Genomic DNA, 461,373 nt, shown 5'->3' on the forward strand with positions numbered 1-461,373 from the left:
GTTGTCCAAAAGATTGGCCATCATCTCTTCAATCATGACAGGATCGCAAACAACTGACCTTGATATTCCATCGACTTCAAAGCCGACTGAGATGTCGTTGAGGAGCTGGACCTCTGCAAAGGCGCGAACTTTGGCCGAAACGAGAGCAACGAGATCAGTCTCTTCGAATAGTGCCCGCAGACTTCGCCCGCGCACGCGTTCGAGGGAAAGCAACTGATTGGTGAGCCGGCCGGTCGCGCGGGCGGATTGCGCTATGGATGCGACACGCTGCCGAAGGGTGTTCTCGTCAGGGGAGGACACGGCCGCCTCCGCCTGCGTAACGATCGAGGCGATCGGGTTGCGGAGCTGATGCGCGGCATCGGAGATGAATGCCGAACGGATCTCGAACGCCTTCGACAGACGTTCGAACAAGGAATTGGTCGTCTGGACGAGCGGACGCAGCTCCACCGGGATCCATCGGCGGATTGGCCTGAGATCATCGGGGGTTCTGAGGCTGATCGCATTTTGGAGGTCGAGCAGAGGCTTCAGCCCGAGCTTGATCCCGAACCAGAGGATCACGGCGGCCGACAAGATGATGGTCGCCAACAGCGCTATGCTCTGAAACAGAAGATCACGGCTCAAGGCGGCGCGTTGAGATACAGTCTGCCAGACCTCGACGGTCATCCACCCCTGTAATCTCGGCTGGTTGAGGAATTCCCGCAAAACGACGGATCGAACCTCTTGCCCGAGATATGTGCTGTCAAAGAAAAACGGCTTGCCGCTCTGTATGTCAGAAGCATCCGGCACGTCCGGCGGATCGGAATAGCCAGTCACGAGGCCACCACCCGGCCCCGTGATCCGATAGTAAACCGGATCGCCCAAAGCGGTGGTCAATTCTTCCAGAAGCTGTTCGGTGAGAATGTCACCCTCGGAGATCGCGACATCGCGCGAGATCGTCAAGGCGACGGCCAGAAGCGTGTTGTCGTAAAGCGTTTGGGAGAGCCGTTCGGCCTCTTCGAAGCGCGCATAGGAAGCGATGCCCGCGATGACGATCAGAGGCAGAATGAGAAGCAGGAACAGTCTGGAGCGAAGCGAAAGGCGCCTCATGCCGGCCCTGCATTCAGCATGTAACCGAGGCCGCGCGCCGTCTTGATTTCCACTTGCGTCCCATCGAGTTTCCGTCGAAGCCTCGAGACCAGGAGCTCGATCGCGTTGGCTTCCACTTCAGCTCCCGCGCCATAGAGCGACGAGAAAATCCTCTCTCGATCCATAAGCTTGCCCTTGTGGTCAAGCAGCAGTTCGAAAAGTGCGAGTTCGCGCCGGGGCAGATCGATCCTTTTGTCCTTGTGCATGATGACGCGCTGTTGACGATCGTAGACGAGGTCGCCGATCAGTTCCTGTTCCGGCATAAGCTGCGGCCTTCGACGCGTGAGTGCCCTCAGGCGCGCCATCAATTCGGCCATCTCGAACGGCTTCACAAGATAATCATCCGCACCGGCATCGAGGCCAACGACGCGATCGGACGTCTTGCCCATGGCGGTGAGCATCAGAACCGGCGTGGTGTCACCACGGCTGCGCATCCGTTTGGTGACTTCGATCCCCGTCATACCAGGAAGATTGATGTCGATGATAGCGACATCGGCAGTCTCAGTTCGCAGGAAATTGTCTGCGGCCAGCCCATCATCAAGGTGATCCACCCCATGACCTTGATCCCGCAAGGCGTCCTCGATGCCTTTTGCCAGGCTCCTGTTGTCCTCGACCAGAATGATCCGCACCGCAGTAGAATTCCTTTACGGACAGCTTATCGACAGCAAAACTCACTATGAGAGCTAGAAGCAGATTTGGCGAGGAGAAATCAAGTCTGTGCAAGCTTTGAGGAAACCGGCAGATCGGATTGCCGGATTGGGAGGATAACACCATGCTAAACAACACTTTGCGCCGCCGAACGACGTTTGGTCTGATGGCAGGACTTCTGGCCGCCTGTCTCACGGGACCTGCTGCTGCGGAGGTCAATTTCGCAGGCAAGACGATCGAGTTCATCATTCCATTCTCGGCAGGCGGCGGATCCGACACCTGGGGCCGCTTCAATGCGCAACTGCTCGGCAAATACCTGCCTGGCAACCCAGTTGTGGTGGTCGTCAATGAGCCGGGTGGCGGTTCGACCAAGGGAAGCAACCTTTTTGCCGCTCGCGCAAAGCCCGATGGCGAAATGATCCTGGGAACATCGGCCTCGACCCAGTTTCCCTATCTGCTCGGGGATCCGCGCGTCCGATACGATTACAAGGACTGGAAGATCGCGATGGCAGGCCCGACAGGCGGGGTGGTCTACACCACGCCGACACTCGGCCCGAAAAGCGTCGACGACATTGCCATGCTCAAGGGCAAGGATCTCGTCTATGCAAGCCAAGGCGCAACCTCGCTCGATCTGGTTCCGCTTTTGGGCTTCAAGGCGATGGATCTGAACGTGCAACACGTCTTCGGGTTCAAGGGTCGCGGCGATGGCCGCCTCTCTTTCGAGCGTGGAGAAGTCAACATCGATTTCCAGACATCTTCTGCCTACATCAAGAATGTTCAGCCTTTGGTTGAGGCCGGGCAGGCAGTTCCTCTCTTCAGCCTCGGCGTTCTCGATGAAGCCGGCAATGTCGTGCGGGATCCGACGTTCCCCGACCTGCCGACCTATCCGGAAGCCTATGAAAAGCTGACCGGCCAGAAGCCCAGCGGCCCGGCTTACGATGCCTACATGGCCTTCTATGTCGCCGGTTTCCCGGCGCAGAAGATGGTGTTCCTGCCAAAGGACACGCCCGATGACATCATTGCCGCCTACCAGAAGGCCTTCGAAGACATGAAGGCGGACCCTGCCTACAAGGAAAGTGCCGACGCCGTTCTCGGCACTTATGAACAGGTCACAGGTAACCTTGCTCAGGCCCTCTTCGAGAAGGCGACCGCTCTGTCGCCGGAGCTGCGCAAGCAGGTCGCGACCATGCTTGCCGATGACTACGGCGTAAAGCTCGGTCAGGAATGACCACGACCCGGCGGGTTTTCTAGCAAAACCCGCCACCCCCTTCCCCATCACAAGTCTTTTTAATGCCGCCTTTCAGGTGGCAAACGCGGAGCCACGGCCGTGATCGATACCCTATTCACTGCGCTCGTCGAATTGCTGAGTTTTCAGCACCTTGCTTACATGTTCCTGGGCATATTCGTCGGCCTCATCATTGGCGTGCTTCCGGCACTGGGTGGCATCGCGGGCCTGTCACTTCTGATCCCTTTCATCTACGGCATGGATCAGGTTTCAGCACTCGCAATGCTTATCGGCCTCGTCGCGATCATGCCGACTGGAGACACGTTTTCGTCCATCCTGTTGGGCATCCCCGGCGGCTCATCCAGCCAGGCGACGGTGCTTGACGGCTTTCCGCTCGCGAAGAAGGGAGAGGCTGCCAGAGCCCTCTCGGCAGCCTTCTTCTCATCAATGTTCGGCGGCGTGTTCGGCGCGGTCATCTTGACAGGTTTTGTCTTTGTTGCCCGCCCGGTCATTCTTGCGTTCGGCTCGGCCGAACTCTTCATGCTGGCGGTTCTCGGACTGTCGATGGTCGCAGTGCTCTCCGGCCGCAGTCTCGTCAAGGGCTTAGCATCCTGCACGCTCGGACTGGTCATCGGCACCATAGGTGCTGCTCCGGCAACCGGCGAATTCCGTCTCGTCTTCGACGTAACCTATCTTTACGACGGGCTCCCCCTGGTCGTGGTCGGGATGGGCATTTTTGCCATTCCTGAGATCATCGACTTGATGCGCGCCAATTCGGCCATTGCCGGCAATATGCCGCTCGGCAAGGGATGGACGCAAGGCATCCGCGACTGGGCGGCAAACTGGTTTCTGTCGCTGCGTTGTGCTGCGGTCGGCTGCATCGTCGGCGTCATTCCCGGCCTTGGCGGCTCCGTCGTCGATTGGATCGCATACGGCCACGCCGTGCAGACGACGAAAGACACTTCCAACTTCGGCAAGGGCGACATCCGCGGCGTGATTGCACCCGAAAGCGCAAACAACGCAATGACCGGCGGAGCCATGCTGCCGACCGTCCTGTTCGGCATTCCCGGGTCCGGGGCAATGGCCGTTTTCCTCGGCTGCATGGTGCTGATCGGCATCGAGCCCGGGCCATCCATGGTCACCACCGATCTCCATCTGACCTATACGATGATCTGGTCGCTAGCGCTCGCCAACATCATCGGTGCCGGAGCCTGCGTTATGCTGGCTAAACCGATCGCCGGCCTCACCAAGGTGCCCTTCCAGTACATGGCCCCGTTCATGATGGTCATGATCAGCTTTGCGGCGTTCCAGTCCACCCGGTCGGTACAGGATCTCGTGGCCCTGCTCGCATTGGGCGTCGCCGGCGTCCTGATGAAGCGCTTCGGCTGGTCGCGTCCCGCACTCCTGATCGGCTTCGTTCTCGCACCGCAGGCCGAAACCTTCTTCTACCAGACCCTGCAGTTCAACGGCTGGTCGTTCCTGGCGCGGCCGGGTGTGATCATCATCGGTATTCTCACGCTTGCATCCATCTACTTCGGGCTTCGCAATCGCGTGGACGAGCATGGTGAGATCATCGACCCGTCAGAGACTGTTGCGGACGTACCGCAGTTTCGCGCCCATCTTCCGCAGATTGCCTTTGCCGTGTTGATCCTCGGCGTCATGGGCATGGCGATGACGGACTCCCTGCAACGAGACTTCCTCGGCCAGGTGTTCCCGCTTTCCGTCTCCATCATCGGCCTGCTGATGCTTGGAATACTGATCTGGCAGCTCGCGTTTGGCGAGACCGGGCACCACTCGCATTTCGACGCCGAACTCACAGGCGACCATGGCAGCAGGATTGCTGTGCATGGGGTGTGGGCCGGCTTGGCCTGGATCGCGACACTCGTCGGCCTGGTGGCGCTGGTGGGCTTCGTTCTCGGCGTCGTGATCTTCTTCCTTGCCTTCATGCGGATGCGGGTCGGCGCGACATGCGTCAGGAGCCTGCACCTGACGGCCTGGGCCGTGGGTGGCTGCATTCTCGCTGCCTGGGCGCTTTCTCTCAACTTCCCCAGCGGTGTGCTCCAGGGCTTCGCAGACCTCCCCTGGCCGCTCCGGTGACGCCACCGCCAGCCGGCTCGGGCACGCCCGAGCCGGCCTGTCTTTCCAGATTTTCATTCTATCGTTGGAGACCAGCATGGCGCAGACGGCCATTCCCTTCCTCTTCATGCGTGGCGGCACGTCGCGCGGTCCCTATTTTCGCCGTGAAGATTTGCCGAGCAACCTCAAGGACCTTGAGCAGGTCCTTGTGGCGGCGCTGGGCTCAGGCCACCCGCTCAACATCGACGGCATCGGAGGCGGCACGGCCGTAACGACCAAGGTGGCCATGCTTTCACGCTCGGAAGAACCGGGTTGTGATGTGGACTATTTCTTCGCTCAGGTTAGCGTCGCCGACAGGAAGGTCGACTTCAAGCCGACTTGTGGGAACATCCTTTCTGGCGTCGGGCCGGCGGCCGTAGAGCTCGGCATCGTCACGGCAGCGGCCGATGTGACGCGCGTGCGTATCCATTCGGTCAATACCGGCGCAAAGGTGGAAGCTGTCGTGCAGACCCCGGGCGGCACCGTGTCTTACGAGGGGGATGCCGCCATTGATGGTGTGCCCGGAACAGCCGCTCCGATCTATCTCAACTTCATGGACGTGGTCGGGTCATCGACAGGCGCCTTGCTGCCGACAGGCAATCTGGTCGACGAGATCGACGGAATAACCGTGACCTGCATGGACGTCGCCATGCCCATTGTCATCGCGCGCGCTGATGCCTTCGGACTTTCAGGCTACGAGACGGTGGAAGAGTTGGATGCAAATCGCGCATTCTATGAGCGGATGCAGCCGATCCGCCGCGAGGCGGGGCTGCGGATGGGCATGGGTGACGTCTCAGGCTCCGTCGTTCCGAAGTTCGCGTTGCTATCGCCCCCGCGAGACGGCGGAACGATTACCGCGCGTTACTTCATGCCCCTCAACTGCCATCCAACCATGGCGGTCACGGGCGCGCAGTGCCTCGCGTCCTGCGTTCTCACACCCGGCACAGTGGCCAAAGGACTTGCCACACTTCCTGACGGCATTCCTGCTCTGGTAAAAATTGAACATCCGAGCGGCGCCATCGACGTGACGGTCGACTACGAGGACAGTTCAGAAGGCTTCGTTCTGAAGTCCGCAGGCCTACTGAGAACGGCAAGATTGCTGGCAAGGGGAGAGGTGCTCGTCCCCATATGAGTTTTTCTGCAAAACGAGCTCTCGTGCCTGAGTACTGGCATCGTCGTAACGGGCTGTCGTTGGTACAGGTCCTGGCTCCCTATAAGTGCTGCGGATATTAGAGGAACCAAATCTGCAAAAGCAAAATCAAGGCACACTGCATTCTTGCGAGCCCTACTCGGTAAGCGGAAACTATTGCCGCTCTCCCGCCATGTTGACGTCAGCCCAAAGCCAGGGCACAAAGATGGCATCCACGGTCGCTCGCGGCAGAAAAGCATAGGGAATCAAGGGCTTTTTTTGCTAAGCCTTTGAAATCATGTGAGCATCCATGTTCTCCAGGCAGGCCATTTATGTCGGTCTTCCGCTGAAAATCAGCGACTATTTCTCACAGAAAAAAGTGACGCCTTCTCAACAACTTGAGCAATCGTGGCTGCTGTTGTTGAGGCCATCCGTCGTGCTTAGACAGGTTTCCTAAATTTAGCTGGGGACCGCCTAACTCGGCTGCGCCCGTGAGAAATGAAGGCCTTTTTCGACCTTCGACTCAACGGGAGACAGCAGACGTAGTTGTCTGACCAACCCCAGCTATTTGCAGCCATAACGAAAGCAGATGACTGGATCAGCTTTTTTCATATGCCCCTGACGCCTTGAAACATTGACAGTTTCGTTTTCATGGCCTCAACTCACATTGTCAGACATCTTACATATATGGGAACAGCGTCTGTCCGTTTACAGGAGGAATGTCATGAAGAAGTTCATCACGGGCTTGGCCCTCGGGGCCGCCGCTCTCGCGATGGCGACCGCAGCACATGCGGGCGCAACGCTTGACCGCGTCATGGAAAAGAAGGCGATGGTCGTCGCGACCAACAGTGGCTGGCCACCGCAGAGCTATCTCGACGACAGCAACGAGATGGTGGGATTCGATATCGACGTGTCGAAGGAGATTGCCAAGCGCCTCGGTGTCGAGGTCAGCTTCGAAACGCCGGACTGGGCGACTTTGACCGGCGGCCGCTGGCAGGGGCGCTATGATCTCGGCGTGGGCTCCGTGACCCCAACGAAAGCGCGCGCGCAGGTCATCGACTTTGTCGGCATCTACTATTTCAGCCCTTACGTCTACGTCCTGCACAAAGACAGCACCGCCCAGTCGGTCGAGGATCTAAAGGGCAAGATCATTGGCGTCGAGACCGCCACGACGTCCGAAGACTTCATCAATCGCAGGCTCGAAATCGACGCCCCAGGCCTGCCCCCGGTCGAATACAAGCTCGAGCCCGGCGAGGTGCGCACGTTTGCCGATTCCATGCTGCCGTTTGACGATTTGCGCCTCGGTCCCGGCGTTCGGCTCGACGCCGTGATCGCTCCCGAGCAGACCGCGCTCAATGCCATCAAAAACGGTTATCCGCTGCGCATCCTGGAGGGTGACTACGCCTTCCGCGAGCCTCTCGTCGTCATCGCCGAGAAGGTCGATCCGGAATGGACCGCAAAGGTTGGCGGCATCATCGAGGAGATGAAGAAAGACGGCACTTTGTCCTCGCTCACCACCAAGTGGTACGGCAAGGATTATAGCGCCAACTGACCCGACGGGCATGGAGAGGCAACTCTCCATGCCCCAACCCTCCCGGTGCCCCATGAACTATCCCGACACCTATTATTCCCGCACGCTCACCGAGCGAAAGGAGCGTCCAGCGCTCTCAGGCAGCGTCGATTGCGATACGGTCGTGATTGGCGGCGGTCTTGCCGGTCTCACCACTGCCCTTCAACTGGCACGCGCTGGACAGAAGGTCGTCGTGCTGGAGGCGAAGTCCGTCGGCTTCGGCGCATCCGGTCGCAATGGCGGCTTCGTCAGTGCTGGTTACGCGACAGGTGTCGAGCAGATTGCACGGATGAGCAGCGCCGAGACCGCACGCCAGCTCTATCTGATGTCGATCGAAGGCGTCGACTTTGTCCGAGACACCATTGCGCGGCTTGGCATCTCAGGCGCAGATCCAGTGGACGGCGTGACCAGCGTCATGCGCTACGACGATGGAGCCGGCATGCGAAGCCATGCCAGCGAGGTCCGCCGGATGTACGGCCAACAGCTTGAATATCTCGATATGGTGAGGGTTCGTCAGAACCTCAAGTCGGCTCGCTACTTCCATGGCCTGCGCGACCGCAAGGCGTTTCACATCCATCCGCTGAACTACCTGCGTGGCATTACAGACGAAATCGAACGCCTCGGTGGCGTGATTTGTGAGAATTCACCCGCAGTCTCCACCGATCTTGCCCCTTACCGAAAACAGGTGCGGACCAGCAACGGGGCCGTTATTGCGCGAACCGTGGTTTTTGCCACCGGTGGATATACCGGTCGCCTGAACCCGCGCCTCAAGCGCGCCATGCTGCCGATCGCCACTTACGTCATGGTCAGCGAGGAGGCACCGCAACTCATTGCCTCAGCGATCACGACACGTGACGGCATTGGCGACAACCGCCGGGCCGGTGACTATTACCGCCTGGTCGACGGCGGCAGACGCCTTCTCTGGGGCGGTCGCATCACGACGCGCTCGGCCTCCACCGCCGGCCTCGTCCAGGAGCTCCGCCGGGAGATGACCAATACCTATCCGCAATTACGTGACCTGAAGACGGAACTCGCCTGGTCCGGTCTGATGGCCTATGCGCGCCACCTGATGCCACAGATCGGCGAGATGCAGCCAGGCGTATGGCATTGCACGGCCTTTGGCGGTCACGGTCTCAACACAACGGCAATCGGCGGCAAGGTGGTGGCAGAAGCAATCCTCGGCCAAAGCAATCGGCACCATCTGTTCACGCCTTTCGGACTGGACTGGGCTGGCGGCGTGGCTGGGCTCGCCGTCGCACAACTCACCTACTGGAAGCTCCAGGCGCAGGATTGGTGGCGCGAACGAGCGGCCTGAAAGGACTTAGTGTAATGATCGGTCGTCTCATCCTCGCGCATCCCGAAGCATCACGACGGATCGGTGGCGCGCTGCTCCTGACACTGGTGGCAGTAGCGCTCTACAGCCTGGGCATCAGTTCCGCCTGGATCGGCAAGCTTGTTCCTGCTTCAGAGGGCTTTCTTGCCGACAACCCGTCTACCGGAAGAGTGCTCTCTGCGGCGGTGGTCGCCATTGTCATCGCCATCAACTGGAAGCTTCTTCACCTTTTGAAGAGGAATTACCAGATCATTGCGGTCTGGCTGGAGCTGTTTGCCCTATTGATGGTCTTCTTCCATTCCTTCGACCTGTCGTTTGCCTTCATCGCCAAGAAGATCGGCTTCCTGATTACGCAGGGCGTGACCACGACGCTCTTTATATCGGCGATCTCGATTGTCATCGCGACTGCAATCGCACTTGCCGGCGCCATCGCAAAGCTTTCGCGCAACGGCGTGATCTATGGCCTGGCGACCTTCTACACATCGCTCTTCCGCGGCCTGCCCCTGCTCATGCAGATCTACATTATCTACCTGGGCCTGCCTCAGGTGGGTTACGTCATCGGCGCCATCCCCGCCGGGATCCTTGCGCTGTCTCTCTGCTATGGCGCCTATATGACGGAGATCTTCCGAGCCGGCATCGAGAGCATCTCCCGGGGTCAGTCGGAGGGCGCCACCGCACTGGGTCTATCGCCGAGCCAGACCATGGGTCTCGTCATCCTGCCCCAGGCCATGCGCGTCATCATTCCACCGACCGGTAACCAGTTCATTGCCATGCTGAAGGACTCATCCCTCGTGTCGGTCGTTGGCGTCTGGGAAATCATGTATCTCGCACGGACCCAGGGTCAGACGGAGTTCCGTCACATCGAGATGCTCATCACCGCCTCGATGATCTATTGGATCCTGTCTATTGGCCTTGAATTCCTGCAATCGCGGATCGAGGAACGCTTCGGGCGGTTCAATGTCCGTTGACGACAGAGTGAGCTGCGCCGCTACCTCGGATACGAACAGGAGGCGGGGCGTTCTTCTGACCCTGGCGGCGTTCGCCGTCTTCTCCGGTACGGATGCGCTCGTGAAGTTGAGCGCCCAGAGCCTGCCCGCCCCGCAGGTTACGCTCCTGGTCACTGTTGCCGCATTCGTCTCGCTCGGTGGCCATGCCGTCGTCACCGGCCGCGTCCGCAGGCTCCTCCCGCGGCAACCGGGCGTGGCTTTCCTGCGCGCAAGTCTGCTCGCCGGTGACACGCTGCTGATACACTATGCCTTCGCCCTCCTGCCCTTGTCGGAAGCCTATCTCATCGCCTTCCTGACGCCGATCCTGGTTGCGGTGATGTCCTGGTTCCTCCTGAGGGAGCGTGTATCCCTCAGCGGATGGGCCAGCGTTGTTCTTGGCTTTGCAGGGGTGGCAACCGCCCTCCAACCCGGCGCGTCTTCCCTCAACTTTGGCCATCTGGCCGCCCTCGCCTCGGCAGTCCTGTTTGCGCTTTCGCTCATCCTTCTACGAAAGACGAAGGTCGAGGAGAATGACGAGGCACTACTCTCGTCGCTGTTCATCGCTTTGATGCCACTCGCGCTGGGCGCCTTATTGCTGCATGGCGGCCTATCCCCGTAAAACCGTTGACGGGCGCGTTCATGGCAGCCAGCGGCATATTGCTGCTCGCTGGCCACGGCCTGCTGATCCGCGCCTTCCGGATTGCGGAGGCCTCGGTCGTCGCCCCGTTCCAGTACAGCCAGATCATCTGGGGCTGCCTCTACGGCGCCCTTCTGTTTTCTGCCCCTATCGAAATTCACACCCTGGCCGGAGCCGTCCTCATCATCGTCTCCGGCTGGCTTGTTCTCAAATGAAGCCGAGGGAGACATCCATGAAACAACAGGCAGAGCCGTCCACCGAAATTAGTCTTAAGGGCGTGCACAAATGGTACGGCAGCTTTCACGCACTCGACGACATCAACCTCGACTTCACCAGCGGGGAGCGCGTCGTCATCTGCGGCCCCTCGGGCTCGGGGAAGTCGACCCTGATCCGCTGCGTCAACCGGCTGGAAGCGCATCAGGAAGGCCGTATTCTGGTCGGCGGAATCGAGCTCGACGGGGATGAGAAAAAGGCCGATCTCGTGCGCCGCGACGTCGGGATGGTGTTCCAGCAATTCAACCTCTTTCCCCATCTGACCATTCTTGAGAACTGCATTCTCGCACCGGTTTGGGTGAAGAAGATGCCGAAGAGCGAGGCCCGCCAGATCGCGATGCATTACCTTGAGCGTGTGCGGATCCCCGAGCAGGCCGACAAATATCCCGGCCAGTTGTCGGGCGGCCAGCAGCAGCGTGTCGCAATCGCTCGTGCGCTCTGCATGAACCCGCGCGTCATGCTGTTCGACGAGCCGACTTCCGCTCTCGATCCCGAAATGGTGAAGGAAGTTCTCGACACGATGGTGGCGCTTGCGAGCGAAGGCATGACCATGGTCTGCGTGACCCATGAAATGGGTTTTGCCCGCGAGGTCGCGGATCGGGTGATCTTCATGGACAAAGGGTTGATTGTCGAAGAGGCACCGCCGGCTGATTTCTTTGAGAGGCCGCAGACGGAGCGCGCCGGCCTGTTTCTCAGCCAGTTGCTGCACTGAGCAGCAAGCGGTCTTTCACTTCCTCACGAGGCTGAAGGTGAAATGGCTGCCTCTATGGTAGTCCAATGCATAATTCACCGGCTTGCCCGCGGCATCGAAGCAGGTTTCCGCGATCAGCAGAGCCGGGCCGAAATCGCGCAGATCGTGGCGCTCGATAACGTCGTCGGGCAGCATGATGGACGAGACCGTAGCGGCAGACATGCGCGGCCGATGACGGTACTGCTCGAGGAGGTTCAGCAATGAACCGCTCCAGTCTATGTCGTAGAGCTTGGTCGGTATGATGGCGCGCGGCACGTAATCGATACAGTAGAGGATCGGCTGCTCGTCATGCAGTCGCAGTCGCTCGATGCGAATCACCCGAGCCTTGGCCTGAAGGCAAAGCTTCTCCGATACGGTCGGCGGCGGGTCCTCCTCGCTGATCGACAGCACCTTGTTGACAGGTTTGTACCCGTAGTGCCGCGTCATGTCGGTGACGCTTTCGAAGACGGTAATCGGTCTGTCCACCTGCACGGCTGACATTGCCGAGATGAACCGCCCCCGGCCATGCTCTACATAGATGATATCATCCTGCTCCAGCAGCTTGAGCGCTTCACGCAAAGCTGGACGAGAAATGTGGAAGCGCTTGGTCAACTGTGCTTCTGTCGGAAGCTTGTCGCCGGGCTTCAGCCCTTCGGCGCGAATGAGTTCCGCAACCCGGTCCCGGAGCTGGATCGCCAGGGTTCTGGAATCACGGATCGGTTCGTCCACGGTAACCTCGCTCTTTGCCTTCCATCGTTCTTGTCTGACAAAGATTGGAAGGTCAAGCGGCTGCCGATACCGTGACAAAGGCCACCACAGAGGAAAAATGTGCCAGATCCGCTCCGCTGCCCGTCTTGACGACAAATGGCAAAGATGTCAGTTGTCTTACAACATTTCAGTCTGCCAGACATTAAGGCCGTCCATCTACTGGAGAACGAACTATGCTCAATTTCGACGAACAACGTTTCCTCAAGATCCAAGGAGGCGCCTTGGCGCTGCGCGATGCTCTCGACCGCGCGATCGCGGACTGCCTCAGCGCCGGCGCTGAAAACATTCATTTCCTTGGCACGGGTGGTGCGGCCATTCTGATGCAGCCGGCAGCTCAGCTCCTGCAGCGCCGCTCGCGCTTCCCCGCCTTCATCGACATGCCGGCCGAACTGATCCTCACCGGATCTGCCAACCTGACGGCCAAGTCGATCGTGGTCATGCCGTCTCTTTCGGGGACCACAAAGGAAAGCGTCGCACTGCTTACCCGGATGAAGGAGATCGGCGCCACAGTGATTACGCTGGTCGGCCATGCCGACACGCCGCTCGGAAAAGGCGGCGATCATGTCTTCGTGAACTTTGCCGAAGACGACACGTCCTGCGAATCCTTCTACCTGCAATCCTTGTTTATCGCTCTTTCAATCATGCGTCACCGCAAGGAGATCTCCAACTATGCCGAGATCGCAGCCGAGCTCGAGCGGCTCCCAGCCCTGCTCCTCGACGTGAAGCGCGCCTATGAGCCGAAAGCGGAGGAATTTGCGAGCAAGCTGGCCGCAGCGGATTATCATATCATCACCGGCGCCGGGAACGTCTGGCCGCAAGCCTTCTATTATGGGATGTGCATTCTGGAGGAGATGCAGTGGATCCGCACCCGCCCGGTTCATGCCTCCGATTTCTTCCACGGCACCCTGGAACTGATTGACAAGGATGTCAGTCTCATCCTGTTTAAGGGCGAAGACGCGTTGCGCCCGCTTGCAGAACGCGTGGAGAATTTCGCTCCTGCCTATACCGACAAAATGACGGTTCTGGACACGGCGGAATTCGATCTTCCAGGGATGTCACCGGAAGTTCGTGCGCTGATCTCGCCGATCCTGCTCGCCACAGTCCTTGAACGGATCAGTGCGCACCTTGAGGTGATGCGAAATCATCCGCTGACAACGCGCCGCTACTACAAACGCGTCGCCTACTGATACGGTTGTTGACGATTCTGAGGTCGCGCGCTTGAGCTGCACGGCCCCGACAGAAGGTTGCGAGGGGGGATGACCATGCTCAGGTTTGCCACAGTCGGCGATAATTGCATTGATCAGTTCCGCCCTTCCGGCATGTCGCTGATCGGCGGCAATGCCGTGAATGTCGCCGTTCAGCTTGCGCTTCTCGGTCACGAATCCCATTATTTTGGCGCAGTCGGGGACGACGCCGATGGTCATCGAACGATCGGGGAGTTGGCCGCCCATGGCGTGAAGGTGGAACACATACAGCTCAAGTCCGGCCACACGGCCTTCACCTTGATTGACATCCTCCCCTCAGGCGAGCGGGTTTTTGCCCACGAGGACTTCGGCGTCTGCGCCGGATACAGGCCGACGCCGGTGGACGTGGAGACGCTCAAGCAAATGAACCACGTCCATATCGGCTGGATGGATGACGGGGGAGCCTTGCGCGATGAACTATGCAGCGCAGGCGTGAGTGTATCACAGGACATTTCAGTCAATAGCGACGTTCAGAACCTCGGCGTTTACGGACTGGCGATCGCATTTGGCTCGGTGGGGGAGGACGATTGGGCGGCCGACGCGATGATGCACCGGCTGATCTTCGAGGGCGCCCGACTGGCCGTTGTTACGCGCGGTGCAAAAGGAGCGTCCGTGAGCGATGGCAAGCGATCGGTCACGCAAGGCATCGAGCCGATCGAGGTGATCGATACGACAGGTGCCGGCGACAGCTTCATTGCAGGTTTCCTTTCGGCCAACCTCTCGGGTCGTGACTGGGAGACCTGCCTGGAGAGTGGTCGGAGGTTGGCCGGAAGGACCTGTGGGCATGTCGGCGGCTTTCCTCAGGCTTAGTAGGGGATCGCAATCATGACCGGCACCCAGCGCGGCGCGTACCCGGAAATGATTTCCGGGGTAGCCAGAAAGGGTCGACCAGCCTCCATCGGCAAAATCAATGGTGTTTTAAAGCGTAGCCGGACCCGCGCATAGTAGGCGATGGCCAGCCATCAAGCGGCGAACCTTCACATAACTCAGAGATTGCTCATGTGAAGATGCAATGGGCCATCGTAGCACGACGGGTTCGCGGCAGGCACCGGACGGCCGTCCAGACACTGGGCACCACTTCCCGGGAAATGAAGGTTCTGCCGCCAGCTTCACGAACCAAGCAACATCAGGCTACGGACCGCTCCGTAAACCCCCTATTCCTCGACAAACATGTTCACAGGGGTTTCGCGTCGACGCTGCCTAACGTGCCATCCAGCCTCCATCCACCGTTAGAACGGTACCGTGCACGTAATCCGATGAACTCGATGCAAGAAAAACGGCTGGACCAGCCATATCTCTGGCCTCTCCCCATCTGCCGGCGGGGACGCGCGCAAGAATTGAAGCTGCGCGTTCGGGATCGTTGCGAAGGGCCTCGGTATTGTCGGTGGCTATGTAACCCGGAGCGATCGCGTTGACGTTGATGCCCTTTGCTGCCCACTCATTGGCAAGGGCTTTCGCGAGCTGGCCGACACCGCCCTTGCTGGCCGCATAGCCGGGAACGTTGATACCTCCCTGGAACGTCAGGAGAGACGCCGTGAAGATGATCTTGCCCTTGCGTCCCGTCGCGATCATCTGCTTGCCAATGGCTTGTGTCAGAAAGAATTGAGCCGAGAGGTTGGTTTCCAGAACCTCATCCCAGTACTCCGCTGGATGTTCAGCAGCCGGCGCTCTTTTGATGGTGCCGGCATTGTTGACCAGAATGTCGACGGGAACATCGGACAGTCGCTTTCCCAGGTCCAAGACACTACCACGATCCGAGAAATCGCAAGCAATCCCGGTAAACCGGCGGCCGCAGGCTCGTATGGCGTCCCCGGTTTCCGCACCATCCTCGGGCATGCTCAGGGAGACGCCGATGATGTCGGCGCCAGCTTCTGCAAAGGCCATGGCGATCGCCGCGCCGATACCGCGTCGAGCGCCTGTGACGACGGCGATTTTACCTGTAAGATCGAAGAGACCCATCACACCGTGCCCTCCTGGCAGTTCAGCAGCGTCTTCATCGACGTGCCATTCGCCTCGAACGATTCGAATGCTGTCTGAATTTCGCTTAAGGGCCGGCGCTCGGTGATAACGCGACCGATCTCCGAACCATACCGGACAAGCAGATCGATGGCAGCCTCGTAGTCCTGCGGCTCATAAACCCGCGCGCCGAGCATCTCGATCTCGCGCCAGAAGAAGCGGAAGAGATCGATGACCGGTTTCTTGGCGTGGATGGCGACCATGACCACCCGCCCGCGTGTCGACACAGCCTCTGTCATCAGATCCACTCCCGCCTGGACACCTGAGACTTCGAAGACGACGTCAGCACCCTTCCCGCTTGTGGCCACCATGACCTCGCGCGCCACGTCGGTTCTGGACGCATCGAACGCGCCGATGCCGAAAGAGGCGGCAAGCGTCAGGCGAGAGAGGTTGATCTCCGACAGCAGCACCCGCGCGCCGCGTTTGGCTGCCGCAATAGCAATCAGCATGCCGATTGGGCCACCACCTATGACCAGAACCGTTTCGCCTGGAGCAAGCCGCGCCCGTTCGATGTCATGACATGCCACCGCCAGCGGCTCCACAAGGGCTGCCAGATCAAGCGGCATCTCGTCCGGAAGCCTGTGAACGGCATAAGCCGGCACGCTCCAGTATCGCTGCATGGCGCCGTCGGTATCGAGCCCGAGGAATTTCAGGTTGTGGCAGATATGGCTATGACCGGCATCGCAGGCAGGGCAGTGACCGCAGGGTTTCAATGGGCGGACGACCACCTTGTCGCCGATGGCAAGACCCGAGACACCTGCCCCAAGGGCCGCAACGGTGCCAGACATTTCGTGGCCTATGATACGGTTTGAACCGACGCGCTGATCCATGGCGCCGTGAAAGACATGCAGATCGGTTCCGCAGATGCCGCACCAGGCAACTTCGATCTGCACCTCATCGGCGGCAGGCGGCAGAACAGGTGCATCCCGCAGTTCGAAGCGGTGGTCGCCTTTGTAATAGGCGGCGATATTCGGCATGATGAACTCCTCAGAAGATTGCATGGGGGGCCAATCGGGCCCAGTCGAATTCCACCCCGGTGCCGGGTACATCCGGCGCCACGGCCCTAGAATGTTCGAGATCGAGCGGTCTCAGGGTGTAGCGGTCGATGGGGAAGCTGTGCACTTCGATCCAGCCGGCATTTGTCTGGCCTGCAACGAGGCTGACATGCAGCTCCTGCATGCCATGACTGCAGACGGGAATGTCATGCGCTGCGCAGCGCCCAGCCACCGCAAGCCAACCGGTAATCCCGCCGCAGTTGGAGGCATCGGGCTGCAGATAGGACAGCCTGGATTGCGCCAGTGCGAACTCGAATTCATAGATGGTATGGAGATTTTCTCCCATCGCGAGCGCCATCCCGGTCTCATCTACGATGCGGGCATAGCCTGCATAGTCGTCGGGGATGATCGGCTCCTCGAACCAGAGAAGGTCCAGCGGCTGGAAAGCGCGTGCGGCCTCGATCGCCTGGGGAACATCGAGCGCATAGTTTGCGTCGACCATAAATTTGCGGTTCGGCCCCAGCAGGTCACGCACGGCCTCCGCACGGGTCACATCCTCGCGAAGGCTCGGCCGCCCGACCTTGATCTTGACCGCTTCGTAGCCTTCGGCGAGGTAGCCGCTGACATCCTCCAGCAGTCTTTCCAGCGAAAAGTTCAGGTCGATCCCACCCCTATAGGCACTGGCCGTTCTGCCGGCTCCGCCCGCCATCCGCCAGAGCGGCAGGTCTTGCATCCGACCTCTCAGGTCCCAGAGCGCGATATCGACCGCCGAGATCGCGAATGAGGCGATCCCGCCACGGGCGACGTAATGCACGGCCCACTGCATGGCCTCATAGATGTCTTCAACCGGGGTCGCATCGCGGCCAAGGAGCAATGGACGCAGATCATGGTTGATCATCGCGGCAATCGCCCTGCCGCCGAAGCCGCCCGTATACGTATAGCCGGTACCGACCATGCCGTCGGCCTGGACGATTGTTACAGTGACCAGTTCAAAATGGGTGTGGTCGCCATGTTTGGCATCGGAAAGGACTTCATCCAAGGGCACACGGAAGAGCCGTGCCTGCAGGTCAACGATACAGGAGCCGATCATCACGATATTCCTTTCAGGACAGCTTCACGCGTTGCTGGAGGCGCGCCTGGAGAATGACGACGCCGAGAAGGAAGGCGCCGCGGATGATCGATTGCCAGTAGGCGGAGAGCGATATCCAGCCGAGGCCGTTTTCGAAGTTCAGGATGTTGAAGACCATGCCAAGCAGCAGAGCGCCTGCGAGCGTTGCTCCGACAGAGCCGGAGCCGCCGGTGAGCAGTGTGCCACCCACAACGACGGCTGCAATGGCAAACAGCTCCCAGCCCACGCCCTCGGTCGGCTGCCCAGCACCGAACTGGGACGCGAGAACGACACCTGCGAGACCGGCAAGCGCACCCGAGGCTGCATAGACGAGCGCCAGGTTACGCTCCACCTTCAGGCCCATCATGCGTGCGGTCTGCTCACCGTCACCCAGCGCGAGGATATGCCTGCCGACCGGACGCTTTTCGAGGACCAGCCAGCCAACCAGGTAGGCCAAGCCCGCAATCCATGCGGCGATCGGGAAGCCTAGAAAGTCGTCCTGACCGATGGCTGTAAAGCCTGTTTCATAAGAGACGGAGACGGACTGGTTGCCTGCCAGCAGAAGGCCGGTTCCCGAGGCGGCCAGCATTGTCGCCAGCGTGGCAATGAAAGGCTGTATCCGCATCCTGCTTACCAGGAAGCCGTTCAGCAGCCCGACAGCAAGACCGGCAAGCACGCCGCCGCCGAGACCGGCAGCCCAGTGGTGCCCGGAGAGCAACGCTGCAACAACACTTGCCATGGCGGCCGTTGCGCCGACCGACAGATCAATGCCGCCCGTGATGATCACGAATGTCATCCCGAGCGCAATCAAGGCGAACATGGAATTGTATCTGAGGAAGCTGAGTATGTTGAACGAGGACAAAAAATTGTCATAGCGCAGGCCGCCGAATATGATCAGGGCGACGAGAGCGAGGATCACACCGATGCGGGCAAGTTCAGCGGGAGATCCAAAGGTGAAGGCATGCATGAGCCTATTCATTTCCGATCCTCAACTCTTGTCTGCACGTTGCTGAATGTAGACGGCGAACACGATGAGACCCGCCTTGACGATCAGGGCGGCTGCGTCCGGAACGCCATTGGCGAGAAGCGTGTAGCGGACAAGCTGGATGACGAAGGCGCCAAGCAATGTGCCAATGACATTGGCGCGCCCACCGGCCAGCAGCGTCCCGCCCACCGCGACCGCCGCAATGGCGTCCAGCTCCATGCCGAGACCAACGAGATTTGCATCACTTGCCGAGTTGCGGGCGATCACCACCAGCCCGGCAAGGCCGGCCAGCGCTCCGCTGATCATGTAGACACACAACTTGACCCGTCGCACCGGCAGCCCGGCGAGACGTGCTGCCCGCTCGTTGCCGCCGACTGCAATGATCTGCCGTCCGATCACCGTGTAGCGGGTTACCACCCAGGCGATCACGACGATGACCATCATCAAGATCACCTGTGTAGGTATGCCTGCGACCCTGCCCATGGCGATGAACTGGAAGCTTTCATTCCGGAACACCTGGAGGTTGCCGTTTGTCATCACCTGCGCAATGCCGCGCCCGGCGATAAAGAGCACGAGCGTGGCGATGATGGGCTGAATGCCGTATCGGATGATCAGCATGCCATTGAAGAGCCCCAGCGCCGCCGCAACAGCAACAGGCAGCAGGATCGCGAGCGCGACTGCGATTGGCATCGTCGCTTCTGACCACGCGGGATGCATGAAGATCATCGGCGCAATGGCGCCGGAGATCGCCATCAATGACCCGACCGAGAGGTCGATCCCGCCGGTCGCGATGACAAGCGTCATTCCGATGGCCACGATGACGATCGTCGCGACCTGGGTCAGGTTGACGGTCAGCGTCTGCAACGAGAGGAAGTTGGGTGTGATGGCGATGTTGAGTGCGACAAGTGCCAGGAACGCGACCAGTGTTCCATAACGGCTCGCGTAGAGAAGGAAGTCTCTACGGACCCGAGGGACCTCTGCCGTCGATGAGGAAATTTGCGGATTGGTCATATCAGTTCCCCTGATGGGCCATGGCAGAGATCAGGGCCGGTTCACTCAGCTCGCCGCGAGGAAGAACCGCGACGGAACGGCCATCACTGAGGACGCTGACACTGTCAGAACAGGCCAGGAGTTCTTCCAGTTCGGAGGAAATCATCAGCACGCTGAGACCCTCATCAGCGAGGTTGCGCAAAAGCTTCAGGATTTCCGACTTGGCGCCGATATCGATCCCGCGTGTCGGCTCATCGATGACCAAAACGCGTGGATCGGTAGCGAGCCAACGGGCCAGAAGCACCTTCTGCTGGTTACCGCCAGACAGTTCCTTGATCGGTTGGTCCGCAGAGGAGCACTTGATCGACAGTGCTTTGATGAAGCGGAGCGCAATCTCGTCCTGCCTGCGTCGGTCAACGATCCCCGCACGCTTCAGTTTCGGAAGCAGAGCAAGCGTCATGTTTTCCCGCACGGACATATCGGGAATGATCCCGTCAATCTTTCGGTCCTCGGATACAAAACCGATCCCATCCGCGATCGCATCCGATGGCTCCCGGTAGTGCCTGTCGCGCCCATCGAGTGTAAGCGCGCCTTTCTGAAGTTTGTCCGCCCCAAAAATCAGTCGCGCCGTTTCGCTGCGCCCTGAACCGAGAAGTCCTGCAAGGCCGGTGATCTCGCCTTCACGCAATTTGAGGTCGACGTTGACGACGCGCGTGCCGGCGGAAGCACCTTGGAGCTCCAGCCGCACCGGCCTCGAGACCTTGTCCTTTTCCGGCGCCACGAGCGCTAGCGCATCCAGCTCCTTGCCAAGCATGTGCCGGACAAGTTCGATTTTTGGGAAGTCGGCCATTGCACCGCGGGCCACCAGTCGGCCATCCCGCATGATCGCGACGCTGTCGCAGACAGCGTAGAGTTCATCCAGCCTGTGTCCAACGAAGATGATAGATACACCACGCTGCTTAAGGGTGCGGATCGTCCTGAACAGGATATCAACCTCGCGCTCGTCTAGGGAGGAGGTGGGCTCATCCATGATGACGAGCCGGGCGTCCTGAAGAACCGCACGCGCAATCGCCACCATCTGGCGGGTCGCGGCGTCGAACTGTCCGACCGGGCGGTCGACATCGATCGATAGCTCGAAACTCTCAAGGATCTTCTCCGCCCCCCGGCGCATCGCGCGGCTGTCGAGCAGGCCGAAGCGCCGGAGCTCGCGGGACAGATAGATGTTTTCCGCGACAGAGCGCTGTGGCGCCAGATTGATCTCCTGATAGATGGTCGCGATGCCCGCAGCTTCGGCATCGGCCGGCATCGGGAAGTCAGCTTCCTCGCCGGAAAACTGGATGGATCCGGTATCTCTGCGATAGACACCGGTCAGGATTTTGATCAGCGTCGATTTCCCAGCGCCGTTCTGACCGACAAGCGCCATGACTTCACCTGGATCGATGGCGAGGGAGACTGCGTCCAGAGCCTTCAGCCCGGCAAAGCTCTTTGTTATGGAGTCCATGACAAGCAGGGGCACGGGATCACGTCCTTCCAATGAGATCTCGGACGACGGCGGGGCAGAAGCGCCCGCCGCCGCGCCTAATCAGATCAGTATGCGTTCGCCAATTCGGCGGCAGCGTTGCTGGCATCGTAGAACTTGTCTTCGTTGACCAGGATCGGGGCGATCGTCTCGCCATTCGCATAGCGCATCATGGTCTCGAAGGCCTTGGGTCCGAAGCGCGGATTGCATTCGACCACGGCCGCGATCTTTCCATCAACCACCGCCTGAACGGCTTCCTTGCCACCATCGATCGAGAGGATGAGAATATCCTTGCCGGGCACCTTGCCAGCCGCTTCCACCGCCGAGATAGCACCAATCGCCATTTCGTCGTTATGGGCATAGATAACGTTTGCGTCGGGATGCGCCTGCAGCAGTGCTTCAGCCACCTGGCGGCCCTTGTCGCGCGCGAAGTCACCGGACTGGGATGCCACGATCTCGAAACCACCCGCAGCCTGGATCGCCTCATCAAAACCCTTTTTGCGATCGTTTGCGGGGGACGAGCCGGTTGTTCCCTCGAGCTGGATGATCTTGGTCTTGCCATCCGCGTTCTTGATCAACCACTCGGCCATCCGCCGTCCCTCCTCGACGAAGTCGGAGCCGATGAAGGTCAGATAGTCTTCGCCGGCCTTGGCGAGCGACGGATCCACGCTTCGGTCAAGCAGGATGACCGGAATGCCTGCCTTCTTGGCGGCCATGACTGCGGGGATGAGCGGCTTTTCCTCACGTGGAGCGAGGAAAATCAGGTCGACGCCTTGGGCGATCATCGAGTTGACGTCGGAAACCTGTTTGGCAGCAGAGCCTGCTGCATCCGTGTAGACAAGCTGATGCCCAAGCTTTTCCGCTTCGGCCTTCATGCTGTTGGTCTGAGCAATGCGCCAAGGATTATTGCTTTCGGTCTGGGCGAAACCAACCTTGTAGGTTTCCTTCTTCTCCAGCTTCGGCAGTTCCTGAGCGTTCAGCCCGAAACCCGTCATCGCGGTAACGGCAGCCAGCACCGTTGTCGTCAGAAATACCCGTCTATACATGTCATCCTCCTCTTATAGCGCTCGCACCATGCAAGCGCCTTTCCTCCGAAACTTCAGGACCAATTCACATACATGGTCTTCTTGCGCAGATAGCCGTCGAAGCCGTGCTTGCCGTCTTCGCCGCCGATCCCTGAAAGCCCCCAGCCGCTGTGGAAGCCCTGGACGAGCTCTCCGTTCGTCCGATTGAAGTAGATCTCACCGAATTTGAGCTCATTGGTCAGCCGCATCAGACGACGCAGATCCTTGGTGTAGACAAAGGCGGAGAGACCGAAGTCGGTGTCATTGGCGTTTGCCAGTGCCTGCTCAAAGTCGTCAACGACCATGGCAACCGCCACGGGGCCGAAGATTTCCTCCCGCATCGCTGGGTTGCCATTGGACGCGGTCAGAAGAACCGTCGGCGCCATGAAATGACCCGACTTTAGCGGCCCGTCGGTGATCGCTCCTCCACGCAGAAGGACTTCGGCCCCTTCCCCGACACTGCGAGTGATGATTTCCTCGACCTTGGACACTTCGCCGGCGCTGATCTTCGGGCCCAGATCCGGATCCTCGAGCGGCGGCGCGATCGTCAACGCCTTCACTCGGGCCACGAACTTCTCAAGGAACTCCTCGGAGATGGATCTGTGCAGATACATGCGTTCGTTGCAGGTGCAGATCTGCCCGCAATTCGTGAATCGCGCCGTGACCGCACTCTCGACAGCCGCGTCAATGTCAGCGTCTTCCATGACAATGAACGGCGCCTTGCCACCCAGTTCAAGGCGCACGACCTTGATATCATCGGCACCGGCCCGATAGATCTCCCGCCCTGCCCGGGTCGATCCGGTCATCGTCACCATGTCCGAAAGCTCGACAAGCCGGCTGCCGGCGACGCGCCCGTCGCCGGTCACGACATTGATCACGCCAGCGGGAAAGCCGACCTTTTCGGCAAGCGCGGCAATAAAGAGCCCCGATAGCGGCGTGAACTCGTGAGATTTGAGGATGAAGGTGTTCCCCGCCACGAGCGCCGGGCCCAGCTTGCGGGCAGCAAGCGCCGCCGGATAGTTCCAGGCGGTAATCCCTGTCACGACCCCATGCGGGACGCGGCGAACCCAGACTTCCTCGTTGCGCGCATCGGAAGGCACGATCTCTCCTTCGATGCGGCGCGCCTGTTCGGAGGCATAGCGGAGAAATGTGGCCGTCGCACCGACTTCTCCGCGTGCCTGCCCGATCGGTTTGCCCTGCTCCATCGTGATCAGTTGGGCGAGCAACTCCGCATGGTCGATCACCTGGTCCGCAAGCAGCGCCACCAGCCGTCCGCGCTCTATGGGAGCGAGAGCTGCCCAACGAGGCTGGGCCAGACGCGCAACGGCAACAGCCTCCTCGGCCTCCGCCGCCGATGCCATGGGCGTAAAGGCGATCTCGGATCCGTCCGCCGGATTCTCGACCGTCTGCTGGCTACCTGCCGATCCTGACACCCACCGCCCACCGACAAACATCTTTGTTTGGACCGCCGAACCGCCGTGGGCCAGCTCGGCCAATTCAATCAACATATCGCATCTCTTTGGTACGACGAAAACTAGGGTGATTAAGGCTTAATGCGCCACTTTCGTCAAGTCAGCCGTCGTAGAAATATTTTTAGTCATACCAAACTTGGGGATCTTGCGCCGTAGATCGCTCCAAACTACAAAAGGCTATGACCATAATTGAAGATGACTTGAGCCCACACAGCGACAAGCGAGCCGCATCGAACGTCATCCGTTCCCTGGAGCGCCAGATCGTTTCCGGCGAGCTTGCTGACGGCGCCCACCTGCCGTCGGAGCGCGAGTTGATGGAGATCTACGGCGTGAGCCGCACCGTCGTTCGGGAGGCTGTGACGACACTGGCAAGCCGCGGCCTGCTGGAGGCGAGGCCGCGCTATCGCCCGATTGCGAGGCGTCCGGGCTACGACACCGCGCTCAAGGCCGTCGAAGGTGCGATCGGTCATCTGCTGACGGAACCGGACGGGATCAAGAACCTCTTCAACTCCCGCATCTTCCTGGAGATGTCGCTGGTGCGGCATGCGGCTCTGCACGCAAAGCGCGCTGACATCGAGTCGCTGAAGCAAGCGCTGGATGCCAATGAGGCGGCGATCGGCCAGTCAGAACGCTTCTACGCAACAGATGTCGCGTTTCATGGGGCTCTGTTTCAGATCCCGAGAAACCCGGTGTTTCCGGTGATGCATATGGCCTATGTCGCCTGGCTTTCGCCCCACTGGCGCAAGATGCCAAGCATGCCGGAACGCAACGAAACGAATTTCCTGCGGCATCTCGAGATTTTCACGGCGATCCAGAACCGCGATCCGGAGGCGGCCGAAGAGGCCATGCAGGCGCATCTCGTCTCAGCCTGGGAATTTGTCCGCGGGACGTTTCGCTGAACACTCATCCAACTGGAGCATGATCTGGTGACCAAAACCTATGACAACATCGTCGTTGGAGGCGGAGCTGCAGGCTGTGTCGCCGCGGCTCGTCTCGTTGCAGCCGGTCGCCGCGTGCTGCTCCTCGAAGGTGGCTATTCTAACAGACATCCCCTCCTCGACATGCCGCCCGGCATATTCAAGATGATCAATGGCAGTCGCTACATGCACTACCACACGACCGATCCCCAACCGCATCTCGATGGCCGTGCGCATGACATCCCCCAAGGCAACGTCTTAGGGGGCGGCAGTTCCGTCAATGCTCAGGTCTATATTCGCGGCAGACCCTCGGACTACGAGGCGTGGAACGATGTCTTGCGCGGCAACAATGACGGTGCCGACTGGAGCTGGAACGCGGTACTCCCTCATTTCAGGGGCATGGAAGACAACAACCGCCTGCTAAACGAACGTCACGGCACCGGTGGTGCACTCAAGGTTTCGGATCCTGGTCATATCGACCAAATGTCGAGATGGTTCGTCCAGGCGGTGCAGAGTCTCGGGGAGCCATTCAACCCCGACTTCAATGGCACCTCCCAGCGGGGTGTCGGCTTCTACCAGTTCATGAACCGCGCCGGGAAGAGATCGAGTTCGGCCTATGCCTTCATCGAGCCCTTGCTCAATGATCCGAAGCTGGACCTGAAACTGCAGGCACGGGTCGACAAAATCATCATCGAAAACGGCCGTGCGAAGGGTGTCCAATACCAAGACAAGACTGGAACCATATCCGTGGCGCTGGCGGACGATGCTGTCGTTATGAGTGCAGGCGCCCTGATCACGCCGAAGCTCCTGATGCTGTCAGGAATTGGCCCGGCGGACGAACTGAAAGCACATTCGATCGGCGTGGCGCTAGACCTGCCGGGAGTTGGCGAAAACCTCGTTGACCACCCCGAAGTACCCATGATCTCGACCGCTAACGGCAAGTATGGCTATCATCGCCAGGGCGATGGATGGCGCATGATCCGCAACGGTTTGCAGTTCAAGCTCTTTGGCTCAGGCCCAATCACTTCGGCCGGGGTCGAGGCGGGCGCTTTCGTCAACCCGGGCAACCCGGATGGCGACCCCACGATCCAGGCCTTCTGCGTTCCCATTGTCTACCTGGACCGCGATACGCGAAGCCTCGTCGACGACACCTATGGACTGACGATTACGACGGTGGTGGTCAAACCGAAGTCCAGGGGACACGTCCGCCTGCGGTCGGCGTCACCGTCTGACAAGCCGCGCGTTTCACCCAACCTGCTGAAGGATCCGGCGGACATGCGCGAAATGATTGCAGGACAGCGGTTCTTCCTTCGGGCCTTAGAGGCCACGCCGCTTAAAGAGCGGATCAGCAAAGTAGCCGTCCCCTCGCCGACCGATCTATCGGACGCTGCGCTAGAATTGCACTGCAAGCGCTTCGTCAAGACCAACTATCATCCCGCGGGAACCTGCAAGATGGGTGCCGATGGCGACCCTATGGCAGTGCTGGATTCGCGAATGCGCGTCAGGGGGATCGACGGCTTGCGGGTGTGCGACATGTCCGCCGTGCCAGACATCAACGCTGGGAACACGGCAGCTCCGGCAATGATGCTGGGCGACCGATGCGCGTCATTCATACTCGGTGGCAATTGACCTGGCTTTTATGAGCGGCATCTTTTTCATTGTTTTGGGATGAGGCCTCAAGGGGCAGGTGAAGCGCGAAGCCACAATAGCTGCTTTAAGCGCGATCGAGCACCGCGTTTATTGCCGATATGAAGGCGCAAAGGTGCCATGGGTAAAAGCTCGCGTTACCTCCGGCTTGATGTTTCCGAGCGGAAATAATTGCGCTTTCCCGCCATATTGACGTGGGCCAAAGCCAGGGCGCACAAAGATGGCATCCACGGTCGCTCGCGACGGAAAAAAACATATGGAAATCAAAGGCATTATTTCTACGCCATTGAAATCATGTGAGAATCCAGCCCCTCCGATCAACCTGCCTGTCTTCATATTTTTCAAGGGCTTAGCCGACCGGTCCCGGAACAGTTCTCCGTATCACTTTTCCGGAGCATGCCGACCCCTTGTCGGCGGACAGTGAGCGCCCGACATCGACAGATTGTTTGAACTTGCCGTTCTCGTCGCGGCCAATGTAGCGTTTGTCGGTTCGGGTATCGATAAGCTCACGTTTCGACATCAGCGAGATCGCGGCGGACCGGTGGGGCGCTCGCCTGGCGTTTCGTTGCCCGCAACGAGAAAACGGAAAAATCGCTGCGTTCGCCATCTCGGTCATGTCCGTTTGACACGCCGCGACCTCGACACTGAAACCATAGGACCGTAGGAATGTTCCTGGATTCGGAAGGATACCGACCAGCGTTCACCCTGACAGCCCTGGCGGCAAATATTTCGTGGCCAAAGGTCGGCTCTGGCGAAATAGCAACCCGCAGCTTCCCGATGATGACCGGGAGCCTCTGGTCGGTGAACTGATGACCGCACGGTGAGCGGTGCGAGATGCAAAAGAGATGCTCGACGAGATGGCACGACCGCCACAGCGTGTTCACAAGCCGAAGGTCGAGCTTGGAGGACGTGGACCGGCCTGTTGTACCGGCGGCGAACCAGATCAGACCCAAAAGCTTGTCAAGAAATCGACCTACGCCAATTGTACTTGGAGGCGATGTAAGTGGACCAAGAAGCACCTTGATGTTGGCTCTGACAGCAGGGTCGGCCCATGCGTCTCTTATGTGTCGTCTCGAGCTTTCAGGGCGTCGGAAAGCTTGGTCTTCCGGGGATCCTGGAGATTTTCGCCCACCGCGTCGCGATCGATGTCCGGGTTATCCTTCGCCGGCAGGTATCCTGACGGCCGGTTTTCCTGGGAGCCTTCCCAGCGAGGGGACTGATCCGTTGTACCAGGCTTACCGTCTTCTGGCGCATTCTTGCCCATTTTACTGCTCCTTAAGATTAAGTGATGTCCCCCATTAACTTTGCTCGCCCAGAACCGTTCCCACGGTGGGCTGCCTCGCACATTCGCTCGCGTTTCACGAGTTCCATTCGCTTCAGGCGTGCTTTGCGGCGAGCTCGCCATGCGCGAATTGCCGTCCATTCATGGGACAGTCGATCAAGGGGGCCGATCCCTCGTTCTCACCCAAGGAAGCACACATGAGCCAGTCTAAAACAGTGACAGGTCCAGAGCTGCGGAACACCGACACCAGCGGGCGGCTGTGTCGTATGTCCACCTTCGGAGCACGAACTATTGGAAAGAAACAATTTCAGATCAACACTATCCGTGCCGCCCTACCCCAGTGATCGCCAGCGTCCACCCAGGAAAACCACGTTGATGGATCCGCTTCCGGACCATGGCGATTGAACCTATCAAGGGGGCGCTCGCCTGCAGAATAAGGTGGCACTGATTATCGGTGCGGATTCTGGCATCGGAAAAGCGATCACCACTGCCGTGCCGCGTCGGCGAATAATGCCCAACTCTCAATTCGTACACTGGGCCTGAGCCGAAGCTGCCCTTCGCAGCAGGCATAGAAACCACTGCGGATCGGCGTCTGTTTTTGGAGTTCCGGGAATAGGCCTTCTATGGCGACAATGAAGGTCCATAACGGAAATCATTTCCGCAAGGGGTCCAGAGACCGTTCGCTTCTGTTGTGAGAACCACTGAAGGGGACCATGAAGACGCAATCCCCCCTTTCGTCGGGAACATTGCTCTGATCTTCCAGTTTGGTGATGATAGGCCTCGAGGCTAGGTCTCCCCATCTTCCAAGTCCAGCCAGGCGATTGGCAGCTCTTTGTCAGATTGAGAAGGGGTCAGGCAAATTCGTAGCCGTCCCTGAATCAAACGAGGCTCTTATGGCTTCTTCGTCAATCGTTGCGATCGGCGCATCTGCGGGTGGCGTGGTAGCCTTGCGTTCACTCGTTGCCGGGCTTCCAGCCACATTTCCCGCGCCTATTCTGATTGTATTGCACATTGGTGCACATCGGAGCGAGCTCCCTTCCATCTTGTCGGGTGCGGGTCCCATACCCGCCAAACATGCACGAGACGGTGACGCGATACAGGCAGGACAGATTTACGTAGCCCCACCTGATCGGCACATGATCGTCGTCGACAAGGTTATCCGCCTGTCCCGAGGGCCAAAAGAAAACTGCGCACGGCCGGCCGTGGATCCGCTGTTTCGGAGCGTCTCTGAGAACTATGGTAAAGACGCGATCGGGGTCGTGCTTTCAGGGAACCTGAACGATGGGACGGTTGGCCTGCTTGATATTAAACGAGCGGGAGGCATCGCAATTGCTCAAGCCGCTTATGACGCGGCGTACCCAGACATGCCAACGAGCGCGGCCTCATATGTGAAACTGGACTATTGCCTTCCGCTAGCAGATTTGCCGAATTTACTCACATCGCTAGTTCAGGAGAACCACAAAAAGGAGGCTGCGTTGACCAAACGTCTTCCCCCATCGCCCCCGGATACCGTCGATAGCGGTGTATTCGAGCGTCCCGTAACTGTGACATGTCCCGATTGCGGCGGCGCACTACAAAGATATGAGCACGGATCGATCGTCAAGTTCGGCTGCCATACAGGCCATACCTACACCGCTGAAGTGATGGCATCAGCCCAGTTTGACGAAATGGAGAAAGTCATGCGCGCCGCGATCAGATTCTTGAACGAGCGCGCTGAATTTTGCCTGCAAATGGCAGAGTGTTCTCTTCCAGCGAAGAGCGACCTTGCGGCCGAATGGCACCAGGCGAGCAAACAGGCGCTGGATCGCGCGTATAAGCTGCGTGATCTTGTGGAACAGGACTGGCTCACCCCTGAAACGGCAGCTATCGCCATAGGCGTCCAGACAAGCAAAACATTGGCTAATTGAGCTTTATTTGAATCTTATAATATTTGTTCGACTGCAAGGCGCAGATCGGAAGCCTGATAAGGCTTGCTAAGCACTGGATGGCGGCAATACTCCTCGAGGATGCCTTCTTTTCCGTAGCCAGTCGCAAATGTAAACGGTATCTCCCGGGCGATGAGAATGTCGGCGACAGGAAAAGACTGACTGCCGGCAATGTTCACGTCCAGTATAGCAAAGTCCAAGGCTGCGTGTCGCGCGAAGTCCAGCGCCTCCAAGATTCGCGCTGTGGGTCCAACCACCTCGTGCCCCATTTCGAGAATAACGTCTTCTATTTGCATCGCGAGCAGAACCTCATCCTCGACAACGAGAATTCGCAATACTCTCGTATCGACTTTCGGCGGTTGCTCAACGGTCATTACTGTTCTCATCGCATGGGAGCATCGATGGTGCACACGACACCGGAGTGCTCGTACTCAACGACCACTGTGCCGCCAAGTTCCATAGCCAATGCGCGTTCAATCAATCTCGAGCCAAATCCTTTGCGCGTGGGCGCATTGACCGGCGCCCCCCCCGTTTCAGACCAGCGCAGGATGAAACGACGATCGTTGCCCTCCCCTTTCAACTCCCACACAATGTCCACGTGACCTGCGTCGGTGGACAACGCCCCGTATTTGGCTGCGTTCGTGCACAGCTCATGAATTGCCATGGATACCGCCAGAGAAGCACTGGGCTCCAACCTGACGTGTTCGCCTTCGATCCGAAAGCGATCTCCTCCTGCATGCGGCTGAACCGTGTCGGTGATGATGTTTACGAGGTCCGCTCCATCCCAGTTTTCCCGGGTCAGGAAATCATGAGCCTGTGCAAGGTTTAGGAGGCGCGCGCCAAACGCGCCGCGTGCTTCTGCAACAGTGGAAGCGTGGCTGAGGGTTTGGGTTGCGATCGATTGGACAACCGCCAGTGTGTTCTTAACCCGGTGATTGAGCTCCCCGACCAGGACCTCCCGGTGTTGCTCAGCGCGTCGGCGATCTGTGATGTCCTCAATTGCAACGAGGATCAGTTCCTCTCGACCCCCTTCTTGTGGTAATCGCGATGCAGTCAGCAACATGGTTCGCAGGCCGGTCAGTCGAAACTCTTGCTGGACCTCGAAGTTGTGTATTTCATCTCCCTGAGTAAGGACTTTTTCCAGAAGCTCTCGGAGAGGGGGGTTATTCCATTCACCTGTTCCCAGCGCAAAGATCAGGCGTCCCTTGGGCTCTTCGTCAAAGACAGCAAACAGCTCGCGAAATGCGGTGTTGGCGGTCTGGACCTGCAGATCTCGGTTCAGAACAAGCAGGGGATGTTGGACAGTTCGTACGATGGTTTCCGCATACACACGCGCGTCGTTGACCGCGTCCGCGTCACGCTTTCGTTCAGTGATGTTGTGGAAGGTTATAACCACCCCTGCGATCCGATCATCCTGCGTTCGGTAGGGGAGCATCCGGCGCGAATACCACCGCCCCGAATGGCTTCGGATTTCAGCCTCGATTGTTGATAGTTTTTTCAGAACCGCTTCAGCATCTCGCAGTAAATGTTCGTCGGAGAATTTCTGCGCGAACGTTGCGATGGGGCGACCGATGTCTGAAGGGCTCAGATCGAACAGGTCCTTGCTGGCAGGCGCAAACCATCTGACGCAAAAATTCTCGTCGAGAAAGACGGTTGCGGTCTCGGAACCCGCCAAGAGATTGTTGAGATCGTTCGTGGTGTTTTGAAGTTCGCTGATTTTGTAGTGCAACTGGCTGTTGACGGTGTTCAACTCTTCATTGAAGGACTGCAGCTCCTCTTTTGACGTCTCAAGCTCCTCGTTGTTCGACTGCAGTTCCTCATTCATCGAGATGGCTTCTTCGCTGGAAGCCTTCAGTTCTTCATTTGTGGCTTCCTGATGTTCAATCGTCGCTTGCAGCTCGGCCCGGACTGCCCGCAGCTCTTCCAACAGGACCTGTTCGCGATCAGAAGCAACCTCACCGCTTGGATTGTTCGGCGGCGGCGGCAGATTCGGGCGTGGTACAGCGCGTGTGAAGCTGATCAATATGAAATTGGCGCCTTGTGGCGGCCCTGGCACGGCTACCGCTGTAATGGTGATTGGCATACCGGGACTGCCGTCTCGAAGGACCGCGTCGACCGAAGCGGACGTCGTCGCTTTGTTAGCCTCTCTGATGGCCGCGCGGAGGGCTGGGGCCAGCCCGTCGCGGGCCATCATGAACAGATCCCGTGTCGGTTCGCCGGCCGGCTGTTCGAGATAATCCCTTGTCGTTCCGTGAAAATATAGGACACGCGCTTTTTCATCGATCAGAACCGAGGCGGGAGCATACCTGTCGAGAAGCGCACGGCGAGCGAGCTCTCCTGCCGGAAGCTGCGTCTCGTGCGGTGAGATGAGCTGCTTGTCGATCATCTGCGTCCCTCTTGCCTTTTGCGGCGCCGGATACCCGACAGACGTGGGCCGTGCCGCACCCCGCTTGCGATAGATTCGCCACTTCTTCGAGCTGGTATCGAATAACTCTTCCTGCCGACCGATCGTTTCCGCATTGCCGAGAAAAAGATGTCCCCCCGGCCGTAAGCCGAAATGACACAGAGAGATGATCCGCTGCTGGGCATCTGGATTTAGATAGATGAGGACATTCCTGCAGGTGATGAGGTCAAGCCGAGAGAAAGGGGGGTCGCGAAGCAGATTATGTGACGCGAACACGACCATATCGCGCAGTTCTTTGGTGACTTGGAATGTGCTGTCCTGTTTCTCGAAGAACCGATTTATCCGCTTTGCTGGAAAAGCAGCCAGTGCAGCCGATGGATAAACGCCCTCGCGCGCTATTCGCAGATTTTCGTCCTGCGCGTCTGTCGCGAATACTTTCAGCTCAAAGTGCTTCCCGCACGCTTCAGCCAGCTCCGTCACAAGCATGGCGACCGAATACGCTTCCTCGCCAGTGGCGCATGCAGCCGTCCATATCCGTATGGAGCTACCCACTTCCCGTTCGGCAATGATTGGTCCGATGACAGATTCGCCCAGAACCCTCCATGCATCCGGATCACGAAAAAACCCTGTAACGCTAATCATCAAGTCTCCAGCGAGCGTAGAGACCTCTTTTGGGTTCGCTTTCAGTTCCTCCAGATATTGATCCAGCGTATCGATATTTCGCAGGCCGAGACGCCGATGAATGCGTCGGCCGAGCGTCGAGTGCTTATAGCCGCGGAAGTCGTAGCCGCCTCGGGCGCGCAAGACATCCAGGATCGTGGTCACCGTCGCCTGGCTTGCCGCTGAGACAGTGTCAATTTTTCCTGCATGTGAGGTGTATCCGTGGCGCAAATAGGCAATTATCGCATCCGGCATGGCCTCAGGGGCGAGAATGTGATCTGCCATTCCGGCTAAAATCGCGCTTGTCGGCATACCGTCAAATTGCGCCGACTCCGGCATCTGTACCAGGCTCATGCCACCTTCGGCCCGGACCGCACGCAGTCCCTCCGTTCCATTGCTACCGGTTCCAGACAAGACGACTGCAATCGCCTTCTCACCTTGGTCGCGCGCCAGAGATGTGAAGAGCACATCGATCGGATGACCATGTTTTGCCGAGGGTTCCGTGATGTGCAGCATGCCATTGCACACAATTAAATCGGTAGCTGGAGCGATGACGTAGATGTGGTCCGGAGCGAGAACCGTACCGTTTGTCACCTGCGTCACAGGCATAGCCGTATGGGCGCTCAAAACCTGCGCAAGCTGACTTTCCAGCTCTGGATCGAGATGTAACACGACGACGAAAGAGCATCCGTTGTCGACAGGCATCGCATCAAAAAACCGACCCAGCGCCTCGATGCCACCCGCAGATGCACCGATCCCTACCACAGGCAGATTCAGTTCTTGTGAAAGTGAACGGTCTTCAACAACGCCAATTGCGCCAGGTCTGGCACCGCCGGACCTGTGGACGTGGCCAGGCACTTGGCTGCCACTCGGATCCATTTTAGTCATAATTGCCAATCCGCCGGTCAAACCGGGCGGGCCACTGTCCGCATGTCACAGGATAAGACTGGACTAAGGCCTAAATTACACTCGCACACCAGACCCAACGCCGCAAATCATTCCTGTAATCCAATACAGCCGGCAAATGCGTCAGATGCCCCCGGATAAGCATCGCCTTGAAATATCTTCTGCTCGTCAAAACCGACTCCCCAGCTCCCAACCGATCAGCCAGCAGCGCCGTCTGAGAATGTTCAAAGGAGTGGGTGCTGAGTTTTACCGTTTTTAACTATTGAGAAGTCGCTGGTTAAGCGGCGCCAGTCATTGCTCTTGCACGGTCTGCAATTAGGCGATGATCATGCTTCATCCAATCCCCCGTCCTTTGACATATCCGATCGGCCCGGATGAGGCGGAACGGTGTGCTGCCCTACATGAACTGGGCATCCTCGACACTACGCCAGACAAGAATTTCGACGCCGCCGTCCGCCTCGCCTGTTCTTCGTTCGACGTTCCGGTTGCTCTCGTTGCGATGCTCGACGAACAGCGTGAATGGTTCAAGGCCGCGACGGGGTGGGATGCAAAAGAAGCGCCGCGCGAATTGGCGTTCTGCAACTACACGATCCTTCAGGATGACGTTTTCGTTGTCGAGGACGCCGAACTCGACGCACGATTTTCGGGGAATCCCCTGGTGAAGGGGGAGCCTGGCGTCAGGTTCTATGCCGGCGTGCCGGTCGGATTGAGCGACGAGCATCACCTCGGCACGCTCTGTATCGTCGACACCAAGCCGCGAACGTTGAGTCTTGAAGACGCTGAACTCCTGCGGACGCTCGGGCAGATCGTCTCCAATCTCCTGCGCCAATTTCATCAATCCCAGATCGAGAGCAAGCTCCGCGATCAACTCGATGCCGAGCGTGCAGCAAACACGCAGAGAGAGCTTCAGCTTCGCGACAAGCAACATCTTCTCGAATACGCATCCGAACTCGCCGCGCTGGGTTCATGGGAATACAATCACAACACGGGAAAGATTGTCTGGGGGGCCGAAACGCGCCACATCCTGGGGCTGAAACCTATGGAAAATGTCACTCTCGAAGCTGTGCGAGGCCTCTTCACAGGCGAAGACGAACTGAGATGGCAGCGCGAGTTCGCCAGGTTTGCAGCGTCCGCCACCTCCCTGCTTTTCGAAGGTCAGATCCACACTCCGGATGGCATGGAAAAGTGGATCCGGGTGCTCGGCAAAACCGAAAGCACTGGAGGAAGGATCGCGAAGTTCGGTTTGTTGCAAGACATCACCAAGGAACGGGAAACCCGCAAGCGACTCAACGATATGGCGGCGCGTGACAGCCTGACAGGGCTTTCCAATCGCTTCAGCCTCCTCCAACAACTGCGCAAGCTGCAGGGCGATGAAACGCCATTTTCATTCGTCATGCTCGATCTCGATGGCTTCAAGTCAATCAACGATACCTTCGGGCATGCGGCGGGCGACAAGTGCCTCAAACGCATCGCGCGCAAACTACGGATCCTGGAGGCGCATGGTGCCTTTGTCGCACGTATCGCCGGCGACGAATTTGCAATTATTCTCCAGATCCCCGGTGACCGCCGCGGGCTCGAGAGACGCATCGGCAAAATTGTTACGGCACTTGCATTTCCCATGCGCTTTCAGGAACAGACAGCCAATCTGACCGTCTCTATGGGCGTGGCGATACGAAGCCACGGCGCGCACTTCGATCCAGAAGCGTTGATCGCAGAAGCCGACATGGCGCTGTATGAGGCCAAGATCCAAGGTCGTAATCGATATTCATTCTTTCGTTCAGAAATGAGATACCTGGCGGAGAAGAAGGCAAAGACGATCGTTGGCATTCGCAAGGCTCTAAGGAACGGCGAGCTAGAACTGTTCTATCAGGCGAAACTGCTGCTCCGCGACAATAGCCCTGCTGGACACGAAGCTCTGCTCCGCTGGCGACGCAAAGACGGCGGCGTGGAAACCCCCGAAGCGTTTCGAGGGGCGTTGGATGATCCGCTACTCTCTGGAGAGATCACGACGTTTGTCGTGAGATCGGCCCTCGATCAGGCGCGCGAATGGATCGACAGGGGTGACGCAAATGTGTCGATCTCAATCAACATCGGCCCCCACCAATTTCGCGACAGCAACTTTCCGACCTTCTTGCTTGCAGAGATCAGGCGGCGGCACCTTCCTGCGTCCGCCATCGAGATAGAAGTAACGGAAGATGTTTTCCTGGGGCGCGATACCGGCGAGGTTCTCCAGACCTGTCGAACCTTCACAGAATCCGGGCTGAGGATTTCTTTCGACGACTTCGGGACAGGTTTTGCGTCCCTGACGCACTTGTTGGATTTCCCGGTCAGCGCCATCAAGATCGATCGGTCGTTCGTCAGTCGGCTGGAAACTGAGGAGCGTGCCGCAGGCTTTCTGAAAGCAGTGTGCGACCTGGCGCATTCGCTGGCTATCGAAGTCGTCGCAGAGGGAATCGAAACCATCGAACAATGCGAGCTACTTAAGTCAATCGGCTGCGATTACGGACAAGGCTACCTGTTTCATCGCCCCAGCCCGGCGAGAGAAATCTTCCCAAAATCGTAATCAGGAAACCGCAGTATGCAGTATATATACGACCCCATCAGTAAATCTGTCACTATTACGTCAGATGATGATGCCGTTATTCTAACAGGTCCTTTCAAAAATAAACGAGCAGCACTCCACGCTGCGAAAAAATACAACAACAAAACCACCGATAAATCTACTGATATCGATGGAAATTCAAAGTAATTTACTCGCAGTGAGAGATACATGCTATTGCTGTGCAAGTGCCCCTGGTACCAAGAGGTGGCAGCGCCGACCAGTTCACTCAGTCAGTTGCAATTTGGCTTCCAGCGATGAAGGGAGAAAATCGTGGGAGCGTGAAATGTTGAAGATACTTCTGGTCGAGGATGACCTTCTGGTGGCAAAGGCGATCAAACGTGACTGGCCCATCCCCTCAGACCGGATCGACGTGATACAGACATATGCAAAATGCGCCCGCCTCGTCGCAAGTGAGCAGGTCGATGAATACGACGTTCTGATCCTGGATATGAATCTTCCAGACGGGAACGCGCTGCAGATCCTGCGCGAGTTGCGTTTTCGATCCCAGTTACCGGCCATCGTCATTTCAGGCGGCGGAAGTCCGGAAGTGCGGGCCAACACCCTGGACCTCGGCGCAGATGACTACGTGATGAAACCTTTCTCGATTCGCGAGCTACAGGCGCGCGTTTCCCGCGCAGTCCATCGTCTGCGGGGGCATGAGACCGTGGACAGAGTTTTCACCTTCAGGAACTTTCATTATTCGCCGGCAACGAAGGTGTTGCAGTCGCCGGACCGCGAATTTGTTCTGACCGACATGGAGTCACGCCTGCTGTTTCAACTGATGAATACGGCTGGGAAGGTCTGCAGCCGGCAGCACCTCTCGGAAGCGGTGTGTTTTCGTCCCTTTCGCAGTGATGACAAGACTATCGACATTTACATCGCACGCTTGAGGGCGATCTTCTCGAACTTCCTCGATGAGGATGTGATCGAAACGGTCCGGGGCGTGGGCTATCGATTTCTGCTCAAGCCCGACCGGAACGACATGTAACGTCGAAGCACTAGCCTAACGCCTTTTTTATAGCCCTGAGCAGTTCGTCGCGTGAAAAGGGTTTGGTCAGGGAGACGTCAGCGCGCACCGATGCTGCCGTCCATCTAGGATCCGCAGCAAAGCCCGACATGACGATGACAGGTATTCGGGGGATCGCCTGAAGGCAGGCGGATGCGACCTCAATCCCTGTCTCGGCGCCTGGCATTGCCAGATCCGTCAAGACGAGCTTCGGCCTCATCTTCAGCAGCTCTATCGCTTCAGCACCCGTACCCGCCTCGGCATGAGTCACATCCAGTCTTGTGAGTAAGCGCGTAACTTGACGACGAATGAGGGGGTCGTCGTCAACGACCAATACATCAAATCCATAGGCGATATCACCGGTGGCTCTGGTGACGCCAGAACGAGCGGCTTGCTTGGCACTTCGCACCCTCTGGGGAAGGAACAGCCTGGCAAGGGTACCCCCACCGGGCGCCGATTGCAGCATGATGTCGCCACCGGATTGCCGTGCGAACCCCTGCACCATGGAGAGGCCCAGGCCGGAGCCTCCCTGACCAGCCTTTGTCGTGAAGAACGGATCGAAGATCCGTGGCAAATTCTTCGAGCTGATGCCCACACCGGTGTCGCGTACACTTATAGAGACATATTTTCCGGGCATTAGCGCAAGGTTGGCAAGCGTCTCGGCATCCTGCTCAACACGTGTCGTGACCACGACGCGACCTCTCCCCTCCATGGCATCACTGGCGTTCTTGATCAAGTTCACCAGAGCTGAGGTCAATTGCGCAAGATCGACGTCGGCAGTCAGGCTTCGGCGACTGTAGTCATAATGGATCTGGACATCCTTCCCGACAACCGTCTGAGCCAAGCGCCCGATCTGCCGAATGGCGGCATTGACGTCGACGGACATAGGCTCCAGGTTTTGTCGGCGCGCATAGGCCAAGAGTTGAGATGTGAGGTTAGCCGCACGGCTGGATGCCGTCAGAATGTCGCTGACAACTTCCTTTTGATCGAGATCGGCGATGCAAGCCTCAAGATGTTCGGCAGCGCTTACGATGACGGTTAGGAGATTGTTGAAATCGTGCGCGATACCGCCGGTCATCTGCGCAATGCTTTCGAGGCGCGAACGCTCGGCGCGCTCCCGCTCTACGTTTAACTCCTGCGTCCAGTCCCGGAGTATGGACATCGACCGGCGCTGTCCCGACCGGAGACCCGAGAGAATGGAGGTGATCTCCAGAGTGACGGGACGTCCGGATTTGTGGCGGAAAACGAGCTCGCCTTTAAAGACCTTTTGCTGCGCCCGCTCGCTTATGGCGGACATGACCCTTTCGTCATCGGCGAAAAAGCAATCGTCTCGCCGCATGCCGATCATCTCTTCGGCTTCATAGCCGAGCATGGCACAGGCCGCCTTGTTGACACCAATGATGGTCTCGGTTCCTTTTCCGTGCATGTCCGGTGACGAAAAAACGACACCATCGAGGGTATTTTCAAACAAGAAGCGATAGACGAGATCGCTCTGCGCAAGCTCGTCTTTTATGTTACCCAAAGTGATCAGATGTTCGGTCGCCACCCGAAGACGCTTGTCGAGCTTGAAAAGGAGATCGGTCAGACTTTCTTGCGTCACGAGCGCGGATGGCCGCAGCACAAGCGTCTTTCGGCTGTGACCATCAATCGACGTGAAGGTGACATAGCCTAGAAAGTCCGCGTGTTCGGAACCTGCTGACGTCTCTTCCAACGTGACGACGCCGAAGGCTGGACGTTCCGGCACAGCGGTAATCGCCGACAGAATTCTGTCCTCGCAGCCGCCTTCGCATCGGAGCGACCATTCCACCGGGTGACCCTCGGTGTTTTCCTTGAAGACCAGTGCGGATTTCGCATCCAGTACGTTGTCTTCGACCGTCTCCTTCAACTTTGTGCTGATCGGATGGGGGTCTTCAGGCGCTGCCTCGATGATTAAGGTGGTGAGCGGTCGCCGGCGCATATCGATCGCCTCTTGTGTCGTCTCGACGGCAACAGACATGACACCCTCGACACTGCCGTCGGCTGCAAAGATCGGACTGTAGCAAAAGGTGAAATAGCACTCTTCCACGCTCTGTGATTTTTGCAGTGGCAAGAGATGATCTCGAAACAGATGGGGTTGTTTCTCGGCCTTGACGCGATCGAGTGCTGGCTTCAAAAACTCCCAGATTTCGGGCCAGCTCTCAACGGCCTTGGCCCCGAACGCCCCCGGATGCTTGTCGCCGTAAATCCGGTTGTAGCCATCGTTGTAGATTTGGACGAGATCATCTCCCCAGGCAAGCCAGATCGGGAACAGAGATCCCAAGGCTGTCTGGACAACCGCCCTTCGCTCTGCGGGCCAGTCTTCAATAGCGCCAAGTTCAGTCTGCGACCAATCGAACTCGGCGAGCAATCGAACATTTTCCATCAGGAGCCTCAGCGGTTTTAGCGAACCCCACCCTCAGAGACGCAAATATCGAGGTCTTCAAGACGGTTTTTCATCAACTTGTATTTTACCGTTTTTAACAATCCCGCCACCTTTTATTTCCGGCTCCGGTCCAGCATCAGGCACCATAATGTGTCGGATATTGAAGATGAACAAACATTACTTGTCGAAAGTCACAAACGATCATGATCGGCGGGCGAGCCAAAGATACCGGTGCAAGGCCGTGATCCGCCTTCTTTACAAGCACTCCGCAAGACGACCGATCGCATCCTGTCGCGCTGTCATGGTAGATGTATCTCAGGCGGGTGCGTTGCTGGCGACCACGTTGAGCGATGTGCCGGACAGCTTCTACATTGTCATCGGAAACTTCGAGTATTCGATTGGCTGCGTGGTTGTGCGCAAAGATGGAGGCAAGATGGCCGTCGAATTCATCAAGGAGCAACCCCGGAGGCTCATCGAAGCTTTTGCGATGTTGTCGTTCCCCATGGCGCCACTCTTCAGCATGAGCGATTTGTTGAAGAACCGCATGACGCAAGCTGCGCCTTAAAGCACCGGGGTATCTGCCGGACTGGTGCACCCCATCGCTCCTGCCCATACCATCCCTTCGTCGCCCTGATAATCAGGAAGAAGCAACATATCGTCTATCGCCTGAGCGTCAGCTTTTTGAGATTGGGGATAGAGGTGAGCAACGACCGAAATGAAGGCTTCTCTGCTGCTTGAGTGTGTCAGCCTCACCTCTGACTTGGCGCTGCCGAGCGGAAATAATTGCCGCCCTCGCTCCATGTTGAAGTCGGCCCAAAGCCAGGGCACAAAGATGGCATCCACGATCGCTCGCGGCAGGAAAACATAGGAAAATCAAAGGTGACTTTTCTAAGCCTTTGAAATCATAAGAGAATCCAGGCCCTCCAGACAGGCCATTTTAGGTCGGTTTTGCGCGTGAATCTGGCGGCTGTTTCTCACAGATAAAAGCGACGTCTTCTCAAGAATTTGAAGAATTCTGAGGGCCGTTCATCAGGCCATCCTTCGTGCTTAAACGGGTCTCGCGAAAATGGCTGGGGACCTGGTTTAGGGCTTCATTCTGAGAGTTCACTCTTCTTGGCGGAGGGATGCCCTCATTTCAAACCGGCAATGTCGACATCTGATGCCTGATCTTTAGGTCTCCTTGGCGAGCGGGGCGAACGAAGCCAGTCAAGGTGCAATGGAGACCCGTCGCGATCCCAAGGCGAGCGCTCAAGTTGAAACAGTATCTTTAAGCATCCGGAGCTGGCGAACCTCTATCGGTGTTGCCAAAAGCCGATCGACTTGAGAGAGAAAAGGCGTGAGATACGGCACGGCCATATGCTCCAAGAGGGCTTCTGGGCAGGTCCAGTTTTCGTAGAACACGAAAACGCAGGGATCATTCAGGTCGGCATACAGGTCGTAATTGATGCAGCCAGGCTCAGCGCGGGTCGGTGGGATCTGAGCGACGAGCAAGGAAGCCAGTTCGTCCCTAAATTCGGGACGAGCTGTGATGGTGGCAACAACCGTCAGCGTCATGATGCCATCCTCTTCTGGCTGAGCGCGACGGCAAGGATGATGATGCCACCGCGAGCGATCAGTTGCTGGCTGAACTCGAGACCCATCAGGATGAGCCCGTTGTTGATGAGGCCGATCATCAGGGCGCCGACAATGGTGCCGATGACGGTTCCCCTGCCGCCGAAGAGGCTCGTGCCGCCGAGCACCGCCGCGGCGATGACCGAGAGTTCGTCGCCCTCGCCGAGCTGGAAGCGGCCGGATTGAAGGCGCCCCGCATAGAGCATCCCGGCGAGCGCTGCCGCGAGCGAAGAGATGACCAGCACCTTGAACTTGATCGCCTTGGTGTCGATTCCGGAATAGCGTGCCGCCGTCTCGCCGCCGCCGGTCGCGAGCACCCGCCGACCGAAGCCCGAGCGACGCAACACGATATGGCCGATGCCGCCGAAGACTGCCATCCAGAGCATAAGCACCGGCACCGGCCCGAGATTGCCGCCGCCGAAGAGCCAGGAATAGCCGGGCGACAGGATCGGCACCGCGGCTGTCGCCGATATCCACATGGCGACGCCCTTGGCTATGCCCATCATGGCGAGCGTGGTGAGGAAGGACGGAATACCGATGCGGGTGGTGAGCCAGCCGTTGAACATGCCGACGGCGAGCCCCGTGGCGATACCGGCGCCAACGCCGACGATCGGCCCGCCTGCGGCGATGCCCATCGCGACTGTGACCGTCGCAAGCCCTGCGACCGCGCCGACCGAAAGATCGATCTCGCCCGCCGAGAGCACGAAGGTCATGGCGATCGCCATGACGGCGATCATCGCCGTCTGCCGGACGATGTTGAGCAGGTTGTTGGGATTGAGGAACCCCTTGTCTGCCAAGGTCACCGCGAAGACCAGGAAAATGACGACGAAGCCGATATAGATGATGTTCTGGCGCCAGTTGGCGAAGAAGGCGTTAGCCATGGGAAACCTCCTGAACCGCAAGGGCCTTTTGGATTTCGATCTGGAGCCGCTGCTCTGCGGCCTGGAGACGGTGGGCAAGGTCATCGGCGGGCACGGACGGATCTTCCAGCGCCTCGCGCGGCAGATCCTGGTGCACGCGCCCGTCAGCCATGACGAGAATGCGATCGCAGGCCGTCAGCAGTTCGGACAGCTCGGACGAGATCATGATGATGCCTCTGCCGGCGGCTGCGAGTTCCCGCACCAGGCGAATGATTTCGGACTTGGAACCGATATCGATGCCCGCGGTCGGTTCGTCGAGGATGAGGATGTCGGGGTTGGTGGCGAGCCACTTGCCGATGACGACCTTCTGCTGGTTGCCGCCCGAAAGCGTCGAGACCGCATGGTCACGGCTCGCCGTCTTTACGCGCAGGCGCTCGATTTGTGCGTCCGTCAGGTCGTTCGCCGCCTTGGTATCGACGAGGCCACCCTTGGATAGCCTGTCGATGACGGCAAGGATCATGTTGGAGGCGACCGAATGGTCGGGGATGATGCCCTGCGTGGCGCGCGCTTCCGGCACCAGCGCGACACCAGCGGCAATCGCATCGCCCGGCTTGCGGATCGTGACGGCGCGGCCCTGGATCCGGATTTCGCCCTTGGCTACCGGATCGATGCCGGCCATGACCCGCGCCAGCGACGAACGGCCAGAGCCGAGCAGGCCCGCGAGCCCCAACACTTCGCCGCGATGCAGCGTCAGGGAGACGTTCTCCGGCTTGTGGCGGCCACTGACATTGTCAAGTTCCAGCAGCACGTCACCTTTCACGGCCACGCCGCGCTCGACGTCCGACAGCCCTTTCGAGCGCCGGCCGACGATGTGCTCGATCATCGTGTCGATCGGCAACTCACTGAGCGGTGCGGTGATGACATGCCGTCCGTCGCGCAGGATCGTCGCGCGGTCAGCAATGCGGGCGATCTCATCCATGCGGTGGCTGACATAGATGATGGCCACGCCCTTTGCTTTCAGCTTGCGCAGGAAGACGAAGAGGCGCTCGACATCGGAAACGGCGAGCGCCGTCGACGGTTCGTCCAACACCAGCACGGTCGCATCCTGCGATATGGCCTTGGCGATCTCCGTCAGTTGCTTCTGGCCAGCACCGAGATCGCCGACCAGAGCCTTCGGATCGACAAAGACGTCGAGCATTGCGAAAATCTCCGCCGCACGCTTCTCCGCCTCATGGTCGTCGATGAGCCCCGAGCCGGCGCGATATTCCCGCGTCAGGAAGATGTTCTGCGCCACCGTCAGCGTCGGGACGAGGCTCATTTCCCGGTAGTTCATGGCGATGCCGGCAGCCCGGGATGCCTCTGGTGAATGGGTGGACAGGGGCATACCACCGACCTCGATGGCGCCCTTGTCCGGCCGGTGAACACCGTTCAGCACCTTGAGGATCGTCGACTTGCCCGCGCCGTTGCCGCCCAGCAGCGCATGGACCTCGCCGGGCATGACCTCGAAGGACACGTCGTCCAGCGCACGCACGCCGCCGAAGGTCTTGGATATGCCGGTCATGCGGACCGCAGCGGCGCTCGCACTCATCCCACCTTCTCCCACAGCCCGGTCTCACCGGAGCGGATGAGGGCGTCGGCGACGAGTTCCGTCAGCAAGCCGTCCTCGAAGTTCGGGCTCGGCTGCCGGTTCTTCGCGATGGCCGAGAAGAAATCATAGCATTCGACGATCTTCGTTTCAGAATAGCCGATGCCGAGGCCGGGGATTGGCCAGAGGCCGTTGCCATAGGGATGGGCCGGGCCGGTATAGACGGTTCGGAAACCGCGGGCATCTGCCGGGTCGTCAGCGAACATTACCTGAAGCTCGTCGCGGCGCTCGTAGTTGAAGTGGATCGAGCCCTTGGTGCCGTGGATTTCCAGCGTGATGAAGTTGTTGCGGCCATAAGCGTTGCGGGTCGCTTCCAGGCTGCCGATCGCGCCGCCTTCGAATTTCAGCATCGACACGACTTCGTCGTCGACATCCACCTCGCCGCGTTCGGCATCCGCGGCTTTCTCCGCTGCGCCGAGCTTGTCGACACCGCCCTGCTGCAGCGGTCGCGTCTTGTTGTAGGTCGTCGTGATCGCGTTGACCTCTGCGATCGGGCCGACGAGATAATGGGCGAGATCGACGACATGGGTGGCGATGTCGCCGACCGTGCCGGAGCCGGCAATCTTCTTCTGGAAGCGCCAGGAGAGAGGCGAATCCGGGTCGGCCGACCAGTCCTGCAGATAGGTGCCGCGGAAATTCAGGATCCGGCCGATGCGGCCCTCGTCGATGTACTTCTTCGCGAGCGCAACGGCCGGTGTGCGGCGATAATTGAAGGCCACCATGTGAATGACGCCGGCGGCTTTCACCGCTTCATGCATCGCCCTCGCCTCTTCGACGGTGCGGGCGAGCGGCTTTTCGCAGATGATGTGCTTGCCGGCCTTGGCGGCCGCAATGGCGATCTCGGCATGCACGTTGTTCGGCGTGCAGATATCGACGACGTCGATATCCGGCCGGTGAACGACAGCGCGCCAGTCCGACGACGCTTCCTCGAAACCGTAGCGCTCGCGCGCTTCCTCGGCCATGCCGTCGGTCACATCAACGACGACCTTGCGGTGGGGAATGGCCGGTGCGGGCCAGAAGAACATTGGCATGGAGGCATAGGCCATGGCATGCGCCTTGCCCATGAAGCCGCCACCGATCATGGCGACGTTCATCACTTTGGTCATCGGTTTTCTCCTGAAAATGCTCGCCCCTTGGGCGCCAAGTTCGATTACCGGCAAAGGCCGGATCGTGTCGGATACGGGGCGCGAGAGGCGCCCCGTATCCCGCGGATCACTGGCCGAGGCTCGTCTTGATGTTGTCGGTCGCCTCGGTGGAATAGACCGCCTTCCAGCCGTCGAGCAGTGTGTCGCGCGTCACCGGAAGGGCTGGCAGTGCGACAAAGGCCGGCGCTTCCTTGCCGAGCAGCGCATAGCCGGCAAGCTTGGCTTCGACGACACCGGCATCATAAGGCCGCTGCGCGCCGAGCCCCTTGACGAAGCCGCCCTGGGCCATCGAGATCGCCACGTTTTCCCCGAGGTCGATCGTGGTGATGACAAGATCGTCGCGACCCGCGACACGCGCCGCCGAAATCACGCCTTCGGCCGGCACGTCCCAGACCGCCCAGATGCCCTTGATGGTCGGATTGGAGGTGAGGATGGCAGACGCTGCCTTTTCCGCATCGCCCGAGAAATCAGGTCCGCCGATGCCCTGCTCGGCCACGATCTTGATATTGGGATAGTCGGAGGCGATGGTCGCCTTGAATGCATCGTAACGCTGCTTGGTGACGAAGAAATCGGCGGCATGGAACACGAGCCCGATATCGCCCTCCCCGTTCAGCGCCTTGGCCATCAGGTGCGCAGAGGCCACGCCATTTCCATAGTTGTCGGCAGATACGACCGACACATAGTCCTTGCCGGCTTCAAAGCCTGTCGGCACATTGTCCATGAAGACGAGTTTGGTGCCAGCCTCTGCGGCTGCCTTGTAGGCCGCAGCCGTCGCTGTCGGATCCGTCGGGATCGAAACGATGATATCAGGCTTCTGCGCCATGATGGTCTCAAGGTCGGATACCTGTTTTTCCGGCTTGAAGCCGGCATCGGTCACCGCAAGCACCTTGATGCCCATCGCGGCGAATTGGGTCTGAAGGCCGTTGATCTGGGCGCGGGACCAGTCGTTGCCGCCATAGTGCATGACGATCGCGGCCGTCGCATTCATGGCCTTGATCTTCGCCAGTTCTTCATCGGTCAGCGTAACGTCGGCAGCCGGCGAGGGATCCTCGCCCCCCGGCCCCTTGGACAGGACCGTCTGCTGGAGCGCGGCCAGGGCGCTGTCAGGATCGGCGAAGGCCGGCGCTGAATAGGTACAGGCAAGCGCCAACACGGCGGCAGTGCCCAACAGGGTTCTTCTCTTCATCATCACTTTCTCCTCCCGAAAGTGGGGCATGCGCCCCGGTCGCGGCCGTCAGGCCGATTTGAGATAGGTCATGCTCGCCTTCGCACCTTCGAGTGGGTCAGACCACGAATCGAGCTCCGTGCAGACCCAGCCATCGAAGCCAACCTCCCGAAGGGCCGCGATGATGTCGTCCGTCGGCACGTCGCCGCGATCGATCGGTGTGAAGGCGAAGGGCTCCTTCTGGAAACCCTTGAGATGGACATAGGAGATACGTGCCGCATGCTCGCGGACGAGTGCGGCGGGATCCCCTCCGGCAGCGGCGAGATGGGCCGTGTCCGGGCAGAAATGAATGCCGGTAAGCGCAAAGATCTTGCGCACCTCGGCCGGTCCCTCGACGATGGTCGATAGATGCGGGTGGTAATGGGCGGTAAGACCGCGCGCCTCGGCGATTTCCTTCACGCGGTCGAGCGCGGCTGCAAGCTTGTGATAGTCGGCCTCGCGGATGCCATCGAAGCGCTTGGCGCCACCACCGACGACGAGATGCGGGGCGCCGAGCTCGGCGGCGCGATCCGCCGCGCGGGTCACCCGGGCCAGTTCCTCCGGCAGAATGTCGTCGAAGATGAAGTTGCCGCCGGCATAGGTCGCCACGAGCGTCAGCCCGTTGTCGCCGAGCAGGGCCCGCACGTCGTCCACGCCGAAATCGAGAAGGTTGCCATCGAAGAGCTCGACGCCCTCATAACCCACCGACGCGATGTCCGCGAAGGCCCGGCGCATGTCGCCAAAGGTGCGGTAGGCGAGATTGGTGATTGACGTGACGCCGACCGCATCTCCGCCAAGGCTGCCCCAGCAGTTCGCATGATAGGCGAGCTTGAAGTTCGACATCGGCGCCTCCTCCCAGTGACCGTGTTGATGTGCGAGCCGTCTTACGTCCATAAAAAGTGCATGTCAATTATTTAACTGCACAACTGAGCATACTTTTGCTGATTTAATACAAAAGATCGATGTTGCCAGTCGGAAGCCTCCGCCTTAAGAAGGATGGAGAGGGCGAATCCGCCGGAAGGAAGAAGGCATGGCGACGACGGCAACCGCGGCAAATGACGCCGCCACCCGCCGCAAAGGTCGGCCGCGCGTCACCGAGACCGCGGCGCCGAGCCTTGTCGACATTCTCAATCTGGTGCGGACAGAACAGGCCACCACACGCCAGGAAATCGAGCGGCAGAGTGAACTCGGCCGCGCGGTCGTCGCAGACCGCTTGGGTACGCTCGGCGAACTCGGTCTGGTCGACGAAAGCGAACTTGCGACCGCATCCGGTGGGCGCGCGCCGCGCCTTGTGCGTTTTGCCGCAGATCGTGGCCGGATCCTCGTTGCCACGCTCGACCAAACCGCGCTCGGCGTCGGGATTGCCGATCTCGGCGGCTCCCTGCTCATGGAGCATCACGAGGCGACCGAACTCAGCCAACCGGTGTCGGCCCTCGCCGATCGTCTGGACACGCTTTTTCGCTGGATCCTCGAACGGCATTCGGACATCCAGCTCTACGGCATCTCCATTTCCGTTCCAGGTGCCGTCTCCGACGGCGCCGAGACGCTATTCCAACGCGCCACGCCTAGCGTTCTGCCCGGCTGGGAGAGTTTCCCGCTTGTCGAAACACTCGTTGGGGCCTTCGATGCACCCGTGTGGCTCCGCTCCAGCGTCGAGACCATGACAATGGGCGAACTGCATGCCGGAGCCGGGCGTAATCAGCGCACCATGATGTTCATCAAGGTCGGCAAACGCATCGGGGCCGGGCTGGCAAGCGACGGAATTCTCTTTCGTGGCGCACAGGGCGCCGTTGGCCTCATCGGTTCTGTTCCGGTCACCGTTGGCGACAGGACGGGCACGCTGGAGGCGATGGCGGGGGCGGACCACATTGCCCAGGATGGCAGGCTTGCAGCAGAAAACGGCACCAGCCCGATACTTGCCGAGCTCGTTCGACGCGGCGCCGACATCACGGCGCTGGAAGTCGCCCAGGCCGCCCAGATGGGCGATGCCGCCGCCATCGATATCCTGGCGCAAAGTGGCCGGTTGATCGGCCAGGTGGTCGCGACGCTCGCCAACATGTTGAACCCCGCGCTCATCGTGTTGTCCGGTTCGATCGCGCAGACCAATGACATTCTTCTCGCCTCCGCGCGGGAGGCCATCTACGGTGCTTGCCACCCCCTCGTCAGCCGCGACATGCAGATCATCCGCTCCCAGATGGGCAGCTCTTCAGGTCTTGTCGGGGCCGCAATCGTTGCGTCCGAGGGGCTGTTCGCACCACCGATGCTGAAAGACTGGATCATGGCCGGGCACCCTCAGGCGCACCCGCTTTTCCAGGAGATGAAAAAGGAAATTGCCCGGCGAAAGGTCATGAAGGGGGATATGGTCCGGCCGCCGGACGTATGAGGAGGATTTAATGACGATTGCGGGTCTCGGCCCTCATGGGGAGCGGGCATCGGCGCCCGAGCGGGTTTTGCTGCTGCCGGAGGACATGGAGCGGGCGCGGGCCAATGGTTTGCGGGTCGCCGTCGTTTTGCATACGCTCGAAAGTGACTGGGCCAAACAGCAGCTTTCCGGCATCATCGGCATGCTCGGCAATTGCGGGGTCGCGGTCATTGACGTGATCGACTGTGCCTTCACGCCGGAGATCCAGATCGAGGCGCTCGAGCGGCTGATCGAGGAAGCACCGGATGCCATCATATCCCTACCCGTTGCCAATTCGAAAGTGGCGACGGCGCATGCGCGCGTGTCTGCGGCCGGCATAAAGCTCATCCTGCTCGACAACGCACCGACCGGACTTCTTCCGGGAAAGGACTACATCTCCCTCGTCTCGGCAGACAATTTCGGCCTCGGCAAGATCGCGGCTGAAGGCTTGTCGCCGCATCTGCCTGATGGCGCGGAGGTCGGCGTGCTCGGCTACGACGCCGATTTCTTCGCGACCAACGAGCGGGAAATCGCCTTCGTCAAATGGATGCAGATCCACCGTCCGGACGTTACGCTGCGAGTCCAGCGGTTTCCGGCCCTGTCGGCAGTTGCCGCAACCACGCGCGCTCTTGCCGAAGCCCATCCGGATCTGGCCGGCCTCTTTGTCGTCTGGGATACGCCGGCAATGATGGCCGCCGGCGTTCTCAAAACGCTGGGGCGCAAGATTCCGATGACGACCGTGGATCTCGGCCATGCGGCGGCGATCGGGCTTGCTGCCAGCGATCCCCTTGTCGCGATTGCCGCCCAGCAGCCGTTCCGTCAGGGTGAGAGTGCAGCCTCCATTACTGTTACCGCGCTTCTCGGCAGGCCGGCCCCCGACTGGGTCGCGCTTCCCGGCCTTGCGGTCACCGCAAGCAATGTGGTGGAGTGCTTCCAGTCCGTGTGGCGGGCGCCGGCACCCCAAGAAGTTCTCCGAAGGCTCAGGCTCGTCGGCCTGAAGGCTTCCGATCAACACCCGTCTTGAGCGGGAAAGCTCTTTCGAACTTGTAGTTTCTGCGGAACAACCCAATATTTAAGCAATGTCGAATGCTTTACGCATCGCACGTGGTCGCTTCGGGAGAGTGGCGCTGCTGGATATGGATCGACCCCTGGTGCGGCACGCGCATCCGCATTGCCATGTGCTGTTGAAGGTCGAGGGTGCAGACACGCAGTTTTCAGTGCGCGACCGCCTCGTGCCTCTCACGGACGAAAGCGCCGTTCTCATCAATGCCTGGGAGCCGCATGCCTATGCGCATGACCAGGCGCGGCCGAAGACGGTGATCCTGGCGCTCTACATCGAGCCGCAATGGCTCGGCCATTTCCGGCCGAATTGGGCGGCAAGCCACGCCCCCGACTTCTTCGCCTCGAATGTCGGCTCGATCACCCCCGACATCCGTTCGCGCACACGCACGCTTGCGGAGGCCATGGTGAAGGAGCCGAACAGCGCCGAAGTGCATGAGGTGCTTCTCGGTGAACTGATGGTCGCCGTCATCGAACGCTTCGCCGACTGGCGGGCCGTGCCCAATTCGATCCGCGATCTCGCATCACGCCCGCTGCTCGACTTTCGTATCCGCAAGGCCGTCGAGCGTATGAAGGCGGCGCCTGGCGAGATCGCCGATCTCGATCTTCTCGCGACCGATATCGGCCTGTCGCGGGCACATTTCTTCCGGCTGTTCGAGACCTCGATGGGTGTGACGCCGCGGGTCTTTCTCAATGTGCAGCGCCTGGAACGGGCGGTGTCGGCCGTTGCCGATGGAACGGAGAGCTTCGCGGCGATCGGCGACCAGCTCGGCTTTTCCGTACCGGCTCATTTCTCCCGCTTCTTCCACGATCATGCCGGCTCCTCGCCGAGCATCTTCCGCACCGTCAGCCGGCTCTCGGCTGACGATTTTGAGACTCCTCGGTAAGGTCTGATACGCGGCGGTATCGCCCGATTGCGTGCCCTCCTTCACCTTTCTCCCACGGCACCCCGAGACCAACGGGTGCGGGAGGAGCACATGAAGAGTTTGGAGACGGCGGGCGGCCTGATCGGCCGGACCGTGGAACGTGTCGAGGATGCCGGACTTCTGACCGGCCGCGGCCGCTACATCGACGACCTGCCCGTCCGGCGCGACACCGCCCATCTGGCGATCCTGCGCTCGCCGCATGGCCATGCCCAAATCCGTGCGATCAATACGTCTGCTGCCAGTGCCCTGCCCGGCGTCTCCGCCGTGCTGACCGGGGACGACGTTGCGCGGCTCACCCGCAGCATGACCGTGGGAGTCAAGGCGAATGTCGAATGCTGGCCGATCGCCCGGGACCGGGTACGCTATGTCGGTGAACCCGTGGCCCTCGTCGTTGCCGAGAACCGCTATGTTGCAGAGGATGCGCTCGATCTGATCGAGGTCGAGTACGAGACCCTGGTCGCCATTGTCGATCCCGAGAGGGCACTCGCAACAGACGCGCCGGTCTTGCATCCCTCGCTCGGCACCAACCTCATCAACGAGCGCAGCTTTCGCTACGGGGACCCCGAAGCAGCGCTTGCGACTGCCGACCACCGCATTTCCATCCGTATCGCTTATCCCCGCAACTCCTGCACGCCGATCGAGACCTACGGTGTCATCGCTGAATACGATCCCGGTGAGGACGCCTATGACGTCACGGCGAATTTTCAGGGACCGTTCTCGATCCATGCTGTGATTTCCCGCGCGCTGAACGTACCCGGCAACCGCATGCGGCTGCGCACGCCGCCCGATTCCGGCGGCTCCTTCGGCATCAAGCAGGGCGTCTTTCCCTATGTGATCCTCGCCGCCGTCGCCGCCCGCGTTGCAGGACGGCCGGTGAAATGGATCGAGGACCGGCTCGAACACCTGACGGCCTCCGTTTCGGCGACCAACCGTGTCACGACGCTCGAGGCGGCCGTTGCCGCCGACGGCCGCATCACAGCACTCTGCTGGGATCAACTGGAAGATTGCGGCGCGCATCTCCGCGCACCGGAGCCGGCGACCCTCTACCGCATGCATGGCAACATGACCGGAGCCTATGCGATCGAAAACGTCGCCATCCGCAACCGCGTCGTGCTCACCAACAAGACGCCGACCGGGCTCAACCGCGGCTTCGGCGGACCGCAGGTCTATTTCGCGCTCGAACGGCTCGTCCACAAGATCGCCGACGAACTTGGCCTCGACAGGCTTCAAGTCATCCGCCGCAACCTCGTGCCGGCCGACGCCTTTCCCTATCGCACAGCGACTGGCGGGCTTTTGGATTCGGGCGACTATCAAACCGCAATCGACCGCGCCTGTGCCGAAGGCGGCCTGGAGGCTCTGAGGCTGCGAAGGGATCAAGCGCGTGCCGAAGGGCGCCTCTACGGCATCGGCTATGCGACGGTTGTCGAGCCGAGCGTCTCCAACATGGGGTATATCACGACGGTGCTCACGCCGGAGGAAAGAGCGAAGGCGGGTCCGAAGAACGGCGCCCAGTCCGTTGCAACAGTGGCCATCGACCCACTCGGCTCCGTCACTGTCAAGGTCGCGTCAGTACCGCAGGGCCAGGGCCATCGCACCGTTCTGGCGCAGGTCGTCGCCGAGCGGCTCGGCCTTCCCCTGGAGGCCGTGCGCGTCAACACCGAACTCGACACGGCGCGCGACGCCTGGTCGATTGCCTCGGGCAATTATGCAAGCCGGTTTGCCGCTGCCGTCGCCGGCGCCGCAGCCCTTGCTGCCGACCGTATCAGGGACCGTCTTGCAGCGATCGCTGCTAGCCAACTCAATGTCAAGGCGGATCGCATCGACTTCAAAGCCGGAAAGCTTTTCGATCGCGCCAATCCTGACAATGCCATCTCCTTCGGGCGTGTGGCGGCTGCAAGCCACTGGGCACCCGGCACCCTGCCTGATGGAACCGGCCAGACGATCCGCGAGACAGTTTTCTGGACGCCGGAGCAACTCGAGGCGCCGACAGCAGCGGACGGCATCAACTCGTCGCTTTGCCATGGCTTCATCTTCGACATATGCGGCGTGGAGATCGACCGGGCGACCGGCCAGGTCCGCATCGACCGCTACGTGACGATGCACGACTGCGGCCGCATCCTGCATCCCGGCATGGTCGACGGCCAGGTCCGCGGCGGCTTCGCCCAGGCTATAGGCGCCGCACTCTACGAGGAATATGCCTATGGCGGCGATGGCAGCTTCTTGACCGGAACGCTCGCCGACTACCTCATCCCGACCGTAATGGAGACGCCGGAGCCGCTGATCCTCCATCACGAGACGCCATCGCCCTTCACGCCGCTTGGCGCAAAGGGCGTCGGCGAGGGCAATTGCATGTCGACGCCGGTCTGCATCGCCAATGCCGTCGCCGATGCGCTCGGGGTCGAGGACATCCGGCTGCCGCTGTCGCCAAGCCGAGTCAGCGAATGGCTCTATGGCGAGGAGCGCCCGCCGTCGAGACCTCAGGATTCGACCCCCGTCGCCACCGGCGCCTCCGGAGAACGTTTGCTGACGGGCTCGGGCTCGGCCGACGTCGTCGCCACGCGTGAGTCCGTCTGGACGATGCTGCTCGACCCGAACACGCTAAAGGCCATCATTCCAGGCGCACATGAGGTCCGAAAGGTCTCCGACACGCATTTTCGCGCCGAGGTCACGCTCGGGATCGGTCCGGTCAAGGGCCGATACCGCGCCGACATCCGCCTCTCCGACATGGTGGCACCTGAAGCGGTCACGCTGTCCGGCGGCACAGAGGGCGCACTCGGTTCCGGTCGCGGCACGGGCCGTGTCACGCTGACGGAAACGGCGAACGGCACCCGCATCGACTATCGATATGAGGCCGCGATCGGCGGCAAGGTCGCCTCTGTTGGTGGCCGACTTCTTGACGGCGCGGCGCGCGTGGTGATCGGACAGTTCTTCCAGGCGCTCGCCCGTCATGCCGGCGGCGGAGGGCCTCCCAGCGCCGCCGCCGGCTTCACTCAACGGCTTTTGAGCCTTTTCAGGAGGCGCAGATGAAGCCTGCATCCTTCGATTTCCTCTGCCCGGACACGCTAGAGGAAGCGCTTTCCGCACTCGCCGAGGGCGGCGGTGAGGCTCGCGTCATCGCCGGTGGGCAATCCCTGGTGCCGATGCTCAACATGCGGCTCGCCCGTCCAGGCCTGCTGGTCGACATCATGCGGCTCGAGGCATTGCGCCGGATCGAAACGTCTGGCGACGAGATCACCGTCGGCGCCGGTGTGCGGCAGGCGGAACTGGAAGCCTGGGCATATCTTTCGCGCGACCTGCCACTTCTGGCCGCCGCCTTCCCCTGGCTCGGCCATGTGCAGACCCGGGCACGCGGTACGGTCTGCGGCTCTGTCGCCCATGCCGACCCGAGCGCCGAACTGCCGCTGTCCCTGGTGACGCTTGGCGGTGCCGTAAGCCTGCGCAGCCGCAAGCAGAAGCGCAAGGTCAAGGCGGACGACTTCTTCATCGGCATGATGGCGACCGAGCTAACCGAGGGCGAGATGATTGAAGCCGTGCATTTCCCCAAAGCCCGGCCCGGCAGCGGTTATGCCTTCCGCGAGATTGGCCGGCGACATGGCGATTTCGCCATCGTCGCCTGCGCTGCCGTCGCCGACGACAAGGGATTGCGGCTCGGCATTGCAGGGGTCGATGACCGGCCGCGCGTCTTCGCGCTGCCTGCGCTCGACAACGACCAGTTCGACGATGCCCTCAACGATATCGCCTGGTCGCTGAATGCCCGCGACGACATTCACGCCAGCGCCCGCTACCGGCGCGAACTGGTCCGCAATCTCGGTCGCGAGACCCTGAAGGAGGCAAGCCGATGCCGCGCATGAACGCTGCCCAGAGGCATGTGGTCGATTTCACGCTGAACGGCCAGAAGGTCCGTGCAGAGGCCGAAAACCGCATGCTGCTCTCGGACCTGCTGCGCCACGAAGTCGGGCTGACCGGCACCCATGTCGGCTGCGAGCACGGAGTCTGCGGCGCCTGCACCGTGCAGATCGACGGAAAGCCGGCACGCGCGTGCCTGACGCTTGCCCAGCAGGTGCGCGGCAGCGATGTGCGGACCGTGGAAGCGCTAGCCCCCGGTCCGGCCGAGCTTTCCCCGCTTCAGGCGGCCTTTCGCCGCCATCACGGCCTGCAATGCGGCTTCTGTACGCCTGGCATCCTGATGTCGCTCGACGCGCTCTTGCGCGAGCAGCCGGACGCCGGCCGGGAAGAGATACGCGAACACCTCTCCGGCCATCTCTGCCGGTGCACGGGCTACGCGACCATCGTCGAGGCGGCGCTCGCCGCCGCGGAGGAACAACGGAAGGAGGAGACACCCAATGCTTGATCTAGGAACGAGCTTCCTCGCGAGCGTGGAGCGCGACCCGGACGCGCTCGCAATCGTCGACGGGGAGATGCGACTGAGCTATCGCCAATGGTACGACAAGATTTCGGCGCTTGCCGCGGCCCTTCGCGAGACCGGCCTGAGGCGCGGAGATCATGTGCTGACTGCCATGCAGAACCGTTGGGAGAACGCGTCGCTGCACTGGGCCTGCCAGTTTCTCGGCCTGGTCGTCACACCGCTCAACTGGCGGGCGAAGGCCGATGAGATCGATTTCGGCATCGAGGATGCCGACGCGAAGGCCGTGTACTACGAGGCATCGACGGAAGAGGCCGTGCGCCTGTCGCGGCTCGCGCAGGACTTGCCGCAATTCTCGGCCGAGGCGCTTGCCGATATCATGAAAGGCAAGGCACCCGATGTGGTGCCTGTCGCCGACGCTGCCGACTGGTCGCTGATGCTCTACACGTCAGGCACGACCTCGAAGCCGAAGGGCGTGCCGCGGCGTCACCGCGCCGAACGCGCCGGCGCCGTCGCCCATGTGGCGCAGAACCTCTACCGGCATGGCGAGCGCACGCTCGGTGTCATGCCGCTCTACCACACGATGGGCGTGCGCTCCCTGATCGCATCCTCGCTGATCGGCGGTACCTTCGTCTGCCTGCCGCGCTTCGACGTGGCGAAGGCGCTCGACCTGATCGAAGAGGAGAAGATCACCAATCTGTACCTCGTGCCGACGCTGTACCACGACCTCGTGCATCACGAGGCATTCTCGCCCGAACGCGTCGCCTCCGTCACCAAGCTCGGCTATGCCGGCGCCTCGATGACGGACGGATTGTTGAAGCGGCTGGACCAGACCTTCCGGCCGGAGCTCTTCGTCAACCATTATGGCTCGTCGGAAATCTACACCTTCACGATCGAGCAGACGGCGACCGCGAAACCGGGTTCCGCCGGCCGCGCCGGCATCAACCAGACGATCCGCGTCGTGAAGCTTGGCAGTCGCAATCCCGACGAACGGGCGGCCGTCGGCGAAGAAGGCGAGATTATCGCGCTGATGAAAAGCGACGAGGCCTTCGAGGGCTACTGGAAGCGGCCCGATGCGGACGCCAAGGCACTTCACGGCGGCTGGTACTTCACCGGCGACACCGGTTTCGTCGACCAGGACGGTGATTTCTTCGTCACCGGCCGGGCCGACGACATGATCATCACCGGCGGTGAGAACGTATCGCCGGTCGAGGTCGAAAGCTGCCTGTCGCTGCATGAGGGCGTCGCCGAAGTCGCCGTCGTCGGCCTGCCCGACGAGCGCTGGGGCAAGATCGTCGTCGCCTTCGTCAAGCGGCGGGGGGATGTCACGGCCGAGGATCTCGACCGCCATTGCCGCGATTCCGGTCTCGCCAATTTCCGCCGCCCACGCCGCATCGTCTTCGTTGAAGCGATCCCGAAATCCCCCGTCGGCAAGCTGCTGCGCCGCCTTCTGGTGGCCGGCGAATACACCGCGGAACGCATTCCCGAACACCAGTGAGCGGCCAGAACGCCACAAGACCCATGAAAGGACATACCATGCCCGAACACGTCACATTCCAGGACCCGCGCCTCCCCGAACTCGATGGCTTCACCGTCACGATCGACACGGAACGCCAGCGCGCCGACATCACGCTCGACCGTCCGCCCTACAATATCGTCTCCATGCTGGCACGCGACCAGTTGCGCCTGGTCTTCGAGGCCCTCGACGAGGACGATCGCGTGCGCATCATCGTTGTTGCCGGCAAGGGGGAGCACTTCTCGTCGGGCGGCAACATCAAGGGCTTCCTCGAGGCGAGCCCGGAACATGTCTCGCACCTCGCCTGGAACATCGCGGCACCCGCCCGCTGCTCCAAGCCGGTCATCGCTGCCAATCGCGGCTTCTGCTTCGGCGTCGGCTTCGAACTGTCGCTCGCCTGCGACTTCCGCATCGCGACGGAAACCACCCGCTACGCACTGCCCGAGCAGAAGCTCGGCCAGATCCCGGGCTCCGGCGGCTCGGCCCGCCTCCAGAAGATGGTCGGCGTCACCCGCACCAAGAACATCGTGATGCGCTCGAAGCGGGTGACCGGCCAGGAAGCCTATGACTGGGGCATCGCCTCGGAGATCGTTGCGGATGCCGATCTGGAAAAGGCCGTCGATGCGCTGGTCGAGGAACTGATCGGCTTCTCGCCGCTGGCCCAGCGCACGGCGAAGAAGCTCCTGAACGATACCGACGACGCCCCGCTTTCAACGGCCATCGAGCTCGAGGGCCATTGCTACAGCCGGCTTCGCACATCCGAGGATTTCCGCGAAGGCGTGCTCGCCTTCCACGAAAAGCGCGCACCGGCCTTCGTCGGACGCTGAACCACAGGCCGGGCAGGAACCCGGCTTCATTTTCCAAGAGGAGGGAGCGGCCTCGTATCCGCTTCGGGAGGAACCAACATGGAAACAATAGACCAGACCACACAGGAAAGACGCTTTTTCGAAAGGGGGCCCGGCATCGCGTCGGGTCTCCGAGACCTGCCGAAACATCTCGGCATAAAGACCATGAGCGCCGGACTCGTCGCCGCCATCTTCGGCTGCTCTGGACCCGCCTTGATCGTCATCGGCGCAGCCGAGGCGGGCCAGTTGACCAACGGGCAAACCGTTGCCTGGCTCTTTGCGATCTATGTGCTCGGCGGCTTTATCAGCACGCTGCTCGCGCTCCATTACAAGCAACCGATCAACGGCGCCTATTCGATCCCCGGGGCTGCCCTCGTCGCCGGCTCGCTTGCGACTATTCCGTTCAATGAAGCGGTCGGCGCCTTCATCCTGGCGGGGCTGCTGGTTCTGCTGCTTGGCGTCACCGGGCTGATCGGGAAGGTCATGCGCTGGCTGCCGATGCCGATCGTCATGGCGATGATCGCCGGTGCGCTAATCCGTTTTGCAATTGGAACGGTCACGGCACTCGGCACGTCACCGGTGATTGCAGGCGCAGCGATCCTCGCCTTCTTCGCGTCGATGCGACTGACCAAAGCCATCCCGCCGGTGCTGGCCGCCCTCGTCGCCGGCCTGATCGCGGCCATTGCGACCGGTGCGGTCGGGGGCGGAGCCGCCAACATCGCCTTTGCGGCACCGGAATTCACGATGCCGGTATTCACCATTGATGCCTTCTTCGCGATCGCCATCCCACTCGCCCTTCTGGTGATTGGTGCCGAGAACGCGCAGGCCACCGGTGTCTTGATGGCCGAAGGCTACAAGCCGCCGGTCAACGCGATGACGATTATTTCCGGCATCGGCGGTGTCGCAGCCGGCTTCCTCGGTGGCCACAATGCCAATATCGCAGGTCCGATGACGGCGATATGCTCGTCAGAACAGGCCGGCGAAAGCAAGGACGGGCGCTATGCCGCCACGGTCGTCAACGGCCTTCTCTTCGCGGCTTTCGGCCTACTCGCCGGCGCTGCCGTTCCGATCGTGCTCAGCCTGCCGTCCGCTCTCATCGGCACGGTCGCAGGTCTCGCCATGATCAGCGTGCTCCTGTCGGCCTTCCAGAACGCTTTCGGCAAGTCGCTCGGCAATCAAACCGGCGCCTTCGTCGCCCTTGCCGTCGCCATGTCGAACGTCTCGCTCCTCGGCATCAGCGCACCCTTCTGGGCTCTGGTCGCCGGCGTGATCGTCTCTGCGCTTGTCGAGGCCGGAAGCTTCGGGAAGAAACAGGCCGCGTAAGCGCGGGGTTTCTGTTACCGATGTAGGGTCTAAGTCGCTCCCGTTTGCGGATCTATATGGCCGGAATGGGGGCGTCAGTTGTCGCAGCCTTTAAGCTAGCGCACTTGAAATCTGAGGTCGAGGAGCGGAAATAATTGCCGCTCTCCCGCCATGTTGACGTCGGCCCAAAGCCAGGGCACAAAGATGGCATCCACGGTCGCTCGCGACAGAAAAACATAGGGAAATCAAAGTCAATTTTGTTAAGCCTTTGAAATCATGTGAGAATCCAGGATCCCCAGCCAATTCTTCTAAAAAGCCCTGATTTCCACGTTTTTCCGTCGTGCCCCATAAGCTTGGGCAACTATGGACCACCTATTCATGCCGAACCGTCGTGTTCATCGAAGGCTTGGAAACTTGGCTGGGGACCCTCGTGATCAGTGAATCATATGAGACCCGACCACATCGCCTGCGAATGTGTGTCAGATCACGAATGCCGGTATCCAGGAGATTTTCGTGAAGCTGGAGAGTTGCGGTCAGCAGCGGTTTAGCCCCGTTGGGGGGCACGTGCATTTTTGATTTCACGACACGTTCCGTGCTCCTCACTAGCCTCGCTTCTCGATGTTTGGCCGGACCGTAACTGATGTCGGTTCCTGCTGTTGCTGCGTGAAGAGAGACCAGGCGGAGATGAAAAGAGCAGCGATTAGGGGGCCGATGACGAAGCCACTGAGGCCGAAAAGCGAAATTCCGCCGACGGTCGAAATGAGCACGACATAGTCCGGCAGTCGGGTGCCCTGCCCGACCAGCGGAGGACGGAGGAGATTGTCGATCAGCCCGATCACAAAAGCTCCGATCACCACCATCAGGATGCCCTTGATCCACGCGCCGATGAGGAAGAGCCAAATCGCCGCCGGCACCCAGACAATCGCGGCACCGATGGCCGGCAGCATGGACAGGAAAGTCATGACGACGCCCCAGAGCAATGCGGCCTCGATGCCCAAAGCCCAGAAGCTCAAGCCGCCGATCAGACCCTGTGTGATCGCGATGATCACATTGCCCCGAACCGTGGCGCGGACGACGGCTGCGAACTTGTCGACGAACTGGCGCGTATAATCGTCACTGAGCGGAATGGAGTGACGCAAGGTCCTCCCCAATGACGCGCCGTCGCGGAACAGGAAGAACAGCAGGTAGAGCATCAGTCCCAGGCTGATGAAAAATTGGAGTGTGTTCTGTCCGAAGCTCAACACTCCGCCGGCAATCGACTGGCCTGCCTCCATGAAGCCGGAGGAGAGCTTCGTCCACACTTCGGCAAAGCCCTCGAGCTTGAGTGAAGTCAGCCAGTTGTCGAGGAATGCCGGCAGGATGGACTGAAGACGCAGGAGATGGGCGTTCAGGTCGATCTCGTTGCTGCTGATGCGCTGGTAGAGGCTGGTGCCTTCCTGGATGAGCGAGGCCAGAATGCCGAGCGCGGGCAGGATGACGAGGCAGACGCAGAGAAGCAAGGTCAGCAGTGCCGCGATCGTGGAACGGCCACCCACCATTCGTTCGAGCCGTCTGTGAACGGGAAAGAACAGGATTGCCAGGATCACGGCCCAGAGGACTGCAGTGTAATAGGGAATGAGCAGCCACACGAAGGCAATCGTCACGATGACCAGGAGCACGTAAAAACTGGCTCTTTGGATGGACATTCTAGCGTGTTCTTTCTGTTGCGGCTCGGGAACGCGAGGCGGCAATCTTTAAGGTCAGCGGTCGTCGGAACGTACTGCACGGCTGCGGTCAGCCGATTGTTTCACTTTATCCGCCAGCGCCGAAAGGTCCATTCCTGGCCATCTCCGGATACTGCACGGTTTGCTGCTCGTCAGTGTCGACGGAGACCGACGGCACCGCAAGCCGAACGCCAGCGCCACCTGCGCCGCTCGTGGCACGCTCGTCAATAAAGAGAATGCCTGCATCTTCCAGCGCTGTCTTGACTGCTGCAAGTTCATGTTCGTGTTCAAGGATGTCGCCTGCGCTCGCTTCGAGCGCCTGCATGACCGCAATGGACAGGTGCGCACGATCAGCGACGTCCTCTTGCGTCAGACCAAGCATTGCCCGTGCCGCTGTGATTTGTCGTCCGTCCATCAAAGACTGCTCCTCCAGATTGATCGGGGTAAAGGCGGGAACCGGCGGACGAGGTGACCGGGAGACGAAAAGGCCGCCGCTGCCATCAGATTTTGATGACCGACTGCAAGGACACCACAGCCACAAGATCACCGCCGGCAGACATGACCTCAAGCTGGCGACCATCTATGGTCGCGTCGCCGATGACAGCCTCTACAACCATTTCCTTCGCGGCGGATATGGCCCCGCATCGCGCGGCAGCGTCATCCGGAAACTCGACACCTTCGATATCCAGCTCCAGTTCTGTACGCTCGCGAATGTGAAAGAAATATCTTTTCATTCTCTTCAACGGCATTCCCTTTGGAAGGTTCCAGCCTCGTCGCCGGGCGGATTGATGCGCGCCTCTTACGAAGGCTGGGCGATGCCGTCTGCGCACCGAGGTCATGACCAGTTCCACCGGCAAAAAAGGCGCGCTCGGGCGCTGCAAGCGGTGGCGCCGTCTATCATACGGGCGCCTGATGGCTTGTATGCACCCAGCCCCTGACATACACGACGCATGTCTGGGGCGGACCGAAAGAAACGTGCGATGAATGGCAAAAGTCGGCTGTCGACCGACAGACCCTTCAATCCAGAAAAGGCTCGGACTACTTCGTCGTGTCGGGTTGATAGGATCTTCGGCATGCCCTATCCTTCTGCTAATACAAAGGAAATTAGGGGCTGGCTCAAGTGTGAGCCGCACCTCAGGTGCCGGGACAATTGATGGAGCGTTACGCACCGGGCAAGGCCCAGAAGTTCGTCGTCATGGCGATCGTGGCGGCGTGGGTGGGCTTTATCGCCCTGGCGTCCTCCTGGGCATTTCAGTCCTATCATGCGACAGTCAAGGCAGCAGAGGACCGCGTCGCGACCTCCAGCCTTGTCGTCGCAACCCACGCGAAATGGATCTATGAATTCGGGGGGCAAGCCACACGGCGGCTTGCCGATCTCGTCGAATCTGGTCGGGCCCCGGTGCAGGTGAATACGGTACAGGACATCAACGGCGCCCTGGAGGGACTACCGGGAACCGTCAAGGCCTATGTGGTCGCCGCTGATGGAAAGACCCTGTACTCGACGGACCCGGATTTGAAGCCGATAGACATCCGGGATCGGGAATACTTCAAAGAGCTCGCAGCCGGCCGTCAGGACTACGTATCGTCACTTCTGATCAGTCGGCTCGGTGGCGAGCAGATCTTCGTATTCAGCCGCAGGTTCGAACAAGACGGGGCCTTTGCAGGCGTGGTCACGGTCTCACTCTCTACGGATCTGATGCAGCCGATCTGGGAGGCGGTGAATCTGGGGGGTAACTTCGCCGTCAGCTTTATTCGAGAGGACGGGCAACTGGTCGCCCGCTACCCCAAGCCGGAAGCCGGTCTCGATATGAGCAGCTATGTGCTCTTCACGGACTATCTAAAGCGCCAATCGAACGGTACCTACATTGCCGATGCATCACCTCTCGATGGTGTGCAACGGATCGTCGGGTACCGGAAAGTGGAAGGCACTCCCTTCGTTGCAGTCGCTGCAGCGGATCTCGGCGTACTCATGCGGCCCTTCTGGCACAACATCGAAGTCTTGTCCGTGGTCACCGCCCTCGCCTGCCTCGGCTCGCTCGGGGCAGCCTTTCGGATCAGGAGTCTTCTCCGCATCCAGGATGACCAGGCCGCCGCGCTCCAAACCGCGCTGGACAAGAACGAGCTTCTCCTGCGGGAGATCCATCATCGGGTGAAGAACAACCTTCAGTCCGTCATGTCGCTGATCCGCGTCCATCTGAAGCCGGGAGAACAATCGCAGGCCTTGAGCGACCGCATCAAGGCGATGGTCGCCGTGCACGAACTGATCTACCAGCACGACGCTTTCGAAGCCCTTGATGCGGCGCAGCTGGTCCGCCGGGTCACGGAGAACGTGATCGGCGCCTATGGCAGCGGGGTCGCCGTCGACTTTGACCTCGCTCCCCTCTACGTCTCCAATGACCGAGCGACTGCACTGGCCCTGCTCGTCAACGAGGTCGTCAGCAACAGTCTCAAATACGCGTTCGAGGGCCAGGACAGCGGCAGGATCCAGGTCCGTCTTCACACGGAAGAGACGGGCGACATGTCACTGCTCGAAGTATCGGACGACGGGATCGGTTTCGACACGGCAATCGCCGTCAAGGGCACCGGCACCAAGCTCATGGAAGGCTCCATCAGGCAACTTGACGGCAGCTACACGCTGGATGGCAGCGATGGCACCCATTTTTCCGCGCGACTGAAGCTGATTTAGCCATCGTCGGCAAAGCTGATAGTCGAGCGGAGATAGCTGACGGCATCAACCGCGACGCAGGTCGATACGGCTGGTGACGATCGACTGGCCCGTCTTGGGATCCGTATCGACCGTTGTCAGACGCATTCCGGAATCGCCAACCTTCTCGATCGTCATCTGTGCACGACGGTCGCCATTGACCTCTTTCGCCCAGGTTATGCCGAGATTGATCTTGTCTCCGGCGCGCTGTCCGCCCAGTCCGGCAGTTCCGGTGCCAGCACCGACGTAAGAGCCGGCATATCGCGTTCCACTGGCCTTGAGATCGGCGCTGATGGCGCGCGAGAATATCGCAAGGCTCGTACATTTTCCGTCAAGCGAGAGCGATTGGGGTGTCGTGGCCGACGTGAAGCTGCACGTCACGTTTAACGGTGCGGAATTGGCCCGCACCTTGACTGTGCCCTTGCCGTTCCAACTCCCGGCGATGGACTTCAGAAAGACGGGGTCGTCGGCATGGGCGATGCTTCCCGAGGCGGAGACAATCGCCGTCGCGGCGATCATGGACCAGGCAAAAAATCTTATCATGGACTTGTCCTTCATTCGCGGACTACCGGCACTCTGGCAGCGGCAGATTTCGCAGGAGGTTATGATGGGCAACATTTGGGGAGCCAGGAAGTTCCGGAAATCCGGGAAATAATGATCTTCGGCATGAGCCTGGCAGCAGTGGTCACTGCTCCTGCAAAGCGGGCATCTTCATCCAACCTCGGCAGCAAAGCCCTACATCCGTGATGACTTCACTTCATCAGCCCTGCGGCCCGCAATGCGTCCTCGATGACCTGCTGAATCCCCTGAGGCATCTGTGGTTGACCAGGCTGCGACCTAGCGCCTGGCGCATCCGACGCTTCGGTTTTTTCTCTCCGCTCGAAGGACGGGGTCAGCCCCCAGGCGCGCGCAATGTGCACGGTGGAGGATATACCGACATCGAGCATGTGAGCGGCAGGTCGACCGTATCCGGACGCCGCATCGACGGGCGTTCCATGACCCATTCCAACAATCCGGTAATGCTCGATAGCATCGCGGCCGGATGCGTCTTTCCAGATTTCCAGCCTATGACCATCTACGTCCCGAGCGTGGTTCGACCCGGCCTCAGCGCCGTGAACACCGCGCCACTGATCGATGATGGCCAGGGCATTTGCTTCTGCGACAGTGTTGTCCTTGGTTCCGTGCCAGACGGAGACGGTCGGCCACGGCCCTTCGTGTCGCGAAGCGTTCCGAAGTCCGGCATCGAGCGTGGTTGAGGATGGAATCCCGTGCCCGCGCATGCGGTCGAATGCTTCCGGCACCGTGGAGGCAACGCCGAAGGGAAGGCCAGCGATGATCGCACCACCGGTAAAGACTTCGGGATAGGAGGCGAGAAGCGAATTGGCCATGGCGCCACCTGCCGAAAGGCCGGTGACGAACACACGCCGCGGATCCACGCCGTGAACCTCGATCATGCTTGCCACCATCTCGCGGATCGACAAGACCTCGCCCTTGTCGCGGGTGACGTCATCGCTCTGGAACCAGTTGAAACAGAGATTGGCATTGTTCTGGCGGGACTGTTCCGGAAAGAGGACCGCAAAACCATAGTCCTCGGCAAGCCTGGACCAGCCGGAGCCATGATCATAGGCGGCCGCCGTCTGTGTGCAGCCATGCAGGACGACCACAAGAGCGGGCGGGGAAGCTGGACTGTCCGGGCACTGATACCAGCCGGTGAGCTGGCCAGGGTTTCGCGAAGGGTCGGCCAGTCTGGTCAGCTTGTTCGGCTGGCCTGTGGCGTCTGCCGTCTGCGCGCGGGCGCGAGCGAGCCGCTCGATCGTATCGGAAATGCTTCGCATGGGTGACTTTCTGTGGTTCCGGAAAGCCAACCGACATCCCTGTTGATAAATGATATTCAACGACGAAGTCGAGGACCGGCGTGAGCCGATCCTCGATTGCTATAAGTTAGAGGGTGCGAACCCGATACCGATCACGCTCCTGCTCGATCTCGGCTGGGCCATAGGGATCAGCGGAATGATCGAACTTCGTCCAACCCTGCTCCGAATAGGCCTGGCGGCGCGCCATCGGATCGACGCGATTGGACCGCTTGAGGATCGCTTCTGCCTCGGCTTCCATCCCGTCATCCACGCGAGCTGTGACAAGCGTGCCGCCACGGCGCACACCTTCCGCGTAGACATGAGCTTCATCTTCGGAGACACCTGAATCGGTCAGGGCACCGATCAGGCCACCAGCCGCACCACCGGCAACGGCGCCTGCAATGGCGCCCGCCGCAGTGGCGGCAAGCCAACCGGCGGCGACGACCGGGCCGACCCCGGGAATGGCCATGATGCCGAGGCCTGTCAGAAGACCGCCGGCGCCACCGACCACAGCGCCGATACCGGCACCGGTGCCAGCACCTTCTGCGGCGCCATTGTCGTTGTCCTCATGCCTGTGAGCGTTGTCGACATTGTTGGAAACAATGCTGATATCGTCGGACGGGATGCCACGGGCTTCGAGCGCGCTGACAGCCGCGGTTGCATGACCATAGGTGTCAAAGAGTCCAGTAACGGTTTTCATGGGAAATGACCTTTCTCTGCAGTTTCGCAGAATTATTTCGAGACGACGTTGCCCTGGTAATCCATGGCCACTGGCATGGACTTGCCGTCCTTCATTGCAGTGGCTTGCCAGACGCCCTGGTCGTCGAGCTTGAGGTCGGCAACGCCGGTGTAGCCGGCCTCTTCAATGCGCTGCTGTGCCTGTTCTTCGGTAAAGGAATTCGCGCCCTCCACAGGGGCTGCAGCATTCGGCGTATCCGGTGTCGCTACGGCAGGCGTGTCGCCATCCGTGGCCGGAACCGTCGTGGTCTGGGCATAGGCAGACACTGCCGTGGCGCATACGAGCGCCGCCGCGAAAATCATCTTTTTCATGGGTTTTCCTCTTTGCAGACCTGGTTGCTAGGTCTCGGAGCAAGAACACGAGCGCGTGATTAAAGTTCCGCACTTTGCCTGTCTTTCGTTATAATCGATAACTTCATCTCTTCGCACTCCAAAGCGCGTCGGGGAAATGTGCCGCGAAGGGAACAGACTGGTCACGGGCGGGCTTTTAGCTGTAAGGTCATCCACGGATTGTGGATTGATTAGCTGCGCCGTTGAGCGGGAGAGCTTCTTTTGAACAACAACAGTCCGATTCATACTGACTGGGATGCACGCGCGCTCCGCAGTGCCATCGATTCTGCCGGGGTCGCTCTCTGGACGTGGATTGTTGAAAACGACGATTTCGTCATGGATGCCAGAGGCTTCGAGCTCTGGGACCTTCCCCCGGAAACCGGGCTCACATTCGAACACCTGTCCGCCCAGGTACATCCTGCCGACCGGGACCGCGTCAGGGCGGCCTTTGTCGCCACACGTGTCGTCGAAGGTCAGTTCGAAATCGACTTCAGAATATTGACGAGCGCATCGGACGTGCGCTGGATTTCTGCGCGCGGCCTGGGGGGTAACGGCGACGCCGCCGCCCGGAAGATGACGGGCATCTTTCTCGATGTCACGGGGCGCAAGCAAGCGGAGGAGGGTCACGAGCTGCTTGCCGGCGAAATGAGCCACCGGGTGAAGAACCTTCTCGCTCTGGCGTCTGGCCTGACGACGATCACGTCGCGGACGACCGAGACGAAAGAGGAGATGGCGAAGCAATTGACCCAGAGGCTGACGGCGCTGGGGCGGGCCCATGATCTGGTCAGACCCCTCCCCAATGGCCAGGGAAGTGCCGCTCTGCTCGGCGATCTGTTTTCGGTGCTTTTGGCGCCGTATGACGACCTGAGCGCCTTTGCAGGTCGTATTCGTGTTGCCGTTCCTCGTATGGGGATCGGAGAGAAGGCGGCCACGAGCCTTGCCCTCGTGATCCACGAGCTGGCGACCAATTCGCTGAAATACGGTGCGTTATCGGCCGAGCAAGGCTTGCTCGATATCTCCGGCTCAACCGTCGAGGAGGATGTGGAGATCCTATGGAGCGAGCAAGGCTGCGCGGATGTCCCGAAAAATTTACCTGAGGGATATGGCAGCAAGCTGCTCCAACGAACCGTGGGTGGTCATCTCGGTGGGTCAATCGTATACGATTGGACCGCAGGAGGGGTCGTGGTGACCTTGAGAATGCGGGTGAGTGATCTGGCACACTAGCTGTCCCCACGGCACCCCTGCAGATCAGGCGGATATCTGGTGGATGAACTGGACCGATCTTCGGGCAAGGTAACGGGACTGCGTCCTCTCAATCTAAGGCTGCACTCTGATCGCCCCGAGCAAATCGTACAGGGTTGGCTCTCTCCAAACCATTCCGTTTTTGGCTTGATAATTGGCAAGATACCAGACAATTCAGGCTGTCTGAGCCAAGTTTCGGATAAATGATGCAAGGCTCCGGCACAACGTGTGGTACAGTGACGATGTTAAAATTGACCTGATCGGTCTTTTTTTTGACGCTCCTGCCGAGTCATGACTTGCGCCGTGAGTCTCCGGCCCTTGAGGGCCTTACAATGTCACAGATACCGAAAGTGCATTTCGAAGCTGCCAGCACGCTGGCCGTGGTGATCTCTTCCAACGAACCGCTACTGTTTCTGTCTGCTGATCTCAGGATCATCGCAGCGAGCGCATCCTTCTGCCGGGCATTCGAGATTGCCCCGGCCTCCGTCGCCGGCAAGCGCCTCGGCGAACTCGGGCACGGGGAATGGGCCATGCCCAGGCTCGAGTCCCTGTTGACCGCGACCGTCAACGGCAGTGCGAGCATCGATGCCTATGAGATCGACCTGAAGCGGCCGGACCTGAAAACGCGACAGTTGATCATCAATGCACGCAAGCTCGACGACGGTGACCTCGAGCATATTCGCCTGCTCGTCGCCATCACCGACGTGACCGACATGCGCGCAGAGGCTCGTCTGAAAGACGACCTGGTTCGCGACAAGGCCATCCTTCTGCAGGAAGTCCAGCACCGGGTCGCCAACAGCCTGCAAATCATCGCCAGCGTGTTGATGCAGAGTGCGCGCCGTGTTCAGTCGGAGGAAGTCCGCGGGCATCTCCATGACGCACGTCAACGCATCATGTCGATTGCAGCCCTGCAACGTCAGCTTTCCACGTCCGCCGGTGGGAACGTCGAGCTGCGTGCCTATTTCACCCAACTTTGCCAAAGCCTCGGCGCTTCGATGATCGCGGACCCCGAAAGACTGTCGATCCAGGTGAAGGTCGATGATAGCTCCGTCCTGGCGGATGTTTCCATCAGCCTGGGTCTCATCGTCACCGAACTCGTGATCAATGCCCTCAAGCATGCCTTTACCGACGACAGGAACGGAACGATCGAGATCGACTATCGATCCTCCGGCAAAGACTGGACGTTGTCCATTTCAGACAATGGAATTGGAATGCCTGTGGGGAACGATACGCCCAAGGCGGGTTTAGGGACCGGTATCGTGGAAGCGCTCGTCAAGAACCTCGAAGGCGAGATTGAGTTGAGCGACGCTGATCCAGGTACGGTGGTTACAATCCGCCATAACGAAGCGTCCAGCCTGCGGACCGGGTTCTCGCCGGCGGCTTAGGGATCAAATCGGTCCCTGAAGCGCCAAGGGCTGCACTACTGCAGCCATTCTCATACAGCGAGTGAACAATGAAGAACGGCAAAGCGGTCGTCCTTATCGTGGAAGACAGTCCGCTCATACGAATGAGCGCAGTCGATCTCGTCCTGTCTGCGGGTAATGAAGCGCTGGAAGCTGGCGATGCCGACGAGGCGATCCGTATCCTCGAAACGCGGGATGACATTGACCTCGTGTTTACCGATGTGCAGATGCCGGGAACGATGGACGGTATCAAGCTGTCCCATTACATTCGTGATCGGTGGCCACCCGTGAAGCTGATCGTCGCCTCCGGTGCTGCCATAGTCGAAGAAAGCATGTTACCTGTCGGAAGCCGCTTCTTCTCCAAACCCTACGACGACCTCACCATCACCGAAGCAATGGCGCGCCTGCTTGCGAGCGACGCCCCGAAGGCTCGCTCGCTCTGAAGCAGAGACGATGGCTGGCCCCCATCAACTGGGGGCCGAACCGGTTACTCCGGTACGGAAGCCTTGCCCAGCTTCACGGACGGCTCCCTCCCCCAGACCCGCAGCTTCCCAAGGGACGTCACGAACACGTCCAGACCCTCCTCACCCGGCAATTCGATCACGCCTTCATCGAGCGCCTCTGAAATTCCGGCCTTTTTGAGAAGTGGCATGGCCGACTTGTCGTAGCCAATAAACTTGCAGTGCTGGAAGGCGTCGGCGACGAAGTCCCTTGCGGTCGCTTCCTTGACGAGGTCATCCATCGCCTCTGCCGATGTCAGCAGCGCGACGGCATCGAATAGGACCGATGGCCCGCCGTCGATCATATGGTGGACCTCGATCCAGGACCCATCCGACGCCTTGACGCCGCCGACCTTCGGCGCAATCAGCTCGAAGACGGCTTTTTCCTTGGTGATCGCCGTGGTCAGACCTTTGAGCAGCTTCGCATCAACGCCATCGGTAATCAGAATGCCGAGCTTGCGGCCCTCGAAGCGTCTCGGGCCGCGTTCCACGATGCTGAGAGATGGCGCCGGCTCCAGATCCTGGCGCGTCGGCATCGCGGCATCTGCCGGTTTCGGCATCGACTTAAACCCGAGCTTCTGGGCCACGGTATTGGCCAGTGTCTCATCGATGTTGAGAAGATGGGAGACCATGCGCTCACGGATCACGGCGGTTTCCACCTTGCTCAGTTCGAAGGTCAGAGCCGCTGCGATGTGGCGCTGCTCCGGGGGCGTCTGACTGATATAGAACTGCCGCGCCTGGCTGTAGTGGTCGGCAAAGCTTTCGGGGCGCAGACGTGCCTTGGTCCCCTGCTCTTCCGCCGGGAAATGGCGATAACCGCGCGTCGGCGATTCCCTCGGCCCTTCGCCAAAGGAGTTGGGCTGGTAATTCGCCCGGCCAACCGGATTGCGCATCGCCATGTGACCATCCTGCTGGAAGGTCGCAAAGGGACATTTGGGCGCATTGATTGGCAGATGGGTGAAGTTCGGCCCGCCGAGCCGCTTCAGCTGTGTGTCGAGATAGGAGAAATTGCGTCCCTGCAGCAACGGATCATTGCTGAAATCGATGCCCGGCGGCACGTTCTGCGTCATGAAGGCAACCTGCTCGGTCTCCGCAAAGAAGTTGTCGGGCATGCGGTCGAGCACCAGCCTGCCGATGGCGACAGGCGGAAGGATCTCCTCGGGAATGATCTTCGTCGGATCGAGCACGTCGAAGTCGAAGCTGTCTGCAAATTCCTGATCGAACAGCTGAACCTGCAATTCCCATTCCGGGAAATTGCCGGACTGGATGGATTGCCAGAGATCGCGACGATGGAAATCCGGATCGGCGCCGTTGATCTTGACCGCCTCGTTCCAGGCCACCGACTGCAAACCCAGCTTCGGCTTCCAGTGGAACTTGACGAAGGTGGATTCGTCCTTGGCGTTGACGAAGCGGAAGGTGTGAACGCCAAAACCTTCCATGAAGCGGAAGGAGCGCGGGATCGTGCGGTCCGACATGATCCACATGACCATGTTCATGCTTTCTGGCGTCAGGCTGATGAAATCCCAGAAGGTGTCATGGGCGGTCTGTGCCTGCGGGAAGGCCCGGTCCGGTTCCTGCTTGGCGGCATGGATCAGATCCGGGAACTTGATGGCATCCTGGATGAAGAAAACCGGGATGTTGTTGCCGACGAGATCCCAATTGCCCTCCTGGGTATAGAGCTTGACCGCAAAGCCGCGGACATCGCGCGCAAGGTCGGCGGACCCCTTGTTACCGGCCACCGTCGAGAATCGGACGAAGGCTTCGGTCTTTTCTCCCGGACGCTGGAAGAGATCGGCCTTGGTATAGGCGGCGAGGGATTCATAGGTTTCGAAATAGCCGTGCGCGCCGTAGCCGCGGGCATGGACCACCCGCTCGGGGATGCGTTCGTGGTCGAAGTGGAAAATCTTCTCGCGGAAATGGAAGTCATCCATGACCAAAGGACCACGTGGCCCAACGCGCAGAGAATTCTGGTCGTCGGAGACTGGGCCGCCCTGGGCTGTCGTCAGCATAGGCGCGTCGCCCTCGGCGATCTGATGCAGCTCGCCCCCTTCGCCGCGCTGCATCGTTTGGTCGTGGATCTTGGCAGTCGCAGTTTTGGACCCAACGGACCCACGGGTTGATGTCTTGGCCATGGAGAACTCCTGGAGCACGTGCTCTGATGGTGGTGAGATAAGCTGCTTGAAAAGCAAAAGACCGCCTCAAGGGGCGGTCTCGCAGAGATCGGAGCCGGCTTAGCTGGCCTTCTTCATGCTCTTGGCGTTTGCCGAAGCCTCGCCGAGAGCCGTCAGCTTCTGGTCAGTGGCAATCTCTTCCTGAAGATTGGCATCCAGCAACGGGATCGCTTCTTTCAGGCCGAGCTGCTTGGCCCAAGACTTGAGCGTGCCGTAACGGGCGATTTCATAATGCTCGACGGCCTGTGCCGAGGAAATCAGACCTGCATCAAGGGCAGCTGTGCCCTTGTAGTCTTCCATGATCTCTTCGCCCTCGGCGAGGATGCCCTGGATGGCTTCGCAGGTCTTGCCGCGAGCCGGCTTGCCGAGCAATTCGAAAATCTGCTCCAGACGCTCGATCTGGCCTTGCGTTTCCTCGCGGTGCTGCAGGAAGCCAGCCTTGCCCTCTTCCGACTGCGCGGCGCGCGCCATCTTCGGGAGGGCCTTCAGGATCTGCTTTTCGGCAAAGTAGATGTCCTTGAGCGTATCAAGGAAAAGGTCAGACAAAGTCTTTTCGGTGGGCATTGGGGGATCCATTCAAATTTTGTGAAGTTTCAGGTGCCCAACCTTGCAATGCCCCAATGGTTCCCGCGGTACGCCAGCCGGGGAATGTTCCTGTCGCCGGCGCCGACGCAACGGCAGAACTTCGCTGAGATCAGCGCACCGATGCGTGAAATCCGAAGCCTCGCATGGATATGGCATTCAGGGCTGCATGCAGGTCTTTCGCGCCCATACGACAAAGCCCGGCACAGTGGCCGGGCTTCTTCTATGTATCGCTTTGCCGATGCGGTCTTCTTAGTGGTGGTGCTCAGGCATGTCCTTGAGCTGATCCTTGGTCCAAGTTGTGACGGCATGAACCTCGCCATCTTCGTCACGCATGAATTCAAGATCCGTCAGCGGCACAGCTACGGGCTTCGCTCCGATGCCAAGGAAACCACCCACGTCGATGATCGCCTGGCTGCCGGCACCCGCGCCGTGGACATGATCCACTTTGCCGACTTTGTGGTCGTCGGCGCCGTAGACGGTCGCCCCCTCCAAGACCGCTGGGGTGAGCTCGGTCGCGGCGAGACGGGCATGATTGCTATGGTCCATGATTTCCTCCTGTGGTGTTGAATAGAGGAAACCCTTGCGATGCGGATCTGTTCCCCAATCGTAGCGAACTGCGATCACCGGTACTTTTGACCATACCCGTCGCTACGCCGGTGGCGTGGATGAATGCGGCACCATGTTGCCCGATCAGGAACAATCCAGCCTCGAAACCATTGGCGAATGGATGGAACCTTCCGAGGTTGCGTTCCTTAAGCTCTCCTTCGACCCTGGAAAACCCATGACCCTGCTTGTCATCTACGTTGCAATTGCGATCTCTATCTCGTTTGTATGCTCGATCCTCGAAGCGGTATTGTTGAGCATTACGCCGAGCTATACCGCCACGCTCGAAGCGACACAGCCGGAGACTGCCCGCAAGGTGAAGATGCTCAAGGACGATGTCGATCGCCCCTTGGCAGCCATCCTCAGCCTGAATACCGTTGCCCACACTGCGGGTGCGGCCGGAGCGGGTGCCCAGGCAGCCCATGTCTTCGGAGATGCTGCAATCGCGGTTTTCTCGGCCGTGCTGACACTGCTGATCCTGGTGCTTTCGGAGATCATCCCAAAGACGCTGGGTGCGATGTACTGGAGAGCATTCACGCCGCTGGCCGCGCGTGTCCTGCCGCCGATGATCTGGTCCATGTGGCCATTGGTGAAGATGTCGCAGCTCATCACCCGTCTGCTGTCGCGCGGCAGGCCGCAGCCGCCCGTCAGCCGCGACGAGATTGCGGCAATGGCCGACATCGGCCATCGCGAAGGTGTCATCGACAAGGGGGATTCCAAGGTCTTCCGCAACCTTCTGAAATTTGATCGACTGACCGTCGCTGACATCATGACCCCGCGCACTGTCGTTTATGCGCTCGAACAGAAGTCGACGATCGATGCGGTGATAGCGCGCAAGGCCGACCTGAAGTTCTCTCGCATCCCGGTCTTCGACGGTTCGATCGATCAGGTCGTCGGCTTCGTGCTCAAGACAGACATTCTCTACGAAGCCGTGGATGGGAAGGGCGGCACGCGTCTGCAGGAGATGAAGCGCGATCTCGAGGCAGTCACAGAGGCGATGCCACTGGAGGAGCTTTTCGATTTTCTCATCCACAAGGATCGGCATGTCGCTCTGGTTGTTGATGAGTTCGGAGGAACTGCAGGGATCGTGACCCTGGAAGATCTCATCGAAACGCTGATCGGCGAAGAGATCGTGGATGAATTCGACAGCATACCGGATCTTCAAGCCCATGCTCGCCAACAGTGGAGCGACCGTAACGTCAAGAGTTAGCGCGCCACGCAGAGCGGGATACCAGCCACGATCTCCTGCTTAACTTGCGGGACCGACCATGAACGATTTCAGCCGACAGAACTGATTCCATTCCGACAAGAGCGTTTTAGATCACCGCAAAGACCCCGGGCGCCAATTGCCTCCCGTCAAGCTCGCATAGAACTTTTTGGGGCTCTCGGGGTCCAGAAGGTCGTTTTCTGCCAACATCTCCTCGAAGGCGCCGACCTCGCCAGGCACGTAAGGCCGCAGCGTCTTTCCCGGCCCAACCAGGCGATCGATGGCTTTTACGAACGATCCTTTCGCCAAAGCGACGGCGTCGCGGATCGCATGCGGCTCAGTCGCAAGATGCTCGGCCAAAAGCTCCGTCCGGATCGTCTCGATTACCGATGCGGTTGCGCCTGCCCTATCGTCAGAGGGGGCCTCGATGGCAATATCACATTCGGAATCAAATCCCATCGAGCGGTTGTTGAAGTTGGAGGACCCGACGCGCAGCAGCCGATCGTCGATAATCGTGATCTTCGCATGCACGTAGATCCGGCTTCCCTGTTCGGTGACCGGCGTGAAGATGCGAAACCTGTCGTGGCGGTCTGCCGCGCCTACGAGTTGGAGCAGACGTGCTCGCGCCGTATCCATGGTTTTGGATTCCAGATATCCATCTGCGGATTCGGGGTTGATCACAATGATCTCGGGACCACCCGGCTCCCGCAGGCGGGCTGCCATGGCCTCGGCAATCCGGCGGGATGCGAAATACTGGCTCTCGCAATAGATGATGTCTTTCGCGCCGGCGATCGCGTCGAGATAGAGCGTCTCGATTTCCCGGACCTCGGACTGATCTCGATAGGCGGGGAGCGTGCGCGCGATTGCAACCTCGACATCGCTGAGCAACACCTGGACTGCCTCCGGCCAAAGAGGATCGCTGCGGGTCGGTTCTGCGAGTTTCTCGTCAGTGGCCGCGAACCATCGCTCACGGGCGACATCACCCAGCAGCTTTGCAACAGGTCCGCTCAGAACCGATGTCGCGTCGTGCCATGGCCCGTGCGGCTTGCCATTCGGCATTTTGCGACGCGCATCGTCGTCCAAATGCCAGCGCGTGTCCCAGCGCTCGGTGGTTATGTCGATCCCGCCGCAGAAGGCCAGCACGTCGTCGACGACCACGATCTTCTGGTGATGGGCGGAGGCAGGCGGATGCGCGCCATCCAGTTTGAAGTGGATGTTGGAAGAGGACATGAGGTTGAGGAGGCGGAAGGGCATGGTTCCCCGTCCCAGGGATGTGAACAAGCCCAGATCCCATTTGAGGATATGGACCTGCAGATCGGGACGGGTCTTGCCGATCCACTTTAGAAACCGTCCCAGCTTGTTCGGCCCCTCGAGACTGGCACCCTCCGGCTCGAACTCGATCCGGGTGTCGAAATCCCAGCCGATCAGGTACACCACGTGCCGGGCTTCGAGGATCGCTTGCTTGACGGCAATGAAATAATCTTCGGCGTCAAAGATCACACCGAAGCGGTCCGCGCGCGCCTTCTTCCAACAGTTTCGACCTGGTTGCAGGATGTTCGGTGTCATGCTTCGCTCATTCCGTCCTTGACGAAAGAAGAGGCGCGATCACCTCTTCTTTGACTGTGTAGTTCTGGGAACGATACCATTACGGTGCCAGATAGATCGTCACTCGCTTTTCGGAACTCAGGCCACTCTCTCCGTCAGCAAGCTCCGCTGCGATGACGTCTCTGGCGGCAACGCCCTCGCTTCGCATGGCCGTGTAGAACAAGGCGCTGCTCTCGATCGCGGCCTGCAAACGCGAGACGTCGTTCTCCCGCTTCGCGAGCTCCGGTGCCACCATGTCCATGCTGTCCTGCTTCAGCGCAACGAAGTGGAATCGATTGGCGCCAAAGACCATTTTGACTTCCTCGGCCGTTTCTCTCGCCCGCTTGACTGCACGCAGCGCCCTCTCGGCGATACGCTTGTTGTCCGTTTCCCTGACATCGATTTCGTATCCGAAGAGTTCGGCAGGGTCGTACCCTGGATACGGGGAGGATTGCCCCAGAGCCTGAGGTGCCGTAGTCGTGCTGGCGAGCATGGTCAGCACCGCGATGATCCGTTTGGGTGTCATATGTCGCTCCTTCCGTTTCACATCATCATTCATCTTTATGCCCTTGCGCCGGGTGCGATGAGCCATCGCGCCAAGACAACGCGGTTTTCCATTCGTCGAGATGGGCAGGCGCAACGCGCCAGAGATCGGGCTCTGGAAGAGGAAGGCCCATGTCTTCCATGGTGGAGGCAATGTGCCGGCGAACATCAGATGTGGTTTGCTTGTAATCGGACCGGAGTGAATCCGTCCAGAAACCGATGTTCATGGTGATGGCATCGGCTGCCAATTCATCGATCCGAACCGTCACCGGGCGGTCGTCAAGCACACCCTGAACCGAAGCGACAGATCCGCGCAAACGCTCGACCAAAGCGTCCAGATCAGTGCTATAGCCGACCTGAAGCAGGACATTGCCACGACGGATCGGATCTGCGGTGTTGTTGACAATACGCGAAGTGAAGACTTCGGCATTCGGCACCAGTGCCACGCGGCCGTCATAGGTGCGGATCTGCGTTGCACGCAGTTCGATCCGTTCGACCGAACCCTCCGTCGGTCCGACAACAATCTGATCCCCGATTTCGAACGGCCGAAGCGCCAGGATCAATAGACCACTGACAAAATTCGACAGGATGTCCTTGAGTGCGAAACCGAGCACGAGACCGGTCAGGCCGAGTCCCGTCACCAGCGCGCCCGGACTGAACCCCAACGCATCGGCGGCAATGAGCACTCCCAGCAGAATGAGCGAATAATACGACAGTTGCCGGATCAGGTTCTCGAGTGTTTTGTCGGCGATCCGGCGCTTGAAGAAAACGACGAGTACGCGATTTACCCCGGAAGCGACCAGCAAGGTGGCGCCCATCACCAGCGCAGCGGCCAGCAATCGCGGAACGACGCTGATCACCGAACTCCAGGCCCGGGAAAGAACGGTTTGTAGGGCTGCCATGGTGTCAGCGAAGAACCCGCCGCCGAAACCCTCACGGCGATCGACAGCATCTCGAAGGCCCGTTTCGATCGCAGTTGCCCAGCGGCCTGCCAGGGTATCGATGTCGGTAAGGCTGTCTTCTGCATCGATCGGCGAGACGGTCGTGATCCGAACACCCGCTACCACGACGATACGCTCATCTCCCGAAGCTTCGACGGCAGCCTTCGGGACAGTTTCGAGCGCTCTGACCAAGACGCGAAGCCGCTGTTCCACCCGTCGAGCCCGTTCTTCAGCGCGAAGGGAATCGCTTGAGCTGACTGAGAATAGAGCGCGGCCGTCCAGCCTTACGGTGTCCGCATCCTCCTGCGCCGCGGCCCGATTTGCCAGAACCAAGAGGAGCCCGAGGAACATCGTGGCCACCAGCAGGCTGAACCGCCTGCCAGCGCCGGCAGTCTCAGGCATCAGAAGATCAGCATCAGGAGAAGAACCACCACGGCCAAACCGATGAGAAAGATGACACCGATGGTGCCGCCGAGAAACTTGAGCATGACTATTCTCCTTTGCCAAATTGAACTGGGGAAGCGGCGAGCCTTTTGAACTTCGCGTCCCATCGAGGGAACAGGTTCGGGGGACACATAGTTCCCTCCAGACGGAGACGCGGCTGGACAAACTTCAAGGAAATGCGCGCCCCGAAATCAAACAGGTCCGCCACGATGCGCGAGATCCCCGACCGTAGGCGCGCCGAACGCTTTGCCGCGACGATGGTGCCAGTCGCCATCCTTGGCACTGTCGCGATCGTGACTTTGGCCAGCTTCGCGGGTGGGACCATCGCGCTGGATGAGAAACGGAGACAGGATGACAGAGCAGACAGCCGGGCAGAAGAGCAGCGGCTCGACAATGACTAGCTGGGGACGTCGCCCGATTTCGGTAACACTGGTCTTCGCAAGCCTTCTTATTCTTCTCTTGCTTCTACCGCACACGGTTCTGATGATTTTTGGGGGCCTGCTGCTCGCTATCCTCCTTCGCTCATGTGGTGTCGCAGTCGGCAGGTTGCTTTCTATCGGCCCGGGCTGGGGCGTTGCAGTCTGTCTCGTCAGCGGCGTGTTATTGTTGTCTGCGGGAGGTGCCGCAATCGCGCCTGCCATCTCCGAACAGGTGGATGAGCTTTGGCGACAGGTTCCAGAAACTCTGGACAGCCTCAAGTCATCAGTCGAGGAATATGCCTGGGGCCGCGAAGCCTTGGAGCGGGCCAGCGAGGTCGAGGTCTTTTCATCGGCCTCCGGTGGAACCGCAACCCGCGCCGTCTCATCCATCTTTGGCTATGCCGGCAGCTCTGTCCTGCTGGTGTTCATCGCGCTTTACGGAGCCTTCGATCCGCATACCTACAAGCGAGGTTTTCTGAAGCTTTTCGCTCCCTCCGCTCGACCGAGGGCCGAAAGCGTTCTGTCGAATTCGGTTCAAACGCTGCAGAGCTGGCTGTCTGCGCAATTGATCTCGATGACGGTCGTCGGAGTGCTGACAGGTCTCGGATTATGGTTCATCGGGATACCACTCGCCCTCGTTCTCGGGTTGATAGCGGGGCTGCTCGCTTTCATACCGAACCTCGGGCCAGTTCTGGCAGCAACACCCGGTCTTCTGCTCGCCGTGCCTGACGGAATGAACACGGTCCTCATGGTCCTCGGGGTCTATCTGGTGGTTCAGACGCTAGAGAGCTACATCATCACGCCGCTGGTCCAGAAGGAGAAGGTCTCGCTTCCCCCTCTCCTCGTGATCTGTTCACAGCTCGCCTTTGGATCACTCTTCGGCATCGTGGGCCTCGCGCTCGCAACGCCCCTGACGGCACTTGGTATGCAATTGGTCAACGATCTCTACATCGATGACTATCTAGAGCGCGAGCATGACACGGAAGAGCGCGCAGCCCCCATCCCAGTCACCGACCGATAGGTGCCACCTGATTATCCGCGGCAACGTTCCTGCTATTCTTTCGTAGCCACTTGATCAGACCGCGGCGCCACGAACGCCGGAGGGCCTGGGGCAGCCTCAACGCCTAGAGACAACGGCTGACAGCGCCATTAAGCATGGATAAAAATGCTCCAATGCGGAACCACAATCCAGCTCCAAATACCCAGCCGACTGTACCAATGGGGAAGCTTCAAGGGAAAGGCAGCGCCTCCGCCTCGCTTGCTGCCCGAACCTTATCGCGCCCCGCTGCTTTCGCTGCATAAAGGGCCTCGTCGCACTTGCGGAGCAGGTGCTGAGGATCGCTCATGTTTTGGGCCAGTGTGCCTATACCGATAGAAACAGTTACGCGGCCTTTCGGACTAGAGAGGTGCGGAATATCGAGCATGCGCACACCTGCGGCCAATCGGCCCGCGATAGCGTGTGCTTCTTCTTCGGATGATCGCGGGAGAATAACGGCGAATTCCTCTCCCCCATATCGCGCAACGAGATCCAGTTCGGTACGACATGCCTGCTGAAGGACCCTTGCCACCTCTCGAAGAACCTCATCACCGGCGGGGTGGCCGTACGTGTCGTTGTAGGCTTTGAAGTGATCAACATCGATCATCAGAAGAGACAATTCGCTCGACGCCTTACGACAGCTTTGGAAGATCTCCACCAATTGTTTGTCAAATATCCGCCGATTGGCGAGATCAGTTAATCCGTCTTTGCTGGCAAAGCGTTCAAGCTGCGTGACAGCCGCCTTCTTCTCACTGATGTCCGAGTACAGTGTGACCCAACCCCCATCACCGAGCACCCGTGTGGTCTTTGAGACGGACCGCCCATCATTCAGCACCAGCTCAGAAGCTGCTGCCGACTGACTGCGCTCCACCTCATCGTCAACCCATGACAGCGGGGAGACATCGGGCGGAATCCTTATCTGGCCACGCAAAACGCCTGCCGTCAGCAATTCCGCCAGCGTACGCCCCCGACACGTCTCGTTATCTACATACGGAAAAAACTCCAAATACCGCGAGTTCCACATCACCAGCCGGCACTCGCGGTCAAACATTGCGAGCCCATCAGCCATCTCAGCCATCGCGGTCTCCAACAGAACCTGTGCAGAAAGCAGTTCTGCCTGGATCAATTTTTGAGAGGTCACATCCGATGTATGACTGACTATGCCTCTAAGGTTTCCAGCTTCATCAAAATAGGGTGCCTTGATCGTGCTGAGCCAGACGGTTTGCCCGTGTCGGTCGAACTGCTGTTCGAGTACGACTGGATTGCGCCTTTCAATGAATGCCTGCTCCTGCCGCCAGAGTTCGGCGGCTTCCTCTGGTTTGTAGTAATCGAAATCCGACTTGCCCACCATGTCGGCCGAGTCTGCCGCTCCCATCAATCTTGCGGTAGCTTCATTTGCGATCAGGAAGCGGCCTTCCAGGTCCTTGACACTGAGAGCGTCCGGAAGTGCACTCACAATTTGTCGGTGAAGAGCGTTGAGCTTGGCGTTTTCACGTCGCAAGCTATCGATGCGAACAAAGAAACCTGAGATCAATGTTGCCAAGAAGTTTAGAAACAGAAGCACGTAATGCGCGTTTTCCTGGCTGATTTGTAGCCGGATGCTTGGCGGTATCAAGAACAACACTAGGAACGCAATGCCAGCACTCAGTGCACTGAACACCACAACGTCAGGCGTCCGATTGAATCCGCGCTTTACGAACAGATAGCCAATTGTTGCCACGGCGAACGCCAACCATATCCCGACCAGGCCAAGCGCCGCGCCAGCCCCACCCAGCCAGATACGGGAGGCAGACGCGATACCGGCAGCCACCGCCGCCCCAATTGGTCCGGAGATAAGGCCCACGACAGCGATAGGAACGATGCGCAGATCGAAGCGAAAACCGTCGATCAACTCACCAGGCATGTGCATCAACAAGGCAGCCGTTGCGCCAAAGAGGATGCCACTGGCAAGTTTACGCGCAACAGTCAGGTCACCCTGAACCCGATCCCGTATGAGAGAACAGAGCGTGAGCGTGAGGCTGATCACGCCCAACTGCGCCAGAAACGTGATCAACAGGTGAGAGAACTGCATGGAGCTTTGCCCTGTCACGCAGCGTTTCTGGCCCGACCGATTACCTCTCCACCTTTAACAGATCCTGCCTCACGCTCGGTTTGATTTCCGTCCCGAACCTTTGATCGCCGGTTCAGCACAAAGCTGTTTACTAATCCCGACAAATGCGTGGACGCCGAAGACAGCGTGTGACTGAGAGCAGTTGTCTCTTCGACCATCGCAGCGTTTTGTTGCGTCATCTGGTCTAGCTCATTCACGGCGATGCTGATCTGCTTCAACCCTGAAGACTGTTCAACCGCAGCCGTCGAGATCGCATCGATGTTCCGGTCGATCGAAGAGACAAAGCTATCGATGCGGGCAAGGGCGTGACCGGTTTCGTCGACAAGCTTGACGCCAACCGTCACCTGCTGACCGGAATTCGACACGAGCGATTTGATCTCTTTGGCAGCGACCGCGGAGCGTTGCGCAAGCTCACGGACTTCCTGAGCAACGACGGCAAACCCCTTGCCCGCATCCCCTGCCCTTGCAGCCTCAACTCCGGCATTGAGAGCCAGCAAATTTGTCTGGAATGCAATCTCGTCGATCACTCCAATGATTTGCCCGATCTCCGTTGCGGATTGCGCAATGTTCTTCATCGCCTCAATCGCATTCTGAACGACCCGGCCTGAGTCTTCGGTGCAGAGCTTTGCATCGGCGACCAGCTTGCGCGTCTCAGTACTACGCTCCGAGGATTGAGCGACCGTAACGGCAACCTGTTCAAGAGCTGCAGATGTTTCTTCCAGAGAAGCTGCCTGCTGCTCCGTGCGCTTGGCAAGGTTGTCAGACGCTGAGCGCATCTCCAGCCCGTTCTCGTGGATGGCTTGCGTCGTTTCGAGAACCTGCACGAGTGTGACCTGGAAGGCATCGAGCGCATTGTTGAAATCGTGCCGAAGCGGCTCGAAGTCCGACATGAACGGGTCATCGATCGTGAAGCGAATGTTGCATTGCGCGAGCCGGGCAAGGCCCGCCCCGAGCGTCTCGACCACATTCGAGAGCGCCTCGGCCTGCTCGGCCATATCGGCCGCGCGGCGTTGCTGTTCATCGGCGGCTGTCGCTCGCATTTCTTCCGACTCCAGGCGCATGCGTTTGCGCTCAAGAGCGGCCTGGCGGAATACTTCGACGGAATGTGCGATCTCACCGATCTCGTCACTTCTGCCGGCGAACGGCACTTCCTTCGTCAGGTCTCCACCCGCCAAATGCGCCATGTAACCCGAGATTGCCTTCAACGGATTGATGGCACGCCGGCGGAAATACCAGATCCCGGCGATGAACAAGAACACGGAGAACCCACTGCCTACAATCGCAAGGCGCTCGAGCGATGCCGACTGGACGGCGGCCGCGTTCTCTTCTGCGACCAAGTGTGCGTTGGCCATCTGGACGAGTTCCCGAACCGCTGCGTCATGCGCCCAGAACTTTTCTCCCAGCTCCTTGATGGCACTTTGAATGCCTTCAGCGTCCCCGGAGCCGACTGCGGCTTGGAAACGCTCCTGATAAGCCTGCCAAAACACGTCACCCCGGACCAGGACATCCTCCGCCAGCTTTCTCTTCAGACCGTCGGGCAGGTCGGACGCCTGCCAATAGGCGCGTCGCGTTTTGTAATCGGATGCCAGTGCATCGATCTTCGCCGCAGACTGTACCGCCTTTGTAGGATCGAGCGCTGCTTCACTCGCCAGCATGTATGCCTCAACCAGATACAGCGGCGGAGGCAGAATATCTGCAACCAGGTCCTTTCCATCGATGATCCCGTTATAAATCGGTCCCTTTACCTTCAACTGAGCAAGGGTGTGACTTTGCAGGCCGATGGAAGTGACAAGACCGACGACGACGACGACGGCAAAACTGAGAAGCAGGCGTGCGATGGTGATTTTCGACATAAAGATCCCCTGAGGCGCCGAACGAGATTGGGGATCATTAGAATCAGAATTCTCTAAATTCTCGTTAGCTTAAAAACTGACAAACGCCAAGATTGACTGCGGCTTTCGTCGCATACAGTGAAGGCTAATCTCACCACTTCCAGATAGGCGGGAGACCTAGCGGCCAGCCTCGAGCGAACGACACTACGGCCCTGTCCGCTTACGCCCGTCGCGATTGCGCCGCCAGGCCCAGAATCCGAAATTCGCGGGCAGGCCGGAAGAGCTATGGTCAGCTAGGACACCGTGATCAGTTCCGGTATTCTCGTTAAGAAGGAGCGAACCTCGGCAAGGCGATAGAAACGGCGCGCCGTTTCCTCGGCATCGCGACCTGTGGGGCGACGCCCATCCTCTGATAGGTTGGGCAGAAAGCTCTTGCCCTCAAAGGTTAGGACCTTGCCCTGATCCGTGACGATACCCGATCGTTCAATTTCCTGAGACGCAGTCGTCGCGACCTTTACTTTCCTGTCTTCAACGAGGCTTACTAGTCTCCTGGGTGTCCGGCCAGCGCATACGGAGCGGAGTACAGATGAGCTTCACATTCTTCGTTGCAGCAGTCGGCTTTGGCCTGCGCATTCATGCGGACGGACTGTTTCTCGATCAGCTTCGCAATGGAGATCCCGAAGCCCTTCGTCTTCTCGTCGAACGCCATCATGCGGCCCTTGTCGGTCTGGCGCAGACCATTGTGAAGAATCGGGCAACGGCCGAAGACGTTGCACAGGAAACCTGGCTTTCGGTCATTGCCAACATTTCCCGGTTCGAAGGCAAGGCAGCACTGTCGACCTGGATCATCGCGATTTTGTTCAACAAGGCCAAAACCTACGCCAAGCGCGAAGGACGTTACGCACCGCTCGCCGAGGAAAACGACCAGGGCGACGAGAACGATCACGTATCTGCATCGAAGTTCGATGCTACAGGCCACTGGATCGATGCACCGCGCTCATTCGACGGCCTGAACCCGGAGCGGATTTTTGCCGGGCGACAGTTGTGGAACCATGTTCGCGAGATGATCGATCGACTTCCGCCCGCGCAGAAAGCGGTTCTCATCATGCGGGATGTCGAAGGTCAGGACGCCGCGAAAACCTGCGAGCTACTCGACCTCAGCCCGGAGAACCAGCGCGTCATGCTGCACCGCGCCCGGACCCGTATCCGCAACGAGATCGAGGCACTGCTTCTCGGAAAGAATGCAGAACATCACGCAAGCGTGAGAGGAATGCTGTAACGTTCCCGGTCAAGCCAAGTCTTACGGGCAGAACCCGACCGGGTTTAGACCAAGAGGCGAACGGCATTGCTAAGTTGCAGAGAAATTCCAGAGATTGCCAGCGACTATATAAATCGCGAGGGTTCCACGCGGACCCGGATGATGATGTCTCTTCATCTGGCGCAATGTAGAAACTGCAGAAGCTATGTTGGCGGGCTGAAGATCACAAGGAACCTGATCTCCGAGAGTGTTCGGGGACCCGTACCCGATGAACTCCTGCAAACGCTTGGTCTCAAAAATCCGGATCGTGATGGTTCTTTCAAGGAGCCGAACGAATGAGACTAGATGCCTATAATTTTTCGACGAGCACGGTGAGCTCCGAAGCTGAAACGGCTTTCGAGGCGGCGGTTCATGGCCTCGCCGCCCATAGCCCAAACACGGGGGTCGCACTCCAGTCGACCCTGTCGGCAGATCCCGACCACGTCGCCGCGCTGGCGCTCAAGGGTTTTGCGAACCTCATTCTCGCGCGGTCTGAGCTGGCAGCACCGGCAGCGGAAGCACTTGCTTCAGCGCGAAAGGCCATGGCCTATCGCGACGGTGGAACCCGGGATGAACAGGTGATGGTGCATGCGCTGGCGGCCGCCGTGGACGGCTCGTTTGCAACGGCTGCCCAGCGACTGGACGAAGGCTTTGCCGAAAGGCCCGCGACCTTCCTCCCCTTCAAGATATCGCACGCCCTGCGCTTCATGCTGGGCGATGCAAGCGGAATGTTGTCGGCGAGCAACCGGGTGATGGAAGTCTGGAGCGAAGACCTGCCGGCTGCTGGCTTCCTGCTCGGCTGTCATGCGTTCGCGCTGGAGGAGCATGGCTTCTATGAGGCCGCCGAAACGGCCGGGCAGCGCGCCGTTCGACTGCAGCCGGATGACGCCTGGGGTCTGCATGCCGTGTCGCATGTGCACGAGATGCGGGGCGACACCGCGGCGGGCATAAGCTGGCTCGAAGAGGGCCGCAGTTCCTGGTCACGCTGCAACAACTTTGCCTTCCACATGGCCTGGCACCTGGCGCTCCTGCATCTGGAACGCGGCGACCACGAACAGGTGCTGAAGATCTATGACGAAGAAGTGCGCCCGCAACAGACTGACGACTTCCGTGACGTCGCGAATGCGGTCTCACTTCTATGGCGGCTCAATCAGACCCGTGTGGACGTAGGAGCCCGATGGGCCGACCTGGCGGAGATCGCGCTGAAGCGGCGTCACGATACGACACTGGTGTTTGCCTCGCTGCATACACTGGCCGCTCTGGCCGCCCTTGGCGAATACACCGGCGTGCGCGACATCATCAGCGGGCTGGAGCGCAAGGCTGCCGGCCACGGCGATCAGGCCCAGGTTGCCGCCCAGGTCGGATTGCCTCTTGCACGCATCATCGCCGGAATGAGCACGGCGGCTGATCGCCAGATGCTGGATCAGCTCGTTGTCGACATGCCGATGATCGGTGGCAGCAATGCGCAGCGTGATTTTTTCCTCCTCGCAGTGGCCAAGGCTGCGGGCACGAATGGTGACAGCGCGGGGTTCTCTCGAATACGCGCCGTGCGCGGCCGGTTGCGTGCCGAAGATCGGCTGCTCGGCTCGATCGAAATGCACAGGGCACTCTAGTCCTACAAATCTGCACCCTATCGACGTTCACAAGGGGGAACGACCATGACCATGATCGAGACACAGAATTCGCCCATCCTTCCTCGGCTCTCGGGGAGACTGCTGACCACCATCGTCATCGCTGGACTGGCAGCAGACATTACCTGGGAATTCTGGGCACGAGGGATCACACCATTCCTCGTCGGCGGCCCGCTCGAACCGGCCGGACTCGTCCAGAGCGTGTTCGGTTTTCAGAACCTGTTCCTGGCTGAAGTGATCCACGCCATCGTCGGGATCATCTTTTACCCGATCGGCTATCTGTTCATCGCGCGGCCGCTGCAGCGGATGATTTTCCCTCGACTGCCCCTGTTCCTGACCGGGCTCGGTTTCGGGGTCGGCCTGTGGATCTTCGCGCTCTACGTGATGGCCCACCTGATCGCCGGCTTCCCACCTTTCCTTGGCTTCATTCCTTTGACCTGGGCATCCCTTGCCGGCCATCTGCTGTTCGGGCTTGTTGTCGCCTATGTGGTCTGGTTTCGCGAGCGTTCATCCGCGTGAAGCCTCTCCGACATGAAGCAGGACGTTCCGCACACCACTCAAATGGCGTGTGGAACTTCGCCTCAGAAACCGAGGTCCTTGAGAGCGGCGTCCAGATGCTCAGGGCTGACCTGATGGCCGCCGTCATGAATACACAGCGCGACTTCACCGCGATTGCAGTCGGGCGTGACCTCGCAGGGAATGCCGCCGATGACTTTCTGGACGGTCGTATCAGGCTTGCAGCTCTTCTGCTGGCGGATGATGGCAATACTCTTGAATGTATCCCCCTGATGGAAGTCCGATCCGATGGCGCGGCCGCTCAGGGGGAAAGTCTTGTCGGCAGAGCCGTGAATCTGCACCACCGGCGGCATGTCCGAGACACAATTCTTCGGCTCCGGCAGCGGATTCCAGAAGACACCGGAGAAGGTCACCGCGCCCGCGGTGCGTTTTCCCTGCTGGCAAAGCGTGTACCAGGCCATCGACGCGCCTTGGGAGAAACCGCCAACAAGCGTGTTTTTCGCGTTGAAACCGAAACGCGTCACGAGGTCATCAAGCACGTGACCGACGAAGCGTTTCTCGTCGCGGTATCGTCCAGGCGCGTTGGGGTGCGACCAGGTTCCGTTGAGGCCATCGACGGCTGCAAAAGCGAGCCCGTGCGCATGCGCGACCTCGACGAGCGCCCGATGCTTCATCTGCAATTCGGCCGAACTCTTGGATCCATGAAAGAACACCAGCACGCCTTTGGGCGTGCCGGACACGGGCATTTCGATCCGGTAGGAGCCGTCTTCGACGACGCAAGGGACGCTCGCGCCGCAGTCATCGGCATGAGCCGCGGAAGGTGCCAGAAGAGCAGCCGCGAAGAGCAGAACCTTACGAAATGTCACCGTGTCGCCTCCTGCCCCAGACCTTCATTTCCACGTACAGTCTTTGATGAGGTGCGGCAATTTGCCGGTACTTCACGATATTGAGAGAGGCTTTTGCCCAATGCCAGATGTCATCCAGGAAACACCAGCACGGGTTGTCGAAGCGGTTGCCGCCACACTGCATGCCTACGGCGTTCGCCACGCCTTCGGCATGCCGGGTGGCGAGGTCGTGACCTTGATCGACGGGCTGGAGAAGGCCGGCATCGCCTTTCACCTGGCTCGCCATGAGACGGCTGCCGCCTCCATAGCGGCGGGCGCCAGCATCACCACCGGGACACCCGGCTTGCTCGTCACCACTGTCGGACCAGGCCTCGCCAACGCGGTGAACGGCATTGCGGATGCCGCCCAGGAGCATGTGCCGCTCGTCGTCATCTCAGGCATCGTCGATCGTGCAACAAGGGCGCGCTACACCCATCAGGTCATCGACCACGCACAGCTTTTGCGGCCTCTGGTCAAGGCGAGCTTTGAAATTGAGCCAGAGAGCGCCGGGCCGACCGTTGCCCGCGCGCTCGCTCTTGCCCTTACGGAGCCGATGGGACCGGTACATCTCGATCTCTCTCCCGCCGTCGCGGCGATGACCGATCCCAGTCCGAGGGTGCTCGGCCCGCCCACCATCCTTGCGCCTGCCGTCGGAGCCGCAGACCCGGCGGTTCAGACCCTGGCGCGGCATCTGTCAAAGGCCGAACGTCCCTTGATCCTTGCCGGCTTCGAGGCCGCGAGGGCGGATGCCGGGCCTCACATTCTGCGTCTGGCCGAAGCGATCGGCGCTCCCGTGTTGACGACGTACAAGGGCAAGGGACTGATCCCGGAGACCCATCCGCTCTCTCTTGGCGGTGCAGGCCTGTCACCGCTGGCCGATGCCATCATGCTCGGCCTGATGCGCCGCTCCGATCTGATCCTGATGATCGGCTATGACCCGATCGAGATGCGCCTCGGTTGGCTGGATCCCGTGATGGATCCCGAAAGGATCGTGGAAATTACCGCTGCGGCGCCCGATCACGCCATGCATCATGCCGCCACCCGGCTCGTCGCCAATACGGCTGCGGCAACAGCTGCCCTGGCGGCTGCCGTTGAGCCCAAAAAATCCTGGCCAGATGGCGAGCACACCAGCGCCCGGCAAGAGGTGGCGGAGATTTTTGCAACCCGCTCGGACTGGGGTCCCCATGTCATTATCGACCTGCTCAACGAGGCCGCCGGCCCGGACGGCCTTGTGACTGTCGACAGCGGCGCGCACCGGATCCTGCTGTCGCAGAAATGGATTGCGGCGCGGCCGCTGTCCCTCCTGCAGTCCGCGGGCTTCTGCACCATGGCGGCGGCGCTGCCTCTGGCGATCGGCGCGAAGGTCGCCGATCCCACACGCCGCGTCTTTGCCGTGATGGGTGATGGCGGGCTGGAGATGGGGATCGGCGAACTCGCCACGCTGCGTGATCTCGGCCATCCCGTCACCGTGGTCGTCTTCCAGGACCGGAGCCTCGCGCTCATCGCATTGAAGCAGGCCTCAGCCGGCCTGGCGACGGCCGGTGTCGCGCTCGGCGAAACCGACTTTGCCACCATTGCAACCGGATTTGGTGGCCATGGCGTTCGCGTCGAAACAGCCGACGATCTCCGTCGCGAGCTTGCGGCCGCCGAAGGCCGGGCAATATTTACTCTCATCTCATGCAGTTTTGATGCCGATGCTTACAAAAACGCTTTCTGAACCTGCCGCCACGCCGGACCTGCAGCAGCGCGTCAAGCGTCCGCGCGACCCGCGGCTCGACGTGTTTCGTGGCATCGGGATGCTGATCATCCTCCTCGCGCATGTGCCGAACGACCATTGGGCGCTCTGGATCCCGGCGCGCTTTGGGTTTTCGGACGCCACCGAGATGTTCGTCTTCCTGTCAGGCATGGCATCGGCGATTGCCTTTGGTCGCCTGTTTGACCGGGAGGGGGTCGTCATGCTCTCGGCGCGGGTCGTCCAGCGCATCTGGCAGATCTACTGGTCGCACATCTGCGTTTTCATCATCATTGCAACGCTGATGGCGGTTGCCGGCAACAAGCCTGATGGAACCTCCTATATCCAGAGCCTCAATCTCGTCCGGCTGTTTACCGAGCCCGCCCCGCTTCTCGTCGGGCTGATGACCCTCACCTATGTGCCGAACTATTTCGACATCCTGCCAATGTACATGGTGATCCTGGCTCTCATGCCGTTCATGCTGCTGGCCGAGCGGTTGAACCGGTATCTGCCGATCCTGCTGATGACCGTCCTCTGGCTATCCGCCCAGTTTTCCCTGGTGCATTTTCCAGCCGAGCCATGGTCTGACCGCTCATGGTTCTTCGATCCCTTCGGCTGGCAGTTCCTCTTTTTCCTGGGCTTCTTCCTGATGCGCGGCACGATAGCATCGCCGCCCGACAATCGTTGGGTGATGGGGCTGGCGATCGCGATTGTCGTCGCAACCGTTCCTTTCGCCTGGTACATGGTCCTCGACGCATCCCCCTTCTTCCGGGATGCCGCTCAGTCCATCCGGCCTTTGACCAACAAGACCACATTCGGCCTGTTGCGGCTCATCCACTTCGTGGCACTCGCCTATATCGCCTTCCATGCCGTCGGCGTTGGAGGACAACGCTTGATCCATCCGCGCATCTATCCCGCCACACGTGTGTTGATGAAGGTCGGGCAGCAGTCCCTCGCCGTCTTCACTACGGGCATGGTCGTCGCGCAGATCATCGGCATCTGGCTCGATCATGTCGGGCGCACGCCCTTCTGGACGGCGCTTGCCAATCTCACTGGCTTTGCTGTCCTCATCGCCACCGCCTATCTGGTCGCCTGGTTCAAGGCCGCCCCCTGGAAGGCATGAGACGACATGACATTCGAACAGAGTGAAGCAATGACCCAGGACGAAAGGCAGATGACACCCGGCAGCCTGGAGGGATTGCGCATCCTGGACCTGTCACGGATTCTGGCCGGCCCGACGGCAACCCAGCTGATGGCCGATCTTGGCGCAGAGGTGATCAAGGTGGAAAAGCCCGAGAGCGGCGATGATACGCGCAGCTGGGGGCCTCCGTTTATGCCGGATGCCGATGGCAATGACAGCGATCTGAGTGCCTATTTTCTCTGCGCGAACCGGAACAAGAAATCCATCGCCATCGATATCGCGAGCGAGGATGGCGTCGCCTTGCTGCGTCGTCTCGTGGCCATTTCAGACGTCGTGGTCGAAAACTACAAACCCGGCGATCTCGCCCGCCGCGGGATCGGCTATGAGGACATCAGACGCATTAAGCCGGATATCATCTGGTGCTCGATATCAGGTTTTGGCCAGACGGGTCCCTATTCCGACCGCACTGGCTATGATTTCCTGATCCAGGCCATGGGCGGGATCATGAGCATCACCGGGGAACCGGAGGCAGCCGGCGGAAAGCCGGTCAAGGTGGGCGTCGGGATCGCGGATGTCATGTGCGGCATGTATGCGACGGTCGGCATCCTCGCCGCCCTTCGGCATCGGGATCGTACCGGCGAGGGTCAACACATCGACCTCTCCCTCTATGACAGCCAGGTTGCCTGGCTCATCAATGCCGCCACCAATCATCTGGTTTCAGGCCGGGTGCCCAAGCCGCTCGGCAATGCACATCCCAATATCGCCCCTTACCAGACCTTTGCGGCATCCGACGAATATCTGGCCGTTGCAGTGGGCAATGACCAGCAATTCGCACGCTTTGCCGAGGCGATTGGCGTTGCAGAACTCGCAATGGACGACCGGTTCCGGAGAAACAGGGACAGGCTTGCCAATCTTGAAGACCTGCAGGCCCTGATCCAGGCGGAAATCGCCAAGGACACCGCTCTTTCCTGGGAGAAGCGTCTGCTCGCCGCCGGTGTGCCGGCGGGCCGCGTCGCCACGATCGATACCGTGTTGGCCGATCCCCATACGCTGGCACGCGGCATGGTGGTCGAAATGCCAGGCGATGAGACAGATGGGCCGGTTCGCTTGCTCGGAAATCCGCTCAAGATGTCCGTGACGCCGGTTCAGTATCGCAGCCGCCCGCCGCATCTCGACGCAGACCGCGCGGCGGTCCTCAGGCTTCTGGAACCGGGCATGGATTAAGGCGGGGCGCGGCCTGCCTCAGCGTCTGGTCCACAAGCTTGCGATCCTCTCGGCCAGTGTCAGAACACCGAAAGCGGCGACGACATAGGCCACCAAAGTGAGATCCTGGAAGATGGTGCCGCGCAGGAACTTCGGGCCTGAGGACCACAGGACCGCAAGAGACCAGACGAGGCCCGCGACAAAGACCAGCCCTGAGAGATGGCGCAGGCGTGAAGGGCGGGCGTCCTCGCTCATGAGCCCATCCCAGGTTTGGCCGGCGTATCGACCTTGAAGATCAGCAGATCGTCGCGTTGCTCGACCTCGCCCTCAAGCTCGATCAGCACGGCCGTCTGATCCAGCAGTTCGCGCGGCAAGGGGCCTCCGTCCGTCCCTGCCATCAGCAGGAAATTTTGGCCTTCGACCGGCGACGTCGTTACGAAAACGGGCGGCACACCGCCGGTGATGCAGAGATTGGCGCAGGCCTTGTGCGAAAGCCCGGTTCCCGGCCGCATGGCGCCAGCGTAGCATTTGCCATCGCAGATTTCGCCCGTAAGTCGCCAGCGACCGAGAGACACCGGGGCTTGGGGCTGACTGACGCCCGCCGGCGGTTCTGTGCCCATCAGACCGGGCCTGCCGCCCACTAGCAGCATGTCCAGCGCACCACGCTTGACGAAGATGCCCGATACCGCCGCCCATTGTCCGTTCAGGGGATCAGCTTGGTTTGCGACACCTGCCTTCCCCTGCCCCGACAGCATGATGGCGCGTGGGCCTCGGCCATCCTGTGCGGGCACGCGCAGGATCGGATAGGGCAGCGTTTCCAGGACACCGGCCAGCTGCCCGCCCCGCAATTCGTCGACATAACCACCGGAGCCGGGGTTCTGCGTGGAGAGCGAAAAGGCCAGTGACGCCGAGACAAAGCCCAGGAATAGGAACACGCCGAAGAGGATCGCACATTGCGCGATCACCGGCGGGACCTTCTTCGCATAGCCGATGAAAAAACCAGGATCTGGCGGTTGCGGCATCATGGCGAAGTCCTTGTCGTCGGCGTTGACGGATGGGAGGCGGACAGAGCCTCGGCGATCGTGACAGGCTCGATCCTTGTTCCGAGCGGCACGGCGACAGGATCGACCAGGACACGTGATCCGGAGACTTTCACGCGATATTTGCGCACTCGTTCCTTGAAGGGCGGCGGGGCGCATCCGTCCTCCAGGCGATACTGGTAGCCATGCCAGGGACAGGTCGCAAACCCCAGGACGACCTTCCCCTCCCCGATCGGCCCATTCTGGTGCGAACACAGATTGGAAAGCGCCGATAAACGGTTCTTGAAGCGGAACACGGCAACCCGCTCCCCTTGTGGCAGCACGCCGACGATGGCCCGTCCTTCCTGAATGGCGTCGAGAGCGCCGACATCCACCCAGCCCGTTTCCGCCTCGATCCGAGACGCTGCGTCGTCGATTGCCTTTTCCCGACGTCCGGCCAGCAGATGGAGGATCGACAGAGCGGCAAGGCTTGCCGTCAAGGACAAGGCCGTCACCGGGTTCGTTCCATCAATCGCCGCACCCAGACCGACATGCAGCACGACGGCGGCATAGGCCGCATAGATGCTCATATGCATGGCCTTCCAGACCGGAGGCGACAGGAAGGACAGCCAGAAATCGTGGCTGGTTGCCGCCAGCACGATCAGGATCACGAGCGCGAAGATGCCGAACAATTCGAACGGAAAACCGGCAATGCTGCCGAAGCTGGTATTGCTGGTGAAAAGCGCGGTGAGCTTCGGTGTCGCGCTGAAGGCAAAATACCAGTCCAGGACGAACATCGCATGGGTAAACGCGACCGCTGCGGTGATGACACCGAAATGCCGTCGATTGTAGAGCAAGGGCAGAAAACGCGGATCGAGCCTGGCGAGCGGACCGATGGCCAGTACGACGGTCAGCAACAGGAACGCCAGAGAGCCAAAGGCGCGCATCCGCAGGATGGGTGTATCCACCGCGCGCACGGACGGCGACAGAAGCGGTGCGAGCTTGAGATAAAGGAGGATGTAGGCAACCACTCCGCACAGGAGAACTGCGTCATAGATGAGCTTGTTGCGGTTCCAGCCGACGGGTTTGTAGGCGGTGCTCATGGCTGCTCCTGCCGGTCGGCGGGCTCGAGCCTTATGGCGGGTGCATCACTCGAAAGCTTCGGTTTCGACACGAAGGCAATCGCCAGGCTGAGAGGCAGGGCGACCGCGAGAAAAGTCCATATCCACGCATGAGCCTTCCTGTGCGCGCGTTGCATGGATCACTCTCCTCTCTTGCGTGCGAGAACCGCCCATCGCCACGCCACCAGGGGCCACAGGAGGATGATGCCGGGTATCAGCAGCGGGCGAAACGCGTAGGCGCCGACGGCGGCATGATCGATCCGGTCGATGCCAAAGGCCAGAAAGGCGACAGCCACGATGAGCCCCGGTGTGGCCCAGAGAAGAAGGACGGCGCGAACAGGGTCGGCGAAAATATCCATACCTTCGACCTCACTCCAATCCTGTCGCGGGAATGGCGGCACCGGTCACGACGGCGGCCTCGGGTGAGATGAGGAAGGCGATCAGCCGTGCGATGGAATCGGGCAAGACCCAGTCGGGCACCTTTGCATCCGGCATGGCGGCGCGATTTTGTGGCGTATCGATCGTGCCGGGCAAGATGCAGTTGGCCGTGATGCGATTGCCGCGATGTTCGAGCGCAATGCTCTCCGTCAGCCTGAGCACCGCAGCCTTTGATGCCGCATAGGCAGCCTGATTGGCGCCCGCCTTCAATCCCGGAGCCGCGGCGATATGCACGATGCGACCATAGCGGGCAGCCTGCATGACGGGGAGCACAGCGATGCTGGTGACGAGAGCAACCCGAGCGTTCAGGTTCATCATAAGATCCCACTGGCCAAGGGTGTCACCGTCGACCGGCCCGGTCGCGAAACCTCCGACCGTATTGACGAGGCCGTCGATGCCGCCGAAAGAATCGACGGCCGCCTCTGCCATGGCCTGCGCGACTGCCGGATCACTGAGGTCGGCGCCCGCAAATGTCAGAACCTTCGCCTCTGACGGCAGCGATTGGACCAAGGCAGCCAATGCATCGGTCGTTCGATCCACGCAAACAAGGTTTACGCCCTCACCGGCAAGTCTTGTCGTTATTGCGCGACCCAGATTTCCCGCGGCACCGGTCACAATCACGCATGTGGGTTTTCGCACGACCTGAACTCCCTAAAGAATGGCAAATAGACCCACGATGGTCGCGGCGGTCCTGTCTGCCCGTTAGACGCACTTCGCCTGAGGGCGTTACAGGCGAGCAAGGCAGAAATTTTGTATTCCCCATGGAGCGCGCCTCGCGCGTCGGCGGGTGGGCTTTCTGCTCGCCGAAACAGCCGGATTTTGGCATTGGGGTCGACCAATGATGGAGCGCGATGCAGTACTGAGGAGCGACGTGAACCCACCGCCGCGGTGATGTCCGCTTCCAAACAGACATAGTGAGAGTCGCAACGTCCGAAATGGCGACCCAAAGCTGCCACGCAAAACGCTCGCCTCACCTCCAGCCTGATTGTCGCAAGCGGAAATTATTACCGCTCTACCGCCTTGTTGACGTCAGCCCATAGCCACGGCACAAAGACGGGATCCACGGACGCCCGCGGCGGAAAAATACAGGGAAATCAAAGGTTTTCAATCCTTTGAAATCATGCTGGAATTCTGGAACTGACTGGTCTGACATCCTCGACCTGATCTCCGACGGCCGTCCATAGGTGATACAGGGAACTAGCCGGGATCGTGCTGCCCATTGGCGCGCCGTTCAGGTCCAGACGGTCGTGCCAGCAGCCATGTGGCACGCGTGTCATGTAGGCAGCAAGGATTGCAGAGGCCACGTCGTCCGCGTCTGTGCAATTTCCCCGAATGCCAAGTCGCTCATGGAGCGCCATGAAGGCCTTGAGCATCTCCACCTGCGGCCACAGCCGCCGTGACGGGCTGATCGCCTTGCTTGCCGATACGGTATCGACCAGGAAAAGCGAGCCCTGCATGCGCCCGACCGCCAGCGCGGTTGAAAACAGGTCCAGGCATATTTTGGTGTTGTCGCTGTGAGCGAGACGATCGTGTCGCGTTGTCAACCAGACCCACTCGCACATGTGGCCTGGCTCCAGCCGATCGGATCCGTATCGGTCGTCAAGCTCCCATTGGGGGCCGAAAAATTCGTGAAGCGGCCCATTCGGTCCGACGAAAAAATGCGACCGCAAGAGTGCGAAGGCCTTGTGTTCCGATCTTGCATACCCGGAGGTCCGGTTGTTCTCGCACAAGGCCAGTGTGGCTTCGAGGTAATGCATGTGTGGGTTCTGGCGGCGAGGCAGGGTGCCGTCGCTGTCTTCGGCCCAGCCGCCAAAGGGGTCTATCAAGGTCCTGTCGATCGCCAGGATCGTCTGGTCGATCTGGTGTCTGTAGACATCCTTGCCGGTCGCCGTCAGCAGCCAGGAGAGAGCGAGCAGCACGCAGGCGTTGTCGTAGAGATCGCGAACCGGATCGGTGATGAGCTCGGTATGGCGGTTGAAGCTTCTCGCATAGCCGCCGCGCTTCCCGCTGACCCAGGCGACGCGGTGCAGGTTGGCGAAGGCCCGTTCTGCCATGGCGAGCGAAGCGGAGGGGGCGACGCCGAGATGGGCAGCATGGGCGTGAACATAGATCTGGCGGGCCACGGTTCGTGTCCGCACCTCACCTGCCTTCTGGGGCGATCCATCCAGCTCCAGGTATTCGACGAATTGGCCGCAGGGCTCGTCGAAGCCGGATTTGCTCCAGGTGGGCAGAATTTCCTCGAGGAAGACGCGTTTCAGTTGCTGGACGCTCATGACCGATCGCCTGGTGGTACGGGCCACCCACCCTCCGCTTTCACAAGGCTGCCCCGATGGGATGCATCGTTTCGAGAAGCCTGCTGATCTTGATCGTGGTGAAGTTCGAATAGGTATCCGAGACGGCATATGGCAGCGCGATCAGATCGCCATGCCGCATGGCGCCGCAGGAATAGACGACGTTCGGGACATAGCCCTCGCGCTCCGTCGGTTCGGGCTGCAGCAGGGGTTCGACCGTTCTCGACAGGATGATGCTCGGGTCGTGCTTGTCGAGCAGCGTCACCCCAATCGCATAGCGCCGCATCGGGCCCACGCCATGGGTGAACAGCAGCCATCCCTCGTCGATTTCAACAGGGGAGCCGCAATTACCAATCTGGACGAACTGCCAGGCGAATTCCGGCTTCATCAGGAGACGCCCTTCATCCCATTGATGCAGGTCATCGGAATAGAGCAGAAAGAGGTTCTCGCTGTCCTGCCGGGCGATCATCGCATAGCGGCCATCGATGCGACGGGGAAAGAGCGCCATGCCCTTGTTGCGGGCGGCGGGTCCCCGCAGCGGCGTCAGGGTGAAGTTCAGGAAGTCCGTCGTCTCCAGAAGCTCCGAGCGGATGGACGAGCCGCTATAGGCGGTATAGGTGGCGAAGTAGATCGTCTTGCCGTCGTCGTCGAAGGCGACGAAACGGGCATCTTCGATGCCGTTCGATTGCGCCTCGGTCACTGGAAAGATGACCCGCTCGCTGAGATCGCTTTCGTCCTTGAAGCTGATGCCGATGCAGCCGGCGGGCGCCAGTCCGTCACTTGCATGGATTTCCGGCAGACCTGCCAGTTGCGTCGGCGCATCAATGGTGACGTCCCCCTCCGCGTCGATCACGCCGGAGCGGAAAGTGAGCGAGGAGATGTGCCCCTCACCCACGGCCCTCAGACTGATGATCAGCCGACGGCTCCCATCAGCAACGCCGGACTGATCCGGATGCGGCACGATGCTCGGATTGAACAGAGCGGCGGACTCGAACGAATATTCGTTCATGAAATAGGCGCCGACCAACTGTCTTTGCTGCTGACTGAAGCGCTGGTGGTGCTGAAAAGCATCCTCCATCGCGTCCGCCCGCAGTTCGAACTGGCGCAGCAGGTTGCGGTGCCTGCCATCGAAATTGGCGAGGATGTCACGCAATTGATTGGCCGTGGCTGTCGGGTCCAGGGACAAGACGCGATCGACGATTTCATTCGCCCGCGACTTGTCACGTGGATTGAGATGTCGAGGTTCAGTCGACGGCTTGAAAGGTCGCACGATGACGCGCGTCGGATCGGGCCTCAGATAGAGGGCTTGCCGATTGAATAGGTTGGATTGGGGCAAAGTTGATCTTTCGAAGTTTTTACTGTGGGAGGGACCGCTCATGACAATTGCCTGGCGCTGACCCTTGGAAGTATGGGGCGCAGCATCTGGTTGACGCGACCGAGTTCCACGCAGGAGATCAGATAGCAGAGCACGGATTCGGCACCCCGGTTCTCGTTGGGGCGATCCACATGCAGGCCGTCGCGGCAACTGCCCGTCTCCGTGTCGACGAGGGAGACGCCGTGATCATTGCTGCCCGTGAACCAGTCGAAGGCCCTGTGCGCGGCTTCGATCCAGCTCCTGTCCGAGGTCGCCTCGTAAGCCGCAAGACAGGCGGCCACGGTTGCCGTCGCCTCGACCGGCTGTTGGTCGAAGAGCCTGGGCGGTTGACCGATCTCGAAGAAGCCATCGGTTCCGATAGCGCGGAAATTGCCCTTCTCCCCTGTCTGCTGGGTCATCAGCCATTCCAGCGTTGCAACGCCAGTCTCGACGAAGGCCGGCACCTTGGTCGCGATGCCGGTCATGATCAACGCCTGGCTCAGTCGGGCATTTTCATAGGATAGTCCCTCCTCGAACCAGCGGCGCCCGCTCTTCGACACACGACGGTCCAGGTCCATGAGACTGTCGGCATGACGAAGGCGCAGCATGCGCGCTTGGGCGTCTTGAGGATTGGCTTTGCAGTAATCGTTGAGGCCGAGAAGCGTGAAAGCCCAGGCGCGCGGGGAACGAAAGTCGAGCGTGACAGACATCGCCTGGGCAAAGAGGGCACTCGCCCATCGGCGGCGTGGTGCATCGGTGTCGGACAGGGCGCAGGCACCGAGCGCCCAGAGGGTTCGCCCATGGCTGTCTTCGGAGCCCTTGTCTTCGAGCCAACGGCGATCGTAGCTCATGAAGTTTCGGAACCGGCCTGTATCCGGGTTCCAGGCGTGTTCGACGAAGGCCGCGAAGGAAGCTGTCATCCTGTCCGCTATGCCCGTCTCGCCGACGGCCGACAGGAGCGAGGACAGAAGGAGGGCTCGCGCGTTGTCATCGACGCAATAGCCATGTGACCTATCTGGCACGGAGAACACCGCATGCTGGATGATGCCCGTATCGTCGCACATCGTGTGCAGATGGCCGAGCTTCAAAGCTGTCTGCTGCGGCGGGCGCTTGATCCGCAAGGAGATGAGGTCGCTGACGAGCTTGGGCCGATAGGCAGTGCGCGCCTTCGCCATGCTGTCGAGATAGAGCGAGGCGACATGCGACCAGATCATTGAGCGGCCGGCCTCGTAGGCCCTCTTGCGCATGGCCATCCTGGCGTCGTCATCACCGAGCAAGGTAGCGATCGCCGTGGCCGTCGCCGGTGCATCCCCAAAAGGAACCAACACGCCGCGGTCGTCGCCCAAGAGATCGCAGGCGTGCCAATAAGGTGTCGAAACCACCGCGCTGCCCATTCCAAAACTGTAGGAGAGCGTTCCCGAGGTCATCTGCGCTTCATCGAGATAGGGCGTCACATAGACGTCGCACATGGCAATGAAGTCGAGAAGCGTCGGCAGATCGACGAAGTCATTGAGAAACTGCACCGCATGATCGACGCCCAGCCGCTCGGTGCGCTGGCGCAGGCTGTCGCGATAAGCCTCGCCCTGCTGGCGCAGAAGCGTCGGATGCGTCGCGCCGAGGACGATGTAGAGCGCCTCGGGGCTCTGCTTCAGGATCGACGGCATGGCGTCGATGACCACCTCGATGCCCTTGTTTGGAGAGAGAAGGCCAAAGGTCAATATGACCGGGCGTCCTGCATAACCGCGCTCGACCTTGGCCAGGTCCGGATCGTGAAAGGGGCGGTCGGGTATGCCATGGGCGATGACGTCGATCTTCTGGGAGGCAACACCATAGATTTCCGTCAGAAGCGTGCGCCCCTTCTCGGCCATCACGACGACACGGCTGGACTGGGCCGCGACCTTCTGCAACACGCGATGTTGAGACGGTGTCGGTTCGGCGAGGATGGTGTGGCAGGTGGTGACGAGCGGAATGCGCAGGTTTTCCAGAAGCATGAGGATGTGTTCGCCGTCAGGACCGCCGAAGATGCCGAATTCGTGCTGCAGCGAAACCACATCGAACCGGCCTTCATTCAGAACCCGCGCGGCCGTCACATAGTCTTCGACTTCCTCCTCACGGATCTCGAAGATCACGTCGTCAGGATAGGCGTAACTCTGCCTGGCATCCGTCACGGCGACGATGCTCGTCTGGACGGGCTCGACTGCCTCGACCAGCGCCTGGGAGAGATCGCCGGTAAAGGTCGCTATGCCGCATTGGCGGGGAAGAGAATTACCAATGAAGGCGATACGTGTCGGTCTGCTCATCTGCGTTCCCTCCAGAACATGGTGGCGAGGTCTCGCCAAAAAAGCCAGGGACGCACAGCGCGGCCGCATGGTGGATTCACGCGCATCGGCATCGGGATCACGCGGATCCGATAGCCTCCAGGTCCCGCTCCAGGGCGACGCGCCCCTGCTGAAGTTCGGCATTCCAGAGCCGATACTGCGGGCTGTTCTGATAGGCCGGCATGGGTGCCTCGATCGTGTAGGTGACGGCAGCAGCCGGCGACAGACCCTTCGTGGTCACGAGGCGGACCATCTGGCCTATGGTAAAACGGTGAGAAGGCATGGGTTTCTCCAATCATCAGTGCGTTGTGTTCAGGCTTTTCTGGCCGGACAGGCCTCTGTCCATGTCCAGAGCGGCATCCAGGTCCGACGGATCTATATGGACAAGGCTCTTCTTCTTGCCGGCGATGACTTCGATCATTGTTGCCACGCGCCGATAGGCGAGCCAGGAAATTCCAGTGATCTGTTCCTCGTCGTCCTGCACCTGGTAGTCGCCGGGTGGATGGACACCCTCCAGACCTGTCAGGGTGAAGGGCGCATCGAAATGCACGGTTCTCGTCTTCGTTCGCGTAAACATGTGAGACTCCTTTGCGGGGGACCGGTGTCACTTGGTGGCGGTGTAGAGATCAGATCGAGATGCGACCTCAGTGTTGATCAGGCCTGCTTCGGCGGAACAGCGGGCCGCGCTGTGAAAGGATGGATACTGCAATCCGGCCGCTTCCCAGCCCCTGTCCTGATCTCGAAAACGTTCGGTCGGCATGTCGCCGAAGCGATCCGTTTCTTGCGAATGTCGGCCAGTACGATCACTTTGTCCGAAGGCTCCATCAGATGCCTCGCCTCTCGGGCGTAACGGGCTGATCGCCAACCGACGGACTTCCGCCCTCGCCTTCCCAGCGCAACAGAGCCGCAGCGTGACTGAAAACAACAATCTCCCAGACGGCTGCCTGCATATCGCTCATGACCATTCCCTTGCGTAAGCGTTCGATGACGACGACCTCTCTTGCATAGTCGCGATCCGACCGGGCCCGGAGATCCGCGCTCGCGTAGTTTGAACGATAAAGCAGCGCACGCAGCAGCTCTTGGTCAGCCAACTTTCGCTGACTTTCTGGCGGATTTTTCGTCAGCATGGTGGGAGGCCAAATGTCTGCCCGAGGCGGTCGTCATGGACGATCACTGCAGTGGATTGCTCACGATCGATCATGACGTATCCCTCTTCCGAGTTCGCCAAGCGCTGTGATTGGTGTCGTCAGGCCGCCGACTGGAGGGACGACCCGAATGCACTGAGATCGAGTTCGATCGTATGTCGTCGCCGAGACTGATAGGCTTGCCTCGCTGTCGTCAGAATGCGGTCCCGCAGGCGATCGAATGCCAGGAGATAGTCGCGTTCCTTCCGGCGGCTGGTCGACCCCTCACGGTCAAAGAGTGCGACAGGCAATAGAAACAGAACCTGGTTCAGGCCATCATGCCCGATGAAACGAATGAGACCGCGGGTCTCGTCATAGGCACGGGTCGGATTGGGGAAGGAAAGGGTCACAGGCTCGTGACCTGACTGCTGCTCTTCAGCCGCGCGATGACGGCCTTGTCTGCCCAGAGGTTCACCGCGGGAACCAAATCTCCGGATCTGCGGACGCCCTTCTGGTAAAGGATCATCGCATGGCGCGCCGCGCCGCGGTCCAACTCGCAGAGTGGTTCTTCGTAGCGAAACCCGGCATGCCGGAGCGCGTTTCGGATGATGCTGATATCGAAGCTGCCGATAGGCTGATGAAGGTCGGAAGACATGATGTCCTCCTTTATTGGGGCCAGGGTGAGTGCCGCCCAGAAAGTGGCAGTGCCCGTTCAATGGCTGCCACTTCCATGAATATGGGCCTGCTTATCAGAACTTGCAAGAGCCCTGGAAAAACATCCATAGGGCGTGATTGGACTAACTGGGATCGCCGCGGGCACGCGCGGTTCGTGCGCGAACTCGAAGCCGGCACAGATAGCTGCAGGCTTGGGCTTGCTTTGACAGACCTGGAGACCCTCGGCTTGACGGTGAGCATCACCACCCGCGGTGCGTCCTCATGAGCCGCGTGTTGGACGTCATCCAAAGAGCGAAAAGCAGACGAGCTCAGGCAGGACGAGGACGGCTTGCTGACCTTCACCTGTTACGGCGATCACCTCGCCAGTGTTCCGGTCGCATTGTCAGTCACCCCGCTGGTGATGATAGGACCTTTCATTCAATCGCCTCTCTCGCTCCTTCTCCAGCCTCCTGCCTCTTGAAGACGCTAGACGTCGTCTGGCCTCAGCGCGCGGCATAGCCTTGAGCTACTCATCCAGAGTTCCCTGCTCTGCGACGAAGCCCACCTTGAGAGAAGGCGGACAGCAGCCGCGTTCCGTCTTCACCCACCGCGTGGCGGCTCTATCAGAATGGCGCGGAAGTCGTTCACGTTGGTGAGCGTAGGGCCGGTCACAACTTGGGCATCGAGTGCCTCGAAAAAGGAATGAGCATCGTTTCGCTCGAGCGCGAGCTGTGGATCGACTTTGCATTCGGCCGCGGTCTTCAGGGTGTCTGGTCCAATGACGGCACCGGCCACTTCGGCGGCGCCATCCACGCCGTCCGTATCACAGGCCAAAGCGTGAATGCCTTCCGCACAGTCAAGTGCTATGGCCAGGGACAGGCAGAATTCGGCATTGGGGCCGCCGATACCATCACCACGGCGGGTCACCGTCAGTTCACCGCCGGAAAGAAGGAGGATCTGCGGATCTCCTGGTTTCATGCCTGCCTGGAGAGCGAGGGCCTCCTTCGCCTGGGCCTCGGCGACCACGCGCGCCTCCCCTTCGAGAGCGTCTCCAAGGAGGCGCACCTCGCAACCGGCTTGCACGGCCAGTGCGGCTGCCGCCTCCAACGATTGCCGTGGCGCTGCATAAATAACGTTGCTTACACCGGCAAGGCGTGGATCGCCGGGCTGCACGACACCGGAGCCATGTGACAGAGCCTTGCGGACAGAGGCAGGCACCTCGACGTTCCACCGATCAATCACGGCAAGCGCATCGTCCGGCGTCGAGGGATCACCGACGGTCGGACCAGAGCCGATGAAGGCCGGATCATCTCCCGGCACGTCCGAAATGATCAACGCCAAGAGATCCGCCGGCCAGGCTGCGGCTGCCAATTGGCCGCCCTTGACCCGGCTCAGGTGCTTGCGCACCGTGTTCATCCGGTCGATTGGCGCGCCGGAGGCCAACAGCGCCTGGTTGACCGCCTGCTTCTCGGCCAAGGAGACACCCGCCACGGGCTGCACCAACAGTGCCGAGGCACCGCCGGAGATCAGTGCGAGCACGAAATCGCCCTCACCGGCGCCTTCGACAAGAGAGAGCATGCGGGCCGTCGCCTCAAGGCCGGCCTGGTCCGGCACCGGATGGGCTGCCTCGACGATCTCGATCCCATGGCAAGGCCGGGCATAGCCGTAGCGCGTGATGACGAGGCCTTCGCAGGGACCCCAGACCGCCTCGACCGCTTCGGCCATGCGCGCGCTCGCCTTGCCCGCGCCGACGACGATGACACGTCCCTTCGGCTTTTCCGGCAAGAATTCCCTGAGCGAGCGCATGGGGTCTGCGACTTCGACGGCCCGATCGAACAGGTGTCGAAGAAAGAGGTCCGGCCGATCGATCATGGAACGTCCCTCACGCCGCTGGTGTCGCGAATGACGAGCTCCACCGCCGTCAGGGTTTCCGGCTCGGGGCGCTTTCCCTCTTCCAACCAGGCCAAGATCGTGGTGGCGATGCTGCGACCGAATTCCGCGATCCCGCAATGGACAGTGGATAGAGCTGGAAACACTTGGCTGCATTCCTCGATGTCGTCGAAGCCGACCATACGGAAATCCAGCCCGACATTCCGCTTGAGCTTGGCAAAACCTGAAAGCATGCCGAGTGCTACGAGGTCGTTGAAGCAGATCGCGGCATCGATATCGGGATGCGTCCGCGTCAGTTCCTCGGCTGCCTCGCGGCCGAAGGAGCGGCTCGCCCTGCCCGAGAGGACGAACGGCTCCATGCCGGCTTCTGCCAGGGCCTCGAAGTAGCCCGTCATGCGCTCGCGCGTGACGGCGCGGTCTGCGAGACCACCAACAAAGGCGATGCGGCGCGGTGAGAAGGAGAGAAGATGGCGCGCGGCGAGAAGGCTGCCGAGGCGATAGTCGGGGGCGGCGAAGGGGAATTGCGAGACCCGCGGATCGACCTTGCGCAGCACCTGCATGGTGGGGATCCCGCCACGTGCGATGGCATCGAACGTGCCGCCTTCATCGCCGTAGGAGGGAGACAGGACCAACGCGGAGACGCCATGCTCGATCATCGCGCTGACGACCTGGGCCTGGACGCCCGGATCCTCGTCTGTATTCGCGACAACCGTGGCATAGCCGCGCCGGGACAGGGCCATCTGAAGCGAGGTGGCAAATTCGGTGAAGAACGGGTTTCGAAGATCGTTGATGACAAGGCCGATCAGGCCGACATTCGAGGATCTGAGGTTGGCGGCCGCCCGATTGTAGACATAGCCGACCTTGTCCATGGCCTCGCGCACCAGAAGGCGCGTCTCCTCCTTGACCAGGGGACTGTTCTGCAAGACGAGGCTGACCGTGGACTTCGAAATCCCGGCCACGCGTGCCACGTCGATGATGGTCGGCCGTCGCTCCATACCTGTCAGTCTATCCCGTTCAGCTCAGCCAAGACCCGCATCCTTCTCACGGCAAGCTCCGGATCGGCAAGCAGATTTGCCTGATCGGCCAGTCGGAAGACCTCCGCATAGTGGACGATGTCGCGGCTCGACTGAAAGCCTGCCGGCATGATGAAGTGACGCTGGTGGCCATTCAACCAAGCGAGGAAGGCAATGCCGGCCTTGTAGAAGCGGGTTGGCGCGCGGAAGATTTCCCGGCTGAGCGGCACGGTCGGAGCGAGCAGACGGTGGTAGGTTGCGAGGTCACCGGCAGCCAAGGCATCGAGTGCCTGCGACGCTGCCGGGGCGATGGCGGCGAAGATGCCGAGAAGCGCATGGGAATACTGCTTGCCATCGCCGGCAATCAGGTCGGCATAGTTGAAGTCGTCTCCCGTGTAGAGACGCACACCCTCCGGCAGACGAGCACGAAATGCCTCTTCATGCGCCTGGTCGAGCAGCGAGATCTTGATGCCGTCGACCTTGCCGGGGTTCTCGCCGATCAGGCCGAGGACAAAGTCGCTGGCTTCGGCGACGTTCTCGCTGCCCCAATAACCCTTCAGTGCCGGATCGAACATGTCGCCCAGCCAGTGCAGGATGACAGGCTCGCGCGCGCCGTCAATCAACCGACGATAGACGGATCGGTAGACGTCATAGCCGGCGCCCATTGCGGGAAAGGCGCGCGAGGCCATCAGGATCAGTTGCCCGCCGGCGGCCTCGATGGCTTCGACCTGCATCTGATAGGCCGCTGTGATCTTGTCGGCGGTGGTGAGGTCGGCAAGGGCCACATGGTCGGTACCGGCCCCGCAGGCGACGCGCGGCTTCATCGGATGGGCCTTAGCCGCCGCCATCGTGCGCTGGATGAGTTCGAGTGCCGTCGGCCAGTCGACGCCCATGCCACGCTGGGCCGTGTCCATGGCTTCGGCGAGACCGAGTCCCTGATCCCAGAGCGAGGTCCGGAAGGCGAGCGTGCCATCCCAGTCGACGGCGGGTCGCGTGTCCCAGGGATTTCGTTCGCGCAACGGGTCCGAGACGACATGGGCGGCGGCAAAGGCGGTGCGGGTCAGCGGGCGGGTGGGTGCGCGCGGTGTGAGCGGCGTTCCGGTGAGGCGATAGTCCTCGATGCGGCCATCGGCGGTGGGCAAGGCAATCATGTTGGAGATCCCTGAGTTTGAACGGGCAGGTCGAAGACGAGGATGCCGTCGAGTCCGCCCTCGGCATGCGCAACCAGACGCGCGCCGAAGCGCTTGTGATCCGGATGGAGCTGATAGGCTTCGAGCGCGGCCCAGTCGGCGAAATCGGCGACGAAGCCGTGCAGATAGCCGCGCTCGATGCGCTCCGGGCTTTCGCTGCGGCCCGAGGTGATCGATAGCAAACCCGGCACCTTGCCTTCGATCTGATGCAGTTCGGCAAAGAGGTCGCCGATAACGGCGGGCAAAACCGTCGGCTGGAAACGAACGAGCACGATGTGGCGGATCATGACGCTACTCCGTGATCGGCCTTGATCATGTCGGCTGCCTTTTCGGCGATCATGATGGTCGGCGCGTTGGTGTTGGACGAGACCACGGTCGGCATGATCGAGGCGTCGATAATGCGCAGACCTTCTATGCCGTTGAAGCGCAGTCGCGGATCAACGACGGCCTCGGGATCCGAGCCCATGCGGCAGGTGCCAGCGGGATGGTGATCGGTCTTCGAATGGCGGCAGGCATAGTTGAAATAGTCCTGCTCTCTCTGGACCTCCGGGCCCGGCAGACGCTCGGCTTGGACATAGGGCTTCAAGGCGTCCTGGCGCATAATGTCTCTCGCCATCTTCAGGCCACGGATCGACATCTCGCGGTCGTGCGGATCGGCCCAGTAGTTGGGGTCGATCAGGGGAGCTGCGAGCGGGTCAGCCGAGCCAAGCCGGACGGTGCCTCTTGAGCGCGGCCTGAGATAGGCGGAGTTCAACGTGACGCCGCCATTCGCCATGGCGGCCACGCCGGCCTCGATACCGGAGCCGAGGCCGAGATGGAACTGGATATCCGGCGACCGGGCTTCCGGATCGGCATACCAGAAGCCTCCGGTCTCAAACAGGCTGGAGGCAACCGGGCCGGTCTTGGTCAGCAGGTATTGCAGGCCGGCCAGCACAGAGAGATGGGGCTTGGCATAGCGGTCATAGGTATGCGGCCCCGTGCATTCGGCGATGACGAAGAGATCGAGATGGTCCTGCAGATTGGAGCCGACGCCAGGCTGGTCCAGGACGACGGGCAGGCCGACAGAGGCCAGATGATCGGCAGGCCCGATGCCCGAGAGCATCAGGAGGCGCGGGCTTCCGATCGCCCCGGAGGACAGGAGTACCTCCCGCTCCGCCCGGACCACGCCTTCGCCCGCGAGTTCGACGCCGACCGCGCGTCCATTTTCGACCACCAGCTTCAGCACCTGCGCATCGGTGCGAACAGTGAGGTTTGGGCGTTTGCGGGCGGGATTGAGATAAGCGATCGAGGCCGAGGAGCGGCGGACATTGCGCTGGGTCAGCTGATAGTACCCGACGCCGTCCTGCTTCTCGCCCGTCATGTCACCGTTGAAGGGGATGCCGAGTTCGCCTGCGGCCTTGAAATAGGCTTCGCAGATCGGTAGCGGCGCCGAAGGTTTGCTCACCCCGAGCGGACCGCCTTTGCCATGATAGCGGTCGTCGAAGCTGTCATTGTCTTCGGCCTTGCGGAAGTAAGGCAGCACATCCTCGTAGGACCAGCCTTCGCAACCCATCTGGCGCCAGTCGTCATAGTCGAGCGCATTGCCGCGCGTGTAGATCTGCGCATTGATGCTGGACCCACCGCCGATGACCTTCGCCTGGGTGTAGCGGATCACCATGTTGTTCATGTGCCGCTGCGGCACGGTGCTCCATCCCCAGCTGCCGATGCCCTTGGTCATCTTCGCAAATCCCGCCGGCAGATGGTAGAAGGGATGCCAATCGCGGCCACCGGCTTCCAGCAGAAGCACATTGAATTCGGGATTTTCCGACAGGCGCGCCGCGAGCACCGAGCCCGCCGAACCGCCGCCGACTATGATGAAATCGAAACCTTGCCGCATTCTATTCTCCTAGAGCCGAGCCAGCGAAAGCCCGCCGTCGACCGGGATCACCGCACCATTGGCGAACGCAAAACGCCCTTCCGCAAGCGGCACGACCACGCTGCCGATATCGGCCGGCTGGCCCCAGCGCTGGGCCGGAACGAGGCCGCCCTCGATCCGCGCCGTGTATTTGTCCTTCACGCCAGCCGTCATCTCGGTCTCGATGATGCCGGGCCTCAGTTCGAATACGCCAATGCCGTGTGGCGCAAGCCGAAGGGTAAAGAGCTCCGCCATCATGCCGGCACCCGCCTTTGAGATGCAGTATTCCGCCCGCTCGATCGAGGCCATGCTGGCGCTGACTGAGGTCACGAAGACGATCGAACGATAGGTGTCTGACGGGGTTGCCAGCATGCGCCGCGCAACCTCCTGCGCGAGGAAGAAGGCGCCGCGCAGATTGACGCCGAGCACGAAGTCGAAGCTGTCGGGTGTCAGCGAAAGCATGTCGCCGCGCACCTTGGCCGGCACGCCGGCATTGGACACGAAGGTGGTGACAGAGCCTAACTGTGCCTCGACCCGATCGAGGGCCACCGCAACATTGTCGATATCCTCAAGATCATGGCGGACATAGACGGCGGCCTCCCCCAGTTCCTTCAACGCCGAGACCACCTGAGGCGTGTCCTCGTCGGACCGGGACGCCAGCGCGACCTTGTAACCGGCGCTCACGAGCTCGCGGGCGATGCCGAGTCCGATGCCCTGCTGGCCTCCGGTGATGAGTGCGACCTTGCTCACTGGGTGAACTCCGTTTCGATGATGTGTTTGCCCGACCTCAGCGCCAGTGCGGCGATGGTGAGTGCTGGATTGACGGCCGCCGAAGTCGGCAGGATCGACGCGTCGACAATGAAGAGATTGCGATGATCGTGGCTGCGGCCGAAGCTGTCGACAACGCTCGTCATCGGGTCCGCCCCCATCCGGGCCGTGCCGCACTGATGCGAAGGCGTGCGGCGATCAAAGGCGCGCGACAGGACGACCGGGTAACCGGCTTTGCGAAGAAGGCGCTTGAGCTTATCGACGAGGGCGAGGTGCGCCTCCCAGTTCGACCGCTTCCAGTCGAGAACGATCCGGCCGTTCCTCACCTGCACGCGGCTTTCGGGATTGGGCAGATCCTCGGACATAGCATAGAGATCTATCGAACGATCCGCGATCCAATTGGCGAGCGGGCGTGGCAGCGGCGAACTTGCGGCGAGGATCGGGCCAGTGATCTTGCCGAGCAGCTGGATATTGCCGAGCGGTTCGCCCTTCGGTCCGCCCGTCAGGTAGAAGTCATTGACCAGCAAGGTCTTCTGATAGACCGACGGATTGCGCCTGAACGGGTGGAGCGCCAGCACCGCCGAGCAATTGTGGTTCATGAAGTTGCGGCCGACCTGATCGGAGCGGTTCGCCAGCCCCTGCGGATGGTGCTCGTCGGCCGATGAAAGCAAGATGGCGGCACTCCTGACGGCACCGGCTGACAGAACCACGAGCGGTGCGCTCAGCACCTGTTTCTCGCCTTGGTTCAACACTTCTACACCGGTGATCTTACCGCCCTCGCCCGCCAGCAGGCGCGTGACTTCACACCCCGGTGCAAGCGTGACGTTGGGATGGCGAAGCGCTTGGGCGAGGCTCACCGTCTCCGCATCCTTCTTGCCGCCGCAGGTGTCGGGAAAAGCGTCCCAGGTCGTGCGTCCATGGGCAAGCCATGTGTCGACATCGACACCAAGCGGCAGGGAGGCCGGGTGGAGCCCAACGGATTTCAGGCGGCGGCGAAGATCGGCGATGGCAGACTCGTCAGGGACGGGCGCGTGGTCGTAGCGTCCGGAATGCGGCGGTTCGGTCGGGTCTTCGCCCAGCGTTCCCCGGACCTCGAACAGGTGTTCTGCCTGCTGATACCAAGGTTCCAGGCTGTCGTACGCCATCGGCCAGCCCGGCGTCGTTCCGCCCATATGGCGCAGCGGCGAGAAGTCCTCGCGGCGATAGCGGAGCAGCACTGCGCCGTAGAATTTGGAATTGCCGCCGACATTGTAGTAGTTGCCGGGGTTGAAGAGCTGCCCGTCGCCGTCCAGCCATTCCTCCTTCGGTCGGAAATGCGCCTTGCCGAAAATGGCTTCCGCGTCCCGGTCCGCCGGGGACGGCTGCAGCCTTTCGCCCTTCTCGATGATCAGGATGCGTCTGCCCGTCGGGGCGAGTTGCGCGGCAAGCGTCGCGCCCCCCATGCCCGAACCGATTATGATGACGTCCGCGTCGCTCATGGCCGGATGCGCTCTTCCGTCTTGGGATCGAAGGCCACGGCCTTTTCCATGTTGACCGCGAATTCGAAGTCATCGCCGCCTTTGATGTCGACATCGGCCCTCATGCGCGCGATCACGTCCTTGCCGCCGAGGCCCATCGTGACGAAGGTGTCGGAGCCTGCAGGTTCTGTCACGACGACACGGTTCTTCAGGCTGACGATGTTCTGCGACTTGCGGTCGGCCCCCTCAGGATCGGTGATCGCCTCGGGCCGGATGCCGAGAAGAATTTCGCGACCGTCCCAGGCGGCGAGACCCGGCTGGCTGAAGGCAAGCAGGCTCTTCGAACCATCCCCCAGCCCGACCTCGGCATGCGGTAAGCCATTGGTCACGACAACGCGCGCCGGTACGACGTTCATCGCGGGACTTCCCATGAAGGTGGCGACAAAGACATTGGCCGGGGTGTCGTAGATCTCCTTCGGTGTCCCGAGCTGCTGGATGTAGCCCTTGTTCATGACCGCGATCCGGGTCGAGAGCGTCATCGCCTCGATCTGGTCGTGGGTGACATAGACGATCGTGCGCTTGAGCTTGGCATGCAGCTTCTTGATCTCGGTGCGCATGTCGACGCGGAGCTTGGCGTCGAGGTTCGACAGCGGCTCGTCGAAGAGGAAGACATCGGGATCACGCACCAGCGCACGGCCCATGGCGACACGCTGGCGCTGGCCGCCGGACAGTTGGCCCGGCTTGCGGCCCGTCAAGTGATCGATCTGCAGCAGCTTGGCGACGTCGAGCAATGCCTTGTCGCGCTCGGGTTTCGGCACGCCATGCATTTCGAGGCCGAAGGTGATGTTCTGGCCGACGGTCATGTTCGGATAGAGCGCATAGGACTGGAAGACCATCGCGATGTTGCGCTTCGAGGGGTGGACGCCATTGATGACGCGGTCCTTGATCGCGATCTCGCCCGAGGAGATGCCCTCCAGGCCCGCGATCATGCCGAGCAGGGTCGACTTGCCGCAGCCGGACGGGCCGACGAGCACGAGGAATTCCCCCTCCTCCACCGAGATGTCCACGCGATGCAGGACTTCGAGCTGTCCGTAAGACTTGGTGACGTTCCGGATGTCGAGAAAGCCCATGATCTTATCCTTTGACTGAACCGGCCATCAGTCCGCGCACGAAATAGCGCCCGGCGACGACGTAAACGAGAAGGGTGGGAAGGGCGGCGATGATCGCGCCCGCGAAATGGACGTTGTATTCCTTCACGCCCGTGGAGGACTGAACGAGGTTGTTCAGCGCCGCCGTCATCGGCTGGCTGGTGCCGCCGAAGGACACGCCGAACAAGAAGTCGTTCCAGATATTGGTAAACTGCCAGATGACAGAAACGACTGTGATCGGGCCCGAGACCGGCAGCAGGATGCGCCAGAAGATGCGGAAGAAGCCGGCGCCGTCGATCTGTGCTGCCTTGACCAGTTCGGTCGGGAAGGTCGCGTAGTAGTTCCGGTAGTAGAGCGTGGTGAACCCGATACCGTAGACCACATGCACCAGGACGAGCCCCGGAACGGAACCTGCGAGCCCGAGCTTGCCGAGCACCAGCGCCATCGGGATCAGCACGATCTGGAACGGGATGAAGCAGGAAAACAGCATCAGCCCGAAGATGATGGTATCGCCGCGGAAGCGCCATTTGGTAAGCACATAGCCATTGAGGGCGCCGAGAATCGTCGAGATAGCGACGGCCGGCACGACCATCAGGATTGAGTTGAGGAAATACGGCTTCAGGCCGGTTGGCGATACGCCGATCTGGGCGGTCGACCAGGCAGACCGCCAAGCATCCAGCGTCCAGGTCTGCGGCAGTGCCATCATGTTGCCGCCGGTGATCTCCGGCAGCGGCTTCAGCGAGTTGATGCCCATCACATAGAGTGGCAGCAGGTAGAAGAGCGCGAAGATGAGAAGCACCAAATAGATGAAGGTGCGGGTGACGCGACCGGTCCTGACGGCGGTGTCCTGGCTGACGGCAGACATCAGTTCTTCTCCTTCAGTTCGGCATAGAGATAGGGAACCATGATGGCTGCGATGGTCATCAACATGATCACGGCGGAGGCAGAGCCGACGCCCATCTGGTTGCGGGTGAAGGTGTAGGAATACATGAAGGTCGCCGGCATCTCGGTCGCGCGCCCTGGGCCACCACCGGTCAGCGCGATGACGAGGTCATAGGACTTGATCGCCAGGTGGCTGAGGATAACGAAGGCCGAGAGGAAAGCCGGGCGCAGCATCGGAATGACGATCCGCCGGTAGAGCTGGAAGCTCGAGGCACCGTCGATCTGTGCGGCCTTCAGGATCTCGTTGTCGATGCCGCGCAAGCCCGCCAGGAACATGGCCATGACGAAACCACTGGTCTGCCAAACCGCCGCGATGACGATGGTGTAGATCGCCATGTCGTTGTCCTTGATCCAGGTGAAGGAGAAGCTCTCCCAGCCCCAGAGCCGCATGATCCGCTCCAGCCCTATGCCGGGATCGAGGAACCACTTCCAGGCCGTGCCGGTGACGATGAAGGACAATGCCATCGGGTAGAGATAGATAGGGCGCAGAAGCCCCTCGCCCCGGATCTTCTGGTCGAGGAAGATCGCCAGCATCAGGCCGAGTGCCGTGCAGATGACGATGTAGAGGCTTGCGAAGATGGCGATGTTGCTGATCGCGATATGCCAGTTTTCCTGGGCCCAGAGCCGGCTGTAGTTGGTGAAGCCGACGAAGGTGTAGAGGGGCAGCATCTTCGAGCCGGTGAAGGACAGGAAGATCGTGAACAGGATGAACCCGTAGACGAACAACAGAATGACGGCGAAGGACGGTGCGAGAACTATCTTCGGCAGCCAGTCCTGGACACGCGTGCGCAAGTCAGCCCGGGTCGAGCTTGTCATGAGGGGTCTCCCTGTACGGAATGGATAGACCGACGCCGCCTCTCACCTTGCAGACGGCGTCGGAAGGATCGCGAGCGACGAGGAGCGTCGCCCGCGACGGGAGGTTACTTTGCCGCGGCGACCGCTTCAGCGAGAGACTTGGCAGCTTCGGCGCCGTCCTTGAAGCCGCCGTTGAAAGCCTTTGTGACAACGTCATAGACGGCATTCTTCACGGCAGCCGGAGCAGCATGGCCGTGCGCCATGGAGCCGAAGAGCGAACCTGCTGAGCTTGCCTCGGCGAGATCCTTCATGCCCTTCTTGCCGCAATCGTCGAAATCGGTGTCCGGCACGTCGGTGCGGGCCGGGACGGATCCCTTGACGACGTTGAAGGCCGACTGGAACTTCGGGCTTTCGATGGCAGAGGCCATGGCCATCTGGGCCTTGACGTTGTCATCGCCCGAGACGTTGAACATCGCGAACTGGTCGGAGTTGAACGTCACCGAGCCCTGTGTCCCCGGGAAGCGGATGCAGACGAAGTCTTCGCCTGGTTTCTGGCCGGCCTTCAGGAATTCACCCTTGGCCCAGTCACCCATCATCTGCATGCCGGCCTTGCCTTCGATGACCATCGCCGAGGCGAGGTTCCAGTCGCGACCGGAGAAGTTATCGTCGGCATAGCTGCGCAGCTTGATCAGGCGGTCGAATGCATCGGCCATGTCGGGACCACTGAGCGTGGCTTCGTCGAGATCGATGAAGGCCTTCTTGTAGAAGTCGTTGCCCTTGGACAGAACGACGCCGTCGAAAACGGTGGCGTCCTGCCACGGCTGCCCACCATGGGCGAGCGGGGTGATGCCGTTCGCCTTCATCGTGTCGAGCATGGCGACGAGTTCGTCCCAGCTCTCGGGCGCCTTGCCGCCGGCTGCATCCAGCGCTGCCTTGTTGATCCAGACCCAGTTTGTGGAGTGGACGTTGACGGGCGCTGCGATCCAGCGGCCGTCATATTTCGAGAATTTCTGCAGCGCTTCCGGCACGACCTTGTCCCAGCCTTCGGCAGCGGCGACTTCGTCGAGATTGCCGAGCGCACCCTGCTCTGCCCAGTCGAGAATGTCGAAGCCGAGCATCTGAACGGCCGTCGGGGAATCGCCTGCCGTAACGCGGGCACGGAGCGCGGTCATGGCGGCTTCACCGCCACCACCGGCGACCGGCATGTCGACCCAGCCGATACCCTTGGTGTTCAGATCCTCCTTCAGAACATTCAGGGCTGCAGCCTCACCACCCGAGGTCCACCAATGGAGCACCTCGACGTCGGTGGCGTGAGAAAGGCCGGCGGTTCCCGCCAGCATGGTACCGGTAATCAGCATTGTCTTGAAAAGGCTACGCATGTTTTCCTCCTGTTTGATGCGTTGCTTTCATCGTTCCGGAAGTCAGTCGCGCACCCAGTTCGGCCTTGTCTGGCCGATGCGCATCACGACGGATTTGATCTCCAGGAATTCGTCGAGGCCGTAGCGGCCATTCTCGCGGCCCTGCCCGCTCTGTTTGAAGCCGCCGAAAGCGACCTCGGGGAAGCCGTCCATCCAGGTGTTGGTCCAGACGGTGCCGGCTTCCACGCGGCGTGCGAAGGCAAGGCAGGTATGGACATTCTCGCTCCAGACGCCGGCGGACAGGCCGTAGGACGCGTCGTTGACGAGAGACACCGCCTCATACAGCGTCTTGAAGGTCAGGACGGCGAGCACCGGGCCGAAGACCTCCTCGCGGGCGATCGGCATGTCAGACGTGACGTTGGTCACCACGGTCGGCGCGAAAAAGTCCCCAGGCAGTCCTGGGTGACGCACGGCCTCACCACCGAGCGCGAGCCGGGCGCCTGCGGCCACCGCATCACGCACATAGGCTGCGATCTTTTCCTGGTGGGCATGCGAGATGATTGCGCCGACCTGCGTGTCCGGATTGAGCGGATCACCGAAGGCGACTTTGCGGGAGAGCGCCACGACCTTTTCGACCAAAGCTTCCGCGATCTCTTCGTGCACGATGATGCGGCTGCCGGAATTGCAGCATTCGCCGGCGTTGAAATAGACGCCGAAGGTGACGGCATCGGCAGCGGCATCGAGGTCGGCATCCGGGAAGACGACCTGCGGGTTCTTGCCACCCAGTTCGAGTGCGACCTTCTTCAGTGTCTTCGAGGCGACCGCACTGATCGCCTTGCCGACCGCGGTCGAGCCGGTGAAGCTCACCATGTCGACATGAGGATGTTCTGCCATCAGCGCGCCGACCGGTTGGCCGAAACCAAGGACGATGTTGACGACGCCTGCCGGTAACCCGGCCTCGACGAGAAGTTCACCCAACATCACCGTGGTCGATGGCGTCATTTCTGACGGCTTGATCACGCAGGTGCAGCCGGCCGCGAGCGCAAATGGAAGCTTCTGGCTGAGGATCCAAAATGGGAAGTTCCACGGCGTGATGATCGAGACGACGCCGATCGGCTCTTTCAGCACAACGGCCAGCATATCCTCACCGAGCGAATTGTGGCTGTCGCCGTGCAGGGTGCGGGCAAGGGCTGCCGCATAACGCCAGAGGTCGGCGGCACCGGAGACTTCACCGCGGGCCTGGGAGATCGGCTTGCCGCTTTCGAGCGTTTCGAGGAGCGCCATGCGCTCGACATTGGCCTCGATCAGATCGGCGACTTTCAGGAGAAACGTCGAGCGCTCCTTGCCGGTTGCTCGGCTCCACTTGCCATCATTGAAGGCCCGTCTTGCCGCCGCAATGGCGGCTTCGGTCTCCGCCGCGCCACCCCTTCCAGAGCGACTGACGAGAACGCCATGCGAGGGCGAAATCCTGTCGAAAGTCGCGCCGTCGGCGCTACCCTGCCAGATCCCGTCGATCAGGTGGCGGCCTTCGAAGGGCGCCTTTGGCAGCGGATACGAGACGGCTGATGTCATGGTCATATCGTTCATGTCATTCTCCCGAGAATGCGGGTTTGCGTTTCGCCCTGAAGGCGGCGACACCTTCGTCGCGATCGGCACTCGCTGAAATTGCGGCACTGCCGAGCGCCTCGATCATGGCGTCGCGATCTTCTCCCCGGCCCGCATGGATCATGAACTTGGCCACTTCGACTGCACGCGGTGACAAGCCAAGAACCGACTGGGCCATGCTTCGAGCTGTCTCGACCGGGTCGGCCGAAACCTCGACCGCGAAGCCGAAGGCATGGGCGCGCTCGGCGGAGATGCGGCGTCCGAAGAGGGCCATTTCTTTCAGGACCGGTTCCGGCAGCAATCGCGCCAGACGTTGTGTGCCCGACCAGCCCGGTACGATGCCGACATGGGCTTCCGGAAGCGCGAGCGTGGCCGATGGTGCCATGACCCTGACATCGCAGGCGGCGGCGAGTTCGAGGCCACCGCCAAAAGCGTGACCTGACACGGCGGCGATGACCGGTTTCGACAGTCGCGAAAGACGATCGAAGATGCGATGCCCATCGCGGACCCAGTGGCGGGCAAATTCCGCGGGTGTCAGGTCGCCCCAGGCGTTGATGTCGGCCCCGGCGCAGAAGGCGCGTTCGCCTTCTGCCGTGACGATGACGCAGCGAACGTCCTGCATGCGCTCCAGCCGGTCGAGATGGCCGGACAACTGCTCCAGCATTTCGACAGTGAAAGCGTTGAGCTTGGTCGGATTGTCCAGCCGTATCTCGGCGATCCCTTCAGCGATCTTGAGGTGAACGGCGCTCATGGTGTCCAGCCCATCGGTTCTGTCGACAGGAGCGATGTCGATATGACGCTTGCGTGCGGCGCTATCTTCACCCGGCCCTGCGAGGCAGCGACGATGTCCCGTTCGGGCTCGATGCCCGGCATGATTTCTGTGGCTACGAGCCCGCCCTCCGTCAGGCGCATCACGCAGCGCTCGGTGACGTAAAGCACGTCCTGCCCCTGTTCGCGGGCTCTGCGGCCGGAGAAGGTGACGTGCTCGACCTTGTCGACCATCTTCGTGAACTTGCCGGGATTGCGGACATGGATCCCGTCATCTGTCAGTTCAACAGTGGCACCGGCTTCAAACCAGCCTGAGAAGACGATCTTCCTGGCATGCGCAGTGATATCGACAAAGCCACCACAGCCGGCCGTCAGATAAGGTTTTTTGCCGAGCTTCGAGACGTTGACATTGCCTTCCACGTCCACCTCCAAAAAGGAGAGGAAGGAAACGTCGAAGCCGCCGCCCTGGAAGTAGATGAACTGCTGCGGCGACGGCACGTAACCATCCGCGTTCGAGGCACAACCGAAGGCGAAATCGGTGAGCGGCATGCCACCGACGGCACCCTGCTCGATTGCCCAGGTCACAGCCTCGGGATGCCCTTCCTCGAGCAGGATACGCGGCACCTGCGCGCTGATGCCGAAACCGAGATTGGCGGTCATGCCCGCTTTGAGCTCGAGCGCAGCACGGCGGGCGATCACCTTCTCGACGCCGTGGTCGGCGAGCTTGAAACTGGACCAAGGCCGCATGATCTGCCCTGAGATCGCCGGGTCGTAGGGTGTCTCGCAGGTCTGTTTCTGCTCGGGATCAAGGACGACGAGATCGACGAGATGGCCAGGTACGCGCACGTCATGCGGACGGAGACTGCCGGTCGCCGTCATGCGGCTCACCTGGGCGATGACAATACCGCCATTGTTGCGCGTCGCGATCGCCTGCTCCAGGCCGCCGAGATAGGCGCCCTCGTGCTCATAGGTGAGATTGCCGCGCTCGTCGGCGGTTGTCGCCCGCAAGATGCAGACGTCCGGATAGATATTGGGAAAGTGCAGCCAGGTTTCACCGGCGAATTCGACACGGCTGACGATGGGGTGAACCGAAGCGCTCTCATTCATGGCGCAGCCCTCGCGGATCGGATCGACGAAGGTGTCGAGACCAATGCGGGTCAGCACTCCTGGACGCCGTGCCGCCGCTTCGCGGTGCATATCGAACATGATGCCGGAGGGGACGTTATAGGCCTCGACCCTGTTTTCAACGACCATTTTCCAGATCTCGGGCATCGGCAGGCTCGAGGGACCCGACGGATAGGAGCCGGCAAGCACTCGGCTGATGAGGCCATCTTTCGCGATGTGGTCGATGCCCTTCACGCCATACATATCGCCGGCAGCGATCGGATGCAGCATTGTGAGATTGCGCGGATGGCCCTCGATATCGAAGCGTTGGCCGAGTGCCGAAAGGACAAAATCCGGGCAACCGAGCGCCGACGACGAGGACACCGTGACGACCGCGCTGTCGGGAATGCGTGCGACGGCTTCAGCAGGAGCGACGAGCTTGCTCAACGGACATCTCCGTATTTGACGTCGATCCGGACGCCGCGCACAGCGGCTTCACGAACGGCAAGAGCAACCGCGAGAGACTTGACCCCATCGAGCCCGGTCGCTGCCGGCTCGCCTTCGCCGGCCACGGCGGCATGGAAGCGCCGAATGCTTTCCCCGTAAAGATCATGCTGGTCGAAGCCGATCACCTCGCGACCCGACGACGTCACCAGCTCGATAGAGCCGATCGGGTTCTGCGTCATGACATCCCGGGCGAAGATCGACCCTTCGGTGCCATGCACCTCCAGACCCGAGCCGGCGAAGGGATGCGTGAAGCTTTCATGGCTCATCACCATGGCACCTGAGGGCATGGTCCAGACGGACATTGCCGAGTCCTCGACGCCCTCGCCCAGGCCGGAACTTGTCATCTGGGCCACGACCGAGATCGGATCCTCACCGAGCAGGAAGCGGGCGACATCGGCATCGTGAACGGTGATGTCCGGGATGACACCACCACCAGCATCCGGGGAATTGATCCGCCACCCCTGAAGATGCGGCGGCAGGAAGACGGCGTGATGTAAACGCAGGGACAGCACGCGACCGATGCGGCCTGAAGCAATAAGTCCGCGGACGGCACGATGACTTCCGGAGCAACGCAGGTGGTGATTTGTAGCAAAGACGAGCCCGGCTTCCCGAGCTGCACGCACCATGGCACTGGCATCATCCAGCGTGAGCGCCAGAGGCTTCTCGCAGAGAACATGCTTTCCAGCCTTCACGGCGGCCAGGGCCTGCTGCAGATGCTTTTCGTTGGTCGTCGAGATGTAGACCGCGTCGATGTGGAGGTCTGAGAGAAGCTCTTTCAGATCGTTTCCAGATCGCGGGATGCGGTGCTCATCGGCGAAGGCCCGGGCGCGCTCAGCCGATGCGCTCAACACATGCGAAATCTCACCATGCTGGGCGCGGATGGCTCCAACCATGTATTGACGAGCAATTGTGCTGGCTCCGATCAGGGCCCACCGCATTCGCACTTCCTCCCACAATCATCATCTTTTGGATCGTTCCAATATTTATGGAAGGATCCAATTATTCTGTCAACTGGTTTTGTCAGTTCGGGCTTGTGAGCTGCGTTTCGCGTGGAAATGCGCCTGTCGATGACGCTTCGGAGCGGCATAGACGAGGCGTAACCTGGCCAAGCGGAGCGCGCGTTCGGATCGGGCCGCCGAAGTGGCGGCGCACTCTACGGTCGGGATTGATCATCCGCTGACCATAAGTCGCAAGCCCCAACGCTGCTCAGAAATGGACTTTCGCAGAAGGGAGCCAGCCACTCGGCCCTGCACTTCGCGTCACTTCGAATTGGACACCTGAAGCAGCCTCTCGCTGCAAAGTTTCACTCGTGCTCAGCCATACGATAGCCCACTCCCGGCTCCGTGCGCACGATCCGAGGCTGAGTCGGGTCGCGTTCGATCTTCTGGCGCAGTTGACCGATAAAGACGCGGAGATAATGCAAGTCGTCCCCGTGTGCGGGGCCCCAGACGGATGTCAGAAGCGTGCGGTGTGTCACCACCCGCCCGACATGGCGAGACAGAAGTAGCAGAAGATCGTATTCCTTGGGCGTCAGATGAACGATCTCTCCGTCTCGCGACACCAGCCGCCTGATGGGATCGATGGTCAAGCCGTCGATCTCCATGACGGTCGGGATAGCATCACGCCGCCCGCGATGGCGCAGCGCGGTTCGGATGCGGGCTGTGAGTTCGCCGATACCGAAGGGTTTTTCGACATAGTCGTCTGCTCCAAGATCCAGCGCCGCAATCTTCTCGCTTTCGCGGTCGCGGGCCGAGAGAATGACGATCGGGACATCCGACCAGCCCCGGAGACTGGCGATGACCTCCTTGCCGTCCATATCGGGAAGGCCGAGATCGAGGATGACGAGATCGGGCGCCTGGGTGGCCACGGCCTTGAGTGCTTCGGCTCCCGTTGCCGCTTCAACGACCTCATAGCCAGCAGCGGTCAGCGAAGGTTTCAGGAAACGCTGGATCTGCGGCTCGTCATCCACCACCAGGATGCGGGACTGGTTCATCGGACATCGCCCCTTGCTTCGTCGCTTCCAGGGAACCGCATGACGATGCGCGTGCCCCGCTTCTTCAGTGCCGGGCTCTCCGCATGGATCCTGCCGCCCATGGCCTCGACGAAGCCGCGGGCGATGGAAAGCCCGAGCCCCGTCCCCGGAGAACGCCCATCAGGCTTTCCCCTGCGATAGAATTTTTCGAAGATCCGGTCCAGATCCTCAGTCGGAATGCCCTTGCCGTGATCGGTGACCGAGATCAGCACGTCCTTGCCGTCACGACGGGCATAGACGTTGATCGGCTCATCGCCACCATACTTCACCGCATTGTCCAGAAGGTTGAACAGCACCTGGCCGATCAGCACGCTGTCGCCACGAATGAGCGGCAGGTCAGCGGCAATTCCGGTTTCCACGATCCGTCCCGGCGCATATTTACGGGTGCGCTCGACGGCGGACTGTACGACGTCGGCGACATCCACCCAGTCCTGTTTGGGTTTAAGCGTGCCGGCCTCAATGCGGGTCATGTCGAGCAGATTGGCGACGAAGCGGCTCATGCGGCCGCTCTCCTCCTCGATCGACTGCAGCAGGTCATCGCGGTTCTCAGGCGTCATGCGTTCGCCGAGCTGACGCAAGCCGGTGACAGCACCGGTGATCGTTGCCAGCGGGGTTCGCAGGTCATGGGAGATGGAGGAGAGCAGCGCTTCCCGATACCGTTCGCCCTCCAGCCTCGCTGCCTGCTCGACGGTCTCGTCGGCGAGGCGTGCCCGATCGAGCGCGATCGCTGTCTGGTCGAGGATGGCGGTCAGCGCGCGTTCGGCGTTGAGGTCGAGCCGGTCACCCGTGTGCTCGATGCCGCAGACACCGACAATGCCATGGGGACCAAGCAACGGGCGGAATTCGAAGCGGCTGTTCGGCAGCGTGCCCGTGCCATGGCCAGCGGGCTCGCGCTTGTCATGCGACCAACGGGCGGCTGTCATGTCGGTGACGTCGAGCTCTGCATCCGGTGGCCAGGCGGCGGCCACACCGAGATCTCCCTTGCGTGGGACAAGCAGCACGACCTTTCGCTTGAGGCTCGCCTGCAGTTGTGAAACGGCGAGCCAGATCGCATCCTCGCCCTTGGCCGTGCTCGCGAGCTTGCGGGAAAAATCATAAAGTGATTGCAGCGCCGTCGCGCGGACCCGAGCCACCTCCGCTTGCTCTCGGATGCGCGAAGCGAGACCGCCTGCGATGATTGCCACGGCCAGAAAGACGAAAAGCGCGAAGACTTCGTGCGGGGCAGCAATCGTGAAGGTGTGGCGCGGGTCGATGAAGAAGAAATTGTACGCGAGCGCCGACAGGATTGCTGCCAGGAATGCCGCCGCATAGCCGCCGATGACTGAGGCTCCTAGAACGGCGAGCAGAAAGAGCAGCGATATGTTCGGCAGCTCGACGAAAAGATCGATCCCTTTTCCCAAGGCCGTAGTCAATGCGACGAAACCGAGAGCCCACATGGCCGAATGTCTGAGCGCAGTGGCTTTGGGCAGGTTCAGGGACGGGCGCGCGCGTTCGGCGATCGTTCCATCGGGCGTCACGATGTAAACGCCCAGACCGGATGCTTTGCCAGCCAGGGCATCCGGCAGCGAGCGGGTGACGAGTTTCTGCCACCGGCTGCGCTTGCGCGTGCCGATGACGATCTGCGTCGCATGCTCGCGACGTGCGAACTTCAGAATTTCCTCGACGAAATCATTGCCGATGATGCGACGGGTTTCGGCCCCGAGCTGTTCGGCCAGCCGGAAGAGCGTCTCGATCCGTTGCAGTCGTTCCGGCGTCTCGACCTCCCGGTCCGCCCGCTCGATCGAGACAACCAGCCAGGGTGCGTTGAGCCCCGAAGCGAGCCGGCTCGCCACGCGCACGACCTTCTCCGACAGGGGATCGGAGCCGACGCAGACGATGAGGCGCTCGCCAGTGGCCCAGGGACCGTCGATGGCGTTCTGTTTCAGGTAGTCGACCATCTGGTCGTCGACGCGGTCCGCAGTGCGGCGCAGCGCCAGTTCACGCAGTGCCGTCAGATTACCGAGACGGAAGAAGCGGTCGACCGCACGGTTGGCGCTTTCGGGCAGATAAACCTTGCCATCCTTCAGCCGCTCGATGAGTTCGGAGGGGGCGAGGTCGACCAGCAGCACCTCATCGGCGCGTTTGAGCACCACATCGGGCACGCGCTCGCGCACGGTCACACCGGTGATCTGCGCGACAAGGTCCGCCAGGCTTTCGAGGTGCTGTATGTTGAGCGCCGTCCAGACATCGATGCCGGCTGATATCAGCTCCTCGATATCCTGATGGCGCTTCGGATGACGGCTGTCTTCGGGATTGGAATGGGCGAGTTCGTCGACAATGACGATGCGCGGGCGGCGCTCGAGTGCTGCATCGAGGTCGAACTCTTCGAGCATGCGACCGCGATGGGCGACCCTCCGCCGTGGCAGCACCTCGAGGCCATCCAACAACCCTGCCGTCTCGCTGCGGCCATGGGTCTCGACCAACCCGACGACCAGATCCACGCCGTCCGCCTTCAGGCGTTTGGCCCGAGATAGCATCGCATAGGTCTTGCCGACGCCGGGAGCAGCGCCCAGAAAAACGGTCAGCTTGCCCCGGCGGTCCTTATCCGCCAGGGCAAGCAGGGCATCGGGATCGGGACGTCGGTCGTCCCTGCGGTCGTCATCCGCCATCTAGGTCTCACAGATTACAGGGCATCGAGTGCCAGGTTGAGCTCTAGCACATTGACCCTTGCTTGACCGATAACGCCGAAGGTCGGAATTTCGGTCTGCCGCGCGACGAGCGAGGCGATGGCAGATGGATCCAGCCCCCTCGCCTGCGCAACGCGCGCCACCTGAGCCTCCGCGAAGGCCGGCGAGACATGTGGGTCGAGGCCCGAGCCGGAGGTGGTTACTGCATCAGCCGGGACAGGCAGCGCGATGCCGGTTGCGGTCAACCGGGCGACATCGGCGGTGACACGATCCTTCAGCTTGACCGAGGTCGTGCCGAGATTCGAGCCCGAGGAGGCCGCCGCATTGTAGGGGTCCGGACCCGTCGCGGAGGGGCGCGGCCAGAAGTAGCGGTCGGAGGTGAAGGTCTGACCGATCAGGGCAGAGCCTACGACTGCTCCATCCCGTTCGATGAGGCTGCCATTGGCCTCGGTGGGCATGACCGCCTGGGCGATACCGCTGATCGTCAGCGGATAGGCGAGACCGGTGAGTGCGGTCATGGCGACAACGAGGGTGAGTGCGGGTCTGATATGGTTGAGCATGATTACACCAGATGAAGAGCGCTGACGGCAAGGTCGATGACCTTGATGCCGGCGAAGGGAAGGATCAAACCGCCGAGACCGTAGACCAAGAGGTTGCGGCGAAGCAGCGCTGCAGCACCCGACGGACGGTAAGCCACGCCTTTCAGAGCCAACGGGATCAGCGCCACGATGATCAGCGCGTTGAAGATGACGGCCGACAGGATGGCCGACTGCGGTGACGTCAGCCCCATGATGTTGAGGGCTCCGAGGGCCGGATAGGTGGCGACGAACAGCGCCGGGATGATGGCGAAGTATTTGGCCACGTCATTGGCGATCGAAAACGTCGTCAGCGAGCCACGCGTCATCAGCAACTGCTTGCCGATCTCGACGATCTCGATGAGCTTGGTCGGGCTGGAATCGAGGTCCACCATGTTGGCGGCCTCACGGGCGGCCTGGGTGCCGGTCTGCATGGCGACACCCACATCCGCCTGGGCGAGCGCCGGGGCATCGTTGGTGCCGTCGCCGCACATGGCGATCAGGCGGCCACCCTGCTGCTCGCGGCGGATATAGGCGAGCTTGTCTTCCGGCGTTGCCTGAGCGAGGAAATCATCGACGCCGGCTTCCGAGGCGATGGCGGCTGCGGTGACAGGATTATCGCCGGTGACCATAACAGTGCGGATGCCAATGGCGCGCAGCGCCGCAAAGCGCTCCTTGATGCCGGGTTTCACCACGTCCTTGAGGTGGATGACGCCGAGCAGGCGGTCGCCATCGGCTACGCCGAGCGGCGTACCTCCAGTGCGGGCAACCTGATCGACGGCCCGGCGGAATTCGGCCGGCGCATCCTGTTCTGTGAGACCGGCGAATTTGAGCACGGCGTCAACCGCACCCTTACGCAGGCGGCGCGGACCGATATCGACGCCCGAGAGGCGCGTTTCGGCGGTGAAGCCGATGACGGCATCGAACTCGGCCTTCGGCATGGGCACGCCGAACTCGCCGGTCGCCAGCGCCACGACCGAGCGGCCTTCGGGCGTTTCATCAGACAGCGAGGCGATGAGAGCAGCTTCCGCGAGTTCCGTCGGCGTGACGCCAGGGGCGGCGAGAAAGTCGCTGGCCATGCGGTTGCCGAAGGTGATGGTACCCGTCTTGTCGAGCAGCAGGGTGTCGACGTCGCCGGCTGCCTCGACGGCGCGGCCGGAGGTGGCGATCACGTTGAAGCGGACCAGGCGATCCATGCCGGCGATGCCGATGGCCGAGAGAAGGCCGCCAATCGTCGTCGGGATCAGTGTCACCAGCAGGGCTGCCAGCACCGTGACCGAAAGCACCGTGCCGGAATAGCCGGCAAGGCCCCAGATTGCGACGCAGACGAAAAGGAAGATCAGCGTCAGGCCCGAAAGCAGGATCGACAGGGCGATCTCGTTCGGCGTTTTCTGACGCTTGGCGCCTTCGATCAGCGCGATCATGCGATCGACGAAGGAGGAGCCGGGCTGGACGGTGATCTTGATCTTGATCTCGTCTGACAAAACCTGCGTGCCGCCCGTGACCGCCGAACGATCACCACCGGATTCGCGGATGACGGGTGCGGATTCGCCGGTGATGGCGCTTTCGTTGACCGAGGCGACACCCTCGATCACTTCGCCATCGCCGGGGATCAGTTCACCGGCTGCGACCAGCACGATATCGCCCACCTTGAGGCCGGAGGCCGGGATGGTTTCGGTCTTGCCATTGGCTCCAAGCCTACGGGCGACAAGCTCGGACTTGGTCTTCTTCAGGCTGTCGGCCTGGGCGCGGCCTCTACCTTCTGCGACGGCTTCGGCGAAGGTGGCAAAGAGCACGGTGAACCAGAGCCAAGCGGCAATCTGGCCGGAGAAGCCGGCCTCGCCTGGATTTTGGGCGAGGTCGCGGATGAAGAGGATGGTCACGACGACTGCGACGATTTCGGTCACGAAGATGACCGGGTTGCGCAGGAGCTTGCGCGGATCGAGCTTGACGAACGCGTCGCGGATCGCCGGAAGCAAGATCGTCGGATCGAGAAGACTGGGTGCCTTATTGTCCTTGGACATGGGTGTTCCTTCAGAAGGTCTGGCCAGCGAGCATGGCGAAATGTTCGACGATAGGGCCGAGCACCAGTGCGGGCAGGAATTGCAGGCCGCCGAGAATGAGGATGATGCCGATCAAGAGGCCGACAAAGAGCGGACCGTCGGTCGGGAAGGTGCCGGCGGAGGCAGATGACTTCACCTTGGCGGCGAGCGATCCGGCGATTGCCATGACCGGCACGACATAAGCGAAGCGGCCGAGCAGCATCGCGATCCCGAGCGTGGTGTTGTACCAGGGCGTGTTGCCTGACAGACCGCCGAAAGCCGAACCGTTGTTGCCGGCTGCCGACGTATAGGCATAGAGGATTTCCGACAGGCCGTGCGGGCCTGATGTCCCGACGCTTGCCACCGCAAATGGCAGCATGGCAGAGACGGAAGTGAAGCCGAGAATGACCAGCGGCAGGATCAGCACGGCCAGCATCGCAAACTTCATCTCGCGGCCCTCGATCTTCTTGCCGAGGAATTCCGGCGTGCGCCCGACCATCAGGCCGGCGACGAAGACGGACAGGATTGCGAAGACCAGCATGCCGTAAAGACCGGAGCCGACACCACCGGGCAACACTTCGCCGAGCTGGATCAGGAACATCGGCACCAGGCCGCCGAGCCCCGTGAACGATCCATGCATGCCATTGACGCCGCCATCCGAAAGGCCCGTCGTGACTGCCGCATAGAGTGCGGTCATGGCCTGGCCGAAGCGGACTTCCTTGCCTTCCATGTTGCCGAGTGCTGGATCGACGCCGATTGCCGTCAGGATGGTATTGCCCTGGGCCTCGGCCCAGTAGGTGACGGCGACGCCGGAGATGAGCAGGAACGCCATGGCCGATATCAGCGCCCAGCCCTGCCTGCGGTTTCCGACCATCTGGCCGAAGGTGTAGACGAGCGACGCCGAGATCGACAGCATGGCGAAGATGTTGAGATAGTTCGACCAGGCTGTCGGGTTCTCGAAGGGGTGAGCAGCATTGACGTTGAAGAAGCCGCCACCATTGGTGCCCAGCTGCTTGATCGCTTCCTGCGAGGCGACGGGGCCAAGCGAGATCACCTGATTGGCACCTTCCAGCGTCGTGGCTGTGACGGAGCCGGCGAGCGTCTGCGGCAGGCCCATGGCAACGAAAGCGAGTGCGACGACGATGGCGAGCGGCAGCAGGACGTAGAGCGTGGCCCTTGTCATATCGACCCAGAAATTACCGAGCGTTGCGACCTTTGAGCGGGCAAGCGCGCGGGTGATGGCCACCGCAAGCGCCATGCCGGTCGCGGCCGATAGGAAGTTCTGCACGGTGAGGCCAGCCATCTGGGAGAAGTGGCTCATCGTCGTCTCGCCCCCGTAGTTCTGCCAGTTGGTGTTGGTGACGAAGGAGACAGCCGTGTTGAAGGCGAGATCCGAGGGCAGACCGGCAAAGCCTTGAGGGTTCAGCGGCAGATATGCCTGTAGCCGCAGCATCGCATAGAGCGCAAGAAACCCGGCGAGCGAGAAGGTCAGCATGGCGAGCGTATAGCCGAGCCAGCTCTGTTCCTTCTCGGGGTTGATGCCGCTCACCTTGTAGAGGTCACGCTCCACACGGCCGAGCACGGGCGAGAGAAATGTCCGCTCGCCGGAAAACACCCGCGCCATGTAAAGGCCGAGGGGTTTGATGACGAGGAGGACGGCGACGATGAGAAGGCTGATCTGCAGCCATCCGACTGTTGTCATGGGTCTGCTCCCGATCAGAAACGCTCGGGACGCAGCAGCGTCACGACAAGATAGATGCCAAGGGCGATGGCGACGATGAGGCCGAAGAGAGGTTCAAGCATCTGCGTGCCCCTCACAAACGGTCGAGCGCGCGAGCGTAAAGAGCGAGCACGAGAAGCGTGCCCGCGCCCAGCGCGATGAAGATCAAGTCGGACATGTCCGTTTCTCCTGTTGATACCGACACAGGATTAAGGGCGCTTCGGGTCAGGCTTCGATTGGGAAGAGGTGTGGGGGGCATAAAGAAAAGATAAGGAGGTGCCCGCGCGGTCCGTTATCGTCCCATGGCAGTGGCGGCCAGAACGCTGAGCACCGAGCGGTGTATTTGTGCCTCTCAGCGAGATGGCTCGCTTGTCGGGGCGAGGTTATCCCCCGGGAATGACCGGAATGAAAACGCAATGCTATCGCGCGTGACCCGTGAAGAGTTTTGGGCGCCGGTAGGCGTACAAATGTCCCTGAGCAAGGTGAATGTCCCTGCAGGCGAGACGCTCATCGCGAAACGGCAATAACCACCTTCCCCTTGGCGCGTCCGGTTTCGACATAGGCCAAGGCATCTGGCGCCTGTGCAAACGGAAACACCTTGTCGACGACCGGACGGATAAGGCCAGCATCGATCAGCTTGGCGATTTCCGCCAATTGCTGTCCTTCTGCGCGCATGAAGAGGAAGGAGTAGTCCACACCTCGGCTCTTCGCCTTCTTCAGAATGCCCCGGCTCAGCATCCGCATCACAAAGCGCAGGAAAAGGTTCAGTCGTAGGGACTTGGCGAAGGGGACGTCCGGCGGACCGGAGATCGAGATGAGCTTTCCGCCGGGTCTCAGCACGTTCACCGACTTTTCCAGCGTCTTGGCATCCTGGCTGTTCAGCACCAGGTCGTAGCCTGACAGGAGCTGTTCGAAGTCCTCAGTCCTGTAGTCGATCACCACATCGGCGCCGAGGCTTTTGACCAGTTCGGCATTCGCCGCACTGGTGGTGGTCGCAACCGTTGCACCGAGATGTTTGGCAAGCTGGATGGCGAAGGTGCCGACACCGCCGGAACCGGCCTGGATGAACACCTTCTGGCCGGGCTTGACCTTGCCCACTTCGACCAGCGCCTGCCAGACAGTCAGGCCGACCAGCGGGATCGAGGCGGCTTGCTCCATGGTGAGGCTTTTCGGCTTCAGCGCGAGGTCTGCGGCATCGACCGCAATCATTTCTGCGAAGGTTCCGACCCGATGATCGCGCGGGCGGGCGAACACCTCGTCGCCTGCCTTGAACTGCCTGACATTGGTGCCGACGCGGAGGACCGTTCCGGCCAGATCGTGACCGAGAGCAAAGGGCGGGCGATAGGGCAGGAACAGCTTGAATTCGCCGTCACGGACCTTGGAATCGAGAAGGTTGATCGCGGTGGCCTCGATGCGGACCAGCACGTCATTGGCGCCGATCTCAGGATCCGGCATGTCGGCGAGACGCAGCGGGCCTTGTCTCTTGTATTTGTCGACGACGAAGGCTTTCACGGGCTTTCTCCAGTGTGAAACGATTGTCAGTTCAGGCAGCCAGGAAAGCGAGCGCTTTCGGGAATGCCATCGCAATCTCAGGCGATGTTGAACTGCTTACGCAGGATGCGATCGAACAGAGCACGGGGGAGGAAACGCCGGGCAAACGCGGTCTGTCGAGCAGCCTTGCCTGAGGGGTAGCGCAGCAGTGGTTTCTGGGCCTGGGCTGCAGCCAGGATAGTCGCCGCGACATCATCCGCCGTGTCGCCGGCCGCCATGGCCGCGTCGAACGCGGCCTGGTAGCGGGCGAATGTCTGGCTATAGGCCGCAACGGGGCGATCACCCTGTGGTGAGTTGGCCTCGATGGAGGTCTTCGTCGCCCATGGTTCGATCACAGCGACCCGGATGCCGAACGGCCGGACTTCGTGATCCAGGGATTCCGAATAGCCTTCGATCGCATGTTTGCTCGCCGAGTAATGGGCGCCAAAGGGACCAGGAATGAGCCCCATGACCGATCCGATATTCAGGATCCGCCCATCTCGCTGTTGACGCATGATCGGAAGAATTTCGTTCGTCACCCGCACGACGCCCAGAAAGTTGGTGTCGAACAGCGCTCTGACCTGCTCGATCGAGCTTTCCTCTGCTGCCCCCGATACGGCGTATCCGGCATTGTTGACCAGCAGGTCAATGCGGCCGAGTTCTGCGTGGGCGAGTGCTACGGCGGCGGCGACGGAAGCGTCCGAGGTGACGTCACAGGCGATCATCCGGATGCCATCACGGATTTCGCAGGATGCCACCTTGCGGCTGGTGCCGATCACTCGGTAACCCGCCCGGTTGAGCGCCAATGCAGCCGCCTTGCCGATACCGCTCGAGGCGCCGGTCACGAATGCAGTCTTCTGTCCTTTGGATGATGAGGTTGCCATGGGTTTGCTCTCGATCTGACGCGCGACGTTGGGCCGTGCAACCTTGGGAATTGTCGGGGGTGACGATGGTCGGCGAAAGGGCCACGTGGTCGTCACAGACTGAGCTTGTTCACTGGATATTGCTCAGGCAGGCGTGCGATAGCGTTCGGCGGGGAGTGCGTTGACGAGATTGCCGAGCATGGCTTTGCGTGCGCCATCGAGGGCATCCCATTGGCCGGCATCGTGCAGCGGCGGTATGGTCACCGGTTCGCGGCGGTCGAAGCCGACGAGGGCGGCATCCACCAGATCGCCGACTTCCATGACATTGCTCATGGCATTCACGTCGGCGCCGACATGATCCCAGATCTCGGTCCGGGTGGTAGCGGGAAGCACGGCCTGGATATAGACGCCCTTGGGCCCGAGTTCCTGGGCCAGTCCCTGCGACAGGAAGAGCACGAAAGCCTTCGTCGCACCGTAAACCGTCATGCCGAACTCTGGCGCCAGACCAACCACCGAGCCGATATTGACGATCGCGCCCTCGCCAGCCACGGCCAGACGCGGAGCAATGGCGCTGGAAAGCCGGACGAGCGCAGTCGCGTTGAGTGCAATGAGCCTTGTCATGTCATCGGCGTTTTGGCCGACGAAGCTTCCGCCGATCGCCATTCCGGCATTGTTGACGAGAATGCCGATGCGCGCATCTTCCCGCAGTCTGGTCTCGACCTTGGCGAGATCCGCCGCCTGGGTGAGATCGGCCGGGAGGATCTCGATCGTCACGCCGGTTTCCTGGCGCAGACGGCTCGCAAGCGTCTCCATACGCACCACGTCTCGTGCAACCAGGACGAGGTCATGTCCACGGCGCGCAAAGCGTTCGGCATAGGTTGCGCCAATGCCTGTCGAGGCACCGGTGATCAGAACTGCAGGAATTTGAACCATTGGATTGCTCTTTTCTGTGACTGACGCTATATTCATGATCATCATCATGATTGCATTTAAATATGATGGCCATCATGTAAATGTCAACGGGCGTTGCGGAGAAATCTGAAAATGAAGGTCAGCCGAGAACAGATGGCGGAGAACCGTCGGCGGATCCTGGATGTCGCCAGCCGGTTGTTTAAGGACAAGGGGTTCGATGCAGTGAGCGTCGCGGAGGTCATGAAGGCAGCCGGCATGACCCATGGCGGCTTCTATGGACATTTCAGTTCAAAGGACGACTTGGTGGCTCAGACGCTGGCGCATGCGCTTTCGGCAGACAGCGTCGGAGACGGCGCGTTCAGCGATTTCGTAGCGTCGTACCTGGCGCCTCGTCATCGGGACAACCCCGGCAATGGATGCCCGACGGCGGGCCTTGCAGCAGCCATTCGTCACCAGACGCCCGCCGCAAAAGCCGCCATGAGCGAAGGACTGCGCGCGCAGATCGCGCGTATCGAACAGGCGCTTCCGGAGCAGGGCGCAGCCGACAAGCGCCGTGCAGCGATCGGAAGCTGGGCCGCCATGGTCGGCGCCATCATCCTCGCCAGGGCAGTCGATGATCCTGAATTGTCCGAAGAGATTCTCGAGCATACGCGCGCATGGATCGAGACCCGCGTCGGATAGATCTCTGGGGGCGCAGAGGCCGAGTGGTGAAGGAGCCCAATGGCTGAAACGAGGGCGCGAAACTGGCATGCGCGACCCTCGGGGCTGCTGCGCAGTCCACCCGATATCTCCGCTGCCGGCTGCAACGTAAAACTCTGGCGTCCAAATCGCGAAAAATTGGCCACGAATTGGAACCGAATGGCTGAAGAGGCGTTACTTGGGGTCGAAATAGGGGCATTTGGGGACATAGCGTGAATCTGGCATCACCGAATCTGCATCAGGACATCTTTATCGGTGACAGCGAGATGGCGCAGATGATGCGCCAACATGATTGGACGCAGACGACGCTCGGACCTCCCGAACAATGGCCTGAAGCGCTGAAGGTCGCGATCCGCCTGCTGTTGACCTCCAAATTCGAGATGTGGCTCGGCTGGGGTCCGGACATCGCATTCTTCTACAACGATGCCTATCGGCCGACTTTGGGCAACAAGCATCCCCATGCACTCGCAGTACCCACACATATTCTCTGGGCGGAAATTTGGGATGACATCAAGGACCGCCTCGCAACGGTCTACGGGACCGGCCACGCGACATGGGACCGGGCATTGCTTCTGCTGCTGGAGCGAGGAGGATATCCCGAGGAAACATACCATACCTTCTCCTACAGCCCGCTGATCGGAGACACGGGCAATGTCGAAGGCGTGTTCTGCGCCGTGACCGAAGAGACCGAACGGGTCATCAGTGAGCGCCGCATGGGCACGATGCGCATGCTTGCTTCGGGACTGGCAGCCGCGGACACGCGGCGCGGAGTACTCGATGCATCGCACCACGCCCTGGGAGAAAATCTGCACGATCTGCCATTCAGTTCGCTCTACCTGTTCGACGACGAAGGCAATGCGAAGCGGCAATGGGTCTGCGGCACCGCGGACGGTCAAGCGTTGCTGCCATCGGTTATTGTACCGAACCACAGCGTCTGGAACCTGGAGCGCGCCTGGAGCCTGCAGACAATGGAACTCGTCGACCTGTCCGGCATGCAGGATGTGCCACGCGGGGCATGGCAGAATGCGCCTGTTCAGGCGGCTGTCGTTCCCCTGACGGGGCAAGGCGGCGGGAGGGCAACCGGGGTCCTGATCAGCGGTCTCAACCCTCATCGGGCTGTGAGTGACGAGTATCTCGACTTCCTCAAGCTGATTGCCGGCCAGATCACATCTCGTCTCGCCAGTGCCGAAGCTTTCGACACCGAGCGGCAGCGAGCCGCAGCGCTCGCCGAGGCCGCCGAACTGCGGGACCAGGCTGCCGCCGCTTTGGAGCAGATCAACCGCCAGCTCTCTTCCGAGGTTGAACTTCGCACGGCCGAGCGCGACCGCATGCGGGCCCTGTTCCAGCAGGCGCCAAGCTTTATGTGCATCCTGAGTGGGCCCGACCATGTATTCGAACTGGTCAACGATGCCTATCTCCAGCTTGTCGGAAAGCGGGAGCTGGTGGGAATGACCGTCAGAAAGGCGCTACCAGAGGTCGAGGGCCAGGGATTCTTCGAGTTGCTGGATAGCGTGTTCCAGTCTGGAAAGCCCTATATCGGACGGAACCTGAAGGTGGACCTTCAGCGAGAAGGCGCCAGCAAGCCCGATGAGCGGTTCATCAATCTCATCTATCAACCGATCTTCGATCAGGCGAACCAAGTCACAGGCATCTTCGTCGATGGTTTCGACGTCACCCATCAGCGGCGCGCGGAAGAGCAACTCCACAGCCTCAATCATACGCTCGAGCAAAGGGTGGAGCAGCGCACCAATGAGCTGAGGACTGCCCTCCTCGAGCTGGAACGAGAGACTGTCGAGCGCGAGAGCGCTCAGCTGGCCTTGAGACAGGCGCAGAAAATGGAAGCGCTTGGCAATCTGACGGGCGGCGTCGCGCACGACTTCAACAATCTTCTTCAGGTCGTGAGCGGCAACCTGCAACTGCTTTCCAAGGATGTCGAAGGAAACGAACGCGCCGAACAACGTCTGCAGAACGCGCTGTCCGGGGTCACACGCGGCGCGAAACTCGCTTCGCAGCTGCTCGCATTCGGGAGGCGGCAGCCACTCGAGCCCAAAGTCGTCAATGTTCGCAGGCTCATTCAGAATATGGATGACATGCTCCGTCGCGCACTCGGCGAGGAAGTCGAGTTGGAATCCGTTGTATCCGGAGGATTGTGGAACACCCTTATAGATCCCAGTCAGCTCGAAAACGCCATACTCAACCTGGCGATCAATGCGCGCGATGCAATGGATGGCCGAGGGCGGCTGACGATCGAAGCGTCTAACTCGGTGCTCGATGACAACTATGCCCGGATGCACGAAGACGTCCGGCCCGGCCAATATGTCATGGTTGCGGTCACCGACACCGGATCGGGGATCCCTGCCGATATCATCGAGCATGTGCTCGAGCCGTTTTTCACCACGAAAACGGATGGAAAAGGCAGCGGCCTCGGGCTCTCAATGGTTTACGGCTTCCTGAAACAGTCCGGTGGCCATCTCAAGATCTACAGCGAGCCTGGGCATGGCACGACGATGAGACTTTACATGCCGCGCACGATGCAGGCCGAGGACAGCCTGTCGGACCTCAGTTCCCATCCGGTTAAGGGCGGCAGTGAGACGGTCCTGGTCGTCGAAGACGATGATGGTGTTCGTGATACCTCGGTCGCACTGCTGGCAGATCTGGGATACCGCGTGCTGAAGGCACAGGATGCGCAATCCGCCTTCGCGATCGTCAACAGCGGAGTGCAGGTCGATCTCCTCTTCACCGACGTCGTAATGCCAGGCCCGATGCGCAGCACGGAACTCGCCAGGAAAGCCAAGGCGCTCTTCCCACACATGGCCATACTCTTCACGTCGGGATACACCGAAAACTCGATCGTACACGGTGGGAAACTGGACGCTGGTGTCGAGCTTTTGTCGAAGCCCTATACGCGTGAAGCGCTGGCGCGCAAAGTCCGACATGTGCTCGGCAATGCGCAACAGCATCGCATTGCGGTGGAGCGCTTGGAGCGCCACGAGCAGGTCCAAACCAACACCCCAGCCGCACCATCACCCGAGCAGGCCAGCACACACAGTGGGACGACGCGCATACTTGTCGTGGAAGACGAGCCCCTCATTCTGATGTCGAACGTCGACATGGTGGAGGAGCTCGGCCATGAGGTCGAAGAAGCAAAGTCTGCCGAAGAAGCGCTGAAGATCATGGATGAAAGACACATCGACATCCTGTTGACCGATGTGGGCCTTCCCGGATTGACCGGCATGGATTTGGCCCGGATCGTTCGGGAGCGTTGGCCGGCCGTAAGAATCATATTCGCCAGCGGCGACAATGCGGCCAAGTCCACGTCAGGCATCGAGGACGCCTTGCAGCTCTCGAAGCCCTTCTCCCTGGAGGCGCTCAGAACCGTCCTGGTGGAGGCGAAGGGAACGAGCTGAGGCGTTTTTGCACCGCTGCCATTCGCAACGTACCGACAGGATGTGCGGCGAGGGTCCGCCTCGCCGGCTGATGACATCCGTCGATCCGAGGCAAAAGCTCAGCTCAGATACGGATCCTCTCCGCCCTCACCCCGCACGCCTTAGTGGCTTCGGGGACACCATAAGGTACTGTCTGCGTTCTCGTTGCATGGACCCCAAATGGCTTCATGCAGCCACTCGAATGGCATAAGCGCGGTCATGCATGTCCGGATCGGACCCCGTCCAGTTCCGCAGGCACCACTGAGAAGCTGACGTTCGGAATTCCGAATTCCGAAACGCTGCCATTCGGAAATGCGAACACACGGCACGAATGCCGGCGTAAGTAGCCTTGATTCCAAAGCATTTTCAGACTGGCACGCCTCTTGCTGTCCAATGAAGGACAACAAGAGGAAGTCATACCGTGAACTTTGAGTGGAGCATATTAATCGCATTGGCCGGGGCCGCGATCGCCAAACCGGCCTCGTCTTTGCTCGGGCGCTATACCGGCTGGGTGATGTGTCTCATCCCGCTGTTCATCTTCGCGTCTTTCCTGATGCAGCTCGGACCTGTGGCAGAGGGGGAGCTTCTGATCGCCCAGCTTGCCTGGGTGCCCTCGCTCGGCGTCGAGCTCTCATTCCGCCTGGACGGTTTCTCGCTGCTGTTTGCGCTGCTGATCAGCGGCATCGGCACCCTGGTCGTGATCTACGCCGGCGCTTACTTCGCCGAAAAGCCGAGCACCGAGATCGGTCGCTTCCTCAGTCTCATCATGCTGTTCATGACCGCGATGCTGGGGACCGTGCTGTCGGATAACCTCATCGTCATGTTTGTCTTCTGGGAGCTGACGAGCCTCGCCTCATTCCTCCTGATCGGCTTCGACGGACACAAGGAAGCGGCGCGCAAATCGGCTCTGCAGTCTCTCATCGTCACTGGCGGTGGCGGGTTGGCGCTGTTTGCCGGCATTCTCCTCATTGGCATGACGCTCGGCACCTTCTCCTTCACGGACGTGCTTGCTCGGTCGAATGAACTTGTCGCAAGCCCTTGGGCAGGCGCGATCGCGGTACTGATCATGATCGGCGCCTTTACCAAGAGCGCACAGTTCCCGTTCCACTTCTGGCTTCCCAATGCCATGGCCGCTCCGACCCCCGCCTCGGCCTACCTGCATTCGGCGACCATGGTGAAGCTCGGCGTCTTCCTGTTGGCGCGCTTCGACGGCGTGTTTGTCGGCATGCCGGCCTTCGGACACACGCTGGTGGTCGTCGGGTCTCTGACCATGATCATAGCGGCATTGCAGGCGCTGCGCGCCGAAGGCTTCAAGGCCGTACTCGCCCAGTCCACCGTCGCCTCGCTCGGCATTCTGGTCATGCTGATCGGCCTGACCGGTGAAGTCGCAGCTGTCGCCACGGTCGGCTTTATCCTGACCCATGCTCTCTACAAGGCGGCGCTGTTCTTCTGCGCCGGCACGGCCATCCATGCGACCGGCGAAGCCCGGCTGCACAAGCTGACAGGCCTGGCCCGCTTTCTGCCGGTCACGGCCGTCGCCGCAGTTCTTGCCAGCCTTTCGATGGCCGGCCTGCCCCCCTTCGTCGGCTTCATCTCGAAGGAGTATCTGTTTGAGGCGCAGCTTGCCAACGACTGGAATGTCCTGCCCATCGCCGCTGCCGTTCTCGTCAATGCCGTCATGGTGGGCGTGGCGGGCGTCGTGTCCATTCGCCCGTTCTACTTCAAGTCCAAGACCGTGCGCGAGATCCACCATGGCGAGACGCCCGGCCTTCTGGCAGGACCGCTGCTTCTGGCAGCCGGCGGCATCTTGATCGGCCTGGTGCCCGCGCCGGCCGGACAATGGCTCATCGGCCCTGCAGCCTCTGCCCTTCTCGGGCAACCGGTCGATGTGTCCTTCCAGCTCTGGCACGGCCTGACACCGATGCTGGTCCTGTCGATCCTCGTTGTCTCCATCGGCGCCGTGATCGTCGTCCAGTGGACCCGTATCCACACTGCGCTTCGCCGCCACGACAAGCTGTATGCCTTCCTCGGCGACCGCTTCTACCACAAGGGACTGAACGGCATTCTGGCGACGGCACGCCTGTCGACACAGGTGCTGCAGAATGGCGATCAGCATCGCTACACCGCACTCGTCGTACTGACGGTCACAATCGGCCTGGCAATTGCCTTCCTGGCTGCACCCTCGGCCGACTTCCTCGCCTCCGAGGGCAGCATCCGCATCTCGGTCGCGCTCGTCCTGCTGCTGACGGTCGTCGGCGCCGTGGCGACGATCATCGTCCGCTCGCTCATCGCAGGCCTCGTCTCCGTCGGCATCGTCGGCTTCGGCTCCGCCGTGATCTTCATGTTGAACGGCGCTCCGGACCTCGCGCTGACGCAGATGGCTGTCGAAACGCTGATCGTGATCCTGATGACGGCCGTGCTCCTCAAACTGCCGTCCCGACGTCGGCACTCGCGCACGATCTCAGAGCGCCGGCGCGACGGCCTGATCGCCGCAGGCTTTGCCGTGATGATGTTCATCGCGCTGGCCTCCATCGGCGTAACACCGATCGACCTGCGCCTTTCCGACTACTTCGGTGAGACGAGCTACCTCGAAGCCTACGGCCGCAACGTCGTCAACGTCATCCTCGTCGATTACCGCGCGATCGATACGCTCGGCGAGATCGTCGTCGTCGCACTCGCCACCATCGCTGCCTGGGGGTTGCTGCGCGGCTCCCTGAAACCAGCCCGAAACAAGGAGTGACCGGTCATGTCCGTCATTTTCTCCACCATGTCCCGCCTCTTCTTCGTGCTCATGCTCGCGGCCGCTGTCTACATGCTGTTTCGCGGACATAACGAGCCTGGCGGAGGCTTTATCGGCGGCCTGTTCGCGGCCCTCGCTTTTGCGCTGATCGCCCTGTCCGACAGTGTCGCCAAAGCCCGCAAGGTGCTGATCGTCCATCCGGTCGTGCTGATCGGCGCGGGGCTCGTGCTCGCCTTCGTCAGCGGCCTGCCCGGCCTCATGTCGGATGGATCGTTCCTGACCCATTGGTGGCTCGAGCTCGACTCCACCCATCTCGGCACCGCAACCGCATTCGATATCGGCGTCTTCATGGTCGTGATCGGCGGCGTTCTCTCCCTGGTTTTCCGTTTTTATGAAGGAGTGGAAGAGTGAGCCTGATCTACGCTTTTGTCATCGCCGCGCAGATGGGAGCCGGCATCTACCTCCTCCTGTCCCGCCACATGATGCGCATCCTGTTCGGGGTCGTCCTCCTATCGACAGCCGCCAACCTGCTGATCTTCGTTGCAGGCGGACTGCAGTTTGCAGCACCGCCGGTCATCCAGCAGGGCTCGCAGACCCTGGCTGAAGGATCGGCCAACCCGCTCCCCCAGGCGCTCATTCTGACGGCCATAGTCATTGGGTTCGCGCTTGTATCATTTGCGGCCGCCCTCGTGCTCAAGGCTTACTACACACTCGGATCGGTCTTCACCGATGAGCATAAAGACGCCGAAGCGCTCGGCTCGCCCTTTGAAAAGGAGGCCATCCGCAATGGCTGACACGCTTCTCCTATGGCCCGTCGTGCTGCCGCTGCTTGGTGCGGCGCTGGCCGCTGCGTTTCAATCGCGGCCCGAGGTGCAGCGCGTCGTCGCGCTTGCCGTCATGATCTTGACGCTCGGCGCCTCGCTCCTCCTCGCCCAAGCGGTGATGGCGGGAGGTATCCTGACCAAGGCCTTCGGCAGTTGGATGCCACCCTTCGGCGTCGTTTTCGTTGCCGACCGCTTCAGCGTCGCGATGGTGGTGATCTCGAGCCTGCTGGCGCTGTGCGCGCTGATCTTTTCCATGGCCGATCTTCGCCAACGCCAGGTCCGGGCGGGCTTCTACCCGCTGTTCCTGGGATTGATGATCGGGGTCAACGGTGCATTTTTGACCGGCGACATCTTCAACCTCTATGTCTGGTTTGAAGTGATGCTGATCGCAACCCTCGGCCTGATCACGCTGGACCGCACCCGCGCCCAGATCGACGGCGCGATCAAGTATGCAGTCCTCAATCTCTTTTCGACCATTCTTTTCCTGATGGCGATCGGGCTGCTCTACGGTGCAACCGGAACGCTGAACATGGCAGATCTGGCCATGGTCCTTCCGCAGACGGAATCGTCGGCAGCGCTAACCCTGTCGGCGATGATGTTCCTGCTCGCCTTCGGCATCAAGGCCGGCTTCTTCCCGATGTTCTTCTGGCTGCCGGCCTCCTACCACACGGCATCCATCATCGTATCCGCCGTCTTCGCAGGTCTCCTGACGAAGGTCGGGGTTTATGCCCTCTTTCGCGTCTTCACCCTCCTATTCGAGGTGGATAACGGGACGCTGAAGCCCCTGATCGGAGTGTTTGCCGCGGGCACCATGCTGTTCGGCGTTTTCGGGGCGGCAGTTCAGTGGGACGTGCGCCGCATCCTGTCCTTCCACATCATCAGCCAGATCGGCTACATCATGCTGGGCCTCGCCATCGCTACGCCACTCGCCATGGCAGGCGCGGTCTTCTACATCATCCACCACATCGTGGTGAAGGCGAACCTGTTCTTCATCGCAGGCGCCATCCACCGGGCGACAGGCTCCTTCGACCTTCGCAAGTCCGGCGGATTGATGAAGTCCTCACCGATGCTGGCGGTTCTTTTTGCCATCCCCGCTTTGTCTCTGGCCGGCATCCCGCCGCTCTCCGGCTTCTGGGCCAAGCTGATGGTGGTCGACGCTTCTTTCCAGGGAGACGCAGCCTGGCTTGCCGGTATCGCGCTCTTTGTCAGCCTCCTCACCATCTTCTCGATGAGCAAGATCTGGATCGAGGCCTTCTGGAAGGAGCCTGTTCGCAAAACCCGAGTACGCCCGGTACCCGCTGCGATGATCGCTCCGATCGCGGTGCTCGGGGCCATCACACTCGCCATCGGTTTCCATCCAGAACCCCTCGTCGTGTTCTCCAACCTTGCCGCCGACAGCATAGGCAACAAAACCGAGCTTATCGGAGCCATTTTCGACCAAAACCCGACAGCAGGAGTGACACCATGACCATCGTCAAGCGTATCGGCATGTCCATGACCCTGGGAGTGGTTTTCATCGGCGAACTCGTGCGTTCGTCCGTTGCAGTTGCCCGTCAGGTCCTCGGCGACAGCTCGCAGCTCGAGCCCGCGATTATTGCCGTCCCACTGGATTTGCGCAGCAGAGCCGGGGTTACGGCGCTTGCAAACTGCGTGAGCCTGACGCCGGGGACGACCTCGCTGCATGTCAGCGAGGATCTGGCCACCCTCTATGTTCACGTTCTGGATGCGCCGCAGCCCGAGGCGGTGGTGGAAAGCATCAAAACGACTTTCGAGACACGTTTAAAGGAGATTGAAGGATGATTGCGCTTCTGGATGGGATCCTATCGACGTTTGCCGCCGTCATGATCATGATCCTGATGATACCGCTTCTTCTTGCCGCCGTTCGAATGGCGACAGGTCCCGGCTATGCCGATCGCTTCATCGCGCTCGACATGCTGACCGGCATTGCCGTCGCGATTGCCGCGTTGACGATGATCGTCACCGGCCGCCGCGAATTCCTCGACGTCGCCTTCGGGATCGCCTTGATCGGGTTCCTCGCGACATGCTCGCTTTCCGCGCTCCTCGAGAAGAAAAAGGAGGATCTGTGATGCTCGCGATCCTGTCCATCCTGTTCAAGCTTTCCGGCGTGGCGTTTCTCTGCATAGCAGCTCTTGGCGTCATCAAGCTTCCGGATCCGTTTCAGCGCATGCATGCGGCCACGAAAGCCGGCACGCTTGGTGCCGGCCTGGTCATCATCGGCAGCGTGATTGCCCATGGCGCACTCGATGCGACGTTGATGGGCATGATGACTGTCATCTTTCTGCTGTTGACGGTGCCTGTCGCGGGCCATCTCCTGGGTCGCGCTGCCTATGTTTCGGGTGCGCGGCTGACACTCACCGGCGACGACGCCCTTGCTGGTGTGTTGACCCGGGCCGACAAATCGCTCGACAAGCGCAGCGGCTGGGTTTCTCTGGCTCCGAAAGAGCAGGCAGACACCGCTCGCGACACATCTGACCGGCAGCCGCCGACGCTCCGGAAAAGGCTGAAGCAACAAAACGAACTGCCCATGCTTCCAGCGATCGAAGCTGTTCGGTTCGCAGTCATTGGGGGAGAAGTCGTTCACGTCGCGGAACGGGCTTGCACTATTGCCCAGAGGACTGGAGCGAGCCTCTCTGCATATACCATCATCGACACGCATGCGATCCATGCTGCAGCCGACCAAGCCGGACTCCGGCGGCTGATCCGAGAGCGCGCAAGCGACGCCATCAGCGACCTCAAATCCGTTACGTCTCAAGCGGATGCTGCTTCGACCCTGCACTACGATGAAGGCGATCCCGAACACATCCTCCGCTGCGAGACGGAGCCAGGCCGAACACTTCTCGTTCTGCCGTCCCATGGATGGTTCCATCACCAGGTTGAGGCCCGGTTGGAACGCACCACCTGGGAGCCGGACGGCCTGTTGCGTTTGCCAGGCTGCCATCGAGGTCCGGTCCTTTTCGTAGCCGACAAGCCATTGCCCGACACCGCCCGTACGGTAGTGGTGCGCGATTGCGGCGAAGATCACCTGGCAGCCCTCGTCGAATGGGCACTGTTGAACAAGCTTTGGAACGCAACACAGCTCCTACATGTCGCGGACAAAGAGCTCAAGGAAAGCCGATTGGCTGAGGTCGCGGACCGTTTCGGTTGCAGCTACACTCGACATCCCGCACCGGACAGCGGATGCACCATACCATCCGGCATCGACGGTCTCCGGGCTGTCGTGCTCGGCCGCACGCCACGGCCTCTGCGAACGCGATGGTACGGCAGTTCCTGGCTCAACCGTATCGCACCCGACATGGCGGGTGACGTCCTGATCATGGAACGATGAACGGCTCGGCTGCGATAAAATACTGGCAGGCCGTGTTACAGTTGGTCTAATCAATCTGCATGTCCTCACTTTCGCGCCCGAAACTGCCTCTCTCCGTTGCACTGCCTTTGTTCGTGGCCGTCGCGATGTTCCTGGTGGCAGTCGGCACGACACAAATCGGCGTCATGGCTCTGCGGTCGAGCAACGAGACGGGCCTGCGCGATCAGGCGCTGGTTTTCCTCGATGCCGTCGCTGGCAACATTGCCGCAGAGGTCAATGGGGATGATTCACGCCAATCGGTGCGCGAGACCTTGGCGGCTTCGCTGGAGTTTCGCACCGCTCTTCTCGAAGAGAGCATCGCGGTACGCTGGACCGACCAGTCCGGCGGTTCCATCACGGTCGCGCTGGCCGAGACCGATGGCGATCTGTTGGACACCGCCTTGACCGAGGCGCAAGCAATCAGTCCCGACGATGTCAGTGCCCGATTGGTTCCCGAACGATCGATCCTGCTGGTTGCACGCAGCTATGAGATGGACGAGGGGCGCCTTTATCTGGCCGCGACATTCGATACACAGCCGCTCGAAGATGCGGCTGATGCCGCGTCCCATGCCGCCTTGGGAATAGACATCCTGGTGGCCATCGTCGCCGCAGCTGCTGCATATGGCGTGACGCGACGTTCGCTCAAACCGCTCGATCGCTTCATCGATCGGCTGGCCGACCCGACGGGTTCCCCTACGAACGGGGCGGATTGGCGACGCGGCGACGAATTACGCCAGCTGGAAGCGGCCCTCGCCATGCGAGAACAATCGGAAGCGCAACGGGTCCTGATCCTCGAACAGATGGCACAGCAAGAGCGTGACGGCCTTCTGGCGCGCATGGCAGCCAGCATCGCGCATGAGGTGCGCAATCCGCTTGCCGGTCTGAAAAACGGCATATCTACGCTCAAGCATTTCGGCGACCGCGAAGATGTGCGAGCGGAAACGCTCAAATTCCTGGAAAACGGGCTCGACAGCATCGGCCGCGTGGTGGACGTCACCCTGTCAACCTATCGCCGAAGGTCCGGGTCCAAAACGATCACGGCGCAGGATATTCGAGATCTCGAGCTTCTGATCGCTCCGGAAGCAAGCCGTGCCGGCGTCGCGCTCGACTGGAAACTCGATGAGCCGGCGCAGTTCAGGGTTGATGTCGATGCCCTGCGACAAATCCTGATCAACCTGATGCTCAATGCCGTGCGCGCTTCACCGCAAGGTGCAACCGTCACCGTCTCGCTCCTCCTCAAGGATGCACAGACGGTCGTCCTGAGCGTCACGGACGAGGGACCGGGAATGCCGCCCGAAATCGTCGCCGCCATGATTTCGGGACGTGTCAATGACCTACCTGTAGAGCGCAGCATCGGGATCTGGGTCGTAGCCTCCCTGGTGGAGCGCATTGGAGCCGATTTGTCGATCCGAAGCGAAGGCACGGGAACAACTGTCCAACTGACCCTCGTGACGGCACAGCAGAGGCAAACGGAGGCATGAAGCCATGACTGCAGGTCGTATACTGGTCGTCGAGGACGACGCAACGCTCGGCATGTCGCTGCAACAGAGACTTGTGCTGGAGGGGTTCGCTGTCAGATGGGCTCGGTCGGCGTCAGAGGCCCATGCAGCGCTGAAAGACGCAGCACCCGATATCATCCTCTCCGATATCCGCCTTCCGGATGGCGACGGCGAAACCATCATGCGCCAGCACTTCGCCCGCTTTGGCCTGGTCCCCGTCATCTTCATGACGGCCTATGGAGACATTGATCAGGCCGTTCGACTGGTGCGTGACGGCGCGGTGGATTACGTCAGCAAGCCCTTCGATCTCGATGGGCTCGTCGAGACCTTGCATGGCATCAGCCGCCGCAAAAGCAGCGGATCGGAGATTGGGACTGCATTTTCCGGCAGCAGCGCCATGCGCAAGATCGGCGCGACATTGCTGCGCGCGGCGGAAATCGACTTGCCGGTCCTTCTCCTCGGCGAGACGGGAACAGGAAAAGAGGTCGCGGCACGCTATGTCCATGAGGCCGGCTCGCGCAGAAACCTGCCGTTCGTGCCGGTGAACTGTGGCGCCTTGCCGGCAGATCTGGCGGACTCGCTCCTTTTCGGACATGAGCGGGGTTCCTTCACCGGCGCCTCAGGCCTGCATCGAGGCTTCTTCGAGGAGGCTGAAGGGGGCACGCTGTTTCTGGACGAGATCGGTGATCTGTCACCAATCCTCCAAGTGAAGTTGCTCCGCGTTCTCGAAACGCGGGAGTTTCGCCGGTTGGGCGGAAGCGAGACGCGCAGCTTTGGAGCACGGATCGTCTGCGCCACCAACAAGGATCTGAAGGCCATGGTGACCGACGGCCTGTTCCGAGAGGATCTCTGGTTTCGCATCAATGTCATTGCCTGCAAGCTTCCCCCGCTCCGAGACAGAGGGGAAGAGTTGGCGTCCCTGCTCGATGACATCGCGTCCGCCGCCGCAGCACGGCTGGGATATAGCGGGGTCATCGTCGACGAGACGGCCTATGACGCTGCCAAGCGGCATAGCTGGCCCGGAAACATCCGGGAACTGATCAACCGGGTCGACCGCGCCATCGCGATGGGTGACGGCCGTGCTCTGCCTGAGGCGGCGCTCTTTCCCGAGGGGCCGGTCCAGACGGATACCGGCATTGATGGCTCGCTGGACGTGAATGCCACGCTGTCGGAGGTCCGCGATGCCGCCGAACGTGCCCATATCAAAGCCGCTTTGGCGCGCGCCGACGGCTCACCAAAGGACGCCGCCGAAAGTCTGGGCGTCTCGCGCACGACACTGTGGGAAAAAATGCGGCGACTGAACATCGGACCCAACAACAGCTAGGGCCTTGGACTTCAACCTTTGCCGTCCTGCACCGGGATGATCTGCACGCTGCCGTGGCGGACTGCCCTCTCGGCCGTGATGTGGTCGGCGAAATGCTGCACGTCGTTCATGGATCCTTTGAGGATGCCGACTTCCAGACAGTTCTCGGCGTCGAGATGCACATGGAGGCTGGCGATCGTCAGGTCATGGTGGTGATGGAAGGTGTTCGTCAGCCGCCTCGCCAGGTCCCGGGCGGCATGGTCGTAGACGTAGCTCAGGACGCCGATGCAAGGCTCGTCGCCCTTGGAATTCCGGGTTGCTTCCTTCAGGCCGGTGCGCACCAGATCACGGATCGCCTCCGATCGGTTCTGATCCCCGCGGGCCGCAATCAGCACATCGAGTTCCTGCATCAGGTCGTCGTCGAGGGTGATCGTCACACGTTGCATCTTGAACTCCATTCGTATGATGTTCTGATATAGACATCATACCTTCTCAGGATTATGGTCCCCGGCGTTTCGAGAGTGCGATGAGCACACTCGGATTGGATATAGGGGAAGTTTCGTGAGCATGGCAATTCATCGGATCACCGTTTCGGCCTTGCTCGCCACCGCGTTCCTGTCCGGCACTGCCCTCGCCGCTCCAAAGTCGCAACTGGTGCTGGCGATCGGTGGTGAACCGGAGGGTGGCTATGACCCGCTGACGGGATGGGGGCGGTATGGTCATCCTCTCTTCCAGTCGACGCTTCTCGCGCGCGATGCCGAGCTGAAGACCAAGCCGGACCTCGCGACGGAGTGGACACTCTCCGATGATCGGCTGACATGGACGATCAAGCTCCGGCCGGACACGCAGTTTTCCGATGGATCGCCGCTTACGGCAGAGGACGTCGCCTTTACCTTCAACGAGGCTGCCAAGATCGGCAGTGCCATCGACCTGACGGCGCTGGAAGCAGCCCGCGTGATCGACGACCAGACCCTGGAGATCAAACTCAACAAGCCCTGGATCACCTTTACCGAGAACTTCTATGCACTCGGCATCGTGCCCTCGGACAGCTATGGCGAAGGCTATGCGCGCAATCCTGTCGGATCGGGCCCTTACAAGTTCGTCTCATGGACAGAAGGCCAGCAGCTGATCGTCGAGAAAAACCCGAACTATTACGGCGAGACCGGTCCGTTCGAGCGGATCACCTTCCTCTTCACCTCGGAAGACACGAGCCTGGCGGCCGCGCAGGCCGGACAGGTGGACATGGTCTCCGTGCCGGCGACTGCTGCCGATGCGGCGCCACAGGGCTTCAAGCAGGTTGTTGCCCAGTCCGTCGATAACAGAGGCATCGTTTTCCCCATGGCGAGGGACGAAGGCCAGGTTGTCGGCGAAGGCACGAAGGTTGGCAACAATGTCACTGCCGACCCTGCCATCCGACGTGCCGTCAATCTCGGGATCGATCGAAATCAGTTGATCGAGGTGGCCTTGCTGGGCCATGGAAGTCCCGCCGCAGGGCCGGCCGATGGTCTGCCCTGGTCCAATCCGGACGCCGCCCTCGCCTTCGATCCGGAGCAGGCCAAGTCCGTACTGGACGAAGCGGGGTGGGTCGTGGGCAGTGATGGTATTCGTGTCAAAGATGGCCTGCGGGCAGCCTTCCCCGTCAATTACCCGGCCTCCGACTCGACGCGCCGGGCCTTGGCCGAAACCGTCTCGGCACAGGTAAAGGCGCTCGGCATCGAAGCGACGGCGACCGGCAAGAGCTGGGACGAGATCGGCCGCATCATGCATTCCGAGCCGGTGCTGTTCGGCTGGGGCAGCCATTCGCCGCTCGAGGTCTACAATCTCTACCAGTCGAGCCTCAGTGGCGTGGAGTTCTACAATGCAGGCTTCTACTCCAACCCTGTCGTCGACCAGCATCTCTCTGCGGCGCAGAGTGCAGAAAGCCTCGAGGCGTCCTTTCCCGACTGGCGACAAGCCGAGTGGGACGGGACGACAGGCTTCGGCGCCAAGGGCGATGCCGCATGGGCCTGGCTCGTCAATTTGGACCACGTCTATTACGTCAACGAATGCCTCGAGATCGGCACGCCCCAGATCGAGCCGCATGGCCATGGATGGCCGATCACCGCGATGATGCAGAACTGGAAATGGACGTGTGAGTAAGACGGGACAATTCGGCTGGTTCGGGTTGATCGCGGCAAAGGCGATCCGCCTCGTGCTTGTGCTCTTGACGGTCGCCATCGCTGCTTTCGCGCTGGCGAAGCATTCCCCTGTCGATCCGATCAATGCCTATCTCGGGGCCGACATCGCGCGTGTCGGGCCTGAGCAACGGGCGCTGATTGCCGAGAAATGGGGCCTCGACCAGCCGGCAATTACACAGTTCTGGCGCTGGGCGGAGAACCTCGCTCGAGGTGACCTCGGTTATTCCATGACCTATAACGCGCCGGTCGCCGATGTCCTTTTCACGCGCTTCCAGGCCTCTCTTCCCCTGATGGGGCTGGCCTGGCTTCTCTCGGGTGTGCTCGGCTTCGCTCTCGGGGTGTTTGCCGGTGCCTTTGCCGGCTCCTGGGCGGACAGGATCATCCGCGTCTACTCCTATGTGCTCGCCTCGACGCCGACCTTCTGGCTGGCCATCATGCTTCTGGTCGTCTTCGCCGTCGGGCTCAACTGGGCGCCGATCTGCTGCGCCACGCCGATCGGCGTGGTGCCTGAAGACGTGACGGTTCTCGACCGCATTCGACACCTCGCTCTGCCGCTGGTCGCGCTGACCGTACTCGGTGTCGCCCAGATCGCCTTGCATACGCGTGCCAAGATGGTCGAGATCATGCAGTCGGACTATGCGCTCTATGCCAAAGCGCAAGGCGCGTCCCGCATGGACATCGCCTTGCGTCATGGCGCGCGCAATGCCGCTCTTCCGGCAGTCACGGTTCTCTTTGCCTCGCTCGGAGAGCTTTTCGGCGGCTCGGTTCTCGCCGAGCAGGTCTTCGCCTATCCGGGCCTTGGCAAGGCGACCGTCGAGGCCGGGATCCGCGGTGATGTGCCCTTATTGCTCGCCATCACGCTGGCGCTGACCTTTGTCGTCTTCCTCGGCAATTCGATCGCCGATCTGCTTTACCGGATCGTCGATCCCCGCATGTCGCGCGGAGCAAAGCCGGCATGAGTGCAATTGTCGATCTTCCGCCCTCGTCCCCCGAGCGCGCACGTGATGGAAACAGGATGAGAACCCTGTTACTGTCTTTCGTCGCAGCGCTGGCCCTGATCGCCGTATTGGTCTCGACCCATCTTTACGGGCGCTACGGCATCGACGCCGATTTCTCCACCCGCCTGCTTGGTCCATCCTGGAGCCATCTCGCAGGCACCGACCAGCTCGGGCGGGACATGTTTGCCCGTACGCTGCATGGACTGGCGCTGAGCTTCTGGGTGGGGCTGATCGCGGCCTCCCTTTCGGTCGTGATCGCCATGCTGCTGGCACTTGTCGCCACCACAGGCGGACGCCTTGCCGACGAAGCCGTGTCTTTCCTCATCGACGCCGCCATGGGCCTTCCGCATTTCGTGCTGCTGATCCTGATTTCCTTCAGCCTCGGGGGTGGCACCACGGCCGTGATCATTGCGGTGGGCGTTACCCATTGGCCAAGGCTCACCCGCATCCTGAGGGCCGAACTCCTGCAACTGCGTCATGCCGAGTTCGTCCGGGCGTCGAGGCACTTCCGCAAATCCTGGTTCTACATCGGCCGGCATCATTTCCTGCCCCATCTGGTGCCGCAGCTCTTGGTCGGTCTGATCCTGCTGTTCCCGCATGCGATCCTGCATGAGGCGGGCCTCACCTTCATCGGCTTCGGACTCGAGCCATCGAAACCCGCGATCGGCGTGCTGCTGTCGGATTCCATGCGTTATCTCACGGCCGGCAAATGGTGGCTTGGAATGTTTCCGGGGCTGGCACTGCTGATGGTCGTGCTCTGCTTCGACGCGATCGGCAACGAGCTGAGGCTGCTGACCGATCCAAGGCAGGAGCAGACGTGATGCTCGATGTCGAAAACCTCTCCATTTCCTTCCTGCGTTATGACGGGTTGGTTCATCGTCGCGAGGTGCAGGCACTCGCAGGCATAGACCTCTCGGTCGCCCGCGGCGAGGTCATGGCACTGGTCGGAGCTTCAGGCGCAGGCAAGAGCCTGCTTGCCCATGCCCTCTTCGGCATCCTGCCTGTCAATGCGGTGGTGCGCGGGAGCATGCGACTGGACGGCACAGCGTTGGATGACGCGCATTGTGGAAGCGTCAATGGCCGACGAATGGCTCTCGTTCCCCAGTCGCTCAGCCATCTCGATCCGCTCGCTCGCTGCGGGCGCCAGTTGCAGTGGGCGGCAAAGCGCGGTGGCATACCCCGAACCAAGGAACGACTCGCTGAAGCTCTTGATAGCTTCGGCCTCGGCCCCGAGGTGTTGACGCTCTATCCGCATCAGGTCTCGGGCGGCATGGCACGCCGCCTCATGTTGGCTATGGCTACGATCGCCAATCCTGACCTTATCGTGGCAGATGAGCCGACGAGCGGATTGGATCCCGATGCTGCAGGCGGCGTGCTCGGCCATCTTCGCCGCCTCGTCGATGCCGGAAAGGCCGTTCTCCTTATCACCCATGACCTCGTGAGCGCGGTATCCCACTCCGACCGGGTCGCCATTCTGGAGAATGGGCGGATGGTGAGCATCGAACCGGCCGACGCATTTTCCGGTGACGGCGCGAAACTGACTGACCCTTATGCAAGGGCGCTATGGCTTGCCATGCCCGGAAACCGGTTCACGGTCACACCGGATGGTCGCGGAGACATCGAATGCTCGAGCTGACAGGGGTCGACTTCGGCTTTGCCAAAGGCAATCTCCTCTTCCAGGGCGTATCTCTGACAATAAGGGAGGGCGAGATTGTCGGCCTCTCAGGCAAATCGGGCACGGGCAAATCGACGCTCGGCCGGATCGCCGCCGGTCATCTGAACCCGGTCGCGGGGCAGGTCCTGCTGGATGGCAAAGCGCTTACACCGGGATACGGCGCCGTCCAGTATGTCCACCAATCCTCCATTTTTGCCGTGAACCCACGATGGCGCCTGGGCCAGATCATCTCGGAAGCCTGGCAGCCTGACGATGTGACACTCGACGCGATCGGTGTGTCGCGAACCTGGTTCGATCGCTACCCGCATGAGATATCCGGCGGAGAGTTGCAGAGGGTCGTGCTTGCCAGGGCGCTCAGTCCCCAGACGCGCTTTCTGGTCGCCGACGAATTGTCCGCCATGCTTGACCCGATCACCCAGGTCGAGATCTGGTCCTTTTTGATGAAGCGTCGTAGGCTGGGTCTCGGCATCCTCGCCATCAGCCATGATGCAGCTCTGCTGAAGCGCGTGACTTCGCGCCAGATCGAATTGTCGATGCGACGGGTACAAGCGGTGGATGGCTGAGCGCCGTGCCGCTCAAATTTGGTCGGTCAGATGCACCTGGTAATGCGCGACCCCGCCTATCAACATGATCAGGCCGATCAGCGCGATCAGATAGGCTGACACATAGGGGGCGTAACCTAGGAACCGATCGAATAAGCGGGTCCGACTGGTGATCGCACTCAGGCCCAGCGCGGCGACCGTGCCGAAGGTCATCAGTACGATGGCGAGACCTAACGAAAAAGCGCTGACGAGCACGATGCCGAGCGACGTCTTGCCGAGATGCAGGCAGAGAAGAAAGACCGTGATCGCCGCAGGACACGGGACAAGCCCACCGGAAAGACCGAACAAGACAGTCTGCCAGGTCGAGGCCGGCCCCATCTTCAAGCGCCGTTCCAGATCGCGGGCATGCGCCCGGGCATGTGCATCACCTGCGGGATGCACATGATGGGCATGGTGGTGGTCCGCCTCGGGGTGGTGATGATGATGGTGGCCACCATGGTCATGATGATGATCGTGATCATGCGCGTGGTCATGGTGTCGATGAGCGTGGTCAGGAGCGACGTGCTCCCCGACAGTCTTGCCGCGTGTATCTGATCGCCGGGCCTGCCAGAACATCCAGAGGGCCAGAAACAGAACGAGGATCCCTGAGCCCATCATGAAGAATGGCTCGAGCTGATCACCGATCAGTTCATTCCCGTAGGTCAAGGCGAGAAAAGCCAGAAGCCACACGATGAGGGAATGCGAAATGGCAGCGGAGAGGCCGAGCAGCAGAGCCTGGCCCACGGTCCCTCGCGTCGCGATGATATAGGCCGCAATCATGGTCTTCGAATGCCCCGGCTCAAAACCGTGCAAGCCGCCGAGGAGAAGCGCCATGAAGAACAGGGCCAACGGATTGGCCGCACCCGAAGCGATCGCGTCAGATAAGTTCATGGATTGCTCCCTGCGCCTCAGTTTGGGCCGCAGCCACGGTCCGTTCCCGTGACTGAGCATGATTGGCAGCTGGTGCCAATACCCTTGTGGTGGAAATCAGGCGGCACAATCGAGCCGGCGATATCCTTGCCAATCAAGTACGCAGAACCATTGCCCCCCTCTCATAAATCACAGTCCTCGTCCTCGGTCGCCACCGCCTTGCCGATGAAATAGGAAGAACCGGAGCCAGAGAAAAAGGTCGTGGTTCTCATCGGCATTGGGCGAAAGCGCCGAGAGGGGCGGCTATGATGAGCTTGTACCGAACTCGTTGGGAATTACCGAACTCCCCTTGCTCAAAACTCGGCCGAGGCGCCGAGCCAGAGAGTTCTGCCGATCACCCAGGGCTGCCCGTCCTCGGCTGTTGCATTGCCCAACTCGTTGAACAGGTTGACCACCTTAAAGTTCAGGGTCAGCCCATGTTCGTCGATGGAGGCGACCTTGTAGGAACCCGCAAGATCGACGGTCAGCACTGCGTCGAAGGCCTTGTCCTCCCATATATCATGCTGGATGCCGTCGATATCCTCGTTGTCACCTGAGTCAGCCACGCCCTCATAGGCGAAGTTGTAGTTGGCGGAGAGACCGAGCGCCAGGCGTTCGTCGAAGAAGCTGCCGGTGAGACTGACCTGCGCGCGCAGGGGAATATCCATGTTACCGGTGACGGCGTTGAACCCGGCCTTGGTGTAGGACGCCCCCTTGTACGAGATCCGGTTCTCCAGATCATCCTCGTCCACGAAATAGCTGTTGGCTGAGACATTGCGGTCCGCCCATGTGATTGAGGCAGACAGGAGGGAACTCTCTGCCGGGTTCCAGGTGGCCGTTGGCAACTCCTTGGCATATTCCGCTGTAAAGGAATCATACGAGCCTTTGGCACCGTTCGTCAGAACATAAGACGAGCTTGTGGGTGTTGCGGAGGCATATTGGTCGCGCGAGCTACGATGCATGTAGCGCAGGCGCCAGTCGCCTTCGGTCAGCGGATCGACAAAGTCGATCCCAACAGTGAACTCGTCCGTGTAGGGGGTCTTCAGATCTGAAGCATCAAAGGAATAATAGGCCTGGGCGGTAGAGCTCGTAAAATCGCCGACGACATTCCCGCTTGGTGCCCTGGTATAGGTGATAAAGCGTGGCTGTTGGTCGCGGATCGCATAGGCAAGGTTCGCGGCGTCGTAGTACCGGTTGTAGCCTCCGGAAATGCTGAAATCTTCGATCGGCGTCACGGTCGCGACAAGTCGTGGCGCGATGTTGAGGTTGCCCTGATAATCGTCATAGTCGAAGCGGATGCCAGGGCGGATATTCAGCCCGTCGAAGGTCTGGTCGAGTTCCAGATAGCTGTTGGCCTGCATAATCTGAGCCTTGATGTCGAAGGCTTTATAGACCGATTTCGTGTATGCGAACTGCTCGGCATAGCACTCTTCCGTCGTATTGCAGGTAAATGTCGATATGCCCGCGTTCCAGAGCGTAGTGTAGAACGCAGCAGGTCGATAGGTGTAGTTTACATAATCGGCAGCCCGCCAACGACGCGCCTGCGTATAGCCGAGCTCGTAGCCGGCACGGAACGTGCCATTCCAGACTTCGCCTGCCAGATCCTGGGACCAGGTATAGCGCTCCTGCCCCTGACCACGTTCGCGCCCCATGCCCCCCTCGCGGCAATCAGTGCTGGTCGTTGATGTCTCATCAATCCGGCACCAGTCCAGCATGCTGGTCTCAAATACGCGCACACCGGAGCGAAAATAGGTCGATTTCCAGTTGCGGACGATGTCGTCGCCGCCAAGATTGAGCGCATCGGATTTCGATGCAGTAACCTTGCTGGTGAGCGTGACATTGGAGAGCGGAATGCCCCCGAGCGAGAAGTCCTCGAACTCATAAGTGTTTTCCAGCTTCCCCGCATAAGTCTGGGTCGCTGTGTCGATCTCGAGAGACCGGTAATTGTTCGACTCGAAATCCTGATAGTAGTCAGTGTGGATGCCTTCCAGTTTGAACAGGCCGAAATCCGTCTCTGCATTGGCCTGCAGCCGATAGAACTCGTTCTTGGATTCTGACTCCACCAGCTCGTCGCCGTAAATGTAGTTCTTCGCCTTGTTGGTCCAGGCATCCGTCACGCTGTACTGGCCAATGACAGCAATATTGTCCGTGATCGGGCCGGTAACGGAGAAGGCCTTCTTCTTCTTGTAGAATTCCGGCTCTTTCACCTCATTCGGATTCAGACCATCCTCAGTCGCGAGGTTGTATTGAACGAGAGAGTCGCTTTCGTATTCTACTGACGCAGTTGCCCTCAACCTGTCGGTTGCCGGCTCCATCAGCTTGTATTCAACGACGCCCCCCTGGAAGGAGCCGTACCGGGCCGACGCATTGCTGTCGATGACCGTTGCGGACTCGACAAAATCTGTCGGGACAAACACCGTCTGCGAGTGCAGGCCATAGATGCGATCGGCATTGTAGGCGGCATCGTCGTCGGAAAGCTCTCCGCGGTTGCCTGTGTTATAAGGCTCCTCCGTCCCCGTCACCGTATTGATGCCGATGCCGTTCAGGATGAAGTTGTTTTCATAGGTCCGCCCGCCTGAAATCGAGACTTCCTGCGGGCGCGTGTTGAGGATCGCCTGCCCCTCGACGCCTGCCTCGTCGTTGGTGTCGTCCTGGTATTGCACATTCGGCAGGCCGCGCAGGAAGCTGTTGGCATCCGCGCTGCTGGTGCGGATGCCGACCTGAGTGGAATCGAGCACTGTCGTTCCCGTATCCGCAGCGCTTTCAGTCCCCAGCTTCACCCCGGCGGCTGACGAGGAAACGGTGATTTCCTCAAGCACGGTCGTGCCTGCCGCCGCCGCGTCGTCGATCGTGCCGGCCGCGACGAGCGAAGTCGTGCGCGCACCGGTGACGCGGATTTCGATGCCGGATCCGGCGAGCAAAGCACGCAAGGCCGAGAGAGGATCGGTTTCGCCGGCAACCGTGCCGGATGTGCGGCCCGAGACGAGGGCTGCGGCATAGCCGACCTGCCAGCCCGTCTGCCGGGTAAAGGCCCGGAGCGCTGCATCGAGCGGCTGGGCGGCGATCGAGATCGCCCGTGGGCCGTTTGCTGCGGAGCCCGCCGCAAGATCCTGCGCTCGAAGCGGAGGCAAACCGGCCGAAGCCGACACCAGCGCCGTAGATACCATGAATAGGGCAAGCCTGCGCTTGCCGGTCGAAACTCTACGCTCTGCCATTTCATCCCCGGGCCAGAAGCCCTCGTCACCCTGTTGCCACCCCACCGCCGCACCTCATGCGCAGCGGTTCTGAAAGGGATGACGTGCGAGCCCAGGCGGTCTCACAAAAAAACTTGAGCGATTAGTGAATGAATAAAATCCCGCCCGGCAGGCGCTCGATTGTCGCCCCCGCTGCGGTCACCACGCTGTCGATCGCGGCTCCCGCCTCGGCGATACGAAAACTGCCGCTGACTGGCGTATCGAGCACGGTGCCCGGTAGCGTCACGATGCTGATATCCACATGACGGCCGATCTCGTCCAGCGCCGTGCGCAGCGGGACGGCCGAAAGCTCGATCCAGCCGTCGCGCCAGGCAAGCCGGTGCTGGGCCGTGCCATCGGGCAGAAGCGCAATGGCAGTGCTGCTGATGGCGGCTGTCTGTCCCGGCGTCAGTGCTACCGGTTCGCTGGCCGTGCCGTCGGGGACCAGCATCACGCGGCCGCTATCGAGATGCACGAGGTCTTCGCCTTCGCCGCGTGCGACATTGAACGCGGTTCCCGTCACCCGCACGGTTCCGAAGCCGCCGGTCACAGTGAAGGGCCGGGTCACATCATGCACAACGTCGAAATAGGCCTCGCCATCGAGAAGCCGCACGGCACGGCGACCGTTCTCGAAATCCAGCATCACCGCTGTCTGGCTGTTCATCTGCATGCGCGATCCGTCCGGCAGGTCGATCGTGGTGATTTCGCCGGCATCGGTGCGGTGGTCGGCCTGAAGCCGGAGCAGCCAGTCGCTGCCGAGCAGCGGCACAATGACAGCTGCGGCGATCGACGCGGCAAGCGCGAGAGGGGCTGCACGGCGCAGCATCGAAGCCGAGGCGACCGGTGAACGCACCGTCCCCGGCCGTGTCCGCGCACTCGCCGCCTGGGCTGTCGCGACGGTCAGGGCGGGACAGTCGTAGAGCGCGCGGACCCGCGCCAGTGCCGCGCCTCGGTCCGCGCCTTCGGCCAGCCAGGCATCGAGCGCCGCCCGTTCGGCCTCTCCGGCCTCTAACCTCAGCACCCATTCCAGCGCCTGATCGGTCACGGGATCGGGATGTCGGAAGTCTGTGGTTTTTTCGTCAATCACTGAAGGCATGACGGTCTTCCGTTGAATTGGTGCTTGATAAAAAGTGACGTTTCAAAGCGGTCCTCCTCCCAAAAAATGTAGTCTTGGCCCTCAAAGCGGGTCATCGATCCATCCTCTCGCGGATCTCGAGCAGAACGGCCATGGCCATCTTCATGTCGTTGAACACCGTATTGGGCGAGACCCCGAGCCGTTTCGCGATCTCCGGATAGGCAAGGCCCTCCAGCCGGTTGAGGCACCAGGCCGAGCGTGCCCGGGGCGGCAGGGTGAGCAGTGCCCGATTGAAGGCCTGAACCATGTCCCGCTGGATGGCCTGGTCTTCGATGCTCGGTTGCGGATCGGCGACCACGGCGTCTGCAGCGTCGAAATCCCGCTCTTCGTGCAGCGAGCGTACCTTGCGGCGGCGCAGGTGATCGAGCGCCAGATTGCGTGCCGTCTGCCAGAGAAATCCCTCGACATTGCCGGGTGTGCCCTGCTCGAGCGCCCTCCGCGCCCTGAGATAAGCGTCATGCGTCAGCTCTTCCGCCTCGGATGCGTCGCGCACGATGCGCAGGATCGCCCGGTAGAGCGATGGCCGCATGCCAAGAAACGCCTCGTCGAGCCGCTGCGTGTCGCCTGTCATCGCGGTATCCGGGCTCCGGCCGCGCGAGGCGCCCGCCGCCGCAGAGGGCGCGAAGACGAGGCGAGCGGAAAGATCGGCAAGCCGTTCATTCGACCTCGCGTTCGGGACCGGTCATCGCGCCACGTGGCAGCTTGGTCAGGACCGCGATGTTGTCGGTCCGGAAAATATGCCGTGCATGGGCTTCGAGGCGTGGAGCAGTCACCTTGTCGCCCAGCTCCTGCATGCGCTTCAAGTAGCCAGCATCGCCATATCGGCGATGACTGAGCGCCAGCCGGCGCAGCCAGGTGTTGGGATCGGTCAGGCGGCTTCCTTCGGCAAATGCGATGTCGGCACGGATCTTGTCGACATCCGCCTGCCGGGCGATCTCCGGCATGCCATCGAGAACAGCAAGGGCTGCCTGCGTCAATTCCTGCGTCCGATCTGGCGCGCAATAGAAGGCGAGCGTGCCGAGCACGCGATCCTGATCGGGCTCGACTTCCAGCTCGAATTCCAGGCTGTAGATGCCGCCGAGCCTGTTCCGCAATTCCTTCTTGAGGCTCTGCTGCGCCATGGGTGTGAGCGTCGAAATGAGGAAACTCGCCTCCGGCGTCCAGTCGAGACCGGCATAAAAGGAAATCTCGACCCGCGCGCGGTCATCGGAAAACACTTCGACGTCAGCCACATGTCGCCCGGAACGCTGCAACGCGATGTCCCGTTGCACTGAAGCCTTGCGCGGGATGGCGCCGATTACAGAGGCGAAGGTGTCGCGGATCTCGCTGCCCGGTTTCGGCCCAACGGCATACCAGGTCGCAGGCTGCTCGAAATGGGCGCGCGCGATCCCGGTCATCGCCTCCGGCGTCAGCTGCACCAGCGCCTGCATGTCGTCGGCGGCGCCCGACGTTCCGTAGAGCAGCTCGGCCCGCCGCGCAGCCGCATGATCCGGCGCGGCGCCGTTGATCTGATCTCCCAGCGCCTCGACCGCCTCGGCGCGCACGGCACCGAAGGCACTGGTCGCGGCATAGATTTGAAGCAGGGCCGGAAGCTTGTCCGGCATGGCGGCGATGCCGGCGTCCAGATGCCCCTCCTTGAGCGCGATACTCCAATGCTGCGTCTGGTTCTCGGCCCATAGATCGAATTCGGCCTGGGTCCAGAAGGCAAAGCCGCTCTGGGTGAAGAGCTGCACTGCGGCTTGCGAGGCGGAACTGCCGAAATTCCGGTTGAGGTAGCCGGGTTGCGACTGGCCCGAAAGGTAGACTTTTCCGTCCGGCGTCTCGCGCACCAGCCAGACCACCGTGTCGCCGTTCGACAGCTGCCACTCGATCACCTCGGGGTCAGAAGCCACGCTTTCGCCGACCATGCGGCCCGATCGGTCGACATGGCGATCGGCGGGCCAGACTGGAGCCACCGCTTCGACCACAGGCTCGGCCGGAAGCGGTTCTCGCGGTGGAAGCTCCGCCATGGCTGCCCAGCGCGCGCGCTCTGCTTCGACCGAAGCCGCGCTCGGAAGCGTCACCTCGACGCCACCCGGCGCCTGGTAGAACAGCACCCGATCCTCGGCGGAGAGCATCTCCCGCAGACGCGCGTTGAGCCCTTCGAAAGTGATGCGATCGAGGAGGTCAGCCGTGCGCGCCGTGCGGACTGCCGGATCGTCGACGACGGAACCGGTGAGCACCGCCGAGGCGATGCGGTCCTCCCATTCGGCATAGGTTCGGTTCTCGGCCGCCTCCCGATTGCTTCGATTGATCGCACGCGCCCGTTTCATAAGCTCTTCGAACCCGTTGCGCGAGAGACCGTCGCGATTCAGGCGCTCGACGGTCTCAACGAGCGCAGAGGTCGCAGCCGCATGTTTGTCGGTGCGGGCGTTGAAGGCGAGGATCAGCCGTCGCTCGGTCGTTTCCTGCGCCGCAAAGCCGAGGCTTTCCGTGACGTCGGCATGATGCGCCCCTTCCGCCTGCACCGCGTCGCGGATCAGCCGCGTGAGGAAATATTGCTGCAGATAGGCCATCTGGCCCTCACCCGTCAGGCGGTCCGGCATTGGCAGACGCAAGGCATAGGTCACCTGCGAGCTCGATCCCTCGTTGTCCTGAACCAGCGCAACGTTCAGCCCCTGTTTCAGGGGCAGGATGCGATAGTCGCGCTCGGGAGCGGCGAGTGCCGGGGCGGCGCCGAAGACACTCTCCAGCGCCTGCCGGGCAGCTCCGTGGTCGAAGCGGCCGGAGACGATCAGCGTCATGTTCGAGGCCCGGTAAAAACTCTGGTAGAAGCTGCGGATCTCCGCGATCGAGGTTCGCGATATGCCGGCATGGGTGCCAATGGTCGGCCGATCGACATAGCGCGAGCCCGAGCGCAGGGCAGCTTTCTTCAGCCGGCTGACCCGGTCGGCGACGCTGACGGTCTGGCGCAGTTCTTCGAGGATGACGAAGCGTTCCTTCTCCCAGTCCTCGGCCTCGAGCGCCGGCTTCAGCACGAGATCGGCCATGAACTGCAGCGAACCCGCCAGGTCGAGTGCGTCGTCGGGGCGCGTGCGCAGCATGAACTGCGTTTCCGCCTCCCGCGTCACCGCGTTGATTTGCACGCCGGTGCGCCAGCCGAGCGCCTCGATCTCCTCATGCATGGAGCGGCCACGCACCACATTCGTCTGGAACACCATGTGTTCGAGGATATGGGCGATCCCGCTCGGCACCGGTTCATCCACCGATCCGGCATGCACGATGAGGCGGATGTTGAACGGATCGGTATCCTTGCCGCTGTCATGCAGGAAGTAGCGCAGGCCATTGTCGAGCTGGCCGGTGGCTATGCGCGGGTCCCAGCCCGGTTCAGTCGCTGCCGATGGCGAGACAAGGCAGAGCAGTGTGAGGATGGCAGCGAGGCATAGGCGCATGGGGATTTCCGTGTGTCGGGCCCACCATTGTCGAACTCGAAGTGGCGGACAAAAGATGAGCGCCACTATCAACTATTCCGCCATACCACAAGTGGCTGCTTCGTCCAGACCGGGAACCGCAGGTGCTGGCCGGGTCATTCTCCCGACGTCGTTCCAAGCGAGCAAACCCTGAACTTTGTGCGCCAAGCCTGCCCTATCGGGCAATCGCCAAGGGTCTGCCAGTCGGCTCATGCGTCATGACATCCATCGGCAGGCCGTAGACGCGCTGCAGTGCTTCCGGCGTCATGATCGTCTCCGGTGCTCCCTGCAAGATCAATCGGCCGGAATGGAGAGCCATGATGGTGTCGCAGAAGCGCGATGCCATGTTGACGTCGTGCAGCACGATGACGATGCCGAGACCTTTCTCGTGCGACAATTTCCGGACCAGGGAAAGCACCTCGATCTGATGCGCAATGTCGAGCGCCGAGATCGGCTCGTCGAGCAGCAGGCACTGCGTGTCCTGCGCCACCAGCATGGCGAGCCAGGCGCGCTGCCTTTCGCCGCCCGAAAGGGTGTCGACGAGGCGGTCGGCAAGCGGACCAACGCCCGTCAACTCGATTGCTTCCTCGGTCTTTCTCCTGTCCACCTCGCCGAAACGACCCAGCGCGCCATGCCAGGGATAACGCCCCAGGGAGACGAGTTCCAGAACCGTCATGCCGGCTGCCGATGGAAGGTGCTGCGCCAGATAGGCCAATTTGCGCGCCAGGGCCCGGTCGCCCCATGCATCCAGACGCTGGCCGTCCAGTGTGATGCTGCCGCTGGTCGGGTCATGCTGTCGTGCCAGCAGTTTCAACAGCGTCGACTTGCCAGAACCGTTGTGGCCGATCAGCCCGAGAACCCGACCATCCATCGGTATCTCCAGCGTGAGCGGCGGCAGTATCGGCCGATCGTCCACACTGAAGGTGACGTCACGAAGAGCAAATGTCGATCTCTGTCTGTTCAAGATTTGGTCCTCATTTTTCTCTCTGGGCAGAGACTGCCGCAATCTTCGACACCCGGAACACGATCACGGAGACAACAGACTTTCCGACGCCGAGTGCGTATCCCGTCTTCCTCGACGTAGCGGATGGAATCGGTCATCGGGGCCGGCAGCGCAATCGGTGTCTCTCCACCCGGAAACTGTCGGATGATCCATTCCAGATAGTGGGCTGCATTGCCCCAAAGGACTTTTCGAGACAGGCCACTCCAGTCTGAGAGGATGGCGACACATGGTGCCAGATGTGTTGAAACGAGCAAGGACGCGGCCGTGTCCTTGCCATCAGAGGCGAATGAACAGGGGACACGCAAGGCGACCGGTTCGCCGCCGTCATCCAGGACCACCGCCGTACTTTCGATGGCGGCATCCAGCGCTCTTCCGCCGAGCATCGCCAATGCCATGATGGGGATGATGACGGTCGCCAGATATTTCTGTGACCACATGGAAACCAGATACCGATCCGGCTCGACCTCGAAGCGCCGTGCGTAGCGTTGCAGCAGAGGTGAAAGCGCATCACCTCTCAGCAATTGCGTTGATGGCACGACCAATCGCCGCTCCGTCCCAAAGGACAGTCTGGCCCGGATCGGTGCCAACGGGCCGTTCAATCCTGACAGCAGATCCTGCGGGACACGCGCCTCCCTCATGGCTGTCTCCGGTAAAGAAGCCAGAGGAAATACGGGCCGCCGACCAGGGCTGCGAGAACGCCCGCGGGTATCTCGTAGGGGAAGTGAACACTGCGCCCGAGCCAATCCGCCGCCGCCATCAGCGTCGCGCCGATCGCTGCGGCACAAAACGCTCGGATCATCGGTCTGGGCGGGGTTGTCATCGCCGCAATATGGGGAGCGATCAACCCGACGAAACTCAAGGGCCCGACGATCAAGGTCGCGGTCGCTGTCAGGATCGCGGCCATCGACATCAGAACGGTGCGGGAACGGCGGGGGGCAAGCCCCAGTTCGCGCGCAGCCTGATCCCCGAGAGGCAGGATTTGCAGCCAGCGCGCAAAGAGCGGAAGAATGGCGAGAGACAGAAGCAGCACAACCATTGCCGCAATCGCGGTTATGGCCGTGGCACGGTAGGTCGGCCCCATGGACCAGGCGAGCACGTAGACCGCACGCGGGTCTCCGCTCGCCAGCACAAGCGAGATGAGCGTGGCGGCGAAGGTGCCAATGGCAGCGCCCGCCAAAAGGACCGGTCCGGGCGCATGGGCTGATTTGCGGGTGATGGCCATCATCACCAGAAACGTCGCGAGCGCGCCGCCTATTCCACCCAGCAACATGACCAACGGGGAGAAGGTGCCCGCCAGCAGAAGGGTCGCGACAATGCCGAGGGCTGCTCCAGAGCTGACGCCGAGCCCTTCCGGGCTCGCCAGGGGATTGCCGGTGACGGCCTGCATGATCGCGCCGGCCAGTGCCAGCATGGCGCCCGCGCAGATCGCCGCAAGCACCCTCGGCCATCGCCCCGAAAACATCTCGCCCAACGGCAGGCTATCGATGAAAAGCTGCTCGGTCAGAGAGAACACGGCAATTGCGAGAAGCAGGACGATCGCAATGACCAGGGCGAAATGTGGCGCGTCGCTGCGACGTGATGGCGATGGTCGGGCCTCGGATGGAAGCGCATTTGCTCGCATGTTCTTCAGGAGAACAAGCAACATGAACGCGCCGAAGAATGCGGTCGCCGTTCCCGTCGGCACCTCGGCGATGTAACGCGACATCACCATGACCGATCCGTCGGCCAGAAGCAGCAGTGCAGCCCCCAGAAGGGGAGACCAGAAAAGCCGCGCGGCAAAGGTTCGCGCACCGGCAAGTCTGGCAAGATGAGGGGCGGCGAGGCCGACAAAGGCGATTACGCCTACCCGTGCCACGACGAAGGCTGCGAGGATGGAAGCGAGCGCCAGGGCAACAAGTCTCAGTGTGCGGACTGGTACACCGAGACTGCGCCCGCTTGCATCGTCGAGACCGGCTATCGCCAGTGGGCGAACCAGAAGAACGAGCAGCGGCACGCAGACAGCGAGACGCAAGCCGAGCGCCGTGGCATTCGAAAAATCATTCTGAACGAGCGAGCCGCTTGCCCAGATGAAGACCGAGCGAAGATATTCGTGATTGAAGAGCGCGAGGACCACCGAAGCGGTTCCTGCAAAGAAGCTGACGATCATGCCGGCAAGCAGCATGGTGACGGGCGAAAATCCGCGCCCCGATGCCAGCAGAAGGACCAGTGCCAGCGCGGTGAGCGCACCTGCGATCGCCGACAGTTCGCGAGACCATGCCGTCAATGCGGGTGACGCGAGCGTGGCCAGCATGATGGCTAGTTGAGCGCCGGAGAGGAGCCCGAGCGTGCTCGGTTCGGCAAGCTGGTTCTTCAAGATTTGCTGAAAGACCACTCCGGATAGCGACAGGGCCGCCCCGGCGAGCAGCGCCACGAAGAAACGTGGCAGAAGCGCGTAATGCAGATAGGTTTCGCCGAAGGTGCCCATATCCGGATGAAGGATGGCCGCCATGATCCGCGACAGCGGAACATGCGCGCTGTAGCCGATCGCGGTCAGCAAGAGCGCAGGGAAGAGCAGCAGCAGGAGGAGAGTGACGAGACGGTACTTCATGCCGATTGCAGCGCCTTTCCGAGGATCGTCGCAAATCGCAAGGCCGACGGCATAGCCCCGAAGACCCAGGTCGGCTCTATGGTCACGACCCGGTTTTCCCGCACGGCGGGAATAGCCTTCCACAAGTCGCTGCCGAGCAGCGTTTCAGGTGGACCGGGCTCAATGATCACCAGTCTGGCATCAGGATTTCTGGCGATCGCATCCAGTCCCGATGTCGAAAAACCCCAATGGTTGCCGGCTTCCGTCCAGGCACTGGCAAGGCCGAGCCGGTCAAGCACGTCCTGAAACAGACTGCCGGGGCCGTATATGTCGAGCAGACGGTCGTCGGCGAATTTGACGATCAGCAATGGTCGGCCATCATAGGACCGTAGGCTGTCGCGGATTTCCGCAAGGCCTCTGTCGAAAGCAGCAGTGAACGCGTCGGCCTGCGGCTCCCGCGCCAATCGTTCGGCGATGGTTCGAAGACCGGCTTCGGCGAGCTTTAGGGGGCGCCGCTCCGGTGTAAAGAGCGGCAAGGCCAGGGTCGGCGCGATCGGATCCAGGGACGATGCCGCCGCACCATAGCCCGCCTGGGTGAGAATGAGTTCCGGTCGCAGCGACTTCAGCAGTTCCATGTTCGGCCAGGACCGCAATCCGAGATCGATCACGCCGTCCGGCAGCCTGGGCGAGACAACCCTTTCCCGGTAGAGGCTGGCTTCGGTGACCGCATAAGGTTCGATATCGAGAGCCAGAAGGGTTTCAGCCCAGGCCCAGTCGAGCACGGCGATGCGGCGGCCGAATGCCTCGGCTCGCGAGCGTCGCGGCATCGTCATAAACGCCACGATCGCGGCGGAAAAACTCCGCCGCGACAATGCATGTTTCGCAAGATAGTTCACGGGAACGGTCACCAGCTGTACTTCAGCGTCCCATAGACCGTGCGCCCTTCGCCCCAGTAGCAACCGGTGGCGCCGATGCATGTGGATACATATTTCTTGTCGAAGAGGTTGCTCACATTGAGCGAAGCCTTGAGACCTTCGAGCTTGGGATCGGCCTTGCCGAAATCGTAGCGGAGGGCCGCGTCGAAGAGCGTGTATCCGGGCACGTCAAAGGCATTGGCATTGTCACCAAATGTCTGCCCGACATAACGTGCGCCGCCGCCGAAGCTCAGGCCGCCCCAGGCGCCATCGGACTGGACGCTGTAATCCAGCCAAAGGGCCGCCTGATGCTCGGGCACGAAAGCGAGGCGATTGCCTTCAGTACTGACGCCATTGGCATTCTTGTTGTCGCGGGTGATCTCGCTGTCGGTATAGGCATAGGAAGCGATGACCGAAAACGCGTCGTTGATTTCCGCCTTGCCTTCGAGTTCGAGACCGCGCATGCGGACCTCGCCGGTCTGTACGCGTTTGCTCGTATCAAGGGGGTCAGGCGCCAACACGTTTTGCTGGGTCAAGTCGTAAGCAGACAATGAGATGAAGCTGTTCATGCCTGCCGGCTGATATCTCACGCCGACTTCAAACTGCTCCCCGGTCGTCGGATCGAAAGGTAAGCCTGCTCTATCGGTACCGCTCGCCGGATTGAACGAGGTCGAATAGCTCGCATAGGGCGAAAAGCCGCTGTCGAAGTTGTAGACAAGCCCAGTCCGCCAGGTGAACTTTCCGTCGGTCTGATCGACCCTGGTAGCCTTACCGCTTTGACGATCAAGCGTTTCCGTGTCGGCCCAGTCGTATCTGCCGCCGAGCGAAAAGACGGCATTGCCCCACTCGATCTGATCCTGCGCATAGAGGCCCGCCTGCGAGCGATCCTGATCGATCCGGAGGTTTGTCCCGGGTCGCGTGATTGTGGTCGCACCATAAACTGGGTCGTAGACGTTCAACGGGGTCCAGATTGGAGACGTTGTCGATTCTTCGAAGCGGCTGTTCTCGAAGGAGTAGTCCAGCCCGAAGATCGCCGTATGGGATACGTCACCAGTCGAGAAACGGGCGATCGCCTGATTGTCGACCGTGAACAGACGCGAGCTCTCCGGGAAGGCCCAGGCATAGCGAAGCTGCGCGGAGGGGTCGCATGCGGCCAGGCAGAATGCCTGGACGCGCTGCGTATCCGTATCGACATAGCCGTAACGCAGGTTCTGCTTGAAGGTCCAAGTGTCGTTGAATTCGTGACTGAATTCGTATCCGATGAAGGCCTGCTCGTTCTTGAACCGATCGTAACCCGGCTCTCCGAGGAAAGCATTTCGCGGCAGTTCGGCATAGCCATCCGTATAGAGCGTGCCATTCGCCGTCAGAGCCGGTGCGCCACCGCCGCCGGGGGAATCGATGTTCTGGTACTCGCCGAGCAGGGTGAGAGAGGTTCCTTCATCGGGTTTGAAGGTGAAGGACGGCGCAATGTAACCCTTCCGTTCTTCGACATAGTCGTATTGCGTATCGCTCAAGCGACCGACACCAACAAGCCGATAGAGGAACGCACCGTCTTCATCGAGTTTGCCACCGACGTCGAAAGCGGCCTGGAAGCGGTCATGGCTGCCGTATTGGAGTTCGACTTCCCGGATTTCCTCATCCTGCGGGCGCTTGCTGACCATGTTCAGCATGCCACCGGGCAGGCCCTGCCCATAGAGAACGGAAGCGGGGCCTTTCAGGACCTCGGCGCGCTCCAGGCCGTAAGGCTCGATCTTCGGCTGGGAATATCCTCGTGCGCCGAATGGAAGGCGCAGTCCATCCCGGTAGCGGCCCGGCATGAAGCCGCGAACGGTCAGCCAGTCATGTCGCACATCTGTATCCGAATACTGGGCCACGACACCGGGCGTGTAGCGCAAGACCTGCGTCACGGTGGCGGCACCCTGCGCTTCCATCTGGTCTCGGGTCACCACATTGACGGCCTGCGGTGTGTTCTTCAGCGGCGTGCCGGTCTTTGTGCCCGTCGCGCTTTGCGTGGCCACGATGCCGTCGACCGGTCCCCAGGCATTTTCGCCCTGGACCTCGATCGTGTTCAGCTGCGTTGAGCCGTCACTCGCAAGATTGCCGGCGGCGGCTGTTGGTGCCGAGATCGCGACCGTGGTTGCGTTCGGGAAGGAATAGGTGAGCCCGGATCCGGCAAGGATTTCTGCGAGCGCCTGTTCGCGGGTCGCGGAGCCAGAAAATCCCGGAGATGTTTTGCCTGTGGCAGCCGATGAGAGGTAGGTGACCTGCAAGCCTGCCTGCCGCCCGAAAGCCGTCAGGGCGCGGTGCAGAGGGCCCGCCGGCACCGAAAATGACGATTGCGCGCTGCTCTGGGCGACCGCCTGATCAACTGTGGTCGCCAGACCTGCGCCGATTGCTGTCGACACCAGAAGCGCCGTGACCAGCGCCCTGCCCGCGCCTCTGAAAACTGTTCTACGAATCCCGTGCCCCATTGGCCTTACACCTCTCCAACTCTGCAACTCACGTGCAGGGACAGGGCATGCCTGAGCATCATCCGATTTCTGTCCCTGAGACTGTTACAGTCGAGCCGGAAAAATATTCACTTTTTTCTCATGTTTTTTTTCTGAGGCATTCAAAGGGGCGAAATCACCGTGACGAACGACGTCACCCGGCGAATGCGAGCGCCCGCCGGATGGACCACCGCCTCGAGCGTGCGAAGCGGATTGGTGAGGTCGAAAATGCCGCTGACGCGTTGATGGCCGACAGATGGGTCGGCAATGACGATGCGTCCGGGAAGCCAACGGCCGATCCGTGCAACGAGCGCTTCCACCGTCTCTTCTTCCGCGATGAGCAGATTGTCGCGCCATGCCGCGATCTGACCGCTATCCCGCTGACCGCGATCAACCCGGCCAGAGGCGGTATCGATGGTGACCCATTGCCCCTCGCCGAGATTAACGTCGGCTTGTAGCGGCGAATTCTGGGCCTGCACGTCCACGAGGCCATGATCGACGGCAACCGTCACGATACCGGCGTCGTTCGAAACATCGAAGGCGGTACCGAGAGCCGTCGCACGCAAGTCTGCGCAGACGACCGAGAAAGGACGATCCGTCGCCTTCGCCACTTCGAAAAAACACATGCCGGCCAGAAGTTCGACCTCCCGTCGATCGTTCTGGAAACTCAAGGCAATGGCGCTTTCGGGGCCGAGCGTGGCAATGCTGCCATCGGGCAGATTGATCCAGCGGATCTCTCCCTTGTCGGTCATGTGGTCCGCACGGGCTTCCATCAGCATGCCGGGACCGAAGGAATAGGCGACCGAACCTAGCCCCAGCACGGTGAGCCCGCCGACGAGGAAGTTTCGACGATTGAGACCCAGACTTTCTCCTCGCTCAATGCGACGTCTTTCATCCAGGATCTTGCCGGAGGCGCCATGCACCCTCGATACACGCGACCACACGTCCTCATGCTGCTGGCTGCGGGCGCGCCATGCACGGATCAAGTCTTCGGAAACGGGATTGTCCGGATCGTTTTGACGCCGGATGACCAGATCAATCGCTTCATCCAGCAATCGCCCCTGATCGGGTGTCGTCTCGTTCATCTGCTCTCTTCCGGAGGGTGTGGCTGTCTCAACCGCCTCTGATACTCAATACAATCGAGCGACGCGAATTTTCGCCTTTGGGTGCAAGAATTCAGAAGGCGTCGACGCGACCCACCAGATGACGGTAGGCGTCACGGATCAGCGACCAGGCCCGGGTCGTCGATATCCCAAGCTCCTCCGCGACCTCGGCGATCGTCCTCTCGCCGAGACGATGCATCTCAAACGCATGGCGCGTCCTTTCCGGCAACTCCGAAAGAGCTTGATGCGTCTGTGCCAGGCACTGTCGAGAGTAGACGATCCGTTCCGGCGAAGGTGCCGGATCGGCAATATTGATGGCCTCTTCGTCATCGAGAGGCACCGTCTGGATCAACGCCTCACGTCGCTTGTGGTTGATCCCGAGATTCCGGGCGGCCCGATAGAGATAGGCCTTCGGATTGTGGTTCTCCGCCGCCTGCCCGGGTGGCGTCGCGATCACACGCAGAAAAGCATCCTGCGTCAGGTCTGCCGCGGCTTCCGCGTTTATACCGCTGCGCTGTAGCGACCTCGCCATTCCCGGGGCGTGGCGCCGAAACAAATTCTGGATGTCCCAACTCAATTGCTGCCTGCCTTTCGCAATGACGCATGTCGACAGTGTCGGGAAATGTCATGACCCCATTTGCGAAGCAGGATGGAATGCTTGTCCCGGCTCAGTCGCGTCTGGCTCGGAAGTGATGCGGACGAATGGCGCACGGCGACGAACTCTCTGCGGTGAAGGCCGCGAAGCTAAACTTGCAATTCACACTCATATTAATCTTTGCCGCGTCGTGTGCGCAAGTCGAAAGGGGAAGGAAAATGGTGGCGCACCGACCTCGATGGGCCCGGACCGGCTGGGCCCCGGCCCACGCGTCAAACCGTTACCCGCCCCCAAACCTCGAAATCACTACCGACGGAACCACTCTGGTGGCGTCGACAGATGCCGATTGATGCTTCGCGGCTAGGAGACCTGTTCGGGCGGATGATCGTCGTTGGGGACTGTCGGGTCCCCCTCGGTCCTGTCTCGGTGAAGGGCAGCACGAGCGAGCAGAATGAGCGTCACCGGCGTGGTCAGCGTCACGAAGATCCCGATCAGGATCTCGTGCAGCACGGCCCTCGATCCGACAATCGAAAAATAGAGGATCGACGCCAGCATGATGGCGCCCACGCCCCAGCTCGTCCCGAGCGTCGGTGCATGAATGCGGTCGTAGAAGCTCGGCAGGCGCAGGAAACCGACAGCGCCGAGCAGGGTCAGTCCGGAGCCGAGGAGCAACAGAGCGGAGACAATCAGGACGACCCAGAGTGGAAGATCGGCGACAGGCGTAATCATTCGATCACCTCCCCGCGCATCAGGAACTTGGCCAGCGCAACGGTCGCCACGAAGCCGAGGAGGCCGATGACCAGAGCCGCCTCGAAATAGACCGTGCGCCCGCTACCGATTCCGAAGGTGACCAGGAGTAGCATCGCGGTCACATAGGCGGCATCGAGTGCCACGATACGGTCCTGGGCGCGCGGACCGATGAAGATGCGAATGGCGATCAGGATCATCGCCAGAGCCAGTAGGACCTTTGCGACAGAAACGGCGGTGAAGAGAATGATGACACTCATTCGATGATCTCCAGCAACAGGCGTTCGTAGCGATGCTTGATGTTTCGGACCCATTGCTCCTCGTCGATCAGGTCGAGAACATGGATCAGTACTGTCTTTCTACGGCCATCATAGGCGAGCCATGCCGAACCCGGTGTGCTGGTCAATATCACCGCCATGATGGCAAGCGCGGTGGGATGTGCGATCTCGAGCGGAACGGTGATGAAGCCGGAGGTATGTTTCTGCCGCTTGCCGCGGATGATCAGCAGGGCGACTGCGATGTTGGAGCGGATGATGTCGGCGAAGACGAGCCAGAAGAGCTTGGGCAGGAGATACCACTTCTTCATCCTGGGCTTGTCGGGCCGGAGCGAGGCCATGGCCCAGCCGCCGAAGATCGCCACGACGGAACCGAGTATCAGATGGCCGAGCGTGAACGCGTTGAGCAGCAGCCACATGACGAGCAGGGAGAGGCTGAGGAGCGGATGGGGGATCATGGCGTACCTCCGCCCTGATCCGTGCCCGGTTGGATCGGATCATCGACCACGGTGGCATCGCGCACCGCGTCGACATAGAGCGCCGGGTTGGCCAGCGTCCGGATCGTGGTGTCCATGTAGGTCATTGCCGGCCCGGCCTGGATTGTCAGGACGAGCGTCAGTGTAAGCAGTATCATGACGGGCACGAGTTCCACGACGAGAACCCTCGGGACCGCGCCCTCGATCGATCCCCAGAAGGTGCGAATGCCGGCACGGGTCATGGAAATCAGAGCTGCGAGACCTGACAGGATCACCAGCACGATCAAGGCCCAGACCGCCAAGTCGGGCGTGGTGCCGATCGAGCCCGTGCCCATCATGGCAGACAGCATGGCAAACTTGGCGATGAAGCCGGACAGGGGCGGCAGGCCGGCGAGCAGGATGCCGCAGGCGGCAAAGCAGATGCCGAGGATCGCCATGGTTCCCGGCATGGTCGTGCCGTCGCCATCGTCGAGATCCGCTTCCTCGCCGTCCCCATAGGCTTCCATCGTCACCGCCAGAACGTTCGCGCCTGCGTCCTGGCCGCGTTCGACCAGTTCGATCAGCATGAAGAACGCGCTGATCGTCAAAGTGGAACTGACAAGATAAAGCAGGGCTCCCGACGAGACGACGCCGTCGTTGATGCCGAGCACCATGAGAAGCGTGCCGGATGATACGAGAACCGAATAACCAGCGAGCCGTCCGAGCGCCTGAGATGCTAGGACGCCGATGGTGCCAAAGATCAGCGTCGCCATGCCGCCGATCAGCAAGACTTCCGCGCCGAAGCCGGCCGAGGGGCCATCGCCAAAGAGCAGCATGGTCAGGCGCAGGATGATATAGATGCCGACCTTGCTGAGGATCGCGAACATGCCGGCGACCGGCGCGGATGCGGCGCTATAGGCCGTCGGCAGCCAGAAGCAGAGCGGCCACATGCCGACCTTGATGAGGAAGGCCACACCCAGGACGGCAGCCCCCGCTTCCATCAGGATCAGCCGGTCCGGCTCCATGTCCGGCATGCGCAAGGCGAGATCCGCCATGTTCAGCGTGCCCGCCGTCCCGTAGACGAGGCTCACCCCGATCAGGAAGAAGAGGGCGGCGACGAGATTGACTGCGATGTAGTGCAGTCCCGCCTTCACCCGGAGCGTGCCCGTTCCGTGCAGCAGCAATCCATAGGAGGCCGCGAGCATGACTTCAAAGAAGACGAAGAGGTTGAAAAGGTCGCCGGTCAGGAGCGCGCCACTGACGCCGGCCAGCAGAAGCTGGGACAGGCTGTGGAAATGGGCCCCCACCGCATGCCATTTCGCCAGGGAGAAGGTCAGCGCCGCGAGGCCCAGAATGGCCGTCAGCAAAAGCATCATGGCCGACAGGCCGTCAATGACCAGGACCACGCCGAAGGGGGCTGACCAATTGCCGAGCAGGTAGACATTGTCGAACGAGTTCGGTCCGCTTTCGATCAGGAAGAGGACGATGGCATTGGCCAGGAGCAGAACGACCGAGCCGAGACTGACCAGTGCCTTCGTCGTCCTGTTGCGCTCGTCGATGAACAGCAGCAGCGCCGCTGTCATCATCGGCAGCAGGATCGGCGTGACAATGAGATGATGGCTCCAGCTGATCACGGCTGCTCGTTCCTCCCGTCGACATGGTCATTGCCGGTGAGGCCGCGGGCGGCGAGCAGCACGACGAGAAAGAGGGCGGTGGTAGCAAAGCCGATGACGATGGCCGTCAGGACGAGCGCCTGGGGGACTGGGTCGCTGAGCGTCGTGGAGACCACGCCATCCTCCAGGATCGGCGGCATGTTGCTCTTCACGCCGCCCACGCCGAAGATGAACAGATTGACGGCATAGGACAGGAGCGACAGCCCGATGATGACCTGATAGGTGCGCGGCCGCAGGATGAGCCAGACACCGCATGTGGTCATCAAACCGATGGCGAGGGACAGGATGATTTCCATCAGCGCTTCTCCCCCTTCGCTTCCAGTGCCTTCAGTCTGTTGATGCGGATCGACTGGTGCGCGAGCGCGACCAGGATCAGCACGGTCGAGCCGACGACCAGCGCGAACACGCCAAGATCGAAGAGCAGCGCGGAGGCTGCCGGCACCTTGCCGATGAGTGGAATTTCCATGTAGCGGAAATGCGAAGTCAGGAAAGGATAGCCCAGAACCCAGGAACCTATGCCGGTTACCGCTGCGGCCAGAATACCGGCCCCCATCCAGCGAAGCGGCAGGATGCGGAGGCGATCTTCCGCCCAGCGCGTTCCGCCAGCGAGATATTGCAGCAGGAAGGCGATCGACATGGTGAGACCGGCGGAGAAACCGCCGCCGGGCATGTCGTGCCCGCGGAAGAACAGATAGACGGCAAAGGTGATGATGACGGGGAAAAGCCACTGCATCAGCACCGAGGGTACGAGCAGATAGTCGCGCATCATGTCACCGGGCGAACGTTCCGGCTGGTCCGCGTCGAAGCGGTTCTGGGTCAGCTGCTGCTCGGGCAATTCCATGCTGTCATCGGCCGGCCGGAAACGGCGCAGAAGGCCATAGACCGTAAGACCCACGATACCGAGCACCGCGATTTCGCCGAAGGTGTCGAAGGCGCGGAAGTCGACAAGGATCACGTTCACAACGTTGCGTCCGCCGCCTTCCGTATAGGCGTTCTGCAGGAAGTAGGAGGCGATGGCGTCGGGCACGGGCATGGTCATGACCGTGAAGGCGACGACCGACATGCCGACGCCGCAGGCAATGGCGAGCGCCAGATCGCGGAAGCGGCGGAAGCGGCTCTGCAGCGTCATCGCCTCGACGCGATCTGGACTACGCTTCGGCAGCCAGCGCAGGCCGAGCAGGATGAGGACCGTCGTCACGATCTCGACGAGCAGCTGGGTGATGGCGAGATCGGGGGCGGACAGCCAGACGAAGGTCAGGCAGACGATGAGCCCTACCCCGCCCAGCATGATGAGTGCCGCCAGGCGATGATATTTGGCGGAGACGGCCGCCCCGATGGCGAGCGCCATGCCGACCAGCCAGAGAAGACCAAATGCCGGGTCGATCGTCGAGAACACGATAGGCCTGCGCTCGAAGCCGGAGAGATAGAGCGGTAGACTTGCCGCGACGAAGCCCGTCAGGACGATCCATCGGAGCTGAGGCTGGAGATGGCGGGTGCCAAGCTTGCCTTCCGCCAGGCGCGCCCAGCGCCAGGAGACGGTGACCAGAACGCGCTCGAACAGGCGCTGGCCGCGCAGCCGGCGCAGATAGGGTGGCCCGTCTTCGCTGCGGGAGAGATAACCCCTCATCGCGACATAGAGCAGGATCCCGCCGACCAGGGCGATCAGGCTCATCAGGAGCGGCAGGTTGACGCCGTGCCAGACGCTGAGACTGTATTCAGGTGTGCGATCCCCGAGAACGCTTTCGACCGCCGTTTGCAGGAAGGGCCCGATGGAGATCGCGGGCACGATACCGACGACGAGGCAGACGACCACGAGGATCTCGATGGGCACACGCATCCAGCGCGGAGGCTCATGCGGGGTTTCCTTGGGCAGGCCGACCGGCGGCGGGCCGAAAAAGACCGTGTGGATGAAGCGCAGCGAATAGACCACGCTGAAGATGCCGGCGAGCGTCGCCACATAGGGCAGGATCACATCCAGCCAGGAATCCGCATGGGTTTCGACGGCTTCGGCGAAGAACATCTCCTTCGACAGGAAGCCATTGAGCAGCGGCACGCCGGCCATGGCGGCACTCGCGACCATGGCGAGCGTGGCGGTTGCCGGCAGGAAGCGATAGAGGCCGCTCAGCCGCTGCATGTCGCGCGTGCCGGTCTCGTGATCGATGATCCCGGCCGCCATGAAGAGCGAGGCCTTGAACGTTGCGTGGTTGAGCATGTGGAAGATCGCAGCCACGGTCGACAGCGGGCTGCCGAGGCTCAGAAGCGTCGTGATCAGGCCGAGATGGCTGATGGTCGAATAGGCAAGCAGCCCTTTCAGGTCCCGCTGGAACATCGCCAGGAAAGCGCCCAGCAGGAGGGTCGAGACCCCTGCGAGACCGACCAGGATGAACCACTCATAGGTGCCTGACAGGACCGGCCAGAAGCGCACCAAAAGAAAGACACCGGCCTTCACCATGGTGGCGGAATGCAGGAAGGCCGAGACCGGCGTGGGTGCCGCCATCGCATTGGGCAGCCAGAAGTGGAAAGGAAACTGGGCGCTCTTCGTCAGCGCACCGAGCAGGATGAAGATCAGCGTCGGCAGGTAAAGCGGATGTTCGCGCACGAGCTGGCCGGAGGCGAGGATCTTGTCGAGGTCGTAGCTGCCGACGATCTTGCCGAGTAGCAGCATGCCGACCAGAAGACAGAAGCCACCGATCCCGGTGACCGTCAGCGCCATGCGGGCTCCATCACGGGCAGCCGCGCTCGTGTGCCAATAGCTGATCAGCAGGAAGGAGAAGATGCTGGTCAATTCCCAGAAGATCGACAGGAGAATGACGTTGCCGGACACGATGATCCCGAGCATCGCCCCCATGAAGGCCAGCAAAAACGAAAAGAAGCGTGGGATCGGATCGTCCTTGCCCATGTAATAGCGTGCATAGAGGATGACGAGGAAGCCGATCGAGGTGACCAGCATGGAGAAGATCCAGGCGAAGCCATCGAGCCGCAGGGCGAAATCCAGCCCGACTTGCGGCAGCCACTCTGCGGTGAACCGTAGAACGCCGTTCTGGGTGACGAAGGGATAGGCTGACGCGGTCAGCACCAGGGTGAGGAGCGTTGTCGCCCCCGCCACGAAGACCGGCAGATCGCGGGACGTTGTGTTCAGAATGAAAGCTGAGGCGAGGCTGCCGGCGAACGGAAGAACCAGCACGAGCAGCAACAAGGTGGACGCGTCCAAAGTTATCCCAAAATCCGAATCCCCGACTTAAAAGCCCGTGTGATTGAACACGGACTGGAAAAAATTCAAAATCCGCCCTAAATTGGCAATATCACCCTATATGGGCAGTTTTCGACCATGGATCAACCCAAAACCGACACCGTGTTTTCGCCTGCGCTCTGTCGAGCAGCCCGTGGCTATCTGGACTGGACCCAGGACGATCTGGCCACCCAATCCAGCGTTTCGCGCAGCACTATCCGCGATTTCGAAGGGCAGCGCCACGCGTTGCATCGCTCGACCGAAGCACAATTGCGACTGGCCTTCGAAAAGGCCGGGCTTCGCTTTACCAACACAGCGGGCTGTCCCGGCTTGTCCTGCGACGCTTCCACCACGGATTGAAGCATGAAGGGCGCCGGTGACGCCCTCAGCTGCAACGTTCAGGTCACTGTCAGCTTTCCGAGTCAGTGCATCGGATCTCTTTATCCATGCACGAAAGGAAGCGATCTTGTCCAAGACGCTTTTGAGCTTCAGGCCCCAGATGCGCAGCGAGTGGCTGAGCATTCTCACGGCGGTCTATCTTCTCTTCTTCATGAACGGCACGTTCTGGGACAAGTCCTCCGTCTTGCTCAAAGGCGACGCCTTGGCCCTCTTCGCCCTCGGGATCGGGCTATTGGCCGTTTTCGTGGCGATAATCGTCACGTTTTCGGCCAAGTATCTGATCAAGCCGGTGCTGATCATAATCCTTCTGTCGAGCGTCGCCGGGGCCTGGTTCATGGATCGGTTCGGCGTCATCATCGACGGTGAGATGATCCGCAACGCCATGGAAACCAATCAGGCGGAAGCTGGCCACCTGATCACCCCCGCCTTCATTCTCCACATGATGCTGTTCGGCGTGCTGCCGTCGCTTTTCGTCGCTGCGGTGCGCATCGTCCACCGTCCCATCCTGCGCAAAGTCGCGGTCAACCTGATGATCATCCTGCCCTGTCTGTTGGTATTCGGGCTTGCCGGATTTGCGAACAGTGGAACCTTCATCTTCAACATCCGCCAGCACCGCGACTGGTTCCGAACCCTGAACCCGGTCTTTCCAATGGCAAGCGCGGCAGGGTTTTTCATCGGCCAGAGCAAGGAGCAGAACATCGTCGTCCAGCCGCTCGGCACCGATGCGAAAGTCGCCGACGACACGCCGGTCAGCCATCGCAAGCCGCGAGTGACCATCGTGGTCGTGGGCGAGACGGCACGAGCGGCGAATTTTCAACTCGGCGGCTATGGCCGCGAGACCAATCCGGAGCTCTCAAAACGGGACATCGTTTATTTCCAGGACACGTCGAGCTGCGGGACTGCGACGGCCGTTTCCGTGCCGTGCATGTTCTCCGTATTCGGCCGCAAGGACTATTCGCATGCCAAGTCGCTGGCGACCGAGAACCTGATGGATGTCCTCAAACATGCCGGAGTGACGACCGACTGGTGGGACAACAATACCGGCGACAAGCATGTGGCAGACCGGATCCAGAAGACCGACTTCTTCACGTCGAACGATCCTCGCTATTGTGCAGGCGGCGAATGTCTCGACCAGATTCTGGTCGATGGGCTCGATCCTTGGCTGGACAAGGTCGACCGGGACACCGTTCTCGTGCTGCACCAGCTCGGCAATCACGGACCGGCCTACTATCTGCGTTATCCGGAGGAATTCCGGACGTTCTCGCCCGACTGCCGCTCGGTGGATTTCGATAGCTGCACACCGGAGACGATCACCAATGCCTATGACAATGCCCTGCTCTATACCGACCACATCCTGTCGGAAGTGATCGACAAGCTCGCCGCGCATGGCAACCGCCTCGACACGGCGATGATCTACATGTCGGATCACGGTGAATCGCTCGGCGAAAGCGGCCTTTATCTGCATGGAGCGCCCTACATGTTCGCGCCGACGGAGCAGACGCATGTTCCCTTCGTGCTCTGGACGTCCGCCGGTCTGCAGCAGTCCACCGGCATCGACAAGCCCTGCCTTTCCGACAAGGCGGATGTGCCGCATTCCCATGACAATCTCTTCCACAGTGTTCTCGGCCTGATGCAGGTGAAGACACATGTCTACGATCCAACCCTCGACATTTTTGCAGCCTGCAGAAACGGAGTGTCCTCATGACGCAGAACCCGGAATTCGCGCCTGCCAAACGTGCTGGCCTGTCCCATCTGTGGGCTGCTGCGGGGTATTCGGCCGGAGGTCTGACCCGCCTTGCGAAGGAAGCCGCCTTCCGTCAGGAGGGCATCGCCGGCATCGGCCTACTGGCGGCCTATGCGATGATGGACGTCCCAACGGCCATCCGGCTGTCCGCGGCCGTGCTGTTCCTGCTTCTGATCGCCATGGAAGCGCTGAACACCGCGATCGAGGAAATCGTCGATCGCATATCGCCCGAGGTGTCGGACACAGGGAAACACGCCAAGGATCTCGGCTCACTCGCCGTCTTTTGCCTCATTTCGGCGAATTCGATGCTGCTGCTCTATGCGCTTGCGCTCCATCTCGGGATCTGAGGCGGTGCGCCCGAGGCGGCTGATCCGGCGCGATGTGGACGTCGACGGACGCGAAACAAAGAAGGACGCCGCAGTCTGCGGCGTCCTTCTTGCGTGCGAGATATCCGGATCAGAGAACGTCGCCGCTCGCTGGCGCGCGTTTGCGACCGGTGATCATGGCAAGCGACAGGTTTTCACTGTGCCTGAGGCTGGCATGGATGACGCCCGCGACATGCAGCGCGATCGCCCCCAACAAGAGCTGGGCGAGGACTTCATGGGTCTCTTCCACCCATTCAACGCCCCAATAGGCATCCGTCGTCTGCATCCAGCCCGTGAGCGCAACACCGCCGACCATGGAAAGCAGCAAAACGACCATGGCGGCTCCGAGCGGGTTATGGCCCAGGTAACGCGGCTCCTTGTGGCGAAGCACCTCGCCGGCATAATGCAGCGTCCGCTTGGGCGATCGGATGAACTGGCTGAAGCGGGCATAACGTGTGCCGGCCATGCCGAGGGCGAGCCTCAGGCCGATCAGGCCGGCAGCGGCATAACCTGCCACTTCGTGCAGGCTCTGCAACTCGTCCGCCGTCAACCAGCACAAGGCGACACTGCCGGCCAGGCTCCAGTGAAAGAGCCTGACGGGGCTATCCCAGACCTTGACTGTCGACGCCATGGGTCAGTCCTCGATCTTCATGTCGACGGACTGGAAGGTCTGCGGGTCGAAATAGGCTTCGACCTTCTTGCCTTCGGCATTGATCGCATAGGCCTCGTAGCAGCCGTCCTCCGTCTTGATCGAACGGACCTTCCAGCCTTCGCCCTCGAGCTTGGTCTGAAGGGCTTCGCGCGGCTGCCAATCGGCCATGGCCACCGTGCATTTATCGGAAGCGAAGGCAGTGCCGCCGAAGCCGGCGGTGAGAACGAGCGCGATGATGATCTTGCGCATGGGGATGTGCTCCTTTCCTGTGTTGGACACGGGGGAAGCATGAGAGGGCTTACTGACAACCACCTGAAGGTCCGCCTGATGGCCCGTCTGAAGAGCTTGCCGGCGGTTCAGCGGCCTGTCAGTTTCAGGTTCGACAAGGGATCGCGATCTCTTGGGCATGGAGTTGGGTGAAATGCGGGTCTTGCTGGTCGAGGACGACGAATTGCTGGGGGATGCCGTAAAGACCTACGTGCATCGCCAGGGACATGCCGTGGACTGGGCGCTTACGAGGGACGAGGCCGAGGCGAGCCTCGACGCGGCCGCCTACGACCTGGTCCTTCTCGATCTGCGTCTGCCTGACGGCAGCGGGCTCGATATCCTGAAAGGGCTTCGCGCCAAGCGAGACGAAGTGCCCGTCATCATCATGACCGCCCATGATCAGGTCTCAGACCGGATCGCCGGGTTGAACGCCGGTGCCGACGATTATCTGGTCAAGCCTGTCGATCTCGGCGAATTGCAAGCACGCATTCATGCCGTGTCGAGACGATACGGATCCCACAAGCTTCCGGAACTCACCGTCAACGGCGTCGCGGTCTATTCGTCCGAGAGACGGATCGTCGGCGTGGATGGCGCCGAGATCCAGTTGTCTTCCCGCGAATGGGCCGTGCTCGACCGGCTCATCGTCCGCAAACGCGCGATCGTCTCCAAGGCACAGATCGAAGAGGCGCTCTACGCGTTCGGCACGGAGGTCGAGAGCAATACCGTCGAGGTCTATGTCAGTCGTCTGAGACGCAAGCTCGGCAGAGACGCCATCGAGACCGTCCGCGGCGTCGGCTACAGGATTTCTTCCGATGCAAACTAAGCCCCGCAGCCTTGCCGGACGCCTCGTTCTGTCCATTTCGGTGCTGCTCGCCGTGTTCTGGACCATCGGCGTCGGGCTCGCCATCCACGTGATGCGTTCCGAATTCGACGAGGTCTTCGACAGCGGCCTGCAAGAAACCACCGAACGGCTGGCGCCCCTCGTGGTCGACGACTATTTCCGCCGTGAAACGGGAAGTGGACCAAACCAGGTCGCCGCGCTCAATCCCGGCAAGACAGACGAATACCTGACCTATCAGGTACGTGACGCATCGGGCCGCGTCCTCCTGCATTCACACAATGTCGACTCGGAACCCTATCCCGCGCCTTTGCAAGCCGGCTTCTGGAGCGGTGCGGACCATCGGATCTTCACGATTGTGACCGTCAGCGACACGCTCTTCGTCCAGGTGGCCGATTCACTGGCCCATCGTCGGGAGGCGACGCTTGAGAGCGCACTGACGCTCCTGCTGCCGATCCTGCTGCTGCTGCCGCTCGGCATGTTCGCCACCCGTTGGGTCGTGGTGCGGGCGACCAGACCTGTGAACGAACTGCGTGATGCGATCAGCATGCGGGACGGGGCCAATCTCGAACCCATCGATCTTGCGGGCCTGCCGACGGAAATCGCTTCGATCCCCGGCTCGGTGAACACACTTCTCGGTCGCCTGAAACTGGCCTTGCAGGCCGAACGCGATCTTGCCGCCAACAGCGCCCACGAGCTGAGGACCCCGCTTGCCGGCGCCCTCGCCCAGATGGAGCTCTTGGCCGATCAACTGAACGAGCACGGCGACCGGTCGCGTGCGGACCGCGTGCTGGAAGCGCTCCGACGCCTGTCACGGATGCTGGAGAAACTGCTTCAGCTCTCCCGCGCCGAGGCCGGTATCGGCGCGTCGAAAACCTCCGTCGATCTGGTCTGCCTCGTAACGCTGATTGTCGAAGGATTCCGGCGTTCCCATTCTGCAGCGATCATCGAGATACAGCCGGCGCCCGGCCTGACCGCCCTGCCGCGCGCCGTCGATCCCGATGCCTTTGCCATTGCCTTCAACAACTTGCTGGAAAACGCCTTTCGCTATGGTGTTTCGGGTCAGCCGATCACGGTGTCTCTCGCCGTGGACGGCCGCATCACCGTCACCAATGCCGTCTCCGGCCCACTCGATCGCGATGTCGATGTCTACCGCGCCCGGTTCAAACGCGGTCCAACGGCCCGACCCGGCTCCGGTCTAGGTCTTGCGATCGTCGACAAGCTGATGGAGCAAATGAACGGCAAGATGACGCTTCGGGCGATGGAGGTCCCCGGCGAGCGAGCGACGTTCGAATGTACGCTTTCATTCCCGGCGGACACGCGGTGAAGATCCTGCCCGGGGACCCGATCGGAGCGCTGTGTCATGCCTGCCTCGCCTGGGATCGAACAGATGAGGGCCGAGTTTGCACCCGGCCCTCATCTCCCGTTTACAGGGCCGCGTGTTCCAGTGCGCCCTCTTCCAGCCGTGTCTTTCTCCTGCTGCGCCAGTCACCGAGGAACAGGAGGATGGGCGCTGCGATGAAGACCGAGGAGGACGCGGCGATGAAGATGCCGAAGACCATGGGGACGGCAAAGCTCTCGACCGCGCTGCCACCCCAGATCGCCATTGGCAGCATGGCGAGGAAAGCCGTCGCCGAGGTGTAGATGCTTCGGGCGAGCGTTTCGTTGATCGAGAGATTGATCAGGTCGCGGAACGGCATGGCCTTGTAAAGGCGCATGTTTTCCCGCATCCGGTCGTAGACTACCACCTTGTCGTTGACGGAGTACCCGACCAGCGTCAGGAGCGCTGCGATTGCCGTCAGATTGAAGTCGAGGCCCGTCAGCGCGAAGAAGCCGATCGTCTTCGTCACATCGAGGATGAGCGTGGCGATCGCGCCGACGGCAAAGGGCCAGTCGAAGCGCACCCAGATGTAGACGAGCATGGCGAGCGAGGCGAGGATGACGGAGGTGAGGCCTGCCGTCGCGAGTTCGCCGCTGACCTTGGGGCCTACCACTTCTGTCCTTTCGATCTTCGCGGAAGCATCGATCGTCTGGATGGCCTCGCGGACCTTGGTGACGGCATCCGTCTGCGCCTGCTCTCCGCCCGGCTGGCGTTCGAGGCGGAGCATGACGTGATTGCTGTCGCCGAATTCCTGCAGAGCCACTTCGCCGAGGTTCAGCGCCTCGATGCCGGAACGATGACCTGAGAGATCGGCCGACCCGGAGGTGGAAAGCTCGAGCTGGATACCGCCCTTGAAATCGACGCCGTAGTTCAAGCCCGGCGTGATGAACAGGATGACGGATGAGATCGACAGGAAGGCGGAGACGGCGATGCCGAACATGCGCGCCTTCATGAAGTCGATCTTCGTGCCATCCTTGATCAGCTTGAACGGCAGGAGCGGCTTGATGGCAATCGTCTTCAGCTTGTAGCGGCGGGCGATCGAGACCATGGCGACGCGCACGACCGAGACGGCCGTGAACATCGAGATCGCGATGCCAAGGCCCATGGTGACGGCAAAGCCACGGACAGGGCCGGAGCCGAACCAGAAGAGCAGAACGGTGGCGATGAGGGCGGTGACATTGCTGTCGATGATGGTTGAATAGGCCTTGGCAAAGCCATGGTCGATGGCCGCGAAGGCCCCTCGCCCCTTGCCCGCCTCCTCGCGAATACGCTCGTTGATCAGGACGTTCGCATCGACAGCGAGGCCAATGCCGAGCACGATGCCGGCGATGCCCGGCAGGGTGAGCGTGGCCCCAAGCATCGTCAGGCCCGCAAAGGTCAGGACGACATTCAGCGTCAGCGCCAGGACGGCAAGCAGGCCCCAGGTGCCGTAGAGCGCCAGGATAAAGGCAACGACGAGGCCGAAGCCTGCGAGGCCGGACATGATGCCCATTTCGATCGCGTCGCTGCCGAGGTCCGCTCCGACCGTGCGTTCTTCGATGACGGTCAGCTTAGCCGGTAGCGCCCCGGCCCGCAGCAGCGCTGCGAGTGTATTGGCCTCATCGACCGAGAAGTCCCCGGAGATCTGCCCCGCGCCGCCGGTGATCGGTTCACGGATCACGGGGGCGCTCAGCACCTTGTCGTCGAGCACGATCGCGAAGGGACGACCGACATTGTCGCGCGTGATGCGGGCGAAACGTTCCGCACCGACGCCATCGAAGCGGAAGGAAACGACGGGCAGGCCGCCCTGCTGGTCGAACTGCACGCGCGCATCGGTGAGCCGATCGCCGGCCACGAGCACGGTCGACTGGACGGGATAGGTGCGGCCGTCGTCATCCTCCAGCGTCTTGACGCCGGCGGCGCCCGGCTCCCCGAGCAGATGGAAGCTCATCTTGGCGGTGGTGCCGAGAAGCGCGCGCAGTCTCGAAGGATCCTGCTCGCCGGGAAGCTGGACGAGGACGCGATCGCTCCCGACGCGCTGGATGGTGGGCTCGGCGACGCCTACCTGGTCGACGCGCTGGCGGATGACTTCGAGGCTCTGCTCGACCGCCTGGCTGATGCGCGCGGTGACCCCCTGCTCGCTCGGCGCCAGTCTCAATGTGTCGGAACCGCTCGTGGCAATGTTCAGCTCGGGAGCGCCGGTACCGGTCAGCGTAACCGTCGGGTTGTTGAGAACCGCGAGGGCCTCGTTCGCAGCGCTCATCCGTGTGGGATCGGCGAGGACAACCTCCACGGAACCGCCGTCGCGGCGCACACTGCGGGTCTGAATGCGGGCTTCCAGAAGGGTTGAGCGAACCTCCTGGGTGAGGCTTTGAAGCCATTCGTCCGTGAGCGCCGGACGGTCCACTTCGAGGACGAGATGGGAGCCGCCGCGCAGGTCGAGGCCGAGGGATACACGTTCATGCGGCAGCCAGGACGGCAGCCTGGAAAGGGTGGAGTCCGGCAGGACATTCGGGAGTGCGACAAGCAGACCGAGCAGGATGACGAGCATATAGCTCATCACCTTGGAGAGAGAGTTTTTCATTTGAAATCCAGCATGTTGCGACCGCGGCTTTCAAGCCGTGGCACAAACGGGTCGAGCCATCGGATGGATGGCGGCGAGACGGTCAGGCTGTGTGCTGGATCTGGGGAGGCGCGCGCGACCAGTAAGGCTGCGGGGAAGCAGGGAATATGTTTGCTGCAAGATCTCGACGCAGCAGGTCGCCGTGGCGACACATCCACAATGTCGGGATATCAGGGTTGAGGCAGCCATCGCCGGAGCCACCGGGCCGTAGCTTCGGACGGGAGGACTGCTCCGATGCGGTCAGGAAACGGCTATCCCCATGACCAACCGCAAGCGTCTGTCCATTATCCGAACGAGACATCGCACCGGCGGTGGAGAGGCCGGGATGGAAACGGCCGAAGGCATCACCGCCGAACAGGAGCAGCAGCGAGGCAAACAGACTTGCGATGACGGCTTTGAAGTACACGCGCTGCCGTGGCGGCGCGTCATACCTCAGGCTTCGGTCTTCCATGGTGATCCTTCCACGGAAGCATGTGGCATATCACGCCCTGTTTTTCCACCCCGCCCCGTCAATGGCCGCCGTTATGCTCGGCGCTCCGCCTTGATCAGGTCGGCCGCCTTCTCGGCGATCATGACGACCGGCGAAGCGGTGTTGCCTGAGACGATGCGGGGCATGATCGAGGCATCGACCACGCGCAGGCCCTGAAGTCCCGCGACGCGCAGCGAAGGATCAACCACGGCCTCGGGATCCGGTCCCATGCGGCAGGTCCCGACCGGATGAAAGATCGTGGTGGCGATATCGCCAGCCTTTTGCAGAAGGGCTTCGTCATTTTCGAACTCACGACCGGGCAGGATTTCTTCGGGCTTGTAGGGGCGCAGCGCCGCGGCCGACATGACCTGTCGTGCCTGCCGGATGGCCGCGACGGCCACGCTCCGGTCATGGTCGGTGGAGAGATAATTCGGACGGATTTCCGGCTGATGGGCCGGATCGGTCGAAGCAATGTGGCAGGTGCCGGCGCTGGTCGGTCGCAACTGGCAAACCGAGACGGTGATCGCCGGAAATGGATGCAACGGGTCGCCAAGCTTGTCGGTCGAGAGCGGCTGGATGTGATACTCGATATCCGGCCGGTCTTCTTGCGGGCCCGACCGCGTGAACATGCCGAACTGACTCGGCGCCATTGACATGGGCCCGGAGCGGAACAAGGCATATTCGGCGGCGATCTGCATCTTGCCGCGCCAGGAATTGGCCAGCTGGTTGAGCGTCACGGTGTTCTGCACCTTGAAAACGGTGCGGATCTGCAGGTGATCCTGCAGGTTTGCCCCGACGGCAGGCTTTGCGAGATTGACGTCGATGCCGAGGGACCCGAGGCGTGCGGGGTCGCCGATACCCGAGAGTTCGAGAAGCTTGGGCGAGTTGATGGCGCCTGCGGCGAGGATCACTTCGCCTGCGGCCTTGGCCGAGAACGAGCCTGCGGGCGTGCGATAGTGGACGCCGGTTGCGCGTTTGTCTTCGAAGGTCAGGCGTTCGACCAAGGCATGCTGGACAAGGCGCAGGTTAGGGCGTCTCAGCGCCGGCCTCAGGAAGCCGCGTGCCGTGTTCCAGCGCACGCCCTTGTGCTGGTTGACGTCGAAGAAGCCGGAGCCTTCGTTGTCACCGTCATTGAAATCGGCGCGCGGCTCGATGCCGAATTCGCGCGCACCTTCCTGGACGGCCTTGAGGATATCCCATTTCAGGCGCTGGCGGCTGACCTTCCAGGGGCCGCCGGTCGCATGCATTTCCCCTGACGGCCCGTGATAGTCCTCGGACTTTCGAAAATAGGGCAGCACATCCGACCAGCCCCAGCCGGGATTGCCGAGGTCACGCCAACCGTCGTAATCGGCCGCCTGGCCGCGCATGTAGATCATGCCATTGACCGAGGTGCAGCCACCGAGCACCTTGCCGCGCGGATAGGCGAGGCTGCGGCCATTGAGGCCCTCTTCGGGTGCCGTGCGCATCATCCAGTCGGTGCGCGGATTGCCGATGCAATAGAGGTAGCCGACCGGGATCTGCACCCAGTGATACAGGTCTGAGCCACCGGCTTCCAAGAGCAGCACGCGGACCGTCGGATCCTCCGTCAGGCGGGCGGCGAGAACGCAGCCTGCGGTTCCTGCCCCGACGATGACATAGTCGTAGTCGCCATCGAGCCGTGTCTTGTCCTGCATGGTCTGTCCTCTTGTTGGCGATTTTGATCGCCGATATTCGACCGCGTTTCGCGTTCGGCCTAGGGCTTCAGGCGGAGCGCGTTCCAGAAATCCCGCATCTGATCGGTCAGGGCCAGATAGACTTCGTATCGCCTGCGAAAATGCTCCGTCAATTCGACATTCGGCCGGAAATCGCGGGCCGAGCGGGTCATGGCGGCAACTGCCTCTTCATAGGAGGCATAGAGACCGATCGCGACCGTCGCACCGATCGCGGCCCCCAGTGCGCCAGTCTCCCGGGCCTCCGCAACCGTGAGCGGGATCTCCAGGACATCGGCCATCATCTGCGGCCAATGGGGGCTGCGCGATCCCCCGCCGGACATGACTGCGCGATCGACGGACAGTCCGGCGTTGCGCAGCACTTCGATATGCCGTCGATGCTCGAAGCAGACGCCTTCGAAAAGCGCCCTGAGCATATGGCCCTCGCCATGCCAACCGGCGAGCCCGTAGAAGCCGCCGCGAAATTCGGCGCCGAGGCGCGAGCCGAAGATGAAGGGATGGAAGAGGGGATCATCCGCACGTGGGGCGACCTTGCCAACCTCTTCATTGCAGCGATCGAAGGCCTCGCCGCCATGGTCGCCGCGCATGCGGTGCACATACCATTCGAGATTGGCGGCGGAGGTCGCGCTCGACTCGATGTTAACGTATCGCCCCTCCCCGAAAGTCGTGACCATGAAGACGTCGGGGCTGATGACGGGCTGATCGGCAAAGACCTGGTTGATGCTCCAGGTCCCCGCGATGACCGAGGCTTCACCGGCATGGATGACGCCCGAACCCATGGCGCTCGAGACGACGTCGAAGTAGCCACCGATCACGGGCGTGCCTTCCGCCAGACCCGTTGCCTTGGCGGCCGCTGCGGTGACCCGGCCGACAATATCTGCGGACTGGACTCGTTCGGGGAAGAAGGTCAAGGCATCCTCGAGGTGATAGAGGCCAAGCAAATCAGCGTCGAGTTCGCCCTCCGGCATGGCAAGCAGCCCGGCGCCGCTGAGGTCCGAGATATCGTTGGCCAATCGTTCCGTCAGGCGGAAGTTGATGTAGTCCTTGCAGAACAGGACAGCGCCGATCCTGGCATAGGTCTCAGGCGCATGGCGCTTGATCCAGGCCAGCAGGCTCGGTGTCTGCGACGGCCAGGGGCGCTGCAGGCAGCGCGCCTGGAGCGCGTCGCCGTTTTCGCGATCGAGTTCTGCGGCGATATCGGCTGCCCGGCTGTCCAGCGACTGGATGCCCTTCAATGGCTGGAAGGCCCGATCGAGCAGGTAGAGGCCGTTGCCATGGCCGGCACATCCGAGACCAAGGATCCGTGTCGGATCGACACCGGACCTGGCGATGACCTCACGGATCGCCGCGCAGCCGTTTTCCCAGAGCTCGGAGAGATCACGCTCGACATGGCCGGGCTCGGGGAAGCTCGACTGGCCGTCGATGGCGCAGTGGGTAATCTGGTGGCCCTCCGTGTCGAAAAGCACGGCCTTGATGACCGTGTTTCCGACATCGACGCCCAAAATGTAATTCTTCTCAGCCACGGTTGTATATATCCCATGCCTCTTCGCCGCTGGCGCACTGATGGATAATCGCCATCAGCGCCTTCACGACCGCCTTCGGATTGTCATGCTGATAGATGTTGCGTCCATAGACCATCCCGTTTGCGCCTTGAGCCATCAGGGCCGCTGATTTGGCAAGCACGACGCGCAGATCTTCGCGACCGCCGCCACGGACCAGAACCGGGCAGCGGGCGGCTTCGATGACCTTGTGGAAGTCCTCGGGATCGCTGGTTGGATCGGCCTTGATGATATCGGCGCCCATTTCGGAGGCCAGACGGACCAGCGTGACGATCTTCTCGGCGTCGCCATCCACCTGATAGCCGCCCCTGATATCATTGGGCAGCATCACCAAGGGCTCGATCATCAGCGGCATGCCATAACGGTGGCAATCGGCGCGCACGCGGGAAATGTTTTCGACGCATTGACGGAAGAGTTCCGGCTCGTCCGGCAGCATGAACAGATTGACGACGACACAAGCCGCGTCCATCTCCAGCGCGCCGATGATCGGTTCGTGATGGTTTTGCAGTTGCGACCACATGCTGCGGTGGCGCGTGGAATTGTAGGGATTGCCCATGTCGATGCGCATCACCAGAGCCGGCTTGTCGCGCTCGGGTCTTGCCTGAAGGAGATCAGCCTGGCCATAGGCCATCTGGATGGCATCAGGACCTGCTTCGACGAGCTTGTCCACCACGCCTGCCATGTCCTCCAGGCCGATCAGGAAGCTCGGCTCGTTGCAGACACCGTGATCGATGGCGACGTCGAGGCAGCCGCCCTGGCGAAACAGCCTGTTCATTCGTGCCTTCTTGGATATTCGTATCATGACGCCTTGTCCTTTTCCTTGCATCTGTCCTGAAGCATTGCGACCGAGACCCCGTAATAGGTCCCCAGTTCATCGATGAGTTGCCGCCGCTCCGCCAACATCTGCTCACCCGACCAGGCGAGTTCGCGGGCCATGACGGTCAGCAGGGTGTCGAGAATTTCGAGATCGATCTGGCCGGTGATCGCAAGGCTCGTGCGGCGGAGCACGATGTCGGCCAGGTGATGGACGTCTTCGCCCTGGATGAGCCAGAGGATTTCGGCGAGCGTCATCACACTTGTGGAGGACAAGGGAACATCGTCTGGGTGTCCGTCGCAGAAGGCCATCACATCGAAGGCCCGCGATCCATAGGTGGATGCCAGGTGATCGGCGCGGGCCTTGCTGATGGGAAACTCGCGCGAAAGCAGAGCCGACAACCGCTCGCCATCGGCCGGGTAGTTCCGGCCGCCACCGATGGGACGGTCAGCCGTCGTTGCAATGCGGGGACGGCCGAGGAAGGCGAGCACCTCGTCGGTCACCTGTTCGCCAAAGGCGCGGAAGGTCGTCCACTTGCCGCCGACCATGCAGAGCTGGGGCGGGTCGCTCTCGACGCGATGAATGACATGGCTGCGCGAGATCTTGCCCGTGAATTCCGCATCGCTGCGCGGCAGCGGCCGGATGCCGCTGAAGCTGAAGACGATATCGGAGGCGGCGATGGCGAGATCCGGAAAGACGGTGCGGGTGGCGGCGAGGATATAGTCGCGTTCCTCCGGCTCACAGCGCGTCCGCCCCGGCTTGTCGACCTTTATATCCGTCGATCCGGCCAGCACGCGGCCGAGATAGGGAAAGAGGATGCAGACCCTGTTGTCGGTGTTTTCGAAGAAAATCATGTGGCCGTTCAGGGCCTGATAAAGGGCGTCATTCGCGAGGATGAGATGCGAACCCTTGGTGCCGGTGACCGTCTTTTCGGCAGGTGCTGCGCCGTCGCTCAGCGCCGTGATCGTCTGGTCGATCCATGCGCCCGTGGCATTGACGATCATGCGGGGACGCACGACGATGAGTTCGTTCGAACCTTCCGCCGAGAGCTGGTAGCTGTCGCCGATCCGCAGGAGTTTCGCGTAGTTCAGCGCGATTGCCTGGGGCGCATCGCTTCGCGTGTCGAGGACGAGTTCGAGCGCCAGGCGTTCCGGCTGGCTGATCCAGGCATCGTAATAGGTCGCGGAATAGCGAACCTGAGACGTCAAGGCCGGCCAGAGAGCCCGGGTGCTACGGGCATTGCGGAACTGGTGGCGAGGGAGAAGCCGGTTCTTGCGGGTGACAAAATCATAGAGCGAGAGACCGGCCTTGATCGCGAGCGCCCCACGGCTCGACGGTTTACCGACTGAGCCGAAGAAGGTCGCAGCCGCGTTGAAGAATCCGCTGAAGATTGAGTGGATCGGGATCGTCGTCGGTAGGGGCTGAACCATGTGGGGAGCGAGCCTGAGCAGGGCATCGCGCTCGGCCAAGGATTCCCGGACGAGATTGAATTCGCCATTTTCGAGATATCGCAGGCCACCATGGATCATGCGCGAGGGGGCGGCACTGCAGCCCGAGGCGAAGTCGTCCCGCTCGATCAGAAGCACGCGCAATCCCTGCAGCGCCAGATCGCGATAGGCGGCAATGCCATTGATGCCGCCGCCGACCACGACGACGTCGAAATCGCCGTCCTGTCGAATTCGCCTGAGCGCGTCCTCGCGGAATGTGGACATGGAAGTACCGTTCGCTGGTTTTGAGGCCAACGTCCCAATTCTCTGTTGTGGTCTGTGATGGTTACCGGTCGAGTTCGACCAGGTGCTGCTGAATTCCGGCTGTTATGGTCGACAGTTCATGTTCGTTGAGCCGCAGCCGCGCAGCACCTGCATTCTCGATTGCCTGGGTGGGGTCGCGCGCACCGCAGAGCGAGAAGGTGATGCCCGGCTGGGCGACCGTCCAGGCGATCACCACCTGGGCGACCGATGCCTGATGTTGGTCGGCGATCGTGCGGATCACGTCCATGAGGCGAGCGACCTTCTCCCGATTGCCGAGGCTGAAGCGTGGATTGCCATGCCGCTGGTCGTCATCCGCAAAGACGCGGTCGGGACCGATCTTTCCCGAGAGCAGGCCAAGCGCCAGCGACGAATAGCTGAGAATGGAAACCCCGTTGTCGATACAGGTCGGAACGAAGCTCGTCTCGATGTCGCGTTTCACCATGGAGTATTCCTCCTGGATCGCATCGAGCGCACCGGTTGCGAGATAGGCGGCCAGATCTGCCTTAGACACATTGCTGGCCCCGATCGAGCGGATCTTGCCCTCTTCCTTCAGCCGAAGCAGTTCTCCGACCGTCTCGGCAATCGGCGTCGTCGCATCCTGCCAATGGGTGACATAGTGGTCGATATAGTCTGTGCCCAAACGGCGCAGGCTTTGTTCGATTTCGTAGCGGATGGAGGACGGGCCCAGGTAGCGGTGAACCGGCTTGCCGGCCTGCTCGAAGAAGTAGGTCCCTTCTCCCACATGCCAGACGAGACCGCATTTGGAAACGAGCACGACCTTGTCGCGCTGGCCTGCAATCGCCTTGCCGACGATGGTTTCTGCGAGCCCCATGCCATAGGCGGGTGCGGTATCGATCAGGGAGATGCCGGCATCCACCGAGGCTCTGATGGCGTCGATCGATTGCTGCTCGTCAGTGCCGCCCCACATCCAGCCGCCGATCGCCCAGGTGCCGAGCCCCACGGCCGATGCCTTGATGCCACTTCGGCCGATGGGCCTGATAACAATGCCTTTGTCCGTCACCGGATCATCCTTCCCCATGTGTATCGAGTGCCCGGGCGATTTCTTCGTCCACCACGAGCGAGGTCAAAAACCGCCCGGCAAGCGCCGCTGCCACCGGGCCCGCCTTCAGGCTACCAGCCGCCACGCCGATGATGGTCGGGCAGTTGGCAAGGTCTGCCGGGTCGAGTGCGACGACCCGCGAATTGAGATCGATCTCGGCGAGCGAACCGTCCGCCTTGATCAGATGCGCCAGGAACTCCCCGGCAATGCCCGCGTCAACAAGCGCCTGGCCGCCGCGTGCCGGATCCGGCAACAGGTCGTAATAGCCGGAACCCGGTGCCTGGACGGAGCCGATGCCAACCAGAGCCACGGTCGCCTTTCGTGCCAGATCGAAGACCTCGCGGATCGAGGCGACATTCATCAGGAGGTCGCGCTGCTGCTCGTCCTCGGCAAACAGGGGGGCGTGGACGAGTTGCGCCGTGCCACCAAGCTTGTCGGCCAGTTGCGTCGCCAGGTGGTTGACGTCTGTATAGTGCTTGCCCTGCACGCCGCCGGTCAGCGGCACGACCCGGACATCGAAACGACGCTCGGCTTCGAGGTTTTCGACCACCGCACTCACCGCCTTGCCGCCGGTAATGGCGATGACATCGCCATCCCGAAGCGTTTCGAGAAGATGGTTCGCCGCGACCCGTCCGACCATCTGCAGCGTCGTCTCGGGATTATCCGATACGGTGGGCGTGACCACCGACTGCTTCAGGCCGAAGCGCTGCGTGACGTCGTTTTCCATATCGACCAGCCGCTGAAAGGGGCTGGAGATGCTGATCTTGACCATGCCTGCCTTGCGGCCAGCGGCGATCATGCGGTTCACCTTCGTATGGGAGAGGTTGAGCTTCTCGGCGATCTCCGACTGCTTCACTCCCTCGATGAAATGCAGGACGAGGACCGAATACATCTGGCGCTGCTGATCGAATTCATCCCTGTTGTCCACCATGACGTCTCGTCTCCTCTTGCTCTCAGGCGCTCAGCGACGACGCTTGACCAGATAATGGTCGAACAGCACGGCGGTGAGCAGAATGCTACCTTTGATGATGTCCTGCCAGTAAACGGACACATTGAGCAAGGAGAGCGAGCTGGAAACCACCGAAAGCAGAACCGCGCCGAGGATGGCACCGAAGATGGTGCCGACGCCGCCCGAGAGACTGGCACCGCCGATGACGGCTGCCGCGATCACATTCAATTCCATACCGACGCCGAAACTGGGCTGGGCAGAGCCGAAGCGGGCCATGTAGATGACGCCGGCCACACCGCAGAGCGCAGAGCAGAGCGTGGTGGTGGCGAAGACGACACGGCCGACGCGGATGCCCGAATAGGCAGCGGCCTTGGGATTGCTGCCGGTGTAGAAGACCTTGCGGAAGGCGGTCGTCCGGCGCAGCAGGAAGTCGAAAGACAGGACGACAACCACAAAGATGATCAAGACGAGCGGGATGCCATAAATCGCGCCCTGGCCGATGAACTTGAATTCCGGCGGCAGGGAGAAGAGCCCGAGCGGTCGTCCACCCGTCGCCAACAGGCAGATACCGCGGGCAATCACCATCACGCCGAGCGAGACGATGAAGTGATGCAGGCCGACGACCGTCGTCAGGAAGCCCATGAACATGCCGATGCAGGTGGTCACCGCGATGGCGACGACGGCTGCTGCCCAGGGATCGACCCCGTTGAGGAAGAGCCAGCCGGCGACCACCATGGCAAGCGCCGTGACCGAGCCGACCGACAGATCGATACCGCCGGAGATCAGCAGGATCGTCATGCCGACGACAACAATGCTCTCGACAGCAAAGGCCATGGACATGGCCCTGAGATTGTCGACCGTCAGGAAATAGGGAGAGATGAAGGACATCACCGTGAACAGCGTGAGGATGATGACGATCAGGCCCGTCTCGCGCGCCTTGATCGCAGGTGTCCACCATTGCGCGCGGCGCTCGGCTGCCAGACGTGCCTGATGCTGTGTTTCTATCGTTGCCATAATCCCCATTCCCTCATGCCTCGCCTTGCGGCGAGAAATCACCCCGTGACGCTGCGTCCTTGGGCGAGGTATCGCCCCGGGGCAGCTGACTGTTGATCGATGCGAGATGCATGATCCGTTCTTCTGTCATTTCGGCACCGGTCACCTCACCCGTGATGCGCCCCTCGCGCACCACCAGCACCCGGTCGCTGACCCCGATCAGTTCGGGGAGCTCGGAGGAGATGACAATGACGCCGACGCCCTCATTGGCGAGATCGCGGATCTGTCGGTGGATCTCGGCCTTGGCGCCGACATCGACGCCGCGCGTCGGCTCGTCGAGAAAGACGACCTGTGGTTCGACCGACAACATCTTCGCAAGCGCGACCTTCTGCTGGTTGCCGCCGCTCAAGGTGTTGACCGCGTCGCCCACCCCGTTTGAGCGCAGTTTCAGCCGTGTCCCGTAGTGCTCCGCCCGCGCGGTCTCATGACGGCGGCTGATCAGGCCGAAGGGATTGGCCACTCGCTTGAGATCAAGCGCCGAAACGTTGCTGGCGATCGACATGTTGAGAAACAGGCCGTCGCCCTTGCGGTCCTCGGAGACATAGACTAGCCCCTCGCGAATGCTGTCGCGATAGTCCCCAAGCGCGAGCTTTCGGCCCTTCAGCACGACCTCCCCCTTCGCCTTGCCTTCCAGCCTACAGATGGCGCGCACGATTTCGCTGCGCCCTGCCCCGATCAGGCCGGCCAGGCCGAGGATCTCGCCCTTGCGTAAGTCGAAGCTGACGTTGGAAACCCTGCGCCCCTCGGTCAGATCGCGCACCGAGAGGATGACATCATCCGACTTGGCGTCCGGCGCCTGCTTGGGCGGATAGAGCTTGTCGAGCACGCGCCCGACCATACTGTTGACGACATCTTCCGGGGTGATCGCCGCGACGTCCGCCGTCTTGATGTGGCAGCCGTCGCGCATGATGGTGATCCGGTCACAATGCTGGAAGATCTCCGCCATGCGGTGGGAAATGTAGATGATCGCGATGCCCCGATCAGCGAGGCGACGCATGATCTTGAACAGCGTCTGCGCTTCGGTTTCGGTGAGGGCCGCCGTCGGCTCATCGAGAATGAGGATTCGGCAGTCGAGCGTCAGCGCTTTGGCGATCTCGACGATCTGCTGCTGCGATATCGAGAGATCGCCCGCACGGCGCCTCGGATCGATATCGCCGATTTCCTTGAGGATCTCAGCGGCGCGGACGACCAGTGCGCGGTAATCCATCAATAGGGTACGGCTGCGGCCGGTTTCGGCCATGAACATGTTTTCGGCGACCGAGATCTCCGGGCAGAGGGCGATTTCCTGGTGGACGAAGCCGATGCCGAGCCGATTGGCGGCATTCGGCGAAGCGATGCGAACGGGGGCGCCGTCGAGACGGATTTCGCCGCGATCGGGCTGCAGGATGCCGTCGATAATATGCATCAGCGTCGACTTGCCCGCACCGTTTTCGCCGGCAAGCGCATGGATCTCGCCCCGGCGCAGTTCCAGTTGGGCGCCACGCAGCGCCTGGACCGGTCCGAACGACTTGTGTACATCCGTCATGCTGAGGACGACCTCGGCCATGACACCCCTCCCCTTCCCATCACTTCGACTTCCCCGGCGCCGCGAGACGCGCCGCCGGGGTCATGCAGGTCGGCGCTCAGCGCCCCTTCATGTATTCGTTGAGATCGAAGGATGCGGCATTCGCCTTTGTGATGACGGCAAAGCCATTGTCCATCGACGGCACCTGCATCGGGTTGAAGCCCGATACCTTGTAGTCGTTGAAAGGATCGATCAGGTCGGGATTGGCGCCGAGGAAGGTGTTCATGAAGCCCATGAAGCCCTGAACGCCCTGGTTCGGGTTGACTGACATATGGATATTGCCCTGCTTGATGTGTTCGAGCGTGGTGGGCGTGATGTCGGCATGCAGGATCAGCACCTGCTTCTTGGCTTCGAGCACCGCGGCGACCGCACCTTCGGCCGAGCCGGCTTCCGGGATCCAGAGCGCGCCGAGGTTCGGATTGGCCTGCAGCATGGCGGCGACTGCCTGGTAGGCGGCGTTGGAATCCTGGTTCGTCGCCTGGCGACCGACCAGCTTCATGTCCGGATGGGTTCGTTCCATGTAGTCGATGAGTGCAGTCACGCGCAGGTCGTGGTTGCTCTGGCCCGGGTTTTCGAGAACGGCATATTCACCCTTGCCGCCGAGCGCCTTGACGATCTCTTCGGCCGCGAACTTCGCCTCGGCGACGTTGTCGGAGGTGATGTAGGCGGTGCGCTTGGACTTCGGCGAGTCTGCCGCGAAGGTGGTCACGGAGATGCCGGAGTCGATTGCCCGGTTGATCGGCTCGATGAACGGATCCGACTGCATCGGATGCAGCAGGATGCCCTTCGGCTTCTTCACCAATTCCTGCTCGAAGGACGCGATCTGCTTGGTGATGTCATAGTCCGGCGTGCCGGTGAAGGCGGCCTCGCAGCCCAGCGCCTTGGCGGCCTGCTTGAAGCCCTCGAAGACGGGCACCCAATAGGGGTGGCCGGAGACCATGACGTTCATGACATAGGTTTCGCCCGGTTCGCAGGCGAATTTTCCTTCTGCATTGGCTGGCGCGACGGACACAACGGTAACGGCGGCAGCAACCAGACCGATGGCGGTCGCGGCCTTCAGACACTTCAGCATTTTCCCCTCCCAGAGATGACAAATATTTGCAATAAAATTCAGACTAAGGAATTTATTGCATGACGTGACTAATATCGCCGACCTGGTTCCACGTCAAGCACACGTGCGTAATATTTTCATTCGTGAAATTTATTGCACGCTACGATCGATCGGCCCATTCTCGCCTCAACGCGGACGAGGCGTTTCCAAGTCTGAATTCCCGACGATGAGCTGGGCAACGGCGCCTGAAGAGGGAGGAGGTCTCAGGCACTCTGAAATCTGGCAGGCCATTCCCGATGGAACAAAATCGCCGCATGGGTGTTGCGCCCGGTGGTGGTGGTTCCACGAAAGGGGAAAGCGTGTCCGGGGCAAACGATATCCTGCATCCAGAAACGGTCGGCGAATGATGGATCTCGCTATCTATTGCGGTCCCGCGCCGACGCCTGAAGAACTCTGGAGCGCGTGGAAATTCGATCCACCCGTGTTGGCGGGTATCGCTGCGATATTCCTGTTCCTGATGATCTCGGCCAAAAGCCTGCGGCAGCGCCTGGCAGCCTGGACGTCTCTTCTGTTGATGCTGCTGGCTTTTGTTTCGCCGCTTTGCGCGCTTGCTTCCGCACTTTTTTCCGCCCGTGTCGCCCATCATGTGGTGCTCGTAACACTGCTTGCTCCCGCCATCATCCTTGCGATCCCGCCTGAAATGCTGCGCAGGCCTCGTTTCCCGGCGCAGCTATCATTCATCACGCACACGGTCCTGATATGGGTCTGGCATGCGCCGGGTCCCTATCTCTTCGCGCTCAGCTCTCCCGCCGCATATTGGCTGATGGAACTCACCCTGATCGCCTCCGCCCTCTGGCTGTGGATGGACACTCTGACCCCGCAGCGTTCGGCGGGGTCAGCCATTGCGCTGCTGCTCGGCACGACCATCCAGATGGGCATGCTGGGCGCGCTCCTGACATTCTCGCGTGAACCACTCTTTGCCGCCCATATGGACAGCACCCATGCCTTTGGCTTGTCGCCGCTCGCGGATCAGCAGCTGGCCGGCCTGCTCATGTGGGTACCTGCCGCGCTTCCGTATCTCGTTGCTGCCCTTCTCAGGCTGCGCAGCGTCTTTTCCGGGCGAAGCTTCGACAGCAAGGCGCCGCGCTGATGATCGCCTTGCTCAAGTTCGTGCATATCACCGCGATCGCCATCTGGACGGCTGGGCTGATCAGCCTGCCGAGCCTTTATGTGCAGCGGGCCCATGTCGAAAATGACGACGCGCTGTACCGCATGCAGCGCATGACCCGCTTCGCCTTCGTCGCCCTGATCTCGCCGGCAGCCTTCATCGCGGTCTCGACCGGCATCGCGCTCAGCTTTCTGCGCGACGTGTTCTCACCCTGGTTTTCGTGGAAGCTCGGCTTTGTCGGGCTGCTGTCCATGTTCCATGTATTTTCCGGCCTCGTCGTCATCCGGCTTTTCCGTGAAGGCGAAGTCTATCCCGTCTGGCGTTTCGTCCTGGCCACAGCCAGTTGCTGCGCCGTCGTGGTCGCCATCCTTGTGCTGGTCCTTGCCAAACAGGCCCCGGATTTCACCCTTCCGTCCATCATGTCCGAGCCGGGAGGGCTGAAGCGCCTGCTGGAACCCTTCAATCCTTGGGCGACACCATGAGGCCGATGCCGTGATCGAAGATCAGCTTGCCCCCGTGCCAGCCGGCAACGCCGGTGAGAACGGCTGCCAGACAGGACAACAGCAACCCATGTGGCAGGACCGCATCCGGCTCGAGGAGCCTCAGGCCCCAGTTGGCGCCAGCAACCGAGATCAGCGTCACAGCCGCGATGGCATGCGCCCAGCTTGCGACGCGGGCGCGAATGCCGGGCACCAGCAGCAGCTCCACCGTTCCGACGATGCCAGCAGCCACGCCTGCGACAAAGGCGGTCCCAGCGGTCCAGAGACCGACGCGCAGCCAGAAGGGATCTGCAGTCCACCAGTAGAAGACGTCGACCGCGAGCGTTCCGAAAACCAGGGCGATGGGAAAATGCACGCTCATTGCATGCAGCGGGTGACCCGCGACAGCAATCGCGGAAGTCTTGTCCTTTTCTTCCAGCTGCTCGATGACAGGGTTGGGCGTGGTGCTCTGCGACGTCTCGGCCATGGAAATCCTCCGTTTTCGATCAAAAGGCGCGGGATGCGGGGAATGTTCCACCGCCCCTTCTTCGCATCTCTCATCGCGCTGGGACTCGCCTCCTGTTCCGGCGATCTGTCGGCGCTCGATCCGGCCGGTCCCTATGCCGGCGCGATCGCAAATCTGTGGTGGATCATGCTGGCCGGGGCCGGCGCGATCCTCACCCTGGTGCTTGTGCTCTTCGGCCTCGTTCTCTTCCGCCCCGGCTTCGGGCGCAGTCTTTCCGTCAAGGGATGGATGATCGCCGGTGGCCTCTTCCTGCCGGTTCCCGTGCTCATGGCACTGATGACCTATGGCATGGCGCAGGGCGAATATCTGATCGGCGCCTGGCAGAACGAACCCGTGATGGCCCGCGTCGAGGCGAGAGGCGCCATGTGGCGATGGGACTTCCGCTATCCCGATGTCGGGTCTGATGTCGCGACCGTGGAGACGCTCCACATTCCCGCTGGCGGTGTGGTGGAGGTCCGGGTCACCAGTGCCGATGTCGTGCACAGCTTCTGGATTCCGCGCCTGGCCGGCAAGATCGATGCCGTGCCCGGCCATACGACCGTTCTCCGGATCAAGGCTGACGTTCCCGGGCGGTATGCCGGCATCTGCGCGGAATATTGCGGCACCGGCCATGCGGGCATGCGCTTCACGGTCGAGGCCCATACGCCGGAGACATACCGGCAAAAATTGACTGCGTTGACGGCGGAAGGGCCTGCACCATGACCGACAAGACGCCCGAAAACGGTTTCGTCCCTGCAGAATCGCCGATCCGGCTGCATCACCAGCTGGACGCCATCTGGGGATCAGGACGAGGGTTGACCCGCCTCTCTGCGGTCAATCACACTGTCGTCGGAATCCGGTTCATGGTGACCGCGCTCGTCTTCTTCGCCATTGGCGGCGTTCTCGCCATGCTAATCCGCACCCAACTCGCCTCGACCAACAGCACTTTCCTCGATGCCGCCCAATATGCGCAGGTTTTCACCATGCATGGCGTCATCATGATGTTCCTCTTCGCCATCCCCTTCTTCGAGGGGCTGGCGATCTATCTCCTGCCGAAGATGCTCGGCGCGCGCGACCTCGCCTTTCCGCGCATGTCGGCCTATGGCTACTGGTGCTACCTATTCGGTGGCTCCTTCCTTGTCGCAGCACTTCTCTTCGGCATTGCGCCCGACGGCGGCTGGTTCATGTATACGCCGCTGTCGTCCCGTCCCTATTCGCCGGGGATCAATGCCGATGTCTGGCTGCTCGGCATCACCTTCGTCGAGATCTCAGCGCTGTCCGCCGCCATCGAGATCATGGTGACCATCCTGAAGCTCCGGTCGCCCGGCATGTCGCTGACGCGCATGCCGATCTTCGCCTGGTACATGCTGGTGGTCGCCGCGATGATGATCATCGGCTTTCCGCCGCTCATCCTCGGCTCCATCCTCCTCGAAGTGGAGCGCGCCTTCGACCTTCCCTTCTTCGACCCGACGCGCGGCGGCGATCCGCTGCTTTGGCAGCACCTGTTCTGGCTGTTCGGACATCCGGAGGTCTACATCATCTTCCTGCCCGCGGCCGGCGCGCTCTCGACCATCATTCCGGTCCTGTCCCGGACCCGGCTCGAAGGTTACGGCCTGATCGTGGCGGCGATCGTCGCCATGGCTTTCCTCTCCTTCGGTCTCTGGGTGCACCACATGTATACGGTGGGCATCCCGCATGTGGCGCTGTCCTTCTTCTCCGCCGCAAGCGCGCTGGTCGCCATCCCGACAGGGATCCAGATCTTTGCCTGGCTCGCGACCATGGCGCATGGGCGACCGCAGCTTTCGATCCCGATGCTGCATGTCTTCGGCTTCTTCTTCGTCTTCGTGCTCGGCGGGCTGACCGGCGTCATGCTCGCCATGGTACCCTTCGACTGGCAGGCGCACGACAGCCACTTTGTCGTCGCCCATCTGCACTACGTGCTCGTTGGCGGCTTCGTCTTTCCGATGATGGCGGCCGCCTATTACTGGCTACCGCACATCACCGGCCGGCAGCCGGTGCAGCACCTGTCGAAACCGGCCTTCTGGCTGATCTTCATCGGCTTCAACGTCACCTTTTTCGCCATGCATCTGACAGGGCTGCGCGGCATGCCTCGGCGGGTCTTCGAATATCCGCCGGAAGCCGGGTGGGAAGTCCTCAACTTCGTTTCGTCGATCGGCGGCTTCGTCATGACGATCGGCTTTGCTCTCGTCGCGCTGGACCTGATCATGCTCGTCCGTTACGGCCGCCCCTTCCGTCGCGATCCGTGGAAGGCGGGAACGCTGGAATGGGCGACACCGACGCCGCCGCCCTCCTACAACTTTGGCTCGCTTCCCCATATTGAAGACCGGGCCGACGCGCTGGAGCCGCGCGTGCTGGGGCCGGAATTGGCAGCAGGCCGTGGCTATCTCGGTTTCATGCGCAACGGATGGATGGAGACATTGACCGTCGACATGGTGACGGGACGTCTCGACCATGTCGTGGTCCTGCCCCGGCCGACCTATCTGCCCCTTTGGACCGCCATCGCGACGGCCGCCGTCTTCGCCAGCCTGCTCGCCAAACTCTATTGGGCGACACCGATCGCACTTCTCGCTGTCGTCGTTCTCTTCTTCCTCTGGACGCCATCGACGGGTTTGAAGCAGGACATCGGCCCATTGGAGGTCGGCCATGGCGACCGAGCCCTGCACCACCAGGAAGTCGCCCAGCCCCCCTCCTGGTGGGCGGTCGTCTTCGCGCTCGCTGCAGATGCCACGCTCTACACTTCGCTCATCTTCGGCGGCTTCTTCCTGTGGCTGTCGGCACCGAACTGGCCTCCACCGGATCTCGGCTTCACCTTTGCCGGCCCCTCTCTCGTTGCCGCCATCACGCTGCTCGGCGCAGCACTCTCGGCACGCATGCCTGACGGGCGAGCCGGCAGGACTGTCTCAGGCCTGGCATTCACGCTTATCGCGCACCTGCTCACCGTCGGAGCGATGTCTGTGCTCCTGATGTCGCTACCGGCACCGACGAGCCATGCGGCGCTGGCATCGGCCTTCGCCGTCGCCGCCTATGTCACGCTGCATGCGGGCATCGGCGCTGTCCTTGCGGGTTATGGCCTGTGGCGCTGGTATGGGGGCTATATTTCGATGCAGAGGAGGCTCGACCTGCGGATCGGAAGCCTCTGGCACGATTACACGGCGGTGACCGGCCTCGTGGGGCTTGCCTTTCCCTTCGTGCTGCAGAGCCTGACAGGCGCGGGAGGACGATGAGATGCGTGTCTCGCCCTTCGTGTTGATCCTGGCCGGCTTCGTCGTCTGGTCGATCGCCTTCCTTGCACTTTATGCCACCCAGGCGACCGGGTGCCGGCTGGGCTGGGACGGGATCGCGATCGGGCCTCTCTCCCTGCTCCGATTGTCGCTGACAGGCTTGTTCATCCTCGCCGTCGCGCTGCTGGCCGGGCTCTATCGGTATGGCAGCATCCATGGCCACGTTGCGACGGGACAGGCGCAAATCCTGGTAAAAATCGCCTGCATGGTACACCTCGCCGCCCTCGTCTCGACGGTCATCACCTTTTCCGGCGTGTTTTGGCTGTCGCTTTGCCGATAGCTCCAATGGTTATGAAAAAGTAACTGCCGAATAGCGACACATATGACAAAAACAACCCATTCGATTCAGCGGATTCTTAAGAAAGGTATGCTCAATTAGCCTCCTACGGGAGAACCCAAAATGCGCCTGATCATTGCCGCTTTCCTCTGTCTTGCCGTCGCCTTTATCTCCGCCCCAGCTTCGGCAGCCAGCGAGGCATGGACGGCAGCCAGAGCGACCGATCAGGTGCGGTATACGATCGACAAAGAGACTTGGCTTCCGCTCCGCAAGGGCATGGCGGTTCCCAACAGGGCATGGATCTCGACGGGTCCGCGCGGCCGCCTGCAACTGGTGCGCGGCGCCGAAAGCATCGCTTTCAAGCCCAATACACTCGCCTCGATCACTACGCGCGGCAGCAATCAGAGCCGCAAGACCGACGTCGTGCAACAGGTCGGCGAAATCAGTCTCGAAATCGAGAAACGGCAGCGGCCGCACACGACGGTGCAGACACCGTTCCTGGCTGCCGTCGTCAAGGGAACGCGCTTCACCGTCAAGGTCGGGAAGACCAATGCAGCCGTCTCCGTCAATCGTGGACTGGTACAGGTGACCAGCTTTCGCAGCGGCGAACGGAGCGATCTCGGCGCCGGCCAGCGTGCCAGCGTCGATCTATCCGGCATGAGCGTTGCCGGCGTTTCTCAAAAACCCTCAATTACGCGGGTCACGCCTTCTGCCGCGCCGGTTCGGGCCCTCAAGGACGCGCCAACGTCTGACCGCGACGCCGCAAAGGACAAGAAGGCGGAGAAAGCTCCCGGCAAGGCTTCCAACAAGGGCAGCATGAGCGCATCGAGCGACAACGGCAAGGGTCCTGGCGGCACGGGCAAAGGCAACGGCGGTGGAGCCGGCAACGGTGGCGGCAACGGTGGTGGCAACGGTGGTGGCAACGGCGGCGGTAACGGTGGCGGCAATGGTGGCGGTAACGGCGGCGGCAACGGCGGCGGTAACGGCGGCGGTAACGGTGGCGGTAACGGTGGCGGCAAGGGTAAAGGCAATGACTGAGGCCTGCCGACCGAAAGGCAAGCAGATCTGGGCCATCCATGACGGCTGATGTGAGATCATCGCGCAGCAGCCTGTCGTCACTGGTCTCCGTCAGGCTCGCCATGATCGCCTTGATCATGGCGCTGCCCTTTATTTTACCCTCGCTTTCTGCGGTTGAGCATCTCGACGATGAACTGGTGGAATTTCGAGCCACGGCAGCTCCGCGCAGCGCGACGGGGGAGTTTGTCTTCGTTGCGATCGACAAGAAGAGCCTGACGCAGGTCGGAACCTGGCCATGGCCACGCGATGTGCATGCGCAGCTGATCGACAGACTGACGGCCGCAGGCGCGCGCGACATCTTTCTCGACATCGATTTCAGCACACCCTCCAATCCCGACAGTGATGCCAGGCTCGCCAAGGCTCTCGCCGATGCCGGGGGTGGTGTGATCCTGCCGATGTTCCGGCAGCAGTTCGGGGCGCAGTCCGCCGGTCCATTGACACTGACGGCACCGATCCCGCTTTTCGCCGCTAATTCCTGGCCGGCACTCGTTGATGTCGCGCTCGACGGCGACGGCCTGATGCGCTCTTTCCCTGTCATGGACCTGATCGACGGCGTGCCTACCCAGTCCGCGCCCGCGGTACTCGCTGGCTACAGCGATGCACGCACCGGGCGTCTGGAGATTGATTTCTCCATCCGTCCCGAGACAGTGCCGATACTATCGGTCGCCGATGTCCTCACTGGCACTGCCGACATGCAAAGCCTGCAGGGCAAATCGATCGTCGTGGGCGCCTACGCCTCGGAGCTGAAGGACCTCTTCGCCGTCCCGGTTTACGGTATCCTGAGCGGCCCCATGCTGCATGTGCTGGCGACTGAAACACTGGTGCAGGACAGATTGCTGAAGCCGCTGCCGATCCAGCCTATTGCCCTGTTCCTGGCAGCGTTGATGATCGCCTATACACTCGCCCTGCACCGCCTGTCGCTGGCAGTCCCGCTCGTGGCATCCTTCACGCTCTTTACGATTGGCGAGGTGGCCGCATTCCTTCTCTACAAGCACGATGCCGTGGTCCTCGATACAGCAACTCTGTGGCTGCTACTGGCCTTCGGGCTTTTCATGCTTATGGCCGAGAAGATCGGCCTCAACGGCTGGCTCGCGGAACTCGCGATCGCGGAGAACCGCAATATTCGCCGCGTGTTGAAGCGGGTGATCAACGACAGCGTTGATCCGGTCATCGTGCTCGACCAGAAGCTGACCCTGCTCGACGCCAGCCGGACGACGACGGACGTGCTGGAACTCGAACAACCCGTCGCCCGAGGCACTCACCTGGCCAGTTTCGTGCCCGCCGCGATCCTCAATGCGGTTTTGCATCTGCAGACGGTGCATCTGGCGGACCCCGTTCGCGCGCACAGCGAGCAATTGGAGATCAGTGTCGACAGCACTGAGGGGCCGCGGCATCTCGACGTCGTCATCACCATGTCACTGTTCGAAAATCGCGGAGGCCAAGGGCTCTCCTCAGTCGGATCACATGTGGTCTGCCTGACGCTGCGCGATGTGACCGCGCGGCGGCTCTATGAGACAAAGCTCGAAGAGATGACGCGGGTAGACGATCTCACCGGTCTGCTCACGCGGCGCGGTCTCACCGAAGCGATGGCAGCGGCAGCAAGCGGTTTCACCGTCTTTGCGATCGATTTGCACCGGTTCGGCCATCTGAATGAAACGCTCGGGCGCGAAAAGGGCGACAGCGTCCTCAAGGTGGTGGCCGCCAGACTTCGGCAACATGCGGGCCTGAAAGGCCTCGCCGCGCGTGTCGCAGGCGACGTACTCTGTCTCGCCGTCCCCGGCACCGAGACCAGCGACGGACTGGAAGAGCGCGCGGAAGAACTGCTCGCCCTCTTCGAACAGCCCTTCGGCGTGGACGGGATCAAGATCCAGATCAATGCGCGGGTTGGTGCCTGCAACGGGTCGGATGAAGAGGGCGATCCAGGCAAGTGGATCGAGGCGGCAGAATTCGCGCTGATCGAGACCAAACGTGTCGGCGGCAGTGGCTGGCGCGCCTACGACCCCGCCTCGGGGCTGCGCCGCGCCCGGTCGCGCTTGGTCGAGGCAGAAATGCGCGGCGCCCTCGAACAAGGACAGTTCTTCCTGCTGTACCAGCCCCAGGTCGCGCTCTCGACCGGTCGGCTGGTCGGCGCGGAGGCCCTCATGCGCTGGCAACATCCCAAGCTCGGCATGATCTCGCCGGGTGAATTCATCGGGATCGCGGAAGCCAACGGCTTCATCTGCGATCTCGGGCAGCAGATGTTCAAGGAAGCCTGTCGCGCGGCGACCGACTGGCCGGCGCATGTCAGTGTTGCCGTCAACATTTCTCCGGTGCAGTTCCAGCGCGGCGATCTTCTGGCCGACATCCGCACCGCGCTGCGAACCACAGGGCTTGCGCCCCATCGATTGCATGTCGAGATCACCGAATCCATTTTCCTCGAACAATCCGACGAACTGTTCCTAAAGCTCGACGCGCTGCGCGATCTCGGGGTGACGATCGCGCTTGACGACTTCGGCACCGGATACTCCTCGCTCAGCTACATCTCGCAACTGCCGCTCGACAAGCTGAAGATCGACCAGTCCTTCATCCGCGACATGGTCAGCGACCCGGCGGGACAGGCCATCGTTCAGGCTGTGAGCGCGCTCGCGCACGGGCTCGGTCTCAAGGTCGTCTGCGAGGGCATCGAGGATGCGATGCAATGCGAAATGCTGACGGCAATGGGTTGCGAGGAAGGTCAGGGCTATTTCTTCGGGCGGCCGCAATCGGCACGCCAGATCCTCGAATTATCAACCGCGCATTCGCTGCTTGCCGATCGCAAGCACTCTTTCGTCACCGACCTGGCGCAGGCCGGCTGAGCACGAAGGCCGCGCAGCAAAGCAGGATGACGCCGATCAGAAGCTTGAGCCAGATCTGCGGCGGTCCGAAGAACAACACGATCCCGAAGCTCGCCGCCATCGCGGAAACCGAGGCAATTTTCGCCTTGCGCGAGATCGCGCCTTCCCGGCGCCAGTCGATGAGTGGCTGACCGTAGCGCGGGTGGTCTATCAGCCATTGCTCGAAACGGGGCGAGGAGCGCGCGAAGAGGGCGGCGGCCAGGATCATGAAGGGGGTCGTCGGCAGGACAGGCAGAAACACGCCGATGATGCCGATCGCAACCATTAGCCAGGCACAGCCAAGAATGAGCAGGCGCATCGCATTCCCTTCGCTGGCGGCCATTGCGTCGACCGGACATAGGCCATGATTCGCCACCGGCCAAGGATTTTGAGGATTGCGGCAAATGCGGCGATTTTTCGTTTGCGCCGCAACAGGCTGAAATGCATCCTTGGCCGGTAATCCCCACCGTCAGGAATTCAACTTTCATGTCCAAGGTCACCATCGTGCTCGGCGCCGGTATCATCGGCGTTTCCACTGCCATTCATCTCGCCCGTCGCGGCCGGTCGGTGGTGCTGGTGGATCGCCGTGGTGCCGGCGAGGAAACCTCGTTCGGCAATGCCGGCCTGATACAGCGCGAAGGCGTGGTGCCCTATGGTTTCCCGCAGGACTTGAGCATGCTCATCCGCTACGGTTTCAACAACCGGATCGATGCGCATTACCATGCAAGCGCAATGCTGAAGCTCGTGCCCTTCCTGTCGCGTTACTGGTGGCATTCCAACAAGAGCCGCCATCAGGTGATCGCGCGGGCCTATGCGCCTCTGATCGAGAATTCGATCACCGAGCACCAGGATCTGATCCAGGCGGCCAAAGCCGAAAACCTGATCCGCAAGGACGGCTGGATGGAAATCTTCCGCACCACCGGCAAGCGCGACTCCGAGCTTGCCGAAGCCGAGCGGCTGGCGCGCGAATACGGCGTCAGCTATCGGACCCTGAGCCGCGAGGATCTGGCCAAGGAAGAGCCGCATATTCGCGGTGATTTCGTCGGCGGGTTGAAGTGGAACGATCCGTGGTCGGTCACGGACCCGCAAGGCCTGACCAAGGCCTATCTCGCCTATTTCCAGTCGCTCGGCGGACGCTTCGTCAAGGGCGATGCGACGACGCTCGGGACCGGAGCGTCCGGCCGCGGCTGGAAGGTGAAGACCGATGACGGCATGGTCGAGGGCGACGATGTGGTGCTTGCCCTCGGGCCTTGGTCGGAAGAAGTCACCCGCAAATTCGGCTACCGCTTCCTGCTCGGCGTCAAGCGCGGCTACCACATGCATTACGCGCCCGAAGGCAATGCCGTCCTCAACAACTGGACCATGGATGCCGAGCGCGGCTATTTCCTGGCACCGATGGAAAAAGGCATCCGCCTCACGACAGGTGCGGAATTCGCCAATCGCGACGCGCCGAAGTCCCCGGTGCAGCTCGCACGCGCCGAGGCTGTGGCGCGCGAGATCTTCCCGCTCGCCGACCGTCTCGATGCCGAGCCCTGGATGGGTGCCCGTCCCTGCACGCCGGACATGATGCCGGTCATTGGCAAGGCGCCGCGCCACGAGGGCATGTGGTTCGCCTTCGGCCACGCCCATCATGGTCTGACGCTCGGTCCGGTCACGGGTCGTCTGATCGCGGAAATGATGGACGGGGAAAAGACTTTCCTCGACGCAAAGGCCTGGAGTCCTGAGCGTTTTCGCCCCTGAAAACCTAAGCTTTTCTGGCCCCCTTCTCAGAGGGCTAGCCTTTTTGGCGCCGAGGTGGTAGTCATTCCGCATAATTTGATCAAATTGTTTCCCGGTGGAAACAGGCCGGAACGAAGAACGCGTCGCCAGAACGCCGCCGGTCGAGGGGATCAGGAAGAGACGGGCAGTGGCATGCGCCGGTGTTTGATCCATAACGCGAAAAGCGTCTATCGTTAGCGGATTGAAATCCGCCCGCGCTTTACAGCGTGCTTCAAACCCGAACGACATCAGCCACACGGTGACCCATGGACATGGCCGAAGAGGCCCGCGAATTCTTCGCGGCAAATCCCGATATTGAAGTACTCGAAGCATTCGTCATCGACGTGAACGGCGTGCCGCGCGGCAAGTGGATCCCGCGGGAGCGCGCCATCGACGTCTTGACCAAGGGCATGGCGATGCCGCGCTCGGTCTATGCGCTCGACGTCTGGGGCCGCGACGTGAATGCGGCGGGCCTCGCCGAAGGTACGGGCGATCCAGATGGCATCTGCTTCCCAGTGCCTGGCACGCTTTCCCGCGTGACCTGGCTGTCGCGCCCGACGGCGCAGGTGCTCTTGCAGATGTACACCCCGGAAGGCGAGAGTTTCTATGCCGACCCGCGCCAGGTGCTCGGCCATGTCATTGACCGCTTCAAGGCCGCGAAGTTGACGCCTGTCGTCGCCACCGAACTCGAATTTTACCTCATCGACCCGGTACGCTCGGCGCTCGATCCGGTGCGCCCGCCGAACACCCGAGACGGTCGCTGGCATACCGGCCAGACGCAGGTTCTGTCGATTTCCGAGCTGCAGGACTTCGAAGAAGTCTTTCACGGCATTTCGACGGCGGCGCGCGCCCAGAATGTGCCGGCGGACACGACATTGCGTGAAAACGGCCCCGGCCAGTACGAGATCAACCTCAACCATGTGCCGGACGCACTCGCCGCGGCCGACTATGCGGTGCTCCTGAAGCGCATCGTCAAAGGCGTGGCCCGCGCCAATGATCTCGACGCGACCTTCATGGCCAAGCCCTATGGCATGCAGGCCGGCAGCGGCATGCATGTGCATTTCTCGATCCTCAATGCGAAGGGCGAGAATATCTTCGTGGGTCAGGACGGACCGTCCGACGCGCTCTTCCATTCCGTCGGCGGACTTCTGGAGAACATGGGTGAGAGCATGGCGATCTTTGCCCCGCACCAGAACTCCTACCGCCGCCTGCGCCCCTCCGAACATGCGCCGACCTATGCGTCCTGGGGCTTCGACAACCGGTCTGCGGCGGTGCGCGTCATCACCGCGTCGAAACCGGCGACCCGCATCGAACATCGTGTCGCCGGATCCGACACCAATCCCTATCTCGTGCTCGCGATGATCCTTTCGGCGGCGCTTGCCGGCATGAAGGAAAAGCTCTCCCCCGGTGGGGCGATCTCCGGCGACGACCATGCCGTCAACCATGAGCCGCTGCCGACCAACTGGGACTACGCGTTGCAGCGCTTCACCAAGTCGAGCTTCGCTTACGCGGCGCTCGGGCCGAAATACCGCAGCCTCTATTCCGCGTGCAAGTATCAGGAACTCTCGGAGTTCTCGCTGCGCGTCACCGACGTCGAATACGACGCCTATATCCGGACCGTGTGAGGTGAAATCCATGGAAAAGTCGATCGGACCCAATCCCGGCCATGCGGCCACCTACTACGCAGCTTCGGCCCGCGACAAGCGCGTGCGCCCGGCGCTGGATGGCGAACATATGGCCGATGTCTGCATCATCGGCGCCGGCTTCACCGGCATTTCGGCGGCGCTCGAGCTGTCGGAAAAGGGCTATGCCGTCATCGTGCTCGAGGCCGACCGCATCGGCTTTGGCGCCTCAGGCCGCAATGGGGGCCAGATCGTCAACGGCTACAGCCGTGATCTCGAAACGATCGCCAAACGCTACGGCCAGGACAGGGCGGATCGGCTGGGCGAGATGTCGCTCGAAGGCGGCCGGATCATCCGCGAGCGCGTGGCGAAATATGGCATCGAATGCGATCTCGTCGACGGCGGCTTCTTCGCGGCCTTTACCGACAAGCAGGTCCGCGAAATGGGCGAGGTGCGCGCCAACTGGCAGAAGCACGGCCATGACGGGCTGGAAATGGTCTCCAGGTCGGAGGTCGAAAAATATGTGAAGGCCGATCGTTATGTCGGCGGCATGATCGACACCAAGGGTGGACACATCCAGCCGCTCGACCTGGTGCTGGGCGAAGCCGCAGCGGCCGAAAGCCTGGGCGCAAAGATCTTTGAGAAGTCCAAGGTCGTGCATCTCGACACCGGCCCGCAGCCCTTCGTCTGCACCGAAGGCGGCATCGTCAAGGCCAAGCATATCCTCGTCTGCGGCAACGCCTATATGGCCGGTATCGCGCCGAAGGTGACCGAGAAGATGATGCCGGTTTCCAGCCAAGTCATGGCGACCGAGCCACTGGACGCCAAGCTGATCGAGGAACTGTTGCCGGCCAATTACTGCGTCGAGGATGCCAATTACGTACTCGACTACTATCGCCGCACCGCCGACAACCGCCTGCTTTATGGTGGCGGCATCGGCTATGGCGGTCAGGACCCCAAGAACCTGACGGGCGTCATCCGGCCGAACATGCTGAAAACCTTTCCGCAGCTGAAGGACGTGAAGATCGACTTTGCCTGGAGCGGCAATTTCGCGCTGACGCTGACGCGCATCCCGCATATGGGCAAGCTGTCCGAGACCGTCTACTTCTCGCATGGCGATAGCGGCCACGGGGTGACGACGACACATCTGCTCGGCAAGATCCTGGGCGAGGCCGTTCACGGCCAGATGAGCCGCTTCGACGTATGGTCCTCGCTGCAGGCCTATCCCTTCCCGGGCGGCCGCATGTTCCGTGTGCCGTTCACGGCGCTCGGTGCCTGGTATTACGGCATGCGCGACCGGCTCGGCGTGTGAGGAGAGAAGATATGACCCGCACCGTCACCGTCGCCGCTACCCAGATGGCCTGCACATGGGATCTGCCCGCCAACATCGCCCGGGCCGAAAAGCTCGTGCGCGAGGCTGCGTCTAAGGGCGCGCAGATCGTTCTGATCCAGGAACTGTTCGAGGCGCCCTATTTCTGCCAGGACCAGATCGCGGAATTCTTCGATCTCGCAAAACCCGCCCATGACAATGCGCTGATCGAGCATTTTTCAGCGCTGGCCGAAGAGCTCAATGTCGTCATCCCCGTCAGCTTCTTCGAAAAGGCCGGGCAGACCTTCTTCAACAGTGTTGCCATCATCGATGCGACCGGCGACGTGCTCGGCATCTATCGCAAGAGCCACATCCCCGATGGTCCAGGCTATACCGAGAAGTTCTACTTCTCGCCCGGCGATACCGGTTTCGAAGTCTGGGAAACCCGGCACGCGGCGATCGGCGTCGGCATCTGCTGGGACCAGTGGTTCCCGGAGGCGGCTCGCGCCATGGCGTTGCAAGGGGCGGAACTCTTGTTCTATCCGACCGCGATCGGCTCGGAGCCGCAGGATGCAAGCATCGACAGCTCCGGCCACTGGCAGCGGGTGATGCAGGGCCATGCGGCGGCAAACATCATGCCGGTTATTGCGTCGAACCGGATCGGCAGGGAAGACGGCCGCAAGGGTACCTCGCTCACCTTCTACGGCTCGTCCTTCATCTGTGACCAGACGGGCGCGATGGTGGCAGCGGCCGATCGGGAGACGGAAAGCGTGTTGACCGCAACCTTCGACCTCGACGGCATTGCGAAGCAAAGGGCAAGCTGGGGCCTCTTCCGTGATCGCCGCCCGGAGCTCTATGGTCCGCTGATGGGTTACGAGGGCTGAGGCTCAGGCTTCGACGGCGAGCCCCTTCAGCGCGTCGGCGACAATGCCTTCAACGGGCTGATCGATGGACACAGTGACGACGCCCGGCTCGCCGGTCGGCACTTCCAACGTGGCGAGCTGGCTGTCGAGCAAGCCGAGCGGCATGAAATGACCGGTGCGGGCACCCATGCGGCGGCCGAGCAGCTCACGGGATCCGTCGAGATAGACGAAGGAGAGTCGGCCACCGGTCGCGGCGCGAAGGTGGTCGCGGTAGATCTTCTTCAGCGCGGAGCAGGAGACGATGATCCCCTCGCCGCGCGCCAAGGCATCGGCCATGCGCTCGCCGATCACTGTCAGCCAGGGCCAGCGATCCTCATCGGTCAGCGGCGTTCCCCGGGCCATTTTCTCGACATTGCTTTCCGGATGCAGCACATCGCCTTCGATGAAGGGCAGCGCCAGTCGTTTTGCCAGCGCCTCACCGACCGACGACTTGCCGCAGCCGCTGACGCCCATGACGATCACGGCCTGCGCAGCGGACGGCGCATTCTCTTGCGGCATTCTTTTCCTCTCGAGCACCCTCATCCAAGGGCCGCGACAATAGGAAGGTTCAGGCGAAATGCAATCCGCTCTTGCTCGCCTCGGCGCGGCTGCTTGGCTGGCCTCTTGCCGAAAGCCTCTCCACCCGAATGGCCGCCGCGATCTTTTCGGCCATCATGATGACAGAGGCATTCGTATTGCCACCGAGCAGGCGCGGCATGACGGAAGCGTCCACGACACGCAATCCCTCGATGCCATTCACCTTGAGAGCCGAATCGACGACCGCTGCGTCATCGGAGCCCATGCGGCAGGTGCCGACGGGATGGTAGATCGTGTCGGCCCGGGCGCGAATGGCAGCGTCCAATTCCGCGTCGGACTGGCCGACGGGGTAGAGTTCCGACCCGCGATATTTGTCGAATGCCGGGGCTGCCATGATCCCGGCCATCATGCGGGCGCCCTTGCGCAGGGTCGCGAGATCGCGCGGGTCGGACAGGAAGGCGGGATCGATCAGCGGCGCCGCCGACGGGTCGGCGCTCGCCAGCCGGACGGTGCCGCGCGAATGGGGGCGCAGCACGCAGACATGGCAGGAATAGCCATGACCCCAATGCATCTTGCGCACATGGTCGTCGACCATGGCGACGACGAAATGCAGCTGGATGTCCGGCCGGTCGAGGGCCGGGTCCGTTTTCAGGAAGGCACCCGATTCCGCGAAGGTCGATCTCAGATGCCCCATGCGTTCGGTGCGCCATTCATTCGCCGCCCGGATCAGGTCACGCGTCGCCATCAGGCCCATTCCGAACATGTCGGTGTCGGGCGAGCGGAAGATCATCGTGTAATCCAGATGATCCTGCAGGTTGCCGCCGACCTCTGGACTGTCGGCCACGACGCTGATGCCGAGAGACGTCAGATGATCGGCAGGACCGATGCCAGACAGCATCAGGATTTGCGGTGATTGGAGGGCGCCAGCCGACAGCAGCACTTCCCGGCCCGCCCGGACGACACGTTCCTCCTTGCCGAAACGATAGGCGACGCCGACCGCCCTGCCCCGCTCGACGATGATGCGCGATACATGCGCCTCGGTGATCACGGTGAGATTGCGGCGCGTCATGACGTCGTGCAGATAGGCCGCGGCTGCCGAGCAACGCTCGCCACGCTTCGGTCCGTTCCAGAACTGGGTCGTCTGATAGACGCCGGCGCCTTCCTGGCGCGGCCCGTTGAAATCGTCGTTCTGCCGATGTCCGTTCTGTTCGCAGGCCTTGAGAAAGGCCTGATTGATCGGGCGCGTCCAGTTCTGATCGCAGACCTGCAGAGGGCCGCCGCGGCCGTGCAGATCGTCGACACCGCGAATATTGTCCTCCGCCTTTCGAAACCAGGGCAGCACCTCGTTCCAGGACCAGCCCTCGCAGCCGAGTGCTGCCCATTCGTCATAATCCCGTGCATGGCCGCGCACGTAGAGCATGGCGTTGATCAGGCTCGATCCGCCAAGACCCCGACCGCGTGGCTGGTAACCCCGGCGACCGTTCAGCCCCGCTTGCGGCACAGTCGAGAAAAGCCAGTTGGCGCTTCTGACATAGCCCGGAATCACGGCTGCAGCTGCTATCGGCACCCGGGCGAAGATGCCGTCTCCGCGGCCTCCGGCCTCCAGCAGGCATACCGTCACGGACGGATCCTCGCTCAGGCGCGCCGCAAGGACCGAGCCTGCCGATCCGCCGCCGATGATGACATAATCGTACATGCTCTCCCCCCCAGAGACCTGCACCCGAGCACCCTGTTTGCGCGGCGCCTCAATTAAGCAGACTTAATCTGCCGTGGACGTAAGCGTAGCAGAGCGATGTAAGGAAGCAAGATGGGGGTAAAGTCCTTTCATGAAACGAAAAAACCCGCCTTTCGGCGGGTCGATCCAGAGTTTGGCAGGACGCTTTCTCAGGCGGCCGGAGCGCGCCGAACGTTGCGCGGCTCGAGATGATCTATGCCCAGCAGGAAGTTGATCTGCGGGCGGGCCTTGACCAGATCGTCGATCGTATACTCCGACAGCACGTCGAAGAAGGCATTTAGCGCCCGGCGCAGGGCCGAGTTCAGGCCACAGCTGTCGATCAGAGGACAATCGACGTCACCGTCGTCCTCAAAACATTCCGCCATGGCGAAGCTGTCTTCGGTGACCTTCACGACATCGAACAGCGTGATCTTTTCAGCGGGGCGACCAAGGCGCACACCACCGTTGCGGCCCCGCACGGTTTCGACGAGCCCAGCCTTGTTGAGGGGCTGCAGGATCTTGAACAGGAAGAGTTCCGAGACACCGTAAGCCTTGGCGATTTCCGGAATGCGGCTCAACTGATCGGAATTGGCGGCGCAATACATCAGCATGCGCACGGCGTAATTAGTCTGCTTTGTCAAACGCATGCACGATTCCTCTGTTTTGTTGAGGCTTATATAGCGCCTTTTGTAGTTTTGAACAATTCCAAAACACTCAAGTTCTCGCCTCACGTGTCTGTGATTAAAGTCGAGTGCAATTGACAGCTTATCTCAATTCATGAATATGCGGGTCAACAATCACGCTAGGGAGGCCCTATATGACACATACCCGCACACTCGCCCTTGGCGCCGTCTCGGCGCTCGCTCTTTCGGCCGGCGCTGCTTTCGCCGACGGCGAAGTCAACATCTATTCCTATCGCCAGCCGGAGCTCATCCAGCCGCTGATGGATGCCTTCACCCAGGAAACCGGGATCAAGACGAATGTGCTCTTCCTCGACAAGGGCCTCGTCGAGCGCATCACCGCCGAGGGTGCGAACTCTCCGGCCGACGTCATCCTGACGGTCGACATTGCGCGTCTCACGGAAGCCAAGGATGGCGGCGTGACCCAACCGCTGAACGACGAAGGCATCAACAGCCAGATCCCGGCACAGTATCGCGATACCGATGGCAACTGGTTCGGCCTGACGACCCGTGGTCGCGTTCTCTATGCCTCCAAGGACCGCGTCTCCGAAGATGCAATCACCTATGAAGAGCTTGCCGATCCCAAGTGGAAGGGCCGCATCTGCATGCGCGACGGCCAGCACTCCTACAATATCGGCCTGTTCGCCTCGATGGTCGCCCATCACGGTGCGGACTACACCGAGAAGTGGCTGGCCGGCCTGAAGCAGAACCTGGTCAAGAAGCCTGATGGCAATGACCGCGCCCAGGCCAAGGCGATCCATGCCGGCGAATGCGACCTCGGCCTCGCCAACACCTATTACCTCGGTCTGATGCAGACCAACGAGAAGGAGCCGGAAGAGAAGGAATGGGCCAAGTCCGTCAAGGTTCTCTTCCCGAATGCGGCTGATCGCGGCACCCATGTCAACATTTCCGGCATGGCGCTGACCAAGAACGCCCCGAACAAGGACAATGCCGTCAAGCTGATGGAGTTCCTGGCCTCGGACGAAGCGCAGACCATCTATGCCGAACAGGTCTTCGAATACCCGGTCGGACCGAACGCCAAGGCCTCCGAGATCGTCGCCGGCTTCGGCGCGATCAAGGCCGATACGCTGCCGCTCGTCGACATCGCCGCCAACCGCAAGACTGCGTCGGAACTGGTCGACAAGGTTGGCCTGAACGACGGCGCGACGCAGTAAGCTTCGGTAGAACCAACAAAAGCAGAAGGGGCGGTCATGACCGCCCCTTCTTGCATTTCGGCATTCATTCCAAGGCGACTAGGGCCCCGCAGCTCCAATGGACTTGGCGTGATCGTCGATCGCCTGGCGCCGTTCCGCTGTTCCCGGATGGGTGGATAAGAAGCTGGATTCGCCGTCGAGCCCGAGTTTCTCCTCCAGGCGGGCAAAGAAACGGCCGATCGCGCGCGGATCGCGTCCCGCCTTCGCCATCAGTTCCACCGAGATGCGGTCCGCCTCGTTCTCCGCGTCGCGGGAATGGGAGAGCGACATCAGGGCAGCACCATTGGTCAGGATATCCTCGCCGGCAGCGCCAACGTCCCCCGCGATCAGCATGATCAAACCGGCCATGCCGGCCGCGCGGTAGAGCTGACGCAGCGAATGCTCTTCCTCGACGTGACCGATCTCATGCGCGAGCACCCCGATGATCATGTCCATGTCGCCATCCGCCAGTTCGATGAGCTCATCGGTGATGACGAGCGTGCCATCTGGAAGCGCGAAGGCGTTGGGACCGATGACCCCGCCCAGGCGGAAGTTGAGGTTGTAGCCATCGACCCCGCGAGATGAGAGTGTCGCGACCTCGCTGAAGGCTTGCTGTATTTCGGTCTGCCGGGCGTCCGGAAGCTTGCTTTCGTCGAATATCGCCTGATCGAGGGAGAGCAAGGTGCCGCTCGCCATCCACTGCGTCACGGCCGGCGGCGTCACGACAACGGCGACCTCGACCAGGGCTGGAACCGCATAGCGATAGATCAACCCGGCAAATAGAAAAATCGCGACCACAAGGGCGATGAGGCGCGGATGAAAGCGCTCCAGTTCGTGGACGAAACCGCTCTTGCCTTGTTTCTTCAACCACAGATCGACAGCATCGTTGTCCTCGGTTTCGAACAGCGAACCGTCGGCAAAGGCGATCCGACGCGGGATACGGCCGACCCGGGCGGAAATGTCCGTCCGGGCCAGATCCCCCAGAGACACCGGGTCACCGCCCGAGGCGAGGCGAACATAGAGCGTCTTGTCCGCCCCCAGAAGTACGGCCGGTTCGGCGCGGCTGGAGCCCGGCGGGTGCCAGCGGCCGGAGGCGATGGGCTTGTCGTCAGAAGCCAAAGTCGAACCCTTCGAGATCGAGATATTCGGCCGTGACGGCCGAGCCGGAATTCTGCATGGAGGCTACCACATCGCCAAGCTCGCCATCGACCACGATGCCGGAATGCTCCATCACATAGCGGTGCTCGCGCACAGCCGCCCAGGGCCGCATCAGGCTGAGCGTGACTATCGTGACCACAAGGTTGGAGATGACGATCCAGAAATAGCGGATACGGCCGAGATCCGAGAACAGGGTGTGGCGGGTATCAAAACGAGCCGAATTCATCACCACGTTGCGAACGCCGATGCGATAGAAGATCGCGGCAATGCCCCAAAGCAAGAGCGCGGGGATCAGGGCGGCGTAGACGGCGAAAACGACTTGGAGCTCGAGATCGATCATGGTCTCATCGCTCGCTCCGACGGCGCTGTAGTAGGCGATCATCGCGATCGCCCCGCCGACGGCCGCGCCAACGAGCATCAGCAGGAAGGCCGGCAGCCAGACGCGGTAGAGCGCACCGATCTTCGGGTCAGTCTCGAAGGCGCGATCGCCGTAACGCAAGTTGTTGAAGATGTAGCGGTAGAGCCAGCGACTGGCGAAAGGCGCCAGGATGCCGAGCGAGAAGAAGGCGACGATGCCGCCGAAAATGATGGCGATTACCGCGCCCCAAGTCTTGCCGACGAAATCGAAGCGGATGTTGCGATAGCTCGTGACACGCGCGTTGAAACGCAGGCTGCGCATGACGATCCAGGGAAGCAGGAAAAACATCAGCAGCGCCAGGATGCCGCCGATAATCGGGCTGAATGTCAGAAGCACGTTATAGGCGATGATGTAGCCGAAAACGATGGCGCGGCCGATGAAGATCTGCAGGCCGCGGGCGTGGTAGTCGAAGGAGTGACCATCAACAAAGGAATTGCCGTAGAAATAGCGGTTGCGGCGAACCTTGGCCCAGGCCGAATAAATGCCGACCGTGACGATCGTCAGGAGGATATTGACGATCCAGATCCCGAAATACTCGCCGGCGCTGCCGCGAAACTCGCCGCGACGCAAATTGTCCGCACGGCCAAAAACTGCTTGTTGCATCAAGTGTCCCTCAGAAATCAAATCAAACGCGTCGCAATCCCCGGCGACACGCTGGGGCACATTGATCACGAGACATCCACGCACTCAAGTGCGCTGCGACACTCCGGAACAACGCATCAGGTCTCGCGGATCTCGATGCACCACCATTTCGGCCTGGCACCCTTATAGGAATGATAGGTGGGCTGCAGATCCACGGCGCTGGTGCGATCGAAGGCGCCGAGCAGGATTGCGACGGTCGGCTGGTCGTCGATCGCGCCGATCGAGGAGCCGCAGGTGCCACAAAAGGCACGCGATGAGATATCGGAGGAGCGCCATGTGGACGGGCTGCCTAATGGCCCGACCCAGCGGACGGCCTCGCGGGGAAACTCGACCCATATGGCGGTCAGGCTTCCGGTGTGACGCTGGCACATCTTACAGGAACAGGTATGGGGCCGGGCTGCCGGCGCATCGGCCTCGAAACGCACCGCTCTGCAAAGACAGCCGCCGGTGTGAATCTTCTTCTGCCGCATGATCAGACCTCCCCAAAGAAGAAGCTTAGCAGCCGGTTTCATGCTGACAAGAGAACGCCACCCTGCCTTTCGACAGGGTGGCGCGAATGGAAGCAAGCTCCTGGCTTGATTACTTCATCGTCGGCATGACGAATTCGGCACCGTCCTTGATGCCGGACGGCCAACGGCTGGTGACCGTCTTGGTGCGGGTCCAGAACTTGATCGAGTCCGTGCCGTGCTGGTTCAGGTCACCGAAGGACGAGGACTTCCAGCCACCGAAGGAGTGGTAGGCGAGCGGAACCGGGATCGGCACGTTGATGCCGACCATGCCGATGTTGATGCGGCTGGCGAAGTCACGGGCGGCGTCGCCGTCGCGGGTGTAGATCGCGACGCCATTGCCGTATTCGTGCTTCATCGGCAGGTCGAGGGCTTCTTCATAGGTCTTGGCGCGGACGACCGAGAGGACAGGTCCGAAGATTTCGGTCTTGTAGATGTCCATATCAGGCGTGACGTTGTCGAACAGGCAGCCGCCGACGAAATAGCCATCCTCGTAGCCCTGGAGCTTGAAGTCGCGACCATCGACGACGAGCTTGGCGCCGGCTTCGACGCCACTGTCGATCAGGCCGCGAATGCGCGCCTGGGCTTCCTTGGTGATGACAGGGCCGAGATCGGCCTTGTCGTCGGTGTACGGGCCGATGCGCAGGGATTCGACCATCGGGGTCAGCTTTTCGATCAGGCGGTTCGCCGTCTCTTCGCCGACCGGAACGGCCACGGAGATCGCCATGCAGCGCTCGCCGGCCGAGCCGTAGCCGGCGCCCATCAGCGCCTGAGCGGCCTGGTCGAGGTCGGCATCCGGCATGATGATCATGTGGTTCTTGGCGCCACCGAAGCACTGGGCGCGCTTGCCGTTCATCGCAGCGGTCCCATAGACGTAACGGGCGATCGGGGTGGAGCCGACGAAGGAGACGGCCGAGATATCGGCATGCGTCAGGATGCCGTCGACAGCCGACTTATCGCCGTTGACGACGTTCAAAATGCCGGACGGAAGGCCCGCTTCGATCATCAGTTCGGCAAGGCGGATCGGAACGGACGGATCGCGCTCCGAAGGCTTCAGGATGAAGGCGTTGCCGCAGGCGATGGCAGGCGCAAACATCCACATCGGGATCATGGCCGGGAAGTTGAACGGCGTGATACCGGCGCCGATGCCGACAGCCTGGCGGATGGAATACATGTCGATGTTGGGGCCGGCGCCTTCGGTGAATTCGCTCTTCGACAGATGCGGGATGCCGATAACGAATTCGCAGACTTCCAGGCCACGGATGATATCACCCTTGGCGTCTTCGATGGTCTTGCCGTGTTCGCGCGACAGGATTTCAGCAAGTGCATCCATATTGTCGTTCAGAAGCTGGACGTACTTCATGAAGACGCGGGCGCGGCGCTGCGGGTTGGTGGCGGCCCACTTGATCTGCGCGGCCTTGGCGTTCTCGACGGCTGCGTTCAGCTCTTCGGCGCTGGCGAGCGAGACTTCGCCCTGCACTTCGCCGGTGGCCGGATTGTAGATCGGCTGCTTGCGACCCGAGGTGCCGGCGACATGCTTGCCGCCGATGAAATGACCAACCTGATACATGGGTTTCCTCCTGAATTGTTATGGAGGCAGTATGCGCTTTGATTTCCACAAATCAACGCGATGATTTACGCATCTGTTGTGCGCAGATTGAAGCAAGGTGGTTTCTTCACTTCCAAAGGGATGCCTCGATCAAGGCACGATGGGCGGAAATCCCGGCCATCACGCCCGATGCGCTGGCGAGCGTTGCATTGTGCATGGGACTTGCCGCGTCGCCGGCTGCAAAGACGCCCGGCTCGCTGGAGCAACCCATCTGGACCTTGATGTGAAAGCCTTGCGGCCCCTCTTCCAGTTCCAGGCCGAGTTGCGCTGCCAACGGCGAGGCGATGGACACTTTTGATTGGGCAAAGAGGGCATTCACTTCCACACTCCGTCCGTCTGCCAGGCGAACGGCATCGAGGCTCCGCCCTTCGCCAATCAGCTCCACCACGCGTTCCGTCTCAATCGTGACACCACGGGCGATGAGCATGGCCTGCTGCTCTTCCTCGAACGTGACGCCGGGTTCGACGAACATGGTCGTCCGGCCCCAATCCGGCAGAAGCCCGCCCTGATGGGCCGCGAGTGGTGACGAGGCGAGGATGCCGATCGGGCCACCGCCGATCTCATAGCCGTGGCAATAAGGGCAATGCAGGACCGTGCGGCCCCAGCGCTCGGCAAGGCCCGGGATCGACGGGAGCGTATCGCTGACACCGACAGCAAGGACGAGCACCTGCGCCTCTGTGACACGGCCATCGGCCAGGCCGACTCTGAACCCGCCCAGGCGGCGTTCGGCTCTCTCAGCCTCCCCTTCCAGAAGCGTGAAGTTCGGATAGTGGGAAAGTTGCTCCAAAGCACGGCGGCGGATCTCCGACGGTGCCACTCCGTCCTGACCGAGGAAGCCATGGGAGGCTTCTGCAAAGCGGTTGCGCGGCCTCCCGGCATCGATCAGCAGGATGTTGCGACGGGTGCGGGTGAGCTGCATGGCGGCCGAGAGACCGGCGAAACTTCCACCCACGACGACGGCATCAAATTTCACGGGAAAGCCCTTTCATGTAACCTCTGCTGTTATGTATCTTATTAAGTTACATGAAGAACCCTCGTCAAGTCATGTCACTCGACTTGTTGCATGACGTCGTCTGCGCTACGCATGCGTTAAACAATGGAAGGAATGCCGATGCGCGGGGATAGCCGCTTGTCCCGCATGCTGCATGTGCTGATCCATCTCGGACGCCGGAAGGAAGCTGCAACGTCGGAGATGATAGCCAAGATGCTCAACACCAATCCCGTGGTCGTTCGCCGGACGATGGCGGGCTTGCGCGAACGCGGCTATGTGCAGTCCGAGAAAGGCCATGGCGGGGGCTGGAAGCTCACCAGGAGCCTGGACCAGATCAGTCTCCTCGATGTCTATGAAGCACTTGAGCGGCCGGAACTCTTCTGCCTCGTCAGCGCGTCTGACCATGCGGGTTGTCTCGTCGAGATATCGGTCAATGAAGCACTCGAGGATGCGCGGCGCGAGGCGGAGGCGCTGTTGCTCTCGCGGTTTGCGACGCTGAAGCTCTCGGACATCGCCGGCGACTTCGACAGGCGGATGGACATGCTGGGATTGAGCCCCGGCGCACATGGCTTCGACACATGAGGCCTGGACACGCGGAACGGAGGAGGCCTTGGCATGAACTGGGATGACGTTCGCATCTTTCTGGCCGTGGCGCGCACGGGCCAGATCCTGGCGGCCTCCAGACGTCTGGGCCTGAACCACGCCACGCTTTCGCGCCGGCTGACGGCGCTGGAAACGGCGCTGAAGACGCGGCTCTTCATCCGCCGCACGAATGGCTGCGAGTTGACCGCCGAGGGCGAAGCCTTTCTCGCCTCCGCCGAGCGCATGGAAACGGAAATGCTGGAGGTGCAGGCGCGGCTCGGGCGCACCGATACGCAAGTTGCCGGCACGGTCCGCATCGGCGCACCCGATGGTTTCGGCGTCTTCTTCCTCGCCTCGCGGCTGGGTGCGCTGATCGAGCGGCATCCGGAGCTGAAGATCCAGCTTGTGCCGGTGCCGCGCTCCTTCTCGCTGTCACAGCGCGAGGCGGATATTGCCGTGACGCTGGAGCGGCCGGATCAGGGGCGGCTCGTTTCGTCGAAGCTCGTCGACTATACGCTCGGCCTCTATGCCTCGAAGGGTTATGTCGAAGCGAACGGCTTGCCGGCAACGCCAGAGGAACTCAAGGCCCATCGCCGGATCGGCTATGTCGAGGACCTGATCTTCACCCCTTCGCTGAACTACACCGGCGAGGTGATGCGCGACTGGAACGCGGGTTTCGAGATCTCGTCTGCGATCGGCCAGACGGAGGCGGTGCTTGCGGGCGCCGGCATCGGTATCCTGCACAGCTATATCGCGCGGCAGCACGAAAGCCTCGTGCGCGTCCTGCCTGATATCACGCTCCGACGAGCCTACTGGACGACCTTCCATGAGAGCGCGCGGGAACTCGTGCGCGTGCGGGCTGTCGTGCAATTCCTGCAGGATGCCGTGGAGCAGGACCGGGCGATCTTTAGCTGATGAAGTTGGCCTATGCGCGGTGAGCGCTTTGAAGACGCTTTTCCGTCATGATCGACGCAGATAGACTGCGCCGATCTCGTCACCCATGGATACTGACATGCGCCAGCCTTTGCTTCATCTCGGCCTTCCCGCCTTCCTGCTTGCACTTCTTTCGGCGCTTCCCGCCCATGCCCATGTGATGGACGGGCCGCTCGGCGGGTTCGGGTCAGGCTTCGGCCATCCGCTCGCCGGCTTTGATCATCTGCTCGCCATGCTGGCCGTCGGCCTTTGGGGCGCGCAGATGGGCGGGCGATCGGTCTGGACGCTGCCGGCCACCTTCCCGATGATCATGTGCGTGGGTGGGATCATTGGCATGACCGGCGTCCTGCCGGACCAGCCGATCGAATACGGAATCGCGCTTTCGGTCATCGTTCTCGGCGGTGCGATTGCGGCGGCCTGGCGGGCACCGGAATGGGTGGCGCTGGTGCTGATTGCAGCCTTTGCGCTGATGCATGGCTATCCACACGGCGTGTTGGCACCCCGCGCCAGCGACCCTGCAGCCTTCACCGTCGGCTTCGTGGTCTCGACCGGCGTGATCCATGTGATCGGGATTGCGATTGGTGCAGGGCTCAAGCCGATCGGTGGCGGTCGGCTGGTGCAGGCACTCGGTGCTGCCATCTCGCTCGCTGGTGTCTGGTTCCTGTTTGGACTCATGACGGGCTGAACCCGCTGTCGGCCCTGCGATCCGGGCGTTTTGCTGCATTGCGGCAGCATGGTTTCTGTTGACAAATCCCGATCAAACCGCACAAACGACGGCACCGGCTGCGACCGCTCCATCGGCGTGGCCATCACAACCGTGAACAGCTCAGGCACAGGCTCTCCATGACCACGAATACCGCACTTCTCGACTTCCAGATTATTCCGAATGCCGCGCCCATGCCGGAAGCCGAGCGGCTGAAGGCTTTCGAAAACCTGGGCTTCGGAACGCTGTTCACCGACCACATGGCGGTGGTGCATTGGCATGTCGACAAGGGCTGGCACAGCCCTGAGGTTTCCGCCCGCAAGCCGTTCCAGATCGATCCGGCCGCAAGCGTGTTGCACTATGCGCAGGAGATCTTCGAGGGCATGAAGGCCTATAAGGGTGCGGATGGCCGCATCACGCTCTTCCGTCCGGAAGAAAATGCCCGCCGTTTCAACAAGTCTGCCGAGCGCATGGCGATGCCTGACGTGCCGGAAGAACTCTTCCTCAAGGCTGTCGAAGAACTGGTGAAGATCGACGCCAAATGGGTTCCGGAAGGCGAAGGCAGCCTGTATCTGCGCCCCTTCATGTTTGCGAGCGAAGCCTTTCTCGGCGTTCGACCCTCGCGCGAATACATCTTCTGCGTCATCGCCTCGCCTGTCGGCCCCTATTTCAAGGGCGGCAGCAAGCCGGTCACGCTCTGGGTCAGCGAGCATTATACGCGTGCAGCACCCGGCGGCACGGGCGCTGCCAAGTGCGGCGGCAATTATGCGGCGAGCCTTCTCGCCCAGAAGGAAGCGGCCGACCGCGGCTGCGACCAGGTCGTCTTCCTCGATGCCGCCGAGCACAAGTGGATCGAAGAGCTGGGCGGCATGAACGTCTTCTTCGTCATGGATGACAATACCGTGGTCACGCCGCCGCTCTCGGGCACTATCCTGCCCGGCATCACGCGCAACTCGATCATCAAGCTTGCCAATGAGAATGGCTTGAAGGTCGTCGAGCGTCCCTACTCCTTCGACGAGTGGATGGATGATGCGCGCAGCGGCAAGCTGCGTGAGGCCTTCGCCTGCGGTACGGCGGCCGTCGTCGCCGCTATCGGAACCGTACGCCATCCGGGCGGTGAATTCGTCATCGGCAATGCCGGCATCGGCATCGAAACGGAAAAGCTGCGCAACCAGCTGACCGGCATCCAGCGCGGCTCCGTCGCCGACACGCATGGCTGGGTGAAGGAAGTGGCCCGCGCCTGAGCGAGCAGCGGAGGCTCAAGGCTTCAGGACCCCGTCACGACAGCGCGGCGGGGTTTTTCGTTTCCCAGGGAGCAGAGGACCGGCTCCCGCTCGACCGTCGCGCCCTATGCTTGCGATCGGCGAGAGACGCGCGGATCGAGGAGGTTGCTCACTGCCGCCGTTCGCCAATTGCGGATGCGGGCGCCGACACGATCGTCCCTGCGCCAGACGACTTGGGCATGCAGGACATCGAAACGATCGCTGTACATGATGAAATGCTCGGCTGGATCGAGCCGGAGGTCTTCGGCGAGAACCAGCCTTATTCCCCTGGGGCTCCAGTCGGAGATCCAGCCGCGGAAATGACAGCCGAACAGGAGGATGAGCGAGTTCGCTTCGCATGACTGACGCACAAAATCTCGACGCTCCATCAGACCTCCGCTGGGCAGGCGGCAGTCAGAGCATCAATTTCGGAAGCGGCAAAGCCTGGATTGTGGGAGTTGTTGCCATCGGGTTAATGGCTTCGGTCGCATTTTATGGAACGTGGCGCAGACAGAGACGCCAGGTCCGGCATAGGATTTTCACCCCTGACCTTGCCGGATTCCGCCCGCCAGCCGTCGTGATTCCAGGCGACCCAAAACCGGCCTTGCTCTGCGCTATCGCGATGGATCATTGAAATGGAGAGCTAATTTTTCTGCATGGCGGGCAACCGAGGGGCACTCCAGCCTGTGAATACAGGTGCGTAGCCATCAGTTTGCATCAATAAGGCCGTTCAAACCGCGACTCAGGTCAGATGGTGAAAGATTGGCAACTTTCCTGACAACATTGGCAAGTTCGTATGCTTTCTTACCTGCTGATCTAGCGGCATCCTCAATATCGAATGGATTGTTTTCGAAGTGCTGTGCGTATCGGGCCTGGGCAGCCAACGCCTCACACTCGTTCAGGAAGTTCATGAGTCGATACGCTAGTTTTGGATCGATCGATTCCCAATTTATATCAGCCGGTTACGCCAGAGGCTCGGGCAGAGTTATGCCGAGGGGGTCTTTGGTCTGAGCATAGTGCGCGGCTGCCGCTTTAAGCGCCTCTGCACAACTTATCGCATACGCATCAAGGGTGACTGCGACCCTGATACAAAGATAAGCTTTTTCCCGTTTTGACCGAGTATATGTTCGAGTTAAGTCACCAATCCACGTCAAAAGTGATGACGCAAATGCAGATATCACGCCCGTTCCGATGATGGCGAGTATGATCTCTTTCGTGCTCCAGATCGAGTCGTCAGGCAATATTTCACCCTAGGCTACATGCCAAGACCGGCATGGAATTGAAGGAACGCCACGCCGAAAAAGGTCTCTGAAACTCAGACGCTCCTGAAAGCTCAATGATTATGAGTACTTATCAGGGAGAGAAATGGTACGGTTGGGGGGAATTGAACCTCCGACCTCAGGTGCCACAAACCTGCGCTCTAACCAACTGAGCTACAACCGCACATGACCGCGTCGCTGACGCCGTCGAGGGGTCACATACGAGCAGATGGATTTTTTTTCAAGCCCTTTCTGCGCATCGCGTGAAAAGGCTCGGGATAGAAAAAAGGCCGGGCTAGACGCCCGGCCCAAGATCCTTGGGAGGATTGACTGGTCGCGTCGCGCGATCAGGCGACCTTCAGCGAGGTCATGACCTTTTCAGCGGCTTCCTTGCCCGGCTTCGTCACGGTCTCGGTCACCTTCTTGGCGGTTTCCTGAATGGACTTGGCGTGCTCGATCGTCACTTCGGCCTGCTTGCGGATGAAAGCAGTCTGCAGTTCGACGAGTTCGGCAACCGACTTCACGCCGAGGAGCGCTTCCATATGGGACAGCGAAAGTTCGGCATTGGTGCGCATGGCGTCGATGGCCTTGAGGCCGAGTTCGACCGTGCCGGCCTGGGCCGTCTGGACAGTCGCTTCCACGGTCTTCGTGGCTTCTTCGGTCGCGGTCTTCATCTTGGCATAGGCTTCCTTCGACTGGGCTGCGCCCTTTTCGGCGAAGTCACGGAAGCTTTCCTGCATCTTCGAAGGGTCGAATGTCGAGAAAGAGAACATATCCTTGGTATTCATGATGCATTTCCTCTTGTCACGGGATCCTTGGTGACCCCTCATGTTTCGTTCATGAACCCCATATAGCACCTGTTATTGTGCATTGCAATATCATTGTGCACTGCACAATTAGATTTTCTGCATGTTGATAATCCAGCCGGATTAACCTTATCGACCGAAAGGCGTCCCATTTTCTGGACCCAAGGGCACTGCCTAGCTATTAAAAATCTGTTAATTTACTCGCAGGCCATGAAGTGCAGGTCCCCAATATGCCCGCTCAATATCCGTTCATCGACGTCGCAGTGCACGACCTCATCCGCCCGCGCCTTGCGCGTGGCGAAGCGCTCGTGCTGTTTGCGCCGGGACTGGAGCGGGTGCTCTGGTGCAATGGCGCAGGCGCGCGCTTCTTCGGGGCTGCCTCGATCTACGACTTCCTGGAGGATGGCCCTCAGCGCGGCGACATTACCTTCCGGCAGATCGAGACGGCGGCGCGGCAGCTGGCCAATGTCGGTGACAGCCGCAACCTGATGCTGCGCATCACGTCCGGCTTCCAGAAAGTGCCTGTCACGGCGGCTGCGGAATGTATCGAGGTGCGCCGCGGCGAACCGGTGATCCTGCTCGCCGTACCCCCGATCAAGCCGTCCAGCGGAAACGTGCGCCAACTCGCTCTCGACCTGATGAGCGGTTTCGACGATCCGGACACGCATATGGCCGTGCTCGATGGCGAAGGCAGCGTCGTTGCGAATTCCGAGGGTTTCCCCGGCCTCGGCATGACGCCGCAGACTGCCCGCATGCTGGTCAATTTCGTCGACGCGGATGCCGATCGGCTGGTCAAGCGGCCGATCCCGACCGCGCTCGGCCAGCTGCCAGCGGCTATCGGCAAGATTTCGGATGAGCCGGCCCTGTACTTGCTCTTCGCGGTCGAGACCATTCTCGGCCAGATGGATCCGAGTGACGATTTTGCCGAGGAAGACGATGCCGATCTGCCCACGGCTATCGCGGAGCCCGTTCGTTCCGACGACACGGTCGAGGACGTGATCGATACCGAGGCGGCTGCCTCAGAGCCCGAATTGGCGATCGAAGGCGAGGACATGCCCTCGTCCGCTGCTCCGTTCGAAAGCGTGATTGCGGCGATCGGCGACATCGAAGAGATCGAGCCGGAGACGGACGAACTGAACGAAAGCGACGACGTCGAGGAGACGCCGGTCGTCGAGGTTGTCGAAGCGGATGAAGATCTGACCGAGGCTGATCTCATCCCGGCTATGGACGAACACGAACTCGTCGTCGAGACGGCCATGACAGGGATCGAGGAGACACCGGCCGAAGAGGCAACGGTCGCCGAGGATGAACCGGTCGCTGCAGTGGCGGCTCCTCTTCCGACGCCAGAGATCGCTTCGACGGCCGAGCGCTTCGTCTTCAGCCAGGACCGCCGCGCGACCCGCTTCGTCTGGAAGATCGACGCCGAAGGCCGTTTCAGCGAGGTCTCCTCCGAATTCGCCCAGGCCGTCGGGCCGCGGGCGGCCGATATCAACGGCGTTGCCTTCTCCGACTTGGCAGCCCTCTTCAACCTCGATCCGGAAGGCAAGATCGGCGATCTCCTGAAGAAGCGGGATACCTGGTCCGGCAAGACGATCTATTGGCCGGTCGAAGGCACGCGGCTGGTCGTCCCGGTCGATCTCGCGGCGCTTCCGACCTATACCCGCAATCGCGACTTCGATGGTTTCCGCGGGTTTGGCATCGTGCGGGTCGCCGACGCGCTAGAGGACCCGGACGCGATCGGCATGACCTTCGTGCGCGAAGAGCCGATCGTTGAAGACCTGACCGAGCCAGAGATGAAAATCACCAGCGATCCCGACGAGGATCTGGTCGAGTTCCTGACCGAGCTCAGCGAAGGCGAGAGCCATCCGCCGGAAGACTTTGTCGAAGAACAGATCGCCGAGACCGGCGAGGATGTACTCGACGCAATGCTGCATCCCGACGAGGACGAAGCTGAGGCGCCTGACTTGGAAGCCGAGGCCAGCGATTTTGCACCTGTCGCCGACGAGGATGCGCCCGCGCCGCAGCCGGCCGGCTTCGAGCCGCCGGTGCTGCGGATCATGGAGCCGCACAAGCCGAGCCTGCCCGACAAGGTCGTGCAGTTGCAGGATCATCGCGCTCGCCAGCGCGACGCTCTGACGCCGGGTGAACAGGCGGCTTTCCAGGAGATCGCGCGCAAGCTCGACCCGCTTGGCCTGCGCGCCAAGGTCGAACAATCACTCACGCCATCCGAGCCGCCCGTGCTGCGGACCGAAACCCTCACGCCTGCCCCCAAGGCACAGGAACCAGTGGAACCCGCGTCCCCGGTTGAAGCCGTCGAGCCGCCTGCATCGCAGCCGGGTTTCGAGGTCACCCTGCCGGAACTGCCGAGCGAACGTCCGGCCGGCAAACGAGAACGCAGCCTGACCGCCGAGATCGTAGACCTGATGCCGGTCGCCCTGCTCGTGCATGTCGGTGACAGACTGATCCATGCCAATCCGGAATTCTTCAGCCTGACGGGCTACAAGACGCTCGGCGAGCTCGATGAGGCCGGCGGCCTCGACACGCTCATCCAGCGGCAGGATCTCGAAACCCCCGGCGACGAAGCGGGACAGGTCGTCGCCCTTTGCGCCGACGACCTGTTGCTGCCGGTGACGGCACGCCTGCAATCGGTGCGCTTCGAGGAGACGAGTGCGCTGATGCTGGCGCTGATCGCTCAGCCGCAAGAACTTCCCCGTCAGGAAATCTCGCCGGAGCCTCCGGCTGCCGTGCCGGCCCCGGTCACGACGCCGGCCCAGGCCTCCGAGCTCGCCCGCCTCAAGGTGGAAGCCGAGGAACTGCGCTCCATCTTGGAAACCGCGACCGACGGCGTCGTGATCCTCGATTCAGACGGCGACATCCGGTCGATGAACCGGGCTGCGAGCGCGCTGTTCAACTTCGACGACATGGAGACGCGCGGCAAACCCTTCGTCATGCTGTTTGCCCATGAAAGCCAGAAGTCGATCCTCGACTATCTCAACGGGCTCTCGGGCCATGGCGTCGCCAGCGTGCTCAACGACGGGCGCGAAGTGATCGGTCGCGAAGCCTCCGGCGGCTTTCTGCCGATGTTCATGACGATCGGGAAGCTCAATTCCTCGAACGGATATTGCGCCGTTATCCGCGACATCACCCAGTGGAAGCGGACCGAGGAGGAGTTGCGCAACGCCAAGCGCGCGGCCGAAACGGCGAATGCCCACAAGACCGACTTCCTCGCCCGCGTCAGCCACGAGATCCGCACGCCGCTCAACGCGATCATCGGCTTTGCCGACATGATGGCAAACGAGCATTTCGGGCCCGTCGGTCATCCGCGCTACGGCGAATATGCCCATGACATCGTGCGCTCGGGCCGACACGTGCTCGACATCGTCAACGACCTGCTCGATATCTCCAAGATCGAAGCCGGAGAAATGGAGCTCGACTTCTCCTCCGTCGGGTTGAACGAGATGGTGCAGGCGGCGGTCTCGATCGTGCAGCCGCAGGCGAACGGCCAGCGGGTGATCATCCGGACTGCGCTCTCGCAGGCCGTGCCGAATGTCGTGGCCGACGGGCGCTCGATCAAGCAGATCGTGCTCAACATTCTCGCCAATGCGATCCGCTTTACGCCCTCGGGCGGACAGATCATCGTTTCCACGGCCTATGAGCCGAACGGCAGCGTGGTGCTCCGCATCCGCGATACCGGTGTGGGCATGTCACGCAGCGAGCTCGAGCAGGCGATGAAACCCTTCCGTCAGGTCTCGACCGGCACGCCGCGCAGCCGGGGCGACGGCACCGGTCTCGGCCTGCCGCTGACCAAGGCCATGGTCGATGCCAACCGGGCACAGTTCGCCATCTCCTCGACGCCGAACGAAGGCACTCTGGTCGAGGTGATGTTCCCCTCTCCGCGCGTGCTGGCTGATTGACGCCAGCGTGACGGCGGGGCCTCAGGCCTCCCGCGGCATGCTGATATCGAAAGCGGCGCCGGATCGGTGACTGCGATCGAGGCGGATGGAAGCGCCATGCGCCGCGAGCACCGCTTCGACGATCCTCAACCCCATGCCCGTGCCTCCTTCTGCCGCGCGCGTGGTGTAGAAGGGGCGGAAGGCCGCATCCGCAACGTCAGGGGAAATGCCAGAACCGTCGTCTTCGACACGGAGGCGCAGGGCGTCCGGGCCTTCCTCGATCGTGATATTCAGCTGCGTCGCGCCATGCTGAAGCGCGTTTTCCGCCAGGTTCTGGAGGGTGATGGTGGCGGCCTCTGCGGGCAGAGGGATCGACCGCGACCAGTCCCCTTCGCGGATCAGGCGCAGCCCCGGAAACCGGGCCGCGATCACCGTCATCGCCGAAGACAGTTCTGATTTGCCGGGGGCCACCGGTGCCTCGGCCTGGGCCAGTTCCCGCAGACGGATCAAGAGTCGGTCGAGGCGACGGGCGTCGGATACGATGTTGTCGAGGAAGCGCCGTCGCTGCGCCGGGGTCATCGACTCCCCTTCACTTTCGGCTTCCCGGAGCAATTCCGCAGCGCCGGCAATGGCAGTGAGTGGCGATTTCAGCTCGTGCGAGACATGCGTCGCGAAGGTGCGGACATAATCCGTGCGCTCCACGAGGTCGCCGGCGAGATCGAAGATGCCCTGGGCCAAGGTCGCGACTTCCCGTGTACCGTAGCTTTCCAGCGGCCGGATCGCGTCGCGTCCATCTGCCGCGATCTCCCGGCTGCGCGCCACCAGCGCGTCGAGCGGCGCCTTGATGGCGCGGACCAGCACGAAGCCGATGATCACGGTGAAGGCGAGCACCACGCAAAGTGCGCCCAATTCCGTGCTGCTGAGCGGCTTGACCGTGATCGCTGCCGGGCGGAACCAGGCGAGCAGGAGAACGGGAAGTGCGAGGACCGTCAGGAGCAGTGAATAGATGACCAGCGCCAGTGGCGGTCGCCATTTCGGCACTATGACCAGCCGGTCTCTCATGACGCCATGCCCGCCTGGTGAAAGCGGAAGCCGACCCCGTGCACCGTCGTGACAACAGGCTCGCGGGAGACTTCGGCGAACTTCGCGCGAATATTGCGGATATGGCTGTCGATGGTGCGGTCCGAGACGTGAACGCCCGGATGGTAGGCCGCCTGCATCAGCTGTTCGCGGGTGAAGACCATGGTCGGCCGGCTCATCAGGGCGTCGAGGATCGCGAATTCGAGTGCGGTCAACTGAAGCGAATGCGCGGCCAAGGCTACGGAACGGGCGGCGCGGTCCAGGACTACGTCTCCCACGGAAAGCACGCCCGCCTGGTCGCCCGGCATCGCGCCGGCACCGGTCCGTTTTAGGATCGCGCGGATACGTGCCACCAATTCACGCGGGCTGAAGGGTTTCGTCACATAGTCGTCGCCGCCCATTTCCAGCCCGAGGATGCGGTCGATCTCCTCGTCGCGGGCCGAGAGGAAGAGGATCGGCAAGGCCGAGGTCTTGCGGATTTCCCGGCAGACCTCCAGGCCATCGATATCCGGCAGGCCGACATCCAGGACGACGAGATCGAGCCGGCCCCGGCGAAAGGCGGTGACGGCTTCGGTCCCGGACCGGGCGACCACAGGGCGCATGCCGGCACGCTCGATCGCAAAGCAGATCACGTCGCGGATATGCGGCTCATCGTCGACTACCAGTATCTGCTGCATGCGCCTCCCCTTGTCCCGCTCGGTCGCACCGGGCATGTTTTGCGTCTCTCAGTCCAGCGGCGCCGGTCCGGCGAGATGTTTTTCTAGCCTGTGCGCCCTCCATGTCCAACTGCGCCAGTCCTCAGATCGTATCTTGACTTCGAAGGCGAGGTCCCGCCGGATGTTGTACATCGTCAACAGCCTGAAATCAGGAAGTTGGCGAAACGATGCCCGGGCCAGATAGGTGTCCAGTGCCGGCAATGCGGCGGGGCCGAGGGATGCCAGATATTCGATATCGAGCCAGGCTCCGCCGCCATCGAGATCGCGAGAATGTTCCACATTGTAGCTTGCGATGATGCCTTCGATATTGGTGACGGCCACGCCATAGAGCACGACGAGCAGGCTTGCGGCGTTCATCGCAAAGAGCCAGGCATTACTCTTGTCGAACAGAATGCGCAGCAGGATCAGCGCCAGCCCTACCGCCACGAGCAGCATCCAAAGACCAGCGGCCACGCGCATGCCAGTCAGCGAATAGGCCGCGATATAGAGATCGAGCCGCAGGATGGCAGAGAGGCAAAGCAGGATGTTCTGTGCGATCCAGACATAGATCAGAACCCGGATCAGACGCGTATGCGCTCCGCCCTGCCCTCGGGGAATGGCGACCAGTACGAAGAGGGCGGCGAGAAGGGCCGTGATGACCAGCGGATAAGCGCCGCGATGGGCATATTCGGCGTGGGACATGCCCTCCGGCAGCTCCATGCCGCCCCACAGATAAGCCATGTCGAGCATGGTCTGGATGGCGAACAGCAGGTTGAATAGGATCAGCGCCCTGAAGAGGACCGGCTCGCTGATGACGGACGGCGGAACGAGCGCAATATCTTGGTTTGCGGAGCGGCGGCAGAAGCGCCGGGAGAGCTTCGGCCGAAGCAGAATCCAGACGAGCCCGGCCGTCATCAGCCAGAAGGAGAGGCGCTGCAGATCGATCAGATTCAAGATGGCTGCGAGATCGATCGCCTCAAGGGCGCGCTCGATCAGCGGATTTGCGCCCGCGAAGAGACCGACGAAAACCGCGCCCAGGATCAGCGGCAGAATCCAGAAGCGGAGTTCCGTTCCGATCCCGCGTGCCGTTACCGGGAGGGCTCGCGTCTGCATCAACCGCCCCGCGCCTTGGAAAGAGCGAGGCGGTATCTTGAGGACGAAACGCGCCAGGGTCGCAGGGATCGCCGTTGGGTCCTTCGGCAGAAGCCCTCCTGCTGCAAGGGCGAGGAGAACGAGGCCCAGTGACGCGAGGATCCACGAGGACAGCGTCGGCGCCTCGATCATCGGCAGAAGAGAGAGGATGGCCACGGATGCGACGCGGGCAGCGCTCGTCCGGTTTCGCGATGGCGCAATGAGCAGGAGGCTGGCGGCAACAAGGAGGCAGGTGAGGAAACGATTGAGGCCGGGCTCTTGCCCAAACATCAGGAGATCTGCTGCGAGCACCAGAACGAGCAGCAGGGGAAGCGCGATGTGCCGCGTCAATCGCTGGGCGGGGAGATTGCTGTTCGGCACATCGTGCTCCTGTGGTCGTTCCTTGGAAAATGGATGATCACGCCGGATGGCGCATCGCGGCGCTCGGCGTTCGGGTGTGCTTCGTCGACCAGCCACCAGCCCTCCTTGAGAAGGCTGGCCGGCAATGGAAGGACAGGCGATCGAGGGTGAGATATCGAGGTCATGGTGCGAAGATGCGCCGCGGCTTTGCAGATCCTGTGCAGACCGGGTGCAGGTTGCGAGGATTTTCGCGCGAGATGTCGGTGGACCGGCATGACCAAGCCGGTGGTCGCCGCTTGAATTCCGGTGATGCGGCATCTAGCCTGCCTCGGACATCACCTCGGCGAGACAGATTTCAGCATGGCAAGCTTCAGCATCCTCCTCGGCACCATGATCGCGATCGGTATCGGCGCCATGAGCCCCGGGCCGAGTTTCGTGCTGGTTTCGCGCATCTCGGTCAGCAATTCGCGCCTGCACGGGCTCGCCGCCGCCATCGGGATGGGGCTCGGCGGCGCCGTCTTCGCCGTTCTCGCGCTCGCGGGTCTCGTGGCGCTGCTGCAGCAGGTGGAGTGGCTCTATCTGGTGCTCAAATGTGCCGGCGGTCTCTATCTGTTCTATCTCGGCATAGCGATCTGGCGTGGCGCGCGCGAACCGCTGTCCGCGGCTTCGCCGGACGGGCGCGAGACACTTGCTGTTTCGCGTGCGCTTCTTCTCGGACTGGTCACACAGATCAGCAATCCCAAGACTGCTGTCGTCTATGCCAGCATTTTCGCCGCGCTCATGCCGCAGGATCCGCCGCTGGCATTGATGCTTGCCCTTCCTTGCGTGATCTTCTTCATCGAAGCCGGCTGGTACGCCATTGTCGCGATGGCCTTTTCGGCGCCTCGGTCGCAGCGGGCCTATCTCGGGGGCAAAGTCTGGGTGGACCGGCTGGCCGGCGCCGTGATCGGTGCGCTCGGCCTGCGGCTGATCGGGGAAAGCCTCACTGCCCTTCGCCGGTGAACGAAGGCGTGACGACAGCAGCGGTTTTCATCGCGGCGGCTTTCCGCTAGAGGAAAGCCTTTGCCGCTCCTCGCAAGGGCCGACCGCTTGTCCACTCGTCCTTATCCGGGCACAGCCCATCCTGTTTCGACCACCGGCACGCCGCTCAAAAAGCGGCCCGGCTATGCGACCGTGGCTGCGCTGATCACGGCCGCGATCGTCTTCATGCCGATCGCGGCGATCTTCGTCATCGGCTTCTCGGCGGATCCGGACAACTGGCAGCACATGATGACGAATGTCATCCCACGGGCGGGGATGCGCACCTTCTGGCTGCTGCTGTTTACCGGGCTGGTCACGGCCATCGTCGGGATCGGCTCCGCGTGGCTGGTCGCGTCCTGCGAATTTCCGCTGCGGCGGTTCCTGTCCCCGGCGCTCGTCCTGCCGCTCGCCATTCCCTCCTATCTCGCGGCCTATGCCTTCGGCGAGTTTCTCGATTTCACCGGTCCCGTGCAGACCGGATATCGGGCGCTGTTCGGCTTTACCTCCTCGCGCGACTACAGCTTCTTCGACGTGAAGTCGCTTTCAGGCGCCGTGCTGGTCATGTCGGCCGTGCTCTACCCTTACGTCTACCTCGCCTGCCGCTCGATGTTCCTGATGCAGGGGCGCGCCGCCGCCGACGTCGCCCGAACCCTTGGTTCGAGCCCCTTGCGCGTCTTTGCCCGCATCCAGGTGCCGATGGCGCGGCCGGCGATCATGATCGGGCTGACGCTGGTCATGATGGAAACGCTGAACGATATCGGAGCGGTCGAATATCTCGGCGTACAGACGCTGACCTTCTCGGTCTATGACACATGGCTGAACCGCGGCAGCTTGGCGGGTGCAGCCCAGATTGCCTGCTTCATGCTTGTCATCGTCGCAGGTCTCCTCATCGTCGAACGCATGGCCCGGCGGCGCCAGCGCTTCAGCAGCCACAAGACGACGGCCATCGTCACCGATGCGGTCAGGCTTCGGCTGTCGGGCGTGAAGGCGGCGCTCGCGACGCTGTTCTGCCTCGTACCGATCCTGGTCGGTTTCGTGGTGCCGGTTTTCGTGTTGGGCGGTTTTGCACTTCGACGGATGGAGGACTTCCTCGAGCCACGTCTGCTCGACGCCCTCTGGAATTCGACCCTGGTTTCCTCGGCTGCAGCCCTGATCACGGTGCTGCTCGCCTTCGTGCTGACCTATGCTGCACGTACGGGTCGCTCGCGTCTGGCCATGAGTGCCGGACGGCTCGCAGCGCTCGGCTACGGCATTCCCGGCACGGTGCTCGGCATCGGGGTTCTGATCCCGCTTGCGACATTCGACAATGCGCTGGACGGCGTGTTGCGGGAGAACCTCGGCATTTCGACGGGGCTCCTTCTGTCCGGCACGGGGTTTGCGATCGTCTATGCTTATACGGTGCGGTTCCTGACCATGGCGGAGGGCACGGTCGATGCCGGCTTCCAGAAACTTTCGCCCCATCTCGACATGGCAGCCCGCACCCTCGGGCGCTCGAGCCTGCAGACGCTCCGCCAGGTCCTCCTGCCCAATCTGCGACCTGCCGTGCTGACAGCGGCGCTCCTGGTCTTCATCGAGACGCTCAAGGAGCTTTCGGCGACGATCCTGCTGCGTCCCTTCAACTTCAACACGCTGGCCACTCTCGTCTACGAAGACGCCTCACGTGGCATGGCGCAGGACGCTTCGGTGGCAGCGATCATCATCATCGCAGCGGGTCTCATTCCGGTGATCCTGGTCTCGCGGTCTCTCGACGAAAAGCGCTGATCGAGCGGATAAAAAATAGGGCGGCCGAAGCCGCCCCAATCAATGCTGTCAAACTGGAGTGAAGGTACGATCGACATCGTGTCCGGGGCGTTTCCCGTCCTCGTCGCGTCTGATCGCGCATCTCCAAGTTGGTGACAGTCTTGCCGAATGCCAGTTAAGAGAACCTTACCCGCCACGCCCAGCAGCTACCCCACATTTGAGGTATTGCTCTGAAATTGCTGCCTTTCGGGACACTTTTCCGTCAGGAGCGCAATTGTTCGAGGTCGGCGAAAAGAGACAGGGCCTCCGGATTGGCGAGCGCTTCCTTGTTCTTCACCGGCCGGCCATGCACCACCTCGCGCACGGCGAGCTCGACGATCTTGCCGGATTTGGTGCGCGGGATATCCGCGACCTGGACGATCTTTGCCGGCACATGGCGCGGCGTGGCGCCGGTGCGGACTCTCGTCTTGATCTTCTTGTCGAGCTCTTCCGTCAGGCTGAGACCGGGGGCCAGTCTCACGAAGAGGACGACACGGACATCGTCGTCCCAGTCCTGACCGATGCAGAGGGCCTCGACCACTTCGTCCATCTGCTCGACCTGGTTGTAGATCTCGGCCGTGCCGATACGCACACCGCCGGGGTTGAGTGTCGCATCAGAGCGGCCGTGAATGACGATGCCGCCGTGCTCGGTCCATTCGGCGAAATCGCCGTGGCACCAGATGTTGTCGAAGCGCTCGAAATAGGCGGCGCGGTATTTGGCACCCTCGGGGTCGTTCCAGAACATCACAGGCATCGAGGGGAAAGCCTTGGTGCAGACGAGTTCGCCCTTTTCGCCGCGCACGGATTTGCCATCGTCATCCCAGACATCGATCGCCAGGCCGAGGCCGGGGCCCTGGATCTCCCCGCGCCATACGGGCTTCAGCGGATTGCCCAGCACGAAACAGGAAACGATGTCGGTGCCGCCGGAGATGGAGGCGAGCTGGATGTCGTCGCGGATGCCCTCATAGACGAAAGAGAAACCTTCCGGCGACAGCGGCGAGCCGGTCGAGGTCATCAGGCGCAGGCTCGAGAGGTCATGCGTGGTCTTGGGCGTCAGTCCGCCCTTGCGCACGGCGTCGATGTATTTTGCCGAGGTGCCGAAGATCGCGAACTTCTCGTCGGCGGCATAGTCGAAGAGGACATTTCCGTCGGGATAGAAGGGCGAGCCGTCATAAAGGCAGAGCGTCGCGCCACAGGCGAGGCCCGTGACCAGCCAATTCCACATCATCCAGCCGCAGGTGGTGAAATAGAAGAGCTTTTCCCCGGACTGAAGCCCGCAGTGGAAACGGTGTTCCTTGAGCTGCTGTAACAGGGTGCCGCCGGCCGAGTGGACGATGCATTTCGGCACGCCGGTCGTGCCGGATGAGAAGAGAATATAAATGGGATGCGAAAACGGCAGCCTGCGGTATTCGATGTCCTTTACGGAGAATTCCGCGATGAACTGGTCGAAGCTGCGGCCATCCGGCAGGCGCGCGAGAAGTGCGGCGGTGTCGCCCGCATAGGGAACCACTAGGACTGGAACATCGAGCTTCGCGGCAACGGTGACGATCTTGTCCGCCACGTCCTGGCGCTTGCCATTGTACCAATAGCCGTCGCAGGCGATGAAGAGCTTGGGCTCGATCTGGCCGAAGCGATCGAGCACGCCCTGGTCGCCGAAATCGGGCGAGCAGGAGGACCAGATGGCGCCGAGCGAGGTCGCTGCCAGCATCAGGGCCACGGTTTCCGGCATGTTCGGCATCATGGCCGCCACACGGTCGCCTTCGCCGATACCCATCGCAGCCAGGGCCTGTTGAAGGCGTGATACGGTGGCTGTCAGGCGCGACCAGGACCAGCGGTCCGACACCTTGTTCTCGCCGCGGAAGACCAGCGCATCACCCTCTCCCGCATGGGCCAGGAGATTTTCGGCGAAGTTGATCTGCGCCTGCGGGAAGAAGCGTGCCTTCAGCATATCGCCGTCATCGGCAAGTGCTGCGTCCCCCTTCTCTCCCACCACGCCACAATAGTCCCAGACTGCCGACCAGAAGGACGCGCGGTCTTCGACAGACCAGTCGTAGAACGCGTCATAGTCCGCAAAGCTGCGGCCCTCGCGGGTGGCGCACCACTCGATGAAATGGGTCAGGGGCTGCGACGCCTTGAAGGCGTCGGAGGGTGTCCAAAGGGGTACCTGTTCAGTCATTCCGCTCCTCCTCTTCTGTCCTTTCCTATAGCATACCGCAGTGCGATACAAAGCCGGGAAACCGGTGGACGGCCGTCCATTCGTTGCACGCGGGGTAGAATTCCTATATCCGCCACAAGTACTCGACGACGCTCTTGGACACGGGCCAGAATGACATTCTCGCGACGCGCCGGACAATCTGAAAGCCCTGGAAGCGCTGGCCCCGGCCGGCGGACCCGACGGCTGTTCAAGCTCGCGCTCTCGGCGGTCGCTATCGGCGCGCTCGTCTCCATTGCTCTGCGTGTCGCCGCTCCGCATCTGATCTCCAGTGCCGTCGTGCGCTCGGCGATCGAATCGTCCATGGCGCAATGGGCCGGGCACCCCGTCACGATCGAGGATGTCTCCGAACTGCGGTTCTGGCCGCAGCCGGAAGTGACCCTCAAGGGCGTCACAATACGGCGTGCCAGCGATCGCCCCGACGAGCCTTTCGTCGAGATCCAGCGCCTGTCCGCAGAATTCAGTCTGCTTTCGGCCGTCAAAGGCAAGCCCGATTTCAACGACTTTCGGTTCGAGCGACCGCAGATCCGGATCCAGCGGGATACCGATGGTCGGCTGGACTGGAGCGGTGACGGGTTGTTGAACACGGCCGTGCGCGGCGCCCTGACCACGCAGACCAGCCCGGAGTCCGATGGCGGCACCAGGGAGACGGAGATCGGGACCGTCGAGATCATCGATGGCGCGGTCACCCTGATCGATGCGCAGAGCGGCACAACCCTCGTCGCCGACCGGATGAATGCCAAGATCGACTGGCCACGTCTCGCAGCTCCTCTTTCCGGGCAGGCGACGTTCAATGTGCAGGATCGCGGCATGTCGCTTTCCCTCCAGACTTCGACGCCCTTGCTTCTGCTCGCAGGTGCGGCGAGCCAGGTCGACCTCTCCGCATCGCTTCCGGGCATGCGCGGGCAGCTCAAGGGCGTGATCGACCTCAAGGAGGCCAGCCTGGAACGGGCCGATGTCAATCTCAGCATCTCGGATGTGCCGCAGGCAGCCTCGGCATTCGGGGTGCGTCTCGCCGGGACGGAACGGTGGCAGACCGCTTCGTTGAGCGCGCAGGTGACGGATGCCGAAGACGAGTGGCGGTTCGACAATCTTGAATTCGAGATCAATGGCAGCCCGGGCGACGGCATCCTGACCTTGAAGAAGCGCGCAGATGCGAAACCACTTCTGATCGGGACGGTGGCTGTCGATCTTCTTGATCTAGACGGTTTTCTTCAGGCCCTTTCCATCGATCTGGGAGATCGCGCCAATGTGCGGCTGCCGAGCCTCACCCAATGGGTGGACTTCGACATGCGGATGTCGGCCGCCACAGCCAGTGTTGCGAACTTCCAACTGACCAATCTCGGCGCCAGCCTGACCGGTGGTGACGAGTCGTTGAAGCTGGTGATCGGGGATACGCGATTCCTGGGCGGAACGCTTTCGGCGCGCCTGAGCGCGAGCGGCAACGGGTTCGACCAGGGTGCCGAAATCGCCGTGATGATGGATCGGATCGATCTCGGATCGCTCATGTCCAGCCTTTCTCCCGGGAGCCTCACGCTCAAGGGCATCGGCTCGTTGACGCTCAATGCAAAGCTCGCCGGGCCCGGCTGGCGTCGCAACATCGACGCCATGTCGGGACGGCTCGACATACGCGCCGACAACGGCGAAATCCTCGGGCTGAATGCAGTTGGGCTTCGGCAGATGTCGAGCGACCGGACCTATTTCCAGCTGAGCGCAGCCGGCGCGGGAGAATTCGACTACCGCAGCCTCGACATATCCTTGCGCTTTTCGGAAGGTTCGGCGGAAGTGGAAAAGGCCCGGATCGTGGGTACGCAGGAGACCTTCACCCTCTCTGGGATCATCCCCTACAGCCGACAGGCTCTGGCGTTGACGGGCGAATTGTCACAAATGGCAACAGCAGATCAGGCTGGGTCGCCGCTGCGCTTCTTTATCGGGGGCGCGTGGCAAGATCCGGTCATTTCTCCAATCCCACCCGTCCCGACCGCGGGTCAATAAAGGTCTCGACTCGCCAGCGCGGGCTGTTCCATTCGTAAATGCAAATACTAGAATGGAACGAGTCTGGGCGCCGGGGGACGACAGGTGCAGGCATTGCTATCGGGTTTCATCAAACTGGCGCTGGCCTCACTGCTGGCGGGCAGTCTTCTGTCGTTCTTTGGCATAACGCCGAGGGCCGTGCTTGAGAGCATGGGCGTCACGGCGGAGGACCTGCACAACGGCATCCTCTCCGCCTTTGCCTGGGCGACACCCCGCATGCTCATGGGTGCCGTCGTGATCGTGCCGATCTGGCTCGTGACCTATCTCCTGATGCCGCCCCGCGGTTGACCGCTGCGGCACACGAACGGTTCAGGCCGTGACCCCGCGGGCCGCGACATGCTCGTCACGTTGCCGCTGGAGTTCCCTCTGCTTGGTGCCGATGGAGGCGATGATCACGCCGATGGTGACAATTCCGATCAGGATGGTGCAGATGGCGTTGATTTCGGGGGTGACCCCCAGACGGACCTGGGAATAGATCTTGATCGGAAGGGTCGTCGCACCCGGCCCCGTGGTGAAGCTCGCGATGACGAGATCGTCGAGCGACAGGGTAAAGGCCAGCATCCAGCCGGAAATGACGGCAGGCAGGATCAGCGGCAGGGTGACCTTGAAGAAGGTCTTGACCGGCGGGCAGCCGAGATCCTGCGCTGCTTCTTCGAGGCTCGTGTCGAAGGTCAGCAGGCGCGACTGCACGACGATCGCCACGTAACACATGGTGAAGGTCGTGTGGGCGATGACGACCGTCATCAGGCCTCGGTCGACGCCGACAGCGACGAAAAGCAGAAGCAGCGACAGACCGGTGATCACCTCAGGCATGACGAGCGGCGCATAGATCATGCCTGAAAACAGCAAGCGTCCCTTGAAGCGCGTGTAGCGAACGAGTGTCAGGGCCGCCAAGGTCCCGAGGACCGTACCGAGCGAGGCACTGAGAAGCCCCACCTGCAGCGTGACCCAGGCTGCACTCATCAGGCCGGCATTGCGCCACATCTCGCCGTACCATTTCAGCGAGAAGCCGCCCCAGACCGTGACCAGTTTCGACTCGTTGAAGGAGTAGATGACCAGGATCAGGATCGGGATGTAGAGAAAGGCGAAGCTGAGCGTCAGGATGGTCGCGTCGAATTTTCCAGGTTTCATCGGTCCGCCCTCACACTTTCTGCTGCTGGTTCTGGAAAATGGCGATGGGCACGACCAGAATGAGGAGCAGCAGAACCGCAACGGCGGAGGCGAGCGGCCAGTCGCGATTGCCGAAGAATTCGGTCCACAGCGTCTTGCCGATCATCAGCGTATCAGCACCACCGAGCAAATCGGGGATGACGAATTCACCCGTGATCGGAATGAAGCAGATCATCGAGCCGGCGATGACGCCCGGGATCGAGAGGGGAAATGTGATCTTCCAGAAAGCCTTCCATGGCGGGCAGCCGAGATCGCTCGCCGCTTCGAGAAGTGTACCATCCATCTTTTCGAGCGCGGCATAGAGCGGCAGCACCATGAAGGGCAGATAGGAATAGACGATGCCGATGAAGACGGCCATCTCGGTGCGGAAGATCTGGACCTGGCTACCTTCATCCATCAGGCCGAGCGACTGCAGGAGTACGGTCAGCAGGCCCTCCGGCTTGAGGATGCCGATCCAGGCATAGACGCGGATCAGAAACGAGGTCCAGAAGGGCAGGATGACCAGCATGACCAGCGTCGGGCGGATGGTCACGGATGCACGCGCCATGGCGAGCGCCATGGGATAGCCGATCAGCAGCAGGAGGAAGGTAGAAATTATCGCAATGCGCAGCGACGAAACATAGGCGTTGAAATAGAGCGAGTCTTCCGTGAGGAAGATATAGTTCTCGAAATCCAGCTGGCTGATGAAATCGCCGATCGCTGCAAAACCTTCCAGCACCGGCGTATAGGGCGGCATGGCGATCGCCGTATCGGACAGCGAGATCTTCACGATGATCAGGAACGGCGTCAGGAAGAAGAGCACCATCCACAGATAGGGAATGATGACGACCAGCCATTTGGCTGAGCCGGATTTGGAGGTGGCGACACTATCTGCCATGTGGCGCCCTCCTCAGCGTGTCAGAACAAGGCCGGCATCGGCCGGCCAGGACAGCCAGACCATGTCGCCAAAGGTGATCGGGCGATCGACGAGACGCGAGACATTGGCCTGGGCGGCGCGGAACATGCGTCCGTCATCTAGACGAACGATGAAGACCGAGAAGTCGCCGAGATAACCAATGTCCCAGACCTCGCCATGCAACGAGTTGGTAGCCGATATCTCGGGCTGGGTGGATGAGATCCGTACTTTTTCCGGCCGGACGGCGAAGGCGACACTGTCGCCCTGCACCGCTTCGCAGGTTTGCTCGACGGTGATCTTGACGCCGTCGCTGTCGATCCGCACGAGGTCTCCCGTCGGCTGGCTGTCCTTGGATTCGACCTTGGCTTCCAGAATGTTGATGTCGCCGATGAAGTCAGCGACATAACGCGAGTTCGGCGCCTCGTAGATCTCCGCGGGTGTGGCCACCTGGACGAGGATACCCTTGTCCATGACGGCAATGCGATCGGACACGGTCATCGCCTCTTCCTGGTCATGGGTAACGATCAGGAAGGTCAGGCCGAGCTTGGTCTGGATGTCCATGAGCTCGAACTGGGTTTCCTCGCGCAGCTTGCGGTCGAGCGCGCCGAGCGGTTCGTCGAGCAGCAGGACCTTGGGACGCTTGGCGAGCGAACGGGCGAGTGCCACGCGCTGACGCTGGCCACCGGACAACTGGTTGGGTTTGCGCTTGGCGAACTGGTCGAGCTTGACCAGCTTCAGCATTTCCTGGACGCGGGCGTCGATCTCGCCCTTCGGCAAGTTATCCTGCTCGAGACCAAAGGCGATGTTCTTCTCCACCGACATATGCGGGAAGAGCGCGTAGGACTGGAACATCATGTTGGTGGGGCGCTTGTAGGGCGGCACACCGGAAAGGTCCTGCCCCTGCAGGAGGATGCGGCCGGAGGTCGGCTCTTCGAAGCCTGCCAGCATGCGCATCAGCGTGGTCTTGCCGCAGCCTGACGGACCGAGCAGCGAGAAGAATTCGCGCTCATAGATATCCAGCGTCAGATTGTCGACCGCGACGAAATCGCCGAAGCGCTTGGTGACATTTTCGAAACGGATGAACGGAACGGCATCCGGTTCGGTCCAAGGAGAGAATTTACGCTTAACAGGCCCCAGTGTCTTCGCCATTACCCCGATCCCAGCCGTTTTCTTGTTACCCCGAGCATGAAGAAAATCGCCGGGCGTTTGGGGCGCCCGGCGATTTTGGTTTTGTCAGTTACCGGTCTTGATCGTCGTCCAGACCCGGTTCAGCACGCGTTGTTCGCGCGGGCCGTAAGGCGAGATGGTGAAAAGTTTCGCCATGACGTCTTCCGGCGGATAGACGGCCGGATTGTCCTTGACCTCGGCATCGAGCAGTTCCTGGGAGGCCAGGTTGCCATTGGCATACTGGACATAGTTGGAAGCCTTCGCGATCACGTCAGGGCGCATCAGGAAGTTGATGAACTCATGCGCTTCGGCGACATTCTTGGCATCCGCGGGGATCGCCATGTTGTCGAACCACATATAAGTGCCTTCCTTCGGGATCACGTAGTTGATCTCGACGCCGTTGTTGGCTTCTTCGGCGCGGGCCTTTGCCTGCAGGATATCGCCGGACCAGCCGATGGTCACGCAGACGTCGCCATTGGCAAGATCATCGATATAGGCGGAGGAGTTGAAGGTGCGCACCGAAGGGCGGATCTTCATGTAAACTTCGCCGCCCGCCTCCAGGTCTGCAGCTTCCTTGCTGTCGGGATCCTTGCCGATGTAGTTCATCGCGATTGCGAAGGTCTCGTCTGATGCATCGAGGATGTTGATGCCGCAGGTCTTGAGCTTTTCGGCATTTTCCGGCTTGAAGATCGCATCCCAGCTATCGACGGTGAAATCGGCGCCCAGTGCTTCCTTGACCTTGGCGACATTGTAGCCAATGCCGGTCGTGCCCCACATGTAGTTGATGGCGTATTCATTGCCGGGATCGTATTTCGCCAGACGCTCCGAGACCATCGGCCAAAGGTTCGACACGTTGGTCAGCTTCGCCTTGTCGAGCTTCTGGAAGACGCCGGCCTGGATCTGGCGCGCGAGGAAAGGGGCCGTCGGCACGACGACGTCATAACCCGAGCCGCCGGCCAGCAGCTTGGTCTCGAGCAGCTCGTTGGAATCGAAGACGTCATAGACAACCTTGATGCCGGTTTCCTTGGTGAAATCCGCGAGCACCGACTCGTCGATATAGTCCGACCAGTTGTAGACATTCACGACGCGTTCCTGCGCCTGGACAGCCGATGCGATGAAGATCGTCGCCAGGGCTACCGACGCCGTACGGATGAAATGAGCCTTCATTTTTTCTCCTGTTCCAGCTTAGGGGAGCAAGGTGCTCCCGATGCCATTCCCGTTATTTTTTAAGAGACTAGAAAGGAATTGGACGGGCGACAAGCGAAATTCTTCGCAGTCGCGAATGCTTTATCGGGTGAAATCGTTTCATTGGAAATCGAACGCCGACAGCCCCGTGACCATCTCGTCGAGGCCGAGCGGGCGGGTCAGCGGGGGTTCTGCACGGGCGAGACAGCCGGAGCGCTCACAAAGACGACAGGCCGGCCCGATGGCGACCGGCGCCACCGTTCGGTCGGGTAGCGCTGCCGCATAGGCGACATCTTCACGGCTCGATGCATCACAGCCGATGAGGAGCGCCGTCCTGCGGATGCGCTCACCGAAGCTTGCCTGGGGGCCCTCCAGCGTTCGCGACAAGGTGAGAAAGGCGCTGCCATCCGGCATCTCGACCTGCTCGACCAAGACCTGGCCCGGCTGGGCGAAGGCGGAATGCACATTGAGCTTGGGACAGGCGCCGCCGAACTTCGCCTGTGGGAAGCCTGTCGCGCCCGCTCGACGGAAACGGTTTCCGGCGTTGTCGATCTCCATCATGAAAAAGGGCACACCTGCTGCACCCGGGCGCTGCAACATGGTCAGCCGGTTCGCGGCCTGCTCGAAGGAGACATTGAAGCGGGCACGCAGCACGTCGATGTCATAGCGGGCTCGGATGGCAGCCGAAAGAAAGGCGCCGTAAGGCATCATCAGGGCATGCGCGGTGTACCGCGCCAGCTCGAAGCGGGCGATGCGCCGCGCTTCGCCCGACGAAAGTTCGAGAGCCTCGAGCTCGGCCTGCACGTCTTCGCCAAGGGCGAGAAGCACCACCTCCATCGCCACTTCCCGCAACTGGTCGAAGGGTGACAACCGTTCGGACAGGAACAGACGCATCGAGTGGCGGTCGTAGCGGCGACGGAGCGAAGGCATGGTCTGAACGGGCAGCGCGCGGACCACGACGCCGTGGGTCGAGCGCAGCCAGGCCTTGAGGGCAACAGCCAGATCATCGCCCGGCGACAGGCCGAGGCCGGCATGAAAGGTCTCGGCCGCCTCGTCGAGCCGGGCGAAATAGTTCGGCCGGCGCTCGAAGACTTCGCAGACCTCGTCGATCGGCAGTCGTGCGCCGGACAGAGAGGTTTCGTGTCCCTCGCGGGCGAGGAGATCGGCGAGATCGGAGAGCCGTGCGGCCTGCTCGCGATAAGCCCTATAGAGCTTGATGATGCCGCTCGCGGCATTGGGTGCGGCCTCCGCCACTTCGATCAGCTCCTGATCGCCGGGGAGTTCGCCCGACAAGAGCGGATCGGCGAAGACCTCGCGCAATTGGCTCGTCGAGCCGCCCGCCTCACCCTGGAGCTCGTCCAGATCGACCTTGTAGACGGAAGCGAGCTTGAGCAGCAGCTGGACCGTGAGAGGGCGCTGATTGCGCTCGATCAGATTGAGGTAAGAGGGAGAGATTTCCAGCGCCTCGGCCATGGCCGTCTGGGTGAGGCCAAGGCCATTGCGAATGCGGCGGACACGGGGGCCTGCGAAGATCTTGCGCTCTGCCAATTTACAGCTCCTTTACAAGATTTGTCGCGTTCGACGCCTGATCCGCTGTGACTGAATTTACAAATTTACACGTGTGCGCTGTCAAAGACAAGACAGCCTAACCTCTTTCATGTCGTTGTTTTATCGAATTTTCTGGTCGTATTTTGCAGTGCGATGTAAATATAGTCACATCGCAAGCGACCAAGCAGACCCGAAAGACTTCACTTGGTCAGCGCCTAGCAGTGACAGGGAGACATGACATGACTGAATTTTACAATCTCGTTCCAAACGCCCCAAAGGGCCGCTATGACGGCATCGATCGCCCCTACACTGCAGCGGACGTGCAGCGCCTGCGCGGCTCGGTCGAGATCAAGCATACGCTGGCCGAAATGGGCGCGAACCGCCTCTGGCAGCTGATCAACGAGGAGCCCTACATCAACGCGCTCGGCGCGCTGTCCGGCAACCAGGCCATGCAGATGGTCCGCGCCGGCCTGAAGGCGATCTACCTCTCCGGCTGGCAGGTTGCCGCCGACGCCAACACCGCCTCGTCGATGTATCCTGACCAGTCCCTCTATCCGGCCAATGCTGCACCGGAACTCGCCAAGCGCATCAACAAGACGCTGCAGCGTGCCGACCAGATCGAAACCCAGGAGGGCAAAGGCCTTTCGGTCGACACCTGGTTCGCGCCGATCGTCGCCGACGCGGAAGCCGGCTTCGGCGGACCGCTCAATGCCTTTGAGATCATGAAGGCCTTCATCGAAGCCGGCGCTGCAGGCGTTCACTTCGAAGATCAGCTCGCGTCGGAAAAGAAGTGCGGCCATCTGGGCGGCAAGGTTCTGATCCCGACCCAAGCCCATATCCGCAACCTAACGGCCGCTCGTCTTGCCGCCGACATCATGGGTGTCCCGACGCTGATCGTTGCCCGTACCGATGCGGAAGCTGCAAAGCTGCTCACCTCCGACATCGACGAGCGCGACCGGCCCTTCGTCGACTACGATGCCGGCCGCACGGCGGAAGGCTTCTACCAGGTCAAGAACGGCATCGAGCCCTGCATTGCACGTGCGATCGCCTACGCTCCTTACTGCGACATGATCTGGATGGAGACCGGCAAGCCAGATCTCGAACAGGCCCGCAAGTTCGCCGAAGCCGTGCACAAGGTCCATCCGGGCAAGAAGCTCGCCTACAACTGCTCGCCCTCCTTCAACTGGAAGAAGCACCTCGACGACGCGACGATTGCCAAGTTCCAGCGGGAACTCGGTGCGATGGGCTACAAGTTCCAGTTCATCACGCTCGCCGGCTTCCACCAGCTGAACTACGGGATGTTCGAACTGGCGCGGGGCTACAAGGATCGCCAGATGGCGGCCTATTCGGAGCTGCAGGAGGCGGAATTCGCAGCTGAGGTCAACGGTTACACCGCGACCAAGCACCAGCGCGAAGTCGGCACCGGCTATTTCGACGCCGTGTCGCTTGCCATCACTGCCGGCCAGTCCTCGACAACCGCGATGAAGGAATCGACCGAAACCGAGCAGTTCCGCCCGGCGGCGGAGTAATCCGAAGCAATCGCCCCTCACCCTACCCTCTCCCCGCAAGCGGGGAGAGGGAGAGCCCCAAGACCGAGGCCTCCGAATACGTCTTCTCCCCGCTTGCGGGGAGAAGGTGGCGGCAGCCGGATGAGGGGCCGAGCTTTACGAGATCAACGTTTCAAAAACCCCTGACACCAAGAGGAGAAATGCCATGACACCCCAGACCCGAGTCAAGGAACGCGCCGAAGAACAGTCCTCGGCCATGAGCTCCGATCAGCAGGCGATGATCCGCATGCTGGCCAACGACCTGCACCGGCTCAACCATTCGATCATGAAAGCTGTCGATGCCGGCGTCTCGGTCGAACTCGTTCGCTCCGCCCGCCACCATGGCGGCGACGGAAACTGGGGTGATCTGCTGATCCCCGTCATCGTGACCCAGGGCAACCATCAGGCTGCCTGAGTCACAAATCTATCCCTCGTCCGGCCCCTGACCTCCGGACCGGCTCCCGCACGACGATCGCCTCCGGGGAGGAGGCAAGATCGCCGTGCGGGTTTTTCTGCATTCCGGACGTGTCAGCCGCGCGTGCTTGGCCGTTTGCCGGCCAGTATGTCCCGGTGAGACTTGAGAAGTTTTTCAAGCCGGTTCGCGACCAGCCGAATGTCGGTTCTGTGGCGATCGTCGTTGTTCATCACGATCCACTGGCGATGGCGCAGCTCGGGTATGTCCTCGCCGACCCGTTCCAGCGTCGGATCGAGATCTCCGACGAAACAGGGCAGCACACCGAGCCCTGCCCCGGCGCGGACCAGATCCCGCAGGGACCTCGGCCGGTTGACGGTCGCGACAATCCGCTCCGACGCATTCTGGCGCGGCCAGCGGAGATAGGCCGATACGGCATTTTCATCGTCCACTGCAATCCAAGGTTCCGGACCGATCCAGTCCCTGTTGCGCGCCCGATAGGCAGCATAGGCGACCTCACCTGCCTGTATCGCCGCGAGGTTGGGCTCCTCGGGCTCGAAGGCACGAATGCCGATATCGCTCTCCCGGTGCGCGAGCCTGGCGCGCTGTTCGGCAACATGGAGATCGATGCGGAATTCGTCGCGCGGGGTGCGGATCACGGACATGTTCTGGCAGAGCAGCCAGGCGATCCACGTCCCGAGACTGATCCGCACGAGGGACTGTCCGGCCTTGCCGCGACGCCATTCTTCCACACGCTTGCTGCCAGCTTCCAGTTCGATCAGATGCTCCAGCAACTGGCTACCGTCGCCGGTCAGGCGATAGCCGGTCTGACTGCGCAGGAAGAGCTCACGACCCAGCGCCTGCTCGAGCTCGACCATGCGGCGCCCGAGCGTCGCGGCACTGAGGCCGGTTACTTCGGCGGCTGCGGTCAAGCCGCCTTGACGGGCGACCGCGAGAAAAAGCTGATAGGCATCCCAGGCTATGTCTTTCATGGCTGAAAGACATAGCACGTTGTTGGCTGTTCATGCATCCATATTCGGAGGATAAAAGGGAAGACGGCATCAATCTCAGGAGATCCGTCATGCACGAAACTTATGCTGCCCTTGCCATCATCGCGCTTCAAAAAAAGGTCGGGAAACCTGACCAGCTATCCGAGGATGAGTTCTACGCCCAGTTCTGCGAAGCGCCGTGGCACCGCCTCTCGCGCCGGTGCAAAGCCTTCTTCGCTCGGCTGAAGCTCAGCGAAGATGGGGCGCGCTGCACAAGCGGCCAAGCAAGCCCGGCGACGCGGACGGCTGAAGCCTGATGCAACAAAGCCCGGCGCGCGGCGCCGGGCTTTGTTGCTGTCAGAAAGTCTCGTCTCAGGCGGCGCGGCCCACGGGACGCTGACGATCCGCCTCGATCCTGAACTGCTGCAGGAGATCGCGCAGCTGGTCCGTCTGCGCCGACAGATCCTGGGTGGCGGCGGTCGCCTCTTCCACCATGGCGGCATTCTGCTGGGTCATCTGATCCATGCGGCCGACGGCGCCGTTGACCTCATGCAGGGCGCCGGACTGCTCGCGACTGGTCTCGGCGATCATCTCGATATGTTCGCTGATCGTCGCGATCTGCCCGCCGATACGCGAGAGCACCGTGCCCGTCTGTTGAACATGCGTGGAGCCGCTGGCGACTTCTTCCGCAGAGCGGTTGATGAGGGCCTTGATCTCCTTTGCGGCATTGGCTGACCGCTGGGCGAGTTCGCGAACTTCCTGAGCCACCACGGCAAAACCTTTGCCGGCTTCACCGGCACGGGCGGCCTCGACGCCGGCGTTCAGGGCGAGCAGGTTGGTCTGGAAGGCGATCTCGTCGATCACGCCGATGATGTTGGAGATCTGGCGCGAGGCGTCCTCGATGCGGCCCATGGCCGAAATCGCGCTGCCGACAACGACGGCGGATTCGTCGGCATTCTTCTTGGCTTCGCGGACGACACCATTGACCGTTTCGGCCCGCTCGGAGGACGAACGGACGGCGGCGGTGATTTCATCGACGGCGGCCGCGGTTTCTTCCAGAGAAGCGGCCTGCTGTTCGGTTCGGCGGGCGAGATCAAGTGCCGACTGGGCCATCTGGCGGCCGTTGTTCTGGATCTGATCAACGTTACCGGAGATCTGGTGCATGGTGTCGCGAAGGCGAGAGAGCGACAGGTTGAAGTCGTTGCGCAGCTGTTCCAGACGGCCATGGAAGCGGCCTTCGATCTCGAAGGAAATGTCGCCATTGGCGAGCCGTTCGAGCGCCTGGGCGAGCTTGCCGACGGCGTGTTCGATCTCCTGGTCGAGGGCCTGCTTTTCCTCGTCGTTGCGACGGCGTTCGGCCTCTGCTTCCTGCTGCTCGCGCTGACGTTCGGATTCGATTTCGAGCTTGGTATGGGCATTGGTCTTGAAGACGGCGAGCGCGCGCGCCATGGCACCGATCTCGTCGCCGCGTTTATCGCCGACGATGCCGGCCTCGAGATCCCCTTCGGCCAGACGCTGCATCGACGAGGTGATGCGAGCAATCGGGCGCTGGAGGGTAACCACGAGCGCGAAGCCGCCGATGATGGCGAGAAGCACGCCGGCAATGGTGGTACCGATCGAAAGGCGGTTCGCTTCCTGACGCTCGGTGCCGGCGACATCCTTCTGCAGGTCGGCAAAGGACGTCAGTGACATCCAGATGGTATCCATGGTGCGGCTGGCTTCGGCAAAGCTCGCGCTGCGATCGGCGCTTGCCTTCACCAGTGCTTCGGTGTCAGCCGTCAGCGCCGCCAGAAGCGGGGTGATGGCGCCCGTCAGGCTGTCGTAAAAGGCTTTGTCGGAAATGCTGCCGCCGAGCACTGCGAGATTATCGCCGATCAGCTTGATCTGACGCAGGACCGGTTCGCGGGTCTTGTCGTCCTTCACGTTGAGGAAGGTCGCCGTCATGATGCGCAGGTCGTAGACATCGGCAACCAGAGTGCGGCTGCCGACCAGGATGTCGGCGGCCTGGACCGCGCCGGTCTCTACTGCAGCGAACTTCTGGACGGAGTCGCTGTATTTCGTGGCGGCGCCCGCAGCCAGGATTTCTTGGAAGCCTCGGAAGCGCGCGACAACCGATCCCACGGCGCGTCCGTTCTCGAGGCTCAGGTCGCCGGTTGCGACCAGTTTCTTCAGCTCATTGATCGATGCGAGGAACGTCTTGCCCATGTCCTTGTTTTCGGCCGGCAGGGCGTTTGCGATCTTGCGCTGGGTCTTCACGAGTTCCGGCAGCTGCGTCTGCAGATAGGGGAACTGCTCTTCCGGCGTTCCCGCGCTGAAATATCCCTTGGTGACTTCGGCCAGATGCTTGGCGCCAGCCGAAAGACGCTCGGCCTCCTTCAAAGCACCCTTCGCGTCGTTTTCGCCACCGAGCACGGCACGCTGCAGCTTCTGGGCCTCGTCGGCGACCCGGATCTGCTGCGCCATCAGGCCCTTCAGGTGTTCCTGGATTGAGGCGTCCAGCGCGACCTCGGACTGGTAAAGCTGCCAGAGGACATCGATCTTTTCGTTGACCGCGCCCGTGCCTGCAATCGCCTCGTCGAGGAAGTTGCGGCCCATGCCGTCGGCGCCGATTTCGGACAAGTTCTGGTTGAGTGTCGCCTGTTGCGCCGACAGTTCACCGACGACCGCGCCGCGTGTCTCCTCAGAGGTTTCGTCGAGGAAGCGGGTCATCGCGGCGTTCACGTTGCGGAAGCCGTTCAGCGACCGCATCGTGCCATTGGAGATTTCCATGCGCTGCTGGAGGAGGCCCGAGGCATAGAGGCCCATGAGACCGACCGCAGTAATCGACAGGACGAATGGAAGCACGAATGCCATCACCTTGGTCGAAATCGAAAACCGCGACAGAATATGATCGATCAACATTGTCCCTCCAAAAGAAGGCCGGGCATCGCTGCTCCCGCCTCATAAAAAACTGGACGGCTGCGACTATTGTCTTTGCCGTCTACACTCCACTCCGGGAACAAGAGTTGCAGTAAAAGTCTCAAGACCGAGTTAAAGGGTTCCACGGGTGTGCGGACGCGGGGCAGGCTCGGGAAGTCAGGGAGAAAAAGTGCCGCGGCACGGGAGATAGCAAGGCGCAGCGATGAGCGAGCGAAAGGCAGGCGGATCAGGCGCCTGCCACAGTCCCGGGCGTCAGGAGGCTTGGATCAGCCGAGGAGACCGATCGCAAGGGCGGCAAGTGCGCTGGCGGCATAGAGGCAGACGATGCTCAGATGGCGAAGGCGGGCACGCTCCTCGTCACGGGCACGGGTGACGGCAATGGCGCGGGGCTTGCGGGTCTCATGGTTCATGGGGCGCGGTCCTTGATGCGGCCAGGGAAGATCATGCCCTTTCGGGCAGTTGCCGGCCAAGACCTCATGTCGCGACATTGAAGGATGTCACACCGGCATTCAGGCAGGATGGCCGACGCATGTTAACAAGTCCTGAATTACAGGGAGAAGCTTGTCCGAAACGGGAGCTTTTTCAGAGGTTTTCGCCCGCGGCATGTCCAGACGCCCAGGCCCACTGAAAATTATAGCCGCCGAGCCAACCGGTGACGTCAACGCATTCTCCGATGAAGTAGAGCCCCGGCACTGTCTTGGACTGCATGCTGCGGCTATCGAGCGCATCGGTGTCCACGCCGCCGAGGGTCACTTCGGCCGTGCGGTAGCCTTCCGAACCCGCCGGCTTGATCGGCCAGCGGCGGATACGCTCGGCAAGCTGGGCCAACGCCTTGTCGGGCAGGTCGGCAAGCGGGCGTTCGAGCTTGGCGGCATCCGCAAGATATTGGGCAAGACGTTTCGGCAGGTGCTGGGAAAGCACCGTCTGCACCTGCTGGCGTCCATTTTCGCGCTTGGCCGCCTTCAGCGTCTCAAGGAAATCCACATCGGGCTCAAGCGTGAGGAGGATCTCGTCGCCCTCGCGCCAATAGCTCGAGATCTGCAGGATCGTGGGGCCGGAGAGCCCACGATGGGTGAAAAGTAGTGCTTCCCGGAAGCGAGTCTTGCCACAGGCGACATCTGCCTCGACGGCGACACCAGAGAGTTCCGAAAGCTCGCCCAAGAGATTGGGATCGAGCGTGAGCGGGACGAGCGCAGGGCGGGTCTCGGTGACAGGCAGGCCGAACTGCTCGGCAATGCGATAGGCGAAGCCGGTCGCCCCCATCTTGGGGATCGACTTGCCGCCGCAGGCGACCACGAGGCTTGTCGCGAGGATCGGGCCTTCGCTCGTGGAGAGGCGGAAACCGTCCGGACCCTTCTCAACTCCGGAGGTCTCGCTGGAGAGTTTCAGGTCGACATGGACCGCGCGCATCTCCTCCAGCAGCATGCGGATGATGTCCTTGGCGCTGTCGTCGCAGAAGAGCTGGCCAAGCGTCTTTTCGTGCCAGGCGATCTTGTGGCGGTCGACCATGGCAATGAAATCGGAAGGTGTGTAGCGGGCCAGCGCCGACTTGGCGAAATGCGGGTTCTGCGAGATGTAATTCTTCGGCGTGGCATGGATGTTGGTGAAGTTGCAGCGTCCGCCGCCGGAGATGCGGATTTTTTCACCCGGCGCCTTGGCATGGTCGAGCACGACGACCGAGCGGCCGCGCCTGCCAGCTGTAAAGGCCGCCATCATGCCGGCGGCACCGGCTCCGATGATGGCGACGTCGTACTTGCTGGCCATGGCGTTGCTCCCGGGGATCTGTCGTCTGTCTCGACAAACTTATGATCAAAGTCAACGCGTCCCCCTCGCCAAAGGCCAAAGTCTGGCTATGATGGCCCTCATTAACAACCAACCGGTGAGACATGCCCGCGAAGAAGTCCATGATGAGATCCCAGAACGCTCCTTCCAAAAAAGCGGTGATCCCGCCGGATCCTGGATCGAAGCGCGGCGTCTCGAACTGGAAGGAAGCGGCAACCTGGCTTCGGGCCCGCGGCATCGAGGACATCGAATGCATCACGCCCGACCTCGCTGGCGTTGCGCGCGGCAAGATGATGCCGTCGTCGAAGTTCACGTCGAACACGTCGCTTGCGCTGCCGTCGGCACTCTATCGTCACACCATCTCCGGCGAATATCCCGACGAGACAGAGAATTTCCGCTACGAGCCGCGCGACAGCGACCTCAAGCTTTTGCCTGACCTCTCGACGTTGTCGGTCGTGCCCTGGGAGACCGACCCGACGGCGCAGGTGATCTGCGACATCGTCGATGTCGATGGCAAAAACGTTTCCTACACTCCGCGTAACGTTCTGAAGAACGTCCTGCGCCTCTATGACGAAAAGGGCTGGAAACCTGTCGTCGCGCCTGAGATCGAGTTCTATCTCGTCGCGATGAATGACGACCCGGACTATCCGCTGCATCCGCCGAAAGGTCGTTCCGGCCGATCGATCATCGGCGGCCAGGGTTATTCGATCGCCGCCATCAACGAGTTCGACGAGTTGATCGACGACATCTACCACTTCTCGGAAAAGCAGGGGCTGGAGATCGACACCCTGATCCACGAGGAAGGCCCGGCCCAGCTCGAAATCAACCTGCGCCATGGCAATCCGATCGAGCTTGCCGACCAGGTCTTCATGTTCAAGCGCACGATCCGCGAGGCGGCGCTGAAACACGGGATCTACGCGACCTTCATGGCCAAGCCCATGCAGGGCCAGCCGGGCTCGGCAATGCACATCCACCAGTCGGTGGTCGATGCCAAGACGGGCAAGAACATCTTCTCCAATCCCGACGGCTCTGCCTCGCCCGAGTTCTTCCACTTCATCGGCGGCATGCAGAAATACGTGCCGAGCTCGCTGGTGATGCTGGCGCCTTACGTCAACTCCTATCGCCGCCTGACGCCCGACATGGCCGCCCCCGTCAACAATGCCTGGGGTTACGACAACCGCACGACGGCCTTCCGCGTGCCGGTTTCGGATGCTGCCGCCCGTCGTGTCGAAAACCGGCTGCCGAGTTCGGATGCCAATCCCTATCTCGCGCTCGCGGCTTCGCTTGCCTGCGGTTATCTCGGGATCATGAAGGAAATCGAGCCGACGGCTGCTGCTGAAGGATCTGCCAACGAAGGGTCCGTGGATCTTCCACGCGGCCTTCTCGAGGCGGTCGCCCTGCTCGAGGGTGAGGCCGACTTCAACGAGGTGTTCGGTGCGGAATTCGTCGGCCTCTATGCCGGCGTGAAGCGCGGCGAGTTCGAGACCTTCATGCAGGTGATCAGCCCGTGGGAACGCGAATTCCTTCTGCTCAACGTGTGAGGGGGGCGATCCCATGACATGGCAAAGCCCGATTGCGCCGGGGATTTCCTGGTATCAGGCGAGTGTGGGCGAGAGGCCGGAATATCCGGCCCTCGACGGCTCTGTCTCGACCGACGTTGCCATCATTGGCGGCGGCTTCACCGGCCTGCAGGCCGCCTTCAACCTCGCCCGTCTCGGCGTCTCTGTCGTCCTGATTGAGGGCAGCCGCTTCGGCGACGGCGCATCGGGTCGCAATGGCGGTCAGCTCGGCACCGGCCAAAGGGCTTCGCCGACGGAGCTGGAGACCGAGCTCGGCTTCGAGCGATCGAAGGCGATGTTCGAGATGGCGGAGAATGCCAAGCATTACCTGCTGGACTTCGCCGAACAGCACGGCATCGACATTGAATATTTGCCAGGCCAGATGAACGTCTCGCACAAGCGTGGCGGGGAAGAGGAATACCGGCACGAAGCCGAAATCATGGCGGTCCGCTACGGCTATCCGCACATTTCCTTCATGGACCAGGAAGAGACGCATGATCGCGTCGGCTCGACGCGCTATCACTTCGGTCTGCGCGACACTGGAACGGGTCACATCCATCCGCTGAAGCTGCTCGTCGGCCTTGCCCGGGTCGCAGCAGCGTCCGGTGCCAGTATCCACGAAATGACGCCGGCAAGCGGCATTCGCCAGGCAGGCGGCAAGACTGTCATCGACACCCCGAAGGGCACGATCACGGCCGACCGAGTGTTGATCGCGACCAATGCCTATATCGGCAATCTGGAGCCGGTGACGGCGGCACATGTAATGCCGATCCGGTCCTTCATCGGGGCGACCGCGCCGCTCGACCGCTACCCGCAGGTGCTGCGGGGCTTCGAAGCGGTGGCGGACAGCCGTTTCGTGGTGCGCTACTTCCGCAAGAGCCGTGACGGGCGGCTGCTGTTCGGCGGGCGCGAAGCCTATACGGCCGACAGCCCGCGCGACATTGCCACCCATATCCGTCGGCAGATCGCGGAAATCTACCCGGATCTGAAGAACATCGAGATTACCCATGGATGGGGCGGCTCGGTCGGGATCACGCTGCCCCGCAAGCCCTTTGCCAGGGATGTTCTGCCAGGCGTGACCTCGCTTGCCGGCTATTCCGGGCATGGCGTGATGCTCTCCAACTATTGCGGCAAGATGTATGCGGACATGGTGGCCGGAAATGCGCGGGAACTCGATCTGCTCAAGGAGTTGAAGATCCCGCCCTTTCCCGGTGGGGCAAGGCTGCGTAAGCCGCTGCTGTTCCTGGCGCTCACCTGGTATGCGCTTCGCGACCGGTTCTGAAAACCGCGCCTCTTCCGGGAGGGAATGGAGGCTCTTGTCTGCTCGCTGCTCGGTGTGTTCCATTGTCGCAGGACACCCTTTGTTCATCCTTGGCGCGACATGGGAAGACAAAATTCGCCCCGTAAGGGTGGCTTTTTTAAATCGATTAGATTAGAACCTGTCCAACGAATTTGCCGAACGAGAGATGCCGTATGAGCAGCCAGATCATCCCCGTTGAACCCTTTGACTACGTCGTTTTTGGCGGCACCGGTGACCTCGCCGAGCGCAAGCTTCTGCCAGCCCTGTTTCACCGCCAGCTCGCCGGCCAGCTGACCGAGCCGACCCGCATCATCGGCGCATCGCGCACCGCGATGACGCATGAGGAATATCGCAAGTTCACGCTGGATGCCCTGCACGAGCACCTGAAGGCCGAGGAGCTGGATGAGGCCGAGGTCGCGAAATTCCTCGAACGCGTGCATTACATCTCGGTCGACGCCAAGTCCGACCAGGGTTGGGAAGATCTGAAGAAGCTGCTCGACCAGGGGAAGGACATCGTGCGGGCCTTCTACCTCGCCGTGTCCCCTTCGATCTTCGGCGATATCGCCGACAAGATCCGCGACCACAAGCTGATCACCAAATCGACCCGCATCGTCGTCGAGAAGCCGATCGGCCGCGATCTCGCCTCGGCGCAGATCCTCAACGACACGATTGGCAAGGTGTTCAAGGAAGACCAGATCTTCCGCATCGACCACTATCTCGGCAAGGAGACGGTGCAGAACCTGATGGCGCTGCGCTTTGCGAACGCACTCTACGAGCCGTTGTGGAACTCGGCCCATATCGACCACGTGCAGATCACGGTGGCCGAATCCGTCGGCCTCGAAGGTCGCGTCACCTATTACGACAAGGCCGGCGCGCTGCGCGACATGGTGCAAAACCATATCCTGCAGCTGCTCTGCCTCGTGGCCATGGAGGCCCCCTCCTCGCTCGACGCGGAAGCGGTGCGCGACGAAAAGCTCAAGGTGCTTCGTTCGCTGAAGCCGATCACGCCCGCCATTGTCGAGAAGCAGACGGTGCGTGGCCAGTACCGCGCTGGCGCCTCTGCCGGCGGTGCCGTCAATGGCTACCAGGAAGAACTCGGTGCCGTTTCCGACACGGAAACTTTCGTTGCGATCAAGGCAGAGATCAACAACTGGCGCTGGGCAGGCGTCCCCTTCTACCTGCGGACCGGCAAGCGGCTCGCGACCCGCATGTCCGAGATCGTCATCACCTTCAAGCCGATTCCGCACTCCATCTTCGGCGAAAATGCAGGACGCATCGAGGCGAACAAGCTGGTCATCCGTCTGCAGCCGGACGAGGGCGTCAAGCAATGGCTGATGATCAAGGATCCAGGTCCGGGCGGCATGCGCCTGCGCCACGTCTCGCTCGACATGAGTTTCGCCCAGGCCTTCGACGTGCGCAATCCGGACGCCTATGAACGCCTCCTGATGGACGTCATCCGTTCGAACCAGACGCTGTTCATGCGTCGCGACGAAGTCGAGGCCGCGTGGAACTGGTGCGACCCGATCCTCAAGTCGTGGGAAGAAATCGGCCAGAAGGCGCAGGGCTATACATCCGGCACCTGGGGTCCGAGCCAGGCCATCGCGCTGATCGAGCGTGACGGCCGCACTTGGCACGAAATCGACTGAGGCCCGGACCCATGGCGCATCAGATGAAGACATTCGAGAACGGGACCGCTCTTGCGGCCAGTCTCGCCGATGCCGTCGCCTCGGCCTTGTCCGCTGCGATCACCAGGAGCGGCGAAGCGACACTTGCCGTCTCCGGCGGCTCGACGCCGAAAGCGTTTTTCGAGGCGCTGTCGACACGGGCTCTAGACTGGGCCAAGGTAAAGGTGACCCTGGTGGACGAACGTTTCGTGCCGGAGGACAATCCGCGCTCGAACCATCTGCTGGTGAAGACGCATCTCCTGAAGAATGAAGCGGCTGCCGCGGAATTCGTGCCGCTCTACCGGCCGGAAGCGACGATCGAGGATGCCGCGAAGACGGCGTCCGGGATCGTGCCGGGCATGACCCGCCCCTTCGACGTGGCGATCCTCGGCATGGGGACTGACGGGCACACGGCCTCCTTCTTCCCCGGCGGCGATCACCTCGCCGCAGCGCTCGATCTGACGCTGCCGCGCCGCGTCATGACGATGGAAGCACCGGGTGCAGGCGAGGCTCGCCTCACGCTTTCCTTCTCGGCACTTCACGATGCCGGCCTTCTCGTGGTTCACATCGAGGGTGCCGAAAAGAAGGCCGTGCTGGAAAAGGCACTTGCCGGCACAGACGAGCAGGAAATGCCGATCCGGGCCGTTCTCGAACGGGCCCAGACCACGCCTGATATTTACTGGGCGCCCTGAGGGAGAGCCCTCGCCTGCCGGAGTCTTTCGGCAGTGCGGATAGGACGAGTTTCATGGCCGAGGAGGCCTTTGCGCGATCTGCGCCTCAGCGCTCGCGCCAGATGAGGAGCCATATCCGATGAGTGCAGACCGCCGTATCGAAGCCATTACCAAGCGGATCGTCGAGCGATCGAAGCCGACCCGCGAAATCTATCTCGACCGGACCCGCCGGGCGATCTCCAAGGGCGTGCACCGGTCGACACTGTCCTGCGGCAACCTCGCCCATGGCTTTGCCGTCTGTTCGCCTAGGGACAAGGATGCGCTTGCCGGCGACGTGGTGCCGAACCTCGGCATCATCACCGCCTATAACGACATGCTGTCCGCTCACCAGCCCTTCGAGACATATCCGGCGTTGATCCGCCAGGCAGCCTCCGAAGTGGGCGGCGTCGCGCAGGTCGCCGGTGGAGTTCCGGCCATGTGTGACGGCGTGACCCAGGGCCAGCCGGGCATGGAGCTCTCGCTCTTCTCACGCGATGCGATCGCCATGTCGGCGGCAATCGGCCTGTCGCACAACATGTTCGACAGCTCCGTCTATCTTGGCGTCTGCGACAAGATCGTGCCCGGTCTGATGATCGCGGCCCTCACCTTCGGCCACCTGCCCGCCGTCTTCGTTCCGGCAGGGCCGATGACCACGGGCCTGCCGAACGACGAGAAGTCGCGCATCCGCCAGCTCTACGCCGAGGGCAAGGTGGGGCGCGCGGAACTGCTCGATGCCGAATCCAAGTCCTATCATGGCCCGGGCACCTGCACCTTCTACGGCACGGCCAATTCCAACCAGATGCTGATGGAGATGATGGGCTTCCACCTGCCCGGTGCCTCCTTCATCAATCCCGGCACGCCGCTGCGCGACGCGCTGACCAAGGAAGCGACCAAGCGGGCTCTCGCCATCACCGCTCTCGGCAACGAATTCACACCCGCCGGCGAGATGATCGACGAGCGCTCGATCGTCAACGGCGTCGTCGGCCTGCATGCCACGGGTGGTTCGACCAATCACACGATCCATCTGATCGCCATGGCCCGCGCCGGTGGTATCAAGCTCACCTGGCAGGACATTTCCGAACTCTCCGACATCGTGCCGCTGCTCGCCCGCGTCTATCCGAACGGGCTTGCCGATGTAAACCACTTCCACGCCGCCGGCGGCATGGGCTTCCTGATCAAGCAGCTGCTCAAGGCAGGTTACGTGCATGACGATGTGCGCACCGTCTATGGCCAGGGTCTTGCCGCCTACACGATCGATCCGAAGCTCGCCGATGACGGCACCGTGCATCGCGACCCGGCATCGGAAGTGAGCGCCGATCCCAAGGTTCTGACCACCATCGACAAACCGTTCCAGGCGAATGGCGGGTTGAAGATGCTGACCGGCAATCTCGGCAAGGCGGTCATCAAGATCTCGGCGGTGAAGCCGGAACGTCACGTCGTCGAGGCGCCGGCGATCGTTTTCAATGACCAGCAGGAACTTCAAGACGCCTTCAAGGCCGGCAAGCTGGAAAAGGACTTCATCGCCGTCGTCCGCTTCCAGGGTCCGAAAGCCAATGGCATGCCGGAACTGCACCGTCTGACACCACCGCTCGGCGTGTTGCAGGATCGAGGCTTCAAGGTTGCGCTTGTTACGGACGGGCGCATGTCGGGCGCGTCGGGCAAGATCCCGGCTGCGATCCACCTGACGCCTGAAGCCGTCGACGGCGGCGCGATCGCGCAGATCAAGAACGGCGACATGGTGCGGCTCGATGCCATTGCCGGCACGCTTGAAGTTCTGGTCGATGCAGCCGAGTTCAACGCGCGGCCGCTTGCCACTGTCAATCTCGACGACAATGAATTCGGCATGGGCCGTGAACTCTTCGCCAGCTTCCGCCGTATCGCCGGACCGGCAGACCAAGGCGCCAGCGTCCTGTTCTGACGTCTATCTCACTCCGTCATCGAAAGGGCCGCAGCCGCATGCGGCCCTTTTTGTTTTTGCGTCGACGCTTGCAACTTTCGTCGATGGCTTTCCCAGCGATTGATGCCATTAACGAATTCGACACTGCTAATTTTGTATACCTTCATAAAGAAACGCACGCGATATCAACAAGTTATACAAATCGCCGATCCTGCACACGCTTCATCGCCCTTTGTCTACTTTTAGGATGCGCAAACCGGTTCGGAAACAGGAATTGGCCAAAGGACCAAGGCACAATGTTTGGATTGAACAGCAAAGACCGCGCACAGCTCGAATCGCTTGAAGTCATCACTGCCAACATCATGATCGCGGACGTGAACCTCAACATCCGCTACATGAACACCGCCACGAAGGAATTGCTGAAGGAAGCAGAGAGCGACCTGAAGAAGGAACTCCCCCGCTTCGAGTTCGACAAGCTGATCGGCAGCAATATCGACATCTTTCACAAAAACCCCAGCCACCAGCGCAACATGCTGGCGAGCCTGAAGAACCAGCACAAGGCGACCATCTGGGTCGGGCACCGCGCCTTCGACCTGATCGTCACGCCGCTGAAGAACGGGACCAAGACGACGGGCTTCGTCGTCGAATGGGCCAATGCAAGGGCCCGGCTGCAAAACCTCGATTTCCAGTACCAGATGGAAGCCATCAGTCGTGTGCAGGCGATCATCGAGTTCACGGCAGAGGGTGAGGTCGTCTCGGCGAACCAGAATTTCCTCGACGCGCTCGGCTACCGAATGGAAGAGATCAAGGGCAAGCATCACAGCATGTTCGTCGACCCCGACTTCATGAAGTCGGCCGACTATGCCGAATTCTGGAAAAACCTGCGGGCCGGCAAGTTCCAGGCTGCCGAATTCACTCGTTACGGCAAGGGCGGGAAGAAGGTCGTCATCAATGCCTCCTACAACCCGATTCTCGATGATCGCGGCCGTGTCACCAAGGTGGTCAAGTTCGCGACCGATGTGACCGAGCGCGTGCATGCGGTGGATACCATTGGCGACGCATTAGGACGCATGGCGCATGGCGACGTCAGCTTCACCCTCGACAGGCCATTCGCACCGGATTTCGAGGCGCTGCGGACCAATCTAAACGAAGCCGTGACGCAGCTCGCCACCACGCTCGGTGCCGTTGCCACATCGACGGATCAAATCGACAGCGGCAGCCGCGAGATCAGCTCAAGCGCCGAGGATCTGTCGAAGCGTACGGAACAGCAGGCGGCATCGCTGGAGGAGACGGCGGCAGCACTCGACCAGATCACCGTCAACGTCAACAACGCCTCCAAGCGCGCCGAGGAGGCCCGACACTCGACCCAGGCCGCCGATACGAGCGCCACCCGATCCGGCCAGATCGTTGCCGAAGCGGTCGGTGCCATGGCGCGGATCGAGCAATCGTCGAACCAGATCTCCAACATCATCGGCGTGATCGACGAGATCGCCTTCCAGACAAACCTGCTCGCCCTCAACGCTGGTGTCGAAGCGGCGCGCGCCGGTGAGGCTGGCAAGGGTTTTGCCGTCGTTGCCCAGGAAGTGCGTGAACTGGCACAACGGTCGGCGCAGGCAGCGAAAGAGATCAAGGAGTTGATCCGCAACTCCTCCGAAGAGGTCAAGAACGGCGTCAAGCTGGTCAGCGAGACCGGCGAGGCGCTGAAGACGATCCAGGACAACATCATCGCCGTCAACGATCACATGCAGGCGATCGCGAGCTCTGCCCGCGAACAGGCCACGGGTCTGTCCGAGGTCAATTCGGCCGTCAACCAGATGGACCAGGTGACACAGCAGAACGCGGCCATGGTGGAGGAATCGAACGCCGCAAGCGCGACGCTGGCAACAGAGACGCAGCGCCTGCGCCAGTTCATTTCGCGCTTCACGCTCGGCAAGCATTACACCGGCCAAGGGGGAGCCGCACCGCGCAACGTTGCCGCGCCGACACAGGTATCGGGTCAGAGACGCGCGCCCGGACGTCCGATGGCCGTTCATGGCAATACGGCGCTCAAGGAGGACTGGCAGGAATTCTGAGACCTGCCCAGTTCCAAGCATCGGCCCGGCGAAAGCCGGGCCGTTTGCTGTCAGGAACGCGGCGCCTTGGCGAAACCCTTGCCGATGATCGGCCCTGTGGGCTTGCCCGTTGGCGAACCGCCGAGGGGCTCCAGGGTGATCTCGTAAAGCTGCTCTTCGAGCGGTCCCGGCAGATCCGGGCCTGACACCGTCGCCGTTTGCCAGCCATCGAGAACACCGAGCGAGACCGGGCCGGTGTCGCTCGACGGCAGCGTCCAGAGCTGCAGCGATCGATCATCTGCCACAGAGAAGTCGATCAACGGCACGACCTTGGCCGTGTCGTTGCCGAAGTCCTCGATCATTACGACCGGCTCTCCCTCCGCGTTCATCAGGATCGCCACGACCTGCGGTTCCAGCCTGGTCATGGCGGTGTAGGCAAGGGCTGCCACGAGCAGAGCCGAGGCTGCCACCGCCGACATGGCGATGCCACGCCAGCGCGCCAGCCTGTTGTCGTTTGCAGCGGGCGACTTGGGCTTTGCGTCTACCGGTTTCTCCTGGGCTCCGAGGCTCGCCTCGATGCGTGACCAGAGATCTGCCGAGACGGTGGCAGTCGGCCCGACGAGGTCGAGCTCCAGAAACCGGTCGCGCGCTTCGCCAACGGCCCTCGCAAGAGCCGGGTCGGTCTCCATCTCGGCTTCCATGACGCGCCGATCATCCTCGTCCATCAATCCGAGGACATAGGCATCGGCGCGTTCTGCTGTGTTCTGCCAGGTGCTCATGCCATGCACTCCCTCAGGGACGAGAGAGAGCGCCGGATCCAGGCCTTGGCCGTGCCGAGCGGAAGCTTCAGGCGCCCGGCTATTTCGCCATGGCTGTAGCCGGAGACATAGGCCATGAGCACCGTCTTGCGGCGCAGGCCGTCCAGTCGCGCGAGGCAGGCGCGAAGGCGGCTTGTCGTATCCAGCTCATCGAAGAGATCGTGATAGAGCGCATCCGCACCCTCGTCCTGGAGGCGCTCGAGGCTTTCTGCATCCGCCAGTTCCTCCCGTCCGCCGTTGCGCAGCGCATTCAGCGAGCGCGAGCGGACAACAGAGAAGATCCATCCGCGCGCCGAACCCCGGGAAGGATCGTATTGCCACGCCTTGTTCCAGATCTGCAGGAAGGCCTCCTGGACGATCTCCTCCGCTAGGTCGTGGCGGCGCAGGATCCTCTCCGCGATCGTCACCATGCGGACCGCTTCGCTGCGATAGATCGTGGCCAGACCGGCGCGATCCCCCACAGCACAGGCTCTCAATGCCGCGCCGAGCTCGTCTTCGTCATTCCCCATCCCGCGTCCTTCCAATGTACTCTGCGGAAAGTAGGCATTGCTGAAGATTTGGCAACCGGGCACAGGCGTTCCGGCGGATTGGACGGTTCTCGTCATCACCATATCCATCACTGTCTCCTTCATCTTCTCGACACGCGAGACCGGGCTCCGGATGCAGCACGAAAAAAAATGTTTGATGGCTGCATCCAATCGGCCGTCGCCGCGTGTCTTGGGATTAGGAGGCACCAGACGGGTGTCGCCGGACCATTCAGACGGGAGAAGTTTTCATGACCAGCATCCGTATCCTCAGCCTTGCTGCAGCAACCGCACTCACGGCCTTCGGCGCACAGGCGGCCCAGGTCGTCGGCCTTGCAGGCGACAAGACGCTCGTGATGTTCGACACGGCTAATCCGGCGGTTTCCAAGAGCATGGACGTGACCGGTGTCGACCGGCTCGTCGGCATCGACTACCGCCCGGGCAACAAGACCATCGTCGGCGTGACGGCAGACAATGCCATTGTCACCATCGATCCGGAAACGGGCGCCGCCACCGAACTCGCCAAGATGGACAAGCCGCTGACGATCGGCGATGCGCCCGTCGTCGTGAACTTCAATCCCGCAGCCGACCGCCTGCGCTACATGACCGGCACGACCAACCACCGCGTCCATCCCGATACCGGTGAAGTCACCGTCGATGGCAGCCTCGCCTTCGAAGAGGGCGACATGCATAAGGGCGAGACGCCGAACACGGTTGCAGCCGCGTATACGAATTCTGTCGGGAAGCCGGAAAAGACCGCGATGTACAACATCGACGCCACGATCGGCGCACTCATCCAGCAGACCAAGCCGAATGACGGCACGCTGAAGGCTATCGGCAAGCTCGGCATCGAAGGCAGCCCGCAGTCTTACGCCTTCGACATCGAGGCGGGCGCCGACGGCATGAACACCGCATGGCTGGTCGCCGACAGCACGCTGTACACGGTCAACCTGGAAACGGGTGCTGCGACCAAGGCCGGCGACATCTCGGGGGCACCTTCCGCGATCAAGTCGATCACGGTCGTCCCTGCCATGTAAGGCACAATGCCGGGGACGACATCGTCCCCTGTCGTCGCCCTCTCCCTGAGACCCAGGGAGAGGGCATTTTCATGGTCTCAGGCGCGGATGAAGGCGAGGACGTCGGCGTTGAACTTGTCCGCCTCGGTCTGCGCCAGACCATGCGATCCGCCAGCGTAAACCTTCAGGACCGATCCCTCGACCAGTCGAGCCGCCTTTTCCGCGGTGGCTGCGATCGGCACGATCTGGTCGTCATCGCCATGGATGATCAGCGTCGGCTTGTCGATCGCCTTCAGGTCCGCAGTGTAGTCGACTTCCGAGAACTCCCGGATGCAATCATACTGGCCCTTGATACCGCCAGCGAGGCCCTGGAGGCGGAAGCTTTCGCGGAAACCTTCGTTCTCGGCAACACCGTCCCGATTGAAGCCATAGAAGGGGATCGTCAAGTCATAAAAGAACTGCGAACGGTTTCCGGTCGTACCCGCACGGATATCATCAAAAACCGACATCGGCACGCCTTCTGGATTGTTCGCCGTCTGCAGCATCAAGGGCGGAACCGCACCGACGAGCACGACCTTGGCGACCCGGGCAGTGCCGTGACGGCCGATGTAGTGGGCGACTTCGCCGCCGCCCGTCGAATGGCCGATCATGATCAGGTTCGTGAGATCGAGATGCTCGATAAGCTCAGCCAGATCATCAGCGTAGCGATCCATATTGTTTCCATCCCAGGGCTGGTCGGAACGACCATGGCCACGGCGATCATGGGCGATGACGCGGAAGCCCTGCTGGCCGAAATGCAGCATCTGGGCGTCCCAGGCGTCGGAGGACAGAGGCCAGCCGTGGGAGAAGAGGATCGGCTGCCCTTCGGGATTTCCCCAATCCTTGTAGAAAAGTGCGGTACCGTCTGTCGTCTTGAAGATGCTCATGATCGTCTCTCCATCTGCCGCATGCGGTGGCGCTGCGGCCGCTATCCGGGTAAATTAAATTGTGCACAATTTGTTTGTGCGCAATCTTTATTGCCGGAGTGGCGCTCAAAATCAATTGCGCACAATCTAAATTGGCTTCACGTTTCCGTGAACGCTAGAACCCTCAAGCAAAAACAAAACCCCCGCCTTTGGAGCGGGGGTTCGGTCGATGAGCAGAATGTTTGGGTGTCTCAGAGCATCGCCATATATTTCGGCAGTTCCCGCATGCTGGGCACGACGATCAATGTGTGCACATTCCCGCGCTTGTAAGCGTTCAGGAAGCGATTGTAGTCTTCGAACACCACGCAGCCGGAACTGTCACCGCGACGGCGGAGCAGATAGGTATGCGTGAGGAAACCATCGCGATTGTACATTCTCGCATCACCGACCGGGTTCATGCGGATCGCCTCGATGCCGTGGAAACGGGCTTCGCGCATGCGCAGCTTGTAGACGTTGGGCGGGGTCGGCCCATAATTCTTCACATGCACGAACTTGGGATTGTCACGCATATGGCCGCGGCCGGAATGGGCTTTAAGCTTTTCGCCATTTGGCATGTGCACGACGGAATCCTCGATCACATAGACGGCAATCCGGCTTCCGGGACCGGGCAGACCTTTCTTGCGGCTGAAGATGCCCCCTGCCCCGTCATCCGTGGTCACCGGATTGTCGGGCTTGGCATAGGCCAGCATGTTGAACAGCGTCTTCTTCGGTTTTTCCGGCGCCCGAGTGACAGCAGGTGCCTCTGGCGCCGGCACGCGCTCGACGCGCGGCTTTGCCTGTGGTTTCGCACCAGGGACGGGAACCTCGTCGGGAAGCGCGCCGTGGTCCTCACCTGCCGGTTCGGAGAGGAGCTCCTCGAAGGGCTCTTCGCGCGGGTCCGCTGCCGCCATCATCTCGGGTGCCGACGGTACGGCAGCATAGCCGAGTGCAGCCGGTGTTGCGGCGGTCGCTTCGGGAGAAATCGAGGCGGTCATGACCGGGTCGACATCGTCGGCGCCGCTGCGACGCTCATGCGCAGCTGTTGCGAGTGCCGCCTGCTGGCGGCCAGCTTCCGCCCGCAGGAGGGCATCGCGCAGAACGGCGAGCGCCTGCGGCCCTGTCACACTTTCCACACGGGCGAGAAGGAGCCGGCCCGACTTGTCGACTTCCGCCAACCGCATGGCGGCGGGGAGCATGAGAAGGCCGAGATGGTCGGTTGCGGCGAATGCCTCGGCGAAACGATTGTGCATCTCTTCAAGGGCGACCAAATTCGCCCCCTTCACCGGCGTCGCCTGCGATGCGAGCGGCCTGACGAGAGCAAGATCCGGTTTCGGCAGGCTGTGGCCGGCCATGGTCGGAACGTCGATGGTCGAGGACGAGAGGCCTTTGAAGACGGCAAGGCTCGCAGTGCCCCAGAAGAGGCAGGCCAGCCCGATGCCCAAGAGCGTCGGCAGACTGGAGCCGCGCTTCTTTCCGCGCGACTTCATCGTTTGAACGGCGACGCCATTGCCGCCGGTGACCTTACGGGTCGAGGACGCCATGTTACTGAACTCGCTTACCAAGAACTCTGGGAGCCGGCCGCCTAGCAGTGAAAACCGACTTTACTGGGACAGGGTGCGGCTAGGCCGTCCTGTCGACTGTCCTAAAGAATGAAGAAGTTTGGTAACCAAGAGGTTTACGCGCGGCGTTTTATGTCACATTCCGGGCGTGGGGCGCGAAATAGTTTCAAACGTGACGGCTTAACCCGCCGTCGACCTTCAGGTTCTGGCCGGTGATATAGGCCGCCCCATCGGAGGCGAGGAAGGCGATGGTGGCTGCGATTTCCTCGCTGGTGCCGTAGCGCTTCATCGGCACGCCGTCGCGCCGCTCCTCGGTCGCCGGCAGGCTGTCGATCCAGCCGGGCAGGACATTGTTCATCCGGATGTTCTCACCCGCATAGGTATCGGCGAAGATCTTGGTGAAGGAGGCGAGGCCGGCACGGAAGACGGCGGAGGTCGGGAACATGGAGGACGGTTCGAAAGCCCAGGCGGTGGAGATGTTGATGATGGTGCCGGATTTTTGGCGCTGCATGATCGGCGTGACGAGACGGGTCGGGCGAATGACGTTGAGCAGGTAGACATCCATGCCCGTCGCCCATTGCTCGTCGGTGATGTCGAGGATCTGCGCGCGGGGGCCGTGGCCGGCACTGTTGACCAGCACGTCGATGCGGCCATAGCGTTCCATCGTGCCCTCAACGAGGCGTGCGAGATCGTCCGGAGACTGGTTCGAACCGGTCATGCCGAAGCCGCCGAGTTCGGCTGCGAGCGCTTCGCCCTTGCCGGAGGAGGACAGGATCGCGAGTTTGAAGCCATCGGCCGCCAGGCGCCGCGCTGCCGCAGCGCCCATGCCGCTTCCACCCGCCGTGATGATGGCAACCTTTTCACTCGACATGCTTGATCTCCCTTTGATGTGTCGGGAAGATCGAAGGTCCTGTGACCGATGTCCAGTCAGAAATGCTGAAGGCCGATGCAGCTTTCGCCGCACCGGCCTTCCGGTATCTCATTCATGTGCTGGCTACCAGCTGCGAACGTCGAGGACGCGATCCTTGTGCGCCGGATGGGTCGAGAAGACGAAGATGCGGTCCAGTTCCTTCTGTGTCAGCAGACGCAGGAAACGGATCTCGGCCGTGTTGTTCGCAAAACTCTTCAGCAGGACTGCGCCGACCTTGGTGATACGGGCATCCGGAATATCGAGATAAAACTGCTTGGGCAGGTTGACCTGAGTCACCAGTGCGACGACCGCCCCGCTCAACGAAATTCGAATGACGTCGCAGCGCCGCGCCGCCATATGGGTCATGCCGTTCTCGGTATATTCGAGCCGCCCAGCATTCATCGTGTCCTCCATGCGATACCGGTTCTCCCGGTCGTACATGAAGGATTCTTCCTTCTTCAGGAAATGAGATCCGCCACCAGCCGTCCTCATCTTTTCTGCCCTCGTCTTTTGTCCGTTGTTATGGAGAAAAGCTAGCAGTCACAACTTAACAGTCGGTATTGGCGGAGGGGTCATTCCTGGCCGCAAAAAAGCCCTGCCATCAGTAAGGATAACAGGGCCTTAAGTGTCTGTTCGCTGGATTGCGATCAACGACGATAGGTCTGTCCCGCTGCGTCGAAAAGGTGCAGCTTGGTCTTGTCTGCGGAGAAGCGCAGAACCGCGCCCTTCTTCACGTCGACAATACCGGGAAGCTTGACCACGACCGACTCTTCCTCGACCGGGCCCTGCACATAAACCATCGTCACTTCACCGAGCGCTTCGACGATATCGACCTTGCCCTCGAAGAGGAAATCATCGCCGGTTGCGATCGCGAGATCTTCCGGACGGACGCCGAAGCTCGCCGCCTTGCCCTGTTCAGAGGCAGGTATCGCCACATCGACAGTCACTTCCGAACCGTCCTTCAGCTTGATCTTCGTCACGTCGCCCGTTGCAGTCACGGTCGCCGGCATGATGTTCATGGCAGGCGAGCCGATGAAGCGGGCGACGAAGAGGTTCTGCGGGCGCTCGTAGAGTTCGAGCGGAGGACCGACCTGCTCGATATGCCCGGCAGAGAGCACGACGATCCGGTCCGCCAGCGTCATCGCCTCGACCTGGTCATGCGTGACGTAGATCATCGTCGTATCCGCCATCTGCTCATTGAGCTTGGCGATCTCGATGCGGGTGGCGACGCGGAGTGCCGCATCGAGGTTGGAGAGCGGCTCGTCGAAGAGGAAGACCTTGGGATCGCGGCAGATGGCGCGACCGATGGCGACGCGCTGGCGCTGGCCGCCGGACAAGGCCTTTGGCAGGCGGTCGAGATACGGGTCGAGCTGCAGGATCGCCGCCGCCGACTTCACACGGCGATCGATCTCCTCGCGGCTTTCGCCAGCGATCCGCATGCCGAAGGCCATGTTGTCGTAGACCGTCATATGCGGGTAGAGCGCGTAGGACTGGAAGACCATGGCGATGCCGCGCTTCGACGGCGGCACGTCGTTGACGCGCTGGCCGTCGATGAACATCTCACCGCTGGTGATATCTTCGAGACCGGCGATCATGCGCAGCAACGTGGACTTGCCGCAACCGGACGGGCCGACGAACACGACGAACTCGCCTTCCTTGATCTCCAGATCGATGCCGTGCAGGACCTTTACCTGCCCGTATGCCTTGCGGATGTCCTTGAGAACCAGACCCGTCATGCTTTCCTCCCCTGTCAGGCGTGACGCGCGAAAAAGGCGCCCCAAGCCGGCAACTCTACCTTGTTATCGTTGACTGCACCGGTGAACCCATGGCCTTCAAGCGCGATCCACTCGCCGACCGGCAAGGCTATCGCGGATTCGTCTGCTCTCATGTTGAAGATGCAGAGCAGCTTCTCATTGCCAAAGGCGCGGGTGTAGGCGAGCTGGTCGTCGCCAGCCTCGTGGAACGTGATGTCGCCCTTGGCAAAGGCCGGATGCTGGCGGCGGAAGGCCAGGAAGCGGCGATAGTACTCGAGCACCGACTCCGGCTTGCCAAACTGCGTATTGACCGCACGCAGGGTATGTTCAACCGGGATCGGCAGCCAGGTCTTGGCTGCCGTCGAGAAGCCCGCCTGCAGCGCATGATCGTCCCAGACCATGGGCGTACGGCACCCATCGCGCCCCTTGAATTCCGGCCAGAACTGGATGCCGTAGGGATCCTGGAGATCTTCGAAGGCGATATCGGCTTCGGTCAGGCCCAGTTCCTCGCCCTGATAGATACAGACCGAGCCGCGCTGGGTGAGCAGCAGGGCGGAGGTCATCTTGGCATAGGCTTCGCGGTCGAGCACGTTCGCGCCCCAGCGTGTCACGTGGCGAACCACGTCGTGGTTGGAGAAGGCCCAGCAGGCCCAGCCTTCCGGCGCGGCAGCGGCAAAGGCGTTCTGGGTGTTGCGGACGATCTCAGGCGTCAGCGGTTCCGGCGCCAGGAATTCGAAGGCGTAGCACATCTGCATCTTGTCGTTGCCGGATGTATACTCGCCGACGATCTCGAGACCGCGCTGGCTGTCGCCGACCTCGCCAACCGCGGCAATCGCCGGATACTCGTCCAGGAGCGCACGGAAGCGCTTGAGGAAGGCGATATTCTCGGGCCGGTTCTTGTCGTAGATATGTTCCTGGAAATTGTAAGGGTTTACGGCCGGCGCGGTCGAGGCGTTGCGGCGCTCGGGCGCTAGCGCCGGATTATCCCTTAGTTCCTTGTCGTGGAAATAGAAGTTGATCGTGTCGAGGCGGAAGCCGTCGACTCCCCGATCGAGCCAGAAGCGCGTGGCGGCCAGCAGCGCGTCCTGCACTTCCTGATTGTGCAGGTTCATGTCCGGCTGCGAGGTCAGGAAGTTGTGCATGTAGTACTGCATGCGGGTCGGATCCCACTGCCAGGCGGAGCCCCCGAAGATCGACAGCCAGTTGTTCGGCGGCGTACCGTCGGGCTTGGAGTCCGCCCAGACATACCAGTCGGCCTTCTCGTTGACGCGGCTCGACCGGCTCTCGACGAACCAGGGGTGCTGATCCGACGAATGGGACATGACGAGATCGATCATGACGCGGATGCCGAGACGATGGGCCTCGGCGATCAAGCCGTCAAAATCCGTCAGCGAACCGAACATCGGGTCGACATCGACATAGTTCGAGACGTCGTAGCCGAAGTCCTTCATCGGCGAGGTGAAGAAGGGCGAGATCCAGATCGCGTCCGCGCCGAGTTCGGCGATGTGCGCCAGTCGGGCGGTGATGCCCTTCAGGTCACCGATGCCGTCGCCGTTGGAATCCTGGTAGGAGCGCGGATAGATCTGATAGATCACCGCGCCGCGCCACCAGTCCTTGTCGGGCGTCATGACGGGATTCGAAACTGCACTCATTTAGCTATTCCTGTTGGCTTGGTCTGTCGTCCCGGCGTCAGCCACCCTTGACCGAACCGGCAAGGAGGCCACGCACCAGGTAGCGTTGCATGAAGAAGAAGACGAGAAGCGGCACGGCGATCGAGACGAAGGCCGCCGTTGCCAGAATTTCCCAGTTGCCGCCGCGCGTGCCCAGAAGCTCGACGATCTGATTGGTCATGACCGTCGTCTCTCCCGTCGCGTCGATCAGAAAGACCTTGGCGACCAACAGGTCGTTCCAGGTCCAGAGGAACTGGAAGATGGCGAAGGAAGCGAGCGCCGGGAAGGAGAGCGGCAGGATGATGCGCGTGAAGATTTGGAAATCGGTCGCGCCGTCCACCTTGGCGCATTCGATGATGTCGCGCGGCAACCCGACCATGTAATTGCGCAAGAGGTAGATCGCGAGTGGAAGGCCGAAGCCGGTATGGGCGAGCCAGACACCGAGATAGCCCTTGCCGATGCCGATGGAGAGATGCAGGCGCAGAAGCGGAATGAGCGCGAGCTGCAGCGGCACGACGAGAAGGGCGACGACGGCTGCGATCAGCAGTGCACGGCCCGGAAACTCCATCCAGGCCAGGGCATAGGCAGCAAAGGCTGCGATGACGATCGGAATGACGGTCGCCGGGATGGTGACTGTGAGCGTGTTGAAGAAGGCTTTCGCCATCGAATCCGTCGTGGAGCCGGAGAAGAGCACGGTCTCGTAGTTGTCGAGCGTGAATTTCGGCGGCAGCTCGGCCGTCACGAAGATGCGATCGCCGCGACTGCCGGTCATCTCGACATCGCTTTCCAAGCGATAATCACCGTTGGCCTGGACGGTCACCCGGCCATTGTCACCCATTGGGGCGGTCGCCCCGGGCTCGTATTCGCTGATGGCGCGCGACGAGGTGCCCCAGGTCGAGATTTCCGCCTCCGCAGAGGCGCCACCTTCGCTCAGCACATTGCCTTCGATGACCCAGAGATTGCCTTCCTGCTGCTGGGTGGACGGAGCTGCCGTTCGCAAGACAAGGTTCTGCTCCTGCGAGAAGAGCGAGCTCCACCAGCCGCTGGTGGCAATCTGGTCCGACGTGCGGAACGAGGAGATGAAAAGACCTGCGGTCGGAAGCAACCAGAGAACAACAAGCAAGGCGACCGAAAGATGGACGGCCCAGACGAGACTGGATTTCTTACCTGCAACATTAGCCATGATCCGCCTCCCCTCAGCGCATTTCTTTACGAGCGTTGTAGACATTCCAGACCAGGATCGGCATCACCAGCAGCATGATGACCATGGCGCTGGCAGAACCGATGCCCCAATCATTGGAGCGGAACAGCTTGTCGAACATGTAGTTGGCGAGAACCTGGGTCTCCCACTGACCATTGGTCATGGCGAAGACGATGTCGAAGACCTTGAGCACGACGAGCGTGATGGTGGTCCAGACGACGACGACGGTTCCCATGATCTGCGGGATCTTGATCTTGAAGAAGATCTCGAAATCGTTGGCCCCATCGATCACGGCAGCCTCGATCGTCTCTTCAGGGATACCGCGTAGGGCAGCCGAGAGGATGACCATGGCAAAACCGGTCTGGATCCAGATCAACACCACCATGAGGAAGAAGTTGTTCCAGAAGGGGATGGTCAACCAGGTCTGGGGCTGACCATAGGGGTAGTCGAGGGTCAGCACGGAATATATCGAAATCAGCGCCTTGTAGCCGAGCCATAGGGCGGCCAGCGTTACCGCCAGACGGACCACCACGCCAACAGCGGAACTTCCGCCGCGGCGCCCGACGCCGCCGGCCAGTGGCCGCAGCAACTGGTAGACACCGTAAATGACGAAGGCGAGGAAGGCTGCAAGCAGCAGCGCGGGCACGACGCGCAAAGCGATCATCGCACCGATGCCATCACCGAAGGACAGCCAGATGGCATTCAGGATGCCGATCTGCTCTTCGCCGGCCGGGCGAGAATCGTAGACGAGCTTGAATATGACGGATGCACCGACGAAAGAAATCGCCATGGGCATGAAGATCAGCGATTTCGCGATGTTGCCCCAGGAGATCCGGTCTGTGAGTTGCGCCGCCAGCAAGCCGAAGGCGGTCGATACCGCTGGCACAACGGTCAGCCAGAGAAGGTTGTTGCTGATCGCTTCCCAGAACTTCGGCTCATCCATCATTCGCTCATAGTTGGCGAAACCGATGAACGCTCCTCCGGCACTGCGGTCGGTGACGGAGAGCCACATCGTCGCGACAACCGGATAGGCGAGATAAACGCCGAGCGCGAAAATTGCGGGGAAGAGAAAGAGCCAGGGGCGGACCATATTGGCGCGATTGATGTTGCGCCCGGCATGTTCACCCTTTGCGGGGAACAGCACCCTGTCGACGAACATGTTCGACAGATAAAAATAACCTATACACCCGCCGACACCGACGATGATCGTGATCAGAGCCTGCAACGCTGGATTCATGGTGGCCTCCCCCTCCGCATGCCTTCTCATTGTTTTTGCGAACGCCCGAGCAACTGAGGCCCGGACGTTCGGTAGGCAGGTCTGCGCTACGGCAGATTACTTGATGCCGTCCCAGGTCGCCTGGATCGACTTTGCTACATCTTCGGCCGACTTGCCACCGACAAAGTCCACCATGCCCGTCCAGAAGCTGCCGGCACCGACGGCGCCCGGCATCAGATCGGAAGCGTCGAAGCGGAAGGTCGTTGCCTGCAGCAGGACGTCGTTCATCTTGCGAACGGTCGGGTCGGTGAAGACTTCCGTGTTGACGCCCTTGTGGGGTGTGAGGAAGCCCTTCTGGGCCATCCAGACTTCATGGGCGATCGGCGACTTCAGGAATTCGATGAAGGCGCGGGCAGCCTTGCTGTCCTTGGTGATGGTGAAAGTGGTACCGGCACCAAGAACCGGACTACCGAGGTCCTTCTCGGCATAGGCGGGGAAGTAGAAGAAGTCCGCATCTTCACCCACAGACGTGCCTTCAGGGAAGAAGGACGGGATGAACGACGCCTGGTGGTGCAGGTAGCACTGCGGCGGCGAAGCGAAGAGGCCCTTCGGGCTGTCACGGAAGTCGGTGGACGCGACCGCGCCAGCGCCGCCGACGACGAACTTGTCGTTCTTGGCGAACCAGCCGAACTCATTGATGGCGTTGACGACGATCGGATCGTCGAACTTCATCTCGTTGGAGACCCACTTGTCATAGTCTGCCGGCGATGCGGTGCGCAGCATCATGTCTTCGACCCAGTCGGTCGCAGGCCAGCCGGTGGCCGCACCCGAACCAAGACCGATGCACCACGGCGTACCGCCATCGGCGACGATCTTTTCCGTCAGAGCCTTGAGCTCTTCCATGGTCTGAGGCACTTCATAGCCAGCGTCTTCGAAGTTTTCCGGCGAATACCAGACAAGCGACTTCACGTCGGTCTTGTAGGGGAAGCCGTAGAAGGCCTTGTTGCCATCCTGGCCGGCATAGGTGCCGAGATCGACCCAGGACTCGCCAGCGGCGTAGTTGTCCTTCAGCCAAGTGGCGTTTTCAGCACCGAGATCGGTGAGGAAGCCGCGCTTTGCCATGTCGGATGCGAGACCGGGCTGCGGGAAGATTGCGATATTCGGGGCGGAGCCGGCTTCCAGGTCGACGGCGATCTGCTGTTCGAAGCTGTCGGAACCGGTGTAACGAACGTCAGCACCGGTCGCGGCGGCGAAATAGGCCAGAACGCTCTCGACGAGTTGCTGGTCGGGTCCGAGCCAGGGGCCAAAGATTGTGATCTGCTCGCCATCGAGCTGTGTCTTCTTCAGTTCTTCGAAGCTCGCCCAGTTGAACTTCGCATCTTCGCCCGGAGCAAACTTGAGTTCCTGCGCGGCAGCAGTGCCGGCCACGAGCGCGGCAGCCGCCACGGTCATCAAAAACATCTTCTTCATGTGATTTACCTCCCATCACATCGGACGGCCAATCGTCCCTGATCAGCGCATTATCCTCAAAGCGCTTTGGCCCCTATTTCATCACATTGGGTTCCATCGGGAGTCAAGGGGCTTTTCAGGAGTTGCCGCAATTTGGCGCAGGAGGCCGTCCGTTCTGAGGCAAATGCCTCATCGGCGCTCAGATTTCTCTTGTCGTAAGGCCAGCCTCTGCGCCATATTCCAAGCGCTTTGGCCGTGAACAGAGGAGGTTCGCGACCGGGCGAGGAGAGGAAATCCGCAGTGAACTTGAAAGAACTGTCCCAGATGCTCGGGCTGTCGCAGACGACGATCAGCCGCGCACTCAACGGCTATCCCGAGGTCAACGAAGACACACGCCAACGGGTCTTGAAGGCTGCGAAGGAAACCGGCTATCGGCCGAACCGCGCCGCCCAGAGGCTCGCGACCGGCAAGGCGGGTTCCATCGGACTGATCATGCCGATTTCTCCCGACCACAGTTCGGACATGCATTTTGCCGAATTCCAGAGCGGTCTCGCCGAGGCATCGATCGAACACGACTTCCACTTTGTCATCATGCCTTCCCGGGCCGAAGACGAGGAGCAGGCGATCCGCTGGCTGGTCGCGAGCGGCAGCGTGGATGGCTACTACCTCGCCTATATCCGCGAGAGAGATCCGCGGATCGCCATGGCGAAGTCGCTCTCCCTGCCCTTCATCGTGCATGGCCGCTCCTTCGGCCTCGACCTCGACTACCCTTTCCTGGACGTCGACAATGAAGGTGCATTCTACGATGCGACGCGATTTCTTCTGCAGCTCGGCCACAAGCGGGTGGCGCTTCTGAATGGCCAGGCCGATCTCGATTTTGCTTGTCGCCGAATGCGCGGAACGGAAAAAGCACTGGCCGAAAAGGGGCTACTACTGGATCCGCGCCATACGCGGCACAGCTTCATGAGCGACGAGCAGGGCTATCGCGGGATGAAGGAGATCCTGGCTGGTCCGGAGCGGCCGACCGCCGTTCTTTGTGCCAGTACCGTGCTGGCGCTCGGTGCCGTCCGGGCTATGAACGAGTTTGGGCTGAAGCTCGGCACCGACATCTCGCTGATCGCGCATGACGACGAATTGCCACTGCTGAAGCCGGAAAATTTCTCGACGCCGCTGACGACGACCCGCTCATCGCTGCGGGCAGCTGGAAAACGGGTCGGCGACCGCCTGATCGCGATGATCCAACAGAGCGAGCCGGCGCCGTCGGCACAGGAATTGTGGAAGGTGGAACTCGTGGTCCGGGCTTCTACCGGGCCGGCGCCTGCCTGACCCGGTTGCCTGACGAATCCGTCAGAAGCTGGGCGCTGGAACTCCGGCCCGGCGGTGGGCGGCGATGGCGGTATTGGCCATCAACATGGCGATGGTCATCGGGCCGACACCGCCCGGAACCGGCGAGATCGCCTTGGCGACCGGCTTGCACTCCGCAAAAGCGACATCACCCACGAGCTTGAACTTGCCCTCGCCCTTTTCCGGCGCCGGCACGCGATTGATCCCGACGTCGATGACGGTGGCACCCGGCTTCAGCCAGTCGGCCTTGACCATCTCGGCACGGCCGACGGCGGCGACCAGGATATCCGCCTGACGAGCGAGTTCCGGCAGGTCGCGGCTCCGCGAATGGCCGATGGTGACAGTCGCATTGGCATTGAGCAGGAGCTGCGCCATCGGCTTTCCGAAGAGGTTGGAGCGGCCGATGACCAGTGCGTTCAGCCCGGAAAGGTCCTTGCCGTGTATTTGTCGAACCAGGATCATGGCACCGGCCGGCGTGCAGGAGAGAAGGCCGGTCTTCAGGTCACCGGTCGCCAGCTTGCCGGCATTGACGATGTGCAGGCCGTCGACATCCTTTTCGGGCAAGATCGACTGGATGACAGGCTCGCTGTCGAGATGCTTGGGCAGCGGCAGCTGGACGAGAATGCCATCGATTTCAGGATTGGCATTGAGGGAGGCGACCAATGCCATCAGGTCAGCTTGAGCGGTATTCTCGGGAAGCGTGTGCTGGATGGAGTTGAAGCCACACTGTTTGGCCATGCGGCTCTTAGCGCCGACATAGGCGTGGCTTGCCGGGTCATCCCCGACAATGACGACCGCGAGACCCGGCTTGCGGTGGCCGGACGTCGCTAGCCCGGTTGCCGCTGAGGTTACCGCTTCGATCACCGAAGCGGCGGCTGCCTTTCCATCGATTACCGTGGTCACTGTGCTCAAATCCCCGTCTTCAACTGGCAGCAAGCTAGCGCCAACGCAGGGGCACCATTTGCCTGTCCCCGTCCTATGCTGTCAAAATGCGGCATATTGCAAGGCAGGACTTGCGGGTTTTGATCAGTTGCGCGGTGCTGACGGATGGCGGAGCCTGTGGCTCAGCACATGACCGAGAAAGACGGGAATGCCGAGGATATAACGCCGCCAGAGGCGGTTGGGTTCGAGCCACAAGCGGAAGAGCCATTCCGAGCGCAGGCTTCGGACCCAACGAGGGGCCCGGGTGACCCGGCCCGAAACGAAATCCAGCAAGGCGCCAACGCTGATGACGACACGGGCATGGCCATCGGCGAGGTGTCTATCGACCCATTTTTCCTGCAAGGGTGTTCCCATGGCAACCAACAGCAGGTCGATGCGGGCCATCTCGATGCGCTTCAGGATCAAGGCGGGATCGGCGCGATCGAAGTAACCATCCGAAATCTCGATGAACTCGTGCCACGGCGTGTGCTTGCGGAAATTGACCGCTGCGGCCTGCAGCACTTCCGACGTCGCGCCGAGCAAGCCGATGCGCAGTGGCTTGGCAATGAAGGTCAGGGAAGCCGGCACGAAATCCGTACCGTTGAGATTGGCCGTGAAGCGGCCGCCATGAAGGAGGCGCGCGGCAATATCGACGCCGATACCGTCAGGCAGAACGAGGCAACGCCCCAGCACGTCGCGATACTCGGGATCGCGCACCATGACATTGGCGTTGTTGGCATTGAGGAAAGCGATGTGTGTGAAGCCCTGCCGCGAGGTCAGCTTCTGCTCGAGAAGTGCCAGCGCCTGATTCCAGCCAAGATCGTGCACCGGCATGCCGAGAACGGGCAGAACGGCGATCGCGGGCTGATCGGAGCCGGCAAGGGCCGTTTCGGCCGGTTTTTTCAAGGCTGATGATGAAGCTGACATGGTGGATCCCGAGGATGGTTCCGCCAGACCCTATCTACCAGAGCTGAAATCCGAGTGAAAACCGACACTGAAATTGTCGGTTTTCCATCAGTGCAACGTTAACCACCACGATGGGGTCGGTGCCATCGATGGGAATGGTCAGTGACCGGAGGATGCCGGCTGCTCTCCGACCGTCTCGCCCTCGACCACCGTCGTCATCTCCATCGGCCTGGAGCTGCCTTCCGCCGACTTGCGGGCCGCTTCCTTGGAGACGTAGTCAAGCTGCTCGATGAGGACCTGATCCACCATGCCTTCGCCGAGGCGCGCATTCATCTCCGTCTTGATCTTCTCGCGGAAGTCGTTGACGTCAAAGCTCGAGACATTGCCGATGTCGACCATCTTGTTGCCGACGAGCAGCGTGAACAGCTGGTCGGTCATCAGTTCGGTGGTGGGCAAGGTCTGGCCCTTGACCTTTTCCTTGTCCATCATGAAGGAAATGCGGGTGAGGAAATATCCGGTTACATCACCGCCCCCGATCACGGGGATGGTGATCGACTCGCCCCGGATCAGTTCCAGGGCCGCCTTCTGGGCGTCTTCCTCACTCGGGCCGGCCGGGGCTGTCGCCAGGTAGATCGAGCCGTAGACGGCTCCCAGCGTGACGATGCAGACCCAAAGGCCGATTCCGAGTATCTTGCCCATCAGAACTCGCTGAACTGAAACTGTTCCTGAGAATAGGTGCCGTCACCATCGGCATCACGCACCGCATTCTTCAAGAGATCGGCGACAGCACGGACTGCCGAGAGATGGGCCTCGACGCGACGGGCGTTGAGGGCGAGCTTTTCCTTGAGCACATGGAGCTGCTCGACGTAATTGACGGCGAATTCGCGCGGATCCGTGTCACGGAAGAGCATGGTGAGCTCATAGAGGCACCGGCTCTTATGCGCGTTGGAGACCTTGAAATCGAATTCGGGATCCTTGCCGATCCGCTCGTTCTCATTGTCGATGATGCGCTCCAGGCGGCTCAGCACCGTCTTCACGCGGTATTCGCTCGAAACAACTTCCATGAAATTCTGCCCTGTCTTTCGAAAATTGATCAGTTTTTGGTGTCAGCGCCAGCACCCAGGGTGCGACGCTCGAGATCGGTCACCCAGCTCATGGCCAGCCCGCGGTCCGTTTCGTCGGTCGCGGCGTTGACGCTATCTTGCCCGCGCACGCGCTGGAGAGCCTCGTCATACATCTGCTGTGCGATGCCGACGCCACCGGAATCGGCAATGGTCGAGCCCAGCTGCTCGGCCATCATGCTCTTCCACATCTCGCCGGAATTGCCCTTGCCGTAGACTTCCTCACTCTCGTCCGGCAGCATGCTCTGGACGAAATTGGTCAGGTAGACGGCTTCGAAATCGCGATAGATCTTCGGTGGCTTGCCGGCCTCCTCGGTCTTCTCGGCCATCGCTTCGGTGCGCGCGGCGTTCGTGGTCCGGTTCAGAATGTCGACGGTTGCGCCAAAGCCTGCGCCCTTTTCGGCGAGACTGTTCGCCATGAAGTTTGCGCGGTTGGTCTTCAACTGTTCCTGGGCTGCAGCGACTTGCGCCGGATCAGCGGCGCGGACCACGTCCAGCACCAGATCGCTCGGAGGAGATATGGCCACGGTGACATCCTCGATTTCGGTTCGAGGTGACTATCACTCCTGAAGCTTGCTGGAGGCTGGTGTGGCAAACTGCAGATCGATCAGGTCGTAAATCGCGTCATCGTCCCGCTGGCGCTCCTCGTGATCGCGCGCATCCTTCATGTTTTCCTCCAGACGATCGCCCTTGGCGCGTTCACGCATCAGCTTCATCTCCTGGACCTGCTGGAGACCATGCAGCTGCTTGTCCGTATTGGACAAGCGATCGAACCGGTCGGCATAATTCTGCGCGAACAGCCGGTGCAGCGGATCGAGGGAGCCGATCGCGTCCATCACGGTGTCCATCGACCGCGCATTTTCCTCGATGCGCTGGGCGGTGATTCCAAGATCGCTTTCCGCCATGCGCTCCATATGGCGTTGCACGGCCACGAGGCGCTTGAGCTTGTCGGATTTCTTGTTGGGTCCCAAGGCGCCCTCCTCAGAAGTTGAAGATCGTCGGGAAATTCTGGGCGAACTGCATGACCATGGCAGCGATGGTGAAATAGACCAGCAGGAGGCCGCCCAGCAGAAGATACGGAGTCGAGATGTAGAAGACCGGCACCTGCGGCGCGAGCTTGTTCACCAGACCGACGGCGACGTTGAACATCAGACCGAAGATCATGAAGGGGCTCGCCAATCGCAGCATCAGCATGAAGGTCTGCGACAAGGTGTCGGTCAGCGTGATCAGCATCTTCTGGCTGTCCGGCATGCCGCCCAGCGGCATGACGGTGTAGGAATCGACCAGCGCGCGGAACACGACATGGTGGAAATCCATCATGAAGAGCAGCAGCAGGCCGCCGAAGGAAATCAGGTTGGTCATCTGGTTTTCGGACGTGTCTTCGAGAATATCCATAGCGCCTGGCGTATTGAGACCGATCGCCATGGACACGACCGAGCCCGTAAACTGCAATCCGAGCACGTAGAGGCGCGGCACCAGGCCGTACATCATGCCGATCAAAATTTCGGCGACGATCACGCCGACCAGCGTGGCTCCGCCCACGGAGACACGCGGGTAAAGCTGGTCGAACAGCAGCGGGGTCATCGCCATGGAGACCGCGAATGCCAGGAAAAATCGAACCGTCACCGAAATGCGGGCGGAGGAGAAGCCCGGCAGGGTCATGATGCAGGAGCCAATGCGACAGAAGATCGCAAACAGTACCAGCACAGTCCCCTGCGGGTCAGCAATCATGAAATGGAGCCCAAAATCTTGATCTCGATGCCCTTGGCCAGTTCCACATGGGAGAGGACCGGCAGCGTGGCAAAGAGTCGTTCGATGATCATGCGCACATAGGACCGCGTTTCGGGCGACGTGACAAGAACGAAGGGCAGGCCGCGGTCCATGAATTCACGGATAACCTGGCTCGCCTGTTCGGAAAACTCTTCGAGGCTGCGCGGATCGATATCGAATTCGACGATTTCGCCCTTGGCGTCGCGCTTCAGGGCCTGGTGGAAGACGAGATCCCACTTGGAGCCGAGTCGCAGTACGCGCAGCACGCCATTGTCGGTCAGGTCACCACAGAGCTGCTGGGCCATGCGCACGCGAACATGCTCGACGATCTGCTCCGTCTTGCGGACATGCGGCGCGAGTTCGGCGACGGCTTCGAGGATGAGGTGCAGGTTTCGGATCGACACACGTTCGGCCAGGAGCAGTTTCAGCACGGCCTGCAGACCGGAATAGGACATGTGCGACGAGCAGATCTCGTCGGCGAGCTTCTTGTATTCTGGATCTAGGCGATCGATCAGCACCTTGACGTCCTTGTAGGACAGGAGCTGTGGCAGGTTGTTGCGGATGACTTCCGAGACGTGTGTCAAGACGACCGACACGTTGTCGATCGGGTGGAAACCTTCGCGTTTCAGTTCTTCCGTGAAGGTTTCAAGGACAGAGACCGCAGGCATGCCAAATGCGGGTTCGCGGATTTCGTCGCCCGGAACGTTCGGCTTGCGGCCGGAGCCGGTGACGACGAGAACTTCGCCGACACGCAGGTTGTTGGACGCGACCGTCGTGCCGTGGATGCGGATCTGGTAGGCCTTTTCCGGGATTGCGATATCGTCGGTGACCTTGATTTCCGGGACCACGAAACCGTACTGGCTGGCGAATTTCTTGCGCATCTTGCCGACGCGGAAGGCGAGTTCCTGGTGGGCGCCGAGGAGGCGTGTCGAGACGAGCTTGCCGAGGGCGAGCTCGATTTCCGAGGTCTTCAGGACCGACTTGACCGAATCTTTCTCGGCTTCCTTGTTCTGGATGACCTTCTTTTCCTCGGTCTCACGCTTCAGCTTGCTCGCGGCTTCGAGCTGGCGCGGGATGAACCAGGCGCCGAAAGCCATGATACCACCGAGCATAGCGAACGGGATGATCGGCAGACCTGGCACGATAGCGAGTGCACCCATCAGTGCCGAGGCCACGAACAGCGCGCGCGGATAGCCGCTCAGCTGATTGACCACAGCCTCGTCGGTCGAGCCGGGCGTGCCGCCGCGCGAGACCAAGAGGCCGGCTGCCAGCGAAACGATGAGCGCCGGAACCTGCGAAACGATACCGTCGCCGACGGAAAGCTTGACGAAGACGTCGGCCGCTTCGCCCAATTCCATGCCGTGGCGGAAGTAGCCGATGATGATGCCGCCGGCGACGTTGATGGCAGTGATGATGAGGCCCGCGATCGCGTCGCCGCGGACGAACTTCGAAGCACCGTCCATGGCGCCGAAGAAGGAGCTTTCCTGCTCCAGTTCGCGGCGTCTGTGCTGTGCTTCCTTTTCGTCGATGATGCCGGCCGACAGGTCGGCGTCGATCGACATCTGCTTGCCGGGGATAGCATCGAGGGTGAAGCGGGCGCCGACTTCCGCGATACGGGTGGCACCCTTGGTGATGACGATGAAGTTAACCGTGATCAGGATGAGAAAGACGATCAGACCAATGACGAAGTCACCACCCATGACGAGATTGGCGAAGCCGGCGATCACACCGCCAGCTGCACCATGTCCCTCGTGCCCATGCGAGAGGATTACGCGCGTCGTCGCGATGTTCAGCGACAGGCGGATCATGGTGGCGATCAGCAGGATGGTCGGGAAAGACGAGAAGTCGAGCGGGCGCTGGATCCACAGCGACACCATCAGGATCAGGACGGATAGGGCGATCGAGAATGCGAGGCCGACATCGATGAGGAAAGGCGGGATCGGCAGGAAGAGGATGCACAGGATCATCACGATCCCGAACGCGAATCCGATGTCACGCCCGCTGGGGCTCACCTTCGGGATTACGAGTGCAGGTGGTTGCGCCATGTCCATTCCATCTCTTCATGAGAAGTCATCCGGAAGATCATACTTCCGGCAGTCTGCTTCCGAGAGATAGCGGTCGAAGCTTGCGCGAGGGTGTCAGACCGGTCGTCGCTAGAAGCCGGACTCGATCCGCGAAAAGACGAGGGTCGTGAAGAGATTGATTTGCGCACCGACAAAGGGAGCGGAAATGCCGATGGTGATCATGATCGCGAGGATCTTCGGCACGAAGGTCAGTGTCATTTCCTGAACCTGGGTCAGCGCCTGGATCAGGGCGATGGCGACACCGACGATCATGCCGGCGGCAACCGCCGGACCAGAGGCGATGATGATCGTCCAGATCGCTGCCTGCAAAATGTCGAGAGCGTCTGCCTCATTCATGAGACGATATCCTTCCGGAGCGGCGAATCATGCCCTCCACTCCGAAAGGCCTAGCATATCAGGTGTCGGCCGTCTCGGTTTCAGGCACGGTCTCAGGCTTCGTGCCGACGCGGACACCGACGACGATCGGGATTTCCTTGCCATCGGTCGTGGTGGCAATCATCGTATCGCTGTAGACCCGGACCGAGGCCACTATGCCGCTCGTCTTTTCGTCCGCGCTGGTGATCGTCTTGCCGATGTAGGACGATGCGTTCGTCAGGGCGTTGCCTGTGATCAGCGTCTCGAGATTCGAGTTCATCTGGATCGACTGCTCGACCTGGGAGAAGGTCGCGAGCTGCGAGATCTGTTCGCTGGCGTCCATCGGATCCGTCGGATCCTGGTTCTTCATCTGGGCGATGAGGAGTTTCAGGAAGCTGTCATAGTCGATCGACGCCTTCTCAGCCGCCTTGCCGGCCGTGCTGTTGTTGGTCGACGACGTGGTGGTCGTGCTGGCGGCGCCGGTTACCGGATCTACCGCCATGGCGCGATCTCCTTGCGGATCTGTTCGATCGTCGCAGGCGCCATTTCCTGATTGTTCAGGATCCGGTCTTCGATCGGGTAGAGCTGGCGGATCGCCTTCAGGGCATCAAACGCGCGTCCCGAAGAGACCATGCCGTCGATGCGCTTCAGCTCGGCGAGGATCTCCTCGTTTTCGAAGCAGGTGAGCAGCATGATCACCGACTTGCGGAACATCGCGAGCGACTGGTCCTTGCCTTCCGGATTGATCAGCATCATCTGAGCGATGAAGTAGAGCTGACGCAGCGGCGTCGTGGCCTGCTCCGGCTGCAGAACGTGGTTCTCGAGCAGGAACGTCACATCGTTCAGGAATTCTAGGGCAACCTTGCGGTCGACGCGAAGAACCGCTCCGTTGATAAAAATACGTTCGCCCGACTTGAGCGAGATGCGCAAAGTGCTCTTCATTTAAGTCCATCCCTGATGATGGTTGTCACGTCGATTATGCCCTGGAAGTTTTCGGACTCACGCTTACGGATCCGGTCACACTCTTTCAAAATCCAGATGGCGATGGAAATCAGATTGGCGCGTATTTCGGCGCCCAGCTGGTTCTCGGGGTTTTGCAGATCTTCGATCAGCCGGACCCAAACACGGCGAGTATAAAACAGAGCTTCGATCGCTTCGCGGGAATAGCCCTTCTTCTCCCGGGCCGCGCTCAGAAGCTGGATGCAACGGTCAAGGGCCTGCCGTTCGCGCTCCTTGGCGTCGGCGACGCCATCTTCCATAATTTCGGCATATGAGAACTGGTACATTCAGTTGCCCTTCAGTTTCATTTCACCCTTTGCTCATCAAAGGTAGTTTACAAGACTCAACCCCTGGATCCTCGCGGTCAGGGTGTAAGATGCTTCCACCATGGACAGCAGAGAGTTAACGCGAGTCGACGCTTCGTACGCATCTACTTCAATCTTGCCCGACAGGCTGGTCTCGATGATGTCGACCTGGATCCTCAGCGAGGCATCCGCCTTCTCGATGCGGTTCTCGGACAAGCCGAGTGCGGATCGGGTGGAATTGATGCCGGTGATGGCGCGGCCGGTATAGTCGATAGCCTTGTTGATCGCGACGGTGACGGCGTTGGCGGGCGCGCCGATCGTCATCAGTTCCTTCGTCACGATGGCCGAGAGCGCGAAGTAGCGAAAGCCGTCCTCGTTGGCCGAGGTCGATGTCTGGACGGTTTCCGATTGTGTGATGCGGCTCGTCATCGCCTGGTCGGTGGCGCTCGACCAATCAGTGTTCCAATCGGCTCCCGTGTACATCGGCTCGAGTACGGAGCCGATAAAGTCTTCCATGCTCGGGACCGCGCCGCTGGCGACGATCGTTGCCGTGCCGGCCGTATCTGTCGGCAGAAAGCCGAAGTATGCGGTAAAGGCGTTGTCGAAGGCGGTCTTGGCAGCAGACGTTTCGGTGTATTCTTCGAGCGGCTTGACGTCGGTGTTGATGCCGGCGAACAGGAATTCGCCATTGGCCGCCTGATTGGCCATGCTGGTCATCGTCGATAGAGAGTTCGTCACAGTCATGACCGTCGTGTTGACCGTGTCGCTGTTGGACGATCCAGAGATCGTGATCAGCGCGTTGTTCATCTCTTCCGCGGCGGTCGCGATCTGCTTGAGGGCTTCCTGGGAAGCGGAGAGGCGCTGGGTTGCGATCGAATTGTTGCTGATCATCGAGTTCAGCCGCAAGCTCTCGCGATTGAGATCGACGACCGTCGATGTCTTGCTGCCCAGTTCCGCGCCGATATCGGCGTAGAATCCGGTGCTGACCTCCTGCTGCGCCTTCAGAAGTTCGTTCTGCGCCTGCCGGATCGTCAGGCGCATGGACGTCTGGGTCGAGAGGTTGGAAACGCTGGCTGTCGACATCAGGGGTTACCCCGCCATTTCGAGAACAGCCTTCAGCATCTCGTCGACGGTGGAGACGAGTTTGGCCGCGGCCTTGTAGGACTGCTCTACATCGAGCAGGAGCGAGAGCTCTTCGTCGAGGCTGACGGCCGTCTTGGAAGAGTAGGTCTGGAAGGTACGCTCGTAGAGCGCCTGCTTGTTTTCGTTGGCCGTCGTCGCATTCGACCGCAGTTCTTCGAGCCAGCCGATCGAGTTGCTGGCGAAGGACAGGACGCTTGCATCTGTCTTGAGATCGGCATCGGCGGAGAAGCTGCGATTTGCCGCAAGTTCATCCACATACGAGTTGATGAGATCGGTGTAACCCGAGGAGCCATCCACGTTCTGGACATAGGCAGCGCCGTTGATGCCGCCGTCGCGGATCAGCATCGGATCGCCACCGGCATCGGAGCGAACCGCCGGATTGACGCGGATGAGATTGGCAAGGCCAGGCTCGACAGTGCCCGTCGCCGGAACGACGCCACCCGGCCAGGTGAACAGGCCGGGCAGTTCACCGCCGCCACCGAGATCGACTTCCTGGAAGGCTTCGATCAGGCCACGAGCAATTTCGTCGAGCTGGGTCTGGAAGGTGGGGGCGATGACGTCGCGGATCTGCACCAGCGAAGCGAGCGAACCCTGGCCATCCGTGTTTCCGCCGACACCCGCCCGAACCACCGTGCCATCAATGTAGATCGCATTGCCGGTGACCGTGGAGTCATAGGTATAGGTGCGGACGAAGCTGACTTCGCGCGGGTCGGTTTCAAACAGCGTGGTGCCGTCGTAGGTGTAGAGGACCATGTCGCTGTTATCGCGCATGTTCACGGACACACCGACGATCTTGGAGATGTCTTTCAACAAGGTATCGCGACGATCAAGGTAGTCGTCGGCATTGCCGCCGGTCGCCGTCTGACGGACCACCGTGTCGTTGACGATTTTGAACTCGGCGAGCAGCTTGTTCAGCGTCTCCACCTGCTCGAACATCTGGGCGTCCGTGTCTTCACGGAGTTCCTGTGTCGTGGCGGTCGCATTGTTGAGCGAGTTGACCACGTCTATGGCGTCCGTCACCACCGTGGAGGCGAGTGCATACTCGCCAGGCGATGCGGCAAACGACTGCAGACTGCTCTGCAGGTTGGCGAGATAGGCGGAGGGCGACAGCTCGTAATCGTTGCCGCCGAGTGCATCGGAGAGCGTGGTCAGTCCATCGAGCAGAGTCGACTGCGCGCTCTGCTGCGCGGTCGAGGATGACATCTGGCGAAGCAGCGCCATCTGCTGCGACCGCTCGTTCTGCACCGTCGTTGCACCGTAGATGGTCTGCACGACCACCGCATCGCGACGAACGTAGTTTTCGTTGCCGGTGTTGGCGATGTTCGTCGAGATTACGGACGTCTGCTGCGACGTGTTCCGGAAAATCGAGTTGGCCGTGTTGAGTGCAGATGCAAGCGACATAGGACTAACCTACTCTTTCGATTATCTCTTCAGGTTGACCAGGACTTCCATCAATTCGGAGCCGGTCTGGAAAACCTTGGAGTTTGCGGTGTAATTCCGCTGGGACTCGATCATGGCCGTGAGCTCTTCAGCGACGTCCACATTGGAGTCTTCGAGGGCGCCGGACAGGATCGTGCCGAAGCCACTGGAGCCGGCATAACCGAGGATGACGACACCGGAATCGTTTGATTGGGTGTACATGTTGCCGGCAACCGGGTTGAGGTTGTCCGGGCTCTGGACGCTGGCGAGAGCCACGCGGAACTGCGGCACGAGTGCGCCGTTGTCGTAAGCGACCGACACGATGCCCTTGTCGTCGATCTCGTAACCCTTAACCTTCGAGGCGTCGTTACCGTCGACCTTACCCTCTTCGACCGAGAAGTCAGAGGCGAGCTGGGTGGTATTGCCGATGTCGATTGCGATGTTTTCGACGACCGCGCCGGCGATGTTGTAGGTGAGGATATCGAGCTGCGGTGGAACCGGATCGATCAGGTTACCGTTTGTGTCGAATTCGAGCAGTGTCGGCGTCACAACCTGGGTGCCGCCGTCGTCTTCCACGGCGGAAACTTCCCACTGATTGTCAGCGATCTTCTCATAGGTGAAGGTGATCAGACGGCTGGTGCCCTGGCTGTCGTAAACCTTGAGCGACGTCGTCTGGATGTCGCCGTCAGCGGCTGAGTTCGGCAGATTGACGTTCAGCACGCCCGTCGTCGAGGCAACAGCGGTAATACCTGCGCCCGAGAGATCCACTGGCTCCAGACCGTCGAACCCGTTGACGACGATAGTCGGATCAGTAGCTGAGTCGTATGGATAACCCTGCAGCGTGTAACCGGCCGTATTCTTGAGCGTGCCGTCATCCTGAAGGACGAAGGAACCAGCGCGCGTCATGTAAGGGGTGCCGTCATCGCCCTTGACGATGAAGAAGCCGTCGCCGTTGATCGCGAGGTCGGTCGTCGACGTCGTGTAGCTGAAGGTGCCCTGGCTCGAAATCGAGTAGCGCACGTCCGTCTCGACACCGCCCGAATTGTAGGCGCCGTTCGTGGTCGGCAAAATCATGGATGAAAACTGCACCGAGGCCTTCTTGTAGCCGACGGTGCTGGAATTGGCGATGTTATCAGCGACAGTGCTCAGCCGGTTCGACTGGGCATTCATGCCGGAGACACCGGTTCGCATGGTTCCGTAAAGGCTCATGTCAAAATCCTCGTTTTGTAGTCAAGGGGGAGAGTATGAGGTGGGCCTTGCGTGAAGCTGTCTGGCTAGAAAGCCCCGCTTCTTTTTCCGTCTCGTCGCGACGAAAAAACTGCGGCCGCACAAGGGCGGCCGCGGGGTAGATATCAGCTCCAGTCGATGCAGTAGCCGAGGAAGCGTTTGGAATCGACGGGGTCGAAACCGAGCTTCTTGCGAAGCTTCTTGCGAAGCTTGGAGATGTGGCTTTCGACTACGTTTTCTTCGACTTCCTCGTCGAAGATGCCGTAGATCGCGTTGAAGATCTGGGTCTTCGACACACGGCGTCCGCGGTTGGAGACCAAGTATTCCAGGATGCGGCGCTCACGGCGCGGCAAGGCGAAGACGTCGCCGGCGATCTCGGGATCACGACCGTCGGAGAAGACCTTGATCGGACCGATCTCGGTGAAGTTGGTGATCGCCCGCAGACGCCGACGGATCGCAGCGGCACGCGCCAGGATCTCCCGTGGATGAACGGGCTTACGTACGACGTCATCGACTCCGCAATCGAAAAGCGCCAGAGTGGCCTCAAGGGAAGGGTGATCGCTGACAGCGATCACCGGCGCCTGGGTCCGATCACGGATCGCACGCGGCAATTCCAGGGTGTCCTCGCCCTGGCCGATGAGAAATGCTTCGACGGCAGCGATGTCGCTGTCTGCCGCCGTATTGACCCATTCGCCGAACTCGCGAGGGTCGAAACCGGTCGAGGGAATCCCCTCGCGCCCAAATAGTGAAGTGTATCCGTCTTTCACGAGCTCGCGCTCATCTACCACGACGATCATTCAGCCGCCTCCGAATCAGTGTGGTGTTTCGATGCACCATGGGTACGAATCGGGGGAATCATGAACAACTAGGAGATCTTAACCATAGTAATTAACGATTGATTAACCATTCGGTGCCGATTTGAACTATATATAGTGGTCTGAAGCGAACCATGGCACAAATTTTCAGTGGAAAAGTTAACGCAAGCTTCGCACAAGGTCTTGCTAATGCCATCCTGATCGCAGTCTTGCCACATTTGGCAAATCGGCACAATCATGGCTGTCAATCAATCAAGGGTTGCTATTCACCGCAAAATTGTCGCGCATTGGGCGTCCAGTTTCCGTAGCCTGTGGCGACAAGATTTGCAATCACGCGGCAGACATATCGTTTCTGAGCCGGGTCGTTGTTCGGCCCCGCATGGTAACGCGCAACCGCCATGGTCCATGTTTCGTGACGACCGTGCAGGTCGCTCAGAAAGCGTGCCGCATATTCCACATTGCGCCTCGGGTCGAACATGGCCTCTACGCTGGTGAACTGCTCACCATGGAAGTGCTGATTGATCTGCATGCAACCCACGTCGATCAGAACAGCACCGCCTTGCCGGGCGTTCTGAAAGGCCTGCAAGGCATCCTCCAGCCCATCGAAGTAATGCGCCTTTCCCTCAACGTTCATGGCATAGGGCTGCAGGCTCCCCTTGCGCCCGGTCTCCGTCAGACCGACCGAATAGAGGATGCCCTCGGGGATGCCGTATTTGGCAGCCGCGGCACTGATTGCGCCTTCACAGGCTCCGCGATTGGCCGCGGCCTCAGAGGTAAAGCTGATCAGGGCGAGCGCCGCGAGCGTCGGAAGTTGCAGTATCTGTCGCTTGAACCACACGCTCATCCCCTGCCCTCGCTCCGCTACCTGCCGTTTCACCCTGCTGCTGCCGTTCGCTTCCACCCTGGCTTCCCGGTTGGGAGGTTTGCTGGCCGGATTGCTGGCCCTGGGAAGCATTCTGGCCGGTATCGGCAGTGCGATCTGTCGAGGCGACCTGCATGGTCACCTGAACCTGATCCACCACGAGGCCCTGTGCCCGCAGCGCTTTCAGAATGTCGCTCTGGTCGTTGGTCAACTGGCGCAGGGCCGCCGCATTGTCGACTGTCAGCTGAACGCTGAGCTCGTCACCCGAGAGGCGAAGGGTAGCAGTGACGCTACCGAGCTCGATCGGGGACATCTGGAGTTTCAGCGTGTGCACGACTTTGCCCTGACTGGACTGGGCGGCTGCATTGGCCAGCTCCGAGCCAGGCGACATGGCCGAAACCCATTCGCCATCGCCGACCATGGCTGCTGTAATCGATGCCGCATTGGTGGTGGAGACCGGAGCGATGTAGCGACGGCTGTCGACGACGGTGACCGTCTCGACCGCCTTCTGCTCGGACTGTTCCGGACCATTCGTCCCCTCACCGCGCAGCAGGAGCGGCTGCCCCTTGCCATCCGCCCTGACAAAACGGAAGTCGCGATCGTCCTGCGACTGTCCGCCTTCAGAGTTGGACGCATCCGCCTGGTCACCGGCGACTGCCTGAATGAGCGAAGCATCCGCCATCTTCAGCTTCGGCTCGTCCTTGTCACTTTTTTCGGTCGTCGCCTTCACGTCATCAAGACCGGACGTCGCAGCTTCACCGCCGGCCAACAACTTGAGCACGTCGATGAGATCGGGCGCCTGAGTATCGGTCTGGATATCCTCCACCGAAACGGGCTCGGCCGTCGTCGGCTCGCCCTCTGCCGAAGCCTTCTTGTCACGGGCCGCCGCCAAGGCCTTGGCAAGCTCTGCCTTCAGTTTCGGATCGAGACCCTGGATATCGACCCCGGGCGTATCACCGTCCTGATCCTTGCCCTTGGCTCGCACTGCTGCCAGCAGGCGGGCGAGTTCATCGACAGAGAGATCGGCCGGCAAGCCCTCGAACTCGGTTGTCGGTGTATTGCCAATGTCGATCAGCGGACGTTTGTCCTTGGCCGAAGCCGCCCTGCCCGTGGTCTTCGCATCTGCGGTCTCGACCTCGGACGGATCATCAGCTGCGGTCTCCTTGTCGCGGGAACCACGATCCTTTTCGCCCGAACTCGACAGGACCTTGGCAAAACCGCCACCGTCCTCGGCTTTGTCACTGCGGCCATGGCTGGTCGATGCCGCACTGTCCGGCAGTCTGGGGGCTGAGAGTGCGTCCATCATGGTCATGGGCCTTCTTTCTTGAGAAGATCGTCAATGGCGTCGAGCTTTGAGCGACCCGTGTCGACAAAGCTGCGCAGTTCCGGGTCGATGTCCGCCTGCTCGACCGCCGGCCTGCTCGCCTCGGCCACGGCTGGCTCTACCGGCGCCGATACGGGTGTCGGTTCCGTCTGCGATGGCTGGGCGAAGGGATCCTGCAGATCCGGATCGGCGTCGGCGACTTCGCCTGCGCCTTGTTCTACGAGGGGTGTCGCTTGAGGAGGCGGGCTCGGTTGGGGCTTGCGCAGAACCTCCTTCGCCACGGTCTCGGCCGCCTGGCGCAGGGCTCTGTCGCGTGGCGAGAGCGCCTCTTCCGGGATTTGCATCAGGACCGCCATGGCGTCATCGACGTTTTCGGTCGGCACGCCGACGAGGCTTCCGTACAGGTTGGCGAGAGCGTCGGCCCCTTCCTCACTGCCCGAGAGCAGCTTGGCCTGGTCGGATGCCATGGTCGCCAGTTCCTTGCGTCCAGCAATCGCGGCTTCGCGCGCAACGCGCAGGTAGACTTCGCGTCGCCTGTCGACATCCATGTAACCGAGTGTCGCCTCGATATCCTGGGGCTTCAAGACCTCGTAATGTTCGACGACAAACCGCACGAAGAGATCCGCGAACTGGCTGGCGTAAGGAGAATAGAGGAAGCGGCGCGCGTAACCATTGGCGTAAAGCGAGGCCTTGTCGACGATCTTGGCATCGACGGCGACCGCGAGAGAACGGCGCAACGCTGCCTCTTCAACGATGGTGCCCGGCGCCGTCAGCCGTGCCCAGTCGTAGAACTTCAACGCGGCTGCCGGATCCTTGGTCAGGGTGACATTGCCGGCCACGAGCGCGAGGTAAGGACCGATCTTGGCGTTCTTGTACTCGTTCGCGATATCGCCGAGGCTCTTGGCGATCAGTGTGCCCTTGCCGCTCAGATATTTGCGAAGCGCATCGCTCACGCGGTTGTCGAAATTGCCATCGACATCACGCGCGACGAGATATTCCAGCGTCGCCGGGTTACCACCGCTCATGGCATAGATCAAAGCTGCATCCACATTGCGCGGATCCTGATAAACCCTGCGATCGGCAGTGCGCAGGCGGTCGTCAATCGTGCCCAGCATGAAGCGCTGCATATCGGCTGCGGAATGATCCCCCCGGACAACAGTATCCTGGACGAATTGCAGCGAGCGCAGCATGCGATAGGGCTCGAGCGTGTCGTCTACCGTCTGCGCATGGCCAAACGATCCGACCGCGAGAACGGTCAGACCGGATAGCAACAGGCGGAGAGACAAGCGCCGGATCGCCATAGCTTATCCCTGCTCCGCTTCGATGAGGATCTCGATGCGGCGGTTGGAATCGGCCAGCGGATCGTCCGGCACCTGCAGGCGGCGGTCAGCGAATCCGGAGACCTGCTCGACGCGACCTTCGCTCAAGCCACCGCGTACCAGCATGTAATAGGCGCTATGGGCGCGGGCCATCGAGAGGCGCCAGTTGTCGTTTTCCGTTCCCCGGAACTGGCGGCCATCGGTATGCCCGCGAATAACGATGCGTCCGGCTTTCTCCTCGAGGATCTGACCGAGCCGCTCCATGGCGAGCACGAGCTCGCGGCGCGGGACGGCAGAACCGACATTGAACATTGCGGCGTCGCTCTGGTCGCTGATGGTCACCAGGAGCCCGCCTTCGGTCGGCGTGACGATGAGGCCTTCGGCGAGCTTGCCGGCGGCACCGCCGATCGCGTTCTCGATCTCCGCCTTGAGTTCATCGGCGGCGGCGAGCTGCACCTTGAGCTGCTCGTCGGCCGTCGGATCCATCTCAACGATTTCGGGCTTGTCCTGTTTATCCAGATCGGATTGATCGGCCTTGCCGACGTCCGTCTTGTCAGCCTCGCCTTCAGCCGGCTTTTCATCCGGCAGGGCCCCGGCGGGTGTTGCCTCGATCTGCGGCTTCTGGCCGGGAACGACAAGAGCAATCTGCTGGTCCGGCTCGGTGGACGCTTCAGCCGGATCTGTCAGCGGAGGGGCAGCGGTCTGTGCCTGTTCCGCCGGTGTCTGGGCATCGGTCGGCTCGCCCGGCGGACCGTTGGCCGTCTGAACCTGCTGGGTCCAGAAATCCGGATCGAAAGGATCGCGATAGGCTTCACCGCCCTGTGCGCCGGTCGATGGGCCGGAATCGGCTGCACCGCCCTCCCCCTTGGCGCTGACATTGGCCTGCTGGCCGACTTCCTGCGCGATTTCGGCCAGAACGGAATAGGGATTTTCGAAGAAATCGGCCTCTGAGTAGTTCGCCTCGTCGCCCGAGGACGCCGTCTGATCGTCGCCTGTCGCGGCGGCCGAACCGACCTTGTCCTCGTCCTCGTCGACCTGGGACCGCTCCTTCTTCTCCTCGCCTTCGCTGGTCTCGACCGGCTTTTCCAGGCCCTTCTCGGTGGGCTTTTCGTCGGCGAGCTGGATTGGGTTGAAGTAGCTGGCGACCGAGGCCTTGGTTTCCTCATTGGCGGCATTGACCAGCCACATGACGAGGAAGAAGGCCATCATCGCGGTCATGAAGTCGGCATAGGCGATCTTCCAGGCGCCGCCATGAGCGCCATCGTGGTCACCCTTGTGACGCTTGACGATGATGATCTCGTTCTTGCCGTGGTGGTGGTTTTCGTCACTCATGCCAGAACTTTCTTCAGGCTCGCCGTAAATGCAGAAATGCGCGTCACGAGTGCGGCGTCACCGAACTCGGCGGTCAGGTCGAGATCGTCATCCTCCGTATGGCGAAGGAAGCTCGTATGTTCGGGCATTTCTGCCTGGAGTTTTTCGAACAGGTGGCGCGGGCCCTTCACGTCGATCTTCCCGGCCTCGCCAGAAGCGATCGCCGCCTGCAGAAGGTCGGAGAGATCCTTGACGGCCTTTTCGGCGAGCGCCTCGCCGATTACAGGCGCAAGTGCGATCGCCGCCTGCTCGCTGACGGCAATCGACATGTTCCGGATCACATCGGGCAGCTTCGTCGCAAGAATCTCGGCAAATTCGTCGCGCAGCTTCTGGTCACGTTCAGCAAGTGCCTGGGCATGCGCGATCTCCATGGCCTGACGCTCCACTTCGAAACGTTCTTCTACAGCCTTCTCGCCCGCCTCGTGACCTTCGGCATAGGCTTCGCGCCGGATGGCCTCTACATCCACCGGCTCAGGCTCCGGAAGAGCCGGAAAATCCATGTCGAACGCATCCACCGACGGTATGTCGAATGCCGGCGCCGACGGCGCAGGTGGCGCTGCCGCGGTGGAAAAGTCCTTGAGGTAGCTGGCCAAACGCATGCTCATAAGCAATCGCCTCCATCGGCGACAGTTTGGGATCCGCAGATGCGGCCTTGCACGAGAAGAAGATCAAACATCAGCATGTCCCGTACACGTTCTTTCATCTTCCAGGATCGGTCGAAGCTCATTCGGCACGGATCGGCGCAGTCGTGCCACGTGCTCTCCATGAAGCTAGGGGTTCAAACTTGCGCGAAGATGAATGTGTTGAGCGCCGACCTGGTCTAAAACGGCACGGAGACGCCGGATCCTCTCACATCCGGCGTTTCAACTCTTATCGCTGGAAGAGCGTCAAGAGCTTTTCGGCGCTGCTGTTGGCAATCGAGAGGGCCTGGATGCCGAGCTGCTGCTGGGTCTGCAGAGCCTTCAGACGCGTCGATTCCTCGTTCATGTCGGCATCGACCAGACGGCCGATGCCCTTGTCGATCACGTCCATGAGGTTCGAGACGAAGTTGTCCTGCATCTCGATGCGGGACGTGATCGCGCCGAGGGTCGCAGCAGCGTCGGTCAGCTGCTGGATGACGTTATCGACGACGGCAATCATGTCGTCGAGCGCTTGCTTGTCAGTGTCGGTGTCTATCACAATCTCGTCGCCGCCGGTCGGTGCGCCCATGTCGAGAAGGTAATATTCGCGCGCACCCAGTCCGGTGTTGCGCAGCGCATCGGCGTCGATCGACTTTGTGAGGAAGCCCTGGGAGGCATCCTGGATGTCGATGAGGACGGATTCTTCCGTGTTGAAGTCGAGTGTGGTGACCTGCACGCTGCCATCCGCTCCACGGACGAAGGATGAGACGACCTGCTTCGTACCGAGAGGTGCTGCATTCGTGTTGTAGAGCCAGTTTTCGCCGGAGAAGGAGGCGGACTGCGCTGCCGAGATCAGCTGATTCTTCAGCTGCGTCATTTCCTCGTTGATCTTGTTCTTGTCGACGCCGGGCTCGCTCGCCGCGACCAGCTTCGCCTTAATCGTGGACATCACGTCGACGACGTTGTCGAGGGCCGTGTAAGCGGTATCAACCGTGGCAGCGCCGAGGCCGAGCGCGTCGGAAACGGTCGACAACGCTGCGTTGTCGGAGCGCATCGTGGTGGCGATCGACCAATAGCCGGCATTGTCTGCTGCGGTCTCAACCCGGTAACCCGAGGAAACGCGCCGCTGGGTCGTCTCGAGGTTATTGTCGATCGAACGAAGCGTCTGCAGCGCCGCCATGGCGGCCGCATTGGTCATAATACTGGTCATGCTTGGTGCCCCTAAGCGTTCAGGACTGCGCATCCGGCGCTGGCCGGCAAGACGGGAGGGCATCATGCAGACCGCGCATGCGCGCAGTCCCCGTCACCGTTAACAAAACGTTAACGTGGGCAGTTAACAGAGGGGAGCGGGATCTGGCAACATATTCAGAGCGCTTTTGTCGCCAAAAGGAAAAGTGCAAAAGTTTCGCGCAAGGCTGAAACGAAAATCCGCGCCTCTTGCGAGGCGCGGATTCACACCGAGAACATCCGACACTGTCAGGGCGGGACGAAGTCGCCCCTAGCCAGAGCGCCGCTTACTGACGGAAGAGTGTCAGGATGCTTTCGGAAGAGGTGTTGGCGATCGAGAGCGACTGGATGGCCAGCTGCTGCTGGGTCTGCAGGGCCTTGAGGCGGGTCGATTCTTCGTTCATGTCGGCATCGACGAGACGACCGACACCACTGTCGATCGAGTCGGTCAGAGCCGCGACGAAGTCTTCCTGCATGCCGATGCGCATGGAGATGGAGCCGAGAGCAGCTGCCGCACTGGTCATCTGCTGCAAGCCGTACTCGACGAGCGAGAGGGCTTCCTGCATCCCGGCAGTGGTCAAGGTGGTGATGTCGAGCTGGTCGATGGAGACGCCTGCGATTTCGGCGGCCGGATCGCCCAGTGTTCCGTCATTATTCCAGTCGACAAAGGCGTCAAAGGTATCGGATATGCTGCCGATGATACCGGAGTTGTAGTCAATCAACCCCGTCGCATCACCACCGAACAGAACGGTCATACCGTCTGCGGTCGTCGCATCGAGCGAATAGAGCGTCGTCGAAACCGAAACATTGCCGCTCGAGTCGCGGATGAAGCCGGAGACGACCGTCACATCGACGGGTGCCGTCACCGTGTCATTGCCGGTTGCAACCCAGTTCTGGCCGCTGAAGCTCGCCGATTCGGAGATCGAGCGGAGCTGCTCCTGCAGCTGGTTGATTTCTTCCTGGATCTTGTTCTTGTCGACGCCCTCTTCGGTGGCGGCGACAACCTTTGCCTTGATTTCCTTCATGACTTCGATGGAGCTTTCCATCGCGGCATAGGCAGTGTCGATCTTGGCAGCGCCGAGACCGAGGGCGTCCTGAACGGCGGACAGTGCCATGTTGTCTGAGCGCATCGTGGTCGCAATCGACCAGTAGGCGGCGTTGTCGGAGGCTCCCCCGACGCGCAGACCGGAGGACACACGCGCTTGCGTATCCTGCATCTTCGAGTCGATCGAGCGGAGTGTCTGAAGTGCAGCCATCGCTGCGTTGTTCGTCAAAATGCTGGTCACGGTCGTGTCCCTTAAATGGCTAGTTCTGGGGACATCCCGGTCTCTCCGGGAACGATGACACGGCTTAATGCCCTTAACCAGTTCTTCGTCTTGGTTAACTCATCGTTACATGACCCTCATGTAAAGGGCGTATGGTTAACGGATGGTTAAGCGGATCTGAAAAATCTGTTAAGACGCAAAAAGCCGCCCCGGAGGGCGGCTTCGATGCTGTCGTGTCTCTTCAGTCTTAACGGAAGAGCGAGAGGATGACTTCCGTGGAAGAGTTGGCGATCGAGAGCGACTGGACGGCCAGCTGCTGCTGGGTCTGCAGTGCCTTGAGGCGGGTGGACTCTTCGTTCATGTCTGCGTCGACGAGGCGGCCGATACCGGAGTCGAGCGAGTCGGACAGCTTGTTGACGAAGCTTTCCTGCAGTTCGATGCGCATCGAGATCGAGCCGAGGTCTGCACCGGCGCTGGTCATGAATGCCAGGGCGGCGTCGACGAGCGTCAGGGCTTCAGCCATGGCCGCGCCGTCAAAACCGTTGATGTCCAGCGTGTAGACGGAGAAGCCGCCAACGGCGGTGGCTGCGCCGTCAACACCTGCTGCGGTCGAGTCGAAGTCGGTCGTCGTGAAGTCTGCAGCGGTCAGGCCGAGGATACCGGAAGCGGTGTCGATAGCGCCGTCGGCATCGCCGCCGAACAGAAGGGTCATGCTGCCAGCGGTCGTGGCGTCCAGCGTATAGGTCGTCGTCTTGACTGCAACGTTGTTATTGGCGTCGCGAACGAAACCGGATACGACAGTGACGTCTTCCGTGGTGCCCGCGGTTGCCGTGTCCGTACCACCGGCAATCCAGTTTTGACCGCTGAAGGAAGCGGACTGTGCGATCGACAGCAGCTGCTGCTGGAGCTGGGTGATTTCTTCCTGAACCTTGGCCTTGTCGACGCCTTCTTCGGTGGCGGTGACCAGCTTGGCCTTGATTTCCTTAACGACGTCGATCGCAGATTCCATACCGGCATAGGCGGTATCGATCTTGGAGGCGCCGAGGCCGAGAGCGTCAGACACGGCGGAAAGCGCCATGTTGTCGGACTTCATGGTGGTGGCGATCGACCAATAGGCAGCGTTGTCGGAGGCTTCGCCGACGCGCTGACCGGAGGATACGCGGGCCTGTGTGTCTTCCATGTTGCTGCCGATCGAGCGCAACGTCTGGAGTGCCGACATGGCGGCGATATTGGTAAGAATGCTCGTCATAGTAGTAGTGCCCCTTGAATGGCTGACTAAGAAGGGACATTCCGGTCTCACCGGTAACGGCGCACAGCATCATGCCTGCTAACTGGCTGATTTTTAAGAGTTAGCTCGCCGTTTCGATAAGCCTAGATAAAACTATCAAGGTTAATGAAGGCCTAAACGAGAACGGGAAACTGATTTTTTCTAGATTTTTTTGCAACCTTCGCGCGTGCGCGCGCGTAGCAGATCATGTTTAACAAAACGGAAAGGCCGCGTTCGTTTCCGAACGCGGCCTTTGCCTTGCCTCGTGTCCGGATCAGCCTCCGGATGTTGAAGCCTTCCCTTCGCGCACCTCTGGTCAGCCACCAAGGCATATCGGCGTCGGGACAGTCTAGCCGGCCCTTACGGGCCGACTGTCTTTGGCGCTTAACGGAAGAGCGACAGGATGTTCTGCGAGTCGCTGTTGGCGATCGAGAGCGCCTGGATTGCCAGCTGCTGCTGGGTCTGCAGGGCCTTGAGGCGGGTCGACTCTTCGTTCATGTCAGCGTCGACGAGACGGCCAACGCCCTTTTCGATGGCGTCAGACAGCTTCTCGGAGAAGTCGGTCTGCAGTTCGATACGGGAAGAGATCGAACCGAGCTTTGCGCCGGCGCTGGTCATCTTCTCGAGAGCAGCATCGACCGACACCAGAGCGGCGTCGATGTCGTCAGTCTCAACGTCGATGTCCTTGACGGCGATCGTCGTGTAGTCCGTGCCATCGACAGTGATAGTGTCGCCGTTGGCGCCGAGGATGCCGTTGTCGTCTTCGACCAGGCCGTCAGCGTCGAAGGTGTACAGCATGGAGTCGTCGTCCATGGTGTATTCGGTCGTCTTGACGCTGACATTGCCGTCAGAGCCACGAACGAAACCGCTGACGACGGTCTTGTCGCCGGCCGTACCGGCAATCCAGTTTTCGCCGTTGAAGGACGAGCTCTTCGCGATCGAAACGAGCTGTTCTTGGAGCTGGGTAATTTCGTCCTGGATCTTGGTCTTGTCGACGCCTTCTTCCTTGGCGGCAACGATCTTAGCCTTGATTTCCTTGACGACTTCGATTGCAGAATCCATACCGGCATAGGCGGTATCGACCTTGGCAGCGCCCACGCCGAGAGCGTCGGTGACGGCGGACAGAGCCATGTTGTCGGAACGCATGGTCGTCGAGATCGACCAGTAAGCAGCGTTGTCAGATGCCTTGGAAACCTTCAGGCCGGTCGAGATCGAGTTCTGCGTCGATTCCATGCTGGAAGCGATCGAGCGCAGAGTGGAGAGCGCAGACATTGCGCTGGAGTTGGTCAGAATGCTGGCCATGTTTTTTTGTCCCTTAAACGAGATACAGGAGGGGACATACCGGACTGAAAAACTTACCGGTCACGAACGTTCGGCATCATGCCTTTTGGTATTTTTCGTTGCTACCAGACCCGTCGTGCGAGGACCAAACTCGCAGTCATTCATTGCCAACACCTTAACCCGGAGGGTGCAATGCCGGGGTTAAGGAACCCATGGTAAACAAGGGCATAACGGTCGCTGAGGAAACGTCCCGGCTGTTAAGCAAACGATCTGACGAGACTGCCGACGAGCAGGTTCCAGCCGTCGATCAGCACAAAGAACAGGATCTTGAACGGCAGGGAGATCGAGGTGGGCGGGAGCATCATCATACCCATGGCCATGGTGATCGTGGCGACCACCATATCGATGACGAGGAAGGGCAGGATGATCAGGAAGCCGATTTCAAAGCCTCGGCGGATCTCCGACAGCATGAAGGCCGGAATGAGCACGCGATAATCGACCTGGCCATCGACGACCGTCGCCTGACCGCGCTCGTTGGCGATATCGACAAAGAGTGCGAGATCCTTGTCGCGCGTGTTTGCCGTCATGAATGTGCGGAAGGGCTCGGCGATCAGGGCGACCGCCTCCCCTTCCGTGATCTGGTTGTTGAGAAGCGGCTGGACGCCCTCACGCCAGGAGCGGTCCATGGTGGGCGCCATGACATAGAAGGTCATGAAGAGCGCCATGCTGGTCAGGATCATGTTGGATGGGGTGGACGCGAGCCCCATGCCGGAGCGCAGGATCGAAAAGGCGATCAGGAAACGCGGAAAACTCGTCACCATGATCAGGATGCCAGGTGCTACCGACAGCACCGTGAGCAGACCGAAGGTACGAATGATCCACGCCGCCACCGATCCATCGATCGGGGTGTTGAAGATATCCGTCGGGAACTGCTGGGCCACAGCCAGTTCCGGCGCCATCATCATGACAGCGACGAAGATGAGAAACCGAATCATTCGATCACGAGCGTTCTGAACATCACCTTGGATACGCGGCCTTCCGAGCGCAGGTCAACTCGCTCCTGAAGGTCATCCTTGAGATATTGAAAGCCTCTCGGGCCTTCGACCTGCTGTAGCGACACCGTGCGCAGATAGGCCATGATGTCCTGGTGCACGTCCTCGGCGATCTTGACGTCCGGCGCACCGTTGAACATCAGCGCAACCTCGAGCCGAATCCAGTTTTCTGAAGGATAAGCGAGGTTGGTGGTGATCGGCTCGAGCGCAACCACGCCGTTCGCCTCGGTGGAGATCGGAGGGAGCCCCTCCTCGTCCTTTTTCGCCTCGCCGTGCTCGCCGGCCGCCGCTTCCGCCGCCTTTGCCGCTTCGTCGGCCTGCTTCACCTGGGGGGCCAGCATGTTGCCGATGACCCAGCCGCCACCGCCACCGACTGCGGTCAGCACGACGAGCGGGATGACGAGTGCCATCATCCCGGACTTCTTCTTGCCTTCGCCTTCCTGAGGTTGTTCCATTTTGCTGTCCCTCGGGCCCGGTCAGAAGGGCGAATATATATCGACGACCTGCTGGCCGATCGGCGGCTGCTGCACCTCTGTCAGGCGGCCACGGCCACCATAGGAGATGCGCGCCTCGGCGATCCGATCGTAGGAGATCTCGTTTTCGGCATCGACATCCTGCGGACGGACGATACCGGCGACGTTCAGGATGCGCAGTTCGTGATTGACGCGCACTTCCTGGGAACCGCTGATCAGCAGGTTGCCGTTTTCCAGCACGCCGGTCACGACGGCGGCCACGAGAAGGTTCAGCCGCTCCGAACGCTCGGTCGAGCCCTTGCCAGACGAACTGGTGGTCGAATCGGTGGAAAGATCGCCTGTTGTCCCTGTGTCGGTTGAGAAGCCGAGGAAGTTTGAGATCTCCGCACCCCAGGAGAGGCCGGTATTGTTGTCGCGGCTGCGGTCGGTCTCGTTGTTGAACGAGGCCCGGTCGTTGATCTCGATATTGACGGTGAGGATATCCCCGACATTCAAGGCGCGCGCATCCTTGAACAGTGCCGACTGGCTGTCACTCCAGAGAGAATAGCCGCTCGCGGTCTGGGCCTGCTGCTTCGGATACATGGCCATCTGTGGGGTCTGACTGTAGCGCAGACCGGACCCGATCGGGCTCATGGAAGGCGCGTTGCCGATTTCCTTGATGGTCTGACTCTGGCAGCCAGAGAGGAGGAGAACGGCCAGCAGAGCCGGGTAACGCTTCATCATGACGGGTCCTTCGAGGTATTGGGGTCGCCGGCGCTCGACATGATCGAGGCGACTTGCGCCGCCTTCTCCGGGCTCATCTCGGTCAGGATGAGGCTGGACTGACGCGGTGGCAGCTTCATGATGATGGCGGCGGCGAGGATGACGTTCGTCTCCTCCAGCTGCGGGGCAGCCGCATCCGGCGCCATCTTCTTGTAGATCTCGACAAGCTGGCCCTCGGCCTGCTTCATGAATTCGTTCCGGCGGCCCAGCCAGTCCTCGTATTCCTCGCGGCGCTGCTCGAGGATGGCGATACGGCCGTCGACATCCGCCTGCAGCTTTTCCAGCTCCTGCTTCTGCAGCAGATAGCGCTGGTCGCGAGCGGCATCGGCGATGCCGGTGCAGAACTGGCGAATTTCGGCTTCCGTGGCGCTTACCGCCGGTTGCTGTTGGCCGACAGCGGTCTGCGCGAAGGCCGGAAGCGTGGCGATGGCCAGCACGACTGCGACGTTGCGCAAAGCGGTGCGGGCGAACCTGTTATGGCTGAGCTTCATCATTGCAGCACGAGCTCCGCTTGAAGCGCACCGGCAGACTTGATGCCTTGGAGGATCGCAATGATGCCATCCGGCTTCACGCCGATGCTGTTGAGGCCGCTGACGAGTGTTCGGAGATCAGGGCCGTCGACGATGGCGATCTTGTCGCCTTCCTTTTGAACTGAAATGTCGGTCTGCGGCTGGATCGCCGTCTCGCCACGCGAGAAGGGTTCCGGCTGTATGACCTGCGGGGTCTCCTGCACCTGAACCGTCAGGGTTCCATAGCTCACCGCCACGCGCGAGACGCGGACATCGGCACCGATGACGATGGTGCCGGTCCGTTCGTTGATGACGACACGGGCGGGTGAATCGGTTGCGACCACCAGGTTCTCGATATCGGCCATCAGGCGCGCGAGGTCTGCCGTGCGCGGCTTCTGGATCACGATTTCCTGACTGTCGCGCGCCTCGGCGATCGGTGCGCCGTAATTGGCGGCAGCATAGGCATTAATGGTGTCGGCGACGCGCAGGGAGGTGGTGAAGTCCGCATTGCGCAGCTGCAGCACGAGATTGACGCTGTCCTTGAACTTGGACGGCAGTTCGCGCTCGATGATCGCGCCCGTCGGAACGCGGCCCGAGGTGGTGATGCCCTCCTGCACGGTTGCCGCATCACCCTGAGCGTTGAAGCCGGAGACCACGACCGAGCCCTGGGCGACGGCGTAGATCTGGCCGTCCGCACCCGTGAGCGAGGTCATGACCAGCGTGCCGCCACGCAGGGATGTGGCGTCGCCCAGCGAGCTCACGGTCACATCGATGCGGCTGCCTGGGCTGGCGAAGGGCGGTAGATTGGCGGTCACCATGACGGCGGCAACGTTCTTGGCGTTGGACTGGCCGCCCTGGGTCGAGATGCCGAGGTTCTGAAGCATGGCGCGCATGGACTGGTCGGTGAAGGGCGAGGAGCGCAGGCTGTCGCCGCTTCCCTGCAAGCCGACCACCAGACCGTAGCCGATCAGCTGGTTGTCGCGACCGGACTGGAGTGAGGCAATATCCTTGATGCGCGAATTGGCACTGAGCGCCGGCTCGAGGGGAGCCAGAACCAGCGCCAGCGCACAGAATGCGATCCGCATGGGTGCGATCAGTCTCATTTTGCCATCACCTGTACGGTACCATCGGCCATGACCGTGCCTGACACGATCGAGCCGGAATCGATGTTGCGAACCTTGACGACCTGGCCGACGGAGGCGTCGGTCAGGGGGGTGCCGCTCGCGCTGATCAGCATGGTGCCGATCGCGAAGGTCAGACGGACGCCCGTCCCCCGCTTCACCGCGAATGCTTCCCGCAGACCATGGACCGGGATCGTACGGCCAGGCAGCAGGGTTCGCTTCGCCACCATGCCGACCACTTCCTCTCGGGTGCGGGCGTAGCCGCCCGCAAGATTGGGGTTGGTCACGGCGACGACGTCGACCTGTTCGGATGCGATGGTTTCGCCGGGGTAGATCACCTGCTTGGGGATCACGGCCGTGTTCTGCGCCGACGCCGGGCTGACGCCGAAGCCGAGGGCAGTGGCGACAAGCGCCAGCGCGCGCAGGGCATTTCCGATTTCGCGGCGAAACCTCATGTTTGCCTCCGGTTGTCTTACTTGAGGTTCTTGCTGACGATCTGAGCCATCTCGTCGGCGGTGGTGATCACCTTGGAATTCATCTCGTAGGCGCGCTGGGCCGAGATCATGTCCGTGATCTCCTTCACCGAGTCGACGTTCGAAGCTTCCAGGTAGGACTGCTTGATGTAGCCGAAGCCCGGATCTTCCGGCGCGCCGACAATGGCGGCACCCGAAGCGGCGGTCTCGGCGAAGAGGTTGTCACCGAGTGGCTTCAGGCCGGCTTCGTTGACAAAGTTGGCGATCGTCAGCTGTCCGAGGTCGGTGTAGTCGGCATCGTTGCCGATGCGGGCCTGGACCTGACCGGTCCGGCTGATGACGACTTCGCTCGCATCCTGCGGAATGGTGATCTGCGGCGTCACGAGGTAGCCGTCGATGGTGACGAGCTGACCTTCCGCATTCATGTTGAAGGCGCCGGAGCGGCTGTAGAGGGTCGCGCCGTCGGGGCTTTCGATCTGGAACCAGCCTCGACCGATCAGGGAGAGATCGAGTTCGTTGCCGGTCTGGGTCAGCTGGCCCTGCGTATGGATGTTGCGGACGGCCGCCGTCTGGACACCGAGACCGATATTGGCGCCTTCCGGCACGATGGCCTGGTTGGCACGGTTCGGCACGCCCTGGGCGCGTTCCGTCTGATAAAGAAGGTCGGAAAACTCAGCACGCGCCCGCTTGAAGCCGGTCGTGTTGATGTTGGCGATGTTGTTCGCGATGACTTCGAGGTTGGTCTGCTGGGCGTCCATACCCGTGGCTGCGATGGCGAGCGCTCTCATAGTTCGGTACCCCTGCTAGATCTGCATTTTCGTGATGTCGAGATAGGCGTTGACGATCTTGTCGCGGAAGGCGATCGCCGTCTGGAGCGACTGTTCCGCCTGCATGACGGCATCGACCACTTCGCGGGTGTTCGCCTTGCCCATCAGGCCGTCGAACGAGGTCTGTTCCGCTTGCTTCAGATCGCCGGCTGCCTGCGCCGCCATGTTGTTGAGTGCCGCCATGAAGGTTTCGCCGGTGGCGGTTCCAGGCGTTGTGCCCTCGGCGGTCAGGCCCTTGGTGGAGAAGGAGCTCGAAAGCGAATCCAGGCCATTCATGCCGGAAAGAGCGCTGGTCTTGGTGATGGATTCGATCATTGTGAGGCCTTCAGCAGCGCTATGGTTTGGGAAATCATGTCGCGTGTCTGCTTGATGGTCTGCAGATTCGCTTCATACGAACGGTTGGATTCGCGCATGTCTGCCATTTCGATCAGCATGTTGACGTTCGGCATCTTGACGATGCCGCGCTCATCGGCGGCAGGGTTGCCCGGGTCGTATTCCTCGGTGAAGTCAGCGAAGTCGACACCGAGCTTCTTGACCTCGACGGTGTGGGCACCGGTCGCGCGATCAAGTTCTGCCCCGAAGGTGATCGTCTTGCGGCGATAAGGATCCGCACCGGGCGTGTCGCCGGTCGTGCGGGCATTCGCAATGTTTTCGGAGACGATACGAAGGCGCGTCGACTGGGCTTCGAGCCCGCTTCCCGCAACCTTCAGGCTCGCCAGCAATGGATCAGTCATCAGCGTTTCACCGTCATTAGCATCATGCGATGGAAGGAGGACATCAGGGAGGTGTTGAGTTCGTGGTTGCGCTTGATTTCGCCCGTTTTTCTCAACTCGTCCGACAATGCGACGGTATTGCCCGATTCCTGGATGCCGATCTCATTGCTGAGATCTTCTTCCTCGACGGCAATGTTGCTGTTGGAGAAATCGTTGGATGCCATGTGGCCCGGCTGGGTCACGGCCATGCCCTGCACCGTGCCGGTCTTGTCCAGAACCGCGCTGAAGGGCGTGATGTCCTTGGCCGCGAATTTCGGCGTGTTCACATTGGCGATGTTGGTCGCCACGACCTGCTGGCGCACCGAAAGCCATTCCGCCTGTCGGGAGGCCAGCTCGAACAACTGGATGGGATTCATTCACATCACTCCGTCTATTATTGATCGGAGCCTAAACCAGTAATCTTGCGTGGGACTTGCCCGCCCCACACTTCTTCAATTGTTTTGCACGACCTCACCGGCGGAGGTAACGATCACCCACTTACCGTCGCGCTGCTCAAGCGTCGCGACACGGCTGTTGTCCGGCAGGATGGAGCCCACGCGGACGAGATACATGCCGGCCTTGTCTTCGATCAGCGCGCGACCATTGGCGACATGCAGCAGGCGAAACCCGCTCTTGCCGGGGAAGGGCTGGGATGCTCCGGTCTCAAGACCTACCGGCTCTTCTCGACCCAAGGTCGGCACCGTGGCGGTGACGATCTGGTCTACCTGGGTCTCGACCTCGCCATCGCCTTCGCCAGTTTCGTCGTCACGATCAACGAGCGCGAGGGGCGAGACGCTGAACACGTTGCGGCCGGGACCTTCGGGCAAATCGCGGGTCCGCTCCCAGTCGGCGACACGGATGCCGAATTTATCTTCATTGAAGAAGACGTACCAGGGAAAGAAGGCGGCACCACAGGCGAGCGCAATGCCGGTCACGGCCAGCACGCGGTCTATGGTGGGAATGCGCCGACGGGCAAAAACCGGCCGGAGCGGAGCCACTGGCTCGTCAGCATCGAAATCGGTCATGGTCAGCCCCTTTGTCTCATGCCCTGCCCGCCGCTTGCGGCCGCCTTTAGGGCGTTTGCCAGATCGGCATAGGCATCGAGCGCCGGCTTTTCGCCGGGTGTCTGCTTCAGAATGTCGTAGATGACCGGCACCTGTTTGATCGCCATGTCGAGATCGGGATCGGAACCGTTGCGGTAGCCGCCGATGAGGCGGAGGTCGCGCGTTTCCTCGAAGCGATGGATGAGCGCCTTCAAGCGCGACACCAGTTTTTCCTGTTCCGAGGTCCAGGCCTTACGGGCGAGACGCGAGATCGAAGTCAACGGATTAATGGGCGGATAGCGCCCCTCGTCGGCCAGCGCGCGATCGAGAACGATATGCCCGTCGAGAATGCCGCGCGTCGAATCGGCGATCGGATCGTTGTGATTGTCGCCATCGACGAGGATGGAAATGATGGCGGTGATCGTGCCAGTCCCTTCCGCACCCGGACCGGCGCGTTCGAGCAGGCGCGGCAGTTCGGTGAAAACGGACGCCGGATAGCCACGCGCGATCGGCGGCTCGCCGGCAGCTGTCGCGACTTCGCGAATCGCATGGGCGAAGCGGGTCACGCTGTCGACGATGAAAAGGACGTTCTGACCCTTGTCGCGAAAATGCTCGGCGATCGTGATTGCAGTGAGCGGCGCCATCTTGCGCAGCATCGGGCTCTCGTCGCTGGTTGCGACTACGGCGATCGACTTCGCCATGTTTTCGCCGAGCGTGTCCTCGATGAATTCGCGCACTTCGCGGCCACGTTCGCCGACCAGAGCGATGACGACCTTGTCGAATGCATCTGCGCGGGCCAGCATAGACAGGAGTGTCGACTTGCCGACGCCCGATCCGGCGAAGATGCCGAGACGTTGTCCGAGGCAGAGTGGCGAGAAGATGTCGATCGCCCGAACGCCGGTCTTGAAACCCGTCTCGACGCGGCTGCGCGTCATGGATGGTGGCGCGGTTGTAGAGATCGGGCGCCGTTCCGGCCCAGGGGCCAGTGCCGGACCATTGTCGATAGGGTCGCCCAAAGCATTGATCGTTCGTCCGCACCAGCTGTCATCCGGTGCCACGCGAAACGCACCCTTGCGGATCACCACATCGTGGATGCCGATCGGCTCACCGGGTTCGATAGGACAGACATAGCAGATATCGGGCTCGACACGGACGACCTCACCCAGATGAACGCCGGTCGAAGACCGGTGGGCTACGAATTCACCGAGGCGCACATGCCGGGACAGCCCTGTGACTGTATAGTGTCCGGCCGCGATGGTGCGCACATGCCCGCCCTGGGTGACCGAATTGGTCGGTCGTGAGTACCGCTGCGCCAGGGCCGCCAATTGTCCGAGCTTCTGCGAAAGTGGGAATTCGTCGGGTGCCGGCGCAGTCATGATGTTCCGATCTCAGGGTCAGTTGCTGCCGCCGAGGACCTTGATCGCCTCGCTCAAGGTGTTTTCGCTCGTGCTGATCATTGCGCTGATGGCCTCGAAGGCGCGATTGATCTGGATGAGCTGGGTCATCTGTCCGATGCCGTTGACGTTGGAGTTCTCGACATATCCCTGAAGGATCGAAATTTCCGGGTTGTCCACGACCGGCTGGGGATTGTCGACAGTGGTCACGCCACTGTTTTCGAAGCGAAGGAAGCCGTTTCTGACGTCGGCCGTAAACACACCGAGGGTTGCGACGACCCGACCGTCCTGCATGATCTGACCGCTTGCGCCAACTTCCGGTGGGCCACCGGCGCGATTGAGCTGGATCGGCGCACCACCTGCATCGAGAACCGGATAGCCGCGGGTGGAAACGAGTTCACCGGTGTCGGTCATGGTGAAACGGCCGTCACGCGTCAGGACCTGGCCGACCGGAGTGTCGATCGAAAACCAGGCGTCACCCTTGATGGCGAAGTCGAGGACGTTGCCCGTCTCCGCCAGTTCACCATTCTTGGTTGAGAGATAGTCGTTGCCTTGGCTCACAAAGGCCACCTTGGCGTTGAGGTCGTTGCCGGTCCGGCTCAACATCTCGTCGAACTTCACATCCGTCGAGCGAAAACCAACCGTGTTCACATTGGCCATGTTGTCCGCCACCGTGGTGAGACGGCGCTCGAGGGCCATCTGCGACGACAGGGAAACGTAAATACCGGATTGCACCGTCTTGCCTCCGTGAGTGAAGAATATCAGTAAATCATTATTTAACGCAGGTTGGCCTACGCTTTAGCCCACTCTTCTTGCGGCAAAAGGCTTGCGCGAAACTGTCGAGAAAACGCCTGAAGTCTCGGGCGCAAGCGCAGCCCAAATTTGGCTCCGAGGTTCAGCCTCACGCAAGGCAGGAGCTCTATCGCTTACTGTGAATAGTAACGTTCGGGTGCGGGCAAAATGAACATAATCGTCGGTTTCATCATCACACTGGGCTGCGTTCTCGGCGGCTTCATGGCCATGGGTGGGCACCTGGATGTTCTCTTCCAGCCTTTCGAGCTCGTGATCATCGGTGGCGCCGGCATCGGCGGCTTCATCATGGCCAACCCGATGAAGGTCATCAAAGACACCGGCAAGGCACTTGGCGAAGCGTTCAAGCAGACGGTTCCGAAGGAGCGCGACTATCTCGACGTGCTCGGCGTGCTCTACTCCCTGATGCGCGACCTTCGCACCAAGTCGCGCAACGAAATCGAAGCGCATATCGACAATCCGGATGAATCCTCGATCTTCACGGCAGCTCCGAACCTCCTGAAGAACAAGGAACTGACGGCGTTCATCTGTGACTATGTGCGGCTGATCATCATCGGCAATGCCCGCAGCCATGAGATCGAGGCGCTGATGGACGAGGAAATCGAGACCATCCACTACGACAAGATGAAGCCCTATCATGCCATGACCGCCATGGGCGACAGCTTCCCGGCGATCGGTATCGTCGCGGCGGTTCTCGGCGTCATCAAGGCCATGGCCGCCATCAACGAATCTCCAGAAGTCCTGGGTGGCCTCATCGGCGCGGCCCTGGTCGGCACCATGCTCGGCATCTTCTTGTCCTACTGCGTCTGCAACCCCGTCATCACGCAGATCAAGATGGTTCGCACCAAGCAGCATCGCCTCTACATCATCGTGAAGCAGACGCTGCTGGCCTACATGAACGGCTCGGTACCGCAGGTGGCACTGGAATATGGCCGCAAGACCATTTCCTCCTACGAGCGTCCGTCGATCGACGCCGTCGAGCAGGAAATGATGAATCCGGGCGGCGGCAGTGAAAGCAAGGCGGCCTGATCATGACGGAAGTCCATAGCGAAACAGCACCACGTATGGATCGGGCTCTCCTTGCCAAGCTGACCGGTGGGCTGGGTGATTCCCATACGCTGCAGAAGCTGTGCGCCGATTTTGGCCAGCTCTACATCGAGTTCCTGCCCGACGTCTTCCACAGCGAAACCGGGCTGACCATGCAGGTTCACTACAACGGGCACGAAAGCGGCCTGATGACGGATCTGGTCGCCGACCTCGGCGACAACGTCTCGCTGGCCAACGGTCAGCTGCGGAACTGGTCTCCGAACTTCGTGCTCGCTTGCGGCAACAGCTTCGTCATCACACTGATGGAAAACCTGCTCGGCGCCCTCCCCGAGACGATTCAGGAGCCGATCGAACGACCGCTGTCGCAGATCGAGCTCGATCTCGCCGTGATGGTCTATGACAAGATCGCCAATGTCTTGCGTTCGGGTGTCAACGCCTCGGGTGGCTTCGAGCCGCTCCTGGAGAAGGCGCACAATGCCGAAGACCGCCTCAAGCCGGAGGAGGACCATGTCGACGAGTATGGCGTGACCGTGAAACTCGGCATCACGCTCGGGCCCGTTGACTCGGAATTCTATCTGGTCATTCCGCAGAAGGCACTGCTCAAGACCGTCGTAACCATGCCGAAGTCGAAGAGCCAGACCAGCAAATCGAAGAAGGAATGGCAGGAACAGATCGCCGAGCAGGTGCGCCGCTCCCAGGTTACACTGGAAGCGCGGATCCGGTTGGAATCACTCACGCTTGCCACAGTCTCGCGCCTGATCGCCGGCGATGTCATTCCCTTCCGCGAGAAGGGCGACGTCATGGTCGACGTCAGCGCCAACGGCAAGGACCTCTATCGTTGCGAATTCGGCCGGGCGGGCGACCGCTACACGGTTCGAGTGAAGGATAATGTGAGCACCGAAGATGAAATTCTGAAGCATTTGATGAGCTAGGCATTTAGCGGGGCTCGCCCCACGGCAGCTTGAGGCAAGTTTCAAGAGGAATAATGAATCCATGGCAACGAAGAAGACACCACCGAAGGATGACGACGCGCTGGTCATGCCGGGCGCGAGCGACAGCGATTTCGACCAGGCCGTCGACGATCTTCGCGGCGTGCTGAAGGCCGATGCCGACGGCGGGCTGGGCGACTTCGGATCGGATCTCGGACTCAAGGACGATCCGCTGGCCGCATTCGAATCAGATTTCGGCGGCGGTGCTGCAGCTGCGCCAAGCGATGACTTCGGGCTGGGCGATTTCGGCGGCTCCAGCGATCTGGGCGGTGGCAGCGATTTCGGCGGTTCGAGCGACTTTGGCGGATCGAGTGATTTCGGCGGCGACAGCGCGTTCGGCGGTTCGACCGGAAGCCAGCAGGAACCGGGCAGCGGCCTCAGCGCCAATCTCGACCTGATCATGGACATCCCGATCGAGGTCCAGATCGTGCTCGGCTCCAGCCGCATGCAGGTTTCGGGGCTCATGAATCTCGAGGAAGGCGCCATTATCGCGCTCGACAAGAAGATCGGCGAGCCCGTCGAGATCATGGTGAACGGCCGCCGCATCGCGCGGGGCGAGATCACCGTTCTCGAGAACGACGATACACGATTTGGTGTCAAACTGATTGAAGTGATGGCGACCAAGACATCCTGACCCATGATGGGCCAGAGAGGACAAGACCATGATGGACTTTGACGATTTTGGCGGCCCTTTATCCGGAAAACCGCTTTCGCAGGCCGATAAGGCAGCCGCCGTGCTGCTGGCCATGGGAAAGGGTGTCGCCGGAAAGCTGCTCAAATACTTCACGCAGGCCGAGCTGCAGACGATCATCGCGTCTGCGCAGACGCTTCGCACCATCCCGCCGGACGAACTGACGGAACTGGTCAACGAGTTCGAAGACCTCTTTACCGAGGGCGCCGGCCTGATGGACAATGCGAAGGCCATCGAGAGCATTCTCGAGGAAGGCCTGACGCCGGAAGAAGTCGACGGTCTTCTCGGCCGTCGTACGGCGTTCCAGGCCTATGAAGCCTCCATCTGGGATCGCCTGCAGGATGCCGATCCGGACTTCATCGCGCGGTTCCTGATGCGCGAACATCCGCAGACGGTTGCTTATATTCTCTCCATGCTCCCATCCTCCTTCGGTGCCAAGGTGCTCCTCAAGCTGCCGGAGAGCCGGCGTGCTGATATCATGAACCGCACGGTCAACCTGAAGAACGTCAGCCCGAAGGCTGCCCAGATCATCGAGAATCGGGTTCACGACCTGATCGCGGAGATCGAGGCCGAGAAGAATTCGACCGGCTCTGCCAAGGTCGCGGAACTGATGAACGAGCTGGAAAAGACAGAGGTGGATACCTTGCTCACCTCGCTGGAATCGATCAGCAAGGAATCGGTCAACAAGGTTCGTCCGAAGATCTTCCTCTTCGAAGACCTGCTCGTCATGCCGCAGCGCAGCCGCGTGCTGTTGCTCAACGACATCTCCGGCGAAATCCTCACCATGGCGCTGCGGGGCGCCAGTGTGGAAATCAAGGAATGCGTGCTGGCCTCGATCAGCCCGCGTTCGCGCCGCATGATCGAATCGGACCTGCAAGCAGGCACTGCCGGCATCAATCCGCGCGAGATCGCCATCGCCCGTCGCGCTGTCGCACAGGAAGCAATTCGCCTTTCCAATGCCGGTCAGATCCAGCTCAAGGAGACGGAAGGCGATACGCAGGCCGCTTGAGCCGTCGCCTCTGTTGAAAACAGGCTTGTTTACGTCACCCGCCGATTGAAGAGCAATCGGCGGGTGTTTACGTTCGGCCGGCCGGTATGTATTCGGCGAGCCGCCGGCACGAGGTCCGGCCGGTACGATCAGCCAGGGCATCGATCCCGCCTGGTGCAAGCCTTCGAGGAGGGCAGCTGTCATGGCCGAGGATGACGACAAGGACAGCAAGACCGAAGACCCGACTGAGAAAAAGATTCGGGACGCCATGGAAAAAGGAAACGTGCCGAGCTCGCGCGAGGCGCCGATCTTTGCGACCGCGCTCGGTTTCTACCTTTATGGCGTCTTCTTCTTGCCAGGCGCCATCACGCGGCTCGGGCAGTCGCTGAAGGACATCTTCGAGCGGCCCGATCAATGGTATCTCGACAGCGCCGTCGACGTCGTATCGCTCTTCACCCACCTCGGCTGGGAAATCGCAGCATTTCTGGCGCCGATGCTGATCATGCTCATCCTCTTCGGCGTCACGGCCAATGTCGCGCAGAACATGCCCTATTTCGTCCTCGAACGAATCAGGCCGCAGCTCAACCGAATCTCCATCGTCAAAGGATGGAATCGGATCTTCAGCAGTCAGGGAATGGTCGAGTTCGCCAAATCGATCTTCAAGATCGTCGTGCTCTCCATCATCATGGTCTTTGCCCTGCGCAGCGACTATTTCGGCGTGATCGACACGATGTTCTCCGACCCGCAGGTCATTTTCGTCAAGTTCTCCGAGATCCTGAACAAGATGATGATCATCGTGGTCATGGCGACCGCTTTCCTCGCGACTGTCGACATCTTCTGGACGCGCTACCACTGGTACGAGCAGCTGCGCATGACCAAGCAAGAGGTGAAGGAGGAATACAAGCAGGCCCAGGGTGACCCTATCGTCAAGGCTCGCCAGCGTTCGATTGCGCGGGATCGCGCTCGAAAGCGCATGATGGCAAGCGTTCCCCGCGCGACGCTCGTGATCACCAACCCCACCCATTTCGCCGTGGCGCTGCGTTATGTTCGCGAGGAGGGCGACGCTCCGGTGGTCGTCGCCAAGGGCCAAGACCTGGTCGCACTCAAGATTCGCGAACTCGCTCGCGAAAACAACATTCCCATTTTTGAGGATCCGCCGCTTGCCCGCTCCATGTTTGCGCAAGTCTCGGTGGATAGCGTCATTCCGTCAGTATTTTACAAGGCAGTCGCAGAGCTCGTTCACCGGGTCTATGCGTCCAAAGCCCCACAGAGACGGATACGTTAGGCCCGATGAAGAAGTGCTCCTATACCGATCAGCGTGAACGCATCGTGGCAGAGGCAATCAGCCCCGTCGCAAGCGAATTGCGCCTTCTCGACGCTGCCGACCTCATTTCACTTTTGCGTTTCGAACTTTACGGCAATCTCTCGGACCTCGTTTCGTCCGCAGCCGAACTGTATTTCCATCCCGGTACCGTGGTCTTCGGCGCAGGCGGAGATTACCGTCTCGAATGGGGCGGACCGCCGGAAATCGTGCTGGATGTCGAGATCAAGCCACGCGGCATCACGATCTACTCGCAGCTCACGCTGACGAACGAGCAGGCCGGGCTCGACATCAAACATATCGCGTTCCACGAAACGTCCGGCGATCCGGATGCCAATACGCGTATGCTCGAAGAGCGCCTTCAGGAGGCGCGCTTCGTCAAGGGACAGACGTCCCCTCTCTACGGATGAGAGGCTTGATCAGGTGATGTAGCCGAGGCGGATCGCCTTGGCGATCGCCTGGATGCGATTGACAGAATCGAGCTTGATCGTGGCCGAACCGAGATAGGCGTTGACGGTGTGCACCGACAAGCCGAGGCGCTCGGCGATTTCTTCACTGATCCGGCCATCGCCTGCTAGCTGAAGGCAGGCAATCTCACGTTCGCTCAAGGTCTCCGAAGGCGTTGCACGGCGTTCGTCGAGCGACAGGATGTCGGTCATGACCTTGTAGCAACGACTGTGGACCGCGAGGATGACCTCTCCGGGCAGGTCCGCGCCGCCGATCGTCGGAAACACGACATAACCGTTCCCGACGGCTCCGAGGCGCACGGGGAATGCAATGCCCGAATGCGACAGAAGGCGCTCCGGCAACTGTACCGCAAACGGGGTGAAATCCGAGGCGTCGAGGAAACTCGTCTTCTCTTCCGCGCTCCACAGCACCGGCAGCGTCGAGGTCTCGATATGGGCGAGCAGGGCGTCCCCATAGGCCGCAACGAACGCATCTCGCCCGCTGCTGAGGCCACTGCTCCAGTTCTCGAATTCGGGATCCAGGCGACGCTTGTGCGGCAGGCTGGCGCCGGTGACCCGGAAAGCGGCAAAGCCGCGTGCATTGAGCGATCGTTGCAGGGAGACGAGTTTCGGAAATATGTCCGAGCGGGACGTCACGGGGCGCTGGCCTGACCAAGTCGCATCTTCGAGGATGGATCCGCCTGGTCTGGTAGTGGTGGCCATTCCTGCTCCTTCAGACGAGATTGTTGCGAACGGCGTAAGCGATCGCTTCAGAACGCGTTTTCGTGGCGGTCTTGCGCATCACGCTCGTGATGTAATTGTTGATGGTATTGCGCGAAATGCCGAGAATTGTGGCGATCTCGTCGCTCGTCTTGCCCTCGGCGATCCAGAACAGGCATTCCAGCTCGCGATCGGTCAGATCGAAGTCGCGGTCGCTCTTGTGGCCCTTGTTCACGGAAAGGCTGAGAGCGTAGCCCGAGAGCAGACCGACTTCGCGCAGGCGCTCCGGTGAAAGCACGTAATCCTGGGGGAAGAGCAGCATCAGGGCCAGTCGTGTGCGCCCGACATTTATGGTGACCGTGCAGTATTGTCGGCTGGTCCCGAGCGGCACATGGGCGTCATCAGGCAGGATGGCATACTTCGGCTGAAGCACCGAAAGGCACTTCTCAAGTTCCGTGGATTGGGAATAGCTGGTCGCCAATTCACTTTCCAGGCGCCGGACGAGATCGAATGGCCAGTCGGCGGCCACCACGAAATCCAGCCCCTCCTCCTGAACAAGGTCGTAGCGCGCCAGGAGGTGATGGGAAGCCCCGACATAGTCACAGAGAACCCGGAGACATTGCCCCATATTGCCCGAAAGCGCAGGCGTGGCCAGCTTCCGGATCAATGCGTCCTTCGACGAAGAGCCTTTCTGCAGAGGTTCCTCGAAGCCGGTCGCGCGCGTCCGTCCCTCTTGGCTCTCTGTTGTCAGCTCGGCATCCATTCAACGTGCCCCTTTGAAGTGACGGCCTTGCATTCTCGCAGTCTACGCCTCGCCATACGGCAGGCGACTCAGTGACCCCGCAACTCCGATCACCGAATCATGTTCAGTCTAAAATATAAAGTGGCAAAGGTCACAGGCGTTTGCGGTATTCCGAGGCTACCGGAAGCATGCCTCTCCAAGCCCGATGATGCAATCCCGGATGCTGATGGGATTACAATGCAAAACCGCGCCCGGAGGGCGCGGTCGGTACTGTCTTCTTCTTGACAATCAGGCGGCGTTGTCCACAGCCCATTTGCGAAGGATCTTGGCGGCGCGCTCTTCCGAGATTTCCACCATACGCGACAGGCGCCGCTCGGGACCTTCCTTGACCCGGCGGTTGAAGCCGCCGTTCGGATCGTCGTCCATGGTGAGCAGGTCATCGGTGGAGTCGAAACCGAAGTCGGAACCGAAACCGTCCATGAGACCGCCGCCTGCAGCCCCACCGATCGCCGGTGAGAAATCCGGGAGTTCGAGACCGGCCGCCTGTTCGCCGATGCCACCGGCGAGTGCCGTTTCTGCGGAACCACCACCAGCGGTGCGGATCATCGGGCGGATACCCATCCAGACGATCAGGAAGGCGACAGCGACGAAGGCGAGCGAGTTGATAATGCCACCGAGGTTGCGGCTCAGGATTTCCATGAAGCCCGGACCCGTCACCGATTCCTCCAGCAACTGGTTTTCCAGGAAGTCCATCGCGGTCAGCGTCACGACGTCGCCACGTTCGCCATCGAGACCGGCCGCCGAGCTGACGATCTTCTGCATCTCGGCGAGATAGGCATCGATCTTGGCCTGATCAACGGGCTCGCCGACCATCTTGGCGATGCGTCCGCGGTTGACGACGACCGCGACCGAGAGCTTTTCGACCGTATAGCTGTTCTTGACCGTCGCGACCGTCCGGCTGTTGATCTCGTAGTTGGTCTGCTCTTCCTTCTTGTCCTGCTCGTCGGAGGACTGAGGACCGCTACCGCCGGCTTCGGGTGCTGCCTGGGGAATGTTCTGCTCGACGGTAGCCGCCGTATCGGACTGACGTTGCAGAGACTTCTGCTGTTCCTTGGTCACACGGACAGAGCGTTCGACGCGGGACTCGGGATCGTAGATGGTTTCCTGGATCTGCTGGCTGTCGGTGTTGATCTGTGCGGTGACGCTGGAGCGGAAGTTGTCCATGCCGAGAAACGGCGCGAGCGCCTTGTCGATGTTGGTCTCGATCTCGCGCTGGACCGATTGGACCACACCGAGCGAACGGGAGGCTTCGCCACCCGTCTCGTCACCGGCAGCAAGAAGCTGTCCGGTCGAATCGAGAATCGTCACATCCTCGACATCGAGGCCAGGCACGGACGAGGCGACCAACTGCCGAATGGATGCGGCGGCCTTGCGGCCCGCATCCGAGGAAGCACGGATCATGACGGAGGCCGTGGGATTCTGTTCCCCCCGTCGGAAATTGCCAATGTCCGGCATAACGATGTGAACGCGGGCTGCTGCGACGCCAGAGATCTGCTGGATGGTGCGTGCGATTTCACCCTCCAGAGCACGAACCCGGGTCACTTCCTGCATGAATGAGGTGAGGCCGAGCGAGCCGACATTGTCGAAGAGCTCGTAACCGGCATTGGCGCTGTTGGGCAGACCGCGCTCTGCGAGCAGAAGGCGAGCTTTGCTGGTCATGCCCGCGCGCACCATGATGCTCTGGCCATCGGCGCCGGTCTCGAAATCGATGCCGGATTCAGCCAGTGCGACGCTGATCTGGTTCAGATCGATCGGTTCCAGGCCGACATAAAGGGTCTCGTAGGACGGTTTGTTGACGTAGAGGGCGCCGGCAATGATGATCGCGAAGGAAACAACGGCAACGCCGGCCATCGCCAAGATCTTCGCTTGACCCATCGCCGCGAAATTTTTTGGTATCTGAAGTAATTGATTTAACAGATTCATTCTGTCTCGCACCATCTACAAGAAGGTTCTGGGCGCTTTAGCCCTTGGCGAGACAATAGAAACCGAAACTTGTGCGAGCGTTTCGCGGGGCGGGAAGCCGAATTCATTTCGGCCGTTCGCAAACGGAAATCTGCGGCCCTGTCGTCCTCTTAGGGGACGATTAGAAGAAGTCGAAGTCTCCACCCGCCTGGACGAGCGGTTGGGAATGGCCGTGGCGCAGTCCGGCGCCGAGCGCCTTCTGCATGTCGGCGAGCTTGACCAGGCTCAGTGCCGTCGTCATGTCGATCATCCAGTCCGACGGGATCGTCCCGGTGATGGTATCGACGAATTCCGCGAGCCCGCGCGCCTTCTGCACCGCGAGATCGATCCCCTGCAAAACCTTCAGGCTGTCCGGATGCTGCAAGATGGTGGGCCCGCCAAGTTCGAGGAGGTGCGGTTCTACACGCTCGATCAGATAAGCCACGTCGTGCAGCTCGCTGACGATACGCATGAGGATTTCCGGAAGCTCTTCCCGGGTATCCTGATGTCCCGCCAAGTGTTCGTTTTGCATCCGATGTCCAGTACTAGAAGAACTCGATTGAAGTTTCCACCGGCCTCGAAACAGGAACCGGACGCTGCTCCAGCGCGACCGTCTTCTGTGTTTCTGCGCCTGTGAGCGGATACTGTCTTGCCCGACCGCTGACCGGCCAGAATTCCAGTTTGCGGCCGTGATCTCCGCCCGTGGAGGATCCGACCACCTTGATGCCTTCGTCGCGCAGGAACTGCTGGGCGAAGGCCGCATTCTGTTCGCCGACATTCGAGAACGTCGCGATCGTCTTGGCGCCACCGAAGACCTTGGCCTCGAGCCGGTCCCTACGGGCGCCCTGTTTCAGCAGACCGTTGATCAGGAGCTCCATCAGGTGAACCCCATAGCGGGTGGCATCGCCGCCCCCTGCCCCCGGCACAGCCGATCCCGGCAGGAGAAAGTGGTTCATGCCACCTACTCCTGCGATCGGATCCCGAATACAGGCAGCAACACACGAACCGAGGATGGTCGACAGAACCACATTCGGGTCCTTGCTGACTTTCCACTCCCCTTGGATGATATGGACGCGCTTTGCTGCACCGTCTTCAGTCATTTTAGGGCTCCGAATACGGCCTCGATGGCCGCCTTCATTTTTTCGATGGTGAAGGGCTTCGCCAGGACGTTGTTGGCGCCCAGCTGTGCAGCCTTCTGAACCAGCGCGCGGTCGCCCTGCGCGGTCAGAATGATGAAGGCAGCCTTCTTCGTGGTCGGATTGGTGCGCACGGCCTGCAAGAGACCCAACCCGTCCATCTTCGGCATGTTGAAGTCCGAGATGACCAGGTGATGGGGCTGCTGCTCCATGATCTTCATGCCCTGCTCGCCGTCACCGGCAGCAGTGATCTGTTTGAAGCCGAGCTGCGTCAGCGCGTCGCTGAGAAGCAGGCGACTTGTGACCTGATCGTCGACGATCAGAACTTTGATTTTTTCAGCTAGGGACATTATTCGATACCTTCTTTTCGGGCGGCAGTGAGTTTGAGGATTTCTTCCCCAATGGAGGTGAGAGGCAGTTGATGCTCGACAGCGCCCAGTTCATGGGCGACTCGGGGCATCCCATAGACCACACAGGTCTTTTCGTTCTGACCGATGGTGCGAGCACCGGCGTGTCGCATCTTCAAGAGGCCCGAGGCGCCGTCGCGCCCCATGCCCGTCAGGATCACTCCGACAGCGTTGCGGCCGGCGAGTTCGGCGACCGAATCGAACAACACGTCGACGGAGGGTCTGTGACCGTTGACCGGCGCACGATCGACGAGGCGGCAGCAGGGTGCGGATGCGTTCGACACCTGGAGATGTCGATCGCCACCCGGCGCCAGGTAGATCTTGCCGATCTCGAGCCGCGCACCGTCTGTGGCCTCCTCCACGACAGGTGCGCAAAGCCGATTGAGACGCTCGGCGAAGCTCTTGGTAAAGGTCGGCGGCATATGCTGCGTGATCACCGTCGGCGGGCAATTGCGCGGGAATTTCTGCAAGACCGCTATGAGGGCTTCCACACCACCGGTCGATGAACCGATGGCCACGATCTTGCGCCCAACCCGGAAGTCCGCCGCCGGCGCGACCGGTGAAGGATGGACATGCGGGGTGGGGCTGTGACGGTGCTGCGAACGGGCCGCAGCCTTGACCTTCTCGGCGAGCTCGCCGAAGGGGCGTGCATCGCCCGGCTGGGGCTTTGCGACACAGTCGAAGGCACCGATTTCCAGGGCGGCAAGCGTTGCTTCGGCGCCGCGATGGGTCATCGTCGAGACCATGATCACCGGCATCGGACGCAATTTCATGATCTTCTCGAGGAATTCGAGACCGTTCATGTTCGGCATCTCGATGTCGAGGGTCACGACATCGGGATTGAGTTGCTTGATAGCGGCGCGAGCTTCCATGGCGTCGCCGGCCTGGCCGATCACGCTGACATCAGGATCCTGACTGAGGACGGCCGTGATCAGGCCCCGCATGGTGGGGCTGTCGTCGACGACGAGAACGCGTGCAGGTGCCGGCATTATTTGCGCCCTCCGTTCTTGCCCATGTAGCGATAAGTGGTGATGCCGATATTGTCGAAATCGTTCTTCGAGTCGCCCGAAACACGCTCCGAATGACCGATATATAGATGACCTCCGACCGGCAGCAGATCCGCAAAACGGGTCCAGATCCGCATCTGGGTCGGCTCGTCGAAGTAGATCACGACGTTGCGGCAGAAGATGACGTCGAACTTGCCCTTGAACGGCCACTGCGCCATCAGGTTGAGTTCGTTGTAGGTGATCAGGCGCTTCAGGCGCTCATCGACCTGAAACTTACGGCGCCCGCCGATCTCGACTTCCTTGAACCACTGCTTGCGAATGGCCGGGGAGACGGTTTCGAGAGCCTGTTCGTCATAGGCTCCCTGACGAGCGATCGCCAGGATCTTCGGGTCGATGTCCGTCGCCAGGATCTTAAAATCGTAGTCGAGGACATTCGGGAAAGCCTGAAAGACCGTCAACGCGATCGAATAGGGCTCCTGACCGTCGGAACTCGCCGCCGACCAGATGCGGACACGACCGCCGGACTTCGCCCGCTGGACGAGTCCAGGCAGGACCTCGTCGCGCAGGTGCTCGAAATGGTGGTTCTCACGGAAGAAGCGGGTGAAGTTGGTCGTCAGGTGCGAGAGCATTTCGCGACGCTCGCCGGCCCCTTCCTGCGACGCCACCAGTTGACAATATGCGCGGAAGCCGGAGAGGCCGAGATTGCGGATGTGCTTGGAGAGGCGCGAGTAAACGAGCGACGCCTTGCTGTCGTTCAGCGCGATGCCCGCATCCGAATAGATCATGGCAGCAATCTCATTCAGATCCCGCCGGGTCAGCGGGTATTCTCCGCTGGCCAGGACTTCGTCGTCCGATTGACGGGATGTGCTCATTGCGAATGTCATGCAGCCTCGCTTTCGGCGGCTTCGTTGAAGAGTGCGGCAAGCTCGATCAGGCAGATCATCCGCTTGTCGATGGCGAGAATGCCACGGGCATATTGTCGTTCGAGTTCGGAGGAGACCTCCGGTGTCGGCTGTATGGTGTCGTCGTCCACTGTGAGAATGTCCGATACGGCATCCACCAACAGGCCGACGACCCGAGACTTGACCTGAGCCACGATGATGACGTGACGAGCGGTCGGTTCGGAGGGCTTCATGCCCAGGCGCAGGGACAAGTCCATGATCGGCAGGACGGCACCACGCAGGTTGATGACGCCCAAAACATAGTGCGGCGAATGCGGCAGTGAGGTTGCCGGGGTCCATCCCCGGATCTCCCGCACCGACATGATGTTCACGCAGAACTCCTGATCGCCGATACGGAAGGCGATGAGCTCACGGCTACCCTGCATCAAGTTTTTGACCGCATACGACATGCTATTACCCTGCGACGGCTAGCGACATTTCCTGCTTGAGAGACTGACCACGCGAAGCGGCGACGACAGCATCAACGTCCAGGATGAGTGCCACGCGACCATCACCGAGGATGGTTGCGGCAGCGATGCCCGGAACATGGGTGTAGTTGGCTTCGAGCGACTTGATGACGACCTGACGCTGACCCTGGATGGCATCGACCATCAGAGCGCGCTGTCCACCGCCCTCGGATTCCACGAGCAGGGCAACGCCCTCCATCGGGTTTGCCTGGGTGCCGCGGAAGTTGAGGATCCGCCCGACATCGACCAGCGGGCAGAAGGAATTGCGGATCGAGATCAGGCGCTGGTTGGCGCCGAAGGAGTGGATATGCTGAGCCTCGGGCTGGAGCGTCTCGACAATCGCGGTGAGCGGAACGACGAGGGTCTGGCCGGCGACCGTGACCACCATGCCGTCGAGAACGGCGAGCGTCAGCGGCAGGCTCATTGTGAAGGTCGAGCCGAGACCCGGACGCGAGGTGATCGAGATGCGACCACCGAGTGCCTGGATGGAGCGCTTGACCACATCCATGCCAACGCCGCGGCCGGAGATGTCCGAGATCTTGTCAGCCGTCGAGAAGCCCGGCGCAAAGATCAGGTTGTCGATCTCTTCGTCGGTCAAGTTGGCATCGGCTGCGATCAGTTCGTTGTCGATCGCCTTCTGGCGGACACGCTCGCGGTTGATACCGGCACCGTCGTCGACTAGTTCGATGACGATACGGCCGGAGCGATGCTTCGCCGTCAGCTTGATCGTGCCTTCCGGCTCCTTGCCGGCGGCCGCACGCTTCTCGGGGCTTTCGATGCCGTGGTCGACGGCGTTACGGATCATGTGGGTGAGCGGCTCGGCGAGCTTGTCGATAACCGTCTTGTCGACTTCGGTGTTCTCACCTTCCGTGACCAGGCGGATCGACTTGCCGACCATGTCGGCGACTTCGCGGACGATACGCGACATGCGCTGGAAGACCGGCTTCACCGGCTGCGCGCGGATCGCCATGACCGAGTCCTGGATCTCGCGGGTGAGCTGCTGCAGCTCCTCGAGGCCCATGTTGACGGCGGATGTGCCGGTCGCATCGTTTTCGATGACGCTCTGGGAGAGCATCGCCTGGTTGATGACGAGTTCGCCGACCAGGTTGATCAGGCGGTCGACGCGATCGAGATCGACGCGGATGGTCTGGCCGGCAGTGTTGTTGGCCTGAGCGGCAGCGGCGGCTGCAGCGGCCGCGGCGGCTGCGGCCGGCGATTCCTTCTTCTCTGGCTTGGCGGCGCTGGCTGCCATCTTCAAGACATTGGAGGCCGTCTCCGCAGCTTCGACGGCAGCGGCAGCGGTCTCGTCGGGGGCTTCAGAGCCATCGTCGAGCGCAGACAGGTCGAAGGGGACCGGAACCATTGGCAGCTCTTCGCCAACGGCTGCCTCTTCCGGCTCACGGAGCTTGATGTCGAGGTCACAATCCCACTCGGCAAATTCGAAGACCTGGCGAATGCCCTCCTCGCCTTTTTCCGCCTTGATCTGGATCGTCCAGTGGAAATAGGCGCCTTCGGGATCGAGATCATCGAGAGATGGCAGCTCGTCCATGTTGCAGTTGATGCTCATCTCGCCGAGGCGAGACAGATCACGCAGCAGGAGGGCGGATTCGTTGCCCTTTGAGTAGAGTTCGCGGCGCGGCTTGAAGGTCACGTCGAAAGTCGGGACGCTCGCTTCCTGCTCGTCTCCGCCAAAGTCGTCGAAGGTGAAGGGGATCGGCTGGAAACCGCTGTCATCGCTAGGAGCGGCGGCGACGGGCGCGGGCGCTGCGGCCTTCGGAGCCGGCTTTGCAGCTGCGGCAGGCGCTGCAGAGGCGGCCGGCATTTCACCGTTCGCCAGTGCATCCAGTTCCTTGACGAGCCCACTCGATCGGCTTTCGTCGACACTACCACCATCGCGGGAGGCGGTGACCAGATCGGCCAGAACGTCGGCCGACTTGAGCATCACTTTCATGACCTCGGGGCCGGGTTCCAGCTTGTTGGAACGAACGCAATCAAGAGTCGTCTCGAAGACATGCGCGAAGGCGACCAGGTCATCGAGACCAAAGGCGCCTGCGCCGCCCTTGATGGAGTGAACCGCGCGGAATACGGCATTGACCGTTTCCGGATCGCGATCCCCATCATTCATTTTCAGAAGACCGGATTCCAGTTCCGCGAGCTGCTCCTCGCACTCCTGGAAGAAGATCTCTTTGATTTCGTTCATATCCATAGGAAAGATTCCTGGCTTAGGCGGTTACACGCTCGATGGCATCGATCAGCTTGGTCGGATCGAACGGCTTGACGATCCATCCGGTCGCGCCAGCCTGGCGGGCGCGGTTCTTCTTTTCGGCATCGCTTTCCGTGGTCAGAACCAGGATCGGGACCGCACGGTATTTTTCGTTCCGACGAACGCCCTCGATGAAGCCGAAGCCGTCGAGACGCGGCATGTTGATGTCGGTCACGATGACGTCTGGATTGCATTCCTCGAGCACTTCCAGGCCCTCGATGCCGTCTTCGGCCTGAATGGTCTCGAAACCAGCATTGTTGAGGGTGACCAGAAGCATGTTTCGAATGGTTCTGGAGTCATCCACGGTGAGCACTTTTTTCTTCATTGCCGGATCTCCTTAGCGAGCAGATGGTCGATGTTCACGCCAATCAATTGAAGGGTTTTGAGGAACGCCTCGGAGGCTTTTCCATACGAGAAGGGATGCTTGTCGACTTCCCAGGCCTTGGCTGCCGCCATCAGGACCTGCACACACTGTGCGCCGACACGCTCGACGCCCGAAGCATCGATCGTCAGAGGAGCACCACGCATCGAGAGAATATTGGCCTTGAGATTGGAAGCCTCGTTGAGGTCCAAGACCGCGGCCAGCTTCAGGGCCTTCTGCTCGCCTTTCTTACTTGCCATCATATCTTTCCTTGTGTCCCGAAGGCTGCGGCAACCAGACTCCGACGCGGAGCCCGGGAGAACCATTCCCCCGGAAAGAGTGCCGAAATTCCCGCCCTTAGCTTTCCTGTGTAGCGTATGGTGGTAAACAATCCCCTCATCCGACGAGCCCCGCGATGTGGGCCGTGAAGCCGAAATCGAGGTCGGCGTCGTCAGATAGATCGGTCATCGGGGCGGCCGGTCCCGGCGTCCCCTGCTCCCGATGGGTCGACAGTTGAACACGCCCGGCTGGCGCCTTTGGCGCGCGCGTCTGGCGCTCGATATGGAATTCGCGAATGGTCGCACCGAGCTCAAGAATGACCTTGTGCAGATCATCCGTGCCTTCACTCGATTGACGGGCGATGACAGCGGTGTTGCCGATGTCCGAGCCGAGATCGGCAACCGTTCCCGCAATGCCCGCGAGTTCGCTCGCCTGGCGGTCGGTTCGGGCGGCGATATCGGAGACCGTGCCGCTGATGTCGCCTACCTGCAAGACGATGTCGGCGATGGCGCCCTGGGTCTTCGCTACCATGTCGACGCCGGCCGAGACCTGGTTCTTCGTGGTGGCAACAAGTGTCTTGATCTCACGGGCGGCATCGGCCGACCTCTGGGCGAGCGCGCGGACTTCCTGGGCAACGACGGCGAAACCGCGACCGCTATCGCCGGCACGGGCCGCTTCGATGCCCGCGTTCAGCGCGAGGAGATTGGTCTGGAAGGCGATCTCGTCGATCGCACCGATGATGTGGCCGATCTGTTCGGCCGAGGCCTCGATGTCGGCCATGGCCGAGATCGCCTGACCGACGACATGACCGCTCGCTTCGACCGAGCCGCGGGTCGCAGCGACGGTCGCTTCGGCACGCCTGGACTGACCGGCACTTTCGCGGACGCTCGTGGTCAGGTCCTGGAGGGCACGGCTGGTTTCGTCCAGCGCACCGGATTGGCCCTCAGCCCGTCCGGCATAGCCGCGGGCCGTCTCGGCCATGCGGCCGGTCGCCTCGCGGACAAATGCAAGCTTCTCCTCGGAGGAGAGAAAAGCCGTCTGCAAATGTTCGAGCGCCTCGTTCATGCGACCAGCAAGGTCTGCATAGGCTTCCGGGACGTCGGCTGCGGTGCGCACCGTCAGATCGCCCGATGCCAGGCCATCGACGACGGGACGGAAGATATCCTCGAATTCGGCTCGGTCGTGTTCGCGTTGGGCGGCAAGGTCGCGGTGATGTTTGAGGCGCAGTTCGTTAAACCGCAGGGACACGGCGATCTCGACATCGACCATGACCAGACGGACCAGGGCCGCGACGAGATCGGTGACTTCGCGCTGACGCCGTCGGCTCGATGGCAGCAGCCCGGAGCCGGTGTTTTCGGTGAGCGCCGAGGTGACCAGATGTTCAAGAACCACCGCATGGCCGGCAACATGCCAGCGCGGGTCGAGGCCCATGCGGCTTTCGCTGTCGGAGAGCACCTTTACCCGCTCGGCGTAGAGCGCATCGAAGCGGGCATCGGTGAGGACGTCCCAATGGGACGAGAGAAGATCGTGGAGCCGGTCGTACTGGCGCTCGCTGGTGAAAGCGCGGGCCGCGTCCGGCGATGTCTGCAGGCGCTGGAAGAGGTCCCGCAGTGCTGACTTGAGCGGCTGTGACAGGATATGGCGGTTCTGACGCAGGAGTTCACACTGAGCCTCGTCGAGCCCGGCAAAACGCAACCGGTCGCGCAGGCTGCCTGCCTGTGATCCTGTCGCTCGCTCCGTGGACATGCCCTGACCCGTCATTCGTCCCGCACTGGCCACCCATCAAGGGCGGACCTTCTGCTTGTCGGGTCCTGCAGTCAGGAATGCGGGTGAAAGCACGCAGGTTTGCGATCCCACTGCCGTCCGCATCATGGTCTGCCGGTTCACCGAACTTCTTCCATGAGAAATACAGACCGGACCAGAACCGGTACGACGGGATGGCGTCATGCCCGAAGGAAACTCTACTGCCGAGTCCCACTCCGACGTGTCCATCAATCTTTATGGTTAATTCCTTGCTTGAAGGTTAATGAATTCTCGCCATCAACCCACAATCTCTAATATGAGAGATTTGTTGTATGTTTTCCGTTTGCGGGCCTTGCGCCCCCCGCGGAACAAAGGCGATGCCCTCCTCGTTGCGCCCGAAAGCGACAGGAGTTCAGCGTGAGTGCACGGGCAATCTGGAAAGGCCATCTGTCGATCGGCGACCTCGGCTGCGCCGTGGCACTGTATTCCGCCGTGAATGCCTCTGAACGAACGGCATTTCATATCATCAACCGGGACACCGGGAACCGTGTCCGGCGCGAATATGCGGATGCCGATACCGGCCGCCCGGTCGGCAAGGACGACTTGGTGAAAGGCTATGATACATCGGAGGGGCAGACAGTGATCCTGGAGCCCGACGAGATCCGCGAGGCTGTGCCGGAAAGCGACAAGCGATTGGAACTTGCGACGTTTGTCGCCTGTGACGAGATCGACACCCTGTATCTCGAACGCCCGTATTTTCTCGCGCCAGCCGACCGCCAATCCGTGGAAGCCTATGATCTGATCCGCGAGACGATGGAGGCTCAAAACGTGGCGGCAATCGCGCGAACCGTGTTGTTTCGGCGGGTGCGCAGCGTTCTGATCCGACCGCAGGGTGAGGGCCTGATCGCGACCACGCTCAACTATGATTATGAAGTTCGCGATCCGGCCGAGAGCTTCGAGGGCATTTCGAAGGTCAAGATCGAGACGGAAATGCTGGATCTTGCCCAGCACATCATCGGCACCAAGATGGGCGAGTTCGATCCTGGTCAATACGAGGATCGCTACGAATCGGCTCTAACAGAACTTGTTAAAGCCAAGATTGCCGGACGCAAGCCGAAAAAACTGCCGAAGCGGAAGGCAGAGAACGTCACCAGCCTTCTCGACGCGCTGCGCAAGAGTGCAGGCAATGACGCGGCAAAGCAGAAGCCGAAAGGCAAGACACAGTCGAGCGGTGCGACGCGTCAGAAGAAGGCGGGCTGATCATGTCGCTCGCCGAATATCGCCGCAAGAGAGACTTCAAGACGACGCCGGAGCCGAAAGCCGCCAAGGCGAAAGCCACCGGCAACAGCTTCGTCATCCAGAAACACGCGGCTAGACGGCTCCACTACGATCTCAGGCTCGAAATGGACGGCGTGCTGAAGAGCTGGGCCGTCACGCGAGGCCCGAGCCTCGTGCCCGACAACAAGCGTCTGGCGGTTCACGTCGAGGACCATCCGCTCACCTATGGTGATTTCGAAGGGGTTATCCCGCCCGGCCAATACGGATCCGGCGAGGTGATCGTGTGGGACCGTGGCACCTGGGAGCCGGTTCATGATGCAAAGAAGGGCTACAAGAAGGGCCATCTGGAATTCTCCCTGCAGGGCGAGAAGCTTGGCGGCCATTGGCATCTCGTGCGCATGGCGAGCAAGGAGGGCGAGACGCGGGAAAACTGGCTGCTGATAAAGGGCGAGGACGAGGCGGCCCGCAAAGCCGAAGATCCCGATATCGTGGAGGAGATGCCGCTTTCGGTTAAGAGCGGGCGCTCCGTCGAAAGCCTGAAGGGCGATCAGAAGGCCGCCGTCTGGAACTCCCGCAAGAGGAATACCAAGAAGGCGGAGAACACTGCCACGAGCCGCCGCGCCGCCAAAGGCGATCGCATGCCGAAAAGCGCCAAATCCGGGGAAATTCCGGACTTCGTGCCGCCGGCGCTCGCGTCGCTGGTGAAGACCGTGCCGAAGGGCGAGCGCTGGCTGCACGAGATCAAGCTGGACGGCTATCGCATCCAGGCCCGCATCGAAAACGGCGAGGTCAAACTACTCACCCGCACCGGTCTCGACTGGACCGACCGCTTCGGCGACCGTCTGCCTTCAGCGCTGAAGGCGCTTCCGGTGCAGGCCGCGTTGCTGGACGGGGAGATCGTCGTCGAAAGCGGCAATGGCAGCAGCGATTTCTCGCTCCTGCAGCAGGACCTCAGCGAAGGACGTTCCGATCGTTTCACCTATTACGTCTTCGACCTGATGCATCTCGACGGACAAGATCTGACCGGTGTCGCCCTGCGTGATCGCAAGGGATTGCTGGAAGAGCTGATCGGCGGTGCCGATCCTGCGTTGAAGTATTCGGCCCATTTCGACGAGAGCGGCGACCTCGTTCTCAAACATGCGTGCCGGCTCAGCCTGGAGGGCGTGATTTCGAAGGTTGCCAACGCGCCTTACCGGCCGGGACGTGGCCGCGATTGGGTCAAGTCCAAGTGCACGGCGCGGCAGGAACTGGTGATTGGCGGCTATGTGCCCTCGTCCGTCTCCGACAAAGCGATCGGTTCGCTGATCATGGGGGTGAACGAGACCGATGGCCTGCGGCATGTCGGGCGTGTGGGCACGGGCTATACGCAGAAACTGGCGCGGCAGGTCTTTGACCGGCTGCAGCCTCTGGTGCGAGACAGGAGCCCTTTCCGCGACAAGCTGACGAGTACTGAACGCAAGGATGCCGTCTTCGTCGAGCCGGAAATCGTCGCCGAGATCGAGTTTCGCGGCTGGACGGGTGATGCCCATCTGCGTCACGCCTCCTTCCGGGGTCTCAGGGAAGACAAGCAGGCGCGGGATGTGGTGCTGGAGGCTCCGGCAGAACAGCTACCATCGCGGAAAAAGGCGGATGCGAAGACGAAGCCCGCGGCCAGCGAGGCGGCAGAGGCAGCTCGCCGGCGGGTCACATTGACCCATCCGGATCGCCTCTACTGGCCGGAAGCCGGGGTCACGAAGGAGGGGTTGGCGGATTACTATGCACTGGTTTGGCCGCGGATCGCCCCCTTCATCGTCGATCGCCCCCTCGCCCTCTTGCGATGCCCCGAAGGGCATGAAAAAACCTGCTTTTTCCAGAAACACGGCTGGCGCGGCATGCGCAAGGACATTGTCACGATCCGCGACCCGAAGGACGACGAAGGGCATGTCGGCATCCGTGATCTCGACGGACTGCTGTCTCTCGTGCAGGGCGCGGCCCTCGAAATCCACCCCTGGGGCTCGCGGGCCGGCGATCTGGAGCGACCCGACATGGTCAATATCGATCTCGACCCCGGTCCCGATGTTTCCTGGGAGCGTGTGATCGCAGCAGCCTTCGAAGTGCGCGAGCGCTTCACCGCGCTTGGCCTCACCGGCTTCGTCAAAACATCCGGCGGCAAGGGTCTGCATGTGGTCGCGCCGCTGAAACCCAAGGCCCAATGGCCGGAGGTGAAGGCGGCGATGAAGGCGCTGGCGGACGGCATGAGCGTGGACAGCCCTGGAGACTATGTGTCGACGGTCAGTAAGGCAAAGCGCAAGGGCAAGATCCTGATCGACTATCTGCGCAATGGCAGAGGCGCCACGGCGGTCGCTCCCTATTCCACCCGTGCGCGGGCCGGAGCACCCGTCTCGATGCCGCTTTCATTCGATGAACTCGGCCCCGCGATCGGCCCGAACCATTTCACCGTCGAAAACGTGCCCGCCCGGTTCGCCGCGCTCGACAGTGATCCGTGGGAGGATTTCCGCAAGGCGGAAGTGCCACTTACTGCCAAAACGAAGACTAAAAAGGCGCGCTGAGCGGGCCTATTCGCGCTTGGCCGACTTCTTCTCGGAGGCGAGGCTGCGGCGCAGGGCTTCCATGATGTCGATGACATTGTCCTTGCGCTCGGGCTCGGACGACTTTTTCGGTTTCGCACGCTTCGGCTTCTTCGTGCGGTTGTCGATGATCTCGTGCAGACGCTCCTCGACCGGATCCCGCACCAGCTTCGGCTTCCAAGGACGCAGGCGCGCCTCGACGAGTTTCTTCATCATTGTCTTGGCGCCGCTCTCCGCTCGTGATTGTCCCGTCTTGTCGAAGAAGGGCTCTGGATCGCGGACTTCATCGCCATAGCGGAGCGTCCAGACAACCATGCCCTCATCCCGGGGCACCAGCAGCACGGCATGTTCGCGGCGATAGAGCACGAGGCGGGCTATGCCGCCCGTATCGGTCTTGCGCATGGCCTCGCGGATGACGGCGAATGCTTCCTCGCTCACCTTGTCCGCGGGGGCGAGATAGTGTGGGCTGTCATACCAGATCCAGCCGATGGAATTGCGCGGCACGAAGCTTTCGATGTCGATGGTGCGCGTGCTTTCCAGCGCGACATCCTCCAGTTCCTCGTCTTCGAAGAGCACGTAGTCATCCTCAGCGCGCTCATAGCCCTTGACCTGATCCTCGTCGTCGACCGGCTTGCCGGTTTCGGCATCGACATATTGGCTGACAACGCGGTTGCCTGTCTTGCGGTTGATGTTGTGGAAACGGAGCTTGGCGCTTTCGGTCACGGCCGGTGTCATCGCCACACGACAGGTGACGAGTGACAGTTTCAGATAGCCTTTCCAGAAGGCGCGCTGGGCCATGTGCCTCTCCCGTGCGGCTCGAATTGCCTGCGAGTCTGCCCCGGAAAACGTCAGTCGGACGGAACGGTTCCGAAGCATGCTCATTTCGGCGGTTGCAGCGGGAACCGTTTGCCCTTCCTGGCGTTCATCTCATGCCAGTTCCCCTCGAATAACGAGCCGGGGGATTAGCCGGTGATATGGGGTATCACCGACTGATCTGACCGGGAGCGGCGGGTGCGACGAGACCGCGCTCGGCCGATGATCGATGGTGTTTGGGACGGGCAAGCGGCGACGACGGAGATTTGCCATGTCTGAACGAGACTATGACTGGATTGCCCGGCGGGCTTACTCGCTGTGGGAAGAGGAAGGTCGCCCGCATGGACGGGACGATGCCCATTGGCAGACCGCACTCAGCGACTGGGAGACACTGCAGGCCGCCGCGACCCAGACGACGGAGAAATCCGGCAGGCGCATTGCGCAGGCGCAGGTCTCTGCCGCTGAAGAGGGGCTGGTGATCAACGAGGAACCGGTGCAGCCGACCCGGAAGACAACGCGGAGTCGGAAAGGGTGACCAAAATGGCTGGAGTCGATCTTTCACTCGTCCTGGGCCGGGCCCAATTCATCCAGAGGGTCCGCGACGCCTATCATCGCGATGAGGACGAGCTTCGACCGAGGCGCCCCTCGCCAACCCGCGTTCCCTTGCATGTGCTGGCGGTCACCTCCGAAATCTATCCGCTGGTGAAGACAGGCGGCCTCGCCGATGTCACCGGCGCACTTCCGAAAGCGCTGTCCACCTATGGCATCGCGACGCATACCCTTGTGCCGGGTTATCCTTCGATCCTCGCCTTGGCGCGACTGCATCCCCCACTGATGGAATTCGACGACCTGCTCGGTGAGAAGGCGACGCTGCGGCATCTCGAAATCGACGGCCTCAGCCTGTTCGTGCTCGACGCGCCGGCTCTCTATGACCGACCGGGCGGCCCCTATGTCGATGAAAACGGCGTCGACCATGCCGACAACTGGAAACGTTTTGCCGTTCTGTCGCTGGCCGGCGCCGAGATTGCAGCGGGTGCCCTTCCCGGCTGGCAGCCGGATCTGATTCACACCCATGACTGGCAGTCGGCACTGACCTCGGTCTATCTGCGCCAGATGGGATCGGCTGTTCCGGTTGTCCTCACGATCCACAACCTTGCCTTCCAGGGGCAGTATTCCGCCTCACTGCTGCCCTATATCGGCCTGCCGCCAGAGGTCTATTCCGTCGATCAAATGGAGTATTTCGGCGATATCAGCTACCTCAAGGGCGGACTGGTAACGGCCGATCACATCACGGTGGTCAGTCCGACCTATGCGCGGGAAATCCTGTCGCCAACATTCGGCATGGGGCTCGACGGTGTCTTGAACGCGCGCATGGATAGGCTGCAAGGCATCGTCAACGGGATCGACAAGGAGATCTGGAACCCGGCGACGGACCCATATCTGCCGTTCCGCTACGATGCCAAGACCGTGCGCAACAAGAAGAACAACAAGGCCCTTCTGCTGGAGCGCTTTCATCTCGAACCGGGAGACGGGCCACTCTTCTCGGCCGTCACGCGCATCACCTGGCAAAAAGGCATGGACATGCTGGCCGAGGTCGCCGACGAGATCTTCCACTGGGGCGGGCGCCTGATCGTGCACGGCCAGGGCGACCACGACATCGAGGATGCGCTCAAGGCCACCGCCGCACGGTTCCCCGGACGCATGGCCGTCTCGATCGGCTTCAACGAGCCGACGGCGCATCTCATCCATGGCGGTTCCGATGCCATCATCCAGCCGTCGCGGTTCGAGCCCTGTGGCCTGACGCAGCTCTATGGTCTGCGCTATGGCTGCGTGCCGGTCGTATCCCGCACGGGCGGCCTGTCGGAAACGATCATCGACGCCAATGATGCCGCGATTTCGGCAAGGGCAGCAACCGGCTTCCAGTTCCATCCGGTGCGGCCGGAAGGACTTCGCCACGCGATCCGACGGGCGGCTGAGGCATATGGTGACAAGCGCAAATGGGCACGGCTGCAATTGCAGGCCATGCGTGCCGACTATTCCTGGGACCGCAGTGCCGAGAGCTATGCGGAGGTCTATGGCCGCCTGACGGACGCACGCGCCCAGCTGCCCCACTGAGGGAGTTCACATACCGTATGTTGGTCAAACAGAAGGGCCCGGATCACCTCCGAGCCCTTTTCACATTCTAATATGGCTGTCTCGGTCAGCCCCCACTCGGCCTGCTCTGGCCTGAACCACCGGTGCCAGTTTGTGGTGTCGGATCGCTATCGGTCTCCGTGGCCGGAACAGTGCCCGAGGTCGTGCTTTCCCCTTGTGTGCCCGCAGAATTGCTGCCGTCGCCACAGGCGGCCAAAAGTGCCGCGATCGACGCGACCGCTATCGTCCTTGGCATGGTCATCTCCAGTAATCTCCTTGCTGCTCGCCGCTCAACTGGGCGCGTTCACGCATGGCGATGGTACGCTCCAGGGTGGCGATGTCTTCGCTGGTGGCGGGAACGGGATCGTCCGCGATGGCCTCGAGCACGGCGGGATCTATCGCTCCGGATCGTATCGCCGAACGCAGGGTTTCCCGCGTCTGACGCTCCGCCTCCAACTGGGCGAAGAGCGCGATGATCAGCCGATCTCGCGGATCGGGATGGGGACGCCAGCGTGGCGGACGCACCGAATTTGGCATGATCCACTCCTTTCGACAGAAGAATTCGTTCTCCAAGGAAACATTTGGCGTCGGCCAATGTTCCGCATTCAGAGGCTCGTCCGCAGAAGGAGACAGTTGGTGGAGCATGATCTCAAAACACTCGAGGCGCGGCTGAACGCCCATCGTGAAATCCTTGTCTCTCTTTTGAGCGAGTTACTCGTTCAACCCGACCGCGTCCCGGAACTGCTGCGCAATCTCGAACAGGAAGTGCTCCTGCGCGACGGCTCCGAAGATCCGGGTTCCGAACCTTCCGCCGGGATCGGGCGAGGCCATGAAAAGGGCGAGGCGATCCGCGAGATCCTCGACACGGCGAAGGCGCGCGCCGCTGCGCTTCGACGTTCAGCAACGGACCTCGGCGAGCCAAATGGCTTCACTCAAGCCCTGACTGAGAGGACATGACGATGATTGGGAAACTGCTAAGAGGATTGCTTTCTCGACTGCGCAAGCCCGGGCGCGCAGAGCTCAGACTGCCCGACGATGCCCAGGTCGCACTGCCGTGGCGCGCAGACCTCCCGTTGCGGGAGCGTTCGCGCGCTCTGGTCGCTGTTCCTGCGCAGATAAGTGGAGCTCGAATGGGGTCCGGCAGGCTCTGAGACTGTCCTCAATCTCCTGACTTGTCACGGACGTCGAAGTTGGCGTCCCAGTCCTTTGGCGGGTTCTTCTTCCCCGGCGGCCACTTATGCAGGGTGGCATCTTCTGAACCTGTAATCACGGTCGGCTTGGCGCTGACGACACCGTCGCTGTCGCCGCCAGCCTGAGTCCCGGCGTATTGGCCTTCTGCGTCCTTGTGGATACGGTTTATCTCTTTGTCCTGGTCTGCAGCGCTCATCATTTGTTCTCCTTGACTGGAACGGGCTGAACCCGCCTGGAAGGATAAAAGTTCCGACGCGCTTGCAGCAGGAAACCGGATCCCCCGCTTGCAGGATCGCTCTAGTCGGCCGTGCCGACCGTGAAGGAGGAAAGCGGGGCCACCAGGGTCCAGCGCAGGCCATTCGAGTTGAAATCGAGAGTGACCTCACCGGCAAAGGCACTCGCAGCATGACGTTCGATGACTGTCGAGCCGAAGCCGCGCCGGGTTGGGGCCGTGACCGGTGGACCATGAAGTTCCGTCCAGGTGAGGCGCAGACGCTGCTCATCGCCTTCGGCCTCCGGCTCCAGCACCTGCCATTCGATCCGAAGTCTCCCTTCCAGCACAGACAGGGCGCCGTATTTGACCGAGTTGGTGGCGAGCTCGTGGAAGACAAGGCCGAGATTTTGGACAGCGTTGGCATTCACCAGAAGCTCCGGACCGCGCTTAGAGACGCGGTCGAATGAACCCGTGACGGTGGTGAGTTGCAGCTCGACCAGGGAGGAGAGCGCAATGCCGGCCCATTGCTGCTTGGCGAGCGCCTCGATCGACTGAGCCAATCCCGCGAGACGTCCACTCACCGCGCGCTGAAAATCCTCCACGTCGTCAGTCCCGCGGGCGAGCTGTCGCATCATGGCCTGGACCAGCGAGAGGATGTTCTTCGTGCGGTGAACCAGTTCCTGCAGGATGAAATGGATCCGCTCCTCCGCCTCCGCCCTGTCGAAGGATGCGTTGGACAAGGCGACCGCGACCTGGTTGGCTTCGACGATCTTGGTGCGTTCCGGCGAGACGATGTCACCCTCACCAATGCGTTCAGCCATGCATGCGATCTTGCGGATCGCCGAGCGCAGGTGATGGGCCGCAACAGACACCACGAGCATGATCAAAGCGAGAAAGACCACGCTGCCGGTCAGCAGGCTCTTCCACAGATCCACGAAGGATCCCTGGAGGCTGTCGGCCGGCCCCCAGACCACCGCATGCCACCGCCAGTCCGGCAGCTTGGCGTAGCCCATGAGATATTGCTGGCCATCCTTATAGTAAACAGCGCTGCCATTTGCGCCGTACATCAGCTCCAGCCAGCTCGGATCCATGGCCGTGCCGGCAGGCTGATGGTCAACTCCATTGGAGACGACCATACGGCCCTGGTTGTCGAGGAGGGCCGATGTCCAGCCCGGTGGCAGTGAATCACGGGAAGCGAGGTCCACGAAACTCTCTGCATCCTGGGTGAGGACGGCGGCATCGGCCCCCTGAGGCCCCCGCTCGACGAGCGGCATGGTCAGATTGACCACCCAGCGCTGGCTGGTCGCCCCCAGGAAGACATCGGACAGCTCGACATTTCCCGAGCGAAGCGCGGACACCACGGAACCGGGATTGGCCATGGGTCGAAGGGGTGCGCCCCATGGCATGCGGGTGTTGAGAACCTGTATGCCGTCCCGGCGCGCCAGGATGACGTAGAGTGAACTGTCCTTCAGGCTCTCTGCAACACGTGCGTGGAAAGCACTCAGATCTCCCTGTTGCAATTCCACCGAATTGGCGATCAGGGCCAGCGTGGTTTCCATGTCCGCGAGCTTGCGCTCCACGCCCCGGCTGATGGTCTGCGCGTCCTGGGCGGCATCCGCGCGCAGGGCCTGGAATTGTGATCGCTCAAGCTGAAGCAGGAGAAAGACGACGAAGGCCAGCAGTGGCAGGGTCGCGAGGATCGCCATCGTCGCGAGATAGGAACCGATCGAAGCGGTGGGAAAGAGCCCGAGAAAGATTCGACCTAGGCGGCTCACTCTCTAGCCCTCCCGCCAAGGAGGTTCAGCCTGCCAATCTTGTCGTCGAACCATTTGGCCGCGGCTGCGTTAGGAAGAGTGTACCGAACGAGGAAGCTGCCATGATCTTCAAGCCACAGACATTTCACGGAGAAAGGCCCGCCGTTGCGGACGAAAGCCCCGTAGATGCATCGCTGGAGCAACGTGTCGCCGACGCGCTCGCTACGAGCGAGGGCATCGGGGCGGAAATGCTGAAGGTGGTCGCCAGCGGCAGCGAGATCTTCCTGTTCGGAGACGTCGGCAGTCGCGGCGAAATGGATAGGGCCGTCGAAGTGGTGCTTGCTGTTGCGGGCGTCGAGAAGGTGACAGTCCGCCTTCGGAGCGATGAGGCGCCCTGACCACGCCGGGACGGGATCGACACCTTCCATTGGCGCGCGGGCATGGCGACGCGCCCGGCATGTCGAAAATCGACGCCGCTTGCCTGCCTCTACCCCTTCCGCCCCTGATGACGTCACTTACATTCCGATATCTTTGGCCGGACGCTGACGTCAGGCGCGTCCACCTGTTCCGGTATCGCCTTCCGGCGCCCATGCCTGCGTCACGCCAGCCACTTCCAGCATGCGACCGCGCAAATCCTGCTGGCGGATAACCGTCAACTTGCGAACGGCACTCTGGCTTTCTGAATATTGGCGAGCGGCCTCCACCGCGAGCCGATAGGTAGGATAGACCGCCGACTGGCCTTCTTCGCACAAGAAGCACCAACCATTCGCCTGGGGGACGATGTCACAATAAACCCGAGTCATGCCGCACTCCTCCTGATGTCGCTCAAACTAGCCGGCAGGACATTGGTTCCGTCCATCATCCTGTTTTTTTCCAGACTCAGCCGCACACGACGATCAACGAGCCCGGTCGGAATTCAGACAGGTCGCGAATATCCGCTTCGGTGTCATCCGCATGAATGTGGACCGTCATGCCGTGTACGGGCGGCAAGGTGGCGCGGGCCTCGCCGAAATTCGCGCGCAATTGCCAGCGGCTTTCTCCCAACTGCCAGTCGACCGCGAGCCGGCCGTCTTCAGCGAGCAGCAGATGTCCCACACCACCGCCGACATCTTTCAGCAAGGGAATGAGGTGCCGACATCGCTTTTCGAGGAGGTCGCGGAAAGCAGTTCGGGTCGCCCGCCCCGTGCCCGTCTCGGCTTCCTCCCAGTCCAGTTTGGAGATGGCGAATGTTTCAGGCACATTCGGATCACGGATCTCGTGCATGGCCAGATCTTCGGTGCCGAAATTGCGCGCCTGCTGGAGCCGCTCATCTGGATCGTTCTGGTGCAAGCCTTCAGGATAGTCGCTGAAGAAAAAGAACCGGCCCCTCGAGCGAAACTCGTCACCCATGAAGAGGAGTGGGATCTGCGGTGCGAGCAGCATCATGGCCATCAGCCGCTCGCCGAGATCGGCGTCGATCAGGCTCCAGAGGCGCTCGCCCCTACCACGATTGCCGGCCTGGTCGTGGTTTTGCAGGAAGTTGACGAAGGTGACGGGCGGCAGATGACCGCTCGGCTCTCCAAAGACCTCGTCGCCCTTGCCATCGACCCGTTCACCTTGAAGAACGAAGCCTGACGCAAGAGTCTTACCGATCCTCGGCCAGAAATCCCGGGCGAAAGCCTGGTAATGCCCGCCATGCTCACCTGTCGCCCAGGCGTGGATCAGATGGTGATAGCCGTCGTTCCAGACACCATCATAGAGCGGAGTGGAATTGTCCTCTGCCCGTTCGTGCAGTCGCGTGATGTTGCGGCTGTCCTCGACGACCAGATGGACATACCGCTCTGGAAATGTCTGGCGAACGCGTCGGGCGAGGTCCTCCAGAAATTGAACCTCGCTCTTGTCCTTCTCAATTCGATCGGCTGCATCGAGGCGCAAACCGTCGAGAGCGAATTCCTCGAGCCAGTAGAGCGCGTTTTCGACAATGAAATCACGCGTCGGCGATTTTGAGACATCCGGCCGAGGTCCCCAGGGCGTGCCCTCGTCCAGGAAGAATGCAGGCGCAAGAGCAGAGAGATAATTGCCGTCCAGACCGAGGTGATTGTAGACGACGTCGAGCATGACCATCAGACCGAGGCCATGGGCGGTGTCGATGAAGGACTTCATGTCGTCCGGAGACCCATAGGCAGGGTGCGGGGTGTAAAGGAGCACACCGTCATAGCCCCAGCCGCGCGCGCCACCGAAGGCTGCGACGGGCATCAGCTCGATCATCGTGATCCCGAGGTCCGCGAGGCCCGGCAGCTTCTTCGCTGCAGCTGCGAAAGTCCCCTCCTCAGTAAAGGTCCCCACATGCAGCTCGTAAATTACGGCCTCAGACCAGGGGCGTCCTGACCAGGCAGCGTGACGCCATCGATAGGCGGTGGGATCGACCAAGATCGACGGACCATGAACATTGCTTTCCAGGGCCCGTCCGGCAGGATCTGGAACTTCCGTTCCATCTGGCGTGACGAAAGCATAGGACGTGCCGGGAGCCAGATTGGTGGCGAGCAGCTCGAACCAGCCGTCGCCGGTCGGCGACATTGGCACGATTTCTTCGCCGAGGCGAAGGCTCAGCATTTCGACTGCAGGTGCCCATAGGCGAAACCGCACCTCTCCGGCAGCGGTGTATTCCGCACCCCAGCTCTTTTGAAAGACGCGGTATTCCTGTTCGAACGGCACCTCGTCAGCGGCTGGCTGCGATTGGTCCATCTGTGTGATCACCTCTGCTGAAAGCTGGAGCCGATCAAAACACAGGGTCGGGAGAAAGGTTCCGGTCGTTCACACAGGTTCCGGCAACCCGCAAGAGTTCAGAGGCATTCAGGAACAAAGCGTCGGCGTCGGACTTGGAGAGTCATACTGCCAATCTCGCTGCATCCTGCGGCATGCGGCAAACAGGGAGACGATCATGTCTATCAACGACCCATCATCGCCATTCGGCGACCAGCCACCCATGCCGGCCCCAACCTGGGCACCGGAGGTTCCGGTCGAAGAACCGGAGCCGGATTTGCTTCCGGACGAGTTGCCGAACCCCAATCCCGACGAGACGCGTGATCCACCCGTCACCGAACCCGGCGTCGCGATTTGAGCTCACCAGGCGCGGGCCTCAGCGCAGGCCCGCGACCCGCTGCCAGCTCTTCTTGCCGGCCACCCAGTTCTGCCAGTCGGCAACCGACCCGTAGAAGACGTTGAGATCGATCTTGCCATTGACACCCTGGGACAGGCCCGAGCCGGAATACTGCCAGAAGACCCACTTACGATCCGGATAGATCTTGGACGGGTGGGCGGCGACCGAACGCAGCCAGAAGGGATAATCGAGGAACTGACCGCGCAGATTATCCTTATAGAAGTCCGGGGCTGTATAGATGACCGGGCGTTTGCCATAGTGACGTTCGAGGCGATCCATGAAGACCTGCATCTTCTCGCGCGCCTTTTCGGGCGAAAGCCGGAAGCGGCAGCTGGATTCCCCGTTGTATTCGACATCGATGACCGGTGGCAGGGCATCCGGGTCGCGCGGCACGTTGCGGATGAACCAGTCGGCCTGCTCGGAGGCGACGCGGCACCAATAGAAGAAATGGTAGGCACCACGCTTCACCCCGGCTTCCTTGGCCCGTTTCCAGTTGGTGTGGAACATCGGATCCAGGTGATCACCACCATCGGTCGCCTTGATATATGCGAAGTTGGCGCCCTGGCTGCGCAGCTTGGGCCAGTCGATATTTCCCTGCCAGCGCGACACGTCGACGCCATGCACCGCGTGATGCTTCGGCTTGACCTTGCCGAAATTCATCGGCTTCGCGTCGCTGAAGCGCTGGTTGTAGACCCGGTGGCGCCCGGAAGAGCGAGTGCCAGGCTCCTCTGGAGTTGCGAGAGGGGAGGCTGGCCGCGCAAGCATGGCGACCGGGCGCTGATCCGGAACCGGCATACCGGCCGTCATCGTTGCGGATTCGAAATGGGCCTGGTTGGGCGTGTCGCCTGCCCAGGCGAGTGCCTGTGGGTCCGCGCCCGAAGTTGACGCAATCGATCCCGTCTGCTCGTCCACGGCAACGGCTGGAACCGGAGCCATCGAGGCGGCCTGGACCGGTTGTGCCCTCTGTGCGGATTGGGACTGCAACTTGAGAGCCTCGATCGGGCTCGTGCGCGCACTGCAGCCGGCAAGCACCAGACAGCCGATGAGGAGCGAGGGAATGACCTTGGAACGCATGGCACACGGACTCGAATACTGGGCCGGGCGCATGCGAAGGCGGACACCCGTAGCTTCTGGGAATTGCTAACAAAGCTTTACCGGGAAAAAGTGAATGCAATCTTTACGAGTCAGACTGGCACAGAGCGGACGGCGATTGTTCACGGATATGTGCGATTGGCTGCCAATCCCGAGCGTCTGGCCATCCGTATCAGCGGTGAATTCAAGTTTGTGATGCAGAAGGAAAGTGGGCCATGCTGCAGAGACGTTCCTTTCTTCTGACGTCCTTATTTGCCCTTGCCGGTGGTGCCGCCCCCGCTGCAGATCCCTGGGAGGCCTTGCGATCGGGCGACGCCTTTGTCCTGCTGCGTCACGCCATTGCGCCGGGAACCGGAGACCCGCCAGGCATGCGTATCGGTGACTGCGACACGCAACGCAATCTTTCTGCCGATGGGCGGGCACAGGCGGAGCGGATCGGCCAACTGTTTCGCGACAATAGGATCCGCAGGGCTTCCGTGTTTTCCAGCCAGTGGTGCCGATGTCTTGATACGGCGGAACTTCTCGATCTCGGACCCGTCGCAGAGCAGCCGCTTCTCAACTCCTTCTTCGGTGGTCGAGCAGACGGGAGGGAGCAGACGGAGGCCTTGCGGGCCTGGCTGATCGCCACCCGATCCGCGGCACCACGCGTGCTCGTGACACATCAGGTGAACATCACGGGGCTCACCTCCGTGGTGCCTCGCAGCGGGGAACTGGTCTTCGCCACCATCGGCGGTGACGGCGCTGTCTCCGTGATCGGTCGGCAATCCGCCGGGGAATGACAGCTGAAGGCTACCTCTCGTCTTGCAGTCCCGCCGCAGCGCAATATGGTTGCCGGAGAAGCAAGTCGACAAAGGGGGCCGCATGGAACAGACACACGACACGAGCCAACTCGAAATGGTGGTCCTGATGACGCCTGACATGGCCAACTTTTCAGGCAAGGTGCATGGTGGGGCACTTCTCAATCTTCTCGATCGTGTCGCCTATTCCTGCGCTTCGCGTTATTCGCAGCAGTATGCGGTGACGCTTTCGGTCGACCAGGTCGTGTTTCGCCAGCCGATCCATGTCGGGGAACTCGTGACCTTCCGGGCATCGATCAACCAGGCCGGACGCACCTCCATGGAAGTCGGCATTCGTGTCGAGGCGGAAAACATCCGCAGCGGCGAGCGGCGCCACACCAATTCCTGTTATTTCACCATGGTCGCCGTGGATGCCGAAGGCAGGCCCACTGCCGTGCCGCCCTACAGGCCGCAGTCCGAAGTGCGCAAACGCCGACAAAATGCGGCCGAGACCCGCAGAGCGCTGCGTCTCGAGTTCGAGGCCCGCTTCAAGGAAGCGAGCGAAAGTGCGGAGGAAGCGCGCCCGTGAATGACAGATGGCGCCTCTATGGGTGAAGCCCACCCGGGCGCCACAGGTCGTAGCATTCAGATCCGGGAAAAGGCGGCCAGAACAGTCCGTTCGGACTGAAACAGATAGGCCTCGAGCGCCACGGCCGCTCCCTTCGGATCGCCCGCTTCGAGCTTTTCCAGGATCGCGGCGTTCATCTCGACATAGGGGGCGTGGAGCAGTTCCGGCTCTTTCAGCAGACCGAAGCTCAGGCGTAGTTCAGCGGCGATCTGGGCATAGAAGCCGTTCAGCCGCTGGCTGTCGGCGAGATCGACGATCGCCGCGTGGAACTTCATGTTTTCGCTGCCAACGGCCGTCCAGTCGTTCTTATCGCTCGCGGCGCGGGCAGCGTCCACAGCTGCGCGCATGCGCTGAACGGCCGGGTGGTTGGGGTAGGCATTAGCGAGCGCCTGACACTCGACGAGGCGCCGCACGCGGTAGATATCGATGATCGAGGCCATGCTCGGGGTTGCGACGAAGACGCCCCTGTTCGGCTCATGCTGCAGCAAGCCATCCTTGGTGAGCAGACGGAAAGCCTCGCGCAGAGAATTGCGTGACACTTCGAAATCGGCACTGAGAGCCGCTTCGGACAAGCGCTGGCCGGGTTTCAGGTCGCCGCTGATCAATCTGTCGCGAATTGCTTCCGCCAGCCGTGGTGCCAAGGCTGCCGTCGTTTCCGTCTCTGCCATCAGTTTCCCCAGTGACCGGATCATCCGGCGCATCGTCACGCCCCGTCACCGACACGGCGATCGGCTCGAAGCCCTGCTGCCTTATCGTCCATGTGAGAAAATGCAGCAAGGCGGGAGCCAATCACGGCCAAAAATTGTTCCTCAAGGTCCGAAAACCGCCTATCCGAGCATCAATCTGCTCAACATTGCGGCACAAAAGTAGAACGATCAAATAAAATCGTTGAACAATATTGACAGAATTGTGAAACCACGAGAGGCTACTCTCACAGGTGAACAACAAGCTCCGCAACAAAGCCGGGGTCAGGTCAACCGAGAGGGTAACATGGAACAGACATCGACAACGGCCCCTGCGGCCGCACCCGGCGGCATGTCCGCCAAGACGCGCCGCGGCGCATTGATCGCCGCGATCTTCCTGATGGCGACCTCCGCCATCGGCCCGGGCTTCATCACCCAGACCGCGACCTTCACCACCAAGCTAGGCTCCGCCTTCGCATTTGCGATCCTTGCCTCCATCCTCATCGACTTTGTCGTGCAGCTGAACATCTGGCGGATCGTGACGCTGACGAAAATGCGCGCCTCCGACATTGCGAATGCAGCCATTCCCGGCACCGGCTATGTGCTGGCGATCCTGGTCATCGTCGGCGGGTTGTTCTTCAACATCGGCAATATCGGGGGTGGTGGACTGGGCCTCAATGCGCTTCTCGGCCTCGACCCCAAACTGGGCGGATCAATCAGCGCTCTGATCGCGATCGGGATCTTTCTGTCGCACAGGGCGGGCGTTGCCATCGACCGCGTCATCGTGGTTGCCGGGATCATGATGATCTTGCTCACCGTCTATGTCGCGATCGTCTCGCAGCCGCCGATCGGTGATGCGCTCTTCCAGACAGTCCTGCCGAGCACCATCGATTTTGCCACGATCACGACGATCGTCGGCGGCACTGTCGGCGGCTACATCACCTATTCAGGCGCGCACCGCCTGCTCGACAAGGGCACGGTCGGCATTGAGAACCTCGGAGCCGTCAACCGCGCGGCATTGACCGGCATCGCCGTCACCGGCGTCATGCGCTACGTCCTGTTCCTCGCCATCCTCGGCGTTGTTGCCAGCGGCGCGGTCATCGATGTAACCGGCAAGGGCGCCAATCCAGCAGCCCAGGCCTTCCAGGCTGCCGCCGGCGACGTCGGCATGCGCATCTTCGGGGCTATCTTCTGGGCAGCCGCCATCACGTCGGTCATTGGTGCTGCCTATACCTCGGTCTCGTTCGTCACCGTGTTCAAGAAGGACATGACCGAACGCGCCCGCAATATCGCGACGGTCATCTTCATCGCCGTCTCGCTGTTCTTCTATATCATCATCACGACGCCGCCCGCACAGATGCTGGTCTTCGTCGGCGGTCTGAACGGCCTCATCCTGCCGATCGGTCTTTCGATTTTCATCTATGCCGGCTGGGCGCGCTCCGACCTGATGGGCGGCTATCGCTATCCGCGCTGGCTGCTGATCCTGGGGGCGCTGACTTGCGCGCTCACCTGGTACATGGGCTACAAGTCGATCGGGCCGATCTTTGCGCTGCTGACCGCCGCGTAACCGGGACCAAAGGGAGGAAGACATGACTGCGATCGATCTGAACAGCGACCTCGGCGAAAGCTATGGCGCCTGGGCGATGGGTGATGACGAGGCGATGCTCGCAATCGTTTCCAGCGCGAATGTCGCCTGTGGCTTCCATGCCGGCGATCCGCTCGGCATCTGGAAGACGGTGAAGGCCGCTGCCCAGCGCGGTGTTTCGATCGGGGCGCATGTCTCCTATCCCGATCGCGTCGGCTTCGGCCGGCGCGACATGGATGTCACCTCGGCGGAACTGACCGCCGACGTGATCTACCAGATCGGCGCGATCAAAGGTGTCGCGGCGGCAGCGGGCGTCACCGTCGGCTACGTCAAGCCGCACGGGGCGCTCTACAACCGTATCGCTCACGACGCCAAGCAGGGCCAGGCCGTCATCGACGGCATCATGGCGATCGATCCTGATCTGGTGATGATGGGCCTCGCGGGGTCACCGATCCTTGAGCTTGCCCGTGCCTCCGGTCTTTCGGTTGTCGCCGAAGCGTTCGCCGATCGGGCGTATACGCCTGCCGGCGCGCTCGTCTCGCGGCGGGAGCCGGGTGCCGTTCTGCATGATGCCGGCCTCATCGCCAGACGCATGCTGCAACTCGCCCACGAGGGTTGCATCGAGGCGATCGACGGTTCGATCATCAAAATCGATGCGCAGTCCATCTGCGTGCATGGCGACAGCCCCGGCGCCGTCGCCATCGCGCAGGAAATCCGGCAGGCCTTCGAAAAGGACGGTATTGTCGTGCAGTCCTTTCTCAATCGCTGACGTTCCACGAGGAGAGACTTCAATGATCGATCTCGACACTCTGCGCCATGTCGATGCGGCCGCCGCACGGACAGCCCGGGAACGCTATCGTGCGGGTGCCGTCGAGCCAACCTCAGGTGTCGCTCCGGGCTTTACCCAGGCGAACATGATCGTTTTGCCGCGCGATTGGGCTTTCGACTTCCTGCTTTACGCCCAGCGCAATCCGAAGGCCTGCCCCGTGCTCGATGTTTCCGATCCCGGCTCGCATGCGACCGTGCTTGCCAAAGGTGCCGACTTGCGCCGCGACGTGCCACTCTACCGAATCTGGCGGGATGGCAAGCTTGCAGAGGAAGTGACCGATGCGACGGCAGCCTGGGCCGAACGTCCTGACCTCGTCAGCTTCCTGATCGGCTGCAGCTTCACCTTCGAGACACCGATGATGGAGGCGGGCATCGACATCCGCCACATCACCGACAAGTCGAACGTGCCGATGTACCTCACCAACCGCGCCTGCCGCCCTGCGGGCCGGCTGCATGGCAATCTCGTGGTTTCGATGCGACCGATCCCAGCTGGTAGAGTTGCCGATGCGGCGACCATTTCCGGCCGCTTTCCGGCCGTTCACGGCGCTCCCGTGCATGTGGGTTCGCCGGAGGAGCTCGGAATTGCCGACTTGGCGAAGCCCCAATTCGGCGACGCTGTACGGATCGAACCGGGTGAAGTGCCGGTCTTCTGGGCCTGCGGGGTGACACCCCAAGCCGCCGTGATGGCGTCAGGCGTTCCGTTTGCGATCACCCATGCGCCAGGGCACATGTTTATCACCGACATTCCCGATTCCGCCTATCACGCCTGAGGCTCCGAATGCGCTTTCTCCCTGTCAGCCTGACCGTTCTGATCGTCGAATTGAAAGATCTCGACGAGACGCTCGCGCTATTTGCGTCGCTGGAGGCCGATCCGGTCGACGGCATCGTCGACATCGTGCCGGCCGCGCGGACGCTGATGATCCGGTTTCGCCCCGAATTGCTGACCGCCGAGACGCTCGCCGCAGCGATCGCCCATCGCGATCTCTCGGCCAAGATCCCGCCGTCCGACATGCTGGTCGAGGTGCCCGTCACCTATGACGGCGAAGATCTGCACGATGTCGCGGATCTGACCGGACTTTCCGTTGAAGAGGTGATCGAGCGGCATACGGCGAGCGAATTCACGGTTGCCTTCTGCGGTTTTGCCCCCGGCTTCGGCTATCTCGTCGGCGGTGATCCGGCGCTCCAGGTGCCGCGGAGGCAGAGCCCTCGCACGAAGATCCCGGCGGGATCCGTGGCGCTCGCCGGCGCCTTTTCCGGTGTCTATCCGCAGGCGAGCCCCGGCGGCTGGCAGATCATCGGCACCACGCCAGTGAAGATGTGGGATCTGACACGCGAGCCGCCGGCCCTCTTCCAGCCGGGATACCGGGTGCGCTTCTTCGATCTGGCAAAGCGTGCGCAGACCACCATTGCGGAGACCGCTCCAGCTAGGATCGAGACCCGAACGGTCGAGCATTCAGCAGCAACCACTATCACGGTCACTGCGGCACCCATGCCGGCGCTGGTGCAGGACCTTGGCCGCTTCGGCCAGACAGGCCAAGGCGTCTCGTCCGCAGGCGCGCTCGACCAGGGTGCGTTCCGGGCGGCAAACCGGATCGTCGGCAATCCCGTGGAGGCTGCCTGTCTGGAGATCACGCTCGGCGGTTTTGCGTTCGAGGTCTCAGGCCCCACTGTCATGGCACTCACTGGTGCGTCCTGCCCGCTGACGATCCGTGACGTCAAAGGTCGCGTGATCGAGGCTGCAAGCTATCAACCAATCTCATTGGAAACCGGCGACACGGTCACGCTCGGCTTTGCCCCCAGGGGCGCTCGCAGTTACCTCGCCTTCCGGGGCGGTCTTGAAATTGCACCGGTCCTCGGCAGCGCTTCGACCGACACGCTGGCCATAGTCGGTCCCGACCCGGTCGGCGTCGGTGCCGTGCTTGCCATCCGCACCGTTGATCGCAGCCTCTCTCCCGTATCACTCGACGAGAGCCCTGCCTTCGACTGTCCCGCGCCCGGCGAAGTCGTCACGCTAGACGTCGTGATGGGTCCGCGCAGCGACTGGTTCACCGAGCAGGGGATCGAGACCCTGGAGAGCCAGATCTACGATGTGACGCCACAGTCGAACCGGGTCGGCATCCGGCTTTCAGGGCCGGAAGCGCTTGAGCGCAAGGACAAGGCAGAACTTCCCAGCGAGGGCACTGCTACTGGCGCGATCCAGGTTCCGCATAGCGGGCAACCGGTTCTGTTCCTCGCCGATCATCCGCTGACCGGCGGCTATCCCGTCATCGGCACGGTTGCCGAATATCATCTCGATCTCGCCGGGCAGATCCCGGTGAACGCCAAAATCCGCTTCCGACCCATCACCCAGTTCGCCGAGATCACGCCCGCCAAGGCATGATCTCGCGCCGAAGACGATGGCGCCATAAAAGACCGTGAGGAGACCCCGATGAAGAAAGTGCTGATTGCCAATCGCGGCGAGATTGCCGTGCGCATCATCCGCGCCTGCCGCGACTACGGGCTCCAGTCCGTCGCCGTCTATGCCGATCCTGACATGGATGCGCTGTTCGTCACGCTGGCAGACGAGGCCTATGGCCTTGGCGGCAGCCGTCCGGCGGAGACCTATCTCGACATTCAGAAGCTCATCGACATCGCACAGCGCTCCGGGGCGGATGCGGTCCACCCCGGTTACGGCTTCCTCTCCGAGCGGGCGGAATTTGCCCGTGCGGCACAGGAGGCGGGCCTCACCTGGATCGGACCGGACCCGCATGTGATCGAAGCACTCGGCGACAAGGTCGAGGCGCGGCGGATCGCGCTTTCCGTTGGCGCACCGCTGGTGGCCGGCAGTGAGGGCCCTGTCGAGACGGCCGAAGAGGTCGTGGCTTTCGCCAAGCAGTACGGGCTTCCCGTTGCGATCAAGGCTGCCCATGGCGGCGGCGGGCGTGGCATCAAGGTTGCCTGGAAAATGGAAGAGGTGGCGGAGCTCTATCATTCGGCCGTCCGCGAGGCGGAGGCTGCCTTCGGGCGTGGCGAGTGTTTTCTCGAACGTTTCCTCGATCGACCGCGTCACATCGAGGCGCAGGTTCTGGCCGACAAGCATGGCAATGTGTTGGTGCTCGGCACGCGTGACTGCTCTCTGCAGCGGCGCAACCAGAAGCTCGTCGAGGAGGCGCCGGCGCCGTTCCTCAGCGACAACCAGCGCCAGTCGATTCACGATGCGGCGCGTAAGATCTGCGCGGCAGCTGGTTACTCAGGAGCGGGCACGGTAGAGTTCCTGCTTGGCGTCGATGGCACCATCTCCTTCCTCGAAGTGAACACGCGACTTCAAGTCGAGCACCCCGTGACGGAAGAGACGACCGGCATCGACCTCGTCGTCGAGCAGTTCCGGATTGCCGAGGGCAAGGCGCTCGAGATGCTGGAGACCCCTGCCCCGCGTGGTCATTCGATCGAATTCCGTATCAACGCCGAGGATCCCGGTCGCGGCTTCCTGCCGACACCGGGTGCGATCACGCGCTTCGACCCGCCGTCGGGTCCGGGTGTGCGTCTGGACACGGGCGTCGTCAGCGGCTCGACCATTCCCGGGACCTTCGATTCCCTGATGGCAAAGCTTATCGTCACCGGTGCGACGCGAGAGCAGGCGCTGGCCCGCGCGCGCCGGGCCTTGGCGGAGTTCAAGATCGAAGGGGTGGCGACAGTCCTGCCCTTCCATCGCGCGGCGATGGAAGCCAGCGACTTTACCGGTGAAGACGGTTTCCGTGTTCATACGCGCTGGATCGAGACGGACTTTGCCGAGACGCTGGCATCCGCTCCCCGGCCTGAACCGGTCGCGGATGCGTCGCTAATCCGCACCCATGTGGAGATCGACGGCAAGCGCCATGAACTGGGCATTCCGGCCGTGCTGCTTTCGGGTCTTGGCGGCCTTGCCGGCGCTGGTGCAAATGCGATTGGACAGACCTCGGCGAAAGCCGAAGACGCCGACAGCGTCACTGCGCCGATTTCCGGCACGCTGCAGGCCTTCAAGATCGAGGACGGGACCGAGGTGCAGGCCGGGGATCTGATTGCCGTCATGGAAGCCATGAAGATGGAAACCCAGGTTACGGCTGCGCGCGCCGGTCGTATCAGGTTCAAGGCCGAGGCCGGCGCCTATCTGCAGGCCGGCCACGAGATTGCACGTTACGAAGCGTGACGGCTGATCGGCAAGGCCCGGCGGGGTCACCTTCTTCCCAAGGATCGTAACGGGGAGCCAGGCAAGTCAGCCTGAAAAGCAAAAGGCCCGCCAATGGCGGGCCAGATGCGGAGATGTGAAGACATCAAGCCTTGTCGACGACGTTCTTCACGGCGTCTTTCGCCTCGCCCTTGGCCTGCTGGCCATGGCCCTTGGCTTCTTGGGCAGCGCCCTTGGCTTCCAGGCTGTGATTGTCGGTAGCGTCACCAACGGCCTGCTTTGCCTTGCCGGTCAGTTCATTCGCCTTGCCGGAAATCTTGTCGGATGTGGAACCCATAATCGTTCTCCTTGTTTGCGGTACCGCCCAGCTTTCAAGTCGCTATCCGGTCATGTGCCGGGTAAGTCCGTCTCAAGCCGCTCTACGATCCGCTTACATCTACAATGCTTTAGGACGACGATCGTTCCGGTGACGCCCGCAAGCACCACCGATCTTTTGGGTTTTCCGTCCATTCCTCAACGCTTGTAGGCGCCGAGACCGGGGCGATAGGTCTTGTCGTCGAGGAACTGTTTCAGGCCCTCGGCGCGCCCATTGCTCTTGTCGAGAAAGAGCATCTGCTCAAGCTTGGCGTAGATGTAGTCGTCAGCCTGTTCCCAGGGCATGTTGCGCACGCGCTTGAAGGTATCCTTGGCGGCCTTTAGAACGGTGGGGTTCTTTTCGAGCAGGCTGGCGCAGAGGGCGCGGACGCGGGTTTCGAGATCGACGAGCGGCACGGATTCGTTGACCAGGCCCATTTCGCGCGCCTTCTGGCCGCCGAATGTCTCGCCCGTCATGATGTAGTAGAGCGAGTCACGGTGGTTCATCACCTCGGCCACGGCGCGGGTGACATTGCCGCCCGGCAGGATGCCCCAGTTGATTTCGGAAAGGCCGAAGGTGGCTTCGTCAGCCGCGATCGCGAGGTCGCAGGAGACCAGCGGCGTGAAGGCGCCGCCGAAGCACCAGCCGTTGACCATGGCGATGGTCGGCTTTTCGAAATACATCAGGCGGTTCCACCAGCCGCCGGACTGGCGGCGGCTCTTCAGAACTGCCGCACGGCCCTTGCCGTCGTTCTCACGGAAGTATTCCTTCAGGTCCATGCCGGCCGACCAGGACTGGCCGGCGCCGCGAAGGACGAGGACGCCGCAGCGGTCATCCGCTTCCAGTTCGTCGAGCACCTCCAGCATGCGCATGTTCAGCTTCGGATTCATCGCATTGCGCTTTTCCGGGCGGTTCAGCGTCACGAAGGCGATGCCGTTGTCGAATTCGACCAGTACCGGATCTGGCGTGGTGTTCGTCTCAGTCATGTTTGGCTCCTTGAGGCATTTCGTTGGGGCTTTGCGCCCATTTTCCATTTTCAGCTTTGGGCATGGGTCTGGCGCAGGATGTGTTTCTGCGCCTTGCCGGATGCCGTGCGCGGGATCTGGTCGAGGAAGACGATGCGGGTCGGGCGTTTGTAGGAGGCGAGACGCTCGGCGCAGTGCGCGAGGATCTCTTCTGCAGACGGGCTCTCGGCCTGCGCTACGACGAAGGCCACGCCGCATTCACCCCATTTCGGATCCGGCAACCCGAGGACCGCGACATCGCGCACCTTGGGATGTGCTCCAATCACGGCCTCGATCTCGGCCGGGAAAACGTTTTCGCCGCCGGAAATATACATGTCCTTGAGGCGATCAGGCACATGGATCACGCCGCCTTCATCCCGGCGCCCGAGGTCACCGGTGCGGTACCAGTCACCCACAAAGGCGCGGGCTGTCTCGCCTGGCTTGTTCCAGTAACCGGGGGTGACAGACGGACCCTTGACCCAGATCTCTCCCACCTGGCCATCCGGCACATCCTGGCCGTCTTCGCCGACCAGACGGACGGCGAGCAGCGGGGCGGGAAAGCCGACGCTGCCGGGATGGCGTGCGACCGCATCCCGATCGAGCGGCATGTGGATCGCCGTGCCGGCCTCGCTCATGCCATAGCCATTGACGAGCGGGATGCCGTCTTCGAGGAAGGCTTCGATCAGTGCCGGAGACAGCGGTGCCCCGCCGATGAAGATCGCCTGGAGCGCCTTCAGTGCCGAGGGGTCCCAGGTGGGTGTATTGCGCAGGGCGGCTGCCATCTGGGGCACCGCGAAGTAATGGGTGACGCCGAGGTCGGGATCGCCAAGGACTGAAAGTGTCCTGTCAGGCACGAAACGGTCGGAGATCACCAATCGTCCGCCCATCATCAGCGTCGTGCGTCCGATGGCAACGAGGCCTATCGTGTGGAAGAAGGGCAGATCACAGAGCGACACCGACCGGCTGGTGACTTCACCGACAAGGGCGAAGTTGACCGCAGATGCAAAGGCATTGCCCCGGGTGATGATCACACCCTTGGGGCTGCCGGTGGTCCCGGAGGTGTAAAGCATGATGCAGGGTTTATCGGCATCGAGCGCCACCGGATCGGCGCGCTCGGAGCCCGCGACCATCCGCGCCCATCCTTCCGCGCCCTCAACCGGGATGGTTCGCGGCAGCGGCTCGGCGATCTGCGCGAGCACGTCGGAGAAGTCTGCGTCATGGATGAGAAGTGCCGGGTCGCAATCGGCAATGATCTGCGCGAGCTCGGCTGCACCCAGTCTCCAGTTCAGCGGCACGAAAACCTGACCTGCACGCTGGCAGGCAAGGCAGGCGATGATCTGGTCGATGGAATTGCGCCCAAGGAAGGCGATACGCTGCGAGAGCGGCCGACGACCGATAATTCGGGCCAGCAGGCCAGCTGCGCGGGCGACAGCGTCGTCGAGCGTCTGGTAAGTCTCGGAACGGCCCGTCGCGACTTCATAGGCGGCCGGGCGGTCCGGACTGACCAAGGCGCGATAGACCAACGGGTCGTCCGTCTCCAGACCGACGGACCCCATGTCCACTGCGGCCGACAGGAATTCAGGCTGCATGTTCATCCTCCTCATCGCCACCCGTCAGGGCCTCCTCGGCGAATTGTATGTTTAGCATACTATTTTGACGATCCGGGTTTGACAAGCGTGAATTTGACTGTTGCAGTCGAAAGTGATCATGAATGATTCCGCAAGCTCGATGCCGCATGACTGGAAGAGAAACCATGACTCGACATAATGATCTGAAGCCGGCGAATGACGACGATGTTTTCGAAGTTGGCTCCCGGCTGCGCACCGGCCGCCTCGATGAAATTCTTGGCTTCCATCTGCGCATGGCCAATGTCGCCATCTACCAGGACTATTCGGCCGCCATGGGGGATCTGGGGCTGACCCAGAAGCAGTTCGCCGTACTCGAACTCATTGCCGCCAATCCCAAGGTCAGCCAGATCGACATCGCCAATCAGCTCAGCATGGATCGTGCCACGATGATGGCGCTGGTCAACCGGCTGGAGGGGCGCAATCTGCTGGAGCGCAAACCTTCCTCGGTCGACAGGCGACGTCAGGAACTCCTTCTGACTGCGAACGGCATCGAGGTTCTGAAACAGGCCCGGAACATCCAGGAACAGCACGAGCTACGCTTCACCGAGCGGTTTACACCTGAAGAGCTCGAGATCTTCATCGACAGCCTGAAGCGCATCTATTCCGACATTCTGCCCGTTCCGACGCAATCGGACTGAGCTTCAAAGGCTGACATAGGCCAGAAAGAAACGGCCGCCCCCAGGGCGGCCGTTTCGATTTCGTGATCAGAACGGGTAGTGCTGGTTCGGATCCTCGATGGTGATCCAGCGCAGTTCGGTGAACTCGGCGATCGCGGCCTTGCCGCCGAAGCGGCCGTAGCCACTGCCCTTGACGCCGCCGAACGGCATCTGCGGCTCGTCGAAGACCGTGGGGCCGTTGATGTGGCAAATGCCTGACTCGATACGCGCAGCAACAGCCAGCGCACGGCGAATATCGCGGCTAAAGACAGCGCCGGAGAGGCCGTATTCGGTGTCGTTGGCGACGCGGATCGCCTCTTCCTCGTCCTTCACACGGATAATCGGCTTGACCGGGCCGAAGCTTTCTTCCTGATACATCCGCATGTCCGAGGTCACGTTGTCGAGCAGGGTTGCTTCGACGACGCTGCCTTCGCGCTTACCGCCAGCCACGAGCTTTGCGCCCTTGGAGACGGCGTCGGCGATCAGATCGTCCATCTTCTTGGCCGATTCCAGGCTGATCAGGGAGCCGAGCACGACATGGCCCTTCGGGTCACCGGCCGGCAGCTTCGAGGCCTTGGCCGCGAGCTTTACGACGAACTCGTCGGCGATCTTTTCGTCGACGATGATGCGCTCTGTCGACATGCAGATCTGGCCCATGTTGGCGAAGGCGCCGAAGGCAGCCGCATTCACTGCAGCATCGATATCGGCGTCGTCGAGAATGACCAGGGGTGCCTTGCCGCCGAGCTCCAGAAGAGCCGGCTTCAGGTTGCGGCCGCAGAGTTCGCCGATGATCTTGCCGACCTTGGTGGAGCCGGTGAAGTTGACACGCTTGACCGCGGGATTGGTGATCAGGGCTTCGACGATCTTGGCCGCATCTTCCGGGGCATTGGTGATGACGCTGATCGCGCCTGTCGGGAGACCAGCTTCCACGAGGCACTGCGCGATGAGACGATGCGTGCCCGGGCACTGCTCGGAGGCCTTGAGGATGACGGTGTTGCCGCAGGCGAGCGGCATGGCGACCGCACGTGTGCCGAGGATGATCGGCGCGTTCCACGGCGCGATGCCAAGGCAGACGCCGACAGCCTGGCGCATGCCCATCGACAGCGAACCCGGCTTGTTCGACGGAATGACCTCGCCGGAAATCTGGGTGGTCATCGAGGCCGCTTCGCGCAGCATGCTGGCGGCAACCATGACATTGAAGGCGCCCCAATGGCCGGTCGCGCCGGTTTCTGCGACGACGAGCTCGGAGAACTCGGCTGTCTTCGATTCCATAATGTCCGCGGCCTTCAGCAAGATCTTGCGACGCTCGCCCGGGCCGGTCTTGGACCATGCCGGGAAGGCGGCAGCGGCCGCATCGACGGCAGCCGCTGCATCTTCGAGGCTGGCGGCGGACGCCGTGGTCGCGACTTCCTGGGTAAAGGGATTGATGCGCGTGAAGGTTCGTCCGCCTGCGGCAGACTTTTCCACGCCGTTGATCAGCAGAGAAATATGCATATTCATGGTTGAATCTCCTCCTGTGTTATTAGCGCCGATGAACAGGGCCATGGCCCGTGACCATTTCCGCCCCAGCCATCGATCTTCGATCGATTCCCTCCGGCTCTAGCGGCAGCTCTCCAAACAGTCCTATTTTTACTGGCCTGTCTATTTTGTAAGTCTAGCAAACAATTGGTGTTTGACAAGAGCCGTCCAGCTGCCGTCCGAGCGTTCAGTACGGCAAGCCTATGTAGTTCTCGGCCATGGCCGTGGAAGCCGCGCGCGAATGCGTGAGATAGTCGAGTTCGGCCTCCTGGATCTTCTGCCCGAAATCGCCCGTATCGGGGAAACGGTGCAGCAATGTGGTCATGGACCACGAGAAGCGAACCGCCTTCCAGACACGTTTCAGTGCACGAGGCGAATAGGCGTCGAGTGCTGCGTTGGAGTTCTCCTGATAGTGCTCCAACAGGCCCTCGATCAGATAGTACACGTCCGATGCCGCGAGATTGAGGCCCTTCGCGCCCGTCGGCGGGACGATATGGGCAGCATCGCCGACCAAGAAGAGCCGACCGAAGCGCATAGGCTCGGCGACAAAGGATCTGAGCGGCGCAACCGACTTCTCGAAGCTCGGACCTGTGACCATGGCCTCGGCATGATGGGCCGGCAGGCGGCGGCGGATCTCGTCCCAGAAGCGCTCGTCGGACCACATGTCGACGGTGTCTTCGAGCGAGCACTGCACATAGTAGCGGCTCCGGGTCTCCGAGCGCATGGAGCAAAGCGCAAAGCCGCGCGGATGGTTGGCGTATATCAGCTCGTGATTGACCGGCGGCACGTCGGCGAGGATGCCGAGCCAGCCGAAGGGATAGATCTTTTCGAAAGTCTTGATTGCATCTTCCGGCACCGCCTTGCGGCTGGCGCCATGAAAGCCGTCACATCCCGCGATGAAGTCGCAATCGATGCGATGGCTAACGCCGTCCTTCTCATACGTGATGTGAGGATGATCGCCGTCGAAGCCTGACGGCGCGACATTGACGGCGTCATAGATCGTCACGCCGCCATCGCGCTCCCGACGGTCGATCAGGTCTCGGGTCAGCTCCGTCTGACCATAGACCATGACTCGTTTTCCGCCGGTCAGGTCGAAGAGATCGATGCGGTGGTCGCGACCATCAAAAGTCAGGGAGAAGCCGTCATGCGGCAGACCTTCGCGATGCAGGCGATCGCCGACGCCGGCGCGATCCACGAGACCGACCGTGCCTTCTTCGAGGACGCCTGCCCTTACCCGCGAAAGAATGCGGTCCTTGCCGACGCGATCGACGATCACATTGTCGATGCCGGCATTGGTCAGGAGTTGTCCGAGGAGCAAGCCGGAGGGGCCCGACCCGATGATGGCAACCTTGGTCCGCATGTCTTCCTCCCAATGCGCACTGAATTTGTCTTTCGATAAATTCTGGTGCGACGGGCAGGTCATAACAATGGACGGATCATGTCTTTTGTTGCACAAATCGAACATGATGAAACGCAAGACACTGACGGGTGGCTTAATCCCGACCTACGAACTCTATGGTGAAGATGATCCGTCCGGCTCCCGCTTCTGGGTGCACTGCGAAACGATTCCGGCCAGGAGTGAACTTCACCACTGGGAAATCGGCTTGCATCGGCACGAGCGCTACTTTCAGATCCTCCTGGTGACCGGCGGCTCGGGCGATGCCATCTTCGACGGTGAAATTGCCCGTTTCGAACCGGTGTCTCTCGTGACCGTTCCGCCCGCGGTCGGGCACGGTTTCCGCTTCTCACCCGATATCGACGGTTATGTCTTCACCTTTCTCGCGAGCCGCCTGCCCGTCCGCCCTGGGGAGCCAAGTGCCTTTGGACACTTTCTTTCAATACCACGCGTCACGCGGCTCCCGCATGAAGCTGGAGAAGGGAAACTGATCCTCGATCATCTCCTGCGGGTTGCCACCGAATGGGAGGGCCGCCTCACTGGCCGAACCGTGCTCATGGAGACGGGGCTTGCGGCTTCGCTCGCGCTGACGGCCCGGATCGCGGCGCAAGACCAGACGGAAACTGAACGCACGGACGAAAACGACCGCAGGATCGAAGCGTTCTCGGCTTTGCTTCACCGGGAAGTGCGCAATCACCGCCCGGCATCCTTCTATGCCAGCGCGCTCGGCATTACGCCGACGCATCTCAACCGCGTGCTGAAGGCGAAGACCGGGCTTGGGACACAGGATCTGGTGGCGAGGCGGCTGATCGAAGAGGCGCAGCGGGAACTCCTGTTCACGCCGGGAAGCGTGAAGCAAATCGCCTTTCGTCTCGGCTTTTCCGACCCTGCCTACTTCTCCCGTTTTTTCACCCGACAGACCGGAATGACGCCCGGCGCCTGGCGGCAACAGGAACAGATCCGTCTTGGATCGCGCAACGAGGAGCCGGGCAGCATCAGCGAGCGCTGAGCCAGTGCATCAGGGAGCGCTGAAGCGATCGATCAGCACCTGCCGCATCTCGTCCATCCGCCATTCGCGGGTCTGTGCTCCGGGGATCATGCCAGCCGTGAAGCCTTGCGCTTCAAAGCTCTCAACGAGGTATCTGTCAGACGAGACGACATGGATCGGCACGGCGCGTGATGCATTTGGCCCGGTGATGATGGTGGCCGGCTGGTGATCGCCCAGGATGACAAAGACGGTGTCATCGCCGAAACGCCCCATGTAGCTACCCAGTGTCTCGAGCGAATAGTCGATCGTCTGGATGTATTGTCGTCGGACACGCTCCGGATCGGCCCAGACCACGGAGGGCGGATCGCCGCTTTCCGCCTGCGTGTTGAAAATCCTTCCGTCGCCGACGTCCGCCCAGTCGACAAGTGTCGCCACCGGCGTCCATGGCGCGTGGCTGGATATCAGCGCAACTTCCGCCATCACCTTCTCACCGGCCGCCCGAGCGGGATCGCGGCCAAGGCGCTCAAAGGCGGAGAGTGTATATTGGTCCGGCATCGTCACCCAGTTGAACGGCTTGCCGCGATAGCCGAGGTCAGCCGCCGCGAGGACCTGCCGGTACCCATAATAGGCCGCCTCCGGCCAATCCATGGTGATGGCGGGCATAGCCGCGACGCTCTTCCAGCCGGCTTCGGAGAAAAGGCGGTTGAGGCTCGGCTGACTGCTGATCATCAGGCGATCATAGCGGGCCTGACTGTCTATCCAGAGGCCCGACAGGAGCGTGCCGTGGGCGAGCCAGCTCAGGCCGCCGACGGTCGGTGACGTCGTCCACGCGCTTGCAGATGCTAGCCCCGCTCTTTCGATTTCCGCCTGAATGCTTGTCAGACGCGGCCTAGTCGTATCGGCGTAACGCGGATCCTCAAGGGCCGACCGGCCGTAGGATTCGACGAAGAGGAAGACGACATCCTTGTTCTCGACACGTGAGAACAGGCCTGCCCCCGCACGAGGCCCCTCGCCCTTCGCCAGTGCTGTTTCGAAGACATGCATGTCCTCGACGGATCTTATGATGAGCGCAAGCCGGGCGCTGAGATAGGACGGAATCCGCGCCTCGACCCTGGGCGTGCCGAGAAAGGAGGCCAGGCCGCCAATGAGTACAATGGCTGCGAGCAATATCACCAGCCAGGAGCGTGCGGGCCGTGGCATGGCGGCAAGCCATCGGGCCGCGATCAGAAAGACGGCAAGCACCAGCACGAGGCCAAGTATTGCGGCGACAACGCCGGTGAGAGCCGCCAGCGTTCCGACCGTGCCGGACATCAGGTTCCAGCCATCGGCCAGCATCTTGGCATCGAGATAGGGATTGAACGGCCGTTCGAATGCGGACTTGGTGCCGATGTCCGCAATTTTCAGAAACAGGATCGTCAGGAGCAGAAGGCCGCCGAGAACGGCGGTCGGCTTCCGCAGAACCCGGGGCACCACGAGCAGAAGGAGTATCAACAGCGGCCATTCGAGCGGCAGTCGTGCGAAGGCGCTCCATCCGATCGCGGCCGGATGATCCGGAAGGGTAAATGCCAACCAGGCAATAACCGAGACGATGACGACGCCAAGATAGGGGCGGATGCCGGGTTCGGGCTTCAGCATGGGGCAAGGCCCCTCGGACCGATTGGGTATCCATTGCGCATATGCCGTTTTATCTGCATGAAAGTCCGTCGGATCGTTTCTTGCGTATAGGTCTTTGACAGTCCAATTTCGAACGACGGAAGTTTCACCGTTTGCCCCTGCTGCGCATCTTCGCTCCCCTCGCACTCTTCGCTCTTCTGGCATTCCTCTTTTCCAGAACGGATTTCGGTGCCCTGAAAAGCGCCTTTGCGCAGGTTTCTGCAGGACATCTGATCGCGGGTCTCGTGCTCGTGCAGGTCCAGATCGTGGTCTCGGCTCTCCGCTGGCGCTTCACAGCCGCCCGCCTCGGCGAGGCCATGCCCCTGCCGCTTGCCGTCAGCGAATACTATGTCGCGAGTTTTCTCAACCAGACCCTTCCGGGCGGTGTGGCCGGCGACGCGGTCCGCGCCTTCCGCATGCGCGGTGACGGACCCGGCGGCTGGAAACGGCCGGCGAAGGCGGTCCTGTTCGAGCGACTGTCCGGACAAATGGCCCTCTTCGTGCTGGCGTTGTGCGGCCTCTTCGTCTGGCCCCTTGTTCTTGGTGGCGAGGATGCGGGCCAACTCTCGCTTCACATTGCTCTCGGCTTCATTCTTTCTGCTGCCGTGCTCGTCATTGGCGCGCTCGTCGTGAAAGGCCGCTATTCGTGGGTCGGGCAATTCACGGACGAGGTCGTCGCAGTCTTCATCCGTGATGGCGCGCTGTGGATCCAGGCGGGCACGAGCCTGCTGATCGTTGCCACCTATTCCGCATGTTTCTTCCTCGCCAGCGATGGGGTCGGCGCTCAACTCCCCTGGACGGCCGCCCTGACGGTCATTCCGCTCAGTCTGATTGCCATGCTGATACCCGCCGGCTTCGGCGGCTGGGGAACGCGAGAAGCGGCTGCGATGGCACTCTGGCCGCTGATTGGCGCAACACCCACCGAGGGGCTGGCTGCGAGCATCGTCTATGGTGGCCTGTCCCTGGCCGGCGCCCTGCCGGGACTGGTGATCCTCTCGCTTGGGACGCTCCGCAGCAAGCCTCGGCGGGCCTGAGAGCTCGATCATTGCCGATCGAGCCGGGCATAGACATCGCCCGACGCCCCCTCGGCCGGCATTTGCGACAGTTCAACGAGCAGTTCGTCCGCCGTCTTCCATCGCTCCGACACGAAACGATGCTGTTCGCCGACGACGCGGTTGAACCGGTATGCTCCCAGGCCCATCAGCCGGTCGACTGCATTGGAGGCCACCGAGGGCATCGCCGGAATATATTCGAAAGCGATCAGCGGGATCGGTTTCGTGAGGCCATAGAGGATCTCCGCCTCGGCACCTTCCACGTCGATCTTGCAGAATACAGGCATTCCATACTTTTCGATCAGATGGTCGAGGGTCACCATGGGGACCGTCACCTTGCGGTCCCAGACGACCTGCGCAAAGCCCTTGCTCTGCCCGACTGTCTCGACGAAACGGCTGGAAATGCTGGTCACGGTCGGATGACGGCTCGAGATGAGCAGATCGATTTCTCCAGCCTGGCGACCAACTGCCACCCGCTCGAAGCCGTTCAGGAGCCCGGCGAAGCGCTTTTCGATGAAATCGGCAAAGGCGGGCTGCGGCTCGACTGCGACCACTTTCGCCCCAAGGCTGATCAGCGTGCTGCTACGACTGCCGACATGAGCGCCGATATCGAAGACGAGATCACCGGGCTTGACGATCGAGCGGTAGAAACGGTGCAGGGCTGAACGCCGCCAAGGCTGGCCATAATAGACCACGAGGGACCGCGCGAGCCCGAGGGAGGTCGAGAAGCGATCGACGAGCGCCATCATGTTTCGACCGGCTGACGCAGGAGGAAGAGGATGTCCACGGCAAAGGAATAGACGAGCGCACTCAGAGCAGCCGCGGCGACTGCGGTAGAATAGGGCGGTGTGACGAACGGCACCAGAATGATGCAGAGCGCCGCGATTTGAAGCACACAGACCAGCTTGCGCCGGAAGGACGGAGGTAGTTCACCGTTCAATCGAGGCCAAACCCATCCAGTTGCCACGAAGCCGTATCGCATGAGGCCGATCAGCAACACCCAGAGCCCCGCCTTGTCGAGCAGAGCCGCGGCCAGGGACAGCACGAGGATCAGAAGGGCATCGACCTCCATGTCGAAGCGCGCACCGAAGTCCGATTCCTGGCTGTAGCGACGGGCTAGGTATCCATCGACGCCATCCAGGGCGAGGGCGAATAAAACCACGCCGACAAGCGTCCAGAGCGCAATGTCCGTGGCAGCCAGGCTCTCAAAGCAGATAACAGTTGCGAATGTCAGGCTGACGAGAGACGCGCGGAATGCCGTTACCAGGTTGGCATAACCGAAACGGCGATGCGGATGGGCCGGCAAGGCATAGATGACCAGTGCGAACATCAGGGCTAGAGACAACGTGACCGAAGCGACGAAATCCCATCCTAAAGGCAGATGGAAGGAGACCAACAGCGCCACGATACCCGTGCCGACAAAAAGGCCGGACAGTGTGGCGAGCGCATCGTTCAGAAGGCCACGCCGCTGCAAGTGGCGCGCGGCAAGATCTGCACTGCCCGCACTCCATGATCCGACGAAATCATCGCCGCCAAGCCGTTCCGGCTCGCTTGCCATTTGTAAACCTCCCTGCCCGCCCTGATGTTATTCCGCGGCGACCAGAGTTTCCAGATCCATCATATGGCCGGCACGCAGGGTCTTGGTACGCAGGTAATTTTCGTTCTCTGCAGTCACGCGCCCGTTCACCGGTGCACGTGCCTCGACCTCGATCCCGCCCAGTTTCAGGCCGGCGATCTTGGTCGGATTGTTGGTATAGACTGCGACCTTCGAGATATCGAGGAGCCGCAGCATCGCGACAGCTGCCTCATAGCGGCGATGGTCTTCCGCAAGCCCAAGTTCCGCGTCGGCGTCGATCGTGTCCAGGCCCAGATGCTGGTAGCCGTAGGCGCGCATCTTGGCGCCGATGCCGGTGCCGCGACCTTCTTGGTCGAGATAGATCAGCACGCCGCCTCCAGCCTGCTTGAGAAGTGTCAGGCCGTTGCGCAGCTGGTCACCGCAGTCGCATTTCAGCGAGCCGCAGAGATCACCCGTGATGCAGGAGGAGTGGATACGGATCGGCACGGTCTTGGAGACATCCGGTTTCCCGACCACGATCGCCACCTGGTCCTTCTGCGCGAGGCCACCACGGAAGATCACGAAATCGGCGTCACCGAGGTCCTTCAACGGAACGCGGGTGCGGACGACCTTGTCGAAGCGCTGGCGGGCGGCATCGGCGCCCCTCAGGCGACTGGATGCGATTTCGCAGCATCCGGCAAATCGGTCACCCATGGTGGTCACGTCGGCCAGCACCATGGCCGGCAGCAGGAGCGCCAGACGTGCAAGTTCGGCCGATTGGGATGCCAAGGCATCCGCCGGCTGACACAGAACAGGCTTTTCTGCGCCGAGTGCGTAAGCGAGACGCGACGCAGCATCGAAGGAGAGGCCTGCGAGGGGCGTGATGACATCCCGCTCCGTACCGATACCGAGCCGGGCCGCACGAGGCGCGGTCAACAGCAGGCCGTGACGGTTTTCGGTGATGGCCGCAAACTGGTCGAAGAGGGAAGGCGCGACGCAATCGAGCGCAACAGCCGCGATTTTTCTATCGCCCTCGCTGATCACCACGGGTCGACCATAACGCAACTCGGACACGGCACGTTCGACTTCGATCTCAGCGGTGGGGAACTGGAACGCGGGCTGGCTGGACTTCGACATGAGGCATACACTCCCTAATCAGTGGCAAGCATTACGCCTGACTTCCGGCGATGGTTTGCGCATTCGTCATAAAATTAATTTGATGACGATTACGGAACCAAATGCTCTGTGTCGCAATACGTTCCACTTGAAACACGTATGTAGTGCGCGGGGGTCGCAGTGTGAAGCTTGAAGCAAATGAACAGACCGTATTCGACCTGGAAGCCGCGTCTGCGTTCTGGATCGAAGCCCCGGAAGTCTGCCGATTGCGCCAGGAGGAACTCGCGGCACGCTCGGAGAACGATGTTCTGGTGCGCATGCTGTACAGTGGGATCAGCCGCGGCACGGAAGCGCTGATCTTTCGCGGCCTCGTGCCTGAAAGCGAGTTCGAGCGCATGCGCGGACCGCATATGGAGGGCAGCTTTCCCTTTCCCGTAAAATACGGCTATGCCGCTGTCGGGCAGGTCGAGGCGGGGCCGTCGCGTCTCGTCGGTAGAGAGGTCTTCGCCCTGTTCCCCCATCAGGACAGGTTCATCCTTCCCGCAGATCAGGTGACTGTCCTCCCGGACACGCTTCCGGCGCGGCGGGCGGTTCTTGCGGCCAATATGGAAACGGCACTCAACATCGTCTGGGACGCTGGCATCCAGCCGGGCGATCGGGTCGCGGTCTTCGGCGCCGGCGTGGTCGGCTCGCTTGTCGCCTATCTTGCATCCCGGATCGTCGGCACCAAGACGATCGTCGTCGACCGCGATCCGGCACGCAAGGACCTGGCATCCAATCTCGGCCTGACCTTCGCCCAGGCAGGAACGCTTGATGGCGAATTCGACGTGCTGGTCAATGCGACAGCGTCGGCCGAGGCGCTGCAAGAGGCCATCACCCATGCCGGCATAGAGGCGAAGATCGTCGAAGCGAGCTGGTATGGTGACCGGCCGGTATCGATCCCGCTCGGCGGCGCCTTTCACTCTCGCCGGCTCTCGCTGGTCAGTTCGCAGGTCGGCGGCATTCCGGCGTTGCGGCGTGCACGCTGGACATATGCGCGGCGCATGGCGAAAGCGCTTGAACTGCTGCTCGACCCACGCCTCGAATGCCTGATTTCAGGTGAAACCGCTTTTTCTGAACTGCCCGACGCCTATGCTCGTATCCTGTCTGCACAAGACACGCTGTGCCATCGCATCCACTACTGACGAAAGAGAATTCATGTTCGCTGTTGAAGTTCGAGACCATATCATGATCGCCCACAGCCTGCCGCGTCCGGTTTTCGGTCCGGCTCAGGGAATGCATGGAGCGACATTCGTCGTCGATGCGGCCTTTTTCACCAAGGACGTCGACGAAGATGGCCTGGCCGTCGACATCGGCGCGGCCATGACGGTGCTGTCCGAGGTGCTGAAGCCGCTCAACTATAAAAACCTCGATGAAGTCGAGGCCTTCAAGGGTAAGGTGAGCACGACAGAAGTGATTGCCAAACACATCTTCGACCAGCTCGCGCAGGCCGTTTCCGAGAAGCGTCTTGGACCTGGCAGCCACAGGATCTGCCGGCTGAAGGTCATGCTGCATGAATCGCACGCTGCCCGTGGATGGTACGAGGCCGATCTTTGAACCGTTCGCTGATCTTCGCCTATCCGGGCGACCTTTCGCTGAAGACCGGCGGTTATGCCTATGATCGCAAGGTAATCGACGGCCTGAGATCACTTGGGTGGGCGGTGAACCTGATGCCACTGGGCGACGGTTTCCCGGTGCCCTCAGAGGCGACGGCTCAAAGCGCGAGCAAGATGCTGTCCGCCCTGCCGGACGATACGCTGGTGGTGATAGACGGTCTTGCCTTCGGGGTGCTCGATGGCTGGGCCACTTCAGAGGCAGCCCGTCTCAGGATCGTCGCACTGGTTCACCATCCGCTCGCCCTCGAGACCGGACTTTCCGAGACTGAACAGAAGAGGTTCCGCGATAGCGAGCGGGCGGCACTCGCATCGGCCCGCCACGTCATTGTCACCTCGCCGATGACGGCTCGCGAGGTCTCGTCCAATTACGGTGTCGCTGTCACCGATATCACGGTGGCATTGCCAGGGACGGAGAGAGTGGATTTCGCGCCCGCCGACAACCCTGTCCCGCAGATCCTTTCGGTCGGCACGCTGTCGCGCCGGAAGGGGCACGACATTCTGCTGTCGGCGTTGAAATCGATCGAGGACCTCGAATGGCAAGCAACGATCATTGGCAGCAAGACACTCGATCCAGCGACGAGTGCGGCCCTATCGCAGCAGGTTGACGACCTCGGGCTTGAGCCGCGCGTACAGCTGGCCGGCGAAGTCGACGACCCGCAAGACCACTTCTCCGGTGCGGACGTCTTCGCACTTGCCAGCCGCTACGAAGGCTATGGCATGGTGTTTGCCGAAGCGCTCTCGCATGGGCTGCCGATCATCTGTTGCAAGGCAGGCGCCGTGCCGGATGTCGTGCCCGAGGACGCCGGCATGCTCGTCCCGGTGGACGATATCGACACCTTTGGCCAGGCGCTCCGCCGCCTGCTGACCGATCCGGACGAGCGGGAAAGACGAGCAAAGGCGGCGCGACGAGCGGGCGCGCAGCTACCCGATTGGCCAGAGACGGCGCAGATCATCTCCGAAATATTGGACAGGATATCATGAGCGGCTTCGACAAGAACTGGCTGGCATTGCGTGAACCCGTCGATATGCGCGCGCGGGCAATCACGCTGGTCGACGCGCTTTCACGCCATCTCGGGGCTGTTGGGCAGGCATCCATTCTCGACATCGGCTGCGGGACCGGCTCGACCTGGCGTAGCCTGACACCGCGCGTTCCGGCCGGCACCCACTGGACGCTTCTCGACTATGATCCGGTGCTGCTTGCAGAGGCCGAACGGCGTATTGACGGAAAGGGTCATGTATCCTTTCGCCAATTCGATCTCAACGAGATGCAATCCCTCCCGCTTTCCGATGTAACGGTGGTGACGGCATCCGCACTGTTCGACCTGTGCTCCGCCGATTTCTGCAATCGATTTGCCGAGACGCTGGCTCGAAACGGGACCGGGCTTTATGCGGCCTTGAACTATGACGGCGTGATGGAATGGTCGATCCCGCATCCGCTCGATGGTCAGGTCGCCGCGGACTTCAACCGGCATCAGCGGTTCGACAAGGGGTTTGGTCCAGCGCTTGGACCCGATGCGACAGACCATTTGCGGACCTCGTTCGAGACGCTCAGCTACAGCGTCTCCGTCGGCAGCAGTCCCTGGATCATGGGTCCAGACGATGCCGCGCTGCAAGAAGCTTTCCTGGACGGGCTGGAAAAGCCACTGACCGAGATTGGCAGTCTGACGGAACAGGATATCAGAGCGTGGGTGGACTTCCGGCTGGAGAAGATCGCAGAAGCCGGCAGCTCATGCGTGGTCGGCCACACGGATATCCTCGCCCTGCCCCGCAGCTGAGCGCGCGCAGGACTTGAGATCGCAATCGAAGAGTATGTCGCTGCCCAAGGTGTAAACCCTGGCATCCGGTCGATGAGCGTTTGCAAGTTTGTCGATCGGGGGCAGCGCGATCCCGGCCGGGCCGGAACCGATGATGAGCGGTGCAATTGCCACATGCAACCGATCGACCACACCGGCCTCGATGAAGCGGGCGATGGTTCGGGCGCCGCCTTCGACCAGAATGCGACGAAGGCCGCGACCGGCGAGTGCATCGAGAATATCGCGAGGATCGATCCCTCCCTCGCCCCTACGCACCCAAAGCACATCCGCCTGATAGGCCTTTTGAGGAGCGTCTTCTGCCTGAATCAGGATCACCGGGGCACCGCCATCGCGGAACAGGCGCTCGTCTCCGGTCAGTTCGGCGCGACAGTCGATGACGACACGGACAGGGTTCGGACCCTTTACGGCCCGCACGGACAGGCGCGGATCATCGCACTTCACCGTTCCGACACCGACGACCACGGCTTCTACGAGGGCGCGGCAGCGATGCAGGTGGGCGATCCCGTCGGGGCCGGAAATATCGCGAGCATCGCCGGAGAGTGTGGCGACACGTCCATCCAGAGACTGCCCGACCTGAGCCAGAACAAACCCATCTTCAGCCGCCGCAATCGGCGCATAAAGCGACACGGTCGGATCTGTCTCATCTAGGGCGATCTTGCCGGCGCTGCCCCGCATGGCAAGAAGGCGCGCCCAGAGTTGGTCGGTCATGTCGATCTTGCGCATGGAAATCCCGTCCTGAAGGCTTACAAAATACGATAGAGCGTGCCGTCACGGCGAATGACGTGATGGAAGACGACCGCTGCAAAATGCAACGCAAAAAGGGCCAAAAGGATCCATGCGCTCCAGCCGTGGATCGCAGACAGGACAAAGGCGATGTCCGGCGTCTTGCCGATCGGGCTCCAGACGGTGAAGAGACCGAACCACTCCAGGGGAAAGCCGTGTGCGTTCGTGGCGAGAAACCCGGAGACCGGCATGACGATCAGGAAGACATAGAGCAGTCCATGCACCAGATGGGCTGCCGCCTTCTCGAGGGGCGGCCCCTCGACCAGAGGCGTCGCACTTGTGAGCCGGGCGCCGATCCGGACCAACATGAGCCAAAGGACAAGGAAACCAAGGCTCTCGTGAACAAGATAGAAATCCAACTTCACGTCGTCCTTCACGAAGCCGATCACAAAACCCAGGGGCCAGGTTGCGAGCACGAGCCCAGCGATCAGCCAATGGAGGATCCGCACGCGCCCGGCATAGCGCTCATCTTCACTCGTCATCATCATGCTGCTCATCCAACCATGCTCCCTTCCCAACCGCTCGCATCACAAGCTTGCGAACGCGCCACGTTCATACCCATCGCCAAGGATGGGTCTCTTTGACGACAATGTAAACGGAAGATGACAAGCGCTGGATCAGGTCACACTCAGGTGATCACAGTGTCGGGGGCGCCTTCTGGAAGAAAACATAGGAGCCCTTTGCCACCTTGAAGATATCGCAGTTGCGCCGGATCTTGCGTTCGCCCTCCAGGCGAAAGACACCAAGCGAGCCGGAGAAACCATCGGGTGACATGATGCGCTCGGGGGCGAATGCCACCTCCCCCCAGCGCCCGGCAAGACCGATCGCCATGGCCATCGCATCGAAACCATAGCCAGCCTGAGCCGAGGCCGGCATACCATAGCTCGACATGAAGCGATTGCCGATCCGGGCCTGCACGTTCTGGTCATATCGGCAGACAATGCTGCCGGTCAGCTTGGGCTCGTTCAGGTCCTGAGACGTCAGAACGGCACTAGCCACGATGCGGCGCCCGGGGCGCGGCGGCTTGGCTGCATCGGCCTTCTTGAGAATCTCGCCGGGCGACTTCACGCCTGGCATGAGAACGACCATGTCCGCCTTGCTCCAGGATACCAAAGCCTTCGGCGGCAAGGCGCCACCGGCGAGCTCGACGATCGGTTCGACCTTGCCCCCGAACGCCTTGATCTGCGCCGCTATGCGCTCGGCCTCGATTTTTTCGGCCGGCGTGGAAGCGAGGATCACGGCATGCGTCGCCCCTTCAGCCATGGCGAAGGATGCGCTTTCGATGAGACTGTCGGCCGGGCTGGATACGAAGGCGTAGACATTCGGCGGAGTAGGCACGTCGTTTGTCTGGAACGCGACCATCGGCACATCGAGCCCCCCGAGACCGCGCTTTATGATCTCGAATTCCGGGCCCCGGGCCGTGGTGATGATCAGGGATACCTGCTGGCGGGCGAGCGTCTTGGCTGCAGCCTCGATGGCTTCCGGCTTGTCGGTGGTTTCGAGCATGGTCAGCTTGACGACATCGGAGCCCAGCGTGTTGACGGCAAGGGCTGCGCCGTCGCGATATTCACTGTCTGCCTGACGGCTTGGCTGATCCGCACGCCGGACACCGAGATAGGCGACCTTTACGGATCCCGAACCCAGCGTCTGATTGTAGAGCCCGGTATTGCTGGCGACAGGTTGCGCGCCTTCGCCTTTGGCGGGTGTGAAGTCGTCGGTCTGGCATGAAGCGAGTGCACCGAGCACCAAGACAAGCGTCCCGGTCCACAGAAGTCTCCGGGTGGCTTTTTCTGATCCGACCATGATTACAGCTACGTTCCACTCCTCGATCCCAGCCGGACCGTAAGCATTGGGCCTGTGTTGCGCAAGAGTGAAGGCGTTCCATATCTGGGCAGATTACAAAGATGGTAACCATCGGTGTTTCTCTGCCGATTTCACTGCGGCGGAGGCGACTGGAGGAGATGTTTCCTATCGCAAAGGGGCCTCAGCGCCATTTGGTTAACAGATGCCTTTCAGCATGCGTTGCTTTTTACTATAATATTTCCTCACGTCTTAAAAGTATAGTATTCATGTATCGGAACCAATAATTCAATCAATACAGCTATTCTCCGAGCAACAATCGGAGAATAGCGATGAATAAAAAGAATAAGAACATTTTCGCGGCCTCGGCTCTCGTAACTGCCTCCCTGCTTTCTTCCCATGCAACAGCGGCGCCGATCCTGCCAGGAACACTCTCTTCCTATTCCACGGTTGCGCAGACCCTCGTGCTCGGTATGAGCCCGCTTGCAGCATCGTTCGGCCAGAACTTTGGTGATCGGATCGCGATCGGCCGGACGCAGGCCAGTCGCCTTCTCGATCAACGCGTTACTTTCGACGCCGCCGCACTCTTGCCAAATGACAAGACGCTTTCGACCAGTGCCGTCGCCCCGGCGCCGAAGCAGTCACCTTCGAAGCGGACAGCAACGCAGACGGACGATGTCTTCGGATCCATCGCCATCCCCTTCAAGAAGCTGGGTGCGCTGAAGAAGGCGGCTCCGACCTTTGCCGAAATCTCCAGCGGCACGGCCCTCGAGTGCGTTGGCAAGAATTGCCTGAATTCGGAGGCCATCGTACAACGCACGTCGGCCGGGGGCGGCATGTCGTCTGTCCGTGACAAGCTCAACCTCGTCAATCACGAGGTGAACCGTCGGATCAAGTATCGAAAGGACATCGACAGTCACGGCCGCCTCGATCAGTGGTCGTCGCCGTCGCAAACCCTGAAATCGGGCTTCGGCGATTGTGAGGACTATGCCCTTCTGAAAATGGCGGTTCTAGAAAGCCAAGGCATTGCGCTTCAGGACATGACGGTCGTGATCCTCTACGACAAGAAGCGGCATTTCTATCACGCCGTGCTCTCGGTCGAGGTGAAGGGAACCCACTACATCCTGGACAACATGCGCGATCAGGTGCTTGCCGACAGCAGGCTTCCGGATTACCAGCCGCTGTTTTCGATTTCCAACGGCCGCGGCTTCCTGCATGGCACGCGCACCAAGGGCAAGGCTTTGGCCATGAAGAATTTCGACAGCATTGCACCGGGTGAAGGCGGCGAACTCTGACAGGGACCGCCTAGGGCAAATTGCGCAGTGCTCAGCCGCGGATAACGTAGCCGATCACCATCTGCTTCTGGCTGGGTGCCATGGCCAGGTTCATCTGTCCGGTCAACTGCTTGCCGGCGCAGGTCGCCGTGAAGCCAGTGGTCACCATCTTGCCCTTGCCCGACAGGCTGAGGATGGCTTCATCGACCTGCGTATCGAGGACGAACCTGAAGCCTGACGACAATTGCGCAATATTACCGAGCACCAGTCGCTGCTTCAACATGGTCATGAAGGGCTCGTTGAAGAACTGGATCTTCTTGTCTTTGGTCAGCACGATAGCGGGCGTCGGGCAGGCCTGGATGAGGGTGTTGAGGTTTTCTGCCGAATAGACGTTTTCCATCTGCGCCAACCGGCGCCACATCCAGCGAAAGGCAACGACCCGCAACATCGAGGCGAGATTGCTGTGTTCTCCGACCTGAGCTGCAGCCTGATCCACGACATCGCCGATGGACTGTCGCGAACCGTTCAGGAGCCAGGACAGACCGTCCCAATAGACGCTTTCGAGGCGTATGCCGCGCCGAGCCCCGCCCCTGCCGATGATCGCGCGGAACTTCGGCTCCGCATCACTCTCTTCGACATGCTGGATCGCTGCCGGATTGAGCTCGGCCTGCTCCGTCTGAACAAGGTGCCGGTCCGGGAACGCCATGGCTCACCGCTCGGTCAGGGCGACAGATTGCGCCTTGTTGATCGGTTTCATGAGATAGCTGAGGATCGTTTTGCGACCGGTCATGATCTCAGCTGTCGCGACCATTCCCGGGATGATCGGATAGGCCTTGTCGCCCCTGATGAGTTCCGACACATCGGTCTTGACGTGGACGAGGTAGAAGGTCTCGCCCTTCTCCTTGTCGACGATGCTGTCCGCCGAGACGTTGGTGACCTCACCTTCGAGCCCTCCGAAGATCGAGAAATCGTAAGCTGTCACCTTCACGATCGCCTTCTGCCCCCGCGTGATGAAAGCGACGTCGCGGGGTGAGATTTTTGCCTCGATCAGAAGTGTGTCCGCCGTAGGAACGATGCCGGCAACGACTGTGCCCGGATCGACATAGGCGCCAATCGTGTTGACTTCCAGCGTGTTGACGATGCCATCGACCGGCGAGCGGATATCCGTACGACTGACGCGATCGGTGGCGCCGCGGATCGTTTCGTCGATAACCGACAATTCGGCAAGGGTCTGGGCCTTTTCGGTCAGTGCCTGCTGACGCAGCTGCAAGGCGAGTTCTTCGACCTGCAGACGTGCCTCTTCGACGGCGCCCCTCAGGCGCTCGAGGCTTTCCTGGTAGACGGTGATCTGGCCGCGCTGGTCCGTGAGTTCGCGCTCGATCGCGATCAGTTCGGTCTGCGCCACAAGGCCCTTCTTGGCGAGCGGGCTCATGAGATCGTACTGCCGCGTCGACTGGGTGATGTTCTGCTCCAGGCGCACGATATTGGCCTGGGCTTCAGCCAGTTCGTTCTCGCGCTGACGCACGCGCTCGCGCAAAACACCCGCCTTGTTCAGGTAGCTTGCCTTATTCGCGGCAAAGAGCCGCTCCTCGTTTTCGCAAACCTTGCTAGCAACAGTCTGCACATCTTCCGGGCATACGAAAGCAACGTCGTAGCTGCCCGTTTCCTCAAGAGCCAGACGCGCGATCTTGGCGCCAAAGGCGCGCGCTTTGGCGACAGATTCGCCCAGCGACGATTCCGTCGTCGTGTTGTTCAGCTGAACGATGAGTTCGCCCTTGCGGACCACCTGACCGACCTGGACGGCGATGGTTTCGACCACGCCGGCCTCGGATGACTGGATGATCTGCGTTTTCGAAACGGGTATGACCTTGCCTTCCCCGCGGGCGATCTCGTCGATTTCGGCGATGGCGGCCCAGGCGAGAAAGATCACGATGAGGGCCGCGACGAGCGCAACGATCATTCTGGCCATGAATGGCGGTGTATCGGCGATCGGGCGGCTCATGGCTTCACACCCTTTTTCTGCATGGCTTCGATCACCTGCTTCTTCGGACCATCGGCCACGATTCGCCCCTTGTCGAGGACGATCAGGCGGTCGACGAGATCGAGCATGGTGAAGCGATGGGTGGCGATCAGCAAGGTCGTGTCCTTGTCGAAGGCCGAGGACAGGCGGTTGATGAGGTGTCGCTCGCTCGCGAGATCCATCGCGCCGGACGGTTCGTCGAGGAAGACGATCTTCGGCTTGGTGAGCAGGAGGCGGGCAATCGTCATCGCCTGCTTCTGACCGCTGGAAAGGTTGGAACCACGCTCACCGACGGGCATATCGAAGCCGCGCGGGTGGCGCGAGACGAACTCCTCGACACCGGTCATCCGCGCCACTTCGAGCAACTCATCATCCGTCGCATCGGCGCGACCGATCAGGAGGTTTTCCTTGACGGTGCCGGAAAAGAGATCGGAGGATTGGCCGGCGACGGCGACGGCGGAGCGCACCTCGGACATGTGATACTGGCGGATATCGACGCCGTCGATCAGGACGCGCCCCTCACTCGGCATGAAGAGGCCATCCAGCAGGCGCCCCAATGTCGTCTTGCCCGACCCGATGCGTCCGATGATGCCGACCTTTTCGCCCGGCGCCACCGTCAGCGACAGCTTACTGATCACGGGATTATCGGAGCCCGGATACTGGAAGGTCACATCCTGGAAACTGAAGCCGCCATGCTTGATCTCGCGGTTGACGAAGCCGACTGTCGAGGGCCGGTCCTCGGGCTGTTCCATGACCTGATCGAGGATGCGCAGCGACAGGGTTGCCTGGCGGAACCGGGCGAGCGTCATCGCGATCTGCCCAAGGGGGGCGCCGGCGCGGCTGGCCAGCATGACGGTTGCGATGATCGCCCCCATGGCGAGCCGGCCCTCCGAAAACTCGTAGGTGCCGGCAATCACGATGAGAACGCCGACGATCTGCTGGATCAGAGCCGTCAGGTTGATCGCGTTCGTCGAGATATGCTTGATCTCTTCGCTGGTGCGGCTCGAATGCTTCATCAGCTCCTGCCAGCGGCGCAGCATGGTCGCTTCGGCGCGCAGGCTCTTCAGCGTTTCGATGGTGGAGATCGTCTCGACCAGCAGAGACTGACGTTTCGAGGCCTCGTTGGAGGCGGCCGCCATGCGATGGCCGATCTGTGCCTGGGCACGAAAACCGATGGCGACTGAGAGCAGCAGCGCGACCGCCGGAATGATCGCCAGCCAGCCGGAGATCAGGTAGATGACGATCAGGAAGATGAAGACGAAGGCCGTGTCGATCATCAGGCCGATCGTGTTCGAGGTGAAGAACTCACGCACGAATTCATACTGCATCACGCGGTTGGCATATTCGCCGGTCGACATCGGCCGCGAAGCGAGCGTCGTGTTGAGCACTTTGTCGAAGATCATCTGCGACAGCCTGAGGTCGGCATTTCGCCCGGCATGATCAATCAGAGCCGCACGCGCTTCCTTCAACAGATAGTCGAAGAGATAGGCGATCATGATGCCGGCCGCGAGCACCCAGAGCGTCGGGATCGCCTTGTTCGGCAAGACGCGGTCATAGACGTTCATGGTGAAGAGCGGCGAGGCCAGCGCAATCAGATTGATGAACAGAGCCGCCACGATGACGCGCAGATAGGTGCGCCAATAGGGAATGAGGGCGCGCACGAGCCAGTGGCGCTTTTCGATCCGATCGGCGGCGCCGATCTGGGCCTCTTCGCTGTCGTTGCGATAGTAAAGCGTGAAGGCAAAGACGGTTTCGGGGCCGAGTGCCAGGAGTTCCTGATGACTCAGGCGGGAGGCTGCCGTGCCTTCGCGCACATCAAGCGTGTAGACACCGTCGTCGCTGACTTCCAGCAACGGCAGCGTGCCGCCGTCCTTGAGGACAACGATGGCCGGACAATCGAAATCATTCTCACGGATGGCTCGGACACCGACCTGCATAACCTGAAGGCCGATGCGTTCGGCTACGTGCTCGACATCGTCGAGCTCGAGCGACTCGACGATTTCGTCCGGCAAGCCAGAAAACAATACGGTATCGGAGCTGGGCCGGCCATAAAACGCAGCCACAGCCTTGAAGGATGCACGAAAGCTCAGGCGGGCACGAGGGCCCGCCGGTTCGATCAACGAATTTAACATGTCATCCTATCGGATGGGCGTTTACTGAAGCGGCGCCAGGAGGTCCATCGGAATTCCCGCCTTTTGCCGCGGATCCCGCTCTACGTAAGTCCCATTCGGGGTCGTCTTCACGGAGAACTCATTGCGTGCATAAGCGTCGGCTTCGCCGACAGCCTTGACGTTCATCGTCTTCAGCAGCGAACCGGACGCTGCCAGGATCTTGTATTCGGCGAAGAGGGCGGCCACACGGGCCGTCTCTGCGACGATGCTGGTGTTGAAGCGCGTGTTCTGCGCATCCAGCACATCGAGCAGCGAACGCTGGCCGATCTTGAACTGCTCGCCGTATGAAGACACGAGCTGGGCGTTCTGCGACGATTGCGAGCTCAAGATCTGAGAAAGCTCGCCGCGGCTTCTGCGCTCGTTCCAGGCCGAGCGGATCGATTCCTCGATCTCGCGATGAACCTGGTCGGAAGCGTAGCGCTGCTCGCTGGCGCGGCGGATCTGTTCCTGCTCACGAGCCTGGTCGATGCCGCCGCGATAGAGGTTCCAGCGCGCCACGAGGCGAACCTGGACGTCGTTGGTGTTGCCCTGGCTCGTGCCCACATCGTTGCCGACGCTGGCGCGACCTTCAAGATCGACGGTCGGAGCGTAGTTGGAGCGCGCGGCACGGACGGCCGCATCCGCCGCATCGATATCGGCGCGGGCCGAATAGATGCGCGGATTGTTGGACTTGGCCGTCGCGATCGCATCATCCAGCGAGCGCGGCAGGAACTTGCCGACGGAGGCCGGCACCTTCGCATTGGTGATCGGCTCGCCGACGGTCTTGAGGAAGCGTATCTTGGTCAGCTCCAGCTCTTCCTGCGCTTCGCGCAGACGAGCCTTGGCGGCTGCCTGACGCTCACGACCCTGGACGGCGTCGACTTCCGTCAACGCACCGCCGGAGATACCCTCGTTGATGTCACCGAGAATGCCGTTGTGGAACGAGACGTTCTGCTGGGCGACGCCGACGATCTTCGCCTGCAGGATATATTCCAGATAATCCTGGACGACCTGCAGCGCGATCGTTTCGGAACGCTCCAGAACGCGGAAAGATGCGCCATCGACGCGCGACGCCTGCTGATCCACCTGAGCCCGACGACCGCCACCATCGAGCAGGCGCTGCGTGATCGTCAGGCCGACTTCGGAATTGTTAAAAGTCTCGTAGTCCTGCGTCAGCGTTCCGCTGCTGTCGTTGGACAGCCGGCGCTTTCCCACGCTGGCCTCGAGATCGACGGAGGGCAGGTACAGGCCGCGCGCCTGGCGCAGTTCGAACTCGACCGCCTCGCGGTTCTGGACCGCCTGCGAAATCTGCGGATTGGTCGTGAGTGCCTTCTGGATGGCTTCTTGCAACGACATGGCGCTCGCAGGCATCACAGACGCAATGGCGAAGGCTGCCGAGGTGTACAAGGCCGCGAAAAAAGTCTTTTTGGTCAACAACTGAGTGCCCCTACCCAAATATTCCTTGGGCCAACATATATACCGGCGCACCTCCTGCTGGGAAGTCCAATCGACCTTTCCCAAAGATGCACCCAATTTTGATCTCTTGAAACAAAATCGCGCGAAATGAGTTATCTGGGAATTTTTTTCCTCGAGTTTGCACTCGCTGCGCTAGCAGAATGGGCACATACACCCATCTCGAATTTGTTTTGCTCGCAACGGCGATTAACTGTCTCAAAAGGTTCCCACACTTCCTTGCCGCAAGCTTAAAGTTCCGACCCGACTGTCTCCTTGGCGCAACAGGATTCGGGCGTTTTCGCGGCGGATGATGCAGCATCTTTCTCGCCCCACCCGAGTCTTTCTGAGGTCGACAGCGAGTAAAACACGGGCTCGCGCGTGACAAAGACAAAAAGGGCGCCGGAGGGGCGCCCTTTTCTCTAGCGATAACCTTCGCCGTATCAGTCGTGCACGACAGGTGCATGCTTGTCGTCATACAGGATCTTGACGTCATGGACACCGTTCAGCATTGCGATGTCCCTGGTCACCCCTTCACCGGTGACGCTGACAAACGTGTTGCCACCCTGCTCTCTAATGTCAATCGCCTCCATCCTAGTGTCGAGGTCGACTTCCTCGCCGAGGAGGCTATCGAGCAGAGCAGTCACATCAAGCACGTCGCCGTCGGTGAGGCTGTAGTCCGTGATGACGTCCGTAACATGGATGTCTTCGAACGCAGTCTCATCGAACCTGAACGTATCTGCATCAGCACCACCGGTAAGGGTGTCGAAGCCGAGGCCGCCGAACAGGATATCGTTTCCTGCCCCACCATTGAGGAAGTCGTCACCGTCATTGCTGATCAGGATGTCGTCGCCATCCAGGCCATTGATTACAAAGCCAGCGTCAGTAGCATTGATGGTTTCAACACCCGGCGCAGCCTGATCTGTTGGTAGCGACCCCTCCTGGATCACCGAATATGTCGGCGTGTGCGAGGCCCCCGAAGCTGCCGTAATAGTGGCCCCAACAGCGGTCTGGACGGTGAAGGTGTTCGTGTCCGGCGCAAAATTTATAGTTACACCTGCGACCCCGTTGAACTTTGTGAGAAGGTTCGCAGCAGCACTATTGAAATAATCGTCGGAGCCATATCCGTTCGATAGATTTTCGTTACCCGTATACGGTACCCCGTTTATGTAGATAGTGATGCTTTCGCCATTCCCCATGCCGGAAGCATTATCTCGGAAGTCGACGGAGTAGATCCACGGCCTACCTGCATCGGCATCATTGTTAACACCTGTCGAAATGGTGAACCCGTTCGCCGAACCAGGGTCGCTGACCAACGTCACTGCATTTCCGCTGAGATTATCCGCCCATTCTACGCCCTTAGGTTCAAGTTTAGCAGCGAGAGTCACGCCGCTGACGCTGACGTCTTTGAGTGCATCATAGACATTTTCTCCCGTTCGGGCACTTGCGAGAACGTTATGACTATAGACAACGCCGTCAACCGTCACCGACACCACATCTCCAGCATCGTAGCTGGCAGCAAAGCTCAGTGTTGTGGTTTGCGGTTCTCCAGTATCTCCCGAGGCTTGCTGCGTCGTATTCACACTGAGGTTGCCTTGATCCGAAGGGGAAGAACCAGTCTGCGTCTGGATGATTTCCCGAGCTGGCTCATTGCCGGAGGTCCCTGTGAACGTCGAGGCAAACGTGGTCTGGATCGTGAACGTGTTGTTAACGGAGTCAAATGATGCGCTAACTCCTGTCGCAGCATTCAATTTAGACAGAAGACTATATGCGGCGCTATCAAGATAATCGTCGATGTCATAGCTCCAGTAGATACTGTCCTGCGCCGAATAAGGCGTGCCGTTGATGGTGATGGTCAGCGTTGCATTGTTGAACATCCCATCGCCATTATTCCAGAAATCCACTGTCGTAACCCAAGGCGTCCCAACATCCGCACCGTTGTTTACATTCGCAGAAATTGCGAAGGCGTTCTCAGCGCCTGGATCACTTGTCAGCGTCACAGCGTTGCCGGTCAGATTGTCTGCCCACGCCACGCCCTTGGCATCCAGGCTGGCAGCGAGGGTGATACCGCCCATGGATACCGCCTTGAGCGCATCATAGACGTTTTCCGCGCTGCGTGCATTTGCCTGAACGGTATGGGAGTAGACCACTCCATCCACCGTGATGGAAACCACGTCACCAGCATCGTAACCACCGGCATTGAAGCCGATTGTCGTGATCTGAGGCTGAGGCGCGGTAACCGGCCCAGCCACGACAATGTCGTTCCCATTCGTGCCGTCCAGATCTCCGACGATGTCCTGGGAGACCGTGACGGAGCCTGTTCCTGTCAAATCACCGTCCGAGACCGTGTAGTCGAAGCTACCGCCAGCATTGCCGCTGTCGGTGATGGCAACCGAACCCGGTTCTGTCACCAGACTGGTGGAGAGATCGGAGTCGTTGCTCGTCCCAGTGACATCCAGCGGTCCCTTGTCATCCTCGTCATTCGCGAGAAGCGCCCATTCCGGAACATAGAAAGTAGATCCTGCCCCGGCATTGGTGATGACGTTGTCGGCATTGGCCGTGGGAGCAGCGTTGTCGGGCAAGATCTCGGCCGTCGCCGCGCTGGTGACGCTTTCATGGAAGCCCTGGGCATCGCTGTACGTGACATTGACCGAAATGGCCGTGCCCACATCATCGTCCGTCAGCGTATAGGTCTCGCTGTCGGTGCCAATGTTTACACCATCGCGCATCCACTGGTACTGGACCCCTGTCTTAGCGCCGTCTGGATCCGTCCCCAGGTCAGCCTGAAGAACATCACCAACCTTTGGCGGCTGCCCCAGTGCAGTTTGGTTCGAGATGTAAATCGGAGCTTCGCCGTCATTATCCGGATCAACATTGACCGTCAGCGTATAGGCATCTTCGCTGAAGTCTTCACCATCGCTCACCTTGAAGCCGATCGTGGCGTACGGGTTGCCGCTTTCATTGGCATCCGGCGTGAAACGCAGCTTGTTGTTATTGATGTCCGCGACGGACACCACCTGGTCCACAATGACGTCCACCCAGTTGCTGCCGTTGAAGTACTGCAGCATGCCATCGCTCTCCAGCGAGGTGATCTTCACGGCAGCAAGCGCCGTTCCTTCCACATCACTGTAGGTACCGAAGTCCTCCACGGAGAGGAACCTTGCGGTATCTTCATCCGTCGTGACACTCCCGTTCGTCGATGTCGGGGCATCATTCACCGATGCCACATTGACCGTGACCACGATCAGGTCAGACTTATCGCCGTCGTCGTCCTCAATCGTTACGGTGAAGGTTTCCGTGCCGTGCCAATTCGCATTCGGCGTGTAGGTAAATTCACCCGTCTGCGTGTTCAAAGCCACTACGCCGTTAGCCGGATGGTCGGTGACCGAGAAGCTGCCGCCTTCATCGCCGACGAATGCAGTGATGCTGCCGTCAATACTCTTGTCTTCTGTCGTCTCCAGGGTCTGCCCCTCACCGAACGGCACACCATCAAACGTCACCGTGAACGTGTCGGTGGGAACCGAGACGGTGTCGCCGTCGAAGTCTTTGGCCTGGATCAGCGACGAGAAGTCGATGACCTTGTCGCCATGGCCGTCGATTGGGGCGTTGAGGGTGAAGATACCTTCGCCATTTTTCTCAAGCGACATGGTGAAGACCGTCGGCCCATTCTCGCCAGCCTTAGCGGTCAGTACGTTGTCTAGAACACTATAGACCAGAGCCACGCCGCCGGAGGCCAAAGGCGCAAGATTTGGCGTGCCCGACTTCAGGCTGAAGGCCAGAGCTTCATCTGCACCCGAACTGATGAGGGCAGAAACATCAAAGTTCGCCTCGGCCGGCTGCGTGGATCCGGTTGCGCCACCAATTGCGGCGAAGATCGCCGCGTATTTGTCGCTCAGCGTGCCGTCGGCCAAATCCTCTGCATCGCCACCCTGACCTTCAACCTTGTCGAGGTTGTTCAGATTGTTGCCGCTCGGCTTGATGCCCCACGCCTGGATCGTGAATGCCGGGCCGCTGGCGCCGCTTTCGATCTTCGCGATCTCGTCTTTGATCTGTTCCAGAGCCTCCCTAGCGGAGGTATCCCACCATTCCGTTTCATTCCGATTCGGCTCACCATCGGAGAGGAAAATCAACTCATTGACATCAGCGTTTGCAAGCGGGCCATCGGGGGCCGTGGTGACTGAACCTAGCTGGACCTGCCCCTCGCCACTCGTGACCGTGAACTCGACATAATCGATCATTTTTCCGGCCGGAGCCGAAACGGTGATGTTCTGGGAACCGTTCACCTGGACAATAACCGGTGCGGAGGTGCCATCGGTCAAGTGAACAGTATAGCGGAATGTCGTTGAGGTGTTACCATTGACCAAGTCACTCAGACGGAACGACGTGCTGGTTACGTCTACCCCAACAAAGGCCCCCCGATCGGTAAACACGCCGTTCCCGTCGAAATCCGTGAACTGGCCGAAGTCAAAACGAAGGACTTCGGAATTGGTAATCGCTAGATTGTTCCCTGAGCTAACGCCGATCCGACCGTTATTGTCGATGTTGGCATTGACGAGCTCAGTTCCATTCTGCCACCAGCCAGAAACGAGAGCGAGTTGCTCTCCGCTTCCTGACAAAATGAGCGCACGGTCGTCATCCTGGGAACCGTTAGGATCGATGTACTGCACACTGCCTACATTGATCGTGCTTGGCTCAATTCCTTCGATCCAAGCGAGCGCTTCCTGCAGACCGGCCTCATAATTGGTATTTCCGCCATCGTTCAGATCTTCGATATCGTCGAGCGCCTTTTCGAGTGCGTCAGCATTCGTTTCGCCATTGACGATGAGGTCGTATGTCCCGACCGGCTTCGCACCGCTGTTGAACTCAACGATATGGACACGAACATCCTTGGCGTCGGTGTCTGCAAGATTGTCCAGGAATTCCTTCACCTGTGTCTGGAACTGCTGGACGTTCACGCTACCCGAGGTATCCAGCACGAGAACGAAGTTGGCCACCTTGCCCTCGACAGGCTCCACGATTTGGGGCGCGTCAACCTTGACGTTGACCGGCTCACCGGTCGCCGCCGGGATGTCGTCCAGAACATTGACGACAAACTTGCCGTCCGTGAGCGTCACCGTGTCGCCATCGCCGTCCTTGCCGACGATGTAGGCGGAGAGATCGATGCCGTCTTCAAGGTAGGTCTCTGTGTTGCCATCGGGATTGGAATGATCAATCTGATCCTTAAGCTCGAAGGTGTAGGAGCCGTCTGCATTGACCGTCAGTATAAAGACAGGACGGTCTTCCGCACCGTCGGTACCGGCGACATAGCCGGTGAGCACATTGCCGACGACCTTGATCAGGACGTCACCGCCCTGCGACTTGAAATCGGTCTTGACCGGCTCCGCAGTCTCCTTGAGCGAAATCGCCTGAGTGGCATGGGCGCCGTCAGCACCAAAGTCGAAGAGCGCCTTGAGGGCGTTTACGCCACCGGTATAGAGTGTCGAGCCGCTTCCCGCTACTTCGCCCGGCTGAGCGGTATCGATCGTTGCACCCAGCAAACCATCTTCGTCGACGGTGAAGGCGATGGCCTCGCAGGATACGCTCGGGCCATCGTCATGGAACTGGATGCGATCACCCACGGCCACTTCGCTCACTGCCTTGTCGCCGTCGTAGTCAGTGACGGTCAGGACTGCATTGATTTTACCGGCCAGGCTCTGCACCGCTGTCGACAGATTGTTGTCATTCGCATCATTGTTCTCGTCGTGGTCTGTCGGATCATCGTGCTTGATCGAGACATACTGGACCATAGAGAGGGTGCCATCGTCCGAAAGCTGCAGGGCAAAGGCGGCCGGGTCGGACGAATTGACGGTTGTATTACCGTCATTCGGTTTGTCATAGCGACCGACAATCAGACCGTCCTCGAGGAACAGTAGGATCGCGCGACCATCGGTTGTGAACAGACCGGAGTCGGTCCCGTTGCCACCGTTGATCTTCAGATCCCAGTCGATCTTGACGCCGTCATCTGCGCCGCCATTGATCGTCGAAGTCACGAAGCTTGCCTGCTGTGCGAACTGAGCCGACATGTTCGGGTCGTAGCCTTTTACGCCAACGTACTGGAACATGGAGAGCGGGTCAGGGACATCGTCGTTCTGCTGGCCGGAAGTCTCATCGACCACCAGCGTCTCGGATGTATTGCGGGCAACTGCCGTCGGTACGTCGTCGCGAACCTTGATTGAGAAGGCCCCGTCGAGCGACACGCTGTCGCCATCGTTGTCGGTGGCCTTGATCAAGGCACCAAAATTGATGGCGGTGACATCGCCCCGGATGTCGCCCTGAAGATCGTAGTTTTCGTCCGCGCCAGATGCAGGCTTGTCATGGTCAAGCTGGTCGAGCAGTTCGAACGTGTAGGAGCCATCCTCGCTCAGCGTCAGCTTGAAGACCGGACGGTCGCCATTGCCATAGGAGCTATTGCCGGCATCGTTGTCGAAGCCATAGAGCACGTTGCCCTGGATGTCGTAGCTGAGTTCTTCGCCCTTGGACGACAGGCCGAGGTTTGCCAGCGTGCGGATCACGGTGGCTTCGTCGATGAAGGAAAACTTGATCGGGTCGTCAGCGCCGCCCCGGACCAGGTTGGCCAGCGAGCCGGAAATGAAGGCCGGCCCCAGCTGATTGTTGTTCGGGCTGCCGGTGAAGGAGTCGTCATCTTCGTCGTCGTTCGGAGACGTACCGAGCGAGCCGCCGATCAGGCCGTCATTCAGCGTCGAGATGTCGTCTTCATCGACGATGCGGTTTTCCTTCTGGCCACTCAGGACCGGAGCATCATCCTTGATGGTGATCGAGAAGGCGTCCTTCAGCACAACGCTGTCGCCGTCATAGTCGGTCGCCTTGATGACCGAACCAAAGTCGATCGCTTCGACGTCACTGTATTTGAGGCCATCCTGCAAATCAGTGTTTTGGCCGCCACCGAGGTCGTGATCAAGCTGATCAACCAGTTCGAAAGTGTAGGACCCGGTTTCGCTCAGTGTAAGCTTGAAAACGAGGCGGTCACCCTTGTCCGAATCGTAGCTTTCACCCTTGTGCGGGCCAGCGTTATCGAAGGCATACAACACGCCGTCCCGGATGTCGTAGCTGAGCTCGGCGCCCTCGGACTTGAGACCAAGCTTTTCGAGTGCGGCGCGGGCGGAATCCTCTCTGATGAAGGAAAACTTGATGGTGTCGTCAGCGCCACCCTTGACGAGGCCAGCAAGCGAGCCGGAAATCACTGCCGGACCGTTTCCGTTGCTGTTCGCGCTGCCCGTCAAGGAGCCGTCGCCGCTACCATCGTTCGGGAAGTTGCCGGTCGACTGGTCATTCTTGATGTCATCTTCGTCGACGAGACGGTTTTCTTCTTTGCCGCTCAGCTCCGGAACGTCATCACGGACCCTGATCGAGAAAGCGTCTTCGAGCGAGACGCTATCCTCATCATTGTCGGTCGCCTTGATAATCGCGCCGAAGTCGATGGCGGTAACGTCGCGATAGCCAAGGCCATCCTCGAGATCGAAGTTCTCGTCGGAATTGGTCGGGCGACCCCAGCGATCATCGCCAGGCGCATCATGGTCGAGCTGATCGTAAAGGCGGAATTCGTAAGAACCGTTCGAGTCGAGCGTCAGTTCAAAGACCAGACGATCACCGAACTGCGGGTCGTAGCTCACACCCTTGTCGTCGCCAGCGTTGTCGAAGGCATAGAGAACACCGTCGCGGACTTCGTAGCTCAGTTCGGCACCCTTTGAAGAGAGGCCGAGCTTCTCGAGCATTTCGCGCGCCTCGTCACCATCGATGAAGGAGAACGCCAGAGGTCCGTCGGCACCCGCCTTGACGAGGTGTGCCAGCGAGCCGGAGATGAAAGCTGGACCCGGTTGATTGTTGGCGGGGCTGTTGGTGTAGGACCCGTCTCGATTGCCATCATTCGGGCTTGTGCCGAGCGATTCACCGGGAAATGCTTTGCCGATCGTCGCGATATCGTCTTCGTCAATGGTGGCGACAAGGTCGCAGCCGCTGAGAATCGGGACATCGTCGACAACGATCACAGAGATCGTCGCCGGGCCTGTCGTGTCACCGTCCGAATCTGTGGCCGTGAACTGAAAGTCAAGCTTCAGGCTATTCTCGCCCGCGCCATCGGGATGGTCGAGAGGGCGCAGAAGGGTGAAGGTGTAGGAACCGGACTCGTCATCAGACAAGGTGACTGTGAACACGGTCGCTTCGCCGGCTGTCGCCGTCAGCGCCGTACCGTCGTCGGAGAGAGAATATTCCACCTGGATGCCAGCGGAGAACAAACCCTCGGGTGCCTCAAATTCGGCGAAGGAGACCGAGCGGTTGCCTGAACCGACAATGATCGACTCATCGTCGCTATCGTCCGCACCCCAGGAGATACCCAGCGACCCCTTTGCCTCATTGGTGGTCTCGTCTACGAACCAGCCCTTGCCAAGACGGTCGCCGAACGAGCGCTGCTCGTTCGAACCACGATTGTAATAGTCGTTGTCGTATTCGCCGTCGGTATCTTCATTGCCGTAGCCGAGCACTTCCCGCTGCTCTTCTTCGACGACGCCATAAATCGGCGCGCCATTTTCATAGGTCGGGATCTTGATAACCGGGCTGTCGTCGTTGACGGTGACAGTGAAGCTAGACGAGCCACGGTCGCCATCGCTATCCTGCGCGGTAAACGGAAATGCGATGGAGATGTTGTCTTCGGTCGAGCCATCCGGATGATCCAGATTGCCGCGGAGTTCGAATGTGTAGGAGCCATTCGTCGCGACATCGGAGACCGATACCACGAATACTTCTTCGCCAAAGCCACCCTCGCCGTTGCCCTTGAATGCAGTGAGGGTCGTGCCGTTGGCAGACAGACCATAGACCAGGGAAACGCCATCGGACGTGTAACCCTGGGAAGCCAAGGCATCCAGCGTCGTCTGAGTGAACGCAATGCCACGGTCATTGGAGTTTGTCAGCCCCGTATTGCCAAGGACATTATCGTCATCCGCACCCCAGTTGATGCCAAGGGATCCGGTAACACTGGAGCCGCCATTACCGCCATCATTCAAATTGCCGTTTTTGAGATAATCCTCGTCTACGCCGCCGCTGTCTGCACCAAGGAACGTGGGCTCGGTATCGCCCTCGGCACCCAAGATAACGCCGGTCCGCAACTCGTCACCGAAGGCGGTGTCGCCCAGCAGATCGGCGAGCGCCAGATCTTCCGGGCCGGCGTCGATCGGATCGTCGTTGAAATTACGGCTGGCAGTGGGGCCGCCCTGTGCGCTGAAGGTGCCGTCCGGGCCGGCTGCCACGTTGATGTTGGAACCTTCGAGCGCCGCAAAGAGAGCAACCTGCGGAAGCTCGACGTCGCCGATCACGAAGGTCGGGATGTTGGCTGCACCGCCCAGCACGATGATCTCGGTGCCGTCAGCAAGCACGAGAACCAGATTGTCGCCTTCGACCGCAAATTCGAGATTGTCGAGTTCGATGCCAGCCGGCAGTGTCACGACGTTACCGGCATCGGGCGAAACTTCGCTCGGGATGATAGCGGCCGCCGTTTCGACGGGCGTCTGGGCCGGCAGGCGATCGGTGCGACCTGCGTCAGGCGTTTCGGCCTGGGCGACTTCGATGCCGTCTACGGTCTCGCTGCCGAAACCCAGATGCTGCTCGACCGCAGAGTCGAATTCGTCAGCTGCGGAAGTATTGTCGATGCTGGACAGACGCGGATCTTCAATAGACATGGTTACTCACCCCTTAACTTGTTGACCGCAGTTAAATCCCGGCCGGGGGCGAGTGCAACGGTTTCTTAACTCTGAAGACATAACTGGTTATGCTTCGAGCGACCATTATTGAAAAAGAAGTTAATTTCGAACCGAAAAACGCTTTTATTTCTGCAATTTACTCAAATTTTAGTGATTACTTATGAGTTCGCCACGAGATCGCTACAGGGCCCTACCTGGACGAAAAGGCGCCCTTGGCACTACTTCCCGCCCCCCCCTTTAAAGACAGCAAGAAGCCGGGCCTCCTCCGAGAACCCGGCTCACTCATGCTCCAGACTTCAGGCTTCAGCTCTCCGCGAAGATCGGGTCGTTGACGAAGGGGCCGCCCTGGTAGATCGCCACCGCATCGTCCGGCGCCGGTCGTGCGACTGCTGCATCGATCTCGGCGCGGAAACGCTCGGCATTGTCCTTCGGATGCCAGCCGAGATAGGAGACGTGCGAATTGTCCCACCAGCGGGTGTCGTTGTTCGAGCACCCCCAGATAACCGGGCAGCCAAGGCGCGGCGCGCGAAAGATGCACTCTATCATCGAGAGAAAGTCGTCGTAACTCATCCAGGTGGAGAGCATGCGGTGGTTCTTCGGCTTCTCCATGCAGCTGCCGATGCGCACCAGTGCGGTTTCCTGGCCGAACTTCTCGTAATACATGCGGGCGAGAGCCTCACCGAAGCATTTCGACACGCCATAGAGACCATCTGGCTTCATTGGCGCCTCGTGGTCGAGATATTCGTCCTGGCGATAGAAGCCGATCGTATGATTGGAGCTAGCAAAGAGAATGCGCGGCATGCCATTGGCCCGCGCGGCCTCATAGAGATTGTAGAGACCGAGCAGATTGGCGTTCATGATCTTGGAGAACTTGTCCTCCAACGAGATGCCGCCGAGATGGATGATCGCGTCGCAGCCCTCGACAAGCCTGTCCACCGATGGCCGATCTCCCAGATCGCATACCATGACCTCTTCATGGGAGGCCGGATTCCCGAGATCGACGATGTCCGAAACCCTGACGATCTCCGCGAGCCCTTTTAGCCGCCCACGCATCGCGCTGCCCAATCCGCCGGCAGCACCCGTCAGCAATAGTCTCTTCACCGCGCCTTCCTCCCTGATATGAATCTTCAACTTATCATACAGGTTGCCCCGACCCGGTCAATATCGTAAACCTTGACGTGGACAGAGTAGAAATACCAGTTCCCGAAAAGGGGCTGGTGAGCGGACACGAATAAGGCGGGGACAGGAAATGGCAATGCAGGCAAGGCACGAGACAGGCGCTGGGACGCTGGTGCAGCGGCTCGGAGACACTCTGCGCAAAGCCATCGTCGGGGGCCAATTTCCTCCGGGCAGCAAGCTGCCGAGCGAAGCCCAGCTTTCCGAAGCGCATGGCGTGTCGCGGACCGTGGTGCGCGAAGCCATCGCCTCGCTCAGGGCCGACCGGCTGGTCGAGGCGCGTCAGGGGGCCGGTGTCTTCGTTCTGATACCCAGCGAACCCGCCCCCGCACCCCTACTCGTCGGAAATGTCGATCCGGCCCGCGTTTCCTCGATGATCGAGCTTCTGGAGCTGCGCACGGCCGTGGAAGTGGAGGCCGCAGGCCTTGCTGCGCTGCGCCGGTCGCCAGCCCAGGAAGAGGTCATTCTCGAACGGCACTACGCCGTCCGCGCCTGTCTTGAGGCCGGGCAATCGACGACAGAGGCGGATTTCGCCCTGCATGTCGCCATTGCCGAGGCGACCAATAATCCGCGCTTCCGCGAGTTTCTCGCCATGATCGGCAAGAATGTCATCCCGCGTGCCGCCCTGCGCGACGAAGACAGCGAAGAGGACCAGTCCGCCTATCTGCGCCTGATCGACGCCGAACATGCCGACATCGTGGAGGCCATTTCCGCAGGTGACGAGGAGGCCGCGCGTGACGCAATGCGCCGTCACCTGCGCGGCAGCCAGGCCCGCTACCGAGCACTTCTCCGAGAACAGCGCCAACCTGTACGATAACATTTGACATGAGCGCGCGGGATACGTATGACAACTTGGCCTGAGGAGGCCAAGAGAGGACATTCGACGATGACGCCGCAAGAAATAAAGGTCGCGCTCGGCGCCGGCCTACTCTCCTTCCCTGTCACGCATTTCGACGATGACGGGAATTTCAAGTCCGACAGCTATGCCGAGCACGTCGAGTGGCTGTCTGGTTTCGACGCACCGGTGCTGTTTGCGGCCGGCGGCACGGGAGAGTTCTTTTCGCTGACGCCATCGGAAGTTCCGCGCATCGTTGCTGCCGCGAAGGAAGCGGCAGGCAAGACGGCGATCGTATCCGGCTGCGGCTACGGCACCGAAGTCGCGATCGAGATTGCCCGCTCCGTCGAAAAGGTCGGCGCCGACGGCATCCTCCTTTTGCCCCATTACCTGATCGATGCGCCGCAGGAGGGCATGTACCAGCATGTGAAACGCATCTGCCAGTCCGTCGGCATCGGCGTCATGGTGTACAACCGCGATAACTCTGTCCTCGGCGTGGAGACACTGCAGCGCCTGTGCGACGAGTGTCCTAATCTGGTCGGCTTCAAGGACGGCACGGGCGATATCGGTCTCGTTCGACAGATCACGGCGACCATGGGCGATCGGCTTACCTATCTCGGCGGCATGCCGACCGCCGAACTTTTCGCGGAAGCCTATCTGGGTGCCGGCTTCACCACCTATTCGTCCGCCGTCTTCAACTTCGTCCCCGGTCTCGCGGTGGAATTCTACAAGGCGCTGCGCTCCGGCGAGCGCGAGCGTTGCGAGACCATTCTCAGGGATTTCTTCTATCCCTTCATGGCGATCCGCAGCCGCCGCAAGGGGTATGCGGTCTCGGCCGTAAAGGCCGGCGTTCGTCTGCAGGGCTTTGCCGCCGGCAAGGTGCGCCCTCCCCTCGACGACCTGACGGCGGAGGAAGAAGACATGATGGCCAAGCTGATCGCCCCCTGGAAGCGCTGAGCAAAGGAAGCGCAGACATGAAAATCGCAGAGGTTCGCACCCATCTTCTCGAGCACAGGCTCATCGTTCCGTTCCAGAGCGCTTCGATGCGCTTCGACCGGCGCGCGCATGTGCTCGTGGAGATCATCTGCGACAACGGGCTCACCGGCTGGGGCGAATGCCTCGGTCCGGCGCGACCGAATGCGGCCGTGGTTGCAGCCTATCGCAACTGGCTGATCGGCATGAACCCGCTGGAGACCGAAAAGATCTGGGCGGTTCTTTACAACGCACTGCGTGACCAGGGACAGCGCGGCCTGACGCTGACGGCACTGTCCGGCATCGACATCGCGCTCTGGGACATCAAGGGCAAGCATTTCGACACTTCTGTTTCCATGCTGCTCGGCGGCCGGTTCCGTGAGAGCGTCAAGGCCTATGCCACCGGCAGCTTCAAGCGCGACGGCGTCGATCGGGTCGAGGATAATGCGAGGGACATCGCACTCTACCGCTCCCAGGGCTTCCATGCCTCCAAGATCAAGGTCGGCTTCGGCATGGAGGAGGATCTCCAGGTGATCCGTGCTGCCAAAGATGCTGCGGGGCCGGACATGCGTCTCATGGCGGATGCCAATCACGGTTACGGGGTGCTCGAAGCCATCGAGTTCGGCCGCCGCGCCGCGGTCTACGGCCTCGACTGGCTCGAAGAGCCTGTCGTGCCGGAACATCTTTCCGCCTACCGCGAAGTGCGGGCCAAACAGCCGATCCCTGTCGCCGGTGGCGAAACCTGGCAGAGCCGCTGGGGCATGAAGGAGCCGATCGAGACCCGCGCGATCGATATCGTGCAGCCGGATCTCGCCGGTGTCGGTGGCTTCACCGAGGCCAAACGCGTGGCCGATCTCGCCGCCCTGCATGGGGTGCGTGTCGTCCCGCATGTCTGGGGAACGGCCGTACACATTGCGGCAGCACTACAATTCATCGCGGCCATGGTGCCGGATCCCGTCCGCGTCAATCCGATCGAGCCGATCCTAGAATTCGACCGCACTGACAATCCGTTCCGTCAGGCGGTCATCCAGACGCCGATCGAACACGAGAACGGCGTGGTCACCATCCCCAACGCTCCCGGGCTCGGCATCGAGATCAACCGGGATGCCTTGATCGAGTTCAAGATGAGGGACGAGGCATGAGCCTGATCCGCCCCCTTTCCGGTCGCAAGCCGACAATTACCCTGCCCAAGGGTGCGATCGACACTCAGATGCATGCCTATATGCCGGGATTTCCGCCCTTGCCCGGCGGCCCCAACCTGCCGGCCGGCGATCTGCCGACACCCGAGCAGTATCGGCAATTCATGGACTGGATCGGCATCGATCGCGTGATCGTCACCCAGGGCATGGCGCATCAACGGGACAACGCCAATCTCGTCGCCTGCCTCGAACGGTTCGGTGACATCGCCTGGGGCGTCGCAGCCGTCGATGCTGACACGAGCGAGGCCGAACTTGATCATCTGTCCGAAGCCCGCGTCCGTGGCGCGCGCATCATGAACCTGCCGGGTGGTGCTGCAAATCTCATGAAGCTCGAAGAAGTCGATGCAATCGCCGCCAGTCGCGACTGGATGATCGCCATCCAGTTCGATGGCAGTGACATCCTGGACTACGAGGAAAGGCTCTCCAACCTGAAATCCCGCTGGGTGCTCGATCACCACGGCAAGTTCTTCTGTGGCGTGACACCCGAAAGCCCGCAGGTTCTGGCAACGAAGCGCCTGATCGATACCGGGCGCTGCTGGTTCAAATTCGCCGGCGTTTACGAGTCATCCAAGTCGGGCGCACCGGAATTCACCGATGTTGCAGCCGTTGCCCGCGCCATTGCAGCGCATGCACCGGAGCGGATCGTCTGGGGCTCCAACTGGCCCCACAATATGGCGCGCGCCCAGGCAGACTATCCTGATGACGTAGCGCTCGCCGAGACCGTGCTCGGCTGGCTGCCCGACGATGCGGCCCGCAAACGCGCGCTCGTCGACAACCCGGAAGAACTTTTCGGCATTCCACCTGCAGGAGGCAGGTAGCCGAATTGCATTCCGTCGAAACGGGAGGTTTCGGCGGCTCAATCAAAGAGGAGGAAGACCAATGAAAACTGCCGCAATGCTAAGCCTTGCCATGGGGCTCACCCTCGGCGCAGGTGCTGCCTTCGCCCAGGAAATCACCCTGCGCTCGGCCGACATCCATCCTGATGGCTATCCGACGGTCGATGCCGTGAAGTTCATGGGCGACCTGGTGAAGGAGCGGACCAATGGCCGCATCGCCATCCAGGTGATGAACAACGCCGCCCTCGGCTCCGAAAAGGACACGATCGAGCAGACCCGCTTCGGCGTCATCGACATGAACCGCGTCAACAGCGCGCCGTTCAATAACCTGGTGCCGGAAACCGTCGTCTTCGGTCTGCCCTTCCTGTTCCGCGACACTGAACACATGCACAAGGTGGTCGATGGCGAGATCGGCGACGAAGTGCTCGCCGCCTTCGAACCCCATGGCCTGATCGGTCTCGCTTTCTACGACTCCGGCGCCCGTTCCTTCTACTCCACCAAAAAGCCGATCCAGAGCCTGGCCGATCTCAAGGGCATGAAGGTTCGCGTGCAGCAATCCGACCTCTGGATCGCGATGATGGAAGCCTTCGGCGCCAATCCGACGCCGATGCCGTTCGGTGAAGTCTACTCGTCTCTGGAAACCGGCGTCGTCGATGCGGCCGAGAACAACTGGCCGTCCTACGAGTCTTCGCGCCACTTCGAGGTCGCCAAGAACTATACGCTCACCGACCATTCGCTGACCCCCGAAATCCTCACCATTTCGAAGGTGACCTGGGACAAGCTGACCCCGGAAGACCAGACGGTCATCCGGGCAGCCGCCAAGGAATCCGTCGGCAAGATGCGTGAACTCTGGCAGGCCCGCGAAAAGGCATCGGAAGAGAAGATCCGCGCCTCGGGTGCCAACATCATCACCGTCGACAAGGCCGAATTCTCTGCTGCCATGCAGCCGGTCTACGACAAGTTCATCACCGATCCCAAGATGAAGGACCTCGTCGAGCGCGTCCGCGCCGTCAAGTGAGATAACGAACCGGCCGCATCTCAGATGCGGCCGGTTTTTTCTTATCCTGGATTTCGGAGGGATCCATGTCGCGTTTCATGCGGGCCATCAGGCCCGGCCTGCACTGGTTGAGCCTCGCCTGCCTCTATCTGGCCGGCATCGGCGTGGTCCTGATGACCCTGATCATCGGCTGGCAGGTCTTCGGTCGATATGTGCTCAACGATACACCGAGCTGGTCTGAACCCCTGTCTCTGCAACTGATGTCCTGGTTCATTCTGCTAGGTGCCGCCGTCGGCGTGCGCGAAAGCGTGCATCTGGGTCTCGACATCGTGCGCTACAACATGGCGCCCCGCGTGCAGCGTCTGATGGATCTCGTCAGTCTCGGCCTCATCTGCGGCTTTGGAGGCGCCATGTCCTACTACGGCACGCAGCTGGCCATGGGCACCTGGACGGCACGCATTCCGGTTCTCGGTTGGCCGGGCGGGATCGACTTCATTCCCCTCATCGTCGGCGGCGCCTTGATCTCCATTTTCGCGCTCGAACGCTTTATCGACACGTTTCTCGCACCCGTCGCTGCAATGAGCGACGAGGTTGCCAAGGCCGAGGTGCATTGATGGCTTACTCGATCCTCTTCGGCACCTTCGCCATCCTGATGGTTCTCGGCATGCCGATCGCATTCTGCCTCGGCATCGCCTCGTTCGCCACGGTGCTGTATCTCGGCATTCCGCCGATCGTGATTTTCCAGCAGCTCAATTCTGGCATGAACGTGTTTGCCATGATGGCGATCCCGTTCTTCATCTTCGCCGGTGACCTGATGGTCCGCGGCGGCATTGCCTTTCGGCTTGTGCGCTTCGCCTCCGGCTTCGTCGGCCATTTGCGCGGCGGCCTCGGACAGGTCAACATCGTGTCATCCATGTTGTTTGGCGGCATTTCAGGGTCAGCCGTCGCCGACGCGTCCGCAATCGGTGGCCTGATGGTTCCGCAGATGGCAGCGCGCGGTTATGACCGAGGCTATGCCGTCAACGTGACGATCAGCTCTGCCCTCATCGCCCTGTTGATCCCGCCGTCGCACAACATGATCCTCTATTCGATCTCCGCCGGCGGCACCGTCTCGGTCGCGGACCTGTTCACCGCCGGCATCATTCCCGGCATGCTGCTGACCATCGCCCTAATGATCACCGCCTATGTGGTGGCACGCAAACGCGGCTATCCTGCTGAACCCTTCCCGGGCCTTAGCAAGCTGCTGGTCTTCTTCGTCGCAGCTTTGCCTGGCTTGCTGCTGATCGCTATCATTTTCGGTGGTGTAAGGTCCGGCATTTTCACCGCGACCGAAAGCTCGTGCATCGCGGTCATCTATGCCTTTCTGGTCGCCGTGCTCGTGTATCGCGAGCTGAACTGGAGCGGCTTCGTCGAAGCGATCCTCGGGGCCGTGAAGACGACCTCGCTCGTCCTTCTGGTGATCGGCATGGCGGCTGCCTTCGCCTGGCTGATGTCCTTCCTGCAGGTTCAGCTCACGCTCATCCAATTGGTCAAATCGATCTCGGACAATCCGATGGTCGTGCTTCTCCTGATCACGGTCGCGCTGCTGGTGCTCGGCACCTTCATGGACATGGCGCCGCTGGTCATCATCACCACGCCGGTCTTCCTGCCGATCGTCCAGGCCTTCGGCATCGATCCGGTGCATTTCGGTGTCATCATGATCCTGAATGCCGGTATCGGCCTGATCACGCCGCCCGTCGGGACCGTGCTGTTCGTCGGCTGCGCCGTCGGCAAGATCACGATCCGGGAAGCGATGCAGACGATCTGGCCGTTCTTCGGAGCCTGCGTGGCCGTGTTGTTGATGGTCACCTTCATTCCGGAACTCTCGCTCTGGCTTCCGGCCCAGTTCAAGTGATCCTCCATTCTCCCGAAGAGGATCCATAGACAGGGGCTTCGGCCCTGTCATTCTTTGCGTCGACACTATGTACAAAACGTCATCTCACTTTGCACATCAAGCTGCGCAAACTGGCAGATTATCGCCGTTTCGATTGCGCCTGAGCCCCGCTAGACTGCTCGCACCTTCCTCTTCAACCGGTGGATCATGACAGCGCCAGCCCCTTCGGACAAAGCCCTCGTCCCCTTCGTCAGCGTCGAGAACATGATGCGGCTCGTGCATCACATCGGGATCGAGCGCGTGCTCACCGAGCTGACCGACGTGATCGAAGCCGACTTCCGCCGCTGGGCTCTGTTCGACAAGACGCCGCGTGTCGCCTCGCATTCGCGGGAAGGCGTGATCGAGCTGATGCCAACGTCGGACGGCGAGATCTATTCGTTCAAATATGTGAACGGCCATCCGAAGAACATGGCGGAGGGCCTGCAGACTGTCACCGCCTTTGGCCTGCTCGCCGACGTCTCGACCGGCTATCCTGTGCTGTTGACCGAGATGACCTTGCTGACGGCGCTGAGAACAGCGGCAACGTCAGCCATGGCCGCGCGACACCTGGCACCCAAGGGTGCCACGACCATGGCGATGATCGGCAATGGTGCCCAGGCGGAGTTCCAGGCGCTGGCGATGAAGGCGGTGCTGGGGATCACCCATGTCAGGCTCTTCGACATCGATCCGAAGGCCACGGAGAAGACCCGGCGCAACCTCGAGGGCTCGGGCCTGCATGTCACGGCCTGCGCAACGTCGCAGGCCGCGATCGAAGGTGCGCAGATCATCACCACCTGCACGGCCGACAAGCAATATGCCACCATCCTGACGGACAACATGGTCGGCGCCGGTGTGCACATCAACGCGATCGGCGGCGACTGCCCCGGCAAGACCGAGCTGCATCGCGATATCCTCGCCCGCGCCGACACATTCGTCGAATATCCGCCGCAGACGCGGATCGAAGGCGAGATCCAGCAGATGGATGCCGACTATCCCGTGACCGAGCTCTGGCAGGTCGTGACAGGTGAAGTCGAAGGGCGGCGGGGCGACAAGCAGATCACGCTGTTCGACAGTGTCGGCTTTGCGATCGAGGACTTTTCGGCATTGCGCTACGTGCGCGAGCGCGTGCGCGGGACCGCCTTCTTCCAGTCCGTCGACCTGATCGCCGATCCGGACGATCCGCGCGACCTGTTCGGGATGCTCCAGCGGGCCAGAGACTGAGAGCGGGCCTTCCGGCTCAGGCGGGGCTCAGCAGGATTTCCTCAGCTTCTTCACGCTCCATGTCGAGCACACGCTTGGCCAGATCGAAGCCGAAACCCTGGCGGGCGAAGGACGCGATCTCCTTGCTCCAGCGGGCATCGTCGGCTTCAACATCCGGCCGGCGGAATGGCCCGAAAGCCTTCTTGCGCGCGTAAACGACGGCCGAGCGAAAATCATCCGCGTCCACGAGAACGGCCTCGACGATACTGCGGTCGACACCCTTCTCAGCCAGTTTGCGGGCAATCGCACGCTTGGAGCGGCCGCTGCGTGCCGCCGAATTCGCGCGGATCTCGGCATAGTTCTGGTCGTCCAGCGCCTTCATGCTGCGCCCGAAGGCAAGGGCCGTCTCCGCCAGCGCATTCAGCTGCGGCTCACTGATATCCTCGAACTTGCTGCGCGCCTTACGCCTGATGGCGTCAGCGAGTTCGCGTTCGGTCATCATGCGCTTGGCGAGCCGGTAGGCAGCCGAGTTCTTCGCCCAGGCCAACATGCGTGGCGTCGGCTGATCTTCAGTGGCTTTCGACGGTTCGTCCATGGACCCGGTCTCCCAACTTCGCGGGCGATCGTCAACAGGCTTCTGGACGGTCGGGATCGGTCAATGAGACCGCAGCCACTCCGCAAGCTCGGCTTCGGCGCGTTCCAGGGCACTGTAGTTCAACAGCTTGCGCAAAAGCGCGACTGTCACCGCCCTTGCCCTCAGATTGAAGCGCCCCTCGTCGCTGTCCTCGACAGACATCTGGTACACGCCGAGCTTTTCGTAGAGCTGCTGAAGGCGGTTCTGGACGCTACGGATCGACAGGCCACGGCGGCGGGCGATCGTACGGTCGGTGAGGCCGAGCGCGATGTCGACGAGGATCTCGTATTCGCTGTCGCTGAAGCCACGCACCTGGCCGAGGCTCTTCTGCTGCATGCCGCGCACCTCGCGGTCGATGACGCATTGTGCCTCGACGAAGATGCTGCGGAGCGCGAGCTTGAGGCGCTCGTCGGAAGCCGATTTGAGCACGTAGCCGTAAGCCGCGCCATCCGGCACGATGCGGGAGACGCCGCGGACATAGGCTTCGTCGGAATAGTTCGACCAGAAGAGGATGCGGGTATCGGGCCGCTCCTTCCAGATGGTGCGCGCCGCCTCGATGCCGTTGCGGGCGTTCATCTGCAGGTCCATGACAACATGGGCGGACTTGTGGTCGCGGGCAAGGCGCTCGCCTTCCGCCCCATTGCCGGCTTCGATGACCTTGTCGCATTCGGGAAGGGCGGCACAGACAGCCTCCAGCAAATAGGACCGATGCAGCGGATCGTCTTCGACGATGAGAACCTTCACTTCATGTCCTCCAGCAATCCCGCCTTGGCGAGGGTGAGCGGCATCTGTACTCGCATCACTGTGCCTTTGCCCTCGCGCGCCGTGCCCAGTGTCAGCTTGGCGGAAATCAGCCGCGCCCGCGTCACCATATTGTCGATGCCGCCGCCGGCGCTGCGATCCGAGCGGGAAAGCCCCTGCCCGTCATCGGCCACCTCAATCGTCAGGGCATGTGCCGTACGCTTCAACTTCAACTCCAAGACATTTGCCTGCGCATGGCGCACGGCGTTGTTGATGGCTTCCTGCGCAATCCGGAACAGGGCGATGCGGACAGACTGATCGATGGTGTCGATCAGACCATCCGTGTCGTCGCTGAGGCTCCAGGCAAGCTGCGAGCCGTGATCGCGCACGGCGCGGTCGAGATGGTTCTCGATGGCATGGGCAAAGCCGAAGAGCTGCAGGACTGAGGGTTTGGCCTCCTCGATGATTTCCCGAAGATCCTGCATGCAATGCTGCAGACCGCGTCCGACCGGCTCCAGCGCCTCTCCCTTCACCTCGCCTTCCTGCATCAGCCGATCGATTCGCCGCGACAGGCGGGTGAGGTCGGCGAGCGTCTGGTCATGCAGATCCATGCCGATGCGCTGACGCTCGCGTTCCAGGGCTTCCGTCAGGCTCAAGGCACCGGCCCGCAGCCCCTCCTCGCGGGCGCGCGCCTCGGCTTCGACGATCGCCGATTGCTTGGCCTGTTCGGCGGCTCTCAAGGCAAAGAAGTAGGGCGCGAGCAGATCGGCGATCGACTGGGCATTGGCCACGTCCTGCTCGGTGTAGAAACCGACCGCATGCGACGAGCAGCTGAGCGCGCCGATGACCTCACCGCGCACCTTGAGCGGCACATGGAGACGGCTGCGCAGATTGTGCTCGAAGATCGGGCGGGTGAAGGGCGTGTCGACGTGGTAGCGCGTCTCCTGCTGGGCATCATCCGTCAGAAGGAAGTCGATCTCGCCCCAGAGCAGGGTGCGGATCGGGCTGCTCGCCACGGGAGCGGGCGTGGTCTGACCCCAGAAGGTGTCGAGGCCGGTCTCGTAAGCCGTGTGATAGAGGCCGTTGACCATGGTGATGCAGACATCGAGGTGGTCATGCGGCACGATATGCGATACTTCAACGCCCACGGCCTTAATGGCCGAGCGGAAATCGAGCTGACCGGCCAGGAGCCGCGAAATGCCGAGATAGTGATCGAGCAGCGCTGACGGCGCGATCTTGAGCATGATGTCCTCCCCGCGACCACTCCCACGGCCGCATCTCCTTCATAACACATCTCGATAGGGTGGTCGTCCTGCGGGATCCCGCAGGACTTTGCGTAATTCCCGCAAACGTCCTGCCGTCCCCAACCTGTACAGGCGTCCCTGTTGCCTCCATCCTGATCCTGCCGAGAAGAGGAACTCGGCGGGGAATTCAGACCGGGCCACGTCCGGCTGTTTGGAGGAAACCGGGGCCTAGAGCGCCGGACAACAGGGAGTGAGATCATGAAGACCAGCAGATACCTTCTGGCGAGCGCGGCACTGTGCCTTATCGCCACATCCATGCCCGCAATGGCCGATACCTCGGCCAAGAAGATTGCCCTTTCGAACAACTATGCCGGCAATTCCTGGCGCCAGGCCATGCTGACCAGCTGGGAAAAGGTGACCGGTGAGGCCGTGAAGGCCGGACAGGTCGCAGCCGCCGACGCCTTTACCACCGCCGAGAACCAGGCGACCGAACAGGCAGCCCAGATCCAGAACATGATCCTGCAGGGCTACGACGCGATCGTCATCAACGCGGCTTCGCCAACGGCACTGAACGGCGCCGTCAAGGAAGCCTGTGACGCCGGCATCACCGTCGTCTCCTTCGACGGTATCGTCACCGAACCTTGCGCCTGGCGCATCGCCGTCGACTTCAAGGAAATGGGCCGCAGCCAGGTCGAATATCTCTCCGGCAAGCTGCCGCAGGGCGGCAATCTGCTCGAAATTCGCGGCCTGGCCGGCGTCTTCGTCGATGACGAAATCTCGGCCGGCATCCATGCCGGTGTCGAGCAGTTCCCGCAGTTCAAGATCGTCGGCTCCGTGCATGGCGACTGGGCGCAGGACGTGGCCCAGAAGGCCGTCGCCGGCATTCTGCCGAGCCTGCCGGAACTCGTCGGTGTCGTGACCCAGGGTGGTGACGGCTATGGTGCCGCCCAGGCGATTGCGGCTGCCAACCGTCCGATGCCCGTCATCGTCATGGGCAACCGCGAAGACGAGCTGAAGTGGTGGAAGGAACAGAAGGACGAAAACCAGTATGAGACCATGTCGGTCTCGATTGCACCCGGCGTATCCACGCTCGCCTTCTGGGTCGCCCAGCAGATCCTCGACGGCAAGGAAGTGAAGAAGGACCTCGTCGTTCCCTTCCTGCGCATCGACCAGGACAATCTCGAAGCCAACCTGGCCAATACCCAGGCAGGCGGCGTCGCAAACGTCGAGTATTCGCTCGAAGACGCCCAGAAGGTGATCGCATCCGCCAAGTGATCGAATGGAAAACCTCCCCGGACCGTCCGGCCTTCGGGCCGGGCGAGATGGGGAACCTTTGGCGCGTGAGTGAGAGAGTTGTGCAGTATGAATGCCATGCTCGATAAGGGCGATGGACGGCCCGTCGTCAGCGTAACCGATGCGAGAGTGAGTTTCGGCGCGGTGAAGGCGCTCGACGGCGTCAAGCTGGAGATCGGCGCTGGAGAATGCGTCGGTCTGGTCGGCCACAATGGCGCCGGCAAATCCACCATCGTCAACGTTATCAATGGCGGGCTCAGCCCGCATGAGGGCACCATCCGATACGGTCACGGCAGCGGGGGCCACAGCATCAATGCTGCGCGCGACGCCGGCATTCGCTGCGTTTTTCAGGAACTGTCGCTCTGCCCGAACCTGACGATCGTGGAGAACACCCGCGTCATGCATCGCAGCTTGAAAGGCTGGGGCTGGCGCAAGCGGGGTGCAGCACTGATCGAGAGCAAATTGCAGGAAATCTTTCCGGGTCATTCGATCGACTGCCACGAGGCCGTCGGCACGCTGACCATCGCGGAACGCCAGATGGTGGAGATCGCGATCACCTTCTGTGAGATCGGCAGTCCTGTCCGCCTGGTCATTCTGGACGAGCCGACCTCGTCGCTGGATGCGCGACTCGCAGAACAACTGCTTGCCTATGTCGAGCGTTTCGTGCGCGACGGTGGCTCGATCCTGTTCATCTCCCACATTCTCGGCGAGATACTCTCGGTCTCCAACCGCATCGTCGTCATGAAGGACGGCAGGGTCGTCAGCCAGAGACCGGCCGAGGAGTTTTCGGAACACGGGTTGATCGAGGCCATGGGCAGCGTGGTGAAGACGCGCGAGGCCCGCACGCACCTGCAGAGGACCGACACGGCGAGTGTGCTGACCGCAGCACCGGTCCGCGGACGCGGCCTCCCCTTCCAGGCCATGAAGGGTGAGATTGTCGGTTTCGCCGGTCTCGGCGGGCACGGCCAGACGGACATGCTGGTCGGCCTCTTCGAATCCCGAACCGGCAACTGGCTGCGGGCCGACAACCCTGAAGTCGCCTTTGTGGCCGGCGACCGTGCTGTCAACGGCACCTTCACGCTATGGAGCATCTTGAGAAACCTCAGCATCGGCATCCTGCCGGACCTATCGCGGCTGCAAACCCTGGATTTCGATCGGGAGGAGACGCTGGGGCAGACCTGGAAGGAGCGGATCGGCATCCGCACTCCCGACATGGACAATCCGATCCTGTCGCTTTCGGGCGGAAACCAGCAGAAGGTTCTCTTCGCCCGGGCGCTGGCCAGCCGGGCACCCGTAGTTCTGATGGACGACCCGATGCGCGGCGTCGACTTCGGCACCAAGCAGGAGGTCTATGCGATATTGCGCCAGGAGGCAGACGCCGGGCGGACATTTGTCTGGTACTCGACCGAGATGGACGAGGTCTGCCTCTGCGAGCGCGTCTATGTGTTCAACAACGGCATGATCGTTGCCGAACTGAAGGGCGACGAGGTGACGGAAGAAAACATCCTCTCCGCCTCCTTCCAGGAGGCCGCATGACGAAGTTCTTCTCAGCTGATAGCCTGCGCCTGCTGATCCCGGCCCTTTCGCTGGTCGGTTTGCTCGCCGCGGTCTTCTATCTCCAGCCGCGGGCCATGAGCTACACCGGGCTCAATCTGCTGTTCAATCTGGCCGTCCCGATTGCGCTCGCGACCATTGCCCAGATGCTGATCATGACGGTCAACGACCTCGATCTGTCGATGGGCACCTTCGTCAGCTTCGTTGCCTGCGTGACGGCGACCTTCCTGCAGTCGTCTCCCCTGCTGGGTGTCCTTATCCTGACGGCTGCGATCGGCGTCTATGCGCTTATCGGTGTGATGATCCACCTTCGGGATCTGCCGTCGATTGTCGTGACGCTCGGCATGAGTTTCGTCTGGGGCGGACTTGCGGTGCTGACCCTGCCGGCACCCGGCGGCGAGGCGCCCGGCTGGATCCGGACGATCATGACGGTCAAGCCGCCGCTGCTTCCGATGGCGATCGTCGCCAGCATCCTGATCGCCGTTGTCAGCCACTATGTCATCATGCGCTCGTCCTTCGGCGTCGTGTTGCGCGGGGTGGGCGGCAATAGTCGCTCTGTTGCCCGGGCTGGATGGTCGATCATCGGTGCACGGGCGGCTGTCTATGGTCTCGCCGGCTTCTTTGCAGTGCTCGCCGGCATGGCGCTGGTGGGGCTGACCACCTCAGCCGACGCCAATATCGCGCTGCGCTATACGCTGCTCTCGATCGCCGGTGTCATTCTCGGCGGCGGTGAATTCGTCGGCGGGCGCGTCTCGCCGATCGGTGCCGTCATCGGCGCACTCACCCTGACGCTAGCCGGCTCCTTCCTGTCGTTCCTCAGGATTTCGCCGGACTGGCAGATCGGCGCACAGGGCGCGATCCTGATCCTCGTGCTGACGCTGCGTCTTGCCCTCAATCGCGCCGAAGGCCGGAAGGGCAAGTCATGACCCAGGCACTCTCCACACTCTTCTCCCGGACCTGGATCTGGTCCTTTATCGCGGCAGCCAGCGTCTTCCTCGTCACCATCGTCTTCACGGGCGGGGCGAGCACCGTCGGGCTGGCTCAGGCGGCCCTCACCTTCGGCGCCTTCTCGGTGCTGGTCGGGCTCGGGCAGATGCTGGTGATCACGCTCGGCCCTGGCAATATCGACCTTTCGGTTCCCGCCAACATGACACTTGCGGCGACGGTTTCGCTGAAAGTGATGAATGTCGAGAACAGCATGATCCTGACCGGGCTTGTCGTTGCCATCGGTGTCGGGATCGCGATCGGCATCGGCAATTACGCGCTTATCAAGCTGCTGCGCATCCCGCCGATCATCGCAACGCTGTCGATGAGCTTTATCGTGCAGTCCACGGCGATCTGGACAAACCGGGGACTGCGCATCAAGCCGCCGAGCTGGCTTGCCGACTTCACGACCTCCTCGACGGCGGGTATACCGAATGTAGCGCTCGTCGCCTTGGCGCTCTCCGCGCTCGTCTGGTACGTGATCAATCGTACCGTCTATGGGCGCTCGATTGCCGCGATCGGCCAAAGCATCCGCGCCGCCCGCATGGCCGGCATCCCGATCGACGGGACGCGGCTTGTCACCTACCTGCTCTGTGCCGTGCTCGCCTCGCTGTGTGGCTATCTGCTCGCCAGCTTCTCCGGCGGCGCGGCACTCAACATGGGCACGGAATATCTCCTGATGTCGATCGCCGTCGTCGTGATCGGCGGCACGGCGGTTGCCGGTGGCAATTCGAATGTTCCGGGGATATGGGGCGCCTCGCTCTTCATGTTCCTTGTGGTTTCGATGCTGAATACCTACGGTTTTGGTGCAGGCATCCGCCTCATTCTCACCGGTCTCATCATCATCGCCGTCATCATGCTGCCGACCACCCGCAGCACCGGCAAAACCTGAAGCCCTGCCAGGATCGTCCCATGGAAAACCCGCATTACGAGATCCGCGACCCCCGCTTCTGCGACCTGCTTGTGTCCAGCGCCGCCCTCGACGAGCTCTATACAGGCTGCCGGTGGGCCGAGGGTCCCGTCTGGTTCAACGATGGCGGCTATCTCTTGTTCAGCGACATTCCGAACGAACGCGTGCTGCGCTGGATCGAGGGGGCTGGCATCTCGGTCTATCGCGCGCCGTCGCAATTCATCAACGGCAATACGCGCGACCGCGAGGGACGGCTCGTGTCCTGCGAGCATGGCGGGCGCCGAGTTGTCCGCACCGAGATCGACGGGACGATCACGACGCTTGCCGATCGCTACCAGGGCAAGCGGCTGAATTCCCCCAATGACGTCGTGGTGAAATCAGACGGCAGCGTGTGGTTCAGCGACCCGTCCTACGGCATTCTCTCGGACTACGAGGGCTACAAGGCCGACGAGGAACAGGCGAGCCGCAATGTCTACCGGCTCGAACCTACCACCGGCGAGCTCACCGTCGTGGTCGACGACTTCCTGCAACCAAACGGGCTCTGCTTCTCGCCAGACGAGACATTGCTCTACGTCGCCGATTCCGGGGCCAGCCACAAACCGGACGCGCCGCGGCATATCCGGGTCTTCGATGTCACCGATGGCAAACGACTGACGAATGGGCGGGTCTTTGCCCATATCGACAAGGGCATTCCCGACGGAATGCGGACGGATGTCGACGGAAACCTCTGGTCAAGTGCTGCCGACGGTGTGCACTGCTTCCATCCCGATGGCACGCTGCTCGGCAAGATCCTGATGCCGCAGGCGGTGGCAAACCTCACCTTCGGCGGCCCGCGCCGGAACCGCCTGTTCATCACCGCGTCGACCTCGCTCTATGCGATCTACACCGCGACGCGGGGCGCGCAGGTGCCATAAAGCAAAGTTTCGCCTTGGCGCCTGCGTTTTTGGCGGGCGCCAAGGGAAGCCTCACTTCCACGAGGCGATATAGGCGCGCCAGCCGCCGAGATCGGTGACTTCCTGCGCACCCTTGATGGCATAGGGTTCGCAGAGAAAACCGGAAACCTGGCTGCCGTCGTCGAGTGTGACCTTGCCGATGCCGAGCGGTGCGGGGATGTTCTGGACGAAGCGGCCGAAGGCTGCGGGCGTGACCTTCCAGACTTCGACCTCGAGCCCCTTGCCGGCGAAGCCCGGCTCGCGGATCAGGCCCGGCTTGGGCGGCGTGGTGTTTGGCAGGACGAAGAGGCGGTAGTCGCCCGCCGTGCGGCAGGTCTTCACCAGCTTGCCACCGGGGCCTGTCAGTTCGTGGTTCAGCGGCATGCCGGTCAAATGCGCGCCGACGACCATGATGGTGACGAGGCCGTCATCGGGTTCGGCAACCTTCGAGGCTTCCGGCAGGGCTGCAGCCTTGTCCTTGCCCATACCAGATTGGGCGGCGCGGTGCATGGCATCGGCAAAGGGGGCCAGCGCATCGTCGGAGAAGGAGGGGCCGAAGAAGGTGACGCCACCAGGCAGGCCATCCGAGCCGAAGCCACCGGGCACAGCGATTGCCGCATAGCCGAAGAGATTGGCAAAATTTGTGTAGCGACCGAAATGGCTGTTCTTGACGATCGGGTCGGCCAGCATCGCCTCGACCGTATAGGTCGTCGGCGACGTTGGCAGCATCAGGACGTCGAGCTTTTCCCATTCGACAAACGTCTTCTGGCGGAGATGGCCGAGCTTGTATTGGCCCTCGAATGCCGCGACCGCATCGTAACCCTTGGCACCCTCGATGATGGTGCGCACGGTCGGGTCGAAATCATCGGCATTGGTGCCGATGAACTCCTTCACCGCCGCCAGACGTTCGGCCACCCAGGGGCCGTTGTAGAGCAGTTCGGCGGCCTGGCGGAAGGGCGCATAGTCGAAGGGGACGATAACAGCGCCGAGCGATTTCGCCCGCTCGATGGCTTCATCGTAGAGGGCTTCCACCGCCTTGTTTCCGAAGAACTCGCGCTCGGCTCCTTCGAGCACACCGATGCGCAAGCCTGATACCGGCAGGGCGGCTAGCGACGCCTTGCGGGAATAGGGATCGCCTGCGTCATAGCCATCCATGACCTTGCGGATCGCAACACCATCGCCGACGGTCGCCGCAAATACCGTGACGACGTCGACACTGCGGCAGGCCGGCACGACGCCGACATTCGGCACGAGGCCCGGTGTCGGCTTGATGCCGACGAGGTTGTTGAAGGCGGCGGGCACGCGACCGGAGCCGGCGGTATCGGTGCCGAGCGCAAAGCTTGCGAGACCCGCCCCAACCGTAACCGCCGAGCCAGACGAGGAGCCGCCGGAGACATAGGCCTTATCGAAAACGGAGCGCGGAGCACCATAAGGAGACCGCGTGCCGTTGAGGCCTGTCGCAAACTGGTCGAGATTGGTCTTGCCGATGACAAGGCCACCCGCTGCCTTTAGTCTTGCAACGACCGTTGCGTCCTTCTCCGGCTGGTAGGCGAAGGCCGGGCAGGCTGCGGTGGTCGGCAGGCTTGATACGTCGATATTGTCCTTGACGGCAAAGGGCACGCCCCAGAGCGGCAGACTGTTCGGCTCCGGCGCGCGCTCCATCAGGGCCTTTGCGGCTGCCCGCAAGTGATCATCCGGCGTCTCTGTAATGAAGACCGCCGGATCGTCGGAAGCATTGCGGCGGGCGATCACCTCCTCGACGAGGTCGAGCGGGGTGAGCCCGCTGGCATAGGCGGCCTTGAGCGAAGCGAGATCAAGAATAGTCGGCAGCATTACAGATCCTCCAAGATGACCAGGACATCGCCGGCCTTGACGTTGCGACCCGGCCCGGCACGCAGATCCCGGACGCGGCCGGCAGCATGGGCGGTGACGGTGATTTCCATTTTCATCGACTCGATGATGGCAAGTGTATCGCCAGCCTGCACGGACTGGCCTTCCTCGACCAGAAGTTTCCAGACATTGCCGGGCACGGCACTTTCCACCCCGAAGCAGCCTTCAGGGATATCGCTGCCGAGGCTGACGCCCGCGCCATCATCCACCTGGAAACTATCGAGCCCCTCGTCCTTCCAGCGCTTACGTTCCGCCTCGAAGGCTGCCTGCTGTCCCTGCTTGAAGGCGCCGATGCTCTCTGCATTGCGGGCCATCTCCGCCTCGTAGTCGGCATAGGAGAAGGTGCCCTCCTCGATGCGGATTGGATAGCCGCCATGCGGGAAGGCGGCGCGGGCTTCCGTCAGTTCTTCGTGGCTCACGGGGAAGAAGCGGATCTGGTCGAAGAAATCGAGCAGCCAGGGCTTGTCCTTGGCAAACACATCCGTTTGCCGCCAGGTATTCCAGACCTGGATCGTGCGGCCGAAGAGCTGATAACCGCCCGGCCCTTCCATGCCATAGATGCACATATAGGCACCGCCAATGCCGACGGCGTTTTCCGGCGTCCAGGTGCGGGCCGGATTGTACTTCGTCGTCACCAGCCGGTGGCGGGGATCGATGGGTGTTGCGACTGGGGCGCCGAGATAGACATCGCCGAGGCCCATCACGAGATAGGAGGCGTTGAAGATCGTGTCCTTCACCGCCTGCTCGTCGGCGAGCCCGTTGATACGGCGGATGAACTCGATGTTCGATGGGCACCAGGGCGCGTTCGGGCGCACGAGTTCCTGATACTTGCGCATGGCCAGTTCCGCATCCGGATCGTTCCAGGAGAGCGGCAGCCAGACGGTCCGGCTCGGCACCCTGACGGCGGAGACCGGAGGCAGGCCCTTCTCGATCTCGGCGAGGGCGGCGAGGAGTGTCGAGCGCGAGAGTATGGTGCTGTCGTAGTGGATCTGCAGCGAACGGATGCCCGGCGTCAGATCGATCAGGCCCTGAAGCCTCGCCGCCTTCACCGCCTGCATCAGCAGATGGACGCGCATGCGGATGCCGATGTCGAGCTGCATCGGGCCGTATTCGACCAGCAGATTGTCATCGCCCTGTCGGCGGTTGACGACGGGAACGCCGCCACCCTCGGTCGCGCCGATCACAGCCGACCCGGCTGTTTCCGATATGCGCTTCACCATCGGCCCCGCCAGCGGATCGCTTGCTCGGGCCACGGCATGAAACCGGATCTTATCCCCCGGTTTGAACTGGCCCATCTTCCACTGCTCGTCGCGGGCGATGACAGCCGGGCAGACGAAGCCGCCGAGGCTCGGACCGTCGGGGCCGAGGATGATCGGCATGTCGCCGGTAAAGTCGATCGCGCCGATCGCATAGGCGTTGTCATGCAGGTTGGAGGGGTGAAGCCCCGCCTCGCCGCCATCCTCGCGCGCCCATTTGGGCGCCGGGCCGATCAGGCGCACACCGGTGCGCGCCGAGTTGAAATGCACCTCGTAAGGCGTCGAGAACAGCGTCTCGATATCGTCTTCGAGGAAGAAGTCGGGCGCGCCATGGGGTCCATAGAGGACGCCGACGGACCATTCGCGGGTCAGTTCCGCAGGCTCGGCTGCCGGGAGGACATCGGTCTGGTTCCGGCGGGCCAAGCGCAAGACATGGCCGGCACGCAAGGTGCCGGTGGCATTGCCGCCGAACTGGCCGAGGCCGAAGGTGGCGCGGGAGCCCATGACCAGGGGCGCGTCGAAGCCGCCGGATACCGCCAGATAGGCGCGCTGGCCTGCACCGGTGATGTTGCCGATGGCGAGCGTCTGGCCGGCTTTCACCTGGACCGCCTTGTCGTGTGGCACCTCGATGCCGTCGAGCTTCATAGGCATCACGGCCCCGGCGAGCGCGATCACGGTATCGGAGAAGAATTTCAGCATCGGCCCTGAGACGGTGAGCTCCAGGGCCGCCGTATGATCGTGGTTGCCGACCAGCCGGTTGGCATGGCGGAAGGAGCGTTCGTCCATCGGGCCCGAGGGCGGCACGCCGACATGCCAGAGACCCAGACGGCCCGGCAGTTCCTGGAGGCTCGATTGCGCGCCGGGGGCGACCACTTCGACGACATCGGGCACGAAGGCGAAATCCTTCAAGGCCGTGGTCGCGACATCGCCGCTGCGGAACAGGTCGGAGGCGGCGATGGCCTTTAGATATTCGAGGTTGGTCTCGATGCCGGCAAGCGAGGTTTCTTCCAGCGCGGAGGAGAGTGTGGCGATGGCTGCGTTACGATCCGCGCCCGAGACAATGACCTTGGCGAGCATGGGATCGTAGAAAGGCGTGACCTCGGTTCCCGTTTCCACCCAGCCGTCGACGCGGATGCCCTCGGGAAAGACCACTTCGGTCAGCAGCCCGGCACTCGGGCGGAAACCGGCATGGGGCATCTCGGCATACACGCGCGCTTCAATAGCGGCACCCTTTGGCACGAGGTTTTCACTGCCCGTCAGCACATCTTCGCCGGCTGCCTGACGGATCATCCACTCGACCAGATCCACACCGAAGACCGCTTCCGTCACTGGATGCTCGACCTGCAGGCGGGTGTTCACCTCAAGGAAGTAGAATTCTTCGCGGGCGGGATCATAGATGAATTCGACCGTACCGGCGGAGGCGTAGGCCACCTGCTGGCCGAGCGACACAGCGGCGGCGTGCAGGCGCTGGCGCACCGCATCGGACAGACCCGGGGCCGGGGTTTCCTCGATCACTTTCTGGTTCCGGCGCTGGAGCGAGCAGTCGCGTTCGCCGAGCGCAATGACCCTGCCCTTGCCGTCGCCGAAGATCTGCACCTCGACATGACGGGCCTTCGATACGAAGCGTTCGAGATAAACGCGGGCGTCGCCGAAGCTGGATTTCGCCGTGCGCTGGACCGTGTCGAAGGCTGCGGCAAGAGCCTCCGCACTGTCGCAGAGCTGCATGCCGATGCCGCCGCCGCCAGCCGTCGATTTCAGCATCACGGGATAGCCGATCTGCTCAGCTGCGGAGAGCGCCTCCTCCAGGCTGTCGAGCAGGCCGGAGCCGGGCAAGAGCGGCACACCGCTCGCCTTGGCCAGTTCGCGCGCCGTGTGCTTGAGGCCGAAGGCGGAGATATTGTCTGGCGTCGGACCGATAAACGTGATGCCTTCCGCCTTCAGCCGCTCGGCAAAGCCGATGTTCTCCGAGAGGAAGCCATAGCCCGGATGGACGGCTTGCGCACCCGTCTGGCGGCAGGCGGTGATCACGGCGTCGACGTTGAGGTAGCTTTCGCTTGCGGGTGCGGGGCCGAGCCGCACCGCCTCGTCCGCCATCAGCACGGCCTTCGAAAACCGGTCGGCATCGGAATAGACCGCAACGCTTGCGATCCCCATTTTCTGAAGCGTCTTGATGACGCGCACGGCGATCTCGCCGCGATTGGCAATCAGAACCTTTTTGAACATCAGGCCGCCTCGTCGTCCCAGACGAGCACCCGGATCGGCGTGGGATCGAAGCCGTTGCAAGGGTTGTTGATCTGCGGGCAATTGGAGATGACGAGCAGCACGTCCATCTCCGCCTTCAGCTCGACATAGTCGCCAGGGGCGGAAATGCCATCGACGATGGTCATCTCGCCTGAAGGTTCGATCGGCACGTTCATGAAGAAGTTGATGTTCGGCACGACGTCACGCTTGCTCATGCCATGTTTGGAAACCTCGATGACGAAGTTGTCGCGGCAGGCATGCAGGTATTTCGTGTAGTGACCGAAGCGCACCGTGTTGCTCTCGCAGGAGCAGGCGCCGGCGGAGGTGTCGTGCCGGCCACAGCTATCGGCGGTCACTGTCAGCATCACCCGGCCTTCGTTGGAGATCACCTTGGTGCCGGTGGAGATATAGGCCGCCCCCTGCTCGCGCATGGTATCCTGGCTGGAATAGCGCTCAGAGAAATCATGGGCGTTGTAGAAGAGCGTATCGACGGCCTGCTGGCCGTAGCTGTCCTCGATGCGCACCACCTGACCCTTTTTGATGAAGGTCGAGAAGGGTGCTTCGGCAGCGATATAGTGATCCTGCGCGGTGTTGGAGAGCGTGCGGACAGGAGAGGTCTGGATGAAATGGGTCATGGTCGCCTCTCCTCTCACAGGGCCGCGAAGGTGTTGTTTTCGAAGCCCCTGACGGCTTCGGCGGTCGCGGTTCGACACAAATCATCCGCCGTCAGTTCAATGGCCGCGATCCTGAGGATGCTGACGGGATTGGGGGCGTAGACCGGGTTGGGGTCGAGCGGGTGCGGGCAATTGGAGAAGCCGACGATCATGTCCATCTCGGCACGCAGATCGACATAGTCGCCATCGGACACGAGATCCGGTTTCCACTCGAATTTGCCATCGGCATCGACACGGACGGGTGCGAAAAGCGCGAGAGCCGCGGGAATGTCGCGCTTGTCGAGGCCGGCCTTGGTGGCGATGAGCACGAAGTTGTCGCGGGTGTTGCGCAGCGCCGGACCGTTCTGGCCGGCATATTTCTTCGCGTTCGAGGAGGCTGTCGAGCCGCCCATCAGCACGTCATGGGCGCCGGAGCTGTCCTCGGTGATCGAGAACATGACCTTGCCCATGTCGGAGAAGATGACACGCCCCTTTCCAAGCCCGGTGGTCCACTGCACCTTGACTGTATCAGGCAGGTTCATGCGCTCCGTCGGGTCTTCGGCATTCCAGGCGACGACCGATACGGTCGACAAACCTTCGTCGAGCGCGATGCGGAGCGTCTCGTTGGCCTTGACGCGGGTCCACCAGTACCAGCCGCCGGGCAGCTTTTCCTGGTGCACGATCTTGTCGGCAGCAATTGCAAGTGCAGGCTTTACGCTCTTGGCCGGCGGCGCCTTCGGCGCGAATTCCAGCCCCTTCTTCTGATGCTCCTCGTAGCGCGCCCGGTTGGCGGCGATCTCTTCAGGGGAACGTCGGATGTGCATTGTCATCTCCAGTGGTTTCGTTGGCCGGGCCGTCCCGGCTATTGACCCTGTGAAGAGACCGGGCCGTCCCGGTCGGGGCGATAGAGGGAGGCCTCGCCCGCCCTGCGGGGCGGCCAGATGGCGATGTCGCGGGTGATCGTGGCGCCATAGCGGAGCTTTTCCTCCGGACGGTCGCGGGGGCGCTCGAAGGCAACGACACGGGTGGCAAGCGTGAAGGCCTCGCGCATGTCATGGGTGACCATGACGACGGTCATCGGCGCCTCGTGCCAGAGCTTCTTCATCAGCGTGTGGATTTCAGCCCGAATGCCGGGATCAAGCGCGCCAAAGGGTTCGTCGAGCAGCAGGACCTTGGGCCGCATAATGAGCGCCTGGGCGAGCGCCAGCCGCTGCTGCATGCCGCCGGAGAGTTGGGCCGGATACTTATCCTCGGAACCTGACAGCCCAACTGCGGCAATCATGGCGCGGGCTTCATCCTCCACCGTGCGCCGGGCAGAGCCGAACAGGCGGGCGGCAAAGCGCGAGGCTTTCAGCTCCTTGCCGAACATGACATTGCCGAGCACTGTCAGGTGCGGGAAGACGGAGTAGCGCTGGAAGACGACACCGCGATCAGGCCCCGGCTCCTTCGGCAGGGCCGTTCCATCAAGCAGGATCTCGCCCTTCGTCTGGCGCTCCTGGCCAAGCAGCAGACGCAGGAAGGTGGACTTGCCGCAGCCGGACGGGCCGACGAGTGCCACGAAGGCTCTGGATTCGATCTCGATCGAGACATTCTCGAGCACGATCTGGTCGCCGTATTCCTTCCAGAGGTTCTGAACCGAGAGCGCGCTCATTTACCCTTCTCCAATTCGGACCAGGGGAAGAAGGCGATGCGCAGGCGATCGAGCAGGATGTCGGTGAGGATCGCGAGAAGCGTGATCCAGAGGACATAGGGGAAGATGACGTCCATCGAGAGATAGCGACGCACCAGGAATATGCGGTAGCCAAGGCCACTGTCGGAAGAGATCGCCTCGGCTGCGATCAGGAAGAGCCAGGCTGGGCCGAGCTGCAGGCGGAGTGTCGTGATCAGGCGTGGCAGGATCTGCGGCAGCACCACACGAAGCGCAATCTGCCAGGACGAGGCCGAGAGCGTCTCGGCTTTGACAATCATCTCGCGCGGCAAGGAGAAGGCGGTGAGCGCCAGGTCGCGGATCATGATCGGCGCCACACCGATGACGATCAGTGCGATCTTGGAGGCTTCGCCCAGGCCCATGAGGATGAAGAGAATTGGAAGCAGCGCCAGCGGCGGCACCATGGAAATGGCCCCGATAAAGGGGGAAAGGGCGGCTCGCGCATACGGCAGAATGCCGATCACAAGCCCGAGCAGGAGTGCGATCGAGGTGGCGATGCCGAGGCCGATGAAAAGCCGCCAAAGGCTCGCCCAGGTATCCGACCATAGGAGGTATTCGCCGGTTCTGACATCAGCCGTAAACGCCATCCTGTTGATCGCCTCCCAGAGGGTGGCAAAGCCGGGCAGCAGCTTGTCGTTCGGATTTTCGGCGAGCCGTTCGGCCGAGCCGATCATGTAGGCACCCAGCACCAGCACGAAGGGCAAGAGCACGAGCGTCAGGCGCGCGCCATTTCCGGGATGAGCATTGATCCAGCGCATCGACCACTCCAGGATTTCAGGGAGGCGGGAGCCGCCCGGACGACAAGGTCAACCGGGCGGCATTGATCTGCCTCAGAGCGCGCCCTTGGCGGCCGCGTCCATGTAGGTGGTGGTGAAGCGGAACTTGACGTTCTCCTTGTCGCCGAGAACCGTGCCGTCTGCCAATTCGATGCCGATGACATCGGCAGACGGCGCGCCGCTGCCGAGGAGGCCCTTGTCGAACAGGAAGGTGCGAACGAGATCCATGGTCTTGGACAGATCCGGCGAGGCGGTGAAGGTCACAGCATCGGTCGGCTTGTCGAAGAGCTTGGTCGCCGCCATCTGGGCTTCGAAACCGGCGAGATCCGTGCCCGATGCGGAACCCATCGCGGTCCTGGCCGCCTTGCCCTCTTCGGTGTCGGCGGTCATCACGGCCATGGTGTCGTACCAGATGCCAGCCAGCGCCTTGCCGAAATCGGGATTGTCCTTCAGCACATCCGTGTTGGCGACCATCAGGTCGATGATTTCGCCCGGGATCTCCGAGCTATCGAAGACCTTCTTCGCGGATGCGTCTTCCAGGATGCTGGCGACCAAAGGGTTCCAGGTGACGACCGCCGTCACGTCCGCTGTCTGATAGGAGGCGACCATGTCGGCATCCGACGTGTTGACGACCTTCAGGTCTCGCTCGGAGGAGCCGATGCTTTCGAGCGCGCGGGCGAGCAGGTAGTGCGAGACCGAGAACTCGACGAGATTGACGTTCTGGCCCTTCACGTCCTCGAGCGTGTCCTTGTCCTTCAGGATCAGGGCGTCGTTGCCGTTGGAAAAGTCGCCGACGATCACGGCCGTCGTATCGACGCCACCGGCTGCCGGAATCGACAGGCCATCCATGTTGGTTAGCGTCACCGCGTCAAAGGCGCCGGCGGTGTACTGGTTCATCGATTCCACGTAGTCGTTGAACTGCGTGACCTCGATGTTGATGCCGTATTTGTCGGCCCATTTCTCCACGATGCCGGTGTCATTGGCATAGCCCCAAGGCATCCAGCCGACATAGATCGACCAGGCGACCTTGAAGTCCTTCTTCGGCGCGGCTTCGGCGGGTGTCATCTGGCTGAAGGCGAGAGCGCCGGCCAGTGCGGTGATGGACAGGAGTGTCTTGACAGTCTGCATGTAGAAATTCCCCTTTTGCGTCATCGAAAAGGGATCGGCATGGACCATCGCGCCGCCAATCCCTTGGCTTACGAGGTCTCCCGGGCTTTTGTCCCGCCGTGCACCCGATGGGATGTCTCTCCATCGGGAGCCGCTCTCGGACCAGCCACGCCTCACGGCGCCGGAACCCTAGCGGCTAACTCTGCGAATAGAGGAGCAAGGGGCGTGCCAAGTCGCCAAGACCGGGGAATGTTAGAGGAAAGCTTCCATCAACGGGGCCACCCTGTCTCAAATGCATGTCTTGCGGGCAACGATGCCTCAGAAAGAGGCAGACTTGGCTTCCGTACAAAATGTGACCGCCCGTCCTAGGGAGACGGGCGGTCACACGGGATGCCTGGTGTGGGACGCGGCAATCCCGGACCGGCCTGGCGGTGGCCGATGGGATCAGGCAGTCATCGCCTTGAATGTCGCTGCCTGGCTTTCGACCCAGGCTTCGAATGGCTGGGGCTCGGCGCCGGTCAGTGCCTTGAAGTCGCCCGTGATCGTGGCGAGGCCGCCGATGCCGACCATAGTGTCGATCGAGGCGAAGACGCGGGCCACCGGTTCCGGCAGGCCGGCACCGACCATGCCCTGCACCAGACCTTCGACCGGCACATCGATGACAGTGATCTCCCTGCCTGCCGTCTTGGAGACGGCAGCGGCAATGTCGCGATGCGTGTAGGAAGACGATCCTGTCAGCGTGTAGACCTTCTTGTCGCTTGCCGCCGCGACGAGCGCGGCAGCGGTCGCACGCGCAATATCATCCCGGGCGATGTGCGCGATCCCTCCGTCGCCAGCTGCAGAGTACCAGTGGCCCGAAGCCAGGGCCGGACCGGCGCTTATCATTACGTTTTCGAAGTACCAGTTGTTACGCAGGATCGTCCAAGCCGGAATGGCACTCGCGCGGATCTCCGTTTCCGTACCTTCATGGTCGGGCGCGAACAGCAGGGGCGAGTTGGCCGGCTCCGGCATGGACGTGTAGAGCAGGTGCTTCACGCCTGCCTTCTCGGCGGCGGCGATCGCTGCGCGATGCTGCACGAGGCGATGCCCCGGTCGATCGAGCGTGTCCGTGCTGATGATCAGCACCTTCTCGGCTTCCACGAAAGCAGCGTCCATCGATGCAGGATCGTCGAAGTCAACCCGCCGCACCTGCACGCCCTTCTCTGCAAGGCTCGCCAGCTGCTCGGGCTTGCGACTCGCTGCGATGATGTCGCTCGCGGCCACGCCCGAAGTTTCGAGAAGATGATGGATCACGTGCTGACCGAGATGGCCAGATGCGCCGGTAACGAGGTATTTAGCAGTCATAACACTTCCACTTTCTCGCCCTGTTTTTTGGGGCTGGTCTAATTTTCAGAGTAGGCTTAGATTACAGACCATATCCCTGCCGTAAAGTAGGCAGTTTTTTAGAACCAGGTTCGAAGGGCAATACCTGTGACGGCGAATGCACGAACGAAAACCGAATACAGCTCAGCGATAAGCGCGGTCAGGGCCATGATCGCGACACCGACCGAGACGGTTTTGGATCCACAAAACTGTCCGGTTAGAGACGTCTTCGCCCATATCGGTGACAAGTGGGCGTCGCTCATCCTGCAGACGCTCGGATTGCAGCCGCATCGCTTCGGCGAACTCAAGCGTGCGATCCCCGATATTTCCCAGGCGATGCTGACCGGCACCCTGCGCAGTCTGCAGCGCGATGGGTTCGTTCGTCGCGAGGTTTTCCCGACCCAGCCGCCGAGCGTGGAATACAGCCTGACGGAGCTCGGCCAGTCGCTACTCGGCCCCTTGGCCGCGCTCGTTCTCTGGACAGCCGATCAACACGGGCGGATCCGCGAGGCTCGTAGCGTCTACGACGCCGAAAATCCTCCTGCAAAGAAGAAGCTAGCGGCGCGCTGACGGCCCCCTCGGTGGTATAATTTGGTAACCATTCCATTCAACCAAATCGATACAACATAGCGCTAATTTACCCTTGAGAAATTGGGGGTGAATTATGTTCAAGCGACTTTTCCGTGACCGCAGCGGTAACTTTGGCATGATGACGGCCATTTTGCTGGTCCCAGTGATCGGCACTGCAGGTCTGGCCATCGACATCAGCAACGCCCTCATGGTGCGCAGCACGCTTCAGGCTGCTGCCGACGCCGCGGCCATTGCTGCCGTGGCTGAAACCTCTGCCGGCGTCATGCAAGCCATGCGACTGAATTCGGACGGACAGCTGACGGACGCCATCGAGGACGCAAAGAAGGTCTTCATGGGCCACGCGAACATGTCGGAAGACTACCAGCTGAAGGACTTCGACGTGGATGTGGTCAAGGCAGGGACGCAGCTGAAGGCGGTCTTCACCTTCAATGCCACGGTGCCGACGACCTTGGCACGCATTCTCGGCCAGGCGGATGTCACTGTCGCCGGCAAGGCAGAAGCCGTGTTCCAGACAGATACGTTCCGCGACTTCTATCTGCTTCTCGACAACACGCCGTCCATGGGTGTCGGAGCAACTCCGACCGATGTTGACAAGATGGTCGCCAACACCGGTGACAAATGTGCCTTTGCTTGCCACATCGTCAAAAACGGGGTCGAGGACATGAACAGCTACTACAACCTCGCCAAGAGGCTCGGGGTCACGATCCGCATCGACGTCGTAGCACAGGCCACCGCCGCGCTCATGGACACGGCCAAGAGCTCGCGCAAGAGCTCCAACCAATACCGCATGGCTGTCTATACGTTCGGCGAAAAGGCCGAGGATACGAAGCTTCTGGAAGTCTCCTCGCTGACCGACAATCTCGATCAGGTGCAGACTAAGGCATCGAAAATCGGCCTTATGTCCATTCCATACCAAGGATATGACAACGACCAGCAGACCAATTTCGACCGAGCATTGAAGAATATCGGCGATCTGATGGGTACGGCGGGAACGGGTTCTTCAGCTGGGAATCCGGAGAAAATTCTATTCTTTGTCTCGGATGGGGTCGCAGACGCCTACAAGCCCAGCAGTTGCACCAAAGCAACAACAAACGGACGCTGCCAAGAGCCGATCGACACCACCCAGTGCGAAGTGCTGAAGAACAAGGGCTATCGGATCGCGGTTCTCTACACGACCTATCTGCCGCTGCCCACGAACGACTGGTACAAGAAGTGGATCAGGCCGTTCCAGAGCGAGATCCCGACCCGGATGCAGGCCTGCGCATCGCCGGGGCTCTACTTCGAGGTCAGCCCGAGCCAGGGTATCGCAGACGCCATGAATGCCCTGTTCCTGAAAATCATCACTTCGCCCCGTCTTTCGAGCTGAGGGCGGGCGGACAATCCGTCTCCTCAGAGCTGCAAGTCAGGGCGGCGCCGGAGCGAGACGGCATTGTCTTCACTGAAGATCAGCCCCTGCCGTTCAAAGGCATTGCGGATGGCAACCAGCGATGCAGGACGGATGGTCCTCTCACCTTCCGCTTCGATCCGCCGGATCGACGACACGGACACGCCGGATTCGCGGGAGAGATCCTCAAGTGTCCATTGCAGCATGGCGCGTCCTGCGCGGATCTGCATGGGCGTCAGCGTCGCCTCGCCTGCGTTCTCTGATTTTCCCGTTCCGATGAAATCACTATGGCGAATGATCATGCCCAACCACTCGTGCGGGCGGGAGCCCTTGTGGATGATGGGAACCGCACGGGCGTGAAACCACTCGTATTCACCATCGGCCTTCATGATCCGATGATTGGTGACATAGGGCGCCAGGGTCGCCACGGCATGCTGCCAGGCGGCAATCACCGCGCCACGATCATCGGGGTGGAGGGCGTTTACCCAGTTGCCGTTCACCACTTCCGATTCCGGCTGCCCCGTCAACGCCGTCCAGCCATGAGAGAAGACCGGCTCTCCGCTGGCTGTCGCCCGCCACTCCATCGCCGCGATGGTGCTCACAAGTGCCCTGTAACGGCCCAGGCTCTCGTCGAGCGCCTGGCGATTTTCATGGAGCTGCGAAATATCGTTCAGGAGACCGACCGCTCTCGCCGGCCGTTGGTCTGCATCCAGCACGACTTCGGAGCGCAGACCAACCCAGCGCACCGTCCTGTCGCCGCGAATGATGCGAAAATCGCGGTTCACCGGCACGCCGGATCGGATGAGCGGCCAGATGTCCTCGCAGAGGTTTCGATCCTCCGGATGCACCTGATCGATGAGATTCACCAAGCTGAAGTGTTTCGGGCTGTCGATGCCCATCACCCGCAAAAGTCCGGGGCTGCAGCTGCATTGTCCTGTAAGGAGATCGCAACTCCAGAAGCCGGCCGTGCCGCGCTCTTCGACCAGTTTCAGAAAATGTGCCGACGAAACGCCGGGGATCTTTCGGCTCATGGCCGAAAAGTCACCATCCGGACTGGGGTAATAATCGGCTTGGCCGGACGCTCCAAGAAAGCTGTTCATTTCGTTTCAGTCTTATCCATCATGCTGCCTGCAAAAGAAGCTTCAAACATCGCGCTGGCTGGCACTTCCTCGTTCGCGGATGAACGCTAACGGTGCATGCTGTTGGGGACAAGTGGGAAGTAACACTTTGGTGACGGATGCGCACGCCGTTCGCTGTGGGGCTGACTGGCAACACCAGGCTTCCACCAGCGGTCGCTGCAATTAGACACACTGTCCCGCATTTGTCAGGAGCATTCGGAGCGCACTCTTGTGGTCCCTGCGCGATCGTGGCAGGAAACCAAAAGATAGCCGAAAGGCCGAACGAGAGAGCCCAGAATGTCGAACGTCATCAAGTTCGAGCGTCCGCCCGAGATCAAGCCGCCAAAGCCGAAGCGGACCCTTTCCATGACGGCACGAAGGATCCTGATCTGGGCCGGCATTGTCGCCGCATTTCTTCTCGCCTGGGGCTATTTTACATTTTTCGGCGCAGGTGCTGCGCCCGCCTGACGGGTCCCTGCGCACTTGCGCCCACGCCTCACAACGTCGTGGCCACATTCGCGACCAGCGCACCGCGAGCGCCGATCACCCTCGACGCGAGCCGTGCTCCCGCCTTAATCGCATCCGAAGTCGACGCGCCGCAAAGCTCGGCCGCCAGATAGCCCGCGTTGAAGCTGTCTCCGGCAGCCGTGGTGTCCACCACCTGCTCGGCTGGCGGGATGGGCAGAGTGGTCATCGCTCCATCAGCGCCCTGATAGGTCACCTCTGCTGCGCCATTCTTGACGATCACGCGCCGTGCGCCTTCACCGATGTAACGCCTGACAGTGGCTGCGGGATCGCGGTCACCGAACCAGGTCGCCTCGTCCTCAAAGGACGGGAGGCAGAGATCGCTGATGGCTGCTGCGCGGTGGATCCAGCCGCGCATGGTTTCGGGATTGTCCCAGAGACGGGGCCTGAGATTGGGATCGAAGACGACCGTGCCGCCCCGGCCGGCAAACTGGCTCAATGCCTCGATCAGCGCGATGCGATCCTGGTTCGGCAGGATCGCCAGCGTGATGCCGGACCAGTAAGCCAAATCGGCGCCTTCAAGCGCGCGGGCCAAGGTCGCGGGGTCGCTTGCAAGCTGCCTGGCGGCACTGTCGTTGCGCCAATAGGTGAAGCTGCGTTCGCCATCCTTCAGCGTGATGTGGTAGAGGCCGATTGTCTTGTCGGCGAGACGGCGAATGTGGTCCGTTCCAATGCCTTCGCCGTTGAGAAATTCCACCATCCGACCGGACAACCCGTCCGTACCGACTGCTGAGACGTAGTCGACTTGCCAGTCAGAACCCAAGCTTTGGCGCAAGTAGTAGGCGGTGTTCAGCGTATCGCCCGCGAACCCCATGCCAAGGGTGCCGGGCGTGCCGGTTTCCGAAAGTTCCCCCATACATTCGCCGATCGACACGATCCGTCCCATGCCTTGCCCTCCCGTTTTTCTCATTCCGCTTAGCGCGCCAGCCTTCCGCCGTCGACGGGGATTTGTGAGATTCTGGCGAAGGGCCGGCCAGTTTTCAAAGATTGTCGATGAAGTGCCGGATCGGCCTGGCCGATACAGCGCCGGTCAGCCGAGCCCGCTTTGCAACAGGCGTCAAAACAAGTGCGCCGTCACTTCTCTGCGCAGATGGCGTAGCGGTGCTGCGTGGCCCGCTCCAAGCCCTTGAAGAAGGAGAAATTCTTGCGCTGCGCCCGGTGGATCGCGCCCATGTCCTGGTCGATCGTGACCTTGGAAAAACCGGCTTCCCTCAAAAGCTCCGCTACCGCGCTGGCATGAGCGCCGTTGGAGAAATGCACGCGCGAGAGGATGCTGCTGTGCGTCGCCGCCATTTCGGAATTCGGCGCGCCGTGCAAGGCATCCTTGGCGAGACCAATACGGCTTGCCCAGGCTGTGAACCGCTTCATCATCCTTGTCAGCATCGACGTGTTGACGAAGTCGCCGTCTACGATCAGCACCTTGCCGCCTGTTTTCAGCACGCGGTGCCACTCCCTGAAGCAGGCGAGCGGATCGACCAGGGTCCAGACGAGATGACGATTGGTAATCACGTCGTAGGTATCATCGGATTCCATGGTCCGCTCGGCGTCGCCCAGCAGGAAGCGGATCTCGCGGCCCCGGGCCTTGGCCTTCGCCCGCGCCCGTTCGAGCATGGGTTCGGCCCAATCCAGTCCGGTGACCTTGAAGCCGAGATCGTCCAGAAGGTGGGAGACGACCGCCGTGCCACAGGCAAGATCGAGTGCGGCGCGCCCCTCTCCCTGCCCCAGGTGTTTACGCAACAAAGCGTGCCAAGCCGCTCTTTCGTCTTCGGAGAAGATCTCGTGACCGGGCTGGGTGTCGAAGGTTTCTGCCCGGAGCGACCAATAGGCCTTGATCTCGTCACGCAGGTCACGATTGGGAATGGAGCTAACGGCTTGCACAGGCTGGATCTTTCGGAACAGTTCGATGAGGCTGGAACACTTCTAAAAGATATTTCTTGACTGGGAAAGTCATAAAATCATAGTGCACGCCATTATCACAAACAGGAGAACTTACCGTGTTCAAGATGAAGAGGGTGGCGTCAGCCGCCGCGGTTTCGCTCGTCCTTTTTTCGGGCGTCGCGCTGGCCGGCGAGACGGTGAAGATCAAGGACATCACGGGCCGCGAAGTGGAAGTCAGCGTGCCGGTGGAGCGCGTCATTCTGGGTGAAGGTCGCCAGATCTATTTCACCGCCGCCCTCGACACCGACAATCCCTTCGGCCGCGTCATCGGCTGGCGTGACGACTTCAAGAAGGCCGACCTCGACGGCTACAACATCTACCTGAAGAAATATCCGGAGATGGAGAAGATCCCGACCTTCGGCGGCATGAAGGACGGCACCTTCGACATCGAGCAGGCAGTCGCGCTGAAGCCCGACGTCATCATCATGAACACGGAAGCGAAATCGGCGACCGAAGAGAGCGGCTATATCGAGAAGCTCGCCGCCGTCGGCATCCCACTCGTCTATATCGACTTCCGCGAAAAGCCGATGGAGAACACCGACGATTCCATGCGCATCATCGGCAAGCTGTTCGGCAAGGAAGAGCGCGCCGAAGAATTCGTGACATTCCACGACGAACAGATCGCCAAGGTCACGGATGTGCTGGCCAAGCAGGCGGACCTCAAGAAGCCGGTTGTCTTCATGGAACGCGCCGGCGGCTATTCCGACGATTGCTGCATGTCTTTCGGCAACGAGAATTTCGGCAAGATGGTCGAGCTCGCCGGCGGCGTGAACATGGCGAAGGACTTCATCCCGGGGACCTTCGGCACCGTCAATCCGGAACAGATCATCGCCTCGAACCCCGACCAGGTCATCGTCACCGGCTCCAACTGGGAACTCTATGTCCCCGGCGGCAAGTGGGTCGGCGTCGGCCCGGGTGCTGACAAGGCTGAAGCAGCCCGCAAGCTCTCCGAGCTGATGAAGCGTCCCGGTTTTACCGACATCAAGGCGGTTCAGGACGGCAATGTTCACGCCATCTGGCACCAGTTCTACAACAGCCCCTACCAGTTCGTCGCAGTTCAGCAGATCGCCAAGTGGCTGCATCCGGATCTCTTCAAGGATGTCGATGCCGACGCCACGTTCAAGGAAATGCACGAGCGCTTCCTGCCGGTCGATTACCACCCAGGCTACTTCGCCTCGGTGAAGGCCGGGTCCTGACAAACCAACCGGCGCCTCGCCCAGGGGCGCCGGATTTCCTGCAAGGAAGACAGACTGATGTTGACCAAGTTATTCGGGGCGTTGATCGCCCTTTCAACCGTTATGGTGCCCCCGCTCTCGGCGGCGGAGATCACCGACATTGCCGGACGCAAGGTCGAGATCGATCTGCCGGCCAAGCGCGTGCTGGTCGGCGAAGCTCGCCAGATCCATACGATCGCGGCACTCACCGGCGACCAACTGCTCGACAAGATCGTCGGCTGGAGAGATGACTTCTTCTCCAAGGATGCCGACAGTTACACGGCCTATTCGGAGCGCTTTCCGGCAATCGCCGATTTGCCCCGCTTCGGCTACGTGCCGAACAACACCTTCGACCTCGAGGCAGCAATTGCCCTTGCTCCCGACGTGATCACGCTCAATCTGGAATCGCAGAAGGTCGCGGTCGAGAGCGGCATCGAGGAAAAGGCCGCCGCAGCCGGCATCGCCATCGTCTATGTCGATTTCCGGGTCGATGCGAACAAGAACAGCGAAGACAGCATCCGGATCCTCGGCCAGATCTTCGGTGCCGACGCCAAGGCCGAGGAATTTATCGCCTATCGCCGGAAACAGGTAGCGCTGGTCGTCGACCGGCTCGCCCAGGCTCAGAACCTCGTCCGCCCGAAGGTCTTCATCGAGCGCGCACCCGGCAATGACGGAGAGAATGGTTGCTGCCGAAGCTTTGGCCCTTACAATTTCGGCGAGATGGTCGAACAGGCCGGCGGTCGTAACATTGCCGCCGATGTTATCAAGACCACGTTCGGCAATCTCAATCTCGAACAGCTCATCGTCGACAGTCCCGATCACTACATCGCCACCGGATCCAACTGGGCGGCGGAATCCAAGACGCTGCGCTTCGTGCATGTCGGGCGCGGCGCCGACCTTCAGGTAGCCCGTTCCAAGCTTTCCACACTGGTGGCACGCACCGGGTTCGGCGAACTGAAGGCCGTGAAGACGGGCGAGGTCCATGCGGTCTGGCACCAGTTCTACGGCGTACCCTATGAGTTCGTCGCCATTCAGCAGTTCGCGAAGTGGTTCCATCCTGACCTGTTCGCCGACCTCGATCCCGAGGCGACCTTCGAGGAGTTTCACAAGACATTCCTGCCGGTCGCTTACAAGCCAGGTTACTTCGTCTCGCTGAACGAGGAGACACACTGATGGCCATTGCCGCCGAAGCTCCCGATCTGGCCCTGGGCCGCGAACGCTACCGCGCCATCGCGGCCAAACGGATGGGCATTCTCTGCCTGCTGTTCCTCGCCCTTCTGCTCAGCGTAGCAGTCGACATGGCCTATGGCCCTGCCCGCTACACACTCTCAGAAGTCGTTGCCACGATCTGGGATCCCGCATCTGCAGGCAACCAGCTTCGCGTGGTCATCTGGGACATCCGCATGCCGATCGCGCTGATGGCGGTCACCGTCGGTGCGTGCCTGTCGCTCGCCGGCGCGCAGATGCAGACGATCCTCGCCAATCCGCTCGCCTCCCCGTTCACGCTCGGCATATCCGCTGCGGCCGGATTCGGCGCGGCGCTCGGGCTGGTCGCGGGTGTCGCCGTCTTCCCGGCTGCCGTGCAGTACATGGTGCCGATCAACGCCTTCCTGATGGCGATGCTTGCCTCGCTCTTTATCTACGGCGTATCGACCATGCGCGGCGTGACCGTCGAGACCATCGTTCTGCTCGGCATAGCGCTCGTCTTCACCTTCAATGCGCTGCTGTCGCTGCTCGAATATCTCGCCTCGGAACAGGCACTCGCGGCCGTCGTCTTCTGGACCATGGGTTCGCTGACCAAGGCGACCTGGGGCAAGGTGGCTGTGACCTTCGCAGTCCTCGTCTTCAGCGTGCCGCTGTTTGCACGCCGCGCCTGGGCGCTGACGGCACTGCGACTGGGGGACGACAAGGCTGCATCGTTCGGTGTCAACGTGCGGGCGCTCCGGCTGGAAACCATGCTGCTTGTCAGCCTGCTTGCCGCGATCCCGGTCTCCTTCGTCGGCACCATCGGCTTCATCGGCCTTGTCGGTCCACATATCGCCCGCATGCTGCTCGGCGAAGATCAGCGCTTCTTCCTGCCCGGCTCCATCCTTTGCGGCGCTCTGCTGCTTTCGGTGACCTCAGTCGTCTCGAAGATGTTGATCCCCGGCGCGATCATGCCGATCGGCGTGATCACGGCACTCGTGGGCGTGCCCTTCTTCTTCTCTCTCATCTTCACCAACAGGAGGCGCGCATGGTAGCCCTCAGGCTAGAAGCGGTAGGTGCGCAATATGGCCGCCACCGCGTCTTCAGCGACATCACCACCGGTGACATTGCAGGCGGCGCGCTGACGGCCGTGATCGGCCCCAATGCCGCGGGCAAATCGACGCTGTTCAAGCGGATCGCCGGACTGCTCAAGGGAGCAGGCGTGGTCCATCTCTCCGGCGAAGAAAGTCTGCGGCCGATCTGTTACATGCCGCAGGACACCGGCGCCAATGCGGTGCTCACCGTCTATGAGAGCGTGCTTCTCGCCTCCAAGCAGGGATCGGGCTGGAAGGTTGCAGACGGCGAGCTTATCGAGATCGACCGCATCCTGGCTTCGCTCAGGATTTCAGACCTCGCGTTCCGCGATCTCGGCGAACTCTCCGGCGGACAGCGCCAGCTGGTGGCCATTGCCCAGGCGCTCGTGCGCAAGCCCGAAGTGCTCTTGATGGACGAACCGACGTCGGCGCTCGACCTTTTCCGCCAGATCGAAGTCCTGCAGTTCATGCGAGAGCTTGCAGGCCAAAGCGGCATTGCGATCCTGATCGCTCTGCATGATCTCAATCATGCCATGCGGTACTGCGAACATGCGCTGGTCGTCGCCGACGGGCGGCTCGTCGCGAGCGGTGCGACTGGCGATGTGATCACCCCTTCTCTGCTTCGGGATGTGTACCGGGTCGATGCCCGCATCGAGGCCTGCACACAAGGGCGGCCTCTCGTCATCGTGGACGCGGCCTTGGCATAAGCCAGAGCCGCCCAAGCTCAGCTCAGCCCCATGTAGCGTCCGGGCTTATGATTGATCGCGAGGATCAGATTGGCGATGGCAGCGCCCAGAACGGATAGGGCCAGGCGATCGGCTGGAAGGACGAAGAAGGCTGTCGCGAGGATCGCAAGGTCTACCCCAAGCTGGAAATAGCCGGCGCGAAGGCCGGTTTTTTCCTGGAGATACATGGCCAGTATATTGATGCCGCCGAGACCCGTGCGATGGCGGAACAGCATCAGCAAGCCCGTTCCGATCAAGCCGCCGCCGATGACAGTCGCATAGAGCGGGTCGAGATGGGAAAAGTCGATCCACTGGCTGTTCAGCTTCGACAGGATCGAAACGAGCGCCACGGCCGTGAAAGTCCTCAAGGTGAAGGCCCAGCCCATGCGTTTTACCGCCAGGATGTAGAAGGGCAGATTGACGATGAAGAAGATCAGGCCAAAGCCCCAGCCGCTGACATAGGATAGCAGCAGCGCGAGGCCCGCACTGGAACCGACCGTCAGCATGGTCTCGGTATAGATCAGCGTTCCCAGCGAGACGAACATGGTGCCGGAGATCATCGCGAGCACGTCTTCATAGAGGCGGTGGCGCTCGGCGCCCGCCTGGGTCACGGTTGTGGTGGTCATGGTTTCAGCCCAGAAGCGGTTTCAACACGTTGGCGACACGCAGGATGTCCGCACTCTTCAGGCCTGCGATGTTGATGCGGCCAGAGGTCGGCATGTAGATGCCGTAATGTTTGCGCAGCGACATCACGTCAGCTTCCTTGAGCGGCAGAAGCGAGAACATGCCCTGCTGTTCGGCGATCTGCGGCGCAAGCTGCCAGCCGTCGCTGAGCGCCGCCGCGAGTTCACGGCGCAGGCCGTTCAGGCGGTCGCGCATGCCGTTCAGCTCGTCCATCCAGTCCTGTCGCAGGCTTTCGGTCGCGAGAATCGTGCGAACCACCGCAGCACCGTGATCGGGCGGCATCGAATAGCTGGTGCGGGCCATGGTAACGAGGTTCGAACGGGCGACGTCTGCGGCTTCCTGTGTCTCCGCGACCGCGAAGATGGCACCGGTGCGCTCCCGGTAGATCCCGAAGGACTTGGAGCAGGAGACGGCAATCAGCGCTTCCGGGACTGCGGCGATGATGGTGCGCAAGCCTACCACGTCTTCCTCGATGCCGGCGCCGAAGCCCTGATAGGCGGAATCGATCAGCGGCACGAGGCGCCTGTCTGCAATCACGGCGGCCAGCTCTTCCCACTGCGCAGGCGTGAGCGTCGCACCTGTCGGATTGTGGCAGCTGGCATGAATGAGCACGGCATCGCCGCGGGGTGCGCTGCTCAGTGCCTTCATCATGCTGGCGAAGCGCACGTCCTGGGTCGGCACGTCGAAATAGGGATAGGTTTCCACGTTCAGGCCGGTCGCGCCGAAGATCCCGGCATGGTTTGGCCAGCTCGGCAGGCCGAGATGCAGACGACCGCTGCCGGCACGTGCGATGAGGTCCGAGGCGAGACGAAGAGCGCCCGAACCACCCGGCGTCTGGACGCCGGCCGCAAATTTGCCATGGCCTATGCCCCCGACGAGATCCCAGAGCAGATCGAGGAAGACGCGGTCACCTTCCGGCGCGATATAGGACTTGCTTTCCTGCTTCTCCAGAAGTTCCTTTTCCGCCGCCTTCACCGCGCGCAGCACCGGCGTACGACCCTGATCATCGCGGTAGACACCGACGCCAAGGTCGATCTTGTCGGCTCGCTGATCGGCGTTGTAGAGCCCGATCAGGGCAAGCAGCGGGTCGTTGGGCTGGGAGGCGAGCTTGTCGAACATCAGAGGACCTTCGTCGAAGTGCGGTTGTGTTGCAGATGAATTATCAAGTTTCCGGCGCAAAGTCTCAGCGGATTTGATCTCCTTGGGCAGGACCGCATGAACAAGATTGCCAGATGTGGCAGTTTCACGATAGATATTTGCTCGTTTCCTCGCATGAAAGACCAATTATGAATGATGGCGTTGCGACTCTCGACAGGATCGATCGTCGGATCATTGCCTGCCTGATGGAGGATGCCAGCCTCAACAATGCGGAGCTTGCCGAACGTGTCGGACTGACGGCGGCGCCCCTGTCTCGACGTCTGGCACGGCTTTACGCGAGCGGCATCATTCGCCAGACGATCGTCATCGATCCGCTGAAAGTCGGGCTCGGTCTCCAGGCCTTCGTCGAGATCACGCTGGACCGCACGACGCCACAGGTCGGCGAACGCTTTATCGAACATGTCGGCAAGCTCGCCGAAGTCGTCGAGATCCACGCAGTGGCCGGCGACTTCGACTTTCTCCTGAAGATTTCCGTGCGCGACATGGCGGACTACAAGCGGCTAATCTGGCAGGAATTCGATCGGCTGGCGGAGATCAAGACCATCCGCTCGACCATGGTTTTCGATAGCCCCAAGACCTCTTACGGTTACCTGCCCTGACGCCGGACAATGCCTTTGCCCGGATGTGGGGAAACATCCATTTTCCATTCGAGCTTTGCTAATGTGTTAAGGGATTTTGTCCAATGGTGAGGCTGGGGACGAAGTGCTCTCGTCCCTGATGTCTGACCCATGGTAACTTCAGTGAAGCAATCTGCTCGCGCGCCCGCAAATTCTGGCCTGCCCCACGATGTCGAGGCATCCGCCGCCATCCCTGTGACGATGGATGGCATGTTCGGTCACCTGCATCCGGCTTCGGGAGAGACCGGCGTCGTGTTCTGTGCACCGTGGGGCTTCGACGCTCTCTGCACGGTCAAGTTCCACCGCCTCATCGCAGTTGAGCTCGCACGACGGGGATATCCCGCGATCCGCTTCGACTATCCGGGCGAAGGTGATTCCCTGCCGGTCGAGGCGGGCGCAACCTTCGACATCTGGGTCGCCGGCGCATTGCGGGCGGCAGAGGAATTGCGCATCCGGACGGGCTGCAGCCGCATCATCTATTACGGTATGGGGATTGGTGCCGCAGTCGCGCTCCGCGCTGGACAACAGGATGCCAATCTGGCCGGCTATGTGCTTGCGGCATCGACCCTGAACGGTCGGCGCTATCTGCGCGAGACTGCATTGCGGGAGAAGATCATCGAGGACGGGCTCGCCATCGACTTCGGCTACCCTGAGGGCTCGACGGTGCTCGCCTCCTTCATCATGGATCCTCACCTTGCCGCCGATCTGAAGGCCCTTACTGTCGGCATCGACGACATACCTGCCGGGCTGCCAGCACTCGTTCTGGCGCGTCCGGAAAATGCAGCCGACATCGAACTCGCCGATCAGCTGCGCAACGCCGGCGCAGCAGTCGAGTGCATCGATTTCTCTGGGTACAGTGCGATGTTGGACGGGGTCGTAACATCCCCGATACCCATGGCGCTCATTGACAGGATCGGTGACTGGTTCGGCTGTAATATCCGCCCAGAGGCCGTTTCTCCTGCGCCGCAGGCTACGGACAACGAACCTTCCGTCCTTGAGGCAGCTTCATTTCGCGAGCGGCCGGAGATTGTCAATTCGCGCCTCTTCGGCGTTTTCTGCGAGCCTCCGTCGGGCGGGGAAAAGGCCGTGATCATTTTGCACAACATGGCCTATGCGCCACACACCGGCTGGGGCCGCATCTGGGTCGAGACAGCGCGCACGCTCGCCCGTCAGGGCATCGCGACGCTGCGGGTCGATCTTTCCAATATCGGCGACAGCCCTGCTGATCCGAAGGGGCCCGATCAGGTCGTCTATTCCGAAGACCAGCTCAACGACGTGCATGCCGTCGTCCGCCACGTCCGCAATCTCACCAAAGCTCCGATCCTGCTGGCCGGCATTTGCAGCGGCGCTCATTCCGCTCTCTATGCGGGCGCGACCAATGCCGAGGTGGCCGGCATCGTCTCGATCAACCAGCTCCGGCTCGTGCTCGATCCAGACGAGGATGTGGACTCGCTTCTGATGGCGGGCGCCCGCCCACTGAGTGACTATAAGCGGCGGGCCGCCAGCCTGAGCACTTACAAGCGGGTTTTCAGTGGCGAGGTGAATATCCCGAAGGCCGCGTTGAACATCGCCAGCCACGCACGCGACAGGCTCCTGCGCGGTATTTCGCCCTATCTCGGTGGTATCACCAAGCTCGGGCGGTTGCGCGGACGGTTGTTCGCGCTCCTACGGCGCCTGGAGGATCGGAAGGTGCCGGTCATCTTCATTTCCTGCCGCACCGATGGCAGCCTCGACCAGCAGAGGCTCTATTTCGGCAAGACCCTATCCGGCCAGCGTGCATTTCCAGGACTGCGGCACATCCTGCTGGAGAATGCCGATCATACGCTGAGCCCACCGTCCGTCCGGCAGCACGTCATCGGGATTCTCGCCGAGGCGGCCGAGGAATCCGCCAAGCGCGGATAGTGGCGGGAGGGAATGCCGCAAAGGCTCCCCCTCCCGCGTTTTCGATCATTCAGCCGACAGCGACCAGCTTGCGCTTCGCCATACGAGCGCGGATCGACTCGACGTCGGCGCGGGGCGTCGCGGCAAAGAGTGTGCGGGTGTAGTCATGCTGCGGGTCAGAGAACACGGCGTCGCGCGTGCCATATTCCACCGCCTCGCCGTAATACATCACCATCACCTCGTCGGCGATGTAGCGCACGACCGAAAGGTCGTGGCTGATGAAAACATAGGTCAGGCCGAACTCTTCCTGCAGGTCGGCGAGCAAGTTCAACACCTGAGCCTGGACCGAGAGGTCGAGCGCCGAAACCGGTTCGTCGAGGACCAGCAGCTTCGGATTGAGCATCAGCGCGCGGGCGATCGCGATACGCTGGCGCTGGCCGCCGGAGAACATGTGCGGATAGCGGTTGTAGTGCTCCGGACCGAGGCCGACCTTGACCAGCATTTCGGTTGCGCGGTCGCGCCGCTCGGCCGAGCTCATCTTGGTGTTGATGAGCAAGGGCTCGCCGAGCACATCGCCGATCTTCTGGCGCGGATTGAGCGAGCCATAAGGGTTCTGGAAGACGATCTGCACCTTCTGGCGCATGTCGGCTGTCAGGTGGCCCGGACGCAAGTCGACCTTCTGGCCGTCGATCAACAATTCGCCTGCCGTTGGTTCGTCAATGAAGGTCAGGATGCGGGCGAGCGTCGACTTGCCGCAACCGCTTTCGCCGACGATAGCGAGCGTCTTGCCCTTGTCGAGCTTGAAGGACACGCCTTTGACCGCGTGGACAATCTTGTCTTCCTTGAAGAGACCTTGCGACACACGGTAGTCGCGTTTGACGTCGCGGATCTCGAGCATCGGGGTTTGCATCTCTGTGGTCATGCGGCACCTCCCGTTTCTGCGGCGGCCAGGAAGTCGGAGACCGTCGTCAGGCGGTCACCGGTGGCGTTTTCCGGCAGGGCCGAAAGCAGCGCGCGAGTATAGGGGTTCTTCGGGTTTTCGAAGAGCGAGAGCACATCGGCCTCCTCCATCTTCCGGCCCTTGTACTGGACGATGACGCGGTCCGCGGTCTCGGCCACCACAGCCATGTCGTGGGTGATCATGATGAGGCCCATGCCGGTTTCGGCCTGTATCTTCATCAGAAGGTCGAGGATCTGCTTCTGGATCGTCACGTCGAGTGCCGTGGTCGGCTCGTCGGCGATCAGGAGTTTCGGATTGCAGGCGATCGCAATCGCGATCATCACGCGCTGACACTGGCCGCCCGACATCTGGTGCGGGAAGTGGTTGAGGCGCTCGGCGGGATCAGGCAGGCCGACGAGCTTGAAAAGCTCGATGGCGCGTTCGCGGCATTCTTTTTTGCCGAGGCCCATGTGCAGGCGCAGGACTTCCTCGATCTGGAAACCCACGGTGAAGCAGGGATTGAGGCTTGCGACCGGCTCCTGGAAGATCATGGCCACGTCCTTGCCGATCAGCTTGCGCCGGTCGGCCGCCGAGATCTTCTGGATGTCACGCCCCTGGAATTCCATCTTGTCGGCGGTGATCTTCGCCGTCCAGGGGAGAAGGCCCATGACCGCGAGCATGGCAACAGACTTGCCGGAGCCGCTCTCGCCCACAATCGCGAGCACTTCGCCCGGCTCGACCGACAGCGAAACGCCGTCGACCGCCTTGAACCATCCGCTGGCCGTCTCGAACTGGACGGTGAGGTTCTGGATATCGAGAAGTGCCATGATCAGGACCTCTTCAGCTTGGGATCGAGCGCATCGCGCAGGCCGTCACCCATGAGGTTGATGGCGAGAACGGTGATCAGGATGGCGAGGCCTGGGAAGGTGACGACCCACCAGGCGCGCAGAATGAATTCGCGCGCTTCGGCGAGCATCGTGCCCCATTCGGGTGCCGGCGGCTGGGCCCCCATGCCGAGGAAGCCGAGGGCTGCCGCGTCGAGGATGGCATTCGAGAAGGAGAGCGTGGCCTGGACGATCAGCGGCGCCATGCAGTTGGGCAGGATCGTCTTGAACATCAGGCGAAACGGGCTTGCGCCAGCAAGGCGGGCGGCCGTCACATAGTCACGCGTCTTTTCCGACATGACGGCTGCACGCGTCAGACGCACGAAATGCGGCTGCAGCACGAGTGCGATGGCGATCATGCCGTTGGTGAGGCCAGGGCCGAGAATTGCGACCAGTACTAGTGCCAGAAGCAGCGACGGGAATGCCAGGATGATATCCATAAGGCGCATGATCGCGGTATCGAGCCAGCCACCGTAATAGCCGGCGATGACGCCGATCGCGATGCCTGTCGTCAGCGACAAAGTCGTGACGAAGACGCCGATGAAGAGCGAGTACTGGGACCCGTAGATCAGGCGCGAGAGAATGTCGCGTCCGACAGGATCGGTGCCGAGCACAAAGCTCCAGTTGCCACCCTCGAGCCAAGCCGGCGGAAGCAGAACCGCTTCACGATACTGCTCGAAAGGCGAGTGGGGTGCGATGACGCCGGCGAAGACGGCGGTCAGCACCAGAGCGACAAAAACGACGAGGCCGATCACGGCACCGCGGTTTTCGGAGAAGTAGAACCAGAATTCGGCCAGCATCTGGCGGCGCATCTGCGCGCTCGAAACCGGCTGGCTGTCTGTTGTCTCTGCCATGGGACTTTATCCTTCTAGTGGCGGATGCGCGGGTTGATCAGGCCGTAGAGCAGGTCGACGATGAGGTTCACGACCATGATGATGCCGGCAATCAGGAGGAGGCCTCCCTGGATGACCGGGTAGTCACGGCGGAACACACTGTCGACCATCCACTTGCCGATGCCCGGCCAGGAAAAGATCGTTTCGGTCAGGATCGCGCCAGCCAGCAGGACACCGATCTGCAGGCCGATCGTGGTGATGACCGGGATCATGGCATTGCGCAGCGCATGCAGGCTGACGACGCGGAAGGGCGAGAGGCCCTTGGCGCGGGCTGTCCGGATATAGTCCTCAGACAGGACTTCGAGCATGGCCGAGCGCGTCTGCCGTGCTATGACGGCGAGAGGAATGGTCGCAAGCACGATCGTCGGCAGGATCAAATGGCTGACGGCCGAGGCGAAGGCGCCCTTCTGGCCGGAGATCAGCGAGTCGATCAGCATGAAGCCGGTGACCGGCGGGAAGAAGAACATCAAGGAGATGCGCCCCGACACCGGTGTCCATTGCAGGATGCCGGAAAACAGGATCATCAACAAAAGGCCCCACCAGAAAATCGGCATGGAATAGCCGACAAGGGCAATGCCCATCATGGTCTGGTCGAAGAAGGAGCCGCGCTTGATGGCCGCGATGATGCCGGCTGGAACGCCGATGGCGATGGCCAGCAGGATCGCACAGAGTGACAATTCGACCGTGGCCGGGAAGAGTGCGAAGAACTGGTCGATAATCGGGCTCTTCGAGACGATCGAGGTGCCGAAGTCACCGGTGACGACACCGCCCAAATAATCGAAGTACTGGACCACCATCGGGCGGTCGAGACCGAGTTGCGCGCTGATCTGGGCGTGACGCTCGGGCGACATGACGCGTTCGCCGGAGAGAAGCGCGACCGGGTCGCCGGGCAAAAGCCGGATGAAGGCGAAGGCAATGATCGAGACGCCGATAAAGGTCGGGATCAAGACGGCGAGCCGTCGCAGGAGAAAGCCAAACATGTGTGAGACCTGTTGTTTTAAGGGAGGTCGAACCGCGGCCCTGTGGCCGTCTGAGGTTTACCCGAAATGCTCCACCTGAGCGTTCGAGCATGACGCGAGATCGGTCTCGTATCAACGACAAACGCCGCGGGCCAAGGCCCGCGGCGAAAGATTGTGTGTTTCGATTACTCGGCGATGTCGACGTTCTCGAAGGTGAAGTCGCCAAGCGGGCTCTGGACGAAGCCGGAGACTTCCTTGCGCATCGGAACGATCGAGAGAGAATGGTCGATCGTGGCCCAAGGCGCTTCGCGCTTGAAGACGAGCTGTGCTTCTTCGTAGAGCTTGGTGCGCTCGGCCTGGTCAGACGTGACCTTGGCCTTCTTCACCAGTGCGTCGAATTCCTCGTTGCACCACTGAGCGCGGTTGTTGCCGCCGACGGCAGAGCAGCCGAGCAGCGTGTCGAGGAAGTTGTCCGGGTCGCCGTTGTCGCCGGTCCAGCCGAGCATGACGGCGCCGTCACGATCCTTGGCCTTCGAGCGGTCGAGGTACTCGGCCCATTCGTAGGAGACGATTTCGACGGTAACGCCGATCTTGGAGAAATCGTCCTGGATGATTTCAGCGGCACGACGTGCGTTCAGCATGTAGGGGCGCGAAACCGGCATGGCCCAGACCTTCATCGAAAGGCCGGTTACACCAGCGGCTTCGAGTTCGGACTTGGCGGCGTCCAGGTCATACGCGTCGTCCTGCGTGGACTGGTTGTAAGACCACATGGTCGGCGGGATCGGGTTCTTGGCCGGAGTCGCCATGCCCTGGAAGACGGCGTCGACGATGGCTTCCTTGTTGATCGCCTTGTTCAGCGCCTTGCGGACTTCCGGCTTGTCGAAGGGAGCCTGGGTCGTGTTGTAGGCGAGGTAAGCGACGTTCAGGCCTTCCTGCTCCATCACGGTCAGGGCCGGATCGGACTTCATGGTCTCGACGTCGGCAGCGTTCGGGAATGGCATCAGGTGGCATTCGCCAGCCTTGAGCTTCTGGTAACGAACAGCGGCGTCCGTGGTGATTGCGAAGACGAGGTCGTCGATCTTCGGTGCGCCACCCCAGTAGTCGGCGTTCTTCTTGTAGCGAATGACGGCATCCTGCTGGTAGCCGACGAAGGAGAACGGACCGGTGCCGACCGGCATCTGGTTCAGCTGTTCCTTCTTGCCTTCGGCTTCGAGCTTGTCGGCATATTCCTTCGAGACGATCGAAGCGAACGGCATTGCGAGGTTTGCGAGGAACGGCGCTTCCGGCTTGTTGAGCGTGATCTTGACCGTCATGTCATCGACCTTTTCGATCGACTTGATCAGCTCGGGGAAGCCCATGCCTGCGGCATATTCCCAGGAGGTGCCGGCAACATACTGGTTCCACGGATGGTCGGCCTTCAGCTGGCGATCCAGCGAGAAGAGGACGTCGTCGGCGTTGAATTCGCGCGACGGTGTGAAGAACTCAGTAGTGTGGAACTTGACGCCTGGACGCAGCTTGAAGGTGTATTCGGTGCCTTCGGCGTTGACTTCATAGCTTTCGGCCAGGCCAGCTTCGGCTTCGGTGGTGCCCGGCTTGAATTCCATCAAGCGGCTGTAGATCGGATGCGCAGAAGCATCGAAGGTCGTGCCGGCGGTGTACATGCCGGGATCGAAGCCTTCCGGCGATCCTTCCGAGCAGTAAACGAAGGTCTTGGCGCTGGCGGCACCCGACAGGAAAGTGGCGGCAGCAAGCGCTGCAGCTGCAAGAGCGAACTTGGTTTTCATGAGCAGTCTCCCAAAGGCTAAGGACGAGCGTCCTCGCCGGTTCTTTTGGTCCCGCGGCACGTGGATCGCGCCCGTGTTTTGAGAAGGTCGGGTTTCAACCGGTCTTCCGGCAATCAGTGGATTGTCGGCCGCGCGTCGTAAACTGACAAGCGGCAGAGACCTCCATCTGATCACTGAAGCAGTGTCTTATCGCCTTCGGAAACGTTGTAAAGAGAGATTCGGCTCAATTCCGTCACAGAATTGGTCTGGTTTTCGCCGCATTTGGCGACCGCCAGTGCATACATTCTACAACGGGCAGACAGTCCGCACAAAACCATCGAACATTAGCGATGCCGGAGAATGCAGGAGAATCAATGACTCGGAGGTTGCTGCGTCGCAAAATGGCAAGGGTGATCGAGCAGGCGGGCGCTGTCTAACAAGCCTTGGGAAATTTATCAACCAGTCAAAAAAATTGTTCGGCGCCAAGGGCCGGCGCCGTCGCGGATCACCGCTTTACGGTATCAGAGATTACATGGATGCGGGGGAAAGGAGGAGGGGCTTGGGGAACCCCTCCCCCTCCCTTTCGGTCACGCTTTGTGGGGAGAGCGACCGAAGAAGAATGCGTAAGCCGCTGGCAGGACCAGGATGGTCAGGACGGTTGCGACGAGAATGCCGCCCATCATCGCGTAGGCGAGCGGCCCCCAGAAGATGCCGCGCGAAATCGGGATGAGCGCGAGCACCGCCGTCAGGGCCGTCAGCATGATCGGTCGGAAACGTCGCACGGCCGAACCGATGATCGCCTCCAGTCGATCCATACCGGCCGCAATGTCCTGGTCGATCTGATCGATCAGGATGATCGAGTTGCGGATGATGATGCCGAGCAGTGCAATGACGCCGAGGATCGCGACGAAGCCGAAGGGCGCGCCGGAGATCAAAAGGGCGGCGGCAGCACCGATGATCCCGAGCGGACCGGTTGCGAGGACCAGCATGGCCTTTCCGAAATGCTGCAGCTGCACCATCAACAGCACCACGATGACGAGGAGCATGATCGGCGCTTTCGCGGCAATCGAATCCTGACTCTCAGCACTGTCTTCCGCGCCACCCTGGATCTCGATGGAATAGCCCGGGGCCAAGCCGTCGCGCAGCGATTCCATGTCCTCGAACATGCGCAGCGCCTCGTCGTTCGACTGGACATCATCCGGCACCGTTGCGCGCACGGTCACAGTCGGAAGACGATTTCGCCGCCATTCGATGCCCTGCTCCAGAGTCGGCACGACCTTGGCGATTTGAGACAGCGGGATGAAGGCCCCGAGATCGGTCGGTACATAGATCGAGTTGACGGCAGTGAGCAGACGACGGCTGTCTTCCGGCTCGCGGGCGACGATAGAGATCGTCTCTTCTCCGGCTCTCACATCGGCAAGCGGGGCGCCGCTCATCGTGGCCTGGAGCATCTGCCTCAGGCGTTGCGAGGAAACGCCGAGGGCGCGGGCACGGTCCTGATCGACAACGAGCGTCATAGCCGGGACCGGCTCCAACCAGTCATCATGGACAGCTTGCAGCAGCGGGTTCTGATGGAAACGCGCCTTGACCTGGTCGGCAATGCGGCGAACCTCGTCGCGTTCAGGGCCACTGACGCGCATCTGGACTGCCCAACCAGTTGGCGGACCAAGGAAGAGGCGATCGACCTTGCCGCGCACAGAGGGAAAGTCTTCAGCCAGTCCCAGCCGAAGTTTGGTGATCAGTCGCTCACGCGCCTCCTCATCCTTCGCCATGACCAGAAGCTGGGCATAGTTCGGGTTGCGAAGCTGCTGGTCGAGCGGCAGGAAGAAGCGCGGCGCGCCCTCGCCCACATAGGTCGCGACAAAACGCTGATCGTCATCGGTGAGAATGGTGGCTTCCAGGCGCTTCGCTTCAGCCTCGACTTCCTTGATCGAGGTGCCCTCGGGCAGCCACATATCGACCAGGATTTCCGGACGCGAGGACTGCGGGAAGAAGTTCTTCGGGATGAACTGGAAGGACCAGAGGCTGACCGCGAAGATCGCGAGCGTCGAGCCGATGACAATGATCCGATGCTGGACGGCCCAGGCGACGACCGAGCGCAGGCGACGGTAGAAGGGCGTGTCGAAGGCGTCGTGATGGTCACCGACATGCGGCCTCTGCTTGAGGATCAGGTAGCCGAGCCAGGGCGTGAAATAGACGGCGACGAACCAGGAGATGACCAGCGAGATACCGACCACGTAAAATAGCGATCGGACATATTCACCGGCCGTCGATTCCGCGAAGCCGACGGGGATGAAGCCGGCCGTGGTGATCAGCGTGCCGGTCAGCATGGGGAAGGCCGTCGAGGAATAGGCGAAACTCGCCGCATCCAGCTTGTCGAGCCCTTCCTCCAGCTTTCGTTCCATCATCTCGACGATGATCATGGCATCATCGACCAGAAGCCCGAGCGCGATGATCAGTGCGCCGAGCGAGATGCGCTGCAGGTCGAGGCCGAATTCGTACATGACGGCAAAGGTGGCCGCGAGCACCAGGGGAATGGCAATCGCAATCACCAGACCCGAGCGCCAGCCGATCGACACGAAAGAGACGACGAGAACGATCAACAGAGCTTCGCCGAGCGCCTTCATGAATTCGCCCACCGCTTCACGGACGACTTCGGGCTGGTTGGAAATCTGCGAGACTTCGAGGCCGATCGGCAGCGTCGCTTCGAAGCGCTGCAGCGTTTCTTCCACTGCATCGCCGACATCGGTGACCTTGAAGCCCTTGGCCATCACGACGCCGACCTGCACGGAGTCCTTGCCATTGAAACGGAACTTACGCTGGTAGGGATCTTCGAGCCCCTCGGTGACGGTCGCGATATCGCCGAGGCGCGTCACCTGGTTGCCGGAATTCAGCCTGAGCTCCCGAATGTCTTCGGCTGCCGAAAAGCCGCCATCGACGGAGATGCGCACCGATCGGGATCCGGTGTCGATCGATCCGGTCGCATCGATCGCGTTCTGCCCGGCGAGCGCATTCTGCAGGTCGGTGAAGGTGAGGCCGCGTTCGGCAAGTGCTTTCGAGGATACCTCGATGAAGATCTTCTGCGGCTGATCGCCCAAGATCACGGCCTTTTCGACACCCTCGGTCGAGAGGAGCACGTCGCGGGCCTGGATCGCATGCTGCTTGAGCTCCGGATAGCTGTAGCCATCACCGGTCAGGGCATAGAGCGTGATGTAGGTGTCACCGAATTCGTCGTTGAAATAGGGGCCGAGCAGCCCTTCGGGCAGTTCGTTCTCGATATCGCCGACCTTCTTGCGGACCTGATAGAACGCATCGGCCACGTCATTGGCATCGGTGTTACCCTTGACCTGCAGCGTGATGATGGCCGAGCCGGGCCGCGTATAGGACTTCACCCAATCGAGATAAGGCGTTTCCTGTAGCTTGCGCTCGATCTTGTTGACGACCTGATCCTGCATGTCGGTGAGCGAGGCGCCGGGCCAGAAGGCCTGCACGACCATGACGCGGAAGGTGAAATCGGGATCTTCCTTCTGGCCCATGCGCATGAGGCCGAAAAGTCCGGTCAGGATGATCAGGCCGAAGAGGAAGCGGGCAATGCTGGGATGGCCGATGGCCCAACGGGACAGGTTGAACGAGCCCGGTTCGACAGGAGAATGGTTCATGATATCTGGATCCCGAAGGTAAGGGTCGCTGGGCTCAACGGGTCGCGGCGCTTGGCGTAACTGCCCCGGAATCCGCCTCGGCTGCGCGGGACAGGTCCTTATCGGCAAGTCGCACCTTCATGTCTTCCGCCATGAACTGTGTACCCGCCACCACAACGAGGTCGCCAGGTTTCAGACCAGCCGACACCTGGACACCGGTATCGGAGAAGGTATCGACTGTGACGGGCCGCGCATGGACCGTCGCGTCGGTCCGGTCGACGGTCCAGACCGTCGGCTGCTTGGCCGCATCCTGGGTCAGCGCGGACAGCGGCAATTCAAAGAAATCCTTGTCGGACGGGGCCAGCGCCGTGACGCGCGCCGTCATGCCCAGCAGGATCTGCGGATTGTCTGGAAGCGAAATGCGGACCGCGAAAGTGCGCGAGGTGGCATCGGCACTGCCGGCCACTTCCCGGACGGCACCCTTCGAGGCGAGGCCATCCGTCGACCAAAAGCCGACATCGACCTCCTTGCCGGGGGCAAAGGCGAAAATTTCATTCTCGGGCACAGCGATGAGGACTTCCTTCTCGCCATCGGCGGCCACCGTCACGACGGGGCTGCCGGCGGCGACGACCTGACCCGCATCCGCGCTGATCGCGGTGACAATGCCTGTCTTGTCGGCCTTCAGTTCGCCATAACCGACCTGGTTCCGGGCCTGCTCCAGCGAAGATCTCTGGCTGTCCCGGGTTGCAAGTGCCTGATTGTAGGTCAGTTGCGCCTGCTCGAGCTGCGCCTTGGTCGTCACCTGCTGACGGTAGAGGGCGTCGGCACGCTTCAGGGCGAAGTCCGCCGTTTCCAGCTGGCGTTCAGCTGCCGCGAGGCTCGCTTCGGCGCTGCGCATCTGCAGTTGGTAGTCGGTGACGTCGAGGCGCGCCAGCACGTCGCCCGGTGCAACGCGATCACCGATATCCACGAGCCGCTCGATGATCTTGCCGGCGACGCGGAAGCCGGCAGCGGCTTCGCTGCGGGCCTTGACCGTGCCGGAATACTTTAGCTCCCGGTCCGTGGAGGGGGCCTCGACTTCGATCACCTTGACAGGACGCAGGGCCGGTTCCTTGACCACCTCAGCGCCACCTTCCGAGCAGCCTGCGAGGCCGAGGGTGAGGAGGAAAGGCAATGAAAGCATGGATACGCGGAAATTGGCGGACATTGTGGTTCCTCCCCCGGCGGGGTGTCAGGCTTTGAGGGCTCGAATGGCAAATTCGGTCAGTTCTTCCGGCTGGGCACGATTGTCCTTGCCGATGCACTGCGCAACCATCTGCGGGTGATGAAGAGGCGACGTGGCTGCGCCGAAACAACGCGCCATGTAGGCTGGATCTCCCTTGGCAAATTCGCCATTGTCCATGCCTTCGGCGATGACGCGCGTGAGGATCGCCTGGATTTCATCGATGTGCTTGTCGATGACACCCCAGCTCTGCTCGATTGCGACCACGGCCATTTCATGGACCTTGCGATCGTCCATCATCGTGGCGACGGTGAACTGAAACTGCGCCATAGAGTAGCGCCTCAGACGCTCTTCGGCGCTGAGAGGCATTGCCGCACAGTCTTCGGCGAGTTTCTGGCTCTGCCCCAGCAAACGAGCGCACACACCTTCGAGCAACTCCGCCTTCGAGGCAAAGAACCGATAGATGTTGGCCGGCGACATGCCGAGCTCCTTCGCCACATCGGCGACGGTCGTCTTGCTGTAGCCATAGTGGCGAAACTGGGCCTCCGCGGCCTCAAGAATGCGCGTAGCCGTATCGGTGGTATCATTCAGATTGGGAGCGTTTTGGATCATGATGATTTACGACTGACGATTTTTGAATTTCGTCAGTCGTAAATCAGAAATCGTCATCGGTCAATATGCGAGAATGCTGTCACTGACGCTTCGAATAGAGAGAGCGCTCCGCGCTCATCTGCCGGCGACCACATCGGTACGAGAACCTGCGCGGAGCGAGCCCACCGGATCGACTGCGTTTCACTGTTACCTCGGGGAGCTCAATGCGTCCCGGCTGACAGGAAGAGGTCTATGGGGGCAAGCGACCGAACCGGCTCCTCCTCAAATGGCAGATGGCCGAGGCCCGGCAGGCGGACCAAGGTGACGTTCGGCAGATATTTCAAGTAATCATCAGCATTGGTGATCGGGATCATGCCGTCCTTCTCACCCCAGAGAAGCAGCGTCGGGGCCTGTATGCGACCAAGTGTTGGACCTGGATCGCGCAGGATCACCTGGCCCATGCGCGCCAAGATTGCCTGCCGCACGCCGGGTGCCAGCATCAAATCATGGTAGCGGGTCACATTATCCTCACTCAAGGCTTCCGGGTTTCCGTAAGCGGCGGCCAGATTGGCCTTCAACATGCTGCGCGGTGCTGTGTAAGGCAGAGCACGCATGATCAGCGGCGTCTCTGGAAGCTTGTCGTATTCGAAACCCGGACTGGCGAAACCATCGGGAGACACCAATACGAGCCTCAACACCCGATCCGGATGCATTGCGGCAAAGTTCCAGGCTATACGTCCGCCCAGAGAATTGCCGATCAGGTTCACACGATCCAAATGCAACTGGTCCATGAGGCCGATGAGGATCTGCATGGTGCGAGCGTCAGTGTAGTCGCCGGTCGGATCCGGCCCTGTCAACCCAAAACCCGGCAAGTCGAAACGCACCACCCGATAACGCGTCGACAAGGCCTTGGCCCATTCCTCCCAGGTATCCAGGCTGGCACCGAAACCATGGAGCATGATAACAGCCTGAGCGTCCGGCGGGCCGGTGTCGCGCAGCCGCAGACGAACCCCCTCGACGGTGCGATATTGCCCTGGATAGGTCCTCTCCAGCGCGGCGCGCGGCTTGTCGGGCTCATAGAGCCAGATCGACACAGCGATGATCCCCAGGACAGCGAAGCCGGCCAACCAGGCAAAGGCCGTCATCATCGTTTTCCCTCTTCTGGCCAAGCGCTGCTCCACTTCATGCTTCCAGATCATCTCCATCGATAGCCTGACCGAAAATGTGCCCGGCGACGAGCCATGCCTGTTCGGTCAGGCAATCGTCCCGGTCACACAGTAGCTAGAAGACGGCATGGTCTCCCCTATATGGTAGAGCCCCGCTTGCCAGGACCGACCTGTAGAATTCGAACAAGGTCTGGGTTCCTGTCGAAGGTGTGGCATCTGCATCGTAGCGACCTGTCTGCGAATTGAGCACAAGCATGGATTCAGTAGCATAATAGCGTCCGATCCTAGCCAGTTCCGCCTTCGCGCGAAGAGACGGCACGACACGGCCAAGGGTTCCAAGGCTACCGATTATGCCGTCGAGCAGGGCTATGGGCACTGATCGAAACTTCGGCTGCCGCCCCAGGAGTGCGAACAGTGCTTCCCCCTGCTGGCGCGGTGTGATGGCATCGCCGGGGCCGCCAATCGGCAGGATGCGGTTCCAGCATCCCGCGTCTTCCAGACAGCGGACAAGATAGTCGCCCAGATCGTCGTCGCTGATGGGCTTGCAGGATGTCAGTGTCCCATCCCCGAAGATCAGGAAGGGTCGACCGTTGCGGACGCGCTCGATCTGGCCGGACAGTGATTTGAAGAATGCGGTGGGTCTCACGATCGAATAGCGAAGACCGGATGCCATCAGCGCCGCCTCAAAGGCGAGCTTTGCCTGCTGGAAGGCGAGCAGCGGCTTCTGCACGCAAATTGCAGACACAAGGACGAAGTGAGCGACGCCTGCACGCTGTGCCGCGTCCAGCACGTTCATATGCGCGCGGTAGTCTATTGCCCATGCGTCATGCGGCGCTCCTGTGCGCGAGGCCAAACAGGAGACTACAGCATCGAATTGGGCGCCGGAAAACCCGTCACGCGTCAGGGTCGCCCGATCGGAAACATCAACCATCCTGAAGGATCCACCTTCTGACCGGCGGCTGGCCTCTGCGGCCGGGTGCCTGCCATCATCGCCAGCTCGCGGCCGAACGAAACTGACGACATCATATCCCCGCCGCGCAAGTGCAACAGATGTCGCACGACCGATCGTGCCGGTAGCGCCCAGCAGGCAGACGCGCTTTGACGCCTGCATGCCGGGTCGGACCTCTATCCCCGAAGTGCCAGTGTCCGTCACGGTCTCTCCATCCCCTGAAGCCAGCGGTACGCGCAGTCCGATGCAGTAGCGCTCCCTCCCCGGTCGCACCGCTCATGGACGATCACAATACAGTTTCCAGACCATCGAAGACAGACGTCCAGATGACTGAAAGTGTTCGACGAGGCCTGAGCCCGATCATGGGTCGCTGAAGACTTCGCTGGAACTCAAACAGGGAAAACGAAGCGTTCTTGATGCAACGCTGCCCTGCATTCCGCCGTCAACCTGAACACCTAGTCGCAGCGATTGGTGAAGACCTTCCACCTTCTCCGAGCGTTCATTGCCTTGAAAGACCGCTCCCCTGAAAGTGAAAGGGCGACGCCGTCCGCTGGAAGATCAGAAACAGTAGAAAGAACACCGCAAGACTGTAGCGGATGCACCTCGACTCGACCATGCTCCCGAGACCACACCCCCGCCTGATGGTCAGTCTGACTGGGGCCAGTTTCGACCACGCGCCGTGAGGTGCTGAATTCCTGCAGGTGAGCCGCGCGACCGGAGCAGATCCACACGCGCTCTTCGAAAGGCAGAAAATAGCGTCCTGGGACAGGTAGCAAAACCATAATCATTGGAAACGCCGCAAGCCGCTCGTCTGTCCTGGAAGAACCTAGTAAGAGATCGCAGCCTTCTCCGATTACGGATCCAAGCCGACCCATGCCCTTTCGCTTCGTCCATACCGCCGACATCCATCTCGACTCGCCACTGCGATCGCTGGCCCTGCGCAACCAGGATCTCGCCGAACTCGTCGGCGATGCCAGTCGGCAGGCATTGGTCGCTATCGTCGACCTGTGCCTCGAAGAGGCGGTCGATGCCCTCGTCATTGCCGGCGATCTCTATGATGGTGACCAGACGTCGATGAAAACGGCACGGTTTCTCGCCGGGCAGCTGGAGCGGCTGCACCAGGCCGGCATCCGCACCTATCTGATCAAGGGAAATCACGATGCGCTCTCCAAGATTGCCAGGGAACTGGTGATGCCGGAGACAGTCAAGATCTTCGGCGGCCATGCCGAGACCATTGAGATCACCAAGGGAAGCCTGCCGGTCGCGATCCATGGCCTGAGCTTCGCCAAGTCGCAGGCGCCCGAATCCCTGCTGCCGAAATACCGCCCGCCGGTTCAAGGTGCGGTCAATATCGGCATAATGCATACCAGTCTCGCCGGCTCACCTGGGCATGATGCCTATGCACCCTGCAATGTGCTCGACCTGCATGCCTCGGGCTTCGACTATTGGGCGCTCGGCCACATTCATCTGCGCACCCACCACGCAGGGACCTCCACCGTCGTCATGCCAGGCATGCCGCAGGGTCGCGACATCAACGAGGCCGGCGCCAAGAGCGCGTCGCTCGTCACCGTCTCTGATGACAGGACAATCACGGTCGAGGAGCGACTGACAAGCGTGGCGCAGTTCCAGCGGGTGAATGTCGATCTGGCAGGCGTCAGTGAATGGCGCGACGCGGCAGAAGCAATCGAGGCTGGTCTCCTGATTGAGCGGGAGCGGACTGCGTCGCCGCATCTCGTGGCCCGCCTGCGGCTCATCGGACGGACGCCACTCAACTGGCAGATCCGACGCGATCTCGATCTGCTGCAGACTGAGGTCGAGCTGCGCGGCGACCGGATCGGCAGGACCTGGATCGAGAAGATCGAGCTCACGACTGAGGCCCCGCAGTCGGGTGCGGACGTCCGGGTCGCGGACCCCGTCGTCGAACTCGGCGTGCTGATGCGCGACGATGTGATCGCCCGAAGCGGGTTCCGCGCTGAAGTCAGCGAAATGGTGCGAGACCTGCTGACGGATCTGCCGGCCGAAAGCCGTGACTTCGCCGGCCGTGACGAGGCAGCTCTGGAGCGCTTCCTCGACAGCCTTCTGACCGAAGGCGTCGAAGATATCACCGCCCGGATGAGCGCCGCCGAGCGGGGGGACAGCTGATGCGTCTGCGCAGGCTCGACCTCACGCGATACGGCAAGTTCACCGACCATTCGATCGACTTCGGCGCGGCGCGACCGGGTTCGCCGGACCTTCACATCGTCTACGGGTTGAACGAGGCCGGCAAATCGACGACCTTCGCCGCATATCTCGATTTGCTATATGGCATAGGCGAGCGCAGCACCTATAACTTCCTTCATCCCTACAACACGATGAAGGTCGGTGCGCGGCTCGAATTCGGCGGGGCCGAGCACGAACTTGCCCGGCTCAAGCAAAGGACCGGCAGCCTTGTCGACGATCGGGGGCAGCCAGTGAACGAGGCATTGCTTGCGGGCGCGCTCGGTGGCATCGGCCGCGAGGCCTACCGCACGATGTTCTCGCTTGACGACCAGTCGCTCAAGGAAGGCGGAAATGCCATCATTCAGAGCAAGGGTGAGCTCGGAGAGTTGCTGTTCTCCGCGAGCTCAGGTCTCGCCGGGCTGAGCCGGTCTTTGGCAACGGCGGCCGACGAAGCCAATGCAATTTACAAGAAGCGCTCATCGAGCACCAAGCTCGCCGAGCTCAAGCGCTCACTGGAAGGCCTGAAATCAGAGCGGACTGCGATCGATACGCTGGCCTCGACTTATGCGGCGCTTCAGGCGACCCACGACCAGGCCGACGGCGCTTATCGAGCGACTGCGCGGATGCTTGCCGAGGCAAAAACGAAACACCAGGAATGGATGCGCTTGCTGAGCGCCCTGCCGGCTTCGCGCGAACATGCTCAGCTCAATGCGAATGTCACGGAGATGGGCAAAACATCGCGCCCACCCGCGGAATGGTTCGCATTGCTGCCGCAACTCCTGCGCGACGAGACGCGGCTTACTGCGATCATCGACATCGCAGATCGCTCGACGCGTCAACTCGCCGAGGAGATCGAGGCGATAAAGCTGGATGGACAGGCCGCAACGATTGCCGCCCACATGGAAATGCTCGACCAGGGACGCGCCCGTTTCCTCGCAGCCGACGGCGACCTGTCAAAGCGAAAGCTGGCGCTCGCGGAGCAGGAGGGCGCACTTGCGCAGCTTCTCGCCGAGCTCGAGCAGGAGCACGCGGAGCCATCAACCCTGCTGTTGCCGGCTTCCCTGGTCGGCGTGATCAGGGATCTGATCGAGACGCATTCCGGCGTGGAAGCGCAGCTCGTGGCCGCAGAGCGCGAACTCATCCGCGCCCGAGAGACTCTCGAACGGCGGGGGTCGAATGAAGATGGGACAGACAAGGCATCGCTCTCAGACCCCACCCAAATCCGCCGGATCCAGGCCGCACTTGCCAGCCTGTCCGGCTCGGATCTGGTAGCCAGACTAGCCTTGGAGGAACGCACGCTCGGGCAGATGCGCCGCGCGCAGGAGAGCCATTTCGCCCGCCTTGCCCCTTGGACCGGCGATGCGGAGGCGCTGCGCCGCACGGGATCAGCCGAAGCTCGCCAGATCGAGAACTGGCGCAGTCAGGCATTGGCCATCGAGAGGCGCAAAGCCGACCACGAAAGCCGCCTGCGCGATCTCGGCACCGAACAGGCTCGAATAAAAGCCCTGATCACCGCCTTCGCAAGCGGTGGACCTATCGATGACGGCGAGGCGGCAAGACTGCGCGCAGAACGCGATAAAGCCTGGCATACTCATCTGGCCTCACTGGATGCGACGACCGCGCAGATCTTCGAGGCGCGGATGCATGAGGACGACGATGTGTCTGCGGCGCGGCTGTCGCGTGCGCAGGAGCTCGCAGACTTGCGGCAACTTCGCCAAAACGAAGCAGAGACGATAGCCGCAATCCACCGGCAGCGAGAATTGTTTGCCGAGGTGCAGAACGAGCACGATGCGCATGCCAGAAGGATCGCCGCTCTCCTGCCCGAGGCATTGAGACAAGACGGCGACGCAATGGAGGGCATTGCCAGTCTGGAGGCGTGGATGTCTCGACGCGCCGCAGCACTTGCCGCATCGGATGACCTGCAGCAAGCCCAAGACGCCGTTGACGCACTTCGTGTCGAACTGGAGGGACATGGCAAAGCGCTGGCCGCCAGCCTCGCCGAGGCAGGGATAGATGTCGCTCACCTGAGCATCGCCGAACTCGCTCGCACTGCAAGCGCCGCACTGGCGGCAAGCGAAAGCGAACGTTCCGCACGGCTGGCGCATGAAAAGGCACTCGGGGACCTCGCGCGCGACATGAGGGAACGCGAACGCGACAAACAGGAGGCGCAAGCCCGTGCCGCTTCCTGGGATCGAGATTGGCAGCAGGCCCTGTCGCGAACCTGGTTCTCCGAAAAGTCAGGTTCGATCGCTGCCGTCAGGGCGATCCTGACTGCGCTTGGCACATTGCCCGCAATCTTGAAGGAGCGGCAGGATCTGGCGAGCCGCGTGACTGCGATGGAGCGTGACCAGGCACAGTTCAGGGCGGACATGGCCGGCCTGCTTGCCGAATGCGGGGAAGATCGGCCCCCCGGCGATGCGTTGGCAGCGGCCAATGCGCTGGTCCGACGTCACGAGGCGGCTCGGCGGGCTGCCCAGCTTCGTGCGGACAAGCAGGCCGAGTTCGACAAACAACAGGCAAAGCTGCGGGCGCTCGAAGAAGAGCTGGCGGTCCACGAGGCCCGCAGATCCGAGCTGATGAATTTCTTCGGCGCCGACAGCCTCGCCGAGGTCGAAACTTGTCTGGCCCAGGTCAGAGAGCGCGATCGGTTGGAAGAGCGGATCGCCGTGTTGCGCCGCCAGATCGTCGAAGCAATCAGAGCTTCGAGTTTTGAGGAGGCCGAGACACGACTGGCAGAGATCGACACCGATCAGCTCGAGCGCGATGCCTTGGAACTCGGCGGACGGATCGAGGATCTGACCGAACAGTGCAAACAGCTCTTTGCCGACAAGTCGCTGGCTCAGCAGAGGCTAGACGCCGTCGGCGGCGACGACGCAGTTGCCCGGATCGAGGCTCGGCGCCGCACCGTGCTCCTCGAGATCGAGGCATTCGCCATGCGACACCTTGTACTCCGGACGGGGACGCTCGCCGCCGAGAAGGCACTGCATCTCTACCGGGACCGGCATCGCAGTGCGATGATGAACCGAGCCTCCGAAGCCTTCCGGCAGATTACCAGCGGCAATTACTCCGGCCTGACGACGCAGCCAGACCGGGACCGTGAAATCCTGATCGGCGTAACCCGCGATGGCGGCTCGAAGCTTGCCGATGCGATGTCGACCGGCACGCAGTTCCAGCTTTATCTGGCACTCCGGCTCGCGGGCTATGAGGAATTCGCGACGCTGCGCCCGCCTGTGCCGTTCGTTGCCGACGACATCATGGAGAGCTTCGACAATCCGCGTTCGGAAGAGGTCTTTCGGCTTCTGGGCCAGATGGCGAAGGTCGGGCAGGTGATCTATCTGACCCATCACTGGCATCTGTGTGAAATCGCCAGGCGGGTTGTCCCCGACGTGACTGTGCACCATCTGCAGTGATGTTTGCCTGCGACCAGCCAAGGTCGTTCTGCATGGAATGGTCGACAGAGGCGTCAAGCGCCAAGGCTGTTGTACGCAAATCTCTCGCTCAACTCGCTCTCGCCACTCATTGAGCCGACAGTTCGGGCGTCCCTTGGCGTGTCCAGCTCTCTCGTCGGTGCTAAGGACAAGTCCGCGGTCGGCCTCACGACGTCCACTGGATATCGCAAGCCATCTCGTCAGATCCTCTCCTGTTGCTTTTTGGCCGACGAGCGGCTAGCCCGGCATGACGTCAAAACCGGATGCAGACAGGCGATGTCAGATAGCAAGGTTCAACCGACCCTCATTGAGCGCGTACAGGCAGTCGCTGAAAATCTGACGGCCACTGAACAGCGGCTGATATCCGAACTGCTGAAAGCGCCTCATGCGGTTGCAATCGGAACATCCAGCGAATTTGCAGCGAGGCTCGGTGTGCATGAGGCGACCACGTCCCGCCTCGCACGCAAGCTCGGCTTCTCCTCCTATTCGGAGTTTCGCGACGAATTGCGCCGCGAATTTCTCAAGGTGGCGGATCCGGCGGAGCGGATTTCCGCCACGCTGAGTGATGCAATGACCCATGGCTTTCTGCCGTTGCTCGTCGCGAGCGAGTTGGCGGCGCTCGAGGCCATGACCGACCACGTCACCGATGCCAAAATTCTGGAAGCTGCCGAGAAACTCGATCGCAGCCGGGTCTTCATTCACGGTCATGGCAATGCCGAGGCGCTGGCCGTCCTGATGGAAAGACGGCTGAGGCGGCTCGGCATCGACAGCCATCCCCTCACCGGAAGCCGGCGGGACCTTGCCGAACAGATGCTGACGCTCTCTGGAGACGACGCCCTCTTGGTGTTCGCATTCCGTCGGCAGCCCCCGGACTACGCCCGTCTGATGGATGTCGCGGCCGAAGTGGGAGCATCGACCGTGGTCATTGCGGGCACGGTGGGTGCATCGCTGACCCCGCGCCCACAGGTGCTGCTTTCCGCCCCGCGGGCTGGCATGCCCGACAGCTTTCAGACGCTCACCGTGCCTATGACGATTTGCAATGCGATCAACCTTGCCCTTGCGGCGCGACGAGGTGGAGAGGCCTTGTCGAAACTCGACCGTTTGGGGGATCTGATCGCAAGGTTCGAAAAGGGCCCTGCAAGATAACTTGCATGTCATAAAATTGTAGCAAGAAAACCATACATGAACTATGGTACTCACGAGAGGAGACGTTCATGTACAGAATTCTTGCCCCGCTTTGCGCGCTCGCGCTGGCAACATCAGCCCATGCCCAGGACCTTGATACGCAGACAGCCACCGAATTGCTGCCGCAGGCGAAGCAGGAAGGTAAAGTCACCGTCTACGCTTTCACCAGCCGCATAGGCCGGGTCGAGCAAGCTTTCGAGGCCGCCTATCCCGGTATCGACATGATCACCTTTGACATGTCTTCAACCGAGCAGATCGCCCGCATCAAGAGCGAGGCGCAAGCCGGGCTTCCCGGCGCGGATGTGATCTACATTTCTGACGCGCCGGTCGTGCTGACGGAACTGGTAGCAAACAACCTCCTGGCATCCTACGTGCCGCCTCGGGTCGCAGGCGTCTTGGCCGAGCAGTTCAAAACGCCTTTGCTTGCTCAGCGGCTTTCCACGAAAGTGCTGATGTATAACGAGGAAGCCCACCCGGACGGTTCCCCGGTCAAGAACCTCTGGGATCTGACCAAGCCCGAATGGAACGGCCGCGTGATCATGGTCGACCCGCTGCAGCGTGGCGACTATCTCGACCTGATGACCGAGATCGTGCTGAAATCCGAAGAGATGGCGAGTGCCTACGAAGCAAGTTTCGGCAAACCGATCATGCTTTCCGACGGCAACGAGAATGCTGGTCAGCAGTTCATCGCCGAGCTTTTCGCCAATGATCTGGTGCTCGTCAGTTCGACTGATGACGTCAACAAGGCGATTGGCGCCAAGGGCCAACAGACACCTCCGATCGGCTTCACGAGCTACTCCGACCGTCGCGACAATGAAGACGAAGGTTGGGCACTGCAGGTCGCCAACGATGTCGCGCCTTCAAACGGTATCGTCTTCCCCGCCTTGCTGGCGATCAACCCGAAGCCTGCAAGCCCGGCTGCAGCACGCCTGGCCGTTGACTTCATGATGGGAGACGACAGCGAAACCGGTGGGGAGGGCTTCAAGCCATTCTACGTTGCCGGCGACTGGCCCACTCGCTCCGACATCATGCCACACGAGGAAGCAATCCCGCTTTCAGACTTCAAGGGATGGCAGATCTCACCGACCGAGACGGCGAAAATCCGGGCCGAAGTGGCCGATTTCATTCTCGCTCTGCAATAACATAGACGAGTGAGAGACGGGCAGCGTGGTCGCCCGTCTCTCCGGAGCTCCGGAATGACAATTACACTGCGCCGCCACTACCAGAACCTGTCGCGCCACGGACTGACCATCGCCATGGCCCTGCTTCTCGTCGTTCTGGTTGTCGCCCCTCTGTTCACGATTTTCGTCGAGACCCTCACCCCCCGATCCGGCTCCGGTGCCAACGCCTGGGTCGATGTGCTGGCCAGCCGTCTGTCCCAGAACCTTTTCTGGCGGCCGACGATCAACACGATGATAATCGGCCTCTGCGTTGCCATCGGTTGCGTGCTGCTCGGTGGCTTCCTCGCCTGGTTGGTGGTGATGACCGACGTTCCCGGTCGCCCTGCGATTGCATTCCTGGCAACTCTGCCATTCATGATCCCGAGCTTTGCCACTGCACTCGCATGGGGCAGTGTCTTTCGTAATGGTCGCGTCGGTGGTGGGGGCGGCCTGCTGGAGGGCTTTGGTTTCAACGTGCCGGACTGGCTGTCCTGGGGCATGACGCCCACCATCGTTGTGCTCATAGCCCACTACTACGCGCTTGCCTTCACGGTCATTGCCGCGGCGCTCTCCACGGTCAACGGGGACCTCGTCGAAGCAGCCCAAATGACCGGCGCCTCGCGCAAGCGGATCCTGTTCGGCATCGTGCTGCCAATCGTCACGCCGGCGATCATCGCCGGTGGTTCACTGGCATTTGCAGGCGCGGTGTCGAACTTTGCCGCCCCTGCCCTTCTCGGCTTGCCGGTGCGCATGCAGACACTGTCCACCCGGCTGTTCGGCATGATCGAAATCGGCCAGACCGAGCGCGGCTATGTGCTCGCCATCCTCTTGATCGGCATTTCCGCAATCTTCCTCGGACTCGGCAATCGTCTGCTGTCAGGCCGTCGCAGCTTCGCGACGATCAGCGGAAAAGGCGCACGCCCGCGCCGCTTCACGCTTGGCCGCTCCAGGCTGCCACTGGCCGTGATCGCCTGGACGATCTGCATCATGACAACCATTCTGCCTATCCTGTTGCTCGCCGCCGCCAGCCTGGCGCCGTCTTCCTTGTCGCTGTTTTCCGACTGGACATTGCATTACTGGATCGGAGAAAGCAGTCCGGCCTTTGCACGAGGTCAACCCGGCATCCTCCACAATCCGCAGCTCATCTCCGCGATGACGACGACGCTCATTCTCGGCGCCTCGGTAGCGCTGGCTGCCAATATCATCGGCATTCTCATCGCCGTGGCATTGGCCCGGCAAAACACGCCAGTGCTGAGCAGTCTTGTCTCACAACTCAGCTTCCTGCCGATGCTGCTGCCGGGCATCGCCTTTGCCGCCGCCTATATCGCGCTCTATGGTGCACCGATAGGTCCGTTTCCAGCTCTCTACGGCACCAAACTGTTGCTCGGTCTGGCGCTGACTGCTGCCATGCTGCCGTTTGCCGTGCAGACTGGCCGCGCCACGGTCACACAGATCTCCGGCGATATCGACGAGGCAGCTCGCATGACAGGCGCTGGTTTCTTCCGCCGGCTCGGTGCCATCACGATCCCGCTTGCGGCACGCGGGCTGGCCGCCGGACTGCTGATATCCTTCGTCAATGTCATCGGCGATCTCGCGATCACCATCCTGCTTTATACGCCGACATCGCCGCTGCTGGCTGTCCTCTCCTATAGCTACGCCTCGGATGGGTTCCACCAGTTCGCCAATGCGGTCACCCTCGTCATCCTGATCATTTCCATGCTGGCCACCGGCGCCGCAGCGCTTCTGCGTGGCCGCCGCCGCCAAAACTTCGCGTGAGGCTCCACCCGTGATTTCACTCGACCACGTCACGAAGTCCTTTGCAGGCCATGATGCTGTCTCAAATGTCAGCCTCTCGGTGCCTGAAGGCTCATTTCTCGTATTGCTCGGTCCGTCGGGCTGCGGCAAAAGTACAATGCTGCGCATGCTGGCCGGCCTTGAACAGCCGACATCCGGCAGGATACTTTACAACGAGACGCTGGTTGCAGATGGCAATGCCGGCTTCACCCTGCCACCGGCAGATCGCAATGCCGGCCTCGTCTTCCAGTCTTATGCGCTCTGGCCCCATATGACGGTCGCCGGCAACATCGAATGGCCTCTGAAAGTGGCCAAGCTTCCGACGGAAGAACGGCGCATCCGCCGCGCTGATGCCATGCAGATGCTCGGCATATCAGCACTTGCCGACAGATATCCGGGCGAAATCTCCGGCGGCCAACAGCAGCGCGTCGCGCTCGCAAGAATGATTGCACCACGTCCGAAGATCATGCTGTTCGACGAACCTCTTTCCAACCTCGACGCCACGCTGCGTGTGGAAATGCGCTTCGAACTGCTGAAGTTGCATGCTGCGACAGGTGCCACGGCCGTCTACGTCACCCATGACCAGGTCGAGGCGATGACCATGGCCACGCATGTGGCTGTCATGAACAACGGCCGCGTCGAACAATTCGACGCTCCTGAAAAGCTGCTTTCCGAACCGGCCTCGGCTTTCGTCGCAGGCTTTGTCGGCACGCCGGCCGCAAACCTCATTCCGATCACCGGAGGCAGGTGGTTCGGCAGGGTTGCCGATCCATCCCTCCTCGATGCGACCGGCCATGCCATGGTCCGCGCCGACCAGATCGAAGTCGTCAGCGAAAGTGGCCCTCATGTCATCGAGGTAGAACTCGCCGAAATCGTGCCGATGGCCGGACGCTACCTCGTCAGCGGCCTCATAGACGGCATCCGCATCACGGCCGTCACCGACCGCGCCGTTCGTTCGGCAGAAAAACTCCGCTTCCGGCTGCCCGGCGCACCAGCGGCAATCTTCGACATACAGGGAACACGCCTTTCATGAAACGTATACTCCTCGTGCGTCATGGCGAGAGCGAATGGAACGCCATCCGCCGCCTGCAGGGACAGGCCGATATCGACCTGTCGGAACGCGGCAGACAGCAGGCGCGGGCACTCGGCCCGATGGTCGCGACCTTTCGCCCGGGCCTGGTTCTGACATCCGACCTGAAGCGCGCGTCAAACACGGCAAGCCTGCTGGGCTATCCCGATGCAACCAGGGAGCCGCTGCTTCGCGAGCACAATGTCGGCGACTGGACGGGAGCCGAAATCGCGGACTTGATCGCCGCCCAGCCCGAAGCCTATGCCCGCTGGCGAGCTGGCACCTTTGCACCTGAGAACGGCGAGATCTGGAGCGACTTCAGGGCCAGGATTGGCTCGGCGATCAACCGCGCCCTGGCCGACCCGGCCGAAACCGTACTCATGGTTTGCCACGGCGGCGTCATCCGCGCGGCCCTTGACGTTGCTCTTGGACTGGCCCCGGCCCGGATTATCCCGGTCGGTCCCGCGAGCCTGTCGATCATAGCATTCCCGACCAACGAACCCAGGCTGGAAGTCTTCAACGCGACGGTCTTTTCACCTGTTCTCGACGCGCCTGATTGATGGCACTACAGGGCGAACCGAGCCTCAGGTGATCCGTCGCTTGCTTTCGCTCTCGTGACTGGTATCGCCCGAACTATCGATCCCATGACCTGCGCGCCCGCCACAAGACGGTTGAATCAGCGTAACCCAGCACCTCGGCGATGCGCGCCTTTTGCACATGCGCCTCGATCTGCTGGGCGGCGATGGCCTGGCGGGTCTCGCGCACGAGTTCTCGCAGGCTGGTGCCTTCCTCGGCCAGCCATCGTTGCAACGTGCGCACCGAAATCTTCAATTCGGCAGCGATGGCAGACAGCGTGATTGGTTTGTGTCCGAGATAGATGCCGATCAACGCGCGCACCCGCTCGCTGATGCTGTCGGGCGTGATGGCCTTGCCGACCATTTCCGCAACATGGCGTTCGAGCACGGCAGAAAGCGCAGGATCCTCCTGCCTATAGAGGCGCGCGGCATCGCGGCCGTCGACGATGATGCGGTTGGCCGATTCACCGAACTTCAGCGGGCAGCGGAAGATGCGCTCCAGCACCGAACGATCCCGGGGTGCCAGATGCTCGAAATGCACTTCCAGCGGCTTCCAGCTCTTGGCAAAACAGGAGCGCACCAGCTGGCAGGAGGCGACGACGGAGAATTCGCTGTCCTGCCGCCTCGGCCACATCCGAGCATCCTCCAGCCGGTAGCTCCAGACTAGATTGCCATCCTCCTCGAAGACGCCAGAACTCGTCGCACTCTGTACCGTGTTGACGTATTTCGCCAGCCGCTCGAAGCCGGCGCGGATTGTGCCGGAGATCGAGAACAAGACGCCGATCGGGCCGATATCGCTCGGCTTGAACAGTGTGCCGAGCCGGGCGCCGAGCGAGGGCTCGCCAGTGATGAGCGCCGCCTCCTCGAAGATTGCGACGTAACGCGCCATGGGGATCATCGCATAGGGATCGTCCAGCTGGCTGCGCAAAATGCCGTGTGAGGCGAGCAAAAGGTCGGTCTTTCCGCTGCGTCGGTCGATTTGTTCGACGAGTGGGGCAAGCACCGAGGCCCGAATGGATGCAATTGCGGGCATTGGCCTGTTCATTTGCGGTGCAACTGCCATTTTCACCATCCTGAAACGGCCGCGTGGCGCGGTTTATCGATTCAATGGCATGAAGTGCAATTTCGGGGCCAAAGTGTCGCGCCTACCCTCTTGATGAAAATCAAGCACAAGAGGGGTTCCCATGACATTACAATCTATTGCGGATGGTCCCACGGACCGGCTGGCGAAGAATTCCGTCGGCCTCGCCCATATCGTCTTCTTCGTCGTCGCGGCTGCAGCACCGCTTACCGCCGTGGTCGGTGCGACGCCGGCCGCTTTTGCCTTCGGCAATGGTGCGGGCGTCCCCGGTGCCTTCGTGCTCGCCGGCATCCTCTATCTGCTCTTCTCGGTCGGCTTCACCGCCATGAGCCGCCATGTCGGCGGTGCCGGTGCCTTCTACACCTACATCACCCATGGCATCGGCAAGCCGGCCGGCGTCGGTGGCGCGCTGATGGCGCTGGTCACCTATTCGGCGGTGCAGATCGCTGTCTACGGTCTCTTCGGCCTGTTCATGGCCGGTGCCATGGCGCCGCTCGTGGAGCTTCCCTGGTGGGTATGGTCCTTTGCTGCACTCGTGGTCGTGCATGTCTGCGGCCAGCGCAATATCGCCTTTTCCGGCGCAATCCTCGGCGTCTGCATGATCGCCGAGATCGCCATCCTGCTGCTGCTCGACATCGGCATCGTGCTTTCGGGCGGCGGACCGGAAGGTTTTGGCTTCACCTCGTTTTCGCCGGCGACCGTCTTTGCCCCCGGCCTCGGCGTGGCGCTGGTCTTCGTCGTCGGTTCCTATATCGGCTTCGAGGCAACCGCGATCTTCGGCGAAGAGGCCGAGAACCCGGAAAAGACCATTCCGCGCGCCACTTACGTCGCGGTGCTGCTGATCACCGGCTTCTACGCCTTCTCCACCTGGGCGATAGTCCAGTTCTATGGCCCAACCGCCGTGCAACCGACGGCCGAGGCTGGCCTTGAGGCCTTCTATTTCACCGCAACTGATACCATTCTCGGTCCCTGGGCCTCACAGGTGATGAACATCCTGCTGATCACCAGCCTGTTTGCCTGCGTGCTCTCCTTCCATAACACGCTGAACCGCTATTTCTTTGCCCTTGGCCGCGAAGGCCTCGCCTTCAAGCTGCTCGGCAAGGTGCATCCGATGCATGGTTCGCCCTATATCGCCGGCATGCTGCAGAGCGCGATCGCCACTGTCGTGCTGGTGCTCTTCATCCTGGCCGGTGCCGATCCCTACACGGTCGTTTTCTCCTGGATGTCGGCGCTTGCGGTCATCGGGATCCTGACTGTCCAGGCCCTGGTATCCGTCGCCATCATCCTCTTCTTCCGCAAGGTGAAGACGGGTCATGGGGTCTGGACGACGATGATTGCCCCGGCACTCGGTCTTGCCGGTCTGCTTGGCGCACTGGCTCTGGTCATTGCCAACCTGTCGCTGCTCTCAGGCTCCGAAAGCCTCATCGTCAAGTCCTTCCCCTATCTGATCGTGCTGATCGGTCTCATCGGGGCAGCCTTTGCCATGCAGATCAGGAAGGCCAAGCCGGAACTCTACGCTTCGCTCGGAAAGGCATTCGAATGACCGCGCTGAAGACACTGCCCGCGACCGACCGCCTGCTCGGCATCACGCTGATCGCACTGACCGCCGCGACCATCCTGCTCGCAACTGAAGCACATGCCCTCTGCAATCTCTTCTGCATCCACGGCATGCCGGCCATTGAGGCCGAGCTCTGCGCCGGGCGCGGCTGACACGACACGGGTGGCGCCCTGTTCCGGCGCCACCCGAACTCTACCAACCCATTTGCCTGAAGGACGCTCCCATGGACGCCGTCGTCGACACCATCATCCACCCGCTCGACCCCTTGAGCCTTGCCGAGATCGCGGAAGCTGTCGCGATCCTAAAGGATGAGCGCGTGCTCGCGGATACGATCCGCTTTCCGATCATTCGCCTGGAGGAGCCGACCAAGACCGACCTGGTCGCGTTTCGTGCCGGCAGGCCAAGCCCGCGCCTTGCCTTCATCCTGTCACTCGATATCTCGACCGGTGCGACCTTCGAGAGCATCGTCGATCTCACCGCCAAGACCGTCGCCGATCACAAACGGCTGGCCCATGACGAACTGCCCTATGGCCAGCCGCCGGTCATGCTCTGCGAATTCGAGACGGTCGAGGCGACGGTGAAATCCGATCCGCGCTGGATCGAAGCCGTGAAAAAACGCGGCATCACTGATGAGGACATCCCGCTCGTCCAGATCGATCCCTTCTCCTCCGGCTATTTCGGCCTGGATTTCGAAAAGGGTCAGCGCATCGTGCGCGCCGTCTCCTACTGGCGTGGTGACGAACGCGACAACGGCTATTCCCACCCGATCGAGGGCGTCGTTGCCGTGGTCGATCTGGTGAAGAACCAGGTCGTGGATCTCGTCGACGACGGCCGGATCATCCCGGTGCCGAAGAAGAAGCGCAATTACGGCCAGGAAGCCTTTCCGGAGACGCGGGCCGGCCTCAGACCCCTCGACATCGTCCAGCCGGAGGGGCCGAGCTTCACCGTCGACGGCTGGAAGGTGGAGTGGCAGAACTGGTCCTTCCGCGTTGGCTTCACCCCGCGCGAAGGGCTCGTGCTGCATGAACTCGGCATCAAGGACGGCGGCAAGACCCGTCCGATCGTCTTCCGCGCCTCGGTGACGGAAATGGTCGTGCCCTATGCCGATCCGACCGCCAACCATTTCTGGAAGAGCGCCTTCGACGCCGGTGAATACGGTCTTGGTCGTCTCGCCAACTGCCTGGAACTCGGCTGCGATTGCCTCGGCCACATCCACTATTTCGACGTGCCCTCGGCCGATGACTTCGGCCAGCCGATGGTGATGAAAAACGCCATCTGCATGCATGAGGAGGATTACGGCATCCTCTGGAAGCATTACGAATTCCGCAACGGCATCTTCGAAGTCCGCCGCTCGCGCCGACTGGTCATCTCCTTCTTCGCCACCGTCGGAAACTATGACTACGGCTTCTACTGGTATCTCTACCAGGACGGCACGATACAGCTGGAGGCGAAGCTGACAGGCATCATCCAGACAGCAGCCGTCGCCCCCGGCGAGACCTATCAATGGGGCGGCATGGTCGACGACGATCTCGGCGGCCCGACCCACCAGCACTTCTTCAACGCACGCCTGCACATGGATGTCGATGGCGGCGGCAATACGGTCACCGAGCATGAGTTCGTTCCCCGTCCCTGGGGCGACGACAACCCCTATGGCAACGTCTTCGACACCAAGACCAAGGTGCTGAAGCGCGAGTTGGATTCACCCGCTGTCGCCAATGGCGAGACCGGACGATACTGGAAGGTCCAGAACCCCAACGTGAAGAACTCGGTTGGCAAGGCGCCGGGCTACAAGATGGTGGTCATGCCGAGCCCTCTGATGCTGGCGCAGGAAGGCTCCACCGTTGCCCAGCGCGGCGGTTTTGCCAAGAAGCACATCTGGGTGACGGCCTTTGATCCGGCGGAGAAATACGCCTCCGGCGATTATCCCAACGTCCATGCCGGCGGCGACGGTCTGCCGAAATATGTCGCCCAGAACCGCGACATCGAGAATGCCGACGTGGTTCTCTGGCACTCCTTCGGCCACACGCATGTCTGCAAGCCGGAAGACTTTCCCATCATGCCGGTCGAATATGCAGGGTTCACCCTGAAGCCCAACGGCTTCTTCGACGCCAATATCGCGATGGACTTGCCCGCCGACAAGAACGGACACAGCAGGGACAATCGCGAGGCGGACTGCTGCACGCCCATACCGGAAACGACGAGCAGCTGCTGTCACTGAGGTCCAAGGACAGGAAATCAAAGGCCAGGGTGGAGGCCCTGGCCTGCAGCATTGCTGAGCCAGTTTGAACAATCTTGCAGAGACGAGCCGCAGCATCCATAAGGGTGCCATGACCTCTGATAGAAAAATATTCGTCGGCCTTAGATCCGTTCGCAAACAGTCTTCGCCCGCTCCCGAAACCACCGGTCCCCGATGCCAATGGGACGGCTGCGAAAGGGTGGGCACGCATCGCGCTCCCGTTGGGGCAGGCGCTGAAGGCCTCTACCTGCTGTTCTGTCTTGAGCATGTAAAGGACTACAACAAGGGATACAGCTTCACGACGGCGCCATCAAACACGGACGTTGCCCGGTATCAAAAAGAAGCCACTGCCGGTAGCCGTCCGACCCAGGGAACGAGAGTTCGCCAGCCGACTGAAATCCCAATGCCATCGACAATTCGATCCGGCTCGGCAAAGGCTATCAATGCCCGGAAAACTTTTGCGCAACGCGAGGCTCAAGAAGCCGACTTGCAAAAACGAAAACTCAAAGTGTTGGAAGCCAAGGCCTTCGAAACCCTCGGACTTGGTCCGGAGGCACGACCGGAAGAAATTAGAAACCGGTATAAAGAAAGGCTCAAAATGCACCACCCCGATACCAACCAGGGCAACCGCACCTCGGAAGACGTCCTTCGCGCAACGATCGCGGCGCACAAGATCCTTAAACTGAATGGATTTTGCTGAGGCTGAGCATCGTGCGGCATACATCCTCATTCTGAAATCGATTGATTGCCAAAGGCTCACTCCGCGAGGAGAAGGCGATGCGCTCCGGTTTTGAACAGGAACGAATCTACGATACCTGCATGCTACCTGTGATCGTATGGACCAGACATAGATCCCATACAGCGGGGCAGACTTGAGTAGGCCCCCTGTCGCTCGCTCCATGCGCGAAACCTTGCTCAACCGTCAGGACACCCGAGGCCTCAATCTTGGCTCGGGTTCCAGAACTTTGTAGCCGCGGTGTTCCATTGTCTCGCGGCCGATCATGGCAATCAGCTTCTCGTCCTAGACCAGCATGCCGATCTTCCAGTCACGGCTCACTTTGATGCTTTCAATCGCTTGAGCTGTGTTTGTTTTCAGCGACTTCCGGAATGAGACTTTTGAAGATCGCATCATTGGTCGCCCGCCATGTCTCGTCGGTCAGCCAGACATATTCCTGATCCGGCATCAGTGGCACGGCCTTCACCTGGTCGTTTGATATGCGCAGGAAAAAGCTCCTGCGTTTCTGATCGATCTCGAGATAGCGAAGCGGGACCACCAGGCTGTTCTCGCCGGCGACGAAGAAGCCATCCGATGCGACGATCACATAATCCCACCGGTCCTTGGTGCCGATCACGACGTTGCGAACCTCTCCGACGATCATGTCGTCCGACGTTCTCACCTCCGCTCCGACGAGCTCGCTGGCCAACAAGCCAGGATCAAGTTCATTGATGCTGACTAGGGCCCCTTCTCCGGGTTCGCCGCGGCTACCCTGGATCTGACCCAGACGGTGCCACTTTGGTTCGCCAGCGGCAAGTTGCTGATCTGCCTCATCTTCATCATTGGTGCCAAGGCTACCGATACGCGGCTCCGCAATCAGCTCCTTGATATTGCCAAGCAGCCGTTCGCAGTCTTCCTCGAGCCCATAATTCCAGAGCAGGAAGGCAGCGTCTCTCAAGGCGCGCAGATCATGAACAAGGTAACGGTTTTCGGGAGCGCGCAGTTCAGCGTTCTCGAGCACAGCCTCTTCCAACTGGGCATCCGATATGTTGCAGGCGGCCCAGCTCGCGCAGGGGCTTATCGCCAGCAGGAAAGTGCCCGCCGCGATTGATCTCAGGAATGTCATGAAAAGTCCAATCAGCGGATATTGTGCACGTCGTGCCAATATCGCACTCGCCGGAAGGGAGCGAACCGCAGACGCTGATCTTCACCGCAACAACTCGCGTCCAAGCCTTTTGTTCCATCATTTGCGATAATTCCGTCAGCCGTCGAATGGCAGCGGAGCCTCTTCGCAGAGGGAAGTGACCTCCGGATTCGGGCATGGGGTTCCAAGCTCCACTCCTGCAATCTCGGCGCCTGCAACCTCTGGCCATTGAACGGGAAGAACTGCCAGCTCGCCAATCCCGTACGAGGAGTGGCGCCGGACCTGCACCGGCACGCACGATGATTTCATTTAGATTCGCAACGCTTGGTCGGTGCGATACATGCAAGGCTCGCCCCCCACAGATGACGACATTCCTCAACCGACCCCAACACCACCGAAAATTGAAGGCTCCGGCCAAGAAACCAAAGGTTGACAATCCGATGAATGACCAATATGAAGACTTATCGATATTTTCTTGCTGAGCTTTGGTTATCGCGCGTTTGGCACCGCGCCCTGAACGAACCCTCCCTTTAAAGCATCGCTATCACCATCCGCTGCGCAATCGCGCGGTGGTCTCATCTATTGCTACGAAAGGGTTCATCATGACCACTGGCACAGTAAAATGGTTCAATTCCACCAAGGGCTTCGGCTTCATTCAGCCTGACAACGGCGGCCCGGACGCATTCGTCCACATCTCGGCCGTCGAACGCGCCGGCATGCGCGAAATCGTTGAAGGCCAGAAGATCGGCTACGACATGGAGCGCGACAACAAGTCGGGCAAGATGTCGGCCTGCAATCTTCAAGCAGCCTGATTTGGGATCTGCTTTCCCCTGACCACGGATGTACTGGCAGTGTGAGAGCGCGAAACCATAAGACCAATGAAGGTCAGGCAATTTGCCTGGCCTTTTTTTATGCCTAAACCGCAGCCGTTACTGGACTGCAGAAGGGAGCTTTCATGACGAAGGAAGCATCAGCAGAACTTCAGGCGATCAATACAGCCTGGCAGATCGCCATTCAGGAGATCCTCAGAGTGGTCGTTCGAGACATCTACATGACCGGCGACGAGCCGGCCTTCAGGTCCCAAGTCAAGCGCATTGAGGAGACGGCCGTCGACAGTATCTATACGGGCTTGGTGCTGCGTGGCACCGACGAATGGACGCAGGTTCTGGTCAAGGAAAAAGCCAGCAACTTCGTGACCACGCTGCTGACCTCGTTCACCTACGACAAGGTTTGAGGATACACTCAGCCCCGGCTTCCCAACGGCTGGCGGGGGTGCAGAGCGGATTTAAGGTTCTCGAGAAGGGCGCGCCGCTGCGCAAGGTGCTGTCGTTCCATGCCCTCGCCTTATGAGGCGACGAGCATTTCCCTCATGGCCGATACTATGGAGGCATGATCGTAAGGCTTGCTGAAGAACTTGCCCTCGACGGGAAGAAGGTCATCGCGCAACTGGCGGTGGCCCGATGCCACGATGATCTTCACGGGAGGCCATCGGTCACGCACGGCCTCTGCCAGCTTCAACCCGTCCATGCTGCCGGGCATGTCGATGTCAGTAAACATGAGCCGGATCTCAGGATGCGCATTCAGAATTTCTATGGCGTCATCGGCATTTGACGCTTCGAGGACGATGAAGCCCTCATCCTCGAGCGACATCGCGATATCCATGCGGACGATCGTTTCGTCCTCTACAACAATGACCGTGGCTCCCTTATGCGTCATTCCTCATACTTTCCATCGCCGCGACTACAGACATGACTATTGGCTTGGTGTTGTTCTGCAAACGCGCGCCCTGCCAAATTGATCCGCCGCATCTCGGTTAAGGCAAGCTCGCGTCGAGTGCATTGCCTGGATGACGATCAATTCGGGCTAATTCGTTCGACTGGGCCCCGAATGCTGCAGCGAAAACCGTCTGGGGCAAACACTATCTCGGGGACAGTGCCGAACAAAGATCCCAGAGCAGAACGCACATAGCGGGTGCCATAACCCTGGCGCGTCGGTTCGCGCACAGCCGGGCCTCCGACCTCAGTCCAGCTGAGGTAGAATTCGCGTGGATCGCCCGGGTCGACAGTCCATGAGATCTCGACATGTCCTTCCGGTCGGGAAAGTGCGCCATATTTGATGGCGTTGGTTATGAGTTCATGAATGCACAAGGCAATCGTCGTTCCAGCGTCCCGGCTGACAACGATATCTGCGCCCGTTACATCGATCCGGGTGACGCCATCGCCATTGTAGGGCGAAACAGTCAGTTCAACGACGGCAGACAGCCAGACCTCGTCGCCACCGGCTTCAAAGACAGCGGCATGTACTTTGGACAACGCCTGGAGGCGCCCGGAAAAATCGCTGGCCAGGTCCTCCACGGTTGCCGCGCCGCGTTTCGTCATCTGAAAAATCGATTGAACGCTCGCAAGAATGTTCTTGACCCGATGATTGAGCTCCAGGCGCAGCTCTTTTTCACGCTCGATGGAATCGCGAACCTCACGCTGGCGTAGGCGCACCAAAAGGTTTGACTGGATGCCGTTAACGAGTTCCAGCGGCGTGATCGGACGTGTGTAAAACAGGATACGCGCACCCGGCCACGATGTTTGCAGTTGGCTTCGGATCCGGACAACAGGTGCCGCTCTCTCCAGAAGGACGATGATCGGCACTTCGGACCAGTCAGGCTGCGCGGCAAGATGCACGGCTATTCGCGTAACAACAGACGAACTGAGCGCCTCGTGTGAAATCACGATCATGCCCGGCGACATGGCCAGGTGCTCTCCAAGATCGGCATCCGGCTTGGCAGCCTTAACATCGATCTTCTGTTCCTGGAGGAAGGCAGCGATGTAATCGGCGTCCTTGCGAAAGGGCGCAAGGACGAGCACCCAGTCCAGCTCACCATCGGTCGGGACTGCAGTCATTTTGGATCTGGAAGCGGATTATACGCGACCACGCTAACGCCTCCGCTTTCGATAATCAGTTCGCGAATGTTGAGATCATGTGGTCCGTGACGCTTTTTGACGACAGTGATATTCCGCCGGAGCCGTCCCTCGTGCTCCATGATCCGCAACAGGAGGACAGTGTCACCGAGGAAGCTGACATCGACATCAATGCCGACATTCTGGCCGATCAAGCCGTGCTGAGCAACGATCAGCATCGTCAGCACACCTGAGCGGGCGAGATATTTGAGAAGCGACTGAATGTCCCGAACGGCCTTCTCCCGATGCGGCAGAGAATTCAGATAGCCGGTCAAGCTGTCGATCACGACGACGCGCGCCTTGTTCTCGGTAACCGCATCCTGGACGATCTGTCCAAACTCCCCGGGCGAGATTTCGTTGGGATTGAAATCGCGCAAGATCAGCTTGCCGTCCTTATGGAACTGCCGCAGCTCCATGCCCAGACCTTCAGAGCGACGGAAGAATGTCTCCAACCGCTCCTCGAACAGGAACAGGGCGACATTTTCGCCGCGTTCGAGTGCTGCTGTCGCGTAGAGTGACGACATGGTCGACTTGCCCGTGCCGGACTGACCAATCACAAGCGTTGTCGTCCCAGACTCCTGTCCGCCGCCGAACATCTCATCCAGCTCTGCGACGCCCGACTTGATCAGTTGGGGCTTGGAGCTCTCCGACGCAGTGCTCGGCATGATGCGAGGGAAAACCACCACGCCCTCGCCTTCCCGGATGGCCATATCGTGATAACCATCGGCGATCGGCACACCGCGCATCTTCGAGACCTCGATGCGGCGACGAACTCCGCCGTATTCTTCGAGAGACTTGTCGAAACGGATAACGCCGTGCGCGAGACCTTCGACCTCCTCCCCGCTGCAATCGGCCCCAGCTGTCTGAGTATCCAGGAGCAGCGCCACGACATTCCTTTTTGACAGGAAGGACTTGAAACCGATCAGTTCACGACGGAAGCGGGGACTATCGCCGGTTACAAGGCGTATCTCCAGCAGGGAGTCGTAAACGAGACG

The 461,373-nt window shown here is 61.2% G+C and carries 409 protein-coding genes, 1 tRNA gene, 3 pseudogenes and 1 riboswitch (2 of these 414 only partly in view); of the genes and pseudogenes, 156 read left to right on the forward strand and 257 right to left on the reverse strand.

All coding sequences use genetic code 11. The features are described 5' to 3' along the window. Together E9677_RS01655 and E9677_RS01660 are read right to left on the reverse strand one after the other, a co-directional pair. Positions 1 to 1,086, reverse strand: partial view of a sensor histidine kinase gene (locus E9677_RS01655; RefSeq protein ID WP_136556360.1) — the 5' portion only. Its footprint begins 288 nt before the window's first position; 1,086 of the gene's 1,374 nt are visible here — the first part of the coding sequence; it begins with the start codon at positions 1,084 to 1,086; its stop codon lies off the left edge, out of view. After that, the gene (locus E9677_RS01660; protein ID WP_136556361.1) at positions 1,083 to 1,754 is read right to left on the reverse strand and encodes a response regulator transcription factor; all 672 of its coding nucleotides are present in this window, start codon (positions 1,752 to 1,754) and stop codon (positions 1,083 to 1,085) included. Before E9677_RS01660 ends, E9677_RS01655 begins: the two co-directional genes overlap by 4 nt. Before the next feature lie 143 nt (positions 1,755 to 1,897). On the opposite strand from E9677_RS01660, the gene E9677_RS01665 reads away from it, so the two are divergent. From E9677_RS01665 to E9677_RS01700, 9 genes are all read left to right on the forward strand, one after another. Beyond that, the gene (locus E9677_RS01665; RefSeq protein WP_136556362.1) at positions 1,898 to 3,001 is read left to right on the forward strand and encodes a Bug family tripartite tricarboxylate transporter substrate binding protein; all 1,104 of its coding nucleotides are present in this window, start codon (positions 1,898 to 1,900) and stop codon (positions 2,999 to 3,001) included. 99 nt (positions 3,002 to 3,100) lie between these two features. After that, positions 3,101 to 5,095 (forward strand): tripartite tricarboxylate transporter permease, encoded by a 1,995-nt coding sequence (locus E9677_RS01670; RefSeq protein WP_235882826.1) that lies wholly within the window; start codon positions 3,101 to 3,103, stop codon positions 5,093 to 5,095. Between the two features lie 76 nt (positions 5,096 to 5,171). After that, positions 5,172 to 6,245: a 4-oxalomesaconate tautomerase gene (locus tag E9677_RS01675; RefSeq protein WP_136556363.1), complete on the forward strand. Its 1,074-nt coding sequence runs from the start codon at positions 5,172 to 5,174 to the stop codon at positions 6,243 to 6,245. A gap of 721 nt (positions 6,246 to 6,966) precedes the next feature. Then, a complete protein-coding gene (locus tag E9677_RS01680) occupies positions 6,967 to 7,794 on the forward strand; it encodes a transporter substrate-binding domain-containing protein (protein WP_136556364.1) in 828 nt (275 codons plus the stop codon). Between the two features lie 52 nt (positions 7,795 to 7,846). Beyond that, on the forward strand, positions 7,847 to 9,127 hold the full coding sequence (locus tag E9677_RS01685; RefSeq protein WP_136556365.1) for an NAD(P)/FAD-dependent oxidoreductase: 1,281 nt from the start codon (positions 7,847 to 7,849) through the stop codon (positions 9,125 to 9,127). A 14-nt stretch (positions 9,128 to 9,141) separates the two neighbouring features. Further along, positions 9,142 to 10,113, forward strand: coding sequence for an amino acid ABC transporter permease (locus E9677_RS01690; protein WP_136556366.1), 972 nt, complete (start codon positions 9,142 to 9,144; stop codon positions 10,111 to 10,113). Continuing rightward, entirely contained in the window at positions 10,103 to 10,750 is a 648-nt protein-coding gene (locus E9677_RS01695) for a DMT family transporter (protein ID WP_235882827.1), read from the forward strand. Before E9677_RS01690 ends, E9677_RS01695 begins: the two co-directional genes overlap by 11 nt. Positions 10,751 to 10,770: 20 nt before the next feature. Beyond that, positions 10,771 to 10,983 (forward strand): hypothetical protein, encoded by a 213-nt coding sequence (locus tag E9677_RS25475; protein WP_235882828.1) that lies wholly within the window; start codon positions 10,771 to 10,773, stop codon positions 10,981 to 10,983. Between the two features lie 17 nt (positions 10,984 to 11,000). Beyond that, on the forward strand, positions 11,001 to 11,753 hold the full coding sequence (locus E9677_RS01700; RefSeq protein WP_136556367.1) for an amino acid ABC transporter ATP-binding protein: 753 nt from the start codon (positions 11,001 to 11,003) through the stop codon (positions 11,751 to 11,753). A 15-nt stretch (positions 11,754 to 11,768) separates the two neighbouring features. Here E9677_RS01700 and E9677_RS01705 read toward each other — a convergent pair whose 3' ends face one another. Continuing rightward, complete coding sequence (locus E9677_RS01705) at positions 11,769 to 12,500, reverse strand: GntR family transcriptional regulator (RefSeq protein ID WP_136556368.1); 732 nt, start codon at positions 12,498 to 12,500, stop codon at positions 11,769 to 11,771. Positions 12,501 to 12,712: 212 nt separating this feature from the next. Between E9677_RS01705 and E9677_RS01710 the strand changes: the two genes are divergently transcribed. Then, positions 12,713 to 13,726, forward strand: coding sequence for an SIS domain-containing protein (locus tag E9677_RS01710; protein WP_136556369.1), 1,014 nt, complete (start codon positions 12,713 to 12,715; stop codon positions 13,724 to 13,726). 69 nt (positions 13,727 to 13,795) lie between these two features. Then, positions 13,796 to 14,593 (forward strand): PfkB family carbohydrate kinase, encoded by a 798-nt coding sequence (locus E9677_RS01715; RefSeq protein ID WP_136556370.1) that lies wholly within the window; start codon positions 13,796 to 13,798, stop codon positions 14,591 to 14,593. 390 nt (positions 14,594 to 14,983) lie between these two features. On the opposite strand, the gene E9677_RS01720 is transcribed toward E9677_RS01715, so the two are convergent. The 8 genes from E9677_RS01720 to E9677_RS01755 form a co-directional block, all read right to left on the reverse strand. Continuing rightward, complete coding sequence (locus E9677_RS01720; RefSeq protein WP_136556371.1) at positions 14,984 to 15,745, reverse strand: SDR family oxidoreductase; 762 nt, start codon at positions 15,743 to 15,745, stop codon at positions 14,984 to 14,986. Next, positions 15,742 to 16,776 (reverse strand): zinc-dependent alcohol dehydrogenase, encoded by a 1,035-nt coding sequence (locus tag E9677_RS01725; RefSeq protein WP_136556372.1) that lies wholly within the window; start codon positions 16,774 to 16,776, stop codon positions 15,742 to 15,744. The genes E9677_RS01720 and E9677_RS01725 overlap by 4 nt, the downstream gene beginning before the upstream one ends. A 10-nt stretch (positions 16,777 to 16,786) precedes the next feature. Next, positions 16,787 to 17,884, reverse strand: coding sequence for a mandelate racemase/muconate lactonizing enzyme family protein (locus E9677_RS01730; RefSeq protein WP_136556373.1), 1,098 nt, complete (start codon positions 17,882 to 17,884; stop codon positions 16,787 to 16,789). 13 nt (positions 17,885 to 17,897) lie between these two features. After that, positions 17,898 to 18,881, reverse strand: a complete 984-nt coding sequence (locus E9677_RS01735) for an ABC transporter permease (RefSeq protein WP_136556374.1) — start codon at positions 18,879 to 18,881, stop codon at positions 17,898 to 17,900. A gap of 9 nt (positions 18,882 to 18,890) precedes the next feature. Then, on the reverse strand, positions 18,891 to 19,898 hold the full coding sequence (locus tag E9677_RS01740) for an ABC transporter permease (RefSeq protein WP_136556375.1): 1,008 nt from the start codon (positions 19,896 to 19,898) through the stop codon (positions 18,891 to 18,893). A gap of 1 nt (position 19,899) precedes the next feature. Next, the gene (locus tag E9677_RS01745; protein ID WP_136557154.1) at positions 19,900 to 21,378 is read right to left on the reverse strand and encodes a sugar ABC transporter ATP-binding protein; all 1,479 of its coding nucleotides are present in this window, start codon (positions 21,376 to 21,378) and stop codon (positions 19,900 to 19,902) included. A gap of 86 nt (positions 21,379 to 21,464) precedes the next feature. Next, positions 21,465 to 22,391 carry an ABC transporter substrate-binding protein gene (locus E9677_RS01750; protein WP_235882860.1) on the reverse strand — a complete coding sequence of 309 codons (927 nt, stop codon included), beginning with the start codon at positions 22,389 to 22,391 and terminating at the stop codon, positions 21,465 to 21,467. Positions 22,392 to 22,495: 104 nt separating this feature from the next. Then, positions 22,496 to 23,968: an aldehyde dehydrogenase family protein gene (locus tag E9677_RS01755; RefSeq protein ID WP_205910086.1), complete on the reverse strand. Its 1,473-nt coding sequence runs from the start codon at positions 23,966 to 23,968 to the stop codon at positions 22,496 to 22,498. 164 nt (positions 23,969 to 24,132) lie between these two features. Here E9677_RS01755 and E9677_RS01760 point away from each other — a divergent pair, with 164 nt between their 5' ends. Together E9677_RS01760 and E9677_RS01765 are read left to right on the forward strand one after the other, a co-directional pair. Then, positions 24,133 to 24,831: an FCD domain-containing protein gene (locus E9677_RS01760; protein ID WP_235882829.1), complete on the forward strand. Its 699-nt coding sequence runs from the start codon at positions 24,133 to 24,135 to the stop codon at positions 24,829 to 24,831. Positions 24,832 to 24,858: 27 nt separating this feature from the next. After that, on the forward strand, positions 24,859 to 26,478 hold the full coding sequence (locus E9677_RS01765; protein WP_136556378.1) for a GMC family oxidoreductase: 1,620 nt from the start codon (positions 24,859 to 24,861) through the stop codon (positions 26,476 to 26,478). A 1,078-nt stretch (positions 26,479 to 27,556) separates the two neighbouring features. Here the strand turns inward: E9677_RS01765 and E9677_RS01775 are convergent. After that, entirely contained in the window at positions 27,557 to 27,760 is a 204-nt protein-coding gene (locus E9677_RS01775; protein ID WP_136556380.1) for a hypothetical protein, read from the reverse strand. Between the two features lie 911 nt (positions 27,761 to 28,671). Between E9677_RS01775 and E9677_RS01780 the strand changes: the two genes are divergently transcribed. Continuing rightward, positions 28,672 to 29,685 carry a chemotaxis protein CheB gene (locus E9677_RS01780; RefSeq protein ID WP_168801091.1) on the forward strand — a complete coding sequence of 338 codons (1,014 nt, stop codon included), beginning with the start codon at positions 28,672 to 28,674 and terminating at the stop codon, positions 29,683 to 29,685. Positions 29,686 to 29,699: 14 nt separating this feature from the next. Here the strand turns inward: E9677_RS01780 and E9677_RS01785 are convergent, their stop codons facing one another. Together E9677_RS01785 and E9677_RS01790 are read right to left on the reverse strand one after the other, a co-directional pair. Then, positions 29,700 to 30,077 (reverse strand): response regulator, encoded by a 378-nt coding sequence (locus tag E9677_RS01785; RefSeq protein WP_136556382.1) that lies wholly within the window; start codon positions 30,075 to 30,077, stop codon positions 29,700 to 29,702. 8 nt (positions 30,078 to 30,085) lie between these two features. Next, positions 30,086 to 33,655 carry a CheR family methyltransferase gene (locus tag E9677_RS01790; protein WP_136556383.1) on the reverse strand — a complete coding sequence of 1,190 codons (3,570 nt, stop codon included), beginning with the start codon at positions 33,653 to 33,655 and terminating at the stop codon, positions 30,086 to 30,088. A gap of 346 nt (positions 33,656 to 34,001) precedes the next feature. Here E9677_RS01790 and E9677_RS01795 point away from each other — a divergent pair, with 346 nt between their 5' ends. From E9677_RS01795 to E9677_RS01800, 3 genes are all read left to right on the forward strand, one after another. Further along, a complete protein-coding gene (locus E9677_RS01795; protein WP_168801092.1) occupies positions 34,002 to 36,236 on the forward strand; it encodes a sensor domain-containing phosphodiesterase in 2,235 nt (744 codons plus the stop codon). Between the two features lie 15 nt (positions 36,237 to 36,251). After that, positions 36,252 to 36,422, forward strand: a complete 171-nt coding sequence (locus E9677_RS25375; protein WP_205910087.1) for a hypothetical protein — start codon at positions 36,252 to 36,254, stop codon at positions 36,420 to 36,422. Positions 36,423 to 36,558: 136 nt separating this feature from the next. After that, positions 36,559 to 37,263 carry a response regulator transcription factor gene (locus E9677_RS01800; protein WP_168801093.1) on the forward strand — a complete coding sequence of 235 codons (705 nt, stop codon included), beginning with the start codon at positions 36,559 to 36,561 and terminating at the stop codon, positions 37,261 to 37,263. Between the two features lie 10 nt (positions 37,264 to 37,273). Here the strand turns inward: E9677_RS01800 and E9677_RS01805 are convergent, their stop codons facing one another. Continuing rightward, a complete protein-coding gene (locus E9677_RS01805) occupies positions 37,274 to 39,682 on the reverse strand; it encodes a hybrid sensor histidine kinase/response regulator (protein WP_136556386.1) in 2,409 nt (802 codons plus the stop codon). A 166-nt stretch (positions 39,683 to 39,848) separates the two neighbouring features. Here E9677_RS01805 and E9677_RS01810 point away from each other — a divergent pair, with 166 nt between their 5' ends. Further along, positions 39,849 to 40,247 (forward strand): PilZ domain-containing protein, encoded by a 399-nt coding sequence (locus tag E9677_RS01810; RefSeq protein WP_136556387.1) that lies wholly within the window; start codon positions 39,849 to 39,851, stop codon positions 40,245 to 40,247. Here E9677_RS01810 and E9677_RS01815 read toward each other — a convergent pair. From E9677_RS01815 to E9677_RS01845, 7 genes are all read right to left on the reverse strand, one after another. Further along, on the reverse strand, positions 40,244 to 40,525 hold the full coding sequence (locus E9677_RS01815; protein WP_136556388.1) for a hypothetical protein: 282 nt from the start codon (positions 40,523 to 40,525) through the stop codon (positions 40,244 to 40,246). The genes E9677_RS01810 and E9677_RS01815 overlap by 4 nt on opposite strands. Positions 40,526 to 40,930: 405 nt before the next feature. Further along, positions 40,931 to 41,236 (reverse strand): putative quinol monooxygenase, encoded by a 306-nt coding sequence (locus tag E9677_RS01820; RefSeq protein WP_136556389.1) that lies wholly within the window; start codon positions 41,234 to 41,236, stop codon positions 40,931 to 40,933. Beyond that, a complete protein-coding gene (locus tag E9677_RS01825; protein ID WP_136556390.1) occupies positions 41,233 to 42,174 on the reverse strand; it encodes an ABC transporter permease in 942 nt (313 codons plus the stop codon). Before E9677_RS01825 ends, E9677_RS01820 begins: the two co-directional genes overlap by 4 nt. Further along, entirely contained in the window at positions 42,167 to 43,741 is a 1,575-nt protein-coding gene (locus tag E9677_RS01830) for a sugar ABC transporter ATP-binding protein (RefSeq protein WP_136556391.1), read from the reverse strand. The genes E9677_RS01825 and E9677_RS01830 overlap by 8 nt, the downstream gene beginning before the upstream one ends. Then, positions 43,738 to 44,904, reverse strand: coding sequence for a levoglucosan dehydrogenase (locus E9677_RS01835; RefSeq protein ID WP_136556392.1), 1,167 nt, complete (start codon positions 44,902 to 44,904; stop codon positions 43,738 to 43,740). Before E9677_RS01835 ends, E9677_RS01830 begins: the two co-directional genes overlap by 4 nt. Positions 44,905 to 45,010: 106 nt before the next feature. Then, on the reverse strand, positions 45,011 to 46,132 hold the full coding sequence (locus E9677_RS01840) for a substrate-binding domain-containing protein (protein ID WP_112240720.1): 1,122 nt from the start codon (positions 46,130 to 46,132) through the stop codon (positions 45,011 to 45,013). Between the two features lie 45 nt (positions 46,133 to 46,177). Next, positions 46,178 to 46,990, reverse strand: coding sequence for a sugar phosphate isomerase/epimerase family protein (locus E9677_RS01845; RefSeq protein WP_136556393.1), 813 nt, complete (start codon positions 46,988 to 46,990; stop codon positions 46,178 to 46,180). Positions 46,991 to 47,177: 187 nt separating this feature from the next. Here E9677_RS01845 and E9677_RS01850 point away from each other — a divergent pair, with 187 nt between their 5' ends. The 9 genes from E9677_RS01850 to E9677_RS01890 all read left to right on the forward strand — a co-directional run bounded on the left by E9677_RS01850 (position 47,178) and on the right by E9677_RS01890 (position 58,580). Continuing rightward, entirely contained in the window at positions 47,178 to 48,530 is a 1,353-nt protein-coding gene (locus tag E9677_RS01850; protein ID WP_136556394.1) for an ROK family protein, read from the forward strand. A 10-nt stretch (positions 48,531 to 48,540) separates the two neighbouring features. Continuing rightward, positions 48,541 to 49,572 (forward strand): substrate-binding domain-containing protein, encoded by a 1,032-nt coding sequence (locus E9677_RS01855; RefSeq protein ID WP_136556395.1) that lies wholly within the window; start codon positions 48,541 to 48,543, stop codon positions 49,570 to 49,572. Positions 49,573 to 49,627: 55 nt separating this feature from the next. Then, positions 49,628 to 50,494, forward strand: coding sequence for a helix-turn-helix transcriptional regulator (locus E9677_RS01860; RefSeq protein WP_136556396.1), 867 nt, complete (start codon positions 49,628 to 49,630; stop codon positions 50,492 to 50,494). 90 nt (positions 50,495 to 50,584) lie between these two features. Continuing rightward, positions 50,585 to 53,560 (forward strand): xanthine dehydrogenase family protein molybdopterin-binding subunit, encoded by a 2,976-nt coding sequence (locus tag E9677_RS01865; protein WP_136556397.1) that lies wholly within the window; start codon positions 50,585 to 50,587, stop codon positions 53,558 to 53,560. Next, a complete protein-coding gene (locus tag E9677_RS01870; RefSeq protein WP_136556398.1) occupies positions 53,557 to 54,384 on the forward strand; it encodes an FAD binding domain-containing protein in 828 nt (275 codons plus the stop codon). The genes E9677_RS01865 and E9677_RS01870 overlap by 4 nt, the downstream gene beginning before the upstream one ends. Beyond that, positions 54,372 to 54,884, forward strand: a complete 513-nt coding sequence (locus E9677_RS01875; protein WP_136556399.1) for a (2Fe-2S)-binding protein — start codon at positions 54,372 to 54,374, stop codon at positions 54,882 to 54,884. Before E9677_RS01870 ends, E9677_RS01875 begins: the two co-directional genes overlap by 13 nt. After that, positions 54,877 to 56,394, forward strand: a complete 1,518-nt coding sequence (locus tag E9677_RS01880) for an AMP-binding protein (RefSeq protein ID WP_136556400.1) — start codon at positions 54,877 to 54,879, stop codon at positions 56,392 to 56,394. Before E9677_RS01875 ends, E9677_RS01880 begins: the two co-directional genes overlap by 8 nt. A gap of 38 nt (positions 56,395 to 56,432) precedes the next feature. Then, on the forward strand, positions 56,433 to 57,239 hold the full coding sequence (locus E9677_RS01885; RefSeq protein ID WP_136556401.1) for an enoyl-CoA hydratase/isomerase family protein: 807 nt from the start codon (positions 56,433 to 56,435) through the stop codon (positions 57,237 to 57,239). Between the two features lie 78 nt (positions 57,240 to 57,317). Continuing rightward, positions 57,318 to 58,580, forward strand: a complete 1,263-nt coding sequence (locus tag E9677_RS01890) for a benzoate/H(+) symporter BenE family transporter (protein ID WP_136556402.1) — start codon at positions 57,318 to 57,320, stop codon at positions 58,578 to 58,580. A gap of 581 nt (positions 58,581 to 59,161) precedes the next feature. On the opposite strand, the gene E9677_RS01895 is transcribed toward E9677_RS01890, so the two are convergent. The 3 genes from E9677_RS01895 to E9677_RS01905 form a co-directional block, all read right to left on the reverse strand. Continuing rightward, positions 59,162 to 60,244: an AI-2E family transporter gene (locus tag E9677_RS01895; RefSeq protein ID WP_136556403.1), complete on the reverse strand. Its 1,083-nt coding sequence runs from the start codon at positions 60,242 to 60,244 to the stop codon at positions 59,162 to 59,164. 106 nt (positions 60,245 to 60,350) lie between these two features. Next, positions 60,351 to 60,677 (reverse strand): helix-turn-helix domain-containing protein, encoded by a 327-nt coding sequence (locus E9677_RS01900; protein WP_136556404.1) that lies wholly within the window; start codon positions 60,675 to 60,677, stop codon positions 60,351 to 60,353. Positions 60,678 to 60,762: 85 nt separating this feature from the next. Then, positions 60,763 to 61,101 (reverse strand): DUF6894 family protein, encoded by a 339-nt coding sequence (locus E9677_RS01905; RefSeq protein ID WP_136556405.1) that lies wholly within the window; start codon positions 61,099 to 61,101, stop codon positions 60,763 to 60,765. Between the two features lie 314 nt (positions 61,102 to 61,415). Between E9677_RS01905 and E9677_RS01910 the strand changes: the two genes are divergently transcribed. After that, positions 61,416 to 62,948, forward strand: coding sequence for a sensor histidine kinase (locus E9677_RS01910; protein ID WP_136556406.1), 1,533 nt, complete (start codon positions 61,416 to 61,418; stop codon positions 62,946 to 62,948). Between the two features lie 45 nt (positions 62,949 to 62,993). Here the strand turns inward: E9677_RS01910 and E9677_RS01915 are convergent, their stop codons facing one another. The 4 genes from E9677_RS01915 to E9677_RS01930 form a co-directional block, all read right to left on the reverse strand. Continuing rightward, entirely contained in the window at positions 62,994 to 63,509 is a 516-nt protein-coding gene (locus E9677_RS01915) for a hypothetical protein (protein ID WP_136556407.1), read from the reverse strand. A 209-nt stretch (positions 63,510 to 63,718) separates the two neighbouring features. Continuing rightward, complete coding sequence (locus tag E9677_RS01920; protein WP_136556408.1) at positions 63,719 to 64,801, reverse strand: extracellular catalytic domain type 1 short-chain-length polyhydroxyalkanoate depolymerase; 1,083 nt, start codon at positions 64,799 to 64,801, stop codon at positions 63,719 to 63,721. A 106-nt stretch (positions 64,802 to 64,907) separates the two neighbouring features. Continuing rightward, positions 64,908 to 65,519: a general stress protein gene (locus E9677_RS01925; RefSeq protein WP_136556409.1), complete on the reverse strand. Its 612-nt coding sequence runs from the start codon at positions 65,517 to 65,519 to the stop codon at positions 64,908 to 64,910. A 32-nt stretch (positions 65,520 to 65,551) separates the two neighbouring features. Then, positions 65,552 to 65,869: a PepSY domain-containing protein gene (locus tag E9677_RS01930; RefSeq protein WP_136556410.1), complete on the reverse strand. Its 318-nt coding sequence runs from the start codon at positions 65,867 to 65,869 to the stop codon at positions 65,552 to 65,554. 240 nt (positions 65,870 to 66,109) lie between these two features. Between E9677_RS01930 and E9677_RS01935 the strand changes: the two genes are divergently transcribed. The 3 genes from E9677_RS01935 (at position 66,110) to E9677_RS01945 (ending at position 68,975) form a co-directional block, all read left to right on the forward strand. Then, positions 66,110 to 67,111, forward strand: a complete 1,002-nt coding sequence (locus tag E9677_RS01935; RefSeq protein ID WP_235882830.1) for a sensor histidine kinase — start codon at positions 66,110 to 66,112, stop codon at positions 67,109 to 67,111. A gap of 350 nt (positions 67,112 to 67,461) precedes the next feature. Beyond that, the gene (locus E9677_RS01940) at positions 67,462 to 68,514 is read left to right on the forward strand and encodes a sensor histidine kinase (protein WP_136556411.1); all 1,053 of its coding nucleotides are present in this window, start codon (positions 67,462 to 67,464) and stop codon (positions 68,512 to 68,514) included. A gap of 68 nt (positions 68,515 to 68,582) precedes the next feature. Next, entirely contained in the window at positions 68,583 to 68,975 is a 393-nt protein-coding gene (locus E9677_RS01945) for a response regulator (RefSeq protein WP_136556412.1), read from the forward strand. A 44-nt stretch (positions 68,976 to 69,019) separates the two neighbouring features. Here E9677_RS01945 and katE read toward each other — a convergent pair whose 3' ends face one another. From katE to E9677_RS01960, 3 genes are all read right to left on the reverse strand, one after another. Continuing rightward, entirely contained in the window at positions 69,020 to 71,164 is a 2,145-nt protein-coding gene (katE, locus tag E9677_RS01950) for a catalase (protein ID WP_136556413.1), read from the reverse strand. Positions 71,165 to 71,263: 99 nt separating this feature from the next. Further along, positions 71,264 to 71,767, reverse strand: coding sequence for a YciE/YciF ferroxidase family protein (locus E9677_RS01955; RefSeq protein WP_136556414.1), 504 nt, complete (start codon positions 71,765 to 71,767; stop codon positions 71,264 to 71,266). Positions 71,768 to 72,037: 270 nt separating this feature from the next. After that, complete coding sequence (locus E9677_RS01960) at positions 72,038 to 72,334, reverse strand: PRC-barrel domain-containing protein (RefSeq protein ID WP_136556415.1); 297 nt, start codon at positions 72,332 to 72,334, stop codon at positions 72,038 to 72,040. A gap of 235 nt (positions 72,335 to 72,569) precedes the next feature. On the opposite strand from E9677_RS01960, the gene E9677_RS01965 reads away from it, so the two are divergent. Then, positions 72,570 to 73,601, forward strand: a complete 1,032-nt coding sequence (locus E9677_RS01965; RefSeq protein WP_136556416.1) for a CNNM domain-containing protein — start codon at positions 72,570 to 72,572, stop codon at positions 73,599 to 73,601. A gap of 111 nt (positions 73,602 to 73,712) precedes the next feature. Here the strand turns inward: E9677_RS01965 and E9677_RS01970 are convergent, their stop codons facing one another. From E9677_RS01970 to E9677_RS25955, 4 genes are all read right to left on the reverse strand, one after another. Then, on the reverse strand, positions 73,713 to 75,164 hold the full coding sequence (locus tag E9677_RS01970) for a phospholipase D-like domain-containing protein (protein WP_136556417.1): 1,452 nt from the start codon (positions 75,162 to 75,164) through the stop codon (positions 73,713 to 73,715). Positions 75,165 to 75,243: 79 nt separating this feature from the next. Beyond that, complete coding sequence (locus E9677_RS01975) at positions 75,244 to 75,708, reverse strand: hypothetical protein (protein WP_136556418.1); 465 nt, start codon at positions 75,706 to 75,708, stop codon at positions 75,244 to 75,246. A gap of 25 nt (positions 75,709 to 75,733) precedes the next feature. Continuing rightward, complete coding sequence (locus E9677_RS01980; RefSeq protein WP_136556419.1) at positions 75,734 to 77,068, reverse strand: mechanosensitive ion channel family protein; 1,335 nt, start codon at positions 77,066 to 77,068, stop codon at positions 75,734 to 75,736. Further along, a complete protein-coding gene (locus tag E9677_RS25955) occupies positions 77,068 to 77,217 on the reverse strand; it encodes a small membrane protein YohP (protein WP_456238977.1) in 150 nt (49 codons plus the stop codon). The genes E9677_RS01980 and E9677_RS25955 overlap by 1 nt, the downstream gene beginning before the upstream one ends. A 102-nt stretch (positions 77,218 to 77,319) precedes the next feature. Here E9677_RS25955 and E9677_RS25100 point away from each other — a divergent pair, with 102 nt between their 5' ends. Together E9677_RS25100 and E9677_RS01985 are read left to right on the forward strand one after the other, a co-directional pair. Next, positions 77,320 to 77,511 (forward strand): hypothetical protein, encoded by a 192-nt coding sequence (locus E9677_RS25100; protein WP_168801077.1) that lies wholly within the window; start codon positions 77,320 to 77,322, stop codon positions 77,509 to 77,511. Further along, positions 77,504 to 78,550, forward strand: a complete 1,047-nt coding sequence (locus tag E9677_RS01985) for an AI-2E family transporter (RefSeq protein WP_136557157.1) — start codon at positions 77,504 to 77,506, stop codon at positions 78,548 to 78,550. Before E9677_RS25100 ends, E9677_RS01985 begins: the two co-directional genes overlap by 8 nt. Positions 78,551 to 78,758: 208 nt before the next feature. Here the strand turns inward: E9677_RS01985 and E9677_RS01990 are convergent, their stop codons facing one another. Further along, positions 78,759 to 80,636 carry a diguanylate cyclase gene (locus tag E9677_RS01990; protein ID WP_136556420.1) on the reverse strand — a complete coding sequence of 626 codons (1,878 nt, stop codon included), beginning with the start codon at positions 80,634 to 80,636 and terminating at the stop codon, positions 78,759 to 78,761. Positions 80,637 to 80,650: 14 nt separating this feature from the next. Then, positions 80,651 to 82,528, reverse strand: a complete 1,878-nt coding sequence (locus E9677_RS01995; protein ID WP_136556421.1) for a methyl-accepting chemotaxis protein — start codon at positions 82,526 to 82,528, stop codon at positions 80,651 to 80,653. 565 nt (positions 82,529 to 83,093) lie between these two features. Here E9677_RS01995 and E9677_RS02000 point away from each other — a divergent pair. The 3 genes from E9677_RS02000 (at position 83,094) to E9677_RS02010 (ending at position 85,954) form a co-directional block, all read left to right on the forward strand. Beyond that, the gene (locus E9677_RS02000; RefSeq protein WP_136556422.1) at positions 83,094 to 83,786 is read left to right on the forward strand and encodes an RNA polymerase sigma factor; all 693 of its coding nucleotides are present in this window, start codon (positions 83,094 to 83,096) and stop codon (positions 83,784 to 83,786) included. Positions 83,787 to 84,100: 314 nt separating this feature from the next. Further along, entirely contained in the window at positions 84,101 to 85,417 is a 1,317-nt protein-coding gene (locus E9677_RS02005) for a tetratricopeptide repeat protein (RefSeq protein ID WP_136556423.1), read from the forward strand. A gap of 45 nt (positions 85,418 to 85,462) precedes the next feature. Beyond that, on the forward strand, positions 85,463 to 85,954 hold the full coding sequence (locus E9677_RS02010; RefSeq protein WP_136556424.1) for a hypothetical protein: 492 nt from the start codon (positions 85,463 to 85,465) through the stop codon (positions 85,952 to 85,954). Positions 85,955 to 86,016: 62 nt separating this feature from the next. Here E9677_RS02010 and E9677_RS02015 read toward each other — a convergent pair whose 3' ends face one another. Further along, positions 86,017 to 86,817, reverse strand: a complete 801-nt coding sequence (locus tag E9677_RS02015) for an alpha/beta hydrolase family esterase (protein ID WP_136556425.1) — start codon at positions 86,815 to 86,817, stop codon at positions 86,017 to 86,019. 100 nt (positions 86,818 to 86,917) lie between these two features. Here E9677_RS02015 and E9677_RS02020 point away from each other — a divergent pair, with 100 nt between their 5' ends. The 3 genes from E9677_RS02020 to E9677_RS02030 are packed head-to-tail and all read left to right on the forward strand — an operon-like array spanning position 86,918 to position 90,932. Continuing rightward, the gene (locus E9677_RS02020; RefSeq protein ID WP_136556426.1) at positions 86,918 to 88,552 is read left to right on the forward strand and encodes a thiamine pyrophosphate-binding protein; all 1,635 of its coding nucleotides are present in this window, start codon (positions 86,918 to 86,920) and stop codon (positions 88,550 to 88,552) included. Continuing rightward, complete coding sequence (locus E9677_RS02025) at positions 88,524 to 89,690, forward strand: OpgC family protein (RefSeq protein WP_136556427.1); 1,167 nt, start codon at positions 88,524 to 88,526, stop codon at positions 89,688 to 89,690. The genes E9677_RS02020 and E9677_RS02025 overlap by 29 nt, the downstream gene beginning before the upstream one ends. A gap of 6 nt (positions 89,691 to 89,696) precedes the next feature. Then, on the forward strand, positions 89,697 to 90,932 hold the full coding sequence (locus E9677_RS02030) for a CaiB/BaiF CoA transferase family protein (protein WP_235882831.1): 1,236 nt from the start codon (positions 89,697 to 89,699) through the stop codon (positions 90,930 to 90,932). 18 nt (positions 90,933 to 90,950) lie between these two features. Here the strand turns inward: E9677_RS02030 and E9677_RS02035 are convergent, their stop codons facing one another. The 37 genes from E9677_RS02035 to E9677_RS02220 all read right to left on the reverse strand — a co-directional run bounded on the left by E9677_RS02035 (position 90,951) and on the right by E9677_RS02220 (position 130,030). Continuing rightward, entirely contained in the window at positions 90,951 to 91,166 is a 216-nt protein-coding gene (locus E9677_RS02035) for a hypothetical protein (RefSeq protein WP_136556428.1), read from the reverse strand. Then, on the reverse strand, positions 91,163 to 91,936 hold the full coding sequence (locus E9677_RS02040) for a hypothetical protein (RefSeq protein WP_235882832.1): 774 nt from the start codon (positions 91,934 to 91,936) through the stop codon (positions 91,163 to 91,165). The genes E9677_RS02035 and E9677_RS02040 overlap by 4 nt, the downstream gene beginning before the upstream one ends. Then, positions 91,933 to 93,033: a Rieske 2Fe-2S domain-containing protein gene (locus E9677_RS02045; protein ID WP_136556429.1), complete on the reverse strand. Its 1,101-nt coding sequence runs from the start codon at positions 93,031 to 93,033 to the stop codon at positions 91,933 to 91,935. Before E9677_RS02045 ends, E9677_RS02040 begins: the two co-directional genes overlap by 4 nt. A 158-nt stretch (positions 93,034 to 93,191) precedes the next feature. Continuing rightward, positions 93,192 to 93,410, reverse strand: coding sequence for a hypothetical protein (locus E9677_RS02050; protein WP_136556430.1), 219 nt, complete (start codon positions 93,408 to 93,410; stop codon positions 93,192 to 93,194). A gap of 10 nt (positions 93,411 to 93,420) precedes the next feature. After that, complete coding sequence (locus E9677_RS02055) at positions 93,421 to 94,128, reverse strand: SDR family NAD(P)-dependent oxidoreductase (protein ID WP_235882833.1); 708 nt, start codon at positions 94,126 to 94,128, stop codon at positions 93,421 to 93,423. Between the two features lie 479 nt (positions 94,129 to 94,607). Beyond that, the gene (locus E9677_RS02060) at positions 94,608 to 95,762 is read right to left on the reverse strand and encodes an AGE family epimerase/isomerase (RefSeq protein ID WP_136556431.1); all 1,155 of its coding nucleotides are present in this window, start codon (positions 95,760 to 95,762) and stop codon (positions 94,608 to 94,610) included. 40 nt (positions 95,763 to 95,802) lie between these two features. Further along, a complete protein-coding gene (locus tag E9677_RS02065; protein WP_136556432.1) occupies positions 95,803 to 97,116 on the reverse strand; it encodes a glycoside hydrolase family 130 protein in 1,314 nt (437 codons plus the stop codon). A gap of 38 nt (positions 97,117 to 97,154) precedes the next feature. After that, a complete protein-coding gene (locus E9677_RS02070; protein ID WP_136556433.1) occupies positions 97,155 to 99,434 on the reverse strand; it encodes a glycosyltransferase family 4 protein in 2,280 nt (759 codons plus the stop codon). Positions 99,435 to 99,531: 97 nt separating this feature from the next. Continuing rightward, positions 99,532 to 99,735: a hypothetical protein gene (locus tag E9677_RS02075; protein ID WP_136556434.1), complete on the reverse strand. Its 204-nt coding sequence runs from the start codon at positions 99,733 to 99,735 to the stop codon at positions 99,532 to 99,534. Between the two features lie 15 nt (positions 99,736 to 99,750). Continuing rightward, complete coding sequence (locus E9677_RS02080) at positions 99,751 to 100,029, reverse strand: hypothetical protein (protein WP_136556435.1); 279 nt, start codon at positions 100,027 to 100,029, stop codon at positions 99,751 to 99,753. A gap of 247 nt (positions 100,030 to 100,276) precedes the next feature. Then, on the reverse strand, positions 100,277 to 100,579 hold the full coding sequence (locus E9677_RS02085; protein WP_136556436.1) for a hypothetical protein: 303 nt from the start codon (positions 100,577 to 100,579) through the stop codon (positions 100,277 to 100,279). A 119-nt stretch (positions 100,580 to 100,698) separates the two neighbouring features. Next, positions 100,699 to 100,986 carry a DUF1488 family protein gene (locus E9677_RS02090; RefSeq protein WP_136556437.1) on the reverse strand — a complete coding sequence of 96 codons (288 nt, stop codon included), beginning with the start codon at positions 100,984 to 100,986 and terminating at the stop codon, positions 100,699 to 100,701. After that, on the reverse strand, positions 100,983 to 101,231 hold the full coding sequence (locus E9677_RS02095; protein ID WP_136556438.1) for a hypothetical protein: 249 nt from the start codon (positions 101,229 to 101,231) through the stop codon (positions 100,983 to 100,985). Before E9677_RS02095 ends, E9677_RS02090 begins: the two co-directional genes overlap by 4 nt. A 599-nt stretch (positions 101,232 to 101,830) precedes the next feature. Further along, positions 101,831 to 103,102, reverse strand: coding sequence for a glycerate kinase type-2 family protein (locus tag E9677_RS02105; RefSeq protein WP_136556439.1), 1,272 nt, complete (start codon positions 103,100 to 103,102; stop codon positions 101,831 to 101,833). After that, the gene (locus E9677_RS02110) at positions 103,099 to 104,115 is read right to left on the reverse strand and encodes a LacI family DNA-binding transcriptional regulator (RefSeq protein ID WP_136556440.1); all 1,017 of its coding nucleotides are present in this window, start codon (positions 104,113 to 104,115) and stop codon (positions 103,099 to 103,101) included. The genes E9677_RS02105 and E9677_RS02110 overlap by 4 nt, the downstream gene beginning before the upstream one ends. 5 nt (positions 104,116 to 104,120) lie before the next feature. Next, on the reverse strand, positions 104,121 to 105,284 hold the full coding sequence (locus E9677_RS02115) for a dihydrodipicolinate synthase family protein (RefSeq protein ID WP_136556441.1): 1,164 nt from the start codon (positions 105,282 to 105,284) through the stop codon (positions 104,121 to 104,123). Beyond that, entirely contained in the window at positions 105,281 to 105,610 is a 330-nt protein-coding gene (locus E9677_RS02120; RefSeq protein ID WP_136556442.1) for a Dabb family protein, read from the reverse strand. The genes E9677_RS02115 and E9677_RS02120 overlap by 4 nt, the downstream gene beginning before the upstream one ends. Next, positions 105,607 to 107,199: a GMC family oxidoreductase gene (locus E9677_RS02125; RefSeq protein WP_136556443.1), complete on the reverse strand. Its 1,593-nt coding sequence runs from the start codon at positions 107,197 to 107,199 to the stop codon at positions 105,607 to 105,609. Before E9677_RS02125 ends, E9677_RS02120 begins: the two co-directional genes overlap by 4 nt. 9 nt (positions 107,200 to 107,208) lie before the next feature. Further along, entirely contained in the window at positions 107,209 to 107,967 is a 759-nt protein-coding gene (locus E9677_RS02130; protein WP_136556444.1) for a 3-ketoacyl-ACP reductase, read from the reverse strand. Continuing rightward, positions 107,964 to 109,463, reverse strand: coding sequence for a GMC family oxidoreductase (locus E9677_RS02135; RefSeq protein WP_136556445.1), 1,500 nt, complete (start codon positions 109,461 to 109,463; stop codon positions 107,964 to 107,966). Before E9677_RS02135 ends, E9677_RS02130 begins: the two co-directional genes overlap by 4 nt. Then, on the reverse strand, positions 109,460 to 110,572 hold the full coding sequence (locus E9677_RS02140; protein WP_136556446.1) for an ABC transporter ATP-binding protein: 1,113 nt from the start codon (positions 110,570 to 110,572) through the stop codon (positions 109,460 to 109,462). Before E9677_RS02140 ends, E9677_RS02135 begins: the two co-directional genes overlap by 4 nt. A 4-nt stretch (positions 110,573 to 110,576) precedes the next feature. After that, positions 110,577 to 111,455: a carbohydrate ABC transporter permease gene (locus E9677_RS02145; RefSeq protein ID WP_136556447.1), complete on the reverse strand. Its 879-nt coding sequence runs from the start codon at positions 111,453 to 111,455 to the stop codon at positions 110,577 to 110,579. Continuing rightward, a complete protein-coding gene (locus E9677_RS02150) occupies positions 111,455 to 112,348 on the reverse strand; it encodes a carbohydrate ABC transporter permease (RefSeq protein ID WP_136556448.1) in 894 nt (297 codons plus the stop codon). The genes E9677_RS02145 and E9677_RS02150 overlap by 1 nt, the downstream gene beginning before the upstream one ends. A 104-nt stretch (positions 112,349 to 112,452) precedes the next feature. Next, the gene (locus E9677_RS02155; RefSeq protein ID WP_136556449.1) at positions 112,453 to 113,706 is read right to left on the reverse strand and encodes an ABC transporter substrate-binding protein; all 1,254 of its coding nucleotides are present in this window, start codon (positions 113,704 to 113,706) and stop codon (positions 112,453 to 112,455) included. 42 nt (positions 113,707 to 113,748) lie between these two features. Further along, entirely contained in the window at positions 113,749 to 115,263 is a 1,515-nt protein-coding gene (locus E9677_RS02160) for an aldehyde dehydrogenase family protein (protein WP_235882862.1), read from the reverse strand. 10 nt (positions 115,264 to 115,273) lie between these two features. Continuing rightward, positions 115,274 to 116,041, reverse strand: coding sequence for an enoyl-CoA hydratase/isomerase family protein (locus tag E9677_RS02165; protein ID WP_136556451.1), 768 nt, complete (start codon positions 116,039 to 116,041; stop codon positions 115,274 to 115,276). Further along, positions 116,038 to 117,609, reverse strand: a complete 1,572-nt coding sequence (locus E9677_RS02170; protein ID WP_136556452.1) for an acyl CoA:acetate/3-ketoacid CoA transferase — start codon at positions 117,607 to 117,609, stop codon at positions 116,038 to 116,040. Before E9677_RS02170 ends, E9677_RS02165 begins: the two co-directional genes overlap by 4 nt. Further along, the gene (locus E9677_RS02175; protein ID WP_205910089.1) at positions 117,606 to 118,607 is read right to left on the reverse strand and encodes a Gfo/Idh/MocA family protein; all 1,002 of its coding nucleotides are present in this window, start codon (positions 118,605 to 118,607) and stop codon (positions 117,606 to 117,608) included. Before E9677_RS02175 ends, E9677_RS02170 begins: the two co-directional genes overlap by 4 nt. Positions 118,608 to 118,972: 365 nt before the next feature. Continuing rightward, positions 118,973 to 119,662, reverse strand: a complete 690-nt coding sequence (locus tag E9677_RS02180; protein ID WP_136556454.1) for a response regulator — start codon at positions 119,660 to 119,662, stop codon at positions 118,973 to 118,975. After that, positions 119,659 to 122,349, reverse strand: a complete 2,691-nt coding sequence (locus tag E9677_RS02185) for a sensor histidine kinase (protein WP_136556455.1) — start codon at positions 122,347 to 122,349, stop codon at positions 119,659 to 119,661. Before E9677_RS02185 ends, E9677_RS02180 begins: the two co-directional genes overlap by 4 nt. Before the next feature lie 14 nt (positions 122,350 to 122,363). Further along, a complete protein-coding gene (gene kdpC, locus E9677_RS02190) occupies positions 122,364 to 122,927 on the reverse strand; it encodes a potassium-transporting ATPase subunit KdpC (RefSeq protein ID WP_136556456.1) in 564 nt (187 codons plus the stop codon). A 2-nt stretch (positions 122,928 to 122,929) separates the two neighbouring features. After that, positions 122,930 to 124,966: a potassium-transporting ATPase subunit KdpB gene (gene kdpB, locus E9677_RS02195; RefSeq protein ID WP_136556457.1), complete on the reverse strand. Its 2,037-nt coding sequence runs from the start codon at positions 124,964 to 124,966 to the stop codon at positions 122,930 to 122,932. A gap of 10 nt (positions 124,967 to 124,976) precedes the next feature. Beyond that, entirely contained in the window at positions 124,977 to 126,686 is a 1,710-nt protein-coding gene (gene kdpA / locus E9677_RS02200) for a potassium-transporting ATPase subunit KdpA (RefSeq protein ID WP_136556458.1), read from the reverse strand. A gap of 14 nt (positions 126,687 to 126,700) precedes the next feature. Next, positions 126,701 to 126,787, reverse strand: a complete 87-nt coding sequence (gene kdpF / locus E9677_RS25845) for a K(+)-transporting ATPase subunit F (RefSeq protein ID WP_136557161.1) — start codon at positions 126,785 to 126,787, stop codon at positions 126,701 to 126,703. Between the two features lie 424 nt (positions 126,788 to 127,211). After that, positions 127,212 to 128,216, reverse strand: coding sequence for an NADP-dependent oxidoreductase (locus E9677_RS02210; protein ID WP_136556459.1), 1,005 nt, complete (start codon positions 128,214 to 128,216; stop codon positions 127,212 to 127,214). A gap of 77 nt (positions 128,217 to 128,293) precedes the next feature. Further along, positions 128,294 to 129,118, reverse strand: coding sequence for an oxidoreductase (locus E9677_RS02215; protein ID WP_136556460.1), 825 nt, complete (start codon positions 129,116 to 129,118; stop codon positions 128,294 to 128,296). A 123-nt stretch (positions 129,119 to 129,241) separates the two neighbouring features. Further along, positions 129,242 to 130,030: an SDR family NAD(P)-dependent oxidoreductase gene (locus E9677_RS02220; RefSeq protein ID WP_136556461.1), complete on the reverse strand. Its 789-nt coding sequence runs from the start codon at positions 130,028 to 130,030 to the stop codon at positions 129,242 to 129,244. Positions 130,031 to 130,141: 111 nt separating this feature from the next. Between E9677_RS02220 and E9677_RS02225 the strand changes: the two genes are divergently transcribed. The 11 genes from E9677_RS02225 (at position 130,142) to E9677_RS02275 (ending at position 143,884) form a co-directional block, all read left to right on the forward strand. Continuing rightward, complete coding sequence (locus tag E9677_RS02225) at positions 130,142 to 130,690, forward strand: TetR/AcrR family transcriptional regulator (protein WP_136556462.1); 549 nt, start codon at positions 130,142 to 130,144, stop codon at positions 130,688 to 130,690. Between the two features lie 284 nt (positions 130,691 to 130,974). Continuing rightward, positions 130,975 to 134,115, forward strand: a complete 3,141-nt coding sequence (locus E9677_RS02230) for a response regulator (protein WP_136557162.1) — start codon at positions 130,975 to 130,977, stop codon at positions 134,113 to 134,115. Between the two features lie 439 nt (positions 134,116 to 134,554). After that, the gene (mbhE, locus tag E9677_RS02235; protein ID WP_136556463.1) at positions 134,555 to 136,873 is read left to right on the forward strand and encodes a hydrogen gas-evolving membrane-bound hydrogenase subunit E; all 2,319 of its coding nucleotides are present in this window, start codon (positions 134,555 to 134,557) and stop codon (positions 136,871 to 136,873) included. 6 nt (positions 136,874 to 136,879) lie between these two features. After that, on the forward strand, positions 136,880 to 137,284 hold the full coding sequence (locus E9677_RS02240; protein WP_136556464.1) for an MnhB domain-containing protein: 405 nt from the start codon (positions 136,880 to 136,882) through the stop codon (positions 137,282 to 137,284). Next, positions 137,281 to 137,667 carry an NADH-quinone oxidoreductase subunit K gene (locus tag E9677_RS02245; protein WP_136556465.1) on the forward strand — a complete coding sequence of 129 codons (387 nt, stop codon included), beginning with the start codon at positions 137,281 to 137,283 and terminating at the stop codon, positions 137,665 to 137,667. The genes E9677_RS02240 and E9677_RS02245 overlap by 4 nt, the downstream gene beginning before the upstream one ends. Then, positions 137,660 to 139,165 (forward strand): Na+/H+ antiporter subunit D, encoded by a 1,506-nt coding sequence (locus E9677_RS02250; RefSeq protein ID WP_136556466.1) that lies wholly within the window; start codon positions 137,660 to 137,662, stop codon positions 139,163 to 139,165. Before E9677_RS02245 ends, E9677_RS02250 begins: the two co-directional genes overlap by 8 nt. After that, on the forward strand, positions 139,162 to 139,497 hold the full coding sequence (locus E9677_RS02255; protein WP_136556467.1) for a Na+/H+ antiporter subunit E: 336 nt from the start codon (positions 139,162 to 139,164) through the stop codon (positions 139,495 to 139,497). The genes E9677_RS02250 and E9677_RS02255 overlap by 4 nt, the downstream gene beginning before the upstream one ends. After that, the gene (locus E9677_RS02260; RefSeq protein WP_136556468.1) at positions 139,494 to 139,784 is read left to right on the forward strand and encodes a monovalent cation/H+ antiporter complex subunit F; all 291 of its coding nucleotides are present in this window, start codon (positions 139,494 to 139,496) and stop codon (positions 139,782 to 139,784) included. Before E9677_RS02255 ends, E9677_RS02260 begins: the two co-directional genes overlap by 4 nt. Then, positions 139,784 to 141,043: a monovalent cation/H(+) antiporter subunit G gene (gene mnhG / locus E9677_RS02265; RefSeq protein WP_136556469.1), complete on the forward strand. Its 1,260-nt coding sequence runs from the start codon at positions 139,784 to 139,786 to the stop codon at positions 141,041 to 141,043. The genes E9677_RS02260 and mnhG (E9677_RS02265) overlap by 1 nt, the downstream gene beginning before the upstream one ends. A gap of 59 nt (positions 141,044 to 141,102) precedes the next feature. Beyond that, positions 141,103 to 142,542, forward strand: coding sequence for a sensor histidine kinase (locus E9677_RS02270; RefSeq protein ID WP_136556470.1), 1,440 nt, complete (start codon positions 141,103 to 141,105; stop codon positions 142,540 to 142,542). A 4-nt stretch (positions 142,543 to 142,546) separates the two neighbouring features. Beyond that, the gene (locus tag E9677_RS02275; RefSeq protein ID WP_136556471.1) at positions 142,547 to 143,884 is read left to right on the forward strand and encodes a sigma-54-dependent transcriptional regulator; all 1,338 of its coding nucleotides are present in this window, start codon (positions 142,547 to 142,549) and stop codon (positions 143,882 to 143,884) included. A gap of 11 nt (positions 143,885 to 143,895) precedes the next feature. Here E9677_RS02275 and nikR read toward each other — a convergent pair whose 3' ends face one another. Further along, complete coding sequence (gene nikR / locus E9677_RS02280) at positions 143,896 to 144,309, reverse strand: nickel-responsive transcriptional regulator NikR (protein ID WP_136556472.1); 414 nt, start codon at positions 144,307 to 144,309, stop codon at positions 143,896 to 143,898. A 121-nt stretch (positions 144,310 to 144,430) separates the two neighbouring features. Here nikR and E9677_RS02285 point away from each other — a divergent pair, with 121 nt between their 5' ends. From E9677_RS02285 to E9677_RS02305, 5 genes are read left to right on the forward strand one after another with little or no spacing between them, the layout of a single operon-like run. Beyond that, positions 144,431 to 146,002 carry an ABC transporter substrate-binding protein gene (locus tag E9677_RS02285; protein ID WP_168801136.1) on the forward strand — a complete coding sequence of 524 codons (1,572 nt, stop codon included), beginning with the start codon at positions 144,431 to 144,433 and terminating at the stop codon, positions 146,000 to 146,002. Beyond that, a complete protein-coding gene (locus E9677_RS02290; RefSeq protein WP_235882834.1) occupies positions 145,995 to 146,999 on the forward strand; it encodes an ABC transporter permease in 1,005 nt (334 codons plus the stop codon). Before E9677_RS02285 ends, E9677_RS02290 begins: the two co-directional genes overlap by 8 nt. 56 nt (positions 147,000 to 147,055) lie before the next feature. Continuing rightward, the gene (locus E9677_RS02295) at positions 147,056 to 147,859 is read left to right on the forward strand and encodes an ABC transporter permease (protein ID WP_235882835.1); all 804 of its coding nucleotides are present in this window, start codon (positions 147,056 to 147,058) and stop codon (positions 147,857 to 147,859) included. Next, positions 147,859 to 148,674, forward strand: a complete 816-nt coding sequence (locus E9677_RS02300) for an ATP-binding cassette domain-containing protein (protein ID WP_136556475.1) — start codon at positions 147,859 to 147,861, stop codon at positions 148,672 to 148,674. The genes E9677_RS02295 and E9677_RS02300 overlap by 1 nt, the downstream gene beginning before the upstream one ends. Next, positions 148,662 to 149,276 carry an ABC transporter ATP-binding protein gene (locus tag E9677_RS02305; protein ID WP_136556476.1) on the forward strand — a complete coding sequence of 205 codons (615 nt, stop codon included), beginning with the start codon at positions 148,662 to 148,664 and terminating at the stop codon, positions 149,274 to 149,276. The genes E9677_RS02300 and E9677_RS02305 overlap by 13 nt, the downstream gene beginning before the upstream one ends. 12 nt (positions 149,277 to 149,288) lie before the next feature. On the opposite strand, the gene E9677_RS02310 is transcribed toward E9677_RS02305, so the two are convergent. The 19 genes and pseudogenes from E9677_RS02310 to E9677_RS02400 form a co-directional block, all read right to left on the reverse strand. After that, complete coding sequence (locus E9677_RS02310) at positions 149,289 to 150,185, reverse strand: nickel/cobalt efflux transporter (RefSeq protein WP_205910091.1); 897 nt, start codon at positions 150,183 to 150,185, stop codon at positions 149,289 to 149,291. 161 nt (positions 150,186 to 150,346) lie between these two features. Further along, a pseudogene (locus E9677_RS02315) lies at positions 150,347 to 150,461 on the reverse strand (class 1b ribonucleoside-diphosphate reductase subunit beta); the annotation flags it as partial. Positions 150,462 to 150,517: 56 nt separating this feature from the next. After that, positions 150,518 to 153,418, reverse strand: a complete 2,901-nt coding sequence (locus E9677_RS02320) for a TonB-dependent receptor (RefSeq protein ID WP_136556478.1) — start codon at positions 153,416 to 153,418, stop codon at positions 150,518 to 150,520. Positions 153,419 to 153,539: 121 nt separating this feature from the next. Then, positions 153,540 to 154,532, reverse strand: coding sequence for a FecR family protein (locus tag E9677_RS02325; RefSeq protein WP_136556479.1), 993 nt, complete (start codon positions 154,530 to 154,532; stop codon positions 153,540 to 153,542). A gap of 91 nt (positions 154,533 to 154,623) precedes the next feature. Further along, positions 154,624 to 155,142 (reverse strand): RNA polymerase sigma factor, encoded by a 519-nt coding sequence (locus tag E9677_RS02330; RefSeq protein ID WP_136556480.1) that lies wholly within the window; start codon positions 155,140 to 155,142, stop codon positions 154,624 to 154,626. Positions 155,143 to 155,227: 85 nt separating this feature from the next. After that, positions 155,228 to 158,002 carry a M16 family metallopeptidase gene (locus E9677_RS02335; protein ID WP_136556481.1) on the reverse strand — a complete coding sequence of 925 codons (2,775 nt, stop codon included), beginning with the start codon at positions 158,000 to 158,002 and terminating at the stop codon, positions 155,228 to 155,230. 193 nt (positions 158,003 to 158,195) lie between these two features. Next, complete coding sequence (locus E9677_RS02340) at positions 158,196 to 158,984, reverse strand: ATP-binding cassette domain-containing protein (RefSeq protein WP_136556482.1); 789 nt, start codon at positions 158,982 to 158,984, stop codon at positions 158,196 to 158,198. After that, positions 158,981 to 159,661, reverse strand: coding sequence for a siderophore-iron reductase FhuF (gene fhuF / locus E9677_RS02345; protein WP_136556483.1), 681 nt, complete (start codon positions 159,659 to 159,661; stop codon positions 158,981 to 158,983). The genes E9677_RS02340 and fhuF overlap by 4 nt, the downstream gene beginning before the upstream one ends. Further along, on the reverse strand, positions 159,658 to 161,610 hold the full coding sequence (gene fhuB, locus E9677_RS02350; RefSeq protein WP_136556484.1) for a Fe(3+)-hydroxamate ABC transporter permease FhuB: 1,953 nt from the start codon (positions 161,608 to 161,610) through the stop codon (positions 159,658 to 159,660). The genes fhuF and fhuB overlap by 4 nt, the downstream gene beginning before the upstream one ends. Next, positions 161,607 to 162,422: an ABC transporter substrate-binding protein gene (locus E9677_RS02355; protein WP_235882836.1), complete on the reverse strand. Its 816-nt coding sequence runs from the start codon at positions 162,420 to 162,422 to the stop codon at positions 161,607 to 161,609. Before E9677_RS02355 ends, fhuB begins: the two co-directional genes overlap by 4 nt. A 71-nt stretch (positions 162,423 to 162,493) precedes the next feature. Beyond that, positions 162,494 to 164,908 (reverse strand): TonB-dependent siderophore receptor, encoded by a 2,415-nt coding sequence (locus tag E9677_RS02360; protein WP_235882837.1) that lies wholly within the window; start codon positions 164,906 to 164,908, stop codon positions 162,494 to 162,496. Between the two features lie 206 nt (positions 164,909 to 165,114). After that, the gene (locus E9677_RS02365; protein ID WP_136556487.1) at positions 165,115 to 166,077 is read right to left on the reverse strand and encodes a FecR family protein; all 963 of its coding nucleotides are present in this window, start codon (positions 166,075 to 166,077) and stop codon (positions 165,115 to 165,117) included. 91 nt (positions 166,078 to 166,168) lie between these two features. Beyond that, the gene (locus tag E9677_RS02370; protein ID WP_136556488.1) at positions 166,169 to 166,672 is read right to left on the reverse strand and encodes a sigma-70 family RNA polymerase sigma factor; all 504 of its coding nucleotides are present in this window, start codon (positions 166,670 to 166,672) and stop codon (positions 166,169 to 166,171) included. 378 nt (positions 166,673 to 167,050) lie between these two features. Continuing rightward, positions 167,051 to 167,419 (reverse strand): monovalent cation/H(+) antiporter subunit G, encoded by a 369-nt coding sequence (mnhG, locus tag E9677_RS02375; protein WP_136556489.1) that lies wholly within the window; start codon positions 167,417 to 167,419, stop codon positions 167,051 to 167,053. Further along, positions 167,416 to 167,697: a K+/H+ antiporter subunit F gene (locus E9677_RS02380; RefSeq protein WP_136556490.1), complete on the reverse strand. Its 282-nt coding sequence runs from the start codon at positions 167,695 to 167,697 to the stop codon at positions 167,416 to 167,418. The genes mnhG (E9677_RS02375) and E9677_RS02380 overlap by 4 nt, the downstream gene beginning before the upstream one ends. Continuing rightward, a complete protein-coding gene (locus tag E9677_RS02385) occupies positions 167,694 to 168,170 on the reverse strand; it encodes a Na+/H+ antiporter subunit E (protein WP_136556491.1) in 477 nt (158 codons plus the stop codon). Before E9677_RS02385 ends, E9677_RS02380 begins: the two co-directional genes overlap by 4 nt. Further along, positions 168,167 to 169,801 carry a monovalent cation/H+ antiporter subunit D gene (locus E9677_RS02390; protein WP_136556492.1) on the reverse strand — a complete coding sequence of 545 codons (1,635 nt, stop codon included), beginning with the start codon at positions 169,799 to 169,801 and terminating at the stop codon, positions 168,167 to 168,169. The genes E9677_RS02385 and E9677_RS02390 overlap by 4 nt, the downstream gene beginning before the upstream one ends. Further along, the gene (locus tag E9677_RS02395; RefSeq protein ID WP_136556493.1) at positions 169,798 to 170,136 is read right to left on the reverse strand and encodes a Na+/H+ antiporter subunit C; all 339 of its coding nucleotides are present in this window, start codon (positions 170,134 to 170,136) and stop codon (positions 169,798 to 169,800) included. Before E9677_RS02395 ends, E9677_RS02390 begins: the two co-directional genes overlap by 4 nt. Next, a complete protein-coding gene (locus E9677_RS02400; RefSeq protein ID WP_328591128.1) occupies positions 170,136 to 173,057 on the reverse strand; it encodes a monovalent cation/H+ antiporter subunit A in 2,922 nt (973 codons plus the stop codon). The genes E9677_RS02395 and E9677_RS02400 overlap by 1 nt, the downstream gene beginning before the upstream one ends. A gap of 111 nt (positions 173,058 to 173,168) precedes the next feature. Here E9677_RS02400 and E9677_RS02405 point away from each other — a divergent pair, with 111 nt between their 5' ends. The 3 genes from E9677_RS02405 (at position 173,169) to E9677_RS02415 (ending at position 175,559) form a co-directional block, all read left to right on the forward strand. After that, on the forward strand, positions 173,169 to 173,429 hold the full coding sequence (locus E9677_RS02405) for a helix-turn-helix domain-containing protein (protein ID WP_136556494.1): 261 nt from the start codon (positions 173,169 to 173,171) through the stop codon (positions 173,427 to 173,429). Positions 173,430 to 173,568: 139 nt separating this feature from the next. Next, complete coding sequence (locus tag E9677_RS02410) at positions 173,569 to 175,173, forward strand: phosphoethanolamine transferase (protein ID WP_168801137.1); 1,605 nt, start codon at positions 173,569 to 173,571, stop codon at positions 175,171 to 175,173. Further along, entirely contained in the window at positions 175,170 to 175,559 is a 390-nt protein-coding gene (locus E9677_RS02415; protein WP_136556496.1) for a diacylglycerol kinase, read from the forward strand. The genes E9677_RS02410 and E9677_RS02415 overlap by 4 nt, the downstream gene beginning before the upstream one ends. Before the next feature lie 109 nt (positions 175,560 to 175,668). Here the strand turns inward: E9677_RS02415 and E9677_RS02420 are convergent, their stop codons facing one another. Beyond that, on the reverse strand, positions 175,669 to 176,208 hold the full coding sequence (locus tag E9677_RS02420) for a cytochrome b/b6 domain-containing protein (RefSeq protein WP_136556497.1): 540 nt from the start codon (positions 176,206 to 176,208) through the stop codon (positions 175,669 to 175,671). A 3-nt stretch (positions 176,209 to 176,211) separates the two neighbouring features. Further along, positions 176,212 to 176,478: a PepSY domain-containing protein gene (locus tag E9677_RS02425; RefSeq protein ID WP_136556498.1), complete on the reverse strand. Its 267-nt coding sequence runs from the start codon at positions 176,476 to 176,478 to the stop codon at positions 176,212 to 176,214. Positions 176,479 to 176,650: 172 nt separating this feature from the next. Here E9677_RS02425 and E9677_RS02430 point away from each other — a divergent pair, with 172 nt between their 5' ends. Further along, a complete protein-coding gene (locus tag E9677_RS02430; RefSeq protein WP_136556499.1) occupies positions 176,651 to 177,319 on the forward strand; it encodes a response regulator in 669 nt (222 codons plus the stop codon). Continuing rightward, positions 177,309 to 178,661 (forward strand): sensor histidine kinase, encoded by a 1,353-nt coding sequence (locus E9677_RS02435; RefSeq protein ID WP_136556500.1) that lies wholly within the window; start codon positions 177,309 to 177,311, stop codon positions 178,659 to 178,661. Before E9677_RS02430 ends, E9677_RS02435 begins: the two co-directional genes overlap by 11 nt. Before the next feature lie 100 nt (positions 178,662 to 178,761). On the opposite strand, the gene secD is transcribed toward E9677_RS02435, so the two are convergent. From secD to E9677_RS02490, 11 genes are all read right to left on the reverse strand, one after another. After that, positions 178,762 to 181,278 carry a protein translocase subunit SecD gene (gene secD / locus E9677_RS02440; protein ID WP_136556501.1) on the reverse strand — a complete coding sequence of 839 codons (2,517 nt, stop codon included), beginning with the start codon at positions 181,276 to 181,278 and terminating at the stop codon, positions 178,762 to 178,764. 82 nt (positions 181,279 to 181,360) lie between these two features. Continuing rightward, a complete protein-coding gene (locus E9677_RS02445) occupies positions 181,361 to 181,768 on the reverse strand; it encodes a hypothetical protein (protein WP_136556502.1) in 408 nt (135 codons plus the stop codon). A gap of 71 nt (positions 181,769 to 181,839) precedes the next feature. Further along, positions 181,840 to 183,459, reverse strand: coding sequence for a GMC family oxidoreductase (locus E9677_RS02450; RefSeq protein ID WP_136556503.1), 1,620 nt, complete (start codon positions 183,457 to 183,459; stop codon positions 181,840 to 181,842). A gap of 59 nt (positions 183,460 to 183,518) precedes the next feature. Next, complete coding sequence (locus tag E9677_RS02455; RefSeq protein ID WP_168801097.1) at positions 183,519 to 185,018, reverse strand: FGGY-family carbohydrate kinase; 1,500 nt, start codon at positions 185,016 to 185,018, stop codon at positions 183,519 to 183,521. After that, entirely contained in the window at positions 185,011 to 185,853 is an 843-nt protein-coding gene (locus E9677_RS02460) for a class I fructose-bisphosphate aldolase (protein WP_136557165.1), read from the reverse strand. The genes E9677_RS02455 and E9677_RS02460 overlap by 8 nt, the downstream gene beginning before the upstream one ends. After that, positions 185,853 to 187,580 carry a glycerol-3-phosphate dehydrogenase/oxidase gene (locus E9677_RS02465; protein ID WP_136556504.1) on the reverse strand — a complete coding sequence of 576 codons (1,728 nt, stop codon included), beginning with the start codon at positions 187,578 to 187,580 and terminating at the stop codon, positions 185,853 to 185,855. The genes E9677_RS02460 and E9677_RS02465 overlap by 1 nt, the downstream gene beginning before the upstream one ends. 61 nt (positions 187,581 to 187,641) lie before the next feature. After that, positions 187,642 to 188,640: an aldo/keto reductase gene (locus E9677_RS02470; RefSeq protein ID WP_136556505.1), complete on the reverse strand. Its 999-nt coding sequence runs from the start codon at positions 188,638 to 188,640 to the stop codon at positions 187,642 to 187,644. A gap of 4 nt (positions 188,641 to 188,644) precedes the next feature. After that, positions 188,645 to 189,610 carry a sugar-binding transcriptional regulator gene (locus tag E9677_RS02475; RefSeq protein ID WP_168801098.1) on the reverse strand — a complete coding sequence of 322 codons (966 nt, stop codon included), beginning with the start codon at positions 189,608 to 189,610 and terminating at the stop codon, positions 188,645 to 188,647. 30 nt (positions 189,611 to 189,640) lie between these two features. Then, positions 189,641 to 190,642 (reverse strand): ABC transporter permease, encoded by a 1,002-nt coding sequence (locus E9677_RS02480; protein ID WP_136556506.1) that lies wholly within the window; start codon positions 190,640 to 190,642, stop codon positions 189,641 to 189,643. A 13-nt stretch (positions 190,643 to 190,655) separates the two neighbouring features. Further along, positions 190,656 to 192,227 (reverse strand): sugar ABC transporter ATP-binding protein, encoded by a 1,572-nt coding sequence (locus E9677_RS02485; RefSeq protein ID WP_136556507.1) that lies wholly within the window; start codon positions 192,225 to 192,227, stop codon positions 190,656 to 190,658. 76 nt (positions 192,228 to 192,303) lie between these two features. Continuing rightward, positions 192,304 to 193,317: a substrate-binding domain-containing protein gene (locus E9677_RS02490; protein WP_136556508.1), complete on the reverse strand. Its 1,014-nt coding sequence runs from the start codon at positions 193,315 to 193,317 to the stop codon at positions 192,304 to 192,306. A 382-nt stretch (positions 193,318 to 193,699) separates the two neighbouring features. On the opposite strand from E9677_RS02490, the gene E9677_RS02495 reads away from it, so the two are divergent. Further along, complete coding sequence (locus E9677_RS02495) at positions 193,700 to 194,446, forward strand: cytochrome c oxidase assembly protein (protein ID WP_328591116.1); 747 nt, start codon at positions 193,700 to 193,702, stop codon at positions 194,444 to 194,446. Then, positions 194,446 to 194,946, forward strand: coding sequence for a CopD family protein (locus tag E9677_RS02500; protein ID WP_136556509.1), 501 nt, complete (start codon positions 194,446 to 194,448; stop codon positions 194,944 to 194,946). The genes E9677_RS02495 and E9677_RS02500 overlap by 1 nt, the downstream gene beginning before the upstream one ends. On the opposite strand, the gene E9677_RS02505 is transcribed toward E9677_RS02500, so the two are convergent. After that, positions 194,924 to 195,430, reverse strand: a complete 507-nt coding sequence (locus E9677_RS02505; protein ID WP_136556510.1) for a DUF2231 domain-containing protein — start codon at positions 195,428 to 195,430, stop codon at positions 194,924 to 194,926. The genes E9677_RS02500 and E9677_RS02505 overlap by 23 nt on opposite strands. Before the next feature lie 42 nt (positions 195,431 to 195,472). Here E9677_RS02505 and coxB point away from each other — a divergent pair, with 42 nt between their 5' ends. The 5 genes from coxB (at position 195,473) to E9677_RS02530 (ending at position 202,938) form a co-directional block, all read left to right on the forward strand. Then, positions 195,473 to 196,171, forward strand: coding sequence for a cytochrome c oxidase subunit II (gene coxB, locus E9677_RS02510; RefSeq protein ID WP_136556511.1), 699 nt, complete (start codon positions 195,473 to 195,475; stop codon positions 196,169 to 196,171). Next, a complete protein-coding gene (ctaD, locus tag E9677_RS02515; protein ID WP_136556512.1) occupies positions 196,168 to 198,693 on the forward strand; it encodes a cytochrome c oxidase subunit I in 2,526 nt (841 codons plus the stop codon). The genes coxB and ctaD overlap by 4 nt, the downstream gene beginning before the upstream one ends. Before the next feature lies 1 nt (position 198,694). Continuing rightward, complete coding sequence (locus E9677_RS02520; RefSeq protein WP_136556513.1) at positions 198,695 to 199,030, forward strand: hypothetical protein; 336 nt, start codon at positions 198,695 to 198,697, stop codon at positions 199,028 to 199,030. Between the two features lie 120 nt (positions 199,031 to 199,150). After that, the gene (locus E9677_RS02525) at positions 199,151 to 200,065 is read left to right on the forward strand and encodes a FecR domain-containing protein (protein ID WP_136556514.1); all 915 of its coding nucleotides are present in this window, start codon (positions 199,151 to 199,153) and stop codon (positions 200,063 to 200,065) included. 38 nt (positions 200,066 to 200,103) lie between these two features. Further along, complete coding sequence (locus tag E9677_RS02530; protein ID WP_136556515.1) at positions 200,104 to 202,938, forward strand: EAL domain-containing protein; 2,835 nt, start codon at positions 200,104 to 200,106, stop codon at positions 202,936 to 202,938. Here E9677_RS02530 and E9677_RS02535 read toward each other — a convergent pair. Continuing rightward, on the reverse strand, positions 202,913 to 203,275 hold the full coding sequence (locus tag E9677_RS02535) for a YbaN family protein (RefSeq protein ID WP_136556516.1): 363 nt from the start codon (positions 203,273 to 203,275) through the stop codon (positions 202,913 to 202,915). The genes E9677_RS02530 and E9677_RS02535 overlap by 26 nt on opposite strands. 167 nt (positions 203,276 to 203,442) lie before the next feature. On the opposite strand from E9677_RS02535, the gene E9677_RS02540 reads away from it, so the two are divergent. From E9677_RS02540 to aguB, 4 genes are all read left to right on the forward strand, one after another. Beyond that, complete coding sequence (locus E9677_RS02540; protein WP_136556517.1) at positions 203,443 to 204,696, forward strand: NAD(P)/FAD-dependent oxidoreductase; 1,254 nt, start codon at positions 203,443 to 203,445, stop codon at positions 204,694 to 204,696. Positions 204,697 to 204,980: 284 nt separating this feature from the next. After that, the gene (locus tag E9677_RS02545) at positions 204,981 to 206,339 is read left to right on the forward strand and encodes a glutamine synthetase family protein (RefSeq protein ID WP_136556518.1); all 1,359 of its coding nucleotides are present in this window, start codon (positions 204,981 to 204,983) and stop codon (positions 206,337 to 206,339) included. 10 nt (positions 206,340 to 206,349) lie between these two features. Then, positions 206,350 to 207,648: an NAD(P)/FAD-dependent oxidoreductase gene (locus E9677_RS02550; protein ID WP_136556519.1), complete on the forward strand. Its 1,299-nt coding sequence runs from the start codon at positions 206,350 to 206,352 to the stop codon at positions 207,646 to 207,648. Positions 207,649 to 207,659: 11 nt separating this feature from the next. Further along, positions 207,660 to 208,529 (forward strand): N-carbamoylputrescine amidase, encoded by an 870-nt coding sequence (aguB, locus tag E9677_RS02555; RefSeq protein ID WP_136556520.1) that lies wholly within the window; start codon positions 207,660 to 207,662, stop codon positions 208,527 to 208,529. Between the two features lie 3 nt (positions 208,530 to 208,532). On the opposite strand, the gene E9677_RS02560 is transcribed toward aguB, so the two are convergent. The 3 genes from E9677_RS02560 to rirA all read right to left on the reverse strand — a co-directional run bounded on the left by E9677_RS02560 (position 208,533) and on the right by rirA (position 211,445). Further along, positions 208,533 to 209,066, reverse strand: a complete 534-nt coding sequence (locus E9677_RS02560) for a gluconokinase (protein ID WP_136556521.1) — start codon at positions 209,064 to 209,066, stop codon at positions 208,533 to 208,535. A 49-nt stretch (positions 209,067 to 209,115) separates the two neighbouring features. Then, a complete protein-coding gene (locus E9677_RS02565; RefSeq protein WP_136556522.1) occupies positions 209,116 to 210,780 on the reverse strand; it encodes a GMC family oxidoreductase in 1,665 nt (554 codons plus the stop codon). Positions 210,781 to 210,968: 188 nt separating this feature from the next. After that, positions 210,969 to 211,445 (reverse strand): iron-responsive transcriptional regulator RirA, encoded by a 477-nt coding sequence (gene rirA, locus E9677_RS02570; protein WP_136556523.1) that lies wholly within the window; start codon positions 211,443 to 211,445, stop codon positions 210,969 to 210,971. Positions 211,446 to 211,615: 170 nt separating this feature from the next. Here rirA and E9677_RS02575 point away from each other — a divergent pair, with 170 nt between their 5' ends. Next, positions 211,616 to 212,653: a Fe(3+) ABC transporter substrate-binding protein gene (locus tag E9677_RS02575; RefSeq protein WP_136556524.1), complete on the forward strand. Its 1,038-nt coding sequence runs from the start codon at positions 211,616 to 211,618 to the stop codon at positions 212,651 to 212,653. 78 nt (positions 212,654 to 212,731) lie between these two features. Here E9677_RS02575 and E9677_RS02580 read toward each other — a convergent pair whose 3' ends face one another. The 5 genes from E9677_RS02580 to E9677_RS02600 all read right to left on the reverse strand — a co-directional run bounded on the left by E9677_RS02580 (position 212,732) and on the right by E9677_RS02600 (position 217,977). Continuing rightward, a complete protein-coding gene (locus E9677_RS02580) occupies positions 212,732 to 213,790 on the reverse strand; it encodes a M48 family metallopeptidase (protein ID WP_136556525.1) in 1,059 nt (352 codons plus the stop codon). Further along, positions 213,780 to 214,850 (reverse strand): YjgN family protein, encoded by a 1,071-nt coding sequence (locus tag E9677_RS02585; RefSeq protein WP_136556526.1) that lies wholly within the window; start codon positions 214,848 to 214,850, stop codon positions 213,780 to 213,782. Before E9677_RS02585 ends, E9677_RS02580 begins: the two co-directional genes overlap by 11 nt. Before the next feature lie 116 nt (positions 214,851 to 214,966). Continuing rightward, positions 214,967 to 215,359, reverse strand: a complete 393-nt coding sequence (locus E9677_RS02590) for a GFA family protein (RefSeq protein WP_136556527.1) — start codon at positions 215,357 to 215,359, stop codon at positions 214,967 to 214,969. Between the two features lie 109 nt (positions 215,360 to 215,468). After that, positions 215,469 to 216,965, reverse strand: coding sequence for a CoA-acylating methylmalonate-semialdehyde dehydrogenase (locus E9677_RS02595; RefSeq protein ID WP_136556528.1), 1,497 nt, complete (start codon positions 216,963 to 216,965; stop codon positions 215,469 to 215,471). Positions 216,966 to 217,071: 106 nt separating this feature from the next. Continuing rightward, on the reverse strand, positions 217,072 to 217,977 hold the full coding sequence (locus tag E9677_RS02600; RefSeq protein WP_136556529.1) for an NAD(P)/FAD-dependent oxidoreductase: 906 nt from the start codon (positions 217,975 to 217,977) through the stop codon (positions 217,072 to 217,074). A gap of 138 nt (positions 217,978 to 218,115) precedes the next feature. Between E9677_RS02600 and E9677_RS02605 the strand changes: the two genes are divergently transcribed. The 4 genes from E9677_RS02605 (at position 218,116) to E9677_RS02620 (ending at position 221,457) form a co-directional block, all read left to right on the forward strand. Next, entirely contained in the window at positions 218,116 to 218,577 is a 462-nt protein-coding gene (locus tag E9677_RS02605) for an Rrf2 family transcriptional regulator (protein ID WP_136556530.1), read from the forward strand. 33 nt (positions 218,578 to 218,610) lie between these two features. Next, a complete protein-coding gene (locus E9677_RS02610; RefSeq protein ID WP_136556531.1) occupies positions 218,611 to 219,492 on the forward strand; it encodes a LysR family transcriptional regulator in 882 nt (293 codons plus the stop codon). A 97-nt stretch (positions 219,493 to 219,589) separates the two neighbouring features. Then, entirely contained in the window at positions 219,590 to 220,195 is a 606-nt protein-coding gene (locus E9677_RS02615) for a HupE/UreJ family protein (protein ID WP_136556532.1), read from the forward strand. Positions 220,196 to 220,353: 158 nt separating this feature from the next. After that, the gene (locus E9677_RS02620) at positions 220,354 to 221,457 is read left to right on the forward strand and encodes a branched-chain amino acid aminotransferase (RefSeq protein WP_136556533.1); all 1,104 of its coding nucleotides are present in this window, start codon (positions 220,354 to 220,356) and stop codon (positions 221,455 to 221,457) included. A gap of 104 nt (positions 221,458 to 221,561) precedes the next feature. Here the strand turns inward: E9677_RS02620 and E9677_RS02625 are convergent, their stop codons facing one another. The 4 genes from E9677_RS02625 to E9677_RS02640 all read right to left on the reverse strand — a co-directional run bounded on the left by E9677_RS02625 (position 221,562) and on the right by E9677_RS02640 (position 223,522). Then, on the reverse strand, positions 221,562 to 221,864 hold the full coding sequence (locus E9677_RS02625) for a PilZ domain-containing protein (RefSeq protein WP_136556534.1): 303 nt from the start codon (positions 221,862 to 221,864) through the stop codon (positions 221,562 to 221,564). Positions 221,865 to 222,182: 318 nt separating this feature from the next. Continuing rightward, positions 222,183 to 222,386: a hypothetical protein gene (locus E9677_RS02630; protein WP_136556535.1), complete on the reverse strand. Its 204-nt coding sequence runs from the start codon at positions 222,384 to 222,386 to the stop codon at positions 222,183 to 222,185. Positions 222,387 to 222,841: 455 nt separating this feature from the next. Next, positions 222,842 to 222,918 (reverse strand) — tRNA-His (locus E9677_RS02635). A gap of 163 nt (positions 222,919 to 223,081) precedes the next feature. Beyond that, positions 223,082 to 223,522 (reverse strand): phasin, encoded by a 441-nt coding sequence (locus E9677_RS02640; RefSeq protein ID WP_136556536.1) that lies wholly within the window; start codon positions 223,520 to 223,522, stop codon positions 223,082 to 223,084. Positions 223,523 to 223,770: 248 nt separating this feature from the next. Here E9677_RS02640 and E9677_RS02645 point away from each other — a divergent pair, with 248 nt between their 5' ends. After that, on the forward strand, positions 223,771 to 227,454 hold the full coding sequence (locus E9677_RS02645) for an ATP-binding protein (RefSeq protein WP_136556537.1): 3,684 nt from the start codon (positions 223,771 to 223,773) through the stop codon (positions 227,452 to 227,454). A 21-nt stretch (positions 227,455 to 227,475) separates the two neighbouring features. On the opposite strand, the gene E9677_RS02650 is transcribed toward E9677_RS02645, so the two are convergent. Genes E9677_RS02650 through E9677_RS02660 form a run of 3 tightly spaced genes read right to left on the reverse strand, consistent with a single transcriptional unit; the run spans position 227,476 to position 230,720 of the window. Continuing rightward, positions 227,476 to 228,495, reverse strand: coding sequence for a sensor histidine kinase (locus E9677_RS02650; RefSeq protein ID WP_136556538.1), 1,020 nt, complete (start codon positions 228,493 to 228,495; stop codon positions 227,476 to 227,478). Then, positions 228,492 to 229,190 (reverse strand): response regulator transcription factor, encoded by a 699-nt coding sequence (locus E9677_RS02655; protein WP_136556539.1) that lies wholly within the window; start codon positions 229,188 to 229,190, stop codon positions 228,492 to 228,494. The genes E9677_RS02650 and E9677_RS02655 overlap by 4 nt, the downstream gene beginning before the upstream one ends. 48 nt (positions 229,191 to 229,238) lie before the next feature. Continuing rightward, entirely contained in the window at positions 229,239 to 230,720 is a 1,482-nt protein-coding gene (locus E9677_RS02660) for a DUF4153 domain-containing protein (protein WP_235882839.1), read from the reverse strand. Positions 230,721 to 231,059: 339 nt separating this feature from the next. Between E9677_RS02660 and E9677_RS02665 the strand changes: the two genes are divergently transcribed. After that, positions 231,060 to 231,701: a LysE family translocator gene (locus E9677_RS02665; RefSeq protein ID WP_136556540.1), complete on the forward strand. Its 642-nt coding sequence runs from the start codon at positions 231,060 to 231,062 to the stop codon at positions 231,699 to 231,701. A 204-nt stretch (positions 231,702 to 231,905) separates the two neighbouring features. Further along, entirely contained in the window at positions 231,906 to 233,480 is a 1,575-nt protein-coding gene (locus E9677_RS02670; RefSeq protein ID WP_136557170.1) for an ABC transporter permease, read from the forward strand. A 241-nt stretch (positions 233,481 to 233,721) separates the two neighbouring features. On the opposite strand, the gene E9677_RS02675 is transcribed toward E9677_RS02670, so the two are convergent. Further along, positions 233,722 to 235,674, reverse strand: a complete 1,953-nt coding sequence (locus tag E9677_RS02675) for an acetoacetate--CoA ligase (RefSeq protein ID WP_136556541.1) — start codon at positions 235,672 to 235,674, stop codon at positions 233,722 to 233,724. A gap of 150 nt (positions 235,675 to 235,824) precedes the next feature. Between E9677_RS02675 and E9677_RS02680 the strand changes: the two genes are divergently transcribed. Both E9677_RS02680 and E9677_RS02685 read left to right on the forward strand, forming a co-directional pair. Further along, complete coding sequence (locus tag E9677_RS02680) at positions 235,825 to 237,705, forward strand: AsmA family protein (protein ID WP_168801099.1); 1,881 nt, start codon at positions 235,825 to 235,827, stop codon at positions 237,703 to 237,705. A gap of 84 nt (positions 237,706 to 237,789) precedes the next feature. Beyond that, positions 237,790 to 238,032 carry a DUF6460 domain-containing protein gene (locus E9677_RS02685; RefSeq protein ID WP_235882840.1) on the forward strand — a complete coding sequence of 81 codons (243 nt, stop codon included), beginning with the start codon at positions 237,790 to 237,792 and terminating at the stop codon, positions 238,030 to 238,032. A gap of 21 nt (positions 238,033 to 238,053) precedes the next feature. Here E9677_RS02685 and E9677_RS02690 read toward each other — a convergent pair whose 3' ends face one another. From E9677_RS02690 to E9677_RS02710, 5 genes are all read right to left on the reverse strand, one after another. After that, complete coding sequence (locus tag E9677_RS02690) at positions 238,054 to 238,875, reverse strand: ABC transporter permease (protein ID WP_136556543.1); 822 nt, start codon at positions 238,873 to 238,875, stop codon at positions 238,054 to 238,056. Positions 238,876 to 238,885: 10 nt separating this feature from the next. After that, positions 238,886 to 239,791 carry an ABC transporter permease subunit gene (locus E9677_RS02695; RefSeq protein ID WP_136556544.1) on the reverse strand — a complete coding sequence of 302 codons (906 nt, stop codon included), beginning with the start codon at positions 239,789 to 239,791 and terminating at the stop codon, positions 238,886 to 238,888. A 12-nt stretch (positions 239,792 to 239,803) separates the two neighbouring features. Then, positions 239,804 to 240,958 (reverse strand): ABC transporter ATP-binding protein, encoded by a 1,155-nt coding sequence (locus tag E9677_RS02700; protein ID WP_136556545.1) that lies wholly within the window; start codon positions 240,956 to 240,958, stop codon positions 239,804 to 239,806. Between the two features lie 84 nt (positions 240,959 to 241,042). Next, positions 241,043 to 242,143: a polyamine ABC transporter substrate-binding protein gene (locus tag E9677_RS02705; RefSeq protein WP_136556546.1), complete on the reverse strand. Its 1,101-nt coding sequence runs from the start codon at positions 242,141 to 242,143 to the stop codon at positions 241,043 to 241,045. 138 nt (positions 242,144 to 242,281) lie between these two features. Beyond that, positions 242,282 to 243,709: a helix-turn-helix domain-containing protein gene (locus tag E9677_RS02710; protein WP_136556547.1), complete on the reverse strand. Its 1,428-nt coding sequence runs from the start codon at positions 243,707 to 243,709 to the stop codon at positions 242,282 to 242,284. 239 nt (positions 243,710 to 243,948) lie between these two features. Here E9677_RS02710 and aceA point away from each other — a divergent pair, with 239 nt between their 5' ends. Together aceA and E9677_RS02720 are read left to right on the forward strand one after the other, a co-directional pair. After that, positions 243,949 to 245,238 (forward strand): isocitrate lyase, encoded by a 1,290-nt coding sequence (gene aceA, locus E9677_RS02715; RefSeq protein ID WP_136556548.1) that lies wholly within the window; start codon positions 243,949 to 243,951, stop codon positions 245,236 to 245,238. 184 nt (positions 245,239 to 245,422) lie between these two features. Continuing rightward, on the forward strand, positions 245,423 to 245,671 hold the full coding sequence (locus tag E9677_RS02720; protein WP_136556549.1) for an SMc00767 family acetate metabolism repressor: 249 nt from the start codon (positions 245,423 to 245,425) through the stop codon (positions 245,669 to 245,671). Positions 245,672 to 245,784: 113 nt separating this feature from the next. On the opposite strand, the gene E9677_RS02725 is transcribed toward E9677_RS02720, so the two are convergent. Continuing rightward, positions 245,785 to 246,660, reverse strand: a complete 876-nt coding sequence (locus tag E9677_RS02725; RefSeq protein ID WP_136556550.1) for a LysR family transcriptional regulator — start codon at positions 246,658 to 246,660, stop codon at positions 245,785 to 245,787. Between the two features lie 89 nt (positions 246,661 to 246,749). Between E9677_RS02725 and E9677_RS02730 the strand changes: the two genes are divergently transcribed. Continuing rightward, positions 246,750 to 246,974, forward strand: a complete 225-nt coding sequence (locus E9677_RS02730; protein ID WP_136556551.1) for a hypothetical protein — start codon at positions 246,750 to 246,752, stop codon at positions 246,972 to 246,974. A 55-nt stretch (positions 246,975 to 247,029) separates the two neighbouring features. Here E9677_RS02730 and E9677_RS02735 read toward each other — a convergent pair whose 3' ends face one another. The 3 genes from E9677_RS02735 to E9677_RS02740 all read right to left on the reverse strand — a co-directional run bounded on the left by E9677_RS02735 (position 247,030) and on the right by E9677_RS02740 (position 251,340). Further along, a complete protein-coding gene (locus E9677_RS02735) occupies positions 247,030 to 249,558 on the reverse strand; it encodes a methyl-accepting chemotaxis protein (RefSeq protein ID WP_136556552.1) in 2,529 nt (842 codons plus the stop codon). 284 nt (positions 249,559 to 249,842) lie between these two features. Beyond that, complete coding sequence (locus tag E9677_RS25105) at positions 249,843 to 249,986, reverse strand: hypothetical protein (RefSeq protein ID WP_168801100.1); 144 nt, start codon at positions 249,984 to 249,986, stop codon at positions 249,843 to 249,845. A 172-nt stretch (positions 249,987 to 250,158) separates the two neighbouring features. Then, entirely contained in the window at positions 250,159 to 251,340 is a 1,182-nt protein-coding gene (locus tag E9677_RS02740; protein WP_136556553.1) for a BaiN/RdsA family NAD(P)/FAD-dependent oxidoreductase, read from the reverse strand. 122 nt (positions 251,341 to 251,462) lie between these two features. Between E9677_RS02740 and E9677_RS02745 the strand changes: the two genes are divergently transcribed. The 6 genes from E9677_RS02745 to E9677_RS02770 all read left to right on the forward strand — a co-directional run bounded on the left by E9677_RS02745 (position 251,463) and on the right by E9677_RS02770 (position 260,560). Further along, a complete protein-coding gene (locus tag E9677_RS02745; protein WP_136556554.1) occupies positions 251,463 to 252,899 on the forward strand; it encodes a glutamine synthetase family protein in 1,437 nt (478 codons plus the stop codon). 13 nt (positions 252,900 to 252,912) lie between these two features. Then, the gene (locus E9677_RS02750) at positions 252,913 to 254,199 is read left to right on the forward strand and encodes an NAD(P)/FAD-dependent oxidoreductase (RefSeq protein WP_136556555.1); all 1,287 of its coding nucleotides are present in this window, start codon (positions 252,913 to 252,915) and stop codon (positions 254,197 to 254,199) included. Positions 254,200 to 254,390: 191 nt separating this feature from the next. Continuing rightward, complete coding sequence (gene zwf / locus E9677_RS02755; RefSeq protein WP_136556556.1) at positions 254,391 to 255,863, forward strand: glucose-6-phosphate dehydrogenase; 1,473 nt, start codon at positions 254,391 to 254,393, stop codon at positions 255,861 to 255,863. Positions 255,864 to 255,874: 11 nt separating this feature from the next. Beyond that, on the forward strand, positions 255,875 to 256,573 hold the full coding sequence (gene pgl / locus E9677_RS02760) for a 6-phosphogluconolactonase (protein WP_136556557.1): 699 nt from the start codon (positions 255,875 to 255,877) through the stop codon (positions 256,571 to 256,573). Between the two features lie 118 nt (positions 256,574 to 256,691). Then, the gene (gene edd, locus E9677_RS02765) at positions 256,692 to 258,509 is read left to right on the forward strand and encodes a phosphogluconate dehydratase (RefSeq protein WP_136556558.1); all 1,818 of its coding nucleotides are present in this window, start codon (positions 256,692 to 256,694) and stop codon (positions 258,507 to 258,509) included. Positions 258,510 to 258,784: 275 nt separating this feature from the next. Continuing rightward, entirely contained in the window at positions 258,785 to 260,560 is a 1,776-nt protein-coding gene (locus E9677_RS02770) for a methyl-accepting chemotaxis protein (RefSeq protein WP_136556559.1), read from the forward strand. 50 nt (positions 260,561 to 260,610) lie between these two features. Here E9677_RS02770 and E9677_RS02775 read toward each other — a convergent pair whose 3' ends face one another. Both E9677_RS02775 and E9677_RS02780 read right to left on the reverse strand, forming a co-directional pair. Continuing rightward, positions 260,611 to 261,318 carry an anti-sigma factor gene (locus tag E9677_RS02775; protein ID WP_136556560.1) on the reverse strand — a complete coding sequence of 236 codons (708 nt, stop codon included), beginning with the start codon at positions 261,316 to 261,318 and terminating at the stop codon, positions 260,611 to 260,613. Next, the gene (locus E9677_RS02780) at positions 261,315 to 261,866 is read right to left on the reverse strand and encodes a sigma-70 family RNA polymerase sigma factor (protein ID WP_136556561.1); all 552 of its coding nucleotides are present in this window, start codon (positions 261,864 to 261,866) and stop codon (positions 261,315 to 261,317) included. Before E9677_RS02780 ends, E9677_RS02775 begins: the two co-directional genes overlap by 4 nt. Positions 261,867 to 262,132: 266 nt before the next feature. Here E9677_RS02780 and E9677_RS02785 point away from each other — a divergent pair, with 266 nt between their 5' ends. Continuing rightward, entirely contained in the window at positions 262,133 to 262,918 is a 786-nt protein-coding gene (locus E9677_RS02785; RefSeq protein ID WP_136556562.1) for a DUF4394 domain-containing protein, read from the forward strand. A 77-nt stretch (positions 262,919 to 262,995) separates the two neighbouring features. On the opposite strand, the gene E9677_RS02790 is transcribed toward E9677_RS02785, so the two are convergent. The 9 genes from E9677_RS02790 to E9677_RS02830 all read right to left on the reverse strand — a co-directional run bounded on the left by E9677_RS02790 (position 262,996) and on the right by E9677_RS02830 (position 273,621). Then, a complete protein-coding gene (locus E9677_RS02790) occupies positions 262,996 to 263,823 on the reverse strand; it encodes an alpha/beta fold hydrolase (RefSeq protein WP_136556563.1) in 828 nt (275 codons plus the stop codon). Positions 263,824 to 264,053: 230 nt separating this feature from the next. Further along, positions 264,054 to 265,382, reverse strand: a complete 1,329-nt coding sequence (locus E9677_RS02795) for a tlde1 domain-containing protein (RefSeq protein ID WP_136556564.1) — start codon at positions 265,380 to 265,382, stop codon at positions 264,054 to 264,056. A gap of 184 nt (positions 265,383 to 265,566) precedes the next feature. Next, positions 265,567 to 266,271 carry an SDR family oxidoreductase gene (locus tag E9677_RS02800; protein WP_136556565.1) on the reverse strand — a complete coding sequence of 235 codons (705 nt, stop codon included), beginning with the start codon at positions 266,269 to 266,271 and terminating at the stop codon, positions 265,567 to 265,569. A gap of 123 nt (positions 266,272 to 266,394) precedes the next feature. Beyond that, the gene (locus tag E9677_RS02805) at positions 266,395 to 266,802 is read right to left on the reverse strand and encodes a hypothetical protein (protein WP_136556566.1); all 408 of its coding nucleotides are present in this window, start codon (positions 266,800 to 266,802) and stop codon (positions 266,395 to 266,397) included. Positions 266,803 to 266,957: 155 nt separating this feature from the next. Then, on the reverse strand, positions 266,958 to 268,046 hold the full coding sequence (locus tag E9677_RS02810; RefSeq protein WP_136556567.1) for an ABC transporter ATP-binding protein: 1,089 nt from the start codon (positions 268,044 to 268,046) through the stop codon (positions 266,958 to 266,960). A 14-nt stretch (positions 268,047 to 268,060) separates the two neighbouring features. After that, complete coding sequence (gene bglA / locus E9677_RS02815) at positions 268,061 to 269,716, reverse strand: beta-galactosidase BglA (RefSeq protein WP_136556568.1); 1,656 nt, start codon at positions 269,714 to 269,716, stop codon at positions 268,061 to 268,063. A 37-nt stretch (positions 269,717 to 269,753) separates the two neighbouring features. Further along, complete coding sequence (locus E9677_RS02820; RefSeq protein ID WP_136556569.1) at positions 269,754 to 270,917, reverse strand: carbohydrate ABC transporter permease; 1,164 nt, start codon at positions 270,915 to 270,917, stop codon at positions 269,754 to 269,756. A gap of 13 nt (positions 270,918 to 270,930) precedes the next feature. Continuing rightward, positions 270,931 to 272,172 (reverse strand): carbohydrate ABC transporter permease, encoded by a 1,242-nt coding sequence (locus E9677_RS02825; protein ID WP_136556570.1) that lies wholly within the window; start codon positions 272,170 to 272,172, stop codon positions 270,931 to 270,933. Between the two features lie 96 nt (positions 272,173 to 272,268). Then, on the reverse strand, positions 272,269 to 273,621 hold the full coding sequence (locus tag E9677_RS02830; RefSeq protein WP_136556571.1) for an ABC transporter substrate-binding protein: 1,353 nt from the start codon (positions 273,619 to 273,621) through the stop codon (positions 272,269 to 272,271). Positions 273,622 to 273,900: 279 nt separating this feature from the next. On the opposite strand from E9677_RS02830, the gene E9677_RS02835 reads away from it, so the two are divergent. Next, positions 273,901 to 274,926 carry a LacI family DNA-binding transcriptional regulator gene (locus E9677_RS02835; RefSeq protein ID WP_136556572.1) on the forward strand — a complete coding sequence of 342 codons (1,026 nt, stop codon included), beginning with the start codon at positions 273,901 to 273,903 and terminating at the stop codon, positions 274,924 to 274,926. A gap of 21 nt (positions 274,927 to 274,947) precedes the next feature. Here the strand turns inward: E9677_RS02835 and folD are convergent, their stop codons facing one another. The 38 genes from folD to flgF form a co-directional block, all read right to left on the reverse strand. Next, positions 274,948 to 275,847: a bifunctional methylenetetrahydrofolate dehydrogenase/methenyltetrahydrofolate cyclohydrolase FolD gene (folD, locus tag E9677_RS02840; protein ID WP_136556573.1), complete on the reverse strand. Its 900-nt coding sequence runs from the start codon at positions 275,845 to 275,847 to the stop codon at positions 274,948 to 274,950. A 123-nt stretch (positions 275,848 to 275,970) separates the two neighbouring features. Further along, positions 275,971 to 276,792: a WecB/TagA/CpsF family glycosyltransferase gene (locus tag E9677_RS02845; protein ID WP_136556574.1), complete on the reverse strand. Its 822-nt coding sequence runs from the start codon at positions 276,790 to 276,792 to the stop codon at positions 275,971 to 275,973. A gap of 138 nt (positions 276,793 to 276,930) precedes the next feature. After that, positions 276,931 to 277,470: a flagellar basal body-associated FliL family protein gene (locus E9677_RS02850; protein ID WP_136556575.1), complete on the reverse strand. Its 540-nt coding sequence runs from the start codon at positions 277,468 to 277,470 to the stop codon at positions 276,931 to 276,933. After that, positions 277,470 to 277,835, reverse strand: coding sequence for a hypothetical protein (locus tag E9677_RS02855; RefSeq protein ID WP_112240379.1), 366 nt, complete (start codon positions 277,833 to 277,835; stop codon positions 277,470 to 277,472). The genes E9677_RS02850 and E9677_RS02855 overlap by 1 nt, the downstream gene beginning before the upstream one ends. 29 nt (positions 277,836 to 277,864) lie before the next feature. Beyond that, the gene (locus E9677_RS02860) at positions 277,865 to 278,419 is read right to left on the reverse strand and encodes a rod-binding protein (RefSeq protein WP_136556576.1); all 555 of its coding nucleotides are present in this window, start codon (positions 278,417 to 278,419) and stop codon (positions 277,865 to 277,867) included. Between the two features lie 33 nt (positions 278,420 to 278,452). Then, on the reverse strand, positions 278,453 to 278,806 hold the full coding sequence (locus E9677_RS02865; protein ID WP_408014684.1) for a hypothetical protein: 354 nt from the start codon (positions 278,804 to 278,806) through the stop codon (positions 278,453 to 278,455). Between the two features lie 67 nt (positions 278,807 to 278,873). Then, positions 278,874 to 279,623: a flagellar biosynthetic protein FliR gene (gene fliR / locus E9677_RS02870; RefSeq protein WP_136556578.1), complete on the reverse strand. Its 750-nt coding sequence runs from the start codon at positions 279,621 to 279,623 to the stop codon at positions 278,874 to 278,876. Further along, positions 279,620 to 281,707, reverse strand: coding sequence for a flagellar biosynthesis protein FlhA (gene flhA, locus E9677_RS02875; RefSeq protein WP_136556579.1), 2,088 nt, complete (start codon positions 281,705 to 281,707; stop codon positions 279,620 to 279,622). The genes fliR and flhA overlap by 4 nt, the downstream gene beginning before the upstream one ends. Before the next feature lie 108 nt (positions 281,708 to 281,815). Continuing rightward, positions 281,816 to 282,082 (reverse strand): flagellar biosynthetic protein FliQ, encoded by a 267-nt coding sequence (locus E9677_RS02880; RefSeq protein WP_136556580.1) that lies wholly within the window; start codon positions 282,080 to 282,082, stop codon positions 281,816 to 281,818. Positions 282,083 to 282,140: 58 nt separating this feature from the next. Then, entirely contained in the window at positions 282,141 to 282,602 is a 462-nt protein-coding gene (gene flgD, locus E9677_RS02885; protein WP_136556581.1) for a flagellar hook assembly protein FlgD, read from the reverse strand. Next, positions 282,593 to 283,042 (reverse strand): flagellar biosynthesis repressor FlbT, encoded by a 450-nt coding sequence (flbT, locus tag E9677_RS02890; protein WP_136556582.1) that lies wholly within the window; start codon positions 283,040 to 283,042, stop codon positions 282,593 to 282,595. The genes flgD and flbT overlap by 10 nt, the downstream gene beginning before the upstream one ends. Further along, a complete protein-coding gene (gene flaF, locus E9677_RS02895) occupies positions 283,039 to 283,386 on the reverse strand; it encodes a flagellar biosynthesis regulator FlaF (RefSeq protein ID WP_112240369.1) in 348 nt (115 codons plus the stop codon). The genes flbT and flaF overlap by 4 nt, the downstream gene beginning before the upstream one ends. Positions 283,387 to 283,422: 36 nt before the next feature. Beyond that, a complete protein-coding gene (locus tag E9677_RS02900; RefSeq protein WP_136556583.1) occupies positions 283,423 to 284,487 on the reverse strand; it encodes a flagellar hook-associated family protein in 1,065 nt (354 codons plus the stop codon). A 6-nt stretch (positions 284,488 to 284,493) separates the two neighbouring features. Beyond that, on the reverse strand, positions 284,494 to 285,948 hold the full coding sequence (gene flgK, locus E9677_RS02905; RefSeq protein ID WP_136556584.1) for a flagellar hook-associated protein FlgK: 1,455 nt from the start codon (positions 285,946 to 285,948) through the stop codon (positions 284,494 to 284,496). 21 nt (positions 285,949 to 285,969) lie between these two features. Further along, the gene (locus E9677_RS02910) at positions 285,970 to 287,175 is read right to left on the reverse strand and encodes a flagellar hook protein FlgE (protein ID WP_136556585.1); all 1,206 of its coding nucleotides are present in this window, start codon (positions 287,173 to 287,175) and stop codon (positions 285,970 to 285,972) included. A gap of 143 nt (positions 287,176 to 287,318) precedes the next feature. Next, positions 287,319 to 287,990: a transcriptional activator Rem gene (gene rem / locus E9677_RS02915; RefSeq protein WP_136556586.1), complete on the reverse strand. Its 672-nt coding sequence runs from the start codon at positions 287,988 to 287,990 to the stop codon at positions 287,319 to 287,321. A 280-nt stretch (positions 287,991 to 288,270) separates the two neighbouring features. Further along, a complete protein-coding gene (locus E9677_RS02920) occupies positions 288,271 to 288,846 on the reverse strand; it encodes a transglycosylase SLT domain-containing protein (RefSeq protein ID WP_235882841.1) in 576 nt (191 codons plus the stop codon). Beyond that, positions 288,776 to 290,182 (reverse strand): flagellar hook-length control protein FliK, encoded by a 1,407-nt coding sequence (fliK, locus tag E9677_RS02925; RefSeq protein ID WP_136556588.1) that lies wholly within the window; start codon positions 290,180 to 290,182, stop codon positions 288,776 to 288,778. Before fliK ends, E9677_RS02920 begins: the two co-directional genes overlap by 71 nt. Next, positions 290,179 to 291,495: a chemotaxis protein MotC gene (gene motC, locus E9677_RS02930; RefSeq protein ID WP_136556589.1), complete on the reverse strand. Its 1,317-nt coding sequence runs from the start codon at positions 291,493 to 291,495 to the stop codon at positions 290,179 to 290,181. The genes fliK and motC overlap by 4 nt, the downstream gene beginning before the upstream one ends. Positions 291,496 to 291,498: 3 nt before the next feature. Next, a complete protein-coding gene (locus E9677_RS02935) occupies positions 291,499 to 292,845 on the reverse strand; it encodes a MotB family protein (protein ID WP_136556590.1) in 1,347 nt (448 codons plus the stop codon). Next, positions 292,842 to 293,489, reverse strand: coding sequence for a FliH/SctL family protein (locus E9677_RS02940; RefSeq protein WP_136556591.1), 648 nt, complete (start codon positions 293,487 to 293,489; stop codon positions 292,842 to 292,844). Before E9677_RS02940 ends, E9677_RS02935 begins: the two co-directional genes overlap by 4 nt. Before the next feature lie 265 nt (positions 293,490 to 293,754). Next, positions 293,755 to 294,714 (reverse strand): flagellin N-terminal helical domain-containing protein, encoded by a 960-nt coding sequence (locus E9677_RS02945; protein WP_136556592.1) that lies wholly within the window; start codon positions 294,712 to 294,714, stop codon positions 293,755 to 293,757. A gap of 304 nt (positions 294,715 to 295,018) precedes the next feature. After that, positions 295,019 to 296,017, reverse strand: a complete 999-nt coding sequence (locus E9677_RS02950; protein WP_136556593.1) for a flagellin N-terminal helical domain-containing protein — start codon at positions 296,015 to 296,017, stop codon at positions 295,019 to 295,021. 226 nt (positions 296,018 to 296,243) lie between these two features. Next, positions 296,244 to 297,245, reverse strand: coding sequence for a flagellin N-terminal helical domain-containing protein (locus E9677_RS02955; RefSeq protein ID WP_136556594.1), 1,002 nt, complete (start codon positions 297,243 to 297,245; stop codon positions 296,244 to 296,246). A 402-nt stretch (positions 297,246 to 297,647) separates the two neighbouring features. Further along, the gene (locus E9677_RS02965; RefSeq protein WP_136556595.1) at positions 297,648 to 298,565 is read right to left on the reverse strand and encodes a flagellin N-terminal helical domain-containing protein; all 918 of its coding nucleotides are present in this window, start codon (positions 298,563 to 298,565) and stop codon (positions 297,648 to 297,650) included. Positions 298,566 to 298,801: 236 nt separating this feature from the next. Continuing rightward, a complete protein-coding gene (gene fliP / locus E9677_RS02970) occupies positions 298,802 to 299,539 on the reverse strand; it encodes a flagellar type III secretion system pore protein FliP (protein ID WP_136556596.1) in 738 nt (245 codons plus the stop codon). After that, positions 299,536 to 300,051 (reverse strand): flagellar basal body-associated FliL family protein, encoded by a 516-nt coding sequence (locus E9677_RS02975; protein ID WP_136556597.1) that lies wholly within the window; start codon positions 300,049 to 300,051, stop codon positions 299,536 to 299,538. Before E9677_RS02975 ends, fliP begins: the two co-directional genes overlap by 4 nt. Positions 300,052 to 300,072: 21 nt before the next feature. Then, positions 300,073 to 300,792, reverse strand: a complete 720-nt coding sequence (gene flgH / locus E9677_RS02980) for a flagellar basal body L-ring protein FlgH (protein WP_136556598.1) — start codon at positions 300,790 to 300,792, stop codon at positions 300,073 to 300,075. Beyond that, positions 300,789 to 301,325, reverse strand: a complete 537-nt coding sequence (locus tag E9677_RS02985; RefSeq protein WP_136556599.1) for a MotE family protein — start codon at positions 301,323 to 301,325, stop codon at positions 300,789 to 300,791. Before E9677_RS02985 ends, flgH begins: the two co-directional genes overlap by 4 nt. Beyond that, positions 301,322 to 302,443, reverse strand: coding sequence for a flagellar basal body P-ring protein FlgI (locus E9677_RS02990; RefSeq protein WP_136556600.1), 1,122 nt, complete (start codon positions 302,441 to 302,443; stop codon positions 301,322 to 301,324). Before E9677_RS02990 ends, E9677_RS02985 begins: the two co-directional genes overlap by 4 nt. Continuing rightward, entirely contained in the window at positions 302,440 to 302,916 is a 477-nt protein-coding gene (gene flgA / locus E9677_RS02995) for a flagellar basal body P-ring formation chaperone FlgA (RefSeq protein ID WP_136556601.1), read from the reverse strand. Before flgA ends, E9677_RS02990 begins: the two co-directional genes overlap by 4 nt. A 17-nt stretch (positions 302,917 to 302,933) precedes the next feature. Next, on the reverse strand, positions 302,934 to 303,722 hold the full coding sequence (flgG, locus tag E9677_RS03000; protein ID WP_112240329.1) for a flagellar basal-body rod protein FlgG: 789 nt from the start codon (positions 303,720 to 303,722) through the stop codon (positions 302,934 to 302,936). A gap of 15 nt (positions 303,723 to 303,737) precedes the next feature. Continuing rightward, positions 303,738 to 304,076, reverse strand: coding sequence for a flagellar hook-basal body complex protein FliE (locus E9677_RS03005; RefSeq protein WP_136556602.1), 339 nt, complete (start codon positions 304,074 to 304,076; stop codon positions 303,738 to 303,740). Beyond that, positions 304,073 to 304,495 carry a flagellar basal body rod protein FlgC gene (flgC, locus tag E9677_RS03010; protein WP_136556603.1) on the reverse strand — a complete coding sequence of 141 codons (423 nt, stop codon included), beginning with the start codon at positions 304,493 to 304,495 and terminating at the stop codon, positions 304,073 to 304,075. Before flgC ends, E9677_RS03005 begins: the two co-directional genes overlap by 4 nt. Beyond that, positions 304,495 to 304,890, reverse strand: coding sequence for a flagellar basal body rod protein FlgB (gene flgB / locus E9677_RS03015; protein WP_136556604.1), 396 nt, complete (start codon positions 304,888 to 304,890; stop codon positions 304,495 to 304,497). The genes flgC and flgB overlap by 1 nt, the downstream gene beginning before the upstream one ends. A gap of 75 nt (positions 304,891 to 304,965) precedes the next feature. Next, the gene (locus tag E9677_RS03020; protein WP_136556605.1) at positions 304,966 to 305,538 is read right to left on the reverse strand and encodes a flagellar protein; all 573 of its coding nucleotides are present in this window, start codon (positions 305,536 to 305,538) and stop codon (positions 304,966 to 304,968) included. Between the two features lie 2 nt (positions 305,539 to 305,540). Then, positions 305,541 to 306,932, reverse strand: a complete 1,392-nt coding sequence (fliI, locus tag E9677_RS03025) for a flagellar protein export ATPase FliI (protein ID WP_136556606.1) — start codon at positions 306,930 to 306,932, stop codon at positions 305,541 to 305,543. Between the two features lie 18 nt (positions 306,933 to 306,950). Next, complete coding sequence (flgF, locus tag E9677_RS03030) at positions 306,951 to 307,685, reverse strand: flagellar basal-body rod protein FlgF (protein WP_136556607.1); 735 nt, start codon at positions 307,683 to 307,685, stop codon at positions 306,951 to 306,953. A 225-nt stretch (positions 307,686 to 307,910) separates the two neighbouring features. Here flgF and motA point away from each other — a divergent pair, with 225 nt between their 5' ends. From motA to E9677_RS03060, 6 genes are all read left to right on the forward strand, one after another. Next, the gene (motA, locus tag E9677_RS03035) at positions 307,911 to 308,789 is read left to right on the forward strand and encodes a flagellar motor stator protein MotA (protein ID WP_136556608.1); all 879 of its coding nucleotides are present in this window, start codon (positions 307,911 to 307,913) and stop codon (positions 308,787 to 308,789) included. A gap of 2 nt (positions 308,790 to 308,791) precedes the next feature. Further along, the gene (locus E9677_RS03040; RefSeq protein ID WP_136556609.1) at positions 308,792 to 309,739 is read left to right on the forward strand and encodes a FliM/FliN family flagellar motor switch protein; all 948 of its coding nucleotides are present in this window, start codon (positions 308,792 to 308,794) and stop codon (positions 309,737 to 309,739) included. A gap of 61 nt (positions 309,740 to 309,800) precedes the next feature. Beyond that, positions 309,801 to 310,430 carry a flagellar motor switch protein FliN gene (gene fliN / locus E9677_RS03045; protein WP_136556610.1) on the forward strand — a complete coding sequence of 210 codons (630 nt, stop codon included), beginning with the start codon at positions 309,801 to 309,803 and terminating at the stop codon, positions 310,428 to 310,430. A 28-nt stretch (positions 310,431 to 310,458) separates the two neighbouring features. Next, on the forward strand, positions 310,459 to 311,496 hold the full coding sequence (gene fliG, locus E9677_RS03050) for a flagellar motor switch protein FliG (protein ID WP_136556611.1): 1,038 nt from the start codon (positions 310,459 to 310,461) through the stop codon (positions 311,494 to 311,496). A 181-nt stretch (positions 311,497 to 311,677) separates the two neighbouring features. Further along, positions 311,678 to 312,760: a flagellar biosynthesis protein FlhB gene (flhB, locus tag E9677_RS03055; RefSeq protein ID WP_136556612.1), complete on the forward strand. Its 1,083-nt coding sequence runs from the start codon at positions 311,678 to 311,680 to the stop codon at positions 312,758 to 312,760. A gap of 5 nt (positions 312,761 to 312,765) precedes the next feature. After that, positions 312,766 to 313,206, forward strand: a complete 441-nt coding sequence (locus E9677_RS03060; protein ID WP_136556613.1) for a hypothetical protein — start codon at positions 312,766 to 312,768, stop codon at positions 313,204 to 313,206. A 9-nt stretch (positions 313,207 to 313,215) separates the two neighbouring features. Here E9677_RS03060 and visR read toward each other — a convergent pair whose 3' ends face one another. The 13 genes from visR to E9677_RS03125 form a co-directional block, all read right to left on the reverse strand. Further along, a complete protein-coding gene (gene visR, locus E9677_RS03065) occupies positions 313,216 to 313,965 on the reverse strand; it encodes a transcriptional regulator VisR (protein ID WP_187182123.1) in 750 nt (249 codons plus the stop codon). A 10-nt stretch (positions 313,966 to 313,975) separates the two neighbouring features. Further along, positions 313,976 to 314,725 (reverse strand): transcriptional regulator VisN, encoded by a 750-nt coding sequence (visN, locus tag E9677_RS03070; protein ID WP_136556614.1) that lies wholly within the window; start codon positions 314,723 to 314,725, stop codon positions 313,976 to 313,978. A 267-nt stretch (positions 314,726 to 314,992) separates the two neighbouring features. After that, positions 314,993 to 316,687, reverse strand: coding sequence for a flagellar basal-body MS-ring/collar protein FliF (gene fliF / locus E9677_RS03075; RefSeq protein ID WP_136556615.1), 1,695 nt, complete (start codon positions 316,685 to 316,687; stop codon positions 314,993 to 314,995). A gap of 160 nt (positions 316,688 to 316,847) precedes the next feature. Continuing rightward, positions 316,848 to 317,237 carry a chemotaxis protein CheT gene (cheT, locus tag E9677_RS03080; protein ID WP_136556616.1) on the reverse strand — a complete coding sequence of 130 codons (390 nt, stop codon included), beginning with the start codon at positions 317,235 to 317,237 and terminating at the stop codon, positions 316,848 to 316,850. 13 nt (positions 317,238 to 317,250) lie between these two features. Next, a complete protein-coding gene (gene cheD / locus E9677_RS03085) occupies positions 317,251 to 317,805 on the reverse strand; it encodes a chemoreceptor glutamine deamidase CheD (RefSeq protein WP_136556617.1) in 555 nt (184 codons plus the stop codon). Continuing rightward, positions 317,802 to 318,191, reverse strand: a complete 390-nt coding sequence (locus E9677_RS03090) for a response regulator (RefSeq protein ID WP_004128537.1) — start codon at positions 318,189 to 318,191, stop codon at positions 317,802 to 317,804. Before E9677_RS03090 ends, cheD begins: the two co-directional genes overlap by 4 nt. Further along, positions 318,191 to 319,237 carry a protein-glutamate O-methylesterase CheB gene (cheB, locus tag E9677_RS03095; protein WP_136556618.1) on the reverse strand — a complete coding sequence of 349 codons (1,047 nt, stop codon included), beginning with the start codon at positions 319,235 to 319,237 and terminating at the stop codon, positions 318,191 to 318,193. Before cheB ends, E9677_RS03090 begins: the two co-directional genes overlap by 1 nt. Then, a complete protein-coding gene (gene cheR / locus E9677_RS03100) occupies positions 319,237 to 320,139 on the reverse strand; it encodes a protein-glutamate O-methyltransferase CheR (RefSeq protein WP_136556619.1) in 903 nt (300 codons plus the stop codon). Before cheR ends, cheB begins: the two co-directional genes overlap by 1 nt. Beyond that, positions 320,136 to 320,606, reverse strand: a complete 471-nt coding sequence (locus tag E9677_RS03105) for a chemotaxis protein CheW (protein ID WP_136556620.1) — start codon at positions 320,604 to 320,606, stop codon at positions 320,136 to 320,138. Before E9677_RS03105 ends, cheR begins: the two co-directional genes overlap by 4 nt. Before the next feature lie 4 nt (positions 320,607 to 320,610). Then, entirely contained in the window at positions 320,611 to 322,869 is a 2,259-nt protein-coding gene (locus E9677_RS03110) for a chemotaxis protein CheA (RefSeq protein ID WP_136556621.1), read from the reverse strand. A gap of 16 nt (positions 322,870 to 322,885) precedes the next feature. Next, positions 322,886 to 323,251, reverse strand: coding sequence for a chemotaxis response regulator CheY1 (gene cheY1 / locus E9677_RS03115; protein WP_075641521.1), 366 nt, complete (start codon positions 323,249 to 323,251; stop codon positions 322,886 to 322,888). Next, the gene (locus E9677_RS03120; protein WP_136556622.1) at positions 323,248 to 323,547 is read right to left on the reverse strand and encodes an STAS domain-containing protein; all 300 of its coding nucleotides are present in this window, start codon (positions 323,545 to 323,547) and stop codon (positions 323,248 to 323,250) included. The genes cheY1 and E9677_RS03120 overlap by 4 nt, the downstream gene beginning before the upstream one ends. Before the next feature lie 136 nt (positions 323,548 to 323,683). Further along, positions 323,684 to 325,312: a globin-coupled sensor protein gene (locus E9677_RS03125; protein WP_136556623.1), complete on the reverse strand. Its 1,629-nt coding sequence runs from the start codon at positions 325,310 to 325,312 to the stop codon at positions 323,684 to 323,686. 414 nt (positions 325,313 to 325,726) lie between these two features. Between E9677_RS03125 and ku (E9677_RS03130) the strand changes: the two genes are divergently transcribed. After that, on the forward strand, positions 325,727 to 326,569 hold the full coding sequence (gene ku / locus E9677_RS03130) for a non-homologous end joining protein Ku (RefSeq protein WP_136556624.1): 843 nt from the start codon (positions 325,727 to 325,729) through the stop codon (positions 326,567 to 326,569). Positions 326,570 to 326,571: 2 nt separating this feature from the next. Beyond that, a complete protein-coding gene (gene ligD, locus E9677_RS03135; RefSeq protein WP_136556625.1) occupies positions 326,572 to 329,136 on the forward strand; it encodes a DNA ligase D in 2,565 nt (854 codons plus the stop codon). Positions 329,137 to 329,142: 6 nt separating this feature from the next. On the opposite strand, the gene ku (E9677_RS03140) is transcribed toward ligD, so the two are convergent. Next, a complete protein-coding gene (ku, locus tag E9677_RS03140; RefSeq protein ID WP_136556626.1) occupies positions 329,143 to 329,952 on the reverse strand; it encodes a non-homologous end joining protein Ku in 810 nt (269 codons plus the stop codon). A 286-nt stretch (positions 329,953 to 330,238) separates the two neighbouring features. Here ku (E9677_RS03140) and E9677_RS03145 point away from each other — a divergent pair, with 286 nt between their 5' ends. Together E9677_RS03145 and glgA are read left to right on the forward strand one after the other, a co-directional pair. Further along, complete coding sequence (locus E9677_RS03145; protein ID WP_136556627.1) at positions 330,239 to 330,502, forward strand: DUF2934 domain-containing protein; 264 nt, start codon at positions 330,239 to 330,241, stop codon at positions 330,500 to 330,502. Positions 330,503 to 330,630: 128 nt separating this feature from the next. Further along, entirely contained in the window at positions 330,631 to 332,082 is a 1,452-nt protein-coding gene (gene glgA, locus E9677_RS03150; RefSeq protein ID WP_168801138.1) for a glycogen synthase GlgA, read from the forward strand. Positions 332,083 to 332,167: 85 nt separating this feature from the next. On the opposite strand, the gene E9677_RS03155 is transcribed toward glgA, so the two are convergent. Then, on the reverse strand, positions 332,168 to 332,356 hold the full coding sequence (locus E9677_RS03155) for a hypothetical protein (RefSeq protein ID WP_136556629.1): 189 nt from the start codon (positions 332,354 to 332,356) through the stop codon (positions 332,168 to 332,170). 2 nt (positions 332,357 to 332,358) lie between these two features. Next, positions 332,359 to 332,637 carry a hypothetical protein gene (locus tag E9677_RS03160; protein ID WP_136556630.1) on the reverse strand — a complete coding sequence of 93 codons (279 nt, stop codon included), beginning with the start codon at positions 332,635 to 332,637 and terminating at the stop codon, positions 332,359 to 332,361. Between the two features lie 99 nt (positions 332,638 to 332,736). Between E9677_RS03160 and E9677_RS03165 the strand changes: the two genes are divergently transcribed. Beyond that, complete coding sequence (locus tag E9677_RS03165; protein WP_136556631.1) at positions 332,737 to 333,057, forward strand: hypothetical protein; 321 nt, start codon at positions 332,737 to 332,739, stop codon at positions 333,055 to 333,057. A 202-nt stretch (positions 333,058 to 333,259) separates the two neighbouring features. Here the strand turns inward: E9677_RS03165 and E9677_RS03170 are convergent, their stop codons facing one another. After that, complete coding sequence (locus tag E9677_RS03170) at positions 333,260 to 333,487, reverse strand: hypothetical protein (RefSeq protein ID WP_136557173.1); 228 nt, start codon at positions 333,485 to 333,487, stop codon at positions 333,260 to 333,262. Positions 333,488 to 333,588: 101 nt separating this feature from the next. Beyond that, entirely contained in the window at positions 333,589 to 335,280 is a 1,692-nt protein-coding gene (locus tag E9677_RS03175; RefSeq protein ID WP_136556632.1) for a sensor histidine kinase, read from the reverse strand. Between the two features lie 101 nt (positions 335,281 to 335,381). On the opposite strand from E9677_RS03175, the gene E9677_RS03180 reads away from it, so the two are divergent. Continuing rightward, on the forward strand, positions 335,382 to 335,657 hold the full coding sequence (locus E9677_RS03180) for a BON domain-containing protein (protein ID WP_136556633.1): 276 nt from the start codon (positions 335,382 to 335,384) through the stop codon (positions 335,655 to 335,657). A 150-nt stretch (positions 335,658 to 335,807) separates the two neighbouring features. Here the strand turns inward: E9677_RS03180 and E9677_RS03185 are convergent, their stop codons facing one another. Beyond that, on the reverse strand, positions 335,808 to 336,062 hold the full coding sequence (locus tag E9677_RS03185) for a hypothetical protein (protein ID WP_136556634.1): 255 nt from the start codon (positions 336,060 to 336,062) through the stop codon (positions 335,808 to 335,810). Between the two features lie 76 nt (positions 336,063 to 336,138). Next, a complete protein-coding gene (gene treZ / locus E9677_RS03190; protein ID WP_136556635.1) occupies positions 336,139 to 337,983 on the reverse strand; it encodes a malto-oligosyltrehalose trehalohydrolase in 1,845 nt (614 codons plus the stop codon). A gap of 196 nt (positions 337,984 to 338,179) precedes the next feature. Here treZ and E9677_RS03195 point away from each other — a divergent pair, with 196 nt between their 5' ends. Beyond that, complete coding sequence (locus E9677_RS03195; protein WP_136556636.1) at positions 338,180 to 338,359, forward strand: hypothetical protein; 180 nt, start codon at positions 338,180 to 338,182, stop codon at positions 338,357 to 338,359. Between the two features lie 18 nt (positions 338,360 to 338,377). On the opposite strand, the gene E9677_RS03200 is transcribed toward E9677_RS03195, so the two are convergent. Then, on the reverse strand, positions 338,378 to 339,472 hold the full coding sequence (locus tag E9677_RS03200; protein ID WP_136556637.1) for a glycoside hydrolase family 25 protein: 1,095 nt from the start codon (positions 339,470 to 339,472) through the stop codon (positions 338,378 to 338,380). Between the two features lie 233 nt (positions 339,473 to 339,705). Here E9677_RS03200 and E9677_RS03205 point away from each other — a divergent pair, with 233 nt between their 5' ends. Both E9677_RS03205 and E9677_RS03210 read left to right on the forward strand, forming a co-directional pair. Next, positions 339,706 to 340,269: a histidine phosphatase family protein gene (locus E9677_RS03205; protein WP_136556638.1), complete on the forward strand. Its 564-nt coding sequence runs from the start codon at positions 339,706 to 339,708 to the stop codon at positions 340,267 to 340,269. A gap of 82 nt (positions 340,270 to 340,351) precedes the next feature. Then, positions 340,352 to 340,855 carry an acyl-CoA thioesterase gene (locus E9677_RS03210; RefSeq protein ID WP_136556639.1) on the forward strand — a complete coding sequence of 168 codons (504 nt, stop codon included), beginning with the start codon at positions 340,352 to 340,354 and terminating at the stop codon, positions 340,853 to 340,855. Between the two features lie 56 nt (positions 340,856 to 340,911). Here E9677_RS03210 and E9677_RS03215 read toward each other — a convergent pair whose 3' ends face one another. After that, positions 340,912 to 341,562: a GntR family transcriptional regulator gene (locus tag E9677_RS03215; RefSeq protein ID WP_136556640.1), complete on the reverse strand. Its 651-nt coding sequence runs from the start codon at positions 341,560 to 341,562 to the stop codon at positions 340,912 to 340,914. A 322-nt stretch (positions 341,563 to 341,884) separates the two neighbouring features. Here E9677_RS03215 and E9677_RS03220 point away from each other — a divergent pair, with 322 nt between their 5' ends. The 5 genes from E9677_RS03220 to E9677_RS03240 are packed head-to-tail and all read left to right on the forward strand — an operon-like array spanning position 341,885 to position 348,155. Further along, a complete protein-coding gene (locus E9677_RS03220) occupies positions 341,885 to 343,144 on the forward strand; it encodes an NRAMP family divalent metal transporter (RefSeq protein WP_168801101.1) in 1,260 nt (419 codons plus the stop codon). A gap of 22 nt (positions 343,145 to 343,166) precedes the next feature. Beyond that, a complete protein-coding gene (locus E9677_RS03225) occupies positions 343,167 to 343,931 on the forward strand; it encodes a LamB/YcsF family protein (protein ID WP_136556641.1) in 765 nt (254 codons plus the stop codon). Positions 343,932 to 343,953: 22 nt separating this feature from the next. Continuing rightward, complete coding sequence (locus E9677_RS03230) at positions 343,954 to 344,760, forward strand: putative hydro-lyase (protein WP_136556642.1); 807 nt, start codon at positions 343,954 to 343,956, stop codon at positions 344,758 to 344,760. An 8-nt stretch (positions 344,761 to 344,768) separates the two neighbouring features. After that, entirely contained in the window at positions 344,769 to 346,370 is a 1,602-nt protein-coding gene (locus E9677_RS03235; protein ID WP_136556643.1) for a 5-oxoprolinase subunit B/C family protein, read from the forward strand. 48 nt (positions 346,371 to 346,418) lie between these two features. Then, positions 346,419 to 348,155: an acetyl/propionyl/methylcrotonyl-CoA carboxylase subunit alpha gene (locus tag E9677_RS03240; protein WP_136556644.1), complete on the forward strand. Its 1,737-nt coding sequence runs from the start codon at positions 346,419 to 346,421 to the stop codon at positions 348,153 to 348,155. A 124-nt stretch (positions 348,156 to 348,279) separates the two neighbouring features. Here the strand turns inward: E9677_RS03240 and E9677_RS03245 are convergent, their stop codons facing one another. The 3 genes from E9677_RS03245 to E9677_RS03255 form a co-directional block, all read right to left on the reverse strand. After that, a complete protein-coding gene (locus tag E9677_RS03245; protein WP_136556645.1) occupies positions 348,280 to 348,471 on the reverse strand; it encodes a CsbD family protein in 192 nt (63 codons plus the stop codon). A gap of 176 nt (positions 348,472 to 348,647) precedes the next feature. Then, positions 348,648 to 349,475 carry a p-hydroxycinnamoyl CoA hydratase/lyase gene (locus E9677_RS03250; RefSeq protein WP_136556646.1) on the reverse strand — a complete coding sequence of 276 codons (828 nt, stop codon included), beginning with the start codon at positions 349,473 to 349,475 and terminating at the stop codon, positions 348,648 to 348,650. 50 nt (positions 349,476 to 349,525) lie between these two features. Next, complete coding sequence (locus tag E9677_RS03255) at positions 349,526 to 351,082, reverse strand: AMP-binding protein (protein WP_136556647.1); 1,557 nt, start codon at positions 351,080 to 351,082, stop codon at positions 349,526 to 349,528. A 164-nt stretch (positions 351,083 to 351,246) separates the two neighbouring features. On the opposite strand from E9677_RS03255, the gene E9677_RS03260 reads away from it, so the two are divergent. Further along, positions 351,247 to 351,759, forward strand: coding sequence for a MarR family winged helix-turn-helix transcriptional regulator (locus tag E9677_RS03260; protein ID WP_136556648.1), 513 nt, complete (start codon positions 351,247 to 351,249; stop codon positions 351,757 to 351,759). Between the two features lie 66 nt (positions 351,760 to 351,825). On the opposite strand, the gene E9677_RS03265 is transcribed toward E9677_RS03260, so the two are convergent. Both E9677_RS03265 and pobA read right to left on the reverse strand, forming a co-directional pair. After that, entirely contained in the window at positions 351,826 to 353,271 is a 1,446-nt protein-coding gene (locus E9677_RS03265) for an aldehyde dehydrogenase (protein WP_136557175.1), read from the reverse strand. 211 nt (positions 353,272 to 353,482) lie between these two features. After that, positions 353,483 to 354,655, reverse strand: coding sequence for a 4-hydroxybenzoate 3-monooxygenase (pobA, locus tag E9677_RS03270; protein WP_136556649.1), 1,173 nt, complete (start codon positions 354,653 to 354,655; stop codon positions 353,483 to 353,485). A gap of 103 nt (positions 354,656 to 354,758) precedes the next feature. Here pobA and E9677_RS03275 point away from each other — a divergent pair, with 103 nt between their 5' ends. Beyond that, positions 354,759 to 355,700, forward strand: coding sequence for a helix-turn-helix domain-containing protein (locus tag E9677_RS03275; protein ID WP_235882842.1), 942 nt, complete (start codon positions 354,759 to 354,761; stop codon positions 355,698 to 355,700). A gap of 9 nt (positions 355,701 to 355,709) precedes the next feature. Here E9677_RS03275 and E9677_RS03280 read toward each other — a convergent pair whose 3' ends face one another. Continuing rightward, positions 355,710 to 357,314, reverse strand: coding sequence for an alkaline phosphatase family protein (locus E9677_RS03280; protein WP_136556650.1), 1,605 nt, complete (start codon positions 357,312 to 357,314; stop codon positions 355,710 to 355,712). Positions 357,315 to 357,445: 131 nt separating this feature from the next. Between E9677_RS03280 and E9677_RS03285 the strand changes: the two genes are divergently transcribed. After that, positions 357,446 to 358,366 carry a lysylphosphatidylglycerol synthase transmembrane domain-containing protein gene (locus E9677_RS03285; RefSeq protein ID WP_136556651.1) on the forward strand — a complete coding sequence of 307 codons (921 nt, stop codon included), beginning with the start codon at positions 357,446 to 357,448 and terminating at the stop codon, positions 358,364 to 358,366. 8 nt (positions 358,367 to 358,374) lie between these two features. On the opposite strand, the gene E9677_RS03290 is transcribed toward E9677_RS03285, so the two are convergent. The 3 genes from E9677_RS03290 to ribA are packed head-to-tail and all read right to left on the reverse strand — an operon-like array spanning position 358,375 to position 361,076. Beyond that, the gene (locus tag E9677_RS03290; protein WP_136556652.1) at positions 358,375 to 359,133 is read right to left on the reverse strand and encodes an FkbM family methyltransferase; all 759 of its coding nucleotides are present in this window, start codon (positions 359,131 to 359,133) and stop codon (positions 358,375 to 358,377) included. Continuing rightward, a complete protein-coding gene (locus E9677_RS03295; RefSeq protein ID WP_136556653.1) occupies positions 359,130 to 359,942 on the reverse strand; it encodes a CDP-alcohol phosphatidyltransferase family protein in 813 nt (270 codons plus the stop codon). The genes E9677_RS03290 and E9677_RS03295 overlap by 4 nt, the downstream gene beginning before the upstream one ends. A gap of 27 nt (positions 359,943 to 359,969) precedes the next feature. Further along, entirely contained in the window at positions 359,970 to 361,076 is a 1,107-nt protein-coding gene (gene ribA / locus E9677_RS03300; protein ID WP_136556654.1) for a GTP cyclohydrolase II RibA, read from the reverse strand. A 161-nt stretch (positions 361,077 to 361,237) separates the two neighbouring features. Here ribA and E9677_RS03305 point away from each other — a divergent pair, with 161 nt between their 5' ends. From E9677_RS03305 to E9677_RS03320, 4 genes are read left to right on the forward strand one after another with little or no spacing between them, the layout of a single operon-like run. Next, positions 361,238 to 362,239 carry a zinc-dependent alcohol dehydrogenase gene (locus E9677_RS03305; RefSeq protein WP_136556655.1) on the forward strand — a complete coding sequence of 334 codons (1,002 nt, stop codon included), beginning with the start codon at positions 361,238 to 361,240 and terminating at the stop codon, positions 362,237 to 362,239. 13 nt (positions 362,240 to 362,252) lie between these two features. Further along, entirely contained in the window at positions 362,253 to 362,651 is a 399-nt protein-coding gene (locus E9677_RS03310; protein WP_112240228.1) for a 6-pyruvoyl trahydropterin synthase family protein, read from the forward strand. Beyond that, positions 362,648 to 363,691, forward strand: coding sequence for a glycosyltransferase family 4 protein (locus tag E9677_RS03315; RefSeq protein ID WP_136556656.1), 1,044 nt, complete (start codon positions 362,648 to 362,650; stop codon positions 363,689 to 363,691). The genes E9677_RS03310 and E9677_RS03315 overlap by 4 nt, the downstream gene beginning before the upstream one ends. After that, a complete protein-coding gene (locus E9677_RS03320) occupies positions 363,688 to 364,485 on the forward strand; it encodes a class I SAM-dependent methyltransferase (RefSeq protein WP_136556657.1) in 798 nt (265 codons plus the stop codon). Before E9677_RS03315 ends, E9677_RS03320 begins: the two co-directional genes overlap by 4 nt. Here E9677_RS03320 and E9677_RS03325 read toward each other — a convergent pair. The 3 genes from E9677_RS03325 to E9677_RS03335 form a co-directional block, all read right to left on the reverse strand. Then, on the reverse strand, positions 364,438 to 365,247 hold the full coding sequence (locus E9677_RS03325) for a RibD family protein (protein WP_136556658.1): 810 nt from the start codon (positions 365,245 to 365,247) through the stop codon (positions 364,438 to 364,440). The genes E9677_RS03320 and E9677_RS03325 overlap by 48 nt on opposite strands. A 20-nt stretch (positions 365,248 to 365,267) precedes the next feature. Continuing rightward, the gene (locus E9677_RS03330) at positions 365,268 to 365,804 is read right to left on the reverse strand and encodes a cytochrome b (protein ID WP_205910092.1); all 537 of its coding nucleotides are present in this window, start codon (positions 365,802 to 365,804) and stop codon (positions 365,268 to 365,270) included. A 139-nt stretch (positions 365,805 to 365,943) separates the two neighbouring features. Then, positions 365,944 to 367,053 (reverse strand): type 1 periplasmic-binding domain-containing protein, encoded by a 1,110-nt coding sequence (locus tag E9677_RS03335; protein ID WP_235882864.1) that lies wholly within the window; start codon positions 367,051 to 367,053, stop codon positions 365,944 to 365,946. A gap of 386 nt (positions 367,054 to 367,439) precedes the next feature. On the opposite strand from E9677_RS03335, the gene E9677_RS03340 reads away from it, so the two are divergent. Next, on the forward strand, positions 367,440 to 368,402 hold the full coding sequence (locus E9677_RS03340) for a transglutaminase-like cysteine peptidase (RefSeq protein WP_136556660.1): 963 nt from the start codon (positions 367,440 to 367,442) through the stop codon (positions 368,400 to 368,402). A gap of 31 nt (positions 368,403 to 368,433) precedes the next feature. On the opposite strand, the gene E9677_RS03345 is transcribed toward E9677_RS03340, so the two are convergent. The 6 genes from E9677_RS03345 to E9677_RS03370 all read right to left on the reverse strand — a co-directional run bounded on the left by E9677_RS03345 (position 368,434) and on the right by E9677_RS03370 (position 384,853). Further along, complete coding sequence (locus E9677_RS03345) at positions 368,434 to 369,087, reverse strand: ribbon-helix-helix domain-containing protein (protein WP_235882843.1); 654 nt, start codon at positions 369,085 to 369,087, stop codon at positions 368,434 to 368,436. 3 nt (positions 369,088 to 369,090) lie between these two features. After that, complete coding sequence (locus tag E9677_RS03350; protein ID WP_136556661.1) at positions 369,091 to 370,383, reverse strand: HlyD family type I secretion periplasmic adaptor subunit; 1,293 nt, start codon at positions 370,381 to 370,383, stop codon at positions 369,091 to 369,093. Beyond that, positions 370,380 to 372,533, reverse strand: a complete 2,154-nt coding sequence (locus E9677_RS03355; RefSeq protein ID WP_136556662.1) for a type I secretion system permease/ATPase — start codon at positions 372,531 to 372,533, stop codon at positions 370,380 to 370,382. Before E9677_RS03355 ends, E9677_RS03350 begins: the two co-directional genes overlap by 4 nt. Positions 372,534 to 372,554: 21 nt before the next feature. Then, positions 372,555 to 373,907, reverse strand: a complete 1,353-nt coding sequence (locus E9677_RS03360) for a TolC family outer membrane protein (RefSeq protein ID WP_136557179.1) — start codon at positions 373,905 to 373,907, stop codon at positions 372,555 to 372,557. A 539-nt stretch (positions 373,908 to 374,446) separates the two neighbouring features. Beyond that, on the reverse strand, positions 374,447 to 383,497 hold the full coding sequence (locus tag E9677_RS03365; RefSeq protein ID WP_168801103.1) for a T1SS-143 repeat domain-containing protein: 9,051 nt from the start codon (positions 383,495 to 383,497) through the stop codon (positions 374,447 to 374,449). Between the two features lie 558 nt (positions 383,498 to 384,055). Further along, complete coding sequence (locus E9677_RS03370) at positions 384,056 to 384,853, reverse strand: NAD-dependent epimerase/dehydratase family protein (protein WP_136556664.1); 798 nt, start codon at positions 384,851 to 384,853, stop codon at positions 384,056 to 384,058. A gap of 148 nt (positions 384,854 to 385,001) precedes the next feature. On the opposite strand from E9677_RS03370, the gene E9677_RS03375 reads away from it, so the two are divergent. From E9677_RS03375 to E9677_RS03410, 8 genes are all read left to right on the forward strand, one after another. Beyond that, the gene (locus E9677_RS03375; protein ID WP_136556665.1) at positions 385,002 to 385,745 is read left to right on the forward strand and encodes a FadR/GntR family transcriptional regulator; all 744 of its coding nucleotides are present in this window, start codon (positions 385,002 to 385,004) and stop codon (positions 385,743 to 385,745) included. Positions 385,746 to 385,814: 69 nt separating this feature from the next. Beyond that, positions 385,815 to 386,720: a 5-dehydro-4-deoxyglucarate dehydratase gene (gene kdgD, locus E9677_RS03380; protein ID WP_136556666.1), complete on the forward strand. Its 906-nt coding sequence runs from the start codon at positions 385,815 to 385,817 to the stop codon at positions 386,718 to 386,720. Positions 386,721 to 386,737: 17 nt separating this feature from the next. Continuing rightward, the gene (locus E9677_RS03385) at positions 386,738 to 387,877 is read left to right on the forward strand and encodes a mandelate racemase/muconate lactonizing enzyme family protein (RefSeq protein ID WP_136556667.1); all 1,140 of its coding nucleotides are present in this window, start codon (positions 386,738 to 386,740) and stop codon (positions 387,875 to 387,877) included. Beyond that, positions 387,874 to 388,752 carry an amidohydrolase family protein gene (locus tag E9677_RS03390; RefSeq protein ID WP_136556668.1) on the forward strand — a complete coding sequence of 293 codons (879 nt, stop codon included), beginning with the start codon at positions 387,874 to 387,876 and terminating at the stop codon, positions 388,750 to 388,752. The genes E9677_RS03385 and E9677_RS03390 overlap by 4 nt, the downstream gene beginning before the upstream one ends. Positions 388,753 to 388,813: 61 nt before the next feature. Beyond that, positions 388,814 to 389,788, forward strand: coding sequence for a TRAP transporter substrate-binding protein (locus E9677_RS03395; RefSeq protein ID WP_136556669.1), 975 nt, complete (start codon positions 388,814 to 388,816; stop codon positions 389,786 to 389,788). Positions 389,789 to 389,853: 65 nt separating this feature from the next. Continuing rightward, complete coding sequence (locus tag E9677_RS03400; protein WP_136556670.1) at positions 389,854 to 390,381, forward strand: TRAP transporter small permease; 528 nt, start codon at positions 389,854 to 389,856, stop codon at positions 390,379 to 390,381. Then, entirely contained in the window at positions 390,381 to 391,661 is a 1,281-nt protein-coding gene (locus E9677_RS03405) for a TRAP transporter large permease (protein WP_136556671.1), read from the forward strand. The genes E9677_RS03400 and E9677_RS03405 overlap by 1 nt, the downstream gene beginning before the upstream one ends. Before the next feature lie 186 nt (positions 391,662 to 391,847). Then, complete coding sequence (locus tag E9677_RS03410; RefSeq protein ID WP_136556672.1) at positions 391,848 to 392,900, forward strand: ornithine cyclodeaminase; 1,053 nt, start codon at positions 391,848 to 391,850, stop codon at positions 392,898 to 392,900. Between the two features lie 16 nt (positions 392,901 to 392,916). Here the strand turns inward: E9677_RS03410 and E9677_RS03415 are convergent, their stop codons facing one another. The 3 genes from E9677_RS03415 to E9677_RS03425 are packed head-to-tail and all read right to left on the reverse strand — an operon-like array spanning position 392,917 to position 395,498. Continuing rightward, positions 392,917 to 393,474, reverse strand: coding sequence for a regulatory protein RecX (locus E9677_RS03415; RefSeq protein ID WP_136556673.1), 558 nt, complete (start codon positions 393,472 to 393,474; stop codon positions 392,917 to 392,919). Positions 393,475 to 393,534: 60 nt separating this feature from the next. Then, positions 393,535 to 394,257, reverse strand: a complete 723-nt coding sequence (locus tag E9677_RS03420; RefSeq protein ID WP_054149007.1) for a response regulator transcription factor — start codon at positions 394,255 to 394,257, stop codon at positions 393,535 to 393,537. Further along, positions 394,254 to 395,498 (reverse strand): GAF domain-containing sensor histidine kinase, encoded by a 1,245-nt coding sequence (locus E9677_RS03425; protein WP_136556674.1) that lies wholly within the window; start codon positions 395,496 to 395,498, stop codon positions 394,254 to 394,256. The genes E9677_RS03420 and E9677_RS03425 overlap by 4 nt, the downstream gene beginning before the upstream one ends. Before the next feature lie 258 nt (positions 395,499 to 395,756). Here E9677_RS03425 and E9677_RS03430 point away from each other — a divergent pair, with 258 nt between their 5' ends. From E9677_RS03430 to E9677_RS03450, 5 genes are all read left to right on the forward strand, one after another. Next, positions 395,757 to 396,773, forward strand: a complete 1,017-nt coding sequence (locus E9677_RS03430; protein WP_136556675.1) for an ABC transporter substrate-binding protein — start codon at positions 395,757 to 395,759, stop codon at positions 396,771 to 396,773. Positions 396,774 to 396,860: 87 nt separating this feature from the next. After that, on the forward strand, positions 396,861 to 398,327 hold the full coding sequence (locus tag E9677_RS03435; protein WP_136556676.1) for an ATP-binding cassette domain-containing protein: 1,467 nt from the start codon (positions 396,861 to 396,863) through the stop codon (positions 398,325 to 398,327). Further along, positions 398,324 to 399,271: an ABC transporter permease gene (locus E9677_RS03440; RefSeq protein ID WP_136556677.1), complete on the forward strand. Its 948-nt coding sequence runs from the start codon at positions 398,324 to 398,326 to the stop codon at positions 399,269 to 399,271. Before E9677_RS03435 ends, E9677_RS03440 begins: the two co-directional genes overlap by 4 nt. After that, the gene (locus tag E9677_RS03445) at positions 399,268 to 400,221 is read left to right on the forward strand and encodes an ABC transporter permease (RefSeq protein WP_136556678.1); all 954 of its coding nucleotides are present in this window, start codon (positions 399,268 to 399,270) and stop codon (positions 400,219 to 400,221) included. The genes E9677_RS03440 and E9677_RS03445 overlap by 4 nt, the downstream gene beginning before the upstream one ends. A gap of 20 nt (positions 400,222 to 400,241) precedes the next feature. Next, positions 400,242 to 401,153: an SMP-30/gluconolactonase/LRE family protein gene (locus tag E9677_RS03450; RefSeq protein WP_136556679.1), complete on the forward strand. Its 912-nt coding sequence runs from the start codon at positions 400,242 to 400,244 to the stop codon at positions 401,151 to 401,153. Between the two features lie 51 nt (positions 401,154 to 401,204). Here E9677_RS03450 and atzF read toward each other — a convergent pair whose 3' ends face one another. The 8 genes and pseudogenes from atzF to E9677_RS03490 all read right to left on the reverse strand — a co-directional run bounded on the left by atzF (position 401,205) and on the right by E9677_RS03490 (position 412,146). Next, a complete protein-coding gene (atzF, locus tag E9677_RS03455; protein ID WP_136556680.1) occupies positions 401,205 to 403,004 on the reverse strand; it encodes an allophanate hydrolase in 1,800 nt (599 codons plus the stop codon). After that, the gene (gene uca / locus E9677_RS03460; protein WP_136556681.1) at positions 403,004 to 406,540 is read right to left on the reverse strand and encodes an urea carboxylase; all 3,537 of its coding nucleotides are present in this window, start codon (positions 406,538 to 406,540) and stop codon (positions 403,004 to 403,006) included. The genes atzF and uca overlap by 1 nt, the downstream gene beginning before the upstream one ends. After that, positions 406,540 to 407,193, reverse strand: coding sequence for an urea amidolyase associated protein UAAP2 (locus tag E9677_RS03465; RefSeq protein WP_136556682.1), 654 nt, complete (start codon positions 407,191 to 407,193; stop codon positions 406,540 to 406,542). The genes uca and E9677_RS03465 overlap by 1 nt, the downstream gene beginning before the upstream one ends. A 14-nt stretch (positions 407,194 to 407,207) precedes the next feature. Further along, positions 407,208 to 408,035 carry an urea amidolyase associated protein UAAP1 gene (locus tag E9677_RS03470; protein WP_205910093.1) on the reverse strand — a complete coding sequence of 276 codons (828 nt, stop codon included), beginning with the start codon at positions 408,033 to 408,035 and terminating at the stop codon, positions 407,208 to 407,210. Beyond that, a pseudogene (locus E9677_RS03475) lies at positions 408,013 to 408,862 on the reverse strand (ABC transporter ATP-binding protein). Before E9677_RS03475 ends, E9677_RS03470 begins: the two are co-directional and overlap by 23 nt. Beyond that, positions 408,859 to 409,677, reverse strand: coding sequence for an ABC transporter permease (locus E9677_RS03480; protein ID WP_136556685.1), 819 nt, complete (start codon positions 409,675 to 409,677; stop codon positions 408,859 to 408,861). The pseudogene E9677_RS03475 and the gene E9677_RS03480 overlap by 4 nt, the downstream one beginning before the upstream one ends. A gap of 72 nt (positions 409,678 to 409,749) precedes the next feature. After that, positions 409,750 to 410,823, reverse strand: coding sequence for a putative urea ABC transporter substrate-binding protein (locus E9677_RS03485; protein ID WP_136556686.1), 1,074 nt, complete (start codon positions 410,821 to 410,823; stop codon positions 409,750 to 409,752). 75 nt (positions 410,824 to 410,898) lie between these two features. Further along, positions 410,899 to 411,006: riboswitch (guanidine-I (ykkC/yxkD leader) on the reverse strand. A 240-nt stretch (positions 411,007 to 411,246) separates the two neighbouring features. Beyond that, positions 411,247 to 412,146: an SDR family oxidoreductase gene (locus E9677_RS03490; RefSeq protein WP_136556687.1), complete on the reverse strand. Its 900-nt coding sequence runs from the start codon at positions 412,144 to 412,146 to the stop codon at positions 411,247 to 411,249. A gap of 186 nt (positions 412,147 to 412,332) precedes the next feature. On the opposite strand from E9677_RS03490, the gene E9677_RS03495 reads away from it, so the two are divergent. Both E9677_RS03495 and E9677_RS03500 read left to right on the forward strand, forming a co-directional pair. Continuing rightward, positions 412,333 to 412,734 (forward strand): winged helix-turn-helix transcriptional regulator, encoded by a 402-nt coding sequence (locus E9677_RS03495; RefSeq protein WP_136556688.1) that lies wholly within the window; start codon positions 412,333 to 412,335, stop codon positions 412,732 to 412,734. Between the two features lie 94 nt (positions 412,735 to 412,828). Further along, positions 412,829 to 414,121 carry a TadE/TadG family type IV pilus assembly protein gene (locus E9677_RS03500; RefSeq protein WP_136556689.1) on the forward strand — a complete coding sequence of 431 codons (1,293 nt, stop codon included), beginning with the start codon at positions 412,829 to 412,831 and terminating at the stop codon, positions 414,119 to 414,121. 23 nt (positions 414,122 to 414,144) lie between these two features. Here E9677_RS03500 and E9677_RS03505 read toward each other — a convergent pair whose 3' ends face one another. Beyond that, positions 414,145 to 415,239, reverse strand: a complete 1,095-nt coding sequence (locus tag E9677_RS03505) for a PAS domain-containing protein (RefSeq protein WP_235882844.1) — start codon at positions 415,237 to 415,239, stop codon at positions 414,145 to 414,147. A gap of 315 nt (positions 415,240 to 415,554) precedes the next feature. Here E9677_RS03505 and E9677_RS25110 point away from each other — a divergent pair, with 315 nt between their 5' ends. Further along, positions 415,555 to 415,725 carry a hypothetical protein gene (locus tag E9677_RS25110; RefSeq protein WP_168801104.1) on the forward strand — a complete coding sequence of 57 codons (171 nt, stop codon included), beginning with the start codon at positions 415,555 to 415,557 and terminating at the stop codon, positions 415,723 to 415,725. Positions 415,726 to 415,753: 28 nt separating this feature from the next. Here E9677_RS25110 and E9677_RS03510 read toward each other — a convergent pair whose 3' ends face one another. Together E9677_RS03510 and E9677_RS03515 are read right to left on the reverse strand one after the other, a co-directional pair. Next, entirely contained in the window at positions 415,754 to 416,668 is a 915-nt protein-coding gene (locus E9677_RS03510) for a sugar kinase (protein WP_136556690.1), read from the reverse strand. A gap of 188 nt (positions 416,669 to 416,856) precedes the next feature. Beyond that, complete coding sequence (locus tag E9677_RS03515) at positions 416,857 to 417,660, reverse strand: class I SAM-dependent methyltransferase (protein WP_136556691.1); 804 nt, start codon at positions 417,658 to 417,660, stop codon at positions 416,857 to 416,859. 125 nt (positions 417,661 to 417,785) lie between these two features. On the opposite strand from E9677_RS03515, the gene E9677_RS03520 reads away from it, so the two are divergent. Genes E9677_RS03520 through E9677_RS03535 form a run of 4 tightly spaced genes read left to right on the forward strand, consistent with a single transcriptional unit; the run spans position 417,786 to position 421,920 of the window. Further along, positions 417,786 to 418,916 (forward strand): ABC transporter substrate-binding protein, encoded by a 1,131-nt coding sequence (locus tag E9677_RS03520; protein ID WP_136557181.1) that lies wholly within the window; start codon positions 417,786 to 417,788, stop codon positions 418,914 to 418,916. A 57-nt stretch (positions 418,917 to 418,973) separates the two neighbouring features. Next, entirely contained in the window at positions 418,974 to 420,107 is a 1,134-nt protein-coding gene (locus tag E9677_RS03525; protein ID WP_136556692.1) for an ABC transporter substrate-binding protein, read from the forward strand. Next, entirely contained in the window at positions 420,107 to 421,174 is a 1,068-nt protein-coding gene (locus tag E9677_RS03530; RefSeq protein WP_136556693.1) for a FecCD family ABC transporter permease, read from the forward strand. The genes E9677_RS03525 and E9677_RS03530 overlap by 1 nt, the downstream gene beginning before the upstream one ends. Then, positions 421,168 to 421,920 carry an ABC transporter ATP-binding protein gene (locus E9677_RS03535; protein ID WP_136556694.1) on the forward strand — a complete coding sequence of 251 codons (753 nt, stop codon included), beginning with the start codon at positions 421,168 to 421,170 and terminating at the stop codon, positions 421,918 to 421,920. The genes E9677_RS03530 and E9677_RS03535 overlap by 7 nt, the downstream gene beginning before the upstream one ends. A 17-nt stretch (positions 421,921 to 421,937) precedes the next feature. On the opposite strand, the gene E9677_RS03540 is transcribed toward E9677_RS03535, so the two are convergent. Further along, positions 421,938 to 422,564: a YitT family protein gene (locus tag E9677_RS03540; RefSeq protein ID WP_205910094.1), complete on the reverse strand. Its 627-nt coding sequence runs from the start codon at positions 422,562 to 422,564 to the stop codon at positions 421,938 to 421,940. Between the two features lie 4 nt (positions 422,565 to 422,568). Further along, a complete protein-coding gene (locus E9677_RS03545) occupies positions 422,569 to 423,741 on the reverse strand; it encodes an amino acid aminotransferase (RefSeq protein WP_136556695.1) in 1,173 nt (390 codons plus the stop codon). Between the two features lie 167 nt (positions 423,742 to 423,908). Here E9677_RS03545 and E9677_RS03550 point away from each other — a divergent pair, with 167 nt between their 5' ends. Then, entirely contained in the window at positions 423,909 to 424,379 is a 471-nt protein-coding gene (locus E9677_RS03550) for an Lrp/AsnC family transcriptional regulator (protein ID WP_136556696.1), read from the forward strand. Between the two features lie 141 nt (positions 424,380 to 424,520). Then, complete coding sequence (locus tag E9677_RS03555) at positions 424,521 to 426,299, forward strand: alpha/beta fold hydrolase (RefSeq protein ID WP_168801106.1); 1,779 nt, start codon at positions 424,521 to 424,523, stop codon at positions 426,297 to 426,299. A gap of 49 nt (positions 426,300 to 426,348) precedes the next feature. On the opposite strand, the gene E9677_RS03560 is transcribed toward E9677_RS03555, so the two are convergent. The 11 genes and pseudogenes from E9677_RS03560 to E9677_RS25490 form a co-directional block, all read right to left on the reverse strand. Continuing rightward, positions 426,349 to 427,188 carry a dipeptide ABC transporter ATP-binding protein gene (locus tag E9677_RS03560; RefSeq protein WP_136557183.1) on the reverse strand — a complete coding sequence of 280 codons (840 nt, stop codon included), beginning with the start codon at positions 427,186 to 427,188 and terminating at the stop codon, positions 426,349 to 426,351. Positions 427,189 to 427,196: 8 nt separating this feature from the next. After that, on the reverse strand, positions 427,197 to 428,045 hold the full coding sequence (locus tag E9677_RS03565; RefSeq protein WP_136556698.1) for an ABC transporter ATP-binding protein: 849 nt from the start codon (positions 428,043 to 428,045) through the stop codon (positions 427,197 to 427,199). Between the two features lie 2 nt (positions 428,046 to 428,047). Next, positions 428,048 to 428,956, reverse strand: coding sequence for an ABC transporter permease subunit (locus E9677_RS03570; protein ID WP_136556699.1), 909 nt, complete (start codon positions 428,954 to 428,956; stop codon positions 428,048 to 428,050). Between the two features lie 14 nt (positions 428,957 to 428,970). Beyond that, complete coding sequence (locus tag E9677_RS03575) at positions 428,971 to 429,975, reverse strand: ABC transporter permease subunit (protein ID WP_136556700.1); 1,005 nt, start codon at positions 429,973 to 429,975, stop codon at positions 428,971 to 428,973. A gap of 164 nt (positions 429,976 to 430,139) precedes the next feature. Then, positions 430,140 to 431,738, reverse strand: a complete 1,599-nt coding sequence (locus E9677_RS03580) for an ABC transporter substrate-binding protein (protein ID WP_136556701.1) — start codon at positions 431,736 to 431,738, stop codon at positions 430,140 to 430,142. A 566-nt stretch (positions 431,739 to 432,304) separates the two neighbouring features. After that, complete coding sequence (locus E9677_RS03585; protein WP_136556702.1) at positions 432,305 to 435,376, reverse strand: efflux RND transporter permease subunit; 3,072 nt, start codon at positions 435,374 to 435,376, stop codon at positions 432,305 to 432,307. 34 nt (positions 435,377 to 435,410) lie between these two features. Continuing rightward, positions 435,411 to 436,562, reverse strand: coding sequence for an efflux RND transporter periplasmic adaptor subunit (locus tag E9677_RS03590; protein WP_136556703.1), 1,152 nt, complete (start codon positions 436,560 to 436,562; stop codon positions 435,411 to 435,413). A 24-nt stretch (positions 436,563 to 436,586) separates the two neighbouring features. Then, entirely contained in the window at positions 436,587 to 437,189 is a 603-nt protein-coding gene (locus E9677_RS03595; RefSeq protein WP_136556704.1) for a TetR family transcriptional regulator, read from the reverse strand. Between the two features lie 200 nt (positions 437,190 to 437,389). After that, complete coding sequence (locus E9677_RS03600) at positions 437,390 to 438,316, reverse strand: alpha/beta fold hydrolase (protein WP_205910095.1); 927 nt, start codon at positions 438,314 to 438,316, stop codon at positions 437,390 to 437,392. Between the two features lie 133 nt (positions 438,317 to 438,449). Next, entirely contained in the window at positions 438,450 to 439,421 is a 972-nt protein-coding gene (locus tag E9677_RS03605; RefSeq protein ID WP_328591129.1) for an NAD(P)H-binding protein, read from the reverse strand. 326 nt (positions 439,422 to 439,747) lie between these two features. Beyond that, a pseudogene (locus tag E9677_RS25490) lies at positions 439,748 to 439,861 on the reverse strand (type II toxin-antitoxin system HipA family toxin); the annotation flags it as partial. Positions 439,862 to 440,156: 295 nt separating this feature from the next. On the opposite strand from E9677_RS25490, the gene E9677_RS03615 reads away from it, so the two are divergent. The 7 genes from E9677_RS03615 (at position 440,157) to E9677_RS03645 (ending at position 450,678) form a co-directional block, all read left to right on the forward strand. Continuing rightward, positions 440,157 to 441,425 carry a metallophosphoesterase family protein gene (locus tag E9677_RS03615; protein WP_136556705.1) on the forward strand — a complete coding sequence of 423 codons (1,269 nt, stop codon included), beginning with the start codon at positions 440,157 to 440,159 and terminating at the stop codon, positions 441,423 to 441,425. Then, the gene (locus E9677_RS03620) at positions 441,425 to 444,892 is read left to right on the forward strand and encodes an ATP-binding protein (RefSeq protein ID WP_136556706.1); all 3,468 of its coding nucleotides are present in this window, start codon (positions 441,425 to 441,427) and stop codon (positions 444,890 to 444,892) included. Before E9677_RS03615 ends, E9677_RS03620 begins: the two co-directional genes overlap by 1 nt. Positions 444,893 to 445,186: 294 nt before the next feature. Further along, entirely contained in the window at positions 445,187 to 446,056 is an 870-nt protein-coding gene (locus E9677_RS03625) for a MurR/RpiR family transcriptional regulator (protein WP_136556707.1), read from the forward strand. Positions 446,057 to 446,124: 68 nt separating this feature from the next. Then, complete coding sequence (locus E9677_RS03630) at positions 446,125 to 447,237, forward strand: ABC transporter substrate-binding protein (RefSeq protein WP_136556708.1); 1,113 nt, start codon at positions 446,125 to 446,127, stop codon at positions 447,235 to 447,237. Positions 447,238 to 447,291: 54 nt separating this feature from the next. Further along, positions 447,292 to 449,031, forward strand: coding sequence for an ABC transporter permease (locus E9677_RS03635; protein WP_136556709.1), 1,740 nt, complete (start codon positions 447,292 to 447,294; stop codon positions 449,029 to 449,031). Positions 449,032 to 449,041: 10 nt separating this feature from the next. After that, a complete protein-coding gene (locus E9677_RS03640; RefSeq protein WP_168801107.1) occupies positions 449,042 to 450,082 on the forward strand; it encodes an ABC transporter ATP-binding protein in 1,041 nt (346 codons plus the stop codon). After that, on the forward strand, positions 450,079 to 450,678 hold the full coding sequence (locus E9677_RS03645; RefSeq protein WP_136556711.1) for a histidine phosphatase family protein: 600 nt from the start codon (positions 450,079 to 450,081) through the stop codon (positions 450,676 to 450,678). Before E9677_RS03640 ends, E9677_RS03645 begins: the two co-directional genes overlap by 4 nt. A gap of 73 nt (positions 450,679 to 450,751) precedes the next feature. On the opposite strand, the gene E9677_RS03650 is transcribed toward E9677_RS03645, so the two are convergent. Then, positions 450,752 to 451,756 carry an AraC family transcriptional regulator gene (locus tag E9677_RS03650; RefSeq protein ID WP_136556712.1) on the reverse strand — a complete coding sequence of 335 codons (1,005 nt, stop codon included), beginning with the start codon at positions 451,754 to 451,756 and terminating at the stop codon, positions 450,752 to 450,754. A 121-nt stretch (positions 451,757 to 451,877) separates the two neighbouring features. Here E9677_RS03650 and E9677_RS03655 point away from each other — a divergent pair, with 121 nt between their 5' ends. The 4 genes from E9677_RS03655 to E9677_RS03665 all read left to right on the forward strand — a co-directional run bounded on the left by E9677_RS03655 (position 451,878) and on the right by E9677_RS03665 (position 456,268). Beyond that, a complete protein-coding gene (locus tag E9677_RS03655; protein ID WP_136556713.1) occupies positions 451,878 to 453,317 on the forward strand; it encodes an APC family permease in 1,440 nt (479 codons plus the stop codon). Continuing rightward, the gene (locus E9677_RS25115; protein ID WP_168801108.1) at positions 453,314 to 453,484 is read left to right on the forward strand and encodes a hypothetical protein; all 171 of its coding nucleotides are present in this window, start codon (positions 453,314 to 453,316) and stop codon (positions 453,482 to 453,484) included. Before E9677_RS03655 ends, E9677_RS25115 begins: the two co-directional genes overlap by 4 nt. A 71-nt stretch (positions 453,485 to 453,555) precedes the next feature. Next, a complete protein-coding gene (locus E9677_RS03660; protein ID WP_136556714.1) occupies positions 453,556 to 455,550 on the forward strand; it encodes a primary-amine oxidase in 1,995 nt (664 codons plus the stop codon). A 109-nt stretch (positions 455,551 to 455,659) separates the two neighbouring features. Then, positions 455,660 to 456,268: a J domain-containing protein gene (locus E9677_RS03665; RefSeq protein ID WP_136556715.1), complete on the forward strand. Its 609-nt coding sequence runs from the start codon at positions 455,660 to 455,662 to the stop codon at positions 456,266 to 456,268. Between the two features lie 367 nt (positions 456,269 to 456,635). Here E9677_RS03665 and E9677_RS03670 read toward each other — a convergent pair whose 3' ends face one another. Beyond that, complete coding sequence (locus E9677_RS03670; protein WP_205910096.1) at positions 456,636 to 457,409, reverse strand: PRC-barrel domain-containing protein; 774 nt, start codon at positions 457,407 to 457,409, stop codon at positions 456,636 to 456,638. 620 nt (positions 457,410 to 458,029) lie between these two features. On the opposite strand from E9677_RS03670, the gene E9677_RS03675 reads away from it, so the two are divergent. Beyond that, positions 458,030 to 458,239, forward strand: a complete 210-nt coding sequence (locus E9677_RS03675) for a cold-shock protein (RefSeq protein WP_007605510.1) — start codon at positions 458,030 to 458,032, stop codon at positions 458,237 to 458,239. Between the two features lie 143 nt (positions 458,240 to 458,382). Continuing rightward, a complete protein-coding gene (locus tag E9677_RS03680) occupies positions 458,383 to 458,661 on the forward strand; it encodes a hypothetical protein (RefSeq protein ID WP_136556717.1) in 279 nt (92 codons plus the stop codon). A 110-nt stretch (positions 458,662 to 458,771) separates the two neighbouring features. Here the strand turns inward: E9677_RS03680 and E9677_RS03685 are convergent, their stop codons facing one another. The 3 genes from E9677_RS03685 to E9677_RS03695 all read right to left on the reverse strand — a co-directional run. Then, positions 458,772 to 459,143 carry a response regulator gene (locus tag E9677_RS03685; RefSeq protein WP_136556718.1) on the reverse strand — a complete coding sequence of 124 codons (372 nt, stop codon included), beginning with the start codon at positions 459,141 to 459,143 and terminating at the stop codon, positions 458,772 to 458,774. A gap of 137 nt (positions 459,144 to 459,280) precedes the next feature. Continuing rightward, the gene (locus tag E9677_RS03690; protein ID WP_136556719.1) at positions 459,281 to 460,321 is read right to left on the reverse strand and encodes a sensor histidine kinase; all 1,041 of its coding nucleotides are present in this window, start codon (positions 460,319 to 460,321) and stop codon (positions 459,281 to 459,283) included. Beyond that, positions 460,318 to 461,373 carry the 3' portion of an ATPase domain-containing protein gene (locus E9677_RS03695; protein ID WP_136556720.1) on the reverse strand. The gene runs 387 nt beyond the window's last position, so only the last 1,056 of its 1,443 coding nucleotides appear in the window; its start codon lies off the right edge, out of view; it ends in the stop codon at positions 460,318 to 460,320. Before E9677_RS03695 ends, E9677_RS03690 begins: the two co-directional genes overlap by 4 nt.

Origin of the sequence: Peteryoungia rhizophila, from assembly GCF_004912145.1 — a bacterium.
GTDB classification, from domain to species: Bacteria; Pseudomonadota; Alphaproteobacteria; order Rhizobiales; family Rhizobiaceae; genus Allorhizobium; species Allorhizobium rhizophilum.

Coding starts and splice junctions, on each gene's coding strand:
- E9677_RS01665 (WP_136556362.1), top strand. CDS start 1,898: ATGCTAAACAACACTTTGCGCCGCCGAACGACGTTTGGTCTGATGGCA.
- E9677_RS01675 (WP_136556363.1), top strand. CDS start 5,172: ATGGCGCAGACGGCCATTCCCTTCCTCTTCATGCGTGGCGGCACGTCG.
- E9677_RS01680 (WP_136556364.1), top strand. CDS start 6,967: ATGAAGAAGTTCATCACGGGCTTGGCCCTCGGGGCCGCCGCTCTCGCG.
- E9677_RS01685 (WP_136556365.1), top strand. CDS start 7,847: ATGAACTATCCCGACACCTATTATTCCCGCACGCTCACCGAGCGAAAG.
- E9677_RS01690 (WP_136556366.1), top strand. CDS start 9,142: ATGATCGGTCGTCTCATCCTCGCGCATCCCGAAGCATCACGACGGATC.
- E9677_RS01695 (WP_235882827.1), top strand. CDS start 10,103: ATGTCCGTTGACGACAGAGTGAGCTGCGCCGCTACCTCGGATACGAAC.
- E9677_RS25475 (WP_235882828.1), top strand. CDS start 10,771: ATGGCAGCCAGCGGCATATTGCTGCTCGCTGGCCACGGCCTGCTGATC.
- E9677_RS01700 (WP_136556367.1), top strand. CDS start 11,001: ATGAAACAACAGGCAGAGCCGTCCACCGAAATTAGTCTTAAGGGCGTG.
- E9677_RS01710 (WP_136556369.1), top strand. CDS start 12,713: ATGCTCAATTTCGACGAACAACGTTTCCTCAAGATCCAAGGAGGCGCC.
- E9677_RS01715 (WP_136556370.1), top strand. CDS start 13,796: ATGACCATGCTCAGGTTTGCCACAGTCGGCGATAATTGCATTGATCAG.
- E9677_RS01725 (WP_136556372.1), bottom strand. CDS start 16,776: ATGCCGAATATCGCCGCCTATTACAAAGGCGACCACCGCTTCGAACTG.
- E9677_RS01730 (WP_136556373.1), bottom strand. CDS start 17,884: ATGATCGGCTCCTGTATCGTTGACCTGCAGGCACGGCTCTTCCGTGTG.
- E9677_RS01735 (WP_136556374.1), bottom strand. CDS start 18,881: ATGAATAGGCTCATGCATGCCTTCACCTTTGGATCTCCCGCTGAACTT.
- E9677_RS01740 (WP_136556375.1), bottom strand. CDS start 19,898: ATGACCAATCCGCAAATTTCCTCATCGACGGCAGAGGTCCCTCGGGTC.
- E9677_RS01745 (WP_136557154.1), bottom strand. CDS start 21,378: ATGGACTCCATAACAAAGAGCTTTGCCGGGCTGAAGGCTCTGGACGCA.
- E9677_RS01750 (WP_235882860.1), bottom strand. CDS start 22,391: ATGACGGGTTTCGGGCTGAACGCTCAGGAACTGCCGAAGCTGGAGAAG.
- E9677_RS01755 (WP_205910086.1), bottom strand. CDS start 23,968: ATGTTGATTGAATTGGCCGAGCTGGCCCACGGCGGTTCGGCGGTCCAA.
- E9677_RS01775 (WP_136556380.1), bottom strand. CDS start 27,760: ATGGGCAAGAATGCGCCAGAAGACGGTAAGCCTGGTACAACGGATCAG.
- E9677_RS01780 (WP_168801091.1), top strand. CDS start 28,672: ATGGCTTCTTCGTCAATCGTTGCGATCGGCGCATCTGCGGGTGGCGTG.
- E9677_RS01785 (WP_136556382.1), bottom strand. CDS start 30,077: ATGACCGTTGAGCAACCGCCGAAAGTCGATACGAGAGTATTGCGAATT.
- E9677_RS01790 (WP_136556383.1), bottom strand. CDS start 33,655: ATGACTAAAATGGATCCGAGTGGCAGCCAAGTGCCTGGCCACGTCCAC.
- E9677_RS01795 (WP_168801092.1), top strand. CDS start 34,002: ATGCTTCATCCAATCCCCCGTCCTTTGACATATCCGATCGGCCCGGAT.
- E9677_RS25375 (WP_205910087.1), top strand. CDS start 36,252: ATGCAGTATATATACGACCCCATCAGTAAATCTGTCACTATTACGTCA.
- E9677_RS01800 (WP_168801093.1), top strand. CDS start 36,559: ATGTTGAAGATACTTCTGGTCGAGGATGACCTTCTGGTGGCAAAGGCG.
- E9677_RS01805 (WP_136556386.1), bottom strand. CDS start 39,682: ATGGAAAATGTTCGATTGCTCGCCGAGTTCGATTGGTCGCAGACTGAA.
- E9677_RS01810 (WP_136556387.1), top strand. CDS start 39,849: ATGAACAAACATTACTTGTCGAAAGTCACAAACGATCATGATCGGCGG.
- E9677_RS01820 (WP_136556389.1), bottom strand. CDS start 41,236: ATGACGCTGACGGTTGTTGCCACCATCACAGCTCGTCCCGAATTTAGG.
- E9677_RS01825 (WP_136556390.1), bottom strand. CDS start 42,174: ATGGCTAACGCCTTCTTCGCCAACTGGCGCCAGAACATCATCTATATC.
- E9677_RS01830 (WP_136556391.1), bottom strand. CDS start 43,741: ATGAGTGCGAGCGCCGCTGCGGTCCGCATGACCGGCATATCCAAGACC.
- E9677_RS01835 (WP_136556392.1), bottom strand. CDS start 44,904: ATGACCAAAGTGATGAACGTCGCCATGATCGGTGGCGGCTTCATGGGC.
- E9677_RS01840 (WP_112240720.1), bottom strand. CDS start 46,132: ATGATGAAGAGAAGAACCCTGTTGGGCACTGCCGCCGTGTTGGCGCTT.
- E9677_RS01845 (WP_136556393.1), bottom strand. CDS start 46,990: ATGTCGAACTTCAAGCTCGCCTATCATGCGAACTGCTGGGGCAGCCTT.
- E9677_RS01850 (WP_136556394.1), top strand. CDS start 47,178: ATGGCGACGACGGCAACCGCGGCAAATGACGCCGCCACCCGCCGCAAA.
- E9677_RS01855 (WP_136556395.1), top strand. CDS start 48,541: ATGACGATTGCGGGTCTCGGCCCTCATGGGGAGCGGGCATCGGCGCCC.
- E9677_RS01860 (WP_136556396.1), top strand. CDS start 49,628: ATGTCGAATGCTTTACGCATCGCACGTGGTCGCTTCGGGAGAGTGGCG.
- E9677_RS01865 (WP_136556397.1), top strand. CDS start 50,585: ATGAAGAGTTTGGAGACGGCGGGCGGCCTGATCGGCCGGACCGTGGAA.
- E9677_RS01870 (WP_136556398.1), top strand. CDS start 53,557: ATGAAGCCTGCATCCTTCGATTTCCTCTGCCCGGACACGCTAGAGGAA.
- E9677_RS01875 (WP_136556399.1), top strand. CDS start 54,372: ATGCCGCGCATGAACGCTGCCCAGAGGCATGTGGTCGATTTCACGCTG.
- E9677_RS01880 (WP_136556400.1), top strand. CDS start 54,877: ATGCTTGATCTAGGAACGAGCTTCCTCGCGAGCGTGGAGCGCGACCCG.
- E9677_RS01885 (WP_136556401.1), top strand. CDS start 56,433: ATGCCCGAACACGTCACATTCCAGGACCCGCGCCTCCCCGAACTCGAT.
- E9677_RS01890 (WP_136556402.1), top strand. CDS start 57,318: ATGGAAACAATAGACCAGACCACACAGGAAAGACGCTTTTTCGAAAGG.
- E9677_RS01895 (WP_136556403.1), bottom strand. CDS start 60,244: ATGTCCATCCAAAGAGCCAGTTTTTACGTGCTCCTGGTCATCGTGACG.
- E9677_RS01900 (WP_136556404.1), bottom strand. CDS start 60,677: ATGGACGGACGACAAATCACAGCGGCACGGGCAATGCTTGGTCTGACG.
- E9677_RS01905 (WP_136556405.1), bottom strand. CDS start 61,101: ATGACCTCGGTGCGCAGACGGCATCGCCCAGCCTTCGTAAGAGGCGCG.
- E9677_RS01910 (WP_136556406.1), top strand. CDS start 61,416: ATGGAGCGTTACGCACCGGGCAAGGCCCAGAAGTTCGTCGTCATGGCG.
- E9677_RS01915 (WP_136556407.1), bottom strand. CDS start 63,509: ATGATAAGATTTTTTGCCTGGTCCATGATCGCCGCGACGGCGATTGTC.
- E9677_RS01920 (WP_136556408.1), bottom strand. CDS start 64,801: ATGCGAAGCATTTCCGATACGATCGAGCGGCTCGCTCGCGCCCGCGCG.
- E9677_RS01925 (WP_136556409.1), bottom strand. CDS start 65,519: ATGAAAACCGTTACTGGACTCTTTGACACCTATGGTCATGCAACCGCG.
- E9677_RS01930 (WP_136556410.1), bottom strand. CDS start 65,869: ATGAAAAAGATGATTTTCGCGGCGGCGCTCGTATGCGCCACGGCAGTG.
- E9677_RS01940 (WP_136556411.1), top strand. CDS start 67,462: ATGTCACAGATACCGAAAGTGCATTTCGAAGCTGCCAGCACGCTGGCC.
- E9677_RS01945 (WP_136556412.1), top strand. CDS start 68,583: ATGAAGAACGGCAAAGCGGTCGTCCTTATCGTGGAAGACAGTCCGCTC.
- katE (WP_136556413.1), bottom strand. CDS start 71,164: ATGGCCAAGACATCAACCCGTGGGTCCGTTGGGTCCAAAACTGCGACT.
- E9677_RS01955 (WP_136556414.1), bottom strand. CDS start 71,767: ATGCCCACCGAAAAGACTTTGTCTGACCTTTTCCTTGATACGCTCAAG.
- E9677_RS01960 (WP_136556415.1), bottom strand. CDS start 72,334: ATGGACCATAGCAATCATGCCCGTCTCGCCGCGACCGAGCTCACCCCA.
- E9677_RS01965 (WP_136556416.1), top strand. CDS start 72,570: ATGACCCTGCTTGTCATCTACGTTGCAATTGCGATCTCTATCTCGTTT.
- E9677_RS01970 (WP_136556417.1), bottom strand. CDS start 75,164: ATGACACCGAACATCCTGCAACCAGGTCGAAACTGTTGGAAGAAGGCG.
- E9677_RS01975 (WP_136556418.1), bottom strand. CDS start 75,708: ATGACACCCAAACGGATCATCGCGGTGCTGACCATGCTCGCCAGCACG.
- E9677_RS01980 (WP_136556419.1), bottom strand. CDS start 77,068: ATGCCTGAGACTGCCGGCGCTGGCAGGCGGTTCAGCCTGCTGGTGGCC.
- E9677_RS25955 (WP_456238977.1), bottom strand. CDS start 77,217: ATGGGACGCGAAGTTCAAAAGGCTCGCCGCTTCCCCAGTTCAATTTGG.
- E9677_RS25100 (WP_168801077.1), top strand. CDS start 77,320: ATGCGCGAGATCCCCGACCGTAGGCGCGCCGAACGCTTTGCCGCGACG.
- E9677_RS01985 (WP_136557157.1), top strand. CDS start 77,504: ATGACTAGCTGGGGACGTCGCCCGATTTCGGTAACACTGGTCTTCGCA.
- E9677_RS01990 (WP_136556420.1), bottom strand. CDS start 80,636: ATGCAGTTCTCTCACCTGTTGATCACGTTTCTGGCGCAGTTGGGCGTG.
- E9677_RS01995 (WP_136556421.1), bottom strand. CDS start 82,528: ATGTCGAAAATCACCATCGCACGCCTGCTTCTCAGTTTTGCCGTCGTC.
- E9677_RS02000 (WP_136556422.1), top strand. CDS start 83,094: ATGAGCTTCACATTCTTCGTTGCAGCAGTCGGCTTTGGCCTGCGCATT.
- E9677_RS02005 (WP_136556423.1), top strand. CDS start 84,101: ATGAGACTAGATGCCTATAATTTTTCGACGAGCACGGTGAGCTCCGAA.
- E9677_RS02010 (WP_136556424.1), top strand. CDS start 85,463: ATGACCATGATCGAGACACAGAATTCGCCCATCCTTCCTCGGCTCTCG.
- E9677_RS02020 (WP_136556426.1), top strand. CDS start 86,918: ATGCCAGATGTCATCCAGGAAACACCAGCACGGGTTGTCGAAGCGGTT.
- E9677_RS02025 (WP_136556427.1), top strand. CDS start 88,524: ATGCCGATGCTTACAAAAACGCTTTCTGAACCTGCCGCCACGCCGGAC.
- E9677_RS02030 (WP_235882831.1), top strand. CDS start 89,697: ATGACATTCGAACAGAGTGAAGCAATGACCCAGGACGAAAGGCAGATG.
- E9677_RS02035 (WP_136556428.1), bottom strand. CDS start 91,166: ATGAGCGAGGACGCCCGCCCTTCACGCCTGCGCCATCTCTCAGGGCTG.
- E9677_RS02040 (WP_235882832.1), bottom strand. CDS start 91,936: ATGATGCCGCAACCGCCAGATCCTGGTTTTTTCATCGGCTATGCGAAG.
- E9677_RS02045 (WP_136556429.1), bottom strand. CDS start 93,033: ATGAGCACCGCCTACAAACCCGTCGGCTGGAACCGCAACAAGCTCATC.
- E9677_RS02050 (WP_136556430.1), bottom strand. CDS start 93,410: ATGGATATTTTCGCCGACCCTGTTCGCGCCGTCCTTCTTCTCTGGGCC.
- E9677_RS02060 (WP_136556431.1), bottom strand. CDS start 95,762: ATGAGCGTCCAGCAACTGAAACGCGTCTTCCTCGAGGAAATTCTGCCC.
- E9677_RS02070 (WP_136556433.1), bottom strand. CDS start 99,434: ATGAGCAGACCGACACGTATCGCCTTCATTGGTAATTCTCTTCCCCGC.
- E9677_RS02075 (WP_136556434.1), bottom strand. CDS start 99,735: ATGCCTTCTCACCGTTTTACCATAGGCCAGATGGTCCGCCTCGTGACC.
- E9677_RS02080 (WP_136556435.1), bottom strand. CDS start 100,029: ATGTTTACGCGAACGAAGACGAGAACCGTGCATTTCGATGCGCCCTTC.
- E9677_RS02085 (WP_136556436.1), bottom strand. CDS start 100,579: ATGCTGACGAAAAATCCGCCAGAAAGTCAGCGAAAGTTGGCTGACCAA.
- E9677_RS02095 (WP_136556438.1), bottom strand. CDS start 101,231: ATGTCTTCCGACCTTCATCAGCCTATCGGCAGCTTCGATATCAGCATC.
- E9677_RS02105 (WP_136556439.1), bottom strand. CDS start 103,102: ATGATCGATCGGCCGGACCTCTTTCTTCGACACCTGTTCGATCGGGCC.
- E9677_RS02110 (WP_136556440.1), bottom strand. CDS start 104,115: ATGGAGCGACGGCCGACCATCATCGACGTGGCACGCGTGGCCGGGATT.
- E9677_RS02115 (WP_136556441.1), bottom strand. CDS start 105,284: ATGATTGCCTTGCCCACCGCCGATGGCCGCATCGAGGACTATCGCCTC.
- E9677_RS02120 (WP_136556442.1), bottom strand. CDS start 105,610: ATGATCCGCCACATCGTGCTCGTTCGTTTCCAGCCGACGGTTTTGCCC.
- E9677_RS02125 (WP_136556443.1), bottom strand. CDS start 107,199: ATGCGGCAAGGTTTCGATTTCATCATAGTCGGCGGCGGTTCGGCGGGC.
- E9677_RS02135 (WP_136556445.1), bottom strand. CDS start 109,463: ATGAGCGACGCGGACGTCATCATAATCGGTTCGGGCATGGGGGGCGCG.
- E9677_RS02140 (WP_136556446.1), bottom strand. CDS start 110,572: ATGGGCTTTCTCGACATCCGGAACGTCACCAAGTCTTACGGACAGCTC.
- E9677_RS02145 (WP_136556447.1), bottom strand. CDS start 111,455: ATGTCTGCCGTCAGCCAGGACACCGCCGTCAGGACCGGTCGCGTCACC.
- E9677_RS02150 (WP_136556448.1), bottom strand. CDS start 112,348: ATGACAAGCTCGACCCGGGCTGACTTGCGCACGCGTGTCCAGGACTGG.
- E9677_RS02155 (WP_136556449.1), bottom strand. CDS start 113,706: ATGCGTAGCCTTTTCAAGACAATGCTGATTACCGGTACCATGCTGGCG.
- E9677_RS02160 (WP_235882862.1), bottom strand. CDS start 115,263: ATGACCATGACATCAGCCGTCTCGTATCCGCTGCCAAAGGCGCCCTTC.
- E9677_RS02165 (WP_136556451.1), bottom strand. CDS start 116,041: ATGAGCGCCGTTCACCTCAAGATCGCTGAAGGGATCGCCGAGATACGG.
- E9677_RS02175 (WP_205910089.1), bottom strand. CDS start 118,607: ATGCGGTGGGCCCTGATCGGAGCCAGCACAATTGCTCGTCAATACATG.
- E9677_RS02180 (WP_136556454.1), bottom strand. CDS start 119,662: ATGAACCAGTCCCGCATCCTGGTGGTGGATGACGAGCCGCAGATCCAG.
- E9677_RS02185 (WP_136556455.1), bottom strand. CDS start 122,349: ATGGCGGATGACGACCGCAGGGACGACCGACGTCCCGATCCCGATGCC.
- kdpC (WP_136556456.1), bottom strand. CDS start 122,927: ATGCTCAACCATATCAGACCCGCACTCACCCTCGTTGTCGCCATGACC.
- kdpB (WP_136556457.1), bottom strand. CDS start 124,966: ATGTCCAAGGACAATAAGGCACCCAGTCTTCTCGATCCGACGATCTTG.
- kdpA (WP_136556458.1), bottom strand. CDS start 126,686: ATGACAACAGTCGGATGGCTGCAGATCAGCCTTCTCATCGTCGCCGTC.
- kdpF (WP_136557161.1), bottom strand. CDS start 126,787: ATGCTTGAACCTCTCTTCGGCCTCATCGTCGCCATCGCCCTTGGCATC.
- E9677_RS02215 (WP_136556460.1), bottom strand. CDS start 129,118: ATGGCAACCTCATCATCCAAAGGACAGAAGACTGCATTCGTGACCGGC.
- E9677_RS02220 (WP_136556461.1), bottom strand. CDS start 130,030: ATGGTTCAAATTCCTGCAGTTCTGATCACCGGTGCCTCGACAGGCATT.
- E9677_RS02225 (WP_136556462.1), top strand. CDS start 130,142: ATGAAGGTCAGCCGAGAACAGATGGCGGAGAACCGTCGGCGGATCCTG.
- E9677_RS02230 (WP_136557162.1), top strand. CDS start 130,975: ATGGCGCAGATGATGCGCCAACATGATTGGACGCAGACGACGCTCGGA.
- E9677_RS02240 (WP_136556464.1), top strand. CDS start 136,880: ATGTCCGTCATTTTCTCCACCATGTCCCGCCTCTTCTTCGTGCTCATG.
- E9677_RS02250 (WP_136556466.1), top strand. CDS start 137,660: ATGGCTGACACGCTTCTCCTATGGCCCGTCGTGCTGCCGCTGCTTGGT.
- E9677_RS02255 (WP_136556467.1), top strand. CDS start 139,162: ATGACCATCGTCAAGCGTATCGGCATGTCCATGACCCTGGGAGTGGTT.
- E9677_RS02260 (WP_136556468.1), top strand. CDS start 139,494: ATGATTGCGCTTCTGGATGGGATCCTATCGACGTTTGCCGCCGTCATG.
- mnhG (WP_136556469.1), top strand. CDS start 139,784: ATGCTCGCGATCCTGTCCATCCTGTTCAAGCTTTCCGGCGTGGCGTTT.
- E9677_RS02270 (WP_136556470.1), top strand. CDS start 141,103: ATGTCCTCACTTTCGCGCCCGAAACTGCCTCTCTCCGTTGCACTGCCT.
- E9677_RS02275 (WP_136556471.1), top strand. CDS start 142,547: ATGACTGCAGGTCGTATACTGGTCGTCGAGGACGACGCAACGCTCGGC.
- nikR (WP_136556472.1), bottom strand. CDS start 144,309: ATGCAACGTGTGACGATCACCCTCGACGACGACCTGATGCAGGAACTC.
- E9677_RS02285 (WP_168801136.1), top strand. CDS start 144,431: ATGGCAATTCATCGGATCACCGTTTCGGCCTTGCTCGCCACCGCGTTC.
- E9677_RS02295 (WP_235882835.1), top strand. CDS start 147,056: ATGAGAACCCTGTTACTGTCTTTCGTCGCAGCGCTGGCCCTGATCGCC.
- E9677_RS02300 (WP_136556475.1), top strand. CDS start 147,859: ATGCTCGATGTCGAAAACCTCTCCATTTCCTTCCTGCGTTATGACGGG.
- E9677_RS02305 (WP_136556476.1), top strand. CDS start 148,662: ATGCTCGAGCTGACAGGGGTCGACTTCGGCTTTGCCAAAGGCAATCTC.
- E9677_RS02310 (WP_205910091.1), bottom strand. CDS start 150,185: ATGAACTTATCTGACGCGATCGCTTCGGGTGCGGCCAATCCGTTGGCC.
- E9677_RS02320 (WP_136556478.1), bottom strand. CDS start 153,418: ATGGCAGAGCGTAGAGTTTCGACCGGCAAGCGCAGGCTTGCCCTATTC.
- E9677_RS02325 (WP_136556479.1), bottom strand. CDS start 154,532: ATGCCTTCAGTGATTGACGAAAAAACCACAGACTTCCGACATCCCGAT.
- E9677_RS02330 (WP_136556480.1), bottom strand. CDS start 155,142: ATGACAGGCGACACGCAGCGGCTCGACGAGGCGTTTCTTGGCATGCGG.
- E9677_RS02335 (WP_136556481.1), bottom strand. CDS start 158,002: ATGCGCCTATGCCTCGCTGCCATCCTCACACTGCTCTGCCTTGTCTCG.
- fhuF (WP_136556483.1), bottom strand. CDS start 159,661: ATGAGGGAGGCGCGTGTCCCGCAGGATCTGCTGTCAGGATTGAACGGC.
- fhuB (WP_136556484.1), bottom strand. CDS start 161,610: ATGAAGTACCGTCTCGTCACTCTCCTCCTGCTGCTGCTCTTCCCTGCG.
- E9677_RS02355 (WP_235882836.1), bottom strand. CDS start 162,422: ATGACGATGCCGCGACGCTCGCGAGCCGAGGCATTCGGCCGCCGCATC.
- E9677_RS02365 (WP_136556487.1), bottom strand. CDS start 166,077: ATGAACGAGACGACACCCGATCAGGGGCGATTGCTGGATGAAGCGATT.
- mnhG (WP_136556489.1), bottom strand. CDS start 167,419: ATGATTACGCCTGTCGCCGATCTTCCACTCTGGGTCGTCCTGATTGTC.
- E9677_RS02380 (WP_136556490.1), bottom strand. CDS start 167,697: ATGAGTGTCATCATTCTCTTCACCGCCGTTTCTGTCGCAAAGGTCCTA.
- E9677_RS02385 (WP_136556491.1), bottom strand. CDS start 168,170: ATGATCCCCCATCCGCTCCTCAGCCTCTCCCTGCTCGTCATGTGGCTG.
- E9677_RS02395 (WP_136556493.1), bottom strand. CDS start 170,136: ATGGAAATCATCCTGTCCCTCGCCATCGGTTTGATGACCACATGCGGT.
- E9677_RS02405 (WP_136556494.1), top strand. CDS start 173,169: ATGGATCAACCCAAAACCGACACCGTGTTTTCGCCTGCGCTCTGTCGA.
- E9677_RS02410 (WP_168801137.1), top strand. CDS start 173,569: ATGCGCAGCGAGTGGCTGAGCATTCTCACGGCGGTCTATCTTCTCTTC.
- E9677_RS02415 (WP_136556496.1), top strand. CDS start 175,170: ATGACGCAGAACCCGGAATTCGCGCCTGCCAAACGTGCTGGCCTGTCC.
- E9677_RS02420 (WP_136556497.1), bottom strand. CDS start 176,208: ATGGCGTCGACAGTCAAGGTCTGGGATAGCCCCGTCAGGCTCTTTCAC.
- E9677_RS02425 (WP_136556498.1), bottom strand. CDS start 176,478: ATGCGCAAGATCATCATCGCGCTCGTTCTCACCGCCGGCTTCGGCGGC.
- E9677_RS02430 (WP_136556499.1), top strand. CDS start 176,651: ATGCGGGTCTTGCTGGTCGAGGACGACGAATTGCTGGGGGATGCCGTA.
- E9677_RS02435 (WP_136556500.1), top strand. CDS start 177,309: ATGCAAACTAAGCCCCGCAGCCTTGCCGGACGCCTCGTTCTGTCCATT.
- secD (WP_136556501.1), bottom strand. CDS start 181,278: ATGAAAAACTCTCTCTCCAAGGTGATGAGCTATATGCTCGTCATCCTG.
- E9677_RS02445 (WP_136556502.1), bottom strand. CDS start 181,768: ATGGAAGACCGAAGCCTGAGGTATGACGCGCCGCCACGGCAGCGCGTG.
- E9677_RS02450 (WP_136556503.1), bottom strand. CDS start 183,459: ATGCAGGACAAGACACGGCTCGATGGCGACTACGACTATGTCATCGTC.
- E9677_RS02465 (WP_136556504.1), bottom strand. CDS start 187,580: ATGTCCACATTCCGCGAGGACGCGCTCAGGCGAATTCGACAGGACGGC.
- E9677_RS02475 (WP_168801098.1), bottom strand. CDS start 189,610: ATGGTGGACAACAGGGATGAATTCGATCAGCAGCGCCAGATGTATTCG.
- E9677_RS02480 (WP_136556506.1), bottom strand. CDS start 190,642: ATGGCAACGATAGAAACACAGCATCAGGCACGTCTGGCAGCCGAGCGC.
- E9677_RS02485 (WP_136556507.1), bottom strand. CDS start 192,227: ATGGCCGAGGTCGTCCTCAGCATGACGGATGTACACAAGTCGTTCGGA.
- E9677_RS02490 (WP_136556508.1), bottom strand. CDS start 193,317: ATGCTGAAGTGTCTGAAGGCCGCGACCGCCATCGGTCTGGTTGCTGCC.
- E9677_RS02495 (WP_328591116.1), top strand. CDS start 193,700: ATGATGGATCTCGCTATCTATTGCGGTCCCGCGCCGACGCCTGAAGAA.
- E9677_RS02500 (WP_136556509.1), top strand. CDS start 194,446: ATGATCGCCTTGCTCAAGTTCGTGCATATCACCGCGATCGCCATCTGG.
- E9677_RS02505 (WP_136556510.1), bottom strand. CDS start 195,430: ATGGCCGAGACGTCGCAGAGCACCACGCCCAACCCTGTCATCGAGCAG.
- coxB (WP_136556511.1), top strand. CDS start 195,473: ATGTTCCACCGCCCCTTCTTCGCATCTCTCATCGCGCTGGGACTCGCC.
- ctaD (WP_136556512.1), top strand. CDS start 196,168: ATGACCGACAAGACGCCCGAAAACGGTTTCGTCCCTGCAGAATCGCCG.
- E9677_RS02520 (WP_136556513.1), top strand. CDS start 198,695: ATGCGTGTCTCGCCCTTCGTGTTGATCCTGGCCGGCTTCGTCGTCTGG.
- E9677_RS02525 (WP_136556514.1), top strand. CDS start 199,151: ATGCGCCTGATCATTGCCGCTTTCCTCTGTCTTGCCGTCGCCTTTATC.
- E9677_RS02530 (WP_136556515.1), top strand. CDS start 200,104: ATGACGGCTGATGTGAGATCATCGCGCAGCAGCCTGTCGTCACTGGTC.
- E9677_RS02535 (WP_136556516.1), bottom strand. CDS start 203,275: ATGCGCCTGCTCATTCTTGGCTGTGCCTGGCTAATGGTTGCGATCGGC.
- E9677_RS02540 (WP_136556517.1), top strand. CDS start 203,443: ATGTCCAAGGTCACCATCGTGCTCGGCGCCGGTATCATCGGCGTTTCC.
- E9677_RS02545 (WP_136556518.1), top strand. CDS start 204,981: ATGGACATGGCCGAAGAGGCCCGCGAATTCTTCGCGGCAAATCCCGAT.
- E9677_RS02550 (WP_136556519.1), top strand. CDS start 206,350: ATGGAAAAGTCGATCGGACCCAATCCCGGCCATGCGGCCACCTACTAC.
- aguB (WP_136556520.1), top strand. CDS start 207,660: ATGACCCGCACCGTCACCGTCGCCGCTACCCAGATGGCCTGCACATGG.
- E9677_RS02560 (WP_136556521.1), bottom strand. CDS start 209,066: ATGCCGCAAGAGAATGCGCCGTCCGCTGCGCAGGCCGTGATCGTCATG.
- E9677_RS02565 (WP_136556522.1), bottom strand. CDS start 210,780: ATGTACGATTATGTCATCATCGGCGGCGGATCGGCAGGCTCGGTCCTT.
- rirA (WP_136556523.1), bottom strand. CDS start 211,445: ATGCGTTTGACAAAGCAGACTAATTACGCCGTGCGCATGCTGATGTAT.
- E9677_RS02575 (WP_136556524.1), top strand. CDS start 211,616: ATGACACATACCCGCACACTCGCCCTTGGCGCCGTCTCGGCGCTCGCT.
- E9677_RS02585 (WP_136556526.1), bottom strand. CDS start 214,850: ATGCAACAAGCAGTTTTTGGCCGTGCGGACAATTTGCGTCGCGGCGAG.
- E9677_RS02590 (WP_136556527.1), bottom strand. CDS start 215,359: ATGCGGCAGAAGAAGATTCACACCGGCGGCTGTCTTTGCAGAGCGGTG.
- E9677_RS02595 (WP_136556528.1), bottom strand. CDS start 216,965: ATGTATCAGGTTGGTCATTTCATCGGCGGCAAGCATGTCGCCGGCACC.
- E9677_RS02605 (WP_136556530.1), top strand. CDS start 218,116: ATGCGCGGGGATAGCCGCTTGTCCCGCATGCTGCATGTGCTGATCCAT.
- E9677_RS02610 (WP_136556531.1), top strand. CDS start 218,611: ATGAACTGGGATGACGTTCGCATCTTTCTGGCCGTGGCGCGCACGGGC.
- E9677_RS02615 (WP_136556532.1), top strand. CDS start 219,590: ATGCGCCAGCCTTTGCTTCATCTCGGCCTTCCCGCCTTCCTGCTTGCA.
- E9677_RS02620 (WP_136556533.1), top strand. CDS start 220,354: ATGACCACGAATACCGCACTTCTCGACTTCCAGATTATTCCGAATGCC.
- E9677_RS02625 (WP_136556534.1), bottom strand. CDS start 221,864: ATGGAGCGTCGAGATTTTGTGCGTCAGTCATGCGAAGCGAACTCGCTC.
- E9677_RS02630 (WP_136556535.1), bottom strand. CDS start 222,386: ATGAACTTCCTGAACGAGTGTGAGGCGTTGGCTGCCCAGGCCCGATAC.
- E9677_RS02640 (WP_136556536.1), bottom strand. CDS start 223,522: ATGAATACCAAGGATATGTTCTCTTTCTCGACATTCGACCCTTCGAAG.
- E9677_RS02645 (WP_136556537.1), top strand. CDS start 223,771: ATGCCCGCTCAATATCCGTTCATCGACGTCGCAGTGCACGACCTCATC.
- E9677_RS02650 (WP_136556538.1), bottom strand. CDS start 228,495: ATGAGAGACCGGCTGGTCATAGTGCCGAAATGGCGACCGCCACTGGCG.
- E9677_RS02655 (WP_136556539.1), bottom strand. CDS start 229,190: ATGCAGCAGATACTGGTAGTCGACGATGAGCCGCATATCCGCGACGTG.
- E9677_RS02665 (WP_136556540.1), top strand. CDS start 231,060: ATGGCAAGCTTCAGCATCCTCCTCGGCACCATGATCGCGATCGGTATC.
- E9677_RS02670 (WP_136557170.1), top strand. CDS start 231,906: ATGCCGATCGCGGCGATCTTCGTCATCGGCTTCTCGGCGGATCCGGAC.
- E9677_RS02675 (WP_136556541.1), bottom strand. CDS start 235,674: ATGACTGAACAGGTACCCCTTTGGACACCCTCCGACGCCTTCAAGGCG.
- E9677_RS02680 (WP_168801099.1), top strand. CDS start 235,825: ATGACATTCTCGCGACGCGCCGGACAATCTGAAAGCCCTGGAAGCGCT.
- E9677_RS02690 (WP_136556543.1), bottom strand. CDS start 238,875: ATGAAACCTGGAAAATTCGACGCGACCATCCTGACGCTCAGCTTCGCC.
- E9677_RS02695 (WP_136556544.1), bottom strand. CDS start 239,791: ATGGCAGATAGTGTCGCCACCTCCAAATCCGGCTCAGCCAAATGGCTG.
- E9677_RS02700 (WP_136556545.1), bottom strand. CDS start 240,958: ATGGCGAAGACACTGGGGCCTGTTAAGCGTAAATTCTCTCCTTGGACC.
- E9677_RS02705 (WP_136556546.1), bottom strand. CDS start 242,143: ATGAAGGCTCATTTCATCCGTACGGCGTCGGTAGCCCTGGCGACGATC.
- aceA (WP_136556548.1), top strand. CDS start 243,949: ATGACTGAATTTTACAATCTCGTTCCAAACGCCCCAAAGGGCCGCTAT.
- E9677_RS02720 (WP_136556549.1), top strand. CDS start 245,423: ATGACACCCCAGACCCGAGTCAAGGAACGCGCCGAAGAACAGTCCTCG.
- E9677_RS02725 (WP_136556550.1), bottom strand. CDS start 246,660: ATGAAAGACATAGCCTGGGATGCCTATCAGCTTTTTCTCGCGGTCGCC.
- E9677_RS02730 (WP_136556551.1), top strand. CDS start 246,750: ATGCACGAAACTTATGCTGCCCTTGCCATCATCGCGCTTCAAAAAAAG.
- E9677_RS02735 (WP_136556552.1), bottom strand. CDS start 249,558: ATGTTGATCGATCATATTCTGTCGCGGTTTTCGATTTCGACCAAGGTG.
- E9677_RS25105 (WP_168801100.1), bottom strand. CDS start 249,986: ATGAACCATGAGACCCGCAAGCCCCGCGCCATTGCCGTCACCCGTGCC.
- E9677_RS02740 (WP_136556553.1), bottom strand. CDS start 251,340: ATGGCCAGCAAGTACGACGTCGCCATCATCGGAGCCGGTGCCGCCGGC.
- E9677_RS02745 (WP_136556554.1), top strand. CDS start 251,463: ATGCCCGCGAAGAAGTCCATGATGAGATCCCAGAACGCTCCTTCCAAA.
- E9677_RS02750 (WP_136556555.1), top strand. CDS start 252,913: ATGACATGGCAAAGCCCGATTGCGCCGGGGATTTCCTGGTATCAGGCG.
- zwf (WP_136556556.1), top strand. CDS start 254,391: ATGAGCAGCCAGATCATCCCCGTTGAACCCTTTGACTACGTCGTTTTT.
- pgl (WP_136556557.1), top strand. CDS start 255,875: ATGGCGCATCAGATGAAGACATTCGAGAACGGGACCGCTCTTGCGGCC.
- edd (WP_136556558.1), top strand. CDS start 256,692: ATGAGTGCAGACCGCCGTATCGAAGCCATTACCAAGCGGATCGTCGAG.
- E9677_RS02770 (WP_136556559.1), top strand. CDS start 258,785: ATGTTTGGATTGAACAGCAAAGACCGCGCACAGCTCGAATCGCTTGAA.
- E9677_RS02775 (WP_136556560.1), bottom strand. CDS start 261,318: ATGAGCACCTGGCAGAACACAGCAGAACGCGCCGATGCCTATGTCCTC.
- E9677_RS02780 (WP_136556561.1), bottom strand. CDS start 261,866: ATGGGGAATGACGAAGACGAGCTCGGCGCGGCATTGAGAGCCTGTGCT.
- E9677_RS02785 (WP_136556562.1), top strand. CDS start 262,133: ATGACCAGCATCCGTATCCTCAGCCTTGCTGCAGCAACCGCACTCACG.
- E9677_RS02790 (WP_136556563.1), bottom strand. CDS start 263,823: ATGAGCATCTTCAAGACGACAGACGGTACCGCACTTTTCTACAAGGAT.
- E9677_RS02795 (WP_136556564.1), bottom strand. CDS start 265,382: ATGGCGTCCTCGACCCGTAAGGTCACCGGCGGCAATGGCGTCGCCGTT.
- E9677_RS02800 (WP_136556565.1), bottom strand. CDS start 266,271: ATGTCGAGTGAAAAGGTTGCCATCATCACGGCGGGTGGAAGCGGCATG.
- E9677_RS02805 (WP_136556566.1), bottom strand. CDS start 266,802: ATGAGGACGGCTGGTGGCGGATCTCATTTCCTGAAGAAGGAAGAATCC.
- E9677_RS02810 (WP_136556567.1), bottom strand. CDS start 268,046: ATGACGGGTCTGGTTCTCAAGGACATCCGCAAGGCATACGGGCAGGTA.
- bglA (WP_136556568.1), bottom strand. CDS start 269,716: ATGAGTGCAGTTTCGAATCCCGTCATGACGCCCGACAAGGACTGGTGG.
- E9677_RS02820 (WP_136556569.1), bottom strand. CDS start 270,917: ATGGCTAATGTTGCAGGTAAGAAATCCAGTCTCGTCTGGGCCGTCCAT.
- E9677_RS02825 (WP_136556570.1), bottom strand. CDS start 272,172: ATGAATCCAGCGTTGCAGGCTCTGATCACGATCATCGTCGGTGTCGGC.
- E9677_RS02830 (WP_136556571.1), bottom strand. CDS start 273,621: ATGAAGAAGATGTTTTTGATGACCGTGGCGGCTGCCGCGCTCGTGGCC.
- E9677_RS02845 (WP_136556574.1), bottom strand. CDS start 276,792: ATGTCAGCTTCATCATCAGCCTTGAAAAAACCGGCCGAAACGGCCCTT.
- E9677_RS02850 (WP_136556575.1), bottom strand. CDS start 277,470: ATGGGCAAGATACTCGGAATCGGCCTTTGGGTCTGCATCGTCACGCTG.
- E9677_RS02855 (WP_112240379.1), bottom strand. CDS start 277,835: ATGGAAGTTGTTTCGAGCGAATACCGCGTGAAGACGGTGCTGAGCCGC.
- E9677_RS02865 (WP_408014684.1), bottom strand. CDS start 278,806: ATGGAGCGCATGGCGGAAAGCGATCTTGGAATCACCGCCCAGCGCATC.
- fliR (WP_136556578.1), bottom strand. CDS start 279,623: ATGATTGCTGACCCGCAGGGGACTGTGCTGGTACTGTTTGCGATCTTC.
- flhA (WP_136556579.1), bottom strand. CDS start 281,707: ATGGCGCAACCACCTGCACTCGTAATCCCGAAGGTGAGCCCCAGCGGG.
- E9677_RS02880 (WP_136556580.1), bottom strand. CDS start 282,082: ATGAATGAGGCAGACGCTCTCGACATTTTGCAGGCAGCGATCTGGACG.
- flgD (WP_136556581.1), bottom strand. CDS start 282,602: ATGGCGGTAGATCCGGTAACCGGCGCCGCCAGCACGACCACCACGTCG.
- flbT (WP_136556582.1), bottom strand. CDS start 283,042: ATGAAGAGCACTTTGCGCATCTCGCTCAAGTCGGGCGAACGTATTTTT.
- flaF (WP_112240369.1), bottom strand. CDS start 283,386: ATGTACCAGTTCTCATATGCCGAAATTATGGAAGATGGCGTCGCCGAC.
- E9677_RS02900 (WP_136556583.1), bottom strand. CDS start 284,487: ATGTCGACAGCCAGCGTTTCCAACCTCTCGACCCAGACGTCCATGCGC.
- flgK (WP_136556584.1), bottom strand. CDS start 285,948: ATGTCGCTTGCATCTGCACTCAACACGGCCAACTCGATTTTCCGGAAC.
- E9677_RS02910 (WP_136556585.1), bottom strand. CDS start 287,175: ATGAGCCTTTACGGAACCATGCGAACCGGTGTCTCCGGCATGAATGCC.
- rem (WP_136556586.1), bottom strand. CDS start 287,990: ATGATCGTCGTGGTAGATGAGCGCGAGCTCGTGAAAGACGGATACACT.
- fliK (WP_136556588.1), bottom strand. CDS start 290,182: ATGACCATGATGGACGCACTCTCAGCCCCCAGACTGCCGGACAGTGCG.
- motC (WP_136556589.1), bottom strand. CDS start 291,495: ATGGCGATCCGGCGCTTGTCTCTCCGCCTGTTGCTATCCGGTCTGACC.
- E9677_RS02935 (WP_136556590.1), bottom strand. CDS start 292,845: ATGAGTGACGAAAACCACCACCACGGCAAGAACGAGATCATCATCGTC.
- E9677_RS02940 (WP_136556591.1), bottom strand. CDS start 293,489: ATGAGCATGCGTTTGGCCAGCTACCTCAAGGACTTTTCCACCGCGGCA.
- E9677_RS02945 (WP_136556592.1), bottom strand. CDS start 294,714: ATGACCAGTATTATGACCAATGCGGCCGCCATGGCGGCGCTGCAGACG.
- E9677_RS02955 (WP_136556594.1), bottom strand. CDS start 297,245: ATGACGAGCATTCTTACCAATATCGCCGCCATGTCGGCACTCCAGACG.
- E9677_RS02965 (WP_136556595.1), bottom strand. CDS start 298,565: ATGGCCAGCATTCTGACCAACTCCAGCGCAATGTCTGCGCTCTCCACT.
- fliP (WP_136556596.1), bottom strand. CDS start 299,539: ATGATTCGGTTTCTCATCTTCGTCGCTGTCATGATGATGGCGCCGGAA.
- E9677_RS02975 (WP_136556597.1), bottom strand. CDS start 300,051: ATGGAACAACCTCAGGAAGGCGAAGGCAAGAAGAAGTCCGGGATGATG.
- flgH (WP_136556598.1), bottom strand. CDS start 300,792: ATGATGAAGCGTTACCCGGCTCTGCTGGCCGTTCTCCTCCTCTCTGGC.
- E9677_RS02985 (WP_136556599.1), bottom strand. CDS start 301,325: ATGATGAAGCTCAGCCATAACAGGTTCGCCCGCACCGCTTTGCGCAAC.
- E9677_RS02990 (WP_136556600.1), bottom strand. CDS start 302,443: ATGAGACTGATCGCACCCATGCGGATCGCATTCTGTGCGCTGGCGCTG.
- flgA (WP_136556601.1), bottom strand. CDS start 302,916: ATGAGGTTTCGCCGCGAAATCGGAAATGCCCTGCGCGCGCTGGCGCTT.
- flgG (WP_112240329.1), bottom strand. CDS start 303,722: ATGAGAGCGCTCGCCATCGCAGCCACGGGTATGGACGCCCAGCAGACC.
- E9677_RS03005 (WP_136556602.1), bottom strand. CDS start 304,076: ATGATCGAATCCATCACCAAGACCAGCGCTCTTTCCGGCATGAATGGC.
- flgC (WP_136556603.1), bottom strand. CDS start 304,495: ATGACTGATCCATTGCTGGCGAGCCTGAAGGTTGCGGGAAGCGGGCTC.
- flgB (WP_136556604.1), bottom strand. CDS start 304,890: ATGAATCCCATCCAGTTGTTCGAGCTGGCCTCCCGACAGGCGGAATGG.
- E9677_RS03020 (WP_136556605.1), bottom strand. CDS start 305,538: ATGACCGATTTCGATGCTGACGAGCCAGTGGCTCCGCTCCGGCCGGTT.
- fliI (WP_136556606.1), bottom strand. CDS start 306,932: ATGACTGCGCCGGCACCCGACGAATTCCCACTTTCGCAGAAGCTCGGA.
- motA (WP_136556608.1), top strand. CDS start 307,911: ATGAACATAATCGTCGGTTTCATCATCACACTGGGCTGCGTTCTCGGC.
- E9677_RS03040 (WP_136556609.1), top strand. CDS start 308,792: ATGACGGAAGTCCATAGCGAAACAGCACCACGTATGGATCGGGCTCTC.
- fliN (WP_136556610.1), top strand. CDS start 309,801: ATGGCAACGAAGAAGACACCACCGAAGGATGACGACGCGCTGGTCATG.
- fliG (WP_136556611.1), top strand. CDS start 310,459: ATGATGGACTTTGACGATTTTGGCGGCCCTTTATCCGGAAAACCGCTT.
- flhB (WP_136556612.1), top strand. CDS start 311,678: ATGGCCGAGGATGACGACAAGGACAGCAAGACCGAAGACCCGACTGAG.
- E9677_RS03060 (WP_136556613.1), top strand. CDS start 312,766: ATGAAGAAGTGCTCCTATACCGATCAGCGTGAACGCATCGTGGCAGAG.
- visR (WP_187182123.1), bottom strand. CDS start 313,965: ATGGCCACCACTACCAGACCAGGCGGATCCATCCTCGAAGATGCGACT.
- visN (WP_136556614.1), bottom strand. CDS start 314,725: ATGGATGCCGAGCTGACAACAGAGAGCCAAGAGGGACGGACGCGCGCG.
- fliF (WP_136556615.1), bottom strand. CDS start 316,687: ATGAATCTGTTAAATCAATTACTTCAGATACCAAAAAATTTCGCGGCG.
- cheT (WP_136556616.1), bottom strand. CDS start 317,237: ATGCAAAACGAACACTTGGCGGGACATCAGGATACCCGGGAAGAGCTT.
- cheD (WP_136556617.1), bottom strand. CDS start 317,805: ATGACTGAAGACGGTGCAGCAAAGCGCGTCCATATCATCCAAGGGGAG.
- E9677_RS03090 (WP_004128537.1), bottom strand. CDS start 318,191: ATGTCCCTAGCTGAAAAAATCAAAGTTCTGATCGTCGACGATCAGGTC.
- cheB (WP_136556618.1), bottom strand. CDS start 319,237: ATGCCGGCACCTGCACGCGTTCTCGTCGTCGACGACAGCCCCACCATG.
- cheR (WP_136556619.1), bottom strand. CDS start 320,139: ATGACATTCGCAATGAGCACATCCCGTCAATCGGACGACGAAGTCCTG.
- E9677_RS03105 (WP_136556620.1), bottom strand. CDS start 320,606: ATGTCGTATGCGGTCAAAAACTTGATGCAGGGTAGCCGTGAGCTCATC.
- E9677_RS03110 (WP_136556621.1), bottom strand. CDS start 322,869: ATGGATATGAACGAAATCAAAGAGATCTTCTTCCAGGAGTGCGAGGAG.
- cheY1 (WP_075641521.1), bottom strand. CDS start 323,251: ATGAAGAAAAAAGTGCTCACCGTGGATGACTCCAGAACCATTCGAAAC.
- E9677_RS03120 (WP_136556622.1), bottom strand. CDS start 323,547: ATGGCAAGTAAGAAAGGCGAGCAGAAGGCCCTGAAGCTGGCCGCGGTC.
- E9677_RS03125 (WP_136556623.1), bottom strand. CDS start 325,312: ATGTCCACGGAGCGAGCGACAGGATCACAGGCAGGCAGCCTGCGCGAC.
- ligD (WP_136556625.1), top strand. CDS start 326,572: ATGTCGCTCGCCGAATATCGCCGCAAGAGAGACTTCAAGACGACGCCG.
- ku (WP_136556626.1), bottom strand. CDS start 329,952: ATGGCCCAGCGCGCCTTCTGGAAAGGCTATCTGAAACTGTCACTCGTC.
- E9677_RS03145 (WP_136556627.1), top strand. CDS start 330,239: ATGTCTGAACGAGACTATGACTGGATTGCCCGGCGGGCTTACTCGCTG.
- E9677_RS03155 (WP_136556629.1), bottom strand. CDS start 332,356: ATGCCAAGGACGATAGCGGTCGCGTCGATCGCGGCACTTTTGGCCGCC.
- E9677_RS03160 (WP_136556630.1), bottom strand. CDS start 332,637: ATGCCAAATTCGGTGCGTCCGCCACGCTGGCGTCCCCATCCCGATCCG.
- E9677_RS03170 (WP_136557173.1), bottom strand. CDS start 333,487: ATGAGCGCTGCAGACCAGGACAAAGAGATAAACCGTATCCACAAGGAC.
- E9677_RS03180 (WP_136556633.1), top strand. CDS start 335,382: ATGATCTTCAAGCCACAGACATTTCACGGAGAAAGGCCCGCCGTTGCG.
- E9677_RS03185 (WP_136556634.1), bottom strand. CDS start 336,062: ATGACTCGGGTTTATTGTGACATCGTCCCCCAGGCGAATGGTTGGTGC.
- treZ (WP_136556635.1), bottom strand. CDS start 337,983: ATGGACCAATCGCAGCCAGCCGCTGACGAGGTGCCGTTCGAACAGGAA.
- E9677_RS03195 (WP_136556636.1), top strand. CDS start 338,180: ATGTCTATCAACGACCCATCATCGCCATTCGGCGACCAGCCACCCATG.
- E9677_RS03200 (WP_136556637.1), bottom strand. CDS start 339,472: ATGCGTTCCAAGGTCATTCCCTCGCTCCTCATCGGCTGTCTGGTGCTT.
- E9677_RS03205 (WP_136556638.1), top strand. CDS start 339,706: ATGCTGCAGAGACGTTCCTTTCTTCTGACGTCCTTATTTGCCCTTGCC.
- E9677_RS03210 (WP_136556639.1), top strand. CDS start 340,352: ATGGAACAGACACACGACACGAGCCAACTCGAAATGGTGGTCCTGATG.
- E9677_RS03215 (WP_136556640.1), bottom strand. CDS start 341,562: ATGGCAGAGACGGAAACGACGGCAGCCTTGGCACCACGGCTGGCGGAA.
- E9677_RS03220 (WP_168801101.1), top strand. CDS start 341,885: ATGGAACAGACATCGACAACGGCCCCTGCGGCCGCACCCGGCGGCATG.
- E9677_RS03225 (WP_136556641.1), top strand. CDS start 343,167: ATGACTGCGATCGATCTGAACAGCGACCTCGGCGAAAGCTATGGCGCC.
- E9677_RS03230 (WP_136556642.1), top strand. CDS start 343,954: ATGATCGATCTCGACACTCTGCGCCATGTCGATGCGGCCGCCGCACGG.
- E9677_RS03235 (WP_136556643.1), top strand. CDS start 344,769: ATGCGCTTTCTCCCTGTCAGCCTGACCGTTCTGATCGTCGAATTGAAA.
- E9677_RS03240 (WP_136556644.1), top strand. CDS start 346,419: ATGAAGAAAGTGCTGATTGCCAATCGCGGCGAGATTGCCGTGCGCATC.
- E9677_RS03245 (WP_136556645.1), bottom strand. CDS start 348,471: ATGGGTTCCACATCCGACAAGATTTCCGGCAAGGCGAATGAACTGACC.
- E9677_RS03250 (WP_136556646.1), bottom strand. CDS start 349,475: ATGACTGAGACGAACACCACGCCAGATCCGGTACTGGTCGAATTCGAC.
- E9677_RS03255 (WP_136556647.1), bottom strand. CDS start 351,082: ATGCAGCCTGAATTCCTGTCGGCCGCAGTGGACATGGGGTCCGTCGGT.
- E9677_RS03260 (WP_136556648.1), top strand. CDS start 351,247: ATGACTCGACATAATGATCTGAAGCCGGCGAATGACGACGATGTTTTC.
- E9677_RS03265 (WP_136557175.1), bottom strand. CDS start 353,271: ATGCATATTTCTCTGCTGATCAACGGCGTGGAAAAGTCTGCCGCAGGC.
- pobA (WP_136556649.1), bottom strand. CDS start 354,655: ATGCGGACCAAGGTTGCCATCATCGGGTCGGGCCCCTCCGGCTTGCTC.
- E9677_RS03275 (WP_235882842.1), top strand. CDS start 354,759: ATGATGAAACGCAAGACACTGACGGGTGGCTTAATCCCGACCTACGAA.
- E9677_RS03280 (WP_136556650.1), bottom strand. CDS start 357,314: ATGCTGAAGCCCGAACCCGGCATCCGCCCCTATCTTGGCGTCGTCATC.
- E9677_RS03290 (WP_136556652.1), bottom strand. CDS start 359,133: ATGATGGCGCTCGTCGATCGCTTCTCGACCTCCCTCGGGCTCGCGCGG.
- E9677_RS03295 (WP_136556653.1), bottom strand. CDS start 359,942: ATGGCAAGCGAGCCGGAACGGCTTGGCGGCGATGATTTCGTCGGATCA.
- ribA (WP_136556654.1), bottom strand. CDS start 361,076: ATGTCGAAGTCCAGCCAGCCCGCGTTCCAGTTCCCCACCGCTGAGATC.
- E9677_RS03310 (WP_112240228.1), top strand. CDS start 362,253: ATGTTCGCTGTTGAAGTTCGAGACCATATCATGATCGCCCACAGCCTG.
- E9677_RS03320 (WP_136556657.1), top strand. CDS start 363,688: ATGAGCGGCTTCGACAAGAACTGGCTGGCATTGCGTGAACCCGTCGAT.
- E9677_RS03325 (WP_136556658.1), bottom strand. CDS start 365,247: ATGCGCAAGATCGACATGACCGACCAACTCTGGGCGCGCCTTCTTGCC.
- E9677_RS03330 (WP_205910092.1), bottom strand. CDS start 365,804: ATGAGCAGCATGATGATGACGAGTGAAGATGAGCGCTATGCCGGGCGC.
- E9677_RS03340 (WP_136556660.1), top strand. CDS start 367,440: ATGAATAAAAAGAATAAGAACATTTTCGCGGCCTCGGCTCTCGTAACT.
- E9677_RS03345 (WP_235882843.1), bottom strand. CDS start 369,087: ATGGCGTTCCCGGACCGGCACCTTGTTCAGACGGAGCAGGCCGAGCTC.
- E9677_RS03350 (WP_136556661.1), bottom strand. CDS start 370,383: ATGAGCCGCCCGATCGCCGATACACCGCCATTCATGGCCAGAATGATC.
- E9677_RS03355 (WP_136556662.1), bottom strand. CDS start 372,533: ATGTTAAATTCGTTGATCGAACCGGCGGGCCCTCGTGCCCGCCTGAGC.
- E9677_RS03360 (WP_136557179.1), bottom strand. CDS start 373,907: ATGTCGTTGCAAGAAGCCATCCAGAAGGCACTCACGACCAATCCGCAG.
- E9677_RS03375 (WP_136556665.1), top strand. CDS start 385,002: ATGGCAATGCAGGCAAGGCACGAGACAGGCGCTGGGACGCTGGTGCAG.
- kdgD (WP_136556666.1), top strand. CDS start 385,815: ATGACGCCGCAAGAAATAAAGGTCGCGCTCGGCGCCGGCCTACTCTCC.
- E9677_RS03385 (WP_136556667.1), top strand. CDS start 386,738: ATGAAAATCGCAGAGGTTCGCACCCATCTTCTCGAGCACAGGCTCATC.
- E9677_RS03390 (WP_136556668.1), top strand. CDS start 387,874: ATGAGCCTGATCCGCCCCCTTTCCGGTCGCAAGCCGACAATTACCCTG.
- E9677_RS03395 (WP_136556669.1), top strand. CDS start 388,814: ATGAAAACTGCCGCAATGCTAAGCCTTGCCATGGGGCTCACCCTCGGC.
- E9677_RS03400 (WP_136556670.1), top strand. CDS start 389,854: ATGTCGCGTTTCATGCGGGCCATCAGGCCCGGCCTGCACTGGTTGAGC.
- E9677_RS03405 (WP_136556671.1), top strand. CDS start 390,381: ATGGCTTACTCGATCCTCTTCGGCACCTTCGCCATCCTGATGGTTCTC.
- E9677_RS03410 (WP_136556672.1), top strand. CDS start 391,848: ATGACAGCGCCAGCCCCTTCGGACAAAGCCCTCGTCCCCTTCGTCAGC.
- E9677_RS03415 (WP_136556673.1), bottom strand. CDS start 393,474: ATGGACGAACCGTCGAAAGCCACTGAAGATCAGCCGACGCCACGCATG.
- E9677_RS03425 (WP_136556674.1), bottom strand. CDS start 395,498: ATGCTCAAGATCGCGCCGTCAGCGCTGCTCGATCACTATCTCGGCATT.
- E9677_RS03430 (WP_136556675.1), top strand. CDS start 395,757: ATGAAGACCAGCAGATACCTTCTGGCGAGCGCGGCACTGTGCCTTATC.
- E9677_RS03435 (WP_136556676.1), top strand. CDS start 396,861: ATGAATGCCATGCTCGATAAGGGCGATGGACGGCCCGTCGTCAGCGTA.
- E9677_RS03440 (WP_136556677.1), top strand. CDS start 398,324: ATGACGAAGTTCTTCTCAGCTGATAGCCTGCGCCTGCTGATCCCGGCC.
- E9677_RS03445 (WP_136556678.1), top strand. CDS start 399,268: ATGACCCAGGCACTCTCCACACTCTTCTCCCGGACCTGGATCTGGTCC.
- E9677_RS03450 (WP_136556679.1), top strand. CDS start 400,242: ATGGAAAACCCGCATTACGAGATCCGCGACCCCCGCTTCTGCGACCTG.
- atzF (WP_136556680.1), bottom strand. CDS start 403,004: ATGCTGCCGACTATTCTTGATCTCGCTTCGCTCAAGGCCGCCTATGCC.
- uca (WP_136556681.1), bottom strand. CDS start 406,540: ATGTTCAAAAAGGTTCTGATTGCCAATCGCGGCGAGATCGCCGTGCGC.
- E9677_RS03465 (WP_136556682.1), bottom strand. CDS start 407,193: ATGACCCATTTCATCCAGACCTCTCCTGTCCGCACGCTCTCCAACACC.
- E9677_RS03470 (WP_205910093.1), bottom strand. CDS start 408,035: ATGCACATCCGACGTTCCCCTGAAGAGATCGCCGCCAACCGGGCGCGC.
- E9677_RS03480 (WP_136556685.1), bottom strand. CDS start 409,677: ATGCGCTGGATCAATGCTCATCCCGGAAATGGCGCGCGCCTGACGCTC.
- E9677_RS03485 (WP_136556686.1), bottom strand. CDS start 410,823: ATGCAGACTGTCAAGACACTCCTGTCCATCACCGCACTGGCCGGCGCT.
- E9677_RS03490 (WP_136556687.1), bottom strand. CDS start 412,146: ATGACTGCTAAATACCTCGTTACCGGCGCATCTGGCCATCTCGGTCAG.
- E9677_RS03495 (WP_136556688.1), top strand. CDS start 412,333: ATGATCGCGACACCGACCGAGACGGTTTTGGATCCACAAAACTGTCCG.
- E9677_RS03500 (WP_136556689.1), top strand. CDS start 412,829: ATGTTCAAGCGACTTTTCCGTGACCGCAGCGGTAACTTTGGCATGATG.
- E9677_RS03505 (WP_235882844.1), bottom strand. CDS start 415,239: ATGAACAGCTTTCTTGGAGCGTCCGGCCAAGCCGATTATTACCCCAGT.
- E9677_RS25110 (WP_168801104.1), top strand. CDS start 415,555: ATGTCGAACGTCATCAAGTTCGAGCGTCCGCCCGAGATCAAGCCGCCA.
- E9677_RS03510 (WP_136556690.1), bottom strand. CDS start 416,668: ATGGGACGGATCGTGTCGATCGGCGAATGTATGGGGGAACTTTCGGAA.
- E9677_RS03520 (WP_136557181.1), top strand. CDS start 417,786: ATGAAGAGGGTGGCGTCAGCCGCCGCGGTTTCGCTCGTCCTTTTTTCG.
- E9677_RS03525 (WP_136556692.1), top strand. CDS start 418,974: ATGTTGACCAAGTTATTCGGGGCGTTGATCGCCCTTTCAACCGTTATG.
- E9677_RS03530 (WP_136556693.1), top strand. CDS start 420,107: ATGGCCATTGCCGCCGAAGCTCCCGATCTGGCCCTGGGCCGCGAACGC.
- E9677_RS03535 (WP_136556694.1), top strand. CDS start 421,168: ATGGTAGCCCTCAGGCTAGAAGCGGTAGGTGCGCAATATGGCCGCCAC.
- E9677_RS03540 (WP_205910094.1), bottom strand. CDS start 422,564: ATGACCACCACAACCGTGACCCAGGCGGGCGCCGAGCGCCACCGCCTC.
- E9677_RS03545 (WP_136556695.1), bottom strand. CDS start 423,741: ATGTTCGACAAGCTCGCCTCCCAGCCCAACGACCCGCTGCTTGCCCTG.
- E9677_RS03550 (WP_136556696.1), top strand. CDS start 423,909: ATGAATGATGGCGTTGCGACTCTCGACAGGATCGATCGTCGGATCATT.
- E9677_RS03560 (WP_136557183.1), bottom strand. CDS start 427,188: ATGCAAACCCCGATGCTCGAGATCCGCGACGTCAAACGCGACTACCGT.
- E9677_RS03565 (WP_136556698.1), bottom strand. CDS start 428,045: ATGGCACTTCTCGATATCCAGAACCTCACCGTCCAGTTCGAGACGGCC.
- E9677_RS03570 (WP_136556699.1), bottom strand. CDS start 428,956: ATGGCAGAGACAACAGACAGCCAGCCGGTTTCGAGCGCGCAGATGCGC.
- E9677_RS03575 (WP_136556700.1), bottom strand. CDS start 429,975: ATGTTTGGCTTTCTCCTGCGACGGCTCGCCGTCTTGATCCCGACCTTT.
- E9677_RS03580 (WP_136556701.1), bottom strand. CDS start 431,738: ATGAAAACCAAGTTCGCTCTTGCAGCTGCAGCGCTTGCTGCCGCCACT.
- E9677_RS03585 (WP_136556702.1), bottom strand. CDS start 435,376: ATGAACCATTCTCCTGTCGAACCGGGCTCGTTCAACCTGTCCCGTTGG.
- E9677_RS03590 (WP_136556703.1), bottom strand. CDS start 436,562: ATGTCCGCCAATTTCCGCGTATCCATGCTTTCATTGCCTTTCCTCCTC.
- E9677_RS03595 (WP_136556704.1), bottom strand. CDS start 437,189: ATGATCCAAAACGCTCCCAATCTGAATGATACCACCGATACGGCTACG.
- E9677_RS03600 (WP_205910095.1), bottom strand. CDS start 438,316: ATGATGACGGCCTTTGCCTGGTTGGCCGGCTTCGCTGTCCTGGGGATC.
- E9677_RS03615 (WP_136556705.1), top strand. CDS start 440,157: ATGCCCTTTCGCTTCGTCCATACCGCCGACATCCATCTCGACTCGCCA.
- E9677_RS03620 (WP_136556706.1), top strand. CDS start 441,425: ATGCGTCTGCGCAGGCTCGACCTCACGCGATACGGCAAGTTCACCGAC.
- E9677_RS03625 (WP_136556707.1), top strand. CDS start 445,187: ATGTCAGATAGCAAGGTTCAACCGACCCTCATTGAGCGCGTACAGGCA.
- E9677_RS03630 (WP_136556708.1), top strand. CDS start 446,125: ATGTACAGAATTCTTGCCCCGCTTTGCGCGCTCGCGCTGGCAACATCA.
- E9677_RS03635 (WP_136556709.1), top strand. CDS start 447,292: ATGACAATTACACTGCGCCGCCACTACCAGAACCTGTCGCGCCACGGA.
- E9677_RS03645 (WP_136556711.1), top strand. CDS start 450,079: ATGAAACGTATACTCCTCGTGCGTCATGGCGAGAGCGAATGGAACGCC.
- E9677_RS03650 (WP_136556712.1), bottom strand. CDS start 451,756: ATGGCAGTTGCACCGCAAATGAACAGGCCAATGCCCGCAATTGCATCC.
- E9677_RS03655 (WP_136556713.1), top strand. CDS start 451,878: ATGACATTACAATCTATTGCGGATGGTCCCACGGACCGGCTGGCGAAG.
- E9677_RS25115 (WP_168801108.1), top strand. CDS start 453,314: ATGACCGCGCTGAAGACACTGCCCGCGACCGACCGCCTGCTCGGCATC.
- E9677_RS03660 (WP_136556714.1), top strand. CDS start 453,556: ATGGACGCCGTCGTCGACACCATCATCCACCCGCTCGACCCCTTGAGC.
- E9677_RS03665 (WP_136556715.1), top strand. CDS start 455,660: ATGACCTCTGATAGAAAAATATTCGTCGGCCTTAGATCCGTTCGCAAA.
- E9677_RS03670 (WP_205910096.1), bottom strand. CDS start 457,409: ATGACATTCCTGAGATCAATCGCGGCGGGCACTTTCCTGCTGGCGATA.
- E9677_RS03675 (WP_007605510.1), top strand. CDS start 458,030: ATGACCACTGGCACAGTAAAATGGTTCAATTCCACCAAGGGCTTCGGC.
- E9677_RS03680 (WP_136556717.1), top strand. CDS start 458,383: ATGACGAAGGAAGCATCAGCAGAACTTCAGGCGATCAATACAGCCTGG.
- E9677_RS03685 (WP_136556718.1), bottom strand. CDS start 459,143: ATGACGCATAAGGGAGCCACGGTCATTGTTGTAGAGGACGAAACGATC.
- E9677_RS03690 (WP_136556719.1), bottom strand. CDS start 460,321: ATGACTGCAGTCCCGACCGATGGTGAGCTGGACTGGGTGCTCGTCCTT.